This is a genomic window from Flavobacterium amylolyticum (genome assembly GCF_048284335.1).
In the GTDB taxonomy this organism is placed as follows: domain Bacteria; phylum Bacteroidota; class Bacteroidia; order Flavobacteriales; family Flavobacteriaceae; genus Flavobacterium.
Genome location: NZ_JBLVPG010000001.1, coordinates 461,373 through 922,745, shown reverse-complemented (window position 1 = coordinate 922,745; position 461,373 = coordinate 461,373). Strand labels below are relative to the sequence as shown.

Below are 461,373 nucleotides of genomic sequence, written 5' to 3'. Positions count from 1 at the left end.
AATGGTAAAGTCCCGGGTGTAACAGCATTAGATGGAATTACGGAGGTAGGTTTTAGAATAGAAAAAAAAGAATAAAATAGTATTATGGCTATCAAAAAAAATAACAATTCAGCACGAGGTAATGACAAAGATATTGCGCATTATCAAAAGAAATTTTGGAAAATATTCTTTATTGGCCTAGGCAGTGTAGGTTTGTTTTTCTTATTTGCTTCCTGGGGAATTTTTGGTTCGATGCCTTCTTTTGAAGATTTAGAGAATCCGGATTCTAATTTAGCCACAGAAATTATATCTGCTGACGGAGTTGTTCTAGGGAAGTATTTTGAAAAAAACAGATCTCAGTTAAAATACTCCGATTTACCAAAAAATCTAGTTCAAGCGTTAATAGCGACTGAAGATTCTCGTTTTTATGAACATTCCGGCATCGACGGGAGAGGAACTTTAAGAGCCATTTCCAGTTTAGGAACCAGCGGTGGGGCCAGTACATTGACCCAACAATTAGCCAAACAACTATTTCACGGAGAAGGTTCCAAATTTTTACCTTTTAGAATTGTTCAAAAAATAAAAGAATGGATTATCGCTATTCGATTGGAAAGACAATACACTAAAAATGAAATCATTGCTATGTATTGTAATGTGTATGATTTTGGAAACAATTCTGTTGGAGTAAGTTCAGCAGCTAAAACGTATTTTTCTAAAGAACCTAAGGATCTAACAATCAGTGAGTCGGCAATATTAGTGGGAATGTTCAAAAATTCTGGTTTGTATAATCCGATAAGAAACCCGCAAGGAGTAAAAAACCGAAGAAATGTGGTGCTTTTGCAAATGGAAAAAGGAAAGATCATTTCAAATGAAGAGAAAGAAAGACTTCAAAGTTTACCAATCAAATTAAACTTCAAATTAGAAACACATAAAGACGGTACGGCTACCTATTTTAGAGAATATCTTCGCGATTACATGAAAAAATGGGCCGAAGAAAACAAAAAATCGGATGGTTCAGATTATGATATCTACAAAGACGGTTTAAAAATATATACTACCATAGATTCCAGAATGCAATTGCATGCAGAAGAAGCCGTAACGGCTCACATGGCAAACCTTCAAGAAGAGTTTTTTAGTCAATCTAAGGGTAACAAAAACGCTCCTTTTGTTAATATTTCTTCGGTAGAAACACAACGAATTCTGAATCAGGCCATGAAATCCTCTAACAGATGGGCCGTGATGAAATCACTCGATAAAAGCGATGAAGAAATTATAAAATCGTTCAGTGAAAAAACAGAAATGACCGTATTTTCCTGGAAAGGAGAAAAAGATACCATCATGACACCATTGGATTCCATCCGGTATTACAAACACTTTTTACAATCGGGATTGATGGCCATGGAACCGCAAACAGGTAATATAAAAGCTTGGGTAGGGGGTATCAATTACAAATATTTTCAATACGACCACGTAGGCCAAGGAGCCAGACAAGTAGGTTCGACCTTTAAACCCTTTGTTTATGCTACAGCTATCGAGCAATTGAATATGTCTCCGTGTGACTCCATTATTGATGGTCCATTTATAATCCGTAAAGGACGTCATAATGTTACCGAGGATTGGGAACCTAGAAATTCTGACAATACATACCGCGGAATGGTTACCTTAAAAAGAGGATTAGCCAATTCCATAAATACAGTATCTGCAAAATTGATTGACAAAGTGGGTCCACAAGCAGTAATCGATTTAACACATAAATTAGGTGTAAAATCTGAAATTGTAAACCAACCGTCTATTGCGTTAGGAGCAGTCGAAATAACAGTCGAAGATATGGTTGCTGCATACAGCACTTTTGCTAATCAAGGAGTTTACATGAAACCTCAATTTATATCCAAGATTGAAGACAAAAGTGGAGTTATAATTTATGAGCCCATTCCAGAATCGCATGATGTTTTAAATAAAGACATCGCTTATGCTGTGATCAAATTATTGGAAGGGGTAACCGAAGGTGGTTCAGGAGATCGTTTGCGAACCACTGGTGGTGGTAACGGTGACAACCGTTGGACAGGCTATCCGTATTCATTCAGAAACCCTATTGCTGGAAAAACCGGTACCACACAAAACCAGTCTGATGGTTGGTTTATGGGAATGGTTCCTAATCTTGTAACAGGTGTTTGGGTAGGTTGCGAAGACCGTTCGGCACGTTTTAAAAGCATTACTTACGGACAAGGTGCTACGGCGGCACTTCCAGTTTGGGGATATTTCATGAAACTATGTTATGCTGATCCGGCACTCAAAGTCTCTAAAGAATCCTTTGATAGACCGGCTAATCTTTCTATAAAAGTAGACTGTTACGTTCCTAAAAAGGTAATAGACACCACTGCAGTTGAACAGGATACCGAAGAATTTGAATTGTAATTTAATGATTTATCGCTACTAAATTAGGAATTAGGAGCTATTTCCAGCTGTACACTCTATCTTTTTATCTTGTCTCGTTTTGAGAACGATACAAGATAAAAAGGATGCCGTTTCCATCTGGGCTAAAAAACAAAATATGATCAACAAAAAAGTAAATACCGTTCATGATGCCCTTCAGGGAATTGAAAACGGAATGACCATCATGCTTGGCGGTTTCGGATTGTGTGGTATTCCAGAAAATTCCATTGCTGAACTTGTAATTAAAGGAACTACTAATTTAACTTGTATTTCTAACAATGCCGGGGTCGATAACTTTGGACTTGGGTTGCTTTTACAAAAGCGTCAAATCAAAAAAATGATTTCTTCTTATGTAGGAGAAAATGCCGAATTTGAACGCCAAATGCTTTCGGGAGAACTTGATGTAGAATTGATTCCACAAGGAACTTTAGCAGAGCGTTGTCGTGCAGCGCAAGCAGGAATTCCTGCCTTTTTCACGCCAGCCGGCTATGGAACAGAAGTAGCTGAAGGAAAAGAAACACGGGAATTCAACGGAAAAATGCACATTATGGAAGAGGCTTTCAACGCTGATTTTGCCATTGTAAAAGCTTGGAAAGGCGATACAGCAGGAAACTTAATTTTCAAAGGAACGGCCAGAAACTTTAACCCAAGTATGGCTGGAGCAGCAACAATTACCGTTGCCGAAGTAGAAGAATTAGTCGAAGCAGGCACTTTAGATCCAAATCAAATTCATATTCCAGGCATACTGGTCAATAGAATTTTTCAAGGTGATACGTATGAAAAAAGAATTGAACAAAGAACGATTCGTGCAAAAAATGAAACAGTTTAGCAATTTTTCAATATAACAATTAATAAAAAATGGATAAAGAGAATATTGTTGTCACTAAATCCATTGATTTTGCATTAGGCATTATAGCTTTTTGTGAAATATTAGAAAATAAACACAAATATATTGTTGCCAATCAATTATTAAAGTCAGGAACAAGTATAGGCGCTAACATCCATGAAGCACAAAATGCAGAAAGCAGAGCGGATTTTATTCATAAAATTAAAATTGCTGCCAAAGAACTAGAGGAAACAAAATATTGGCTTTTGCTTTGTGAAAAAGCATCCTCATATCCTTTTAAGAAAGCCTAAAAATTCAAATTAATGAATTAGGATTGATAGTTTACAAAATCCTAACCACTAGTAAAAATAATAAGTAACAATTTTCAAAATTGATATATTGTTACATTTATAAATTCATACTTTAAGAAATGGCTTTAGATAAAAATCAAATTGCAAAACGCATTGCAAAAGAATTAAAACACAACTATTACGTCAATCTCGGAATCGGAATTCCAACACTTGTTGCTAATTATGTTCCAGAAGGAATAGATGTTGAATTTCAAAGTGAAAATGGTGTCTTGGGTATGGGTCCCTTCCCTTTTGAAGGTGAAGAAGATGCTGATATCATTAATGCCGGAAAACAAACGATAACCACCTTACCGGGCGCCTCTTTTTTCGATTCAGCTTTGAGTTTTGGAATGATACGCGGACAACACGTTGATTTGACAATTTTGGGAGCTATGGAAGTGGCTGAAAACGGAGATATCGCCAACTGGAAAATCCCTGGTAAAATGGTCAAAGGAATGGGTGGTGCAATGGATTTAGTGGCTTCTGCTGAGAATATTATTGTAGCCATGATGCATGTCAACAAAGCTGGTGAATCAAAAATACTTAAAAAATGTACGTTGCCATTAACTGGTGTAGGTTGCGTTAAAAAAGTAGTTACTGAATTAGCCGTTTTAGAAATTACTCCAAAAGGTTTCAAACTACTGGAACGTGCACCGGGTGTAACCGTAGAACATATCATCGCCTCTACTGAAGCGGATTTGATTATAGAAGGTGAAATTCCGGAAATGGTTATTGAGTAATCCGAGTCTTAAAATACAAAAAACCACAATCTCTAATACACTGAGATTGTGGTTTTTTTGTGTTTCTACCCAAAAATCAAATCACTTTAAAATTTTTATTTTTAGAAAAACCAAGTCGCCACAAAAATAGCCGTAATCACACAAATCAAATCGACTATAAGCATCGTTCCCAGGGCATAACGCGTGTTTTTAATATTTACGGAACCAAAATAAACGGCTATCACATAAAACGTACTTTCGGCACTACATTGAAAAATACTACTCAATCTTGCCGTTAAGGAATCAGCACCAAAAGTATTCATCGAGTCAATTAAAAATCCTCTTGATCCAGCAGAACTAAAGGGACGAAGCAACGCAACCGGTAAAGCATCTGTAATTTGCTTACTTACGCCCATATTAGAGAAAATAAAAGCGATCCAATTGCTAATAATTTCAAATAAACCACTGTTTCTAAATAATGAAATGGCTACAAGCATGCCCAATACATAAGGAAAAATAGTCACGCCAGTTTTTACACCGTTATTGGCACCTACTACAAAGGTCTCAAAAACGGTTGTGGATGCTTCTGTAAATTTCTTCTCATTAACAAAAGAAAAAATCAATGTAAAAGCAATAATTCCAATTAATATTAAAGCAGAAAGATTAGACGTAAAATAATTTTTCCCAATTAAGTCTAAATGATTTACATACATCAACAAACCAATAATTCCGGCTATTAATGTTATCAACACGATAACTAAAGAAGCACTTTTGAAATTAATTTTCTGTTTAATTCCAACAATTAAAAATGCTGCAATCGTACCGATAAAAGAAGTAATGATACAAGGCAACATCACATCTGCAGGATTACTGGCATTAGCCGCAGCACGATATCCTATAATAGATGTAGCGATCAAAGTAAGACCTGAAGCGTGCAAACACATAAACATAATCTGTGCATCGCTGGCCTTGTCTTTATCTGGATTTATTTCTTGTAAACTTTCCATCGCTTTAAGACCAAAAGGAGTTGCAGCAGAATCTAATCCTAAGAAATTAGCAGCAAAATTTAAAGTCATATAAGAAATGGAAGGATGGTTTTTAGGAATACTCGGAAACACTTTTACAAAAACAGGACTCAATGCTTTAGCCAACTTTCCAGAGGCTCCGGAAATGATTAAAAGTTCCATCAATCCACAGAAAAAAGCCAAATAAGCCATCAGCGGAAGGACTAAATCTAGCAAAGTACTTTTGCACGTTGGCAGTAAACCATCTGATTTTTGAACACCACTATATATTTTTACGGTTTTGTTTTTATAAACATAAGTCGTATCCGCATTTAGCGTATCCCGATTGATAACCATGGTTTGTTCGGGTGCTTTTTTGATACTGTCTTTAATAAAAGCAGGAAGTTCTTCGGCAAATTTCTCCGAAATCAGAATTGGATCATCTTTCTTTCCATTCAAAACGTGGTCAATAGTATAACTGTCTCCCGAAAACAAACTAAACACTACAAATACAATTGCTGATATAAAAATGACCAACCAAAATCTACTCAATACCATAATCTATAATTTTTGTAAATGTAAAAATTTAAAAAGTTTAACCGCAAATTCGCTAATAAAAATAAACCAGGAATAAACCAGGAATAAACCAGGAATAAACATTTCGATTCGCAAAATATCCAATTTGCGAATTGGCGGTAAATTATCACACATGAATTATTTCATCCTCAATCAACAATTCTTCTCTGCGCAATCTAAGGAAAATCTGTGCTACGGCAATGGTGTCTTTTTCACAATAAGTAACAATGCGGTCAATGTCCTTGTCTACATAAAACACATGTCCTACTTGACTGCCGTCGATATCGCCTTTTGGCGAAGGAATTCCAAGGACTTTACACATCAATTTTAAAGACGTATAGTGTTTATAATCGCCAAATTTCCATAACTCTAAGGTATCTAAATGTGGGATTTCCCATGGTTTTTTTCCAAATAAATTCAGTTTGTTGGGAATGGCAATTTGGTTGATAATCATGCGTCTGGCAAGGAAAGGAATGTCAAATTCCTTGGCATTGTGCCCACACAAAACATGTTGTGGCTGATTGAAATGAGTATTCAGCAAATTATTAAAATCCAACAATATTTTCTTTTCTTCTCCAATGAAAGAAGTCACCCGAAAATTCCGAATATCCCCTTTGACGGTAAAATAACCCACCGAAATACAAATGATTTTTCCAAACTCAGCCCAAATTCCAGCACGGTCGTAAAAATCCTCGGGTGTGTATTCGTCTTTGCGCTGGTATTGCGTCTTGTGTTCCCAAAGGTCTTTCATTTCCGCATCCAGAGCATTGAAATCTTCAGCTTCTGGAACAGTTTCTATGTCCAGAAACAGTATGTTATTGAGGTTTATTTTTTCTATCATATTTATTTCACGTTGATGACGCTAATTTTAGGTATTTTCTTAAACGAATATAAGGAATTTATTGAGAGACAACTAAAACAAACTTTGCTGTGTCGTTGGATTCTCGTGTTCTAACAACCATTTTTTTCGCCACAAACCGCCTGCATATCCTGTAAGTGACCCGTCTGTTCCAATAACTCTATGACAAGGAACAACAATCCAAAGCGGATTTTTCCCGTTGGCAGAAGCTACGGCTCTAATGGCTTTTACATCACCCAAAATTTTGGATTGTTCGAGATAGGTTCTGGTTTTCCCATAAGGAATGTCCAATAAAGATTTCCAGACTTTTTGTTGGAAAACAGTTCCTTTTGGATTGAGTGTAAAGTCAAAATCGGTTCTCTTTCCCTCAAAATACGCATTGATTTGGGCAACGGCATCCTGTAAATTTGTTGGAATTGTACTTGAAATTTTTCCTTCATCAGCAACTGAAATTACAGATATTCCATTTTCATCGCCTGTTATTGAAGCGATTCCCAGAGGTGTTTTGATGTATGCTGTTTCCATATTTTAAAGATAAAAAAATTACCCACATTGTTCCTAAAGAAGTAACAAAGTTCATAAATAAATACGCTCAAGACATTTTAACATAAAAAAAACCACTCGCAGAGACGAATGGTTCTTGTATGTTAGCCCCTAATAGCGGCAGCTCCCGATTTAGAAAAAGAGGGCTTTTAGCCGTAGTTTTTATTTAGCGGGAATACAGCGGATGACGGGATTAGCTCCTGTAAAACGCCAAAATTATTTCAAATTGGAATATATGTATGCTTCCAAGGCTTTCAATTCGTCATCAGACATGGCTTTGGTAATCACGAAGTTTGTTTTCATTACTTCGTACTGGCTTGGATCAACAATAGGCTCGCCTTCACCTTTTAAAAACGTTACGATACTTGCGTTTTTATCTTTATAAATCTTAGCAATATCCTGAAGGCTTGGTCCTATCACTTTCTTGTCTACTTGATGACAGGCAACACAATTTCCTTTTCCTTTGAAAATTTCTTCTCCTAATTGCTCTGGAGTTTGCGCAATTTCCTCAGTCGAGGTTGGGTACAAAGGTTCTTTTTTGACTTCTTCTTTTTTACAAGAAGCCAATGTTAAAAGGGCAAATAAAAATAGTGTCTTTCTCATGTTAATTTCTTTAATTGTAGGTATCTCAATGGCTAGAATTACCATCCAATATACTTGGGTGGTTGAATTTGATTCAAATTCAAATATACTAAAATTTGTGCTCTGTGATGGGTAACATGGTCTTGCATCAAATTAAGAATTTGTAATTTTGATTTAGAACCAGCAAAAAACTCCACTTTTTGAGATAATTCTACATCATTGGTTTTTTGAATAACTCTTTTTGCTGTGTCAAAAGAGGTCTTTATTTCTTGGATTATTTGTGCTTTTGAAAGCCCTTTTACGGCCTCTTTTTTCACATATTTCTCGTTTGAAAAATAAGTAGTGCTCAACCAATTCATATTATCTTGTATGTGAAATAATTGTTCTTTAAAGGACATTTCACGGGTTGAAGGCTTATAATCATATTGGTCTTCCGGCATGGCTTGTGCAACGGCTACTAAATAATCTTTGGAATTATCCCATTTCTCAATGAAAGTAGAAACTACTTCCGCTTGTGCAAAAATGCTATTGGAAAGCAATAAAACCGCTACTATAAAATATTTTTTCATGTTCTATTTGTTAAGAAGTATTGCAGCTTCTTTCGCAAAATAAGTCGAAATTAAACTGGCTCCAGCCCGTTTGATGCACATTAGTTGTTCCATCATAATTTTATCATGATCTAACCAGCCTCTTTCGGCTGCGGCTTTGATCATCGCATATTCTCCAGAAACGTGATAAACGGTTACCGGAACATTCACCGCATTTTTCACTTCTCGAACGATGTCTAAATAGGCAATCCCTGGTTTTACCATGACCATATCGGCACCTTCTTCTACATCCCACAACGCCTCTTTGATGGCTTCAATGCGATTCGCATAATCCATTTGGTATGTTTTTTTATCTGTAGGAATATTTTCGCCGTCCACTGGTGCACTATCTAATGCATCACGGAACGGCCCATAAAAAGCAGATGCGTATTTTGCCGAATAACTCATAATGCCTACATTATGAAATCCGGCAGCATCAAGACCCTCGCGCAAACGCAATACACGTCCGTCCATCATGTCCGATGGTGCTACAAAGTCGGCTCCCGCTTGCGCATGAGAAACAGCCATTTTTACCAAGGCTGCGTTCGTTGCATCATTTGTTACATCTCCGTTTGCAATGATTCCGTCATGGCCATAAATAGAATAGGGATCTAAAGCTACGTCTGGCATTACAATCATTTCCGGACAAGCTGTTTTAATGGCACGAATGGCATTTTGCATTAATCCATCTTGATTCCAAGCTTCTTTTCCTGTATTGTCTTTTAAATTCTCACTTACTTTTACATAAATATTCACCGCACGAATGCCTAAATCGAATAATTCTTTGATTTCTTTTACGGTTAAATCGATAGAACGACGAAATATACCTGGCATGGAAGCAATTTCTACTTGTACATTTTCGCCTTCAGCGATAAACATAGGAAACATAAAATCCGCTGGACTTAAACTGGTTTCACGAACTAAACTTCTTATGGATTCATTCGTTCTTAATCTTCTGCCTCTGTGTAATGGGAACATATGATTTATGATTTTAGATTAGCGATTGCTGATTTATGATTTAAAACAAATTGGTGATGACAGAAAATCTGACCCAAGCGACAGCGAATTGGCCAAGCAAATCAAAAATCGTTAATCATCAATCTGCAATCCAATTTTTTGGTGATTCTAATACTTTCAATAATTTTTCTTCTTCGCTTCCCGCTTCCGGATGATGATCATACACCCACTGCACATGCGGTGGTAAACTCATTAGGATACTTTCGATTCTTCCGTTGGTTTTTAAACCAAATAAGGTGCCTTTATCGTGAACCAAATTAAACTCTACATAACGACCGCGACGGATTTCCTGCCACGTTCTTTGTTCTGGAGTATAAGGCAACTCTTTTCTTTTTTCTACAATTGGGACGTACGCTTCGAGGAAACTATTGCCCACTTCGGATACAAAATTAAACCAATTATTCATAGAAATGGTTTCCGTTGCTTTGCAATAATCGAAAAACAAGCCTCCAATTCCACGTGCTTCTAGACGATGCGCGTTCCAGAAGTAGGCATCACATTGTTTCTTGTATTTTGGATAAAACTCCGGATTGTGTTTATCGCAAGCCGTTTTACAGGTTTGATGAAAATGGATGGCATCTTCTTCAAACAGATAGTACGGTGTTAAATCCTGTCCACCACCAAACCATTGCTGGATTACATTTCCGTTGTCATCGTACATTTCGAAATAGCGCCAATTGGCATGAACTGTAGGAACCTTTGGGTTTTTTGGATGCAAAACCAAACTCAATCCGCAGGCAAAAAAATCAGCTTCGCCCACATTGAACATTTTTTGCATCGCTTCGGGTAACTTCCCGTGAACGGCCGAAATATTAACCCCGCCTTTTTCGAAAACTTTGCCGTTCTCCATCACGCGGGTTCTACCGCCGCCGCCTTCTGGACGTTCCCAAAGGTCTTCACGGAATTTGGCATGACCTTCAACCGCTTCCAAACCTTTGCAGATTTGGTCTTGAAGGTTTTGTATGTAGGTGTAAAATTGCTGTTTCATTTATTGCCAATACTTTTTATCTTGATAAATAGCGATTCCAATTAGGAGAAAGCCTCCAAAGAATGCTACATATGCTCCAATTCTTTCTTTGTTTTGAAACTCTTCTTTTTTCAGAAGAACAATTCCGTTCTTTTGGATTTGAAATAAATCTAAATTTGGTCTGATTGTATCATACGATTTTTGAAAATAAACTTCCAAATCATCACCGACTTTAATATTTTCCTCAAAAAAACTATAATCTTGTGAGAGGTTATAAGTTGCTAAGATTTGATTCAAACCACCTATTTTTATAATAAAGACATTTGATTTGAATGAGCCTCTTCCTGCAACTGAATTATTTTTACTAATAATTCCTTTTTCAATTACTTTTCCACTGTATTTGTCTATTTGACTTAATTCTAAATCACTTGTCAAAAACAACAACCTCGATGCTAAAAAACAGCATGCAGCAAAAAATAATACACCTAAATAATTTCCAATTCTTTTGTAAATCAATGGAATTCTTATCTTTTTAAAAACCACTTACTACTGATTATACTCCTTCACTGCATCAATAAACGCTTTGGCGTGATCCACAGGAATATTTGGTAAAATTCCGTGGCCTAAATTCACGATGTATTTATCTTTTCCGAATTCGTCAATCATTTCATGTACCATTTTCTTAATCACCGGAATTGGAGATAATAATCTAGATGGATCAAAATTTCCTTGCAACGTAATGTTTCCACCTGACAAGTATCTCGCATTTCTTGGAGAACACGTCCAGTCAACACCTAATGCAGAAGCTCTACTTTTTCCCATTTCATTTAATGCAAACCAACATCCTTTTCCGAAAACAATTACTGGAGCATCATCAGCCAATGCTTCAATGATTTGATTGATGTATTTCCAAGAGAATTCCTGATAATCAACTGGTGAAAGCATTCCGCCCCAAGAGTCAAAAATTTGAACGGCGTTTACTCCCGCTTTTACTTTTTCTTTCAAGTACATGATAGTAGTGTCCGTAATTTTTTGCAATAAAACATGCGCAGCTTCTGGATGTTGGAAACAAAATCCTTTGGCCATGTCAAAACTTTTAGAGCCTTTGCCTTCCACGGCGTAACACATAATTGTCCAAGGAGAACCAGCAAAACCAATTAATGGCACTTCATCATTCAACATTTCTTTGGTCAATTTGATCGCGTCAAAAACGTAGCCTAATGTTTCATGAACATCTGGAACGATAACTTTCTCCACATCCTGAATCGTACGAATAGGATTGGGTAAAAACGGACCAAAATTTTCTTTCATCAACACCTCAATCCCCATGGCTTGTGGAATTACTAAAATATCCGAGAATAAAATAGCCGCATCCGGAGCAATCCTGCGTATCGGTTGTACGGTGATTTCAGCAGCTAATTCTGGCGTTTGACAACGTGTGAAAAAATCATATTTATCACGCAAAGCAATAAATTCCGGCAAATACCTTCCTGCTTGACGCATCATCCAAACTGGCGGACGTTTTACAGTTTCTCCTTTTAGTGCTCTTAAAAATAGGTCGTTTTTGATCATTTATTTAAATTTTAGCAGATTGCTAGATGCTTTCCGGTGTATAATATTCAATAACTTCCAAAATCACCTCTTGTATAGTTGGTGTTTCGGCAATTACGATGTTTTTAATTTTCTTTGATTCTAATACTGATGCTGTAGTGGTGCCTACGCAAAAACAAACTTCATTCTTGATTTTATTATTTGTCAAATAACTTTCAACGGCTGATGGGCTAAAAAATAGAATTCCGTCAAAATTTTCTTGGTCTGATATTTTAAAGGGTGCCAATGTTGTTTGATAGACTTCGATTTCGTTAAAAGTTATTCCGGCACTTTTTAATGCTTCAGGCAACGTTTCTTTTCGCAAATTTCCGCTCAAAAAAGTATAGCTTTCCTTATTGTAAATTAAAGTGATTATTTCGGCTAATTCAAATGCATAATCCAAGTAAACATCAACTGTAAAGCCATGCGATTCGAGTAATTCTTTGGTTTTAATCCCTACACAAAAAACAGGCTTCGTCTTTAAAACTTCCCAACCGTTTTGTTCGATCAAACTTAAAACAGCATTTTGGCTACTAAAAATCAAGTTGTTGTTGATGGTATTCAGTTCAAAAAGGTTGTTTTTTATTTCGATAAAATCTTGTTCTAAAAGATCAAAATTAGCATCAATAAATACTTGCCTTTGTTCTGCCGACAATGTTTTAGTGGATAAAATACTTGTTTGGCTCATTATTTTTTCAAATTATTTTTAATTTCTATCATCAATTCTACTCCGCCATTCTCTAAAATTTCTTGGGCTGATGCAAATCCTAATTTTTTCCATTCTTGTAAGGGAACCGTTTTTTCTATTTCGATTTTTTGCTTGCCATCAATAGAAAATAAAACGCCCTTAAACACTATTTCATCTTCTATAAATACTGCCAAAGCGCCAATTGGTGCCGTACAACCCCCTTCGAGCGTTTTTAGAAACTGTCTTTCGATGTGCGTACATACTTCCGTTTCGATATCATTTAATTCTGAAACGGCTTCTCTGCAAAACTCATCATTGGCCATGGCTACAATCACCATAGCGCCTTGAGCCGGCGCCGGAATCATCCAGTCCAGATCGATATAATTGGAAGGTTTCAAGTTGATTCTTTCCAATCCTGCTGCTGCAAAAACAGCTCCATGCCAATCGCTGTCCTGCAATTTCTGCAATCGCGTATTGACGTTTCCACGCAAATCGACTACATGGTGATTGGGGTATTTATTAAGCCATTGTGCTTGACGACGCAAACTTCCTGTCGCAATTGTACCTTCTCCATTAAGAAAATCAAGGTTGCCTTTGTGTACTAAAATATCTAACGTATTCGCTCTTTCCAGAACAGCTGCTTGCACAATTCCTATTGGCAAAGCCGTAGGAACATCTTTCATGGAATGCACCGCAATATCAACCTGACCATTAATCATGGCGATATCCAGTGTTTTAGTAAAAATTCCTGTGATTCCTAATTCGTAAAGTGGTTTGTCGAGAAGAAGATCTCCTTGTGATTTTACCGCTACAATTTCGGTTTTATAGCCTAAATCGTTTAATTTTTTTTCGACAGTATGGGCTTGCCAAAGCGCGAGTTCACTATCGCGGGTTCCTATGCGTATGGTTTTATTCATTATTTTGTAGTCACTCCAATTTTAAAAACTTTTTCAATCCATTCAATACTTTCATCCACCATAGTATCGTCATCTTTCAAATGATTGGCAAAGTGAGTCGTTATTTTTTGGATAATTCTGTTACTGATAATCTCCGCTTGCTCTTCATTGAAATTTGAAATTTTCTTACTTTGAAAATCCAATTCAGATGTTTTTATCGCATTCAGCTTTGCTTTTAACGCATTGATTGTCGGTGCAAATTTTCTGCCTTTGGTCCACGTAATAAATTCCTCTTTTATTTCTTCTATGATTGCTTCTGCTGCAGGAATGTGTTTTTTTCTGTTTTCTAAAGTTTCGTCTGTTAGTTGCGACAAATAATCCATGTGAATTAGTGTAACGCCTTCAATCTCTTCCACATCCTGATGTACATTTTTGGGAATGGATAAATCCAAAATTAAAAGCGGTTTCTTCAAGTTAAGAATCGCTTTGTCAATCGTTGGATTTTGGGCCCCTGTTGCAACCACCACAACATCTGCATTTTGCAATTCGAGATGCAATTCCGAATAATCTTTTACAATTAAATTCAATTTACCGGCTAGCTTTTCAGCTTTGGATTTGGTTCTGTTAATTAAAGTAATATGTTCGTTTTTCGTATGCTTCACTAAGTTTTCACACGTATTACGGCCTATTTTGCCAGTACCAAACAAAAGAATATTTTTATTCCCGATGTCTTCTACATTCTTAAATATATATTGAACAGCGGCAAAAGAAACCGAAGTCGCTCCTGAACTAATCTCCGTATCGGTTTTTATTTTTTTACTAGCTTGTATAACGGCATTTACTAATCGTTCCATAAAAGCATTGGCTAAACCCAACGATTTTGATTGAGAAAATGAATTTCTTATTTGGGCAATAATTTCGAAATCACCTAATATTTGGCTATCTAAACCTGTTCCTACGCGAAATAAATGACTAATCGCCTCTTGGTTTTTATAAACAAAGCCTACTTTTTGAAATTCTTCAACAGAACCTTGACTATTCTCGCAAATTAATTTGATTAATTGGAACGGATGTTCCGCATACCCATAAATTTCAGTACGGTTGCAGGTAGATGTGACTATTAAACTTTCTATTCCTTCATTCTTAGCTTGTTCCAGTAAACGCGTTTTTGCAGCAACGTCTAAACTAAATTTACCTCTAATCTCAGCATCCGCTTTTTTATAGCTCAATCCAACTGCGTAAAAATAGTGATGCTTTAATGTTTTATTGTTTTCCATATTTGCACTTTTCCAGAAAGTGGGACAAAATTATGACTATAGTACTTATAAAAGTAACGCTAGAAGTTCTTTTTATGTCGTTAAATGTTTTTTTAGTTCTAAATGCTTATTTAATAGTAAAAAAATCTATTTTTGTAGTGAAACCAAGTTGTTTAAAGCGCTCTATTTAGAGTTGTTCTAAATAAAATGACTTGACAATTATCATTTTCATATCAAAAAAATATCGCTATGGGTTCTCAGGAAATTATAAAAATTGAGGATGATTTCACACTCATTCGCTTTCAGAACGACAGCATCGATTCCTTTAATGCGCAACGGGAAGTGGGCAGCGGTTTGATACAGTTTCACTTTGGATTAAAAGGGAGTGCCAAGTTCATCTTCAACCAAGGGAATTATGCTTTGGAATTAAAAGAAGAAAAATCATTGCTTTTATACAATCCTCAGAAAGAATTGCCTTTAAATCTGGAGTTAGCGCCAAATTCCTGGGTGATTTCTGTAATTATTTCGATTAAAAAATTCCATGCTTTGTTTTCGACAGAAGCAGATTACATCACATTTTTAAGTGCCGATAATAAGGACAAAAAATACTATAACGAAGGAAATATCAGTCCCTCGATGGCCATTGTTTTATCGCAATTGTTTCATTACAGTTTGCATCCGTCTATAAAAAACCTGTATTATAAAGGGAAAGGATATGAATTATTGAGTTTGTATTTCAATAGAACTGAAGATCCTAATGCAGAACAATGCCCGTTTTTAATAGATGAGGACAATGTCATGAAAATTAAAAAAGCCAAAGAAATTATAATTGCTAATATGGCAGAACCACCTGGATTGCAGGAACTAGCAGATGAAATAGGTTTGAATCTAAAGAAACTGAAAATGGGTTTCAAACAAATCTATGGAGACACCGTTTATGGGTTTCTGTTTGACTACAAAATGGATTTTGCCCGAAAATTGCTCGACAGCGGTTCCTATAATGTAAACGAAGTGGGGTTGAAAATTGGCTACAGCACCGGAAGTCATTTCATAGCAGCATTTAAAAAGAAATTTGCTACCACGCCAAAGAAATACTTGATGTCGATAAATCCAAATATGCCATAAACAATTGATTTCTTATATTAAACAATAAATAAAAAATAGTTAATCGCAATTTATAAAAAAGTAAGTTTATTTACTTTTGTACCAACAAAAAAAGACAACATGAAAGGTGTATTATTAGTTAATTTAGGTTCTCCGGAAAGTCCAACTCCTAAGGATGTTAAACCGTATTTAGATGAATTTTTAATGGATAAATACGTTATTGACGTTCCATTTTTGTTGCGAGCATTATTAGTTCGGGGAATAATTTTACAAACAAGACCTAAAAAATCAGCCGCCGCTTACGCCAAAATATGGTGGGACGAAGGTTCTCCGCTTGTGGTTATTTCCAAAAGAATGCACGCCAAAGTAAAACAATTAGTTGATATTCCTGTTTCCTTAGCGATGCGTTATGGAAATCCATCTTTATTATCTGGTTTACAAGAATTGCATGATAAAGGCGTCAATGAAGTATTGCTTTTTCCATTGTACCCACAACACGCTATGGCGTCTACAACTACAATTTTAGAATTAGCAGAAGAACATCGTAAAAAATATTTCCCAGAAATGAAATTTACCATCGTTCCTGCGTTTTACAACAAACCGGATTATTTACAAAACCTTGCCGATTCTATCAAAGGTCATTTAGCAGGTTTTGATTACGATCACTTATTATTTTCGTACCACGGAATTCCGGAGCGTCACATTCGCAAGACGGACATTACAAAATCACATTGTAAAATTGACGGTTCTTGTTGCAATACGCCATCGCCGGCACATGAGTTTTGTTACCGCCATCAATGTTATGAAACGACCAAACAAGTCGTAAAATTACTGGGAATTCCAGAAGGAAAATACAGCCAGACCTTCCAATCGCGCTTAGCGGGAGACAAGTGGTTGACACCTTACACTGATGTAGAAGTAAACAAAATGCCAGAAAAAGGAATTAAAAATCTTGCTGTTGTAACGCCAGCTTTTGTATCGGATTGTTTGGAGACTTTAGAAGAAATTGCCATGGAAGCCAATCATGAATTTAAGGTTCATGGAGGCGAAAATTTCAAAGCAATTCCATGTTTAAATGATGGTAACGACTGGTGTAAAACCGTAAGCAATTGGATTTCAAACTGGTCCAATGCTTCATCTTCAGTTAAACTTGACTCCGAAAAAATAAACGCTTAAATGGCCGTTACCGCCGATGAGTTAGGAACTCAAGACATCAAAAAACTCTTGATAAAGCAAGCAGTTCCATCCTCTATTGGGATTTTATTCATGTCGGTTAATATTTTAATTGACACCATTTTTGTGGGACAATGGATTGGTTCTTTGGCCATTGCGGCGGTAACGGTAGTTTTGCCCATCACCTTTTTGATTTCCTCTTTGGGAATGGCAATTGGTGTGGGTGGAGGTTCTGTACTTTCCAGAGCTTTAGGTGCTAATAACAGGGAAAAAGCATTGCAAACTTTTGCCAATCAAATTATGATGACCTTTTTATTGGCATCTGTTTTTGTGCTACTTGGTCTTTTTTTCAGTGATGAAATGCTGATGCTTTTTGGTGCGAAAGGAGCTATAATGGAACCCGCAAAAGAATTCTTCTTTCCTATACTCATAAGCGTTCCCTTTCTGGCACTTTGCATGATGGGAAATAATGTTATTCGGGCCGAAGGCAAGGCTAAATTTGCCATGGTGGCCATGATTATTCCTGCTTTTATAAATATTATATTAGACATTATTTTTATAAAATACTTGGATTTAGGAATGTTTGGCGCTGCTTTGGCGACAGCCATATCCTATTGTACCTGTTTCTTATTTGTAGTTTGGTTTTTTTATTTTAAAAGCGAACTACAACTAAAAGCGAAACATTTTAAATTCAAAATGCCTATTGTAAAGGAAATAACCGAATTGAGTTTTGTGACGTTTTCCAGACAAGGAGTTGTGAGTATTTTAGCGATAATATTAAACCATACTTTGTACACTTATGGTGGCGAACATTCTGTTGCCATTTATGGAATTATTAGCCGAATGTTGATGTTTGCCTTGTTTCCAATTCTGGGAATTACGCAAGGATTTCTGCCAATTGCCGGTTTTAATTACGGTGCAGGAAATTATGAAAGAGTCAAAGAAAGTGTGTTGCTCTCCATAAAATACGCCGCGTTATTGGCCTCACTGATTTTTGTAGTGATACTTGTTTTTGCAAAACCAATAGTAGCCGTTTTTACGACAGATCCTATAGTGATTGCACAAACCCCAGAGGCGTTGCGTTGGGTTTTTGCGGCTTCGCCAATTATTGCTGTTCAACTCATTGGAGCGGCCTATTTTCAAGCGGCGGGAAAGGCAAAAAAAGCATTGCTTTTGACGTTAAGTAAACAAGGGTTTTTCTTAATTCCGTTAGTACTGATTCTACCAAATTTTTTAGGTATTTTTGGAGTGTGGATTGCATTCCCTATTGCGGATATCTTATCAACTGTACTGACTGGCTATTTTCTGAAAAAAGAAATGAATACAAAACTGATTCAAACTAACGATGGAATACTATAATTATCTTAAATCCTTACACCTCATCTTTGTAATTACATGGTTTGCAGGATTATTTTACATTGTGCGCTTGTTCGTTTACCAAATTGAAGCGGCACAAAAACCCACTCCAGAGAAAGAAATATTACAAAAACAATACAAAATAATGACCTATCGCTTGTGGTACATTATCTCTTGGCCATCAGCCGTTTTAGCCAGCATATTTGCTTTTTGGATGTTATTTTTTACTGATTTAGGACGTTCTTGGTTGCAAATGCCTTGGATGCACGTAAAACTTGGCTTTGTATTTGTGTTGTATTTATACCATGGAAAATGCCATCAAATATTCAAACAATTGCAAAATGACGAAGTAAAATATTCCACAAATTTCATGCGTTTATGGAATGAAGGCGCCACTATTATCCTTTTTGCAGTAGTTTTTTTAGTAGTTTTGAAAAATGCAGTCAATTGGATTTATGGCGTAATTGGGATCTTTCTTTTTTCCATTTTAATTATGCTTGGATTTAAATTTTATAAAAAAATTAGGGAAAGAAATCAATCTTAATATGTTCAAAAGCTTCAAAATAGCAATGCTTTCGTTGCGAATCAGGATTTTCCTTTCGATGATTGTATTGATACTAATGGCATCTGTATTATTGGCTTCTATTTCTATATTTCAATTTAAAAATGAAGCGAAAGAGTACCATCAAGAGCGCTTGGAACGGAATGAAAATGCCGTAAAACAACATATTAATTTCGTGCTCTCTACGACCACTTATCCGATGACAGCGGGAAATTTAGACTTGATTTTTAAGGATAAAATTCACGAATTAGCCCACATTCATAATATAGAAATCAACATTTATAGCCTTGACGGTAAATTATTAAAATCATCCAAAGAATCATTTTCTGTTGATAAAGTGGCTCCACCCATTCCAAAATATATTTTAAAACTCGTTCGTTCTTCCATTGAAAAAAGATACGTAGACATTAAGACAATTGATGGTAAAAAAAATCGTTCGGCTTTCAGTCAAATCAAAGACGACAAATTTAAACCGTTGGGAATTTTAAACCTGCCTTACGTAGAAGACGACGGCTACTATGAGAATGAATTAAAAAGCTTTCTAATTCGCTTGGGACAAGTGTATTCCTTTATGCTTATCGTCGCGTTTGCATTGGCCTATTTCCTTTCATCGTACATCACTAAATCGTTGAAAACAATCTCAGATAAGTTAAGCGAAACGAGTTTGAACCAAAAAAATGAGAAAATTGTTCTAGAAGCCAATAGCAAAGAGATTAATCTTTTGATAAAAGCGTACAACGGAATGGTGGATGAACTGGAGAAAAGTGCTATCAAACTGGCACAAAGCGAGCGTGAAGAAGCTTGGCGCGAAATGGCGAAACAGGTGGCGCATGAAATCAAGAATCCGCTTACGCCAATGCGATTAACAGTGCAGAGTTTTCAGCGAAAATTTGACCCAACTGATCCGAATGTAAGGCAGAAAATGAATGACTACTCCGAAACTTTAATTCAACAAATTGACACGATGAGTGCGGTTGCCTCGGCATTTTCGAATTTTGCATCGATGCCGGCACAGCAAAACGAAACCTTGAATGTAGTGGAGGTAGTAGAACTTGCCATGGATATTTTTAACGAAGAATACATTGAATTCAAGAGTGATTCTCCCGAAATTATCTCGAAAATTGACCGAACACAACTCATTCGAATCATCACAAATTTAGCAAAGAATGCCATTCAGTCTATTCCGGATCAGCAAGAAATCAAGTCTATTATAGTAACGGTAAAAAAAGATACAAACAACGTTTTAATAACCGTTGCCGATAATGGAATTGGGATTCAGCCTAAAGACATCGACCGTATATTTGAACCAAAATTCACCACTAAAAGCAGTGGAATGGGACTTGGTCTCGGTATTATAAAAAACATTATCGAAAATTATAAAGGAACGATTACCTTTGAAACTGAATTTGGAAAAGGAACTACTTTTATTGTCTCACTCCCAATAATTAACTCTTAAAATTACAATTATGAATTACGAAAACATTTTAATTGCAACCGAAAACAACATCGCAACGATTACCATTAATCGTCCGACGAAACTAAATGCTTTGAATGTTGCTACCATTTCTGATTTGAACAAAGCCTTCAAAACATTAGGGAAAAATGATGAAATTCGTGTTATTATTCTAACTGGAAGTGGTGAAAAAGCATTTGTGGCCGGGGCTGATATTTCTGAATTTGCTCATTTTTCTATTGAAGAAGGAACGCAATTAGCGGCAGAAGGGCAAGAAAAATTATTTGATTTTATAGAGAATTTAAAAACTCCAGTAATTGCAGCCGTAAATGGTTTTGCATTGGGTGGGGGATTAGAATTAGCGATGGCCTGTCATTTTAGAGTGGCTTCAGAAAATGCAAAAATGGGATTACCTGAAGTTTCATTGGGTGTGATTCCGGGTTATGGAGGAACACAGCGTTTACCACAATTGATAGGAAAGGGGCGTGCGATGGAAATGATTATGACTGCAGGAATGGTAACGGCGCAGGACGCTTACAGAACCGGACTGGTGAATCACGTAGTCCCAGAAGCGGAACTTTTAGATTACTGTGTGAGTGTGGCCAATAAAATAATCAAGAATTCTCCGTACGCTATTGGTAAAGCCATAAAAGCAGTCAATACTAATTTCAAAGAAGGAAAAAATGGCTATGAAGCCGAAATAAAAGCCTTTGGAAAATGCTTTGGAACCGAAGATTTCAAAGAAGGAACAACGGCTTTCTTAGAGAAAAGAAAAGCAGTGTTTACTGGGAAATAAGAATAAAAGAGAGCCATGTTGGTTCTCTTTTTAGTTTACAAGTGATTCCTTGTTTAAATAATTTTTCCTCAAAAACGGATTGTTTGCTTTACAACACTTAATTTTGCAGACCCGTTTGGGAATATAATACACCATTTAAAATTAAATTTATGTCCTTCCAACCTGTATTTGTACTTTTCTGGGAAAAGGTAAAAGAAAGTATCGAAAACCATACCTACGCCAAATTAACACTTGCCAAAACCATTGGTGATACGGAACTAAAAAATATTTATGTGCGTCCCGTTTTACTGGAGAATGACGTATTTAGCCTTTCGGTTACGTCGCGTTACAAAACTGAAGAAATTGAAAGTTTCCATACGCTTGACGAAGCTTTTATTATATTGGCTCCGTATATGAACAACCCTTTTTTGACCGCTTTGTTGTTTACAACCGAGAATGACATTACTTTTAAACTCAATAAAAAAAGAGTAGGAACTATTATTGAACAAGCACCGACTTTTAAAAACGCTTCGGATGTGATTCTGGAAATGAAAGCGAAAGGGATTTAAAATTAGTGGTCAGTGATCAGAATTTAGTGATCAGTTCATGATTTATGTTTAAAACAAGACTGAAATCGATTTTTTTGGAGTATAGTAGTTCTATTTAAACTTCAATAAACTGAATACTAAAAACTGAACACTGCTAACTTACTTCTCCCCTTCCCATTCCGCATAAAACTGCGCCAGAAATCCTTCCATGTAACGGTGTCTTTCTTGTGCAATTTGTTTTCCGGTCTGGGTATTCATCTTATCTTTTAAGAGTAATAACTTTTCGTAAAAATGATTGAGCGTTGGGGAATCATTCTTTTTGTATTCTTCCTTTGTCATACTGGAATTTGGGGCGATATTAGGGTCGTATAGCGCTCTATTTTTAAATCCGCCATAATTGAATGTTCTGGCAATTCCAATGGCGCCAATCGCATCTAAACGGTCTGCATCCTGTACTACATCCAATTCTATGGATGAGAATTTCTTTTCGAAATTACCGCCTTTGTAGGAGATATTTTCAATGATATTCACCACGTGCGTGATAATCTCCTCATCAACATTTTCTGATTCTAAAAATTCTCGGGCAATTCTTGGGCCAACGGTTTCATCGCCGTCGTGAAACTTACTATCGGCAATATCATGAAGCAAAGCCCCAAGTTTGACAACAGTGACATCACAAACTTCATTTTTTGAAATCAGAACAGCATTTTTAAACACTCTTTCGATATGGAACCAGTCGTGTCCGCCTTCGGCATTTTCTAATTTTTCTTTTACAAAAAGAATCGTTTTGTCTATTAAATCAGGGTTTATCATTGTTTATTATATTTTAAAAAAAATGTTGAATTTCAAAGTTCTCCAACTTCAAAATCCAACATCTTCATTCTTTATTTAGAATTCAAAAAAATTATCTTATCAAAGCGGGCTCCACCCATTTGAAGATATGCGACTCTTGAGGGATAACCATTCTTTCTGAAATTTTAGCCATTCTTCCGGGTAATTTCATTAAGTAATCCCGGGCTTTTTCTGCTTCATCTGTCAAACCGGAAATTTTGTCAATTTCCCATTTGTCAATTAATTTTTGCATAATATCTACATAATCCGCGGCAGTATATACCCCAATTCGTTGCGCTGAATCAGAAAACTGCTCGAAAGCAGTACTTATTTTTTCCCCAGATTCTCTTAAGAAATGTGCCGGCATAACGATTTTAGCTTTCATCATGTATTGAAACGCAAGCATCATTTCGCTAGGGTCTAATTGAAAAATACGGGTTACAAATTCGCTGTAAGCATGGTGATGACGCATTTCGTCTCCAGCAATCATTTTACACATTTTAGATAATTTGTTATCGCCATATTTCTTAGCCATTTGTGCCACTCTGTTGTGGGAAACATAGGTTGCTAACTCTTGAAAACTAGTATACACAAAGTTTTTATAAGGGTCTCTTCCGGTTCCTATGTCAAAACCATCGTTGATTAGGTGTTGCGTGGTCATTTCTACCTCACGCATGTTTACGCGACCTGACAAATACAAATATTTGTTGAGCATGTCACCATGACGATTTTCCTCACCAGTCCATTGTCGGATCCATCTGGACCAACCGTTTCGCTCTACATTATCAATTCCCTCTACATCCATTAACCAGGATTCGTACGTTGGTAAAGCTTCCTCAGTAATAGTATCACCTACTAAAGTTACCCAGAAATCGTATGGTAATTCTTTTGCAATTTCACGCAATTCTTTGACTTCGTCAAAAAAAGTATCGCTTTGAGAATTGGGCAAAAAATCCGTTGGCTGCCATATTTTTTCAACAGGAATTAGATACTGATCGACAAAGCTGTCTACGTTTTTTTCTAAAAACTGCATTACTTCTAATCGAATGTTTTTTATTGACATTATATATAAATTAAATTTTTATTCCTTGAACAACTGCTTTTTCTGTTATCTCTATCAGATCAGCAAAATCATACTCTTTAACCGCTAAGGGTTTATGTACTACAAAGGTAAGGCGATTTCCTAAACCTAAAGGGAAAAACCCGTATTTAACTATTTTCCAAGAATTGTTTATGCTTACTGGAACTATGTAGGCAGATGGCGCATATTTACATAAAATTTTCAACCCGCTTTGTGCAAACTCTTTTGGCGTGCCGGTCTTGCTACGTGTTCCTTCCGGAAAAATAACTGCGGAACGGTTATTTTTTTCAATATATTCTGACAATCCTTTGATGGCCGGAATGGCTTGCTTAGGGTCTTTACGATCGATAAGAACAGAACCACCATGACGTAAATTAAAAGACACACTTGGTATGCCTTTTCCTAATTCTTTTTTACTGACAAATTTACAATGAAATCGGCGAAAAAACCAAATCATAGCAATAATATCGTACAGACTTTGATGATTGGACACAAAAATAAGAGGAACATTTTTTGGGATACTTTCTATATTTTCAAATTTGTAAGTTGTTCCCAATAAATGGGTGCATTTCAACAAGAAAAAATTCAAATAATCGACACTTTTTTTATGGGCTTGATAGCCAAAAACATGGAAGCAAACCCACTGTATTGGATGAAAAATAACCAATGTTAGACCGAAACATAAATAATAAATTACGGAAATGGGATACGAAATCAGTTTTTGCATGCTTTAAAATTTGGCACAAAAGTAAGAAATATATTTTTAGCCGTATTTAAATCCGAAACAATATACTGTGACAACGTTTAATCGTAACTTTGCCAATCAAAATCCACCTCTTTTTTTTATAAAATGAATTTCAAATACCCCAAAACCGAAAAGCTTAAAAGCAAAATAACCATTGGGTTGTTATTTACCGAAGGGAAATCAGTAGCTAAATATCCGTTGCGATTGGTATATAAATCAGGTTCTTTTGGCGAAAGCGAAAAAATTAAGATGGGCGTTTCTGTTTCCAAAAAGAACTTCAAGAAAGCTGTAGACCGCAATTATTTCAAACGGGTACTCCGCGAGACTTACCGTCTTAATAAACATCTTTTAATTGACAATCTGGACCAGCCGTATTCCTTTATGTTTTTTTACCAAACTAAAGACCGGCTGACCTATGCCGAAATTAATACTAAAACCATTCAATTGTTTGAGAAGTTTATTGCACAAAATCTCAGAAAACCAGTGTCAGAAAGCGATTCTATTTCTGAAATTTAAACATTTGACAGCTTCTAAATAACAAAGTTCCGTAAAATTCTGAGCTGCATAATTATTTGGGGATTAATTGTTATTTTAGTACCCTCAAATTAAGTTAATTAAATTCATGAACGGTATCCAAAAAAAATTCATAGTTCCCGTTGTCGCTTCGGCATTTTTGTTTATTGGAACCAGCTTCAAAGACGATTTTTTTGAAATCGCAAAGCAAATTGAAATATTCACAACACTTTTCAAAGAACTGAATAGAAATTATGTCGATGAAACAAATCCGGGGGAGTTAATGGATAAGGCCATTAAGGGGATGCTGGCGAGCTTAGATCCGTATACCGTTTATTTTAATGAACAGGATGTGGTGCGGTTTAGGATAAACAATACTGGGGAATATACTGGAATTGGGGCCTTACTCACCAGGCAAGAAGATAAATTAATAGTTAAAGAAGCGTATAAAAATTTTCCTGCTGATAAAGCGGGTTTAAAGCCTGGGGATGAGATTATTCAGGTGGGGGATGTCATGTTATCTGATTTCAAGGATGAAGCTTCTCAACTCTTCAAAGGGGTAAAAAACACTAAAATCGCTATCAAGTACCTCCGGCAAGGAAAAGAAAACAATACTCAAATCATTCTAGATGAAGTAGAAATAAAATCAGTTCCATTTTTTGCAAAAATTGATGATAAAACCGGTTATATCGTTTTGTCTCATTTTAATAAAAAAGCCTCTTTGGAAACGAAAGAAGCTTTAGAACAACTTAAAAAAGATGGTGCAGAACGAATTATATTAGATTTAAGAGATAATCCGGGAGGTCTTTTGAATGAAGCGGTCAACATCTGCAATCTTTTTGTTCCTAAAAATGAGGTGATTGTGACTACAAAATCAAAAATAGAGAAACACAACAGTACTTATAAAACGAATAAAGATCCAATAGACACTCAAATTCCTTTGGTGATAATTGTTAACTATCGCAGTGCTTCAGCATCAGAAATTGTGGCCGGTGCCTTGCAGGATTTAGATCGAGCAGTAGTTTTGGGTAGTCGCAGTTTTGGAAAAGGTTTGGTACAAAGACCGGTCGATTTAACTTATGGGACGCAGTTAAAAGTTACAATATCCAGATATTATACGCCATCTGGGAGATGTATTCAAGCTTTGGATTATTCTCGGAAAGACAAAAATGGAATAGCGCTGAAAACAGCAGAAAAAAATTATAATAGTTTTAAAACTCGGAAGGGAAGAACGGTCTATGACGGCGGCGGAATTCAGCCTGATGTAGAACTTGAGGAAACTAAATCAAGCCCAATAGCCAAAGCTTTATTACGGAATGATGGAATTTTTAATTATGTTACAAGCTATTATTATAAAAACCCATCTCTAGGCAATCGCATTCCCACCATTTCAGATTCAGATTATTTGGATTTTAAGCAGTTTTTAAAAATGCAAAAATTTTCTTTTGATACCGAAACAGAATTGGCTTTGAAAAACACTTTGGCTGTAGCCAAAAAAGAAAAACTAGACGAATCTATTCTGGTAGAGTATGAACAGTTACTTGTCGCGCTTCAAAAAAGTGAAAATGCATTATTGGATAAGAATCAAAAAGAAATCAAGAATCTGATGGTGGATGAAATCATTAAGAGATACCAATATCAAGAAGGGCTGTATCAGTATTACATCAAAAACAATGTAGAAATTAAGAGAGCTATAATCATTTTGAGCAATAGCTCAGAATATAAGACCATCTTAAAGATATAATGAAAAAATTAGTCCAGATACTACTGTTTCTTTTTTGGGCTTATTCATTTGCTCAGGGTAGGCCGGTGGAAACGGTTTTTTTTGAATTTGATAAGCATTCGCTTGATATGAATCAGCTTCAAACCATTGTTAATTTCATAAAAAATACAGATTCTACCAAAGTGGAATCGATACAAATTTATGGCTACTGCGATGATAGAGGGAACAACGATTATAATTATGAATTATCAAAAAACAGGGTGATAACTGTTCAAAATATTCTTACTGCAAATGGTTTTAACAAAAATAAAATTGTTATTATCGAAGGGAAAGGTCGTGTAATTTTGAAAAAAGATGAGCTAGTAAATATAGAGGAGTCCCGTTCTAAAAACAGACGAGTTGATTTATTTATCGTTAGGAAAAATAGTTTTGGCAATGGGATCTACAATTCATTCAAGGAAAATCATAAAGTAGGGGATCGCATCTATCTGGAAAATATTTTCTTTCCATTGGGGAGTAGTAAAATAACAGAACAGTCTAAAAAAGAGTTAGATAAAATTGTATTGCTTCTGCAAAAACAAAAGACACTGGAATTTGAAATTAGAGGCCATGTTTGCTGTACGCCTAGTGATTACTCTGACGCTATCGATAAGGATACTCGTGAGCGAAAACTTTCTGTTAATCGCGCTAAAAATGTTTACAAATATTTGATGAGTAATGGAATAAACAGTCTTCGAATGCATTATATGGGAAACGGAAATAAATTCCCTTTAGGGCAGGGAGATGCCCTAGATCGTAGGGTTGAATTTGTAATCTTAAAGATTTAGTTATTCTTTTTCATTTCAATATGCGGAATATCATCTTCCAAATACATTTCACTGGTTTGTACAAATCCATGACTTTGGTAGAATTTTTTAAGGTATAACTGAGCTCCAATAGTAATTTTATTTTCACCAAAATGCAGTAAAACACCAGCAACAGCTTCTCGCATTAAATCATGTCCCCATTTTCTGTCACGGTAATGTGCAGCAACAGTAACTCTACCAATAGAAGCATTTTCAAAACTTATGCCAGGTTTGAAAAGTCTGGCATGCGCTACTATTTCACCTTCAAATTCACCAAAGAGATGCAGGGCTACTTTGTCTTTTCCATCTAGATCAAGATAAACACAGTTTTGTTCCACCACGAAAATTTCGCTTCTTAAACGGAGTAAATCGTAAAGTTCATGAACGGAGAGAGTATCAAACGATTTAATTTTCCAGTCTAATTCCATGTTGTTTGTCTTATATTTGTTATAGAATGCAAATAAAGCAAATAAAAGATTATCTTCTTAAAACAATCACTGATTTTATGATGGATTCTAATTCGTGCATTAAATCTCGTTTTTCTTTTGACGGTGCATAACAAAAACCCTCTAAGACTAAAATTCGGTTATACTCCGGATCAACAATGGCGTAATTGATAAAAGGTCCGGACATAAAATCATTGTTGAGTTCCCAGGTTCCTTTAGTTTCAAAGGTTTCTTTCCCATCCAGATTAATCTTAAAGAGATAGGGTGCATAGGCCTCTTCAGTAATCATATTGGTGTCAGGTTCTTTTCCGCTAATAAATAATTTTCCTATAGAATCCCGCATTTTAATAATACTAGTACTTAAATCGGCTTCTTTTTTGATTGTGTTTAATGGGACTTGATAAATTAAAAGACTAGTATTCCCACCAATGATTTCCTTTTTTAACCACAAAAAATTACTTTTTTGAAGGACATACGCATAACCGGAAGGTATTTGTAAAGTAACATGAAACTTATTGGCTATTATTTTAGGATCTATTAACGATTGAGTATTTATTCTTTGACTCTCGGCTATTTCAGTCTCTTTTATTAGCTGAATCATTTGCGCGGCATTTTTTTCAATACAGGCAATAATATCTGCTCCTGTTTTGCCAGAAATATGAAATACATTTTGAGGGGATGCGTATTGGTTTTTCCGGATTTCGAATTTGTTTTCTTCAGCTTTCTTCACCACAATTATGGCGCGGGTATCTGTCATAAAGCCTTCTAAAAGTTTGACGGGATATTGATTGATGTTGAATAAAGGTTCTTCTTGTGGCAAACCAATTACTGGCGAGGCAAACTTATTTCGAATGCTGTCTCCAATATCTCCATTCCATAACTGGTCATCAATAATAACCGAAATCGTATTGATTTTCCCCGTTGTTTTACGAGGCAGATGGTCATTTTCTTTTTTACAGGAAAACAACAGCAGAGAAATAAAAAGAAATAAAAAATGGGCTTTATTCATTGCGATTTTATTATAAAATAAAACCCAAATTTATAGAAGTTTATTCTATTATCCGTTTATTTTTAACTTCATTCCGGGTTTGATATCTTCACTGCGAATACCGTTCCATTTTTTTAAGTCAGAAATGGTTACTCCAGGATGTTTTTTGGCAATACTAAATAAAGAGTCTCCTTTTTTTACATAATATTGGACACTTATTTTTTTAGATGTAGATGTGCTATTTGATGTGCTCCTGAAGGAATTAGCCGTTGCTTTATCGGTGAGAATTGCAATTTCGTCTTTGGCAACGATTAGTGTTTTTCCAATTGTGATCGTGTTATTTGAAAAATTATTCCATTGTTTTAAATCAGCTTGTGAAGTGCCAAATTTACTGGCAATATTTCCTAGATTGTCTCCTTTCATAACTACATATTCAAGGTCTTTTCGTTCTGGATTTGACGTCCGTTCTCCTCTAGCATCCATCTCTTTTTTTGCAATTTGTAAAGAAGTTCCAAATTGAACAGTATCATTTGAAAGCCCATTCCATTCTTGAATTGCAGCAACTGTCACATTATATTTTTTGGCAATACTACTTAAATTATCTCCTTTTTGAACCTCATAAAGTATCGAAGTATTCGTTGATAATGCCGTAGAATTATTATTTATTTTTTCTTCCATATTTACTTTAGTGTCCGAAGCAACTATGTTTTGACTTTTTGAGATACTCTGCGTAGCAACATAATCTGTTTTAGATTCTGTATCAGTAGATCTTACTCCTGTTTTGCCAGTAATAATTTTTAAGTTTTTGCCATACGTAAGAGTAGTACTCTTGAGAGCATTCCATTTTTTTATTTCCGAAATAGAAACATTATACTTATTAGCGACAGCGGTTAAATTATCTCCGCGTTTTACTTTGTAATAGAATGTTGTAGCACTTGTAACTCGATGGGAGCGGTCAGCAGCAGTGTCTTTTATTACTACCGCTTTGGCTGCATGAAATGGTCTTTCGCGTTGGTCTGATTCCTGTTGGATATATGCATAAATTTGATCTTCATTAGAAGCGAAAATAGCAATTTTTTCTTGAGGTAATCTCAGATAATGATTTTCATCATGATAAAAAGGCACCATATTTAGCTTATAGGAAGGATTTAAAATTTGTAATTGGACTACGGGAACATCGAGCAAATCAGAAATTTGTTTGAATGACATTTGCTTCCTAATCAGTATGGTATCCGTGGCAAAGTGTTTGATCGTTGCCTTGTTAGGAACAATGCCGTGTTCTTTATGGTATTCATAAATATACATAGTCGCTAAGAACGCCGGAACATATCCTTGTGTTTCTTTAGGTAGATTTTTTCTAATGTTCCAATAATTTTGTTGCCCCCCAGAACGTCTGATAGCTTTGGAGACATTTCCAGGACCTGAGTTATAAGAAGCAAGAACCAAGTCCCAATCGCCAAATATTCGGTACATGTTTGTCATGTAATGGGCTGCGGCTTCACTTGCTTTTAAAGGATCGCTTCGCTCGTCAACATACGAATCAATTTTCAAGCCATATTGTTTTCCGGTTTGATACATAAACTGCCAAAGTCCGGTAGCACCCATTTTAGAAACTGCCTTCGGGTTTAAAGCAGATTCCACTACGGCTAAATATTTTATTTCTAAGGGGACATTTTGTTTGGCCAAGGCTTCTTCAAATACGGGAAAATAATACTCTGAAACAGCCATCAATCGTTCAAAAGATTTTTTTCTGTTCTTCAAAAATGATTTAATAATGTTTTCTAGTCCTTGATTGTATTCGATATTGAAAGGAGATTTGGCATCCATAGCCGCCAATCTTTCTTTAAGAAGTTCAGTGGACAACTCGTACTCTATTTTTTCATCGATGTTGACATTCTGAATGTCTTCCGAGAGTGAATTGTATAATTCTAAATTCGTTAATTCCTTCATCCATAAACTATCCACACAAGACGCTAAATCGTCTTTTATAAAAGTTTTCTTGATGGAATCTAAATAGGATAATTTTGTTTCTAATGGTGTTATTTCCTTATTTTCAAAACCTTCCTGTGAAAATAATTGTAGGGATAACAATAAGATAAGCGAGAGTGTGGTATTTTTTATATTCATATTTTTACGATCAAAGACCTATATTTCAAATGATTACAAATTTTATTTTTACAAACATAATAGGTTAAAACTAAAAATTTCTTTAAATATTGTTAAAAATGTAATTTTTGTATCATTTATATGCGATTTCCAACTGATTTTACAATGAAGCATTTTATAAAGAGAATTTTTTTAAACCAAAATACCTCAGCAATAAATAGTTTATCACTGAGGTATTGAAGTTTCATTCGATGTATGCTTGATTTGAATTTGAATTGTATTTCAAAAAGCATTTATTTTTAATGACACTATCTGTTTTAGTCTAAAATAGCTGCAATTCCAGGCAAAACCCTTCCTTCTAGCATTTCTAGCATTGCTCCACCACCGGTAGAAACATAACTCACTTTATCTTCGAGTCCAAATTGTTTTACCGCAGCTACTGAATCGCCTCCGCCCACAAGAGAGAATGCCCCTTTTGCAGTTGACTCAGCAATAAAGTTACCTAAAGCAATTGTACCGTTTGCAAAATTTTCCATTTCAAAAACACCCAATGGTCCGTTCCAAAGAATGGTTTTGGATTCCATGATTACTTTTTTGAAGTTTTCTAATGATTTTGGACCCGCATCCAAACCTTGCCATCCATCAGGAATTGCTTTCACATCAACAATTTGAGTTTCGGCATTATTAGAAAAAGCATTCGCGGCTATAACATCAACAGGGATGTGTATTTGAACTCCTTTTTCTTTTGCTAATCGCAATATTTCTAATGCCAATTCTTGTTTATCATCTTCACAAATAGAATCTCCAATTTTACCGCCTAATGCTTTTACAAAAGTAAATGTCATTCCGCCACCAATAATCATGTGGTCTACTTTATCCAGAATATTCTCGATAACGGTAATTTTAGAAGATACTTTAGATCCACCCAAAACTGCAGTTACCGGCTTTTCGCTGTTTTTCAATACCTTGTTTAAACTCTCAATTTCTTTAGCTAATAACAATCCGAAACATTTATCAGTTGGAAAAAATTGTGCAATAATTGTAGTCGATGCGTGTGCTCTGTGTGCCGTACCAAAAGCATCGTTTACATAAATATCGCCAAGAGACGCTAATTCTTTTGCGAAAGTAACATCACCCGCTTCTTCTTCGCTATGAAAACGTAAATTTTCCAACAATAAAACTTCACCAGCCTGTAATTTACCAGCAGCTTCTTTGGCTTCTGAACCAATGCAATTAGAAGCAAACAGAACCGGAACTCCTAGTACCTCTGAAGCTGTTTTCAAAATGTGTTTTAATGAATAGTTGCTTTCAATACCTTTTGGTCTGCCTAAATGTGACATCAGAATAACACTTCCGCCTTGAGCAAGAATGGCATCAATGGTAGGTTTTGCTGCCTCGATACGCGTGGCATCCGTTACATTGAAATTCTCGTCCAAAGGCACATTAAAATCAACCCGTATTATGGCTTTTTTTGTAGCAAAATTGAAATCATTTACCGTTTTCATCAGTATGTTTTTTAGTTTATTTTTCACGTAAGAGTAACAAATATAGAACTTTTAAATTATTAATAAATTAAGGAAATTCATATAAAATAAATTTTAAGTAACGAAATCGATGTAAACTAATAAATAATGTTACTTTTTAATACTTTATAACGCTTTATTCTAAAAATTGAGAATTTAAATTTTAAAAATACAGCCGGTATTTTCCTCTTTTTGAAAGGTACTTCTCCCGAAACTTTGCTCGCTAAAATTTTAGACTAGACCATTTTCTGCTATCTTTGCTTCATGCAATTTTCTAAAATTTTAGGACAAGAACACATTAAAAGTCATTTGACAAAAAGTGCTGATTTGGGCCGAATCCCACATGCGCAATTGTTTGTGGGTCCTGAAGGCAGTGGTACCTTGCCTATGGCAATTGCGTATGCACAATATATTATTTGTAGCAATCAAAATGGGGAAAATACTGGATCAAACGACGCGTGTAACCTCAAATTTCATAAAACGTCGCATCCCGATTTACATTTTATTTATCCAACGGTCAGTACTGAAGACGTAAAATCTAAACCTAAGAGTATCGATTTTATCACGGAATGGCGTCAGTTTTTAGAGCAAAATCCGTACGGAAGTCTCTTTGACTGGTACCTTACGTTAGGTGTCAAAAACAAACAAGGGGAAATTAGGGTTGATGATGCGCAGGAAATATTGAAATCTCTGGCGTTGAAATCCTATGAAGGGGGCTACAAAGTAATGATTATTTGGATGGCCGATAAATTGAATATTGCTGCTTCCAATAAATTATTGAAACTACTGGAAGAACCTACAGACAGGACAGTTTTTATCTTGATTTCAGAAAATGAAGAAGACATAATTCAAACCATTCGTTCCCGTTGCCAAGTACTACATTTTAATGGGTTGAGTGAAACTGTTATTGCGGAGGCTTTGGTTTCTATTAAAAATACCGATTCTAAAACAGCTTTGCAAATAGCTCATCAGGCCCAAGGGAATTATAACAAAGCATTGCAGTTATTACAGCCCGAGAGTGAGTCTGTTTTTTTTGAAAAATGGTTTGTCGATTGGGTTCGTGCTGCTTTCAGAGCCAAAGGAAATGCGGCAGCCATTCAGGATTTGATCCTATGGAGCGAGAAAATTGCTGGTCTAGGAAGGGAAACCCAAAAAAAATTTTTACACTTTTGTATCGATATGTTCCGTCAGGCACTGTTGTTAAATTACCAAACGCCAAGTCTGGTTTACATGGAGCCGCAAGTGGAAAAATTTAAACTAGAGAATTTTGCCCCTTTTGTAAATGGCAACAATATAAATGATATTTTTAAAGAACTTTCAGAGGCGATGTATCACATAGAGCGCAACGGAAATGCTAAAATTATTTTAACCGATTTATCAATAAAACTTACCCGTTTAATTCACAAAAAATAAAAAAATGAACAACATTACTTCTATTTTAATTTTAATTTTCTTGGCTATTACTTTCTTGCAATCCGGATATGACAAACTATTTTATTGGAAAGACAATGTAGATTGGTTAAAAGGTCATTTTTCGAAAACACCTTTAAAAAACAATGTCCCTTTGGCACTACTGAATATTTTAATTTTAGAATTAATTTCGGGTATTTTATGTGTAGTAGGTTGTGTCGAATTGTTTGTGAATAACGGCAGAATATTTGGTTTTTACGGAGCCGTTTTCTCTTGTGTGACTTTATTAATGTTGCTTTTCGGACAAAGAATGGCAAAGGATTATGACGGCGCCAGAACAATTGTCATCTATTTTATCCCAGCGATATTAGCCGTTTATTGGTTAAACTAAAAAACTATTAGTATACAAAATAACAATTCCATTTTATATAAAAATATGAATCCAAAACACCCTTCTGAATCCTTGACAATATTAACTGATTTGGTTTTGCCAAGTGAAACCAACCCTTTGAATAATCTTTTTGGGGGTGAATTATTAGCCCGTATGGATCGTGCCGCAAGTATTGCCGCAAGGAGACATTCCCGAAGAATTGTAGTTACAGCATCAGTAAATCATGTCGCATTCAATAGAGCAATCCCGTTGGGAAGCGTAGTGACTGTTGAAGCTAAAGTTTCCAGAGCTTTCAAAAGCTCCATGGAAATATACATTGACATCTGGGTGGAAGACCGTGAATCGGGTAACAAAACAAAAGCCAATGAAGCGATTTATACTTTTGTAGCTGTAGATGATACCGGAAGACCTGTTGAAGTGCCTCAAATTGTTCCAGTAACCGAACTGGAAAAACAACGTTTCGAAGCCGCTTTACGACGCAAGCAGCTGAGTTTAGTTTTAGCAGGAAAAATGAATCCGCATGATGCAACAGAATTAAAAGCGTTGTTTATTTAATAATCCGAATTCATTTAATTCTTAATAAAAAATAGATTTAAAATATTTTTGAAACAGAAAATTTTAATTAAAAAAAGCAGTATTTTTACAAAACAAATGTTCAGCATACAAAATAAATTTTTAGGGTAATTAGTCATCCTGTCAGTTTTTTAGCGTTATAAAATAATACAAATAGATGAAAGAAAAGGTAAAAGAGAAGATGAGTACAGAGAAAGAATCCAAACTAAAAGCGCTTCAACTTACGCTTGACAAACTGGACAAAACCTACGGAAAAGGAACGGTAATGAAAATGGGCGATAAAGCCATTGAGGAAGTTGAAACTATTTCTTCGGGGTCTTTAGGAATCGATTTGGCATTAGGAGTTGGTGGTTATCCAAGAGGAAGAATTATTGAAATATACGGTCCGGAATCATCTGGTAAAACAACCTTAACACTTCATGCGATTGCTGAGGCTCAAAAAGCGGGTGGAATTGCTGCTTTTATTGATGCAGAACACGCTTTCGACAGAAATTATGCAGAAAAATTAGGCGTAGATATTGAAAACCTAATCATATCCCAACCGGATAACGGCGAACAAGCTTTAGAAATCGCAGAAAACTTAATTCGTTCAGGGGCAATTGATATTGTTGTAATTGACTCCGTTGCCGCTTTAACACCAAAAAGTGAAATTGAAGGCGAAATGGGAGACTCAAAAATGGGACTTCATGCGCGTCTGATGTCTCAAGCATTGCGTAAATTGACAGGAACCATTAGTAAAACACATTGTACGGTTTTCTTTATTAATCAATTAAGAGAGAAAATTGGAGTGATGTTTGGAAATCCAGAGACTACTACTGGGGGAAATGCACTAAAATTTTACGCATCGGTTCGTCTAGATATCCGACGTTCTACACAAATTAAGGATGGTGATAATGTCCTTGGAAACAGAACCAAAGTAAAAGTGGTAAAAAATAAAGTCGCTCCACCTTTTAAAATTGCTGAATTTGACATCATGTATGGGGAAGGAATTTCAAAAACAGGAGAAATTCTAGATCTTGCTGTTGAATTCGAAATTATAAAAAAAGCAGGATCTTGGTTCAGTTATGGTGAAACTAAATTAGGACAAGGTCGTGATGCCGTTAAATCGTTAATCAAAGACAATCCAGAACTAGCGGATGAGCTTGAAGTGAAAATTAAAGCACACATAAAAGAGCTAGCAGCATTGTAATTCTTTTAAAATAAAAAAGAGGTTAGAATACAGTATTCTAACCTCTTTTTCATTTTAAAAAACAATCTACTTGAGTCAAATTCAAATAAAAGTAGATGCAATAATAAAGTGCCATTTTATACTCTAAATTAAATCAGTCAAATAATAAATTTATTTTTTGCGTAAATCAAACATTGGGCAGTTTTTACAACGCTTTTGTTCTCCTTTTTTATATTTTCCACAGCACTCAGTCTTGAGGTTTTCTTTGCCAGATCCTTTTTTAAGGATTGTTTTTTTCTCCTTTTTACTATCCTTATTTTTCTTCTTCTTACTCAATATCTAAAGGATTAAAATCAAGGTATGGTTTAAATAATATCTGATTATTTGGCGGTGTTGTTTGTTGTTAATTGTTGCATATCTCTGTCAAACAAATACAATCCACCTTTGTCATCTCCAATAAGGTTTATCTTGTCTAAAATAAGTTTAGCCTGAGCCTCTTCTTCGATTTGTTCCGCTACATACCACTGTAGAAAATTATGTGTCGCATAATCTTTTTCAGAAAAGGAAATATCAACTAGTACGTTAATTGATTCCGAAACAAATAGTTCGTGTTTGTAAAGCTCTTCAAACATTTCCTTAAATGTTTCGTAACTAATTTTTGGAGATTTTAATTCACTTACTATAGCATGTCCCCCTCTTTCATTAATGTATCTGACCAATTTAAGCATGTGTACTCTTTCTTCTTCAGATTGCGCATACATAAATTTTGAAATTCCCTCTAAACCATGTGTTTCTGACCAAGAAGCCATAGAAAGGTAGGTTTGGGATGACTCAGCTTCAATTCGAATCTGATTGTTGAGCGCTTGTTCAATATTTTTTGATAACATAGTATACTTTTTAAGTAAAGTTACAAAAAACTTAATCTATTGATTCATAATCTCTTGAAAATAATCTACAAATTGCCCTACATGTAAGCCGTCCATTAAACCATGATGCACATGAACAGACATTGGCATTGTTCTTCTTCCATTTGTGTCAATTTTCATTTTTCCAAAAGAGATTTTTGGAGAACTATCAGGGAACGTAAAACTTCGAGCATGGGATAAAGAAGTAAAATCCAGCCAAGGAATTGCTGAAAAGTGAATGACATTATCCTCGTCGAATGTCCTAGTGAAAAGTCCTAGAGTATTTTGTACTCGTTCTACCTCACTAGAAGTATTTACAGCAAAAACGGTAAAATCTGGATTGTATGCTATCAAAGAAAAACCAAAGCTGCCATCTTCACGTCCAATGGTAGCTGAAGCATTAATTTGGTCACAAACATATATTGCATCTTCAAAGATTCGGTATCGAAAGGGTTCTATGGTATTTACCGCTACTAATGTTTTATACAAATAATAACTAAAAAAAGAGGAATTTAGTGCTTTTGCAGCTGCATAAGCTTTGGTACAATCTACTTCGACTGTAGCTCCAAAAAAGGGCTCTTCAAATTGTCTGAAAAAATGAAAATGTTCTTTTCTAGGCCAATTTTCTATATCTAAAAGCGTTTTCAAATAAGGGAATTTTTATAGATCAAAAGTACAGCTAATCTTGTAAATGTTAAATTTATTTTACGACATTTTCATTGCTGCATGCAAGACAATTAATTACAAATAGGGGTAATCTTTTAAAAAGTAGCCAAAAAAAAGCCCTAAAAGAAATTTCCTTTAGGGCTTTATAAGGGTAAAAAGAGTAGGTTTATTTTACTGTAAAAGTAACTCTTCTAACTAATTTTCTTGCAATTTCTGAATTTTTGTCAACTGAATTATCTTCACCTGCTCCAATTACATTTAATCTTGAAGCATCAATATTAGCTTTTACTAAAGTGTTTTTTACATTAGCAGCTCTTGCGTTCGATAATTTGTCATTGTAAGCAGATCTTCCTAATTCGTCAGCGTGACCAGTAATGTCTACAGATGCAGAAGGATTGTTTCTTAAATAAGTTAAGATAAAATCGGTACCTTCAGTAGAAACATTCGTAGGTGTTGATTTATCAAAATCAAAATAAACCGCTACATAACCACCATTAATTAAACTTTTGATCAATTCATTATCGTAAACAACAGTACTGTCGCCAGTTTTGCTCGCATAATTTTTCATTATAAAAGCTTCTGTTTCATCAGGAACATTGTTGTTGTTTTTGTCAATTGATCTTCCTTTAGTATCCACCATTGCTCCTGCAGGAGTGTTAGCTTCTTCATCTAAATAATCTGCAACACCATCTTTATCAGTGTCAAGCATTTTATTTTCGATAGCCATGAATCTTGCATCAATTGCATTGAATCTTCCTTCGTTATCGATTACCCAGTCAGCATGTTTTTCGTTTTTACCTAAGTAAACCGTTAAACCTACTGTACCATTAAAAAGTACACCTCCGAAACCAGGAGATCCTATTGTACTTGCACCATCAAAAGTACGGTTTTGTTTAGCATTAAGAATTGTTGTAAAATCTCCAGTCAATGCAATTCTATTAGATAATTTAATTTGACCGGTAACACCAGCAATAAAATTACCCATTCTGTCAGTTCCTGAAAAGTTATCAGATTCACCAAAACCTAATCCAAAACCAGCGTGACCTAATAAACCAAGAGTGTTTGTCCAAGTTTCAAAACTCATGATTCTTCCTAAGTTAGCTACTGCTTGTAAATCAGCTCTGTAGTATTGAGAATCAAATCCTATTGAATTTTCACCTTCTTTAAAACTGTTGTATCCAAAATCAGCTTTCAGACCAAATTTGTTATTGAACATGTAACGCACACCTAAATCAGTTACATAAGCACTAGTAACAGCAGTTCTATATCCAGCAGTCATAGGTCTCATCGGTTTGTTTAAACCACCTGCTAATTCAACAGACCATTTATTAAAGTCATTTCCTGTACTTGCGCTTTCTACATTTTCCGTTTGAGCACTCAAAGTTGTCATAGCCGAAGCAAAAACCAACGTAAGTATGATTTTTTTCATGATTTTATTTTTTAAAATTTTGTGCTAATTTACAAAATTTTGTTTGATAAGAAATCTCAAACAGTTAATTATGTAAGAATAAGTTTTAATTGTGTAAATCGGGAACTTAAACAAGTTAATTCTTATGGTTTTGTAAGTTTTTTAATAAAATTAATATAATTTTGTGTTTTTATTTTAGTATTGAAAGGACTCTTTGAATAGGAAATTGTTAGCTAAAAGACGTGTTAATATAGAATTTAAGTGCCTGTTCAACTGTTTTATTCCAATTGTTTTAAAACTTGAGTAATTTTTTCAAAAGCACTAAAATTTTCGTGTTCTACTTTATGGTCAATTTTTTCGTGTGCCCAAGTGGTGTGAAACGGAATGTGTACCGCGTGTCCTCCAACTGCTAAAACGGGTAAAACATCCGACTTTAAAGAATTACCAATCATGAAAAATTCCTCCGGTTGTATTTCTAATCGTTTGATCAGATCGGAATAATCTTTTTCCTGTTTGTCTGACATCACCTCTATGTGGTGAAAATAATGTCCCAAACCAGAATTGTGTAATTTTCGGCGTTGATCTAATAAATCACCTTTAGTAGCTACAACCAATTTGTATTTTCCGTGTAATGTTTCTAAGGTCTCTTCCACACCATCCAATAGAACAATAGGTTTTTCCAGCAATTCTTTGCCGTACTGAATGATTTTTTCAATAATTTCAATAGGAATGGTATTGTTCGAAATATTCATCGCTGCTTCAATCATCGAAAGTATATAACCTTTGATTCCATAACCGTATAATTTCAGATTATCGATTTCCACTTTGAAAAGTTCTTGTGAAATCCCCTGATGCGAAAGATAATCTTCCATCAAACCGCAGAATTTTTTCTCTGTTTCATCAAAATAGGTCTCGTTGATCCATAAGGTATCATCGGCATCGAACGCAATTACTTTTAGGCTCATAATGTAACATTGAACCCTTTCAATATTTAAATCTTTGAAAGGCTTGTGATTTATTTAATTTATAGTTTCTCCATTGGCAACACCATCAGCATCCGGATTTACAAAAACCAGTTTGCCTTCTGCATTTGTAGTCATCAAAATCATTCCCTGGCTTTCTACGCCACGAAGATTTCTTGGAGCCAAATTCACTAGAACCGTTACTCTTTTTCCAACAATGTCTTCTGGTTTGAAACTCTCTGCAATTCCTGAAACTATCGTACGAACATCAATTCCGGTATCTACCTTCAAAATCAAAAGTTTGTTCGCTTTTGGCATTTTCTCCGCTTCCAGAATCGTTCCTACACGAATGTCCATTTTGGCAAAATCTTCAAATTGAATCGCTTCTTTCTGTGGTTCGGCCACTTTGTTTTCGGCTTTGTTCGCTGTTTTAGTCGCTTCTAGTTTGTCAATTTGTTTTTGGATTTCCTCGTCTTCAATTTTGGCAAACAATAATTCTGCTTCTCCAATTTGGTGTCCTGCTGGAATCAAATCAGAATTTTGGGCAACAGTATCCCAGTTTAACGGACTTTCTATTTTTAGAATTCTTGATAATTTAGTAGCTGTAAAGGGTAAGAACGGTTCGCAAAGTGAACTCAACGCAGCAGCAATTTGCAACGCCACATACATTTGTGTTTGCACACGCACTGGATTGTCTTTGATTACTTTCCAAGGCTCTTCATCGGCTAAATATTTATTTCCTAAACGAGCCACATTCATCAACTCGCTCAACGCTTCACGAAATCTGTAACGCTCCAGAGAACTTGAAATCACAGCAGGATGCGCTTTCAATTCGGTTAAGGTAGCTTCGTCCACTTCCGAAAGTTCATTTGGCGTAGGAACAATTCCGTTGTAGTATTTATTGGTTAGCACCACCACACGATTAATGAAATTCCCGTAAATGGCCACCAATTCATTATTGTTTCTTGCCTGAAAATCCTTCCAAGTAAAATCATTATCTTTGGTTTCCGGTGCATTTGAGGTCAACGCATAACGCAACACGTCTTGCTGATTTGGGAATTCTTCTAAATATTCGTGCAGCCAAACCGCCCAGTTTTTAGACGTAGATAGTTTATTTCCTTCCAAGTTCAAAAACTCATTTGCAGGTACATTGTCCGGTAAAATATAGCTTCCTTCGGCTTTCAACATCGCAGGGAAAATGATGCAATGGAAAACAATATTGTCTTTCCCAATGAAGTGAACCAGTTTAGTGTCTTTATCTTTCCAGTAGGGTTCCCACTCTTTTCCTTCGCGCAACGCCCATTCTTTCGTAGATGAAATGTAGCCAATCGGCGCATCAAACCACACGTATAATTTTTTTCCTTCGGCACCTTCAACTGGAACATCAATTCCCCAGTCCAAGTCCCGAGTTACTGCGCGAGGTTCCAATCCGCCGTCAATCCATGATTTTACTTGTCCGTAAACATTTGGTTTCCAGTCATTTTTATGTCCTACGAGAATCCATTCTTTCAAGAAATCTTCATAACGGTCCAAAGGTAAAAACCAGTGTTTCGTTGCTTTCATAATCGGAGTTTCTCCTGTAATGGTCGATTTTGGATTAATCAAATCCGTTGCGTTTAATGTAGAGCCACATTTTTCGCATTGATCGCCGTAGGCTTCTTCGTTGCCGCATTTTGGGCAAGTTCCCACCACGAAACGGTCCGCCAAGAACTGATCCGCTTTCGCATCATACAATTGCTCGGTTACTTCTTCGATAAAATCACCTTTAGCATACAGCTTTTTAAAAAATTCCGAAGCCGTGTCATGATGGATTTTAGCTGAAGTTCTGGAATAATTATCAAACGAAATTCCAAAATCAGAGAACGATTTGCGGATAATTCCATCATATTTGTCGATTACTTCCTGTGGCGTAATGCCTTCTTTTTTGGCTTTCATCGAAATCGCCACGCCGTGCTCGTCGCTTCCGCAAACAAACAAAACGTCTCTTCCCTGCAATCTTAAATATCTGGAATATATATCCGAAGGCACGTAAACACCCGCCAAATGGCCAATGTGAATCGGTCCGTTCGTATACGGCAATGCCGCTGTAATGGTATATCTTTTTGGATTCTGTATCATGATTCAATTTTATTGAGTGCAAAAATAAGCAATAGAATTTTTATTTGAAGCAATTTCCCGGTATCCGTTGCAATCTTTCTATTTTTAAAGGAAAAATAGAAAGGATTTTGACTGCTATCGGGGCTAAGAAATCGTATTGCGACAACTTTTTAAGAGAAGCATATTTAGTTAATTAACAATACTGAAAGATTGAAAAACTTAAGAATAGGAATTTATAGCACTCTAGAAAATAGTATTATATTTACATTTTTTTTATTAAAGTATTTTAAATCTAAGCGCCTATAATTAAATTTAACAATTTATAAGATGAAAACAACAACAATACTGTTACTATTTTTAAGCACCTTTTCTGCCCATTCCCAAACTCAAAAAGAAGTTTCTCGAGAGTGGACTTCTTTCAATCAAACAATTGATGTTCAGACAGCAACACCCAAAAAATTTAAAGTGGTTGCTTTTGTAAAAGTCGATACACAAGATTCAAATGCTTGGGCAGGTGTTTGGGCTAGAGTAGATAGACGAGATGATGAACGTGGTTTTTTTGATAATATGAGTGATCGGCATATTAAAACAAATGAGTGGCAGTCATACACCGTTGAAGGAAAGATTGACGCTAATTCAAAATCATTAAGTTTTGGTGGTTTGTCTATGTATAATGGAAAATTCTATTTTGATAAATTTGAATTATATATTGAAAACGATAAAGGAATTTTAGTATCGGTACAAATTCCTAATTCAAGTTTTGAAATGCAATCTAAAAATAATGAAATCCCAAAATGGAATTTAGGAATTGAAAATAACCAAATGGTTAAAGTTAAAGAGTATAAAATTACTTCTGAAAAAGATAGAAAAGACGGTGTTGCTAGTTTGCTACTGGAAGGGAGTGGCATAAAATTTAAAGAAACTGGAAAAATTGGAAATATTGAAGGTGCTTCTCCGCAAATTGGAGCGATGATATCAATGCTTGAAGATCTGAAAGATCGTGTAGAGGAAGCAGTAAAAAATATGAGCCAGTACGAAACTGATTATTTGCATGACAAAGAGGCAAATAGAATTGGGGCTTTAGTATTGCATTTGGCTGCAGCAGAAGCCTATTATCAGGTTTTTACTTTTGAAAACAGAGATTTTAATGCTGAAGAAAAGAAAAAATGGGAGGCAGCTTTAGATTTAGATGAGGGCGGTCGAGATGTTTTTAAAGGTCATGACATTCAGTATTATTTAAGTATTTACAATGAAGTTAGAGCAAAAACGATAGCTGAGCTAAAAAAGAGAGATGATGCTTGGTTTGCTAAGGTGCAACCTCGTTATGACTGGACTAATCAATACTGTTGGTTTCATGTTATGGAACATCAATCCAGTCATTTAGGGCAGATTTTATTTTTAAAGAAAAGAATTCCGCCACAAATGGAAGTGGATTTTGAACAAAAGATTAAAAACTAACTTAATAAAGTTTTATCAATAACACATCAATTAGGAAAGCTGCATTTTTAATGTGGCTTTTTTTAAATTTGTAACCGTAAATAAAGTAGTGTATAAATCATGCCAAAAGGACCCGAAAAGAACACCAAAAATAAGGCTTTACATACCAAATTGCTAAATCGGAAAAAGACTAAACTTCAAGAAGAAAAAAAAGAAAAAGCTGCACGTTTGAAAGCTTTGGTTACAAAAATGAATCAGAAAAAGAATAGTAATGAATCTGATAGCATATAAATCGCATTGTATTTCATTTCTGTTTTAATTTAACGGAAATTTGCAGCAAATATTCAAATACAAAACCTATGGAATTCGGTAGAATAATTATTTCAGAAACTGCAATGAACAGTGAAAATCTCCAAGATGTAATTCACTCTAATATTTCGGTAATCAACTTAATGCGTGAGGAAGGCGTGAACGATGATTTGATTCATGAGGATGCTATAATGAGTTATTATTTAGATTATTATACGTCGCAATATACCGAAGGAAATTTTGCTCAGTTTGTACACAATTCGGGTTGGGATAAAGAACTAAACGAATTGATTGAAGAAGGTTTGGCATTGATTGGCGCCGAAAAACAGTTGGAATTGTTCCAACAGCAATCCAAAAAAGTAAAATTAATGAGCAGTGTTAAGCTGAATAAATTCCTAAAAGGAAAATTGGAAGGCGTAAATCCTATTCGAGATTTACTCAACAACGACGCTTTTTTCGAAATAGAAGAAAATCTGGTTACGTTGAATGCTGATTTTCTTAAAACACACCCAGATTTCGAAGTCCTTTCAGTAGACGACATGTTTGCCACTTTAGAAGAATTTGTAGGGCATGAGATTAAAAGAGACTAATCTAAAGTCAAAAGTCGCAAGTCTTAAAGTCTCATTCTTATTGCGTTTAGTTGGTTGCTGACTTTATTCGATTGATTGTAAATCACATGCAATACTAATCGGGTAATAATCGCTGCATTTGACTTTAAGGCATTAAGACTTGCGACTTTTGGACAAACTTTCCCTCATTTCTACCAAACATTTCCTTAAATTTGCTTTCATTATTATAAAAGTTAGCGTTAAAAAAATCAACTATGTTACAAATCGCATTTATTAGAGAGAATCAAGAAAAAGTAATCACCGCTTTGGCAAAGAGAAACATCGATGCTACGAGTGTTGTTGAAGAAGTGGTACAACTGGATGAAAAACGTCGCGCTACGCAAGTAGAGTTAGACGGAATTTTATCCGAATCTAATAAATTATCTAAAGATATTGGAGAATTGATGAAAGCTGGAGAGAAATCTAAAGCCGCAATCTTAAAAGAAAAAACAGTTTTATTAAAAGAAAAAAGCAAGAAATTAGCCGAAACTGCGGATGTACTTGCCGCAACACTTTTAGAGAAATTATATACGTTACCCAATCTTCCGGCTGATAGTGTTCCTGTTGGGAAAACACCGGAGGAAAACTTAAACGTTTTTGAAGAAGGGGAAATTCCAGTTTTGCACGAAGGCGCACAACCGCATTGGGAACTGGTAAAAAAATACGATATCATTGATTTTGAATTGGGAGTGAAAATAGCGGGAGCAGGATTTCCGGTGTATAAAGGAAAAGGAGCCAAGTTACAACGCGCTTTAATCAATTATTTCTTGGATAAAAATACCGCGGCCGGATATAACGAAGTTCAGGTTCCACATATGGTAAACGAAGCATCAGCTTATGGAACGGGACAATTGCCGGACAAAGAAGGGCAGATGTACCATGATAAAACAGATGATTTATACTTAATTCCAACGGCTGAGGTTCCAGTAACGAATTTGTTTCGTGATGTAATCCTGAACGAAAATGAATTACCAGTTTTAACTACGGCGTACACGCCATGTTTCCGTAGAGAAGCAGGTTCTTATGGGGCTCACGTACGTGGATTAAACCGTTTGCATCAATTTGATAAAGTGGAAATCGTTCGTGTAGAGCATCCAGATAAATCGTATGAAGCTTTGGACGGAATGGTGGAACACGTTAAAAATATACTTCAGGAATTGAAATTACCCTATAGAATATTGCGTCTTTGTGGCGGCGATATGGGTTTCACAGCAGCTTTGACCTATGATTTCGAAGTGTTTTCTACCGCGCAAGACCGTTGGTTAGAAATCAGTTCGGTTTCTAATTTTGAGACTTTTCAAGCGAATCGTTTGAAATTACGTTTCAAAGACAAAGACGGAAAAAACCAATTAGCACATACTTTAAACGGAAGTTCATTGGCTTTGCCAAGAGTTTTGGCTGGAATTTTAGAAAATTACCAAACTCCGGAAGGAATCGTAATACCAGAAGTTTTACGTCCGTATTGTGGGTTTGATAGTATCAATTAGTCAAAATACTACTGAAAAATATTTTGTTGATGAAAAGAATTACGGTGTTTTGTGGTTCCAGTTTTGGGAATGAAAAAAATCATGAGCTTCAAGCGATAGTACTGGGACAGACAATGGCTAAGAAACACATTGATTTGGTTTACGGTGGAGCAAAAGTTGGTTTAATGGGTGCGGTTGCTGACGGTGTTTTGAGTGAAAACGGAAACGTATTTGGTGTTTTACCTCGTTTTTTGATGTCTAAAGAGGTGGCTCACGATAATTTGACCGAATTAATTATTGTAGAAAGCATGCACGAAAGAAAAACCAAAATGAATGAATTAAGCGATGGCGTAATTGCACTGCCTGGTGGATTTGGAACTTTAGAGGAGTTTTTCGAAATGCTGACGTGGGGGCAACTCGGACTTCATAAAAAACCCATTGGGATTCTAAACGTTGATGGATTTTATGATTTATTATTGAAATTCATTCAAAAAATGGTCGATAACGGTTTTTTAAAAGAAATCAATCAAAAGATGATTTTAGTCAGTGATGATGCGGAAGAATTGCTGAACAAAATGGAAAATTACACGGCGCCGGAAGTTGGAAAATGGATTAAAAAGGGAAATGAGTAAAGACACGAATGTGTATTCTAAAACCCAAATCTGAATTAGAAAAACAGATAAAAATGAAAAAAATCGTTCTCTTAATACACCTGTTTTTATCGCTATTTGCGTTTGCTCAAAACGAACAATTGGCGCAGTATTATTATGATAAAGGCGATTTTGAAAAAGCAAAAATCAGTTACGAAGAGTTGCTCCAAGAGATTCCACAAAATTCACAGTATTTCCTAAGAACAATTGATTGTTACCAGCAATTACAACAGTTTGAGAGTGCTCAAAAAGCCATTCAAGAACTATTTGAGAAGTACAACCAAGGGAATCTTCTGGTAGAATTAGGATACAATTTTCAGTTGCAAAAAAATGACGTTAAAGCCAAAATTTACTACGAACAGGCGCTAGATCGTATCAAAAAAAATCCAAATGATGTGTACGGAATTTCAAACGCTTTTGAGAGAAAAGTGTTGCTCGAATATGCGTTGACATCCTATAAAACTGCTGTAGAAGTTGACCCTAATTTTAATTTTAATTATCAAATAGGATTGCTTTACGGTCAATTGTCCAATATAGAAATGATGATTTCTACGTTTCTGGATGAGGCGTATGCCAATCCTCAAAATTCCATTAGAATCCAAAATCAACTGGTTCGTTTTATGGTTGATGAAGGTGACGCTAACTTCAATGAAATATTACGAAAGGCGCTTATTGTAAGAACTCAGAGAAATCAAGATCTGTTTTGGAATCATTATTTGAGTTGGTTTTACGTACAACAGAAAGAATTTGAAAAAGCCTTTATTCAGGAAAAAGCCATTTACAAACGCAATCCTGAATCGCTTGCTATGATTGTAAATTTAGGACAATTGGCAATTGAAGAAGAGAATGAGGATGCAGCAAAGGAAATCTTAGGGTTTGTATTGCAAAACACACAAGATTTAGAACTGCTTATCCAAGCGAATTCCTATGTACTAACGATGAAAATTGAAAAAGCATCAGAAAAAGATTTTGCAGCCATCAGCACGGCATTAGACGATTTGTTGAAACAATTCGGGATAAGTCCTTTTACCTTATCTTTGCAGCTGATTCAGGCACACTTCACGGCATTTAACTTAAAAAAACCAGAAGAAGGAAAGTTAATAGTCAAGAAAGCGCTGGAATTACAATTGAATGATTATGAAATGGCGAAGGCCAAAATGGAGTTGGCAGATATTTTACTGTATGAAGAAAAGTTCAACCAAGCTTTGCTCTATTATTCGCAAATTGAAATGGATTTAAAGAATGATGTAGTGGCGCATGAAGCCAGTTTGAAAGCGGCTAAAACGAGTTATTTCAAAACTGATTTTGCGTGGGCTTTGAAACAGTTTAAGGAATTGAAATCAGCGAATACACAGTTGATCGCTAATGATGCGTTGGAATATTTTCTTTTGATTAATGACAATACTGTTGCTGATACGTCGCAAACGGCTCTTAAACAATTTGCTAAAGGGGATTATTTGCGGTTTCAAAAGAGAAATCAGGAAGCTATAGCACAGTTTCAAAGCATTTTAAAGAACTACAAAGGGCAAGAAATTGAGGCTGTAACTTTGTTGCGATTAGGGAAAATATATGAAAAACAAGGTGATTTTGGTTTGGCTTTAGGCCAGTACCAAATAATTATAGACCAGCATGCTGACGGAATTTACGTAGACGAAGCATTGTATTTTTCGGCAGAAATTTATAACAAGCAATTGTTATCAGAGAAAGCGAAGCCATTATATGAAAAGGTATTGTTTCATCATCAGGACAGTATTTATTTTGTAGAAGCCAGAAAGAAATTCAGGCAATTACGAGGCGATACTAATTTATAAAAAAGGATAATCGGTTAATTGTCTCGTCGATTAATCCAATCAACAGTTAAAAATTACATAATGATACTATACAACGTTACTACAAACATACACGAAAGCGTGCACGACCAATGGATGATCTGGATGCAACACAAACACATTCCAGAAATTTTGGCTACTGGGAAATTCTCTTCGGCAAGAATGGTCCGCGTTTTAATTGAAGAGGAAATGGGCGGCGTAACGTATTCTGTTCAATATGCCACAGAGAGCAAAGAAACTTTGGAGAAATACTACCAAGAAGATGCACCGGCTTTTCGTGAAGAAGGATTGAAGTTATTTGGAGACAAAATGCTTGCTTTTAGAACAGAATTGGAATTGATAGCGGATTATTAAAAAAGTATTCAATATTCAGTTTGGGAATAATGAATCATGAAGTGGGAAATTGCGACTTCCAATTAAAAAAAACAAATAAAAACACTTTACGCCTTTGTGCCTTCGTGGCAAAAAAAGAAACAAACATGGAAAAAGTAACAGCCAAAAAACACCTCGGACAACATTTCTTGAAAGACGAAAGCATTGCTAAAGACATTGCTGACACCTTGAACTTAGAAGGATATAATGATGTATTAGAGATAGGTCCTGGAATGGGTGTTTTAACAAAATATTTGTTAGACAAACCAGTTAATACCTACGTTATTGAAATCGATACGGAATCAGTGACGTATTTGGATCAAAATTATCCGAAATTAAAAGACAGAATCATTTCTAAAGATTTCTTGAAATACAACATCAACGATATTTTCGAAGGGAAACAATTTGCAATAATTGGTAATTTTCCATATAATATTTCGACACAAATAGTATTTAGAGCCTTGGAATACCGAGATCAAATTCCAGAATTTGCAGGAATGTTCCAGAAAGAAGTAGCACAACGCATTTGTGAAAAAAAGGGAACAAAAGCCTATGGAATTCTATCGGTATTAGTTCAGGCTTTTTATGATGCAGAGTATTTATTTACAGTAGATGAAACGGTATTTATTCCGCCACCAAAAGTAAAATCAGGTGTTTTACGTTTGCGCAGAAAGAAGGATTACAGTTTGCCTTGCGGTGAAAAATTGTTTTTTACCGTAGTAAAAACAGCTTTTCAACAACGGCGCAAGACGTTACGCAATAGTTTAAAAACATTAAATTTATCGGATAGTTTGAGAGAAGATGAAATTTTCAACCTTCGACCAGAACAACTAAATGTGGAGCAATTTATAGCACTTACCCAAAAAATAGAAGCCGATGGAGTTTAAAATCAGCAAAGAATTAATTCAGGAATTAGAGCAACTCATTCAAAATAAAAACGACCAGCAACTGGAAGTGTTATTGAATGATATGCACCACGCTGATATTGCGGAAATTCTGGATGAGCTTGATTTTAATGAAGCGACTTATATTTTTAAAGTATTAGATAGTGAAAAAACCGCAGAAATTCTTCTGGAACTAGAAGATGATTTGCGAGAGAATATTTTAAGCAGGCTTTCGCCAAAAGAAATTGCGGAAGAGTTAGATGAGCTGGAAACCAATGATGCCGCTGATATTATTGCAGAGCTTTCACAAGATTTGAAAGCGGAAGTAATATCCGAACTTCTGGATGTGGAGCATGCAAAAGATATTGTGGACTTATTGCGTTATGACGAAGATACCGCTGGCGGAATCATGCACAAGGAATTGGTTAAGGTCAACGAAAATTGGAATGTGCTTACTTGTGTGAAAGAAATGCGAATTCAGGCCGAAAACATCTCCAGAGTCCACTCGATTTATGTGGTGGATGATGAAGACCGCTTGAAAGGGCGTTTGTCATTAAAGGATCTATTGACCACTTCTTCTAGAACTCCGGTAAGTGATGTTTACATTCGAAAATTGAATTCCGTAAAAGTAGATACCGAAGATGTGGAGGTGGCCCGAATCATGCAAAAATACGATTTAGAAGCCATCCCGGTAGTAGACGAATTAGGGCGATTAGTGGGCCGAATCACCATTGACGACATTGTAGACGTAATCAAGGACGAAGCCGATCAGGATTATCAATTAGCGGCGGGTATCTCTCAGGACGTTGAAGCGGATGACAGCATCTTTGAGCATACAAAAGCACGATTGCCTTGGTTGGTTTTGGCGCTTTTGGGGGGATTCATCACCGTAAGAGTGTTGGGGTTGTTTGAAGGAGCCATGCTTCAACACGGTAATTTATTCTTTTTTACACCACTTATAGCCGCAATGGCAGGAAATGTTGGGGTACAATCATCGGCAATTATTGTGCAAGGTTTGGCAAACAATACTTTGAGCGGATCTCTATTTAACAGATTGATAAAAGAAGTTTCGCTGAGTTTATTAAACGGAGTGATTCTGGCTACGATATTATTTTTAGGAAGTCATTTTCTGTTGAATGTCGAATTCATTATTGGGATTATTGTGACCATTGCATTGATGTCAGTAATCATTATTGCCTCGTTAATAGGGACTTTTATACCATTATTACTGGATAAATTTGGGATTGACCCCGCGTTAGCAACAGGGCCATTCATCACTACCAGTAATGATATTTGCGGAATTTTGATTTATTTTTCGATAGCAAAAATGATTTTAGGATTTTAAGAAAGGACTAAGAAGAAAACAAAGAGGAAAGAAATTGTAAGACAATTTGAAAACGTTATTTTAATTTTTTGTAAAGTAAAACGGAATAAAAAATAAGACAATAAAAAATAAATTAGATTCGAATTTATATAAAAGAATTTAAAAGATATAATAAAGACTAACACTTTCCCATATATTGGCTCCTTCTCCTTTGGAGAGGGTTGGGGAGAGGAAAACCACAACCAGCATGAAAGTACACATCATTGGCGGGGGAAACTTAGGGGTTTCTATCGCACTAGGACTCTTGAAATTTTCTCCAGAAAATCAAGTCGCAATTACCCGAAGAAACACATCCAGCATCCTATATCTTGAAAAATTAGGCGCTACGGTTTCTACGAATAATATCCACCAGATTCAGGAAGCCGATGTCATTATTTTGACCATAAAACCGTACCAAGTTGCTACCGTTTTAGCCGAAATCCTTCCGGTAGTTTCCAATAAAATTATTGCTTCAGCCGTAAGTGGCTTATCGATAGAAAATTTACAAAACAAAATAGGTACTGTTAATAGTGCCATCCGAATCATGCCCAATATTGCAGCACAGTTTGGCGCATCGGCTACCTGTATTGCGTTTCACGAAAAAGATAAAGAGAAGGCTCAAGATGTAGTTTCCCTTTTTCAGAGTTTGGGAACCGCTCCTATAATTGACGAAAAATTAATGGATGCTGCAACGGTTCTTGCGGCAAGCGGAACTGCTTTTGCATTGCGATACATTCGTGCTTCGATGCAAGCCGGAATCGAAATAGGATTTGACTGGCAAACCGCATTAGCGATCTCGGCACAAACCGTAAAAGGCGCTGCCGAAATGCTGCTGGAAGAAAAAGTACACCCGGAACAATTAATTGACCGTGTCACCACTCCACAAGGCTGTACAATTGCCGGATTGAACGAAATGGAAATGCACGGATTTAGTTCGTCCTTAATACGAGGAATTAAAACGTCGTTGAAACAAATCAAGGGATAAGCTTATAATTTCATAAATTCTTCGTGATATAAATTGCGAAAACATCTCTAAATTACAGGATTTTTTTACTTACGCTTCGCAAATATTGATATTTCATATTTGTATATACACTCAAATAAATCTTATATTTGAAAAAAACTACTATGAAAAAACTACTGCTTTTAATACTTATTTTAATTTCAAGTTATACTATAAACGCTCAACAAAGCAAGCAGAAACAATTGCTTAAGCATGTCGTTATGTTTGGTTGGAAAGCCGGTACAGATGCTGCTACAATTGATAAAGTAGTAACTGCTTTTGGAAATTTGGAACATAAAATCCCATTAATCAAAGCGTATGAATGGGGGATCAATAGCAGTCCTGAGAACTTGAATAACGGGTTGACCCATTGTTTTGTGTTGACTTTTAATAGTGAAGCCGATAGAGATGCATATTTGATTCATCCGGATCATAAAGCTTTTGTGTCTGTTTTGAATCCAGCTCCAGAGAAAGTGACGGTAGTTGATTATTGGACTAATAAGTAAACAGCAATCAAGTTAAAGAGTAAAAAATAAAAACAGACTACATGAAAAAAGTATTAGCTGTCCTGATTTTAGCATTCAATTTAAATGCAAACGCACAAGAAGTACCCGTTGAAAAAACAATTTTTGGAATACAAACCGGATTTGGAGTACATACTGGAATTTGGTTTAATAATGAAACCAAGTTGTCAAATAGCATCGTATTACGAAGTGAAATTGGTATTGAAAAGGATTTTACTGTTGGAGATCATTACGATGGCGCTGGTTTTATTTTACAACCGGTATTAACAATAGAACCAAGATATTACTACAATCTGGAAAAAAGGAATTCAAAAGGTAAAAAAACAGCTAATAATAGTGGCAATTATATTTCAATCAGGACTAGTTATCATCCGGACTGGTTTGTGATTAATTTGGCAGATAACGTAACCAAAACAGCTGATTTAGCTATTGTTCCCACTTGGGGTTTAAAACGATCCATAGGAAATCATTTTACGTACGAAACTGCGGTAGGATTTGGCTATCGCGTGGTGTATTTGAAAGAGAATTCAGTTAATGGTAATGTGCAGAATGTAGATGGTGCTTATAATAGAAATCAATATATTCCCTATTTACATGTTGGAATAGGATATACTTTTTAGGAAATAACAATACAATTTATAAAGGCTGTTTTATAAATCCTTTATAAAATTGTATGTCTGTACGATTATGACTTTCTATCTAAGTATCTGCCATAAAATTGACTAAAAGTTAAAGCGTTAACTTTTTTTAAGGGTAAATTTCAACCATAAAAAACCAATGGTTCCAGCAATAAAGGAAGCAACCAAAATTGCAATTTTTGAAAAAGTTATGACTTCTTCACCATCGTTTTTAAAGGCAAGCAATGTTATGAAAATGGACATCGTAAAACCTATTCCGCCCAGCATTCCTGCACCCAGAATGCTGCTCCACTTTAGGTCTTTAGGCAAGCTACAAATTCCTAAACCAACAGCAAGGAATGAAAACAACCAGATTCCAAGTGGTTTTCCTACCACGAGACCCAGTATAATTCCAATGGTGTTGGAATGATTCAATCCTTCATGCCAATCTGAATTTATGGCGATACAAGTATTCGCTATGGCAAACAAAGGAAGAATAAAAAACGCTACCGGTTTGTGTAAAAAATGCTGCAATCGATACGAAGAAGTTTTTTTACCTCCATCGCCAAACGGAATTACAAAGGCCAATAATACTCCCGTTATCGTTGCGTGCACACCTGAATTTAGCATAAAATACCACATCGCACCACCACCAATCAGATAAGGAATAAGGCTGTGTACTTTTCTTCGGTTCAGGATAAACAAGCCACCCATAATGACAAAAGCGATACCTAAATTTACATAAGCAATAGTGTCAGTGTAAAATACGGCAATTACCATAATAGCGCCTAAATCATCGATTACGGCGAGTGCTGTTAAGAATACTTTAAGCGATGTAGGGACACGATTTCCTATAAGGGACAGGATGCCAATGGCAAAAGCAATATCAGTGGCCATAGGGATTCCAGCTCCATTTTGTGTAGTTGTTCCAAAATTCAATAGTAAAAAGATTCCGGCAGGCACAATCATTCCCCCCAAGGCTCCAAAAATAGGTAGAGCCGCATTTTTAATACTGGATAATTCTCCTTGATATATCTCACGTTCTAACTCTAAACCAATTAAAAGGAAGAATATAGTCATTAATCCGTCATTGATCCAATGCGTTATGGAATGACTGCCAATATTGGTTTCCCATAAAGCTATATATTCAGTTTGAAAGGTTGAATTGGCGACTGTAAGAGAAAAAAGCGTTGCAAAAAGCAATAAGAGTCCCCCGGATTTTTCGCTCTCGAAAAAAGCGTTAAAAGTTTTGGTTAATTTCATTTTTGACTTTTCATTTATTTCATTTATTCGCTTTGTAATAAAAAATTCAGGAAGCTAATTTACGATTTTATGTGCTAATTCCCTTTGATAAAATAATAAACCATAATTTTTTTGTTAATTTGAAGTATTAAAAAAAGCACATTTATGGACATCAAAATCCTTCATATCGATAGTAATCATTCCCTACTTTGGGATCAATTGCAGCATTCCGGTTTTATAAATCAAAGTGATTTTACCTCCTCAAAAGAAGAAATTGAAACCAAAATCCACGAGTATCAAGGAATTGTAATTCGGAGTCGTTTTAAAATTGACAAAACATTTCTCGACAAAGCCACTAATCTACAATTTATTGCTAGAGTGGGTGCCGGATTAGAAAGTATTGACTGTGAGTACGCAACAGCTAAAAACATTACGCTTATCGCAGCTCCAGAAGGAAATCGAAACGCTGTGGCTGAACATACTTTAGGGATGATTTTATCTCTTTTTAATAAATTAAATCAGGCCGATAGCGAAATACGCTCCGGACATTGGAACCGTGAAAGCAACCGGGGTCATGAACTCGATGGAAAAACGGTGGGGATTATTGGCTACGGCAACATGGGAAAATCGTTTGCTAAAAAACTACGTGGTTTTGATGTAAAAGTAGTGTGTTATGACATTCAGGAACATGTAGGCGACGCTAATGCAAAGCAGGTTTCATTAGCGGAATTTCAGCAAGAAGCAGATGTAGTAAGTTTGCATATTCCATGGACTCCAGAAACCGATAAAATGGTTGATGCTGATTTTATTAATGGATTTTCAAAACCTTTTTGGATTTTCAATACCTCACGAGGAAAGAATATTGTCACTGCAGATTTAGTTGCTGCGATGCGATCCAATAAAATATTGGGAGCAGGTTTGGATGTTTTGGAATATGAAAAATTGTCGTTTGAAACATTGTTTCAGGATAAAAATACACCGGAAGCTTTTCAATATTTATTAGAAGCCAAGAATGTGATTTTGAGTCCGCATATTGCGGGTTGGACATTCGAGAGTCAGGAACGCTTGGCACAAGTGATTGTGGATAAAATTAAAGCAAAGTATTTTGGTCAAGCCAAAGTTGTGGAGCAGGAGAAACGGGTTACAGGAATCGGCGGTTTTTTTTTTAAATCAAAAAATCCAAAAGAACTGGTCGCTTGGTATGAAAAATACTTGGGATTAAAAACGGATGAATACGGTTCCACTTTTTGGTGGAAAGACCGCGAAGGAAATGATTGTTCTACTCAATGGTCACCGTTTGCAACTGACACGACTTATTTTGCGCCAAGTGAAAAACAATTCATGCAAAATTTTAGAGTTTACGATTTAGAAAATTTATTGCAAAAATTAGCTGCAGAAGGTGTAACAATTATAGGGGATATGGAGTCTTATGAGTATGGTAAATTTGGTTGGATTCTGGATTTTGAAGGAAATAAAATCGAACTTTGGGAACCAATTGATGCCGCATTTCAATAATTTTTATATTTTTAACTACTGAAAATAACCTCGTAACAATTTATTTATGGAAAACCCGAAAATTGAAGAATGGAATACTCCGCGACCGGTTCAAAAAGATAATAAAAAACTAGCAGCAGGGCTACTTGCTATTCTTTTAGGTCCTTTTGGGATACACAAATTCCTTTTAGGCTATACCACCGAAGGAATTATATGGTTGGTGATTAGTTTGTGTACCTGTGGAACAGTAACTGGTTTATTAGGAATAATTGAGGGGATACTATATTTAACAAAATCAGATGAAGAATTTTACCAGACGTATCAAGTAGGTAAAAAAGCTTGGTTTTAAAGCATAAAAAATCTCGACATGATCGGGATTTTTACATAATTTGAAATCTGGAGATCAATCTTCTTTTTCACTCAGTTTACGTTCCAATTCTTTCTGAAATTCTTCCATAACCGGTTTCATTGTACTTTCCGGAATGTCTGCAATCCGGATGTACATTAGTCCATCAACGGCATTGTTAAATAACGGATCGACATTAAAAGCAACCACTTTTGCATTTTGTTTGATGTATTTTTTTATCAAAACAGGCAAACGCAAACTTCCGGGTTCTAATTCATCAATAATCTTATCAAACTTATTCAAATCCGATTCGGTTTCATTAAAAATGAAATCTTTATCGGCGTCTTTTAGTTTTACTTTGTACGCTTTTTTGGGATGAATGTATTGTGCAATGTACGGGTCATAATAATTTGATTTCATGAATTCAATCATCAGCGATTTTGAGAAATCAGAAAATTGATTGCTGATGCTCACGCCTCCTAATAAAAATTTATGCTCGGGATAACGCAATGTGGTGTGCATAATTCCTTTCCAAAGCAAGAATAGCGGCATGGGTTTTTGTTGGTATTCCTTAATAATGAAAGCGCGTCCCATTTCTATGGATTTGTGCATCATATCATGTAATTCTGGTTCAAAACGAAAAAGATCGTTGAGGTAAAAACCATTTATTCCGTATTTTGGATAAATTTGGGAGCCTAGGCCCATTCGGTAAGCCCCTGCAATTTTATTGGCTTCATTATCCCATAAAAACAAGTGGTGGTAATATTGATCGTGCTTGTCTAAATCAATAGATTCGTTTGTTCCTTCGCCTACTTCCCGGAAAGTAATTTCTCTAAGTCGCCCAATTTCGTGAAGAATATTTGGAATTTTAGCTGCTTCAGTAAAGAACACCTCGTAATTTTTACTTTGTAAAAGTCGGCAATCGCTATGTCTTGCAGCGGCAACTTCTGCAATCATTTTCTCGCTATTGGCAGGAGTTACAATTTTCTTTGGACTTTTTGGAAGTTTTAAATTGGGAGTCGTTAGTAATTTACTTTCTTTTTCGAAAGGATTGGCCAGCATGTATGTTTTCTTTCTCAAGAATTCAGAATATTCCTCTAGGGATACGTGTTCGTTTTGTTCATTAACTGAAATAGCTTTGCCAATGCGTACTTTTATGACCCGGTGTTTCTGGCTAAATACTTCCGAAGGCAGCTTTGCCGTTCTAAACGTACCGCTGATTTTAGAAAGTAAATAAAACAATCGGCTATTTTTAGCATGGAAATAAATGGGAACAACCGGTACTTGAGCTTTTCGAATTACTCTTATTGCGCCTTCTTCCCATGGTTTGTCCACCATTAGTTTACCGTCTTTATACGTTGAAACTTCTCCAGCAGGAAAAATACCCAATGGTTTCCCATCACTCAAATGGCGAAACGTTTCTTTTATTCCTACCACACTCGATTTAGAATCTTTATGATTTTCAAAAGGATTTACGGGCATGATGTATTTTTTTACAGGCCGGATTCGGTGTAAAAGGAAATTGGCAATAATTTTGAAATTAGGCTCTCTTTCGAGCATTAATTTCAATAGTAAAACTCCATCAATTCCTCCTAAAGGGTGGTTTGAAATTGTAATGTAAGCACCTTCTTTTGGTAAACGTTTTAAATCTTCTTCCGGAATTTCGAATTTTATTTGTAGATCATCTAATATTGCATTCAAAAAGGCAACATCTTTAAGATGTTTATTTCTATTGTATACTTTATTTAAGGTAGAAATTTTCAACACCTTCATCAGTACCCATCCGGAAAAAGTTCCAAGAGCTCCATACTTATCAACATTTATTGCTTTTGCAACTTCTTTGGCGGTTACTAAACCCATGAATTTTTTCTTTTTAGAGCAAGAAACAAAGATAGCAAAAAACTCCATTTTCTCTGTTTTTATGAATCAAACTTCTACTTTTTTATTACATTTGAAACCCACATACTAACACTATAAATTTTTTCCATAAAATAAAAAGTGCGTTCCTGATACCCTTGGGCAAACAATCGTTTTTTGAAAAAAACACTAAAAAATACTTTAATGAGAATTATTTCATACAACGTCAACGGAATCAGAGCTGCTATTTCAAAAGGATTTATTGACTGGTTGCAACACGCCAATCCGGATATTATTTGTCTGCAGGAGATTAAAGCTACTGAAGACCAGATCCCAGTTGACGATATCACAAAGGCGGGTTACCCGTACCAATATTATTATTCAGCCACCAAAAAAGGATATAGTGGCGTGGCCATTTTGTCTAAAATCAAACCAAACAAGGTAGTTCATGGAACCGGAATTCAACACATGGATTTCGAAGGACGAACCCTTCGGGTGGATTTCGATGATTTCTCCGTTATGAGTTTGTATTTGCCGTCTGGAACTAATATCCAGCGATTGGATCATAAATTCATGTTCATGGATGATTTTCAGAATTACATCAATGAGTTAAAAAAAGAAATCCCAAACCTGATAATTTGTGGGGATTATAACATTTGCCACGAAGCAATTGACATTCATGATCCGGTACGAAACAAAACTGTTTCCGGATTTTTGCCACAGGAAAGATCATGGCTCGATGGCTTTATGAAATCCGGATTTGTAGATAGTTTCCGCCATTTCAACAGTGAACCACATCAGTATTCGTGGTGGAGTTACCGCGCTGGGGCCAGAGGGAACAATAAGGGCTGGCGTATCGATTATAATTTAGTCAGTGATTCGTTAAAACATAAACTTAAAAGAGCCGTTATTCTATCAGATGCCGTGCATTCAGATCATTGCCCTGTTTTGGTAGAAATAGAGTAATAATTCCAGGAGTTATTCACTTCGTTAGTTTGCTTCGCTCGGGTTGCGCTAATCATTACAAATGAAATTCACTGAGTACCAAAAAAAATATTGATTTGGTGAAATGATCTTTTCTCTTGTTAAAAAACTAAAAAAAGGATTTTCACTATTATCGGGGCTAAGGCATTCAAGTATAACTTGAACTCTTGCTTTCCGAACAACAAAAGAAATAATATAAATAGACCCTAAACAATGATTAAAAATTTTTCCATCGCATTAATAGTATTGGCACTTTCAACTTCTTGTGTATCCAAGAAAATATACAATGATTTAGAAAGTAAGTTTGCCGATTTAAAAAAAGAAAACAGAAGCATGGCAGATGAAAACACGGATTTATTAAAAACCAAGAATCAATTGGAACTTGATCGTGATGGTTTGACATCAGATTTAAGCAAATCAAAATCCGAGCTGAATAAATTGAAAGCAGATTACACAGCGGCTCAAAATAAATTGAAAGTACTAGAAGATTCCTATGCTGCTTTAGAAAAAAATAGTGGAGATGCTTTGCAAAGCAACATGAAGAAAAACCGTGATTTGCTGGAACAATTAGACGAAAAAGGGAAAGCACTGGCATTAGAACAAGAACGTTTGAGCAAAAGCGCACAGCGTTTACAAGAATTAGAAAATTTGATTGTAGCGAAAGAGGCCAGCATGAGAAAATTAAAAGAAACGCTGTCGAATGCTTTGAATAGTTTTGAAGGAAAAGGGTTGACAGTAGAACAAAAAAATGGGAAAGTATACGTTTCTATGGAGAATAAACTACTTTTCGATTCAGGAAGCTGGGCTGTAGGATCCGAAGGGAAAAAAGCAGTTATTGAAGTAGGTAAAGTCTTGGGTGACAATCCGGAAATCTCAGTACTTATTGAAGGTCACACCGATGATGATGCTTTTTCGGCTTCTGGCCCAATTGCGGATAACTGGGATTTATCGACTAAAAGAGCTACGGCAATCGTAGCAATTTTAAGTGAAAACAAAAAAATCAATAAGCAAAGCCTTACCGCTGCCGGAAGAGGAGAATTCTCGCCATTGGGAAGTAATTCAACTGCAGAAGGAAAAGCAAAAAACCGTAGAATCGAAATTATTCTTACGCCTAGACTAGACGAAATTGCTGACATGCTGAAAGACATAAATTAAGGATCCAAAATCCAACAGGTAAAAGGTTCAAAAGTTATTTAACTTTTGAACCTTTTTCTTTTGGAGCATACCGTTGTACCTTTACCATTCTAAAACTTTAAACTTAAAAAATGAAATACACTACTTTACCTAATACGGATGTAAAAGTCAGCAAAATTTGCCTGGGAACTATGACTTTTGGGCAGCAAAATACGGAAACGGATGGTCATGCCCAAATGGATTATGCATTAGAAAACGGAGTCAATTTCTTTGATACCGCTGAGATGTATTCGGTTCCAGGTCGTCAGGAAACTTATGGGAGTACAGAGAAAATTCTAGGAAGCTGGTTTAAAAAAACGGGTAAAAGGGAAGAAATAGTTTTAGCATCTAAAATTGCAGGACCCAATCCTAGTTTTGAATACATGAGAGAAAAATTAGATTTCTCAGCAGCCAGTATCAAATTTGCATTGGATCAAAGCCTACTTCGCTTACAAACGGATTATATTGATGTGTACCAGTTGCATTGGCCGGAACGTAAAACTAATTATTTTGGACAACGTGGTTTCAAAGTGCAGGATGATGCTTGGGAAGATAATATTCACAACGTGTTAGAAACATTAGATGGTTTTGTCAAAGAAGGAAAAATAAAGCATATCGGACTCTCTAATGAAAATCCTTGGGGTATCATGCGTTTTCTGGAGGAAAGTAAATACAATAATCTTCCAAGAGTAAAAACGATTCAAAATCCATATTCGTTATTGAATAGACTTTTTGAAAATGGTTCCGCTGAAATTTGCCTGAGAGAAAATGTAGGTTTATTGGCATATTCTCCAATGGCTTTTGGAGTCTTGTCTGGTAAATTCCTTACTGGCGAAAATCATCCCAACGCTAGAATCAAGTTGTTTCCTCAGTATTCCAGATACAACAGCCCACAAAGTACTGAAGCAACCCGATTGTATCAGGAAATCGCCAAGAAAAACGGCTTGACTTTAACGGAGTTGTCTTTGGCCTTCATAGAACAACAATCGTTTGTAACCAGTACGATAATTGGTGCCACAACATTGGAACAATTAAAAGAAAATATTGATACGATTCAAGTATCCCTTTCGGATGAAATTCTTAGGGCAATTGATGAAGTGCAAGCTGTGATTCCTGATCCGGCTCCGTAAGTTAAGAAACCCTGTAAGAGTTCTAAACGCTAACAGGGTTATTTTTAATTAAAGATCAAATTCGGTATCAACGGCTATGGAATCTACTTTTATTTGTGTGGAATCTTGTACTTTGAATTTGATAAAAGATTTTGCAGGTCCTGAAATCAGTATGGGTAAGGATTTGTAAATAGTGTCTTCTGGAGCCAAAAGTCCTCTTCGAAACATAATATTCGTTAAGAATGATTCTTGCTGTAGTGCAAAATCTTTTAGCATCCCTTGATCGTTGAACTGATACATGAATTTTTTTGGACTTGGAATAATTCTGGCGAGATACAAGCATTCATTCAGCGATAATTCAGAAGGTGTTTTTTGAAAATAAAACTGACTCGCTTCACCTATTCCATATACATTTGGACCCCATTCGATGATATTAAAATAGACTTCGAGCATGCGTTCCTTGCTCACAATCCTATTGTTTTCTAGAATATAAACCAGTAATATTTCTTCCAGTTTACGCGATACCGTTTTCTCTCGGCTCAGAAAAACATTTTTTACCAGTTGCATGCTGATGGTACTGGCGCCACGAGAGAATTTTTTGGTTCGGATGTTTTTTACTATTGATTGCTTGAAAGCTTCATTTATAAAACCACGATGCGAAAAAAACGATGGGTCTTCAGTTGTTAAAACCGACTTTCTTAAATAGGGCGAAATTTGGTCGAGTGGCGAGTAACTTGGATTGGCTGTGCCAATTAAAACCGGACGTTGTAACACATTTTTTATAAGTGCCCGATAGACAAATTCGCCATTAAGTTTGTTAAGATTGGCTTCCCCGTATTTTGTTATTTTTAGATTCTCTTTTTTTAATCTACTGTCAAAAACCAGCTGATTGGGCTTGTTTTGATTAAACGCAAAATCCAGTTTATAATCAAAAGTACCACTGGCTTCCATGCCTTGAAAATGAGTAAACAAACCCTCTGGCAGTGATGTGATGAAATCCTGCGCTTTCATTTTTGGGATGGTTACTTTGAGTTTGTAAATTGTGTCTTTTTTAGTTTCGTAAGCCAGATAGGGATGAAATTTTATTTTATTCAATTGAACCGTTGAGCTGCTGTCAATAGAAATAAAATCAGAGCCTAATAAGAATCGGTAATCAAATTTGGCGTTTTTAAGAAAAACATCTTTACTAGCAACTTTTGGATGGTTGATTTTTAAATTCGCAATGGCCATAAACCCATCAATATGCAATTCGTTACCATCTTTATCAATGTTTTGTATATTTAATCGGATAGAATCAAAGCTGGATTTCAAGTTAAAACGCTCGTCTAAATACGGCATTTTTATTGCGCCTGTATCCATGTTGACAAATCGGATGTCCGCTTTTTTATTTCTTGGATCGGCAAAGCCTTTAATTTTCCAGCGCTGTGAGATGGTGTTGGTTTGTACTTTTATTGAAGTTTCGAGTTGTTTGTTGACTAGTCGTAATTTTTGAAAATTAATTGTTGCTTTTTTTCCGTTATCATTTAATCGAAAAGACAGATTGTCAAGGATCATATCGGTTGGTACTAAATTTAGAACTTTAGATATAATTCTATAGGTAAACTGAGCGTAATCTCTTTTTTCGTCACGTACCTCTGTTTGATTGTCTTTTTTAAGGAAAGCATCGTAGTTTGCTGTTTTTCCTTTTTTTACCAGATGTACAAAGCCATTTTTTATTTCTAAAGTTCCTAATTGCAAATCACCCGTAATCAACCTCCACAAATTGATACTCGTTTTTAATTTTTGTATTTTAAAGAGGGTATCGGCATTTTTTGGTACTACAATTATTTCGGTTAGATTCAGGCCCGAAATGCCTTCAAAAGATGCTTTTTTTATTAAGAAAGTACTATTGTACTCAATTTTCATTTCATGGGAAACCTTAGCTATCGTTTGCTTTAAGACGGCGTCTCTAAATAAGTAAAAAGCACTTCCCAAGATGGCAAACAATACCAAGAGTATTTTTGCGGCAAGTGTTATTTTTTGTTTTCCGGTTCTCATAAACAGTTTGTCAGCTTGTTTCAATGGATTTGTATTCGTAAAGAAAAGCAAAAACTAAGGGGAATACCATTTTCTCAAATTATTTAGCTTTTTTTTGTGTTTTTTTATTTTTAAAAACAAAAAAACTACAACAGTTTTGTGGTTGTAGTTTTAGATTATTGTTAAAGTAGTTTGTGTATGCTGACAGCACCGTGATGTAAGGGAATATTGGATTATGAAATATAGAATTTTTTAACTTTAGCTACAATCTCATTTACCGTCATTTTGTCTGCGGTTTCAACGGCTCTTAGTTTGTTAACAAATAATTTTTCATCCTGAATTTTTTGTTCCAGTCTTATCTTTGTTTCAGCAGGTCCAAACACAAATAGTTCATCAGCTCCTTTTACATAAGCGAGTACTTCTTTTATAAAAAAATCAAGTTGTTCTTTTTTTCGATTTTCAAATTTTGACTCACTGTTGCCATGATGACCTCCGGAAAAAGTTCCTTTGTTTCCTTCCTTATCGTGGTAAACACTGTTTTCAACATCAGAGTCTATTTCAGAAATTTTTTCATCTTTACCACCTTCAAGGGTAATAATAATTGCCTTTGAGGTGTCTATCCAAATGCCAGTTTGTCTTTTCATGTCTTTGTTTGTTAGGTTAAAGATATTTGTTTTTAAAAAAGTTTATTTCTGATTTAAGAATTGAATTTATGAGGGAGACTATTTGCTTTAAGCGCATGGTTATATATTCAGGAATAATTATATCTAAAGCATCCGTGTAGATTTTTTAGTACTTAGTTTAAAAAAGTGCTTTTTGATTTCTAAGTTTAATTAGAAATTCAATTATAAATTTACAAAATAATTAATTAGCACCTTCCTAAATTTAAGTTATAAGTTCTTTTTTGTGGTGTAATCAAAAAGTATACTACAAATAATTTTTGTAGTATATAAGAATAATTATGTTTTTAATAAGGATTTAAAAACGCAGTATTTTATTAATTTTAAAATAAATTTCACCCAAACAATTCACTCGCCACATCTTCAATTTTGGCTACCAATCGAATTTTGATTCCGGTATTTTTCAATGCGATTTTGTTGTATTTGGATACAAAAATGGTCGAAAAACCTAATTTTTCGGCCTCTTGGATGCGTTGATCGACCCGGTTTACCGGACGAATTTCGCCCGAAAGTCCCACTTCGCCAGCAAAACAGAAATCTTTATTCACAGCAATATCCTCATTTGATGATAAAATGGCAGCTACGACCGCTAAATCTATCGCAGGATCATCTACGGAAATTCCTCCTGTTATGTTAAGGAATACGTCTTTGGCTCCAAGCCTAAAACCGGCTCTTTTTTCTAATACAGCTAAAATCATATTGAGCCTTTTTGCATTGTAACCCGTGGTGCTGCGTTGTGGTGTGCCATAAACCGCAGTACTAACTAATGCCTGGATTTCAATCATTAATGGGCGCATGCCTTCCAGAGTGGAAGCAATTGCGGTTCCGGATAATTCCTCGTCCTTGTGCGAAATCAATATTTCTGAAGGATTAGAAACTTCCCGTAAACCATTGCCCAGCATTTCATAAATTCCTATTTCGGCAGTGGAGCCGAAACGATTTTTCAAAGACCTTAAAATTCGATATACATGATTCCGGTCGCCTTCAAATTGCAAAACGGTATCAACCATGTGTTCCAGGATTTTTGGTCCGGCAATGTTTCCGTCTTTGGTAATATGTCCAATAAGAATCACTGGGATGTTGGTTTCTTTGGCAAATTTGATCAACTCTGCTGTGGTTTCACGGATTTGTGAAATACTCCCCGGAGTAGATTCTATATAATCGGTATGCAATGTTTGAATAGAATCGATAATTACGATTTCAGGTTGTATGGCTTCAATTTGCTTGAAGATATTTTGCGTCTTAGTTTCGGTAAGTATGTAACAATTGTCTCCGCTTGGGGTGATTCTTTCGGCACGCATTTTTATTTGCTTCTGACTTTCTTCGCCTGAAACGTACAGGGTCTTGTAAGGTAGTTTTAACGAAATTTGGAGCAAAAGAGTGCTCTTTCCGATGCCGGGTTCTCCGCCTAAAAGGATCAGTGAGCCTGGGACTATGCCTCCACCCAAAACACGATTTAGTTCTGCGTCAGTAGTGTCCATTCGGATTTCCTGCGCCGAATCTATTTCATCTATTCGCAAAGGTTTTGGTGCTTTACTACTTGCTGTAGTTTCACTTTTCCAAGCTATTTTTTCTTGTTTTTGAATGATTTCTTCCGCAATGGTATTCCATTCTTTACAAGAATTACACTGTCCTTGCCATTTAGCATATTGTGCACCACAGTTTTGACAAAAAAAAGTTGTTTTTACTTTTGACATTATTTTGTTGGTATTTTAACTTTCATGCTATCGTATTTGGACTCATTTTTCAATAAAAAAGTAGTGGTTTTAAAGGCGTAAGTAATTTTAGACAACACGCCGGTAAAGTATATTATTTACCTTTATTAAAAACAGGAACAGCAAAACCTACTGCTGTCTAATTGAAGCGAAAAAAGCTTTTTTTGTAAAAAAAATCAACTTAGTTTTATAAAATTTACGGTATAAATCTCAATGCGGTGTTTTAATTCTAAAAATTTACGTTAGAGAATTATCATTTTCATTTGGGAAAATAACCCAAGGTTTAAAGATTTTAGCTTCTTCAAATTCCATAGTCGCGTATGAAATGATAATTATGATGTCGTCTCTTTGAACTTTTCTTGCGGCAGGTCCGTTGAGTGTTATTGTTCCTGAATTTCTTTCTCCTTTGATGGCGTAGGTTTCAAAACGTTCTCCATTATTAATATTTACAATGGAGACTTTTTCACCTTCTATAATATTAGAGGCGTCTAGTAATGATTCGTCAATAGTAATACTTCCGATATAATTTAAATCGGCGCCAGTTACTTTAACACGGTGAATTTTTGATTTTAATACTTGAATTTGCATGCTACAAAAGTAAATTAATTTAATGAAATGGTGTCAATCAAACGAATATTGTTGACCAATACAGCAATAAATGCGCGATATTTTTTATTTTTATTTTTTAGAATGTCTGTTAGAAGTGTTGCTTCATCAGCAATGGTGAAATATTCTAATGTAAAATGTGGATTATTTTCAAATGTTTTTTGAACCCATTCTGTAATTTCAGAGTTACTGTTTGTTGAGAATTTGTCTTGAACAGCAGTCAATACTTTGTAAATAATCCTTGCTTCTTCCCTTTCATGAACTGATAAGCGTTCATTTCTAGAACTCATAGCTAGACCATTAGATTCTCTGTAAATAGGGCAACCAATTACAGTTACGTTCAGATTGCTTTTCTCTACCATTTTTTTTACAATTTGTAATTGTTGAAAATCTTTTTCACCAAAATAGGCATTGGTAGGTTCAATAATCTCAAAAAGACGTTTGACTATTGTACCTACTCCATTGAAGTGGCCAGGTCTGAATTTGCCTTCCATTTGATTTTCAAGACCATCAAAATCAAACGGTTCTGAAACAGGTTTTCCGTCATAAATGTCGTCAACCGTAGGTGCATATAAAATGATATTTGGATCTAAAGCGGTAAGTTTTTTTACATCTTCTTCCAATGTCCTAGGGTATTTTGCCAGATCTTCAGGATTATTGAATTGGGTGGGATTTACAAAAATACTTACAATTGTAATTTCGTTTTGCAATAAAGATTTTTGCATTAAAGCCAAATGTCCTTGATGCAAAGCGCCCATGGTGGGAACGAATCCCAAAGTAGAATGGATTGTTTTTATTGATTTCAAATAGTCTCCTAAAGATGCTTTTCCGTAGAAAATATGCATGACAGTATTATTAAAATTAATTGCAAACATAATATTTTAGTTAATAACTGCATAAATTTTTGTAATTTTGCATGGTTTTTATTGCCAATAAATTAAGTAAATTACAATATGAAAGATAAGAGGATATTATATGTGTCATCTGAAGTGGTGCCATATCTCGCTGAAAACGAGGTCTCTTTAATGTCTTATGACGTCCCAAAGATGATTAATGATCAAGGTGGACAGATCAGAATTTTTATGCCCAGATATGGAAATATTAACGAAAGAAGACATCAATTACACGAGGTAATCAGACTTTCGGGGATGAATTTGGTAGTGAATGATTTGGATATGCCATTAATTATAAAGGTGGCTTCTATTCCTAAAGAAAGAATACAAGTCTATTTTATTGATAATGATGAATACTTCAAACGTAAAGCTACTTTTGCTGATGAAGAAGGTGTGATGTATCCGGATAATGACGAACGTGCTATTTTCTTTGCAAAAGGAGTGGTTGAAACTGTAAAAAAACTCAATTGGGTTCCAGATATTATACACGTTCATGGATGGATGGCGGCCATGTTGCCAATTTACATGAAACATTTTTACAAAAATGAAGCATTATTCTCTGAAACCAAGATTGTTACTTCAGTCTACAGTCAGTCTTTTGAAGGTACTTTGAATGTTGAAATGATTAACAAAGTTAAATTTGACGGTGTTCCGGAAGATGCTATTGCTGATTTGGAAATGCCAGACTATGAAAATATCATCAAAGCTACTATTAAACATTCTGATGCTGTGATTATTGCATCAGAAAACCTCTCGCCAAGTTTAACAAAATTTATAGAATCTTCAGGAAAACCTTTTTTACCTTTCGCCCCGAAAGATGCATTCGCAGAAGCGTATACTAATTTCTACAGAAACGAGGTTCTTTAAATTAAACTTTTTTAATAAATATGTATAATAATTCTTTTTTTAAGAAAATACTGATAGTAGTAAGTGTGGTTTTTTTATATTCTTGTGATAAAGATTATAATGGAATTGGAGGAGATTTAATAGGAGATAACAACTTTGATCTTAACAAGGAAACCTACAGTGTCTCGGGTTACAATCAAAAAACAGGGCCTATACAATCAAATAATTTGGATATAAATCCATTAGGGATTTATGCTAATGCAAATTTTGGAGAAACAACGGCTAATTTTAGCACTCAGTTAACTTTATCAGAATTAAAAACGTCTACAGGTACAAATCCTTTTGTAGAGAGCGTGGTTTTGACAATCCCTTATTATACGGATGCTTCTCAAACAAAAACCAATGTGGATGGAAGTCATGTATACATATTAGATTCTATTTATGGTCCAGAAAAAGCTAAAATGCAATTGAGTGTTTATGAATCTGGTTATTTTATGAGGGATTCAGATCCTGCCGGCGGATTTCAACAACCGCAGAAATATTTTACCGATCAAAATACGGAATTCAATAGTTTAAAAGTGGGGAACCGATTAAATGACAATTCAAATACAGCTGAAAATAATCAGTTTTTCTTTGATCCAGCAGAACATGTTGTAGTTACTACGGATTCAATAACGAGTGTTAAATCAACAGTTTATACCCCACCGGGTATGAAGTTGAACTTAAATAAAGATTATTTTAAAACAAAGATTATCAATGGTGTTAATTCTGGTAAATTAGCCTCGAATGATGTTTTTAAAAATTACTTTAGGGGACTTTATTTTAAAATGGAAAAGTCGGGTAGTAGTGCTGGAAATTTAGCTATGTTGAATTTTAAAGCAGGAAAAATCACCATTACCTATAAAGAGGATTTAGCTTCGACGACGGGTGGTGCAACTACCAGAGTTAAAAAGACGATAGTGCTTAATATGACAGGTAATACAGTTAGTTTATTAAATACGGATTTTAGTACTAGTGGAATTGCTTACAATGCATTGCCAAATACAGGTAATACAATTGAGGGAGATGATAAATTATTTACAAAAGGAGGAGAAGGAACGGTATCTGTTTTAGAGCTTTTTGACAAAAAAGATGTAAAAGGATATGATGCTAATGGAGTCTTGACAGGTCCTAATGGTGTTTCAGATCAGTTGGATGATTTAAGAAACCCAGCGGATGGTAAGAAGTTATTAGTAAATGAAGCTAATCTGGTTTTTCACATTGATACCGATGCTATGTCTGGTAGCAATGAGCCACAACGAATTTACTTATATGACTATAGTAATAACCGACCACTTGTTGACTACTATTTGGATGTAACTTCAAATAATGCTGATCCAAAGAAATCGAAAGATATTTTTGGAGGTGTTATAAAAAAAGATGCAACCACAAAAAAAGGATCAACGTATAAAATCAGAATTACGAATCAGGTAAGAAATCTGATAAATAACAAAGATTCTATTAATGTTAAATTAGGTGTAGTAGTTACAGAAAACATTGCCGTAATTGCCTCTCATAGAGTGAGAACTCCAAATGCTTTTATATCACAAGCACCAAAAGCATCAGTTATGAATCCTTTGGGGACCATTATGTACAGCGGGAAATCTACTGTTCCAGAAGGGAAAAGATTAAAACTTGAAATTTATTATACAAAACCTAATTAACTAAGACTATGTGTGGAATTGTTGGATATATTGGATATAGAGAAGCGTATCCTATTGTAATTAAAGGCTTGAAAAGGCTCGAATATAGAGGTTATGACAGTGCCGGAGTAATGTTATACGATGGTGAAAATCTGAAGCTATCTAAAACAAAAGGAAAAGTTTCAGATCTTGAGGAGAAAGCTTCAAAAGAGATTACGACTAATGGAAGCATAGGGATTGGTCATACACGTTGGGCAACTCACGGTGTTCCAAATGACGTAAACTCACATCCGCATATCTCGAACTCGGGGGACTTAGCGATTGTTCATAATGGAATCATTGAGAATTACGCACCCTTAAAAGCAGAGTTGATAAAAAGAGGGTATATTTTTCATTCAGATACGGATACCGAAGTGTTGGTTAATCTTATCGAAGAAGTACAGAAAAAAGACAATTTAAAATTAGGAAAAGCTGTTCAGGTAGCTTTGAATCAAGTAGTAGGAGCGTATGCAATTGCTGTTTTTGATATAAAAACCCCTAATGAAATTGTGGCTGCCCGTTTAGGCAGTCCATTGGCAATAGGAGTAGGAGAAGGAGAGTTTTTTATTGCGTCAGATGCATCCCCTTTTATTGAATATACCTCTAACGCTATTTATCTGGAAGATGGTGAAATGGCGAATATTCGGTTGCATAAAGAAATGAAAGTTCGTAAAATTAAAGATGATTCTTTAGTTAATCCTACTATTCAAGAACTTCAAATGAATTTGGAGCAAATCGAAAAGGGTGGTTACGATCACTTTATGTTGAAAGAGATTTATGAGCAACCTAGTGTTATCAAAGATACGTATCGTGGAAGACTTCATGCTAATGAAGGTCTTATCCAAATGGCAGGTATTGAGGATAATTTAGAAAAATTTTTAAATGCCGAAAGAATTATAATTGTTGCGTGTGGAACTTCATGGCACGCGGGTTTAGTGGCAGAATATATTTTTGAAGAATTCGCTAGAATTCCTGTTGAAGTAGAATATGCATCTGAATTTAGATATAGAAATCCAATTATAAATGCCAAAGATATCGTTATTGCTATTTCTCAATCAGGAGAAACCGCAGATACTATGGCTGCTATTAAATTAGCTAAAGAAAGTGGTGCGTTTGTTTTTGGGGTATGTAATGTAGTGGGTTCTTCTATTTCCAGAGAAACTCATGCGGGTGCCTATACGCATGCAGGTCCAGAAATTGGTGTTGCTTCTACCAAAGCATTCACTACCCAAATTACTGTTTTGACCATGATTGCGCTCCGTTTGGCTAAAGCCAAAGGAACCTTGTCAAATTCTGCTTTTCATGGTTATTTGCAAGAATTAGAAATTATTCCTGAAAAAGTTAAGGAGGCCCTAGAAACGAATGACAGAGCTAAAGAAATTGCTGCAATTTTTAAAGATGCCCCAAATTGTTTGTATTTAGGAAGGGGTTATAATTTTCCAGTGGCATTGGAAGGAGCTTTAAAATTAAAAGAAATATCTTATATTCATGCCGAAGGCTATCCTGCAGCAGAAATGAAGCACGGACCAATCGCATTAATTGATGAACATATGCCTGTAGTCGTTATTGCGCCTAAACAAGGCCACTATGATAAAATTGTAAGTAACATTCAAGAAATTAAATCCAGAAGTGGAAAAATTATAGCTGTAGTCACTAAGGGAGATACACAAGTTCGCGAGTTAGCAGATTATGTTATTGAAATTCCAGAAACTTCTGATGCGCTTTCCCCATTGATTACTACCATTCCCTTGCAGCTTTTGTCCTATCATATTGCTGTAATGCGCGGGTGTAATGTGGATCAACCACGTAATTTAGCAAAATCAGTAACTGTAGAGTAAATTTATTTTACTATTAAAATTGTAAGCCTCGAAAGTAATCTTTCGGGGCTTTTTTTATGATCTATAATCTTTCTTGGAGAATCCGTAAAACGTGAAAATAATGATAAATTTATGGATCGTATTCACTTTTGTCAAATATCTAAAAATTAATAATTATTTTATGATAAATGTATTTATTGTATGCATGCATAGTGATATTCTATTGTTTTAGCACAATTTTTAACATTAAACAATAAAATATAAATGTAGAATAAGTGTAAATGGGGCAAAATAACTGATAAATATGAAATTTTTCAGGCGCTTTTTTATTAATATTAAAAATATTTGTACTTTGGCTTCATAAACCAACAAATTATAACCCAATGAGAGTGTATTTACTTTTTTTGTCATTGTTTTTTTGTAGCCTTACTTTTGCTCAAAACTCAATTTCAGGTATTGTTACAGATAGTAACAACCAACCTATTCCTGGAGCCAATATTAAAATTGTTGGAGATTCTTCTGGAACAATTACCGATCTGGATGGTTCTTTTACTTTACAGTCTTCAAAAACACCTCCTTTTATAATTGAGGTCACCAGCGTAGGGTATGTTTCCCAAAAAATTAATGTAGTGTCTAATAATCAAAAAATTACCGTTCAGCTTTTAGACGAAGAGAATAAACTAAATGAAATCGTGGTTTCTGCTTCAAGAACTCCGGAAAGAGTTATTGAATCTCCTGTGACTATTGAGAGAATGGGAATTCAACAGATCAAAAGTACCACAGCGCCTACATTTTATGATGGTTTAGAAAATCTTAAAGAGGTGCATTTTAACACCAGTAGTATTTCCTTCAAATCGATTAATACAAGAGGGTTTTCTACTGTTGCAAATACTCGTTTTATGCAATTAGTGGATGGCATGGATAACTCATCTCCAGCCTTAAATTTTGTTTTAGGAAATTTAATTGGACTCTCTGATATTGATGTTGCTAATGTTGAGTTGCTACCTGGCGCTTCTTCAGCGCTTTATGGTGCTAATGCTTTTAATGGTATTTTATTCATGAATAGTAAAAATCCTTTTACAAACCAGGGCATCAGTACGTATGTGAAGTACGGGCAAACTAGTCAAAAGGCAGCTGGTACAAACGATTATTTTGATTTTGGATTAAGAGCTGCAACTGCTTTTAGTGAGCATTTTGCTGCTAAAGCAAATTTTAATTTTTTGAGAGCTACAGAATGGATTGCTGCTGATCAAAGAAGTGTAACAGGTGGTTCAGTTGGCCATGCTAACAATCAGAATTATGATGGCTTGAATTTATACGGAGATGAAGTTACAACTTTTATTACGAACGTGGGTCAAGTAAGTAGAACGGGGTATCGTGAACAAGACTTAAATGATAATAAAGTAAGAAGTGTAAAAGCAGATTTTTCTCTGCACTTTAAGCCATGGGAAGGTGAAACAGAAATTATTTTACAGCACAAATTAGGTTTAGGTAGTACTATTTATCAAGGGGCTAATAGATATGCATTAAATGATTTCTTCATGCAGCAGTCAAAGATAGAGGTCAAAGGGAAAAATTTCTTTGTAAGAGGATATATTACTGATGAAGATGCAGGTAATTCATATGATATGCGTTTTGCGGCTTGGAATGTTAACAGAGCGGCAAAATCAGATACAGAATGGTTTACAAACTACGCTACTGCATATCAACTCTCAGGAGCTGTATTGGGTACTAATGCGCAACAATCTGCTACAAATGCTAGAAATTATGCAGATTATAATGTAAAACCAACAGGTTTGCCTTTTTTACCAACTCCAACAGGAAGCCCGAGATTTGAGCCAGGTTCTGCGCAATTTAAGAACGCTTTGGCTACTGCAATAGCAGAACCAGATTTAACAAAAGGGGCGAAATTTATTGATCAATCCAAAATTTATCATTCTGATGTGAATTATAACTTTAAAGAATTGATAAAATTTGCTGAGATTCAGTTAGGAGGTTCGTTCAGACAATATGAAATGAATTCACAAGGAACAATCTTTACTGATTTTGATGGTCCACTACGTTATAATGAATACGGTGCTTACACGCAGTTGACTAAAAAATTCATGGACGACCGATTGAAATTCACAGGGTCGGCACGGTATGATAAAAGTCAAAATTTCGACGGGAATATTTCTCCTCGTATCTCTTTGGTGTATTCAGCGGGTGCATCTAAAAGACATAACTTTAGGGCTTCCTATCAAACTGGCTTCAGAAATCCAACAACACAAGATCAATACATTGGTCTAGACTTGGGTCCGTTCGCTTTAATTGGTTCTGCTCCGGAGAATTTAGATCGTTTTACGGAAGTAAGAGGAGTTAGTGCTGCAGGACAAGCGTTAGGAGTTCCTGCAACGTTAACATTGACAGGTCAAAATGCCTATACTAATTCCTATACTTTGACTTCTGTTCAGGCGTTTAGTGCGGCCGTAGCCGCAAATCCAACGAATGTTCCCGCAGCCGCAGCTTTGTTGCAAGTTGCAAGAGTAGGGTTGGTAAAGCCAGAAGAGGTTAAAGCGATAGAATTGGGGTATCGTTCTGTTGTCAACAATGATTTGTCTATTGATGTCAATGGGTATTACAATATTTATAATAATTTCATGAATACTTCAAGAGTGATTAGTCCTTATTATGGAGATGTTGATACGGCTTTTGATTTTGGCAATCCAGCAACTTTAGGGACGCTTTCAGCGTTAAGCAATGGAGACAGAAGAGTGTATCAAGTATATACAAATACTACTGCTAAAATTACATCTTTAGGTTTTGGTGTAGGGTTATCTAAGAAAGTATATAAAGATTTTGAACTAGGTGTGAATTATAATTATGCTGAATTTAATTTTAATCAAGAAGAAGATCCTGGCTTTATTGCGGGTTTTAATACTCCAAAACATAGGGTGAAAGCGTCTATTGGAAATGCTAAATTATTTGAAAATTTTGGTTTCAATATTAATGCGAGATACAATACGGAATATTTATGGCAGTCTTCTTTTGCTGATGGCATTGTTCCTGAAAACACTGTTTTAGACGCTCAAATCAATTATGGATTTCCTAAATTGAAATCAGTGCTTAAAGTTGGGGCTACTAACATAGGCGGAAAAGATTACATCCAAGTAATTGGAGCTGGTGCAATTGGACAACAATGGTTTGCTTCTTGGACAATCAATCCATAATTCAAAAGGGCAATAATTTTAAAAAATATATTATGATAAAAAATTTCAAATGGCTGTTATTGATTTCGCTAACCTTTGCAGCATGTAATAACGATGAAGAGGTAATTGTTGAAGAGCCATTAACAGCTGGTTCAGCAGATTTTTCTAAATATGTGGCTTTAGGGGATTCATTTGCTGCAGGGTTTAGTGATGGGGCTCTTTTTAAAGCCGGTCAAAAAAATTCATACCCAAATATTTTGGCTGAACAATTTGCTTTAGTTGGTGGTGGTGCTTTTACTACTCCATTTATGGCGGATGACAATAGAGGAGGTTTTTCAATTGGAGGAAATCAAATGGCTCAGTTTCCAACACGGTTTTATTTTAATGGTGCAGGACCTGTAAGCGTTTCTGGGGTTTCAGGAACAGCTGTAAACGCTAGCATTGCTGGAGTTTATAACAATATGGGTGTTCCAGGCGCAAAAGCGATACATTTAGGAGTTGCTGGTTACGGACAAGCTAATCCATATTTTGGGCGATTTGCAAAAACGGCAATGTCTAGTGTGATTAAAGATGCTACGGATCAAAATCCAACCTTTTTCTCTTTGTTTATTGGAGGAAATGATGTTTTAGGATATGCTACTAATGGCGGTGTGCCTACTTCACAGGATCCGGTTTTAGGAAATGATATTACTCCTGCGGGAACTTTTAATGCGGCTTATAATGCTTTGGCAACAGCAATGGCTGTTGGAGGAAGAAAAGGTGTAGTCGCAAATTTACCCTATATCAATAATCTTCCGTTTTTTACGACAGTTCCTTATAATCCGGTTCCTTTAGATGCAGCAACAGCAACGCAGTTAAACACACAGTTGTTGGGGCCTGTAAAACAGATTCTAACCGCTTTAGGAGCTGGAAACAGAATCAAAACATTGTCCGCTTCTGCTACAAACCCTTTGCTGATAAGAGACGAAACGTTGGTAAACTATAGTGCTCAAATTACTGGTGCATTAGTTGCGGCGGGTGTTCCAGCGGGTCAAGCAGGTTTAATGGGAAGTCTTTATGGGCAGGCAAGACATGCCAATGGAGGTGCAAATGTTGCTAATAAAGATTTTATATTACTTACGACGCGAACTGTAATTGGAACGGCACAAGCTGGAGTTCCGGCTCCTTTTAACACCGTTGGAGTTACGTATCCTTTACAGGATAATAGAGTGTTAACTGCTTCAGAGGTTTCGGAGATAAAACTAGCTACTGATGCCTATAACGTCACGATAAAAGCTGCTGCTGATTCTAATGGGTTGGCTTTTGTTGACGCCGCGTCAATTTTAAATCAGTTAAATAACGGAGGAATTCGTTTTGGTACTTTTCACATGACGGCTGCCTATGTGACTGGGGGAACTTTTTCTTTAGACGGAGTTCATCCAAGCCCTAGAGGCTATGCATTGATTGTTAATAAATTCATAGAGGCGATAAACGTTAAATATGGTTCTAACTTGAAAGGGGTTGATCTAGGGTTGTACGGAATTCAGTATCCAGCTGTTATTAAGTAATTATATCATATTTTTTTAATAAAATAACCATCCGTTTTGTGACGTGGTGGTTATTTGTTTTTAAGGATATTGCCATATTTTATCTGATTCGAAGCCTTTTCTCGATTATCTATTAAAAATATCCTTTTTTTATAAAAAAAATTATTGATTTTATATTTTAAAAAATTATCTTTGCGCACTGAAAAAAGCATTTAATCGATACGTATCGGTTGGGATTATTTCATAAACCTAAATAGCTATTTAATAAATACATAAGTAATGTCAAAAGTAATAGGAAAAGTTGCCCAGATCATTGGACCAGTAGTTGACGTAGTTTTCAACGGTAAGGATGTTGAACTTCCAAAAATTTATGATTCGTTAGAAATCACAAAAAAAGATGGTACTTTATTGGTACTTGAAGTACAATCTCACATTGGTGAAAATACCGTACGTACCATTTCGATGGACTCAACAGATGGTTTGAGTAGAGGTTATGAAGTAGTTGGAACAGGAAATCCTATCCAAATGCCAATTGGTGCTGATGTGTATGGCCGTTTATTCAACGTAATTGGAGATGCAATTGATGGTTTAGGAAACTTACCAAAAACAGGAGAAAACGGGATGTCTATTCACAGACAAGCACCAAGATTCGAAGATTTATCTACTTCTTCTGAAGTTTTATTCACAGGTATTAAAGTAATTGATTTAATTGAGCCTTACTCAAAAGGGGGTAAAATTGGATTGTTCGGTGGTGCTGGAGTTGGTAAAACAGTATTGATTCAGGAGTTGATTAACAATATCGCAAAAGGTCACGGTGGACTTTCAGTATTCGCAGGAGTAGGAGAAAGAACACGTGAAGGAAATGACTTACTTCGTGAGATGTTAGAGTCAGGAATTATAAAATACGGGGATGAATTCATGCACTCTATGGAAAATGGAGGATGGGATTTATCTAAAGTGGATATGCCAGGAATGAGAGAGTCTAAAGCTACTTTCGTTTTCGGTCAAATGAATGAGCCTCCAGGAGCTCGTGCTCGTGTAGCACTTTCTGGATTATCTATTGCAGAATATTTCCGTGATGGAGCAGGAACTGATCAAGGAAAAGATGTATTGTTCTTCGTGGATAATATCTTCCGTTTTACACAAGCAGGTTCTGAGGTTTCGGCACTTTTAGGTCGTATGCCATCTGCGGTAGGGTACCAACCAACATTGGCTACTGAAATGGGTGCGATGCAAGAGCGTATTACATCAACAAACAAAGGTTCTATTACTTCTGTACAAGCGGTTTATGTTCCTGCGGATGATTTAACGGATCCGGCTCCGGCTACAACTTTTGCTCACCTTGATGCAACAACAGTATTGTCTCGTAAAATTGCTGAGTTAGGTATTTATCCTGCAGTGGATCCATTGGATTCAACTTCAAGAATCCTTACGCCTCAAATTTTAGGTGATGAGCATTATGACTGTGCACAAAGAGTAAAAGAAATTTTACAAAAATACAAACAATTACAAGATATTATCGCGATCCTTGGTATGGAAGAATTATCTGAAGAAGATAAATTAGCCGTTTCAAGAGCGCGTCGTGTACAACGTTTCTTATCTCAACCTTTCCACGTTGCGGAGCAATTTACAGGATTGAAAGGAGTGTTAGTTGACATTAAAGATACTATCAAAGGATTTAATATGATTATTGATGGTGAATTAGATCACATACCAGAATCAGCTTTTAACCTTAAAGGTACTATTGAAGAAGCTATTGAAGCTGGAGAAAAAATGTTAGCGGAAGCTTAAAAAGAATTATAAATTATAAATTATAAATTGGGTAGCCTCAAATAATTCATAATTCATAATTCATAATTGAAAAAATTATGATTTTAGAAATAGTATCACCAGAAGCAAAATTATTTTCAGCAGAAGTGACTTCGGTTACATTGCCAGGAGTCGATGGAAGCTTTCAAATTTTGAATAATCACGCACCCATCGTTTCTATTTTAGGAAAAGGTGTCGTGAAAATTACAGCTACTACTTTCGCTTTCGCAAAAGAAGTAGCAAGTAAATTCACGAAGCTAGATGATCAAAATTATGCGCTAGCAATCACTTCAGGAACAATTGAAATGAAAGACAATAAAGTTATTGTTTTAGTTGACTAAAGTAATTTAGATTATAAAAAAAAAGCCTAACAGAATTGTTAGGCTTTTTTTTGGTTTAAAAATTATTGCTCTTTCTTTCACTATGTTTCTTTTACATATTCAATAATATCTCCGGGTTGACATTCCAGAATTTCACAAATTAGCTCTAAAGTCGAAAACCGAATCGCCTTTGCTTTTCCGGTTTTTAAGATAGAAAGATTGGCGGTTGTAATTCCCATTCGATCCGCCAGTTCATTAGAACGCATCTTTCGTATAGCGAGCATTATGTCTAAGTTGATTATAATAGACATGGTTATATTGTTAGATTATTTTCCGTCTCGATGATATTTCCTTTTTTAATAACATCAGAAAAAGCTAATAGCCCAATGCCAATAGCAAGTAGTAATAAATACATGATAATATCAGATAGTATTTGGTCTTCTGGCGAATGATTCATATTCAATAGTCTAATTATGATTCCAAAAACGCTTATTAGCAACAAAAGATACCCACTTCTTTTAAATCTCTCTGAGCTTTTAAAATTAAAAAGCCCTTCTTTAATAAATGCTTGCAGTCCTTTTTGAATATTAAGTATCGCTAATATTAAGATCACTATTTGTAATAACATTATATAAGGACTAAAATTTCCGAAAATAGATTCCTTGTACATTAAAGTTATTTCTTCGCTAGTCATGTTATACCGTAAGCATTCGTCTATTGGGATAGCTAAGATTAATAATCCCATAAAGATTTTTAAAACCCAATTTAAAATAATAATTTTTCTCATATTTTTTTCTTGTAAATATATAAAATTATTGATAAACAATAATTAAATAGTTAAAAACAATAATTAATTATCGAAATTAACAAAGATTAGTTAATGGGTTTGTTTGAAATTCATTTCTGTATAATATTTTTCATTGTATTTTCCTGCAACCACAAGGGCTCCAGAAATTAGAATAAGATTTTTGATTATATATTGCCCGGCCAAAGTAGGGCAGTAAGGAAAAGCATCAAAACAGATTGTTTTTAGAATAAAAACGGGAAAAAATGTAGCTGCCATGTGCATTAATAATAGCGGGATAGTATAAGGAATACAACGTTTTATAAGCAAGCCAAGACCTATAAGAACTTCGCAAATACCAAGAACCGGAATGAATATTTCTGGTTTAAACCAATAAACGGTTTGCTCTACTAATTCACCAGCCGGACTCATCCCGAAAATTTTTAAAGCACCAAACCAAACGTAAATTATTGCCAGAGCAATTCGCATCATATTGACACTGTGTTTTTCCATTTTTTTACTAAATCTAAAATAAAAGAAGTTGAATGTACGCATCATGCTATGTATTCTTTTTAGTTTTGTTTAAATTTTTATGGAAACGGTGCCTGAAACTGTTCTTCCATCTGATGGCCAAATTCCTGGCCCTGGGTAGAATTGAGGCCGTTTTGTGAAATAATGATTATCTAGGATATTGTTAGCATTGATCTGAACTTTAATTTTATCGGTTAATTGTATTGCCAAATTTAAATCGAGTAATTGATAGGAAGGAACTATGCCACTGGCACCACTAATTGATGGTTTAACGGTATTTAATGCGTCAGCAAAACTATCAGAAGTGTAACTGTAAAGGGCTGAAAGACTAACGACAGCGTACGTAAGAGTAAATCCATTTCTACTAATCCAGTTTGGAACACTTTCTACTTTATTTCCACTAACATTAGTATTGGTAGTGCCGGACTTTATAATTGCATCCTGATATTTCGCATCCATATAAGAAGAGGAAGTAAAGATGGATAAACTTGCTTGGTTTCCTATATAGAAATCTTTTTGCAAAAATAATTCGACTCCTTTGGTTCTGGAATCTCCAATGTTAGTTTTAAAAATAATTAGATCGCCTTGTGAGTTGGTTTGTGCGATGCTTCCCAATCGATTATTGTACTGAAGGTAAAAAACGGTTGCATCCCATTTTAAGGACTTCCATTTGCCTCTAAAACCAGTTTCAGCATTATAACCGTAAGCATCTTTTAGATTTTTATCGGAGACTTCATAAATAGAAGTAGGAATAATATCTTTGAATATTACAGGCCGGTACGCTTGTGATGCACCGCCATAAAGATTTATATTTTCGGTTAGATCATATTGTGCACTTATACCAAATAAGGGAAAATTATGTTGGATGGAGTTTGGTAACTCGGCATCTGAGTAATATGTGGTAGTTCCTGTCAATTTGGTTTCGCCCTTTTCTATTCGTGCTCCTGTGTTAACGGAAAATCTATTCGAGAACAACCAGCGATTTTCAATAAATAGTGCAGTGTTATTCGTTTTAAAATGAAGGTCTCTTCCCCATCCCGGAGTGACTAACGATAAGTCAAAGTCAGTTCCAGTTGTTCCCTTGCCTTGCTGTTGGCGGTGCAAATCGTTATTCATGAACTGAATTCCTGTTGTAAACGTATTGGTGTATTTAAAAAATTTATAGGAATGGAGTACCCTAAGTTCTGTTGTGTAACTATTGAAGTGGTCAATGTCAACTTGGCGATTCGTGTATTGAAGTGTTGATGCTTGAACTGCATCATCAATAGTTGCTGGTTTGTCAAACAACACACTGTTTCTGGATCCGAGAACAGCTGATGATGTAAGCTGTAATTGTGTTTTTGGAGCAATTTTCCAATCTATTTTCATTGATGGTATATGAATATTAGGATTGTAATAATTTCTGGATCGAGTGGACATTTTCGGGTTACGGTTAAACTGTTCATCCGTTAGCGGACCAGCAAGATGAGTGACGTAATTGGAATGAGTCCACTCTAACTTGAAATGTAGCTTCTTAGAAGGATCATAGAAAAAGGATATTGCTTCGGCATTATACTGCGAATCACTATTGTCTCTATAACCTGTAATCCATTTTTTGTTTATCCAAGTACTGTATCTGAATTTTCCAATTTTACCGGATGCTCCATTGTACGTACTAACCAGTCCATAAGAACCAATTGTATTAATAGTTTCAAAAATAAAGGCTTTGGTGGAGTCTGGTTGTTTACTAATGTAATTAAGCATACCGCCAAACTGGGCGCCGTATTGCAAAGACCCCGTTCCTCTTAGTAATTCAATGCGCTCCACGGCTTCCATGGGAATGTTGTAATGGCTTGCGGGATAGCCATACATATCAGAGTTGGTAATGATTCCATCTTTACGGATGTTAAATTCCCAGCCGCGGTGTGGATCAAGACCACGAACAGCAATGTTCATTTGATTGCCTGTGCCATCCATATCATATACAAAAACACCTGGAACTTTAGCGAAAATTTGCCGTCCATATTTTTCCGTCAGTGCACTATTTTTTTGTGTCATGTCAATGACTTCATTTTTCTTCCCAGAATAAATGTACGTTCCTTGTATTGGGGCAAGTCGAAGAATATCCTGTTTTATCCGAACTGTTTCAACCTTTACAGGGTTAAGATTGTTAATTTTTGTGGAATCTATTGGTATTTGAGCCAGCATTGGGAGTGTAAAAAACAAGACTGTGAAAACAAATATCGAGGGTTTCATTTTATTATTTTTGAGGATGTTCAGGTTTGTCATTAAATAATTTAGTCTAGCTTTAAATTTGTCAGGATGTTGATTAAAATCAGTTATTCATAAAAAAATATGTTTTTAATTGTTGAAAAAAGCCTAACAGGTTTCCAACATCTGTTAGGCTGTAGCTGATAAAAGTATTTAAACAAACCATTTACAAATTATCAACTTATATTTTAATTATTCCGCTCCATCTATTGTGGCTCTTGCAACAGCAAATCCACCTACTTTTTCACCTAATTCAAGTCCTTTTTCACAATCACTCCTGTAATGAATAGCACCTAATAAGCGCGAATCAGAGGCCTGTTTAGCCATAGTTGAAAAGCTTTTCGCCTTTGCAGGAATAATATGCGATAAAACGGCACAAGCAGCACCACTAAAGGTAGAGTGACCTGATACATAAGCAGGAAAATTTGGAATCCCGGTTAATGTCTTTATAGATGGATCCATTTGACAAGGCCTTGGATTAAAATAAAAGTATTTTGCATCCCAGCAACTTATAGCCGCGTCCATCATGGCAATATTCAATAACGCCATATTTCTGGCCCATCGTACTTCACTATAATTTTGGGCTACAAATTCTTCAGCAGCAATAGCATTCCAGTGGCCTGGCGGTGTGTACGTACCTACGCCATCAGCCCAAAAGGTAACAATTTCCATGTTTTTTCTAGTAGCATTTTTACTGTTGGTTTTTACTTCAGCTAATTCTTTAGCAAATTGTTCTGATTTCGTGGGAGGTGGTGGGACCGGTCGGCTGGCGATAATCATTTCTGGAGTCATTAAAAATGATTTTACTTTACCAAACATTGGCAACATCGGTGGTCTAGCTGGAAAATCTAGAGATTTCCATGGTATTTCTCCAGTGGAAGCGGTTTGCGTCTCCAGTTGTGTCCAAAGAACCGGATTGCCAATAGCTGCACCAGCACCATCCGCAGCTGCTCTGGCAATAAACTTAGCGGCAATTTTTCTGCCTAAAATAATTCCAGCATCAACATCACTTCGAACATTGGCACCACTAATAATGCGATATATTTTTTGCTCTTCTGCTTTTTCTTGTATGTAAGCGATTTCTGTTGGGAATAATAATTTTAACAGTTCAACAGTTACTCCTGCTAAAACAGCATCTTCGGATGGATACGAAGGCAAGGTGCTTTTTGGGATTAAAACGGGTAACGTTGCATCAACTGTAAAAGGTGCCGCTCTGTTGTATAGTTTTTTATAGTGCCAAGTAGCAATCATCGCATCATATTGTGCGGCACTCACATACGCATACGCTCTGGCAGCGTAAGGAGGGTTTGAAAACGGAAACTGCGGATTCGAAAACGGATTTGCTCCGGAAGGTGCAGGATATGTTCCGTCTTGATTTTGATACGGAGGCCGATTGTGTCGGGCCACTAATGTTCTCATGATTTCATTCCAGCGTAGTACCCCTCCGGCGCTCCAGTATTTGATTATTTTGTGTTGTTCCGGAGTTATGTTTTGTTGGTAACTTTTAATCTCGTTAATTTCTCTTGCAAATGCAGGGGTATTAGCTGCTACCGGTGCGTCAAGTGAGAACTCATCGGCTGAAGTCAATAAGAATGTTTTCCAAGTCCCTGCAAGCACATCAGAATTAGTCGGATTCAATTGAGGAAATTGCTCGTTGCGTTCTGTTAACTCATCACTACACGAGTAGAGTAACGCAAGTAATAAAACCAAAAGAGTATTTGAGGCTATTTTTTGTATTTTATTTTTCATCTTGTTGCGTTGTTTTTTTTAAATTAATAACATAAAATAAACCGCCATAAAAGGTATTGGATTGCCCTACATTTCTCCCTTCAGTGACAAAATTGTAGCCTCCTATAATAGATAATGCTGGTATTTTTTTGAGCGTATATTTAGTATTCAAGCCAATTTTTAACGCATTCATAGTATTGCTAGGAAAAGGCATGTTGTTGGTAGTAATGTCAAATCCTCCAGATTGAGTAACCCAATTGTCTAGAATCACTTCCGTTATTAATCTGTTAGAGCGGTATCCAATCCTAAAGTTTACCGAAATTGCATCTGGCATATTAACTTCATTAGTGTAGTGCATTTCGGTAGTGTAATAGGCATTTCGGTCAATGGTAATATTAGCCCTTTTTACATAAGCGCCTGATATAGTTGTGAAAAAATTGCCTCTTTGGTAATCACCCATTAATCGCAAAGAAGCCGTCTTGCTCTGTAAACCCAAGCTTAATGGAAGATAATCAGCTGGGTAATTAGATACTGGAGCCGAAAGTCCTCCAAGCGCATATAAAGCATAAGTAGCGTTTCCAATTGTTTTTTCAAACGGCATATATTTTACCGTAAGCGATACATCCTGTAATCCTTTTTGACTTTCCATTGTTCCTGCAGAGGCAGTCGTTTCTATGTAAGGTAGGCTAAAAATAAGATTCAATTTATCAGAAACCCCATAGTTGCCCATTAAAGCAACTGACGTTGTGGATACGGTGCCAAAATTGAGGTTTTCTCTTTTAAATGTTCCTTCCCAATACTTGTCCCAACTACTGTATTGGTATACTGTTCCAAAACAAAAATTGCCTTTACTCATCATGATTCCATCAATCTCTGTTTGAGCATTCATAAATAAAGGTGCCAACAGCAGGCAACTCAAGTAAAATTTTTTCATTAAAAAAATGGTTTCGGTTAATAGTTTTATACTTTAAAAGATCTTTTGGTATTCTTATGGCACTGCCTATGAGGCAAACTGCTTGTTGAAATCGGGATGGTAATCCCACGGTAATCGAGTAATCTGCAAATGCCACATCTCCTTGAGCAGGAATACCTACTTTGGGTGCATTTTCTTTGTCGTTAACACTTAGTCTACTATTGAAAATTACGACAAATGATATTGAAGTAAACAGAATGATTTTTTCACTCGGAGTTTACTAAGTTTTCAGGTTTTAAACCAAAGGAGATAGTCCTAATGGTTTAAAACAATTGGCAAAAAAATAAAATAATAATTTGAATTGGATTGGCGAATCAATGATTTTATTGAAGGAATAAGGTACTTCTCGCCGTAAATTTATACCAATGTAGCTAACACTAATCAATTTTAATATCAGAACCCAGAGGCGATATATTAATTTTAAAAAGTAATACTAAATACTATGGATTCAGTATTGTAATGTTTTTGGTATAAAATATAAATTAAACGAAATCCGGAGGTGTGTAGGGTAAAGTGAAATATCCAGAGCGCAAAGACTCTTTTGGATTTTTATTAAATGCAACAAGCTCAGTTTCTTTTTTGGTTAAAAAAGACATACAAATGACTGTGTTGGCTACGTAATCTTTAAGGAAAGATTTTAGTAATTTTTTGACTGGAGACTCTTTTGATGAAGATCCGTTGAATAATTGATTGTCAACAATGTCTTTTAAATCCTGACTTATAGCATCTTGGTGAGAATTGCGCAAGTAGTACAAGCTTAAGATATTGTTTTGAATTCTTTTCTTGAAAATATGATAGCTTTTGTTGTTGATAATCACATCTTCATTTACGTATTCAAAATCAGTGTCTTCAATAAAAGAATATAAAGTTGCATTCAATTGGATTATTTGAAACTCAGGATCCTGTCTTTTTTCCATAGAAGATACCCATGCTTGCTCCTCTTGATAAGCAAACATCAGATAGTATCCCATCACGTTGTAAAACAACGTTACTAATAAGAAAAGTGATGCAATTCGTTTCATATTTGCCGAAAGTAGAAAACTATTTAATAAGTTAACATCTTCAATATTAATTTTAAGTTTTTTTTAACATAATTTTATGAATTTTATTAATCGAAACCGTTTTCGGAAAATTTTAGGACTATTTTTTTTAGTATTGTTTTTCAATTGTTAATTTTTAATCAATTTAACTTTAATCAATTTTAAAACGACATCTGAAATTAGAATTAATGTGCCAAAATTCATTTATTTAGACAAATTAGCAAACAAAATGGAAGCAAAATTCAGAAACCGAAAAAGATGCCTATTTTTGTCTACTATGAAACATTTTCCAAAAAATCTATCCGCTAAACTGGCATTTCGAAAGCAGAATAATGCGTTGCGACAATTGCCTTTGTCAAGTAAAGCGATTGATTTTTCATCTAATGATTACTTGGGTTTATCTCAGTCAGCAGCTATTTTTGATCAAACGCATCAGTATTTAATAAATACTAAAATCATTCAAAACGGAGCTACAGGTTCTCGATTATTGTCAGGTAATCATAAACTGTATCCAGAAACAGAAGATTTCATTGCTCAGTTTCATCAATCCGAAACCGCATTAATTTTTAATTCGGGCTATGATGCTAATATTGGTTTTTTTGGTGCAGTTCCCCAAAAAGGCGATTTAATTTTATACGATGAATTGTGTCATGCTTCTATACGAGACGGAATTCAATTGTCGAATGCCAAAGCCTATAAATTCAATCACAATGATTTTGAAGATTTAGAAAAGTTGATTGTACGGAATCCAGATACGGTTATTTATATCGTCACCGAATCTGTTTTTTCAATGGACGGAGATTGCCCTAATCTAGAACAGCTGACCCAATTGTCTACGAAACACGAGTGTTATTTAGTTATTGATGAAGCGCATGCTTTGGGCGTTTTTGGTTCAAAAGGGGAAGGATTTGTTAAAATGCTAGGCTTACAAGATCATGTTTTTGCCCGCATTATGACTTTTGGAAAAGGATTGGGATGCCACGGAGCCGCGATTTTGGGTTCGGTTGAATTGAGAAATTATTTAGTAAATTTCGCCAGAAGTTTTATGTATACCACAGGACTTTCACCACATGCTGTTGCGACAATTTTGATTGCGTACCAACATTTAAAAAATGATTCGGCTCCAATTTTAAGACTAAGAGAAAATATTGTTTTTTTTAATCAGCAGAAAAATACGTTGAGTTTAAAACCGCTTTTTGTGCGAAGCAAATCGGCAATACAATCAGCGATTATTCCGGGAAACGAGAAAGTCAAAACCATTGCCAGTCAATTACAGGAAAAAGGATTTGATGTAAAAGCCATACTTTCTCCAACCGTTCCTGAAGGGCAGGAACGCCTGCGTTTTTGTTTACACAGTTATAATTCAACTGAAGAAATCTCGGAAGTGTTAAGTTTGTTGAGTACTTTTGTTTTTACAGCGCAAGGTTGATACGGATTAAGCAAATTATCGTTAATATTTAAATTTAAGAGGGCTGATTTATTGCAAGAAAATAAAGTGAAACTATTTTTAAGGGAGTGAATCTTTATGAAACAGAAAAATTTATGAAACTATTCATTACAGGAATTGGAACCGATGTAGGTAAAACGATAACCTCGGCCATTATAACGGAAGCTTTAGAAGCTGATTATTGGAAACCCATCCAAGCGGGTGATTTAGAAAATTCGGACAGCCATAAAATCAGATCTTTTTTGTCCAATAAAAAAACAGTGATCCACCCCAATAGTTATGCTTTAAAGACGCCAGCAAGTCCGCATCTCGCAGCAGAAATAGACCGAATTACCATTAATTTACAAGAGATTATAGAGCCCAAAACGAACAATCACTTGGTGGTTGAAGGTGCAGGAGGTGTTTTTGTTCCGTTGAATTCAAATGACTGTGTTATTGATTTAATTCAACCCGATTATAAAGTGGTTGTGGTTTCCCGTCATTATTTGGGAAGTATCAATCATACGTTATTGACAATTGAAGGATTGCAAAACCGAAAAATTAAGGTAGCAGGAATTGTATTTTCTGGCGACGAAAATAAAGCGACCGAGAATATAATTTTAAATAAAACGGGCATAAAATGTATTGGGCGAATAGAGCAAGAGCCTTATTTTGACCAAAATGTAATAAAAGAATATGCTGAATTGTTCCGGGAAAAGCTATTGGAATTATAAATTAAGAAATAAGAAACAGGAAGTATGGATACGCTATTGTATGAATTCTTCTATCTTGTTTTTTACTTCTTTTATCTAAGATAAAATGAACTTAACAGAAAGAGATGGCCAATATCTTTGGCATCCGTATACCCAACACAAAACGGCAGCATTGCCTATTGCCATCAAAAAAGGAAAGGGCGCTTTACTTTGGGACGAAAATGATAAAGAATACATTGATGCAATTGCGTCCTGGTGGGTGAATCCTTATGGACACTCGAATACCTTTATTGCTGATGCGATTTACAAACAGCTCACGACATTAGAACATGTGTTGTTTGGCGGATTTACACACGAACCCGCTATTTTGGTAGCGGAGAAATTGATGGAAATTTTACCGAAAAACCAACAAAAAATATTTTTTTCTGATAATGGCTCTACTGCAGTTGAGGTTGCAATTAAGGTAGCTTTACAGTATTTTTATAATAAAGGAGAAAAGAGAACTACAATAATCGCTTTTGAAAATGCTTTTCATGGCGACACGTTTGCGGCTATGGCGGCAAGCGGAATTTCATTTTACACCCAAGCTTTTCAGGGAATGTTCATTGATGTGGTTCGGATTCCGGTTCCTGTAAAAGGACAAGAACAAGAAAGTTATGATGCGTTACAATTGGTTATAAAAAAGCACAGTTGCGCTGCTTTTATTTTTGAGCCATTGGTCCAGGGAGCCGCTGGAATGGTTATGTATGAGCCGGAGTCATTAGATCAATTGATGCGAATTTGTCAGGGAAATAAAGTGCTTACTATTGCTGATGAAGTTATGACGGGCTTTGGAAAAACAGGTAAAACTTTTGCAATGGATTATTTAGTAGAAAAACCGGATATGATGTGCTTGTCTAAAGCGTTGACCGGAGGGACTATTCCTATGGCAATTACTACTTTTACTCAGGATTTATTCGATGCTTTTTATGATGACGATATTAATAAAGCCTTGTTTCATGGGCACACCTTTACTGCAAATCCAACGGGTTGTGCGGCGGCTTTGGCAAGTTTTGACTTGTTGCAAACTACTGAAATGCAGGCTAATATCGTTCGGGTCAATCAACGCCATTTAGATTTTGAGCAACATATAAAAAACCATCCAAAAGTAACCGTCACTCGTGTTTTAGGAGTCATTTTTGCTTTAGAAATAAAAACCGAAAGTGTCGCCAGCTATTACGGAAGCCTACGCAATACACTCTATAATTTTTTTATTGAAAACGGGGTTATTTTGCGGCCAGTAGGGAATATTGTTTACATTTTGCCTCCCTACATTATAACAGATGCGCAATTGCAAAAAATATATCAAGTAGTTGAAAATGCATTAGATATTGTTTAGTTGCAGGTCGTATATTTTTCTAAGATATAAAATCGAAAAGAATTAAAAGACCTGTAGAATTAAGGTAAAGTAGTGTTGTCTGCAAGTAATTTTTGCTGTAAAGTTTAGAAAGATTGCAAACATCTCTGTCACTTTTGGAAAAACTTTGCGACCTTTGGGGTTAAATAACAGTAGTACTTTGTCTAAAAAAATTTCCATTACAGCCATAGCGTCCATCTCACCTTTAGGAAATACACCTGAAGCTATTTGGAAAAATTACCTCAATGATGAACATTGTTTTTCGGAATCAATTTTGGATCATAAAAAAACGTATGTTGCTAAACTGGATCCGGATTCAAAACAAAGTGTAGATGCTATAAGTGAGTCAGACCATAAATACAAATCGTTAGACAAATCAGTTTTGTACGCGATGGCGGCTTCGCGAATAGCAGTGGAAAAAGCGGGCTGGACTACAAAGGATATTTTTGGAATCAATATTGGTTCATCCAGAGGAGCAACAGATTTATTCGAAAAACACTATCAGGAGTATTTAGAAACTGGAAAAGCACAAACGTTGGCTTCTCCCACGACCACTTTGGGGAATATTTCTTCCTGGGTTGCGCATGATTTACAAAGTTCAGGTCCGGAAATTTCTCATTCTATTACGTGCTCTACAGCTTTGCATGCTGTATTGAACGGAGTGGCTTGGCTTAGAGCAGGAATGGCAGATAAATTTCTGGTTGGTGGTAGTGAAGCGCCATTGACTGATTTTACGATTGCTCAAATGCGTGCTTTAAAAATATATTCGAATAGTGCGGCAGCGTATCCAAATCGTGCGTTTGATTTAGAAAAAAAACAGAACACGATGATTCTTGGTGAAGGTGCCGGAGTTTGTTGTCTTGAAGTGGGTGAAACCGAAAATGCATTAGCATACATAGAAGGGATTGGGTACGCTACTGAAATTCTGGAACATAATATTTCTATTTCTACAGAAGCGATTTGTTTCCAGCGATCAATGAAAATGGCCTTACAAAACACTAATTTATCCGAAGTAGATGTTATTGTAATGCATGCTCCTGGAACTATAAAAGGGGATTTGACAGAGTATAAAGCAATTCAGAAAGTTTTTGGTATCTCACTTCCCTTGTTGACTACCAATAAATGGAAAATAGGACACACTTTTGGAGCTTCAGGAATATTAAGTATGGAATTAGCAATACTGATGATGCAGCACAACACGTTTATCGGAGTTCCTTTTGCGGAAGCACAAATACAAAAGAGACCCATCGGTAAAGTATTGATAAATGCAGTAGGTTTTGGCGGAAATGCAGTGAGTGTACTTTTGAGTTTATAATCGGTAAAAAAGAGCGCATTTACATTAGGGAATGGTTTAGAAATCCATGTCGTTTTTGTTTAAATTCTCCAGCTCTTTTGCTTTCTCATACACCAAATTACTTTCAAATCCTTTGCGTAACAAATAATCACAGAATTTTTTTCTTTTTTTTAATAAATTGGGTTCTCGTATGAATTTCCAATGTCTCTCTGCTAGCGCATGAAAAGTTGATGCATACTCTTCAATGGTAATTTCTTTGAGTGCCAGGTTAATGTTGTATTGAGTGATCTTTCTAAATTTTAATTCATTGACGATTCTAATTTTACCCCAGAACTTAATACGGTGTTTCCCTCTGGCAAAACTACAAGCGAAGCGTTCTTCATTGAGGAATTTTTCGGAGATAAGATGCACTATGATCGTGTCGATTTCATCAGATTCCATTTTCATACTTCGCAATTTTTGAACCACTTCTTCGTGACAGCGTTCCTGATAGGCACAATAATGCTCTATTTTAGGTATGGCCACTTTTACGGTATAGATCGGGTTCATTTTTTTGTTTTATAAGTGTTGCAGGGGCAAAAGAATTTCTAAAAGCATTAAAATTTATATTCAAAAATAAGGTTTAAATCTATCTTGTTCCAAGAGATCGTTAAGAATTTATTTTTCTTTAAATAGAGAGAAGCTCGCTTTTAAAGGTCAAATATTTCTTTAAAGTAGGGTAAGTCTGCGTAAATATTTTATTTTTGTGAGTAATTTTCTAGGTTTTTAAATTGTTAAAACAGGTTTTTCAACAGATTTTTGGGTTATTCGTCGATTAAATTGTTGTTTATTTAAAATCCAAAACTATCTTGTGTACCAAATTTTGTTTGTTGCATAAATAAATTAAATGATATTTAATTAGTTATTAGGATATATAAAACAATGTCACATGAATAAAAAATTACTTTTAATACATACTAGAATACTTTTTTTCGTTTTTTTTATGTTGTTGTCTATTGAATCTAATGGACAAACAACTCTATTTCAATTTAATTTTGAAAATGGAGTTGTTCCAAATATCGATAATGTTGTTGGAGTGCCAGAAATTTATCAAAGTGGGGTAAGTAATGCAGTACTGAGCACTATTAATGCTTGTGGAGGAAGTAATTCGTTGTCTGGTAACGGCTGGAATACAGGTAATTATTTTTTGTTTGTTGTAAACACTACTGGATATGAAAACATGACTTTTTCCTATTGTAACAGTACTGATAATACCGCTATAGGCCCATTTTCCGTCTTAGTAAGTCCGGATTCAGGCGGCACAACAAGTACTATTATTTCTTCATATACTCCAACTATAAATGCTAATGGTACAAAGACAAGTATTACTTTGCCTGCTTCAGCTAATAATAATGAAGTAGTTTGGATCGCAATTTACAAAGATTCAAATCCAACGGGCAATGGAGTTAGAACGCTTTTCGTTGATAATGTTACATTAACTGGATGCCCCATAAGTGCAGGAACATTATCAGGTAATCAAAACATATGTACATCTGGTTCAAAAACAACTACTTTTACCTCCACCGTGGCGGGAGGGACCTGGACCAGTAGCAATACCTCTGTCGCTTCAGTCAATCCAATAACAGGGGTGGTAACAAGCGGGTCTTCAGCGGGGAGTGCAATAATAACCTATAGTGTAAGTTCAGGGTCTTGTGTGAAAACAAGTACAATAACAGTAAAAGTGAATCCTTCACCTTCTATTCCAATAGTAAGTTCTGTCACCCAGCCAGATTGTGCAATTTCTTCAGGCAATGTAGTTTTAAGTGGTCTGCCCTCTGGTTCTTGGACGCTAATTAGAACTCCAGGAGGGAATACAACTACAGCTACTGGAACAAGTACAACAATTTCAGGACTTTCTACTGGGGCGTATACATATTCAGTAGTAGGTTCAATTAATGGATTAAAAGGGGAGTATTTTAACAATATTACACTAACAGGAACGCCAGTATTGACACATGTTGATGGTACAGTTAATTTTAATTGGGCGGGTGGAAGTCCGAATAGTTTAATTAATAATGATAATTTTTCAGTAAGGTGGTCAGGACAAATACAACCGCTATACAGTGAAAACTATACTTTTATAACAAAAAGTGATGATGGAATCAGATTATGGGTGAATGGAGTACAAATCATCAATAATTGGACAAACCATGCGGAAACGGAAAACACAGGGACGATAACTCTTACAGCAGGTGTAAAATATGATATCGTTTTAGAATATTATGAAAATACAGGTCAGGCGTTATCTCAATTATCGTGGAAGAGTACAAATCAAGCCTCGCAAATTATTCCGCAATCTCAGCTATATTCGCTTTCCAGTTGCGGTTCTTCTGATTCAGCAAATATAGTTATCAATGCACAGCCTTCAAAACCATTAGCTCCAGCAGTAGAAACTACCATACATCCCACCTGTGTTATTGGCTCAGGAAGTATTGTCTTGAATGGTTTGCCTGCTGCGGGCACATGGACATTATATCAAAACGGAGCTTCAATAGGTACGGGTACAGGGGTCTCTAAATCTATTACAGGTTTAGCTCCAGGAAATTATACTTTTACAGTTGCAAATAGTACTTGTTTGTCAGTCGCATCCCCTAATGTATTGATCAATCCATTGCCGTTAGAAGCAATTTATAATGGGAGTTGGACAAATGGTCCACCAACGATTGATCAAAAAATTGTTTTTCAAGGAAGTTTTAATATTAATATGGATTTAGTGGGTTGTTCTTGCGAAGTAAAATCAGGAAATGTTATTATTGCAACCGGGAAAACCATGACGTTGACTAATGGCCTAACTGTATCGGGGGGTAGCATAGAGTTTAAGAATAACGCAAGTTTAGTTCAAATAAATAACGTTATAAATGTTGGAAAAATAAAATATGAAAGAGAAACAGTAACTCAGGTTGATAGGTATGATTACACATATTGGTCGACTCCTGTGTCGCCGCAAACACTTTTTGCCGTTTCACCAACAACGCTCCCGGGTAGATACTATTATTTTGATGCAAGTGTGAATAATTTTGTTTCGATAAATTCTTCAAATTCAATGGACAAAGGGATTGGGTATATCATAAGAGGACCAGAAGAGAACTTTGCTCCCAAAGCTCCAACTCCAATTAAAGTAATATTTGATGGGGTGCCACACAATGGAGATGTTGAGGTTCCCGTTACGGTTACTAGTGCAGCTTCCTATCTTATAGGAAATCCATATCCTTCTGCATTGGATGCCGATCAATTTTTACTTGCGAATAGAACAGTATTAGGTGGGACACTCTATTTTTGGACCCACAATACAGAAAGATTTATAAGTGGTAATAAGTATCTTTACACTTCGGATGATTATGCTTCATACAATTTAACAGGAGGTGTAGCCACACGTTCTAAAGCACCAAGTGACCTTAACTCAGTTCCTGTTATCCCTATGGGGAAAATAGCTGCGGGTCAAGGTTTTTTTGCGAGTACTTTTGCATCAGGTAAAATATCGTTTAAGAATAGTATGCGATTAGGGGGGAATGTTAATACACAATTTTTTAAATTAACCTCTAAAGAGCAAAAAAGCGGAGGAATTGAAAAAAACAGATTGTGGTTGAATCTTACTAATAGTGAAGGCGCTTTTAAACAAACCCTTTTGGGCTATATAACAGGAGCCAGCAATGAATATGACAAAATATATGACGGAGTAAGTTTTGACGGTAATACATTTATTGATTTTTATAGTGTTCAAGATGATAAAAATCTTGTAATTCAAGGAAGAGCTTTGCCGTTTGATGAAAACGATCAAGTTGTGTTAGGCTACAAAACTACTATAATAGGAAATTTTACTATAGCAATAGCTCAAAAAGATGGTCTTTTTACCACTCAAAATGTATATCTGGAAGACAAGGTGATGGGAGTAATTCACGATTTAAAAAGTTCAAATTATAATTTCACAACTGAAAAAGGAGTTTTTAATGATCGTTTTGTACTGCGTTATACAAATAAAACATTAGGTCTTGGAGATTTTGATAAGATTGAACAAGCGGTTTTGGTATCAGTAAAAAATAAGCAAATTAAAATCAATTCGGCATTAGGAATAATTGATAAGGTTTTAATTTATGATTTACTGGGTAAGCAGATTTATAAAAAGACGAATGTTGAAAATAACGAATTTATGGTACGAGATCTAGGATCAAGTGAGCAAGCTTTAATAGTGAAAACGATTCTGCAAAATGGTCAAACGGTAACGAATAAAATTATACTTTAAAAAGAATCTAAAATAGATTTCAAAATCCCATTCTGTATATTCAGAATGGGATTTTTTCATAAAAAACAGTTGCAATTCATATTAAGGCATAAGTGTAAATATCACTAAATGTGGGTATTGTAATGAGAAAGGATTGTTTATATATTTATAAAAGTTATTTTTAAGATTTTCTTATTTGTAAATTTTAGTAAGAAATACAAACAATTTTAATCAGTTAATATGAAAAAAAATCACTTACTAAAATTATGAATTTTGGTGCAACTCAGACAAAAGCCACCAACCCTTTTCCAATAATTAAATGGCAATATTTCACTTTCTTTTGTGTTTTCTTTTTAATCAATGTTGCTTTTTCGCAACAAGGAAAGACTGATACAACATTCAATACTTATGATGACGGATTGCAAGGAGATGGTTTTGATGGGGCCGTGAGAACAGTTTCTCTACAAACTGATGGGAAACTGATTGTTGGCGGAGATTATTTAAATTTTAATGGTAGTTCAACATCCTATTTATGTCGGTTATTATCAGACGGATCCAAAGACCCATCTTTCAATTTAGGCACAGGAATAAATGGAAAGGTATACTGTTCCCTTATACAGCCCGATGGGAAAATTATTTTGGGAGGATCATTTACCTTGTGTAATGGAAAATGGGCCAATCGCTTAATTCGGGTAAATAGTGATGGTTCTGTTGATACTACATTTGATACAACCATAGCGGCGAGTTCTGGAATAATATATGCCATGGCTTTACAATCGGACGGAAACATAATCATAGTAGGTAGTTTTACAAAATACAATGATGTGAGTAAAAATAGGGTAGTACGACTTTTGCCTAACGGAACTTTAGATTCGGGATTTGTAACTGGTATTGGCGCAAATGGATTGATCGAGGAAGTTCAAATTCAAGGCGATGGAAAAATAATTCTGGGCGGATCATTTATTTCTTTTAATTCAACAGCTTGTAGTAAAATAATTAGATTGAATGCAAACGGAGTTGTGGATACTACTTTTACACAAGGGACTGGTTTTAATAATGATATTTCAGCACTTGCCGTGCAACCCGATGGAAAGATAATAGTTGGTGGTAGCTTTGACACCTACAATGGTGTTACTGTTAATAGAATCATTAGGTTGAATTCCAATGGAACGATTGATGCTTCTTTATTATCTGGATCTGGATTTGATGGCGGAGTGGTTGAAATTATAAACATAGCTTCGACAGGCGCTATTATGTTAGGCGGATCTTTTAGTGGGACATATAATGGAGCTAACGTCAATAAATTAGTTTTACTGGATTCTAAAGGTGTTATTAATCCTTCGTTTGATATAGGTTTGGGACCTCAGACGGGTACAGTAAATACACTGGCAGATGAGTTAGGGAATTTTTGGTATATAGGCGGCTCGTTTTCTGTTTTTGATTCTCAAAATCAAGGGAGGCTTGCCAGAATTGACGCTGTGGGAGCTCTAGATATTGGGTATCTTACAGCTGGAGTTGGTTTTGACAATTCGGTTTATAAAGTTCTTTCCTTAGTCGATAATAAAACCATGGTTTTAGGAAATTTCACTAAATTTAATGGAACTATTTGCAGCAGAATAGCATGTTTGTCTCCAGATGGAGTGTTTGATTTGTCTTTCAATGTTTCGGGTACAGGCGCAAATAATTCAATAAAAACGGCTCTTGTACAAGCAGATACTAAAATTGTTTTTGCAGGGGCTTTTACAAATTATAATGGAACGGTCCAAAACAGAATTGTGAGAACTTTGGCAGACGGGTCTATTGATGCTACTTTCATCACAGGAATGGGTTTTAATAATCAAGTTTATGCTTTGGCTTTGCAACCTGACGGCAAAATAATTGTGAGTGGAAATTTTACAAATTATAACGGTAACCTTAGGAATAGGATTGTTCGTTTGCTTTCTGATGGGACATTAGATCCCAGTTTTAATATCGGTTCAGGAGCGGATGCTATAGTAGAAGCCATTTTGGTTCAACCGGATGGGAAAATAGTTTTAGGAGGCCAGTTTTCTATTTTTAATGGGTCTTCTTTTAATCGAATAGTTCGTTTGAATGCGGATGGAAGTATAGATACTGGGTTTTCTATAGGTAGTGGTTTTGATAAAAATATATATTCTGTAGCGCTACAATCTGATGATAAATTGATTGTTGGGGGGACATTTTTAAACTATAAAGGTGTTTCCGCAAAAAGAATTCTCCGATTGAATCGTGACGGGAGTTTGGATACTACTTTTGCAATGGGGGCTGGTTTCAGTAATGGAGAAATTAGAGCGATTTTGATTCAGCCTGATGATCGATTATTGATTGGAGGAACTTTTTCTGGAACGTACAATGGGACTGCTGTAAAACGCATGGTGCGATTGCTTGCAAACGGAATTTATGATACTACTTTTTCAGTGAATTTAAATAGTACACTGTATAGCATTTGTTTTACCCCAAATAATAAAGTCATGATTGGTGGAAATTTTAATTCTGTTTCCGGTATAACTAAACATAGAATAGCCCGAATTAAACTGTGTACAAATAGTTCAATTTGGAACGGTACTTCTTGGAGCAACGGGTTGCCTTCGTCTGAAAAAACACTAATTTTTAATGCCAGTTACAATCCAACTACTTCTCTTAATTCTTGCTCTTGTGCTATTAATTCAAATAATACAGTTCGTATTCCTGATGGACAAACGTTAAGTTTAATCTTTGATTACTCTGGTTCAGGAACATTAATTTTAGAAAATAATGCTGCGCTATATCAATCCGAAGATCAAGTTAGTAATTCTGGAATTATTCAACTAAAAAGAAAAACAACGCCGATTCTTTTAGCGGATTATACCTATTGGTCTTCCCCTGTTTCAAGTCAAAAATTAATTGATGTTTCCCCGGACACACCTTCTGATAAATTTTATTCCTTTGACGCTTCCAAAAAATCATGGTTACCGGAGATTCCAACTAATGTTATGACTGTAGGTAAAGGATACATTATACGTGGTCCTGCAACTTTTTCGAAAACGGTTTCTGCTAATTATGAAGCTTTGTTTACAGGAATTCCAAACAACGGGCTGACATCAGTTCCAATTGCCACAACGCAAACCTCAAATCTGATAGGTAATCCTTATCCTTGTGCACTTGGTGCAGATTTGTTCATAAATGCGAACAAAGGAATCCTGGACGGAACTATTTACCTCTGGACGCACAATACGGCTATCAATAAAAACACATATACATCGGATGATTATGCAGTATATAACTTATTAGGTGGCGTGGGTACGAGTGCTGCGACAAATTCTGGAGTTAATAACAGCAAACCAGATGGCAAGATTGCATCTGGACAGGCTTTTTTTGTTACCAGTATCAATGGGGGAGGGATGGCTGTATTTAATAATAGTATGCGGTTAGTGGGACAAAATTTAAATTTTTTTAAATCGAATAATAGTAAAAAACTAGAATCAGATTTGGTGGAGAAACATCGCATCTGGTTGAATTTATACAACAATGAAGGCGCTTTTAAGCAAATTTTAATAGGATATGCAAGTGGAGCAACCAATGATTTTGACAGTTCTTTTGATGGAGAGAGTTTTAATGGAAATCAGTATCTAGACTTTTATACCATAAATCAAGATAAGAATTTAGTAATTCAAGGAAGAGCTTTGCCTTTTGAAGAAACAGATGAAATTAAATTAGGGTTTACCACTATGTTGGCAGGAACATTCATAATTAAAATGGACCAGATAGATGGACTATTTTTACATAAAAGTATTTTTATTGAGGATAAATTAAACAATAATATCGTAGACTTATCAAAAGGCAGTTATCTTTTTACCACAACAGTAGGGACATTTGAAAATCGTTTTAAATTGATTTATAGTGATAAAACATTGGCAGTAAATGAATTTATAAAAGAGGAAAACTCAATTTTTGTTTCGAGTGAAAACAAACAATTACAAATATATTCAACACAAGAGTTGATAGATGAGGTTTCGATATACTCCTTAGCGGGAAGAAGCATATATCAAAAGAACAAGATAAATGCAATGGATTTTTCTATATCTGGTTTAGGTACTAATCATCAAGTGATGCTAGCGAAGATAGTTTTGAAAAATGGCCATTCCATCGTCAAAAAAATAATTTATTAAAAAATAGGCATAAAAAAACCATCTTGTTTGGGCAAGATGGTTAGAATTTTTTTGTTTTTTATTTACCTGATGCTTCAAGATTTCTATCGATTGTATGTCCTGGTCTGGACCATTTTGGTTTTTCGCCTAATGGAGCAAATTGAGAATCAGAAGCTTCAACGGTTTGAGGTTGAGAAACTTTTGTAAAAGGTTTTTGTGGATTTAAACCTAACATTTCAAACATTTTCATGTCCTCATTTACATCAGGATTAGGAGTAGTCAGTAATTTATCTCCTGCAAAAATAGAATTGGCACCTGCAAAGAAACACATAGCCTGCCCTTCACGGCTCATGTTCATTCTACCCGCTGATAAGCGTACTTGAGTTTCCGGCATGATGATTCTAGTAGTGGCTACCATACGTATCATTTCCCATATTTCAACAGGTTTTTCTTGTTCCATTGGAGTTCCCTCCACAGCAACCAATGCGTTTATTGGTACTGATTCCGGTTGTGGATTTAACGTAGAAAGTGCTACAAGCATTCCGGCTCTATCTTCGATACTTTCTCCCATTCCAATTATTCCGCCACTGCAAACTGTAACATTTGTTTTACGAACATTCTCAATGGTTTGCAAACGGTCTTCAAATCCGCGGGTTGAAATCACTTCTTTATAATATTCTTCAGAGGTATCTAAATTATGATTATAAGCATATAAACCGGCTTCGGCTAGCCGATGTGCTTGATTTTCAGTGATCATTCCAAGCGTACAGCACACTTCCATGTCTAGCTTGTTTATGGTACGAACCATTTCCAGAACTTGATCAAACTCGGGGCCGTCTTTTACGTTTCTCCATGCTGCTCCCATGCATACGCGAGAAGATCCACTCGATTTTGCGCGTAAAGCTTGCGCTTTTACTTGGCTAACGGACATTAAATCATTACCTTCAATTTCAGTGTGATATCTTGCTGCTTGTGGACAATACCCACAATCCTCCGGGCAACCGCCAGTTTTTATAGACAATAAAGTTGAAACCTGAACCACATTAGGATCATGATGCTCTCTATGAATTGAAGCTGCTTCATAAAGTAAATCCATCATCGGTTTGTTATATATTGCGATAATCTCGTCTTTCGTCCAGTCGTGTTTTGTGATGCTCATTGATGCGATTTTATGATGCATCAAAAGTAGTCAAATTGTTCTAAAGAACCAATGGAATAGTATTGAAAAGCCTGTTGCGAAGTTTTTATGACTAAATTGGTTTAGTTGTAAACTGACGTTCCTCTATTTTATGAGTTACTGAAGTACTACTCTATTCACTACTTTAATTTCTAATGAAAGTAAAGCAGATTTTAAAAAGATAGAAAATAATAAGGTCGCAAAGAACAAGTTAATAGCCTTTTGCGACCTTGAATAAATAAATTAAAGCTGAATCAGTAAGCTTAGCTATGATTCAGCGCCGTGTTTGTCTGAAGCATAACGGGTGTCCCAATACAGCATAAGGATAAATGTAACGATTACAGCGGATACGATTCCTTCAAATAGTAAAGAAATAGAATATGTCATTACAGATGGTTCACCTCCAAATAAGAACGTTTTTGATAATGACCCAACGTATGCGTCTCCACCTTTGGCATAGCTGTAAACAATTAAACCAATAATACTCAAGAAAATTCCTGTTAGGGCTGTTAATAGAGCAGAAACAGCATTAGAAACTAATACGACTTTCCCTTCAGCGAAATTAGATTTTATCGTTTTGTAAGTGCCATAGAATACAAACAGTACATTGAACAAACGTAATAAATAAATGTCCGCTAGACCCAAAAGCTCCATTAATAAGAAATATAGGCCAATTCCTATGAAAATTATAAGTCCGTTTACTAATTCTTTAGGTAGTTTCATACAGCTAGTTTTAAAATTTTAAAAAAGATACATTTGTTATAAACAGTATACTATCTTCAAATTTACAGAAAAAAAGGGAATTTTTATGAAAAAATCAAAAATTATTCAAGAAAGCAAGTGCTGTTTTCTTGTCTTTTTCAAGTTGTTCTTTTAGTAAATCAACCGATTTGAATTTTTGTTCTGAGCGAATTCTTTGTAGTATGGAGATGCTTATTTTGGTGTTGTATAAATCAGAATTAAAATCAAAATAATGAATTTCGATGGATTGTTTTTCGCCATCAACAGTGGGGTTAAACCCAATATTCATCATTCCAAAAACTGTTTTTTGATGTATTGTACTTTTTACAATATAAACCCCATTTTGAGGGATTAGTTTGTAATCTTCTTCAATTTTTAAGTTAGCCGTAGGGAAACCGATTGTCCTTCCTATTTGTTTTCCTTTAGCAACTATTCCAGTCAGAAGATAATCATATCCTAAATATTTGTTGGCCAATGATATGTCTCCTTCGCGTAATGCATGTCTGATTTTGGTAGAACTTACCGATATCTCATTTATTTCTTGAGCCGATATTTGTTCGACATCAAAATCGTATTTTTTTCCAAAAGCGACAAGATCATCAATATTTGCGGTGCGATTTCTTCCAAATCGATGGTCGTAACCAATAATTATTTTTTGGATATGAAATCGATCTACGAGAATTGTACGAACAAATGCTTCGGCAGTCAATCTTGAAAATTTTTCGTCAAAGGGATGAATGATTAAATTTTGAACACCAATATTTTCCAATAAATCTATTTTTTCGGGTATGGTATTCAGTAATTTTATATCTGATTTTTCTTGTAAAACCATTCTGGGATGAGGAAAAAAAGTAAGCACTAAGCTTTCGTATTTGTCTTTTTCTGTCCCGAAACTCTGGGATTGAATAACTTTTTCCAGAATTTTTTTATGCCCAATATGAACTCCGTCAAAAGTACCTAAAGTTAGTATTGTTTTTTTAGCGGAAGTGAAATCGTCGATAGAATGAAAAATCTTCAAAGCATGTGTTTTATAATAGTGCGAATTTAAGATATCTATTTTAAAAGTAGCCGTATGAACAATTGATTTTCAAGAGAATTTCAAGAAAAAACAGGAAAAATGGATTTAAAAATTAAATATCATTGAATTTGCTTGTAATTGGTTTAAAATATCAATTAATTGAATCCTAGATTAACATAAATACTTTAATTTTGAGGTTTAAATATCATGAAATTATGAAAAGAATTATACTATTTTTTATAATTATTTTTTCCATTTCGGGAGTTCAGGCTCAAGATGGTTCTTTTTGGAAAAAAATTGCTCAAGATAAAGTTGCCGTTGCTGATAAAGTGACTGGTAAACCAAGTGTGGACGATCAGTTATTGTTCAATTTGAATGCAATTGCACTCCAAAATTCTTTAGAATCACTCCATAATAAAAAAGGAAAACAGAGTAGAATTGAAATTACTATCCCTAACAGGAAAGGAGATTTAGAAAAATTTTTGGTTTGGGAATCTTCAAATTTTGAACCCGAATTGCAAGCCCAACATCCTAATATAAGAGCCTATAATGGTATTGGAATAACAGATAGAAATGCCTCTCTTTATTTCAGTTTCTCTCCAAAAGGAATACAGACTATGGTTTTAAGAGGGGAAAGTGGCTCTGAATTTATTGAACCTTATACAAAAGATAATGCTATTTATGTGCTTTTTGACTCTAAAAGCAGAGCCCGAGGGAGTTTGCCTTTTGCTTGTAATACGGAAGATGTCGTTTTAAACAAGCAATTGTTAAACAAGACTAGTAAAGTTGTTGCTAGTAATAAAGTTTTTAAAACCTTAAGACTGGCTTTATCTTGTACGGGCGAGTACACTGCGTTCCATGGAGGGACTGTTGCAAATGCTTTGGCGGCTATGAATGCTACTATGACAAGAGTTAACGGGGTTTTTAATAAAGATTTAGCTGTAAAACTGAGTATTATTGCCAATAATAATCTCATAATCTACACAAATGCTGCTACTGATCCTTATTCGAATGCTACAGAAGGAGTAGCTGGAAAATGGAACCTAGAATTACAGGACAATTTAAACGCTACAATTACAAATTCCGGATACGATATTGGCCATTTATTTGGTGCGGATGGTGGTGGAGGAAACGCCGGTTGTATAGGCTGTGTGTGTGTAAATCCTACGGTGGATAACCCCACTGCAAAAGGAAGTGCTTTTACGTCACCCAGTAATGCAATTCCTCAGGGTGACACTTTTGATATTGATTTTGTAGCACATGAAATGGGGCATCAATTAGGTGCAAATCACACGTTTTCTTTTGAAATTGAGGGTACAGGGGTTAATGTGGAGCCAGGCAGTGGTTCAACAATTATGGGATATGCAGGAATTACTGCGGGCTATAATGTTCAAAACAATTCAGATGATTATTTTGCTTATGCAAGCATTAAGCAAATACAAGAAAATCTTTTGTCTAAAACGTGTCCTACGAGTACTGTTATTAATAATGACCCACCAACAATTAGTGCGGGCCCAAATTATACCATTCCTAACGGTACTGCATTTATTTTGAAAGGTACTGGATCTGATGTAAATGGTGATGTGGTTACTTATTGTTGGGAACAAAATGATACGGCTGTCAATACTATAAATCCTTCAGTAAATGAAGACGGTGATTTTAGTTTTGCATCCCCTACAAAAATCAATGGACCTAATTTTAGATCTTTTTATCCCAGTAGTTCACCGGTGCGCTATATGCCTGCTTTTGTTTCGGTTTTGGCCAACAAACTTACAACGACCTGGGAGTCTGTCTCTACAATTGAAAGGACACTTACTTTTACATTAACGGGCAGGGATAATGCAGCTCTTGGGACAGCGCAAACTAATACGGATGAAATGGTGGTAAATGTTAGTGGGACAGTAGGCCCATTTGCAGTAACGTCACAAAACACCGAAAATTTAAGTTGGTTATCAGGAACGACTCAGACGGTGACTTGGAGTGTAAATAACTCCAGCACTTTAATTGGTTCAGCAAATGTGAATATAAAACTGTCAACTGACGGAGGATTAAATTTTACAACGGTGTTGGCTTCTAATACGCCCAACGATGGTTCGCAAATTATTACGGTTCCAAATGTAACGGCTAAAGATTGCAGAATTTTAATTGAGCCAACAGCAAATATTTATTATGCTTTAAATAGTAAATCTTTTGCAATTGGTTATTCTGTTGCTTCCTCTTGTAGTACGTATGCTTTTTCCACCCCATTTCCAATACCCGAATCTACTACGTATGCCACCCGAACAATTACCGTACCAGCTACATCTGATGTCATATCCGATGTAAATTTTTCGGTTGCTTTTACGCATACCTTTTTGTCAGATGTGCAAATAGAGGTTGTAAATCCACAAGGAACTGTCGTGAAGTTATTTGAGAGAAGTTGTGGTTCTTCAAGTCGCAGTTTAGTGCTGAATTATGATGATTTAGGAACTCCTCTTGATTGTGGAGTAGCTACGGTTCAGACCGTAGCGCCATTTGAATTGTTATCTGCATTTAATGGGATAAGTCCGCAAGGAAATTGGACTTTACGCGTTCGTGATTTAGATCAAAATGATGTTGGAACTATAGACTCAGCATCAATAACAATTTGTACCAAAACATATACTTTAGGAACACCAGACTTTGAAATCAATGATTTTGTGGTGTATCCAAATCCCAATAAAGGGAATTTTAATGTTCAATTTACCACTAAATCCTCTGCAGAAGTGAAGGTAATGGTCTATGATTTATTAGGAAGGAACCTTTTTGAAAATGAATTTCAAAACAAGCCTAGTTTTAATGAAAACATACAATTAAAAAATGCTTCTCCAGGTCTTTATTTCCTGACGGTAATTGATGGGGACAGAAAAGAGGTTAGGAAAATAGTGATCAAATAGTGGAAAATAACGTTGAAAGAAGGAGTTGTTTTTCTTTCGTTATTTTCCGTTAAATGTGGTCATAGTGTTTTCTAATCCGGCTGTTCCAAAGGATTTTATAATTTCTGAAGCTAGTTCTAATCGCTCCGGGAGTGCTGCTTTTTCAGTATCGTCCCAGTCTCCCAAGACATAGTCAACTTGTTTTCCTTTTTTGAATTCATCGCTGATCCCAAAACGGAATCTCGTGTAGTTTTGCGTATTCAAGATCAGATTGATGTTCTTTAATCCGTTGTGTCCTCCGTCGCTTCCTTTTGGTTTGATGCGAATGGCTCCAAAGGTAAGGTTCAAATCGTCTGTGATGACTAAAATGTTTTCCAAAGGAATGTTTTCCTTGTCAATCCAGTATTGTACGGCTTTGCCGCTCAAATTCATGTAGGTATTGGGTTTTAAAAGAAAAAAAGTTCTTCCTTTAAATTTATATTCGGCTAGAGCACCCAGTTTTACAGTTTCGAAACTGATTCCTTCTTTTCGGGCTAGAAAATCGACAATTTTAAAACCGATGTTGTGTCTTGTGTTTACATATTCGGCGCCAATGTTACCGAGTCCAACTATTAGAAATTTCTTACTCACGCTTTCTATATTGTTTTTTTGGTGTTCGTGAACCTCAGGTTTCATACAATGTGTAGTGTCGCCTGTTTTTGTTGATGAGAATAAATTTGAAATCCATTTTATCATGCTGCAAAAATAGACTTAATCTGTTAATTAAGTAAACTTGTGTTAGAAAATGTTTTGTGGGTAGCCGAAGTGGCCAATCTTTTGGAATACTCCCAAGAACAAAACTATAAAATCTAATTAGCCCCGATGGAAGGGAAAATCCTTTTTTTGAGGCAATTTTTTTCGACTCAAAAAAGATTGGAATGACAGCGGGAAATCTATTTCCTAAAAAGCCTAATTTTTCGCTACTATTCAAAAAAAAAGCACCAGTTTTACAACTGATGCTTTCTTGAATGATTGAAAAAATATTATTTTTTCTTTCCTTTTACAGGAGCTTTCGCTGCTTTCGCTGCTTCTTGAGCTGCTTTCATAGCCGCACGAGAGATTCTTACTTGAGCAACAACAGTGTTGTCTGGGTGAATCAATTTGTAGTTGTCGTTCGCTAATTTAGTAACGTACAATTTGTTTCCCATTTCAAGTGGAGTAATGTCAGCTTCAATAAAATCTGGAAGATTTTTTGGTAAAGCTTTAACTTTAAGTTTACGAGTATTCAAACGTAAAACACCACCAGCAAGAACTCCTTTAGAAGTTCCAGTTACTTTTACAGGAACTTCCATAGTGATTTCTTTGTCATCAAATAATTGAAAGAAGTCAATATGTAAAATCTTGTCAGACACCGGGTGAACCTGAATGTCTTGTAAAATGGCATTGAATGATTTTCCTTCACCAAGATCGATCTCAACTGTATGAGCGTTTGGAGTGTAAACCAAGTTTTTGAAAGCCATAACTTCTGCTGAGAAATGAACTGCCTGATTTCCTCCGTATAATACGCAAGGAACCAATCCAGCATTACGTAAGGCTTTAGTCGCAACTTTGCCCACGCTTTCTCTTTCTGATCCTTTAATTGTAATCGATTTCATTGTAAAAAAAATATAGTTATTAAATAATATTACTTGTTTGGCTTTTAGCTTTAGGCTGTCAGCATGACTTTAAAACTTTAAGACATTTGACTTTACGGCTATGTCTTACATTATAAATTTTCCACTAATGGAATTGTTGTGGTGCACCATGTGCATGACTTCAGCAAAAAGAGGCGCACAACTCAACACTCTTATTTTGTTAGACTCTTTTTTCAAAGGAATAGAATCGGTAACTATTAATTCGCTCAATTGCGAGTTTTCTATTTTTTCGTAAGCACCGCCGGATAAAATGGCGTGGGTACAAATTGCTCTTACACTTAAGGCTCCTTTTTCGATCATTAAATCAGCTGCTTTCGCCAAAGTGCCTCCTGTATCAATCATGTCATCTACTAAGATTACATTTTTGCCTTTTACATCACCAATTAATTCCATGGTATCTATAACGTTTGCTTCTTTTCTTTGTTTGTAGCAAATAACCACATCTGAATTTAAAAATTTTGAGTACGCATAGGCTCTTTTAGAACCTCCCATATCTGGTGAAGCAATCGTTAAATTGTCTAACCCTAAACTTTCTATATACGGTATGAAAATAGTCGATGCAAAAAGGTGATCTACTGGTTTTTCAAAAAATCCTTGAATTTGATCTGCATGCAAATCCATAGTCATTACTCGTGTAGCTCCAGCGCTTTCTAGTAATTTTGCCGTCAATTTAGCTCCTATCGGAACTCTTGGTTTGTCTTTTCTATCTTGTCTTGCCCACCCAAAGTAAGGAATTACTGCCGTTATGTGTCTGGCCGAAGCACGTTTTGCAGCGTCAATCATTAATAACAATTCCATTAAATTATCTGCATTTGGAAAAGTAGAACAGACAATAAAAACCCGTAATCCTCTGATAGACTCTTCATAAGAAGGTTGAAATTCACCGTCGCTGTATTTTGACATGGTGATTTTGCCTAACGGAATTCCGTATTTCTCAGCAATTTTTTCTGCAAGATAGACACTTTGTGAACAAGCAAAAATTTTAGCTTCTGGTTCTAGGTGTGACATTAATTTGTTGTTTTGTAGTTAGTTAGTGTGTTTCGTTTTACCGAGGTGCAAATTTATAAAATTTATTCAACTCTGAAAGGAAAAAATTAAGTATTTTTAGTAGAACATTTAATAATATTTTTTACATTTGCACCGTGTTAAAGGAATTGATGGTTGATTTAAACACAATCACCTCTTTTATTGCGTTGAAATAACTGTCGTTATTTCATGTCTAGCTAAGCCCGGATGGCGGAATTGGTAGACGCGCTGGTCTCAAACACCTGTGGGAAACCGTGCCGGTTCGACTCCGGCTCCGGGTACAAAAACCGCTTCGAAAGAAGCGGTTTTTTTGATTTTATATTACAACGAATTCCTGATAATCAAAGCACTCTTATTCTCGATTTGTTCTTTTTTACCCTCTAAAATCATTTGAGCCAGAATTTTGCCCATCACCTCAAAATTAGTCGATATGGTAGTGATTCCATTCTCGACTACTTTTTTTAATGGGGTTTCATTATATGAAATAATACCGTAATCGCTGCCTAATAGTAGCTTCTGATGTTTAGATTTTTCAATTACACGCACTAAATCCCGATCGTTCGGAATAATATACACTTCCCCTTTTTTTATTTCCCTATTGCTAAACTCCGTTATGATCTCATAATGGAAATCAAAGTCCTTGCAAAAATTCTCAAAACCAATTTTCATTCCCAACGGCTCTCGAAATCCAGGAAAAATCATAATCAATTTTTCGTACTTGTTAAGTTTAGATTTTCCTTTCAGTAAACCGTCATAGATGTCCTTAACAAAATTCTGGTACACTGCGGGAAAACATTTCAAATCTGGATTGGTTTGATCTAATATATAAACGTCATTAACTGGTAGGGTTTTTATGATTGTAGCGGCTTCTGATAAATTAGTAGGCATAATGATGTATTTAGTATAAATGCCGTTACTATCGTTTATCAATTTTCGAAAAACAGGAGTGTTAAAATGATGGAAGAAAATGTCTACCTGAACATTCTTTCCAATGTGTTCCAGAAACGAATTATAAATATCCTCCTTAAAGATATTCAATTCATCAAAAAGTAAAAATATTCGTTGTTTTATAGTGATTTCTATACTTTTTATATAGTATCCTTTGCCTGGAATGGCATAAATAATGCCTCTTTTCTTTAATTCTTCATAGGCTTGTAAAACCGTATCGCGTGACAATGAGAATTCTAAGCAAACTTTATTGACTGAGGGTAGTTTATCGCCTTTTAAGATTTGGCCTACTTCAATTGCCTTTTCGACTGAAATAATTATTTGGCGGTATTTAGGAACTCCAAGATTATTTAGAATTGAAATGATTTTCATAAAGAAATGATTTTTTATGCAAGATACAAAAACTGGTAGGTACTGGTATGCTATTGTTAATAATTATTTTACATTTGGAATTCATATTTCACAATCAAATTATGAAAATAAAACACATATCACATTTTAAAGCTAATTCTATAGTAGAATTATTTGGTTTAATGCCAGATGGTGAAGCGGTATCTCTTCATCAGTTAACCAATAAAAGTGGCATGCAATTGAAGGTGACTAATTATGGTGCAACCTTAACTGCATTAAAAATTCCTTTAAAAAGTGGTGAACTTGTAGATGTAGTTTTAGGGTTTGAAACTTTGGACGCCTACATAGAATCATTTGATTTGGAAAGTGCACCTTATTTTGGAGCAACTGTAGGAAGGTTCGCCGGGAGAATAAGCGAAGGTAAATTTCTATTAAATAAGGAAGCTTTTCAGTTGCATAAAAATAATAATGAGCATTCGCTACATGGAGGTAAGTCAGGGTTTAGCCAAAAAATTTGGAAAGTAAAAAATTTAAATACGGGTATAAATCCATCAATTACATTGTCTTATCTCAGTCCTGATCAAGAAGAAAATTATCCAGGTGATTTAGCAGTAGAATTGACCTATACAATATCAGAGGAAAATGAATTGATTGTAGAGTATACGGCCACCACCACGGAAGATACGATAGTAAATTTGACCCATCACAGTTATTTTAATCTGGATGGCCATCAATCAACAATTTTGGATCAAGAAGTAAGAGTTAATTCTCAAAGAATATTGGAAACCACAAGCAAGAACATTCCTACGGGAAGATTCTTGAACGTATCTAATTGTCCGTTTGATTTTACTGCCGCTAGAAAATGTCCTGCTAAAATTGATACTACATTTATTTTAAATAAAGAAAAAGAATTTTCGGCATCACTTTTTAATAAAAGGAATAATCTGAAAATGTCAGTGTATACGAACCAGCCGGCCGTGCATATTTATGTTGGAGGGAATTGCTTCAATACTTTAAAAGGGAAAGAAAATATGGATTATCATATAGTGAGCGGCATTTGTTTTGAAACACAAAATTTTCCTGACGCTCCCAATCACGAGTATTTTCCAAGTTCAGTTTTGAGAAAAGGGGATCTATATCACCATAAAACGGTTTATAAATTCAAATCCCTTTAATATGAAAAGACAGGTATCAATACTTGGTGGGTTACTATTGCTCGGAATTCTTTTTTCATGCTCAAGCAATGATCCAGAGGTTGTGGCTGTAACTACACCACCAGTTGTAGCAGATTTATTTATTAGAGCAGCAGATGTTTCATTTTTGCCTGAAATTGAAAATTCGGGAGTTGTTTTATACAACAACCTGCAAGCTGAAAACATGATTACAACTTTAAAAAATGCAGGGTGTAATACCATCAGAATTAGGCTTTGGAAAAATCCTACAAATGCACATTCAGGCATGGCTGAAGTTAAAGTTTTAGCACAACGCGGGAGACAGGCGGGTATGAAAGTATGGCTGACTGTGCATTATTCTGATGTTTGGGCAGATCCAGGAAATCAAACGACTCCAGCAGAATGGAAAAATTTATCCTTTACGGATTTGAAAGCGGCTGTTGCCAATTACACATCGACAATCATTGCAGAAATTAATCCGGATTTTATTCAAATTGGAAACGAAATTAATACTGGACTGCTGTGGCCACAAGGACATTTAATTAATCAAGAAGCACAATGTCTGGCCTTATTAGCAACTGCAAGTGCTACAATTCGTGCTAAAGCGCCAAATGCCAAAATTATCATTCATTATGCAGGTGTAAATTCAGGAGATACCAACTGGTTTTTTACCAAAATGAAAAGTATCGATTATGATTATATAGGGTTCTCCTATTATCCAGTGTGGCATGGAAAAGAGGTGGCTATGGTAAAAAATACGATTGATGCTCTGGGGAAAACATTCAATAAAAAAGTATTGATTGCTGAGACAGCTTATCCTTTTACATTGGGTTATAATGACTGGACCAATAATATAGTTGGGTTAGATTCACAATTAGTGTCAGGATATCCTGCCACTCCCGAAGGACAAAAAAACTTCATCCTGGCTATAAAAAACAGTGTAAAAACTTCAGAATATGGTTTGGGGTTTGCTTATTGGGGCGGAGAATGGATTTCTTTCAAAGGGAATCAAGCTACAAATGGGTCGTCTTTTGAAAATCAGGCCCTCTATGATTTTGACAAAAAAGTGTTGCCTGTAATTCAAGTTTTTAATAATTAATATAATGAAAAACACAATAAAATTAGCCGGACTATTATTTGGATTTGCCTTATTATTTGGATCCTGTACTTCGAAAATGAATACTGTAAACTCAAATTCAAAGTTAGCTGTTTTTGCAAAAGGGGCTGACGTGGGGTGGTTGCCACAAATGGAAGCCACTGGATACAGGTTCTACGATGTTGATGGCTCACAAAAAGATTGTTTGCAATTGTTGAAAGACAGAGGGATAAATACCATTCGTTTGCGTGTTTGGGTAAATCCAAATGATGATAAAGCCAGTGGGCACTGCAACAAAGAGGAAACGGTTGTCGCGGCTTTACGAGCTCAGCAAATGGGAATGCGCATCATGATTGATTTTCATTACAGCGATTCGTGGGCCGATCCTGGTAAACAATTTAAACCAAAAGCTTGGGAAAATCATACTTTTCCGGAGTTAATGGTGGATGTTTACAATCATACTTTTGACGTTTTGAGTGCATTGAAATCAGCTGGAGTTACTCCGGAATGGGTTCAAGTAGGGAATGAAATTCCTGGAGGTATGATGTGGCCCGAAGGAAGTACTAAAAATTGGAATCAATTGGCACAATTACTTAACAAAGGCTATGAAGCTACAAAAGCGATTGATCCTAAAATTAAAGTAATCGTTCATCTTGACGAAGGGAATAATAATGAAAAATTTAGATTGTTTTTTGATAATGCCAAAGCAAATAATGTAAAGTATGATGTAATAGGGCTGTCGTACTACCCTTTTTGGATCAAGAAAGACTACACGGAAACTATAGCGGATTTAGCCAATAATTTGAATGATATGGTGGCCAGATATGATAAAGAAGTGATGGTTGTAGAAGTTGGTGGCGAATATGACAAAGTGCAAAATACGTATGAAATGGTAGCAGCAACAATCAAAGTAGTCAAAGCGGTACCAAATAATAAAGGACTTGGCGTAATCTATTGGGAACCACAAGGAGAAAAAAGTTGGAGCGGTTATTCCCTGAGCGCTTGGGAGTCTGACGGAAAACCGTCAATAGCTTTGGATGCGTTTAAAGAATAGTTTTGATTCTGCCTTTTGCGGAAGCAGGAGAATAGAGAGGAACAAATTTAATTGCATAAATATTGAATAATTTTATAGGTTTAAAAATGAAGAAATTGACACGTATTCTTGTTGTGTTTTTAGTATTTACACAAATGGTTTTGTCTCAAACACGAGCCGTTAAAGCGTTGGATGCGAATTGGAAATTTCAAAAAGGTGATTTTGAAGAGGCGCATACAGTAAAATTTAATGATTCCAAATGGGAATCCGTAACCGTTCCGCATGATTGGGCTATTTACGGGCCTTTTGATAAAAATGTAGACCTACAAAAGGTTGCGATTGTTCAAAACGGAGAAAATGTTGCTACCGAAAAAACGGGACGAACAGGGGCGTTGCCGCATATTGGAACAGCCTGGTACCGCAATACATTTACATTGCCTAAAGATTCAAAAGGGAAAAAAATAATTTTACTTTTTGAAGGTGCCATGAGCGAACCTCAAGTGTACTTAAACGGAAAAAAAGTAGGTGAATGGGCGTATGGCTATAGTTATTTTTATTTTGATGTTTCCCAATTTATACAAGAAGGAGCCAACACATTGTCCGTAAAACTAACCAATAAAGAATTTGCTTCCCGCTGGTATCCTGGTGCCGGTTTGTATCGAAATGTAAGCATTATTGTAAAAAATAACGAAAGCATTGACCAATGGGGACAGTTTGTAACGACACCTTTTATAAGTTCAACAGCAGCCAAAGTCAATATTAAGACTAAATTTTCTGGAGTGAACACTCGTTTAATCACTACTATTTTTGATGCCGAAGGAAATGAACTAAGTTTAGAGGAGTCGGCGATACCATTTGGAAAGGAGTTTGATCAAAACATAAAAGTAGAAAAACCAAAATTATGGAGTCCCGAAACGCCTTATTTGTATAAAGCGGTTTCCCAATTGTATGTTGGAAAAGAACTGAAAGATGAAATTTCAACCCGTTTTGGAATTCGAGAAATAAAATACGAGCCCAATAAAGGTTTTAGTCTGAATGGAAAAATAACCAAATTTAAAGGAGTTTGTTTGCATCACGATCTTGGTCCCCTCGGAGTTGCCGTAAATAAAGCTGCTTTGCGCAGGCAAATGAAGATTTTAAAGGAGATGGGTTGTAATGCGATTCGCAGTTCGCACAATATGCCTTCTTTCGAGCAATTGGAGTTGGCGGATGAAATGGGTTTTATGTTTCTAGCGGAGAGTTTTGATGAATGGGTATTGCCAAAAGTAGAAAATGGGTACCATCGTTTTTTTGAGGAGTATGCCGAAAAAGACATCGTAAATTTAGTTCAGGCAACAAGAAACCATCCTTCTATTGTGATGTGGAGTTCTGGAAATGAAGTGCCGGATCAATGGGGAGAAGCGGGTGTAAAACGCGCCAAATGGCTGCAGGAACTATTTCATAGAGAAGACCCAACACGTCCGGTAACGGTTGGTATGGATCAGGTAAAAGCGACTATGGAATCTGGTTTTGGCGCTGTGCTAGATGTTCCGGGATTGAATTATCGGGTACACTTATATGAGGAGGCCTTTGCGAAATTTCCGCAAGGGTTTATTTTAGGTTCAGAAACAGCGTCAACGGTGAGCTCCAGAGGGATTTATAAATTCCCTGTGGTTCAGGAAAAAATGAAACAATATCTAGATTTTCAGTCTTCCTCTTATGATTTAGAGGCCTGTAGCTGGTCTAATGTACCCGATGAAGATTTTGTACTTCAGGATGATAAACCTTGGGTGATTGGCGAGTTTGTTTGGACTGGGTTTGATTATTTAGGCGAACCTACTCCTTATGATGAAAGCTGGCCGTCTCGAAGTTCTTATTTTGGAATTAATGATTTAGCGGGTTTACCTAAGGATCGCTATTATTTATACCGCAGCCGTTGGAATACGAAGGAGTCAACCCTTCATATCTTGCCTCATTGGAACTGGGAGGGGCGTGAAGGAGAGATAACTCCTGTTTTTGTATATACCAGCTACAACAGTGCGGAACTTTTTATTAATGGCAAAAGTATGGGAGTGCAGAAAAAAAATAATAGTACTCCCCAGAATCGCTACCGCTTAATGTGGATGGATGTAAAATATGAACCAGGAACGGTAAAAGTGGTGGCTTTTGATGACAATGGTAAAGCGGTTGCTGAAGAAGAAGTACGTACTGCCGGCAAGCCTTATCAAATTGTTTTAGATGCTGACAGGAAAACTATCACTGCCAATGGCGAGGATATATCTTTCGTAACGGTATCCGTAGTTGATAGAAAGGGAATCCTTTGTCCTACGGCGACTAATCAGTTAAGATTTAAGGTTTCAGGGGCGGGGACTTACCGAGCTGCCTGCAATGGTGATGCTACTTCACTCGAAATGTTTCATAAAGAAACCATGAAACTTTTTAGCGGAAAGCTTGTCGTGCTTGTAAAATCGACCACAACTGCTGGCGCTATAAAATTGGAAGTAAATGGTGCTGGGCTTAGGAGTGGTAAGTTATCCTTAGTATCTATTAAATAAATAAAATTGTACTCTAAATAGCAAGTAAGTTTTTAAAATTGAATACTTTAACAATTTCAAAATAACAGTAATTTAAGGAAAATGAATGATATTTTAATACAAAAAACAACTGATTTTTTTCAACAAATTTTTGGTTCATCTCCGGGGAAAATAGTGCTTTCTCCTGGTCGAATTAATATTATAGGAGAACATATTGATTACAACGATGGCTTTGTTCTGCCCGCAGCGATTGATAAAATTATTTGTTTTGCTTTTAAAAAAAACAATTCGGATAACGCTAAAATTGTTGCGGTAGATTTGAATGACGAATTTGAGTTTGATATTAATGAAGAACAGACACCTACAGAAAGTGTTTGGACTAATTATTTCCGCGGGGTTCTGAATCAATTGAAAATGCATGGTTTTAAATTGGAAGGCTTTGACTGCGTTTTTAGCAGTAATATTCCAGTTGGATCTGGTTTGTCTTCTTCGGCAGCTTTAGAATGTGGCTTTTTATTTGGTTTAAATGAACTATTTAATTTAAATATAAAACCCATTGATATTGCTTTAATGGGGCAAAAAGCGGAACATTGGGTGGGAATCAATTGTGGAATCATGGATCAGTTTTCAAGCGTAATGGGTCTGGAAAATAAGGTGATAAAGATTGATTGCAGAACCTTAGAATTTGAGTACCATGAAGCTGATTTTAGTGATTTTTCATTGGTTTTATTCGATAGCAATGTGAAACATTCTCTCTTCAGCTCTGCTTACAATACCCGACGGGAAGAATGTGAGGAAGGTCTTTCCATAATTAGGGATAATTTCCCGGAAATCAATAGTTTTAGAGAGTGTACTGAAGAGCAGGTTTTGAGTATAAAAAATAGAATGACCGAGAATGTATATAAAAGGAGTCATTTTGTTGTTAAAGAAATCAGTCGGGTGATACAAGCCTGTAAAGCTTTAGATAATGGCAATATTGAAGCTTTAGGGCAGTTAATGTTTGAAACACACGAAGGCTTGTCTGCGGATTATGAAGTAAGCTGTGCTGAGTTGGATTTTTTGGTTAATACCTTGAAAAAAGAAACAGCAGTAGTAGGTTCGCGATTGATGGGTGGAGGTTTTGGTGGTTGCACGATAAATTTGATACGAAAAGGGGAAGAAGAGCTTATAAAAAATAAACTTTTTAATTTATATCAAGAGGCTTTTGGAATTGAATTAAAAATTTATGATGTCAAAATCGGAAACGGGACATCACTTTATACCATTAATTAGCATGAAAAATTTTGACATCAACGAGGATCCCCACAGACGCTATAATCCGTTAATAAATGAGTGGGTTTTAGTTTCTCCGCATCGAGCTAAGCGACCTTGGCAAGGACAAAATGAAACAGTAACTTCGGATGCATTGCCTGAGTATGACTCAACATGTTATTTGTGTCCGGGAAATGTTCGAGCGAATGGAATGGTCAATCCAGATTATGAAAGTTCTTTTGTTTTTGAAAATGATTTTGCCGCTTTAAAACAAGAAGAAATTATTTTTGAAGAAAATAAAAACGAGACTTTTTTTAAAGCGAAACCGGAAAGAGGAATTTCTCGAGTGGTTTGCTTTTCCCCAAAACACAATTTGACATTGCCTGAAATGCCAACAGAAGCAATTGAAAACATCATACAAACCTGGCAAAAGGAATACTTGGATTTAGGTAATCTGGACTATATTAATCATGTTCAGATTTTTGAAAACAAAGGAAGCGTAATGGGATGCAGCAATCCTCATCCGCACGGGCAAATCTGGGCACAATCCTCCCTGCCAACGGAAGTGGAGAAAACACAAAATAGTCTTAAAGGGTACTATGATGAACATCAAAGAACGCTTTTGCAGGACTATTTACAGGAAGAATTGAAGTTACAAGAACGCATTGTCATTGAAAACGATCATTTTGTGGCACTAGTACCTTTTTGGGCGATTTGGCCCTACGAAACAATGATTGTCAGTAAGCGTGACCTTGGAAAAATAACTGAATTTACTGAAGCAGAAGTAACTGATTTTGCTTTGACTTTAAAGCAATTGACGACCAAATACGACAACCTTTTTGAGACGTCGTTTCCTTATTCGTCTGGAATACATCAGGCGCCTACTGATGGGGAATTACATCCAGAATGGCATTTTCATATGCACTTTTATCCGCCATTATTGCGTTCTGCAACCGTAAAAAAATTTATGGTAGGCTACGAAATGATGGGTGAATCGCAAAGAGACATCACAGCAGAGAAAAGTGCTGCCGTTTTAAGAGAGCAATCGAATGTACATTATAAAAATAAATAACCAATAACTAAAAACAGTTAACCAATGCAAACTTTAGCAATCCAAGATTACATTGTCTTTTTCTTCTATTTCATCCTGATCGTCAGTTATGGAATATGGATTTACAGGAAGAAAAAGAAGGAAGAAACGAGCAGTAAAGATTATTTCTTAGCCGAAGGATCACTCACTTGGTGGGCCATTGGCGCATCATTAATTGCCAGTAATATTAGTGCCGAGCAGTTTATAGGAATGAGTGGAAGCGGTTTCAAAATGGGACTTGCAATTGCAACTTATGAATGGATGGCGGCTTTTACCTTGATTATTGTTGCCATTTTCTTTATTCCGGTGTATTTGAAAAACAAAATTTTCACCATGCCGCAATACCTGAATCAAAGGTATAACAGTAATGTTGCTATGATTATGGCGGTGTTTTGGTTGCTCTTATATGTTTTGGTAAACCTAACGTCTATATTGTATTTGGGAGCTTTGGCGATAAGCAGTATCTCCGGATTAGACATTACTTTATGTATGATTTTCTTGGCCTTTTTTGCAGTAATGATCACATTGGGCGGAATGAAAGTGATTGGATATACGGATGTGATTCAGGTTTTCTTTTTGATTCTGGGGGGATTAGTAACTACTTATTTAGCATTGAATCTAGTTGCCGAAGAATTTGGTTCTTCAGGAGTTATAAATGGTTTCAATTTGATGACTACGCATGCGAACGATCATTTTCATATGATTTTCGAAAAAACGAATCCTAATTATATGGATTTACCGGGATTGTCAGTTTTGATAGGAGGAATGTTAATCATCAATTTAAATTATTGGGGTTGCAATCAATACATTACACAACGTGCATTGGGTGCTGATTTAAAAACTGCCAGAAATGGAATTTTGTTCGCTGCTTTCTTAAAATTATTAATGCCTATAATTGTTGTTTTACCCGGAATAGCGGCTTTTGTATTGTATCAAAACGGACATTTTGGTACTGAAATGCTGCAAGATGGCACTGTAAATCCTGATCGTGCCTACCCAGTCTTGTTAAACTTACTTCCGGTAGGTTTAAAAGGACTTTCATTTGCTGCTTTGACTGCCGCTATTGTTGCTTCATTGGCTGGAAAAGCGAATAGTATCGCTACAATTTTCACTTTGGATATTTACAAAACCAAACTGAACATTGATGCCGATGAAAAAAAATTAGTAAATGTGGGTAAAAAAGCAATTGTTGTTGCGATGTTAATTGCAGTTATGGTGGCGCCTTTTTTAGGAATTGATAAAAAAGGAGGATTTCAGTACATTCAGGAATATACGGGATTTGTAAGTCCGGGAGTTTTTGCCATGTTTATTTTAGGATTCTTCTGGAAAAAAACAACTTCTAATGCGGCTTTGTTTGCTACAATTGGAGGGTTTATGTTTTCCATACTCTTTAAATTTATGCCGGCTTTTGTAGATTTATCGTTCCTTCATTCAACTGGTTTTTCAGTTCCAAATGCTGATGGTGTTTATGAGATTCCTTTTGTTGACCGAATGGGATTTGTATTCTTGATTTGCGTAATCGGAATGTTCAGTATTAGTATGTATGAAACAGCTAGAGGTGTTAAAACAAATGGATTGGAAATTGACCGTTCTATGTTTAAAATGTCACCGGGTTTTACTGTCGGGATGTTGATTGTACTTTCGATTATTGCTGCTTTCTATACTATCTTTTGGTAGTAAATAACTTGGATTCAAAAAAAGCGATGCGTTCAATTCCTATTGAATTCATCGCTTTTTATTTAATAGTAGCGTATAATGTGAATTGATACCAGTAATTTAGATTCGTGTAAAGTTTTTTTAATACCCGATTCATATTTTAAAGGAACGATCGATGTGTTTACAAGTTGTCTTTAACTTACATCCTTTTCTTTGGGAAAAAACTCTAAAGTGTAGTTTAACAATAAATCACAAAAAAAGCCTTCGACATACCGAAAGCTTTTTTTGTATTTTAATAAATGCTTTATTAGTCCCTGTTAACCAATGCATCTTGTTTCCATGTTTTTACTGAGGCAATTCTACTGTTAGAATAATCAACTTCGTTTAGGTTGTTTCCGTTCCAGAAAAACCATTTCCCAGTTTTTGTGCCATTTTGATAATTTCCTACAGATTTTTTGTTTCCATTTGTATCATAAGAAACCCATGTTCCTTCAAGTTTCCCGTTTTTAAAGAATCCTTCTTGTTGAATCTTTCCGTTTTCAAAAAAGTAGGTTGTTTTAACCATTTGTCCTACGATTTCTAATTTTGGATTGTTTTCTTGTGCGAATAGCACCCCTGAAAATAAAATGGCTGTTAAGATTATATATTTTTTCATGTTATTGGTTTTTTAAATTCATATTAGCTTAACAAATATATAAAGTATTTTACAATAAAAAAACTTTTAGTTAACAATTTAGTAACGTTGAAATGAAATTTAACATTTGAATAAACTTTATATAAAAACGAATAACTAAAATTTGGTATTTCTCAATTCATTCTTCATAATTAGTTCTAAATTTGCAACCGTGCCTTTAGGGCGAAATAATCTAAAATTTGGATCATGTATAGAAGTCATAATTGTGGCGAGTTGAACGCTGCACACATTAATACAGAAGTTACACTAGCGGGATGGGTTCAGAAATCACGTGACAAGGGATTTATGAACTGGGTCGATTTACGCGATCGTTATGGAATTACACAATTGATTTTTGATGAAGGTCGTTCTGAAAAATCAGTTTTTGAACGGGCTAAAACTCTTGGTCGTGAATTTGTAATTCAGGTGACTGGAACTGTTATTGAGCGTGAAGCCAAAAATAAAAATATAGCTACAGGTGAAATAGAAATTTTAGTAACAGAATTGAAAATTCTTAATGCTTCGCTTACTCCCCCTTTTACTATAGAGGATGAAACAGACGGCGGAGAAGACATCCGAATGAAATACCGTTACCTGGATATAAGAAGGAATCCGGTGAAAAACAGTTTGATGTTTCGTCATAAAGTTGCTATGGAAGTGCGTAAGTATCTTTCGGATTTGGATTTTTGCGAAGTAGAAACACCTTATTTGATCAAATCTACTCCGGAAGGAGCTAGAGATTTTGTGGTGCCTTCTCGAATGAATGAAGGACAGTTTTATGCTTTGCCTCAATCGCCTCAAACTTTTAAACAGTTATTGATGGTGGGTGGAATGGATAAATATTTTCAAATTGTGAAATGTTTCCGTGATGAAGACCTGCGCGCGGATAGACAGCCTGAATTTACGCAAATCGATTGTGAAATGGCTTTCGTGGAACAAGAAGATATTTTGAATGTTTTTGAAGGACTGACGAGACATTTATTAAAAGAAATAAAAGGTATCGAAGTAGATAAATTCCCAAGAATGACCTATGAACATGCCATGAAAACATACGGTAATGACAAACCAGATATTCGTTTTGGTATGGAGTTTGGGGAACTAAACCAATTTGCACAGCATAAAGATTTTTCGGTTTTTAATACTGCCGAATTAGTGGTAGGAATAGCAGTACCAGGAGTTGGAAATTATACCCGTAAGGAAATTGATGGATTAATTGACTGGGTAAAACGTCCTCAAATAGGTGCATCTGGAATGGTGTATGTGAAATGCAACGAAGACGGTAGTTATAAATCATCAGTAGATAAATTTTACAATCAAGATGATTTAAGTAATTGGGCAAAAACTACAGGAGCTCAACCGGGCGACATGATTCTTGTACTTTCTGGTCCAGCGGCTAAAACACGTACACAGTTAAGTGCGTTGCGTATGGAAGTAGCGACACGATTAGGGTTGCGAAATCCGGCGGAATTTGCGCCACTTTGGGTAGTTGACTTTCCGTTATTAGAATTTGATGAGGAAAGTGGTCGTTACCATGCCATGCATCACCCCTTTACTTCTCCTAAGCCAGAAGACATGCATTTGTTAGAAACTAACCCGGGAGAAGTGCGTGCTAATGCGTATGATATGGTTTTGAATGGAAACGAAATTGGTGGTGGTTCGATACGCATACACGATAAAGCTACGCAACAATTGATGTTCAAGTATTTAGGATTTACCGAAGAAGAAGCCAAGGCCCAGTTTGGGTTCTTGATGGATGCATTCCAGTTTGGCGCACCGCCCCACGGTGGTTTGGCTTTTGGATTGGATAGATTAGTTGCGATTTTAGGTGGTCAGGAAACCATACGGGACTTTATTGCTTTTCCAAAAAATAATTCAGGAAGAGATGTCATGATAGATGCCCCATCTGCAATTGATGATTTGCAGTTAAAAGAGCTTCATATAAGAGTAATGTAATTGCAGTTTGTCGATAAAATTTGTTAGAAAACGTTGAATATCAATATTTTTGCAAAATAAAAACACAAGATGGTATTTCGTATTATATTAAATATTACATTTGCCTCATTATAAATTATTATTACTATTACAATGCGTACAGGTACAGTTAAATTTTTCAATGAATCTAAAGGTTACGGATTCATTACAGACGAAGAAACAGGAAAAGACATTTTTGTTCATGCATCAGGAATCAACGCGGAAGAATTGCGCGAAGGTGACAGAGTTAGCTATGAAGAAGAAGAAGGAAGAAAAGGAAAAGTTGCTGCGAAAGTAGCAGTTATCTAAGCATAAAAAAATTATTTTTTTTGCCTACGAATGTTTAAAAGACGTTCCGATTTATATCGGGACGTTTTTTTTTATTCTAAATTTTTTATTTTCGAAATAAATTAGCCTTCCTTTTAAGATTGATGAATTTTTACAAACGTTAAACACATCTTAAGATAAAAATATCTCTTATTTATAATTAATAAAAATTGTAAATTTACAACGTTGTAGTTGTGATCTATTTTTAAGTTTTAATTGTTATTTAATAATTTGAAAGGTATCTTTGTGGCTTATTTTCATTCAAAAAACGCGTAATATGCAATCCGATCAATTAAATTATATTCCTATTTTAATGCAGTTTGTTTTAGCTGTAGGATTTGTAGTAGGAACGATATTAATTTCAGGTAAATTAGGGCCTAAACGTTCTTCTGAAATTAAAGATAAAAACTTCGAATGTGGTATCGAATCAGTAGGAAATGCTAGAATTCCTTTTTCAGTTAAATATTTTCTGGTTGCCATATTGTTTGTATTGTTTGATGTTGAGGTAATTTTTCTGTACCCGTGGGCAATCAATTTCAAAGAGTTAGGAATGGAAGGGATGGTTAAAATGGTGATTTTTATGTTATTACTTTTGGTAGGTTTTTTCTACATTATCAAAAAGAAAGCGTTAGAGTGGGAATAAAGATTTATTCTAAAAGCTGGGTTCTAAATTTAAAATGATGTTTTAGTAATTTATAATCCAAATTTTATAATTCAAAATAATAAAAAATGAGCGATTCTAAAATAAATATGGTTGCCCCTCCAGAAGGTGTTGTTGGAGAAGGTTTCTTCGCTACAAAACTGAATGATGTTGTGGGAATGGCTCGTGCTAATTCATTATGGCCTTTGCCATTTGCTACCTCTTGTTGCGGGATTGAATTTATGGCTACAATGGCTTCGCATTATGATTTAGCACGTTTTGGTTCAGAGCGAGTGAGTTTCTCTCCTCGTCAAGCGGATATGCTAATGGTGATGGGAACAATTTCTAAAAAAATGGCGCCTATATTGCGTCAGGTTTATGAGCAAATGTCAGAACCTCGTTGGGTAATCGCTGTAGGGGCTTGTGCTTGTTCGGGTGGAATTTTTGATACCTATTCGGTTTTGCAGGGAATTGATAAGGTAATTCCGGTAGATGTTTATGTTCCGGGTTGTCCTCCAAGACCAGAGCAAATTGTTGATGGTGTTATGAAATTACAGGAATTAGTGAGAAATGAATCTGTACGAAGAAGAAGTTCTCCAGAATACCAAGAATTATTGGCTTCTTATAATATCAAATAAATAATGGCGCTAGAAACAATACAAATCCAAGAAAAACTAGTTGAAACATTTGATTCGGCTGTTTTTGAATTCAAGCAGGAAAAAGATATATTTTCATTTGAAGTCGCTTCCGATAAAATTACGGCTGTGATTCTTTTTTTGAAAAATGACCCAACATTGCGTTTTCATTTTTTAACTGATTTGTGTGGGATTCACTATCCTGACAATGATGTGGAACATCAATTTGCGGTAGTGTATCATTTGCACAATTGGTACGAAAGTAAAAGAATTAAAATTAAGGTATTTATTAACGGTGAAAACCCAGAAATAAAAACGATATCAAATATTTTCTTAAGTTCAGATTGGATGGAAAGAGAAACATTTGATTTTTATGGGATAAATTTTATTGGTCATCCACAATTGAAACGTATTTTGAATATGGATGAAATGATTTCTTTTCCAATGCGAAAAGAGTTTCCAATGGAAGATAGCGGAAGAACGGATAAAGATGACCGTTTCTTTGGAAGAACAACCGACAATTATTAAAAACACTCACTATTATAATTTTTCACATTAACTAAATGTCAGAACTATTATTACCCCCAGAGCATCGCTATGCTAAAAGAATAAAGGAGCAACTAAACGAAGACGGAAGCGAGCTTTCTATACTGAATTTAGGACCTACGCACCCGGCTACACACGGTATTTTTCAAAATATCTTGTTGATGGATGGGGAACGAATTCTAGAGGCGGAACCAACTATTGGTTACATTCACAGAGCTTTCGAAAAAATTGCTGAAAACCGTCCATTTTATCAAATCACGCCTCTTACTGATAGAATGAACTATTGTTCATCGCCTATAAACAATATGGGTTGGTGGATGACATTAGAGAAATTATTAGATATTGAAGTTCCTAAAAGAGCACAATATTTAAGGGTTATTGTAATGGAATTGGCCAGAATAACAGATCATATCATTTGTAATTCAATCCTTGGTGTGGATACCGGAGCTTATACCGGATTTTTATATGTGTTCCAATTTAGAGAAAAAGTGTATGAAATCTACGAAGAAATTTGTGGTGCTCGTTTGACTACTAATATGGGAAGAATTGGTGGTTTCGAAAGAGATTGGTCACCAGAAGCTTTTAGAAAATTAGATGTGTTTTTAGAAGAATTTCCAGCAGCTTGGAAAGAATTTGAAAACTTATTCGAAAGAAATAGAATTTTTATTGACAGAACGGTTAATGTTGGAGCTATAACAGCCGAACAAGCGATGGCATACGGATTTACAGGTCCAAATTTACGTGCTGCGGGTGTTGATTATGATGTTCGTGTGGCACAACCGTATTCTTCTTATGAAGATTTTGATTTTATTATTCCTGTTGGAAAATCAGGTGATACGTACGATCGTTTTTGTGTTCGTAATGCCGAAGTTTGGGAAAGTTTGAGCATCATTCGTCAAGCATTAGCAAAAATGCCGGAAGGGAATGACTTTCATGCCGATGTTCCGGATTATTACCTTCCGCCAAAAGAGGATGTTTACACCAGTATGGAATCATTAATTTATCACTTCAAAATTGTAATGGGAGAAATTCCTGTTCCTGTTGCCGAAATATACCATCCTGTAGAAGGCGGAAACGGTGAATTAGGTTTTTATTTAGTTACTGACGGAAGTAGAACGCCTTACAGACTGCATTTTCGCAGGCCTTGTTTTATTTACTATCAAGCGTATCCAGAAATGATCAAAGGAGCATTGCTATCGGACGCAATTGTTATTTTGTCAAGTTTAAATGTTATTGCTGGAGAATTAGACGCATAAAGATTTCAGATTATTGATTAACAATTTCAGATTTTAAAATAAAACTTTGTGACTTTGTGCCTTCGTGGCAAAAAAAATAAAAATGGAAAGAACGTATCACAAACAAGAAATAAATATGACCGAAACATTGATGACTCGCATCAATGAATTGATTAGTCATTATCCTGAAGACAAAAGAAAATCGGCATTATTGCCTGTTTTACATGAAGTTCAAGATGCTCACGAGAATTGGTTGAGTATTGAATTAATGAATAAAGTAGCCGAAATCCTTTTGATAAAACCAATTGAAGTTTACGAAGTGGTTTCGTTTTATACGATGTACAACCAAAGACCAGTTGGAAAATACATGTTCGAATTTTGTCAAACGTCTCCGTGTTGTTTGAATGGAGTCGAGGATTTAATGGATTACACCTGTGAAAAATTAGGCGTAAAAGTGGGTGAGCCCACTGCAGACGGTCTCTTCGAAGTTAGAGGCGTCGAGTGTTTAGGGGCCTGTGGATACGCACCAATGATGCAATTAGGTGATTTTTATAAAGAGCATTTGACGGCAGCAAAAATCGATCAATTAATTGCAGATTGCAAAAACGATACAATAATAGTACACGATAAATAATATGTCACAAAAAATATTATTAGATAAAATAAATATTCCTGGAATTAAAACCTATGAAGTGTACCGTCAAAACGGAGGATATGCTTCAGTAGAAAAAGCCATAAAAACATTAACACCGGATGAAGTAGTTGAAGAGGTGAAAACTTCTGGGTTGCGTGGTCGTGGTGGAGCAGGATTCCCCGCAGGAATGAAATGGAGTTTTATTGATAAAAAATCAGGAAAACCAAGACATTTAGTTTGTAATGCAGATGAATCAGAACCGGGAACTTTTAAAGACCGTTATTTAATGGAATTTATTCCTCATTTATTGATTGAAGGAATGATTACATCGAGTTATGCTTTGGGAGCTAACCTCTCCTACATCTATATTCGTGGAGAATACATGTGGGTGTATAAAATATTAGAAAGAGCCATTAACGAAGCTAAAGCTGCTGGATTTCTGGGTAAAAATATATTAGGTTCAGGCTACGATTTAGAACTGTATGTTCATTGTGGTGCTGGAGCTTACATTTGTGGTGAAGAAACTGCGTTGATTGAATCGTTGGAAGGTAAAAGAGGAAATCCTCGTATCAAGCCACCCTTTCCTGCTATTTCAGGACTTTGGGCAAATCCAACGGTGGTTAATAACGTAGAGACGATCGCCGCAGTGCCTTGGATTGTTAATAATTCAGGCGCCGAATATGCCAAAATTGGTATTGGACGTTCTACAGGAACCAAATTAATTTCGGCTTCAGGGCATATTAAAAACCCAGGTGTTTACGAAATTGAAATGGGTTTAAGTGTTTACGAATTCATGAATTCGGATGAATATTTAGGCGGAATGAGTTCGGACAGACCTTTAAAAGCATTTGTACCGGGAGGAAGTTCTGTTCCCGTTTTACCTGCTCATTTAATTTATAAAACTGCCGCTGGCGAAGATCGTTTGATGTCCTACGAATCGTTAAGTGACGGAGGATTTGCAACGGGTTCTATGTTAGGATCAGGTGGGTTTATCGTATACAACGATACGTCTTGCATCGTTCGTAATACTTGGAATTTCTCTCGTTTTTACCATCATGAAAGTTGTGGACAATGTTCCCCTTGTCGTGAAGGTACAGGCTGGATGGAAAAAGTATTGCATCGAATAGAAAACGGTCATGGTCGTGAAGAAGATATCGATTTGCTGTTGAGCATTCAAAGTAAAATTGAAGGAAATACAATTTGTCCATTAGGTGATGCGGCGGCTTGGCCAGTGGCAGCTGCAATTCGTCACTTTAGAGAGGAATTTGAATACCATATCCGTTTCCCGGAAAAAATTAAAAATAGAGATCATTTTGTTGCTGAGCCTTTTGAAAAAGTAAAGCATTTAGTTTCTAAAGTAACAGTATAAAACTAAATATGAAAAAGTTATTAATGGTTTTTGTTATTATAATTTTAAATTTTAGTATTTATGGGCAAAATTATAAAGGTTATTATGTGACAATAAAAAATGATACGATAAAATGTGACTTTGATATTTTTGTAAATTTATTTAATTCTGAAAAATTTGACCCTCAAACGGTTAGAAATAAAATAAAAATAATAACTAACAATGGTGAAAAATTAAAATTTAAACCAAACGAGATCAATTCTTTTTTTATTTCAAAGACAAATTCTGGAGATTATAAATTTGTTAGTATTGCAAATCATAATTATTTTTATCACGAAATTATAAAGGGAAAATTATCTTATTATAAAGTATATCTAAATAATTCAGGTGGTGCATTAGGAATTTTGATTAGTGAACAACTTTATTTACTAAAGGGAGGAAAATTGGTTGAAATAAATCCTTTAAATTTAAGAAAAGGATTGTCTAAACAAATAGTAGATTATCCAGATTTAAATCAAAAATGGATAGATTCTGATAAATATTATAAACTAAATCAGTTCGAAGAAGTTGTAAAATTATATAATAAACACTTCGATAATTAAAAATTGCAAGGAATTTCAAAACAATATTTTAAGTTTAACAACTTGAAACTTTTAACTTGAAAATTTAAACAAGATAAGAAATGAAAGTAACAATAGACGGACAGTCAATAGAAGTAGAACCAGGAACCACAATCCTTCAAGCAGCAAGGATGATAGGTGGAGAAGTAGTTCCGCCAGCAATGTGCTATTATTCTAAACTAAAAGGAAGCGGTGGAAAATGCCGTTGTTGTTTAGTGGAAGTTGCCAAAGGAAGTGAAGCTGATCCAAGACCAATGCCTAAATTAATGGCATCTTGTGTAACCGGCTGTATGGACGGAATGGAAGTGAACAGTAAATCTTCACCGAGAGTTCAAGAAGCAAGAAAATCAGTAACTGAGTTTTTATTGATCAATCACCCATTAGATTGTCCGGTTTGTGATCAAGCTGGCGAATGTGATTTGCAAAATTTAAGCTTTGAGCACGGGAAATCAGAAACTCGTTTTATCGAAGAAAAAAGAACATTTGAGCCCGAAAATATAGGTCCAAATATTCAATTGCATATGAACCGCTGTATTCTTTGTTACCGTTGTGTAATGGTGGCGGATCAATTGACTGATGATCGTGTTCACGGGGTAATGGATAGAGGCGATCATTCGAATATCTCGACTTGTATCTCAAAAGCGGTTGATAATGAGTTTTCTGGAAATATGATTGACGTGTGTCCTGTAGGTGCTTTAACAGACAAAACGTTTCGATTTAAATCTAGAGTTTGGTTCAGTAAACCTTATGATGCACACAGAGATTGCCCTACTTGCTCTGGAAAAACTACCGTTTGGATGTTTGGTGACGAAATTCAACGGGTTACCGGTAGAAAAGATGAGTACCATGAAGTAGATGAATTTATTTGTAATGGTTGTCGTTTTGACCACAAAGATATTGCCGATTGGACTATTGAAGGGCCAAGAGCATTCGAAAAAGATTCAGTGATCAACCAAAATAAATACAACAGAAAATTACAAAAAGTGGAAATCGCTACCGAAGATCATATCCTTTTAGGTAGAGAAGAAGACCGTAAGAAAATAAGCATGGCCGAAATTCCATTGACCGAAGAAGACATTATTAATCAAAAAAGCTTGGGTAATAATGGATAGTACTATTATCATAGAAAAAAGTGTCATCATTGTTGCAGTTTTTGCTTTGACAATGTTGATGGCAATGTATTCCACTTGGGCAGAACGAAAAGTGGCCGCTTGGCTTCAAGATCGTGTTGGACCTAACAGAGCCGGTCCTTTTGGATTGTTGCAACCACTTGCAGATGGTTTAAAATTATTTTCGAAAGAAGAATTTGAGCCAAACACTCCGAACCGATTTTTATTTTTTGTAGGTCCGGCAATTGCAATGAGTACCGCATTAATGACAAGCGCCGTAATTCCTTGGGGAGACCGGTTGCATTTGTTTGGAAGAGATATCTTACTGCAGGCTACAGATTTAAATATTGGATTGTTGTACTTTTTTGGCGTTGTTTCCGTGGGTGTTTATGGAATTATGATTGGGGGTTGGGCATCTAATAATAAGTTCTCTTTGATTGGTGCGGTCCGTGCTGCATCGCAAATGGTGTCTTATGAAGTTGCGATGGGATTATCCATAATTGCTTTATTGATGATGACTGGAACGTTGAGTTTACGAGAGATCTCCGAACAGCAAGCAGGAATGAATTGGAATGTGTTTTACCAACCGTTGTCTTTTATTATATTTTTAATTTGTGCTTTTGCCGAATCAAACAGAACGCCTTTTGACTTAGCGGAATGCGAAACGGAACTTATTGGAGGATATCACACCGAATATTCATCGATGAAAATGGGTTTTTATTTATTTGCTGAATATGCGAATATGTTTATTTCCTCTACAATTTTGGCGGTTTTATTCTTTGGAGGCTATAATTATCCTGGAATGAGTTGGGTTGTTGAAAATTGGGGAGTGAATATTGCCAATGTTTTAGGATTTGGCGCTTTATTTATCAAATTATGTGGATTTATCTTTTTCTATATGTGGGTTCGCTGGACTATTCCAAGATTCAGATACGATCAACTGATGCACTTGGGTTGGAGGATATTAATTCCATTGGCGATCATCAATATTATCATCACCGGAATTGTAATTTTGAGAGCAGAAATTGCTACTTATTTAGGATTTTAAGATTGTATAAAACAAGTGAAAATTCAAGATGTCGCAATTTGCGATCATTTAGAAATGAATAATATATAATTATAATTGTAATCCATTTCCGAAGGGGTTGCAATTTGCAACCCCTTCGGAAATGGATTACAATTAATTGATTTTTAACTAAGATTGTCTTTTAATATGGATGAGATCATTATACCAAACAGGTAATAACTAATAAAATTTATTTTATTAGAAACCTAAAAGTTATGCTAGATAGAGATTTAGCTGATTTGTATGATGTCTCCCCAAAAAGATTACGACAACAAGTTAATCGTAACATCGATAAGTTTCCTGAGCATTTTATGTTTAGGCTTAATGAAATTGAGGTTGATTTAATGGTATCACAAAATGCGATACCTTCAAGACAAGTTTTAGGAGGTTCGTAGCCTTATGTATTTACAGAACATGGAATATTGCAGTTGTCTAATGTTGTGAAAAGCGAAAGAGCAACTCAAATGAGTATCAAAATAATAGAGATATTTGTAAGTTTGCGGGAGTTTATAAACAACAATCTAAGTGTAAAATTAGAAATCGAAGAAATAAAAAAGAAGTTGACGAATCATGATAAAAATATTGAATTGGTTTTTACTTATTTGGATGAATTGATGGAAAAACAAGACAATAAAATAGAAAGGAATAAAATTGGTTACAAAAATTAGAATTTAAAAAATAAACATTAATAATAGCGAATAGCAGGATTAAGCTTCAAATAAAAATAAAAAATGTCAATAGAAAGTATATCCTTATCGGGAAGAAAAAAGCTAGTCTCTAACAAGGAGATGACTTTTTGGGAAAGAATGTATCTTATTGCGATTGTCAAAGGTTTGATAATTACGATTCAGCATTTGTTCACCAGAAAAGTAACGATTCAATACCCGGAGCAAGTACGTGAAATGAGTCCAGTGTATCGTGGTCAGCACATGTTGAAACGCGACGAGGAAGGTCGTGAGAATTGTACAGCTTGTGGTTTGTGTGCGCTGTCCTGTCCTGCCGAAGCCATTACGATGAAAGCAGAAGAGCGCAGAGCAGATGAAAAACATTTGTACAGAGAAGAAAAATATGCGTCGATATATGAAATTAATATGTTGCGTTGTATTTTTTGTGGGTTGTGTGAGGAGGCTTGTCCGAAAGATGCTATTTACCTGACGACTTCTAAAGTATTGGTTCCTTCCAGTTATGAAAGAGAAGATTTTATCTTTGGAAAAGACAAATTGGTCATGCCGTTGGAAATGGCAATGAAAAACGCTCAACTTAAAAACGCTAACTAATGTCTACGATACTTATTATTTTTTGTGTTTTATCAGCGATAACTTTGTCAACGGCATTTTTGACAATTTTTAGTAGAAATCCGATTCACAGTGCTATTTATTTGGTGATTTGTTTCTTTTCGATAGCTGGTCATTATCTATTATTGAATTCTCAATTTTTAGCGATAGTGCACATTATTGTGTATTCTGGAGCGATTATGATTTTGTTTTTATTCACCATCATGTTGATGAATTTAAATGAGGAAAAAGAAGTGCACCGACCTCGAATTACGCGTCTTGGTGCTATTGTTTCTTTTTGTTTGATTTGTTTGGTTTTGTTAGCCATTTTTATAAATTCAAAACCGATTGTTGGAGAATACGTAACTACTGGCGAAGATTATCAGTCTATAAAAGTATTGGGAAAAATACTATTGAATGAATATATGGTTCCGTTTGAATTTGCATCTATATTGCTTTTGGTTGCTATGATTGGAACAGTGTTATTGTCTAAAAAAGAAAAATTGCAAAAATAAAATGAACAATATTTTAAACCACATTGGTATTGAAAATTATATATTCCTAAGCGTAATACTTTTTTGTATTGGTGTTTTCGGAGTGTTGTACAGACGAAATGCCATTATCGTATTTATGTCAATTGAAATTATGCTGAATGCAGTAAACTTATTGTTTGTAGCATTTTCAACCTATCATCAAGATGCGCAAGGACAAGTTTTTGTTTTCTTTTCGATGGCTGTTGCCGCGGCAGAAGTTGCGGTAGGATTGGCAATTCTAGTTTCTATCTTTAGAAATTTAGGTTCAATTACTATCGATAATTTAAAAAACCTAAAAGGATAAATGGAAATGAATACCAATATAGCTTTAGTTTTAGTTCTTGCTCCTTTTTTAGGATTTTTAATCAATGTTTTCTTTGGCAAAAGCCTTGGAAAATCACTGTCGGGAATAATTGGAACGCTTTCAGTAGTGGTTTCTTTTATTGCGACTGCTTATTTCTTCAGTGGAATTGCGGCCCAACCAGAAGGAATTCATATTGCTCTTTTTGACTGGATCCAAATCAGTACTTTCAAAGTTGATTTTGGATTTCAATTGGACCAATTGTCCATTTTGTGGTTGCTTTTCGTAACTGGAATTGGGTCTTTGATTCATTTGTATTCGATCAGTTACATGCACGATGATGAAAATATGCACAAGTTTTTCGCGTATTTGAATCTGTTTATATTCTTCATGATCACATTGGTAATAGGAAGTAACTTATTAGTAATGTTCATCGGTTGGGAAGGCGTAGGTCTTTGTTCGTATTTGTTAATTGGATTTTGGCATAAAAACCAAGAATTTAATGATGCAGCCAAGAAAGCATTCATCATGAACCGTATTGGTGATTTAGGATTGCTAGTTGGAATTTTCATTCTTGGAAATTTATTCTCGACTTTAGATTACGCTACTTTAAAAACGGCTATCGCTGGTGCCACGGATCTTGATATGTATTGGCTTTCAGTTGCTGCTTTCGCTTTATTCATTGGAGCTTGTGGTAAATCGGCACAAATTCCATTGTATACATGGTTACCAGATGCGATGGCAGGTCCAACACCGGTTTCAGCATTGATTCACGCCGCTACGATGGTAACTGCAGGAATTTTTATGATTACCAGATTGAATTTCTTGTTTGATTTGACTCCGGATGTACAATTGATAATTGCAATTGTTGGAGCCGTTACTGCTTTAGTTGCTGCAACCATTGGATTGGTTCAAAATGATATCAAGAAAGTATTGGCTTACTCTACCGTTTCTCAATTAGGATTAATGTTCTTAGCTCTAGGTTTAGGTGCTTATGAAGTAGCCGTTTTTCATGTAATCACACACGCTTTCTTTAAAGCTTGTTTGTTCTTGGGTTCAGGTTCTGTAATTCATGCGTTGCACGGGGAACAAGACATGCGCAAGATGGGTGGCTTGAAAAAAGCGATGCCAATAACTTTTGCAACTATGCTTATTGCTTCTTTAGCCATTTCCGGAGTTCCATTGTTTTCCGGTTTTTTCTCAAAAGACGAAATTTTATTAGTGGCTTTTCATCATAACATTCCGTTATGGATTGTGGCTTCGGTTGCTTCTATAATGACTGCTTTCTATATGTTTCGTTTGATGTTTTTAACGTTCTTCCAAGAATTCAGGGGAACAGCAGAACAAAAACATCATTTGCATGAAAGTCCTTCTTTAATTACTATTCCTTTGATCGTTTTAGCAATTTTGGCAACTATCGGTGGGTTAATCAGTTTGCCAGGAAACAGTTGGTTGAATAACTATTTGACTCCTATTTTACCAAAATTAGCAACCGCTGAACACCATTTAGGCACTACTGAATATATCTTGATGGCCATTGCTGTTGTGGGTGGATTAGTAGGAATTGTTATGGCTTACGCCAAATACATCAAACAAAATACAGTTCCAACAGAAGATGCTGCCATCACAGGATTTTCTAAAGTACTGTACAATAAATATTATGTGGATGAATTTTATGACGCTATTTTTGTTAAACCGATTAATTTCTTGTCTCGTTTTTTCAGAGACACTGTAGAAACAGGTTTGTCAGCTTTAGTTTTTGGATTCGGAAAAGTTACCAACGAAATAAGTTACCAAGGAAAGAAAATACAAAATGGAAGCATTGGTCTTTATCTTTTTGCTTTCGTATTAGGGCTTTGTGCCATTGTTTCTTATTTATTTTTAGCTCAATAATCATATATCATGAATGTATCTCTAATATTAATTATACTTTTGGTTGGTGCGTTTGCAACTTTTCTTGCAGGCGATAAACTGGCTTCAAAAGTGGCTTTGTTCTTTGGGTTAGCTGCTGCAGGCGCTTCTATTGTATTATTAAATCACTATAATTTAGGTGAAAATATAAGTTTCATCAGTAAGTGGATCACTGAGCCCAATATTTCTTTTGCTCTAAAAGCAGATGGATTATCGATGGCGATGCTTTTGTTGACCACAGTTTTGACTCCAATAATTATATTTTCCTCTTTTGGGAATGACTATAAAAATTCAAAATCATTTTATGCTTTAATCTTGTTTATGTCATTTGCAATGGCTGGAACTTTCTTGGCATCAGATGGATTATTGTATTATATTTTCTGGGAATTAGCATTAATTCCTATTTACTTCATCGCATTAATATGGGGTAACGGAGACATAGAAGAACGCAAAAAAGCGGTAGTTAAATTCTTTATCTATACACTAGCCGGTTCTTTATTTATGTTAGTTGCTTTTGTTTACATGTACCAAAAGGCAGGGAGTCTTTTATTAGAAGATTTATACAAATTGGATTTATCGGCAACTGAGCAATTGTGGATATTCCTGGCTTTCTTCTTGGCGTATGCCATTAAAATTCCATTGATTCCTTTTCACACTTGGCAAGCAAATGTGTACCAAAAAGCACCAACTGTTGGTACGATGCTTTTGTCTGGTATAATGCTAAAAATGGGATTGTACAGTGTTATCCGTTGGCAATTGCCATTAGCGCCATTGGCAGCCAAAGAATACATGTATATTTTCATCGGACTTGGAATTGCAGGTGTGATTTACGGATCTATCGTTGCATTGAAACAAAAAGATTTAAAGAAATTACTTGCGTATTCTTCTTTGGCTCACGTTGGTTTAATTGCAGCAGGAACATACACTCTGACATTAGACGGATTGCGAGGTGCAGTTTTACAAATGATTGCACACGGATTTGTAGTTGTGGGATTATTTTATGTAGCTGAAATTATTTTTAGAAGATACGAAACTAGAACCATTGCTGAAATGGGCGGTATTCGTACGCAAGCACCAAAATTCACTTCGATGTTTTTAATTTTGGTATTAGCATCTGTTGCCTTGCCAACTACTTTTAACTTTATTGGAGAATTCACCGTTTTATACAGTCTTTCACAAATCAACATTTGGTTTGCCATTTTAGGAGGAACAACCATTGTTTTAGGAGCATATTATATGTTGAAAATGTTTCAACATGCAATGTTAGGTGAAACCAATTCTAATCCTTTTGCTGATGTAACAGTGAATGAAGGAATAACTTTGGTACTAATAATAGGTGTCTTATTCTTTTTTGGGATGTATCCAAAGCCAATTACCGATTTGATTACCCCAAGTCTGGAAGAAATTCTTAAAGTTATCAATAGAAATTAGGATTTTGATTTTAGAATGAAGATTAACGATTTTTGATTTCAGATTTTTGTGAGATATTAAAAATCATTCTGTTCAAAGTAAAAAAATTAGTACAAAAAAATATATTATTAATACAAATAAATTAGGTTTCAGATATAAAGAATTAGTTGGTTTTTAAATCCTAATTCGTAAATCCCAAATCAAACAATCAAAAAATGAATACATTAATAGCTATAATAGGATTAGGTGTTTTATGCCTTTTATTTGAAATTTTTAATTTAAGAAAAGCCATCGTTCCAATGACAATCATTGGATTGTTGGGAGTGTTGGGTTTAACTATATCTGAATTTAATTCAACCGAAAGCTACTATAACAACATGATTGTTGTCAGTAAATTTTCAAGTACTTTTTCGTCTTTATTTATTGTACTTACTATTTTCTTGGTGGCTTTAGGACATGTTTTTTATGAAAATCACCAATCTAAAATTTCTGATTTTATTGCTATAAAAATATTTTTATTAGCAGGAGCGGTAGCGATGGTTTCTTTTGGAAACTTAGCGATGTTCTTTTTAGGAATCGAAGTATTATCAATTGCGCTTTATATTCTTGCCGCAAGTGATCGTATGAATTTAAAAAGTAACGAAGCGGGAATGAAGTATTTCTTAATGGGATCTTTTGCTTCGGGAATCATTCTGTTTGGTATCTGTTTAATTTACGGAGCCATGGGAAGTTTTGATGTTACTGAAATCAGTGAATTATCACAATCAGCTGAATTGCCAATCTGGTTCCCAATCGGAATTGTATTGGTAACAATTGGAATGTTGTTTAAAGTGGCTGCAGTTCCATTTCATTTTTGGGCACCGGACGTTTACGAAGGTTCTCCAGCGTTGACAACGGCATTGATGAGTACTTTAGCGAAAGTAGTTGCTATGGCGACTTTGTACAAATTATTATCAGTAATGAATGCCGATATTTCTGAGTCATTCAAAACTATTGTGGTGGTGATTGCTATGGCTTCGATGACCGTTGGTAATATTATGGCTTTAAGACAAACGAATGTGAAACGTATGTTGGCTTTTTCAGGGGTTTCCCATGCGGGCTTCATGTTGATGACTTTATTGAGTCTGACTACATCAGCAGGTAGTTTGTTGTATTATGCCTCCGCGTATTCTTTGTCTGGAATTGCTGCTTTTAGTGTGATTTTATATGTTTGTAAAAATAGAGACAATGAAGATGTTGTAAATTTCCATGGTTTGGGAAAAACCAATCCATTGTTAGCAGCCATTCTTACGGCAGCGTTACTTTCTATGGCTGGGATTCCAATTTTTGCGGGATTCTTTGCTAAGTTGGTTTTGTTTAATCAAACGATTCAAGCGGGTTACTTGGCTTTAGTAATCGTAGCAGTGATAAACTCTATTATTAGTGTTGGGTATTACTTCAAATTAATTTTGGCGATGTACACCAAAGAACCAAATGAAGAACGAAAAGGAACTCCGGTTATTATTTATGCCGTTGCCGTTATAGCAATTGTATTGAATATCGCATTAGGGTTGTTCCCTTCATTTGTTTTGGATTTATTGGCATAAACCAAAGTTTTAAAATATACAGAAAACCATCAAGAGTAATTTTGATGGTTTTTTTGGTTTAAAAGTGCTTTCTTGATTCTAATAAATATTTACTATTCAAGTATCTATAATTAAATACTAAAACTCAAAAAGCTCCAAATTGAATTGATTATTTTTGTGTATAGTATAAATTTTAAATACAAGAAGATGGCAAATACATTAAAAATACAAATCTGGTCGGATATCATGTGTCCGTATTGTTATATAGGAAAAAGGAGAATAGAAGGCGCTTTGGAACTTTTTAACCATAAAGATGCCGTTGAAATTGAATGGAAAAGTTTTCAGCTAGACGCTGGTTTTATAGCGTCTCCGGAGGACAATATGGTAGAACATTTAGCAGAAAAATATAGAAAAGATACGGATTGGGCACAAAATATGCTAGATAGTATGACCGAAAATGCTAAAAATTCAGGATTGGATTTTCATTTTGAGAAATCTATTTTAGCCAATTCTTTGAATGCGCATCGATTGTTACATTTGGCTAAAAAACATAATCGGGCCAATGACTTAGAAGAATTATTGTTTAAAGCGTATTTAACCGATGGCAAGAACATTAATGATTTGAATACCTTAAAAGCTTTGGGTAAGGCAGTAGGACTAACAGATGAAGCTATTGATGTAGTATTGCAGTCTGATGCTTTTACAAAAGAAGTACAGCAGGACATTACAGATGCACAATCAATCGGTGTGCGAGGGGTTCCATTTTTTGTTTTCGATAATAAATATGCAATTTCGGGAGCGCAACATGTTGAGACATTTGTGAAAACATTAGAGAAAGCATGGGAAGAAGGTAAGTTTGATTCAAAAGTAACGGTATTAAATGCTACCGATGGAGACAGCTGTAGTATTGATGGTTGTGATTAAAACGAAAATTACTTTATTTTTAATTAAAAAAAATGAAGTTAAAGCGATGTCTTTAGCAATAAACAGATAAATTTACTTCAAAATATTTATTTCAAACCATTAAGAAATTAAGTTTCATGTAGCGTTAAATCTAAATGAAATTTAATTTCTCAATGGTTTAATTATAATGTGAAACATTTGCAGTAGTGCTTAATTGTTAGCAGCAATGAAAATCAGTAATTATGAGTGAACGTACAAAAGTAATCCGTTGGGGAATATTGGGATGTGGTGATGTTACTGAACTGAAAAGCGGTCCTGCCTACCAGAAAACAGCTGGCTTTGAAGTGGTAGCAGTGATGCGAAGAGATGCGGTTAAAGCCGCAAATTATGCTGAAAGACACGGAATAAGTACCTATTACACCAATGCGGATGATTTGATTAATGATCCTGATATTGATGCGATTTACATTGCCACGCCTCCAGATGTTCATAAATTTTATGGACTTCAGGTAGCCGAAGCTGGTAAAATTTGTTGTATCGAAAAGCCTTTGGCGCCAAATTACCAAGACAGTCTCGCCATTTATAATGCTTTTCAAGAAAAAAATATTCCTTTGTTTGTTGCCTATTACCGCCGTACATTACCTCGTTTTGAACAGATAAAAACGTGGCTTGATACCAATAGCATTGGTGAAATTAGGCACATAAGATGGCATTTGAGCAAACCGGCAAATGCTAAAGATATATCTGAAGACTACAATTGGCGGACTGATGCAGTTATTGCTACAGGCGGTTATTTTGATGATTTAGCGAGTCATGGATTGGATTTATTCATTCACCTTTTGGGAAATATAAAAGAGGTTTCCGGATTAAGTCTCAATCAACAGGGATTGTATTCTGCTAAAGATGCTGCAACTGCTTGCTGGTTGCATGAATCTGGGATTACGGGTACTGGTAGTTGGAACTTTGGGTGCTATGATCGGGAAGATAAAGTAGAGATTTTTGGGAGCAAAGGAAAAATAACATTTTCCATATTTGAAAACGATCCTGTAGTGCTTTCTAACGAACAAGGGCAAACAGAGTTGTTCATTAATCATCCTGAAAATATTCAGTTGTATCATGTTCAGCACATGCGAGAAGCCCTTTTAGGGAATAGCAAACATCCTTCAACAGGTTTGACAGGAGCCCATACGAGTTGGGTTATGGACCAGATTATTGGAAATATTTAGTGTTGTTCCGACTGTTTATAGCAAAAAAAAGAGGCTATCCGATAAAGACAGCCTCATAATTACTACAATTTATTTAATCACTATTTAGCAGCAACTGTTTCGCTAAATGTTTTACCATTATACGTTATTTCAAACGTATATTTACCGTTTTGAGCGCTACTCAAGTCAAATGTTTTACCCACATAAAGATCAGCAGCCAAAGTTTCATTGTACACTTCGGTTTGATCGGAGTTGTAAATGGCAACAGTAACAGGTGCTTTTTCCAAGTTTAAAATATTCAGGGTAACAATTCCATTTTTGTTTACAAAAACGGGTTTGTATACTTCAGAAATAGCATCCGCTGATAATTTTGCTTTATTACCCACGACTTCAATTTTATACTTTGAAATTTTAAGATCGCTTTCTGCTTTCAAGAAGTAGATTCCGTCTGGTAAAGCAGTCAAATCATAGGTTCTGTTGATGTTATCTTCAGAAGTAACTTTTTCCTGATAGATTAAACTGTCATTGGTGTCATAAATAGACAAATCAATTTTCTTAATCTCTTTCAAACTAAAACGTACCGTTTTTCCTTCTTCTTTTATTAAATCCAGTGAAAAATCTGTGTTTACTGCATGTGCTTGTACGGCAGTCAATACTACTGTGGCTAACACTAAACTAAATTTTAAAATATTTTTCATACTTGTAATTTTTTAGATTTATAATGATACTTATCTGTGGCTAAATTAGTCTAAGCTATTCAGTATGAGTAGTACTCAGTTTTCTAATTTGTGTGCTATTTTACCTTTTACGAAATCGATTAAGGTTAAAAAAGTTAATTGAGTATCTATTTTTCATAAATTTGTGGGAATTCTAAATACGGATCCGTATGAAAATTATACCTCCAGCTTTTGAAATTATTGCTCCATCCTTTGGGAGTTCTTTTTACTTTTCGAAGTATATCGAAAACGCTAACAGCAAAGCGCACTTGTGGCATTATCATCCTGAAATTGAACTTGTTTTTGTTAATGGAGGTTCCGGAAAACGTCAGATTGGAAGTCACATTTCGTATTATACCGATGGGGATTTGATTCTGATAGGGAGTAATCTGCCGCATTGTGGGTTTACCAATGAAGAAACCGGAAACAAAAACGAAACGGTGATCCAAATGAAACCGGATTTCTTGGGTAATGGATTTTTTGATATTTCCGAGATGACGAATATTCGGAATCTTTTTAGCCAAGCCAAAGCCGGAATTGCTTTTCACGGTGAAACCAAAAAAAATATTGGGAAGAAAATAGAATCGATGGAACAACAGTCGCAGTTTGAACGATTGTTGACGATGTTGAGTATTTTGAATGAATTGGAATTATCAAAAGAAGCCACTGTTTTAAATGCCGATGGATTTTCGATCGAAATGCAAATGCAGGATAATGACCGCATCAATGCTGTTTTTAATTACGTAAAAGATAATTTCCAGGAGCATATTACGCTGGAAGAAGTATCGGAATTGGTCAGTATGACAGAACCTTCTTTTTGCAGGTATTTTAAAAAGATAACTAACAAAACTTTCACCAAATTTGTGAATGAGTATCGCTTGGTTCACGCCTCGAAACTGCTGGCTGAGAAACCCATCAGCATCACCGAGATTTGCTATGAAAGTGGTTTCAATAATTTTAGTTATTTCAATAAATCTTTTAAAGAATTCACGGGCAAAAGCGCTTCGCGATACCGCCAGGAACTGAAATCAGTGTTAAAATAAATGTTGTAAAAAAACTTTAGGTAGTACTTTCAAAAAAAATTCCCGCTGATACGAGTACCAGCAGGAATTTTAAATAAACCATTTATATAACTAACTAACTATCTTCTGTCTATTCTGATGGCTACGTCTCCGGATACTCTAGTGTCCTCGATTTTAGTTTTCGTACCATTTGTTCTGTAATAGTAGGAATCATCATCATTCGAGTTTTGGTTGTTCCCATAATCGTTGTTCCAGTTGTTGTTTTGGCTGTATTCATAATCCCTGCCACCTTTTACGGATCCAACAACATCAACAATTTGACCACGACGGTTGTAGATAATTTCTAAACCACCTACTCGTTCCAAAGCATAACGGTTGTAGGTCATATAAACGGAACCTACTCGTTTTATTCTATCATTTGAGTCATAGTTAATAAACACATTTCCAATACGTCTTACTCTGCCCATATTGTCGTGTTCTACTTTTACGCCATAATTTCCGTTCCTGTTATTTGCCGGTGCACCGTACGTTGTATTAAAACCCTTTTTTTTACTTGATTTATAAAACATACCGTCATTTGAACCAGTTGAAGGGCGTGTATTAAAATCAAATTGTCCGTCAGGGAATATGAAGAACTCAATTCCTCTTTCTGTGAACACAATTGGGTCGGCGTCTCTAAAATCTACTGGAGATCTTCTTTCTACAGAAAAATCGATTTTCTCTGCTGCGTTTGCTACATTACCTCCAAAAACGAAGATACTAGCTACTAAAAAGGTAATTTTTTTCATGATACATCTATTTTGAATTTTGCCTACTCTTCAGCTTTTCGGCTTTCGCTTTTTTATGCTTATTTGATAAGATATATTCAAGTAGTATGCCAAATTTTTGAATGATGGAGTTGTGATTGTAGAACAGGAATGGGTTTTGACAGCTTAATTTACTATTAATCAGTATTTTAATGATGCCTAAAATAAAAAATAATTTCATTAAAAAGCGAGAGTTATATTTTTTTTAATATACTTTTTTAGTTTGTTCAGTATTTTTCTTGGTGGTCTCGACGAAGAAATCATTTCGATAAAAGAGTAATCATTTACTGTTTAAAAATATTTTTATGTAAAACTACTTATCAACAGTGCTTAAAATTAACTTTTGTTACGAACTCGTATCAATTGATATTGAGTAATTTTGTAACATGTATGCTTTAGTCGATTGTAACAATTTTTACGCTTCCTGCGAACGTGTTTTTCAACCGAAATTCAACGGGAAACCAGTTGCAATATTGTCAAATAACGACGGTTGCGTGATTTCCAGAAGCAATGAAGCTAAAGCCGCTGGGATTCCTATGGGTGCGCCAGCATTTAAGATTAAAGAATTGGTAAAAGAGAAAAAGGTACAATTATTTTCGTCCAATTATGCGCTGTATGGTGATTTGAGCAATCGGGTAATGGCTATTTTAGGGCAGTTTACACCAAATCTAGAAATTTATAGCATCGACGAAGCCTTCCTTAATTTTGATGGTTTGACTGTTTCCGATTATCACGATTATGGAATCCAGATGAAAACCCGTGTACAAAAATGGGTGGGGATTCCCGTTTGTATTGGTTTTGCACCAACGAAAGCATTATCAAAAGTAGCCAATAAAATTGCCAAAAAGTTTCAAGAAAGAACGCAAGGGGTGTATGTAATTGACAGTGATGAGAAACGCATCAAAGCCTTAAAATGGACAAAGATTGAAGACGTTTGGGGTATTGGTTATCGGATGAATAAAAAGATGAAGATCAGAAATATCGCAACTGCTTTGGATTTTATTCAGCCACAGCATGAGGCTTGGATCAAAAAAGAAATGGGTGTGATAGGCATGCGTTTGAAATATGAACTGGAAGGAAAATCAGTTTTGGATTTAGATCCCATTGTGGATCAAAAGAAAAGTATTGCTACGACCCGAAGTTTCCCCAAACAAATTGCTGATTTTGATTTATTGCGCGAACGTGTGGCTACTTTTGCAGCGGTTTGCGCAGAGAAATTGCGAAAACAAAACTCCTGCTGTCATACCATTATTGTAATGTTAGTGGTGGATAAACATACGGTGCAAACGTCTAAATATTATTTTAACATGGCGATTACATTGCCGTATGGGTCAAATTCTACGCTGACGATTTCGAATGCTGCCATCGCAATGTTAAAGAAACTGCACCACGGAAATGAGCATTTAAAATTCAAGAAAGCGGGTGTTATCGTAACCGAATTGATTGATCAGGACAAGAAACAGCTGCAGTTGTTTGATGAGGAAAACCCAAAACATTTGGTACTGATGAAAGTAATGGATAGCCTCAATAACAAAATTGGAGATAAAAAAGTAAAGTTGGCTACCCAAAATTTAGGTTTGACATGGAATATGAATCAGAATCATTTATCACCAAAATACACCACTAATTTTAAAGATATTCTCGAAATAAAATGCCAATAAATAAAGATAAAGATCAAAAATTAACCTTCTTTCTGCCTGATTTTGAAAGTGAATTACGAATTCCTTTCATAAACGAAGGGGTTTCAGCTGGATTTCCATCGCCGGCAGCTGATTTTATGGAGATGAATATCGATTTGAACAAACAGCTGAGCGAAAACCCATTAGCTACTTTTTATATCAGGGTCAAAGGGAATTCTATGATTGATGCTGGAATCAATGATAAAGATGTTCTGGTTGTGGATCGAAGTTTGGAACCGCAGAACAATAAAATTGCGATTTGTTTTATCGATGGAGAGTTTACGGTGAAACGCATGCAACTGGAGAAAGACTGCTTGTATCTGATGCCAGAAAATCCTAATTATTCTCCGATAAAAGTCACCGAAGAAAATCAATTAATTATTTGGGGAATTGTGACCTATGTGATTAAAAAAGTATAAAAGCCAGTTGTTGCCATTATTAAAATGGAATTCTTATTGAAATTTTTTACCATAAAAAAACCTGTTCAAATAAATGAACAGGTTTTCTGTTTAAAACAATTACGTTTTATACCGTATGTTTTGGATTAAATCCATCCTCGCTTAATTCGGTGTGTACGTAATCAGCAACCATTTCAGCTTCATAATCAACTTTTTCTCCTTTAGAAAGTCTATTGATGGCTTTTTCCATAATTTGGTAAATTACCGGAACTACCACTAAAGTTAAGAATAATGAGGAAATTAATCCCCCAATAATTACCCAAGCCAAACCGTTTTTCCATTCGGCTCCAGCTCCAGAGGCTAGTGCAATAGGGAACATACCAAATACCATTGCGATAGTTGTCATCAAAATTGGACGAAGACGCGCATGATTCGCTTGAATTAATGCTGTTCTAACCGTTTCACCAGCTTTTCGTCTTTGATTGGTATAATCGACAAGCATAATCGCATTTTTACAAACCAGACCAATAAGCATGATGATACCTAAAATAGTAAAGATATTCAGTGTATTATTGGTTAAAGCCAAAGCTAACATTGCTCCAATAAATGAAAGCGGGATCGCAAACAATACCACAAATGGATGTACAAAACTATCGTATAACGAGACCATTACTAGGTAAACCAAGATAATCGCAGCTAGTAACGCAATTCCTAATGTACCAAAACCTTCACTTTGATTCTCCTGATCACCACCCCAAATGTAATTGACACCTATTGGTTTTTTCAATTTTTCAATTTTTTCTTGCCATTGTGTTACAATTGTTCCAGAAGCTACACCCACATTCTGACCTTTTACAGTTACCGATGCCGATTTGTCTCTTCGTTCTAATTCACTTGGTCCAGAACCTTCGGTTACAGTTGCAAATTGATTCAGTTTTATTTGTTGTCCAGTATCATTTATAAAAATTAAATTATTTACATCAGCGATGCTTTTTCTGTCGAATGCATTGTATTTAATATTGATGTCGTATTCGTATTCACCAGCTCTAAATCTACCATCAGTATTTCCGCTAAAAGCAGTTTGCATGGTCATACCAATTGTTTGCAAACTCAATCCCAAAGCGGCCATTTTATCTCGGTCTACTTTTACGTTCACTTCTGGATTTCCATCTTCTACGGATAATTCGATTTCTGTTGCTCCTGGAATAGTACGTAATTCTTTTTCTGCTGCTTTTGCAAATTGCATGGCACTTTCTACATTTGGACCCGTTACAATTAATCCTAAAGTGGCATCTTCTGCAGTTCCTAAAATACCAACCGGAACCGTTTTAACTTTTGCTCCAACTAATATTCTTTCTAATTTACGTTTTGTTTTTGCAGCATACACATTTGCCGGTTCATTCCGTTTGTCTAATCCAACCATTTTAACGTTTATCTCAGACTTGTAAGCAGTTGCTTGCGAAGCACCAAGACCTTCACTGGTTTGACCAACCGTTGTAATTTGACTAAAAACGTATGCTTCTTTCTGCAAGAATGCTTCTGCTTTTTGCGTCATGAAATTGGTTTGCTCTAATGAAGCATCTTTTGGCATTTCTATTTGAACTAAAAACTCGCCACTATCAGACGCTGCGAAGAATTCTCCACCAATAAACCCACCACCAAATAAACTAATCATCGATCCAAAAAAGATGACTAAAACTATAGCTAGTGTTTTGAAATAATGATCCAAACACCATTCCAATAATCTTGAAACCCAATTTGTAAAGCGAGTTAAATAGCTTTCAAATCCAAGGATAATTTTTCCAAAAAGATTTTTTCCTTCAATGTGTTCTAATTTTCCATATCGGGAAGACAACCACGGAATGATTGTAAATGAAGCTACTAAAGACAACAAGGTTGAAATAATTACCGTTACACAGAATTGTGTAATAATATTAGAAACCAATCCGGTACTCATTGCAATTGGTAAAAACACCACCACAATTACTAAAGTAATTGACACTACAGTTCCACCAATTTCTGCAGTTCCATCATAGGCTGCACGAACTTTATTTTTACCCATTTCCATGTGCCTGTAAATATTCTCCAGAACCACAATGGCATCATCCACAAGAATACCTACAACAAGAGACAGGCCTAATAAACTCATCAAGTTTAAGGTGTATCCCATCAAATAAATTCCGATGAAAGTAGCAATTAAGGAAGCAGGAATAGAAACCATTACAATCAACGAGTTTCTAATACTGTGCAAGAAAAACAACATCACTAGCGCAACTAAAAGTACTGCAATAAGTAAATCGTGCACAACAGCATCAGCAGCTTCGAGCGTAAAAATGGTACTGTCTTTAGCGATTTCTAATTTTAAACCATTCGCTTTATAATCGGTTTCCAGTTTAGCAATTGTTTTAACCAATTCTTCACTTACCGCAACCGCATTGGCATCCGATTGTTTAATAATTTGTAAAATAATAGCGCTTTTTTGATTGATACGCGCTACTTTTTCAGTGATTTTTTGAGTATCCTGAACATCAGCAATATCGCGTAAACGAACTTGAATTCCGTTTTTAGAGGATACCACCAGGTTTCTTAATTCGTCGACATTTTTATATTTTCCAGCCAAACGAATTAATATTTTTTGCTCCCGAGTTTGAATATTTCCTGTTGGAAAATCCAAATTAGAAGATAAAATATATTGTTGCACTTGCGGAACAGAAAGTCCGTAACCTTGCATTTTTACTGCATCAAGATTGACTTGAATTTCTCTTTCTTGTCCACCGATAATATTTACTTGCGCTACACCTTCTACACGAGAAATAACGGGTGCTAATTTTTTATCAATTAAATCGTAAAAAGCAACTTCATCCATTTTTCCGTTGGCACCAATAGTCATAATTGGTAAATCGCTTAAGGAAAATTTACTCAACGAAGGCGTTTCAACATCATCGGGTAAATCACTAAGAATAGCATTTATTTTACGTTGCGCATCGTTCATAGAGATATTAACATCAGCCGAAGAGGTCAGTGTAATAGAAACAGTTGACAAACTTTCGTAAGACTTCGAGTCTATTTTTTTAATATTTTCTAAGGATGCGATTGCATCTTCAATTTTTTTAGTCACCGTGTTTTCTACCTCACTTGGAGACGCTCCAGGATAAATAGTAGCAACAGTAATTACATTGGTTTCAAATTTTGGAATCAATTCGTAGCCCAATTGGCTGTAACTGAACAGTCCTCCTAATGTTAGAATCGTAAATAATACGATAACTAATGAGGGACGTTTTATGGATATTTCTGCTAATTTCATTTTTTTTTCTTTGCTTTAGGGTTTAAGCTTTAGGCTTTAAGCGGTTTCTTTATGGCTTTAAGACTTATTTTATAACGTCCACTTTAGATCCGTCTTGAAGGTTGATTTGACCTGTAACAATTACAGTTTCACCATCAGAAAGTCCGTTTAAAATTTCTACTTTATCACCAAGGATTCTTCCTGCTGTAACCGTTTTCAGTTTAGCAGTTCCATTTTCGATTACAAATATTTCGTTGCTGCTTACACTTCCTACAAAAGCATTTCTAGGAACAATCATCAAGGATTGTTTTTGTTGGTTTGAAGCAAATTCAGCAGTTCCGTACATTCCGGCTTTCAAATCATTTGAAGCATTATTAGCAATTTCTATTTCTACCGGAAAGTTCAAAGTTGCATCTGCTTTTGGAGCGATGAAGGTGATTTTTCCAGAGAATGTAGCGTCAGGATACACGCTTGCTTTTACGGTAATCGTGTTGCCTACTTTTAAACCTGCAACTTGATTTTCGTTAACATTGACTTTCAATTTCAATTTTGAAACATTTACAATGTCAAACATTTGCGTTGCAGCGCCAAGAACGGATCCTGGTTCAATGTATTTTTTGTTTACGATTCCGTTAATTGTCGCTTTGATATTGGTATCGCCAATATTAACTTTTGCTTGTTGTAATCTTGATTTTGAAGTTACCAAATTCAATTTAGCCTGATCCAATTGTTGTTTTGTCACACCGCCAGTTTTAAATGCATTTTCAAAACGGCTGTAATCGGTCAATGCATTTTGATAAGAAGCCTGTGCAGTTTGCAAGTCAGCTGTAATTTGCTCGCTTCGTACAATTGCTAAAGTCTGACCAATTCGAACTCTGTCTCCTTCGTTAACTAAAACACGTACGACTCTTCCTGGTTTCTCGGCAGAAAAACTCAGTTCTTGAAGTGGTGCAAAATTACCATTAGCAGAAAAATCAAGAGAAATTTCCTCAGTTTTTACCGTTTCCACTTTAACTGAAACGCTGGCATTTTTCTCAGCTACAATGGCTGTTTTTGCCTCGTTGTCTTTTTTGTTATTCATTAAAGTATATGCGATAACGCCTAAAGCTGCTACGATTGCTACTATGATTAGTATATTTTTTTTCATTTTTCTTAGTTATTTATAAGTGTTTTTAATTCGCCTTTTGATTTGATTAATTGTATTTCTGCTAATTTGTAATCTAATATTGCTGTGGTATAGTTGTTTTGTGCTTCTGTCAATGAATTTTCTGCATCCAGTAAATCAGTTAATGAGGCTAATCCTTGTACATAATTGTTTCTGGTGTTGTCTAAAACTTCTTTAGCTAATTGTGCATTTTCTCTTTGATTATTAATGATAGTTAAGCTATTGTCGATTTGCGTTTTTGCATTGGCGAATGCCAAGTCAAGGGATAATTTTGTATCGTTGATGTCTTCTTTTATGGATCGTAAATCGATATCAGCTTGTCTTACTTTGGCACGAGTACCAAATCCTGTAAAAATGGGCACTTTTAAATTCAAACCAATAGAAGAGAAATCTGACCAATATACGCCGTCAGATGGTTTTCCTCCAAGAGGCATTACGGGTCCCTGACCAATATAATTATATCCTGCGTTTAATGATAATGTTGGATAATAACCCGCTTCAACAGCTTTCTTCTGGTAACTTAGAAGTTGTTCTTGTTTTTTCAAAAGCAAATATTCCGTTCGGTTTGCCGTATTTGGAATTTCTGATACGGACTGTGGACTTACTTCAAATGCAGTTTGCGGAATCTCAATTTGCGTTTCTATGGGCATTCCCATATAAAATTTAAGTGCGTTTTCTTGAATTTGTACGGCATTCAAAACTTGTTGGCGTTGTGTAGTGATGTTTGAAATTTTTACTAAAATGCGATCCAAATCTATTTTTTTGGCTAGACCATTATCAAATTGACCTTTAATAATGTTTTTTACTTTAGTGGTGTTTTTGTAGGTACTGTCAATAACGGTTAGTTTTTGTCTTTGAACATATACCTGATAATAATTATTGGCAACGCGCTCAATCACTTGTTCTTCGGTTAATTGTTCGTTAATTTGGTAAAATTCTCTAGTAGATTTTGCAGCTTTCAAACCTGTGAAAACCGTTTGGTCGAATATAGCTTGTGTCAAAGAAACACCAGCCGTAGAATTCCATGTTTGACCAAAAGCGGCTTGAATGGTTGTTCCGGGAGCACCAAATCCTGCTCCATCAATAACGGTTGTTTGGATTACAGGATTATAGGTCAAATTTCCATTTGCTGAAATTTGAGGCAACGCTCTAGAACGAATTTCCTGGATTTGGTATTCGCTGTTCTCTACTTTGAGTTTAGCTTTTTTTGCATCTGCTTTGTTTTCTAAAGCGTAATTGATAGCCTCTTTTAGTGTAATGGTTTTTATGGGGCGTGTCTCAATATTGCTGACGTTTTGTGATTGTACTGATAGCCCGATAACTAGTAGTACTATTAAAATTGTATTCTTCATTATATAGTATAGTTTAGTAAGTTTTTTTCAAGTTCAATAATTCCTTCTGGTGTTGCCATGGCTCTTGTATGGTACTCTAAAATTTCAAGTTCTATTTTTTGACCTTCTTTTTCAGAAACCGTATTTCCTTTTATGGTGAAAATAAGATGGTAATAAAATTGTGTGTAGCTTTGAATATTGATAGAGGATCGGTACAAACCCTGTTGAATTCCTTTTTTAATATTTTGTTCAAAAGTAACATTGCATTCATTAATTTCTCGAGACATTACCTTTTCATATATTTCAGGATAATGTTTTTTTAATTGATAAATAGGAGAAGTGTCTGACGCTTTAAACATTTCTTTAAACATCTTTCGTATCTCAAAATTCTCTTCAATCGCATTGTAGTTTTTTGAAATAATACTGTCTATGATTTCATGAATTTCTTTGTGTATTGTAGTTGTGCTTTCTTCAATAAGTAACTCTTTATTACAAAAATATTTATAAATAGTTTTTTTAGAAATACACATTTCACCTGCAATATCATCCATAGTAATGCTTTTAAAACCTAGTTTTAAGAACATTTCGCTTGCTTTAGATATAATTTTCTCTTTCATTTTTTATGCTGAAACGATTTCAGTATGTTTTAATTAAAGGCCAATTCAATAAATTAATTTGGTAAACGAAGTGCAAATGTAAATAGGAAACTTTTAACACTAAAATAGTTTCCAATAAATTTGTAATTATTTAACATTTACTTTAAACTGTGTTTTTTAAACTGTAAATTCTAGATTAGCAATCAGTTTAATATCTTGTCCCAATGCCAAACCATTGGTTTGATTGAAGGAATTAACAGTAAGGCCAAAATCTTTTCGATTAATTTTTCCTGTTATTTCAAAAGCAGCTTTTTGATCGCCATTGTAAGCGTTAATGCCAATTAATTCTGCATCGAGTTCCACTACTTTAGTAATATTTTTGATGGTTAAATTCCCTTTCAAAAAATTAATATTCTTGTTTACTTTTTCAAACGAGGTCGACTTGAAGCTAATGATAGGATATTGATGCACATCAAATAAATCGTTCATTTTTAAATGTGTGTCTATTTGCTCTAATTTTGTATCCTTATTGTTCACATCCAAAGAGAATTCAATCGATGCGTCTTCTATTTCGTTATTTTCAACTTCAATATGTCCTTTAAATTTATTGATGTTACCGGCTAAATAAGCTATTATTGAATGTCTCATTTTAATCAAAACATCCGATTGGCTCGAGTCAATTGTCCATTTAGTTTTCATATTTTTAGAAGTATTAAGAATTAATTCTATTTCCCAGTCACTGAAATAATTTTGTTTATTTCAGTAAATAAAAATTCAGAGCGCAAATGTAAGACGGAAACTTTGAATACCAAAATAGTTTCCCATGTATTTTTGATTTATTTAACATTTGATGGTAAAACGGAGTTTGTTATGCAAATTGAATACTGTAAATTAGCCAAAAAATTTATTTATGCATTCTATTTATCAATATCAAGAGTTTCTTTCAGATTATTTGCAATCACAATATGAGACCAAAGAACCTAGAAATTTATATGAACCCATTCATTACATTTTAGATCTTGGTGGCAAAAGAATGCGGCCGGTACTTACATTAATGAGTGCAGAGGTTTTTGATGCAGATTATAAAAAAGCGTTGCCAGCGGCTTTGGCCGTTGAAGTATTTCATAATTTCTCATTGGTTCATGATGACATTATGGATGATGCTCCTTTAAGAAGAGGGAAAGAAACGGTACATGAAAAGTGGAATTTAAATACTGGAATTTTATCAGGCGATGCGATGCTAATTTTAGCATACCAATATTTCGAACAGTACGAACCAATTATTTTTAAAGATTTAGCCAAACTCTTCAGCAAAACGGCACTCGAAGTTTGTGAAGGGCAACAATGGGATGTAGATTTTGAAGAGCGGAGTGATGTTACCATTCCGGAATACTTGAAAATGATTGAATATAAAACGGCTGTTTTAGTCGCTGCAGCTATGAAAATGGGAGCAATTATTGCGGAGACCTCTAAAGAAAATGCAAATTTGATTTATGATTTCGGACTCAATTTAGGATTGGCTTTTCAATTACAGGATGATTTCTTAGATGCTTTTGGGAATCCAGAAACCTTTGGAAAACAAGTAGGAGGCGATATTATCGAAAATAAAAAAACGTATTTATATCTTAAAGCAGTTGCCTTTTCAAATATTGAAGAAGCACAGGAATTGAGACGCTTGTTTTCAATTCAGCCAGAAGATAATACTAGTAAAATAGAGAGAGTGAAAGTTCTTTTTAATAGTTCTGGAGCATCAAAGGCAACTCAGGATGCGATTCAGGATTTTACTTTAAAGGCTTTCCATACTTTAGATAAAATGAATATTGGTGCCGATAAAAAAGAAATGCTGAAAGCTTTTGGTGAAAATTTAATGGGAAGAAAAGTTTAGATTTTTAATTCCAGAAGTTTACATCAGATAAAAATGGTTGATTTCAAAAATCGGTATAATTTAAAAAAATTAAACTTTTAGAGTAGTTTCTTAAAATCTAAATTCGTTAATCAACAATCTGAAATCAAATGTTTGTAGTTCCAAAGAATACTGATTTACTCCTCTCTGAAGCAGAGAACGAAAACTTATATTTAAAATTAATTGAACAGATAAACAAGGATTTCAATCTCGCTAACGAAGCAATTGATTGTTCTTTGAATAGCACCCCTGACGAATTAAAGGCGCTGCTGCATGAAAAAATCTTTCGGCTCATTCAATATAAATTTGCCGAATACCTCAATTTACTTTACATAATTGATGTTTCTGAAGAGGAAATAAAAAAGTTAGATGGATCTGATTTAGTACTTCTGGCAGAACAAGTTGCTTTTTTAATACTAAAAAGAGAATGGCAAAAAGTGTGGTTTAGGAACAAATATTAGTTATTGCAACTCTTTTTTTAAGATTGTTTTATTCCATAACGGAGTTCCTTTCGTATCATAAATAGTCAATTTCATCTGACGGTTTTCTTTTGAACCTAAAAAGGAAAGGGTTCCAAAATTATGCTGTGCAATCAAACTGCCTTTCGTTCTGTAAATGTTATTTTCCTGTAATATATTTTCAGATGCGACGCCAGAGGTTAAGGGAGAAACGGTCCAGTCGTACAACGGATAGGTATTGTCTCGAGGAACCTCAGAGAATTCAGTGAAATGCCGGTCACCGCTTATAAACAAGACTCCCTTAATTTTATTATCAAGGATTTCTTTTAACAATCGTTCTTTCTCTTTAGGATAATTGCTATAGTTTTCTTTTTCTGCTACTGAATTTAATACTTGTCCGCCAATTACAATTATTTTAAAACTGGCTTTGGAAAAGCTTAAGGCATTAATCAGCCATTCTAATTGTGTATTTCCTAAAACCGTTCTTTCGCCGGTAATTCTGTTGTTTGGAGTCTTGAAAAACCGATCATCCAATAAAAAAAATTGAGCATCACCCCAGCTAAAGGTCGAATAAATCCCTTCGTTTTGTTCAGGATTCATACCGTAACTTTTATTTGCCCAGAAATCTTTAAATGCTTTTTGAGTTAAAAATTTATTGTAAAAACTGCCATCACTATCATCAGGACCAAAATCATGGTCATCCCAAATAGCAAAATTCTGTGTTTTTGCTAACAGGGGTTGTATTTCTTTTATTGATCTAGAATGAGTATAGCGATGATAAACACCAGTTTTACTATCCCAATCTGCTTCTCTTAAATAAATATTATCGCCACTCCAAATCATAATTTCCGGATTTTTTTTAGCAATACTTTCAAAAATCCCATACTCACTTCCATAGGCTTTTCCTGGTCTGTCTAACGGAGTTTCATTGAAATAGGAACAACTCCCAATGGCTACTGTAAAATCAGGTGCGTCTTCGCGCCATTCCCATAATTTTTTTGATGAAAAAGAAGTTTCGTAAGGCAAGATAATTTCCTTGTCATTTATAAAAACGGTATACTTATATTTTTTCCCGGGACTCAATTGATCCAAGATAATGTGATGTGTAAAGCCCGCTTCTTTTGAAGAAGAATAGACATCAGAATAGAAAATTTTGCTAGGATTGTCAATGGTAAAATAAGCTATTTTTACCGAGGCCTTTTTATTAGTTTGTAGCCAAATCACTGCTTCGGTCATTTCGCAATACCCCACCATAGGTCCTGATTGTAAAATACCGTTTTGTGCAAAACTGTAGCTTATAAATAAAATACAGAATAATTGAAAAGTTTTTTTCATGGGATGTAATTAAAAATAAACTCTGATGAATGGCATAAAGGCACTGCCATAAATATTATTTTTATCAGTCAAAACATTGTAACGGGCACCAATTGTAGCATTCCCGGATCTGTATCCTGCGCCAAGAAACAATCCGGTGTTCCAGTAATCTTGTGAACTGCTATTGGATCCATCTAAATTGACATTTACCCTTAATTGTTCCAGTTCAGCTGAAAGTTGGATTTCAGGAATGGGATTAAATAATCCTATACCACTGCCGCCATACAGATGGGAAGCATAAAGGTCTTTTTGCTTTAAATATTTATACTGTAAACCAATACCCAAAGCGACATATTCATTGAAATTGTAGATGGCGCTTGGTGCTAATGCAATATCCGTATAGCCAGAGCCAAAGCCTAAACCAATTCCGCCTCCAAATTGTACATTCCGCCAGAACTGATTTACCATTTTTGGCTGCATATCATTTTGTTGTGCAAAAAGACAACTTGAAAAAAACAATGTTAGTGTAGCTAAAAAGCTTTTGAAATTATTTAAAAAGCAATTCTTTGTCATAAGTTTTTCGTTTTTTAACAATATTCAATGTAAAAGTATCTTAAAATAAATTATAAATTTATTGTATTATCGTACTTTTGCCAAACTATTTTAACAAAAAAGGTATATTCACTAAATATTATGGATAGGTTTTCATTTTTAAACGCAGCACACACCGAATTTTTCGCACAATTATACGATCAATACTTAGAAAATCCAGACAGCGTGGAGCCAAGTTGGAGAAGTTTTTTTCAAGGTTTTGACTTTGGAATGAGTACTTACAATGCGGAAAACAATGTAGCGCAAATTGCAAATTTTGCTTCTAATAATACGGATGTAAGTTTGGTCTCTGATAAGCTTCAAAAGGAATTTAATGTATTAAAATTAATAGATGGGTATCGTTCTCGAGGGCATTTGTTTACCAAAACAAATCCCGTTAGAGAAAGACGTACCACATCACCCACATTAGAAATTACTAATTTCGGACTTTCTTCCGCGGATTTAAACACTGTTTTTGATGCCGCTAAGGTTATTAATATTCAGCCATGCACACTTCAGGAAATCATATCTCACCTGGATACAATATACTGTCAGCATATAGGTGTTGAGTATATGTATATTCGTAAGCCAGAAGTAGTAGAGTGGATCCAGAAAAAATTAGGGATTAATGATAATCAACCTAATTTTTCTCCTGACGAAAAAAAATCAATTCTTAATAAATTAAATCAAGCGGTTTCTTTTGAAAACTTTTTGCACACTAAATACGTGGGTCAGAAACGTTTTTCTCTTGAAGGTGGTGAATCAATTATTCCGGCCTTGGACGCTTTAATTGAAAAAGCTGCAGAAAAAGGAGTAGAGCAATTTGTAATGGGAATGGCACATCGTGGCCGTTTGAATGTTTTGGCAAATATTTTCGGCAAATCTACTCAAGACATTTTTGGAGAGTTTGATGGTAAAGATTATGATCAGGAATATTTTGATGGAGACGTAAAATACCATTTAGGCCTGACGGCTGATAAAGTAACGAGCACTGGAAAAAAAATCAATATCAATTTAGCTCCAAATCCTTCGCATCTTGAAACGGTAGGAGCGGTTATTGAAGGAATTACGAGAGCAAAACAAGATAAATATTTCCCTAACGATTTCTCTAAAGTATTGCCAATAGCCGTTCACGGTGATGCTGCTATTGCTGGACAGGGAATTTTGTATGAAATTGTACAAATGGCACAACTTGACGGGTATAAAACCGGAGGAACAATCCATATTGTAATCAATAATCAAGTTGGTTTCACCACAAACTACCTTGATGCAAGATCGTCAACATATTGTACGGATGTTGCCAAAGTAACACTTTCACCAGTTTTACACGTAAATGCAGATGATGCTGAAGCAGTAGTACACGCAATATCTTTTGCACTGGATTTCAGAATGGAATTTGGTCGGGATGTATTTATTGACCTGTTAGGATATAGAAAATACGGGCACAATGAAGGCGATGAACCTCGTTTTACCCAACCAGTATTGTATAAAATAATTGCAAAGCACAAAAATCCAAGAGATATTTACATGGAGAAGTTGCTTGCAGACGGAGTGATTGATACTACTTTTGTAAAAGGATTAGAGCAAGAATATAAATCTAATCTGGAGGTTAACTTAGAAGAATCCCGTAAAAAAGATTTAACTATCATTACCCCATTTATGAAAAATGAATGGAAAGGGTTTGAGCAAGTTTCAGATGTTGAAATGCTTAAAAAAGTAGACACTACTTTCCCTGCAGCAGGATTGACTGAGGTTGCAAATGTAATTTGTAATCTTCCGACAGATAAAAAGTTTATCAGCAAGATACAAAAACTGATCAACGACAGAAAAACAATGTTTTTCGAAACCAATAAGCTGGATTGGGCCATGGCTGAACATTTAGCGTATGGGTCACTCTTGAAAGAAGGATATGACGTTCGTATTTCCGGACAAGATGTTGAGCGAGGTACCTTCTCTCACCGTCATGCTGTTGTAAAAGTAGAAGATTCAGAAGAAGAAGTAACCTTATTGAGTACTTTGGAAGGAGCAACCGGGAAATTTAATATTTTCAATTCCCTTTTGTCAGAATACGGTGTGTTAGGTTTTGATTATGGATATGCTTTGACAAATCCAAACACATTAACCATCTGGGAAGCACAATTTGGAGATTTCAGTAATGGAGCCCAAATTATGATCGATCAATACATTTCTTGTGGTGAAGACAAATGGAACAATCAAAACGGAATTGTTCTTCTATTGCCTCACGGATACGAAGGGCAAGGAGCGGAACATTCTTCCGCTAGAATGGAGCGTTATTTACAACTTTGCGCTAGACATAACATGTATGTTGCCGATTGTACAACTCCAGCTAACTTTTTTCACTTGTTGAGAAGACAAATGAAAACAACATTCCGTAAACCACTTATTGTATTCACACCAAAGAGTTTATTGCGTGATCCAAGAGTAGTTTCTACAGTGGAAGAATTTGCAACAGGTAGTTTTCAGGAAACCTTTGATGATACAATAGTTAATAAAGCGGATGTAAAAACACTAGTTTTTTGCACCGGTAAATTCTATTATGACATTATTGCCGAAAGAGAAATTCTGACTAGAAATGATGTTGCTGTAGTTAGAATCGAACAATTGTTTCCATTACCAGTAGAACAATTAAAAGCAATTATAGCGACATATCCAAACGCTGATGATTTTGTTTGGGCGCAAGAAGAACCTAAGAATATGGGTGCTTACAGTTTTATGCTAATGAACTTCGATTTAGTGAAATGGAGATTGGCATCATTAAAAGCCTATGCAGCTCCAGCAGCAGGAAGTTATACACGAGCAAAACGCCGTCATGCCGATGCTTTACGAATGGTTTTTGATAAAAATTTATACAGATAAAAAAATAGTTTAAAGTTTAAGATTTAAGATTGCATTTGCAACACTTTAAATTTTAAACAATTCAAACCTTAAACAAAAAAAAGATGATTTTAGAAATGAAAGTCCCATCACCAGGGGAATCTATAAAGGAAGTTGAAATTGCAACTTGGTTAGTAAAAGACGGAGACTATGTAGAGAAAGACCAAGCGATTGCTGAGGTAGATTCTGATAAAGCCACATTAGAATTGCCTGCAGAAGCTAGTGGGATCATTACTTTAAAAGCAGAAGAAGGCGATGCAGTAGCAGTAGGAGCAGTAGTTTGTCATATTGATACCGATGGAGTAAAACCAACCGGGGATGCGCCAGTAGTTGAAACTTCAAAAACAGAGGAAGCTCCAAAAGTCGAAGTAAAAGCAGCAGTGCCAGTAGCTCCAGTAGCGACTACAACTTACGCTTCAGGAACACCTTCTCCAGCAGCAAGAAAAATATTAGATGAAAAAAATATAACGGCAGCTTCAGTAACCGGAACTGGAAAAGACGGAAGAATTACTAAAGATGATGCTGTTAATGCAGTACCTTCAATGGGGACTCCTACAGGTGGATCTCGTGGGACAGAGCGCACTAAGTTATCTATGTTGCGCAGAAAAGTAGCAGAAAGATTAGTGGCTGCTAAAAACGAAACGGCCATGTTAACAACTTTCAACGAAGTAAACATGACGCCAATCAACTTGATTCGAAATGAATACAAAGATGCGTTTAAGGCAAAGCATGGTGGAATTGGGTTAGGATATATGTCATTTTTTACTAAAGCAGTAACTAGAGCTTTAAAATTATTCCCGGATGTTAACTCAATGATGGATGGTGATCATAAGATTGCATTCGACTTTTGCGATATTTCTATTGCGGTTTCAGGACCAAAAGGATTGATGGTGCCTGTAGTTCGCAATGCTGAAAACTTGACGTTCCGTGGTGTAGAAGCGGATATTAAACGTTTGGCAATTAAAGCGCGTGATGGACAAATCACTGTTGATGATATGACAGGAGGAACTTTCACGATTACCAACGGTGGCGTTTTTGGAAGTATGTTGAGTACGCCCATTATCAATCCACCACAATCAGGAATTCTTGGGATGCACAATATTATTGAGCGTCCGATTGCAGTCAATGGCAAAGTAGAAATTCACCCGATGATGTATGTGGCTTTATCCTATGATCACAGAATTATTGATGGTCGTGAATCAGTTGGGTTCTTAGTGGCTGTTAAAGAAGCTTTAGAAAACCCATTGGAATTATTGATGGACAACAATCCTAAAAAAGCATTTGAATTGTAATACTAATATTCATTCTTTTGCTAAAGAAATAATTTGAATCCTGTCTTGTGTAAAAATGAGACAGGATTTTTAGTATAAAATAAATAAGATTATTTATAGCAGTAACAGTTGCTAAGCCTGTTTTTAAATTCAAAATTGTCGAATGGATACAATAACTAGTTGTTTTATTGCTTTTTTTGCAAATTGATTTAGCAGTAATCAGAATATTACTGCAAAGGCTGTATTTTTATTTGACATCTTCAGAAAAGAGTATCTCGGCTAAGCTTTCGTCTCTTAAATAAATATCATTAAAAAAATTAATTTCGCCAGAATCGTTGACCCAAGAGGTGAAATATCCAATATGAACTGGAATTTTCTTTTTTAGCACGTGAGTAGTTTCCTTGCCACTTTCCATCGCATTATTAATGCGTTCTACGGGCCAATCGGGATTGTTTTTTAAAATGAGGTGGGCTAATTCTCGGGCCTTATTGACGTTAATACATCCATGACTATAGGCTCTGTATTCCGATTCAAATAAACTTTTAGATGGAGAGTCGTGTAAGTAAATATCATTTGAATTTGGAAAAATAAATTTAACCTTACCCAAAGGGTTTTTTGGACCGGGTTTCTGTCTTACTCTACCGTTATTCCATTCCATATTATTAGAAACCAGATAGTTTTTGTCGCGAGCCATTGCCGTTTTTATCTCACTTTGAACAATGCTGGTTGGGATATTCCAGTATGGGCTGAATACGATATGGCTAATCTTACCACTAAAAATTACAGTTTCATTCATGGTTCCACCCACGAATACTTCAGACTCCAATTCGCTTTTTCCATTTCTTTTAAAAATTAGTTTAAAGGAAGGAATGTTAATAATAATGTACTGCTCAGCTTTGGTAAGCTCTGGAGCAATCCATCGGCATCGTTCCATGTTTAGCATAATGGTTTTGATGTAATTTTCAATAGGAATATTCATCCGCTGAATGTGACTGGATGTAATGTTATAGTCGGGTTTATACCCATTTCTTTTTTTGAAATTTTGTATTCCTGCCATTAGTTCCTCATCGTACGAACTGCTGTTGGAATCGTGTTTTAAATCTCCTATTACAGCAAGTCGTTGTCTGATTTGAGAGATGGTTTTGGAGTTGTCTCCAGGTTTGTATTCTCGGATTAAGGAATCAGTACCTATTAAATTCCATGTTCCACTCTGTTCTATTTGCCGGTATTTTTTTAAAGCATCACGGAGTTTGTAATATTGTCCAAAGAATTGCTCCTCATTTTTATCTAACAATTGAGGATCCGCTAACAGAGTATTTAAAAGGCTGACATACGACAGGTTTTTGACAGGTAAAAACCAACCAATTTCTCTTATTTTTTGTACGTCAATACCTTGATATACTTTTTTTGCATAAAAAAGATACATGGCGGATAATAACAGTTCCGTTTCGGTTAAGGTTAGACTGTTAGCTAATTTGGGATTAAAGATAGCGTCAACTTTATCTTTATAGGCTAATCGGGATTTGACGCCTTCTTCCTCAAGTTGATTAACTTTAGAATATAATAAATTGGCAAATTCTATAACGCCTTTCCCATCAAACCAGATGGAATTATAATTTCTTTTTTTATACAAGGCATTAACATCTGATTTGTATTTTTTTAAATTGGGATATTTCTTAAAAAACCGATTAATAACTGTGCTGTCTATTATTACTGTCGATTTTTCTGAGTTTTTTAGTGAGGTAGTTTTTACAAAATAAGTTTTGTTACCACAGGAAATAATGGTGCTATTGGGATAAACTTTGGTTGTTGATAAGCCAATCAAGAAAAAGACAGCAAATAAAGTGAAGCTTCTCATGGCAACATGATTTGTATAAAGGTAGTAAAAAAGGGCTTTTATTTAGGATTATTATAAAATATTTTCGGCAAACTATTGGTAATTGGGGTTTTAAATAGTTTTTTTTGTTTGAAAGTAGTAGAGAAAAAGTTTCTTTTGAATGATTTTTTTCATTTTTTTACCTGTTACACATTCGGTCTTATATATTTCCTTAATTTTGCCGAAATATTTTGAAAAAGTGGGAAGCAAAAATAAATTAAAAAGATTCAAAGAAAACGAGACATTCAATAACGTTTTTCAACCAACTAGAGAAGATGTAGTAGGGGATTTATTTCCACTTAAAGGGAAATGGAATTCAGAATTCTTCAAAAATGAAAATCCTTTGATACTTGAATTAGGATGTGGAAAAGGGGAGTATTCTGTAGGTCTTGCTGAAAGATACCCTAACAGAAACTTTGTGGGTATTGATATAAAAGGCGCTCGTTTCTGGCGTGGTGCTAAAACTGCAGTAGAAACGGGATTGTATAATGTGGCTTTCATCAGAACCCAGATTGAATTAATCAATCATATTTTTGCTGAAAACGAGGTAGACGAAATCTGGATTACTTTCCCGGACCCGCAAATCAAATACAAACGAACCAAACACAGAATGACAAATTCAGAGTTTTTACAGTTGTATAAAAAAATTCTGAAAAAAGAGGGAATCGTAAATTTGAAAACAGACAGTGAGTTCATGCATGGATACACTTTAGGATTGTTGCATGGAGAGGGGCATGAAGTTTTGTACGCCAATCACAATGTTTATGTAAATGAAGGGAGTCCGGAAGAGGTAACTGCTTTTCAGACTTTTTATGAAAAACAATATTTGGAAATTAATAAAGCAATTACGTATATTCGATTTAAAATTAAAGAATAGTTTTCTATTTGAGATAGATTTCTTTTTTTGATACTTGTACTAAGTCTATGAATTTAATCATTTCCTTGTTTTTGGGTTTTATTACGGCTTTTGTAGGGATTACGCCTCCGGGATTAATTAATATGACAGCAGCTAAAGTTAATCTCAAGGAAGGAAAAAGAAGTGCTTATTGGTTTGTTCTAGGAGCCGTTTTTATAATTTTCTTTCAGGCTACGCTCGCCATCTTGTTTGCCCAATTCATAAAAGAGCATCCAGATGTTATTGTTTTACTTCGTGAAGTGGGTTTTGCTATTTTTTCCGCGCTTACCATCTATTTTTTGTTAATTGCTAAAACACCAAAAAAGAGAAAAGGTAAAATAAAAAAAAAGAGTACTTCCACCCGTTTTTTTCTTGGAATGTTGCTTTCTGCTCTTAATTTTTTTCCCATTCCGTATTATGTTTTTGTAAGTGTCACTTTAGCGTCATACAATCTGTTTTATTTTGATACAACTCATGTTTTTGTTTTTGTAACAGGAGTAGTACTGGGTTCTTTTTTGGTGTTTTATTGTTACATTACTTTCTTTCAAAAAATTCAAGATAAAACGGATTATTTCTTGCGCAATATGAACACTATTATTGGCAGCATAACGGGTTTTATATCATTAGTTTCTTTAATCAATATTATACGGTATTATCTGAGGTAGTTTTTCTGGAGGATATAATACTTATACACGCTTTTTATTACAGTCATAATTATGTCCAATGATAATTTTTTTGAACGGGTATACGCCGTTGTCCGACAAATACCTTATGGAAAAGTTACTTCGTATGGAGCTATAGCAAAGGCATTAGGTACGGCTCGATCTGCCAGGATGGTGGGTTGGGCAATGAATGCCTCCCACAGTCTCGAGGATGTTCCAGCGCACCGTGTGGTAAATAGAAAAGGATTACTCACAGGTAAACTTCATTTTGATGGAACTAATCTCATGCAGCAATTACTAGAAAATGAGGGGTTAATTATTATTGATAATCAAATTATGGACTTTGAAAAACATTTTTGGCAACCGGAAGTTCGTTTAGAATAATAAGATGCCATTTTAGCCTTTGTACGAGTGTTTTAATACTATAAACATCCAGTTATCCTATAATCAGTATCAATTTTCGCATCAATAAATGCGATGCAAATCTTTTATAATAAGAACTTTTCATAGTATCTTTGTAATCTGAAATCAGTTTAAATAAAGATAATATTCGGGTATTAAAATGCCAATAGAAAACAGTAAACTAAAAATGAAATTAGACAGAAAAGATATTCTTAAAGCTTTAGAAACGATTACTATAGCTGGAGAAGGAAAAAATATGGTTGAAAGTGGCGCAATAGCAAACGTAATTACTTTTGGCGATGAGGTTGTTGTAGATTTAGTATTGCACACACCGGCGATGCACATTAAAAAACGTGCTGAAGACGATATCAAAAAAACAATTCTTGAATTAGTATCTCCGGATGCTAAAATCAAAATCAATAGTAAAGTTGAGGTTCCAGACAAACCAGAAATCAAAGGGAAATCAATACCAGGAATAAAAAATATCATAGGCGTTGCTTCTGGTAAAGGTGGAGTAGGAAAATCTACTGTAACTGCAAATCTGGCAGTAACACTAGCTAGAATGGGATTTTCAGTAGGAATACTGGATGCTGATATTTATGGGCCGTCTATGCCAATCATGTTTGATGTAGAAAATGAAAAACCTGTTTCTGTAACAGTCGATGGGAAATCAAAAATGAAACCCGTTGAGAGCTACGAAGTTAAAATTCTTTCGATTGGATTTTTCACGGCACCTAGTCAAGCGGTAATATGGAGAGGACCAATGGCTTCAAAAGCGTTAAACCAAATGATTTTTGATGCAGATTGGGGAGAATTGGATTTTATGTTAGTTGATTTGCCTCCAGGAACAGGAGATATTCACCTTTCTATTGTACAATCATTACCAATTACAGGTGTTGTCATCGTGAGTACTCCTCAAGCAGTCGCTTTGGCCGATGCTAAAAAAGGAGTTTCCATGTTCTTGTCAGAAGCTATTAATGTTCCTGTTTTAGGAATTATTGAGAACATGGCGTTCTTTACTCCCGAAGAATTACCAGAAAATAAATATTACATCTTTGGAAAAGAAGGGGCTAAAAATCTTGCAGAAGATTTAGAAGTACCGTTCCTTGGTGAAGTGCCAATCGTGCAATCTATTCGTGAAGCAGGAGATTACGGTCGTCCGGCAGCGATGCAAACAGGTTCCGTTATTGAAACTGTTTTCGAAGAAATTACCAGAAATATAGTGCGGGAAGTAATTAGCAGAAACGAGAGTTTACCTGCAACTGAGGCTGTTAAAATAACAACCATGGCAGGTTGTTCAGCAGTAAAAAAATAAAAATTAGAAACTGAAAGTGATTTTTAATCTTTCAATTTTCTAATTGTACAATCTTTAAATGAAGCAAATGACAACAGAAGAATTAACAATAGAAGTTCAAAAAGCACTTGAAGAAATCAGACCTTTTTTGAATTCTGACGGTGGTGACATCACATTGATTTCCATCGAGGACGATAAACACGTAAAAGTTCGTCTCGAAGGAGCATGTACTAGCTGCAGTGTAAACCAAATGACATTGAGAGCTGGCGTAGAAACCACCATCAAAAAGTTTGCTCCACAAATAGAAACTGTTGTGAATATTCTATAAATTTTTTGGGCGTGACGCTTTTAATAAAAAAAGCTGCTCGATATAATAGATGGTTGCGTTTTTTCTTAAAAGCATCGTTTTTTGAGAATTATGTGTAGGTGGTAATTTTTGTAATACAAAAAAATACCTGTCACCAGCTGTCCTCTTCTTAATCTCAAATCTCACGCACAAACAATACGCATTCCAAAAGTATACAATTGATTAACCAAGCAATTCCAAGTTTTAAAAAATGGATGTATTAATAAAGATTAAAGATCGTGAAGGAGTAGTACATGAATTACAAGCTCCTACAGATATGGCCATGAACATAATGGAATTGTGTAAAGCCTATGAACTTCCGGTAGAAGGCACCTGTGGCGGAATGGCCATGTGTGCTTCTTGTCAGTGTTATGTATTAAATAATGTTACATTACCAGAAATGGGAGAGGAGGAAGAAGCCATGCTTTCGGAAGCATTTTATGTAAAATCAAACAGCCGTTTGGGTTGTCAAATCCCCATCACGGAAAGCTTAGAAGGACTAGAACTGGAGTTAGCTCCTGAAAATTAGATAATAAAAGTGAGTAGAAATTCTCATTTTTATTATTTATAATCCTTAAGGTTCGTCGGGCCTTCAAGTATTTCTTTAACAACTTGAAGAATGCCATTTTCTTTCGTTTCTATTGACCATTTGATCAATGTGATCGTTCCATTTACAATCTCAATTCCGGTTATACTTCGGGGATGTACACAGCTACCGTCATTAAAATAGGGCGTTGATTTTTGATTTGGATATGAAAAACTAGGTCGGTGTGTATGACCCACTATGGTAATTTTGCGATTGTTCTTCTCAATCCATTTTTTTATGCGCAGCTCGATTTTTATACGTTCTATATAATTCTTAGCGGGACTTGTAGGGTCTGAAATTCCCCATATCTGTAAAGGTTTCCACAAGACACGCACCATAAATCGATTGATTTTCCATCCTATATAGTTCATGAAATCGGCTTGATGGCCATGAGTCAAAAACAGTTCTTGATGGGTTTCCTGATGAACTAAAACAAGGGCTTCGTGGCATTGTATGCCGGTAAACAAAGGTTCAATGGTGTCGTTTTGTGTGTTTGTATAAGTGGTAAGCGTTTTCTCTACGTGGTCTTTATCTCGAAAAGTCATCTCATGATTGCCCCAAATTTTATGGTATCTTTTGGAGTCGTGGAATTTCTTTAGCAGAAGATACACGTTTTTGTGTGCTTCAAAAATGGTTTTAAAGAATATGTTTTCCCATAACTCATCACCGTCTCCCAGCTCACAATAGGCAAAACCATCGTTATAATATTGAGTCATTGCATGAAAATAGACATTTCGATTGCTTGCAAAATCATCAGCAAAGCTGTTGTCACTTCTGTGGCAGTCGCTGAAAAGAATAAATTTTGATTGATCGTCAAAAGGTATTCTTTGGGCCTCTTTGTAAGCTCTTGTTAATCGTTCTTGGGAAGACATTTATTAATTTTAAAAAATAAAGATAAAAAAAATAGCGAAGTAAGTTCTTTTCTAAATTAAATACTTCTTTAAAAGAAGGTATTTTTAATTATTTAAAGCAGTTTCTGCTTTTTGTAAAATACGCTCTATAAATAAGGAATATGCTTCTTCAGAAGGATGTAATCCGTCTTGGGTCACAAGATTTATTGGCTAAGCCTTGTTGGTTGATATCTGTTGTATTTATAAATACAACCGTGTTGTCATCGCAGTATTTTGCAAAAGCATTATATGGATCAATTTCCGTAGAAATTTTCATTTGATTTATTGATTCTTGACCAAAAGAGGTGTAGCCATAATCTGGAATAGAAACTACAATTACATTCGTTTTATCTCTTTTACAAGTGCAATAGCTTTATGGATTAATTCAGGAAATTCTTTTTCGAAGAATGAAAAAGGTTTGTTTTTGGTACTGATTGGTTACACCAATTAGTGTAACCAAGTCATAATTTGAAGAACGGATCTGAAAGTTTATTGCTACAAGCAGGTTTGTCGTAGTCCGTCCTGTTTGTACTGTAATTTTCAAAGAGTACGTATTTATAGAATTGCTATTAAGTAGACTTTTCTTTAATTGTTCAGGAAATCTACTTGTTTCACAAACAGACTATGCCTAATTGTGTAACTGTGGACAAATGCAAGGTAGCTGTAAGATTGGTGTTTTGTTCTTATGAGTATGGTATTGTGTTAGACGTGCTCGCAGAAGTCCTTATTGCTGATTTTGGAGTTGTTTCGGTAACGAAATTGTCTGGACTGCAAATACAGTTAAAAAGTAGTAAAAAGAACGCAACTATTGGTTAGAATTTTTTTTCATTATTTAGAAATTAAATAAAAGTTCATTTCTAAATAATAGTTGCGTTTTTTTGAGTGAGTTCTATGCTAATTCTACTTTCATCATGATGGTTTCTTCAATGGCATCCCAAAGACCAATACGTTTTTCTAAAGCCAATTTCGAAACTTCCTCAACATCTGACCATTTTTGCGCATCTGTTCCACAAAGTTGTGTAATCATCTTCATTGCCATAGGACCGTGTTCATCAGCATCCAATTCGATGTGTCTTTCGAAATAATAAATAAGTTGTCTCAAATCCGTTTTAGGAAAATTTTCTTGAAAGTTTTTTAGGATTTCAGTGAACATGCTCGGAATCAAATCTTCTCTTCCAAAAGTAAAGGCAGCTGCAATTTCATGTGATTTTCCTTCTTCAATAACTCTAAAAGTAAAATCTAGAAAAGCTTTAATGTTAGGGTGTAGATTGCTTTTTTTAATGGCAACAAATATGTTTTTAAGGGAATCTACTTCTGACAGAAATTGTTTTATTCCTGCGGTATTCGCATTACAAGCTTCCATCGCTTCAATGTACATCTCGTAATGACTTGATCGTCGGCCATCTAATGTCAAATCGGTCTCTTCAGCAAGTACAATTTCGTTTATCAGATATCTGGTTTCAGGGTTTTCTGTGGCAAACCAGGGTGTGGTTGTACAGGTTAACTTGGCTTGCAATGCCTTTAACAAGGACATAAAATCCCAAACCGCATAAATATGATTCTCCAGAAAACACTGTAAGTCTTCAACGGTTTTAACTTTTTTATATAAGGAATGTTGTAACAATAACTCTTTCTGAGGCTGAATGCTATTGTTGATTGTATCAATATTCATAGGTGATATTTTTATGTAAATATAAAAAAGCTTCCTGTTTCCAGGAAGCTTTTACGATCAATTTTACAAATACTTTAATAGTCGTTTAATTCTATTTAAAGGCTGCAATTCCAGTAATATCCATTCCTGTAATTAACAAGTGGATGTCGTGTGTCCCTTCATACGTAATTACAGATTCAAGATTCATCATGTGGCGCATAATTGAATATTCTCCTGTAATTCCCATTCCGCCTAACATTTGTCTGGCTTCCCGTGCAATATGTATTGCCATATCAACATTGTTTCTTTTGGCCATTGAAATCTGAGCTGTAGTTGCTTTTCCTTCATTTCTCAAAACGCCTAATCTCCATGTCAATAATTGGGCTTTTGTGATTTCAGTAATCATTTCGGCTAATTTTTTTTGTTGTAGTTGCGTTCCTGCGATTGGTTTGTCAAACTGAATCCTTTCTTTGGCGTATCGCAAAGCAGTATCGTAACAATCCATGGCAGCGCCAATAGCCCCCCAAGCTATACCATAACGTGCTGAATCAAGACAGCCAAGTGGTGCTCCTAATCCAGACTTATTAGGTAATAAGTTTTCCTTAGGAACTTTGACATTATCAAAAATTAGCTCTCCAGTAGAGGAGGCACGAAGTGACCATTTGTTATGTGTTTCCGGTGTAGAAAAACCTTCCATTCCGCGTTCTACGATTAAACCGTGAATTCTGCCTTCTTCATTTTTGGCCCAAACTATGGCAATATCAGCAAACGGCGCATTTGAAATCCACATTTTAGCACCATTCAGCAGATAATGGTCGCCCATATCTTTAAAGTTGGTAATCATGCTTCCTGGATCTGAACCGTAATTAGGTTCTGTTAGTCCAAAACAGCCCATGTATTCTCCCGTAGCTAACTTAGGTAAGTATTTTTTACGTTGTTCTTCATTTCCGTATTTCCAAATCGGATACATCACCAAAGATGATTGTACGGATGAAGTGGAACGAACACCAGAATCACCGCGTTCTATTTCCTGCATGATTAAACCGTAGGATATCTGGTCTAAACCTGCACCACCATATTCTTCCGGAATGTAAGGTCCAAAACCACCAATTTCGCCCAAACCTTTAATAATTTGTTTTGGGAATTCTGCCTTTTGAGCATATTCTTCTATAATAGGAGATACTTCACGTTTTACCCATGCACGAGCAGATTCACGCACTAGTTTGTGTTCTTCGGTTAGTAAATCGTCTAAGTTATAGTAATCTGGAGCTTGAAATAAGTCTGGTCTCATGGTTAGGTGATTTTTATGTGATGCAAATTTACATAAAGAAATATAACAAAAGCATTAACAAATGTTATATTTTTTTAAAATTATAAAAAAAGCTCGTGTCTTTTTTAGTAATGCCATGTTAAATTTAATACTATTTTTGACGCTGTTGAATTAATTCAGAATATATTCTGCTATTTAGAAGTAATTATGTTAATCTGGTTTTAAAAGTGGGGTTAAAAATACCTAAATGAAGGTTTTGTATTTTTGTCAATTGATAAAAGTAACACTGCTGGGCAAAAAGCAATGGCTGAATACGATGATATTCTTAACAAAGAGAATAGTTTTCTACTTGTAAAATCAGATAAAGACGAATTGTTAAAAACAAATAAATGGAGGTATTATTATGCGTTTTGTGTTGTTTGGAAAAAACGGGAAAATCATCAGTACTGATGATCCAAGACCATCAAGTCCGGAAATCGAAACATTGATACAGAAATAGATGTAGGATAATCAAAAATATATTCCTGAAAACGTTATGTCTCTTTTTTAATATTTGGAAAAGGAAGAAGTTACGATAAACAAAAAAGAATTTAAATTCTAAATGTGCATTACATCTTTAAATAAAAATCCTTTGTCAATTCTATGTATTCTGTTGTGTATTGGTGTCTTGAAGTTTCGATAATCAATTCATCTATTGTTATACTGGTATTTTCATTTCGACTAAAAGCCAATAAACTGCGCTTAATTTCGGTAGCTGGAGTTCCTTTTACACGAGTGATTTTTAAAGGATATAATTCGAATGCTGCGGCTATAGCCAAGAAGTTTTTTTCTTCTTTAAAGGGAATTATGACAGAGAAAATACCGTTTTCAGAAAGTAGTAAAGCGGCCGCTTCGATTAAATCTTCAAAAGGCATTGCATTTGCAAAACGGGCTAAATCGCGTTTTTCGTTTTCAGATTTATAATCGTCAGTATAGAATGGAGGATTGGATACAATTAAGTCGTATTCGTCTTCTGGTTCTTCTACAAATTCATCCAAACCGGCATGAAAACAAAATAATCGATCGCTCCATGGAGAGTTTTCAAAATTATCAACAGCTTGTTCGTAAGCTTGGTCGTCGATTTCTAAAGCGTCAATTTGTTCCGCGTTACTTCTTTGTGCAAGCATTAAAGCGATTACACCTGTTCCGGCTCCAATATCTAAAATGCTAAAGGGATCGTTTTTAATGGGTGTCCAGGCGCCAAGTAAAACACCGTCGGTTCCAATTTTCATGGCACAACGATCTTGTTGGATGGAGAATTGCTTGAATGAAAACATGAAGATTTAAGATTGTCTGTTAACGAGTGTTGATTTTAATCGCTTGTTCGCTAGCGTTCAGGTTAGATTTTGAGGAACGGAATACTAAAAAGGACTATGGTACACTAATTATAGGTACATTTCAATGAGTCCTTCGGGTAGATCCATGATGACTTTTTTGTTTTCTCTGTCAATTTTTACAAGGAAATGGTCAATCATAGGAATGAGAATTTCTACATCGCCGTTTAGAACTTCAAAAAGAGGTTGGGCAGTAGTGTCATTTATCGATTGGATTTTTCCAACAACACCAAGACGTTTGTCTTCCACTTCAAAATCAATTACTTCATGGAAGTAGAATTTGTTGCCAGTAAGTTTTGGCAACATATTTAAAGGAAGATAAATTGCGTTACCTATAATAGCATCGGCATCTTCTTCGGTATTCATATCTTCAAAACGAATTCTAAGAAAATCATTTTTGTGCAGGGAGCTGCTTTCAATAAAAAAAGGAACCAAGTGTTTGTTGCATTCAACAAACACTGATTCCAAGTTTTCGTATAACTCCGGTTCGTCCGTGTCTAAATAGGCAAGAACTTCTCCTTTGAAACTAAATTTTTTAGCGATTTTACCTAAGTAGAAACAATCTTCTTTACGCATGTTCGCCTTCTAAAATTATGCTTCAGTTGTTTCGTTATTTTCTTCTGCAGCAGGAGCTTCTTCAGCTTCAACTTCAGCAACTTCTTCTTCAACAGCTGGAGTTGCAGCAGCAATAGCATCAGCTTCTGCTTGTGCAGCTGCAGCTAAACGTTTTGCATTGACATCTTGTTCTGCTTTGAAAGCTTTAGCTTTAACATCAGCTTGTGCTTTTGTCAAACCGTCTTTCTTAGCGTCAACTTTTCCAGATTTTGCATCTAACCAAGCATTTAATTTTACATCAGCTTGTTCTTGAGTTAAGGCACCTTTGCGGATACCACCATCAAGGTGATGTTTCAATAAAGCACCTTTGTAAGAAAGAATTGCTTTAGCAGTATCTGTTGGTTGAGCACCATTGTGCAACCATTTTACTGCACTATCAAGGTTTAAGTCGATAGTTGCTGGGTTTGTATTTGGATTGTAAGTACCTATTTTTTCTAAGTATTTACCATCTCTTTTTGAGCGAGCATCAGCTGCTACAACCCAGTAAAAAGGTTTTCCTTTTTTACCGTGTCTTTGTAATCTAATTTTTACTGACATAATCTTGTGATTAAATTGTGAGGTACACGACCTCGATTAATTAAGGGTGCAAAGATACGTTTTTTATTGATTAATGCTAATTCGATAAATGTTTTAATCTTTACGAATGATTATAAGATCGATTTAGATGCTTTTTTTTGAATAACTATTATTTTTGCGATAACAATTTTTTTGACAGTTCAAAAAGTGTCGTTTTGTGCAGTATTATTTGTAGCATAATGTGGCGTTTTTTCTGTAATTTATTATCAGAAAGGGACTGGTTTTAATAGCACTTCTTTCAGGTCGTGAAAGGAAATGTTTTTTACGACCATAATCTTAAAGCTAGCTTAATTTACAGATGGTTCACTACAAAAAGAATCAGAAATTCCCAAGATTTAATTTTTAAGACTATTTGTGAAATGTTTTAAAAGGAACTTGTAGGGATTAACTATTTAAAGACAATTGTTTGTGTTATGATGTATAATTGTAGTAAAATTGGTGTCGTAGCTGGGGTAGTTAAATTGTTCTTGCCAAGTATGAGATCTTAAAGTGTGCCATAGAGCCGGCTTTCAGATTTATTGCAAAAAAACACAAACACAAATTCGTTTGACTACCTTGTTTTAATTTTTAACAAATTTTTTTTTCAAGCGATAAGCTTCGGGTACGTCCATCAGTTCCGAAAATCATATGAATTGGGATTCTGAAAACACTTGATTTTGGCGATTTAAATGATTCGTTTTTTTGTTTCAAATTAAAATAAAATCATAAATAAGCTAACATATAGTAGATTAGAAAAAAAAATACATTACATTTGTTGTATTATTTAAATAAGTACATATGAATATTTTTGTTGGAAGTCTTCCATTCAGTATTGAGGAAGCAGATTTAAGAGAGTCTTTCGAGGCTTACGGAGCAGTTGATTCAGTTAAAATTATTACTGATAAATTTACTGGAAGAAGTAAAGGTTTTGGTTTTGTTGAGATGCCAAATGATGACGAAGCTCAAAAAGCAATTGACGAATTGAACGGAGCTACTGTTCAAGGACGTGCAATCGTAGTAAACAAATCTGAGCCTAAACCAGAAGGTGAAAGAAGAAGTTTTAACAATAACAGTCGTGGTGGAGAATCACGTGGTGGTTATGGTGGTGGAAACAGCCGTGGTGGAGACAACCGTGGTGGTGGAAACAGAGGAGGATATTAATATTTTTTTCTAAAGTATAAAAAAAGGCGTCAATTTTTTGACGCCTTTTTTGTTGTTTATTATTTTATTTAAAGCCGAGTAAAAGCTAAAAGGGAGTGTTGTTTTTCAGGTTGTAATCTTAGCTATTACTCAATTTTAAACAAAAAAACTTTGGAAATTTATAGATTAGCAACTAACCAGTCGCCTACTTCACTAGTTTTGTATGCTTTTGCATCTTTTCCAGCTAAATCCTCTGTTACAATTCCTTGTTCTAATGATTTGTTGACTACTAGTCGTATGGCTGCTGCTTCTTCTTTTAATCCAAAAGCATCTTCAAACATCATGGCAGCAGATAATATGGTCGCTAGAGGATTGGCAATATTTAAGCCTGTTGCTTGAGGATACGATCCGTGAATAGGTTCGTACAATGAAGTGTGTTCTCCTACTGATGCAGATGGCATTAATCCCATGGAACCCGATATTACTGAAGCTTCATCTGTTAATATATCACCAAATAAATTTTCTGTAATCAAGACATCATATGAATTTGGCCATTGCACCAACCGCATGGCAACCGCATCAACGAATTCATAACTCACCGTTACTTCAGGATACTCTTTTTCCATTGCTTGTACAGTTTCTCTCCACAAACGAGATGTCTCCATTACATTGGCCTTATCTACACAACATAATTTTTTAGTACGGGTCATTGCTAGTTCAAAACCTTTCTTAGCCAAACGTTTTACCTCAGATCTGGTATAGGTACACGTATCAAAAGCGGTTTCACCATTATCTTTTCTTCCTTTTTCACCAAAATAAATTCCTCCAGTAAGTTCTCTCAAGAAGATTAAATCAGTTCCTTCAATGCGTTCTCTCTTTAAAGGAGAATTGTCAATCAAAGATGGAAATGTAAAGGTTGGGCGTACATTAGCAAACAATCCCAGTTTCTTACGCATCAACAATAAACCTTGTTCTGGACGAATTGGGGCGCTTGGATCATTATCGTATTTTGGATGGCCAATGGCTCCAAACAAAACAGCATCCGCTTTCATGCAGATTTCATGGGTTTCGTCAGGATAAGGAATTCCAACAGCGTCAATAGCACAAGCTCCCGTGAGCGCTGGCGTCCAAGTGATTTCATGTTTAAATTTTTGAGCAATCGCATCCGAAACTTTTACGGCTTCATTAATTACTTCGGGTCCAATTCCGTCTCCAGCTAAAAGGGCTATATTAAATTTCATATTGCTTAGATTTTTATTGTCGTTTCTGGCCCTCTCTAAACACAGGAGAACCCGGATACAATACAGTTGTGTTTGTTTTGATTTTAATTTTTAATTTCAATATTTCAACCCAGTCTTAATCGGGTCTATCTCTACTTCGAAGAAAGCTGGCGCGGGAATTACATTGAGCATTTTTTGGGTTGCTATGATTGCAGCAACTGTTTGGTCAGAGTCCAGTCCTCTAGTTTTAAATTCTTTGCCATTATTAATCCAAGTGATTATAGTTTCACACAAGGCGTCAGAGCTACTGCCTGGTGGGATTCGTACAGCGTAGTCAATTAATTTAGGCAATTCTAAATTTTTACTTTTATATATTTTTGCCAAGGCATTCATAAAGGCATCGAATTGCCCGTCTCCTTGGGCATGCTCTTCAATAATTTCTCCATCTATTTTTAAACACAAAGTGGTGGAGGGCCGCAAGCCTTTGGCGTGTGATAACACATAAGACTCCACAATAATTTTTTCTTGATAAGTCTGGCTGTCTAAAACATCAGAGATAATATAGGGTAAGTCTTCTTTTGTAACGGTTTCTTTTTTGTCTCCTAATTCGATAATTCTTTGAGTAACTAATTTTAAATCTTCGGGGTTTAATTGCAAACCTAACTCTTGAAGGTTTTTTTCGATATTAGCTTTTCCAGAAGTTTTTCCTAAAGCATATTTTCGTTTTCTTCCAAAACGTTCCGGAAGTAAGTCATTGAAATATAGATTGTTCTTGTTGTCGCCATCAGCATGAATACCTGCAGTTTGGGTGAATACATTGTCACCAACGATAGGCTTGTTTGCCGGAATTCTATACCCAGTAAAAGTTTCCACTAACTTGCTCACTGAATATAAAGAAGATTCTTTTACACTAATTTCTATTTCGGGCAAGAAGTCGTTGATTACCGCAACAGTACTTTCAAGCGGAGCATTTCCAGCCCGTTCTCCCATTCCGTTTACCGTGACGTGAAGTCCTTGAATTCCTGCTTTTACAGCTTCCATGACATTGGCGATACTTAAATCATAGTCGTTGTGCGCATGAAAATCAAAATGAATATTGGGGTATTTTTTAATTATTTTTGAAATAAATTCGAAAGTTTCTGCCGGAATTAGTACGCCTAGTGTATCAGGTAATAATATTCTTTTGACAGGTTGCGTTACCAAAAATTCTAAAAACTGAAATACATATTCTGGAGAATTACGCATACCGTTACTCCAGTCTTCTAAATAGACGTTGGTAGCAATATCATTTTTTTGAGCTAATGCTATTGTTTGAGCAATTTCAGAGAAATGTTGTTCGGGTGTTTTTTTTAATTGATGAGTCAAATGATTCAAAGAGCCTTTAGTCAATAAATTCTGCACCTTTGCACCAGTTTTTTTCATCCATTCTATAGAAAGGCCGCCGTCAACAAAAGTTAAAACTTCAATTCGGTTACTGTATCCTTTAGCTTTAGCCCATGTCATGATGCCTTTCACACCTTGAAATTCTCCTTCGCTCACTCGAGCCGAAGCAATTTCGATTCTATCAATATTTAATTCTTCTAGCAACAATTGCGCAATGGTTAGTTTTTCTGCAGCAGAAAAGGATACTCCTGAGGTTTGTTCACCATCACGGAGCGTCGTGTCCATTATTTCAACTTTTCTTTTTTTCATTATAAATGGGATACAATTTCGATTTCATAAATTTGAAATCGGGATGTGTTGTTTTGATAAAAAAACTAAAAGAATTACTCCTGGGGGAATCCCCAAAAAATCTTTAGTAACTGCATTTTAGGATTATTTTTTAATAAGGAAGTTGATTGGCAAATTCCACTACCTCTGATTTTATATTTTGTAAATAATCAATATCATCAAAACCATTAATCATATTATCTTTTTTGTAACCAGAAATAGCAAAAGAATCTACCTCTCCGGTTGCTTTAATAGTTATGGTTTGTTTTGGAAGGTTTATTTCTATTTCTGATTTTGGATCTGCTTCAATCGCTTTGAAAATTGTAGCTGCAAATTCAGCACTGACTTGAACAGGTAAAACGCCAACGTTTAAACAATTATTTCTAAAAATATCAGCAAAAAAACTAGAAACAACGGCTCTAAACCCATAATCATAAACCGCCCAAGCAGCATGTTCTCTTGAGGAACCTGAACCGAAGTTTCTGCCCCCAACAAGGATTTTTCCACTGTAGATTGGATTATTCAAAACGAAATCTTCTTTTGGGGTATTGTCTCCATTGTATCTCCAGTCCCGGAAGAGGTTGTCGCCAAAACCCAGGCGTTCGGTTGCTTTTAGAAACCGAGCAGGAATGATTTGATCCGTATCTACATTTTCTATAGAAAGCGGTACTGCGCTACTTGTAAGCACATTGAATTTATCGTAAGCCATTTGATTTTAATTGTTAATTAACGATTTCTGATTTTTAATTTCTGTTTTTGAAAATAAATCTTTAGTCGCTAACGGTTTAAATAGATGCTATAAAGTTTGAAAGCTAACATAAATAGGACTCGAGCAAAACGAATAAACGAAGCGAATCAAATATAGTCAGCTTAATGGATTTTTTTTAAATAAGTTCGCGGGGATCTGTCAAAACACCTGTCACCGCTGCAGCTGCAGCCATAAACGGACTAGCTAATAAGGTTCTTGATCCGGGGCCTTGACGTCCTTCAAAGTTTCTATTCGAAGTGCTGACGGCATATTTTCCGGCAGGAACTTTGTCGTCATTCATGGCCAAACAAGCAGAACAGCCAGGCTGACGCAATACAAAACCGGATTCTGTTAAAATAGCAAGAATTCCTTCTTCTTTAATTTGTGCTTCTACAACATGAGATCCCGGAACGAGCCAAGCGGTAACATTATCTGCTTTTTGTCGTCCTTTAACAATAGAAGCAAAAGCTCTAAAATCCTCAATACGACCATTCGTACAACTCCCTAAGAATACATAATCGATTTGTTTTCCTATCATGGCTTCCCCTTCTTGGAATCCCATATAGTCTAATGATTTTAGGTAGGTTTCGTCACCACCTTCTACGTCTTGTGTATTAGGTATGCTCTTAGAAATCCCTAATCCCATTCCGGGATTTGTTCCATACGTAATCATTGGTTCGATATCTAAGGCTGAAAAAGTAATTTCCTCGTCGAATTTTGCATCAGCATCTGTTTTTAATGTTTTCCAGTAGGCAACTGCAGTATCCCAATCAGTTCCTTTTGGAGCAAATAAACGCCCTTGTAAATAATCAAAAGTGGTTTGGTCCGGTGCAATCATTCCTCCGCGAGCCCCCATCTCGATGCTTAAATTACAAACGGTCATGCGTCCTTCCATCGTCATGTTTTCAAAAACTTCCCCTGCATATTCTACAAAATAGCCGGTGGCGCCTGAAGTGGATAATTTTGATATAATATAAAGTGCAACGTCTTTTGGAGTAACTCCAAATTGGAGTTCACCAGTTACGTTAATACGCATTTTTTTAGGTTTCGGTTGCATGATACATTGTGTAGAAAGAACCATCTCAACCTCAGAAGTTCCAATTCCAAAGGCAATAGCACCAAAAGCACCATGGGTAGAGGTATGTGAATCTCCACAAACAATCGTTGCTCCAGGTAAAGTGATTCCGTTTTCAGGGCCTACTACGTGAACAATTCCGTTTTTTATATTACCTAGTCCCCAATGGCTGATGCCATATTCTTTAGCGTTTTCTTCCAATGCTTTTAGCTGATTGGCAGATAATGCATCCTCAACCGGTAAGTGTTGGTTTATAGTGGGCGTATTATGGTCGGCAGTGGCAAAAGTGCGCTCTGGATACAAGACAGATATTCCTCTTTCTTTTAAACCTAAAAAAGCTACAGGACTAGTAACTTCATGGATGAAATGACGGTCAATGAAGAATACGTCTGGTCCATCTTCAATTTTTCGGACCACGTGTGAATCCCATACTTTGTCAAATAATGTAGTACTCATTTTAAATATTTTTAAGTGTATTTCTTTTTTACAACCCAATTATTCGCATAAAGTTGTAACAATGAAAACAAATCTAAAAAAAGAAATAAGGCTGTAAATTTTAATATTTCATTATATACGATACCCAAAATCGTATTAAGGTATTTCTTGGATGGTTTTTTATCTTTTAGGTTTCTTTTTTATTAGTACAGTTTTTATTTAGATAAAATAAAATATTAATTTCTTGCTGTTTTTGATATTTATCAAATAGTTAAAATAAGCTCCTAAAAAGCTATTATATTTATTAATTTTTAATTTAATAGAGTTAAAACCGATTTTTTTTTATTGTATTCCGCTATTTGACTTTTGTTGGAGTTGCTTTTCGAGGTAGTTCTATTAATAAATGGTATGTTTTATAGTTGTATTTCAGTATTTTTTTTTTAAAGAAATACTACGACATCCAAAAAATGTAATTTTTTGTTTTTTAGAATAGAATTAAATGAAATTGAAGGTATTTATTTTTTATAAATTGTCCATTTATGACAAGTACCTGACAATTATTTTAAATGAAGATCGCTAATTTTGAATAGTATAAAAAATTAAAAATAATATCATGCATTTAAATCAAATCGCATACAGACTTGGAGTTTTGGGAACAGTAATCATTTTAATTTGGGTGGGACTTTTTAAGTTTACGGCTCTCGAAGCTGGAGCCATAAAAGGTTTGGTCCAAAATCATTTTGCCATGGGTTGGATGTATAAACTAATGTCTGTACAAACAGTTTCTAATATAATTGGGGTTTTTGAGGTTGTAACTGGAATCGGGCTAATACTTTCTTTTTTTAATAAAAAAATCGGAATGTATGCTGGTCTGGCTTCGGCTATTATATTTGTTACAACTTTAAGTTTTTTGGCAACCACTCCGGGTGTTTTTAAAATCGTAGAAGGTTTTCCAGTAACTGATTTTTTTATCCTAAAAGACATTCCGTATTTGGCAATTTCTTTAATGGTTTGTGCAAAAAGTAAAGAATAAAAATTATTGATAGGTGTTTATAAAATCCTGCATTCTTTCTCCAAAAAAAGACTAAATTTGAAATTCATTTTTTGCATTTTTTACTAATTTTAAAGTGTTTAAAACCAGTTAAATACACGGTCTGAATCTATGGATTTAGGCACCCTTTCCTCCCGGAAGGGCTGGGGAGGGGATTATGTACTTAATATTCGATACCGAAACTACAGGATTACCTAAGCGTTGGGGCGCACCCATTTCAGATACGGATAACTGGCCCCGTTGTATTCAAATCGCTTGGCAGTTGCACGACGATATGGGAAAACTCATCGAGCACCAGGATTATTTGGTGAAGCCCGAAGGATTTAATATTCCGTATGATGCGGAACGAATTCACGGTATTTCTACGGAATTGGCGGAAGCCGACGGAATTTCGTTGTCAGAAGTTTTAGAAAAATTCAATATTGCATTAGGCAAAGCCAAATTTATTGTGGGTCAAAATTTAGGTTTTGACATCAATATTATGGGGTGTGAGTTTTATAGAATGGGAGTGGAAAGCCAAATGAGTTCGATGCCTATTTTGGATACGTGTACCGAAGTTACTGCTTCCTTATTGCGATTGCCAGGAGGTCGAGGCGGTAAATTTAAATTGCCGACCTTAACCGAATTGCACTCTTATCTTTTTAATAAACCCTTCGGTGAAGCGCACAACGCAACGGCCGATGTGGAAGCAACCACGCGTTGTTTCTTGGAGTTAATTCGTCGAGATATTTTCACTAAGGAAGAACTCGATGTTGAAATTGGTTATTTTAAAGATTTTCAAAATAAAAATCCAAGTGAGATTACACTCATTGGTTTAAAACATATTAATCTTAAGGAAGCGTCGGATAAAATTCGTCAGCAGTTTGGAGAAAAGCAAGCGCCTGCGGTTTCCAGAGCAGCGATTTCTGAGAATAAAAAGGTACTTATTGATACGCCTTTTGTACACTTACACAACCATACGCAATTTTCGGTATTGCAATCGACCATTAGTATTGCGGCATTGGTAAAAGCGGCGGCGCAACAAAAAATGCCTGCGGTTGCCATGACGGATCATGCGAATTTGATGGGTGCTTTCCATTTTGTCCGTGATATTTTATATCATAATAAAGCGGTTGAAACCAAGAATAAAGCCGCTATCGCAAATGGTGAAGAACCTACCGAAGTTACGATGAAACCAATTGTAGGTTGCGAGTTCTTTGTTTGTGAAGACCATAAAAACAAGTCGGTTAAAGACAATGGGTACCAAATAGTACTTTTGGCGAAGACCAAAAAAGGCTATCATAATTTGGCTAAAATGTCTTCCATCGCTTATACCGAGGGGTTTTATTATGTGCCAAGAATCGACAGGAAAGTCATTCAGGAATTCAAAGAAGATATTATTGTTTTGTCTGGTAACTTGAATGGTGAAATCCCAAGTAAGATTTTGAACATTGGTGAAAACCAAGCCGAAGAGGCCTTGATTTGGTGGAAAAATGAATTTAAGGAAGATTTTTACATTGAGGTGATGCGTCACAATCAGGAAGATGAAAATCGGGTGAATGCGTCTTTAATTTCATTAGCAAGGAAGCATGATGTCAAGATTATAGCGACAAACAATACCTTTTATATAGACAAAGAAAATTCAAATGCACATGATATTTTGCTTTGTGTGCGTGACGGTGAAAAGCAAACTACACCCATAGGTCGTGGTCGTGGGTATCGGTATGGATTGCCCAATCAGGAATATTATTTCAAGTCGGGAGACGAAATGAAACAACTCTTCAATAATCTGCCTGAAGCGATTTCGAATATTTCGGAGATTGTGGATAAAATTGAAATTTTCGATTTGGCACGGGAAGTTTTATTGCCAAAATTTGAAATCCCTATTGAATTTAATAATCCTGAAGACATATTAGACGGCGGAGTTAGAGGTGAAAATGCGTATTTGAGGCATTTGACTTTTGAAGGTGCCAATCGCAGGTATCCCGTAATTACTGAAGAAATTCAGGAACGACTGGATTTTGAATTATTGACGATATCCAATTCCGGGTATCCGGGATATTTCCTGATTGTACAGGATTTAATTGCCGAGGCAAGAAGTATGGGCGTTTCTGTGGGACCTGGTCGGGGATCCGCGGCGGGATCGGTGGTGGCGTATTGTTTAAAAATCACGAATATCGACCCGTTAATGTACAACCTGCTTTTTGAGCGTTTCCTGAATCCCGATCGTGTGTCACTTCCCGATATTGATATCGATTTTGATGATGAAGGACGCAGCAGCGTGATGGATTATGTGATCCGGAAATACGGCTCGAAACAAGTGGCGCAAATTATTACCTATGGTAAAATGGCAACAAAATCGGCGATTCGAGATACCGCTCGTGTTTTGGATTTACCTTTATTTGAAGCCGATAAAATAGCAAAATTGATTCCGGGGATGATGCCGTCCAAGTGGAATTTAGCGCGATTTTTGAATGAAAAAGAAGATGTTATAAAGAAGGCCGTTCGTCCGGAAGAATACGATAAAATAAAAGAATTAATAGGTCTTGCGAATGAAAGTGATTTGGGTGGAGAAACTATTCAGCAGGCCAAAGTTTTAGAAGGAAATCTAAGAAATACAGGTATTCACGCTTGTGGGGTGATTATTACGCCAAGCGATATCACGAATTTTGTTCCAGTGGTTACTGCCAAAGATTCCGATTTGTATGTGACGCAATTTGACAACTCGGTCGTGGAAAGTGCCGGTTTGTTGAAGATGGACTTCTTGGGTTTGAAAACCCTGACTTTGATAAAAGATACCGTCAAATTAGTAAAATATAGGAGTAACATTGACCTTAATCCAGATGAATTTCCTATTGATGATTTAAAGACGTACGAGCTTTTTCAACGGGGTGAAACAGTCGGAATTTTCCAGTATGAAAGTGCTGGAATGCAGAAATACATGAAGGAATTGAAACCTACGGTTTTTCCCGATTTGATTGCGATGAATGCATTGTATCGTCCGGGACCGATTGCTTATATTCCGAGTTTCGTCAAGCGAAAAAATGGTGAAGAGGAAATTATTTATGATCTTGATGCCTGTGAAGAATTGCTAAAAGATACGTACGGAATTACCGTTTACCAGGAACAGGTAATGCTTTTGTCCCAAAAACTGGCGGATTTCTCCAAAGGGGATGCCGACGTTTTGCGTAAAGCGATGGGTAAAAAGCAAAAAGATGTTTTGGATAAAATGAAACCTAAATTTATCAGTCAGGCTGCCGCCAAAGGGCATCCCGAAGATAAGCTAGAGAAAATTTGGAAAGACTGGGAAGCCTTTGCGGAATATGCTTTTAATAAATCGCACTCGACTTGTTATGCTTGGATTGCCTACCAAACGGCATTTTTGAAAGCGAATTATCCCGCCGAATATATGGCTGCGGTTTTATCTAATAATATGAGCGATATCAAGCAGGTTTCGTTTTTTATGGAAGAGTGCAAACGTATGGGACTGCAGGTTTTAGGGCCTGATGTGAATGAATCGTTTTATAAGTTTACCGTAAATGACGATTATGCGGTACGTTTTGGGATGGGAGCTGTAAAAGGAGTAGGTTCAGGAGCAGTGGCTACGATTGTGGAGAATAGAAAAGACGGACGATACAAATCGATTTTTGATTTGACCAAACGTATTGATTTGCGTGCAGCGAATAAAAAAGCGTTGGAGAATCTGGTTTTGGCTGGTGGTTTTGATTCGTTTTTAGGAACAACACGAGCGCAATATTTTCATGATGATGGCGATGGAATTACTTTTTATGAGAAAGCGATTCGGTATGGATCGAAGTATCAGGAAAATGAAAATTCATCGCAAGTAAGTTTGTTTGGTGATACTAGCGAAGTCCAAATCGAAGAGCCTGTTGTGCCACCGTGTGAGGATTGGAGCACGATGGAAAAACTCGCCAAAGAAAAAGAGGTTGTTGGGATTTATATTTCGGGACATCCGCTGGACGATTACAAATTTGAAATGAAATATTTTTGTAATGCCAAGCTAGAAGCATTGAAAAATATGGAGTTGCACGTCAATAAAAACCTTGCATTTGGGGGGATTATTAATAATGTGCAACATCGTGTGGCTAAAAACGGCAAAGGTTGGGGTATGTTTTCATTAGAAGGGTATGACGAAAGTTATGAATTCCGAATTTTTGGGGAGGAATATTTAAAGTTCCGTCATTTCTTTATTCAAAATAATTTCACCTTTATGAAAGTGATGGTTAAAGAGGGCTGGACAGACCGAGATACTGGCAAAAAAGGAGAGCCAAGATTACAATTTGTGGAAGTAAAGCAGTTGCAAGATGTGTTAGAGGCTTTTGCTAAAAAATTAATATTATTGTTAAATATTAAGGATTTAGAAAATGATTTTATTCATAAATTGAGCCACCTTTTTCAAGAGAATAAAGGAGATAATACGGTTTCATTTGAAATTATGGAACTGGAAAAAACAAAACGACTCGTTACTGTTGCTCCTGTTGAAATAGAAAACGAAGAGGTGGCTTTTGTTGACGAAAATGAAGATTCTGAAATGGAAGCGCTTCAACTTCCAGAGATAAATATTGAAGCAAAAGTGGAAGAAGTCGAAGAAATTAAAGTGGTAACCAAGTTAACGATGCCAAGCAGGAAATTGAAAATCAAGATCTCCAATGAATTGCTCGTAGAGCTAGAGAAAATGCAGATAAACTTTAAGTTAAATTAGAGTATAATGCCATAACTCTGATAGAAGTAGAAATCCTTTTGCAACCCGGTCTAGGTTTTGGACGCGATTAAGTTGTAAAAAAAATGAAACGAATAGCAGGAAATAGCTGGTAATTTATTATAAATAACAATTGACAATACACTTATAATCAAAACTAATTTGAGAATAGTGTTTGATTTGTTTTTAATGTATAAATTTGTAAGCTAGTTTGAAACTTTAAGATGTTCAACTAATAAACTTTAAATAAATAATTATGGCATTAGCAATAACAGATGCTACTTTTGAAGAAGTAGTTTTGAAATCAGATAAACCGGTAATGGTCGATTTTTGGGCAGCATGGTGTGGACCTTGTAGAATGGTTGGGCCAATCATTGATGAATTAAGTACTGAATACGAAGGGAAAGTTGTTGTTGGAAAAGTAGATGTAGATGCAAACCAAGAATTTGCAGCTAAATACGGAGTAAGAAACATTCCAACGGTATTGGTTTTTCATAACGGAGAAGTAGTAGGAAAGCAAGTAGGAGTTGCTCCAAAACAAACCTACGCGGATAGTTTAGACGCTTTGTTGTAATCGGTAGATTATGATTTATATAGAATCTGAAAGGATTCAAATAAAAGGTTTGGCGAAAGTCAGGCCTTTTTTTGTAGGATTTACAGCGTTTCAATCAGGCATATAAAAAAGCACTACAAATTCTCGAATTAAAACAACAATTTTAAAATCAGTGAATCTGATGTAGTTCTAGATTCTTTTCAATTTTTAAATTTTTAAATCGTTCAATCTTTTAATATATTTGGAATATGAAGATTGAATCGCAAATAGAGAAAATTTCCAGTTTTCAGCATTTGGAGTTGCTGGCCCATCAGGTGGTGGAGGGTTTTATTTCAGGAATGCATAAAAGTCCGTTTCATGGGTTTTCGGCTGAATTTGCCGAGCACAAAGTGTATAATGTAGGCGAAAGTACAAAGCATATCGATTGGAAGTTGTTTGCCAGAACGGATCGTTTGTACGCAAAACGTTTTGAGGAAGAGACTAACTTACGGTGTCATATCATTATAGATAATTCTTCCTCGATGCATTATCCTAAACTGAAAGAGAGTCAGAATTTTTTTGAAAATAAGATTGGTTTTTCGGTTTTGGCTTCGGCGGTTTTAATGAACCTTTTAAAGAAGCAACGCGATGCTGTAGGGCTAAGTGTGTTCTCAGATACATACGAGTATTATGCGCCAGAGAAAGGAAGTGATCGCCACCATCGAATGATTTTGAATGCGCTTGAAGGGCTTTTACAGCAACCAAAAGTTCAAAAAAATACGGATACGATTACATTCTTACATCAAATAACCGAAAATATCCACCGTCGTTCGATGATCATATTATTTACGGATATGTTTCAGTCCGGTAATGAGCAAGCGTTGTTTGATGCGTTGCAACATTTGAAACACAACAAGCATAAAGTGGTTTTGTTTCATGTTGTCGATAATAAAACAGAATTGAATTTCGACTTTGATAATGCTCCCAGAAAGTTTATTGATGTGGAAACAGGAGAAGAGGTAGCCGTTTTTGCCGATAATGTAAAAGAAGAATACGAAAAACAGGTAGAAAATTACTTCAGTAAGTTGGCTTTAACGTGTTCTCAAAACCGAATAAAGTACATTCCGGTGAGTGTAGCGGAAAATTTCGAAAAAATAGTGATGACATACTTGGTTGAAAAACAAAACTTTGGGTAGTAGGGCGAAATTTTATCAATTATTTTTTTATAAAACGCTTGCGTAAACGGAAATCTATTGTATCTTTGCCACCGCAATAACGCAGAGGTTTGGTAGTTCAGTTGGTTAGAATACATGCCTGTCACGCATGGGGTCGCGGGTTCGAGTCCCGTCCAGACCGCAATATTGGGGAAAGCCTTTCGTAACAGAAAGGCTTTTTTGCCCCATAAGGTTTTTAACGTTAGTTGTGTTGTTTGCTACGAATTTGTAACTCGTAGCGGGTTTAGTAGTTAGACCAATGAAAAGCTTTCCACTCTGGTGGATAGCTTTTTTGATTTAAAAATAAAGCAGGTTTGATAGTTCAGTTGGTTAGAATACATGCCAGTCATCTCGTTTTTTAGGACGAGACGGGTTCGATTCAAGAAGCTGGATTAACGGCTTCAAATGTTATAGATTAAAATACTGGTTTGGTAGTTCAGTTGGTTAGAATACATGCCTGTCACGCATGGGGTCGCGGGTTCGAGTCCCGTCCAGACCGCCAGTAATAAGAAGCTTTTCGTAATAGAAAAGCTTTTTTTGTTAAATATAGTTCTAAAACTAAAGGTACATTAAAACAACTGAGATTTATAGTTCCATACAATCCACACAAACAATCCCAAATACATTACGCAAACCACAAATTTCATAAAACTGGAAGCTAGAAACCCCGCAAAGGAACCTGCGGCCGCTTTAAAAGCCCTGTTGTGGTCTTTAAAATCATAAATAAGTTCGCCTATCAACGCACCAACAAAAGGACCGATAATGAACCCAAAAGGTACTGGAGCAAGAATTCCAATAATCAGACCGATGTTTGTTCCCCAGATGCCATACGTGCTTCCGCCAAATTTTTTGGTTCCCTTTGCGGGAATCACATAATCTAAAACCGATATGATTACAGTGATTAAGAATGCAATGCCTAATATCCAATAATTTGCTGGAACAGCCTTCGTAAAATACAGTAATACCAGCCCAACCCAACTCACACTTGGCCCAGGTAAAACCGGTAAAAAACTGCCAAAAACCCCTAAAATCATACACATAAAACCAAGAACCAAAAGCAGTACATCCATAAATTTATTTTTTACTAATTTTGAAAACAGAAAAGCAACACTTAGCAAGTTTATAAAAGGTATTAAATTAAGTTTTTTCTTTTCGATTATGTTCTTTTTCTTTTTTTCTTTTCGGACTGTAAATGGCCAAGAAAAAATTGTAAATAGTAATCATGCGCTTTTAAAGGAAACTATTTACAACGAGAATTGAGTAAAAGTATAGAATTTTTGTAAGAGAGAGTTTGATAGATTTTTTTGAATTTTTTGATAAAAAATCAAATCCCAATGCAGTCTTGACCAAAGACGAATTTTATAATTTTATGAGTTAGATTGCTGTTTTTTCAAATCAATTAGCGGCTCTGGATCCAGATCAAAAGGAAATTGCTGCCGAAAACAAAAAGAAATGGTTTGCTGAAAACTACGAAGATTATTTGCTTTCGAAAGCATCTCAAAAAAAAAATTGTATTTTTATAGAATATTAGTCCAATTCAAAAACAAAACCTTGAAGCAGCATTACCTCTTTTTAGTATTTATATTTTTTAATTCCTGTCAATACTTTGACAAGCAAATTCCATCGGAAAAAGAATTGTTGCAAAAGGAACTGAAATCCATCAATTGGAAAGAAGTCGATGAATATCCATCGGTTGTAGATTGTGAAAAAATAGATGATAAAAAACAACGCCAACACTGTTTTTTTGAGGTTTTAACGCAGCTGATTCAAGAGAAATTGAGCATTGACACCCTTTCTGTTCTCTATCCTGAACTGGATACGATTGAAGTAAAGGTTACTGTTTTTCCTAATGCAACCCTGCAATTTGAACCTCAATTCCCTAAAGATTCCGTAACCTACGACAGAATCAAGATTGACAGTATTCTGAAAGCCCGTTTGGTTGGTTTCCCAAAAATAAATCCAGCGATCAAGCGTGGTATTCCCGTAAAAACACAATTTATTCTTCCGGTCATTCTTAAAGTGGAGTAGTTATTAAAAAGGATTTCCGAATGAAGATTAACGATTTTTGATTTCAGATTGCGTTATTAATTACTTTTGGCTCGGATAAAGATTTTTGATTTCAGTAAACCTTTAGATATCTCCAATAATTATAAGCTGAAAACGGACTGTTTTAGTTTTTTAAACATGCGTTAAATCAAAAATCTACAATCTAAAATCGTCTACCTTTCCATTCGTATTTTCCAAACAACGAATACAAAGCCACGCTCACACTAAAAAAAGGATATAACAGACTGCTCAAAAATAAATGCTGTATTTGGGTTTTGGTTAGAAAACAATTGGTTTTGTATATCAAAATAGTATCGACTGAAAATTTTAAAGTAAATACTAAAAATACATTCTGAAAAGCAGTTAAATCGAAGAACCAAGACCCAAGAATAAATATCCAACTCAGATTTCCTGCAAAAACTAACAGACCCAGTCCTTTTCCGAAATTACTTTGATACGAGCTTGTTTTAGATGCCCATCGAACGCGTTGGTAAAATAATGGTTTCCAATTGTCCAGTGGTTTTGTGAGGACAATATTGTTTTGAGATTTTAGATAATGTACTTTTTCAGGGGATTTCGCAATCGCTTTTTGCAACAGGAAAACATCATCGCCGGTGGCAATCCCATCATTTCCATTAAAGGCATTTAGTTCCTGAAAGAAGGACTTCGTGTAGGCAAAATTTGCACCATTACACATAAATCCTTTTTTAATTCCAAAACTTCCTATTGTTGCTCCTTGTAAACTAGCCAAATCCAATTGCTGGAAATGATGTAGAAATGAATTGCTACAATTATACGTTACCGCGCCCGCAATCATAGCAACATCATGAAGTTGAATATAATTATCGAATGCCAATAACCAGTTTTTACTGATCACACAATCCGCATCGGTGGTGATAATCCAGTCCGTATTTACGATTTGCATTGCTGTTACAATGGCATCTTTCTTGGGTGAATTCGTAACCCGAATGTTCTTTATAATCGAAACTTTAAATTTTAAATATTTAGTTTTGAAGGCTTCTTCCGATTCATCATCGACCAAAATCACTTCAAATAATTCCATTGGATAATTCAATTTCGACAAGCTTTCTAATAAAACAGGTAAATTCTCCGCTTCATTCCGGAAAGGAATGATAATGGAGAATTTTGTTTTTGGCGTTAAGCCAATATAATCTATAGCATTTACTTTGTTGAAACCATAAATCAAGAAGGTAATCGCAACGCAATACAGAATTATAACGAAGCACAAAACAAAAATCATATTGGATTTTTAGTTTTAAAATTCAAAACATAATAACTGCCAATCATTACAGGCAGAACTACATTCAGAAACCACATAAGTGTGGTTATAAAAATCACTATCCATTCGTTTACGCCAAGAATTCCGAAGAAATAAACCGCCACACTTCCTTTTACAGCAAAGTCCAAAAACTGAAAAGTGGGTAAAGAGGACGCTAGAAAATAAACGCTTGTAATCGTAGCAATAGCTATTAAATAAGGTAAGTCAACATCAAAAGCCAGAAACAAAAAGTAATATTGGTGCGAAAAAACCAAAAAACGGCAAATGCCTAAAAAGATGTTTTTTTGATGAATTGATTTTGGAATTTCATTAATCTTATGAATCAGTTTTTCGATAGAATACCCTTTTATAGTGATTTTTTTGACCGAAAATAAAACAATGAAAAGGAGTATTAGAATTCCAAAAAGCAGTGCTACCGTTTTTGTGGTAATCACATTGTACTGCGCATTGAAATACAACAACCCGAAAATTCCAAAAATAACGGTCAATATCATTTGGATTCCGTTGCAAATCAGGTTCAAGAAAATCACTTTTTTAGTGTTTGATTTATCAAAAAATAACGCTTTTCCGGCATATTCTCCAACTCCATTCGGTGTAAAAAGTCCCGCGGTTAATGCGCCGAGAACTTGTTTGGTTGCTGCTCCCAAAGAGATTTTATGGATAAATGCGACTAAGTTTTGCCATTTCAAGATTTCAAAAAACCGATTCAAAACACTCAATAGCAAAATAAACGCAATTCCGCCAATGGACTGGTTTTTCTGGAATAAAACGATGAAATTTTGCCAATTCAGTTTGTCGTTATTGGCTAATTGATTGTAAATAAAATAAAACGCACCGCCCACAATCAAAAGTTTGATTAGAAGTACGAGGAATTGCTTAGTTTTGTGTGGAATTGTAATCATTACTGCAAAATAACAAATTAAAATTGGCAAACGAACGCATCATATTAGGAATTGACCCGGGAACAACGATTATGGGTTTTGGATTGATAAAAATTGTCAATAAAAAAATGGAGTTTTTGCAACTGAACGAATTGCAATTGTCCAAATACGATAATCACTATCAAAAATTGAAAATCATTTTTGAACGTACGATTGAGTTGATTGATACACACAATCCAGACGAAATTGCAATTGAAGCACCTTTCTTTGGTAAAAACGTACAATCGATGTTGAAGTTAGGACGCGCACAAGGTGTAGCTATGGCAGCAGGACTTTCAAGAGATATCCCTATTACTGAATACGAACCCAAGAAAATAAAAATGGCAATTACAGGAAACGGAAACGCCAGTAAAGAGCAAGTTGCCAAAATGCTACAGCAACTTTTAGGGTTAAAAGAATTACCCAAAAATCTGGATTCAACTGATGGATTGGCTGCTGCAGTTTGTCATTTTTTCAATTCAGGGAAAGTAGTTGGAGAGAAAAGCTATACTGGATGGGATGCTTTTGTTAAACAAAACGAAGAACGAGTTAAAAAGTAGTGATTAATATTCAGTACATATGTGATTACTAAATAACTGCTAACTGAACACTTTCTCAAGACTGGATACTAAAAAACGGACCACCGACCACTTTCTTAAAACTGAATACTAATAAATGAGCGGAATATACATCCATATCCCTTTTTGCAAGCAGGCGTGTCATTACTGCGACTTTCATTTTTCAACCTCTATGAAGAAGAAAGAAGAAATGGTATTGGCAATTGCCAAAGAAATTCAAATGCGCAAAAGTGAGTTTGAGAATGAAGAAGTCGAAACCATTTATTTTGGCGGAGGAACACCAAGTGTTTTGACCTCAAAAGAAATTAATTTCCTGATAACAGAAGTGTGTAAAAATTATTCTGTTTCAGAAAATCCTGAAATTACACTGGAAGCCAATCCAGATGATTTGTCAAGTGAACGAATAATCGAATTGTCTAAAAGTAAAATTAACCGATTAAGCATTGGGATTCAGTCTTTTTTTGAAGAAGACTTACAACTGATGAACAGAGCTCATAATTCGGCGGAAGCCAAAAAATGTTTGGAAGAAGCCACCAAATATTTTGACAATATTTCCCTTGATTTGATTTATGGAATTCCAGGAATGAGCAATGAAAAATGGAAAAAAAATATAGAAATAGCTTTGAGTTTTGGGATTCCGCATATCTCAAGTTATGCCTTGACAGTGGAACCCAAAACCGCTTTGAAAAAACTCATTCAAATCGGAAAAATTGCGGCTCCTAATGATGAAGCCACCCAAGAACATTTTGCTATTTTGGTAGAAACCCTTGAAGCCAATAATTTTATTCATTATGAATTATCTAATTTTGGAAAGGAAAAATATTTTTCCAAAAATAATTCGGCGTATTGGTTGGGGAAAAAATACCTTGGAATTGGTCCTTCGGCGCACAGTTATGATGGTATTTCGAGGAGTTGGAATATTTCGAATAATTCGATTTATTTGAAATCCATTCAAGAAAATAAACTGCCAAACGAAAGAGAATTTCTTTCAATTACGGATCGATACAACGAATATGTTATGACGGGTTTGCGAACGATTTGGGGCGTTTCTTTAGATAGAATTGAAAAGGAGTTTGGAAGTGAGTATTTGGAATATTTAAACAAACAATCTCAGAAATTCCTTGATGATGATTTAGTTTTTATCAAAAACAATATCTTGAAGCCAACACCGAAAGGAAAGTTTTTGACAGATGGAATTGCAAGTGATTTGTTTTACTTAAATTTGGAAGAGTAACTTAACCGCAAAGGTCGCAAAGTTTTACGCAAAGTTTGATACTAATCTTTGTGCTTTAGCGTCTGAGTGGTGTAAAACATAATTTGTGTTAGCAACAATTCAACATAACAGCCACACCATTGAAGTCGATTTATCAAAACCCATTGATATTTCGATTTCATTGACGAATACAGATGAAAATCCAATTGCATGGTATATTAATAAACCGGAAATTGAGCCCGTGGTTTTTGGGGATTGGATAGGCAAAGTTTCGGAAGGAAAATCGTCTACTAATTTCAATACTATTTTCTTCAATCCACACGGACACGGAACTCATACCGAATGTTTGGGACACATTACGCGGGAGTTTTATAGTATTAATCAATCGCTGAAACAGTTTTTCTTTTTGGCAGAATTGATTTCGGTTGTCCCAGAAATACAAGGAGAAGATTTGGTGATAACAAAAAGTCAGATTGAAAAAAGTTTGAGTGGAAAAACTTCTGAAGCTCTAATTATAAGAACACTTCCGAATTTTAAAATAAAAAAATCTTTAAAATATTCGAATACGAACCCGCCTTTTCTGGAGGAAGATGCTGCGCGTTTCATCCGCGAAAGCGGAATTAAACATTTATTAATTGATTTGCCAAGTGTCGATAAAGAAAAAGATGATGGAAAATTATTGGCACACAAAGCTTTTTGGAATGTAAAAGATGTTAACAATCTAAATGCAGATGCACGATTGGATTGCACGATTACCGAAATGATTTTTGTATCTGACGAAGTTAAAGACGGAGGTTATTTGCTGAATTTACAAATCGCATCTTTTGAGAATGATGCGAGTCCCAGTAAGCCAGTTTTGTATGCTATTTTAAATGATGAAAAAATAATTTCATAAATGAACTTAGAAACCTATTACGAATATTGTTTGTCTAAAAAAGGAGTGACGGAGCATTTTCCGTTTGATGAAGATACACTAGTTTTTAAAGTGGGCGGAAAAATGTTTGCGTTGTCGTCTTTAAATCAGTGGGAAAAAGGGGAGCCATCCGTTAATTTAAAATGTGATCCGGAGTACGCGGAGGAATTGCGCGCTGAACACGATGCTATTCAACCGGGTTTTCACATGAGTAAAACCCATTGGAATACAATTGCGATAAATGCATCAGTTTCGGATGCGCTTGTCAAAGAATTGATTGATCATTCCTATGGTTTGGTTCTCAAAAGTTTAACAAAGAAATTGCAGAGTGAAATTCAAGAATTAGAAAATTAGGCATTACTTTTGCGAAGAAATTCAGAATAAAAATTATAAATAGCTACTGAAATTAACTCAGCATATCACATGAAAGAACAATTTAAGAAATTTTTAAACGAAGAACAAGACCCAAAAGCTATTGAAAAAATCGCTTCTAAATTGAGTGATTTATTGATGAAGAATGAAGAAATAGGGTATATCGCTGTTCAAAAAAAACCAGCGATTACCGTTTTGCCGGATAGTATTGTGATGACGAATAAAAGAATTATTATATGTCAACCTAAAAACCTGGGACTTTCAATGAATTTCATTGATTACACTTGGGACGAGATTGAAGGCACTTTTGTGAAAGAAAATATTCTGGGTTCTGAATTTTCATTTACAACTAGAACCAATATGGAGGTTTCGATTGATTATATTCCTAAGATCCAAGCCCGAAAAATTTTCACCTACGCTAAAGAGCAATTGGATATCTTGAAAATTGGGTCTGTATTGAATGCCACCATGATGGATGAAGTTCCGGTTTCACTAGCAGAAGAAGTGGAGATTATCGAGGAAATGGAAACGGAAGAAGTGACTAATTTTGCTGAAATAATGCCTGTTTCACAACCCAATTTCATTGCTGAAAATCAAGAATTCCAAGAGGTAGCAGTGCCATCTAAAGACAAATCTTTAAGCGATTTGTCACAAGATGAACTTTTTGAAAAATTACAGAATTATAAAAAATTACTGGATAACGGATTAATTTTACAAGGCGAATATGACGCTTTCAAAAAAGAAATTTTGAGTTATATGTAATTAGTCTTAAAGTCGAAAGTCTTAACGTCAAAAGATATTTTCCCTTTTGACGTTAGGACTTTCGACCTTTGACTTAAAGCGTTCTTTTCTGCTTTTCTACAAAATTATTGGATTGTAATTCTAATAAATCGGTAGCATTTTTTCGCTGTAAATCATAAAGTTTTTTATCGTCAGCAATATCTCCGTAGACTTTGTCGTGCATCGTTGCGCTAGTTTTCACCAATAAAGTACGTTGGTATTTGTCTTGTTCGATTGTTGCTTTTAATGCTGTTTCCAGATCTTCCAGTTTATAATCATATTCGCCTTTTGGAGAAAGCAATTTGGCAATAATAGGAGACGTTTCAATGGCTAGAAACAAGAGCATAATAAAAAAGGAGGGCAACCAAGGTAATTTATCCAAAGCATTGATTCTAGCCATTAAACCATCAAATCCATCTATAATAGGCTGGGTTTCGGTAATTTTCTTATCTAAATCGGTTTGCAGGATTTTGGTGTTTTTCTCCATTTCAGTAATTTTAGCCAAGTTGGTCTTCTGTAAAGTGTCCAATTCTTTTTTGGCCAAATCATGTTTGGCAATTTTTTCTTTAAAAACGGGTCCTTTGCCTAATTTTTTAGTTCCTGCAGTTCCTTCAGCTTCCGTAATGTAAGTTTCATAGAGTGTATTGACCTCTTTTTCTTTTTTGGCAATTTCCGATTTTAAACCGGTTATTTCAGCTTTGTTTTTGTCTAAATCCGATTTGAAATAATTCGCCATTTCTTTTTTGTTATTCAAAGCCATGGCATTTTTCTCTTTCAATAAAACGGTATTGATTTCTTTTTCGAAGATTTTAATTTCCAATGGTTTCGAAATCACTATCGCAATGATTATTGCTAAAATAATACGAGGAGTAGCCTGTAGAAATTCACTTCCAAATTGGTCTCTTTTTCGAATAGTGGAAACAATAAAGCGATCTAAATTAAAGATAAGCAAACTCCAAACAACGCCAAATGCGATTGCGGGATACATACTGTCAAAAACAGTAAACAGCGCATATGAACTGGCAAGAAAAGCCATGACCGCAGTAAAGAGTACGGTGGCGCCAATACCAACATACTTGGTTTGTTCGCCTTCGGAACAACCTTCAAGAAGGTCCTTGTCAGCTCCAGAACAGAGGGTAAAAAATTGTTTTAACATGATTGATTTTTTTGATTGCTTCGCCAGTTCGCTATTCTAGCTCGGGTGATTGATGATTACAAATTTAACGCCAAAAAATGAATATTGGTATAAATACTTGATTTGATTTTAATTAGCTTTTTAGCTATAAAAACAGCGCCACTCGTAAAGAGTGGCGCTGTAGTTTCTTGAATTAATAGTAACCTAGGCTAATGGTGCTCCTGCCATGATTTCGGCATTGGCAAATTCTTCAAATTTGGTAAAGTTTGCTTTGAATTTTTCAGCTAATTCTACTGCTTTTATGTCGTATAGTTCAGGGTCTTCCCATGTATTTCTAGGATTTAATATTTCGCTAGGTACATTTGGACACGTTTGTGGTTTTGCAATTCCAAATACTTGGTGGTTTTCGTAAGCTACATCGTCCAGTTCTCCGTTTAATGCAGCTGTAATCATAGCTCGTGTGTATTTTAATTTCATTCGGCTTCCTATTCCGTATGGACCACCCGTCCAACCCGTATTGATTAACCAAACTTTTACATTGGCGTCTTTCATTTTTTTACTCAACATCTCAGCATATTTTGTTGGGTGTAATGGCATAAATGGTGCGCCAAAACAAGCCGAAAAATTAGGTTGCGGTTCTGTAATTCCAGCCTCAGTTCCAGCTACTTTTGCGGTATATCCGGATATAAAATGATAGGCGGCTTGTCCAGGAGTTAGTTTAGATATTGGAGGTAATATTCCGAATGAATCTGCGGTTAAAAAAAATATGTTTTTTGGGTTTTCCCCAATTGAACCAGGCTGAATATTATCAATATGGTATATTGGATAACTTACACGAGTATTCTGAGTTATGGATACATCTTCAAAATCTACCTCAGTTGTTCCTTCTTTAAAAATTACATTTTCTAATATGGCGCCTTTTTTAATAGCTCTAAAAATATCTGGTTCATTTTCTTCAGTAAGGTTTATGACTTTTGCATAGCATCCACCTTCAAAGTTAAAAACCGTGTTTTCATTGGTCCAACCATGTTCGTCATCACCAATTAGCTTTCTGTTAGGATCGGCAGATAAAGTTGTTTTTCCAGTTCCTGATAATCCAAAGAAAATGGCAGTATCCGCGTTTTCTCCCACATTCGCACTACAATGCATGGGCAGCGTATTTTTGAAAACTGGTAAAATGAAATTCAAAGCAGAAAAAATTCCTTTTTTCATTTCTCCAGTATAGCCAGTACCTCCAATTAAAACTACCTTCCTTGTAAAGTCAAGAATAGCAAAATTACTTTGACGTGTTCCGTCTAAAGCTGGGTCCGCCATAAAGCTTGGTACACACAATAAAGTCCATTCTGGGCTGAAATTCGTTAATTCCTCCTGTTCGGGTCTTAAAAACATATTGTAACAAAATAAATTTGCCCAAGGAGTCTCTGTGATGACACGAACATTTAATCTATAATTTGGATCAGAGCATACATAAGAATCTCTTACGTAAATTTCTTTGTTGGATAAATGCGCAGTGACTTTATTGTATAAAGATTCAAATGCAGCTGGTTCAAATGGAATATTTACTTTCCCCCACCATACATGATTCTCACTTATGCTATCTTTTACTATATATCGGTCTTGTGGCGAACGGCCAGTATACTCTCCTGTATTTACAGCTAATGCCCCGGTTGAGCTTTCTGTTCCTTGCCCTAATTTAATTGTTATGTCGTGTAATTCTTCAGGGGATAACTGGTAATGAATTTTTGCATTTTCAATTCCTAATTCTTTTAACGAAATCGATTGCGTGAAAAGTGTGTTATTGTCCATAAATTAATTGTTGTGTAGTTACTTTTTTTATAGAGTGCAAAAGTAGAAATTATATTTCAGTTAGCCTTTACTTCTTCTGATTTTGTGCTTTTTTTATTTAGTAATGTTATTAGTAAAACACCCCAAGCCAGTATTAATAGGAGACCACCAATGGGTGTTAGAAATCCAATTGCTTTAAAATCGAAAGTAGTAAGCTGATTTATTGCTAATAAATAAATAGACCCAGAGAATAGAATAACACCAAAAAGAACTAAAAAATAGATTACTTTTTTGGTTTTTTCGGGTATGTCTTTCAGTAGTCCAATACACAATAAAAGCAGCGCATGGTACATTTGGTAGCGCACTCCGGTTTCAAAAGTAGATAATTGTTCAATAGACAGTACTTTTTTTAGGGCATGCGCGCCAAAAGCACCAAGAATTATAGCAATCATCCCTATAATTGTTCCAGTTGAAAGAATCTTTTTGTCCATTTTTTTCTTGTAAAAGTATTTCATATTCTCTCGATTTAAAAACGTTTTGAAAAATTACTTTCAGTTTAGTAGAGGATTTTTTGGTAGATTTTTTATTTCATCTTAAAATAAATCAAAACAGTTTGTTATGAATACAACAATTTCGTATGTTTGTGTTATAAATATGTAAAAATGAGAACAATTTTGATTATTGGAGCAGGAAGATCAGCTTCCTCTTTGATTCAATATCTTTTAGGCAAATCAGAAAAAGAGAATCTACATCTTGTTATTGGTGATTTGTCATTGGCTTTAGCACAAAAAAAAACAAATAATCATGTCAATGCAACAGCGATTGCTTTAGATATTATTGATAAAGACCAAAGAAGAAAAGCGATTCAAATTGCTGATATTGTTATTTCAATGTTGCCGGCTCATTTGCATATTGAGGTAGCTAAGGATTGTATTGTTTACAAAAAACATTTGGTTACCGCTTCCTACGTAAGTGATGCCATGCAGGAATTAGATGCTGCAGCCAAAGAAAACAATCTGATTTTCATGAATGAAATCGGGCTCGATCCTGGAATTGACCACATGAGTGCCATGAAAGTGATTGATGAGATTAAAGAAAAAGGAGGCGAGATGCTCTTGTTTGAATCTTTTTGTGGCGGACTTGTCGCTCCAGAATCCGATACTAATCTTTGGAATTATAAATTTACTTGGGCACCACGCAATGTAGTTCTCGCTGGACAGGGTGGCGCTGCCAAATTTATTCAAGAGGGAACTTATAAATACATACCGTACTGTAATTTATTCCGCAGAACTGAGTTTCTGGATGTAGAAGGATATGGGCGATTTGAAGCCTATTCGAATCGGGATTCCTTGAAATATCGCAGTGTTTATGGTTTAGATAATGTACTTACGTTATATAGAGGAACGATTCGCAGGGTTGGTTTCTCTAAAGCTTGGAATATGTTTGTCCAGTTAGGAATGACAGATGATAGTTATTTTATGGAAGATTCTGAGAATATGAGTTATCGAGAATTTGTGAATTCTTTCTTGCCGTATCATCCTACGGATTCTGTAGAAATTAAAACGCGTTTGATTCTCAAGATTGACCAAGATGATATCATGTGGGACAAATTGTTAGAATTAGATTTGTTCAATCGGGATAAAAAAGTAGGATTGAAGAATGCTACTCCGGCACAAATTTTAGAGAAAATACTCAGTGACAGTTGGACACTTCAACCTAAAGATAAAGATATGATTGTCATGTATCATAAATTTGGATACGAAATACATGGCAAAAAAGAACAAATAGATTCCAAAATGGTTTGTATTGGCGACGATCAGACGTATACTGCGATGGCAAAAACAGTGGGTTTACCCGTTGCCATGGCAACTTTATTAATACTGAATGGTAAAATCACGACTCCGGGAGTGCAACTGCCTATTCGTAAAGAAGTCTATGTGCCTATTTTGAAAGAATTAGAAGAATATGGTGTTGTTTTCAAAGAACAATCCATGTCGTATTTAGGATACAATCCGGATAAAGAGTTTAGTTAGTAGTTTTTTTAGATTTTTAGTTTGATAAATCCGCTTCATTTGAAGCGGATTTGTTTTTTAAAATTCTTTATTTATGCTGAGCGTAGCCGAAGTATGGGCGTGACCCTCAAATTGCTTCGTCGTTCCTCCTCGCAACTTCGGGTCGGGCTGTTCGCTGCAATCTTTATGTTTTTAAAGAAAAAACATAAAGGATTTTCGCTGCCATCCCTCACGCAACGCATTCCAATGACGCACCGTTTATTTACTAAATTGTAAGAAAATTTGATTACATTTGGAAATCGCAAGGTAAGGCAGGCCTTCGCCAATCTAACAAGATTTAGGTGTATGGACGAAGTTTTGTAGCGTTTATACAAAAGTTGTGAGCAATACCGCTTCAGAATCGCAAAAAAAACTCAAATAACTCAAATATGATTTTTAATATTTATTACATAAATTTTCCAAAAGTATACGAAATAAAGATGATGCTTAGTAATGTAATAGCTTTAAATCGTGAAAAACAAACTGATTCTACAGACCAGAAAGATGTTGATTATAAAGGAAAATTAGGAGTTAATTTTTTAAACTTTTTTAATATTGATGCTGAAGCATCGAACAAAAATTCAAAGTCTGATTCTCAAAAAGTTTTAGAAACGTTTGAAATTAAAACAACCAAATCGATAATTTTAAGTGAAATAATTGAGCGTAGCGAACGAACTCATGACTTTAGTAATTTAGAAGAAGGACAATTAATAAAAATTGACAATGTAAATTTATCTCTAGAGAACGAACCTGAGTTGAGAACAGTAAAACTTTTTACAAGTGGGTCTTTCAAAGGAATGAATATTCCAGGGGCAAATGGATTTGATATAAATAATTTATTCAACTCGATGTTTAAAGATTATGCTTATAAAATGAAAGGTGATAGATTCCGAAGAAGCAGTATTGGTAAAAATTCCACTTACTTTTGAAAGTGAGTTTGAAAGTTCTTACAGCGTAAATGATTTATTTATTGGAAAAGTTTCAATAGTTGGTTTATATAAAGGAAAAATTAAAATCGAAGCTTTAAAAAATTCTTTAGATTTTTTCCAAGAATTAGGTTCAATGCAAAATATATTAAATAGTCCTGCAAATGATGAGATTCAGGATAGCCAATATCAAACGCAAACAAATAATAATAACTTTTTATTTACAAGCTCAGAGCAAAGCGACAAAGAATACCACTATATTGATTTATTAGCTATTGTTCAGAATGTAAACTTTCCAAAATAATTTTGAATGATACAAGAACTTTTATTTTATGATAAGAATTACTTCGTTTATTTAAAAAAAAATAAAGAGAAAGAAGGTTTTAATATTGTTAGTGTAACTGAATACATGCGTAATTTTGAACTTGCTAATGATGTGAGTGAAATCAATCAAATTGTCGATATTTCATCACTCTCGGGACTTAATTCTTTACAGTACAATGCTGAAAGCCTATTTCCCTACTTCAATGAAAATATTACTTTCATTTCAGATAAAGAAAATAAAAAACTTTTCGAATATGAGCTTCGATTTTGTTTCTTTGAATTTAATGATTTAGAAATTGTTGAGGGAATAATTGTGACGGATGAAGATGAAATTAAGTTTGAAAAACCTTTAATACACAAAAAAATAATAGATATTAGTAATGAAGAAGTATATTCTTTCTTAAAAGCTTTTTCCTATGAAATTTACGGACATGAAAAATTTAAAGATGATTTTTCTAAATTAATAACAAACTTTAGAGTTTTTAATAAGCTAGGTGAACATAAAATATTATCTCTTTTTTTAATGGGAGATTCTGGAGTTGGAAAAACAGAAGTTGCTAGAGCCATTCATAAGTGTTTAGGGGGAAAAGGCAAACTTGCAAAAATAAATTTCGGGAATTATAGTAGTGATAATTCTTTAAATTCTCTAATAGGTAGTCCACGAGGATATATTGGAAGTGAAGAAGGTGAAATTTTTATACGAGTTAAAAATTCAGATATTGGATTAATTCTAATCGATGAATTTGAAAAATCAAATTCTACACTTTTTAATTATTTTCTCGACGTCCTAGAAAATGGAAAGATGTCGAGTTCTTTAAGTGAGGAAATTGACTTAAATGGTTTCATTATAATTTTTACCTCAAATATTAGCAAGGAGTATTTTACGAAAATTATTTCTCCAGAATTACGTTCTAGATTTGATTATAAAGGATATTTTACTCTATTATTTCATAGAGATAAGCAGAAATTCGTAGATTTTAGAATAAAATCAATTATTAAAAATTTTAAAATTCACTTTAATAAAGAGCTTCCAGAAAGCATTGAAGAAGAGATACTTGAGAAAGTAAATGTCAGTCAATTTAAAAACATGAGAGATTTAAATAAAAGTATAAAAAATGCTTTTGTAGAATGTTTGGTAAAACCTAGAAACTAATAAAAAGGTATAGTACACGACAACCATTTTGAGCTAGCTGGAATTTAGTGGAATTACCGTTTCGCATCAAGTTTTTTTTAAGCCGAAAACTGAGTGTTTACGAACTTCCAGCCATTTCAAAGTGGCATAAAGTTAGCAACCATAATAAGAAAAAAATGACAGAGACATTTAAACTAAAAAAAGGTGAAATTTCCTTTGAAGCCGACAAGGTCAAAATTTCGGACAATTCAAGGAAACTAAACAGAATTCAATTATTCAGTTCAGGTATTTGGACAATTTATGGAACAATTTCTGTTTGGAGATACTTGAAAACAAGCGATCAATTCTTACTTTGGACAGGTTTATTTATTGGAATAGTACATTTTGTCATTTTCATTCTAAATCTACTTAGGTCAAATCAGAGCGAAATTTTATTTGACGATATAAAGTTTATCAAGGTTAAACAAAGATTTGGAAGAGAATTTTTAGATATAAAACTAAAAAACAATAGACTTAGAAGAGTAATTGGAATTGAAAATTCACAAGATCTTGAAGAGTATGTCGAATCAAATATTGAGAACATAATAACAAAATAAATTACGGTAGCTAACAGCCATTTTGAGCTAGCTGGAATTTAATGGAATTACCGTTTCGCATCAACTTTCTGCTAAGCCGAAAATTGAGCGGTTACGAATTTCCAGCCATCTCAGAGTGGCATAACGTGAGTTTGATAAATCCGCTTCTTTTAAAGCGGATTTATTTTTTTACAATTACGCCTTTCCAGATTGAATCGTTATAGGTAAGCTATACATTACTCTCACAGGAACGCCGTTCATTTTTCCGGGAATCCATTTCGGGCATATTGTCAAAACACGTATGGCTTCGTCACCGGTTCCAAAACCAATATCTCGTATGTTTTTTATATCGCTTAAGCTGCCGTCTTTTTCTACTATAAAGGTGATGTATACTTTTCCTTTTAAATTAGGTTGTCCTGGAGTTTTAAAATTATTGCCGACAAATTTGTAAAACTCCATAATTCCGCCCGGGAAATCTGGTTTTTCGGTTATTCCAGCAGTATTGTAGACCTCATTTTCCCCTTTTTGGACAAACTGATTTTCAAGATCGTACGTGTCTATTTCAATTACTTCAGGAGCCCCTTTACTTAAAATCCCCAGAAGTTCCTCGTTTGTAGGCAATTCTTTTTGCTTTGACAAGATAGAAGGTATAGCTCTCTTTTCTACAGGGGTTAGTTCATTGTATTTTTTTTCGCTGGCAACCTTTCCTTTTTCATCTTTGATTTTAAAAGTAGTTTTGTCGTAATACGTTTTAATTAAATTTTCAGATTTTTTAGGAGTAGTTTCTTTTTTTACATTGGTTTCTTGCGCAACAACTTTCGTACACAATAAAAACAATAAGGCAGTTAAGACAGGAATTAGCATTGCTTTTTTTAATAAAGCTTCTGTTTTTGATGTGGTTTTTGTCATCATGAGTAATCGTTTTTTAGTTATTAAATAATTCAAATTACTGGCCAAGTAAAAAGTTTGGTTCTCGTTCGCTTTTGATAGTAATAAAGATTGATAAAACGGAACGTTGTTATAGGAGGTCACTACTTTCTCATCGGCAAGAAATTCGTGGTTGAGTTGTATGGCTTTTTTGTAAAAAATAAAAATGGGGTTGAACCAAAAAACGGTTTTCAATAGTTCGATGAATAAAATATCCAAGGTATGTTTTTGAGTTACTTGCGTGAGTTCGTGTGTGTACAATTCAGCTTCAATTTGATGGTTATTGTATTCCGTTTCGTTGATCAAAATCGTATTCAAGAAAGTGTGTGGCAACGTTTTTTCGGGAACCAAAATCAATTTAGCATTTTTGTAATCAATTGCTGTATTCGACTTCATTTTAGACGAAATCTTGATTATATTACTGATAAAACGTATTACCAAAAGGAGTGTTACTACAGCATACAAGCTCCATAATCCTATTGCCAGATAGTTAGTTTCCTCCATGATTACAGCGCTTCCTTGCAGTAGTTGGATATTTCCAGGATTGACTGTAGGTTGTGCTATTTCCTGAATGACTTCGATAGTTATGAATGGAATCACCATCGAGAAGACAAGGCTGAACAACAAGTATAACCTATTGAAAACGTGTATTTTTTCTTTTTCCAAAAACAAATAATACACCGCCAGTAGCACGAATAAAGTAATTGTCGATTTGATTAGAAAGTCGCTCATTTTTTCTTTTTTTGAATTTCACTGTCTATTATTTTCTTGAGTTCTTCCAGTTCCGTTTGAGACAAATTTGTTTCGGTAGTAAAGAAAGAGGTAAATTGTGAAGCTGATTCAGGAAACATAAATTTGGCTTTTGTAAATCAATTGATTCTTTAACTATTTGGTTCTTATAGGTCTGACATTTTTATTATTTGAAAGTGTAACTTCTACTTTCTCTCCGGAGAATTTCTTATGCGAGTTTTTTAAATTTTTATCAAAATAATTATGTGTGTAAAAATTATATTGAAAGGCTTGCGAGAATTTTTTACTTCTAGCATTTTTTGAAACGCTACTTCCTTGAAAAAAAGCAATATCAGTCGGTTTGAAATTATTCAAATGAGCATTTGGTTCGTGTTTACCATCCACCCATATGGCATATTTCTTAGAATCTTTGAAGTTTTCCAACTCTTTTTCGTTTGGAGATTTTTTTTGAAATGCATTAGGTACATAGAAAAAACATTTTCTTTTTTCTTCTAAAGTTAAATCTTCATATTTTTTATCAATTTTTTTGTTATTGATAAGGTCATGGATTATGACTCTAACGCCAGAATAATAAGCATCTTTTCTTTCATCATCTGTTTGTGCTTTTTTGGGTTGGTCAGCAGTGAGAGGTTCAGTTTTTTCCTGCGCAACGACTTTAGTACACAGTAAAAATAATAATGTAGCTACTATCGGCATGAGCATTACTTTTTTTAATAAAGCTTCTGTTTTTGATGTGGTTTTTGTCATCATGAGTAATCGTTTTTTAGTTATTAAATAGTTCAAATTACTGGCCAAGTAAAAAGTTGGGTTCGCGTTTGTCTTTGATAGTAATAAAGATTGGTAGAACGGAACATTGTTATAGGAGGTCACTACTTTCTCATCGGCAAGAAATTCGTGGTTGAGTTGTATGGCTTTTTTGTAAAAAATAAAAATGGGGTTGAACCAAAAAACGGTTTTTAATAGTTCGATGAATAAAATATCCAAAGTGTGTTTTTGGGATACATGTGTGAGTTCGTGGGTGTACAATTCAGCTTCAATTTCACGGTTGTTGTATTTCATTTCGTTGATGAAAATCGTGTTCAGAAAAGTATGCGGCAGTGTTTTTTCAGGCACCAAAATCAATTGGGCATTCTTATAGTCAATTGGCGTATTCGACTTCAGTTTTGAAGAAATCTTAATGATATTGCTGATAAAACGTATTACCAAAAGGAGTGTTACTACAGCATACAAACTCCATAATCCTATTGCCAGATAGTTAGTTTCTTCCAGTACTACTGCGCTTCCTTGCAGTAGTTGGATATTTCCCGGATTGACGGTAGGTTGTGCTATTTTCTGAATCACTTCTATGGTTATAAAGGGAATCACCATCGAGAAAACAAGGCTGAATAACAGGTAAAACCTATTGAATACGTGTATTTTTTCTTTTTCTAAAAACAAATAATACACTGTCAATAATACGAATAAAGTAATTGTCGATTTGATCAGAAAGTCGCTCATTTTTTCTTTTTTTGAATTTCACTGTCTATTATTTTCTTGAGTTCTTCCAGTTCCGTTTGCGATAAATTGGTTTCGGTGGTAAAGAAAGATGCAAATTGTGATGCTGAATTGTTGAAAAAATTACTAATCAATCCGTTAACGTGTTTCGAGAAATAGTCGGTTTTTTTAACCAAAGGATAATATTCTCGTGAGTTCCCAAACTCTCTGTAGGCTACAAATTGCTTGTCGATCATTCTTTTTAATAAAGTAGCGATGGTTGTGGTAGCCGGTTTTGGTTTTGGGTAGGCTTCCAGCAAGTCTTTCATGAAGGCTTTCTCAAGTTTCCAAAGGTGTTCCATTACTTGTTCTTCGGCGTTCGTTAGTTGTTGCATGTTTATTTAATTTCTATTTCGGAAAATGATTCCCCGTTATTATATTTCTTTATCGTTGTTAGTTTTCCATCTTCATTAAAGAAGTTCCAGTCGCCAAAATAAAACCAATGCGCGTACTTGTCGCTGATTTCCATTTTTGTTTTTCCTTTGGACTGTATTTTTCGATTTTTATGATAAAAAGTGGTACTGCAAGTGTTGTCTTTGTATTTTTCTCTTTTTATGATTTTACCATTTAAGTAATAACTCCATTTTTTTACGGGATCTCCTTTTCGGTATTTCCCAATTGATTTATAGTGGGAACTATCCTGTGCATATTGTTCAATCCAAAGTCCTTCTCTACGTTTATTTTTCATTTGATTGGTTTTGCAACCAAAAACCAATAATACCAAGCCGATTACAATAACAGTTTGTCGCATAAAATGTTTTTGTTCTACGAAAATAGAGTTTGCTCTACAAATGTAGAGTAAAAATTAGAATAAACAAGTTTTAAAGAAAAAATATTATGGCAATCAGCGGTTTGCGTTAAGGATGGGAGTGAAAATCCTTTTTATTTTTTTGTTTAAAAAAAGAAAAAGATTGAGAACGGAGAGCCTGACCCGCTATTTTCAGCGGGAAATACCCAAAAAAAAACCGCTCATTGCTGAACGGATTTTATTCTGTATCGAAGAAATTTATTTAGATAACTCCACGAAATATTTGTAAAATAACGGAATGGTTTCAATTCCTTTCAGGTAATTGAAGATTCCGAAATGTTCGTTTGGCGAGTGAATCGCATCACTGTCCAGACCAAATCCCATTAGAATAGTCTTACTTTTCAGTTCTTTTTCGAATAGCGCGACGATAGGAATACTTCCTCCGGAACGCACTGGAATTGCGGGTACGCCAAAGGTTTCTGTATAGGCCATGTTTGCAGCTTTGTAGCCAATGCTGTCTGTGGGGGTTACATATCCTTGACCGCCATGATGCGGTTTAACTTTTACGGTAACGCCAGCAGGAGCAAGGCTTGTGAAGTGTTTCGTGAAAAGTTCGGTGATTTGCTCCCAGTCTTGATTTGGAACCAAACGCATCGAGATTTTAGCGAAAGCTTTGCTGGCAATAACCGTTTTGGCACCTTCTCCGGTGTAACCACCCCAGATTCCGTTGACGTCCAGTGTAGGGCGAATGGAATTTCTTTCGTTTGTGGTGTAGCCGCTTTCACCATAAATATCATTTAAGTCTAATGCTTTTTTGTAGTTTTCTAAATTGAAGGGTGCTTTAGCCATTTCAGCTCTTTCTTCCAGAGATAATTCTGCTACATGATCATAGAAACCGGGTATGGTAATGTGGTTGTTTTCATCATGAAGAGAAGCAATCATTTTAGCTAAAACATTGATTGGATTGGCGACAGCACCGCCATATAATCCAGAATGTAAATCACGGTTTGGTCCCGTAATTTCTACTTCTACATAGCTTAATCCACGTAATCCGGTTGTAATCGATGGTTGCTGATTAGAAATCATTCCGGTATCCGAAATTAAAATCACGTCATTTTTTAGTTTTTCCTGATTGCGTTCCACGAACCAACTCAAGCTTTTAGAGCCAATTTCTTCTTCGCCTTCAATCATGAATTTCACGTTACAAGGCAAAGTATTCGATTGAACCATGTATTCCAATGCTTTTACATGCATGTACATTTGGCCTTTGTCATCACAAGATCCACGGGCAAAAATAGCGCCTTCTGGATGAATTTCTGTTTTTTTGATTACCGGCTCAAAGGGAGGTGAAGTCCATAAATCTATTGGATCTGGGGGTTGAACATCATAATGTCCGTACACTAAAACCGTAGGCAATGAAGGGTCAATTATTTTTTCAGCATAGACAATTGGATATCCTGGAGTATCGCAGATTTCAACCAAATCACAACCGGCTTTTTCTAAACTAGCTTTAACGGCAGCTGCTGTTTCAAAAACATCATGTGAATACGCTGGATCAGCACTCACGGATGGAATTTTCAACAATTCGATTAACTCATTGACAAAGCGGTCTTTGTGTTCTTGAATGTATGTTTTAATATTTTCCATTATTTGAATTTAATTGTAATTTCAAAAGTACAAAAAAGAGTATGAATATTTTTGTCAAATTTACTTTGAAAATTGGAAGTTATGTTTATCTTTGCACCCACAATTGCGCGGATATGGTGAAATTGGTAGACATGCCAGACTTAGGATCTGGTGCCGCAAGGCGTGTAGGTTCGAGTCCTATTATCCGCACAAAAAAAGCTTCTCAATTGAGAAGCTTTTTTTATATCTATTGGTGAAATTTATTTACTTTCTATCCATTCATTAATTTTCTTTTCCAATAAAGCTAAAGGCATTACTCCGGATTCCAATACTTTTTCATGGAATTTTTTAATATCAAATTTGGAGCCCATTTTAGCTTCTGCTTTTTTACGAAGCTCCATAATTTTCAACTGACCAATTTTATAGGACAATGCTTGTCCCGGAATGGCCATATAGCGTTCGATTTCAGGAATAATACTCGCTTCACTTTCAGCTTCATTGGCTAACGAATATTTGATAGCTTGTTCTCTGGTCCATCCTTTGGAATGTAATCCAGTATCAACGACTAATCGAACCGCTCGGTGCATTTCATTACCTAGCATTCCAAAATATTGATACGGATCTTGATACAGTCCAAGCTCTTTACCCAAACTTTCAGTATATAAAGCCCAGCCTTCTCCATACGCACCAAACCAATTGAATTTTCTGAAATCAGGCAGACTCTCATTTTCTTGTTGTAAGGAAATTTGAAAGTGATGTCCAGGAATGGCTTCGTGTAAAAATAGATCTTCATCTCCATACAGATTATAATTGCTCACATCTGGTATTGGAACATAAAAAATGCCGGGACGGGAACCATCAGCGGTACCTTGATTGTATTCAGCACTTGCTGTTTTTTCTCGAAAAGCTTCCGTTCGTCTAATTTCAAATTTTGTTTTGGGTTGCAGTGCAAATAATTTATCTACGTTTGGCTTGATACGGGTATAAATGCTTTGGAAGTTTGCAATAACTTCTTCTGGCGTAGTGAAAGATTTTAATTCTTTTTTATTTCTAACTTCTTCAAAGAATGCTAATAAAGTGCCTTTGAAGCCTACTTGAGTTTTAACTTTTTCCATTTCGGCATTCAATCGGGCTACTTCTTTTAATCCCAATTGATGAATTTCCTCTGGAGTCATCTCGGTGGTGGTCCATTGTTTTACATAAGTAGCATATAGTTCTTTCCCAAAAGGTAGACTTCCTATTCCGCTGGTGGTTCTGGAGGCAGGGAGGTATTCTGTGGTTAGAAACTCCGCCATCTTCTTGTATTGAGGGATCAACTTGGTGTTGATTGTCAAAGTGTATTGAGCGGTTAAGTCTTCTTTAACCCCTTCAGGAAATGAGGCAGGCATTAGTTTTATAGCTGAGTAGAATAAGTTATCTTCTATTTTTGGTGTAGCCATTTCTGCAAACTGTGGAATCAACTTTAGTGTTAACGCTTTTGGTAAAACAACACCTTGCTCCAAACCTTTTTTCATGTATACCATTGCCGAATCGATCCATACCGCGTATTTGTCCATTCTTTTTAGAAAATTGGTATAGTCCTTTTCCGTTTTAAAAGGCTGTGCGCTGGTTCCTCCGGCAAATTGTCCCATAGTCAAGTGCGTTCCCCAAAACTGATGAACTGGCAGAAGATTCGTGGGCTGTTTTAAGAGGTCTTTTCCAATTTCAACTTCCCATTTGATGATTTCATAGCTGTTTTTTTCTTCATCAGATAAGTCTTCTAAATCAACAGTTTTTATAGCGGTTTGGTATTTGTTGAAAAACGATTCTTGTGATTTTCTAAAACTGTCCGTCATTTCAAATTGCAGCTGATCGTTGTATTCGTTTTGACCACTTTGAGTCGCATCCAAAGGGTTCATTGCATTTTTATTGTCAAAATAGTTTTTGGTCAAAGTTGAAAAATCGAGTGTATTTTCGTCTTTTTTACAGTTGATCAACAATAATGAAAACAGAAAAACAAATAATAAGGATAATGGTTTTTTCATAGTTTTTAAATTTATAACAGCTGTAAAGCTACTTTATTTTTTTGAAAGTAAACTCGTAAATTTATCCATGATAGACTCGAGAAGCAATTATTTTATTTTCTTTGATGTCTAATACTTCCGCAACAAGTAAATCCTCTTCGCCAGTAACCGTTCGGGTGTATTCCATGAAAACACGGTCTCCATTTGCAGTAAGTGATTTAAGTCGATAATTCAAACTGGGTAAACGAGCAAAGGCATCTTGCCACCAGTGACGTAAAGCCTCTTTACCTATTACAAATCCGTTTGTATCGGGTTTGTAAATTTTTAGTTTTGGACTAAAATGAACGGCATCTTCGTCGTACAATGACAGTAGTTTTTCTAATTCTTTATTGTTGAAAGTTTCAACCCATTTGAAGGCAATAGACTGTAGTTTTTCTGGGGTCATATTAATTAGGATTTATTTTTAATTAAAAAATCCCTTTTGCTTTAAGCGAAAAGGGATTTTATTTTTTATAATTACAAAGAGATATTAGACGTTCTTCAAATTGATAATTTCTTGTTCTGTAAGTAATCTCCAGTTTCCTCTTGGTAAATTCTTTTTGGTTAAACCAGCGAAAGAAACCCTGTCAATTCGCAATACATCATAACTGAAATGTTCAAAAATGTTGCGGACAACTTTTACGTTAGACGATCTTAATTGCAACCCAATTTCACTTTTTGCTTCTCCATCAATGTAACTTACGTCTTCTACAAAAACACGGTGCCCATCAAGAGTAAGTCCTTTGTTTATTTTTTCTAAATCCTCAAATTTCAAATTTTTATCTAATGAAACTTGGTAAATTTTAGATGATTTTTGGCTTGGTAACGTAAACTTACGAATCATATCGGTATCGTTTGTAAACAATAGTAATCCAGTGGTATTCTTATCCATTCTCCCAACTGCTCCAATTTTTGCAGTGGTGGAGCCTTTTACCAGTTCCAATACATTACGATACTCCTGACCTTCATCCATTGCGGTGGTAAAGTTTTTTGGTTTGTTCAGTAAGATGTAAACTTTTTTCTCTGGTGTCAAAGTAGAACCGTCAAAATTTACAACATCTCCTGGTTTAACCATGTATCCCATTTCTGTGACTGGAATCCCGTTTACTTTCACCGTACCAGATTGAATGTAGATATCAGCATCACGACGCGAGCACGCACCAGAATTAGCGATGTATTTATTCAAACGAATTTCGTCCTTTACTTTCGGTCTCTTTGGTGCTTGATTTGGTTTTTTCTCTACTTTATCAGTAGCAATATCGGCAATTTTAGTAACTACTTTAACTTTTTTCGGCCCTTGAGCGCGCTTCTGCATGGCAGGTTTTGGCTTATTTGAACTGGGTCTTGCGCTATTCGCTCTTGGACCACTTTTCTTATCATTGCCTTCCTTCTTATTCATAATATTCAATAATTTGTGCAAAGATACTATTTATATAATTGACAATCAATAACTGCCAATTATAAAAACGCTAACTATCTAATTAATACCATAATTAGTAAGTTTATGTTTCGTTTTTTGGAGCTATTTTGTAGTGCTAAATTTTGCATGTTCTATATTATACTATTTTTTTTCTCTTTATCATAAAGATAAAAAAGAGGCTGTGACATTGTAGTATGTTGTCATGGAGGACATTAGTTGTTCTTTAGGAAATTGTTGTGGAGGTATAATGATTTTGAAGAAGACGGAGTTTATCCAATCATCAATAATCTCTTTCCATGCCACAATACACTAGGATTTATCAATACAATACAAAAAACACCAGCCACAATAAGGAATTTAAGGATATTATGAAGCAATAAAAACTGAGGCTTAGTGTTTGATTTCCACAAATAGAGCAAGAAGAAAATCAAGATTATGAGGCAGGAATAAAAATAAATATCCATGTAGCCCACATCATAAATATCGATTAAAGCATAAACTGGAAAAAGGGTAAAAATAGTCAGTGCTGTAATGGTTTTTTTTGAAATTTCTTCACCATAAACAATAGGTATTGTTTTGTAATCATTAGCCAGATCTCCTTTGAGATTTTCTAAATCTTTAATCATTTCTCGAATCAACAATAATAAGAATAAAAACAGGGCATGAGAAAAAATTACACCTAATTGTCTTTTGTAATTTTCAATGTCTTCAAAAGGAATCCGAGTATAAAAATACAATAATATTGCAAAAAAAGGCAGGACAGCCAGTAAAGCGGCAGTTAAATTTCCTATTATAGGATATTTTTTTATTTTATGGGAATAATACCAGATGAAAAATATATACCCTGAAAAAAATAGAAAGACGCGCCAAGAAACAAATAAAGCCATTAAAGCGACTATGAAATTCAGGACGAAATAGACATTCAGTTTTGTCTCTTGACTTACCAATCGATCTAGCATTGATTTATTAGGGCGATTAATTAAATCTTTTTGACTGTCATAAAAATTATTGATAATATACCCTGAAGCGATGGTCAATGAAGAGGCAAAAACCAGAATAAATAAGTTTAAATCGAGCAGAATGTCCAACGCTCTTTTTTCGGGAGCAAGAATAAATATGGCGGAAAGATATTGTGCCAATATAATAATAGGAATGTTATAGCCTCTAACAACAGAGAACAAACTTGCAATTTTCATTATAAGAAGTTTGTGTTGCCTGCTTAACATTTAGATTTATTTTAAGAATGCGCTTCCAAGGATCAGGATGCTGCTTTAGATTTTTTTTGTAAGGTCTGAAAAATAAATTTTTTAAAATTGATACACTACTTCTAGCTTATACTCTTTCAATGAAATTCTGGCTTTCTCTATGTCTTCTGTAAAACCCAGGATATAACCACCTCCACCAGAGCCACATAGTTTTAAATAATAATCATTGCTGTCAATGCCTTGTTGCCAAATTCCGTGAAACTGTTCGGGAATCATTGGTTTGAAGTTATTCAAAACTACTTTTGATAATTTTTTAGTGTTCATAAACAATGATTTCATATCACCGCCTAGGAAATTTTCCACACAAGCATCCGTGTATTTTACAAATTGATTTTTTAACATGGCACGAAATCCTTTGTCTTTTAGGTTCTCCATGAAAATATTCACCATAGGTGCTGTTTCACCTACAATTCCTGAATCCAGCAAGAATACTGCACCTTTTCCGTCAAAGCTTTGTGTTGGAATTCCAGTTGCTTCTATATTGTCTTTAGAATTAATCAGAATCGGGATGCTTAAATAACTGTTTAATGGGTCTAAACCAGAACTTTTTCCGTGGAAAAAACTCTCCATCTGAGAAAATATATTCTTGAGTTGTAATAATTTTTCACGAGTCAAATTCTCTAAAACCGTGATTTTATGATGTGCATATTTATCATAAATAGCTGCGACAAGTGCACCACTACTTCCTACTCCATACCCTTGTGGGATACTGGAATCAAAATACATTCCGGTTTCTACATCATTTTTCAATGTGTCTAAATCAAAAGTTACTAAATCCGGCTGCTCGTTTTGTAACGTTTCTAAATAGGTCACAAAACGTCTCAAATTCCCATTTGATTTAATCGCTTCTTCAGATGGATTTTCATCTCTTTTCAGTGCACCATTATAAAAGTTATAGGGGATAGATAGTCCTTTTGAGTCACGAATGATTCCGTATTCTCCAAAGAGTAATATTTTTGAATAAAATAAAGGTCCTTTCATATTAGATTGTAATTAACAATTTGGGGTCGGTAATTATATTGTAAAACTTAAATTTTTATAAATCAACTTTATCTCCACGATTTGCTTCTTGAATTTCAAGATCAATTTCTTCTTGTTGTTCAGGAGATAATTCTTTCCAGACGTCTTTTTTTTGTGAGTTGAAAATGTTTTTAACAGCTGTAATTATGCTCGTGTCGTCAGTTTCTAACAGCAATTTTATCAATTCTAATTTCTCTGTTTGGATATCCATGATTTCAGTTCTTTAAAAATTAAAGATAGTGAAAAAATAAATTAATACTGCAAAGCTCCGTTTCCAATTTCGTCACAAAGATACTGACCATTTTGGCAATAGCCAACTAATTCGTCTTTAATAAATTGTAACACTTTTTCTTTACTATTATATGGATACAATACATGTACGTTTGCTCCAGCATCCAGTGTGAAACAAACAAGGATTTTGGATTCATTTCTGAATTTCCAAATGGCATTAATGATCTCCAAAGTATTTGGTTTCATTAATATAAAATAAGGTGTTGAGGTCATCATCATAGCATGTAACGTCAAAGCTTCGCTTTCTACGATTTTGATAAATTGTTCCAGATTTCCAGTTTTAAAAACTGAAATTAGTTGGTCTAAATTTTCATGTGCTTGTGCAAATCGCCTTTCCGCAAATGGATGGTTGTGCATTAAGTCATGTCCGATTGTACTCGAAACTTGTTTCTCTCCTTTGTCAACCAGTAAAATAGTATCTTGAAAATTCTTGAAATTAGCATGAATGACATTTGGAAATTCTACCCCAAATAAATCCGAACTTTCGAAGATTTTTGCATGATTTCCCCAAACTACAACCTGTCCTTTTACACTTCTGCAAGCGCTTCCGGAACCTAAACGTGCTAATAAAGATGCTTTCTGATAGAAATATTCCTGTGTCATTGCAGGGTTTAACGCTTTTTCTAGACTCATGAAGTTCATTGCTAAAGCTGCCATTCCTGATGCTGATGAAGCAATTCCGGAACTGTGCGGAAAAGTATTCTCGGTGTCAATTGTAAAATGGTAGTCTTTTAAAAAAGGCAAATAGACTTCGATCCGTTCCAGAAATTTTTGAATTTTTGGTTTGAAATCTTCTTTGGGTTTCCCTTCAAAAAGTAAATCAAAAGAAAATAGACCATCATTTTGTTTTTTGGCGTAAGCCAATTTAGTAATCGTTTTACAATTATTCAACGTAAAACTCACAGAGGGATTTGCAGGAATTTGATTGTCCTTTTTCCCCCAGTATTTTACAAGAGCAATATTACTGGGTGCGCTCCATTGAAAATTGCCGTTTTCAATAGAAGTTGTGTATTTTGATGAAATAAAATCGTTTGCTGAAATCATGAATTTTAAAAATTTATACAAAGATACTTTTTTTGGGTTATTTGTTTATTCGTTTAGTTGGTAAATCGTTACAAAGATTTGAGTAAATTTGGCTCACATTAGAAAAATATAAAAATGAATAAAATCACCCGAATTTTAGCTGTTGTTGTCACGTGTCTTGCGATTGGTTATTTCTCTGGAATAGTTACCCGTTCTGCCATTACAACGTGGTATCCAACTTTAGTAAAACCAAGTTTTAATCCACCTAATTGGGTTTTTGCGCCAGTTTGGAGTATGCTGTATGTGATGATGGGTGTGGCTGCTGGATTAGTTTGGAACCGAATTGAAATAGAAAAAGAAGTCGTACAAAAGGCGTTAATTTTCTTTGCCATACAATTGGCATTAAATGCATTGTGGTCGTATTTATTCTTTGGTTTACACAACCCAATGTTAGCCGGATTAGAAATTATTGTATTGTGGTTGATGATTTTTGAAACGTACGTTCAATTTGCCAAAATCAATAAAATTGCGGGCTATTTGTTTATTCCGTATTTGGCTTGGGTAAGTTTTGCCGCCGTTTTAAATGGAAGTATTTGGTGGTTGAATCGGTAGTTATTGGTTACAGTTTTTTAAATTCAATATTTTTCGAAAGCAAAAAATCCATTACACTTAATACTGGATATGTAAATAAAAACTGCACATTAAGTTAAGCTAAACTTTTGTAATTAATTTGATTGTTAAATTCTTCAATAGTTGCATAATTCAAAGCAGAGTGTCTCCTTTTTCTGTTGTATCAAATTTTAATGTATTCAAATATTTTCAGTTTCATTTGTTTTTTAGAAATCAGTTTGTATCCATAAATCAATTCAGTTTTTAAGGATTTAAAAAAGCTTTCCGCTACTGCATTGTCCCAACAATTTCCTTTGTGGCTCATACTACGGATTGTTTTTTTATAGGAATCAAGAACATTTACAAACTTCTTGCTGGAATATTGGACACCTCTGTCAGAATGAAAAATCAAGCCTTCCTTAATATTTCGGTTTTTAATCGCTATTTTTCAAGCACTAAGCATAGTTTCATATGTACTGTTCCATCGCTCAAACTCCAACCTATAACTCTTCTGTCGTATAAATTCATAATAGTTGTCAAGTATACAAATTCCTCCTTGCTTTGAATATAGGTGACATCCAAAACCCAAGCTTTTGATGGCATTTTCACAACAAACCCTCTGTTAATATATTTTCAACGATTAAATAATTGTGATTTGAGATGGTCGTTACTTTGAATTTGTTGCTTAATTTACTTCGCAAGCCTAACGGTTTCATATATTTTCTACAGTAATTACTTCGCCTGTTCAAGGAAAGCTCTCGAGTCTTGAAATTTTATAACCAAAACTATGAAGTTCTAATGTTATTCTAGGACTTCCATATCGTTGCTTGGATTCAAGATAAATCAATGTTATCTGCTTTTTTATGGCAATTTTCAGTTATTGTCTTGCTGTGATTTTTTTTTTTCATCGGTAATAACTTCCACTACTCACTTGTAGAACTTTGCACATTTTTTCAATCGGGAATAGTTGTTCATTGTTTTTAATGAAACTATAAATCATCGACCGCTCTTGGAAAAAATGCCGATTGCTTTTTTTAATATATCTCGCTCTAACTCGGCATCTCTGAGTCTTTTCTCCAGTTCATGAATTTTTTCTTGCTCGGGAGTCAGTTTTAATTTCCTTTTCCAGGAAAACTTCCTTTTCCAAACTCCTCTAACTCTTTGCGCCATTTATACAACTGTGATGCTGTTATTCCTAACTCTCGGGCGAGTTCTGATATATTGGTTCTTTCATAACTCAATTGGCCAGCTTTTTCTTTAAAAGTCTTGTCATAAATTTTGCGGACTTGTTTCGTAGGTTAAAATTAAGATTATTTCTTAACTTTCTGTGTTGGCTAAGTTAGGATGTCCATTATTGTATATTCATAAAAAGTTGGGTCAATTGAACGGCGTTATGGATTTGGATTTATCTAGTAAAGAAATTACCGATTTCACAGGAACTACTGACGAGCAATTGATTAGAATGATTTCGATTTTCACAACAATGAGCCCGTTGCAGTATCGTGTTCATTGTTGTGAAAATCAATTATAAATTCATCAAAAATTTTGGCTGCACTTAATTTAGCCAACGAATTTTAATATAATTGAAAGGGAATTAAACCTTCATGATTTCGGCTTCTTTCACCACTAAAAGTTCATCTATTTTCCGGATGTAACTATTGGTTAAGTTTTGAACTTCTTCTTCGGCACTTTTGCAAATGTCTTCGGAGGTCCCTTCTTTTTCTAGTTTTTTAATATCAGTATTAGCATCTTTTCTTGCATTTCTAATACCCACTTTAGCATCTTCAGCTTCTACTTTGGCTTGTTTGGCAAGATCGCGTCTTCTCTCTTCCGTCAGTGCGGGAACACTGATGATAATTACATCACCGTTATTCATTGGATTAAAACCAATGTTAGCCACCATAATTGCTTTTTCAATTACGTGTAGCATATTTTTTTCAAAAGGCTGTAAGGTAATTGTTCTGGCATCAGGAACACTGATTTTTGACACTTGTGACAGCGGTGTTGCAGAGCCATAATAATCAACAAAAACACTTCCTAGCATAGCTGGAGATGCCTTTCCGGCGCGTATATTCAAAAATTCTTTCTCTAAATGCGCAATAGAACCGGTCATGGATTCCTTGGTGCTATCTAATATAAATTCTATTTCTTCAGTCATTTTTTAAGGTTTTGGGTTTTGGGTTTTAGAAATTTGGAGAAATCCAACAGCTAAAACCAAGAACCATTAACTATATATTTACTACGGTTCCTATATTTTCTCCTTCACATATTTTCAGTAGGTTGCCTACTGTATTCATATCGAAAACCACGATTGGTAATTTATTTTCCTGGCTTAGCGTAAATGCAGTGGTATCCATCACATTCAATCCTTTTTTTAGAACATCGTCAAAGGTAATGTGGTCAAATTTCACCGCAGATTCATTTTTCTCAGGATCCGAATCATAAATGCCATCCACACGAGTTCCTTTTAGGATCACATTAGCATTAATTTCTATACCTCGTAAAACGGCTGCAGTATCTGTAGTGAAATAAGGATTTCCAGTTCCAGCCCCAAAGATTACGATTCTTCCTTTTTCGAGATGGCGATCCGCTCTTCTTTTGATGTATGGTTCCGCGATAGATTCCATTTTTAGCGCTGTTTGTAAACGGGTTTTCATTCCTTTTTCTTCAAGCGCCCCTTGTAACGCCATTCCGTTGATCACAGTGGCCAACATGCCCATGTAATCCCCTTGCACTCTATCCATTCCTGCGCTGGCTCCTGCAACTCCTCTAAAAATATTTCCACCACCAATTACAATGGCTATTTCTACTCCTTTTTCATGAATTTGCTTGATTTCGTCAGCATACTCAGCGAGTCTTTTTGGGTCAATTCCGTATTGCAAGTCGCCCATTAAAGCTTCGCCACTTAGTTTCAGAAGAATTCTTTTGTATTTCATGTGTGTGTTGAGTTGATTGGTGCAAATATAGAATATTCTTTTTTTTTACAATAACCTTGCTTAAAGTTTATAAAGTAAGTTTTTCGAACGATTTTTTTGCGGCTTCATAGCCAATGTTGAAAACGGCATCCATCTTAACTTTGCTGGTTTCAAAGGTGCTGTAGAGACATAAATCTTTTGGTTCTATCACCCAATCACAGATATTGAATTTATGTATATTAGAATTTGCTGAAAGAATATCAAAAGCTCGGGTGGTCACCGCTTTGATTGAATTCAAATCTTTTGCTTCAATTTTTTGTATCGGACTTACATAAACCCCAATTACAGTATCGCATTGGCCTTGTAAAATATCCGTGGGAAAGTGGTTTAATATGCCGCCGTCACTGTATACACTTCCTTCTATCGCATAAGGAGATAAAATTCCTGGAAATGCTGATGAAGCTAAGATCGCATCAACTATTTTTGTTTTTGGACCAAATATCTTTAGTTTTCCGCGAACCATATCGGTTGCCGTAATCTGAATGGGAATTTTCAAATCACCTAAAACGGCATCATTAAAAATACTATGAAAATAACTCCGGAAGGATTCGGAATCAATTAAACCTGCTTTTTTAAACGTTAGGTGTTTCCAGTGAAACAGATAGATTGATTTAAAAAACTCTAAAATTTCTTCGGGTGTTTTCCCCCAAGCATACAAGGCTCCTACGATTGAGCCAGCACTTGTTCCCGCCATTTGTGAAGGGTGAATGTTTTGTTCTTCTAAAAATTTTATGACTCCGGCATGTGCTAGACCTTTAGAGCCTCCACCGGAAAGGACCAGTCCAATCGATTTTGTTTTTAAATCCATCTTACCTATTTGGTATAAAATTACTCTTTTTGCTCAATTGAAAGTGATATATGTCTTATTTATGCTCCAATTTTATGGTAACTTTGTGAAAACAAATAATTAATTATGAAAGTTCCAATAGCTAAAGCGTTGTTTAACAGTCATTCCTATTTAGAGTATCGAAAATTAATTTCAGATTTACTGCTTGAAGGAAAGTCAACAGGTAATGAACAATCAGAAGATTTACAACAGTACAGTGCATTAAATGAAACCCGAATGAATCGGTTAGATAAAACGATGAAAATTACGGAGGACAATGTGCGGCAATTGCAAAACTTAAAAAGAGAATACATTTGGTTAGTTATTTCTGAAGGGTGGTGTGGAGATGCGGCGCAGCTTTTGCCAATTATGAATAAAATGGCGGTTGATTCTGGTAAAATAGATCTTAAAATTGTACTGCGCGATGAAAATGAGGAATTGATGAAATTGTTTTTGACTAATAAAAAGAAGTCAATCCCAATAGTAATAGTGGTTGATAAAGAAACAGGAAGTGTTCTTGGTAAGTGGGGACCAAGGCCCAGCGGAGCTACCGATTTAATTAATACCTATAAAAAAGAATTTGGCAGTATCGATGAAACGGCTAAAACGAACTTGCAATTATGGTATTTACAAGATAAAGGACTAAGCACGCAGAATGAATTGCTCAGTCTTATGGTTAGTTTGGAAGAATAGAATTTTAAAATGTTTGCTAGCCGATAAAATACAAAAGCCATTTTTTGTACTCTAAGTAACGTCCTCAATTAAGTGTTGGAATGTATATCATATAAAATTTAATTCGTTCACATGGGTGCGTTATTGATGCTAGAAACGATTATTAAATTGATTTTAACTTTAAGTTATTGTTGTTTTACCAAAATGTTAATCATACCAAAAGCACTATATAAATAAGTAATCTTCTGTTTGTCAAAGCATTGTATATATGTTTTTTGTGTTTTTTTATTTGTATGTCAAAAAAAAGTATTAAATTAGTAATCGCCAGCCAGATTTGCCATTTGATTTACTTTTATTATGGTGTTTAAATATTGTTTAACAATTAAAAAAACATCGTTATGAAAAAGCTATTTGAAAGAGTGTATGATTACTTATCGTATTTGCTATTTGGAGGAGAAAGCATATCGCATTATTAATCCAATACCGTTAAGAAAGAGAGTATGGTTCAAAACTACTTTAATTTTAGAAAAAACACATTGCAAATTCAAATTAGTATTTATTTGTCATGTGTTTTTGTTTTGTGATTACAAATGGGGAACCAAATTTTCTTCGAATAGAGTTAAGTCAATTGCTGCAGTCACATTGTAATCTCCAATTTTAGTTCTACGCAAAGCGGTTAAATGAGAGCCGGAGTTCATGGCGTGTCCAAAATCAAAAGCCAGAGAACGAATGTAAGTTCCTTTGCTGCAAACTACTCTAAAGTCGACTTCCGGTACTGCGATTCTGGTAATTTCAAATTCATGTATTGTTGTTTTTCGGCTCGCTATCTCCACAGTTTCTCCTGCTCTGGCATGCTCGTAAAGACGTACACCATCTTTTTTTATAGCAGAGTAAATGGGTGGTTTTTGATCAATTTCGCCTAAAAACTGTTCAACTGTTTTATGAATTAAAGCCTTATCAATATGCTCCGTTGGAAATGTTTGATCAATTTCGGTTTCTAAATCATAAGACGGTGTAGTGGCTCCAATATAAAATGTCCCGGTATATTCTTTGGCTTGACCCTGAAGTTCTGTAATTCTTTTAGTGAATTTACCTGTACAAACTAATAGCAATCCTGTCGCTAGTGGATCTAGAGTTCCTGCATGGCCAATCTTAAACTTTTTTGGGAGATTGAGTTTGCTAATCAAAGCCCATTTCAATTTATTAACTGCCTGAAAAGAAGTCCAATTTAAAGGTTTATCAATTAGTAAAATTTGTCCGTTTTGGAAATCTTCAGCTGTCTTCAAAGGAATTTATTTAAAATATGAAAAGTAAATCAATAGAAATACACCTACTATTATGCGGTACCATCCCCAAGGTTTGAATCCGTATTTTTTAATGATTTCAATAAAGAATTTAATAGCTATAATGGCAACGATAAAAGCAACGACATTACCAATCAGGAATAATTGTATGTTTTCGTTTGACTTTAAAATTAATTCATAGCCTTTCATTTGTGAAGTTTCGTATGTCTTTAAGAATACGGAGTAGCATGTTACTGCCATCATTGTTGGGACTGCCAAGAAAAAAGAGAATTCTGCAGCTGCATGACGCGTTAACCCTTGTTGCATACCGCCAATTATGGACGCAGCAGACCGACTTGTTCCGGGCATCATCGCTAAACATTGCCAGAAACCAATAATCACGGCTTTTTTTATAGTGATATCTTCTTCTTGAATAACAGTAGGGCTTTGAAAGCGACTGTCAATAAAAAGCAGAATTATACCACCTAAAATTAACACAATCGCTATAGGAATTGGATCTCCCAGAACTGCTTCAATCTTATCATCAAATAATTTCCCTAAAACCAAAGCAGGAATTACAGCACAAATGAGTTTAATATAAAAGTTGAACTTCGAGAAATCGAAAAATTTCTTCCAATACAACGCCACAACCGCTAGGATGGCTCCAAATTGAATGGAAACTTGAAAAAGTTTTACAAAATCATCCGTTTGAATTCCAAAATAAGAACTTAAAAAAACCATGTGAGCCGTCGAGGAAACAGGAAGATATTCTGTTAATCCCTCTATAACAGCAATTAAAAAAGCCTGTAATGTATTCATTTATGCTTTTTTTGGATTTTTAAGAATCGCATAAACAGTAATGCCAAAACCGATTAGTACAGTAGTAGGAGCCAATCGAATGCGTCTGAAATTAAAGATATCCTCACTAAATATGGTTGGATCATCACTCCCTCCGCCAGACATTAGAATAAAGCCTAATGCAATTACTCCAATTCCGATTAATAGAATTTTATAATTTATTTTGTCAAAAAGAAATTCTGGGTTTTGTTCGTTATTATTCATTTTGAGAGATTGATTTAAAAAGCGGAATGGTGAGAATTTGTGTTAATCAAAGAACGAAATCAACGAATAAAAATTAGTATAAATCGTCAGTTCTTAAATTCAAGAAGCGTTGTGTTGCAAAATACGTACTCAACCAAGTGATCAGTACTCCAATTCCTAAAACTGCCAATAGGACCAAACCGATTAAAGTTTTGTCTTCTAAAATTCCAAGATTCGGGAAACTGGTTTCCACATAAATTAATACGCCAATTAGCGCTATAACAGCCAAAGCTGCGCCAATCATTCCTAATTTTATACTGCGCATTACAAAAGGTTTTCTGATAAATGACTTTGTTGCACCTACCATTTGCATGGTTTTTATGATAAATCGATTGGAGTGAATTGATAAACGCAAAGAGCTATTAATAAGTAACACGGCTATGACAGCTAAGAATCCGCTGATTATTAAAATCCACATACTCACTTTTTTGATATTGTCATTCACTAAGTTTACTAATTGTTTGTCATAAACAATATCTGAAATCATGGTGTTTTTACGTAAGCCCGTTTCAATTTTTGTGATACTGTCTTTAACCACATAGTCCCCTTTTAAATGAATATCATAAGAATTTTGCAAAGGATTTTCACCTAAAAACTCCATGAAATCTTCACCAATAATGTCGGTATGTTCTTTGGCGGCAGCTTCTTTGGTCACGTAATTAGAAGATTTAACAAAAGGACTTGATTTTAATTCAGTTCCAAAACTTTTTACAATACTGTCATTGGCTTCGTTTTTGAAAAAAACAGTCATGGCAATATTTTCCTTGAAATCATTCGCCAATTTTTTAGAATTTATAATGAAAAGACCCAACATTCCCAATAGAAATAAAACTAAGAATACACTTAGCACTACTGAAAAATAAGAGGAAATTAAGCGACGTTTTTGGAAATTATCAAAAGAAGAACTCATAGTTTACTGAAATTATTGGGTAAAAATAACAAAGAATTTCTTTATTTAAAGTTAATAACGCTCAAAGTTTCAACTTTAGTACAATAAACGTAAATTTGCGACCTGAAATTTCACAACCCATTCAGCGTTCCAAACCCTGAATGAGTAAAAATAAATAGCTAAAAGACTTGAGTGTGTTAAAGCATGACTCCATTAAAAAACAATTAAGAAAGTAGAATGAAATACAATCCGAACGAAATAGAGGCCAAATGGCAGCAATATTGGTTAGAAAACGAAACGTTTAAAGCCGAAAATAACTCAGAAAAGCCTAAATATTACGTACTTGATATGTTTCCGTATCCATCTGGAGCGGGATTGCACGTAGGACATCCATTGGGATATATTGCCTCAGATGTGTATTCCAGATACAAAAGACATCAGGGTTTTAATGTGTTGCATCCCATGGGCTACGACAGTTTTGGATTGCCAGCGGAACAATATGCCATACAAACGGGGCAACGTCCTGAGGATACTACTTCAGTAAATATTGATGGAGGAACCGATAAGGAAGGAAATAAAATTGCCGGTTACAGAAAGCAATTGGACAAAATTGGATTCTCTTTCGATTGGAGTAGAGAAGTGCGCACGTCAAATCCGGATTATTACAAACACACCCAATGGATTTTTATTCAATTATTCAATTCTTGGTACAATAAAAACAGCGACAAAGCCGAAGATATTTCGACTTTGGTTTCCATTTTTTCAACGGAAGGGAACGCAACTGTTAATGCGGTCTGCGATGATACTATTGAAGCTTTTTCAGCAGAAGACTGGTGTTCTTTCGTAAAGGAACAACAAGAGCGGATTTTATTGCAATACAGATTGACTTATTTAGCCGAGACTGAGGTCAACTGGTGTCCTGGATTAGGAACAGTGTTGGCGAATGACGAAATTGTAAATGGCGTTTCAGAACGTGGCGGTTTTACGGTTGTTCGCAAGAAAATGACCCAATGGAGCATGCGAATTTCAGCTTATGCGGAACGTTTGTTGCTAGGTTTGAACGATATCGATTGGAGCGAAAGCATCAAAGAAAGCCAAAGAAACTGGATTGGAAAATCCGTTGGGGCGACAGTTTCTTTTAAAGTCGAAAGTAAAAAGTCGAAAGTCGAAAGTGAGCAACAATATATCGATGTGTTTACAACCCGTCCTGATACGATTTTTGGAGTTACGTTCATGACTTTGGCTCCGGAACACGAATTGGTAGCACAAATCACCACTCCGGAACAAAAAGCAGCAGTAGAAGCGTATATAGAAAAAACGTCAAAACGATCCGAAAGAGAACGTATGGCTGATGTAAAGACCATTTCAGGAGTATTCACCGGAGCGTATGCGGAACATCCTTTTACCAAAGAGCCAATTCCGGTTTGGATTGGGGATTATGTTTTGGCAGGTTATGGAACAGGCGCGGTTATGGCGGTTCCTTGTGGCGACGAAAGAGATTTTGCTTTTGCGAATTTCTTCAAAGGTCAAAACGGAATGCAGGAAATCAAAAACATTTTTGCAAATGTGGATATTTCTGAGGTTGCATACGGTTCGAAAGACAATGTGATTATTGCTAATTCGGATTTCCTAAACGGATTGACGTACAAAGAAGCCACTAAAAAAGCGATAGAAGAATTAGAAAAACTAAACCAAGGAAAAGGAAAAACGAATTACCGTTTGCGTGATGCCGTTTTCTCTCGCCAGCGGTATTGGGGAGAGCCGTTTCCGGTATATTATGTTAATGGATTGCCGCAAATGATTGATGCGCAACATTTGCCAATCATTTTGCCAGAAGTAGAGAAATACCTACCAACCGAAGATGGTTTACCGCCCTTAGGAAACGCTTTGGTTTGGGCTTGGAATACAGACACGAATTCAGTAGTTAGTACGGATTTAGTCGACAATAAAACAATTCATCCTCTTGAATTGAACACGATGCCAGGTTGGGCGGGAAGTTCATGGTACTGGATGCGGTATATGGATGCGCATAATGAGAATGAGTTTGCGAGCAAAGACGCCCTGGCATATTGGGAGAGCGTTGATTTATACATTGGCGGAAGCGAACACGCCACCGGACATTTATTGTATTCTCGTTTTTGGAACAAATTCCTAAAAGACAAAGGTTTTGCACCTACCGAAGAACCATTCAAAAAACTGATTAATCAGGGAATGATTTTGGGGATGAGTGCTTTTGTTTATCAGTTTTCGTGGGCTACCGAATCTTTATATATAAAAGACGAAGGCAATAGAATGATAGAAAAGATGGCTTCTTTCTTTATGACTAAGTCAAAATATGATAAAATTATTAAAGGTGATTTAGAAGAAATAGAATCTGCTAGACAGTTTTATGTAAAGACATTAAGGCGTAATTTTCCAGGCGGAGATGTTATCAACACTGTGGGGGATATTTGTTTATGGCCAAAACATGCTGATGTTTCAATGGTTAACACTTCTGACGAATTAGATATTGAGAGATTCAAAAGCTGGAGAGAGGATTATGCAAATGCAGAATTTATTACAGAAGAAAACGGAAAATATATTGTAGGTCGCGATGTCGAAAAAATGTCGAAATCGAAGTACAATGTAGTTACGCCAGATGATATTTGTAACGAATACGGAGCTGATACGTTGCGTTTGTATGAAATGTTCTTAGGGCCATTGGAACAAGCGAAACCTTGGAACACGGCAGGAATTTCGGGCGTATTTGGATTTTTGAAAAAACTGTGTCGTTTGTATTTTGATGAAAATGGTTTGATTGTGACCAATGATGCGCCAACCAAAGACAACTTAAAATCATTGCACAAAACCATCAAAAAAGTAGCGGAAGATATTGAGAGTTTTTCTTTCAATACATCAGTTTCTCAGTTTATGATTTGTGTGAATGAATTGTCTACTCAAAGCTGTCATTCACGTACAATTCTGGAACCATTAGCAATTGTGATTTCGCCTTATGCACCGCATATTGCTGAGGAATTATGGTCGTTGTTAGGAAATACAGGTTCTATTGCGACAGTTGATTTTCCAATATTTGAACCAGCACATTTGGTAGAAAGCAGCAAAGAATATCCCGTTTCTTTTAATGGGAAAATGCGTTTCACAATGGTTTTGCCTTTGGATTTAACCAAGGAACAAATCGAGGAAATCGTAATGAAAGACGAAAGAACCATCAAACAATTAGAAGGAAAAACGCCAAACAAGGTGATTATTGTTCCGGGAAAAATTATTAATTTGGTGGGATAACGTTTGTTGTAGAGACGCACTGCAGTGCATCTCTACGGTGCGTCTCTATATAATATAAAAAAATCCAAATTCTATATTTAGAATTTGGATTTTTTTATTTCAATCCATAAAATTTGTTTCAACTGTGTTATTCGCGTTCTATTTCAGGAATGCCAAATTGACATTGTAAAAAATTGGTTCAGATTTTGATGTTTCTTTTATAACTTTAAACAATACAATTAAAAAACAAAAATATGGGAATGGGTTATTTGATTCTTGCCGGAGCAATTATGCTTTTCAGCTGGTTAGTTAGTTCAAGACTAAAAAGTAAATTTGAACATTATTCTAAATTACAATTGCAAAACGGAATGTCTGGCGCAGAAATCGCCGAGAAAATGCTTGCCGATAACGGTATTCGTGATGTACGAGTAATCTCTACACCAGGACGTTTAACGGATCATTACAATCCAGCAGACAAAACAGTGAATTTAAGTGAAGCGGTCTATAATCAAAGAAATGCGGCTGCGGCAGCTGTTGCGGCGCATGAATGTGGACATGCCGTGCAACATGCCGTCGGGTATCAGTGGCTAACCATGCGCTCTAAATTAGTGCCTGTGGTAAATGTAGCTTCTACGTACATGCAGTGGATTTTGCTAGGAGGAATCTTGATGATGAAGACTTTTCCACAATTACTACTGGTGGGGATTATCATTTTTGCAGCAACTACTTTGTTTTCTATAGTCACTTTGCCGGTCGAATATGATGCTAGTAATCGGGCTTTGGCGTGGTTAGAAAACAAAAGAATGCTGACGCCACAAGAACATGCTGGAGCTAAAGATTCCTTGAAGTGGGCTGCCAGAACTTATGTAGTGGCCGCTTTAGGATCTATTGCCACACTCTTGTATTATGTTTCGATTTATATGGGTGGAAGAAGAAATTAGATATTCGCTTGAAAATACAAATCCGTCTCGTGTAAAAAACAAGACGGATTTTTTGGTAATTAGCATATCGACGATTAACTGATTCAACCAAAAACCTACAGTTGAATTTGTCTTTCAATTTGTTGGTCTAAAGAAATAAAAGTTTCTGTTCTGGAAACGCCTTCTATCGCTTGAATCTTGGTGTTGAGCAAATGCATTAAATGTTCATTATCTCTACAAATAATCTTGATTAATATTGACCAGTTTCCAGTGGTATAATGGCACTCTAATACTTCCGGAATTTTTTTTAAATCACGTACTGCTTCTGGATTTCGAGCTGCTTTGTCCAGATAAATCCCAACGAAAGCCATGGTGTTGTAGCCTAGAATTTTATTGTTTACCGTAAATTTTGATCCCGAAATAACGCCAGACTGTTCTAGTTTTCGCAAACGCTGGTGAATCGCAGCTCCTGAAATCCCTATTTTGTTGGCGATCTGAAGAATTGGCTTTCGGGCATCTTCCATCAAGTCGCGTAAGATTTCTTTATCGATACCGTCTATTTCTACTACTAGCGAATTGATTTTCATAAGTTGTTGTTTTAAACTAAAATAAGAAAATTTATTTACATTGTAAATCAAATTTAATTAAAAAATGATTTAATCCATTATTTATTGTGTTTTTTGTTACATTGAGCGCAGTCTAGATACTAAAAAAATTATCGACTGCGCTTGAACTGTTAATAGAATTTATACGGATCATTAATACCCGATAAAGAAACAGAACGCAATTTTATATTTAGGGCCATAAAAAAGCCATTCAGGTTGTGAATGGCTATGGTAATTGTATCAGAAAGTATTTTTTATTTTCCTTTATTCGCTTCAGTAATGTATTTTTCTAAAGCCATTGTCATGGAAGGTGTTGCAGGTGTTGGGGCAAGAATATCTACTCTCAAGCCGTGATCTAATGCTTCTTTTTGAGTTGTGCTTCCAAAAACTGCAATTCGAGTGTTGTTTTGTTCGAAGTCCGGGAAGTTCATAAATAGTGATTTTATTCCAGTTGGGCTAAAGAAAGCCAAAACATCATAATATACATCAGCTAGATCCGATAGATCACTCATTACCGTTTTGTAAAAAATGGCAGGTGTCCAGTCTACTTTTAATGCATTTAACGTTATGGGCGCATCAGCATTTAATTGGTCTGAAGCAGGTAACAAGAACTTTTCGTCTTTGTATTTTTTTATCAATGGAGATAAATCTGCAAAATCTTTAGGTCCAACGTAAATTTTACGTTTTCTGTAGACTACATATTTTTGCAGGTAAAAAGCGATTGCTTCTGATTGACAGAAATATTTTAATCCTTCCGGAACTTTAAAACGCATTTCATCGGCTACTCTGAAAAAGTGGTCAACAGCATTTTTACTCGTTAAGATAATGGCAGTGTAATGGTTGAGATCAATCTTTTGAAGTCTAATCTCTTTTGCATTAACTCCTTCAACGTGAATAAAAGGCCTGAAATCAATTTTTACTTTATGCTTTTGTTGAAGTTCAAAGTAAGGTGAATTTTCCACCTTAGGCTCGGGTTGTGACACCAAAATTGTTTTCACTTTCATATTTTAACTTTTTCTAAGCACTCCCTTTCGTAAACCAGTAATACATAAAATAATAGGGAGCTATTTCGAGAGCGCAAAGATATAAAATAAAATAAAACAACTTACCGAATATTAAATTTCTATAATTTTTTATTAAAATAAAATAAGTTAATGTATTGATTATAAGAATTATAGATATGATAATTAAGGGAATATTTCTTGAAATTGAGTCGTAATAAAACAAAATTATATTTAAAGGCAGTATCAATAACCCAATATAGGTTCTGTAAGTTACCTTTTGGAGGTTAAAATGCTCCATAAACTCTTCAATATTAAAGGATGTGGCAATTATTTTTTCTACCAAATATTTAGATAAAATGAAGAAAACCAGAAAGGTAAATATCTGAATGTACAGGAGCCAATCCGTTTTTGAGGCATAACCAAAATAGCTGAGCGAAATTTGAATGAAGAAAGCAAGTGAAATAACTTGAACAAAAAATAAAGATACCGTAAACGTACTTTTTAAATGGCTGCTATCTCTATAAACATTGGTATATTTATTAGAAAAAAACAGATTTGCAAAATCCCCAAATCTATTTTCGAAAACAGATTTAGTAATTGCAATAATAGCAAATGATAAAACAAAAAGGGCAGTAGCCCAGTCTTTGCTCTCTGTTATTCTTGGATGAAGTATAGTTTCGATCATAACGGTGCAAAATTACTAATTTTTTATATCATTCTTTTTATTATAATTTTAATAAGGATGAAATGGCATAAAAAGTTTACTTTTGCTGGGAAATTAGTTGAAAACATGAATGATTGTATTGTTATAATTCCTACCTATAACGAAATTGAAAATATTGAAAGCATTATTCGATCAGTGCTTTCGCAACATAAACCTTTTCATGTTCTAATTATTGATGATAATTCTCCGGATCGCACCGCTGACAAGGTAGTTTTGCTTCAGTCAGAATTTGAGGGCAGATTATTTTTGGAAAAAAGAAACAAAAAATCAGGTCTGGGAACGGCTTATGTACACGGCTTTAGGTGGGCATTGAAGCATAAATATGAATATATTTTCGAAATGGACGCCGATTTTTCTCACAATCCAAACGATTTAGAAAAATTATATAGCGCTTGTCATTTTGGGGATGCTGACCTAGCAATTGGGTCTCGATACGTTACTGGAGTAAATGTGGTAAACTGGCCATTAAGCCGCGTGTTAATGTCCTATTTTGCATCAGTATACGTACGCATGGTTACTGGAATGAAAATTCATGATGCTACCGCTGGTTTTGTTTGTTACAAAAGAAAAGTTTTAGAAGATATAAAGTTAAAAGATATAAAATTTGTAGGTTATGCCTTTCAAATAGAAATGAAATACAGGACGTATTGTAAAAAATTTCAAATTTCGGAAGTCCCAATTATTTTTACCGACAGAACCAAAGGGCAATCCAAGATGAGCAATTCGATAATTATTGAAGCTGTTTTTGGTGTTATTGCACTTAGATTAAAAAGAATATTCAACACATTATAAGAAAAAGATAGGATGAACAGGGTTTTAATTAAGAATGCCAAAATAGTAAATGAGGGTGTGATTTTTGAAGGTGACGTATTAATTGAGAATGACTTAATTGTTGAAATTTCAGAAAGTATCAGTGCTAAATCTTCTGAATGTATAATCATTGACGCCGAGGGTAATTATTTGATGCCGGGTGCAATTGATGATCAAGTACATTTTAGAGAACCAGGACTTACCTATAAAGGGGATATTGAATCAGAATCTAAAGCGGCAGTTGCAGGAGGAATTACGTCCTACATTGAACAGCCCAACACGATTCCAAATGCGGTTACGCAGGAAATACTGGAAGAAAAATACGTATTGGCAGCACAAAAGTCCTATGCTAATTATTCCTTTATGATGGGAGCTACCAATGATAATTTAGAGGAAGTTCTAAAAACAAATCCCAAGAATGTTGCCGGAATAAAAATATTTTTAGGCTCCTCAACAGGCAATATGTTAGTTGACAATGAAGCTACTCTAGAAAAAATATTTTCAAGTACACCGATGCTTATTGCGGTGCATTGTGAAGACGAAGCGACTGTCAAGAGTAATTTAGAAAAATACAAAGCTGAATTTGGAGAGGATGTCCCAGTTACTGTTCACCACCTGATCCGAAGCGAGGAAGCTTGTTATATTTCCTCTTCTAAAGCGGTGGCGTTGGCTAAAAAAACAGGAGCTCGTTTGCATATTTTTCATCTTTCGACTGCCAAAGAAATGGATTTGTTTACAAACAAAATTCCATTAGAGGACAAGAAAATTACTGCTGAAGTTTGTGTACATCATTTGTGGTTTACTAACGACGATTATGCCACTAAAGGGAATTTAATTAAATGGAACCCCGCTGTAAAAACAGTAAATGATAGAAAAGTACTTTGGGAAGCTTTACTGGATGATAGAATTGATGTAATTGCAACAGATCATGCGCCACATACATTAGAAGAAAAAAAACAATCGTATTTGAAGGCGCCTTCTGGTGGTCCATTAGTACAACATGCTGTGGTTGCTATGTTTGAAGCGTATCATCAAGGAAAAATAAGTATTGAAAAGATTGTAGAAAAAATGTGTCACAATCCAGCCAAAATTTTTAAAATAGAAAAGCGTGGTTTTATTAAAGAAGGATATTATGCGGATTTGGTGATTGTAAATTCGGGTTTGCCGTGGAGCGTGAAAAAAGAAAATATTTTGGCTAAATGTGGTTGGTCTCCATTTGAAGGTTTTACTTTTAAATCTAGGATTACGCATACTTTTGTAAACGGACAATTAGTCTACACTGCTTTTAAAGTGAAGGATATTCGTGCTGGGAAACGTTTGTTGTTCGACCGATAAAAATTTGACCAATGAGAAAAGTTATAACATTTTTAGCGTTACTGACTCTTTTAATAAGCTGCAAGGACAAAGTAGTCCAAAAACCGGTACGTCTTATCGAGAAGGATGTTATGGTTGATATTATGTATGATTTATCAATTTTGGAGGCTATAAAGTATCAAAATCCCGCCTCATTAGATACTTTTAAAATTAATCCAAGAGATTTTATTTATAAAAAATATAAAATAGACAGCCTTCAGTTTGCCAAAAGTAATGTGTATTACGCGGCCGATTTTGAGGAATACAAATTGATGTTTGATCAAATTACAAAAAGACTGGATACTAGAAAAAAAGGATTGGATTCTTTAATTGTTTTGGAAAAAAAGAAAAAGAAGCCGGCTGTTCAAAAAAAGAAAAAACCAGTTATAATGGTCAGAGATACCACAAAATTGAAATAGGATAAATCAAATCAAAGGTGTGAAATTTCTTTTATATACTGGTGAATGTCTGTAAAATCTATTTTTAGCGTTTCTTTAATCTTGTGGTTAGAATAGGTATTTTTTGAATACGAAGCTTTAGCAGTGGCTTGGAATAATCCTGTCTTTCTTTGTGAAATAATAGACGAAAACCAATCCAATCTCCAAAGTATTTCCGTAAAAAAGGGCTTTGCATGAATTTCAGGTCTTTTCACATTTAATGAATCGGCCATAGTATTGAGAATATCACGGAAAATACTATTTTCTGCAATCAGGGTAAAGCGTTCATTCTTAATTTCACTTTGCATTAATTGATGTGCGATTCGAACAACATCAGTAACGGCAACAAATCCCGTTGAACCCAACGTATAAAATTTCAATCCGTTTTTTACTTTTGTAAAAAGTTGTCCACTTCCTTGTTCTCTATAACCGGGTCCGAGAATAACGCCTGGATTTACAATGATTACATCTAAACCTTCTTGTTGTCCACGCCAGATTTCCATTTCGGCACCATATTTAGAAATGGCGTAATCACTATGTGGCTTTTCCGGATTCCATTCGGTTTCTTCGGTAATGAATTTTTCGTGAGGTAGTAAATCGCCCAAAGTGGCTATAGAACTTACAAAACACAATTTTTTTATTTTATAGGAAACACAGAAATTCACAATATTCGCTGTGCCTTCAATGTTTGTTTTTCGCAATATATCTTCGTCTTTTGGGTCAAAAGAGATCAAAGCGGCGCAATGGTACACGGTGTCAATATTTTGAAACGCAATTTCTAACGAAGGAACTTCGGTAATATCTGCGGGAACCCATTCAATTTGATCAAATAGCAGTTCTTTTTTATAGATAACGAATAGGGATCTTGTTTTCTCTATGGAAGCGACACTTCGATAAATGGCACGTGCTTTTTCTCCTTTCTCCATTAAATGAAGCAATAGATGTGCGCCTACTAAACCGGTTCCTCCTGTGACTAAAATCATTTGGTAAAGATAATTAGATTGTTCGATTTTTAGACCGATAGATTTTCAAATTATGCAATTAAAGCTATCTTTGTGAAAATTGATTTTTATAAAATGAAAAATATTATTTCCGAATTACAATGGCGCGGCTTAGTTCACGACATCATGCCTGGAACCGAAGAGCAACTTCTAAAAGAAATGACAACGGCTTACATAGGATTTGACCCAACATCCGATTCCTTACATATTGGAAGCTTAGTGCCTATAATTCTTTTGGTTCACTTGAAAAATTTCGGACATAAACCTATTGCATTGGTTGGTGGAGCTACAGGAATGATTGGTGATCCATCTGGGAAATCAGATGAGAGAAATCTCTTGGATGAAGCGACTTTGAATCATAATGTAGAGGGAATAAAAAGTGTTTTATCTCGTTTTTTAGATTTTGATTCGAATGAAATAAATGCGCCAGTTCTGGTAAATAATTATGATTGGATGAAGAATTTATCATTCATTAATTTCGCTCGTGACGTGGGTAAACGAATCACAGTAAACTACATGATGGCCAAAGATTCTGTAAAGAAAAGATTGTCCGGTGAAGGCGAAGGAATGTCCTTTACGGAGTTTACGTACCAATTGATTCAAGGGTATGATTTTTACCATCTGCACAAAGAATACAATTGTTTGTTGCAAATGGGAGGTTCTGACCAATGGGGAAATATTACAACAGGAACTGAATTAGTCCGTCGTATGAATGTAGGTGAAGAGGCTAAAGCATACGCAATGACTTGTCCTTTGATAACAAAAGCTGATGGTTCTAAATTTGGAAAATCCGAAGGCGGAAATGTTTGGTTAACCGCAGATAAAACTTCGGTTTATAAATTTTACCAGTTTTGGTTGAATACGACCGATGTTGATGCAGAAAAATACATTAAGATTTTTACTTTCTTAGATGCTGCAACAATAGCTGCATTAATTGAAGAACATAAAACGGCTCCACATTTAAGAGTGTTGCAAAGAAGATTGGCTGAAGAGCTTACAGTTTTTGTTCATTCAGCCGAAGATTTAGAAAATGCGATAAAAGCATCGAATATTTTGTTCGGCAATTCTACTTCAGATGATTTGAAACAATTGGACGAAGCGACTTTCTTGGATGTTTTTGATGGTGTTCCTCAAACGGAAATTAGTAGAAATGAAATTGAATCGGGAATCAATATTGTTGACGTTCTAAACGAAAAAACAGGATTTCTAAAATCGAATGGCGAAGCTAGACGCGCTTTGACAGCGAATTCTATTTCAGTAAATAAAGAAAAAGTGGCAGAAGATTTTGTGCTTTCCACAAAAGATTTAATCAACAATCAGTTTGTATTGTTGCAAAGTGGAAAGAAAAATTATTTTGTGGTGAGAGTGGTTTAATTTGGTTGACCAAATAAACAAATTACCATATCAACGTTTACAAAACCATCAAGTTGCAACCTCGAATATCAGAATTATCAAAACGTCCCAATACCTCGAAAGAGTTGTTGGGATTTTTTTTGCCCAAATCTTGCGTGGCAATGAACGAACAAGAATTGATATTAGCCAAATCAATCACGTTGATTCCGCCTGTTTTTCCGTCTTGAATATAGGTCAAAGCATCTTCAGTGTCACGAACCAGGATTTGTATCCAAGAAGGGCATTCAAATACGCCGTTTCCTAAAGAATAGGCTTGTGAAAGCAATTCGGTCATTCCATATTCAGAATGTATGGCTGAGACGCCAAATCCTTTACACAACTGTTCGTGCAATTCTTCTCGAATCATTTCTTTACGTTTGCCTTTCATACCTCCCGTTTCCATAATGATAGTATGCAACAATTGAAACTGATGTTTTTCAATTAAGTCTAATAAGGCAAATGTTACTCCAATAAGAATCACATTTTGTCCCGCTTGGTCTAAAGTGATAAGCTTGGCAATCAGTTCGTCATGGTTGTGCAGGTAAAATCCACTTTCGGGATGATTGGAAAGTTCAATTAAGTCCTTGACCATATAAATTAAGGAAGAACCTTCTCTTTCCAGATAGGAAGGAAGCAAAGCCAAAACAACATAATCTTCAATGTTGCCATAAAATTGGGAAAATCCTTTGCGGTAGCTCTCTTCATACAAGGAAACATCAGTGACGATGTGTTTGCTGGTAATCATTCCGGTTGTGCCACTGCTGGTGAAAATTTCTTGAATGGGATTGCTATTGGAAATCACTTGATGACTCTTAAAGAACTGAATCGGTAAAAATGGAATCTGCTGTAAAGATTTTACCTTATGAGGATCTGTTTTTAATAAATTACAAAATTCTTGATAGACTAAGTTCTTTTCATACTGGAAACGAAACACTTTTAAGGCAATTTTCTCAAACTGTTTTTGACTGGAAAGAGCAAATATATCTAAAGATGTGATCAAGATTTTTTTTGCAAAAGTAAACAAAATTTTATAGGCAAACCAATAGCAGGATTGTATATGCTTTAATGTAGGTATTGATTTAGTAAGTTAAAGACATAAAAAAAGCCCCAATTAAAATTGAAGCTTATGTGTTGTATCTTTAGAATATCATCGTATGATTAATTTCCGCGTAGCCGATGCTTCCTTTTCATTGATTTTTATGATGTAAACACCAGAAGATAAATTAGAAACATTAAGTTCTTTTGAGCTTAACATTGTTTGAAGTACTTTCTTTCCTAAAACATCAAAGATAATTATTTCTTTATCTAAGTCATTTTTTGTAGAAATGTAGACTTTCCCATTATACACGGGGTTCGGGTACAAGCTTAAACCTTCAATTGTGGCGGTTTCTTGTGTTCTTGGTTGTTGCTTCGATTCCTGAGCACTAAGGCTTAGAGAAAATAAAATAACCAATACTGTAATAATATAAAAGTAGTTTTTTGCCATCAGATTAGTTTGTATAGTAAATATACAAAATATATTTCAAAAAGCATACCAAAAAAAAACATCCTGATTGCTCAGGATGTTTAATATGAAATATTAGAGTTTATTACAAATTTCCTAGTAAATTAACGCCATCAACAATAGCCCAAGCACCAGGAGTCAATACAGCTCCGGATGCTGATGCACTTGTTGTATAGTTTGCCGGTAAAAATGTTACTGTGAAAGTTGCTGCGCCAGCCCCCCATAAAGAAGTATTGTCTGCAATTTTAACATTTAACATTTTTATTTTACCTGTAAGAACTTGATTGGTGTTTGTCGCAGCATCTTGAATTCTTACTGAAGTTGCATTTGTAGATGTATATCCAGAAATTACTACATTAGAATATTCTCCATTTCCTTCTTTTTTAAATTGGATTGCATCTACTTCAAGAGGATTTCCTGCCTCTGTAACTGTTCCTGCAGCTCTTCTTAAAGTAATATTTGATACTTTAGGAAAAAATGCATTATTTACACTTTTTGATTCGATTTCCATTCCAAAATTTCCAGCTCCAGTTTGATACGCATACCAGTTGGTATTTGCTTGGCCTTGCCATCCATCTTGCCAGTCAAATGAATCATCTGTGTTTCCGTAAGAAATTAGGTTTTTAGCACTTACTGTTCCTCCGTAAAATTCAAATCCATCATCAGCTCCTTTGTAAGAAACTAAATTTTCTAAAACTGTTCCAGATCCCACTGAATAAAATGAGAAACCATTCATTTCAGAATTTCCGTCAAGGATTTTTTTACCTGCGTATTCTACTCTAACGTATTTCAATGAACCACCATTGTGAGTTGGATTTGTGCCTCCATAAACAATGTTAGTACCATCCTCAGATGTTGCAGTAGTGATAGGCGTTCCGTCAGCTGTTTTTCCTGAAACAATAGGAGCATCACCAAACATTATTATACCACCCCAAGAACCTGCGGTTTTAGATTTTTCTGTAAATACTACTGGTTCAGCAGCTGTACCTGAAATATTTAATTTTCCACCGTTTTCAATTAATAAAGCGTCAGTTCCATTTGATGCATCGGCAGTTACTACTGAACCTGCTTCAAAAGTTAGTGTAGCGCCACTTTTTACTCTAACTGTACCACTTAATGCGTAAGTACCTTTAGTGTATATTTTGGATGCTGTAATATCACCTGTAATATCACCTGTAGCTGTTGGAGGGGTAGTAGTTACATCGTCGTCACTTGAAGTACAGCTTGTAAAAACTAAACTTAATAAGGCTAGGCTGAATACTAATTTTTTCATTTTTAATGATTTTAGAATTATAGTTTTTGTGTTATTTATTGTTGTCAAAAGTACAGAGAGTACCTTGTGTATTGATTATGGAATTGTTATTAAAGTATTATATAACAATCAATTTCATGTAAATTTTACGTTACTTATGTAAATAAAAAAAGAGCTATATAGCTCTTTTTTATTATTATTTAAAATGTATATCCTATGTTAACAGAAAACCCGACTCCTTTTTTAAATTCTTTTAGTACTAAAGAATCTTCTGTGATTTTTAGTGAGCTTTTGCTTCCTAGTTCTTTTCGGTAACTTGGATTTAAAATATTATCTATTCCAAATTTAAGTTCAATATTTTTAGAAATGGAGTTCGTCCAGATGAAATCTAATTTGCTAAATGATTTTTCATAAATGTGATCAATTCCTGATGAACCTACTGCAAAAATTCTATCTCCGTATACATTATAGACTAAGGTCATTGAATTTTTCCAATCTTTTCTTAAAACAAAATCATATTTTAAATCGGAATTGATTAACCAACTTGATGCACCTTGCAATTTTCGGTTTGTACTGTTTTCCAATTCGTTTCCTTGTTTTGTAGGATCTACTTTTACATCAGTACTCATCAATGACGTATTAAAGCCCAATGAGAAGTTAGAAAGGGATTCGTTAATTCGGCTTAATTGAAAAAGCATTTCAATCTCCGCTCCAAAAATAACTGCTTGTTCTGAGTTTTTGAATGTAGTAATTTGTCCGCCACTGTTGGCAGTTGGTTTGAAAACTCTCTCGATTGGATTGTTTATTACTTTTCCAAAAACTCCTACAGCGAACAGTTCTTTATTATTTGGGAATAATTCATATTTGAAATCAGCATTATAGTTTTCACTATCCTTTAAATCTGGATTTCCGCTTTCTGATGTTCCATCTGCATTAATGTAATTTATTGGTAACAATTCCATTGCAACTGGCCGTGTGATTGTTTTTGCTAATGAAAGTCTTAAGTTACTGTTCTCATTTAAAATTCTTTTTGCATTAACAGACGGTAAGATGTCAAGTCTGTCAGCTGTTTTTTTGCGAAAAGCATTCCCAAAAGGATCTCCTTGTTCTCTGTATTTTATTTCACGTACGGAACTTTCTCCTCTAATTCCTGCGTTTAAATCCCATTTTTCACCAAATTTCATAAATAAATTGAAATACCCTGCATTGATGAATTGATTCAATTTTACCTTATAATCTCCATTTGATTCTTCTTGCACATACAGTATTCCATTATTAATATCATCATTTATATTTTCACTAATGGTACTCAAGTTAGCAGTGTAGTTTTTCTCTATATTTCTTCTTCCTGAAAAGAAACGATATGTAGATTGCATATCATTAAGGGAACTATTGTATCCGATAGATAATACATTAGGTTTTTCATTTTCTCCAAATTTTAAATTATATTCTAAAAGTGAAGAGTAATAAAAGTTTCCTTTTACATCAAGAAATTGACGGTTCAAATTGTTTCCACCATAAGACATGTTGATGTCATTATCGTTGACTTTAATACCAGTAATAAATTTTCTGTCGGGTTGTTGAAAAGAAGTCTTTACATAAGAACCTCCCGCTTTAATACTGTGTTTTCCGTCTTCGCTTAATTTGTAATCTCCGTACAATTGAGTGTTCCAATAATTAGATTCTTCATACTGGTTCATTCGAATAAGGTTATTCGTTTGATTAGCTAAACTATTTGTGTATCCTAACTGATCTTGGATTTTACTTTCAGTCGCTTTGATTAAAAATGTATTAAAGTTTAGATTCAAACGATTTGTTTTGTATTTCATTCCGGCTAACCCAGAAAGAGTAGTCTGGTAACTGTACTGTGTATTGTATAAATTGTTGTCGTAATTTCCTTGTCCGAGATTAAAAGTGCGATCAACACCTTCTCTAAAAGAGTATTTATTATCAAAATTAAAAGACATAATGTAACTTATGTTTTTTTCATTTTTAAGAGTGAATTTTTGAGCATGTAAAAACCCAATGCTAGAATTCAATGGACTTTGTGTGTTATCAACATCCCATGATTTTTTCCCGAATCCATTTTCATATTCAGTTGGAGTAAGGCTTTTTCCCCCTGGTGTATTTCCAAACACGCTAGGAAGTGTCCGATCATTGCCTATCATTCCTAAAGTTCCCTTAGTTGAATTTGCATCACTTGAAAGTAAAAAATCTTTAAGATTATTATTAGTAGTGTAACCAAAACCAATATTTAATTTCGTGATGTTTTTAGGTTGAGGAGTTTCAATGTTAATTGTCGCACCGGCGAAATCTCCAGAGATATTAGGATTGAAAGTTTTATAGATATTCAAAACGCCTACTACATCTGTAGGAAATAAGTCTAAAGGGATAATTTTTTTGAAAGGACTATTTGAAGGAGATTGTAAATCATTTATCAATAAATTATTATAACGGTCTTCAAGCCCTCTAATGAACAATCCTCTTCCGTCTACTTTAGTAATTCCGGTAATTTTTGTCAAACCTTCTTCTACATCACTAACTCCTTTACGGGCCATTTCCTGTGCGCCGATACTTTGTTTAATTACAACCGCATTTTTTTGGTCAAGTAGTAAGGCTGTTTCTTTTTCTCTGCTTACAGTAGCTCTTACTACTACGTCTTCTAACTTATATCCTGCAGAACCTAGTGCTTGATTTAAGGTTACTGTTTGATTCGCTACTACCGTTACGGAAACTTCAACAGATTCATATCCTACGAAACTAAATTGGATGGTATAATTTCCAGGTGCTGCTGTAATGGAGTATTTTCCATCAATATCTGTATTGGTTCCATTAGTTGTTCCTTTAATAAGAACATTTGCAAATGGCAATGATTGATTGTTAGCATTTTTGTCTGTCAAGATTCCAGCTATTGTTCCTTTATTCTGTGAAAAAGAAATAGCAGTTATAAATAACGTTAAAAACAATAATTTGAATTTCATTTGGTTTAAATTTTTTTGCAAAGTAACGCTTGAAATGTAAAATGTAAGTTACTGACTTGTTACGTTTGTGTTTTGTTTTGGACTGTATAATAGGCTCAATATTAAATTACTGTTAAGGCCTTTTCGATGGCTCTTTTATTATTACATTTACAATTCAAAAACAATTTTGGCGCTTTATGAAGAAAAAACACACGAAGATTCTATTAGTAGACGACGAACCGGATATCTTAGAAATTGTAGGATACAACCTCTCTCAGGAAGGATATCAAATCTTTACAGCGGCCAACGGGAAAGAGGCTATAGCCAAAGCTAAAAAAGAAATTCCAGACCTTATTATAATGGATGTTATGATGCCAGAAATGGATGGGATGGAGGCTTGTGAGAGTATTCGTAAAATTCCGGAACTCAGTAATGTGTTGATAACATTCTTGACTGCCAGAAGCGAAGACTACTCTCAAGTTGCGGGTTTTGATGCAGGAGCTGATGATTACATTACTAAACCAATTAAACCTAAATTATTAGTCAGCAAAGTAAAAGCCTTGTTGCGTCGATTGAAAGAGAAAGAGCAAAATAGTGAAACTCTTAATGTAGGCGGAATCGAAATAAATAGAGAAGAATATAAAATAGTAAAAGATAATATTGAGATTGCATTACCAAGAAAAGAATTTGAATTATTCTATCTGCTCGCTTCAAAACCAGGGAAAGTATTTAAACGTGATGAAATTCTAGATAAGGTTTGGGGTAATGAAGTAGTAGTAGGCGGAAGAACCATCGATGTTCATATCCGAAAATTACGAGAAAAAATAGGAGAAGAATTATTCAAAACAATAAAGGGTGTAGGGTATAAGTTTGAGGTATAAATGACAATAAATTTTAAAAAAACATATCGGTTTGCTGTTAAATCAGCACTTTATATTACTCTTTTTTCTACAGGATTAGTTGGTTATCTGACCTATTTGTTTTTCTCTTTTTCCTATCAATTTTGCTTGATTTTTGCTATTTCAATCGCATCTTTTTCATTTATTGTAATACAATATCGTGTGGAGCGTTTTATTTACAAAAAAGTAAAAAAAATATACGACGATGTTTCTTTGTTGGAATCCAGTACCTTTAGAAACCAGCCCATAACAACTGATATGGCAACCCTTACTCGTGAAGTTAAGAAGTTTGCAACAGACAAAAAACTTGAGATAGAAACCTTAAAAGTGCGTGAAGAGTATAGAAGAGAATTTCTAGGGAATGTTTCTCACGAACTCAAAACACCGCTTTTTATGGTTCAGGGATATTTATCAACGCTTATTGATGGAGCTATGAACGATAAAATAATACGAAAAAAATATCTGGAGCGAGCTGAAAAAGGAGTAGAAAGACTCATATACATTGTGCAGGATTTAGATATGATTACTAAACTCGAAATAGGGGATTTGAATTTAGAGATAGCTGAATTTGACATTGTTAAACTCGTTCAAAATGTGTTTGATTTACTAGAAATGAAGGCCTCTAAGAAAGATATCTTGTTAATGTTTGATATGAAATATTACAAGCCCATTAGGGTAGTTGGAGATCAGGAAAAAATCCAACAAGTTGTGATGAACTTGATTGTAAATTCAATTAAATATGGTAAATTTAAGGGATCAACTGAGGTAAGTATAGAGGATTTGACCGATGAAAAAGTCATTGTTAGAGTAACTGATAATGGAGAAGGAATCGAGAAAAAGAATATCCCAAGACTTTTTGAGCGTTTTTATAGAGTGGATAAAAGTGGCGCGAGAACAGAAGGTGGTTCTGGCTTGGGATTATCTATAGTGAAACACATTATTGAAGCACATGACGAGAAAATTTATGTAGACAGTACATTTGGTGTTGGTTCCGAATTTTCTTTTACCCTTGAAAAAGTAAAGCCGATACAGAAAATTATCTAATAGTAAAAATGGTATTATAAAAAAACCGATTCATTCGAATCGGTTTTTTTATTTTTTTAAACAAAATGCTGTTTTTTTTCAAAAACTCGGAACAAATCACTCCAGTCAATTTTAAAGTCTAATCGAGGAAGACCTTTATAATCCTGAATTTCTTGAATATTCTCCATTTTAAAATCATTTTGGTTTGCATAAGGGACCAGACCTTCTTTTTTCAATTTTTTAGCTAAATATTCTTGTTCATATTGACCTGGAGTCGGTATGAAAAAAGCTTTTTTTCTCAATTGTGCTAAATCCATGATTGTAGTGTAGCCAGAACGACAAAGTACCATTTCACTTTCGTTAAAAGCTTGTTCTAGCTCAGTTGAGTTCATGAAGTTATAATAGGTTACATTTTCTTTCACTGTAGTTTTTTGCTCACATTCTATATTGCCTTCTATAAAAATCACACTCCCTTTGAATTGAGTTATTTCGTTTTTTAAATGATTCTCTAAGATCCCACGTTGCGGTTCAGGTCCGGAAAGAATAATTAGCAGATCATATTTTTTTGGGACTAATTTTTTTTCCAGACGGCTCAATGGGCCAAGGTATTTAATGTTTATGTTTGGATCATCTGTGTGCCCCAATTTCCCTGTTAAATTTATTGAACCCGCAAGATCTGGAACCCAGCATTCGGCATATTTTTTTATAATATGCTGGTGTACTTTACTGGTCAACCAGGTGGTGTTTCCTGTCATCACATTCAATTGGTGTGTCATGAAAACGGAGGGGACCTTCTTGCTAATAACGCCCAATCTATTGTCTGAAATAATGCCGTCAATAGCATATTTTTCAACCCAGTTTTCAACTATTTTCTTTTCTTGCCAAATTGCTTTAATTGTTTTCGCACCGTTTTTTAATAATTTCCATTTGAAATTTTTTCCTTTCTTAGCATATTCTATTTGGTAAGAGGGAAGTTCTAACGTTTGTACATTAGGAAATTCTTTTTGTAGTAAGGTCAAAGCAATACCATCAGATGCAATTATGGGAGTGAAATTATTTTCTACTAAAGCCTTAATTATGGGAATGCATCGTGTAGCGTGACCTAAGCCCCAATTTAAAGGTGTAATTAATATTGTCTTTTGGGTCGATTTAAAATCCATGCGCGGTAATTAAGTTCGTTATTTTAACATTAAAGTTAGGCAATGTACCCGTTTCTCATATTGCGAGGGTATTACCAAACTATTAAATTATGTAGTTAAAAGTAAGCTCTCACTTGTATGTTTCCAGTATGAATAGCAGAGGTCGATTCGCTTTTTCTACCTTGATAATTTAAGTTTATGTCTAAAAACTGCGTGATGTTTTTTTGCAAAAGTAATCTCCAGGTTAAGTTTTGACCTGTTTGCAATCCCTCCAACATCTGAAATCCAACCGAAGAAAATTCATTTCCTATAAATTTATTTTGATAAAAAGAAAGCTCTCCGTTCATAGTGAATTTTTTAATATTTGCATAAGAAAAAGCTGTTCCAAGGCGGTTTTGTTGTAGCATTTCTGAAATTCCAATTTGATTTTCTTTGTTTTGCAGTTCATAAAAGAGGTCCCAACTGGTGTTCTTGGAAAAAAGATAACTGATTTTTGGCGCCACTTGATAACCGTTGATGGCGTAATTCTTTTCTGGAAAATTCTCGGATTGAATAGCCGTTTGGATTGTTTTCGCGAAAAATCCAAACAACCAATTTTTTTGGAACAAATGGTTATACTGTACTTGATGTGAATTGTTGGTAGCTTCTTGAGAACCTATTGACAATAGGTTTTTTGTTTTATTTTCTAAGTAAGAATAGGTTGTGGAATGATTTTGTTTCCCTCGATTATAAAACAAACTATTCCTTAAACTGGAATTTAATCCTAATACATTCTCATTGGAGCCACTAAACGGATTCAATTCAAAATTATTATCATCACTCCTGTTTTTTCGGTCTATTATAAAAGCAGTTTGATTATAGAAGTACGAGAGTATTTTCTTTAATCCTTTTTCATTTTGCCATTGATTGGGGTTTAATGTCACAGATTGCGAAAACTTATTCTGATGTGTTTTGATGTAAATCCGATTTGGCAAAAATACTCTGATGAATTTTGCCTGATCGATAAATGGAGCTACTTCAAACTCCTGTAATTCCTGAATGCCATTGCTATTGTAGTCATTCCAAGTATAAACACCTTGCCCAATGGAAACTTCCAGATAGGTGAACTCCTGCTGTGGAATGCTACCGGAATTGGTTTCATAAACTGTGGAGCTTTGAATCAATTGATTAAAAAAACGATCCGTGTAAACTATTCTGGAATTTAAGGTAGACTCCCTTTTTCGGGTAGTATTCACAAAATCCAATATACGGTAGTTAGCATAAACGGATAAATCACTTTTATTGTTCTGAATCAATTTAGATTTAACGGTGAACGTTTGAGAGGAATTTACCCGTTGGATCATACCATTTTGCAAACTGTCGTTGGTTCGTCGAAGATATCCCAATTCTATAAAAACGTTGGTGCTGTCCCCGCGTCCGGTAAAAAACCCAAATTCCGTGAATTTTTGGCTCAAAGCCGAAAACTGATTTGTCGTTTTATTTTTCTCTCGGTTGTCTTCTAATCTTAAGCTGGAACCAATCCAGTTTTTATTAAAATGATACCGTATTTGAGAGTGGTTTCTTAAAAAATTTGACCATAGAAAAGTACTGCTGCTTTTTAGATAACTCCCTTGATTTTGAAAGGTCCAATTTTTTATTCGAAATAAACCATTTAAAACATGTCGGTTTCCCGAAAAATTCTCTGAGAAATCCAGTTTTTCAAATTGATACAATAATAGCCCTTTATTTCTAGTGTTGGATTTTGGATTTAAATCCAGTTGTAGCCCAGAAACCAATAGACTTTGGTTTCCAATACCAGCAGTTCCTAAATTCCAGTCCCTATCAAATTCAATATTGTAAAGCCGCTCCACTGATCTGAAATTTTCCTGAATAAATTGATAATTTGTGAAAGCATCCATTTGCCATTTTTTTGAAAAAAGCCGTTGCTTTGCGTTGATTTTTCCAGCCAGACCTTTATTATTGGCATCATCAATGGGTGAAAATAAATTGCTATCGTTATTACTGATGCCAATTTCAAAATCGACAGCTGTTTTCTCAGAAGGACTGTATTTCCCCAAAAAAGTAGCCACTTGTACTTTCGTAGGTGCAACAAGTTGTATTATGGGTTCGTAATTACCCTGAGAAGTTCCATTTATAGCGGCTATGTATTCATATACTCGAGTGAGAGTCGCCGAATTTTTTAAAATATAATTTCCATTATTGTTTCCTACTAAAGTAAATCTTACATTGAATAATTCTTGTTGCGCGTCATTAGAATATTCATAAATTTCAACGGAATTTAAAAATGTTTTTCGATACAGGACTTTGTTCTCAGAGTAGGTATCAAGGTAAGCTGATGGAGCAACCATTAAATCTGGATTATCTCCTGAACTGATTAATATTTGGGCTTGCTCTTGAGATAAATTTTGTTGAAGGGGCTGGTTTTTCAAGTCGTTTTCTGAATATAAATACCCACCAAAACGCCACTTATTATTTTCATGTGTTGCACCAGCATAGGTTACAAAGCGGGTGTAATTTCGATCTGAATATTGGTATTCTATGGCAATACGCATTTCGGAAGTAATCGTAAAAAGAGGAGTGAAAATAATTTCACCAGCATTGTAATCAATAGTGTAGTCGTTATTTTCACCCCGTTTCAGTAAAATACCATTTACATAAACTCGTTCTGAACCTGAAATAACAAGAACGTACAGTTCTCCATTTTGGCCCTTTAATTTATAAGGACCCTGATTGCCTTCTTGTCCTGCAATATCAGTTTTTGCATATTGTCCTCGAACTAATGCTGCTGAGGCAAACACATTCGTTTTGTTTTGGTCTGTACCAAAGTTGAAGGAAGTGGCTAATCCTTGTACTTTTTTGTTAAAAGTCAAAAACTGAGTTTTATTGTTTTCCAGAAAAATATCACCTGCTCGAATGTTCCAATCGTTGCTGAATAATTCCATGAAAATATTGTCAAACTGATCTAGTTTTTGGGAATACCCTCCATCTTGTAACGGAATATTGCTGTCCTGAATGGAGGCCCTTAAGCTCACTTTTTCAGAAATTTTCCCTGTGATTTGCAAGTCTAAATTGGAGTTCAAAACGGCATTTTGATTGTTTCCGATAGTCACACCCCGAGTAATACTACCCGAAGTATTCAATCCGTCAAAAGGAATGTTTTTCTTTAAATTTTTATCTTCAATTGTGTATAATTTTTCAGATCCAGCCTCATTACTAACTACTCGACTTGGATCATAAATGCGGTATTCTTTGGTCAGCATCTCCGGAAATTTCAAATACTGTATCGTAAGCGAATCAGCATTTGAAGTGCTGTTTTCCTTTAAAATTAAAGTTCCTTTCTCGAAATTTATTTTAAATAAAGTGGTGTCAATGAGTTTGCCATTGGTATCCAGCAATTTGAAAAAACTGGGGTTAATACTTTCTTTTTCAATATAAATAGTATCCCGGGAAGGAAGGATTTTTTTGGTTTTGTATAACGAATTAATTTCCTGTGCGTGGAGCCCAGAAAAGCTGCTTATTAGAATCCAAAAAAGGAATGGTTTCAACATAAATACTATAACTCGAAAGTGTCAAAAGTAGTATTTATAATTTGATAATTACCAAATCCATCAATCAGAAAATCCGTTAAAAAGGAAATTACGATATTCTAGTTTAGAGCTCTAGATTTTGTCTTTTAAAACTATAAAAAATGGGAATCAAATTGTATTGATTCCCATTTTAGGGTGTTATAAACAGCGCTTACACTTCTTTAGTGATCACTTGCATGGTTTCACGACTGACTTGCTTCAATAAAACGACTTTGTTTTCTTCTACAGTTTGAGTAGCGGTATCATTGAAATGTCGAATGGTATACAAAGTCACATTTTCGTCAAATTCAACTTTGAATTTTTTAGACAAAATAGCGTTCAACGCTTTGAAATGGTTAAATTTATCCTCTACACACACCGAAAAACTAATCGCTGAATTCTGAATTAAGTTTACTTTTATTTTGAATTGATGAAATAACGCAAAAATTTCACTGATGTTTTCTTCCATAATAAAAGAGAAATCTATTGAAGAAAGCGAAATCAAAAGCTGGTTTCTTTTGACGATAAAACAGGGTAAATATGGTTCTAAATCAACACCTTTAGAGACACTTGTTCCTTTCAATAATGGATTTATAAATGATTTTACATAGAGAGGAATTTCCTTTTTTTGTAAAGGTTGCAATGTTTTTGGGTGGATAACCGTTGCTCCGTAAAAAGCTAATTCAATGGCTTCGCGATACGAAATCTGATTTAATAAACTTGCGTTTTCAAAATATCTCGGGTCGGCATTCATTACTCCGGGTACATCTTTCCAGATGGTTACACTTTCGGCATTCAGGCAATAGGCAAAAATAGCAGCAGTATAATCAGATCCTTCTCGGCCCAAAGTGGTGGTAAAATTATTTTCATCAGAACCTAAAAAACCTTGCGTAATATTTAATGTTTTGCGTTTTACGTTTTTGGCAATGTTTTTCTGTGTCAATTCCCAGTCAACTTCGGCATCTCTGTAATTAGCATCTGTTTTTATAAAGTTGCGAACATCTAGCCATTGTGTTTTTATTCCCATGAAATTCATAAAATGACTGAGAATAGTTGTCGAAATTAATTCACCATAACTTACTATCTGGTCGTAAACAAAATTATAATTAGGGGATTTATTATGTGTCAAGAAATATTCTAAATCTGTAAATTGAGTGTTTACGGCTGTAAAAACTTCGTTTTTTTCATCCTCAAACAAATCCATTAAAATTTGATTGTGGTATTTTTTTACTTCCTGTACAGATGAATTTAATTCCGCTGATTTATCGAAATAGTTTTTTATGACTACTTCCAGTGCATTTGTCGTTTTCCCCATAGCAGAAACTACTAACAATACATCTTCATAGCCCACTTTTTGCAAAACGTCATACACGTTTTTAATTCCTGCGGCATCTTTTACAGAAGCTCCTCCAAATTTGAATACTCTCATAGTTTTAAACAAAAATCATTCTTTAATCCGTTATTTTAATTTATTCTCCACAAAATGGTTGATTCCTATTTCATCCATTTGCACAACATACCAGTCTCGAAGCACTTTAGCGCCAGATTTTTCATAAAATTCAATTGCTGGAGTATTCCAGTCCAATACATTCCATTCTACTCTTCGCACCTGATCTTTTTTGCCTTGTTTTATAATTTCTGAATATAAAGCATATCCCAATCCGGTTCCACGCATTTTGTCTTTTACCACTAAATCTTCCAAATGGATTGTTTTTCCTTTCCAAGTTGAAAAGCGGTAATAATACAATGCAATGCCTACAATCTCCTCTTCCACTTCAGCTACAAAAACATAAAATAGGGGAGTAGCGCCAAAACCATCTCGAATTAAATCATCTACAGTGACAAGGACCGCATCTGGTTCTTTTTCAAACAGGGCTAATTCTTGGATAAGTCCTAGAACAGCTTTCATATCATTGGCATTACCTCTTCTAATATTCATATGTAGTTTTATTTTTTTGTTTGATTAGGAAATTAGCATATTTTTCAGGGTTTCTATCAACCTTCTGGAATGCTCATTTCATAAATTTTTATTTTAATGATTCTAAAATACGATAAAACAGCATTTTTACGTAGTAATTCAGAGCTTTAATCAGCAAATATACAATACTGATAAACTAAGTAAATTTTATTCAAATCATTTTCACAAAAAAAACGATATTTGTGACTTCAAAATAACTACATCGATTTCGTAATGGAAGAACGCAACAAAACACTAGGAGAATTTATCATTGAAAATCAAAACGCTTTTCAATATTCGTCAGGCGAATTATCCCGTATCATTAACTCTATCCGACTCGCTGCTAAAGTGGTCAATTATAAAGTAAACAAGGCAGGATTAGTGGATATTGTTGGGGCTGCTGGAGAACAAAACATTCAAGGAGAAGATCAGCAAAAACTCGATGTTTATGCAAATGAAGTTTTTATACAAACATTGATCAATCGCGAAATAGTTTGTGGTATTGCCTCTGAAGAAAATGATGATTTCATCACCGTAGAAGGAAGCGACAACAGCCATAATAATAAGTACGTCGTGCTAATGGATCCGCTTGACGGTTCCTCAAATATTGATGTGAATGTTTCGGTAGGAACAATATTTTCGGTTTACAGAAGAATCACTCCCATAGGTACTCCTGTTACAATCGAGGATTTTTTGCAGCCAGGAATCAATCAGGTTGCGGCAGGATATGTGATTTACGGAACCTCGACGATGCTGGTTTATACAACTGGGCACGGAGTGAACGGATTTACGTTGAATCCAGCCATTGGTACTTTTTATTTATCGCACCCAAAAATGAAATTTCCAACTGACGGTCATATTTATTCTATCAATGAAGGCAATTATGTTCACTTTCCTCAAGGAGTTAAGGATTATATAAAATATTGTCAATTAGAAGAAGGAGATAGGCCTTATACTTCAAGATACATAGGTAGTCTGGTTTCTGATATCCATAGAAATATGATTAAAGGGGGAATTTATTTATATCCTACGAGTTCAAAAGCACCAAAAGGGAAATTGCGATTATTGTATGAATGCAATCCATTAGCTTTTATTGCAGAACAAGCCGGAGGAAAAGCTTCTGACGGATTTAATAGAATCATGGAAATTGAACCAGCCGAATTGCATGAACGGGTGCCGTTCTTTTGTGGAAGCTACAACATGGTGGAAAAAGCAGAAGAATTTATGCATAACGCTAAATTAAGCAAATACTAAAATTCAAATTTAATAAAAAAGCTCTCAGAAGTCTGAGAGCTTTTTTTATACTTTATAATTACTTGTTCATGTTTTGCATTTCGAAAAGGAAAGTATCTAAATCTACTTTTCTATCTACTAATTTAAGTGCTTTGTGTATGATGTAATCTACATTTTCAGCATTAAAGCCAAGTGCAACCCCAATTTTCCGTAATAATAATTCTTGTGTGTCCCCTAATTGATGATCAACATGAACCATTCTTGCTAAATCAAACAAACGTTCTAGTCTTTGTTCATGTAAATAAGGAGGGTTTATAGGATACTTTAATGGGTTTTCTAAAATCTCTTCGTACTCTGCACTAGAAATTTCTAATCGAACAGCCAGTTTGTCTAAAAATAGTTTTTCTTCTGGAGCAAACTTATCGTCAGCAAGTGCTACACGAACAATTGCTGAAAAATGACCTTTATTTCTTTGTTTGAATTCGCTATCAAATAAATCTGAAAATGACATAATTATTGGTTTTTTATCTTACAAAGATAAATCTATTTTTAAATTAATGATTTTAATTTTTTTATATTTTTTCGGGCCATTAGAACACTGTTGAATTGCATTTATTAAAGAATCAAATCAATCATTTTCAAAATTAATCGTAAGTTTACAACCCCAATAACAACTTAATACAGTACTGATGTCAGAATTTTGGATTTACTTTCAAATAGGATTAAAACACGTTTTAGATATTCATGCGTACGACCATGTTTTATTTTTAATAGCATTAGCGATTCCTTTCTCTTTTAAGGATTGGAAGCGAATAGTACTTTTGGTGACACTTTTTACCATAGGGCACACGATGGCTTTGTTGCTTTCCGTTTATGGAATAATTGCAGTAAAAGTAAATGTGATTGAATTGTTAATTCCAATAACGATTTTAATAACAGCGTTGTTTAATATTTTTACAGCGGGAAAATCAAACAAGAAAGAAAGTATAAATGTGGTTTTTTTTATCACCCTTTTTTTTGGAATAATCCATGGATTGGGTTTTTCAAACTATTTTAAATCGATTCTTGGTGGTGATGCAACCTCTAAAGTATTGCCGCTGTCAGAATTTGCATTAGGGATAGAAGCGGCACAGATTGTAGTGGTTTTTGTGGTTTTAATTTTGTCCTATATTGTTCAGACGGTTTTTAGATTCTCAAAACGAGATTGGACTTTAGTAATGTCAGCATTTATAATAGGAGTTGTAATACCATTGATAGTTGAAAGTGAAATTTGGATTAGATAAAATGAGCGAAAAAAAATTAAATAAATACGATAAAGCGTACCTTAGAATTGCAAAAGAATGGAGTTTACTGTCGTATTGCAAACGCAAACAAGTTGGTGCAATTATTGTGCGAGATAGAATGATAATCTCTGACGGATATAACGGAACACCATCTGGTTTTGAAAATTGTTGTGAAGATGAAGAAGGATTAACGCGTTGGGATGTTTTACACGCTGAAGCAAATGCGATTCTAAAAGTAGCTCGATCCACACAATCCTGTGAGGGAGCAACATTGTATATTACGCTTTCACCTTGTAAAGAGTGCAGTAAATTGATTCATCAATCCGGAATAAAAAGAGTGGTGTATCATAATGGATACCGGGATGATTCAGGAATTCAGTTCTTGATAAAAGCCGGAATAGAAGTGGAGCATATTTCAATTTTAGAAGAATAAATGAACGTTAATACTAAATATTTGCCCATTCTTATTTTCTCAACACTTGCTTTGGGTGTTGTCTTGGGTGGAATGTTGAATTTTCCCAATACCGCGGATTATTTAGTCAAAAATAATTCGAAAAGTAAACTCAATAAACTGATTGATTTTATTGATAATGAATACGTAGATAATGTCAATACCGATTCTATTGTAAATCTTACCGTTGATAATATTTTGGCAAAATTAGACCCACATTCTGTTTACATACCACCAAGCGAACAGCTTGAAGTTATTGAAAGTATGAAAGGAAATTTTGTTGGAATTGGTGTGAATTTTTACATGTACAAGGATTCTGTTGCGGTAATAAAACCAGTTGCTGACGGCCCTTCGGCAAAAGCAGGGATAAAGGCAGGGGATCGCATTTTGTATGCTGATAAAACTAAATTATTTGGACGAAAATTACCAAATGACAGTTTGTATTCTAAATTAAAAGGAGCGGTGGGTTCTAATATTGAGCTTATCATTTACAGAAAATCGGAAAGGAAAAAATTAAAAATACAAATAATACGGGATGTCATTCCTTTAAAAAGTGTTGATGTCGCTTTGCTTCTGAGTGGTACCACAGGTTATATAAAAATAAATAGATTTGCCGAAACTACCTACAGGGAGTTTATGGAGGGTTTAACTAAACTCAAGCAACAAGGTGCCAAATCGCTGGTAATTGATGTTCGGGATAATGGCGGAGGCTATATGGAAGAGGCTATTGCTATTGCCGATGAATTTTTGATGGATAAGCAGTTGATTGTTTTTACCAAAAATAAAAATGGGAACACAGACAAAACATTTGCAACCCAGAAAGGCAGTTTTGAAAACGGAAATGTATTTGTATTAATTAATGAAAATAGCGCTTCTGCCAGCGAAATCCTTGCGGGCGCCATTCAGGATAATGATCGGGGAACTATTGTAGGACGTCGTTCTTTTGGAAAAGGATTGGTACAACGAGAAATGGGTTTTGCAGACGGATCAGCCGTTCGATTGACAATAGCGAGGTATTACACGCCAACAGGTCGCTCGATTCAAAAGCCCTATTCAAAAGGAAACGAAGCGTATTTTAAAGAATCAGAAGCACGTTTTGGAAATGGAGAATTGTATGAAAAAGACAGTATAAAAGTTTCGGATACTATAAAATTCAGGACTAAAAAGGGTAAAGTTGTATACGGTGGCGGCGGAATTGTTCCTGATGTTTTTGTGCCGCTTGAAGTAGAGCATGGGAATGAAAGTACCGCTTATTTATTGCAATCGGGAATCGTGGGTAATTTTGTTTTCGAACAATTAGATAAAAACAGAAGCACTTTTAAAGGATTGTCTTTTGATCAATTCAAAATTAAAATGAATCAAACTGATTTGTATTTTAATTTGTTTCAAAAATTTATTTTCGAGAATGGTTTGGATTTAAATTTTGGAAGAAGCAAATCATTGGTAAAACGATATTTGGCGGCTGAATTTGCCAGACAATTGTATGGAGAAAGCTATTACTATGAGATTGTATTGAAAGAAGATGCGATGATTAAGGCTATTAATAAGAAGTAACAGTGCAGGAAGACATTCGTTTAAAGCACCTAATTTTCATTGTCCCACTCTTTTCTATACCGAATCAGTTCTTCGTCTATCATTTTCTTAGACGTAGTTAATAAATAGGTTGCATCTTCAGAATAAATAGGTGGGAAGAAAGTTATTTTAATTTCGGTAGTCCATTTTCCGAAGCATTTAATAAAATGCGGAATAAAAGTATCGTCTCCCACAAAAGCATCCGTTTTTTCTTTATAATCAATGGCAATAGGAATAACCGCAGATTTAATCTTAGTGGCCATCACAAAGGAACCGTAATTAAAATCAACAGTCGTAGGCAAAACAGCTGTTGTGCCTTCCGGAAAATTAATGATGGAATATCCCTTAGCAAGAACTTCTCTAATATTTTCGGCAGTTTCTTGTCTGCTTTTTGAGCACGCTCTATTGACAAATACAACACCAGATATTTTACAGATATACCCAATAACAGGCCATGAGGCGACTTCTTTCTTTCCTACAGGAAAAGCATGTATTTCATTTACGATAACGATTGGGTCAAAATAAGAACGATGATTGGCTACGATAAGTCCTTGTATGTTAGGTTTTTCTCCGTAAATTATGGTGCGAATGCCTAAAATGGAATTAGATACTCGTATTAAAAAATCACGCAGTCCAAGTGCCCTTTTAGTATTCGCTTCCTCGCTACAAAAGAAACTCATTAAATAGAAAAGAACCGAGAAAAAGGAAATAAATACAATAAAAACGATGAGTCTTGTTAAGCCCAATAAAAATGATAACATAAAAAAGTGTATTGAAAATGTAAACCTAACACTATTTTTTTAGAAATTTTTAAGAATGAAATTCTCTTTACCTTTAACTGTTGTCTGGACGAGTTAGCATACCGTTAGTCCACGATTTAATAAGTTTTGTTACAACCGCAGGGATATTTTCCGGCAGCAATAATGAGATGGCCTCTCCAGCCAGCTAAAGTTCCGGTCACATATATTCCTTATATAACTTTGTGGTACTATTTTTCAATTGAGTGGTTTGTTTCTTAGGAAGGGTTTTTTGACTTGGTTCAGAATACGGTATCAATTTATCTATTGCTTATGAAGATTATTTATGCGATAGGAATTCTTGTTTGTGATAGCTGAGAATTGCACATGGTGCCCTTCAGTTTTCAGAATTTTTTAATCTGGAATTTGAGGATAACTTTCTAAAAGTTGTTTGATGTATTTCTTTTATAAAAAAGAGCGTATTGTTTTTGGAGAAATCGCGTAAGCATTGTTGAGTACTGCTAAATGGAGTTAGGCTGTTTATACTGTTAAAAAGCAAATTTTCATCACTTAAAAATATATTTTTAGACGAATACAAAATAATGGAACATGATATTCCTGCATTGCCATTGCTTAAAATAAATTTTTCAAAGACAACAACTACTTTTCGTTGGTTTTTTCTTCAATTCTTTTTGAAATTTTAAAGATTAAAAGAATCATTACAGCACAAAAGGAAGCTGCAATTCCAATAAAAGCAACGACACTTTCTCCTTGGAATGGATTTCTAAAATCTAGCAAAGTAACATTAAAGAGGATTAAAGCGATTGCTAAAAATACCAATATGTTAGTGAAAATTTTCATAATTCGTTATTGTTTTTGTTTTGAGAGTAGCAGATAGTTGAGGTGTTTTTTATATTAAAGTGGTAACCCCAAAGAATCTAATTGTTTTTATGACATTAAATTAGGGGTAAATTTATGAAAATTTATTTTAGACAAACAAACCTTTAACATTCGCAGCGAATAATTTAACAGCAATAGCAAGCAGTACAACCCCAAAAGTCTTTCTAATTACTCCAAGTCCGTTCTCACCTAGCATTTTTTCGATTTTAGAGGATGATTTTAAGACAATGTATACCAGAATAATATTTAATACAATCGCAATAACTATGTTTATGGTGTAAAACTGAGACCGTAAAGAAAGTAAAGTTGTCATGGTTCCTGCTCCGGCGATCAAAGGAAACGCCAAGGGAACAATAGAGGCGGAACTTGCTTCCTCGTCACGATAAATCCGAATTCCCAAAATCATTTCCAGCGCTAGAAAGAATAAAACGAAGGAGCCTGCCACGGCAAAAGAATTCACATCAATACCAATTAATTTTAAAAGTTCTTCACCTGCAAAAAGAAAAACAATCATAATGATACCAGCAACAATAGAAGCTTTTTCAGATTCAATATGTCCATGTTTAGTTCTTAAATCAACAATTATCGGGATCGATCCCACAATATCAATTACTGCAAAAAGCACCATTCCAACCGTAATTATTTCCCTAAAATCGATTTCAAACATAATTTTTTTGCTTGTAAAGATAAGAATTTATGGGAATTCATTTTTAGGTTTAAGAGATCTAAATTCTTCTAAACATAGTTTTTTACATTTTTTTTGAAATATTTAAAATACGTATTTAAAATGCTTATTTTTAAAAAAAAATAAAAATGAAAAAAAGAATTTCATTAATTGTAATCTCCTTGTTTTTTCTAGTTAGCTGTTCAAAGCCAGATGAAACACAATACACGGTGAGTTTTAATTCAAATGGAGGGAGTGATATTTCTGCCATTACAGTTACTTCAGGTTCGGTTATTAAAGAAATAACGCCCGTAAATAAAGGGTTTGCTTTTGCGGGATGGTATTATGATACTAAATTTCAGCTAAAATTTAGAAGTGAAAACCCAATAAATAGCGACTTTACTTTATATGGAAAATGGACGCCAACTGCTCTAAATGTAAGTGTAGCTTCTTATTCGGCAAATACTAGTGCAATTACTTCTTTTGTACAGGATATGATATTTGACAACGCTGGTAATTTGTTTTTATCCGCAAATGATGGCATCTATAAAATAAGTACTTCTGGAGCTGTTTCTGCTTTTGTTACGGGGTCTTATTCTTCTATGGCTTTTGATTCAAATGGGGATTTGTTTGCTTTATTACCAGAAAATTTTCAAACAACCATTAATAAAATTGATGTGAACGGGAATGTTACCGTTTTTAAAAAAGTTAATTTTTTTGTTGCAGACTTGGTTTTTGATAAAAAGACTGGAGTTTTATTTGTAAGTGATGGTAATTATGCGAAGTTAAAAAAAATTGACGCAAATGGTAATATTTCGGAGTTTGCTAGTTATGCTGGAATTGGAGACTTTACTATTGATTCTTTTGGAAATTATTATATTGGAAATTACTTGTACATAAATAAAATAGATCTCGAAGGAAGAAATAGTTCCTTTTCTTCTTCGGATCGTTTTGGCTCGAATTCATTAATATGTGATAGTAAAGGCAATTTATATACGACAAGTACATTTGAAGAAATCAGTAAAATTACACCAACTGGTGCAATAGTATCTTTTAAATTAGAAGGTAACATGGGGAGTATAAGAGGTATGACTATAGACAAAAACAATAATATATATGTGGATTTGTCAAATGGGAATGGAGACTTTAAATACATAAACACTATTTTAAAGATTACATATTGATCTATAATCTTTAAAATAGTGTTGTTTGAGATAAATTGAAAGTCATTGTTTTTGAGATTGTCACTCGTGTAATTTTCAGATTTTAAAGCCGTCCTCTGGCTTCTAAAAACGGAGGAAAAGCCGACGGAATAATTGAAATAGCTTTTTCGTTGTGATAGCTTCGAATTTATGGAGTCATTTCTAATGCGAAAAAGAATTTAATAAATGAATAGGAGTGGAGATGCTAATAAAACAGGTTTTTTTTTGATTCATACTCTGCTATTATTGGTTATGTCGAACAAAAAAACTGGATACTAGATTTGTTTCGACTTACATAAAATTCAACATTTAACAGACAGGTTCTGTCTTAGTTTAAGTACCTTTGTACTTTATAATCTCAGTATCCCAAAATAATGTTTCAACTAGGTAAAACCATCGTCTCAGAAGACTTACTCGAAAAAGATTTTGTTTGCAATTTGACTGCATGTAAAGGCGCTTGCTGCGTAGACGGCGACGCTGGCGCACCATTGAGTCTTGAGGAAACTTTAATTCTTGAATCTATTTACCCAAAAGTCAAGCCTTTTTTACGAAAGCAGGGAATTGCTGCTATTGAAGCTCAAGGAACGTGGGTAACAGGAACCGATGGTGATCTTGAAACACCGCTAATTGACAATAAAGATTGCGCGTATGTTATTTTTGATGGTAAAACAGCCTTATGTGGAATTGAACAAGCATACAATCAAGGAATAATTGACTGGAAAAAACCGGTTTCTTGTCATTTGTATCCAGTTCGGATAAAAGATTTTACCGAGTTTGCGGCTGTCAATTATGACAAATGGGATATTTGTGATCCGGCTTGTTCTTTAGGTCAAGAACTTGAAGTTCCGGTTTACAAGTTTGTAAAAGAGGCCTTGGTTAGAAGGTTTGGCGAAGACTGGTATGCAGAGCTTGAAAAAGTTGCCCAAGACATGAAAAAATAATTTACATAAAATTAAATATTCATTAGTTTTATATTATAAAATGCCTATATTTTACGGTGTTTTTAATTCGTTTTTAATTTTCAAAGCATTGATTTTTAATGTTTTTGATATTTTTATAAAAAGCACACTATATTTTCTATTTGTTAAAAACTAGAGGGGATTGTGAATAAGTTTGGCTTTTAACTTCGGCAATATTTCACAATCTTTGTATCTCTCAAAAAGCACAAAATTTCGTTAAAATCTCAAAAAAATATACCCACCCAATGACGCAAGTTGAACCAATTTTACAAGAAAACAAGAATCGTTTCGTGATTTTTCCTATCAAACACCATGATATTTGGGAATTTTATAAAAGTATGGAAGCCAGTTTCTGGACTGCTGAAGAAATCGATTTGTCACAGGATTTACATGACTGGAATAATAAACTGAATAGTGATGAGAAATATTTCATCAAGCACATTCTTGCTTTTTTTGCAGCCTCGGATGGAATTGTAAATGAAAATTTAGCTGAAAATTTTGTTAATGAAGTACAATATGCTGAAGCAAAATTCTTCTATGGTTTTCAAATCATGATGGAAAACATTCATAGCGAAACCTATTCGTTATTGATTGATACCTATGTGAAAGATGAAGCAGAGAAAGATGAATTGTTCAATGCTTTAGAAGTTTTTCCGGCGATTAAGAAAAAAGCGGACTGGGCTTTGCAATGGATTGAATCCGATTCATTTGCGGAGCGTTTAATCGCTTTTGCAGCCGTGGAAGGAATTTTCTTTTCGGGCGCATTTTGTTCTATTTATTGGTTAAAAAAACGTGGATTAATGCCAGGATTGACATTTTCTAACGAATTGATTTCTCGTGATGAAGGGGTTCATTGTGATTTTGCCGTGCATTTGCACAACCACCACTTGGTGAATAAAGTGCCAAAAGAAAGAATTAGAAGTATTATTGTTGATGCTTTAAATATAGAGAGAGAGTTTATTACTGAATCGCTTCCTGTGAGTTTGATAGGTATGAATGCGGTGTTAATGACACAGTATTTAGAATTTGTTGCTGATAGATTGTTGGTCGAATTAGGTTGCGAAAGAGAGTATAATACTTCGAATCCTTTTGACTTTATGGATATGATTTCGCTTCAAGGGAAAACCAATTTTTTTGAAAAGAAAGTGGCTGAATATCAAAAAGCGGGTGTGATGAATACGGATGGGGATGCTCAAAAAATATCCTTTGACGCCGATTTTTAAAATTTGAGTCCTGAATCCTTAGATTTCTTCGTGCTTCTGTTCTAATAGCCCAGATAGTAATGAAAATCCTTTCTAGTCCTGAACTTGTTTCAGGATCCTGAAACAAGTTCAGGACTAGAAAGATTGCAATGGATAGCTAGAAATAGCTCCAAAAAAATAATACAAATAACGAAAAACAGCAAAGGGATTTTCTGTTTTGAAAACAAACAAAAGTATGTACGTAGTAAAAAGAGACGGCCGTAAAGAGCCTGTAATGTTCGACAAAATCACAGATAGAATTAAAAAACTATGTTACGGTTTGAATGATTTGGTTGATGCCGTGAAAGTCGCAATGCGAGTAATTGAAGGGCTTTATGATGGAGTTTCTACGTCAGAATTAGATAATTTAGCAGCCGAAACAGCAGCGTCAATGACTATTGCGCATCCTGATTATGCACAATTGGCTGCGCGAATTGCAATTTCGAATTTGCATTCCAATACTAAAAAATCATTTTCGGAAACAATGAACGATATGTTTCATTATGTAAACCCGAGAAATGGACAAGATGCACCTTTGTTATCTGAAGAAGTGCACCAAGTGATTATGAAAAATGCTGAATTTTTGGATTCACATGTGATATATAACAGAGATTTTAATTATGATTATTTTGGTTTTAAAACCTTGGAAAGATCCTATTTGCTAAAAATAAACGGCAAAATAGTAGAGCGTCCGCAACACATGTTGATGCGTGTTTCGGTTGGGATTCACTTAGATGATCTAGATTCAGTGATTGAGACGTATGACTTAATGTCGAAAAAATTCTTTACGCATGCAACGCCTACATTATTCAATGCAGGTACTCCAAAACCACAAATGTCTTCCTGTTTCCTTCTGGCGATGCAAGATGATAGTATTGACGGGATTTATGATACGTTGAAACAAACGGCCAAAATCTCCCAATCAGCAGGTGGAGTTGGGCTTTCTATTCATAACGTAAGAGCTACAGGTTCTTACATACGTGGAACAAACGGAACGTCAAACGGAATTGTTCCTATGTTGCGTGTTTTTAATGATACGGCACGTTATGTAGATCAAGGTGGTGGAAAACGCAAAGGAAGTTTTGCTATTTATATCGAAACTTGGCATGCGGATATTTTTGAATTCTTAGATTTGAAAAAGAATACCGGAAAAGAAGAAATGCGCGCCAGAGATTTATTCTTCGCCATGTGGACTTCGGATTTGTTTATGAAACGAGTACAGGAAGACAGTTATTGGACGTTGATGTGTCCTAACGAATGTCCGGGATTGTATGATGTGTATGGCGAAGAATTTGAAGCCATGTATATTGATTATGAGAAACGTGGAAAAGGTAGAAAAACCATTAAAGCGCATGAACTTTGGGAGAAAATTCTAGAATCGCAAATCGAAACTGGAACGCCTTACATGTTGTATAAAGATGCCGTTAATAGAAAATCAAACCAAAAAAATCTGGGTACGATTCGTTCTTCGAATTTGTGTACCGAGATTATGGAATTTACATCCAAAGATGAAATTGCAGTTTGTAATCTAGCCTCTCTTTCCTTGCCGATGTTTGTTTCTAATGGGAAGTTTGACCATGAATTGATGTATACCGTTACAAAACGGGTAACTAGAAACTTGAATAAAGTAATCGATAGGAATTATTATCCGGTAATTGAAGGAGAAAATTCGAATAAACGCCACAGGCCAATTGGTCTTGGAGTACAAGGATTAGCCGATGCTTTCATTATGTTGCGTTTGCCGTTTACGAGCGACGAAGCTAAAAAACTAAATCAGGAAATTTTTGAAACATTATACTTTGCTGCGGTAACCGCTTCAATGGAAATGGCCAAAGAAGAAGGTCCTTATTCCACTTTTGAAGGTTCGCCAATTTCTCAAGGAGAATTCCAATACAATTTGTGGGGAATGAAAGATGAGGAATTGTCTGGTCGTTGGGACTGGGCTTCCTTGCGAAAAGAAGTGATGGAACACGGAGTGAGAAACTCGTTGTTAGTTGCGCCAATGCCAACGGCTTCTACATCACAAATTTTGGGGAACAACGAAGCATTCGAACCCTATACTTCTAATATTTACACCCGAAGAGTCCTTTCGGGAGAATTTATTGTGGTAAACAAACACTTGTTGCACGATTTAGTGGAGCGTGGTTTGTGGAATGAAACATTGAAACAAGAATTAATGCGAAATAACGGTTCAGTTCAAGACCTGAATATTCCGCAAGACTTGAAAGAATTGTACAAAACAGTGTGGGAAATGTCCATGAAAGACATTATTGATATGTCCCGTCAACGTGGTTATTTTGTGGATCAATCGCAATCGTTGAACTTATTTATGCAAAATGCCAATTATTCTAAATTAACATCGATGCATTTCTATGCTTGGCAATCTGGATTGAAAACGGGAATGTACTATTTAAGAACAAAAGCTGCGGTGGATGCGATTAAATTTACATTAAACAATGATAAAAAAGCAGAGCCAATCGAAATTAAAGAGCAACCGATCGCTGTAGTAAGGGAAGCGGTAGAAATGACCGCCGAAGAATACAGAGCCATGATTGAACTTTCTAAAAACGCAGGGCCGGAAGATTGTGAAATGTGTGGGAGTTAAGGATTTCAGAATGATGATTAACGATTTTTGATTTTTGATAGAAAATAAGTAATAAATAAATTTTTTGTCCTATTGACGAAGAAGAAATTTTAAGCAGTTATTGTAATGATAGCTGCTTTTTTTGTAGCTATTTCCCGCTTTTCGTTGCAATCTTTTTATTTTTAAAGAAAAAACAAAAAGGATTTCCACTTCAATCGGGGCTAAGGTATTTGTATTAAAAAAAGAATAAGTATTTAAAATAATTTTATATATAATTATGACAAATCAAAATAACAGAGGAAGAACATTTTGGGATTTAATTGCAGAGCATTCAAAAATGACTTTTACAGTAATATTAATTTTAATTGCAATAATTTTATTACTTGTATTTAACAGGTATACATTTAAATCAAATTTTCTTACTTTAGAGCCAGAGAAAAAAATAAATAATGAGAATGTTCAAACTTTTGACACTGCTGTAACAATAAAAAAAGAAGCATTTAGTACTTCTCAAGTAATCGCAAAACAATTGGTTAATAATGCTAAGTCTAATATATTAAAGGAACAGAAAAAGATTAATAAATATGAAAAATTAAATAATAATAATAATAATAATAATCCAACAGTTAGTGTTATAAGTAATAACCAAAGTGGAGGTATAACTGCTAATCAAGTCAATATAGGAGCTGTTCCTCGGAACTTAGATGACAAAACACAAAATCAACTCTTGGGAATTTTAAAAAAAAAGAATGAACCCATTGATATATCATCTGTAATGGGAGATTCTGAAGCATTTAAATATGCAAATCAAATTAATGATTTTCTCAAATCTCAAGGTTATACTAAAGTAGAAGGTGTATCACAATCTGTTTTCAGTAAACCAGTTATAGGACAATTTATAGATAAAGATAGTATTGGTTTTAAAATTGTTATTGGAACAAAACTAGACTAAAGAAATATTCTAGAAGATGGTTCATGTTTTTTTACTTTAATTAGAAATCTTAAGTAATTTAAATAAATAGGGAGTAGTTATTAGCATTATGTCACTTAGATTAACATGCTTATAATAATGAAGTTTGTAAGTAATATTTTAGAATTAATTTACTATATTTGAGATGGTTGTCATTATAAATAATCATTTTCATGCTAACTATTATGGAAAATAAAAAATTTACTGTTACAGATGATTTATTAGCTTCCAGAAGCCAGCGTTTCCTGAATTTCCTTATTGATGTATTGATTATTTATATTATAGCAATAAGTATTGTTGCTACCATTAATATAATTGGAGATACAACAAACAGTTATGGGGCATCGAACTGGCTTAAATCACTAAGTTTGATTGAAAATTTGTTCTTTGGACTTATTATTTTGTTTTTTTACTATGTATTTACGGAAATGTACTTCTCCAGAACCTTCGCTAAGTATTTCACCAAAACTATTGTAGTACGAGTTGATGGTTCCAAACCCAATACCAAAAACTTTATGATACGAACGGTATCCCGCCTCAATCCTATGGACCCATTTTCATTTCTTGGTAAAACAGAAAGGGGTTTACACGATACTTTATCCGCAACGTATGTGGTAAAAAAACACGAGTTTGTCGAGAAAATGAAAATGTTTGTTCCATCGGATGAAATTGGAGTATAATTCTAGTTCTGAAGGTAATGATTCATTAATTTTGTAGAAAACCTGCACAAGACAGTATGAGTAAAAAATTAAATATCCATTGCTTACAGCACGTTCCTTTTGAAGGTCTGGGTTGTATAGAGAATTGGATTCAAGAGCACGGGCATTCCCTTTCGTATACTACATTATACCACAATCCTAAATTTCCGGATCTTGATACGATAGACGCTCTGATTATCTTGGGCGGACCCATGAGTATTCATGACGAAGCCAAATTCCCTTGGCTAAAAGACGAAAAAGCATTCGTCAAATCCGCAATTGACCGGCGAAAAAAAAAATCGGAATCTGTCTGGGAGCGCAATTAATTTCAAATGTGTTAGGAGGAAAAATTACGGATAATGAACAAAAAGAAATTGGCTGGTTTCCTGTTTTAATTTTAGATTCAAATGTTGCGATACTGAATGGTTATCCAAAATCATTTTCTGTTTTTCACTGGCACGGAGAAACGTTTTCAATTCCTGAAAATGCGATTCGTTTAATGGAATCAGAAGCCTGTGCGAATCAAGCTTTTTTATATAATGATCAAGTATTGGGACTTCAATTCCATTTGGAAGTAACGGATGCCGCTATGAAACAAATGGCTTTTCATGAAAGATCAGAATTAGTAAAAGACACGTATGTTCAAACCTATGATGAGATCGTAAGTAATACTACATTTATTAAAGAAAATAATCAACTAATGTTTTCGCTTTTGGATAATTTGTTTAAATAGAACCCGATTGTTTTTTTAAAACAAAACCTAGTAAATCGAGCATTTACTAGGTTTTTATTTTAGTGCTTACCTGAAGTCAGGTTGTTAAACGATTGCAATGTTTGCGACAGCAATTCTCATTTCTTGAGCAGCGGCTACCATTTCGATCAAAGCCTTTTTGGTTTCGTCCCAATGGCGGGTTTTTAAACCACAATCCGGATTGACCCAAAGCTGGTCTACAGGAATCACCGCCGACGCTTTTTCTAATAATTTAACCATTTCGGAACTGGAAGGCACGCGAGGCGAATGTATATCATATACGCCTGGCCCTATTTCGTTTGGATAATTAAAATCGGCAAAAGCATCCAGTAATTCCATTTGCGAACGCGAACATTCTATGGTGATTACATCGGCATCCATATCGGCAATATTTTGAATAATGTCGTTGAATTCGCTGTAACACATGTGCGTATGAATCTGAGTGTCATCTTTTACGCCACTGGCCGAAATTCTAAAGGCTTTTACAGCCCAATCCAAATAGGTTGCCCATTCTTCTTTGCGTAAAGGTAATCCTTCTCGAATGGCGGGTTCGTCAATTTGAATGATTTTTATTCCTGCATTTTCTAAATCGACTACTTCATCTCTAATCGCCAATGCAATTTGGGTACAGGTTTCCGAGCGCGGCTGATCGTTGCGGACAAACGACCACTGCAAAATAGTCACAGGACCAGTAAGCATTCCTTTTACCCATTTTGGCGTCAGCGATTGCGCAAAGGACGACCATTTCACCGTCATTGGGTTGGGACGCGATACATCACCATAAATAACGGGTGGCTTTACACAACGGCTGCCATAACTTTGTACCCAGCCGTTTTTGGTAAACGTAAATCCGTCTAGTTGCTCTCCAAAATATTCCACCATATCATTGCGTTCAAATTCTCCGTGAACCAATACGTCAATGCCTGTTTCTTCCTGAAAGCGAATCGTTTCTTCGGTTTCTTTTTGGAGTAAATCATCATATAGTTGTTGGCTTAATTCGCCTTTTTTGAGCTTTGCTCTCCAGCTGCGCACTTCGGTAGTTTGCGGAAATGAGCCAATGGTTGTAGTTGGGAATAACGGAAGATTCAATACGTCTATTTGCTTTTTTCTGCGTACTGAAAATGGATTTTGTCTTTGGTCATCACCAGTTGTAATGCTGGCAACCCGATTTTTCACCGCATCATTATGGATTAACCTTGATGTTTTTCGGTTTTCGTTGGCGATAGTGTTTTCTTGAAATAGAACAGAATCACCAAGGGTTATCTCACCTGAAGCGAAATTTTGGAGCAGAACGACTTCTTCAATTTTTTGTTTGGCGAAAGCCAGCCATTGTTTGATTTCGGGAGTCAGCGTAGTATCATTAGTTTCTAAATCCAAATCACAGGGCGAGTGAATCAGCGAGCACGATGGCGCAATTAAGATTCTGTTTTCGCCAAGTGCATCAGTCGCTTTCTTGATAAGGGCTACCGATTTTTTGAAATCATTTTTCCAAATATTTCGACCATCGACAACACCAAGCGAAAGACTTACAGTATTAGACAATTGTCCTGATTCTAGAATGTCATCCAATTGCGAATGACAACGCACCAAATCCAAATGTAAAGTGTGCACAGGTAATGCAAGAACGGTTTTAAGATTTTCTCCAAAACAATCAAAATAGTTCGCCAGAATTAATTTGATTTTAGGGAAGTGTTTGTTGATTTCGGTATACACATAAGTGATAGCGCTTCTTTCTTTATCCGTTAGATTCAAAGCCAAAAAAGGTTCGTCAAATTGAATCCATTCTACATTTTGATCTTCTAATTTTTGTAAAATTTCAAAATATACTGGAAGTAATTTATCGATAAGGTCCATTCTATGGAAGCCTTGTTCTTTTTCTTTTCCAAGGAGTAGATACGTTACAGGACCTATAAGTACCGGCTTTGTTTTGATTCCTAAAGCGCTGGCTTCTTTGAATTCGTCGATTATTTTTTCGGAGAATAATTTAAATTCTTGGTCTTTTGTAAATTCCGGTACGATATAATGGTAATTGGTGTCAAACCATTTTGTCATTTCCATTGCCACTACATCCTGTCCTTCTTTTTGAGAGCCTCTGGCCATGGCAAAATACAAATCGATAGTGGAGTTTGTTTTGGCTAACTCTTGATACCGTTTTGGAATAACACCCAATGTAAGTGATAAATCCAATACTTGGTCGTAAAACGAAAAGTCATTGGAAGGAATTAAATCGATTCCGGCCTCGGCTTGTAATTGCCAGTTTTCCTTACGGATTGTTGTGCCTACAGTTAAAAGTTCTGCTACAGTAATTTTTCCTGCCCAATACGATTCACAGGCTTTTTTTAATTCTCTGTTGCTGCCAATTCTTGGATAACCTAAATTATTTGTTTTCATTATTTACAGTATTTTTTACTATGCAAAGTTATTGTATTGGATATTTAAACTTAAATTAGCACATTATTTCAGTGAATAAAAGTGTTATATAGATGTAATGCAGGTTTTAGTTCTGAATGAAACTTTTAAAATGATTTTTAACAGTAAAAAATACTATGGAAAATATCGATAACATTGATTTACAAATTTTAAAACACCTGCAGGAAAACTCCAATATCAATACAAAGGAGTTGGCCAGTAAACTATTTCTGACGGTTACACCAGTCTATGAAAGGATAAAAAGACTGGAACGGGATGGCTATATAATGAAATATGTTGCCTTATTGGACAAGAAAAAATTGAATCTTGGAATGACCGTATTTTGTAATGTTCGGCTCAAAGAACACGCCAAAAATGTGGGTAGTAATTTTGTGAAAGATATCGTAGCCCTTCCTGAAATTATCGAATGCTACAACATTGCAGGCGATTATGATTTTATGTTGAAAATTCTGGTCGAAGATATGTCCAGTTATCAAGATTTTGTGATGAATAAACTGTCTACTATCGAAAATATCGGGAATACGCAAAGCGTTTTTGTGATGGGAGAAATCAAGCACAGTACAGCACTGGCTATTTGATAATGCGGAAATTCATTGGAATTTTTGGTTTAAGAGAATTTTAATTGCTGTGTAAAATCTTAAAATAAAATGTATTTTTGATTCTTTTAAATCGGAAATCAAAATTCATTAATCTGAAATTATAAATCATAATGAACTGGGAACAACTTTTATCATTAAAACGTCAGGGCGACAAAGGCAAAAGATTGCGTGTAGAACAAGACGATACCCGTTTGGGGTTTGAGGTTGATTATGATCGTATCATCTTCTCGTCCGCTTTTAGAAGTTTACAGGATAAAACACAAGTTATCCCGTTATCAAAAACTGATTTTGTGCATACCAGATTGACGCATAGTTTAGAAGTTTCAGTTGTGGGGCGTTCTTTGGGACGATTGGTTGGTAAAAAAATAATTGAAAAATACCCATACTTGAAAGAAGTTCATGGCTATCACATGAATGATTTTGGAGCTATAGTAGCAGCAGCATCCTTGGCGCATGATATTGGCAATCCTCCTTTTGGACATTCTGGTGAAAAAGCAATCGGGGAATATTTTTCCATTGGAAACGGGCAAAAATATAAAGATCAACTTACAGCCAAAGAGTGGCAGGATTTAATTGATTTTGAAGGGAATGCCAATGGCTTTTCGGTTTTGACGGCTAGTCGTCCCGGAATTGACGGCGGACTTAGAATTTCCTATGCGACTCTAGGTGCTTTTATGAAATATCCAAAAGAAAGTCTGCCGAAAAAGCCTACCGCAGCTATTGCGGATAAGAAATACGGTTTCTTTCAAACTGATAAAGCCTTTTTTCAAGATGTTGCATCTGATATGGGTTTGATTCCAAATAAATCGGGAGACAACATTGGTTTTGAAAGACATCCTTTGGCTTATTTAGTCGAAGCAGCCGATGATATTTGTTATACCATTATTGATTTTGAAGACGGGATCAATTTAGGATTGGTTTCCGAAGATTTTGCTTTGGAGTATTTAATTAAATTGGTAAAAGACAGTATTGATACATCTAAATACAAGACTTTAGAAACCAAGGAAGACCGAATAAGTTATTTGCGCGCTTTGGCAATCGGTAGTTTAATTAATGATGCCGTTAAAGTTTTTATCGAAAATGAAGTATTAATTCTTAACGGAAAGTTTCCATTCGCTATAATGGACAAAAGCAAGTACAAAGCTCAAATGGATGATATAATAAAGATTAGTGTTAATAATATTTATCAAAGCCGCGAAGTTATAGAGAAAGAGATTGTGGGGTATCAAATTATTCAAACCTTGTTGGATAAATATATAACAGCATTTAACAACAAATTCAACGGCAATGCATCTAATTATGATGCCTTAATTCTTAAAATGTTACCGGAGAAGCATCACTTGGAGAAAGAAGACCTTTACGGAAGATTACTTCATATTTGTCATTTTATCTCTTTGCTGACTGATGGGAATGCTTTATTGTTCTATAAAACAATTACCGCTGTTAAAAATTAAACGTTTTTAGATTCAATTGTACTATTAAATAAAAATAATTAAGTTTGTTCTTTTAACTAAGGATATTGCTAAATGATTGAAATTTATGAAAAAAACTTTACTTTCTATACTTATTGTGCTGCCATTATTGGTTTTTTCTCAATCTAATAAAGAAATAATTCAAAATTATTTAAGTACACCTCAGGCTAAAAGTAGTATATCAAATCGTGATTTCAACGATTGGATTATTCAAAGCGAAGGTGGATCTACCAGTTCTGGAATAGAAAACTGTTATGTAATCCAACGTTATGAGGGAATTGAAATATTCAGAGCGGTTTCAAATTTTTCTGTAAAGAGTAGTAAAGTAATAGATGTTAAGAAAAGGATAGTTGAGGATGTTTCAAATAAAGTTAATGCAAAAAAACCGTCGCTATCAGTTTCAGATGCTTTAGCTAATGCATATTTTTATTTAGGAATTAAGGCAATAAATCCATTTACTGTTTTAGAAAATTCAGAACGGAATAGATTTAAATTAAGTAATGGTTGGGGAACAGAAGAGCCTGTTACTGCAAATTTAGTTTACCATCAAGCAAAAGATAATAAATTGATTTTAGCTTGGGATTTCACAATCCATACCCGTACCCATGATCATATTTGGAGTGTGAGGATAGATGCGCTGACTGGAAAAATGTTAGAGAAAAATGATTTTGTAATTTCTTGTAGTTTTGATAAGAATAAGGCTTACACTACCAAAGCAGATAATTCAACAACTAAATATTTGGGGAATACGTATAAGCAAATTTATTCAGGATCTTCCTCTGTTGCTACTGGAGGTTCATACCGTGTCATTCCATTTAATTTTGAAAGCCCGATACATGGCCCTTTTCAACTTGTTTCCAACCCTTCGGATAGTAAAGCGTCTCCTTTTGGATGGCATGATATTAACGGAGCAGCTGGTGCAGAATATACCATAACAAGGGGGAATAATGTGTGGGCTAAAGATGATTTTGCTGGGGATAACTTAAATAATGGATCCAGTCCTGATGGAGGACAATCGCTACAGTTTGACTTTCCTTATAAAGGTACCAATGTTGATGCGTCTACCTACATAGATGCGGCAAATACCAATTTATTTTATATGAATAATGTGATGCATGATGTTTGGTATCAATATGGTTTTAATGAAGCAAATGGAAATTTTCAAGACAACAATTATGAGCGTGGTGGAAAAGCAGGGGATTATGTAAATGCTGAAGCACAAGACGGATCATTGGCTGTACCAATGAGTTTGAATAATGCTAATTTTTCAGCTCCAATAGATGGTAATAGAGGGAGGATGCAAATGTTTTTGTGGAATAGAGGACCTGTAATTAAGCCATTAATTATTACTTCACCCATAAGTCTGGCAGGAAGCTATGTAGCAAGGCAAAATTCTTTTAATCCTGGACGTGTTGCTTTGCCAGTTGCACCAGATTTTTTACAATCAGATTTGGTACTGTACCTTGATAGTTCTGGCACTACATCAGAGGCGTGCGTCACTCCTTCTAATGGAGCTGAGATGAATGGAAAAATAGTAATTTTAAGAAGAGGGAACTGTAGTTTTGCGATCAAAGTAAAAGCAGCTCAAAATGCAGGTGCTATAGCTGTTGTTGTTGTAAATAACGTAGATGGTGACTTAACTATGTCCGGTGCTGATGCAACAATTATAATCCCTGCAATTAGTATCAGCAGTTCCATTGGAGAAAATATTTTGAATCAAATGCGAACGCAGGCTGTAAATGTAAAAATACAAACAGAATCTTCTCCGTTTATAAATACCGACGGGGATTTTGACAACGGTATTATTGCGCATGAGTATGGCCATGGAATTTCAATTCGTTTAGCTGGAGGACCTAATAACTCTAGTTGTTTGAATAATACAGATCAGATGGGAGAAGGATGGTCTGATTGGTTTGCATTAATGATGCAAATAAAACCAGGTGATTTCAGTGGAGCCAAAAGAGGAATTGGAACCTTTGTTTCATCGGAACCTACAGATGGTAAAGGGATCAGAGACTATCCATATTCAACCGATAGAGCTATTAATCCGATGACTTATAATTTTACCAATAATTATCAATTTTTAGACAGCGATAATGTTGAACAAACTTCGGTTCATGGAGTAGGATCAGTTTGGGCTACAATGTTATGGGATTTATCATGGGCTTATATCAATAAGTATGGATTTGATAACAATAAATACTCCGGTTTGGGAGGAAATAATAAGTTAATGCAAATTGTATTGGATGGGATTAAGTTACAACCTTGCAGTCCTTCTTTTATAGATGCAAGAGATGCGATTATAGCAGCGGATCAGGCCATTACTGGCGGAAAGGATTTTTGCATGATTTGGGAAGTATTTGCTTCAAGAGGTTTAGGCGTCAATGCATCTGCAGGAGATCGAAATAAAGGAAATGATCAAGTAGAAGATTACACTAGGCCGGCTAATGGGGCTAATTGTTCTCTAGCTGTTGCTGATTTTGATAATGACAATGTAATGAAAGTTTTTCCAAATCCATCTAAGGGAGATATTACGGTGCGAATTAATAACTTTTCAGGAAATGTAGATGTTAAAGTGGTAGATAGTAATGGAAGGCTCGTCTATAAAGCTTTTAAACAGGAGTTTAATAATGAAAAGACTTTTAATTTAAGCCAACTGAATTCAGGAATTTATATACTTGAAATTACTGGAGAAGGTTTAAATTACACGGAGAAAATAATTATAAATTAAAAAAAGAGTATATTATAAAGGCCTGGGATTTTTCAGGCCTTTTTGTTTTTAAAAAACATATTCAATTCCAACACCAATAGCCTGTCGTACTTGCATTTTTGGACCTTCGGTTACTTGTATGCCTGCAATTTCTCTTTTTGATTTGATATCATCATCATAAATAACATGTGCTCCAATATTAGCTTTTACATATTGGTTAACCACGAGCTCAACTTGAAGATCATAATCCACATCAATATTACCAAAACGATTTACATAATCGGAATACAAGCTTAAGCGATTTTCTAAATGGATATTCTTAAAAATTTCTTTTTTAATATGACCAGTAGCTAATATACCCAATTCCATTTTTGATTTTTCTCCTTCAATAAGCAAATTTCCATCCAGATCATAGGTAGCTTTAGGTACTCCAAATGCACCTTGATTGGCTAATGTTTGATCTAAAACCAAGGTGGTTTTAAAAGTGAAAGGGGATATATAAAATGTTCTTTTCTTTTCTTTGTTTACATTTTCGGCACCAATTCCCATGAAAATATAAGCAGGTGCAAAAGGTTTAGATATCGCTTTTTCGGTGTTTGGATAGGCATATCCATTGGTAAACTGGGTGTTGAAATTAAATTTTGCAGAATGGTACCAATTGGATAAAGTGTCTTGACGGTAACCAAATGTAGAGTTTAATTGTATGGCATCATCGGTTTTTCTTACTTCGGTGCGCTCTTGTTTGTTTAAGCCATATCGTATTAAAAGCTCATTTGCCCAAATATAATTGCTTCGGTTGTAGACTCTATGAAATTTACCTTTAAATAATCCAGAAATGGAACTTGTTCCCCCAGCGCTCCAGTTGACAAAAGCAACTTCTGAAATGTCAAAGGCCAAGCTATTTTTTTTAGTCCAATGAGATAATGGAATAAACGCTGGTCTGGTTTGTATTTTTAGGGCTACCCTTAATGGTTTGTTTTCGGGTGAGATCGATGTAACAGGATTAAGTGTTACGGTTAAAGGTGTTGGTGCTGTTTCTTGGGATGAACAATAAAAAGAGATTATGAATACTAGTGTTGTGTAGGTTAATAATTTCATTTTGGAGTAGTTATATTTAAGCATTCTAGATAATTATTTAATAGCTTGAAAAAAGTATTTCAAGACTTTTAACGTCAATTTTACAGTATTGTTGTAATTCAGCTACAGATCCATGTTCAATGAATTCATCAGGAATGCCAAGAGCGATTATTCTTGTGGTATAATTGTTTTCAGCGGCAAACTCGAGAACTGCACTTCCGAAACCACCTTTTACAACACCGTCTTCTATGGTGATTATGTTTTTAAATTTTTTTAAAATTTCACATAACATGTTTTTATCTAAAGGTTTGACAAAAGGGAAGTCATAATGCGCAATAGTTTCTGGATGGTTTGTTTTAGCTATTGCCAAAGTAACATTGTTGCCAATTGTACCATTTGATAAAACGGCCACTATCGCACCTTCTTTCACACAATGTGCTTTGCCAATTTCTATTTTTTTATAGTTGCCTAGGTGCTTATTTTGCCAATCTACAATGATGCCGCGCCCTCTAGGATAACGAATTGCAATAGGTTGGTTTAAGCCCAACTGTGCAGTGTATAGAATGTTTTGTAAGGCTATCTCATTTATTGGAGCATAGACTATCATGTTAGGAATGCAGCGCAAATAAGCTAAATCGAAAACACCGTGATGCGTTGCGCCATCTTCTCCCACTAAACCGGCTCTGTCCAGACAAAAAATTACCGAAAGATTTTGTAAAGCGACATCGTGTATGATCTGATCGTACCCTCTTTGTAAAAAAGTGGAGTAAATGTTACAAAAAACAACCATTCCTTGAGTTGCCATTCCAGCTGCCAATGTAACAGCATGTTGCTCGGCGATTCCCACGTCAAAAGCACGATTAGGAAACGCATCCATCATGAATTTCAACGAACTTCCGGAGGGCATTGCAGGTGTAATCCCGATTATTTTTTCGTTTTTTCTAGCCAAGTCCAATACGGTCAAGCCAAAAACATCCTGATATTTTGGAGGTAAATTTTCTTCTGATTTAATGTGGATTTCTCCAGTTACAGCGTCAAATTTTCCGGGAGCATGGTATTTTACCTGGTCTTCTTCGGCTTGTAGCAGTCCTTTTCCTTTGGTGGTAATGATATGAAGAAATTTTGGTCCTTTTATTTTTTGCAAACGTTTTAATTCTTTAACAACGGCAAAAATATTATGACCGTCTATTGGACCTGAATAGTTAAAATTTAAGGATTTAATCATGTTGTTTTGCCTCGGATTTTTTCCTTCTTTTACGGCAGTGAGGTATTGTTTCAAAGCACCTACGCTTGGATCAATTCCGATGGCGTTATCGTTGAGAATCACCAATAAGTTTGCATCAGTAACTCCGGCGTGATTTAAGCCTTCAAAAGCCATTCCTGAGGCTATGGAAGCGTCGCCAATTACAGCAATGTGTTGTTTGTTGAAATCGCCTTTCAAATTAGAAGCAATTGCCATTCCCAAAGCTGCCGAAATGGAAGTAGAGGAGTGGCCTACACCAAAGGCATCGTAAATACTTTCACTTCTTTTTGGGAAACCGGAAATACCGCCGAGTCGCCTATTGGTATGAAAGCTTTCTCTTCTTCCCGTTAGTATTTTATGTCCGTAGGCTTGATGTCCTACATCCCAAATTAATAAATCGTTTGGTGTGTCAAAAACGTAATGTAATGCAATAGTCAATTCGATAACGCCTAGGCTTGCGCCAAGATGGCCTTCTTTTACCGCCACAATTTCGATAATGAAATCCCGTAATTCTTGAGCGACTTGAGAAAGTTGGGTTTCATCAAGCAGGCGTAAATCGGTTGGGTTGTTGATATTAGAGAGAAGGCTATTTTTCATTATTTGCAAAAAAACAAAATTACATTTTTAATGTTAGAACATGTCGTTTTCGTACTTAGTAATTCGTTTAATTTGTAAAGTGTCAATCTTCGTTATAATTTTGGTTCTAAAAAAAGACTTTTTAATGGTGTCTGGTATAATTGTAAGTGATAATTGAAATTCACAATTTCTTTTTTTACCATTCTCTTCTCCAGGATACCATTTTGGAGAAGATTTTAAAACTCTAGATAATTCCTCACTGCTTATAACTCTTATTCCTTTAATAATTTTCACATTGTTTAATTTTCCATCTTTTTCAATTACGAAAGAAGCTTGAATTTCTCCTACTTCTTTTACTTTTTTAGATAAGTGGTAATTATCTTTAACAAAAGAATAAAACTTAGACATGCCACCTATATAATCTGGATAAACGCTAATTCCTAGGCCGCCATAGATAGTATTATCTTCGTAGATAACGCTTGTTTCATTTTTTGTTTCTTCTTCTTTTTTAGATGTTACTTCTCCACATTTAATAGTTTTAGGCTTTTTAAATTTTACTTGATTTGCTTTTGATGTGGGTTGTAATTTATGATTCAACGAATCATTTGATTGTGGAGGTAATAAATTACCAACACCAATAGTTTTAATTTCGCTCGTATCTTTAACAATCTCTATTTTATCAATTTTTTGCTTTTTACCATTTTCATTTTTACAACTAAATAGTGTGGTTCCCATTGCGATAAACAAAGCCAGTAAAAACATTTTATGAAAATGGGTTTGGGCATATAAAATTCTGTCTGGAATATGAATTGTTACAGTTTCTAACTGAGATTTTTTAAATCTTCCGCAGATATTTTCGTTTTGATTTTGAATGAAAAAATGCTGTACTTCATGAGGCAACATAGTTGTAAAATCGATGACCGACTTGGAACAACTTAAGCAAAAACGACCGTTTTCGTTTGTAGTCATTTTATCCCAGTTTTCGCTACAAGGTTCGGGAATCGCTATTTTGTACTTTCTTTCCATTTTTAAATTTCAATATTTAAATGTACTAAAAAACAAATTGTAAAGCCCTATTTTTGTATTTATGATAAATCCTTTCACCGACGAATATTTTATGAAAAAGGCGCTGCAGGAAGCCCAAATGGCTTTTGATAAAGAAGAAATTCCTGTTGGCGCTATCATTGTCATTGATAATAAAGTCATTGCTCGAGGTCATAACCTTACCGAATTACTCCATGACGTTACGGCCCACGCCGAAATGCAATCCATTACTGCTGCTGCGAATTATCTCGGCGGAAAATATTTAATAGGTTGTACGCTTTATGTGACATTAGAACCGTGCCAGATGTGTGCCGGTGCTTTGTATTGGAGTCAGATTTCTAAAATTGTGTATGGAGCCAGTGATGAAAATCGCGGTTTTGTAAAAATGGGAACGCATTTGCATCCTAAAACCACTGTTGTGAAAGGTGTTTTGGCTAATGAAGCTTCGGAGTTGATGAAGCGATTTTTTGTGGAGAGAAGGAAGTAATTCTGTTAACGTAAATGCCTAGCCCAGATAGCAGAAGAAATCCTTTTTAGTCCTGAACTTGTTTCAGGATACTGAAACAAGTTCAGGACTAAAAAGATTGTAACGGATAGCTGGATTAGCTCCTTAAAATTCTAAAAAAAGGCAAAAAAAAACTCCTCAATTTCTTGAGGAGTTTGTAATTTATTCTATGACAGCATTTTCTTTTTTGTCATAGAAATGATATTCTAAATACGTGTAAGCATCACGAGGTATAATTTTCACCCATTTTTTATGTTCAAGAAACCATTTTGAACGTAATGATGGAAAACCTTTGGTAAGGTATGCGGCCACAAAGGGATGTACATTTAGTACAACATCTTTATGATTTTTTAATACTCTTTCTAGATCAAAAGCGATTTTATCAATGATTTGAATTGGCGCTTCAATTTCGCCACTTTCATTGTTTGGATCTTCTTCTCTAGTTTTAATATTTACTTCTGGTCGTACTCTTTGTCTTGTAATTTGAACTAACCCAAATTTACTAGGAGGTAAGATCTTATGTTTCGCTTTATCGTCGCTCATTTCTTCTTTTAAGAAATCGAACAGGACTTTACGATTTTCAGGATTTGACATATCGATAAAATCGACTACGATGATTCCGCCCATATCACGAAGACGTAATTGTCTTGCGATTTCGGCAGCTGCAATCATATTCACTTCCATGGCGGTATCTTCCTGGTTGGTGGCTTTATTAGAACGATTTCCGCTGTTTACATCGATGACGTGCAAAGCTTCAGTATGTTCGATAATAAGATACGCCCCTTTACTCATGGATACTGTTTTTCCAAAAGAAGTTTTGATTTGTCTCTCTATGTTGTATTTCTCAAAAATAGGTGTGTCTTTTGATTGATAAAACTTAACGATTGATTGTTTAGATGGTGCAATTTCTTGCAAATAATCCTTTGTTTGGTTGTACAACTCTTCATCATCAATTTGAATACCGCTAAAGGTATCATTAAATACATCTCTTAATATCGAAGAGGCTCTGTTGAGTTCTCCCAATACTTTTGATGGATGATGAGCAGTTGGTAATTTTTTACACATTGCAGTCCATCTGCTTAGCAGGTTCTGCAAATCTTTTTCTAATTCGGCTGTATTTTTGCCTTCGGCTACTGTGCGAACAATAACACCAAATCCTTTTGGTTTGATGGATTGTACTAATCGTTTCAAGCGTTCTTTTTCTTTTTTGTCTTCTATTTTTTGTGAAATAGAAACACGGTCAGAAAACGGAACTAAAACTATAAATCTTCCGGCAAGAGAAAGCTCAGCGCTTATTCTTGGTCCTTTGGTAGATATAGGTTCTTTGACGACTTGTACTAAAACAGATTGATTGGCACTCAAAACATCAGTTATGGTACCATCTTTGTCTATTTCTTTTTCAAACTGAAAGGTTTTTAGGGAGAAATCTTTTAATTTACCTGTGCTTACAAGTTTTATGAATTTCAGTTGGGAAGCTAAATTTGGACCTAAATCATGATAATGTAAAAAGGCATCTTTCTCGAAGCCTACATTTACAAAAGCAGCATTTAATCCAGCAACTGGTTTCCTGATTTTAGCAATAAAAATATCACCAACCTGGAAGTTGCTTTTTTCTTCTTCTTTGTGTAATTCAATTAGTTTTCCATCTTTTAATAAGGCAAAATCTACGGCTTCAGAACTAGATCTAATGATTAATTCTTTATTCACACTGTAAATTTTTTATCTATTCGCTAAAGCGAACAAATGGATTAAACAATATTTTAACAGGTATTGAACCCGGGGAGGAAAAGACATAGAAATTAAAGAGACAAGAAGCAAGATTTATAAGTCTTAATTCTTTCTTCTTTGTTCTAGTTTTCTTTTTCTCAATTTCAATGAACGTTTAAAAAGAAAAAAGTAGTTTAAAACTACTTTTTCTTTTTGTGACGGTTAGCTCTCGCTCTTTTCTTGCGTTTGTGCGTTGCTACCTTATGTCTCTTTCTTTTTTTACCACTTGGCATATCTTGTCGATTTTATGATTAATTAATATTTTTATTTTGCTTCGTTATTTATTTTCACTCCTTCTACAAAAACTTTTGCAGGTTTGAATGCAGGAATGTTGTGCGCAGGGATTTTTATTGTAGTATTTTTGGAAATATTTCTTCCTGTTTTCTCCGCTCTAGTTTTTACTATGAAACTTCCAAAACCTCTTAAATAAACATTGTCTCCAGTTTCTAATGAATTTTTTACTTCATTCATAAAAGTCTCTACAGTTGCCTGTACATCTCCTTTTTCAAGACCTAACTTTTCTGAAATTTTTGCTACGATATCTGCTTTCGTCATTTTCTTTCCTATTTATAATGTTGTACTATTTTTTTGAGTTTGCAAATATAGGAATTTAAAAAACAATTATTCAAGCTAATTCATTAAATTTTAATTACATAAACTTTTACTTTTGCTAACAAATAATTAAAATATGATTTTCTCTAATACGCTAATACAATGGTATTTACAAAATAAACGTGATTTACCTTGGCGAAACACGACCAATCCATACCCTATTTGGCTCTCTGAAATTATGTTGCAACAGACGCGGGTTGCACAAGGTATGCCTTATTTTTTATCTTTTACAACCGCCTTTCCTACCGTTTTTGATTTGGCCAAAGCCAATGAAGAACAAGTTTTAAAACTTTGGCAAGGATTAGGGTATTATTCCAGAGCCCGAAACTTACATAAAACCGCACAACATATTGCTTTTAATTTATCAGGAATTTTCCCAGGGACTTATAGTGACTTGTTGCAATTAAAAGGAGTAGGAGAATATACTGCAGCCGCCATTGCTTCTTTCTCCTATAATGAAGCCGTCCCCGTGGTGGATGGAAACGTATTTCGAGTTTTATCACGTTATTTCGATATTGAAACTGATATTGCTCAGGCTTCCGCCAAAAAAGAATTCTTTGCTTTGGCTTTCGAACTGATGCCAAAAGACACCCGAGGCGGATCCAAATGGAGCGAATATAATCCGGCTACTTTCAATCAGGCCATTATGGAATTTGGCGCTTTGCAATGCGTTCCTAAAAGTCCGAATTGCGACATTTGTGTTTTCAACGAAAGTTGTGCCGCTTTGCAAAAAAACAAAGTTGATCAGTTGCCTGTAAAGTCCAAAAAACTAAAAGTGAGAAACCGATACTTTAATTATTTAGTTGTTGCCGATGAAATGGGGGATACAATTATACAGAAAAGAACAGGTAAGGGGATTTGGCACAATCTCTATGAATTCCCTTTGATCGAAACCGAAAAGGAAGAAGATTTTGAATTTGTTAGTGAATCCGTTCAAAGGGATTATTTTAAAAATAATACTTTGGTAAGTATGCTAGAATTCAACGAAAAAAGTATCGTACATAAATTATCACACCAGCATTTACACATCAAGTTTTGGAAAGTAAAGGTACAAGGTACAATTGAAAACGGAATTGATGCTGGAACTTTGAGAACTTTTCCTTTCCCAATTGTGATTCATAATTTTATAGAAAAGGATTTATAGCGTTTACAAAAAAATGTATCTTTGATATAAATACCAAATCCTAACAATGAACGGAACATTAAATAAAGTTATGCTAATCGGTTTTCTAGGCGACGAAGTCAAAATGCATTATTTTGATGGAGGCAATTGTATTGGAAGATTTCAGTTGGCAACAAACGAAGTGTACATCAACAAAACTACTAATGAAAAAATCACTTCCACAGAGTGGCATAATCTGGTAGTACGCAATAAAGCGGCGGAACTTTGTGAAAAATACCTTTCTAAAGGAGATAAAATATATGTGGAAGGACGCATTAAATCCCGTCAATGGCAATCAGAGGATGGCAGTACGAAACATACTACCGAAATTCAGGTAACCGAATTCACTTTTCTTACAACCAAAAAAGATAGTGAAAACAACAAACAAATTCCTGCAGCTGATATTCCGAAAAACACTAATTTTGATCCGGAAAATAATGTCTTGCCTATTAATGACTTGCCATTTTGATTGTTTAATTAATCTTAACTAATTTGGACCCAGAGCCCAGTTTATTTTTTGCGCATGCTATTGATACTAATGTAGTATTAGGCTTTACAGGAATTGCCGTTTTACTGTTTTGTTCCGCACTAATATCAGGAGCTGAGGTAGCCTTGTTTTCGTTGTCACAAAAAGACATCGATGAAACAGTACAAGAAAATAACTCCAAAGGGAAAATTATTTCGGAACTATTGGGAAAGCCCAAAAAACTATTGGCAACGCTCCTTGTGGCAAATAATTTTATGAATATTTCTATAATATTATTGTTTTCTTTTTTGGGAGAAAATGTTTTTTCAGTTATAGTGTCGCCTTTTTTAAAATTTATTGTAGAGGTATTAGTAGTGACATTTTTGATTTTGTTATTTGGAGAGGTTCTGCCCAAAGTGTATGCCAGTAGAAATAATGTAAAATTCGCCAAATTAGTGGTCTATCCAATTGCTTTTCTGGATAAAATATTGTCTCCAATAAGTTTACCCATGCGGGTCGCCACTATTTATTTGCATAACAAATTAGGTAAACAAAAAACAAATTTCTCCGTCGATCAATTATCTCAAGCCTTAGAACTAACCGCTTCTGATGAAACGTCCACCGAAGAACAAAAAATATTAGAAGGAATTGTAAGTTTTGGTAATACAGATACGAGACAAGTGATGAGCCCTCGAATCGATATTTTTGCTTTAGAAATAGACGAATCGTTTGCCGTTATTTGTCCTAAAATTATAGAAAAAGGATATTCAAGAATTCCGGTATATCGGGACAATATAGATCAGATTGAGGGTGTTTTATTTGTAAAAGATTTGCTGCCACATATTAACACGAATGATTTTGACTGGAAATCATTGTTGAGAGAACCTTTCTTTGTACCTGAAAATAAAAAATTAGATAATCTGCTGAAAGATTTTCAGGGCATGAAAAGCCACCTCGCGATTGTAGTTGATGAATATGGAGGGACGTCAGGATTGGTTTCGCTTGAAGATGTGATTGAAGAAATTGTAGGTGACATCAGTGATGAATTTGACGACGAGAATATTAATTTTTCTCAAATTGATGATAGAAACTATCTTTTTGAAGGAAAAATAAACCTTAAGGATTTTTATAGAATTATTGATGTCGATGAAGAATTATTCGAAATCAAAAAAGGAGAAGCCGAAACGCTGGCAGGTTTTATACTTGAAATTTTAGGAAATTTCCCTAAAAAAAATCAAAAAATTGTTTTCGAAAATTGCCTTTTTACAGTAGAAGAAGTTGATCAGAAAAGAGTGAAGCAAATAAAAGTAACGATTGAATAATTCACCTGTAACTCCACCGAAACTTGGGGATTCAGTGTGGAATGTGTTTCTTATAAAAAATAAAAGATTAAATAAATTTAGAATGCAAATGTTTAAAAAAACAATCACTTTTTTGGTAATAGTAATAACGTCGTTTTTGATCTTTAGTTGTAAAGATGATGTGTTACCAAAGCCCTCAAGCTATTTGCGATTGGATTATCCAGAGGCCAAATATGTAAATTTCGCAAACGAATGTCCTTTCGCTTTCGAAATGAACTCGGATGCTGTTATTAAAAAAGAAAAAGATTGTGGTTTTACCATTACGTATCCAAAAATGAAAGCGACTATTTATCTCACTTATAAACCGGTGACGGAAAACATTAATGCACTTTTGCGTGATGCGCAAAAACTGACATATGAGCACGTGATAAAAGCCGATGATATTCTGGAGCAACCGTATTTGAATCCTGACAAAAAAGTCTACGGAATGTTTTATCAAGTAGAGGGAAATGCGGCAACAAGTTCACAATTTTATGTTACGGATAGTACCAAACACTTTGTGACAGGCTCCGTTTATTTTTATGCAAAACCCAATTATGATTCTATTATGCCGGCAGCAAGTTATATCAAAAATGACATGCAGCGGCTTATGGAAACCCTAAAGTGGAAATAATATTTCATAAAAAAAAGCATTCGGTTTACGCAAATGCTTTTTTATGAAAATATAAAAGTTTGAATTAGGACTTCATTTTTGATACTTTGTACGTCTTGCCATCTGCAGCAGCTTCGACAACAGTAGTCAGTTTTTCTGGAGTTTGAACTGTTTTGTCAAAAGTGACGGTAGCTAATTTTGTGTCAAAATCTACTGTTGCTTTTTGAACACCTTCCAATGTTTTCAAATCTTCCTGAATGGTTTTAGCACAACCAATGGCACAAGTCATTCCTTCAACGGTGAAACTAGCGGTTTGTAGATTGGCTTTTGCGATGTCTTTTTTAATTTTTGGAACTGTTGATTCAGCTGTTTCTTTTGAAACCGTATCTGTTATTTTTTCTTTACAGCCTACAAATAAAACACTTATAAGACTTAAAGTTAGTATTGATTTTTTGAAATTCATTATAATGTGGGTTTTTAAGATTATAGGTTCTTAATGTTTTACAAAATTAATTAAAAAAAGGAGTTCTAATTCATAAAATAATTACAATTTTGAGGTAAAATTATTTTCATGGAATCGAAGCAATTAAAATGGGTGTACTTGATGGTTCTTGCCTTAGTTTGGGGAAGCTCATTTATTTTAATAAAAAAAGGTTTGATAGGTTTAACGGCTTTGCAACTGGGGTCCTTACGAATTATTTTTGCGGCTGTTTTTTTAATAGTGATAGGATTTAAAAGTTTAACTAAAATCCCGAGGTTTAAGTGGAAATACATAGCCTTAACCTCTTTGTTTGGCACATTTGTACCAGCTTACTTGTTTGCAATTGCTCAAACTGAAATTGATAGTTCTGTGAGTTCTATATTGAATTCTTTGACTCCTTTGAATACACTAATTTTAGGAGCTTTGGTTTTTGGATTGCAATTCAAAAAAAATCAAATTTTTGGAATTCTAATCGGTCTTATAGGAAGCGCTTTGTTAATTTTAAATGGAGCTATTCATCACCCGGAACAAAATTATTACTACGCCATTTTGGTTTTAATAGCTTCGATATGCTATGCTGTCAATGTGAATTTAATCAAGAAGTACCTGCATGATCTAAGTCCGCTAAGTATTACTACCGGTAATTTTATGGTATTGTTTTTTCCGGCCTCCCTAATCTTGTTTTTTTCTGGTTTCTTTGAAGTGATACAGGATGTAAATGTGCAGGAATCGGTTTTGTTTATAATGGTTCTGGGCGTTGTAGGAACTGGAATTGCCAATATTCTTTTTTTTAAACTCATTCAAATGTCTTCACCTGTTTTTGCGACATCGGTTACGTATTTGATTCCTGTTGTTGCTTTTTGCTGGGGATTGTTAGACAATGAAATGCTGACGCCAGTTCAGTTCTTTGGTGCTTTTATAATTTTGATTGGAGTATATCTATCGGCCAAGAAATAGGTTTTGGACACGGGAATTTAGTAAATTCACTATTTTCTAAAAACAATAAGGGCTGCCTAAAAAGACAGCCCTTATTCAAGAATTCTAATTTTTATTATTGGAAATCAGCATCCGTAACGCCTTCGTTTATTTTTACATCAGACATTTTTATATCTAATTCAAAACCTACATTTTGGATGATATTAAAAGGAACTTTAACTCCTTTCACTTCTTTGTAATCGCCGTAGTTAATAGTTTGTGTGATGCTTTTGCCTCCTTGTTCTACAACTTTAGATTCGGCCAGTTTTAAACCAGAAGTTACGTCATAATATAAAGTAGTTTTTCCGTTTTTAACAACATAAGCGTCTTTTCCATTTACAGACTCAATAGTTTCTAAAGTTAATCCTTGTTTTTTAGAAAGCGATAATTCTTCGAAAGTCGTTGCGCTAGCTTTCATATCAGTAAGCATCGTTCCTTCTATGTTTTGGCGTTGTCCTTGTTGCATTACATAAGCCTCTTTTTCATTGACCACTTGTTTCATTAAGCTCATGGTTCCCATGGCCAATTCAACCATAAGTTTTCCTTTAGCATCAATTTTTGAAGTAAAATTTAATGGAGATGGTGCTTGAGGAATAGTAGTAGTTCCGTTCATTACAATTGTTTTTACTCCTAAAGCGGCTTTTTCTCCACCAATGGCTTTAAGGTAATTGTCAATCACGCTTTTTGCAGTTACACCCGCTGGAACCGATTTTTTTAACTCAGGTTTCGCAGTTGGATTTCCGTATTTGTCAAAATATAAAACAGGTAGTTTTAATTTTTCTAAACTAGGCGCTACATCAGCCGCTTTTCCAACAATTACAATTCTGCTGTTATCCGCTAAGAAATATTTGTTAGAGACTCTTAAAACATCTTCTGCGGTTACCGCACTGATGTTTTTAATGTAATTTTCATAGAAATCACTAGGTAAGCTTTGTGTTTGAATTCTCAAGGCGTATCCCGCTACCGTTTGTGGTTTCTCAATTTGCATTACAAATCGACCAATATAGCCTGCTTTTACACTGGCTAGCATTTCATCTGTCACTTTTTCCGTTCTGATTTTTTTAAATTCTTTCAGAATTTCAACAACGGTACTGTCTGTTACGGCATTACGAACTTGTGTTGAAGCATTGAAAGTAGAAATACGTTTGTCTCCATAGATGCTTGTTCTTGCGCCGTAGGTCCATCCGTGAGCTTCTCTTAAATTCATATTGATGTAACTGTTGAAGTCGCCACCAAGAATTTGGTTTGCGATCAAAACCGCAAAATAATCAGGATCAGTCATTTTTAAGTTTACAAGGTTCACTGCAGCAACTTCTGATTGAACTGCGTTTGGCATATCAATAAAGTTGATTTGTGAAGCGGAAACATCTTTTGGATCGTTATACGAGATAGAAGGAGCAGTTGCTTTTTTCCATGATCCAAAGAATTTCTCTACCATTTTTTTTGTTTCATTAAATTTAACATCACCTACAATAATCAGGTAAGCGTTACTTGGAACAAAATAAGTGTTGTAATTCGATTTTACATCTGCAAGAGTTACGTTTTTCAAGGTGGCTTCGCTTAAGTATTCACCAGAAGGATGATTTTTCCCAAAGGTCAAAACATCAACAACTCTGGCGGCTACCGCTGAAACACTTTTTTCATTGGCTTTTAAGCCTTCAATAAGTTTTGTTTTTTCTTTATCAAATTCTTCTTGAGTAAAGTTTGGATTTAATGCTCCATCAGCGAGTAATTCTAAAACCCTTCCAGAGTATTTAGACAAGGCACTTGCTGAAGCGCCATTCGAACTAAAATTGATAGTTGCACCTAAGAAATCGACTTCTTCATTGAAAGCCGTTTTAGAAATTTTAGTGGTCCCACTGCCAATTAAGGTACTCGTCATATCTGCAACCCCTTTCTTGTCACCTTCTGCGTACGGATCATTGTCTAGTGTAAGGCTGAAGGAAACTCTTGGTAATTTATGGTTTTCAACAACCATAACTTTTAAACCATTTTTTAATTCAAAGGTTACCGGCTTTCCGATTTTTATAGACGGAGCGACTCCTGGTTTTGGCTGAGGGATGATTTGTCCTTGCATACTTATTGTTAAGAACAAGCTTGATAAAATTAATATTGATTTTTTCATAATGATATATCTTAGTTTTGAGCTTTGTCTTTAGATGGCACGTAATCCAAAACTAATCGTTGGTTTGGATTTAAATATTTCTTAGCAATATCTCTGATTTCTTCCCGAGTGATAGAATGATACATTTCAATTTCGGTGTTGATTAAGTTTACATCACCGTATAATAAATGGTAGGAAGCCAAGTTGTCTGCAATACCGTCAATAGTAGAATTGCTGTTTACATATTGATTTTCAAATTTATTCTGTAATTTTTGTAAGTCTTTTTCGGAAATCAATTCTGTTTGTAGTTTCACAATTTCAGAGTCAATTTCGGCAAGAATATTTTCAGTAGTGTTTGGAGCTTGAGGCAAACCGTAAATGATATAACTGCCATAATCTTCTTGATTGTTGCTAAAAGCACCAATTTGTAAGGCCATTTTCTTGTCGTCTACTATTTTTTTGTATAATCTGGAGCTTTTTCCATCACTTAGAATAGAAGAAATCATGTCCAGAACTCTAGCATCCCTCGTTTTCATCGATGGAGTTCTGTAGGCAGCAACGATCGCAGGTATTTGGATGTTAGCATCTTCAAATTTAGCTTTTATCGTTTGAGTAATCGGTTCTTCAACAAATGTTTCTCTTTGAATAGCAGCTCCTTTTTTGATTGGGCCAAAATATTTTTGAATCCATTCTTTGGCTTGTTCTTTTTTGAAGTCACCGGCAACAATTAAAACCGCATTATTGGGAATGTAAAATTTCTTATTGAAAGCCTGAAATTCCTCTAAAGTAGCAGCGTCTAAATGGCTCATAGAACCAATAGTTGCCCAACGATACGGGTGCTTTGTAAAAATATTCTTTTTTACTTCTGCTAAAAAGTTTCCATAAGGCTGATTGTCTACACGCAGTCTTTTCTCTTCTTTTACTACTTCATTTTGAGTATCCACTCCAATTTGATTGATAACTGGGTGAAGCATTCTTTCTGCTTCCATCCACAACCCTAATTCCAGGTTATTAGAAGGGAAGACTTCATAGTAATACGTTCTATCGTCAGTAGTATTGGCATTGTTTACACCGCCATTTCCAGTTACAATCTTAAACCATTCGCCACGTTTGATGTTTTCTGTTCCTTCGAATAGCAAATGTTCAAAAAAGTGAGCGAAACCAGTTCTTTCCGGATTTTCGTCTTTAGCACCCACATGGTACATTACGGAGGTAATAACAGTAGGAGCAGATGGATCGTTGTGTAAAATCACATGCAAGCCATTTTCTAATTTGTATTCCTCAAAAGCTACTTTCTGCGCTGAAGCGACTCCACCTAGCATAAACAAAGCACCTAAAGCCATTAATGAATTTTTCATAAGGTTAATAATTTTGTTGATATAAATGTAAGTAGTATTTGTCATTTTTTTGTTACATCAAAAATACAACAGAATGAAACTTTAACAACCGTTCAGTCTGGTTTTTTATTTATGGGTTGCAAAAGCGAAGAAAATCAAGTGTTTAGTAGTTAAAAATATTTTTCGGTCTACAAATTGCAGGTTAAATATTTAATTGTATATTTGCAACCTTAAAAATTATTAAAACAATTCAGTATGTATGCAATCGTAGAGATAGCAGGGCAACAATTCAAAGTAAGCAAAGACTTAAAGGTTTATGTTCACCGTTTGACTAATGAGGAAGGTTCAAAAGTTACTTTTGACAAAGTTCTTTTATTAGATGATAACGGAACTATCACTTTAGGCGCCCCAGCTATAGAAGGTGCTTCAGTAGAAGCTAAAGTGTTACAACACTTAAAAGGAGATAAAGTTATCGTTTTCAAAAAGAAAAGAAGAAAAGGATACAAAAAGAGAAACGGTCATAGACAATATCTTACTCAAATTGTAATTGAAGGTATTACTGGTGTTGGTGCTAAAAAAGCAGCTCCTAAAAAGGCAGCTGTTGAAGCAACTACAGAAGAAGTAGAAGCTCCTAAGAAAAAAGTAGCTAAAGCTAAAAAAGAAGATACACAAGAATAATAACAAAATAAAACTAATACGTCATGGCTCACAAGAAAGGTGTCGGTAGTTCTAAGAATGGTAGAGAATCAGAATCAAAACGTTTAGGTGTTAAGATTTTTGGTGGTCAAGCTGCTATTGCTGGGAACATCATCGTAAGACAAAGAGGTTCAAAACATAATCCAGGTGCAAATGTTTACATTAGTAAAGATCACACCCTACACGCAAGAGTAGATGGAGTTGTTTTCTTCCAAAAGAAAAGAGATAATAAATCATACGTTTCAATCCTTCCATTTGAAGTTGAAGCATAATTGATTTTCTCAATTATTAAAAAACCCGTTTCGAAAGAAACGGGTTTTTTGTTTTTAAAATTCATATTGTGATTTACAGTATAGCTGTAGATTGTTGTAGTATTGAAATGGTTTGATATCTTAATTGAAATAAAGTAGAGTGATGTTTATTATCAGTGTATTGTAAAACTCGTCAGTAATTAGTAAGAGAAGCCTAGTATTAATTTATTCTAAGGTTCTGTATAAAATATAGAGATTCAACACAAAGTAGAAAAAGGCAGGTAAGGAAACCAATAGAGAGTCTTTCATCTTTATTCTTACGCATACACCAAGTAACATCAGTAAAGCTAGCCCTCCAGAAGCAAGAATCAAAATTGTTTGATTCTCGACACCTATAAATAAGCCTAAAGCACCCGTTAATTCTAAAATAGCAGTTAATGTTCCAAACTTTTCAAGACCAAAACGTTTGAATTCATTTTTCATACTGGTAGAGGTGAAATAAGCGATTCCATAGATGAGAAAAGAGATTGCTGAAAAGAAAATGAGTGCATTTAAAAAATTCATATTTTGATTATTTGGAAGCGTATAGTGCAACAAAAAGGGATAATGCCAAAAGGAATAAAGAGGGGAAATGTTTAGACCAAGGGTTCTTTGCTTTGAAATGAAAAAATTGTGCGCTTACCATCAGCAAAGCCATTATAAGTGCTGGTATAAAAACTAATTCAGGAAACCAAATCCCTGTTATTAACAAAGTTGATAAGGCTATTTTTGTCGCACCCACTGCGTTTCTTGTCAAATCCGATAAACCGTATTGTTTGAATTCCTTAACGATGTTGTCAAACCTAAAAATCCAAACATAACCTACAGACAATGCGATTACAAGTTGGGCAATAATAGTATACGTATTCATAATTTTATGGTTAAGATTGTTTCTTTTTGTGGTTTTGTAAATGTGACTTTTTAGTAAGTTTAATTTACTGAAAAAAAATAATTCTCTCAAATATACCATAAACTTACATTATAATGATTTCTTTGTTGGTTTATTAGTAAATAATAGCGGTGTTTTCATTATGATGCCAATCGAAGCTTTGTTTGTAGGTAATAATTTAAAAATTAGATGAGGTTGGGCATTGTTAAACTACAGATAAATCTTTTAGATTGGGTTTCTTACTACTAAAAAAAGGTTAGGTGAGGTAGTGTATTAAAACAAAGAACCCTTGCATTTTTGCAAGGGTTCTTAAATATGAAAGCATAAATCGCTAATTTAAAATCAGTAATCTAGTATCTGTAATATTCCGGTTTGAATGGCCCTTCAACTGGAACTCCAATATAATCTGCTTGATCCACGCGTAAGGTTTCTAATTCAACACCTAATTTAGCAAGGTGTAACATGGCTACTTTCTCATCTAAATGTTTTGGTAACATGTACACTTCGTTGTTGTATGCCGCGCTGTTTTTCCACAATTCGATTTGAGCTAGCGTTTGGTTTGTGAATGAGTTACTCATTACAAAACTTGGGTGACCTGTAGCACAACCTAGATTCACTAAACGACCTTCGGCAAGGATAAGAATGTCTTTTCCGGCAATCGTATATTTGTCTACTTGTGGTTTGATTTCAATTTTTGATGCACCATGGTTTGTATTTAACCAAGCCATATCAATTTCGTTGTCAAAATGTCCGATGTTACAAACGATAGTTTTATCTTTCATTTTTTCGAAATGAGAACCCAAAACGATATCTTTATTTCCAGTAGTGGTAATGATGATATCAGCAGTAGCAATAACGGTATCTAATTTTTTTACTTCAAAACCATCCATTGCAGCTTGAAGCGCACAAATTGGGTCAATTTCAGTCACAGTAACAATAGAACCGGCACCTCTAAAAGAAGCAGCAGTACCTTTACCTACGTCACCGTACCCGCAAACGATTACTCTTTTTGCAGCAAGCATAATATCAGTTGCACGACGAACGGCATCAACTGCAGATTCTTTACAGCCGTATTTATTGTCAAATTTCGATTTAGTAACCGAGTCATTTACATTAATAGCAGGCATTGGTAACGTTCCTGCTTTTACTCTTTCATACAATCTGTGAACTCCAGTTGTAGTCTCTTCAGACAATCCTTTGATTCCGGCAACTAATTCCGGGTAACGATCAATCACCATGTTTGTCAAATCGCCTCCATCATCAAGAATCATGTTTAATGGTTTTCTGTCCTCGCCAAAGAATAATGTTTGTTCAATACACCAATCAAAATCAGGTTCGTTTAACCCTTTCCAAGCATACACCTGAATTCCTGCAGCAGCTATTGCAGCGGCAGCTTGATCTTGTGTAGAGAAAATGTTACAAGAGCTCCAAGTCACCTCAGCACCAAGAGCGATTAAAGTTTCAATCAAAACCGCAGTCTGAATCGTCATGTGTAAACATCCTGCAATACGAGCACCAGCAAGTGGTTGTTCGTTTTTGTATTCCGCACGAAGCGCCATTAAACCCGGCATTTCAGCTTCTGCTAATTCAATTTCTTTTCTTCCCCAGGCCGCTAGAGAAATGTCTTTTACTTTGAAAGCCACATAAGGCATAGTTGCTGTACTCATTTATTGTATATTTGTAATTGTATATTTTTTGCAAATTTACGCATTAACTTTATAATTTAACGAGATTCTAAAATAATTGTGAATTGTTTAATACGCTAATCTTTTGAACATTAAGTAAATAATTTTTCAAAACTGAACTTGTTTCAGTTTCAGGAGCTATTCCCGTTATTTGCTATATCTTTTTTTTACGCAAAAATGCTTAAAAAAGGATGGCGCTGCTACCGGGGCTAAAAAACGAAACCAGTATACGATGCCGCTTTTTAAAACCATATACTTCAATCCATCTACCCAAATTCTAATTTGGAAAATCACCGAAACATTCGAAGAATTATTTGGCCAAGTTGTGCTAAATGATAGTAATCGGATCCGACTTGATGGAATGAAATCCCAAATGCACCAACGCGCTTTTCTTAGTGTCCGAAAGTTATTGCAACAAGCCAGTTATACGGATCATGATTTGTATTATGACACGTTTGGTAAACCCCACTTACATGATGGTAAGCACATCTCGATTACGCATTCCCATAATTTTTCAGCAATTATTGTAAGTGCTCGAACGGTAGGAATCGATATCGAATTGCAGCGGGAAAAAATCATTCGAATTGCCAATAAATTTGTAGATTCAGAATTTTCGTATTTAAAACCTGAAGAAAATCAAGATTTCATTAAGAAATTGACGGTTATTTGGGGTGCCAAAGAAGCGGTCTTTAAAATTAGAAATGAGCAAGGAATTAGTTTTAAGGATCATATTAAGGTTAAAACCTTTAAAACAAATGATTTGATAACCAAAGCGGAACTAGACTTTAATGGTTTTATTAAAAATTTTGAAATTTATTTTGAAGAAATAGAAAATTTTATATTGGTTTATGCATTTGAAAATTAATAATCTGTAAAATTAGCCTCATCTGCGTACCAAAAATGACAAATATTTATAATGAAATCATCCAATCAAAAGTCGAAAGCCAAAAACTATTGGCCATACTTCTTGATCCTGATAAAATTGTTTGGGAGAATTTAACCGTTTTAATTTCAAAAATCAATTATTCGCCAGCAACGCATATTTTCATTGGCGGAAGCTTGGTTACCACTACTATTTTAGATGAATTAATTGTACAAATTAAACAAAGTTGTGATTTGCCAATCGTTCTTTTTCCGGGGAATCCATCACAGATTTCAGATAGAGCCGATGCGATTTTATTCCTGTCTTTAATATCAGGAAGAAACCCCGACTATTTAATAGAACATCAGGTAAATGCGGTTCCGATTTTGAAAAAAACAGATTTAGAAGTAATTTCAACGGGCTATATTTTAATCGAAAGCGGGAATGAACCGGCAGTTGTACGCATTAGCAAAACCAAACCATTAGATCGTAATGATATTGATTATGTCATTCAAACCGCCCAAGCAGGAGAAATGCTTGGGAATAAGTTGATTTATCTTGAGGCGGGAAGCGGAGCAAAACAAGCAGTCCCTTTCAAAATGATTAAACAAGTAGCTCAAAATATTAAAATCCCGTTAGTTGTTGGAGGCGGTATTGTAGATTTGCAAGGAATTCATAATGCTCATAATGCAGGAGCTGATTTGGTTGTAATAGGGACTGCATTTGAAAGCAACAATAATTTTTTTAATAGATAATAATGATAGAATACTTTTTTTCTCAATATGCAACTTACCCTACATTAGATATCGTTCTGGAAATTGTAGCTGTAATTTTTGGTTTATTGAGTGTATGGTTTGCTAAAAAAGATAATATTTTAGTTTTTCCAACAGGATTAGTCAGTACCTTAATTTTTGTTTACTTGCTTTGGAAATGGACACTATGGGGTGATATGATGATCAATGGGTATTATTTTGTGATGAGTATATATGGTTGGTACCATTGGTCGCGAAAAAAAGGGGAGAATGATGAATTTCCAATTTCAAAAATTTCAAGATCAGAAAAACGAATTGCCATAATTCTTTTTATATTTACGGTTGCCTTTGTAGTTTCGGTTTATCATTATTTTGGGAAATTTACTACTTGGTATGCCTATGTTGATACCTTTATTACGGGAATTTTCTTCGTAGGAATGTGGCTCATGGCTAAAAGGAAAGTCGAAAATTGGGTATTTTGGATTATTGGGGATGTAATTTCCATTCCATTATATTTTGCAAAAGGCTATACTTTTACCAGTTTTCAGTATCTAGTATTTACAGTAGTTGCCATTTTTGGCTATTTAGAATGGAAGAAAATCTCAGACAGCACAGTAACGGAACTAAAAAAATAATCAAAATAGTATTATTTGGTCCCGAAAGTACCGGAAAAACAACATTAGCCAGGCAACTTGCTGAGTATTATAAAACTGAATGGGTTCCGGAATTTGCACGAGAATATTTGCAAGAGAAATGGGACACAGCTGAGCAGGTATGTGTTATAGGTGACATGTTACCTATAGCTTATGGCCAGACCAAATTGGAAAATGAACGCGCACTGACCGCTAATAAATTTCTTTTTTGTGATACTAATCTCATGGTTACTAAAGTTTTTTCGGAGGTATATTATAATTATTGTGATCCTTTATTAGAGATTGCCGCTTGCGAACATGAATATGATTTATTTTTTCTGACAGATATCGATGTGCCTTGGAAAAAAGATGATTTAAGAGATAAAGCAGAAGGGAGAGAATCTGTTTTTGCGGTCTTTAAACAATCTTTAATTGATAATAACAAACCCTTTATTACGCTTTCTGGCGACAAGGATTTGAGACTTAAAAAAGCAATTTCTATTATTGAGGAGTTATCCCTTGCAAAAGATTGTGGGTTTTCTTCAGTTGATTTTGTACAGATCAATGATCATGGAATTCCATTAAAAAATATTCAAAAACAATTGTATTTTTTTGAACACGGAATGCCTAAAACAGATTTAGTGAGTCCGGCAAAGTTATTTAATGGAATTTTAAAATTTTCTGAGAAGGATTTTCAAGAAAAAGCACTTTTTTTTGACCTTCAAAAGTTAAATTTGAAATTAAAAAAATTCGTTCCAGCATCAGGAGCTGCCAGTAGAATGTTTAAATTTCTAATTGAATTTCTGGTAGATTTTGATGTAGAGAATGAAACCATAAATGCTTACATCAACCGAAAACAGGCAAACAAACTTTCTGTTTTCATTGTAGGAATGGAAAAATTCCCTTTTTATGAAGCAATAGACCTGCAATTGAGAACCGATTTTGCTGATTTTGATGTTATGGATCCTAGTTTAAAAAATTATTATTTCATAAAATTGCTGTTGTCATCCGATTATTTTGATTTTGCCAACAAACCAAAGGGAATTCTTCCTTTTCATAAATACAAAACTCATATAGCAACTCCCATTGAGGAACATTTACACGAATGTGCTCATTATTCGAGTTCGAATAACAGTTCTCATTTGCATTTTACGGTTTCAGAATCGCATCAAAAGCATTTTGAAAATATTATTAAAAATATTAAATCTAAAATTGAAGTTCAATCTGAAACCGCAATCGCTGTTAGTTATTCGTACCAGAATAAAAAAACGGATACACTTACAGTAAATCTTAAAAATAAACCGTTTAGGAACGAAAAGGGAGAGTTGGTTTTTAGACCAGGAGGGCATGGGGCTTTGATCGAAAATCTAAATGATTTGGATGCGGATATTGTATTTATTAAAAATATTGACAATGTAATTCAAAATAATAGCAAAAAAATAGCTTTGTACAAAAAGGCTTTGGCGGGGACTTTAATAGAAATACAACAACAGGTCTTTAATTATTTACATAGTTTAGATACCTTGTCGATAGAGCAAGAGTTGATAGATGAAATAATTCTTTTTATAGAAGAAAAATTGAATATCAAAGTTTCTGATGGTTTTTATAACTATAGTTTTGAGAGTAAGGTCTCTGAGGTAAAATCAATTTTAAACAAGCCAATTCGGGTTTGTGGTATGGTGAAAAACGAGGGTGAACCAGGTGGTGGTCCTTTTTGGGTCAGAGATAGTCATGGTCTCGTATCATTACAAATTGTAGAAAGTTTTCAAGTTGATTTGTCTAATGACAATCAAAAGAGGATTCTCCATGCTGCCACACATTTCAATCCGGTTGATCTAGTTTGTGGTATCAAAAATTATAAAAAGGAGAAGTTTGATTTATCACAATTTGTGGATCATAATAGTGGTTTTATTGTGGAGAAAAGTACATTAGGAAAAAATAGTAAAGCTTATGAATTACCTGGTTTGTGGAACGGTGCCATGGCAAAGTGGCTCACAATATTTGTTGAGGTGCCTTTAATTACTTTTAATCCGGTAAAAACGGTGAATGATTTATTAAAACCCGCACATCAATCTAAATAATTTTACAAAAAAAAGCAACATCAATGGAAATTGAAAAAATCATAACTGAATTAAGTTTTAAAGCCGTTCGCAGCAGTGGAGCTGGTGGTCAGAACGTAAATAAAGTTTCCTCGAAAGTGGTGTTGAGTTTTGATTTGCAACATTCTCAGGCTTTAACGGAAGAGGAAAAACGCTTGGTGGAAACCAAATTGTATTCTAGATTGACAGTTGATTCTGTTTTAATCTTAAATTGTGACGAAGATCGCAGTCAGTTTAGAAATAAAGAAATTGTAATCAAACGTTTTTTAGAACTCCTCAAAAATGCATTGGTAATTCCCAAAGAAAGAAAACCCACGAGAATTCCTAAGTCTGTTATTAGAAAGCGAATAAAGGACAAAAAAAATGTGTCTGAGGTTAAGAAAAACAGGAAGAGACCAAATGTAGAGTAAGTCCTTTTTACTTTTATTTTTTTAAATTTTAAACTTTAAACAAAAAAAACTACTTTTGCGTTGTCTCAAAGGGGTGCTCTAAATAACGAGCTGAGATTATACCCAAAGAACCTGGACAAGTAATGTTGTCAAGGGAAAAAATGATAAATAAATAGGATGTAACTACTTTATTTTTCATAGAAAGCAACCATTTTTTAATTTAACAAAAGAATAATTCCCCCTTTTATTCGTAATTTTTTTTACGGATGAATATTTTATTTAAGAAAAAGAGCCAAGAGCTAAGAGCCAAGAGCCAAGAAAGATCAATTCGAGTACTTTTTATACTTTTTATTTTTCACTTTTCACTTTTTACATTTTCGCAAGTCAAAGACACAACCAAGTTAAACCAACTCGATGAAGTCTTAGTTTCGGCAGTACGGGTTACTACAAAAACACCAGTTAGTTTCAGTAATTTGGACAAAAAGGATATCAAATTCCGAAATTTAGGACAAGATATTCCAATTCTGATGAATTACCTACCTTCTGTAGTCACCACTTCAGATGCTGGAAATGGTGTGGGGTACACCGGAATCCGAGTTCGGGGTAGCGATGCCACCCGTGTAAACGTTACCATCAACGGAATTCCGTATAATGACTCGGAAAGCCATGGAACGTATTGGGTAAATATGCCAGATTTTGCCTCCTCGTTGGAGAGTTTGCAATTACAACGCGGCGTAGGAACTTCGACTAATGGAGCAGGCGCTTTCGGGGCGAGTTTAAATATGCTAACTGATAATTTTTCCAAAGAAAGTTCTGGGGAAATCTCAAACTCGTATGGAAGCTTTAATACCAGAAAACATACTATAAAATTCAGTACAGGTCTAATGAATGATCATTTCGAAATCGCGGGAAGGTTGTCTGCTTTAAATTCAGATGGATATGTGGATCGTGGAGCGTCAGATTTGAAATCTTATTTTCTGCAAGGAACTTATGTAGGGAAAACTACTTTGATAAAAGCCTTGGTTTTTGGAGGAAAAGAGAAAACGTATCAATCATGGAACGGAATTGATGGAGAAATGCTGAATAATGATAGGACGTTTAATTCAGCAGGAGCTTTTACGGATGAACAAGGAAAGGCTCGTTTTTATGACAATGAAACCGATAATTACCAGCAAGATCACGCTCAGTTGCATTGGAACGAAAAAATATCTGAAAACTGGAGTACTAATTTTGCTTTGCATTACATCAAAGGAAAAGGATTCTTTGAAAATTATAAGGAAGACGCTGATTTTCCTAATTATGGATTGCAGCCCGCAGGCGCAGTAACAACGACGGACTTGATTCGTCAAAAATGGTTGGATAATGACTTTTATGGAACGACATTTTCGGCTAATTATAAGAGTGATCAACTGGATGTGATTTTTGGTGGCGGATGGAATAAGTATGAAGGCAGTCACTTTGGTAAAGTGATTTGGGCACGATTAGCTTCGCAGAGTGAGTTAGGAGATCGGTATTACGATGATTATGCCACTAAAACGGACGGAAATATTTTTGCAAAAGCCAATTACCAAATCACGGAACAGCTAAGTTTGTTTGGAGATTTGCAATATAGATCAGTCAATTACAAAGCCAATGGCGTTCAACCAACACTTGTGGATGATACTTTTAATTTCTTTAACCCTAAAGCGGGATTAACCTATACGATCAATTCTGGAAATTCGGTGTATTTGTCTTATGCCAGAGCCAATCGTGAACCAAATAGGAGTGATTATGAAGGCGGAAACGTAAAGCCGGAAAAATTGAATGACTTTGAACTGGGGTGGCGATATGTTGCAGAGAAAGTACAATTCAACTCGAATGTGTATTATATGGCCTATAAAGATCAATTGATTTTGACAGGAAGTTTAGACGATGTAGGCGCTCCAATACGTTCCAATAGTGAAAAAAGTTACCGTTTAGGACTGGAAGTAGATGCTACAATAGCGTTGACAAATCAATTGATTATTCGTCCTAATTTTACTTTGAGTGCTAATAAAAATACGAATTTAGCAGTAGAAGGGCAAAATTATGGGACAACGGATATCGCATATTCACCATCGATTATTGCAGGAAATATTTTGGTCTATACGCCAGTGGAGCATCTTCATATTTCATGGTTGCAAAAATTCGTCGGGGAACAGTACATGAATAATATTGAATTACCGGCTGCAAAGTTGGCGGATTATTTTGTGAATGATTTAAATATTGCCTACTCTTTTACCCCTAAAACGATCTTCAAAGAAATTGTGTTGACGGGTTTAGTGAATAACTTCTTTGACAAAAAATACATTTCCAATGGTTATATGTATGATGTGTATCCGTATTATTATCCGCAAGCGGGAATTAATTTCCTTGCTGGATTGACATTGAAGTTTTAGGATGTTATTGTAGCAACAATGTCTGGTCCTGGAAAAAACAATACAGGATTAAGAAAAATAAAAGTGCTTTTTTACCCAGTAGTAAGTTCCGTTTTACTACTGTTTTTTTGTGTTATAGGCCCTCCTTTTAATTATAAACTCGAAGCACATTTCCATTGACTTGAACCCGATATTGCTTCATAGGATATTGTAAATCGCCTTGGCCAGTAAATAAACTGTATTCCTTGCTGTCACATCCGCAAATGGCATTTATCCCATTTATGGTCATAGTAGAACAGGCACTTATAGCCTGATTAGGACAAGCGGCATCAAAAGCATTGTATCCGCTTCCAGTATTGAAAATAATAACACCCCGAGCACCTATTCCAGAAATATAAACCGCATTACTAACAAATTTAAGATTTGAATATGCCGGCAAATTCATATTAACGTCTGTAGTAAAGCTGTAATTAGGCACAAACGGATTGGTGTTGTCAAAACCGGAATCACTACACGAAAAAAAGTAAGGAATGATAAAGAAAAGCAGGGCACATTTTTTCATTTTAAAATAGTGTCAAAGTATTAGTGAAACAAATTTAATTTATTTAACTTTGAATTATATATGATTAACATATATTTATAGACGAAAAAATAATAATAGTATCTTTGTGGAAAGAAATCCCGTCCTGATGGGATTTTTTCTATTTATATAAAGGAAGAAATTATGAGCGCAGTATCGTATTACACCGCAGAAGGATTGAAAAAATTAAGAGAAGAATTGGATTATTTAAAGAGCGTAATGCGTCCAAAAGCATCCGCGGATATAGCTGAAGCAAGAGATAAAGGCGATCTTTCTGAGAATGCCGAATATGATGCGGCTAAGGAAGCACAAGGCATGCTGGAAATGCGTATTGCGAAATTGGAAGAAGTACATTCTAACGCCAGGTTGATTGATGAAACGCATCTGGATGTTTCTAAAGTATTAGTATTGTCCAATGTGAAAATCAAAAACCAAACCAATGGAATGGAAATGAAATACACATTAGTAGCCGAAAGTGAAGCGGATCTAAAAACGGGAAAAATCTCAGTAACTTCCCCAATAGGGAAAGGGTTGTTAGGGAAATCTGTAGGTGAATTTGCCGAAATCACAGTTCCTAACGGCGTTTTAAAATTTGAGATTTTAGAAATTACAAGAGATTAAAGGTACTATTTGGCATTAGTATTTGGTCTCTAATAGTAGGGATCAGGATCTGCTGTTTCTTTATATATTATTTTAAAAGTGATTATCTAAAAACTTGACTCATGAGTAGTGTATTTTCAAAAATCATAAACGGAGAAATTCCGTGTTATAAAATTGCCGAGAATGATGATTTTTTGGCTTTTTTGGATGTAAATCCAAATGCAAAAGGGCACACACTGTGTATTCCAAAAAAAGAAATTGATAAGTTTTTTGAGATAGAAAATGAGTTATACCTTGGGTTGATGCAGTTTTCAAAAAAAATAGCTGTAGCTCTTGAAAAAACTATTCCGTGTAAACGAATCGGGATGGCAGTTATAGGTCTTGAAGTCCCTCATGCTCACATTCATTTGATTCCCTTGAATGAAATGGACGAAATGCGTTTTCAAAATAAAGTATCGTTAACCAAAGATGAATTTGAAGCTTTGGCAGAACGGATCAAAGCCAATTTGTGATAAGTACGCAAATAAAATAAATTGGTATGGTTTTCGTTTAGAAAAGGGAATAGGTTTTTACCTATTCCCTTTTCTAATTTATAGATTCTAAACCGATACTATGAAAAATAGTTGCGTACTCCTTTTTCTCTTTTTCTCTTTATTTAGTTATGGTCAAGTTAGTCCTGCTTATGCTGCGGTCGATGCAAAAATGGCTGCTATTCCTGCTAATTCAACTAATTCTATAGATGCAATCGCTACATACATTACTCTAAATTTTAAAACCGATACGGATAAAATCAGAGCTGCTTTTTATTGGACGTCATCCAATATTAGCTATAATGTTGCCAATATGTATGCAGTAAATTTTCAGGAATCAACACAAGAGAAAATCGCAAGGACTTTAAAAACCAAAAGAGGCGTCTGTATACATTATGCTGAAGTTTTGAATGCACTTTCTGAAAAAATCGGAATTCAGTCCTATATAATTCAAGGGTATACGAAGCAAAACGGCAAGGTGGGAAATTTGGCTCATGCTTGGACTGCTGCAAGAATTGATAAAAAATGGTATGTTTTTGATCCCACTTGGGGATCGGGTTATGTAAACAATGGTCAGTTTTCAAAAAAACTGAATAATCTGTATTTCAAAGCAGAACCTACTACAATAATTGCCTCTCATATCCCATTTGACTATGTCTGGCAATTTTTGAATTACCCTGTTACCAATCAGGAGTTTTATGAGGGAAAAATCCAAATGAATAAAAGCAAGAAATATTTTGATTTTGAAAAAGAAATTATCAAATACAACGCCTTGTCAGAAGTTGATCAATTGTTGGCCGCAGCGGATAGAATTGAAAAAAACGGATTGAAAAACACGATGATTGTAGAACGGTACGAGGGTAAAAAGAGACAGTTTATGCATTTGCGAAAAAACACCAATATAGAAAAGTTAAATTCTATTGTAAATGAAATGAATGATGCCGTTGTGTTATTGAATGATTTTATTCACTACAGAAACAATAAGTTTAACCCTGTTTTTTCGGATACTGAAATTAGTAGTATGATTGAAATACCAGTGGATAAACTGGCTAAATGTCAAAACGAAATTTATAGCATTGGTTCAGTTGGTACAGAAAATGCAGCAAGTGTGGCATCGATAAAAAAATCGATAAGTAAAGCTTTGGCGCAAGCTAAAGAACATGCGTTGTTTGTGCAAAACTATTTAAGTAAGTCTAAAATGGTTCGGAAAACGATGTTTTCTAGCGTAACTTGGTTGTGATTTTTTTAAACTAAATTACTTTTTTTAAAACTCACTTGCATCGTTGTTCCTTTTCCAATTTCGGAATCCAGTACCTTGATGGTTCCTTTGTGGTACTCCTTTACGATTCGTTGAGTCAATGAAAGACCCAATCCCCAGCCCCTTTTTTTAGTGGTGAAACCGGGTTCAAAGATGGTTTTGAATTGTTTTTTCTGAATCCCGGCTCCTGAATCAGAAACATTTATGTTTACATAATCACCTACAGGTTCAATTCTTAGCGCTAATTTCCCTTTTCCTTTCATCGCATCAATAGCGTTTTTTACTAAATTTTCAATAGTCCAACTGTGTAAAGTAGGATTGAGTAATACCATAATAGGTGATTTTGGTGCATGGAATGAGAACTCAATTTGTTTGGAAAACCGGGATTGCAAATAGTCGTAAGACTGAAGGGTCTCTTGAATGATATCTCTGTTTTCTAATTTTGGTTCGGAACCTATTTTCGAAAAACGATCGGTTATGGTTTGCAAGCGTTCAATGTCTTTTTCGATTTCAAAAGTAGTGCTTTCAGCTACATCTTCGGATTTCAGGAGTTCAACCCAGCCAATCAATGAAGAGAGCGGCGTTCCAATCTGGTGTGCGGTTTCTTTGGCCATTCCTGCCCAAAGTTTGTTTTGGGTGGCCATTTTGGTACTTCGATAAAAATTGTAAACTAACCCCCCAAAAAGTACAATGATAAGCACTAAAGCAATAGGGTAGTACTTTAATTTATTGAGTAAAGCGGAGTTTCCATAGTATAATTTTTGAAATTTTCCCGAAACATATTCAATAACAATGGGCTCATTTTCATTTTTTAAATCGGATAAAAAAGCAATAGCTTTTTGTTTGTTTTTCACAATAACCTCATCAATATTGACGGTGTTTATAATGCGGTCATTTTCTGTAAGGATAATAGGAATCGAGGTGTTATCACTAAAAATTTGGAGCGGAAGTTCAACATCAGTGTTTTCGTCAGCGTTAATAAGTGTTTTTTGGGCTTGTGCCCAAAGATTCATTTTTAATCGTTCTTCGTTTTTGAAGATTTGAAAAAAAGTATAAGTATTCCAAAGAATTAATGAAATTATTAAAAAAGAGGCAAAAATTATAATCCAACGGGTTGTATTTCTTCTTTCAGAAAACTGCATAAATGAAAATTTGAATTATAAATATAACGAAATAAAGGCTGTAGTATTTTAGTTTTAATCAAAGATTTTTTTTTAGAATAAATACACCTAAAATTGTATTCTAATTTCGTCTACTACTTCTAAAACTTAATTGATTTGTCTACTTTTGTGTCTTATAGTAATAAATCAAAAATATATGATTACAATAGATCCTAAAAGTATTGAAACGGCACAATTGCAGGGGTATCTGCAAAGTTCAGTAGGGCCGAGACCTATTGCTTTTGCCAGTACTATGGATGCACAAGGAAATCCAAATGTATCGCCTTTTAGTTTCTTTAATGTGTTCAGCGCCAATCCTCCAATTTTAATATTTTCACCGGCCAGACGCGTTCGTGATAATTCAATTAAACACACTTTGATCAATGCCGAAGCTACACGTGAAGTGGTCATTAATGTGGTGAATTATGATATGGTACAACAAACATCTCTTGCAAGTACAGAGTACGCCGCTGGTGTAAATGAGTTTGTAAAATCAGGTTTGACGCCCATTGCTTCTGATGTGGTAAAGCCCTTCAGGGTAAAAGAATCTCCAGTGCAATTTGAATGTAAAGTCACCCAGATTATTCCTTTGGGAAGTGAAGGAGGAGCGGGAAATTTAATACTTTGTGAAGTGGTGAGAATTCATATTGATGAAGCGGTTTTAGACGAAAACGGAGTAATTGACCAGTATAAAATAGATTTGGTTTCCAGATTAGGCGGTAACTGGTATTCCAGATCAAATCAAGGACTTTTTGAAGTCCCAAAACCTCTATCGACATTAGGAATTGGGGTTGATGCGATACCCAGTTTTATAAAAGAAAGTCCGATTTTTAATGGGAATGATTTAGGTAGGTTAGGGAATATAGAAGCCTTGCCTACAATGGAAGAAGTTAGTATATTTGTACACCAGAATTTTGCTGTAAAAGGAGTTTTAAGTTCTGATGACCCAGAAAAAGTGCACTTAGAAGCAAAAAAATATTTGAATGACAATGATGTTTTGTCTGCTTGGAAAGTGCTTTTAGCAAAAAAATAACATAAATAACAATAAAAAATAACGAAGATGGAAGTTACAGGAAAAATTAAAATGCTTGGGGATGCTAAAAATGTAGGAAACGGTAGTTTCTTAAAAAGAGAGCTTGTAGTAACAACAGAAGAACAATATCCGCAACATATTTTAGTGGAATTTGTACAAGATAAATGTGATTTATTGAATAGTTTTAAAGTAGGTGAAGCGGTAAAAGTTTCTATCAATTTAAGAGGCCGCGAATGGGTAGATCCACAAGGTGTGACTAAATATTTCAATGCAATTCAAGGATGGAGAGTAGAAAGAGTTGCGGCTGATGCACCTAATGCGCAAATGCCTCCAATGCCAGCTGCCGAAGCATTTGCTCCAGCTACAAATTTAAACGAAGAAGAAGCAGACGATTTGCCATTTTAATCATTTGATTTTTATTCATAATAGTTAACACCCCGACAGTTATAATAGCTGTCGGGTTTATTTTTTAATAAAGAATGTATTATTTAACTGCAGCACTATTCTTTCCTCCAGTTTCTCAGACTAATGCTGCGGGTATTCTCGCTCTTGGAGGAGACTTGTCGCCAGAGCGTTTGAGGCTTGCTTATAAAAGTGGAATTTTTCCATGGTTTGAAGATGGAGAGCCCATTACATGGTGGTCCCCTAATCCCAGAATGGTTTTGTTTTTGGATGAATTGATTGTTTCTAAGAGTATGCGTAACATACTCAATAGAAATATGTTCAAGGTTACGTTCAACCAGAATTTTAGAACCGTAATCTCTAATTGTCAAAACATAAAACGCGAGGGTCAAAACGGGACTTGGATTACCAATGATATGATTGAAGCTTATTGTAAACTACACGAATTAGGTAGTGCTAAATCAGTAGAGGTTTGGCAAAACGAAAAATTAGTAGGCGGACTTTATGGTATCGATTTAGGTCATGTTTTCTGTGGAGAAAGTATGTTTTCTACAGTTTCCAATGCTTCAAAAGTAGCTTTCATCGCTTTGGTAAACGAATTAATGAAAGCCAATTATCAATTATTAGATTGTCAGGTGTATAATCCGCATCTCGAAAGTCTGGGTTGTAGAGAAATTGAAAGAGGTGATTTTATGGAAATATTAAAAAGGCAACCGTTTTAAAACTTCAGTTTAGTAAAACTCCAATCTAAAGTATTGTAAAGCACCAATTCATTTTCTAAAGTAGGTAATTCCAGAATCAGTTTCAACGTTTCATGCGCCATCATAGTTCCGATAATTCCTGGAAGCGTACCCAATACACCATTCGAATTACAATTGGGAACGTCTTTTGGATTTGGTGGTTCTGGGAATAAATCACGTAGATTTTTAGTTCCATTATGGTTGAAAACGGCCATTTGTCCCTCAAATTTCAAAATGCTGCCATATATTAATGATTTTCCTAGTTTTACGCAGGTGTCATTTAACAGATAACGGGTTTCAAAATTATCACAGCCATCAACAATTACATCAAAATCCATGATGATTTGTGCGGCGTTTTCAACGGTTAATTTTTCTTCAAAAGCAACAATATGAATCAATGGATTTAACGTTTCTAAAACACATTTGGCTGTAAGTGCTTTTGATTTCCCAACGTGCTGCTCCATATATAAAATTTGACGGTGCAAGTTGTGCAATTCTATGGTGTCAAAATCCACAATTCCTATGGTTCCCACTCCAGCGGTTGCCATATAGTGTAAAATTGGACAACCCAATCCGCCTGCGCCAAGTACTAAAACTTTGGCTTTCTTGAGTTTTTCCTGCCCCGAATCGCCTATTTCCGGCAACATCATCTGGCGGTTGTAGCGTAAAAAATCTTGAATGATACTCATTTTTTTAGTCTTAAAGTTGAAAGTCATAAAGTTGAAAGTCAAAAGAAGATAAAAAGTAAGTTGAGTTCTTTCGACATTAAGACTTTATGACATTTGATTGTATATTTTATCCCAATCTTTCCAAACGGGTTCGTATCCTTTGCTGGAAATAACTTTTGCAATCTCGGCAGCAGATCGTTCATCACTGATTTCAAATTGCTCCAAGGATTGTGGATCAACTGCATAACCGCCAGGATTAGTTTTAGAACCGGCACTCATACTGGTGATACCAATTGCAATACTATTATCTCGAAATTTTTCGTTCTCTCGGGTAGACATAGAGATTTCTAAATCTTCATTCCACAAGCGATAGGCACAAATGAGTTGGGTCAAATCAGCATCCTCCATGATAAAATTAGGCGCAATAACTCCTTCCGCCGGTCGTAATCTGGGGAAAGAAACGGCGTATTTAGTTTGCCAATAGGTTTTCTGTAAATAATCCAAATGCAAGGCATTAAAAAAACTGTCCGTGCGCCAATCTTCCAATCCTAATAAAACACCCAATCCTATTTTATGAATTCCTGCAGTCCCTACTCTGTCTGGTGTTTCTAAACGAAAATCAAAATTGGATTTTTTTCCTTTGGTATGATACTGTTTGTAAACATCACGATGGTAGCTTTCCTGATATACTAAAATCGAATAGACACCGCCTTCATGTAATTGCACGTATTCTTCTGTTGACAAAGGTTGTACTTCGGCTGAAATGGTTGAAAAATTATTTTTTATTTGTGCAATTGCCTTTAGAAAATAATGAATGTTTACGGTATGATTTGCTTCGCCAGTCACTAGTAAAACATGATCGAATCCCGCTTTTTTCAAGACCTCGATTTCTAGCGTGATTTCATTTTCGGTAAGCGTTTTTCGTTTGATTTTGTTATCTAAACTAAAACCACAATAGGTACAAATATTTTGGCATTCGTTGCTTAAATACAAAGGAGCATACATCTGAATTGTTTTGCCAAATCTTTTTTGGGTTAATTTCTGTGCCAGCTGTGCCATTTGCTCTAAATAAGGGAGGGCAGCCGGTGAAATCAATGCCAAAAAATCATCTAGATTGCGTTTGCTTTTGGCCAAAGCCTGTTCGACTTCTAAGGAAGTAGTACTGTATATTTTAGATTTAATAGTATCCCAATCGTAATTGTCAAAAACCGCTTTAAATGTTTTCATTGTTTATGTTGGTTATTTAGTGATCATCATTTTTGGTGTTCAGTTTCGGCTTCCTCTCCTTTGGAGGGGGTTGGGGAGAGGATTACTCATACAAAAACGCTGTCAAAGGACTTGAGGCCATTGCACGATTTGCTTTTTGCGCTAATTGCGCTTCGAAGGCTTTTCGACCTGCAATAACGGCTTCTCTAAAAGCTTCGGCCATTAATATAGGGTTTCCGGCAACGGCAATGGCTGTGTTTACCAAAACAGCATCAGCCCCAAGTTCCATCGCTTTTGCAGCATCGGATGGTGCGCCAATGCCGGCATCAACAATTACGGGAACTCTACTTTGTTCGATAATAATTTCCAAAAAATCGATAGTTTTTAATCCTTTGTTACTGCCAATTGGTGAACCCAAAGGCATCACCGCCGAAGTCCCTGCGTCTTCTAGTCGTTTACACAAAACGGGATCCGCATGGATATAAGGCAAAACGATAAATCCTAATTTGGCTAATGCCTCTGTAGCTTTTAAGGTTTCGATCGCATCGGGCATCAAATATTTTGGATCGGGATGAATTTCCAGTTTAAGCCAATTGGTTTCTAATGCCTCCCGAGCTAATTGTGCTGCCAAAATGGCTTCTTTAGCATTTCGAGCGCCAGAAGTATTGGGTAACAAATTAATCAGCGGATGTTTCAAATGGGATAAAAGAGCATCGGTTTCGGTTTCTAAATCCACACGTTTTAATGCGACGGTTACTAACTCGCTTCCAGAGGCTAAAATGGCTTCTTCCATCTGTTGATTGGAACCAAATTTCCCTGTGCCTAAAAATAAGCGGGATTGAAAGGTTTTGTCTCCTATTTTAAATGGTACCATATAAGTTGTCGTTAAGTTGATTGATAAGTTGGAATGGATTTTCGGTTTGCGTAATCAAACCAGAAACGGCAATACCATAAATTCCGGTTTCCATTAAGCTCTCTACATTTTCTAGTGTGATGCCTCCAATGGCATAAATGGGAATTTGAATATTTTTTGTTTTCATTTGTTTGATAATCGAACGATAGCCTTCCAATCCTAAAATTGGACTTAAATTTTGTTTGGTAGTTGTGAATTGGTATGGACCCAGACCAATATAATCACAGTTTTCGGCTGTTCTTTGGAGTACTTCATCAAAAGTATTTGCAGTTCCTCCAATGATTTTTGTTTTTCCTAAAAGTACTCGGGCTTCTTCGACCTTCATGTCACTCAAACCCAAATGGACTCCATCAGCATCCAATTGTTTCGCTAAATGGACATTGTCATTGATGATAAAAGTCGCCAAATATTCTTTGCATAACATTTTTACGGCTTCCGCTAAAATGAAGGCATCATCTGAATAATTTTTTTTGAACCGCAATTGTATCCAATCACAACCATTATCCAACGCTTTGTGGATGTTATATAATTGTTCTTCGACTGTGTTTCCCTGCGAAATGTAGTGTAACCTATTATGCATGATGGTATCCTAATTTAGTTGGGTTGGATTCTAAGTACGTTTCTATATATTTTTTGGCATTGATGCAAGCTGTTTTTAGGTCTTGTTCCAGAGCTAAATTGGCTGTAATAGCGGATGCTAATACGCAACCGGAACCATGTTTTTCGAAAACTAAAGTATTATTTGGCTTAAGCCTAAAGATTTCCTTACTGGTATATAAATAATCAATGCCTATTGCTGCAGGATTATGACCGCCTTTTAGTAACACGGCGCAGTGTTTTGAAAGGGTTATCGCAATTCTTTCTGCATTAATTTCTTCAGAAGACAGTTGTACAATTTCATTATAATTGGGTGTAATCAAATCAATTTCTCGGAGTATTTCAATTAAACTGTTCTGGTTTTCGAGGATTAAAAAATTGAAATTGGTCGTCGATTTTAAAACGGTATCCCAAATTATTTTTGTTTTTGGCGAAAGCTTTTTTATCAAAAAAACAATTTCTTTTAAGTAGTCGAGTGAAGGAACAATTCCAATTTTTACTGCTTTGATAGTATAGTTTTTAAACAATTTGTCTAGTGATCTCAATACAAAAGCTTGGTCAGTCCAGTGCATTTCGAAGAACTCCCTTTCGGTTTGAATGGTGTTGCCTGTATTCAATGCAAAACCATAGACGTGATGTTGCTCGAATGTTTTGATGTCTGCCAAAACCCCTGCACCTCCAGACGGATCAAAGCCTGCAATTGTTAATACGTAAGGTCTGTTTTCTGACATAGTTTAAAATTTTTGACTGGATGTTTACTGTTCCAAATGGTACCTAAAAGCGCCACAGCATCAAAACCATATACTAATGCGGTTTTGATTCTCTCAGAGGTAATTCCACCTATTGCAATCAATGCAGTTGTGTTATTCTTTCTGTGTTCCAATTCTTTTTTAAAATCAATAGCCGAAGCGTACTTTGTTTTAGAAATACTTTCGAAAACCGGTCCAAAAAGAGCGTAATCAAAAACAGTGGATAGTTGTTCAAAATCAGCCATGTTATGGACGGAAGTGGAGAGTGAAAATCCTTTTTCTTTCCATTTTTTTAAACTTTCCTCGGATGTTTCGATTCTCCTTTTTTCTGTAAAATGAATGCGATGTATTCCAGATGTCGAAGCCAGTTGATGATGACTGTTTAAAACCAAATTTTTTCTATAATCCGATTTTATTTCCGATATGAAAGCTTTCATTTCTGCTGTACAAAATTTTGGTTTCCGAATGTGAAGCAACTCCAGTCCATTATCGAAAAGTGAATGAATAGTGCTGATTTCATTACGGATAGGAATTGGATTTGTGATTACGATCATAGTCTTTTCTCTTTCTTCTTTCCTCTATTTTTTAGATATAAATTTCCTTTCCACTTTTTACAAATTCTTGCGACTTCTCTTGCATCCCTTTTTCAGCTTCTGCAACATCACGGATTTCCTGCGAGATTTTCATTGAGCAGAATTTGGGTCCACACATCGAGCAGAAATGAGCCACTTTGGCACCATCTGCCGGCAAGGTTTCATCATGGAATTCACGGGCTGTATCAGGATCTAATGACAAGTTGAATTGGTCTTCCCAACGGAATTCAAAGCGCGCTTTGCTCAAGGCATTGTCACGGTATTGCGATCCCGGATGACCTTTGGCCAAATCAGCGGCATGAGCCGAAATCTTATACGTGATAACACCGTCTTTAACGTCTTTTTTGTTGGGTAAACCGAGGTGTTCTTTTGGTGTCACGTAGCATAACATCGCACAACCGTACCAACCTATCATTGCAGCACCAATGGCGGAAGTGATGTGGTCATAGCCCGGGGCAATATCCGTTGTCAATGGGCCTAAAGTATAAAAAGGAGCTTCGTCACAGTGTTCCAGTTGCTTGTCCATATTTTCTTTAATTAGGTGCATCGGTACATGACCGGGACCTTCAATAAATACCTGAACATCGTGTTTCCAAGCAATTTTTGTCAGCTCACCAAGTGTTTCCAATTCGGCAAATTGAGCTGCATCATTTGCATCGGCAATAGAACCAGGGCGTAAACCATCTCCTAATGAAAAGGCTACGTCATACTGTTTCATGATTTCGCAAATCTCCTCGAAATGAGTGTAAAGGAAATTTTCTTTGTGGTGAAACAAACACCATTTTGCCATGATAGAACCACCACGGGAAACAATTCCGGTAACGCGGTCAGCAGTTAAATGGATGTAACGCAATAAAACACCGGCATGAATAGTGAAATAAGAAACACCCTGTTCTGCTTGTTCGATTAACGTATCACGATAGACTTCCCAAGTCAAATCTTCAGCAACTCCATTTACTTTTTCCAAAGCTTGGTAGATAGGCACGGTTCCAATTGGCACGGGAGAATTTCGAATAATCCATTCTCTGGTTTCGTGAATGTTTTTACCTGTTGATAAATCCATAATCGTGTCAGCTCCCCAACGGCAAGCCCAAACTGCTTTTTCCACTTCTTCTTCGATCGTTGAGGTTACGGCGCTGTTCCCAATGTTCGCATTAATTTTCACCAAGAAGTTGCGTCCCACAATCATCGGTTCACTTTCTGGATGGTTAATGTTATTTGGGATAATGGCGCGGCCTCTGGCTACTTCACTGCGGACAAATTCAGGTGTGATCTTGGATTTTGGCGTGTTGGCGCCAAAACTGTTTCCGCCGTGTTGGCATTGCATCGCCTTGGTTTGGTCGTTTATCAGCTCCAAGCGTTGGTTTTCACGAATGGCGATGTATTCCATTTCGGGCGTGATAATTCCCTGTTTTGCATAATACAATTGAGATACGTTGGCTCCTTTTTTGGCCCGCATGGGTTTGTGCAAATATTCAAAACGCAATTCGTTCAATTTTTCGTCATTCAAACGTTTTTTTCCATATTCGGAAGAGATTTCAGTCAGTTCTTCTACATCATTTCGGTCTTGAATCCATTGTTCCCGAATGCGGGGCAAACCTTTTCGAATGTCAATTTCAATATTTGGGTCGGTGAAGGGACCGGAAGTATCGTAAACGGTTACCGGAGGATTTTTTTCTATTCTGCCGTTTGACATTTTAGTATCAGCCAATGCAATTTCTCGCATCGCTACTTTTATGGGATGAAGGATTCCGTCTACGTAAATTTTTGTAGAGTTTGGGAAAGGAGTTCTTGAAATTTTTTCTTCGTTATTCATTTGTTTGAATTTTATATTTTAGGAGTGTTCGCCTTCTGCTAGGGATAGTAATGGAAAGCCCGTAAAGTGGAAAGCCACATAAAACAAGGATGAGTGAAGCGACCGTAAGGAAGCTTAGACTAAGATTATGTTTTATAGGATTGCAACTGCGGACTTGAAATGGATAGCCCGCCCGAGCAGCCCAATTAGCCTCCTTGAGTTGCGGAGATGATGAGAATGTCGTCGGTTTCTTGTATGGGATGGGAATTCCAGTTGGATTTTGGAATCACGGTATTGTTAATGGCTACGGCGATTCCTTTTTGTTTGATGGGAATTTCCAAGTCAAGAAGTGCCTGAACAGTTAGACTGTCAGTTGTAAATTGTTTCGTTTGATTGTTGATTTTAAGCTCCATTCCTTTTGAATTTAGTATACAGTTATACTTTAGGAATGGCTACAAGGGTACATAAATGTACTAGGAAGTCATCTTACTTTTCCCTACGCTAGTATGAACTAGATCAGGTTCAGAGGGTAATTCTCAGCCTACAATATTGTAGACACCCCTAAAGTGTGGAGCAAAAATAGGATATTATTTAATACGAGATTCTTAAATTTCGAAAAAAAATAAAACTTTTCGAACTCGTTTTGTTATTAGTTTTTAAAAAGTCACTGTTTTTTCCAGCAATCAGCTACGTGATCATCAACCATTCCAGTGGCTTGCATGTGCGCATAAACCACTGTAGAACCTACGAATTTAAACCCACGTTTTTTCAAATCTTTACTGATTGCGTCCGAAAGTGGAGTAGTGGCAGGAACTTCTTTTAGCGATTGTCGATTGTTATTTATTGGTTTTCCATCGGTGAATTCCCAAATGTATTTACTGAAACTACCAAATTCTTCTTGTACTTTCATAAAGGCAACTGCATTTGAAACTGCCGATCTGATTTTTAATTGATTGCGAATGATTCCAGCGTTTTGCAACAATTCCTCGATTTTATCTTCGGTATAAAGGGCTACTTTTTTATAGTCAAAATCATCAAAAGCTACTTTGAAGTTTTCTCTCTTTTTTAAGATGGTTATCCAACTCAATCCCGCCTGAAAGGTTTCGAGGATTAAAAACTCAAATAATTTTTGATCGTCATAAACCGGAATTCCCCATTCTTCATCATGGTATTTTTCGTAAATAGTAGTTCCAACACTCCATTTACATCTTGATTTGTCTTCCATAATTATTCTGTTTCTTCGGATAAATATTTTTTAATTAAATAGTGACCTAAATATATTAATGGAGTCAGTAAAATAGCGATTCCTAGTTTGAATGTATAGCCAATCAGTGCCGAACTTAAAAAAGTATCAAAATTGATTTTTCCGGGGAGCCAAAAAGCAATTCCTAACACAATAAAGGAATCAAATAATTGTGAAACTACTGTAGAACCGGTTGTTCGTAGCCATATTTTTCGTTCTCCTGTCCTGTTTTTGAAAAACCAGAATACGCTAACATCAATCAATTGGGAAACTAAAAATGCAATAATACTACCGGCAATAATCCACATACTTTGACCAAATACGGCATAAAACTGAGAATCATTTACAGGACTAATTCCTTTTGCCGCGGGAACAATTATGGCTAAAAGTAATATGATAAAAGCATAGCCTATTAAACAAGCCGTAATATAAGATAGTTTTTTTACACCTTTTTCTCCAAAATATTCATTGATTAAATCGGTAGTTAGAAAAACGATTGGCCAAGGTAAAATCCCAATACTCATAACGAAAGGGCCTATTTGTATCAATTTTCCACCAATCAATTCGGCGACAACAGCATTAGTGATAAAGATTCCGGCTAGGATAACGAATACAAGTTCTTTTTTGGTTTTGAACATAAAAAATAATTAGTACTCAAATTTAGTGTTTTAATTTATTTTTTAGATAATAAAAAAATCCCATCTTGTTTTTACAACAAAATGGGATTTTATATTTGTAATCAGAATTTAAAATAAATTTAGAAACCTGAAACGATTTTAGAAAGATTATCCTAAAGCAGCTCTTTTGAAACCGGTAACGATAAGATCTTTATCTAAAGATTTAGCATAAGCAGCAACGCTCATTTTATTGTCTTTAATATAATCTTGGTTTACTAAAGTATTATCTTTAAAGAAACGAGCCAATTTACCTTTAGCAATATTGTCTAACATTGCTTCAGGTTTTCCTTCTTGACGCAGGATATCTTTAGCAATTTCTATTTCTTTTGCTATAGTGTCAGCGTCAACACCAGTTTCGTCTAATGCGATAGGTGACATAGCTGCAGCTTGCATGGCAATGTTTCTTGATACTTCATCAGCACCTTCAATTTTTGCAGATAGACTAACTAAAGTAGCAATTTTGTTTCCAGAGTGAATGTAAGACCCGATGAAAGCACCTTCTAATTTTTCGAAAGTTCTTATCTCTAGTTTTTCACCGATAACTCCAGTTTGCTCGATTAATTTGTCAGCAACAGTGATTCCGTTGAAATCAGCTGCTAAAAATGCTTCTTTAGTGTCAAAATTCAATGCTAAATTAGCCATTTCAGTAGCCATTTTTACAAAGTTTTCATTCATCCCTACGAAGTCGGTTTCACAATTTAATGTGATCACAACTCCAGCAGTTTTGTCAGCATTTACAACAGCAATTGCAGCACCTTCAGTAGATTCTCTATCTGAACGATTAGCAGCTACTTTTTGTCCTTTTTTACGTAAGTTTTCGATCGCTAAATCGAAATCTCCGTCTGCTTCAACCAAAGCTTTTTTGCAGTCCATCATTCCTGCACCAGTGATTGTTCTTAATTTATTTACGTCTGCAGCAGTAATTGTTGCCATATGTATTATTTTTTAAGGTTAAAAGTAAAAAATTCCAAGTGTTAAATCCAATTTCCAATTTTATTAAATTATAAACTTTAGGTTTCTAATTTTTTATGGAGAGGAATTTAAAACTTGGAATTAAATGTTAATCTATTCTTCAGTTGCAGTTGGAGCAGCAACTTCTACAGCAGGAGCAACAACTTCTACCGCTTCAGCAGCAGGAGCAACAACTTCAGCAGTAGCTTCGCCTTCTTTGTCAGAACCTCTATCAGAAAGTCCTTCAACAATTGCAGCCGTAACTAAAGATAAAATTTTATCAATTGATTTAGAAGCATCATCGTTAGATGGGATTACAAATTCAACCTCTCTTGGGTCAGAATTGGTATCCACCATTGCGAAAACTGGAATGTTTAATTTTTGAGCTTCTTTTATTGCAATGTGTTCCGCTTTGATATCAACTACGAACAATGCAGCTGGTAGTCTAGACATGTCAGCGATTGAACCTAAGTTTTTCTCTAATTTAGCACGAAGACGATCCACTTGTAAACGCTCTTTTTTAGAAAGGGTCATGAAGGTACCATCTTTCTTCATTTTATCAATAGTAGCCATTTTTTTAACAGCTTTACGGATAGTTACGAAGTTAGTTAGCATTCCACCAGGCCATCTTTCAGTAATGTAAGGCATGTTTGCAGCTTTTGCTTTTTCAGCAACGATGTCTTTTGCTTGTTTTTTGGTAGCAACGAATAATATTTTTCTACCTGATGCAGCGATTTTTTTCAAAGCTTCATTCGCTTCTTCAATTTTTGCTGCAGTTTTATATAGATTGATAATGTGAATACCATTACGCTCCATATAAATGTAAGGAGCCATGTTTGGATCCCATTTTCTAGTCATGTGTCCGAAGTGAACACCTGCTTCTAGTAATTCTTTTACTTCTACTTTGTTTGCCATTTTGTTCTAGTTTACGTTCTGTTGATTAGCAATGCATAAATGGCGATTTCTCGGCTTTATACATTTAGATGCTAAACTATTTCCTACCTCGGTAGGAGAGCAACAACAACTGTTTTTTTTAATTTCAATAAATAATTGACAATGTCTTGTCCTATTTGAACAAGACAGGTACTATTAACGTTTAGAGAATTGGAATCTCTTACGAGCTTTCTTCTGGCCGAATTTCTTACGTTCAACCATTCTTGGATCTCTTGTCAATAAACCTTCTGGTTTCAAGATAGCTCTGTTTTCAGCATTTACTTCACACATAACGCGTGCCAATGCCATTCTTACAGCTTCTGCTTGACCAGTTGAACCACCTCCGTAAACGTTCACTTTTACGTCAAAGTTGCTTACATTTTCTGTCATAGACATCGGTTGTAACACTTTGTACTGTAAAGTTGCTGTTGGGAAATAAGTTTCGAATGGTTTTTTGTTTACAACGATTACTCCTGTTCCTTCCGAAACATAAACACGTGCAACAGCGGTTTTTCTTCTACCGATTTTGTGAATAACTCCCATTACTTAAGATCGTTAAGGTTAACTGTTCTAGGTTTTTGTGCGCCTTGTTTGTGCTCTGATCCTACAACAACATTTAAATTTCTAAAAAGTTCCGCGCCAATTTTGTTTTTTGGTAACATCCCTTTTATTGCTTTTTCTACTAGTAATGCAGGGTTTTTTGCTTGCAATACTTTAGCAGTTAAAGTTCTTTGACCTCCTGGGTAACCAGTGTGACGGATGTAAGTTTTTTCATCCATTTTGTTACCTGTAAGGTTGATTTTTTCTGAGTTGATAACGATAACGTTATCTCCGCAGTCCACGTGTGGTGTGTAACTTGGTTTGTACTTACCTCTCAAAATCATAGCGACTTTTGAAGCAAGACGACCTAAGTTATGACCATCAGCATCTACAACAATCCACTCTTTTGTAACAGTGGCTTTGCTTGCTGATTGTGTCTTGTAGCTTAATGCGTCCATAATATATTTTTAATTAAACATTCCATCCCCAATAAAGGGGTTGCAAAAGTACAATTATTTATTTTAAATACAAACACCTGTAAAAGATAATTTTAACTATATATCTATAGATTTATTTTTGGATGAAAATGCTAGATTAATTTTAATTAAAACGATGATAAATAAAGTCTTACACAAAAAAACCATCTGAATTTAGGATTCAAATGGTTTTGATAGTAAGGGAATTCAATTTTATACAATAAATATATTTGCTATTGCTACCGCTTGAGCTGTTGTCAAAGGTTCATCATAAGATTCAGAACCTGCATCCGCACCAAATAAAGCAGCTGTATTATATCCGGCTTGAACTGTAACTTCTTCACCATCATATACTGCTTGTGTTGCAGCGGGCATACCTGCTCCTCTTTGATTTCCTGAAATCCATCCTTTTAATCCTCTGAGTCTTCTTACTTCTGAGGCATGTCTGGCTTCAACAGAGTGAATCTGTAATGCAGCTGTAAGTAAATCTGGGGTAGAAATTAGATTTCCGGCCTGACCTTTATAAGCTCTTACGCCTGTGTCTTCAAAAGCTTGGGCCAAGGCAAGAAAAGTTGGGTAATCTGTAAAGGGTTTGAAAGCGCCACCAACGGTAAAATCAAAAGTAGGTTTAGGTACGAAATTTGCACTTGCAGTGCCACCCAGGCCGTTAATTAGAAACGTAACATGGCTGTTTTCATGTTTAGAAATTTGTTCAAAAACTTTTCTATCACGCCCTAAATTTTCAAGTAAAGGGATTACACCAGAATCTAATGCCATCTGATAAAATTCCTTTTCAAGATATTCTAGTGTTAAAGCAAGCTGCAAAGCCCCAATGGGTGTACTAGGAGTTGGCGAGATATCGGCCGCATATGCTGAAGTTGATACTGATGCTAATCCGAATGGAATGGCTGCTAATGCTAAGTTTTTTCCTAATGTACTGAATTGTCCTAAACTTTCTCTTCTGGAGCCCTTCGTTTGCAATATATTTTCATCTGCAAGAGATTCTATAAATTTTAATATGTTCATAATTTCTAAATTTAAAAGTTTATGGTAAATACTGTGCAGTAAAATTTGTTGTGATAAATCCACCAGCTACAGGAATTACTTGTGATGGGTTACTTGCTACGTCTAGTCCTGTAGTGACATTTATAACATCATCTCCGGCAAAATCTTTTGAATTCGGATTGATTAAACTTCTGATCGCCGAGGCGTGTCTTGCTTCAACAGAAACTATTTTTCCTGCTAATAGTAAGTAATCAGGACTTTTGATTAATTTTCCAGCGCCGTTATATGCAGCGACTCCGGTATCTTCCAAGGCTTTTGCCGTAGCTAAAACTTGTGTGCGGTTGCTGAAATTTAAGGTTCCATAATCAAAAGCTAAGGTGGGTAGTAATTGAGTGTTTGGATCCGGTAAAGCCCCTGTTAAGGCAGTCTTGAAAAACTCTCTGTGAATGACTTCATGACGATACAAATCAGTAAGAACTGCTTGATCTTGTGCTGTGAAATTCGTTGTGAATCCAGAAGCGTTTACTACTTTAGTATAAAAATCGGCTTCTAGCTGTTCTAGTGCATAAGCATAGGTTAGGACACCAAAATCTCCACCGCCTAAATCAAAAACTCCATTTCTTACTCCGGGAAACTGATTTGCTTGATCATCCTCATAATCGTCATCATTACAGCCCGCTAACAATAAACTTGTGCCCACAAGTGTGAGGCCACTAATTTTCAGGAAGCTCCTTCTGTTTGTGAAAGATGGTTTTACTTCTTGAATCGAAACTACATTTTTCATAATCTAAACATTTAAAAGGTTAATAGTTGTATTCTTTCTGATTAATGATTTAATATGTATATTTGCGATTGATGAATTAGGATTACAAATATAATAATAAAAAACCACGTCTTAGGTATTGATTTTCAATTAATTGAAATGTAAAGTTGGTTTAATTTTAATGGTTATTATTATAGAATTGTTGAAATAGTTTGTATAATTACCATATAGTCTCCTCTTCCCCTCGTTAATATTTTAAATTTATGAAAGCTAAAGCTACATTAAAACAAATAGCAAAAGAACTTAATGTTTCGGTCTCAACAGTTTCGAAAGCACTTAACGATAGTCCGGAGATTAGTGAGTTAACTAAAGTTAAAATTAAAGAATACGCAAAACTCAAAAACTACAAACCTAACGTTATTGGTCTGAATCTTAAAAACAGAAAAACAAAAACTATAGGAGTTATTATACCAAATATTCTAAATTCTTTTTTTGCTAAAGTATTTAGTGGTATCGAAAAAGTAGCAGATGAAAAAGGATACAATGTTATAATGTGTATCTCTAACGAATCGTCAGAGAAAGAGGCGCATACGCTGGAAATGCTGAGTAACGGAACGATTGATGGATTTATTGTTTCTGTTTCTGAAGAAGCCCAAAAAAATCACGATTACGACCATTTTTCGGCAATCATTAATGATGGAACCCCAATTGTTATGTTTGATCGAATTGCCGATGGTGTCGATTGTGACAAAGTAATAGTTAATGATTTTGATTCAGCATTAAATTCTACCCAACATTTAATTGATTTAGGGTGTAAAAATATTGCCTTGTTATCCTCTATTGATAATCTAAGTGTTGGAAAACTAAGAGTCGAGGGGTATCTAAAAGCATTAAATAATAATAATATTTCAGTTAATAATGATATTATTTTAAGAACGGACTCCGAAGAGGATTTAAAAGATAAAATCGAAAAAGTTTTTGAAAATAAAATAGATGGCATTTTTGCTTTGGAAGAAAATGATTCTGTTGCCGCTTTACGTATTGCACTTAAAAAAGGATATAAAGTGCCTGAGGATATTTCAATTATTGGTTTTGCCGATGGGATTCTTGCTTCCCGTAGATTGTCTCCCAGTTTAACGACGGTAAGTCAGCACGGAATCGAAATAGGAGAAGTAGCCGCTAAATTGCTTATCGACAGGTTAGAATCTAAAGAAGAGCATGTTCCTTATGAAACCGTTGTCATTAAAACTAAATTGAAAGAAAGAGAGTCAACAAGAAAATTGTAGCAACTCATTTTCTATAACTACAAAAAAATCTCTAATCGTTTTTGAACGATTAGAGATTTTTTTTTGGATAGAATAAAAGATAATTTTAATGCGCTTCCAGCCAGTCTTTTCCTGCTCCTAAATCAACGTCTAAAGGAACTGCAAGTGTGAAGGCATGTTCCATTTCGTGTTTAATCATTGGTTTGATTTTTTCGAGTTCCGAATTGTGTACATCGAAAACAAGCTCATCGTGAACCTGCAACAGCATTTTACTTTTCCAGCTTTCAGATGTGAGTTTTTGATGAATGTTAATCATCGCAATTTTGATGATATCAGCAGCGCTTCCTTGTATCGGGGCGTTGACCGCGTTTCGTTCTGCACCGCCACGAACAATGGCGTTTTGTGAGTTGATATCTTTTAAATAGCGGCGACGCCCAAGGATTGTTTGCACATATCCGTTCTCTCTTGCAAAATCTATTTGTTCCTGAATGTAAGATTTTAATCTTGGATAGGTTTGATAATACGCCTCAATTAAATCAGCGCTCTCTTTGCGAGATAAGTTCGTTTGATTGCTCAATCCAAAAGCCGAAACCCCATATATAATTCCGAAATTTACCGTTTTGGCATGACTTCGTTGCTCGCGGGTCACTTCTTCCAATGGAACATTAAATACTTTTGAAGCAGTAGATTTGTGAATGTCTTCATGATTTTGGAAGGCGGCAATCATGTTTTCTTCCCCGCTTAGAGCAGCAATAATTCGCAATTCTATCTGAGAATAATCGGCAGAAACAATAGTGTGATTTTCATCTCGGGCTACAAATGCTTTCCGGATCTGTCTTCCTCTTTCAGTACGGATCGGAATATTCTGCAAGTTGGGATTGTTCGAACTCAGGCGTCCAGTTGCTGCCACGGTTTGCATGTAATCAGTGTGAATGCGCTGGGTAATTTTATCTACTTGATTGGGTAGTGCGTCAACATACGTGTTTTGTAACTTAATCAATTGTCGCCAATCCAGAATGTCTTTTACTATAGGATTATCAGTAGCTAAATAACTCAAGATTTCTTCTCCAGTAGCATATTGTCCTGTTTTGGTTTTCTTTTGTTTAGCCCCGCCAATTTTTAATTTGTCAAATAAAACAGCACCCAATTGTTTTGGGGAGGCTAAATTGAATTTCTCGCCAGCAGTTTCAAATATGTTTGCTTCTAGAATTTTGATATCATCATCTAATGTTTTTGACAGTGATTTTAAGAAATCAACATCCACGCGAATGCCTTCTTTTTCCATATCTGCCAAAACGTTTACCAGTGGGATTTCGATTTCCTCAAAAAGTTTTTTGGTTCCAGTTTTGTCTAATTCTAAAGTAAAAATTTCCCTAAGTTGTAAGGTTACATCAGCATCTTCAACGGCATACTCTTTAATTTCTTCTAGTTCAACATCACGCATTGATTTCTGGTTTTTTCCTTTTTTACCAATTAAAGTTTCAATGGATTGGGGCGAATATTTTAAATACGTTTCCGATAAAATATCCATATTATGACGCATATCTGGATTGATCAGATAATGGGCAATCATGGTATCGAATAATTTTCCTTTAACGGTAACATTGTAATTGGACAGAATTTTCAAATCATATTTTAAATTTTGCCCTATTTTTTCAATATTTTCATTTTCGAAGAAAGGAATGAATTTCTCGATTAAAGTTTGTGCTTCTTGTTGGTTTTCGGGAAAAGGAATGTAAAATCCTTTTCCTTTTTCATACGAAAAAGAGATTCCTACCAATTCAGCATGTAAAGCATCTAGTCCAGTGGTTTCGGTATCAAAACATACCGATGATTGGTTTTGTAAGTTTTGCAATAGTAATTTTAACCCTAAATCTCCTTGGATTATCTGGTATGAATGAGCAGTGTTTTCTAAATTATTATAAAATTGATGGCGCGCTTCATCAGATGAATCGTCCTGAATGGCACTTCCAAAAAGGTCGAACTGTTCTTCGTTTTTAGGGGCAGTTTTTTTGTGTAATTTTGTTTCGTCGATGGTAGTACTGCCTGCTGGGGTAATCCCTTTTTTAAATATGGCATCAAATTGTTCCGCCATTCTTCGAAATTCCAATTCGTTGAAAAGGGCATCCGTTTTTTCGACATCAGGAGTTGATAATTCATAATCTTTCTCATCAAAAATAACGGGGCAATCCAGTAAAATTGTAGCCAGAGTTTTAGACAACAACCCTTTGTCTTTATTGGCTTCAATATTTTCTCTCATTTTTCCTTTTAGCTTATCCGTATTGGCTAAAAGATTTTCCATGGTTCCAAATTCTTTCAAAAGTTTCTTAGCGGTTACTTCGCCTACACCAGGTAGCCCTGGGATATTATCGGCAGCATCACCCATCATTCCTAAAAAGTCGATTACTTGATCTGGTCTTTCAATATCAAATTTGGCTAGAACTTCCGGAATTCCCCAGATTTCTATTCCGTTACCCATTCGAGCAGGTTTGTACATGAAAATATTTTCGGAAACCAGTTGTGCAAAATCTTTATCAGGTGTAACCATAAAAACCTTATAATTTTCTTTTTCGGCTTGTTTTGCAATAGTCCCAATTAAGTCGTCTGCTTCATAGCCCTTGACTTCAATTATAGGAATGTGCATGGCTTTAAGTAAATCTTGGATATAAGGAATGGCAATTTTTATAGCTTCAGGTGTAGCATCACGGTGGGCTTTATATTCAGGAAATATTTCATTTCTAAGTTGGCTTCCACCATTGTCAAAAGCAACAGCTAAATGATCTGGTTTCTCTCTTTTAATAACATCCATTAAAGAATTCATAAATCCCATAATGGCGGATGTGTCCATTCCTTTAGAATTGATTCTTGGATTTTTTATGAAAGCGTAATATCCTCGAAAGATTAACGCATAGGCATCTAAAAGAAAGAGGCGTTTTTGTTGTGACATAAATTGGGATTTTGATAAAGTTTTCAAAAGTACAAAACTTGCCAGATAAAGGAGTGAAGGAATCAAATATTTCTTTTGAAGGTTTTTTTTAACCAAATTAAGAGAAAAAAGGGGCTACACTTAATGTAAACGACTTTAAGCAATCCATCTCTCTAATCTTATAAACAGGAAAATAATTACAAATGAAAACAGATGTACTTTTAGGATGTTTAAAACTGTAAGATTATAAACATATTAACCTAAAAACAGCCATTTTTATCGACTAAAAACATATTTAACCGATAAAAGGATTAAATTTGAATTATAGTACTGTTGTTAATACCAGTATTTGTCTCCAATCATTTAATTTATTTATTATGAAAAAACATTACTTTGCTAAAAGGGTAGTTCAAGCCTGTTTGTTATTTTGTATGACAATAACGACAAACATGTTTGGGCAAGTAGGAATTGGTACGACTGCGCCTCATGCCAGTTCAATATTGGATGTGTCCTCCACAACCCAAGGGATGTTGACACCAAGGATGACCACAGCAGAAAGAATTGCTATAGTTTCTCCAGCAGATGGCTTAATGGTGTATGATACCACTTTAAAGTCTTTTTATCACTTCAATTCAACCTTATCCCTATGGAATGTTTTAAATAGTGGTACAAGTGACCGATTAAAATTTAAACGTATAAAATCTACTGATGTTTTAGCTACCGTTTTAGCAGCAGAGAAAGCAGCTGGAGGAAATACTAAATATCTTTTGGATGTGAGTACGTATTATGAAATAAATGGAGCTATAACACTAGATTTACCAATAGACTTAAATAACTCCTATGTTTCTGGTTTGGATGCAAATGAAGATAAGTTGATCAGAACTTCAGGAAATCTTTTTGATGGAGCCTCAGGAGGAAGTATTAGAAATGTAACAATTCAAGTTACAGGAGGAGGAAAAGCCTTTAATTTAAGTGGTACGGCAGCACAAAATCTGATTCTTAGAGATGCTATCGTGGGAGGGTGTTCTAACGTAGGTAGTGTAACTGGATTTGGATTGGTATTTGTAAGTATTGTTCAATTTGTAGGGAACGCTTCAGGAATCACGTATGATAGTATTAGTAAATTATTGATAAGTAATGTAGCTTGGTTTAGTAATAATTCAGGGACTTATGAAAAATTACAAGGAACCTTTGGGTTAGTACAAAAACAAGGTGGTTTCAGTGAGGTGACGGGAACATCTATTGGATTTGACGTTTCATCTAATCCAACTATAACTGGGGATGCTGTTATGGAGACAGTAGTGTTTACAGGTACAGTAACGTCTGGGAAGTATGTAAGCGGCTACACTACCGGGAGTTATTCGGGGTATAATTTTAACAATAGCTGGAATGTCCGTAGTGCCGGTATACCCAACGAGACAGATGCTACCGCTGTGGGAGAGTTTTCTGTCGATTATCCAGTTGGTTCTGGTGCTGGAACAAATTTTAATACGGCTAATCCAAGTAATATTATAAAAGTACAAGGGGTCTCGGCTTCAACAAATTTATTTAGATTTTCTACCTCAGGCTTAAACAATCGACTTACATATTTAGGAAAAAAGAAACGATTTTTTCAAGTAACGGGTTCTATATCTTTTCAAGTTACAAATCCAGGCACGTATATTATTTATATAGCCAAAAACACTGCTGTTGTTACTCAATACAAGATTTATGGGCGTGGTACTGTTGCCAGTGATATAGTGGTATTACCATTAAACGCTTTAGTAGAGTTGAATACCAATGATTATGTAGAAGTATATGCGCAACGTTATTCCTCTACGATGCTTACAGATAGTATGATAACTCCTAACATGACATTGGTTATAAAATAGTAATAATTATCATTCAAAAAACAGCATTAATTATCACACTAATTAATGCTGTTTATTGAATTATAATTTACCATTACACTATTTAATTTATATTATTTAAAAGAGGATGTGGGTTTATAATAGGACGGTCAAGAGTTAAATTTTAATTAATTAGAATCTGTTTTAATTAATTGTTTTGTTATTTTGTGTAAAATTTTTTTAAAATGATCTTCCGTATCGTATTTCTTTCTTTAATCCTTCTTATTGTTGAACTATATACTTTTCAAGTACTGAAAACTTTGATAAAATCAAGACCAGTATTATTTTCAATTCAGCTAGCAAGCCTACTCGTTTTAATATACATTGTTTATTCTTTGATGCAGTTTGACCGAAGTAAGGGTCAGACCAAAGAAATGATGGTTGTTATGGGGCTGTTATTGATAGTTTATGTTCCAAAATTAATTTTAACTCTTGTATTAATAGGAGAAGATATTTTTAGGTTAGCAACTGGAACCGTTAAATTCTTTGTTAATTATGACAAAGGTTCAGATTTTTTGAATTCCAGAAGAAAATTTGTTAGTCAAATAGGGTTGGGATTAGCGGCAGTTCCCTTTTTATCTTTAATTTACGGAGTGACTATAGGAAAATACAATTATAAAGTAATCAAGCAACAGATTTTTTTTCCTGATTTACCGGATGCTTTCGATGGTTTTACTATTACTCAAATATCAGATGTTCACAGCGGAAGTTTTGATAATCCGGATAAAATTAATTATGCGATTGATTTAGTTAATGAGCAAAATTCGGATCTTATCTTATTTACGGGTGATATTGTGAACACTGACGCGAAGGAAATGCACCCGTGGATAGAGACATTCAATAGGATTAAAAAACACGATTATGGTAAATATTCCGTACTGGGGAATCACGATTATGGTGAATACATTACATGGCCAACAGAAGCAGCAAAAGAGGCCAATTTTAAAGCTATAAAAAATTTGTATGGGGAAATAGGCTTTAATTTATTATTGAATGAACATACATTTATTGAAAAGGGAGATGCTAAAATTGCATTGGTAGGCGTCGAAAACTGGGGACATAACTTCAAACAGGCAGGAGATTTAACTAAAGCTTCAGGGCAGTTAAAGAAAGAAGATTTCAAGATTTTGATGAGTCATGATCCCTCGCACTGGGAGCATGTAGTGCAACATGACGATAAACATTATCACCTCACACTTTCCGGTCATACACATGGAATGCAATTTGGTATTGAAATCCCAGGTTATTTCAAATGGAGTTTAGCGCAATATGTTTACAAACAATGGGCTGGATTATATGAAAACCTCGGAAGATACGTTTATGTAAATAGAGGATTTGGATTTCATGCATATCCAGGCAGAGTAGGTATTATGCCGGAAATAACAGTCATTGAACTAAAAAAAGGTGTTAATGTGGCTGAATACGTTTAAAATGCTACATTTGTAAAATAAATATCTCTTTTTAGTGAATTTAAAAAATTAAATTTTTGGTTTATGTCAAAATTTGGAGAACTTATAAATACTCAAGTACCTGTGTTAATTGATTTCTACACAGAATGGAATGAATCTTCCGTTTCAATGCATCCTGTTATCAGAGATGTAGCAGCTGCTCTTGGTGATAAAGCAAAAGTTATTAAAATTGATGTGGATAAAAATCAAGAATTAGCAGATGCTTTACGAATCAAAGGTTTGCCTACTTTGATGATTTACAAACAAGGTCAAATGATCTGGAGACAGTCTGGGGAGTTAGATGCCAATACTTTAATTGGAATTGTTCAGGAACAATTGTAAAATTGGCTCTGCAGGTTACAAAACGGCACAAGTATAATTTTTTTCTTTTAAAAATTCAAGAGTTTTTGGCAGTACGTATTCCAGATTTTTGAATGCTTTTAGACTATCGTGAAAAACGATAATACTTCCTGGCTTTACATTTGTTATCACATTCTGCAAGCATTGTTCTTTTGGAATAGTGGTGTCAAAATCAGCGCTAAGCACATCCCACATAATTATTTGGTATCCTAATTTCCGCAGTGCTATGGATTGTGCGGTTTTTAATTTGCCGTAAGGTGGACGAAAAATTTTAGTTTTTAGATTAGAATTGACAGTTTGTTCTATTACTTCTTTGCACAGTTGTGTATTTTCAATATAAGCTCCAGTTGGCGTTTTCCAACCATTTAGATGATTGAAGGTATGGTTGCCTATAGCATGGCCTTCGCAGATTATTTTTTTGAATAAATCGGGGTTTTTTTTAATGTTTTCTCCAATACAAAAAAAAGTAGCTTTTAAGTCGTATTTTTTTAATTCGTCTAACACCCATGTAGTAACTTCTGGAATAGGGCCGTCATCAAATGTGAGATATACCGTATTTTGGCCTTTGGAAACATCCCAGGTATAATTAGAGAATATTTTTTTGATGATCCAATGCGTCTTTATCCAGTAGAATTTCATTTTTCCTTTTTAAAATAAAAAAAGACAGCGACATTTTTTCAAAATCGCTATCTTTTCTAATTGGTATTTAAAATTACTCTTTTTCACGTCCAAAACGTTCAAACATTTTGATGTACGTATTGAATGTTGTTTTATTCTTGTTGTAAAAATCGATATCGCCATTTTCTTTCATGACTTGCAGCAGACTTCTGTAACGCTCAAGATCTATTATGATAGGCGTTGCAATACTGCTTTGTTCTGAAGATTTAAGATTGCCATAATAATTGAGGTTTTCCTGATATTTACCTATTAGTTTTTCTAGCAGTCGATGTGCTTTTGCTTTCTCATTAATCTTATAATATCCTCCTGCAAAAGGCTCAACTAACGAGTAATAACCGAAGTAGTCCAAAGGCATTTTTGTCATAGCCAAATCGATTATAATTTTTGCTTTGTCTATTTTACCTTCAATAATCAATTGATTCATTAATCTGGAAAGGTAAGAACGATAATTTATACTATTTCTTCGGGTCTCCGGATCGTGATATATTGTACTGCTCTCACTATTTCCCCAATCCCATTTCATAACCTTGGCAAACATTTTGTCAGAGTCTATTTGTCCCATTTCAAGCGGACCTCCATCTTTAGGGATTATTGTTCTTACAGGTACTAATTTGTATACCATTCCTTCGAGTTGAAGGTATTCTTTCATCCAGATATAATCTTCGTTGTCAAAAGCGCCTCCACTGAAATAAATAGGGCGTTTCCAATTGTTATTGGCAACGATATCCAGCATCATTAATCTGTTTTTATACAACGCATTGCCTTTTATATCTATGTCAATATAGGGAACTATGGAATCATTGTATTTAGCAGAGACCACTTTGTTTTTAATAATAATATTTTTGTCTACTGGAATTCTAATTTTATTGGTAGGGTAAAAATGAATGGTTTGTCCGTTTTGCATTTCTACAGTTGATTTTGGGTTTTTTATAAAATCTATAAAATCCTTTATATCCCAACGGGTTTCAACTTTAGGAATGTGCGCTACATAGTCCAGCTTATCTCCCACATATTGATCGTGTGTAAACGAAATAGGCAAAGGATCTGATTCGTAGGTTTTAGTCTTCATTTGGTCGATATACCAGTCTGTCATGAATAAACTAGTGTTCACAATTTTGACATCTGTTCTCACTTTTTCAATTTCCTGCGCATACCAAAGTGGGAAGGTATCGTTGTCACCAATGGTAAATAATATGGCATCAGGATCACATGAAGTAAGATACGCTTTTGCCATAGCTACGGCAGTATATTTCCCAGAACGATCATGATCATCCCAGTTTTGAGCTGCCATAAGTACCGGTGCAGCTAACAAACTTGCTGCAATTATTATTGGACCTGCAATTTTTGGAGCTAAATATTTTGTGGCACTTTCGTACAATGCATAAACACCAAAGCCTATCCAAATGGCAAATACATAAAAGGAACCTACTAGGGCATAATCCCTTTCTCTCGGTTCAAAGGGTCTTTCGTTCAAGTAGATTTTCAACGCTATTCCTGTAAAAAGGAATAAAGCGAGTAGTACATAGAAGCTTTTTAAATCTTTATTCGCATGGTACATTAAGCCGATAAGTCCAAGAATAAAGGGCAAGAAGAAATATACGTTTCGACCTTTATTGTTTAACACATCCGATGGCAGATTTTCTTGACTTCCTAAATGCAGTTCGTCTATAAATGATATTCCGCTAAGCCAGTTACCATCTAAATAATCATACCTGCCTTGAACATCATTTTGACGCCCCACAAAATTCCACATTAGATATCTCCAATACATGTAGCCAAACTGGTATTCAGTCATAAAGCCAAGATTGTCAGCTGTTGTTGGTTTGTCAACTATTAAGTAATCACCATAGCTCTTAAGAAATTTTATATAACCTTCATTGTCAATTTGTTTCTGAGCGTAGGCTTGTCTGAATTCATTAACCGTTTTTTCGGTTTCATTTTTCAATTGAGCAATCGCTTTATTGTAATCTTCCTCACTTAATTGGCTTGGATCTATCCCATATTTGGCTAAATCATCTTCGTATGGATAATTAGGGTTTAATCTGAATTCAGGAGGATTCGTGAAATTCATATAGTTTTCAATATGATCGCCACTCCACATTCTTGGTAAAATAGTTTTGTGATTGTCGTCTGTATTTTGATCCGCATTTTTGAAATTATTTACAATTACATATGTACCAGTTTTGTAGTCTCTTTCATAATTGGGCGCCTTATCCATATAAGGTGTTTTTTCATCTAAACCGGCAAAGCCTTCAGTATATTGTGGGCCATAGAACAATGGATTTACACCATATTGTTCTCTGTTGTAATAGGCCAGGACCTCCCTAGCATCAGAGGGTTTGTTTTCGTTAATTACCGTATTTGCATTTGCTCTAATAGGTAGCATCATCCATGTGGAGAAACCAATTAGAATAAATAAAATACAAAGTATGATAGTATTGTAAAGTACCAGCCCTTTTTGTTTGGTGTATTTTAATCCAAAATAAAAGAAAGCTATTAGCAGTAGTCCGACAAATATTGTCCCAGAATCAAATGGTAATCCCAAACTATTTACCATGAAAACCTCTGTTTTACCAAAAAATCCCATAGTCATAGGAAGAAGTAATTTGAAGATAAAAAGTAAAATAGCAATTACTACAAGATTTGCAATTAGAAAATTCTTGATAGTAACCACTTTATAGTTTTTAAAAAAATACATAAAACCTATTGCTGGAATTGTTAGTAAAGCCATGAAGTGTACGCCAAATGAAAGTCCAACCACAAGAGAAATGATTAATAACCATTTATTTCCTCTTGGAGCATTCATTTCTTGCTCCCAGCGTAATCCCAGCCAAAATAATAAAGCGATCAATAATGAAGCCATGGCATAAACTTCGGCTTCTACGGCGTTGTACCAGAAACTATCCGAGAATGTGTAAGCCAAAGCACCTACAAATGAACTTCCTAATATTACAATTTCATTGTTCTTATTTATTTCTGAAAATCGAGAAACCAATTTTTTTAAGAGCATCGATGAAGACCAAAACAAAAACAAAATGGTAAATGCACTCGAAAATACGGACATCATATTGACCATTAAAGCAATTTTTGTTTCATCAAAAGCAAACATCGCAAAAAAAGCTCCAATCATCTGATACAATGGAGCGCCCGGTGGGTGTCCTACTTCTAATTTAGCAGCGGTGGCAATGTATTCGCCACAATCCCAAAAACTCATGGTGGGCTCAACAGTCAAAGTGTAGGTTAATAATGCGATTCCAAATGTAAGCCAACCAATAATTGTATTCCATTTATTGAAATTGAATGCTACTTTCTCCATGTACTAAAATTTAATTGAATTGTAAGTTACAAAGAAAATGTTTTTTTGTTTAACCGTCCTACCATTAACATTATTTTCTGGAAAAGTATTACACTTCAGTAACGCACTGATTGTAAAGGGTTTTATTTTGTTTTTGAAATTAAATTTGATTTAGACAATTTTTTTTTCATAAAAAGGCAAAAAAAGTTTGCGCAAACTAAAATTTATTTTAAATTTGCACTCGCTTAGCAGCAATGCTGGTCTATGGTGTAATGGTAACACAACTGTTTTTGGTGCAGTCGTTCAAGGTTCGAGTCCTTGTAGACCAACTTAAAGCCCTCAATTTTTGAGGGCTTTTTTTATGCAATATTTTTTCGGAGTTAGGTGAGGTTTTAAGGTCTAAGGAGCGCAGGTTTTCTCTGTTGTATTGACTCTGGAGATAAGTTAAATTTTGAATGTAATGACAGGTCGAGGAATGTGATTGGCTAGGTCTTCACTAACACTTCCATTAAAAAAATGAGCTAATCCGGTTCTACCATGTGTGCAAAGTCCAATTAAATCGGCATCGATTGTTTTTGCAAAATTGGTGATTCCGTTTTCAATATTGGCATCATTAAATATGTGTAAAGAGTAGTTTTCAATAGTGTGTTGAGCGATAAATTTACTCATTGTTTTTTCAGCAGCAAGAGTGGTCTTAAAGCTATTGGGCGTGCAAATCATTACTAAAAAAAGATTGGCGTCAAAAATGGTAACAAACTCTATCATTTTTTTAAATGGCTTTTCTATTTCTTTTGAAAAATCGGAGGCAAATACAAAATTTTTAAATTTTAATTCTTTTACATCGTTTTTTATTACTAAAACAGGGACATCGGATAGTCGCACCACTTTTTCGGTATTAGAGCCAATAAGAATTTCTTCAATACCTGAAGTGCCGTGAGATCCCATAACGATTAAGTCAATTTTATTTTTTTTATTAAAACCTAGGATGCCATTAAACGCTCTTTCAAATTGTACAGATGCGATTACGGAAATTCCGTCTAAATAGGATTGCTCTTTGATTTTTTGAAGTGTTTCGTTTGCTTTTTTGATGAAAAGCATTACTTCAGGAATGCTACTGCCATTTACAATCGCGTCGTTCATCTGGTTTGGAAGTTCTAATAAATGCAATAGAAAAATTTCGCCTTTATTTTTTTTTGCAATTATGGCGGCTGTTTTTAGTGCGTTTTCAGCGTGTTCAGAAAAATCGGTGGGGACTAAAATGCGTTTCATCGTTAGAAAGTGTTAAATTATATGAAAACTGTTATTTTAATGCTATAATAAAGATAAGAAATTATTTTACAGCAATCGATTATTTTAATTTATAAAAAAAAACACTATATTTGCACCGTTATTTATTAAAATCTAGATAATGAGGGGACTAAATGTCCCCTCTTTTTATAAAAATATGACATTTAAAGAAAAAGTAAACTCGTTATTGGCAGAATGCCTTTTAGAAAAGCCATCAGTCTTTTTGATAGACCTTACTGTCACTGATGCTTTCAAGGTTATTGTGGCTTTGGATGGTGATAATGGAGTGGCGCTTCAAGATTGTATTGATGTGAGCCGTTTTATAGACAATAGCTTGGATCGTGAGGAACAAGATTACTCTTTAGAAGTAGCCTCAGTAGGTGTAGGCTCAGCATTAAAATTAGTAAGGCAGTACAAGAAAAATGTAGGGCGAACTTTGATTGTGAAAACTGGAACAGAAATAATTGAAGCTGAATTAGTGGAAGCTAATGATGATTTTGTAATTTTGTCTTGGAAAGCAAGAGAGCCTAAAAAAATTGGAAAAGGAAAGGAAACAGTTCAAAAAGAACTTAAGTTGCCTTACGTGGATATAAAAGAAGCAATTGTTACAGTAACATTTTAATTAAAGAATTCGCATGGAAAATTTAGCATTAATCGATTCATTCTCAGAGTTTAAAGATGATAAACTTATTGATCGTGTAACGCTTATGGCAATTTTAGAAGATGTATTTAGAAATGCATTGAAGAAAAAATACGGTTCAGATGATAATTTTGATATCATTATAAATCCTGACAAAGGAGATATGGAGATATGGCAAAGAAGAGTGATCGTTGCTGATGAAGATTTGGATTTTGATCACCTTGAGATTACATTGACTGAAGCCAGAAAAATAGAGCCTGACTTCGAAATTGGTGAAGAGGTTTCCGAAGAAGTGAAATTAATTGATTTAGGTAGAAGAGCGATTCTAGCGTTGCGTCAAAACTTAATTTCAAAAATTCATGAACATGACAACACAAATCTTTACAAGCAATTTAAAGATTTAATTGGCGATATTTACACAGCTGAAGTGCATCATGTGCGTCCAAGAGTTGTTATTTTAGTGGACGATGAAGGGAATGAAATTATTTTGCCAAAAGAAAAACAAATACCTTCTGACTTTTTCCGAAAGGGAGATAATGTAAGGGGAATAATTGAAAGTGTTGAATTGAAAGGTAATAAACCTCAAATTATTATGTCTAGAACTTCTGAGAAGTTTTTAGAAAAATTATTTGAACAAGAAATTCCGGAAGTGTTCGACGGTTTGATCATGGTTAAAAAAGTCGTGAGAATTCCAGGTGAAAAAGCAAAAGTAGCCGTAGATTCTTATGACGATCGGATTGATCCTGTTGGAGCTTGTGTAGGTATGAAAGGCTCAAGGATACATGGAATTGTTCGTGAATTAGGGAATGAAAATATAGATGTTATTAATTATACCAGTAACATACAGTTGTTTATCACAAGAGCATTAAGTCCTGCTAAAGTTTCTTCGATTAAAATCAATGAAGATACTAAAAGAGCAGAGGTTTTCTTGAAGCTTGAAGAAGTTTCAAAGGCAATTGGTCGTGGTGGACACAATATTAAATTAGCTGGTTTATTGACGGGCTATGAATTAGATGTTATTCGTGAAGGTGATGTTGCTGGTGCAACCGCTGATGAGGATGATGTTGAATTAACTGAGTTTTCGGATGAAATCGAAGACTGGGTTATTGAAGAATTTGCAAAAATTGGGTTGGATACTGCGAAAAGTATTTTAAAACAAGATGTAGAAGATTTAGTAAGAAGAACAGACCTGGAAGAGGAAACTATTCTGGATGTAATGAGAATATTGAAAGAAGAATTTGACAGTTAGTCAATGTGTCTTCAACGATAAACATGCCACTTTACAATTAATTCTTGCTCGGTAGGTATCGAGTTGGGAGTAAAGTGAGGAATAACAAAAAAGGTAATAATAAAAAGGTTTTATGTCTGAAGAGAGAATTATTAGAATAAACAAAGTTTTAAGGGAATTGAATATTTCTTTGGAAAGAGCTGTGGATTATCTAAAAGATAAAGGGATTGCTATTGAAGCAAATCCAAACACAAAAATTTCTGATGATGTATACAATGTCTTGTGCGGTCAATTTGCAGGTGACAAAGGGAATAAAGAAGCTTCTAAAGAAGTTGGTGAAGAGAAGAGAAAAGAGAAAGAGGCTTTGCGTTTAGAACGAGAGAAAGAAATCGAAGACAAACGTAAAATCGAAGAAGAGCGACTTAAGCAACAAGAGGTTATAAAAGCGCGAGCGGTTATAGCAGGTCCTGTTCAGGTAGGTAAGATTGATCTTAGCCCTAAGAAACCTTCAATTATTACGCCAATAAAAGTAGCAGAAAAAGTGGAAGCTCCAGTTGCTAAAGCACCCGAAGTAGAAGCTGTTTCAAAAGAAGTTTCAGCGGAGAAGCCATTAATGGAAAAGCCGTTAACTGAAAAACCTGTTTCAGACAAAAATGTACCGAAACCTGTTGTAGGGATTAAAGAAGTCAAGCCAGAGATTGTAAAAGAAGTTGTTGCAGAGCCAAAAGAGGTCGCAAAAACCGAAGCAGTTAAAGCTGATGAAGCGCCTGTTGATGAGACCATCACTACGCAATATCAAAAGCTATCGGGTACTACTTTGACAGGTCAGATAATAGATTTATCTCAATTCAACAAACCAAAAAAGAAAAAAGAAGAGCCGAAAATCACTCCGAATAAACCGGGTGCTCCAGGATCGGCGGCAGCCAATGCAAATAAAAACAAGCGTAAAAGGATTGCTCCAAAGCCAGGTGCTCCTAGGCCGCCTGCAGTGCCGGGAGTTCCTGGTGCGCCAAATCCTAATAAAATTACACCTAATGTAGGTGGAGGAGGATTCAATGCAAACAGAAGTGCAAGACCTGGTTTTGTAAAAGGAAACAGACCTGCGATTGTTGCAAAAGTGGAGCCTACAGAAGAGGAAGTTAAAAATCAAATTAGAGAGACTTTAGAAAAACTACAAGGTAAAGGTGGGAAATCTAAAGCGGCTAAATACAGAAGAGATAAAAGAGATACACACCGTCAGAAATCGGATGAAGAGCAAAGAGCTATTGATGAAGGAAGTAAAACTATTAAGGTTACTGAATTTGTTACGGTAGGTGAAATTGCGATCATGATGGATGTGCCGATTACAAAAGTGATTGGAACTTGTATGTCTCTTGGGATCATGGTTACCATGAACCAACGTCTTGACGCGGAAACCTTGACTATTGTTGCTGATGAATTTGGTTATGAAGTTGAATTTATCACTGTAGACATTGAAGAAGCAATTCAGGTAGTTGAAGACAGAGAAGAAGATTTAGTTTTCAGAGCGCCAATTGTAACGGTAATGGGTCACGTCGATCACGGTAAAACATCGTTACTAGATTACATTCGTAAAGAAAACGTAATTGCAGGAGAGTCTGGAGGAATAACACAGCACATTGGTGCCTATGGAGTAACATTGGATAACGGGCAAAAAATTGCATTTTTAGACACACCAGGTCACGAGGCCTTTACGGCGATGCGTGCGCGTGGTGCTCAAGTTACGGATATTGCTATTATTGTGATTGCTGCTGATGATGACATCATGCCGCAAACCAAAGAAGCGATTAGCCATGCGCAAGCAGCTGGAGTTCCTATTATATTTGCGATCAATAAAATTGATAAGCCAAATGCTAATCCTGAAAAAGTAAAAGAAAGATTAGCAAGTATGAATTTACTTGTTGAAGATTGGGGTGGAAAAATTCAATCACATGATATTTCTGCGAAAGTAGGAACAGGTGTTAAAGAATTATTAGAAAAAGTATTGTTAGAAGCAGAACTTTTAGATTTGAAATCCAATCCAAATAAAGCGGCCTCTGGAACTGTTGTCGAGGCGTTCCTTGATAAAGGAAAAGGATATGTTTCTACTATTTTAGTTCAAAATGGAACTTTAAAAATTGGAGATTATATGTTGGCTGGGAAGCATCATGGTAAAATTAAAGCCATGCATGATGAAAGAGGAAATATAGTAACTGTTGCGGGTCCTTCGACTCCAGTTTCAGTTCTAGGTCTTGATGGAGCAGCAACAGCGGGTGATAAATTCAATATTTTTGAAGATGAAAAAGAGGCTAAACAAATTGCTTCTAAACGTTCTCAATTGATGCGTGAACAATCCGTACGTACACAACGACATATTACATTGGATGAAATTGGACGTAGAATTGCATTGGGTCAATTTAAAGAATTGAACATTATCCTTAAAGGGGATGTGGATGGTTCTGTTGAAGCGTTATCAGATTCATTCTCTAAATTATCTACGGAAGAAATTCAAATTAATATCATACATAAAGGTGTTGGAGCAATTACAGAAACTGATGTTATGTTGGCTTCTGCTTCAGATGCGATTATTATCGGATTTAATGTTCGTCCTGCTGGAAATGCAAGACAATTAGCGGACAAAGAAGAAATTGATATTCGTTATTACTCTATTATCTATGCTGCAATTGATGACTTGAAAGATGCAATGGAAGGCATGTTAGCTCCGGAAATGAAAGAAGAAATTCTGGGTACTGCAGAGATCAGAGAGATATTTAAAATTTCTAAAGTTGGTTCTATTGCGGGAAGTATGGTTATGGATGGTAAAATTGTTAAGAATGCCAAAATGAGAATCATTAGAGAAGGAGTGGTTGTCTTTACAGGAGAGCTTTTAGCACTGAAACGTTTCAAAGACGATGTAAGAGAAGTTGCTAAAGGATACGATTGTGGTATTCAAGTAAAAGGTTACAACGACATCGAAGAAAGAGATGTCATCGAATCGTACCATGAGGTTGCAGTAAAAAAGAAATTGAAATAGAATTTCAAAATGTTATAATTAAAATCCCGATTCGTCGGGATTTTTTTATTTTAGCTGGTAGTAAACTATATGAACAATTGGAGAATTTTCTAGATAAACTCGGCCTTAATTTGTCTATTTTTGAAATTGAAATTTAGCTTTTGGGTGTGTAAATAGTATGTATTAGCGGGTAAAAGGTCTTTGATGGTAGCTGTTTGAATATAAAGTGAGTAATTCAATATGTTATCACGGTATGGGGTGTTTTTAATATTGGTTATTGATTGGTTAATTAAAAATTGATATGTAGACGCAAAATTAATTTTTAATGAAATGGTGTAGTCTTAGTTTTGCTAAGTTTCTATAAGGAATTTTAAACATGCCTCTAAAACTTCTGGTTTTTCAATGATGTTTAAAAATAAAAAAGCAACTCTATTTGAGTTGCTTTTTTATTTGTTGTTCATTCATCTTTATTTACTTGGTCTTATCAAATGTACATTAGGATACCTTTTTTTAATTTCTATTAAGTTTCGTTCCGCTTCAATTCGTGTATTGAAATTTCCAACCCAAACTTTATAATTAGGTGTGTTGAATATAATGGTGCCATCAATGCTGTTAAATTCTTGTCTGAATTCATTCAGTGTATTTTTTGCTTTTTCGCTTTCTCCACTGAAAATTTGAATTTTATATCCGTCATTAACAGCATTTGAAAGATTTGTTTTTCTCTTTTCAGTTAATAATTGTTCAAATTTTTTGTCTTGTTTTACTGTAATTTTTCCATCTTGTCCACTCGCCTTGAAGAAGGAAAAACAGATTGTAATAGAGATATAAAATGCTTTACGAAGGGCTAAAATTCTCATAATGTGATTGTTTTTATGCAAAAGTAATATTTAATGATTGATAGCAAATAGCAAATGTTATTTAGAATAGATATAAATTGAAATTAAGACTATTTTAAGGTTTTGAGAATAGTTCTTAAGTCGTATTTTTGTCGGAGTTTTAAAATAAAGGATCAGTTTTTATAAGTCAATTAGAAAAAACTGTGCCAATTTTTAGTAGATAATCATTATACTATATGAAAAAGGTGGGTAACCATAATTCGATCTCAAGGAAATTATTTTTTAGCATAGCTTTAATGCTATCTTTTTCCTTTACTTCATTTGCTCAAGAAGCTACTCCTGCAGCTACAGATGCTGCTCCGGATGCTTCCGCTACTACACAAAGTGCGGACCCAGTAAAGGGTAAGGAGCTTTTTAATGCAAACTGTGCGGCATGTCACAAACTTGATGCGAAAGCAACAGGTCCTGCTCTTAGGGGTATTGCTGCTAAATATGATGCTTCATGGCTTCATAAATGGGTTCGTAACAGTTCGGAATTAATTAAATCTGGAGACGCTCAGGCGGTTAAAGTATTTGAGGAAAATAATAAGGCAGTGATGTCTGCTTTTCCGCAACTTACGGATGGCGATATAGACAATATCATTGCTTATACATCAGAGCCTAAAGCGGAGGCTCCTGTAGCTGCTGCAGGAACTACTGCGGTTCCTGGAACTGCACCTGCGGATAGCGGGATGTCTAATAATATCATATTAGGTGCTTTGGCACTTGTCATGGTTATTCTGGTTGTAATGTTGTTTTTGGTAAATAATGTCTTAACTAAAGTTGCGAAAGCGAATGGTATTGAAATAGCTCCAAAAACTCCTACCACTCCTATTTGGAAGTCGTTTGTGAGAAATCAATTTTTAGTATTGGTGACTGCGGTGTTTTTGCTTTTAGCAAGTGCCTATTTTGTTTATGGGTTTTTAATGCAAATTGGCGTAGATCAAAATTACGAGCCAATACAGCCAATTCATTATTCGCACAGAATCCATGCTGGAGATAATGAGATTAACTGTAAGTATTGTCACTCTGCTGCGAGAGTTAGTAAAAATGCTGGTATTCCTTCTTTGAATGTTTGTATGAACTGTCATAAAAACATTGCTGAAGTGGCTGAAACTACTGCTACTCCAGAATACAGTAAGGCGTTCTATGATGAGCAAATACAGAAATTATATACTGCAGTTGGTTGGGATAAAACAACGCAAAGTTATACTGGTAAAACGCAACCTGTGAAATGGGTTCGCATACATAACTTACCTGATTTTGTATACTTTAATCATTCGCAACACGTAACTGTTGCGGGTATTGAATGTCAAACCTGTCACGGACCAGTTCAGGAATATGAAATTCAAAAGCAATTCGCTCCATTAACAATGGGTTGGTGTATAGATTGCCATAGAAAAACAGAAGTTAAAATGGAAGGCAATGAATACTATGCTAAAATTCATGATGAGCTTTCTAAGAAATACGGAGTAGACAAATTGACTGCTGCGCAAATGGGAGGTTTAGAATGTGGTAAATGCCATTATTAATCAAATTATTAAGATTTTAATATTTATATATGTCATCAAACAAAAAATACTGGAAAAGTGTTGAAGAACTAGACAAAAATAGTTCTATTGTTGAGGCGCTTAAAAATAACGAATTTGTTGAAGAGATTCCTACGGATGAATTCTTAGGAAATAATGACGCATTGTCATCTTCGTCAACATCACGTCGTGATTTTTTAAAGTACGTAGGTTTTAGTACAGCTGCAGCTACGCTTGCTGCTTGCGAAGGTCCTGTGAACAAGTCAATACCTTATGTACTTCAGCCAGAACAAATCATTCCTGGAGTTGCGGATTATTACGCTACTTCTGTTTTTGATGGATTTGATTTTGCTAATTTATTGGTAAAAACCCGCGAAGGGCGTCCTATTAAAATAGATAATAATACTATTCAGGGGGCTAAGTTTAGTGCGAATGCGAGAATTCATGCGTCTATTTTATCTTTATATGATAGCATGCGTTTGAAGCAGCCAAAAATGGAAGGTAAAAATTCAATATGGTCGGCTGTTGATTCTAAAATTAAATCAAGTATTGTTGATGCTGCCGCAAAAGGCGGACAAGTGGTACTTCTTACAAACACATTGGCTAGTCCGTCTACAGAAAAATTGATTGCTGAGTTTATCGGTAAAAATCCAAATGCTAAACACGTTGTTTATGATGCGGTATCTGAATCTGAAGCATTAGATGCTTTTGAGGCAGTTTATGGAGAAAGAGCTTTGGTAGATTACGATTTTTCTAAAGCATCTCTTATTGTTTCTGTTGGAGCTGATTTTCTTGGAGACTGGCAAGGTGGAGGATTTGATTCCGGTTATGCTAAAGGAAGAATTCCAAAAGCAGGAATGATGTCGCGCCATTTTCAATTAGAAGCAAACATGACTTTGTCCGGTGCTGCTGCTGATAAACGTGTGCCAATGTCTACGGCTAATCAAAAACAAGCATTAGTTCATGTATATAATATTGTAACGGGTTCTTCTGTTGCTGTACGTTTAGAAGATAAATTTAAAGCTGAAGTTACAAAAGCAGCTCAACAATTGAAAGCTGCTGGTTCAAAAGGAGTATTGGTATCGGGTATTCAAGATAAAAATGCTCAGTTGTTAGTTTTGGCTATCAACCAAGTGTTGGCAAGTGAAGCTTTCAGTACTTTAGGAGTTAGACAAATTAGAAAAGGTTCCAATGCAAAAGTTGCTCAATTAATTAATGATATGAAAGCTGGAAGCGTTCATACTTTGATGATGAGTGGTGTTAATCCAGTTTATACTCTAGCGGATAGTGCTTCTTTTGTTGAAGGACTTAAAAAAGTAAAAACATCAGTGGCATTTTCTTTAAAAGAAGATGAAACTGCTTTAGTAAGTACTATTGCAGCTGCTGTTCCTCATTATTTAGAATCATGGAATGATGTAAGTATTACAAAAGGTACTTATGGTATAACACAGCCTACAATTCGTCCTCTTTTTGATACCAAACAATTTCAAGATGTTTTATTGTCTTTAAATGGGCTTTCAGGGACATTCTACGATTATGTTAAAGCTACTTCTGCAACAATAATAGCAGGTTCTTCATGGAATAAAGTGCTGCATGATGGTGTTTATGTTGGAGTTATTCCAGCTGCCACTTCAGGTGGTGCTGATTATAGTGCTGCTGCAAATGCTTTGGCAAATGCAAAAGTAACTGAAGGATTAGAACTAGTTTTGTATACGAAAACGGGTATGGGTGATGGTCAGCAGGCTAACAACCCTTGGTTGCAAGAGTTTCCGGATCCAATTACAAGAGTATCTTGGGATAATTATGTTACAGTTTCGAATGCTGATGCAAAGAAATATGAACTTTCTAATGAAATTGTTGCTAATGGTGGTTTAAACGGTAGTTATGCTACTATTACAACTGCTGATGGCGTTAAATTAGAAAATGTTCCAGTAATCGTTCAACCTGGTCAAGCGGTTGGAACTGTAGGTTTAGCATTGGGTTATGGTCGTAAAGCGGCTTTGAAAGAAGAAATGATGGTAGGTTTAAATGCTTACTCTTTATATAAAGGTTTCAATAATGTGCAATCTGTAACATTGGTAAAAGCTGGAGGGGAACATGAGTTTGCTTGTGTTCAAGGTCAGAAAACGTTGATGGGTAGAGGAGATATTATTAAAGAAACTTCTTTAGAAATTTTCAATACAAAAGAGGCTCACATTTGGAATGAACAACCAATGGTTTCATTGGATCATAAAGAAGTGGAGGCAACAAAAGTAGATTTATGGAGTTCTTTTGATCGTTCAGTAGGACATCATTTTAATCTTTCTATCGATTTGAATGCTTGTACGGGTTGTGGTGCTTGTGTAATTGCATGTCATGCAGAAAACAACGTTCCTGTTGTAGGGAAATCTGAAGTGAGAAGAAGCCGTGATATGCACTGGTTGCGTATTGATAGGTATTATTCTTCTGAAAGTACTTTTGAAGGTGATAACGAAAGAAAAGAAAATATCGCAGGTTTATCAAGTTCATTATCTACATTCAACGAAATGGAAAAAGCGGGTGACAACCCACAGGTTTCTTTTCAACCGGTAATGTGTCAGCATTGTAATCATGCACCTTGTGAAACGGTTTGTCCAGTTGCTGCAACTTCACATTCTCGTCAAGGTCAAAATCACATGGCTTATAACAGATGTGTGGGTACGCGTTACTGTGCTAACAACTGTCCGTATAAAGTACGTCGTTTTAACTGGTTCTTGTATAACAAAAACAGTGAATTCGATTACAACATGAACGATGATTTAGGGCGTATGGTGTTGAATCCAGACGTGAATGTTCGTTCTCGTGGTGTTATGGAAAAATGTTCTATGTGTATTCAAATGACACAAGCTACAATTTTAAAAGCGAAAAGAGAAGGAAGAGCGATCGTTGATGGTGAATTCCAAACTGCATGTTCTAATGCTTGTTCTACAGGAGCAATGATTTTTGGAGATGTAAATGATAAAGAAGCGGAAGTGACTAAATTAGCTGCTGACGAAAGAATGTATCATTTATTGGAGCATGTTGGAACAAAACCAAATGTGATATACCACGTTAAAGTTAGAAATACCTAGTACAAAAATAATTAATTAAGAATCAATATAAAGGATTATGTCGTCTCACTACGAAGCAACCATTAGAAAACCCTTAGTTATAGGTGATAAATCTTATCACGATGTAACTGTAGATGTAGCTGCCCCTGTTGAAGGTAAAGCAAATAAACATTGGTGGATTGTATTTTCAATTGCATTAATAGCCTTCCTTTGGGGATTGGGTTGTATCATTTACACTGTATCTACAGGTATTGGAACATGGGGTTTAAATAAAACTGTTGGATGGGCTTGGGATATTACCAACTTTGTTTGGTGGGTAGGTATTGGTCATGCAGGAACTCTTATTTCTGCTGTATTGTTACTTTTTCGTCAGCGTTGGAGAATGGCTATTAACCGTTCTGCTGAAGCTATGACAATTTTCTCTGTTATTCAAGCAGGTTTATTTCCAATCATTCACATGGGTCGTCCATGGTTAGCGTATTGGGTTTTACCAATTCCGAATCAATTTGGTTCTCTTTGGGTAAACTTTAACTCGCCATTGCTTTGGGATGTATTTGCAATATCAACGTATCTTTCTGTTTCATTGGTTTTCTGGTGGACTGGTTTGCTTCCTGATTTTGCGATGTTGAGAGACAGAGCAATTACTCCTTTCAACAAACGAGTATATTCTATATTGAGTTTTGGATGGAGCGGTAGAGCAAAAGACTGGCAGCGTTTTGAAGAAGTATCTTTGGTTCTTGCAGGATTAGCTACACCACTGGTACTTTCGGTACATACGATTGTATCAATGGACTTTGCAACCTCTGTTATTCCTGGATGGCATACTACAATTTTTCCTCCATACTTTGTTGCTGGTGCGGTTTTCTCAGGTTTTGCAATGGTTAATACGTTGTTGATTATTATGAGAAAAGTATCTAATCTGGAAGCTTACATAACAGTTCAACACATTGAGTTGATGAATATTGTTATTATGATTACAGGTTCTATCGTAGGTGTGGCTTACATAACTGAATTATTTGTTGCCTGGTATTCAGGTGTCGAATATGAACAATATGCATTCCTTAACAGGGCTACTGGACCTTATTGGTGGGCATATTGGTCGATGATGACCTGTAATGTTTTTTCTCCACAGTTCATGTGGTTTAAAAAATTAAGAACAAGTATCATGTTCTCGTTTATAATTTCGATTGTTGTAAATATTGGAATGTGGTTTGAGAGATTTGTAATTATTGTTACTTCTTTACATAGAGATTATTTACCGTCATCTTGGACAATGTTTTCCCCTACATTTGTTGATATTGGAATTTTCATTGGAACAATAGGTTTCTTCTTTGTACTATTCTTATTGTATTCAAGAACATTCCCTGTTATAGCACAAGCAGAGGTAAAAACAATATTAAAAGGAACAGGAGATAATTACAAACGAGAAAGAGAAGCAAATAAAGATTCACATCATGAGTAATAAAGTAATATACGCCATTTATAATGACGATGATATTTTGATGGATGCGGTTAAAAAAACCAGAGCAGCTCATCATCATATTGAAGAAGTTTTTACTCCATTCCCAGTACACGGATTGGATAAAGCTATGGGAATTGCACCTACAAGATTAGCAATTTGTGCTTTCCTTTATGGTTGTGTAGGTATTTCGGTAGCCACAGCGATGATGAATTATATAATGATTCAGGATTGGCCGCAAGATATTGGTGGAAAACCAAGTTTTAGTTATATTGAAAACATGCCAGCGTTTGTTCCTATCATGTTTGAACTTACGGTATTTTTTGCTGCGCATTTGATGGTTATTACTTTTTATATGAGAAGTAAGTTATGGCCATTTAAAGAAGCAGAAAATCCTGATGTAAGAACTACAGATGACCACTTTTTAATGGAAGTTGCTGTAAATGACAATGAAGAAGAATTAATTTCTTTTTTCCAAAGCACGGGAGCTGTAGAAGTTAAAGTAATCGATAAGCATTAATTATAGATATGAAAAGCGTATATAAAATAACACTTTTATTTGGTATCACTATTTTAGTTTCATCATGCCATAATAATGCGGCACCAAACTATCAGTATTTTCCAAATATGTATGAGTCAGTAGGGTATGAAACCTATGCTGAGTCGAATGCATTTAAAAACGGCAAAGAAGGTCAACTTCCTGCTGAGGGGTCAGTTAATAGAGGCTTTGAGCCTTTTGAATATGAAAATTCTACTGCAGGATATGAGGCGGCGAAAGCTAATCTTAAATCTCCTTTGGATTCTTTAAATAGAAATCCAGAGAAAGGTAAGGAGCTTTTTGAAATTTATTGTATCAGTTGTCATGGTGCTTCTGGAAACGGTAAAGGGAAGTTAGTAGAAAGAGAAAAATTTCTAGGTGTTCCTAGTTATAAAGATAGAGTTATTACTGAAGGCAGTATTTTTTATGTTATAACTTATGGTTTGAATTCAATGGGTTCACATGCAAACCAGTTGAGTGCCCAAGAACGTTGGTTAGTAACTGACTATGTTCTGAAACTAAAAAGCGAATTATAATTGTTGAACAAACTGATCGTAATAGATATGTATACATTTTCAAGTAAATTAAAAACTCTTTCTTTCATCTTAATGGCCGTGGGTATATTAGGAATTGGATATGGTTTTTTAACTGCACCTAAAGATATTCAAGATGTTGAAAAGCTTCTTGCTGCCGAAAGTCATGGTGCCCATGGTGAAGCTAAACACGAAGCATCCGAGCCTTCTGTGGGTTCGCATGAGGCGACGAGTAATCACAATGAAGCTAGTGAAGATGCAAAAGTGGAGGTAGCTACTGCAGTTACTCCTACAGATGATACCACTAAAATTGCAACGGCGGTTGTAGTTGAACCAGCACATGCTGAAGCTGATATTCAAAAAGAAGGTCATGTTGTTAGTGAAGAGGCAGAACATACCGAACATTTAACACATGTGCTACATCAATTACAAAATAAGCCTTGGTCTGCTTTGTATGTTGCTTGTATTTTCTTCATGTTAGTTTCTCTTGGTGTTTTAGTTTTTTATGCTATTCAGCAAGTTGCACAGGCAGGATGGTCTCCAGTTTTATTTAGAGTAATGCAAGGAATAACGGCTTATTTACCGGTTGGATCAATTATCTTTTTTATTGTATTATTATTGTGTGGATTTCATTTGAATCACCTTTTTATATGGTTAGATCCTGAAGTAGTTGCTGCAGATAAATTGATAGCCAACAAAGCAGGGTACTTAAATTTTCCTTTTTGGATAATTAGAGCTGCTATATTTTTAATTGGATGGAATCTATACCGTTATTACTCTAGAAAAAATTGTTTGGCTCAAGATGAAGCAAATGATAATTTAAATTACAAAAAGAACTTTAAGCTTTCGGCAATGTTTCTTGTGTTTTTTATAGTGTCTGAATCTATTATGTCATGGGACTGGATCATGTCTATCGATCCGCACTGGTTTAGTACTTTATTTGGATGGTATGTTTTTGCAAGCTTCTTTGTAAGTGCTATAACTACGATTGCTTTAGTTACTTTGTATTTGAAGTCAAAAGGGGTTTTAGAGTATGTAAATACTAGTCATATTCATGATTTAGCTAAGTTTATGTTCGGGTTTAGTGTTTTTTGGACCTATTTATGGTTCTCACAATACATGTTGATCTGGTATGCTAATATTCCCGAAGAAGTAACTTACTTTATTACCAGAATAGAATTGTATAATCTTCCATTTTTTGGTGCAGTAGTTATGAATTTTGTATTTCCACTATTAATATTGATTAATACGGATTTCAAAAGAATTACTTGGGTACTAGTTATGGCTGGAGTTGTAATACTAGCAGGACATTATATTGACTTTTTTAATATGATTATGCCTGGAACCGTTGGTGACAGATGGTTTATTGGGATATCAGAAATAGCTTCTGTTCTTTTCTTTCTTGGATTATTTATTTATGTTGTATTTACAGCATTGACAAAAGTTCCTTTGTTAGCAAAAAGAAATCCTTTCATAGAAGAAAGTAAACATTTTCATTATTAATATTTAAAGAAAAAACAGATGACAAGTTTGTTGGTAATCATAGTTTTAGTTTTATTAGCTGTTGCTTTATGGCAATTGACTAAAATATTTGATCTGACGCAAGTTGGATCTAATTCAGATAGTACAGAAATAGCTACAGATAATGACAATAACGTTCAAGGTTATTTAATGTTTGGTTTTTTAGCTTTTATTTATATTTTTTCAATTTACGGATTGTTTAAATGGGGTCCTCTTGTTCTTCATACCCCAGCTTCGGCTCATGGTGCTGAAGTTGATAATTTGATGAATATTACTTGGGTTTTGATTTTTATAGTTCAGGCTATCACGCAAGTTTTATTGCATTATTTTGCTTTCAAATACAGAGGAAAAAAAGATCAAAAAGCACTTTATTTTGCTGATAATAATAAGCTAGAGGCTATTTGGAGTGTTATTCCTGCAGTTGTTTTGGCAGGATTAATTTTGTATGGTCTTTATGCTTGGACAAACATTATGTTTGTTGATGAAGATGAAGATACTGTAGTTATCGAATTGTATGCACAACAGTTTAACTGGAAAGCAAGATATTCAGGTGACGATAATGTTTTAGGGAAAGCTAATGTGCGCTATATTGAAGGCGCTAACGCAGTTGGTGTTGATTTATCAGATCCTTATGCGCAAGATGATATTGTTGTGACTGAATTGCACATACCTAAAGGAAAAAAAATTCTTTTTAAAATGCGTTCTCAGGATGTTTTACATTCGGCTTACATGCCACATTTTAGAGCACAAATGAATTGTGTTCCCGGGATGGTTACTCAATTTGCTTTTGAGCCTATTTATACCACTGCAGAATATAGAGAGTTGCCTTTTATGGTTGAAAAAGTAGCTAATATCAATGCTCTTAGAGCTAAGAAAAGTATTGATCTTGTTGCCAAAGGAGAAACTGCTTTAGATCCGTATACTTTTGATTATTTGTTGCTTTGTAATAAAATTTGTGGTGCATCACATTATAACATGCAAATGAAAATCATTGTTGATACACCTGAGGATTACAAGGCCTGGTTAAAGGATAAGTCTACTATTGTAAATGAAGTAAAAGCTGCTATGGCTGCGCCAGCTGCAACAGATGGTGCAACACCTACAGACTCAACAAAAGTAAAAGATACTGCAGGAGTTGCTGTAATGGCGATGAAATAATTATTAAGAAAATTTAAAGTATACATATATGTCAGCAGAAGGTCACGATCACGCAATGGATCACGAACACGAACATCACCATAAAGACACTTTTATTACTAAATATATCTTTAGTATTGATCACAAAATGATTGCCAAACAGTATCTTATTACAGGTATTTTTATGGGAATTATAGGAGTTGGGATGTCTATGCTATTTAGAATGCAATTAGCATGGCCAGAAGAATCATTCCGAATATTTAATATTTTATTAGGTGATAAATTTGCTCCTAATGGAGTGATGGCAAATGATATTTATCTTGCATTAGTTACCATTCACGGAACCATTATGGTATTTTTCGTGTTAACTGCCGCTTTGAGTGGTACGTTTAGTAACTTATTAATACCACTTCAAATTGGTGCTAGGGATATGGCATCCGGTTTTATGAATATGATATCATATTGGTTGTTCTTTTTGTCAAGTATAATCATGATTGGTTCCCTTTTCGTTGAAGCAGGTCCTGCGTCATCTGGGTGGACTATTTATCCTCCCTTAAGTGCTTTACCACAAGCAATTCCTGGATCAGGTATGGGAATGACATTATGGTTAGTTTCTATGGCTATATTTATTGCATCTTCTTTAATGGGATCTCTAAATTATGTAGTTACAGTTATTAATTTAAGAACAAAAGGCATGTCTATGACAAGATTACCATTGACAATTTGGGCTTTCTTTGTTACAGCAATTATTGGTATTGTATCCTTTCCTGTTCTTTTGTCTGCCGCTTTATTGTTGATTTTTGATAGGAGTTTTGGTACTTCATTCTTTTTGTCTGATATTTATATTGCAGGTGAAGTTTTGCATTATCAAGGTGGTTCACCAGTATTGTTTGAGCATTTATTTTGGTTTTTAGGTCATCCTGAAGTTTATATTGTATTATTACCGGCTTTAGGGATTACATCAGAAGTGATTGCTACAAACTCTCGTAAACCAATTTTTGGTTACAGAGCGATGATCATGTCAATTATTGCAATTGCATTTTTATCGACTATAGTTTGGGGGCACCATATGTTCATCTCGGGGATGAACCCATTCTTAGGATCTGTATTTACCTTTACGACATTATTGATTGCTATCCCATCAGCCGTAAAAGCGTTTAATTATATTACAACACTTTGGAAAGGAAATTTACAATTGAATCCAGCTATGTTGTTTTCAATTGGTTTAGTTTCTACTTTTATTACAGGTGGTTTAACTGGAATTATTCTTGGAGACAGCACCTTAGATATTAATGTACACGATACTTACTTTGTAGTAGCTCACTTTCACTTAGTAATGGGTATTTCTGCTCTTTACGGTATGTTTGCTGGTATTTACCACTGGTTCCCAAGAATGTTTGGAAGAATGCTTAATAAAAATCTTGGATATGTTCACTTTTGGGTAACAGCAATTTGTGCATATGGAGTTTTCTTTCCAATGCATTTCATTGGTTTAGCAGGTTTGCCAAGACGTTATTATACTAATACAAACTTCCCATTATTTGATGATTTACAAAACGTGAATGTTTTGATTACTACATTTGCATTAATTGGTGGAGTATTTCAATTGGTTTTCTTGTATAATTTTTTCAGTAGTATTTTTTACGGTAAAAAATCGGTCATGAATCCTTGGAAATCTAACACTTTAGAATGGACAGCACCAGTTGAACACATACATGGTAACTGGCCAGGTGAGATTCCTCATGTACACCGTTGGCCTTATGATTACAGTAATCCAGCACATGATGTGGATTTTGTACCTCAAAATGTACCGATGAAAGAGGGTGAAGAAGTTTTACACCACTAACATATACAAAAGCCTCTGCGAAAGCAGAGGCTTTTTTTGTTTGATTATCATAGTTTGATTCTTTTGTGTTTTTTAATATTTCGAGTATTTAATATTCAAAATTGCTTTGCTATCTTTGTTGCATGAATGAAAATTTAGACCCAACATCCCATGGCTACAATTCCGAAGAACTTGATCTTGAAAAAAAATTAAGACCGCTTTCTTTTGATGATTTTGCCGGTCAAGATCAAATATTAGAAAACCTTAAAGTTTTTGTTCAAGCGGCAAATCAACGTAATGAAGCACTTGACCACACTCTTTTTCATGGTCCTCCAGGACTTGGAAAAACTACTTTGGCTAATATTCTTGCAAATGAATTACAAGTTGGCATCAAAATTACTTCCGGCCCAGTTTTAGATAAGCCTGGGGATTTAGCAGGTTTGTTGACTAATCTTGAAGAAAGAGATGTTTTGTTTATCGACGAAATTCATCGCTTGAGTCCTATTGTTGAAGAATATTTATACTCTGCCATGGAGGATTTTAAAATTGATATCATGATTGAATCCGGACCAAATGCAAGGACGGTTCAAATCAATCTCAATCCGTTCACTTTAATTGGCGCCACTACACGTTCCGGTTTGTTAACGGCTCCTATGAGAGCTCGTTTTGGAATATCTTCCCGTTTACAATATTATACAACTGAGTTGCTGACCTCAATCGTAGAAAGAAGCGCTGCAATTTTTAAAATGCCAATATCATTGCAAGCTGCTGTAGAAATTGCGGGTAGAAGTAGAGGTACCCCACGTATTGCTAACGCTTTATTGCGTCGTGTGCGCGATTTTGCTCAAATTAAAGGAAATGGTACCATAGATATAGAAATTGCGCGTTATGCTCTAAAAGCACTCAATGTAGACGCTCATGGTCTGGATGAAATGGATAATAAAATACTTAACACGATTATTGATAAATTTAAGGGCGGGCCAGTTGGTTTATCTACTTTAGCGACAGCTGTATCCGAAAGCAGCGAAACTATCGAGGAGGTCTATGAACCGTTCCTTATTCAAGAAGGATTTATAATGCGAACACCACGAGGCAGAGAAGTTACTGATAAAGCGTATAAGCACTTGGGGAAAATAAACACCAATATTCAAGGAGGTTTATTTTAAGTAAAGTTAGGTATTGAGTTCGTTCTGTACTGTATCAATAATTTGGATTAAATGTGACATAATTACTAAGAATACTTCATTATAAATTCTATTTCTAATTATAAACAATAAAATTAAATATACACAATTTATCAAATCCGAAGCGAAACGTCTTGGTTTCTTATCTTGTGGTATATCCAAGGCTGGGTTTTTGGAACAAGAAGCTCCACGGTTAGAAAATTGGTTGAGTAACAACAGAAACGGTCAAATGGCGTATATGGAAAATCATTTTGATAAACGCCTTAATCCAACGTTATTGGTTGATGATGCGAAAAGTGTTGTGTCGCTTTTGCTAAATTATTATCCGCAGGAAGTTCAAAATTCTGATTCTTATAAAATTTCAAAATATGCCTTCGGTCAGGATTACCATTTTGTGATTAAAGAAAAATTAAACGAATTATTAGGTGTAATTAAAACCACAATTGGAGAGGTTTCAGGACGTGCTTTTGTTGATTCTGCACCCGTTTTGGATAAAGCTTGGGCTGCCAAGAGTGGGTTGGGCTGGATAGGGAAAAACACTAATTTGTTGACTCAAAAAGTAGGTTCTTTTTATTTTATAGCGGAATTAATTATCGATTTAGAATTGGAATATGATAATTCTACAACGGATCATTGCGGTACTTGTACTGCTTGTATTGATGCTTGTCCAACACAGGCAATCGTAGCTCCTTATGTAGTTGACGGCAGCAAATGTATTTCCTATTTTACAATTGAATTAAAAGATAATATTCCTCTAGAGATGAAAGGTAAATTTGATGAATGGGCCTTTGGCTGTGATGTTTGTCAAGATGTATGCCCTTGGAATAAATTTTCCAAAGTAAACAATGAACCTTTATTTAACCCTAATCCCGCTTTACTTTCCATGTCAAAAAAGGAATGGAACGAAATTACGGAAGAAACATTTAGAGTAATATTTAAAAATTCGCCTTTGAAAAGAGCTAAGTTTCAAGGAATAAAAAGAAACATTGATTTTCTTAAATAACGCTACAGTTAAAGCAGGTTTTTAGAAAAAGAATTATTTCTCAAAGAAGATTCTCTAATGATTACATTAGTTTCTAATTCTATTGTTCTTGGAATAAAAGGGATTCCTTCTTTATGACAATTCATTTCTTCCAATAATAACTTGAAAGCTTCAATTCCCATTTCATGGCTTGGTTGGTCTACAGTGCTTAATTTTGGTGTGAGAACTTTTGACATAAACCAATTACTGAAGCCAATTACTGCTACTTGATTTGGTACTTTTATTTGGTTGTCGTTACAATATGACAAAACTCCAACAGCAACTAAATCTGTTATAGCAAAAATGCCATCTACGTCCGGATGCTCTTTTATGATTTGTTTTGCAAAAAATCTTCCTTCTTCAAAAGTTACGTTTTCACATGTATAAACCAATTTTGTATCGAAGGGAATGCTGTTTTTTTCTAATGCTTTTTTGTAACCAATATAACGATCGATTGCATTCTGAGGGTTTAAAGGGCCGCGAATATGCGCGATTTTCTTGCATCCATTGTCGATTAAATGCTGTACAGCATTAAAGGCCGCTCTTTGATCATCTATAATAACTTTTGAACATTTAGTGAGTTTTGCAATTTTGTCAAACATCACGAAAGGAATTTTTCTATTTACTATTTCCTTAATATGATCATCATTGTTTGACTCATTAGATAGTGACATAATGATACCATCAACTCTTTTATTAATCAGTAATTCAACTTGTTTTTTTTCTAAAGCCAAAGTTTCATTTGACTGTAAGATGATAACCAAATAACCATTTTTTTCAGCTTCATCAATTATAGCATTTACTACATTAGAAAAAAAGTGATGGACTACTTCTGGAATAATCAAACCGATTGTTTTAGACTCTTTAGTTCTTAAATTTACAGCAAAGCTATTGGGTGTGTAATGTAGTTTTTGAGCAAGTTCAATCACTGCATTTTTTGTTTTCTCACTTACATCGGGATAATTTTTTAAAGCCTTAGATACTGTTGTTATAGAAATGCCTAATTTGATTGCGATTTCTTTAAGAGTAATGTCTTTCATGAATTGAATGTGTACTTGTTTAGATAAACTAAAACGTAATTTTAATTCCACTATTTTATTTAAAAGCTAGTGTTTTAATAAAATTAGTTTTAAAAAGAATAAAACGATACGATAATTTTTACCAAGATATTGAATTTTATCTAATATTTTTTTGTAATTATTAAAATAAACGAATTAATATTTTTTAGTTATAAATACGCTTCATTTGAATTTATTTAAAAAAAACATAAAAGCGAAATAGCTATAAAACAATTAGTGGTAAATGGTGCATAAGAAATTGCTAAGTAGACGCTCTTTCTATAATATTGGTTTCTAATTGTATGGATTTAAAAGCAATGGGCTTATTTTGTCTTTTTAAATTAATCTCATCAAATAGAATTTCTGCTGATTTTCTTCCAATTTCAAATCCAGGCTGGTCTACAGTTGATAGTTGTGGACTTATTACACTTGACATAAACCAATTGCTAAAACCAAAAACGGCAATTTGCCCAGGAATAGCAATGCCTACTTCATTTAGGTATTTTATAACACCAATGGCAACTAAATCTGTCACAGCAAAAATAGCATCGATTTCGGGATGTTCCGCAACTACTTTTTTTGCGTTTTCATATCCATCCTCAAAATCCATATTATTTTCACATACAAAAACTAAAGATGGATTATAAGGAATGTCATTGTCTTCTAATGCTTTTTTATATCCAAGAAAGCGGTCTATAGCGTTTTGAGGTAAATAGGAACCTCTAAAATGTGCGATTTTTTTATATCCTTTTTTTATTAAATAACACACAGCGTCATAAGCTGCCTTTTTATCATTAATGCTGACTTTAGAACAGTTAACGATTTTTGCGATTTTGTCAAAAAGTACTAACGCAGTATCGTTTGATAGAATCGCTTTTAAATGATCAAACTCTCCAGTTTCATTAGATAAAGAGATTAAAATACCATCGACTCGTTTATTCAACAAAAGATTAATTTGTTTCTTTTCCAGATCAAGTTTTTCGTTGGATTGTAAAATAATAACCATGTAATTTCTTTTCTCTGCTTCTTCTAGTATTCCTTCAATAACATTTGAGAAAAAATGGTGCACAACAGTGGGAATGATTAGTCCGATAGTCTTAGACTCTTTTGTTCTTAAATTTACCGCAAAACTGTTAGGGGTATAATTCAACTTATTGGCTAAATCAACAACGGCATTCTTTGTTTGTTGACTGACATCTGAATATCCTTTCAATGCTTTTGAAACGGTAGTTATTGAGATTCCGAGCTGCGATGCAATTTCTTTTAGAGTGGGGTTATTCATGGTTGAGTACACGGTTGGCAATAGCAAAAAACTGTTTCTTAAAAACGAATTTACAATTTATTTATTGCAAATCAATTTTCAAGAAACAGTTTAATTATAAATTAGCTAATTGTATATAATTTTTTGTTTTTTATTAGAATTATAGCGCTGTAATAATGGCCTCGTAAGGGCGTAAAACATTGTTTTTTAATTTTTTAATTCCAGTATAGTTGTCTAAAATTATTTTAGATCGTGCCATAGAAAACCCAATGTTGTACGTACTGATTTTGTCCGTGAAATTTAATAAAACTAATAATTTTTTCCCGTCCAGTTCTCTCATATAGGCAAATATATTAGGATTCTCTTTGTCTAATAATGTATATTTTCCATACACAAGTGTTGGATTTTGTTTGCGTAATTGTACTAGTTTTCTAAAATAATTCAAGACTGAATTTGGATCTTTTTCTTGAGTATTAACAGAAATGGTATTGTAATTTTGATTTACTTTTAACCAGGGTATTCCGGTGGTAAATCTTGCATTTTTATTTCTATCCCATTGCATTGGGGTTCTTCCGTTTTCTCTTGATGTTTGCTTCTGTCCTTGTAAAAAACTTTGTAAATCGCCACCTTTGTTTTTTAAACTAATATATTTGTTCCGAGTGTCCACATCAGTGTAATCTTTTATGGAGTCGAATCGGATGTTTGTCATTCCTAACTCATCACCATAATAGTAATAGGGAGTTCCTCGCATGGACATTATAAAAGTAGAAAGCATTTTGGAAGATATTTCTCGAAATTCAGAATTGTCATTACCAAACTTGCTCACCATTCTGGGTTGATCGTGGTTGCCAAGAAAAATAGAGAGCCATCCTTTGTCCTTAAAGGCGTGATCATATCGCGAGAAGATAGCTTTGTACTTTGCAAGGCCAAAATCATTCAAATGTTTACCAGAATCAACACTTTCAAAATGATAAGCGATATTCAATTCATTACGATCGGGATCTACAAAAAGTAGAGCATCTTCTGGAGAACTTCCTGCGCCTTCAGCAACTGTCATAATATCGTATTTGCTAAAAACTTCTGTATTCATTTCTTGTAAATAGTTATGCAAGTTGGGACCAACTCCATAGTGTTTTATAATATTTTTTTCATATCCTTTTGGTAATTCTTGCCAAGTGGTATCTTTGGAAGTAAACTGAAAAGCGTCCATTCTAAAGCCGTCAATCCCTTTGTCCAACCAAAATTTCATGATGTCATAGACTTCATTTCTAACGTTTGGATTTTCCCAATTTAAATCTGGTTGTTTCTGAGAAAAATAATGAAGATAATAGGAATTCGTTTGGGCATCATATTTCCAAGCGTCACTGTTTACATCAAAAAAGCTCCATCTATAAGGTGGTTTTCCCTTTTCGGCAGGCCACCAATGGTAATAATCGCGGTATTTATTGTTTCTGGAGCTTCTGGATTGTTTGAACCATTCGTGCTCATCGCTACTATGATTAACTACTAAATCCATGATGAGTTTAAGGTTTCGTTTGTGCATCTCTTTTAATAAAAGATCAAAATCTTCCATTGTGCCGAAATCCTTCAGGATCTCCCTATAATTGCTAATGTCATAGCCGTTATCATCGTTTGGGGATGTATAAATAGGATTCAACCAAACTGCATCAATCCCTAAGCTTTTCACATAGTCCAGTTTAGAAATGATCCCTTTTAAATCTCCAACTCCATTGCCGTCACAGTCTTTAAAACTCCTAGGATATATTTGATACGCAACGGCTTCTTTCCACCATTTTTTTCTATTGCAAAAGTTGTTTTTTGTGCCATCATGGAATTACAGGGTAAATAACCCAAAAGATGTAGTAGTAGCAGTGTAGTAATTTTTGTAAATTACAGTGTCATGAATTTAAATTATTGGAATGATAGTTTTTTTATTGGATTCATAAATTCAAGAATGATTTTATTTGTTATTCTGGGGTTGGCTCCTTCGTTTTTTGCTACAAGTGCACCTAATGCACATGCAAATTCAATTGCGTTTTGCGGGTCCTCATTATTTAATAATTTACTTAGTAGTCCTGCTAAAAAAGAATCTCCAGACCCTACAGTATCTATCACATCAATTTTGTAACCACTGTTGTAATACATTTTTTCATTGTAATACAACACCGCCCCATGACTTCCTTTGGTTACACAAATGTGTTTTGTGTTAGTGTGTTCCGCTATAAAAAGTATATTTTGTTCTAACGAATGGTATGGTGAGTTAAGAAAAGCACTTATCTCATACAATTCATCATCATTAAATTTAATAAAATCCGATTGTAACATTAATCGCATCAGGATGTCTTTGGAATAAAAAGGCGCACGTAAATTGACGTCAAATATTTTATATTTTGCGTAATGGATTAATTCTAATAAAGTGTTAAATGAAATTAAATCCCTGCACACAAGGCTTCCGTATACGAAAGCGTCTGCTTTTTTCACTATATTTTCGATTTCCGGATTGCAGGCTATTTTATCCCAAGCTACAGGAGCGTTTATGGTATAGGATGCCGACCCTTTTTCATTTAATGCTACGATAACTTCACCTGTAGAATAAACGGGGTCAATTTGAATGGTGTTGGTAGGGATTCCGTTTTTTTTGATAAAGTGCAATAATTCAGAACCAATTTCATCAGAGCCAATCCGACTTATAATTTGAGCGTCTACTCCCAACGAAGCTAATCGGAGTGCCACATTCAATGGGGCTCCGCCAATTTTTTTATGGGTTGGAAAAACATCAAACAATACTTCTCCAAAACAAACAACATTGAGTTTTTTGATATTATTCATGGTTAAGCATTTTATGTTCTAATTCTTCTAGGGATAATCCTTTAGTTTCGGGCATCATAAATAGTACAAATACCAATTGTAGCACCATCATAAAGGCAAAGAAGGCAAATATTGGCCAAGGATTAGCTTTGAATAAATCAATAACTACTGGCCCCGCTAACGTAATTAAAGCGGCGAAAATCCAGTGGATTCCTGTCCCAAAAGATTGGCCATTGGCACGAACATTATTTGGGAATATTTCAGAGATGAAAACCCAAATTACAGCACCTTGTCCAATGGCATGAGAAGCAATAAATAATAAGATGGATAGCATTAAAATAATAGCGCCTAAATTATTATAAAATGCTAAAGCAACCATTCCTAAACTCGCAATGTATCCAATAGAACCTATTAGCATCAGCTGTTTTCTTCCCAGAACGTCAATTAATCGCATACCAAGAATAGTAAATATTAAGTTTGTTGCACCAATCAGAATAGAATTCAATAAAGATTCTTTTGAGGCCAATCCTGCCATTTCTAGTATTTCGGGAGCATAATATAAGATAAAATTGATGCCTGATAATTGATTAAAAAAAGCCAATAGAAAAGCCAGAATTACGGGCCATTTGTATTTATTTGAAAAGATAGTAGCTTTCACTGTAGCATCAACAACATCTTTTTTTATTTCATTGAAATTCTGAAGCGCTTCTTGTTTGTCGTAAATCATTTCTAAAACTTTTAACCCCGCAGCATCATCTCTCTTTTTTAAGATTAGCCAACGCGGACTGTCTGGAATTTGCAATACTATAATGCTGTAAATCAACGCTGGTAAGGCAACAATTCCAATCATCCAGCGCCAATCATTTATACCACCAACACCTTCGAATAAATAATTAGAAAAAAACGCAATTAAGATTCCAAATACAATATTAAATTGAAAAAGAGCTACTAGTTTTCCTCTGTTTTTAGCACTTGATATTTCCGATATATATATTGGAGCAGCTACGGATGAGGCACCCACGCCAATCCCTCCAATAAACCGAAAGAAGGAAAATGTGTAAGGATCAGGCGCAAGTGCTGAACCTAAGGCGGAGACTAAAAATAAGATCCCAATCCAAAAAAGAGTCTTTTTTCGGCCTAGTCTATCACAGGGGATTCCGCCAAATAATGCGCCTAAAACAGTTCCCCATAAGGCCATTGACATAATGAAGATTCCATGAAATAAGGGTGTGGTATGCCATAATTCTTTGATGGGTAGATTAGCTCCGGATATAACTACGGTATCAAAGCCAAATAAAAATCCCGCTACTGCAACGGTAAGAGACCAATTTCGGACGTTATTCATGTTTTTGGTTATTTTTGGTTAGTTTTTAAAATGGGAAATAGGATTAATCTCTCCAAATTCCTTTTATTTTGCTTATTCTAAAATTTGTAAGATCTTGTTTCGAATCGGATTGAATCTTTAAATGCGTGTAGGGCTTTTTAGGAAAAATTTGTTCGGTGAAGCTATACTGTCCTCCGTTCAGAAAAATTTCAATAGATGACCAATCCAAAATAATTTGGTAATCCATAGTTTCCGAGTTACTATTTGACAATGCCGTTTTATGAATTTCTTTCCCAAAATTTTTTTCAAAATTTACTATTCCCGAATGGCGTCTGTCAATAGAAAATATGTTTGTTATGGAGTCATAATCCAGTACTAAGGAATCCTTGAGATCGTTGAAAAAAACTAGTTTTAAATTACTTGTAGTAGCTTTAAATTGTATTTCAGATTGATTGAGTGAGTTGTAATTAAAAGTAATTTTTTGATTGGCTTCAATAGCAATTAAATCTTTGGAATATGCTGCGACTACTTGTTTTTTAAATTGTTTTATAGGCGTATTTCTTAGTACGTAATGTTTATTTATTTTCGAAAGAGAAAGTTCTCTGGGTAATGTCATGGCGCTTCTCCAGTTTTTTGTTGGGGTGTTCCTGGCATACATCCAGTTACTCATCCAGCCTATAAAAATTCGCTCCGCATTAGGCATATTGTTATAGGTAACGCCAGCGTAATTATCAGTTCCGTAATCAATCCATTTAATCTCTTTTTGAGACGTTTTGAAACTTTTCCCATCAAAATCCCCAACAAAATATTGTGTTCCGGAACCGCCATTGGGTGCGCCTGGATTAATACTTATTAATAAAACCCACTTTTCCTCATTGGAATCGGTAACTTTTAATTTAAAAATATCGGGACATTCCCAAACGCCGCCATGAGCACCGATGTTTTTGCCAAAATCACTTTCAAATTTCCAGTTAATTAAATTTGTTGAAGTAAAAAATTGGGCATGATCCCCTGCGACTAAAACCAGATTCCAAAGATTAGTTTCGGGATTCCAAAACACTTTAGGATCTCTAAAATCTTTTGTGTCAATATTTCCAATGATTGGATTTCCGGTGTATTTTAACCAAGTTTCTCCAGCATCCAAACTATATGCTAATCCTTGAGTTTGGTAATTTTTTTTTCCAGTTTTTTCACTTTCCATATCGTGATAAGTAAAAATAGCAATCATTGGCGGATTCTCTTTTGTCCCCAGACCCGAAGTGTTGTGTAGATCTACAATGGCACTTCCTGAAAATATCATCCCTAATTTATCGGGGTACAAGGCAATTTTTTTATTGGTCCAATGTATGAGATCAGTGCTTGTGGCATGTCCCCAATGCATAGGTCCCCATACAATATCATTTGGAAAATATTGGTAAAACAAATGATAGACTCCTTTGTAAAAAACCATTCCATTAGGATCATTCATCCATTTTTTTTCAGGAGAGAAATGAAATTGCGGGCGAAAAGGTTCTTTGTATTTTTTTGAGGGATCAGGTACTATTTTTTCAGAGGTGTTGATAGTGATGTGTTTATGCTCTTCCTCTTTTTTGCAAGAAAACACCATTAACACAGTTCCTAGAAAAAGAAAAGTCAGTACTATTTTGTTTGTGAACTTCATTTAAAAAAGAGTTTATTATTATAGTATCTTCATAAAAATAGAATACTATTTTGTAATTTTTACACTTCCAAGTATCAAAAACGTTTTCGATAAGCCGAAAACGTTTTCGATTTCTATTCGGGCTACAATATGGAACTATTTAATATTTTAACAAATAAATTATATATGTTTGAAAATATTTTAAAAAAATACAATTATGATTTCAACATTTAAAAGTTTGTTTTTCATGCTTTTGGTAGGTCCAATTGTTATGGGTCAAGCCAAATCAGATGAATGGCATTTATTCGCAAATTCTAGAGAAAATTATTTTGGTGTAGCTATGGCAAATGGTCAAATAGGGATTGTTACGGATGATACCCCTCTTAAGACTAAAGAAATTATTTTGAATGGAGTTTATGACGGAAGTCCTGAAAATGGAATCAGTAGAATTGTTCGGGGTATAGAATTTTTAAACCTGCATTTGAATATTAACAATCAGGAAATCAAATCCGATAATATTGATAATTGGAGCCAAGTAGTCTCGATGAAAGAGGGGACAAGCACGACCTCATTTTCATTTAAGGATTTAGCTACCATCAATTACACGATTTTGGCGAATAGAGCTGTGCCTTTTTCAGCAATGGCAATTGTAGAAATTACTCCTACTAAAGACATAGAAATTATAGCTAATAATTACATGTCAGTTCCGGATGAATTGAAAGAGGCTAAAAGTCAGTATCGTGTTTTAAAAGACAATCAGTATTTAATGCCCGTCTTTGGAACAACGGCTAAAACATTGACTGGAAAATATACAGTAGCTGCTTCAACAACTTTTCTTTTTGATGGGGAAAGTGAAACTTTAAAACAAAGTGGTCAAGAAGTTGGTTTTACTAAAAAGTTGCTAAAAGGTAAAAAATATCGATTTGCTATAGCAGGAGGAATTTGTACTTCAAAAGATGTTACGGATCCTTTAAACGAATCCGAACGACAACCCATTTACGCATTACAGGAAGGAATCGATAAATTATTGAGCCGACATAAACAAGCTTGGGCTGAATTATGGAAAACGGGGGACATTCAAATAGAAGGCGAACTCGATGCACAACAGCGCGTGCGTTTTGCTTTATATAATTTATACTCGTACATCCGTTCTGATACCAGACAGAGTATTGCACCAATGGGCTTGTCTTCGCAAGGATATAACGGACATATTTTTTGGGATACGGAACTTTGGATGTATCCGACACTTTTAGCGTTGCAACCCGATATGGCAAAGTCGTGTTTGGATTACCGTTCTGACCGCTTGCAAAAAGCAAAACAAAAAGCATTTATTTATGGCTACAAGGGAGCAATGTATCCTTGGGAATCAGATGATACAGGCGAAGAAGCCACGCCTACCTGGGCATTAACAGGTATTTTTGAACAACACATAACGGCTGATGTTTCGATAGCTTTTTGGAATTATTACGCGTATACTCAGGATAAATCTTGGTTAAGAAAAGAATGGGCTGTGTTGAAAGAAACGGCTGATTTCTGGATAAGTCGCGTAGTGAAAAATCAAGATGGGAGTTATTCAATTTTAAATGTAGTTGGAGCTGATGAGTATGCACAACATATAGATGACAATGCTTTTACTAATGCTTCAGCAATTGAATCCTTGAAAAACACAATTAAAGCAGCAACAATCTTGAACGAACCAATCAATCCCAACTGGAAAGAGGTTTCAGAAAAATTAGTAATTCATACCCTGAACGGTATAACTCAAAATTATAAAGGGTATCAAGGGCAAATTATTAAACAAGCGGATGTTAACTTATTAGCGTATCCTTTACATGTGATCACCGAAAAGGAGCAAATTAAAAGAGATTTAGAATACTATGCCGAAAAAATTGATAAAAAAGATGGTCCAGCCATGGCTTCGGGAGTTTTGTCAGTACTGTATGCTAGATTGGGTGATAGCGATAAAGCCTATAGTTATTTTGTTAAATCCTACTTACCAAACAGTCGTCCTCCTTTTGGCGTATTTTCAGAATCGTCGAATAGTAATAATCCCTATTTTGCTACAGGTGCTGGTGCAATGCTTCAAGCTGTAATTTATGGTTTTGGCGGTGTGGAACAAACCGATTTGGGGTTAAAATATAACAAAGGACTATTGCCAAAACAATGGAAGTCGCTGAAAATTATTGGACTTGGAACGGATAATAAAACGATACTAATAAAGTAATAGCTTAATTTTTTTGCCCCGAATATAAATGACAATTTATTTCTAAATATTTTTATTTGTATTCGGGGCTTTTTATTTCACTTTTAGCCTGATTCAGGATCCTATGCTTCTTTAATAATCATCTGGATTACTTTATCTGGAATTTTTTGCCCAAAAACAGTTGTAAATATTAGTTAGGAATCTCTTAACTCCATTTTTATATTTTATGTTTTTTTAATACAATAAAAACAAGAACTCTTTCCACTACTTGCGTCAAGCTTTTTTAGAATGTAATTTAAGTGTTTTGTCATTTCGACACAATATTGGGATGACTTTCAAACATTATATCATTTATTCTTTCCCCAAAAGACAAATTAAATACCATTAGTAATAATAAAAAATAATTGTATTAAATCATTATATAAATTATAAGTTATTTTCTCCAAATTTTTATTTTAAGAAGTGTTAAATTTTCTTAATTGCACGTTATGTTAACGCAATAGTATTACGTTTAAAAGATTGATAAAAAATAACTTGAAATGTATTGATTGCTATTTCAATGGGTGAGGTCTGGATTGTTGATTTTTAGTAAAAAGCTTTATTACGATGAATAATTCGCAATCTTATATTACAATAAGCTTTTTTATTGATTAATATGCAATTGATTTTGTGGTTTAAAAGCTGTGAAACCATAAGAATGTGATATTTATTCCATTTTTTTTGTGTTTAATATAATTTTACTATTAATTTTTTAAAGTATTAATTTTAAAATCGAAAACGTTTTCGACGCAACGAAAACGTTATAGTTTGTTAATATCTTAATATTATCATAAAATTATAATTATGTTTGATGTTAATATTTAAACAAACCATTTAAACAAATTATTAACCAACTTATTTATTACGTATGAAAAATAGTCTAATTAAAGGCTTAATGGTGTTTCTAACGATGCTTTGTACAAGTTTGACATATTCGCAAGATGTGTCCGGTACAGTATCTGATGCTAGTGGTCCGCTTCCAGGGGCTTCTATCATAGTAAAAGGAACAACAAATGGAGCGCAAACTGATTTCGATGGAAAATTTACTATCAAGAATGTTGGCTCAAACGCAGTTTTAGTTTTTAGTTACATTGGTCTTAAATCTCAAGAGATAAATGTGGCTGGAAAAAGTACAATTAATGTAGAATTAAAAGAAGATTCGGCTGAATTGAAAGAGGTAGTTGTTATTGGTTACGGTTCTGTAAGAAAGAAAGATGCAACTGGGGCTGTAGATCAAATTGGCGCAAAAGATTTTGATAATGTGGCTTCACCATCACCTGCTCAATTATTAAGAGGTAAGGTTGCTGGTGTTCAGGTTACACAATCCAGTGGTGAGCCGGGTGCAGGAGTTTCGATCAGAGTGCGTGGTAATTCTTCCATCCGTTCTGGAAATGGGCCGTTAATCGTTATTGATGGTGTACCATTGGACGGAGGTAATGTTTCTGCTGGTGGTGCTGATTTATTAGGTTCTTCATCTGCAAGAAATCCATTAAATTTTGTGAATCAAAATGATATTGAAAGCATGACTGTATTGAAAGATGCATCTTCTACTGCTATCTATGGTTCTCGTGGAGCTAATGGAGTTATTGTAATTACTACTAAAAAAGGGAAGTCTAAAGAACCACAATTGGCTTATAGTACTTCTGTACAGTTCAGTAAGATCTCAGGTGATTTTGGTGTGATGAGTGCGGATGAATTTGTTGGAGCTGGTGGTGATGATAAACTTTCTAGATCTTACGATTGGAAAGATGCAGTTTTGCGTTCTGGTTTTACCATGAATCATGATTTGTCTTTTAGTAAAACAACTGAAAATTCTAATACTAGAGTTTCATTCGGTGCATCTAACACAGATGGTATTGTTAAAAATACAGGTTTAGATAAGTATAGTGCTTCATTATACAATGCTAATGATTTCTTTGGAGGAGCTGTAAAAGTAGAGTCAAGAATTATATATGCTTCTTTGAAAGATGAAGCGACTCTATTGTCAAACAATGCTGGTTTTATTGGTAATGTTGTTGGTACAGCTTTATATTGGAACCCAACGTTGCCTATTTATAATGCAAATGGTTCTTATAATGTAGTTAGTAATACCTATTTGAATCCAGTTCAACTATTGAATTCGTATAAAGATTTCACTAATACTAATAAATTATTAGGGAGTATCAACACAACTTGGAAAATCAATAGTAAATTGAAATACCAATTCTTATTTGGTATTGAAAGTTCAACTTCTAGCAGAAAAAGTCAATTGTTACCAACAATTGATATTCAAGGGGATCAATTTATAGCAACTGTTCCAGGGACAGGGATAAATGGAATACCTACAGAAGTTAAAAGAGGTAATGCTTCTATATCAAATCAAAATAAATTCAACAAAACATTTGAGCATACATTAAATTACAACAATGACTTTAGTGAGAATTTTAATTTGGATGCTTTAGTTGGATATTCTTATTATGATTATACGGCTGATGGTAATACATCAACTGGAAAAGGTTACAATGTTGAACAAACAAACTTGATTGACAATATTGAAGGAGGTTTGCAAAACGAATACAGGGTTAATTCATACAGAAATAGAGTAGAATTACAGTCGTATTTTGGAAGAATAAATGCTACATTGTATAAAAAATTAATCCTTACCGGTACTTTACGTGCGGACGGTTCTACTAAATTAGGGATTAATAACAAATATGATTATTTTCCTTCTGTAGGTGTTGCTTACAAAGTTGTTGAAGGTAAAGAAGGATTGGTAAATGATTTTAAAATTAGAGGAAATTACGGTATTACTGGAAATCAGGAATTTGCACCTAACTCTGCTATAGCAAGAGGAGCGTATGGATTGAACGGTACTTTAAATGTTGATAGTAATGCAAATGAAGATTTAAGATGGGAGACTACTAAATCATATGGTGTAGGTGCTGATTTTGAGTTTCTTAATAATAGATTGACAGGTTCGGTAGATTATTTTCAAAGAGATACTAAAGATTTAATTTTCCCAATACCTGCTGCATCAACTCAGCCAGGTCCACCCTCTCCACGTTTCAAAAACTTACCGGGTAACTTAATTAATAAAGGTGTTGAGGTTTCATTGAATTATAAAGTGATTGATACCGAAGATTTAACTTGGGACGTTTCTGGGAATGCATCATTTTTGAAAAATGAAATGACAAATTTCACTGGATTTTTATCAACAGGAGGATTAAATGGACAAGGATTGTCAGGAGCTTATGCGCAAGTAGTAACAAACAACAAACCAATTTATTCTTACTATTTGTATGAATGGAGAGGTTATGATGCAGGCGGTAATTCTATTTATGCTGATGCGGCTGGAAATGATACTGGTTTAGGTACTGCTGCTAAATCAATATTAGACAAGCAACCTTTACCAAAAATCAATGTTGGTTTTTCTACCAACTTAGCTTATAAAGGTTTTGATGCAAGTGCTTCTTTTTATGGTGCTTTTGGTCATTATATTTACAACAATACAACGAATGCGTATTTCTTTAAAGGTGCTTTTCTGGGTGGTAGAAACGTAACTCAAGAAGCTGCTACGTCTGCTCAGTCTCAAGGTGATCCTAATTCGCCTTCAACGAAATATTTAGAAAAGGGAGATTTCTTAAGAATGGGGAATTTAACTTTAGGATACACTTTCAAAGGATCTTCTTTGGAAAGATTCAAAATTAAATCCGCTCGTTTGTATGTGAATGGTAATAATTTATTTATTATTACAAATTATTCAGGATCTGATCCAGAGGTGGATACTGATAAAACTTTGAATGGGGTGCCTTCTGCGGGTATGGAATATTTATCCTATCCAAGAGAAAAAAGTGTAGCTGTTGGACTTAACGTAACATTTTAATTTAAAAGAACAATGAAAAGAATAAATATTATAAAAAGCATCTTATTCGCCGGTACAATTGTTTTTGGTGTAAGTTGTACGAATTTAGATGAGGAAGTACTAGACGGTGTAGTCATAGAGAGTGGGAAAGGTGGAACAGTTAATACTGCTTCATTATTGATTAGTGCTTATGAAGGATTAAGAGGTTTTCAAACTCAAGGACAAATGTTTGCTCTTGATGAGATGTCAACAGATGCTTTAGTCGGACCTACAAGAGGTGGTGACTGGGATGATAATGCTACTTGGAGACAAATTCACGTTCACACATGGGCACCAGACCATAATGAAGTTAGAAATGCCTGGAATGCTTTATTATCGCAAGTATACAATTGTAATTTGGTTATAGAAAATGGTAAACCTTCAGAAGTTTCTCAGGCTCGTTTTTTAAGAGCATTTTATTATTATAATGTAATTGATTTATTTGGTCAAGTACCCTACAGAGAAGTAGGTTCTTTATTGACTGATGATCCAAAAGTTTGGACAAGAGTTGAAGCTACAACATTTGTAATTGCTGAATTAGAAGCAGTGCTTTCGCAATTACCTGCAAGAACAGCAGGAGATGCAAGTATTGCAAATAAAGATGCTGCTAATTTCTTATTGGCTAAATTATATTTGAATAAAGGAGTTTTTACTGGCACTTCAGCTGCGGGTCCTTATACTTTTGCGGCTGCTGATATGAACAAAGTAATTGAGCATGTTAATGCTATTAATAGTAATTTAGCATCTAATTATTGGGATAATTTTAAACCAGATAATAATTCTTCGCCTGAAATTTTGTTTTCTTCTAAAAATATTAGAGGTGGTGCTGGTGGAGGAATTCAATACCATTGGAGAATGTCAATGCACTACAATCAAACTCCAGATGGATGGAATGGTTTTTCAACTGTAGCGGAATACTACAATAAATTTAATCCTAATGATGAGCGTATTAAATACAGTGGAGAAAATGTTATCGCTAATTTTGGTAACCCAGTTGGATTTCAAATTGGTCAAATGTACAAGCCAGGTGGGGTTCAAATTGTGCGTGATAGAATTAGAAACGCTTCTAATAACCAATTAGGTCAGCCGCTTATTTACACGGCTGCTGTAACCTTAATTACTGGTGGCGCTACTCTAGAGTCAGCAGGGATTAGAGCTCAAAAATACATTCCAGATGCTGCGAATGTAGGAACACCTGAAAATGATTTTGTATTCATGCGTTATTCAGATGCTTTGCTAATGAAAGCAGAAGCAATTCTTAGAGGTGGAACTGGAACTAATGATTTAGTAAAATTAACACAGTTAGTTACTAGAACTAAAGTTGCAGGAACTGTGCCGACCACTTTAGAGGCTATTTATACTGAAAGAGGAAAAGAATTATGGTTTGAAGGATGGAGAAGAAACGATATGATTCGTTTCGGTAAATTCTTGGCGGCAAGAGAATTGAAACCTTACGTCTCAGATGTAAGATATATATTATTCCCAATTCCAGCTGATGCCTTGTTTAATGCCAACTTGAAGCAAAACCCAGGGTACTAAAAATTGTTTACTATTAATTATTTTTGAGTTAGTCATAAAGAGGGTATTTATTACCCTCTTTATTTTATACCTATTTTTTTTCTTTTTTCTATCAATATTATATAAATTAGGCAATTCTTACCAACGCAATTACCTAACTAAAATGCTGCAATATAATATGTCCAATCGTTTTGTATTATTACCCTTTATTATTCTCTTTTTTTCCAATTGTTCCAAAGAAAATTTAGAAAATAAAAATGCCTTATTCTCTAAACTAGAAGCTTCCCAAACCGGAATTAATTTCATTAATGAAGTTAAGAATGGCGCGGATATGAATATCTTCAAGTACAGGAACTTTTATAATGGCGGTGGTGTCGCTATTGGGGATATTAATAATGACGGTCTTCCGGATGTATATTTTACTTCAAATCTAGGAGCTAACAAACTTTATTTAAATAAAGGAAATTTCAAATTCGAAGATATTTCCAAAAAAGCAGGTGTCGAAGGAAATAAATCATGGTCGACAGGCGTGGTTATGGTTGATCTTAATGGAGATGGATTACTGGATATATATGTTTGTAACGCTGGTAACAATATTAACTCGATACGAAAAAGCCAACTTTTTATTAATAACGGCAACTTGACATTTACAGATAAAGCCGAACAATACAATCTTGCAGATACTGGAATTACAACACATGCTGCATTTTTTGATTATGATAAAGATGGTGATTTAGACGTTTATATTTTAAACAACAGTTTTATTCCTGTAAGCAGCCTTAATTACTCCAATAAAAGGGATTTAAGGGATAAAGATTGGGATGTAGCCGAAATATTAAAAGGTGGAGGTGACAAATTAATGCGCAACGATAACGGGAAATTTGTAGATGTAAGTGAAGAATCCGGTATTTATGGAAGTTTAATCGGTTTTGGACTAGGGGTTACAGTAGGAGATGTAAACGGAGATTTATATCCTGATATTTACATTTCCAATGATTTTTATGAAAGAGATTATTTATATATAAATAATAAAAATGGCACTTTTACCGAACAAATCAAGGGATGGACATCGCACATTAGTCAATCTTCCATGGGGGCTGATATGGCCGATGTTAACAACGATGGGAAAGCAGATATTTTTGTTACGGACATGTTACCCGAGTCTGACGAACGTCTTAAAACAACCACTAATTTTGAAAACTATGATTTATTTACTCGAAAAATAAATATGGATTTCTATTATCAATACATGCAAAATACATTGCAAATTAATAATGGAAACAATCAATTTCTTGAAGTAGCAAATTATGCTGGTGTTGCAAAAACAGATTGGAGTTGGGGTGCTCTTTTATTTGACATGGATAATGACGGGTATAAAGATATTTATGTATGCAATGGGATTTATAATGATTTAACCAATCAGGATTTTGTAGATTTCTTTGCCAATGAATTTATGCAAAAAATGGTGGTTACGGGCAAGAAAGATGAAATTGAAACTATTATTAGTAAAATGCCAAGTACGCCAATACCTAATTATGCTTTTCACAACAATAAAAATATAACGTTTACTAATGAAGCTAAAAAGTGGGGACTGGACACTCCTAGTTTTTCTAATGGAGCTGCGTATGCAGATTTAGATAATGATGGAGATTTAGATCTAATTGTTAACAATGTTAACATAGAAGCATTTGTTTATCGAAATAATTCGGAGAAAAATAAGAATAATCATTATGTAAAGGTCAAACTAAAAGGAGAAAAACAAAATAAATTTGCAGTAGGGAGTGTTGTACAGCTTTATTCCGGTACTGAAATTCTCAGGCAAGAGTTGATTCCTTCCAGAGGTTTTCAGTCTTCGGTTGATTATGTAATGACTTTTGGAATAGGGACCAAAAAAATAGATTCACTACACGTGATTTGGCCGAATGATAAATTCCAATCGGTTAAAAAGATTACCAATAATTCAACAATACATTTAGATATTGCCAATGCTAAATTAAACTATACTCCTAATGTTGTTAAATTTAAACCCTTTTTTACGGAAAGTAAAAGTCAATTTATAACCCATAAAGAAAATGATTTTGTTGATTTTGATCATGAAGGTTTGATCTCAAAAATGCTTTCGCAAGAAGGACCTGCTCTGGCAGTAGGTGACCTGAATGGGGATGGTAATGAAGATGTTTTTGTAGGAGGTGCCAAAGGACAAGCGGGTAAAATATATTTGAATAATGGTAATGGAAAGTATGCTGTTACTATTCAAAAAGATTTAGAGGCGGATGCTACTTTTGAAGATACTGCAGCCAGTTTTTTTGATGCCGATAATGATGGTGATATGGATCTGTTAGTTGGATCCGGTGGCAACGAGAAAGCGAATCAGGCCAATTATAAAAATAGATTGTATTTGAATAATGGGAAAGGTGTTTTTATTAAAACCAAAACCAATATTCCAACTACAAACAACAACGTTTCTGTAATTGCCCCACATGACTTTGATAATGATGGTGATATAGATGTGTTCATCGGAAGCCGAAGCGTTCCGGGTGTTTATGGAATTGATCCGAAGCATTTATTGTTAGAAAATGACGGAAAAGGGAATTTTTCGAATGTTATTGATAAAAAAGGGTTCAAGATTAACTCGTTTGGAATGATTACCGATGCAATCTGGGAAGATATTGATAACGATTCTAAAAAAGATTTGATTTTAGTGGGCGATTGGACAGCACCAATGATTTTTAAAAATACAGGGCGTCGATTAGCAGAATACAAGTCAAATCTTACCGGATATAAAGGTTTTTGGAATACGGTAAGTTGTGTAGACTTAAATAATGACGGAAAAAAAGATTTGATTCTTGGCAATAGAGGAACCAATACGCCCTACAAACCAACCAATGGAAATCCATTGAAATTATTTACAAATGATTTTGATAATAATGGAACTATCGAGCAGATTGCCACGCGATCAATAAACGGTAAGGATCTACCAATCAATTTAAAACAAGAAGTAGCCCGGCAAATTCCATCCATTAAAAAGAAAAATTTGAGCTATGCGGATTATTCGAAGAAGACATTCCAGGAATTATTTTCTAAAGAAATAGTTAGCAATTCAATACAAAAAACGGTTACTCTTCAAGAAAGTATCATTGCAATAAATAAAGGCAACGGTAAGTTCGAAATAAAAATGCTTCCAAAAGAAGTTCAATTGTCCTCTGTCAATACAATTTGTACGATGGATGTAAATAACGATGGAATAATGGATTTGATCTTGGGAGGCAATCAATATGAGTTCAAGCCCCAGTTTTCCAGATTAGACGCTAATTATGGTAGTGTATTGCTAGGAAATAAAAAAGGCAGTTTTTCTTGGGTACCGTATAACCAATCTGGTTTCTTTATTAAAGGTGAGGTTAAGCAATTCAAAATGATAAAAGATAAAAATAAAAAGGTTTCAATTATAGCAGTTGTAAATGATAATGTTCCCAAAATATTTAGACGCAATGAATAATTTTTTTAGAATAGGACTGGCATCATTACTGTTTATTGGTTGTTCCAAAAAAGAAATGCAATTATTCGAAAAATTGTCTTCTGAGAAAAGTAATATTACGTTCAACAATCAGCTTGATCCGTCTAAGAATATCTCTATTTTAGATTATCTCTATTATTACAATGGAGGAGGGGTATCGCTGGGAGACATTAACAATGATGGCTTAGTAGATATTTATTTTACTTCAAATCAAGGAAAAAATAAATTATACTTAAACAAAGGGAATAATAAATTTGAAGACATTTCTGTAAAAGCAGGGGTGGAAAGCCAAAGCGATTGGAATACGGGAACGGTAATGGCCGATGTGAATGGAGATGGATATTTGGATATTTATGTTTGTGCTGTTGTAGGGATCAATGGTTTTGAAGGTCAAAATGAATTGTTCATAAATAATAAGGACAATACATTTACCGAAAGTGCTGCTGAATATGGATTAGATTTGGACAACTACAGTTCTTCAGCCGCTTTCTTTGATTATGATTTAGATGGGGATTTAGACATGTATTTATTGAATCATGCTGTTCACTCTGAATTGTCTTTTGGAAACGCTGATACCAGAAATAAAAGAAGTTACGAGTGCGGCGATAAATTATTTCGGAACGATAATGGAAAATTTGTAGACGTAAGTGAACAGGCAGGAATTTTTGGAGGTGCCAATGGGTACGGTTTAGGATTGGCAGTTTCCGATTTTAATTTGGATGGGTATCCGGATATTTACGTAGGGAATGATTTTCATGAAGATGATTATTATTATTTGAATAATGGAGATGGAACTTTTACTGAAAGCTTGAAACACTATTTTGGGCATACTAGCAGGTTCTCGATGGGTGTGGATGTGGCAGATGTTAATCATGATGGTTTTCCAGATATCCTTACTTTAGACATGCTTCCGGAAGATGAAAAAGTGTTAAAATCTTCGTTAGGGGATGATAATTCTCAAATGTTAAAAATGAGAACCGAAAAACTAGGTTATCATTACCAATACAGCAGGAATATGCTGCAGTTGAATCAAGGAGGTAATCATTTTACAGAGACTGCTTTATTAAGTGGGGTAGCAGCTACGGATTGGAGCTGGAGTGTTTTATTTGGCGATTATGATCAAGATGGCGAACAGGATATATTCGTTTCAAACGGAATTCCAAAACGGCCTAACGATTTGGATTATGTAAAATACTATTCAAATGATCAAATTAAAAGTAAAATTAATACTACAAAATTATTAGATAAAGAAGCTTTAAAGAGAATGCCAAAGGGAAATGTAACCAATTATGTTTTTCAGGGGGCGGCCGATTTGCAATTTAAAAACCGATCAAAGGATTGGATAGAAAATGATTCAATAATTTCTAACGGAAGCGGATATGCAGATATTGATAATGATGGTGATCTGGATGTTATTACCAATAATACAAATGCAGTTGCTTCCATTTATATAAATACCACTAATAAAAAGGCAAACTACTTAAAATTAAAATTGCGTTTTACAGGTAAAAACACATTCGGAATTGGAGCAAAAGTGATTTCTTATTCTAAAGGAAAAAAACAATTTAAGGAATTGCAAACTACCCGAGGATTTCAATCCTCATCAGAGCCAATACTTCATTTTGGATACGGTAGAACAAGCAAGATAGATTCTCTCGTAGTGATATGGCCGGATAAAACATTTCAGACTTTAAAAAATGTTAAGGTAAACCAAACCCTTACCATAAAGCCAAATCAGGACAGAAAGGTTTTTGATTATAGAAAATTACATCCAACGGTATTGCCCATTTTTAAAAAGGTAGAAACGGGATTTGGCATTGATTTTATACATCAAGAAAATGATTATATTGATTTCTTAGCTCAAAAATTAATTCCGTATCAACGTTCTGACCGCAGTCCGGCTACTGCAGTAGGGGATTTAAATGGAGATGGAAAAGACGATATTTTTTTTGGTGGTTCTAAGGATAAAAAAGCAGTAATTTATATTCAAAATTCAAATGGTTTTGCTAAAAAAAGAGTTGCTGAAATCGAACAGGATTCGGTTTTTGAAGATGCTTCCGCTGTAATAGGGGATTTTAATAATGACAAAGTAAATGATTTGTATGTTGCCTCGGGTGGTGGTGAAAATGCGTCTAATTTACAAAGCCGATTGTATGTAACTAAAGGCAATCAACTTATAAAAACCACTTTAACTAAGCTGGCCCAAAATGCATCAGTGGTGAAAGCATTTGATTATGATAAAGATGGGGATCTCGATATTTTTATAGGGAATAATTCAATAAACAATAGATTTGGGAGCATGCCGGATTGTTATATGTTAAACAATAACAAAGGGGTGTTCACAATAGTGGATAGTAACGTTTTTTCAAAAATAGGAATGGTTACAGATGCCGTTTTTACGGATTTTAACAACGACGGAAAAACAGATTTAATTGTGATAGGAGAATGGATGAAGCCTACTTTTTTTGCTAATAAAAACGGAAAATTCACTAATGTGACGGAAACCGTTTTTCCAGAAAAAAATAATGGATTGTGGCAATCAATAATTGCTTTTGATATCGATCATGATGGCGATATGGATTATTTAATAGGGAACTGGGGTAAGAATTCTAAATTTAAAGCATCACAAGAGTTTCCTATGAAAATGTATTATGATGATTTTGACAAAAATGAAACCTTTGAAACGATTGTCGCAATAGAAAAAAACGGCAAATATTACACTACATTAGGCCTCGACGAATTGGCTGAGCAATTTAGCGGCATGTTAAAAAAGAAATTCAATAGTTACAAATCATTTGCCGGAAAAACACTGGAAGAAGTATTTGATCCAAAAATGCTTGAAAAAGGGCAATTGTTTGAAGTGCATAATTTGAAATCCGGGTATATGAGAAATGACAACGGAAAATTTACTTTTGTGGCTTTTGCCAATAAAATGCAAGTGGCGCCAATTATGAGTTTTGTAAAGGCTAATTTTGATTCAGACTCAAAAGAAGAAGTTTTTGCAGCAGGAAATTATTTTGGTGTTTCTCCTTATCACAGTAGATTTGACGGGTTTTCTGGTGCTTTAATTAAAAGTGAAAAAACAATATTTTTAGGAAATCAAATTGGGATCAATTTAGCCCAAAAGGCAGTTAAACATTTGAATATTATTAATTTCAAAGGCAAAAAATATTTATTAGTTACTATAAATAATAACAAAGCGGAATTGTATGAAATGCCTTCAGTAAAGGAATAAGAGAGTATAAACAACTTACAAAATTTAAATAAAATGAAAACCAAAGTTATGAGTATTGCGGTATTTAGCCTTCTTTTTATTTCGTGTAATAAGAATAAGTCTATCGCAGTTAGTACAGATGATTATCATGCAGCAATGGATAACGTGACTCAGATTATGATTCATGATATTTTTTCGCCACCTGTTGCCAGTAGGATTTTTGTATATCCAAATGTTGCGGCTTATGAAGTGATGGCTCAAAATAATAAAGCTTATTCCAGTCTTCAAAATCAATTGAATGGTTTAGATTCTATACCAAAGCTGGATCCTAAAAGTGGCGTAAACCAGCCAGTAGCAGCACTCGTTGCGCACATGGAGTTGAGTAAACAATTAGTTTTTTCAGAAGAAATTATAGAGAAGTTCAGGGATAGTTTATACCAAAAATGGAGTGATGAAAACGAAGACGAATTCGAAGTTTCGAAAGCCTACGGACTAAAAGTTGCAGAACGTATCAAGGTATGGATGGGAAAGGATAATTACAAACAAACCAGAACTATGTCTAAGTTTTCTGTTTATGCCAATCAGCCCGGGAGATGGCAGCCTACTCCACCGGCCTATATGGATGCTGTTGAACCGCATTGGGGCGAAATTAGAACTATGGTTCTTGATTCAGCCTCTCAATTTAAACCAATTCAGGCTTTTGTATTTTCATTGGATAAAAAATCCTCTTTTTTTAAGGAAGTACAGGAAGTCTATGACATCAGTAAAGAAATGACCAAAAAAGGAGACAATTCAGAGGAAATTAAAATTGCTCAATTTTGGGATTGTAATCCGTATGTTTCGGTTAGCCAAGGTCACATGATGTTCGCTAAAAAGAAGATTACACCCGGAGGCCATTGGATGGGTATTGTGAAAATTTCATGCAAAAAATCGAATGCGGATTTTGCTAAAACGGTTCTTGCTTATACAAAAACCTCAATCGGAATTTTTGACGGATTCATTAGCTGTTGGAATGAAAAATTTAAAAGTAATGCAGTACGTCCCGAAACAGTAATTAATCAAAATATTGATGAGAATTGGAAGCCTTTGCTGCAAACGCCACCATTTCCAGAATACACAAGCGGACATTCGGTAATTTCAATGTGCTCTTCTTCTATTTTGACATCTGTTTTTGGAGAAAATTTTGCATATACAGATGATACTGAATTGCAATTTGGATTGCCAAAAAGAAAATTCGTATCCTTTGATGCCGCTGCTAAGGAAGCAGCGATGAGTCGACTTTATGGCGGGATTCATTATAAATCAGCAATTGTAAACGGCATTGATCACGGAAAGACTATAGGAGATTTTATTGTTGGAAAATTAAAGATGAGTAAATAGAAATGAGAGTTAGGAAAAAAATTACAATAGCATTAAGTGTTTTGTTCTCATTATTTTTAATTTGGTATCTTTTAATAAAAGAGACAGATTATTGTATTACGTTTAAAGTAAAAGCAGCTACCGGAACTGTTTTTCAAGGGGTTCAGGAATGGTCTAACCTTCAGTTGATGAAAGAAAAAGAAAATTACACCCTGATAGAAAAAAGGAACTTTGACTTTATCAAGCAAGAAATGAAAAAAGGGAAAGTTCAAATGGAATATACCTGGAACATAACTTCTATTAATGACTCCGTGACAAAAGTGAGTGTTGGCATTAAAGATGCAAATCATAGTTGGTTTAATAAACTAACTGCTCCCTTTTTTAGTACTGAATTTAAACAAGAACAAATCAGAAAAATAACTGATTTTAAGAAAGGGTTAAGCGAGCATTTGAAAAATTTTAAAGTCAGAATTGATGGAGAAGGTTCCTCAGAAGAAACATTTGTTGCTTATGTCAGCCTGAAAAGTGTTCTACAGGAGAAAGCACAAAATATGATTGCCAATGATGCGGACATTACTGGCTTTTTATTGCATAACAAAATTGTAATAAGAGGCAAACCATATTTGGAGATTACAAATTGGAACCTAGATAAAGAAACAATCGATTTTAATTATTGCTTCCCAATTGATAAAAACACTAAAATTGTTACAGATGATAGTGTGAAATTCAAAACCTTACCAGCAGTCAAAGGATTAAAAGCTACTTATTACGGGAATTTCAGGACCTCAGACAGAGCCTGGTTTGCCTTAATGGATTACGCAAAAGAGCACAATCTTAAATTGGAAAATAAAGTTTTGGAACATTTCTTGTCGAATCCCTTTAATGGAGGCGAGGAGCTACAATGGGAAACTAAAATAATTATTCCATTTACTTCAAAATAAGAGCAAATTTTTTAGGGGATTTAAATTATCGAAAACGTTTTCGGGTCTTCCGAAAACGTTTTTGTTTTCATTCTGTATTTAATTGGCAATTTTAAAATTAATTTTAGAAATAATTAACAAATTAACTACCTAGAATGAATTTAAAAGTAAAATTGAGTTTTTGGCAGATAATCAATATGAATGTTGGTTTTTTTGGGATACAATACAGTTTTGGTTTGCAACAAAGTGCCGTAAACCCTATATATGATTTTCTGCACGCCAGTCCGGATCAAATTCCGATACTCAATCTTGCAGGTCCGTTAACGGGCTTATTGATACAACCCATAATTGGAGCAATGAGTGACAAGACTTGGCATCCGCGATGGGGAAGACGGAAACCGTATTTTTTTATTGGCGCCATGGTCTGTAGTATCGCTTTATTTTTGTTCCCGTTCAGCAGTTCCTTATGGATGGCTGCTGGTTTGTTGTGGATTCTAGATGTTGGTAACAATACTGCCATGGAGCCGTATCGCGCTTTTATTGCTGACACATTAGACGAAGAACAACAGCCTATAGGTTTTCAGGCTCAGAGTTTTTTTACTGGTTTCGGACAGTTTCTATCCTATATTTCACTATTTCTATTTCCACTTGTTTTTGTGGGTTATACAGGAGCGTTGCCAACGTGGATTTATGCATCTTTTTTTCTCGGAGCAATACTGTCGATAACGTCCATTTGGTGGAGTATGAACAAAACTAAAGAAATCCCACCAACAGCAGAAGAAATAGCCATTTTAAAATCAGAACCATTAAAGTTTTTTTCCCCTTTTATCGATATCTATAAAGCAGTTTTAGAAATGCCAATGGTGATGTGGCAGCTATTTTTGGTTTATTTGTTTCAGTGGTATGCCATGATGTGTTATTGGCAAAATAATTCAAAAAGTATTGCCTTATCAGTATGGAATGTTACCCCCAAGAATCCAGTTGGCTATGAAAAAGCGGTAGAATGGAATGGTTTAATTGGCGCTTTTGGATTTATAGTTACGTTTTCAATAGCCTTTTATTTAGCGATATTAGCTAAAAAACACGGTGCAAAAATGATTCATTTTGTTTGCCTTTTATTAGGCGCAATTTCTTTATTGTTTTTTCCAATGGTACAAAATCAATATGTATTTTTTGCGGTGATTATTGGCTACGGTATTGCTTGGGCAAGTATGATGGGGATTCCCTATCTAATGGTTGTTGCAGTTATTCCAAAAGAGCGTTATGGTGTTTATATGGGGATTATTAATATGATGATTGTTATTCCAATGATTATCCAAAACCTATCTTTTGGTTATATTTTAAAGAATTTTTTAGATAATGACCCTCGTCAGGCGATTAGTTTTGCGGGTGTATTATTACTTATTGCTGCGATGTGCACATTATTAATAAAAATAAAAAAAACCAAGTAAAGTGTATAATACAATAAATAATAATAGCGATACAATCGATATCCTTTGTGTTGGTGAAGTACTGGTAGATTTTATTGGGCATCAAGAAGATGTTCTTATTAATGATACTAGAGATTATCATAGGTATTTAGGAGGCTCACCTACTAATGTTGCTATGAATTCAACACGATTAGGATTGAATACTATAATGGTTGCAACTGTTGGGAACGATGGTTTTGGATCCTATATTTCGGAACGTTTAGCGAGTGTTGGAGTGAATACAAACCACCTTAAAGTCCTGGATAATAAATCAACAAGTGTGATTTTTGTTTCAAGGTCTCAGGGAACCCCAGATTTCATTCCGTACCGTTCCGCGGATTGTTGTATTGATGAGGAACAAATTTCAACGGAAATACTATCCAATACTAAGATTTTCCATACCACTTGTTTTGCATTAAGTAAAAATCCTGCACAAAAAACGATCTTAAAGAAAGCACAAGAAGCTTACGATTTAGGTTGTAAGCTAAGTATTGATGTCAACTATGCAAGAAAGCTATGGAAAAGTAGAAAGAAGGCTTTTAAAGTGATCAATGCGTATTGTAAGTTCAATCCATTGATAAAAATTAGCGAGGATGATATGCTACGTCTTTTTGAGAAGGAGCTTCCACATGAAGAGATATTTGAGTTTTTTCACCATCAAGGAGTAGACACCGTTTGCTTAACATTAGGAAGCAAAGGGGTGAAACTATCTCAAAGAGGAAAAGATATTATACAAATGCCAGCCATAAAAATTGATAAAGTTATGGACTCCACTGGGGCAGGCGATGCTTTCTGGTCCGGATTTTTATTTGCTTATATTAAGGAAAAATCAATTGATGAATGTTTGGACATCGCTTTAAAATTGGCGGCTTTGAAATTGCAAAATGTAGGACGACTGCCGGATAACATCAATATCCTTTCTAAACTTTTATAAAATACGATGCAAGAAAATAATAAAAAGATCAGTAATGGTGTTATGCTCAATATTTATCCGGATAGTATTGGAGAAAAATTAACGGATACTGTAAGCATGCTTAAAATGGCTGAATTCAAAGATGTTTTTTCTTTGTTGTATGTTTTGCCCACTTTTTTTAATAGCGATTTAGATAGAGGTTTTTCTATTATTGATTATGATATAAATAAAGATTTAGTAGACCCAAAAGATTTACTTGATTTAAAAGAGCTCAATATAAAATTAAAATTTGATATCGTATTAAATCATCTTTCTGTAGCTTCTCCTCAGTTTAAAGACATGTTACAATACGGTAATGAATCTAAATTTAAAGATTTTTTTATAAATTGGAACGAATTCTGGGACGGAAACGGGGTACTGAATGAAGATGGAATTGTAATACCAAAACCAGAGTTTCTCCATAAATTGTTTATGCGAAAGTTAGGTTTGCCTATCTTGAAAGTACGTTTCCCAGATGGTACAGAACAGCCGTATTGGAATACTTTTTATCAACAAATAACCTATAATCCAATTGCTGTAGGTGATTTGCAAAATTTAAAAGGGATAACGGAAGAGAAAAGACAGTTTATTGTTGCCTTAATTAATGCCGCAATTAAGGATGATCAAGATTTAGAGACCGTTGATTTTAAAGAATGCACTCCTTGGAAATCAGAAATTTTACAAATTATACAACAAAAGCGTTCCTATTTAGGACAAATGGATGTGAATGGTGCTTCGCCTTTAGTATGGGATTTTTATGAAGAGACTCTAAAAAAATTAAACGGTTATGGTTGTAATATTCTTCGATTAGACGCTTTTGCCTATTTGCATAAACAAGTAGGGGAATCTAATTTTTTTAATAAACCAGGGACTTGGGATTATTTAGAGCGTATTAGGAAAATAGCAGCGCAAAATAATTTAATGTTACTGCCTGAGATCCATGCAGAATATGGTTTGCATTTACATGATGAGGTAGCTAATGAAGGGTATTATATCTATGACTTTTTCTTACCGGGTTTAACGATTCATACCATCGAAAATAAAAACAGTAAAGCCTTATTAAGTTGGGCTAAGGAAATTATTGCTAAAGGATATAAAACAGTAAACATGCTTGGTTGCCATGATGGCATACCTGTTTTGGACTTGAAAGGCAAGGCCGTAAATGGTGTTTATAATAAAGGTTTATTAGAAGACACCGAGATTGAAAGTATCATGAATAAAATCATGGAACGAGGGGGGCGTGTAAAGAATCTTTACGATCCATCCGGGAATAAAATTTCTTATTATCAAATAAATGCTACCTTTTTTAGTGCATTAGGGGAAGACGAACAAAAGCTACTTCTTGCAAGAGCCATTCAAATGTTTATGCCAGGGATACCGCAGGTTTGGTATTTGGATATTTTTGCTGGTAAAAATAATTATGAAGCCGCAGATAATGGCGGTAGTGCCGGACATAAAGAAATTAATCGCACCACATTGACGATGTTGGATATTGAGCAGGGATTGAAAACAGGAGTTGTTAGTAAACAGCTAGACCTAATTCGGTTAAGAAATACTTCGAATGCATTTTCAGGTCAAGTAGAAATTAATGATACTGTAGCTGAAATTATAGATATCAAATGGGTAAATGGCGCTACAGTTGCGCACCTAAAAGCAAACCTTCAAACCAATGGGTTTACTATTGATCATACTGAAAACGGTCTGAAAAGCACTATTATTTTTTAGATCTGATTCATAAAATAAGGGAGTATCAGAACATTAAAATTAAGCGTGTCCTACCTAAAGGGATTGTAAATAATAATTAGACAATTAATTAAGAAATATAACATGAAGAAAAGTACGGTTAAAATTGCCATGTATCTCAATTACTTTGTATTTGCCATATTGCTGAACAGCGTAGGAATTGTGATCCTTAAGGCACAAAAAAATTATGGAGTAGATGAACTGCAAGCCAGTGTTTTGGAAGCTTTCAAAGATTTGCCTATTGCCATAGTTTCTTTTTTAATCGCTTCTTTTTTACCCAGAATAGGCTACAAGCGCGCCATGCTTATTGGTCTGGCTTTGGTTTCAGTAGCGTGCATTAGTATGTATTTTGGGAATTCTTTTGGAACGGCAAAATTACTTTTTGCTACCGTTGGCGTTTCATTTGCGTTAATAAAAGTATCGGTGTATTCGCTTATAGGAACCATAACAGAGAATCAGCAGGAGCACAATAGCTTAATGAGCAGTATCGAAGGGGTGTTTATGATAGGGATTGCATTGGCGTATTTTTTATTTCCAGCTTTCAACTCCGAAACAAATCCGGATTCATGGTTAAACGTGTATTGGTTATTGGCGGGAATTTCATTAGTGTCTTTTGTTTTTTTATTTTTTACTAAATTCGAAAACAAAACCGAAATTCCAGGAGTTGATTTAGCAGATGATTTCAAAGAAATGTTCAAATTATTCGCAAAACTGTTAACCATTGTTTTTGTAATCAGTGCGTTCTTGTTTGTAATGATTGAGCAGGGAATCATGTCTTGGTTGCCTACTTTCAATAGCAAAGTATTGCATCTTCCGGAGAATATTAGTATTATGATGGCGAGTATTTTGGCCATTTCATTAGCTGTGGGAAGACTAGTGGCTGGTGTTATTACTAAAAAAGTCAATTGGATTTGGGTACTTAGTTGCTGTATTGTAGCAGCAATGCTTATTGTAATTTTCGTACTTCCTAAAGCTGTTGGATTAGATGTCAAAGAGATCAATTCCCTTGGTGATATTCCCTTGATAGGATTTGCATTTCCATTAGTAGGACTTTTTATTGCACCTATTTATCCACTTTTAAATTCTGTGGTATTAAGTGCTTTGCCTAAAAAACTCCACAGTTCCATGACTGGTTTAATTGTCGTTTTCTCTGCGCTTGGTGGTACTTTGGGTTCTAGAGTTATTGGTTATTTATTTAAAAACGAAGGCCCGGAAAATGCATTTTATTATACCTTAATTCCAATGGCGCTCTTACTCGTTTCTTTCTTTATTTTAAAAAAACTTACTACTAAACAATGAAATTCGTACTCAACATAGACAAAGTATTCCAGGAACTATTGCTTCAAGAGGATACAGATCAGGATAAAAAAATAACGAAAGATGACAATGGCCCTAAAAAATTTGTTTTGGTTGACGAAATTACCAAACAAGAAGAGGTTATTGTTGGGACGTATCATTTGTCCAATTTATTGCAGGAATTAGCGCAGCTCAAGAATACGAATTCTGCATTAGGAGAAGTTGATTTAAGTCGGATTCAAGAGAATCCAGTACACCGAATTTCGAGGAAAATTAGAGAAGACTATTGGAATGAATTGACCAGAACTATTGATAGAAAAGGTTTAGAGCAAATTCTTAAGGACGAGAAAACGAACAACGAGGTTCCTACACTTTATGTTTCGGCAAAAGACAAGCAAGGTGTTGCCTATTTTCAGGAATTAGAAAAAGAACTTCAGAATTTTAAAGTAGGGATTTTGCCCGAAAATTTTTCGATGGAATATGTGGAGACTTTAAATACTAAACCAGGTATTCTGGCTTTAGCTTTAGAGCAAAAAATATACAGTTTACAAGGAGTACCTTTTGTGGTTCCCGGCGGAAGATTTAACGAAATGTACGGATGGGATAGCTATTTTATTGGGGTTGGTTTAATTATTGACAATCAACTGGAAAAAGCAATGTCTATCGCCGAAAACTTTAAATATCAAATCATACATTACGGTAAGATTCTAAATGCGAATAGAAGTTATTACTTAACAAGAACGCAGCCACCATTGTATTCTTCATTGTTAATCGCAATTGTAAAAAAGAAAGTGCCCAGTTTAGAATGGTTGAGAAGTCATTTAGAAACAGTAATCTTGGAATACAATTCCGTTTGGATGGTTCAGGGAAAACGATTGACACCAACAGGTTTAAATCGATATAAAGCGGACGGGGTAGGAATGCCATTTGAAGTGGAACCTGGTCATTTTGATGATATTTTAGAGCCGTATGCTAAAAAATACAATTTGCCAATTCGAGAGTTTGAAAAACAATATTTAAACCGAACTCTTGTTGATGCTGATCTTGATATGTATTTCGTTCATGACCGTAGCTTGAGAGAAAGTGGCCATGACACAACCGATAGGCTTATAAATACGTGTGCCAATTTAAACTCGGTAGACGTCAATAGTTTTCTTTATAAATATGAAAACGATATTGCTTATTTGATAAAAGAGTATTTCAATAATGCTTTCCAAGTGGGAGCTGTAATGCATACTTCGGAAGAATGGCAACAAAAAGCACTTTTCAGAAAAAATAAAATCGACGAATTGTGTTGGAATGAGCAGTCAAGTATGTATTTTGATTATGATTTTGTACACGAAAAACAGTTACCATTTGAAGCTGCCTCAACATTTTTCCCTTTATGGGCTGGGTTGTGTAATGAATACCAGGCTAAAAAATTAGTGGAAATAGTTTTGCCTCAATTTATAAAAAAGGGAGGTATTACCGGAAGTACTAAGGCGAGTGTGATGCATGTATCTAAAGATGCACCACAACGGCAATGGGATTATCCGTTTGGTTGGGCGCCACACCAAATGTTGTTGTGGGAAGGATTGATAAAGTACAATTATTTAGATAAGGCACAGGAAATGGTGTACAGGTGGTTGTGGTTGATCACTAAAAATGCAGTGGACTACAACGGTACGATTCCTGAAAAATTTGATCTGGAAATAAGCTCTCATAAAGTTTTTGCCGAATATGGTAATGTGGGAACTAAATTTGATTACATCGCTAAGGAAGGGTTTGGTTGGGTAAATGCCTCCTACCAATATGGTTTGCAGATTTTGGATGCGAAATTAAAAGTTAAATTGGAAGCGTTAATTTCACCAGATGATTTATTTTAATGCTGAAAAAATATTTTTTTGTGGTTTGAATGCATATTTTTTTTAACTTTATAATTCACTAAATGAACCTATTATGACTGTTAATCAAATTTTAAGCACCAAAGGAAAGGAAGTATATTCCATACTTTCCACTGACACTGTATATGAAGCACTGACAGTGATGAGCGAAAAAAATATCGGAGCTATTCTTATCATTGAAGATACTGTCCTGAAAGGAGTTTTATCGGAAAGGGATTATGCTAGAAAAATTGTCCTAAAGGCCAAGAGTTCAAAGAAGGCCTTTGTACATGAAATCATGGAAACAGATGTCGTGACAGTAAGTCCCTCAGATAATTTAGACTACTGTATGGAGTTAATGAGTACAAAACGAGTTCGGCATTTGCCCGTTTTAGAGAATAGTATTGTAATTGGAATCATCTCCATTAGTGATGTAGTCAAAGCAATAATTGATTTACAAAAAGACACAATTGAACATTTAAACTCCTACATAACACAATAAAAGCGGAATACCTTAAGAATTAAAACAGCTACAAATTTTTTGTAGCTGTTTTTGTTTGTCAATACATGTCTATTTTTATAAAAGAATAGTATAAAAGCTTCCTTTTTAAAGCAAGTCTTATATCTTTGTCAACTAGAATAAAATCTAAAAACAATGGACAAAAATAGCAAAAGAAGAGAAGCATTATTATACCACGCAAAGCCAACTCCTGGTAAAATTCAAGTAGTTCCTACAAAGAAATATGCAACGCAAAGAGATTTATCTTTGGCCTATTCCCCTGGTGTCGCTGAACCCTGTTTAGAAATTGCAAAAGACGTAAACAACGTTTATAAATATACTGCAAAAGGAAATTTAGTTGCTGTGATTACAAACGGTACTGCCGTTTTAGGATTGGGTGATATTGGTCCAGAAGCTTCTAAACCAGTAATGGAAGGTAAAGGGTTGTTGTTTAAAATTTTTGCAGATATAGATGTATTTGATATTGAAATTGGCACTAAGGATATTGAAGAATTTATTCAGACTGTAAAAAACATAGCACCTACTTTTGGTGGAATTAATTTAGAAGATATTAAAGCACCTGAATCTTTTGAAATTGAAAGACGGCTAGTAGAAGAGTTGAATATTCCAGTAATGCATGATGATCAGCACGGTACGGCTATCATATCTTCGGCTGCATTATTGAATGCATTAGAATTGGCGAATAAAAAAGCTGAGGATGTAAAATTAGTAGTTTCAGGAGCAGGTTCAGCAGCACTGGCTTGTTCTGATTTGTATGTTTTATTAGGGGTTAAAATTGAAAATATTTTCATGTTTAATAGCAAAGGATTATTGACAAAAGACAATCCTAAACTATCTGAACTGCAACAAAAATATGCCAAAGATATTCCGGCTATGACCTTGCAAGAAGCCTTGGTTGATGCAGATGTTTTTTTAGGCTTGTCCACAGGAGATATTATGTCTCCACAAATGTTACTTGGAATGGCTGATAATCCCATTGTTTTTGCAATGGCTAATCCAGATCCAGAAATTGATTATAACCTTGCTATTGCAACCCGTAAAGATGTGATTATGGCAACGGGTCGGTCGGATTTTCCCAATCAGGTGAATAATGTTCTTGGATTTCCTTATATTTTTAGAGGGGCACTTGATGTTCGTGCAACCAAAATAAACGAAGCCATGAAAATGGCCGCTGTCAAAGCGCTGGCTTTGTTGACTAAAGAATCAGTTCCGGAGCAAGTAAATGTGGCTTATGGTGCTACAAAATTAAATTTCGGTAGGGAGTATATTATCCCAAAACCTTTTGACCCAAGGTTAATTACTATTGTGGCTCCGGCTGTAGCTAAAGCAGCAATGGATTCCGGTGTAGCATTGAACCCTATTACGGATTGGAAAAAATACGAAGAAGAACTCTTGGATCGTCTAGGGAATGATAATAAAATGGTTCGTTTGATTACAAACCGAGCAAAGATGGATCCTAAGAAAATTGTTTTTGCTGAAGCAGACCATTTAGATGTGCTTAAAGCGGCTCAAATTGTACAGGAAGAGGGAATTGGTTTTCCAATTTTATTAGGGAATAAAGAAATTATATTGGAACTAAAAGAAGAAATTGGTTTTGATGCGGATGTTCAAATTATTGATCCTAAAATAAAAGAGGAAGAAGGGAGAAGAAATAAGTTTGCTACAACGTATTGGTCTTCCAGACAAAGACGTGGGATTTCTTTTTTAGATGCGCAAAAATTAATGCGAGAAAGAAACTACTTTGCCGCAATGATGGTTAATGAAGGGGAAGCAGATGCACTGGTAACAGGACACTCAAGAAGTTATCCATCTGTTGTTAAACCCATGTTGCAACTCATCGAAAAAGCGCCAGGAGCTTCTATTATAGCTACTACTAACATGATGATGACTGCTCGTGGGCCCATGTTTTTGTCAGATACCGCTATAAACATCAACCCATCAGCAGATGATTTAGCTAAGATTGCCATCATGACGGCTAAAACAGCCAAAATGTTTGGGGTAGAACCAGTGATTGCAATGATATCATTTTCTAATTTTGGATCGTCTACAAGTGAAAGTGCAGCCAAAGTAAGAGAAGCGGTGGCTTATTTACATAAAAATCATCCGGAGATGATTATTGATGGAGAGCTTCAAGCAGATTTTGCGTTGAACCCAGAAATGTTGAAAGCAAAATTTCCTTTTTCAAAATTAGCAGGTAAAAAAGTAAACACTTTAATTTTTCCAAATTTAGAATCAGCAAACATTACGTATAAGCTTTTGAAAGAATTGAATAAAGTTGATTCAATAGGCCCTATTATGCTAGGAATGGGTAAACCTGTCCACATATTTCAATTGGGCGCAAGCGTTGAGGAAATGGTGAATATGGCTGCTATTGCGGTGATTGATGCTCAGGAAAAAGAAATGAAAAAAGCAAAACAAATTTAATTTAATAGTCTGTAGGCAAGAAGCGTAGTTAAAATTATGAATTTAATTTAACCGTATGCTAATTTTGTTATATTTGGAAATATATTAACACTTCATGATAGCACATTTACAAGGTAAATTAGTAGAGAAATCACCCACGCAAATAATTATTGATTGTGGAGGCGTTGGCTACCATGTGAATATTTCTTTACATACGTATTCCTTACTACCAGACACAGATTTAATAAAAGTCTATACGCATCTTCAGATAAAAGAAGATGCGCATACACTTTTTGGTTTTATGGAAAAGTCAGAAAGAGAAATTTTCAGGCTCTTATTATCTGTTTCCGGGATAGGAGCGAGTATAGCTAGAACCATGCTTTCCTCATTAGATCCAAAACAAATTACTAATGCAATTGCATCTGCAGATGTAATTATTATTCAATCTATAAAAGGAATAGGCAGTAAAACAGCTCAAAGAGTAATACTTGATTTAAAGGAAAAAGTATTAAAATTATATGATTTAGATGAAGTTTCTATGTCACAGAGCAATACAAATCGAGATGAAGCGTTATCTGCTCTGGAAGTCCTTGGGTTTGTACGAAAAACTTCCGAAAAACTTATTGAAAAAATAGTCCAAGAAGATCCAGATGCTTCTGTAGAATCAATTATCAAAAAAGCGTTAAAGAACCTCTAATAGGTATTTAAGAAAACGAGTTGTATGCATAAAATTTGTATTTTTTTGCTTGTTTTATTTTGTGGATTAGTGTCGCAGGCACAAGTAAAAGAGACAGCTCAGGATACCGTTAAAACTGGTTTTTCCATTGGGAAACTTCAACTAAAAAACCCTCAAAGTATTCTTTCGGCTTACACGTATGATCCTGTTACGGATCGTTATGTTTATACGAATTCCGTAGATGGGTTTTCTATTAATTATCCTATAATTTTAACTCCAAAAGAATACGAAAATCTTGTTTTGAAAGAATCCATGCGAGATTACTTCAAGAAAAAAGTAGATGCTATTGATGGAAAAAAAGAAGGTAGCGAACTGGCTAAAAGGGATTTGTTGCCCAGATATTATGTAAAATCGGGTCTTTTTGAATCTATTTTTGGAAGTAATACTATTGATGTGAAGCCTACAGGATCCGTAGAAATGGATTTGGGAATGCGGTACACAAAACAAGATAATCCATCCTTTTCGCCAAGAAATAGGTCTACGCTATCTTTCGATTTTGATCAAAGGATCAGTATGAGTCTGATGGGGAAAGTGGGTACACGACTTAATGTTAATGCAAATTACGACACCCAGTCTACATTTGCTTTTCAAAATTTAATTAAATTAGATTACGCTCCTTCAGAAGATGATATTATTCAAAAAATTGAAGTAGGAAATGTGAGTATGCCACTAAATAGTTCTCTAATAAGAGGAGCTCAAAGTTTATTTGGTGTAAAAACGCAACTACAATTTGGGAAAACAACTATAACTGGCGTTTTTTCGGAACAAAAATCACAAACTAAAAGTTTAATTGCTCAAGGCGGTGGAACAATAGAGGATTTCGAGATGTTTGCTCTAGATTATGATAGTGACAGGCATTTTTTCCTTTCCCAATATTTTAGAAGTAGGTACGATAAATCACTGGTAAATTATCCCTTTGTTGATAGTAGGGTTCAAATCTCGAGAATCGAAATTTGGGTAACCAACAAACAAAACCGCGTTACAACGACCAATAATAATTTAAGAAATATTATTGCGCTTCAGGATTTAGGGGAAGGGCAATTGTCTGGATTACCTGATAATGAAGTGGTAGTTTTAGACCCTTCATCAGGAATTTTTAACAATCCTTTAGATTCTCCTACGGACAACTCTAATAATGATTATGATCCCTCTCAAATACTTACGGGAGCAGGTTTGCTGAATCGTAATATTCGTGAAATAGTAACTGCAAATTCGGGGTTTAACGTCACTGTCAGTGAGGGGCAGGATTATTCTAAATTAGAAAACGCCAGAAAATTGAATCCGAATGAATATACTTTCAATTCGCAATTAGGGTATATTTCATTGCAACAACGATTGGCTAACGATGAGGTTTTAGCAGTTGCCTATCAATATACGATAGGAGACAAAGTGTATCAGGTGGGAGAATTTGGTAACGATGGCGTAGATGCAACCGTGGTAACAGGAAATACTCCCTCAAACCAAGCAATTATTTCACAAAGTTTAGTCTTGAAAATGTTGAAAAGCAATTTGACCAACGTAAAAAATCCAGTCTGGAACCTGATGATGAAAAATATTTATCAGATTCAAGGTGGCTATCAATTGAAACAAGAAGATTTTAGGTTTAACATTCTTTATACAGATCCTTCACCATTAAATTACATTACGGAAGTTGCAGGAATTCCTTTTCCAGCAAATCCTGCCAAAGAAAATGAAGTTGCCGAAACCCCTTTGTTGAAAGTATTTAATTTAGATAAATTAAATTATAATAATGATCCGCAAACCGGTGGAGATGGTTTTTTTGATTTCCTACCGGGTTTGACAATAGATGCGCAAAACGGAAGAATAATATTCACCACTAAAGAACCTTTTGGGGAACTATTATTTTCTAAATTGTCTAATACGGGTTCAGCAGAAAATTATAACAATGTTAGTACTTATAATGAAAATCAGAAGAAATACGTGTTTCGTAACATGTACCGTAATACCCAATCTGGCGCTTTGCAGGACAGCGATAAAAATAAATTTCTATTGAGAGGAAAATACAAATCGACTGGTAGCGACGGAATTCCAATTGGCGCATTCAATGTTCCTCAAGGATCAGTAGTAGTTACTGCGGCTGGAAGAGTTTTAGTGGAAGGAATTGATTACAGCGTCAATTATCAGTTAGGCCGCGTTCAAATTTTGGACCCCTCATTGCAAGCATCAAATACACCTATTGAAGTGTCATTAGAAAACAATTCTGTTTTTGGTCAACAAACCAGAAGATTTATGGGGTTAAATGTAGAGCATAAAATTTCCGAAAACTTTGTGGTTGGGGGTACATTCTTAAAAATGTCTGAACGACCGTTTACACAAAAATCAAGCTTTGGGCAGGAATCCGTAAACAATACCATTTTTGGATTCAATACTAATTTCTCTACCGAAGTTCCTTTCCTAACCCGTTTGGTAAATAAATTACCAAATATTGATACTGATGTGCCTTCGAATCTTTCGGTACGAGGGGAAATAGCCTTTTTGAAACCAGATTCACCAAAAGCAGATCAGTTTCAGGGAGAATCTACCATTTATGTAGATGATTTTGAAGGTTCCCAATCTACCATCGATATGCGTTCTCCTTATTCTTGGAGTCTGGCATCAACACCCGATAGAAACGCTACAAGTACATATGATTTTAATGCTAGCGCTAATGATTTGAGCTATGGATTCAAAAGAGCCAGATTAGCATGGTATTCTATTGACCCTGTTTTTTATACGCAAAAGCCCGTTGGAATCTCTAATGAAGATTTGTCTTTCAATAAAACCCGAAGAATTTTTAGTGAGGAATTGTATCCTTTGACGGATATTGCACAAGGTCAATCGCAAATTATAAATACGTTAGATCTGAGTTATTACCCATCTGATCGGGGACCCTATAACAATAATCCAAATGGAGCTTTAAACCCAGCAGAAAATTTTGGAGGGATTATGCGTTCGTTAAATTCTACAAATTTTGAACAAGGAAATGTGGAATACATTCAGTTTTGGGTGTTAGACCCGTACGTTGGAAATGGTCAGGCTCCTCAATCAAATACTGGAAAAATATATTTCAATTTAGGGGAAATAGCGGAGGATGTCTTAAAAGATGGAAGAAAACAATATGAGAATGGACTTGGTCCTGGCCAGATATTAGTAAATCCAAGACCGCTGTGGGGTGATGTTCCTGCTTCTCAATCATTGATTTATGCTTTTGACACCAATGCTGAGAATAGAAGGAATCAAGATATTGGGTTGGATGGTTTGGCTAATGCAAATGAAGGATCCGTGTATACTAATTTCGCATCAGAACTAGATCCTGCAGCAGATGATTATACTTTTTATTTGAATGCATCAGGAGGTATCTTAGACCGTTATAAAATGTATAATGGTACCGATGGTAACTCCGCCGTGGATATTAATGATCCTAACAGAGGATCATCAACAGTTCCTGATGTGGAAGATATAAACAGGGACAATACGATGAATACTATCAATGCTTACTATGAATATAGTATTGATGTACAACCCGGAATGAGTATTGGACAAAATTATATTACTGATATAAGAAACACGCAGGTGTCCCTGCCAGATGGTTCTACCACTGAAGCCAGATGGTTACAGTTTAAAATTCCGGTTTCTCAGCCAGAAAATGTTATTGGAAACATTTCTGATTTTAGATCCATCCGTTTTATGAGAATGTTCATGACAGGTTTTAATGACGAAGTGACGGTTCGTTTTGGAGCCTTGGATTTAGTGCGTGGAGAATGGAGAAGGTATACCAATACCCTTGATTTTAATGATACAAATAGTGCGGATGACAACACTAATTTAGATGTTTTGGCCGTGAACGTTCAGGAAAATAACGAAAGATGTCCTGTGAATTATATTACTCCGCCAGGTGTACAGAGAGAGCAATTATACAATAATAATACGGTTATCAATCAGAATGAGCAATCCCTGGCATTAAGAGTTTCCGGAGACGGATTAGAACCAGAAGATTCCAGAGCTGTTTTTAAAAATGTAAGTATTGATATGCGGCAATTCAAGAAATTGAAAATGTTTTTACACGCGGAATCTTTAACGGGCGAAATCGCACTTCAAGACAATCAAATGGTAGGTTTTATTCGTTTTGGAAATGATTTCACCCAAAATTTCTATCAAATTGAGATTCCTTTAAAAGTAACCATTCCTTCATCTGGATCCAATGCTGATTGTTCTCCTTTGAGTGCTGAAGCAGTTTGGCCAGAAGAGAATGAAATTGATTTGTCTTTGGCATTATTGACTAAATTGAAGATTTTAGCAATGAGTGTAGATCAAAGTACATTGCCATTAGACGGTATTTATTATCCAGACACTGATCCCAGTATGCCAGATGGAGACGGCAGTACTACTTTAAAGTTAGGGATAAAAGGAAATCCTAACTTTGGCTTAGTGAGAACACTAATGGTAGGTTTGAAAAACAGTGACCTTCGCAACGATATAAAAGGGGAGGTTTGGTTTAATGAGCTTCGCTTGGCGGATATGGACAACCAAGGCGGAATGGCGGCGGTTTTAAATGTGGATTCAAATTTAGCTGATTTTGCGACTGTTTCAGCTTCTGGCAGAAAAAGCACTATTGGTTTTGGATCGCTAGAACAAGGACCAAACGAAAGAAGTCGGGAGGATACGGAACAATACAGTATTGTAACAAATGTAAACCTTGGAAAATTATTGCCTCAAAAATGGGGGGTTAATTTGCCATTTAATTACGCTATTGGCGAAGAAACCATAACTCCAGAATACGACCCTTTCAATCAAGATATTAAATTAAAACTATTACTTGAGAATACTGTGGATCAAAATCAAAAGGACAATATTACCAGTAGAGCCGTTGATTACACAAAGCGCAAGAGTATAAACTTTATTGGTGTACGAAAAGAACGTCAACCAGAACAGAAACAACGTGTTTACGACCCGGAAAATTTCACATTCTCGCAGTCTTTCAATGAAGTAGAACGACATGATTTTGAAATTGAAGATTATGTAGATCAGCAAGTGAATTCATCGGTGGATTATGCATACACTTTTAAACCTAAAGCAGTGGAGCCGTTCAAGAAATCGAAATTCATGAAAAAAAGCAATTATTGGAAGCTTTTAAGTGATTTAAATTTCAACTATTTGCCGTCAAATATTTCATTTAACAGTACCATTATCAGACAATACAACCGCCAACAATTTAGACAAGTTGAAGTTGTAGGGATAGGTCTGGATCCTTTATACCGCAGAAATTTCGCTTTTAATTATCAATACGGCTTCAATTATAATTTGACTAAATCATTGAAATTAAATTATACAGCTTCCTCGAGTAATATTGTTAAAAATTATTTGAATGCAGATAATGAGCCTATTGATAGCTTTACCATTTGGGACAGTTATTGGGATATTGGTGATCCAAACCAGCACATGCAACAATTGGTTTTAAATTATGAAATTCCAATTAATAAAATTCCTTTATTCAGTTTCGTAAAAGCAAATTATTCGTATACCGGGGACTACAGCTGGCAACGTACCTCTAATGCACTGTCTCAAATACAAATTGATGGGAATGATTATAATTTGGGGAATACCATTCAAAATGCAAGTTCCAACAATCTGAGTGCAGCATTCAATATGGAACTGTTGTATAAGTATTTAGGAGTAACAAAAAACACCAATAAAACGGTTCCGAAACCAAAAGTAGCAGCCCCAAAACCAGGTGAAAAAATAGTGAATAATAACGCGACTCAAATTCCAAAGAACAATCCTTTTTTTGATGGTTTAATTGGAATTTTGACCAGTGTTAAGAATATTCAAATGAATTATACCCACAACAGCGGTACGATTTTACCAGGATATACTCCCGGTGTTGGATTCTTGGGTTCTTCAAGACCGTCATTAGGGTTTATATTTGGAAGTCAAGATGATGTGCGTTACGAAGCAGCTAAAAATGGATGGTTAACGAATTATCCGGACTTCAATCAAAACTTCTCTCAGGTAACCAATAAATTATTTAAAGCTACAGCTAATGTTGATTTGTTTCCGGATCTAAAAATTGATCTGACATTAGACAGGGCTTTTTCTGAAAATTTTTCAGAACAATACGATGTTTCAAATGGAGTTTACAATGCCCGATCGCCCTACAATACCGGTATTTTCTCTATTTCGGCAGTTTTGATTAAAACGTCTTTCTCCGTGAGTGATGAAAATAGCTCAGCAGCTTTTGATGATTTTAGAATGAACCGACTTACCGTGGCAAATCGCTTGGCAACTGAAAGAGGAATCGACATAAACAATCTTAACAATCGAGATGCCGAAGGCTTTCCATTGGGATACGGCAAAAATAATCAAGCCGTATTGTTACCGGCCTTTTTAGCAGCCTATTCAGGAGGTGATGCATCCAATGTTTCCTTGGGGATTTTTAGAAGTTTTCCAATACCGAACTGGGCGATAAAATACAATGGATTGATGCGTTATGGTGTTTTCAAAAAGAATTTTAAACGCTTCTCCTTGCAACACAATTATCGAGCATCATATACTATAAACGCCTTTAGATCGAATTTTGAATATGATAATGCACCAGATGGAGTAGATGCAAACGGTAATTTTTACAATCAGACGATTATGTCAAATATTAACTTAGTAGAACAATTCAGTCCGTTGTTAAGAATGGATTTTGAATTAAAAAGCTCTTTAAAAGTACTCACCGAAATTAAAAAAGACAGGGCTTTGTCCATGAGTTTTGACAATAATTTATTGACAGAAGTAAAAGGAATTGAATATATAGTGGGAATGGGATATCGATTTAAAGATGTGATTTTCTCTTCACGTCTTGCGGATAATCCAACAGGAATAATAAAAAGTGATATCAATTTGAAAGGAGATGTGTCCTATCGTAACAATCAAACTATTGTTCGGTATTTAGATTATAATAACAATCAACTGGCAGGTGGACAAAATATATGGTCTGTAAAATTAACGGCTGATTATGCTTTCAGTAAAAATCTGACGGCTATTTTTTATTACGATCATTCTTTTTCGAAAGCGGTAATTTCGACTTCTTTTCCGTTGACCAATGTTCGATCTGGATTTACGCTAAGGTATAATTTTGGAAATTAATTTTTCAAAATCTAAACCAGATTTGAACAGAAGATTGTTACATTTGTCACAGAGAATTTCAATTAATAATTATCAATTACAATTTAGATGAACATACCAGCAAATTTAAAGTACACTAAAGATCACGAATGGATTAGTATTGACGGCGATATCGCAACAGTAGGGATCACTGATTTTGCACAAAAAGAATTAGGGGATATTGTATATGTTGAGGTAGAAACGTTAGACCAAACATTAGAGAAAGATGAAGTTTTTGGAACAGTAGAGGCCGTTAAGACAGTTTCAGATTTATTTCTTCCTATTGCAGGTGAAATTATTGCTTTCAATGATACTTTAGAGAGTACTCCTGAAAGTGTGAATTCAGATCCATATGGTGCTGGATGGATGATCAAAATTAAAATAGCAAATTTGGATGAAGTCGATGGGTTACTTTCCAGCGATTCGTATAAAGAATTAATAGGTGCTTAAACAATTCTATTTTTGGGCTGCTATACTATGGGCCGGAACAATTGCTTTTTTTTGTTTGGTACAATTGAATAATGTCCCTTTGGGAAATGTTGCAAATTTAGACAAATTTGTCCATGCTTTTTTTCATTTTGTATTGACAATGCTTTGTTTCTTGGTCTTAAAAAGTCGGTCGAATGCAATAAATGGTTTAAAACCCTTAATGGTTTCGTTTCTGTTTTCTGTTATTTTTGGCATTGGAATTGAAATTGCGCAGGAGATGTTAACCAAAACCAGACATGCAGATGTTTTTGATGTTTTAGCAAATTTGTCTGGAGCAACCTTAGCTGCAGGAGTTGTGATTTTATTTGGACTGAATACTAAGCAAAGATAACTCTCAAAAAATATATAAAGTCCCACTTCGGTGGGATTTTTTGTTTTTGGGTGTTTTACAAAGGCAATATTTATGTACGTAAGACTGTTGTTTAGGATGTGTTTTTTATAAACTAAGTCAAATATTTGTCATAGTTCTAAATAAATCAAATAGAAGAGTTTTATATGAAAGTTATGTTCGGATAAAATGTATTTTTGTGTGTTATAATTTGGTAAAATTAAGAAATCAAAAAACGCTATGAATATCAGGCAATATTTAGATTCCACCTATTTAAAAACTGCGGAGCAAGCGGGTATGAATGAAACGCAAAATAGTCTTGTTGCTCAGGGATTCGTTCAGGAAGCTATTGAGGAGCATTTTAAACTGATTATGATTCGTCCTGAAATGGTTTCAATTGCTAAAAATATGATAACAAAAGCTAATTCGATTCTACAGATTGGAACTGTGATTGATTTTCCTGAAGGCAAATCTTCAGTTGAAGATAAACTTAAAGAAGCCCTTAATGCGATTCAAGATGGTGCCGATGATTTGGATTTTGTTTGCAATTATGAAGCTTTCAAAGATGGTAAAACTGATATAATAAAAGAAGAAATCTTAAAATGTACTCAATTAGGGTTATCTAATAATAAAGTAGTAAAGTGGATTATTGAAGTAGCGGCACTTAATGATAAAGAAATTATTCAATTATCAAGTTTGATAAAAAATGTAATTGTTTCTAATTTCGAACAAGAGTTTTTTTCTAAGGTTTTTGTGAAGTCCTCAACAGGATTTTATAAAACGGAGAATAATTTACCAAATGGAGCTACTATTTCAGCAATAATGATGATGCTTGAAAATGCATGTCCTCTTCCGGTGAAAGCTGCAGGGGGAGTCAGAACGTATGAAGAAGCTGTTGCGATGATTCAGTTGGGTGTAAAACGAATAGGAACCTCCGGGGCAAAAAGGATTGCTGATGGTCAAAATTTAGATAATGAATATTAATTTGAAAAAGAAATTAAGCATGAAAAAAGGATTGTTCACATTGCTTTTGCTGTTGTATTCCTTTTTTATTTCTGCTCAGGAAATAACAAGTGTAACGGTACAATCCGGTAATTCTGCAGAACGTTTTCCTGTTTTTTCCAATTGTGTGAACGTGCAGTCTAAAGTATTGGAGAATTGCTTTTACGATCAAGTACAGGATTTTGTTTTTGCAAATTTTGAAGTTGCAGAGCATTTAAAAGAAAATGGTTTCCAGGGTAATGTAAAAGTACTTTTTGAGGTAAACGGCGAGGGTTTTTTTAAAGTGATTTATGTGGATGCCATTGAGGAGAAATTGATAGAAGAAACGAAAAGAGTTTTTAGTGAATTTCCCAAAATACAACCTTCAACGTATAACGGAAAACCAACCTATGCGAGATTTACAATGGCAATTTCGATCCCATTGAAAAGCAGAGCGGAAGTAGTTGCTGAAACATTGGCACAAGCCGAAATCATACCAAACAATACTAAAAAGCTAACAGAGCTGGATAGTATTGTTTATAAGAAATTCAATAGTCCTGAATTAGAAAGTCATTTAAATGTTCCTTTCTCGCATAGCTATTATGCGCAATTTGATGCTTCATTAAATCAGATGGGAAGCAACAATCATACAGCTTCTAAACCCTACACGTATGCTGAGGTATCAAAGTATTATGACCTGAAAGGAGTCAATGAGAAGTTAAAAAAGAAGGCCTCAAGTTGGTGGGCGAGAAAGTTATGGAATGAAAATACTGTAGAAATTCAAGGGGAAGGCTACTGGTTTACACTGAATCCTATTTTTGATGTACAAGTTGGGAAAGCATCAAAAAGTGAAGCGTCCTATACCTATGTGAATACACGGGGCATTAATTTTCGCGGCGGTTTAGGAAAAACGCTGAATTTTACCACAACTGTTTTTGAAAGTCAAGGCCGTTTTTCGGACTACTACAATCGTTATGCCGAATCCATTAGACCTGCGGGGGGAAATCCTGCAATTATCCCTGGTATTGGAATTGCAAAAGATTTTAAAACGGATGCCTATGATTTCCCTTTGGCAGAAGCCAATTTGACGTTTGCTCCTAGTAAATATATTGATTTACAGCTGGGTTATGGGAGGAATTTTATAGGCGATGGTTACCGTTCTTTGTTAGAAAGTGATGGCGCCAGTCCCTATCCGTACTTTAAATTGAATACGAATTTCTGGAAAATTAAATATACCAATACTTATATGTGGCTCAAAGATGTTCGTCCCGAAGTAACATTGGAACGAACCTACGCTACTAAGTTTATGGCAAATCACTATTTGAGTTGGAATGTTTCGAATAGATTGAATCTTGGCTTTTTTGAGTCGGTGATTTGGACGAATACTAATGACAGAGGTTTTGATGTAAGTTTTGTGAATCCAATTGTTTTTTATCGCTCTGTTGAGTTTGCATCTTCCGCGAGAAGCGGAAATGCGATTTTAGGGTTGACCTATAAATACAAATGGAGCAATCAAATTAATTTACACGGACAATTTATTCTAGATGAATTTTCTCTTGGTGATGTCAAGAAAAGAGACAATAGTTGGAAAAACAAATATGGCTATCAGCTAGGCGTCAAGTATTACAATGCTTTCAAGGTGGATAATTTACTAGTGCAATTAGAGTACAATCATGTCCGTCCCTATGTCTATTCTCATAGTATGCCGATCACTAATTATGGGCACAACAATCAAAGTATAGGACATCAATGGGGAGGAAATTTTAAGGAATTAATCGCCATAGCCCGTTATCATAAAGGGCGGTATTTTACTGATGTAAAATTGACTACCGGAACTCGAGGATTGGATTTTGATACAACACAAGATAATTTCAATTATGGAGGAAATATCTATAAAGATTATGATGAAAACAGACCTTTTGATAGTGGTGTAAAAGTGGGTCAGGGAAATAAAACGGCAGTTTTTATTGCTGATTTACAAGGGGGATATCTGATAAATCCAACAACAAATTTAAAACTTTTTGGTAGTTTTATTTATAGAAGTTTTGACCCAACCAAAAATACGGCAACTACTTTTAGAGAAAGTACGAATTGGTTTACTTTGGGGTTAAGGGCAGATATCTTTAATTGGTATTTTGATTATTAATTTTTATTTTTGTTTTGTATTTTTTTTTATGAATTGTTTTTTGTCAAATCCCTTTTGATACCCTACTTTTGCAAAAGTTTTTACAAAGCAAATAATCTTTAGCATTGAACGCAACACAAAGTACTGTTTCATTAAAATCTGTTTACATTGATTTCAGAGAAATCACTAAAGCTCGACTTGCTATTAGTGTCGTGTTTTCTTCTATTGCAGGATTTATACTTGGAATTTATGACTTCCATTCTCTGGATTGGATGGTGTTGTTAAAGTTGGCTATTGGGGGATATTGTATGGTGGGTGCTTCCAATGCTTTTAATCAGGTTATCGAAAAAGATTTAGATGCCTTAATGGATCGAACGAAAAATCGTCCCGTTCCGGCAGGGAGGATGTCTAGAATGACAGCGTTAATTATAGCGAGCCTTTTAACATTGATAGGACTTGCATTACTTTATACGATCAATCCTAAAACCGCTATGTTTGGCGCTATTTCAATATTTTTATATACAAGTGTCTATACCCCATTAAAAACGATGACTTCATTATCTGTTTTTGTGGGTGCTTTTCCAGGAGCTATTCCTTTTATGTTGGGTTGGGTTGCGGCGACAGGTGAGTTTGGGATAGAAGCGGGAACCTTATTTCTAATACAGTTTTTTTGGCAATTCCCTCATTTTTGGGCGATTGGTTGGTTTTTGTATGAAGACTATGAGAAAGCGGGTTTCTTTATGTTGCCCACAGGTAAGAAAGACAAAGGCACGGCTTTGCAGATTATTTTATATACAGTTTGGCTTATTTTAGCATCGCTTTTACCTGTTTTAGGATACACAGGACGGTTGTATATAACGCCAATTGCCGCAATTGTTGTATTTTTACTTGGACTATGGATGTTGTTTTATTCCATTCGCTTGTACAAATTAAGAACTGCAAAAGCAGCAAGGACTTTAATGTTAGTCAGTGTTTCTTATATTACATTATTACAGTTAGTTTATATAGTTGATAAATTTTTAAGATAGTTATGGAGATGATAATGACAGCAGCTGAACAAAAATCGAGAACGGCAAGGTCCTACAAATTGATTTTATTGTTCGCCATGGTAAGTATGACCATGATGTTCGCGGGACTTACAAGTGCTTTTGTGGTAAGTAAATCCAGAGCAGATTGGTTGAAGGACTTTCAATTGCCAACAGCATTTTATTACAGTACAATTGCAATTATAGGATGCAGTATCACTTTTCATTTGGCAAAAAAAGCGATTCAAAAAAACAATCAAACTGGTACTACAAAGCTTCTTTTAGCTACCTTAGCATTGGGAATAATTTTTGTAATTTTACAGTTTGTAGGTTTTGGTCAAATAGTAGATAATGGTTATTATTTCACCGGAAGTGGAAGTTCAATCACCACTACTTTTTTATATGTTGTAACCGTTGTGCACTTGTTTCACCTAGCTGGTGGCGTGATTTCACTTCTGATTATAATTTATAATCATTTTAAACAAAAATACAATTCATCTCAAACCCTTGGAATTGAACTAGGTGCAATGTACTGGCACTTTCTGGACATATTGTGGGTTTATTTGTTTTTGTTTTTATATTTCTTTAAATAAGAAAAAAACGTAAATTTGGGAACTTTTTAACGAATAACTTTTATGGAAGCGACAGTTACTACTGCAAATAGTGAAGAAAAAACTTGGGGAGGCGGCAATGAGCCAATGGGAGCAAGTTATGGCAAATTAATGATGTGGTTTTTTATCGTATCAGATGCTTTAACGTTCTCTGGATTTCTAGCGGCGTATGGTTTTTCACGATTTAAATTTATTGAAACATGGCCGTTAGCGGATGAAGTGTTTACACATTTTCCATTCATGCACGGAGTATCTGCTCCGATGTATTATGTGGCATTAATGACTTTTATTTTGATTTTTTCATCTGTAACAATGGTTTTGGCCGTTGATGCAGGGCATCAAATGAAAAAGAACAAGGTAGTTCTTTACATGTTTTTAACCATTATCGGAGGTTTGATTTTCGTAGGATCTCAAGCATGGGAATGGAAAAATTTCATCAAAGGCGAATATGGCGCTATTGAAACAAAAGGAGGTAGTTTGCTTCAATTTGTGGATAAAGAAGGACATCGAGTAGCTTTGGCTGATTTTGCTGCAACTCTACCGGAAGAAAGAGAACAATTGACACCAAATAAAGGGAGATGGTTCATGAGTGAACCTGCTTTACCATCGTACTCTGTAGCTGAAGTGCAAGCGGGTTTTAAAGCACATCCAGAACTTTTGATCAGAACCGAGGTAATAACCAAAGAAAAGAGAAAAACAATTCTTTCAAGAGTAGAATCTGAAGCACGATTGAGTCAGGCACATTATGTTGTTGAAGGGGCTAATTTGCAAAGAAACGAATATGGAAGTAAATTATTTGCTGACTTCTTTTTCTTTATCACTGGATTTCACGGATTTCACGTTTTTTCAGGAGTCATAATTAATATTATTATATTTTTCAATGTATTAATTGGGACGTATGAAAAAAGAAAGAGTTATGAAATGGTAGAAAAAGTAGGGCTTTATTGGCACTTTGTCGATTTAGTTTGGGTATTTGTATTCACAGTTTTCTATCTAGTTTAATTTCAAAAAGTAATTATCATGTCACACGAACACGTATCTAACATAGGTAGAATCTGGAAAGTTTTCGGAATATTATCTGCCGTTACAGTAGTAGAAGTCTATTTGGGGATATTGAAACCAGATTTTCTTTTCATGAATGATTTTTTAAGTATGAATTTACTTAATTGGATATTCTATGCTCTTACTATTTTTAAAGCATATTACATTGTATGGGCATTTATGCACATGGAAGGTGAAAAAAGTACTTTAAGAAGTGCAGTTGTTTTTCCAGTAATTTTTCTGATTTTATATTTACTCTTTATTCTTTTGACTGAAGGGGATTATATTTATGAGGTTTTTAAGAATTCTACCATTAAATGGAATTTTTAACAAGATATTAATTCAATAAAAGGGTACGCATTGCGTACCTTTTTTTATTTTTGTACTTTAAATAGTAGCATTACAATGAAAAAAAATATTGTTCTTTTCGTTCTTTTTATTTTACCTATCGTAGCCTATCTTTTTTTCGCTTCTGGGGTAAATGGATTTACTAAATTGCCAACGGTCACACCTAACACTGCAGATTTTGGAAATTGGCACTCTTTAGACGGTAAAAAAGTTAGTTTGAATGGTAAAGTAACTATTCTGGGATTTTCTGGAACGGAGCTTTTAAAAAACCGAGGAAATCTTTTCAATTTAAATCAAAAAATTTACCAGAGGTATCATGAATTCAAAGATGTTCAGTTTGTGGTAATTTGCCCAACCGGAACTGAAAAAGATGCTAAAAAAGTAGTTGATGCTTTGTCTGCTTTTACGGATGTTGCCCAATGGCGTTTTATCTTCGCCTCTCCTCAAGAGATTAATACTTATTATGCTCAATTAAAATTGGTTGAGAACTTAGATGATAAGTTGGGAACTCCTAAGGTCTATATTATTGATAAAAAACGAAATCTTCGAGGAAGAAAGTTAGTAAAGAATACCAAAGAGGGCTATAATACATTTCATCCAGCAGAATTGAGTAATGAAATGTTAGATGATTTTAAAGTAATTCTTTATGAATACCGTGCAGCTCTCAAAAAAAATAATAATGCTACAAGACAAATTTAATTTTTATATTATATGTTTAAAAATAAATCATACATAGGAATTTCTTTTATCATTTTGATCTTTGGTATTTATGCAGTTCCAAAAATAGTAGATAGGATTAAAAACGACAAAGTAGTTCAAGGAGAGCGGCTCGACAGAGTCAATCCAAAAACTGCAGAAGATGATTTGTTAATTAAGATAGGTCCAGCACCTAAATTTGAATTATTAAATCAAGATAATAAGAAAGTTAATAATGAAACTTATAAAGGTAAAGTGTACGTCTTAGAGTTTTTCTTTGCAACCTGTCCTACAATATGCCCAAAAATGAATGAAAGTCTGTTGGTTCTTGAAAAAACTTTTTTTGGCAATCCTAATTTTGAAATTGTTTCTATAACTATAGATCCAGAGCATGACACGTCAGAAGTATTAAAAGAGCATGCAAAGCTATTAGGCGTAAAATCATCAAATTGGAATTTTCTTACAGGAGATAAAGCCTATATTTTTAATCTAGCCAACAAAGGGTTTAATTTATATGCAGGAGAAAATAAAAAAGTGGCAGGAGGGTTTGAACATTCAGGTTTGTTTGCCTTGATTGATAAAAATGGAAATATTCGTTGTAGAAATGATGAATATGGAAATCCAATTTTATATTATGATGGGTTAGATAAAAAAGGGGTGAGAAACATCCAGCAAGACATTAATATTTTATTAAAAGAATAAAATGGAAAACATTTCTTTAGAACAAAAATTCAGCAAGTTAATAATAGCAGTATCCGTAATAATACCGGTAGCTGTTGCTATTCTTTTTGGCGTAAAGTTAAAAGACCTTGGATATGATGTGGAACCTCTTTCTTTTTTGCCTCCTATTTATGCAACAACCAATGGCATTACTGCAGTTTTGCTAATTGGGGCGGTAATTGCGATTAAGAATGGTAAAAGAGCACTTCATGAAAGGTTGATGACAAGTGCTATCGCGCTATCAATTGCTTTTCTTGTAATGTATGTTGCTTATCATATGACTTCGGTTTCAGCTGTGTTTGGAGATTCAAATCATAATCTTATATTGGAGGACTCAGAAAAATTAAGTATAGGATCCTTAAGAATTGTTTATTTACTGATTTTAATTACCCATATTATTTTATCTATTGCCATTATTCCTATGGTCTTGATAACATATGTTAGAGCATTGGCACAAAATTTTGATAGGCATAAAAAAATTGCCAGAATCACTTTTCCTATTTGGTTGTATGTTGCTGTGACCGGAGTGGTTGTTTATTTAATGATTTCACCTTATTATGTATATTAAAACCAATTGTTCAGAATCAAGAGTAAAAACAATGAGAACCGTGTTTGTTTACTTTTCTGTACTGTTTTGTAGCTTGTTTTCAATGACCGCAAAAGCACAATGTGCCATGTGTCGCGCAGCATTAACAAGTAAAGACAATACAGTAACAGCTGCAGCTGTCAATGATGGAATTGTTTATCTAATGGTCATTCCATATATTCTTGTTGCGGGAATTGGGTATGCTATTTATAAAATGAAAAAGAATAAATCAAGTTAATAATCTTTGAATTTCTGGATGTAGAAAAAATCTATTGTAATCCATTTACGGATATATTCACAATGCCTTTTACTTTTATAAAAGCTAGAATTGCTTGATTTGTTAATTGGATTTTTTGGAATTGAATCTCTTCCATTTTTCCATTTATAAAAACACCCTGCATGGGCGAATAATTTTTCAAATAAATCATTATATTTTTTTGGCCCTCTTCGAGGTTTGGTTTTATGGAGTAGCGACAGTTTTGTTGTATTTTTTTGAGTACTAAACCTTGTGCAAGCCAATTTGCCGTTCGTATCAATTTATTTTTGGTATCCAAAACATAATCCAATTGGTCAAAAAATATTTCTTTAGTTTTGTCGTTATATTGTGGAAAACCGGTCAAATATAGTGTTCCGTTTACAGATCCTAATACGTCTAAAGCAATTATCATTTTTCCTTTTTTGTGCCAGATTGCCACATTTTGTACTTTGACTTTTTTAGAGCCAGACCCAAATTCCTGTCCGACAAAATTCTTGCTCATGATTTTTGAGGCTTCATGATAGCTCGAAACAGCGATAATATTTGCGGTAATTTCCTCGGGAATTTTAGCTACGGGTTTTAAGACAATTTTGGATGGGTTGAATTTGGATTCTGGTTGTTTGCCGATGAATGTTTCCATGTTACACTTCATACCCATTTCTATTACGAAAGTATCATTTTTAAGTTTGGCATTGGTTGAGTAAATTTCAATTGGTACAATTCGAAACCAGCTTTCATAATTGTCATTCATGAGAAAAGGAACGCAAATTTTTTCTAAAGCTGTCAAAACAGTAGGTTTAAAATCCATAGCTTTTGCAATAGCATCGTCAATTTTCTTTTCAATTTTCGATTTGAAAAGTTTTATGCCAGGATTAATTAAATAGGTAACTGGAACATTTTTCCCAAAAACTGCCATGGTAGGACTTTCGTTCCAGTCTAATGATTTTAGTTCTGTTTTAGTATCTAATTTCCAATTTATCAAAGCCACATCGCTTACTAAAGTAACAACACCATTGAGGTTGAATTCTCTGGTATCATACATTTCGATACCCATTTTTTTTGTGCCAATTCTATATTTAATGGTAGCTTTTAATGGTAAAACGGTTCTTATTTTTTCGCTTTTTGTACTAGCATCATTTTTTATTGTAATGGGCGCCATTTTCCAAACTTTTATTTCAATATTGTCGTCTTCAATATTGCTGTCCTCATATATGAGTCCAGTGAGTATTGAGTTGGTTTGATTTTCAATATCTTTAAGTTTAATACTAATGGGCATGTTAACAAAGGAGGCAAGGTTATCATACACTAAAGGTGTAGCATCATCTGGCTCAGGTTTTAAAGCCTCAATTTTGTTGGATGTAGCGCAACTGGTTAGTACTAGGGTAGTAAGAATTATAAATAGAGAAGATGAAAATTTATACATTTTGTTTTAGTTAAGTCAGGCAAAATTAGGAAAACAATTCTTTTTTTATGAATTTTTGTAACAAATGCGAAGTTCTAATGTCTAATTGTTTTATAGTTGATTTGTAGATAAAATAGTTCCTATTATTTCATAAATCTTTAATAGAAAAAGTTAAATTTGTTTTGCAGTTATGCTGCACTTTTATTCAAAAATATATGAAAAAAAGAAGTTTTTTTAGTTTAGTTATCATTTTAATTTGTTCCGTAACAATGCAGGCACAAACCAAAATGTGGACTTTAGACGAATGTGTTAAATATGCTTTGCAAAATAATATTTCGATTAAACAATCCGAATTGGATTCAAAGACTGCACTAATCGATAAAAAAGGAGCCATCGGAAATTTTCTTCCTTCTCTTAATGCAAGTGCTTCTCATTCTTGGAATATCGGTTTAAACCAAGATATTACTACAGGGCTTTTACGGAATCAAACTACTCAGTTTACTTCAGCGGGTGCTAATGTAGGGGTAGATATCTACAAAGGGCTACAAAATCAAAATACACTTCGTAGAGCCAATCTTTCTATAATAGCTGCCAAATACCAATTGTTGAAAATGCAAGAAGATATTGCCTTAAATGTTGCCAATGCTTTTTTGCAAATACTTTTTAACAAAGAAAATTTAAAAGTACAAAAAGAACAATTAGGGATCAATGAAAAGCAATATGCACGTTCAGAAGAATTGGTTAAAGCTGGATCAATTCCTAGAGGGGATTTATTAGATGTTCGCGCTACCGTGGCCTCTAATAATCAAAACGTTATTAATGCAGAAAATGCGTTGTTGATTTCTAAATTAAGTTTGGCTCAATTGTTACAGTTAAAAGATTTTGAAAATTTTGATGTAATTGATGATACAAATATCCGGGATGAAAATAATATCATGGTTCAAACTCCAGCTGCTATTTACAACAAAGCGGTAGAAAATAGAACAGAATTAAAAATTGCGAGAGCTAATTTAGAGATTGCCAAAAAAGACGTAGAAATCGCAAAAGGAGCTTTTCAGCCTACTTTACAAGGTTTTTATAGTTTTAATAGTCGGGTCTCGTATGCCGATGTTCCAGTATTTGATGCTATGGGAAATATAATTGGTACAAGAAATTCAGCGCCATTTTTCAATCAGTTTGGAGACAATAAAGGACAGTCTTTTGGAGCACAATTATCAGTCCCAATTTTCAATGGATTTTCAGTGCGCAACAATGTGGAGCGTGCTAAGGTAAGTTTAGAACGATCAAAAATAGCCGTTGAACAACAGGATTTAGATTTGCAAAGAAATGTTTTTACTGCGTTTACGGATGCAAAAGGAGCGCTTAATGCTTATGAATCATCAGTTGTTGCACTAGATGCAAGGCTGGGGGCGTACAATTATGCGAAAGAAAGATACGATGTGGGTTTGATGAATTCATTTGATTTTAACCAATCCCAGACCTTATTGACCAATGCGCAATCAGAAGTTATTAGAACCAAGTACGATTATATTTTCAAAATCAAAATATTAGAATTCTATTTTGGAATTCCTCTTATCAAAAACTAATTTATTATGTCTAAGAAAACAATTTATATTTTAATAGGCGGAGCAATAGTAGTCATTGCAGGCCTTGTAATACTTTCAAAATCGGGTGTTATTGGTAACAAAGATAAAGGAACAGAAATAGAAATAGCTCAAGTTATACCTACAACGATTGTTGAAACTGTTTCGGCGACAGGGAAAATTCAACCAGAAATTGAAGTAAAAATTTCATCAGAAGTGTCTGGAGAGATTATTTCTTTGAATGTAAAAGAAGGACAAGTAGTAAAAAAAGGAGATTTATTGGTTAAGATAAATCCAGATTTATACACTTCGGGGTACAATCGTTCGGTGTCCAATTTATCTGGAACTAGAGCAAACTTAAGTCAAGCAGATGCTTCTTTTAAAGAATCTAAATCTAATTACGATAGAAACAAAACCTTATTTGATAAGGGAATTATTTCAAAAGCAGATTGGGACAAAGCATTGGCTGCTTATGAGGTTGCAAAAGCAGCTAAGCAAACCGCGTATTTTAATGTTCAAAGTGCTTCTGCAACTGTAAGTGAAGCCAAAGATAATTTAGGGCGTACTACCATTTACGCTCCTGCAGATGGAACTATTTCAATGTTAAACGTAGAATTAGGGGAGCGCGTTTTAGGAACCCAACAAATGACAGGAACAGAGATTCTAAGAGTGGCCAACTTGAATAATATGGAAGTTGAAGTAGATGTTAATGAGAATGATATTGTAAAAATTAAAGTGGGGGATGAAGCCAATGTAGAAGTTGACGCTTATTTAAAAAAACAATTCAAGGGGATTGTAACCAGTATATCTAATTCGGCAAGTTCTGCATTGACAGCAGATCAGGTAACTAATTTTAAAGTTAAAATTAGAATTCTTAAAGAATCCTACGAAGATTTATTAGAAGGTAAACCCGATACTTATTCCCCGTTCAGACCTGGAATGACTGCAACAGTGGATATTATTACGGAAACAAAAAGCAATGTATTATCTGTGCCAATTAGTTCGGTAGTTGTAAAATCAGATACCGCAGCTGTAAAAGAAATTGTAGTAGTAGATCCTAATGAAGAGCAAAAAGGAGCTGCTCCAAAAAGTGATAAAAAATTCGAATGTGTATTTGTAAAAGTGGGAGATAAAGCCAAAATTAGAATCATTAAAACCGGAATTCAAGACGACACAAATATTGAGGTTTTAATAGGTCTTAAAAAAGGAGATGTGGTCATTACGGGACCATATTCCACAGTAACTAAGGATCTGAATTCAGGAGACAGAGTAGCATTGCTAACGGATAAAGAAAAAGGAGTAAGCAAAAAATAGCCAGTATTAATAACATTTTGAGAATCACAATTCTAAACTTTACTTTTAGAATTGTGATTTTCATGTTAAAATAAAATCTGAAATTGAAATACATATTAAATATTGAAACGGCAACTAAAAACTGTTCTGTAGCTCTAGCCAAAGAAGGGAAAACAATTGTTTATAAAGAAATTGCTGAAGAAGGATATTCTCATGCAGAACGACTCCATGTTTTTATTGAAGAAATTATAAAAGAAGCTGGAATTACCCTCAACGATTTGTCAGCCATCGCTGTAAGTCAAGGCCCGGGGTCCTACACAGGATTGCGAATCGGAGTTTCAGCAGCTAAGGGGCTTTGTTTTGCATTGGATATTCCATTGATTGCAGTAGACACCTTACAGGCATTGGCCTCTCAAGTGACTATTTCAAGCGGATTAATCATTCCTATGATTGATGCGAGAAGAATGGAAGTCTACAGTTCAATTTTTACACCTAATTTAGAACGAAAACGGGAAGTTCTTGCCGAAATTATCACTGAAAATTCGTTTGATAATTTGCACGAAACAGTTTATTTTGTTGGAGATTGTGCAGAAAAATGTAAGTCCGTGTTGACTAAAGATAATTATGTTTTCTTAGAGAATATTACCTATCCCTCCGCTAAAGAAATGAGTTCATTGAGTTATGAAAAATTCAAAATAAACGACACGGTTGATCTCGCTTATTTTGAACCGTATTACCTAAAAGATTTTATGATTACTGCTCCAAAGAAATAAATTATATTTTGGAATAAATCAATTTTTACAGTAAGGGATCAGTAGTTTTAGACGACTCTTTTACAAAAGGCTGAATAACAATTCCCGCTACGTCAAAAGCTTGTTTGCAATTTTCCAATGTATCCGCATAAACGCCCCAAAAATCTTCATTTGTTGCCCATGGCCTTACTGCTAATTGAATAGCACTATCGGTCAGATTTTTTACAGAAACCTCGGCAGCAGGTATTTGCAACACTTTTGGATTGTTTTTTAAAACACCAGTAATAATATCTTTCACTTTTTTGATGTCTGTATCATAGGAAATAGCAATGGTCAAATCAGCTCTTCTGATTTTTTGTAGTGAATAATTGATAATGTTGCCATTTGATAAAGAGCCATTAGGAACAAAAATGGTTTGATTGTTTGCTGTTATTAATTTGGTCACAAATATTTGTATTTCGCTAACCGTCCCAGTTACTCCTTGGGCTTCGATTGTATCATTGACTCTAAAAGGTTTGAATACAATAATTAGCATTCCTCCTGCAAAGTTAGATAGGGATCCCTGTAGTGATAAACCTACTGCAAGTCCCATAGCACCAAGTATGGCTACAAATGAAGAGGTTTCGATTCCTAGTTTGGAAATAAAAGATACAAATAAGATGACTCTTAATACCCACAGGAGAATGTCAGCTAGAAAGCGCGTCAGTGTGGGGTCTAAATTTTTTTTTACCATTATTCTTCGAATGAATCTATTGATGAGTCTAATAATATAAAGACCGGCAAATAGAATAATAAAGGCAGAAATCAATTTTGGAGAATAGTCAATTAATACTTTTAGAAAAGTGTTGGCGTAAGTAGTAAGTTGATCGGGATTTAAATTCATTTTTTGTATACTAAAAAACCTTCTCATAGGAGAAGGTTAAGTTTGAAAGACAAAAATACGAATAAATTTTTTTTCAATAAATTAATCAGCGTCTTCTTCTATTTTATTTATAATTTCTTTAGTATTTTTTTTGGTTTCTTCATCTAAATCAGTTTTTTCTTTTACGTTTTCAATAGTATCGGAAGTAGTAGTTTTGGTTTCATGGACTAAATTTTCCATTTTGTCAGCAGCTGTATCGGCTTTTTCTTTTACGGTTTCTATAGTATTTGAAAGATCAATTTTAGCTTCAGGGACTAAATTTTCTACTTTGTCAGCAGTTGTATCAGCTTTTTCTTTTACGGTTTCTATAGTATCTGAAATATCAGTTTTGGTTTCATGGACTAAATTTTCCATTTTGTCAGCAGTTGTATCGGCTTTTTCTTTTACGGTTTCTATAGTATCTGAAATGCCGGTTTTGGCTTCACTAGTTAAATTTTCTACTTTGTCAGCAGTTGTACCAGCTTTTTCTTTTACATTATCTACTATATTATCAAGAGCGTCTTTTGTTTTCTCTGAATGTTCGGTTATCACTTCTTTAGTATGGCCCGTAAAATTTTCTACTTTCTCTAAAAGTGGTGCAGCTGTTTCTTTTATTTTTTCGAAAGTGTCTTCGGCAAAAACTTCTGCCTTTTCAAGATAAGGTATTGCAGTCTCTTTCGCTTTTTCAAATGTTTCTTCTGCGAAAGTCTCTGCTTTTTCTAGATAAGGCGATGCCGTTTGTTTTGCTTGTTCGAAAGTTGTTTCTGCTTTGTCCACTAATTCAGTGGCAGTTTCTTTGGCAGTGCCAAATAATTTTTTTAAAAAAGAAGATAGTCCCATGGTGTTTTTATTTGATTAGTCTTACAATAGTAATCAATTTTTCCTATGATTACTTTATTAAATCATTAATAATTTGCTGATAATCAGTATTTGGCACGATCCAGATAATCATTGGTACAGGATATAATAGTTTTCTTAGTTTGGTTGTCTGGAATTTAGAAAGGATAGTGTGAGTTTTTGCGCTCTAGTAAAACTAAATTAATACTGTACTGACTTTTTTACAACATGCTAACGCTTTGCTTATATACGATGTTGACTGGAGCAACTCTCGTTTTCCTATTTATTAAGGATTCTTAGCTTTCTAATTTATTGCATTTATGGCCGGGTAATAAATAAGTAAGTTTTATCCTAAATTGTTTAGCATGAATATTTTATCTCTTGTTGTGCTTATAATATTTATCCGTGACGGTAATGATTTGAACGAAACGCGGGAGGTGATTTTTAAACAAAAATAAAGCATCTCAAGTGAAACGCTTTATTTTTGTTTTTAATTGCCTTATTCTAGTTCGAAAGTCAATTTTAGATTCACTCTAAATTCTGTAATGACACCCTCATTAATTGTTGCACTTGGCTCGTGAACATAGATAGAACGAATGTGTTTTATTGATTTAGCAGCCTTAGTAACTCCTTTTCGAGCTGCATCCTCCCAACTTATTTCTGAGTTTGAAAGGATTTCAATTACTTTTAATATTGACATGATTTCTATTTGTTATAGTTAAACATAAATTTACCAATTTTTTTTAAATTTTCAATTTAAAAATGATAAAATTTTAATGTAACAGTAAGAATATCAGCAGTGTATGGTTTTTTATTTAGGCATTGATAGCTTCGACTTTGATGCTTTCATCATTCAGCATACTTTTTAACATGTTTTCGATACCGCTTTTTAAAGTAAAAGTTGACGAAGGACAACCACTACAAGCACCTTGTAAGATCACTTTTACGATCTTATCATTTTCATTGTAAGAGTCAAAAGCTATATTTCCACCATCAGCCTGTACTGCTGGTTTTACATATTCTTCTAATATGTTAATAATTTGTTGTGACGTGGTATCCAGATTGTCAAAATCTTTTGATTTTGTACTTTCTTCTGCAATGACTGTGGCCACATAATTTTCATCCAAAACAGTTCCGCCGTTTTCAATATATTCTTTGATAAAACTTCTTAATTCTAAGGTTATTTCTTGCCATTCATTGATTTCATATTTGATTACTGAAATATAGTTTTCATCAATAAATATTTCTTTTACATACGGAAATTTGAAAAGTTCTTTTGCTAATGGTGAAGCAGCAGTTTGATCAATGTTTTTGAATTCTATAGCGTTTTTAGTTAGCATTCTACTCACTACAAATTTTAATGCAGATGGATTTGGTGTTGATTCGCCATAAACCGTAACGGGCTGTTTTTTCGTTTTATTTTCGTCAACAGTAATGATCGTTCCGCCATTGGTGACAAATTTCTCGATTTGTTCTGCTACGGCCTCCTTTACATCTTCCCATTCTACAATATTGTATTTTTCGATTGCTATGAAATTCCCGGAAATGTAAACTGTTTTTACAAAAGGCAAATAAAATAATTGTTGTGCAAGTGGAGATGTTTTTGCTTCGTCAATATTTTTAAATTCAAAACTTTGGTTTTGTGTTATAAAATCTTGAAATTCAAACTTTAATATAGTTGGGTTTTGTGTCTCTTTTATGGTAACTTTGTTCATGTCTTTGGAAATTTTTACAAATTTACTAAAGTTATTTTCTATGAATAACTATATTTGAATTTTTAATGAATAAATTAACTTTATTTTAATTTTTAGATTAAAAATTTGACCGTTTTCTTTACCTTTAAATATGATCTTGAATTATTTAATTCACTAAAAAGTATTTCAATGTATTATCGAATTAAAATTTTATCTGTATTACTTTTTATATCACATTATTCTTTTTCACAGGAAGGTATTCCTGTATATTCAGACTATTTATCGGACAATTACTATTTAATACATCCTTCAATGGCTGGTGCGGCAAACTGTGCTAAAATTAGGCTGACTGGTCGAAAGCAGTGGTTTGATCAGCAAGATGCTCCGGAATTGCAAACACTTAGTTTTAACGGGAGAGTAGGAGAAAAAGCGGGAGCTGGTATTATTTTGTTTAATGATAAGAACGGTTATCATTCCCAGAAGGGTATTAAGTTTACATATGCTTATCATTTAATGTTTTCCAGAGATGAAATTGATTTAAACCAATTGTCTTTCGGAATGAGTGCAGGCTTAATTCAAAGTCAACTAGACGAAACGGAGTTCAGGCAATCTGGTGATTTTGATCCAATCATTAATGGTACGGTGGTGCAAAAAGATTCTTATTTCAATGTTGACATTGGCGCATCCTATAATTATTTAGATTTTTATGCACATGCTACAGTGAAGAATGCGATTGAGACTAGAAGAACGATTTATACAGAATATGAAAGTGATAATCTGAGGAAATTTTTATTGAGCGCAGGATATATCTTTGGAGACAGTGAGAAAATATTATGGGAACCGTCACTTTTATTTCAAATGGTGGATCAAACAAAAGAAAAATCCATTGATATAAATATTAAAGCCTACAAAAACTTAGATTTTGGTAGAGTTTGGGCAGGATTGTCTTATCGAAGAAGTTTTGATGGTGCTGAATACAGAGACGGAAATACTATCTCAAAACAAAAACTGCAATATATTACGCCAATTGTAGGAATTAATTTTGATAAATTTATGTTTGCATATACTTATTCCCAACTATCAGGAGCTGTAAAATTTGATAATGGTGGCTATCACCAAATTACTTTAGGAATCGATTTGTTTTGTAGAGCCGTAAAATATGATTGTAAATGCCCTGCGATAAATTAATTTATTAAAATATGCTAATTAAAACTGTTAATGGTAAATCACCTTCTATTCCGGAGGATTGTTATGTAGCCGAGAATGCAACTATAGTAGGAGACGTCACCTTTGGCACAAATTGTAGTGTTTGGTTTAATGCTGTAATTCGTGGAGATGTGAATTTTATTAAAATTGGAAATAAAGTAAACATACAAGATGGGGCAGTGATCCACTGTACCTATAAAAAACATCCAACCATTATAGGGAATAATGTTTCTATTGGCCATAATGCAATTGTACATGGTTGTACCATACATGACAATGTATTGATTGGAATGGGAGCTATAGTAATGGACAATTGTACTATTGAAAGCAATTCTATTATTGCTGCGGGAGCTGTTGTCACTCAAAATACGATTGTAGGACAAGGAACAATTTGGGCTGGTGTTCCTGCAAAGAAAGTAAAGGATCTTGACCAGTCTAACTTCGCTGGAGAGATTGAGCGTATCTCAAATAATTATGTAATGTACTCGAGTTGGTTCAAAGAAGTAGAATAGTGTAATTTTAAAAACTTTTTTCCTCAACGGCATATTTATTTCCTAAAATTTCCTTTAAGACTTTTGGATTTGTATTGGTAAAAAAAACGGAATCACCGTTTTCTTCTGATGTAAAGCCTACTTTTTCTCGTAAAATGTTTTGGGTTTGTTTTGCTACTGCCTGTCCGGAATCTATAATTTGAATGTGTGCTGGAAGTATTTTTTTGATTTGCGGGATCAAATAGGGATAGTGGCTGCATCCTAATACTAAATAATCAATATTAGCTTCGATCATTGGAGTCAGGTAGGAATGAAGCAGTTTAGTCATCTCTGGTGAATTGATATTGCCATTTTCGATAAGTTGTACTAATCCGTGTCCCACTTGTTCAATTATTTTTGTGTCTTGGTACTTCTCAGTAGTTTTATTGAAAAGTGCACTATTGAGCGTACCTTGTGTTGCCAGAATCCCTATAATTTGGGTTTTAGAATGTGTAACCGCTGGTTTTATGGCTGGTTCTATACCAATGATTGGAATAGTATACTTGTCTCTTAACTCTTGAATTGCATTTGTGGTGGCAGTATTGCAAGCCACAACAATTAATTTGCAATTCATTTCAAGTAGAAATTCGGTGTTTTTTATACTCAGTGCTACAATATCTTCTTTGGATTTTTGTCCATAAGGGGCATTTTTACTATCAGCCAAATAGATGGTTTTTTCATTGGGCAATAATTGATGGATTGCTGACCAAATTGAAGTGCCTCCAATTCCGGAGTCAAAAATTCCTATAGCTTGATTATTACTATTCATACAAACAAAGTTACGTGCTACGATTTAAAATTCCTATGATTTAGTACAAACAAAAAAACTGCTCAATCCTAAATATAGGGGAGCAGTTTTTTTTATGATTTCAATTTTTTCTTAGAAACCTAAATCTTTTTTTACATCCATAGTCAAGTTTGGACCATCAGCAAGTAAAAGAGAAGACCCATCAAGAACATATTGGTATCCTTTTGCTTTTCCAACTTTTTGGATTGATGCTCTTACTTTTTCCATAAGTGGCTTCACGATATCAGATTCTTTTTGTTGCAATTCTTTTTGAGCATTGTCTCTAAAGTCAACGATTCTTTTTTGCATGTCCTGTACTTCTTTAGAACGTTCTCCATTTACAGCTTCCGTAACTGTAGCCGCTTCAGTTTCATATTTCTTTAATTTTGCTTGGTATTCTTCTACCATTTTTTTGTAATCAGCATCGTAAGTAGTACTCAATTTATCTAATTGTTTTTGAGCATCTAACATAGCTGGCATTTTTGTCATAATTTCACTTACATCAACATGAGCTGTTTTTGCTTGTGCATTAATTGTTTGATTTGCTCCTAACATTAAAATGGCAGCAATTAGTAGAGTTTTGATTTGTTTCATCGTTTTTAAAATATTAAGTAATTAATTATTGTTTGTATTTTCTTTTAATTTTTCTTCTTTGGCTTTTTTAATAGCTTCCCGGTCTTCCAGTATTTTTTTTCTTCTTTCTTCTAAGATTTTTTTGCGATCTTCTAAAACCTTTTTACGGTCTTCTACTGTTTTTGCTTTGGCATCCGCTTGTTTTTGTTTGGCCTGTTCAGCGGCGGCTTTTATACTGTCTTTAGCTGGATCGGTATTAATTACAGTTGTCGTCGTATCCTCTTTTTTAATATTTGCAGAAACCGTGCCAGTTTTCTTAGCCTCTCTATCGGCAATAATTTGTTTTCTTCGATCATCAAACTCTTGCTTTTTTTGCTCTTGGAGCAATTTTCTGTCCGCTAATATTTTATCTCGGGCTACTTTTTTATCGTCTAAAAGTTTTTTTCTGTCTGCAAGTGCGGGATTATCATCTAGCGCATCTTCTTTATTTTCTCTAGCCTCAGCCTCTTTTAATTGTTTTTTGGTCAGCTGTTCCCTTTTCTCAGTACGATTTAGTATTCGTAAAACCTGCTCACTGATGTCAAATCGTTTTGCTGCGAATAGCATGGTTAAGTCAGAAGTTTTATCAAATATAAAGTCGTATTTAAGTCTTTCTGCAATATCTTGGACTGCGGTAAAAACTTGATCTTGAATTGGTTTGACCAAAATCGATTTTTGAAGGATCAGATCTCCGTTAGCACCAAATCTTTTCTGTTGGTATTCTAAGTTTTCATTTTCAAGAAAGCTAATTTCTGTCTCTCTTTCGGCTATTAATTCTTTAGTTAGTAACGCTTTTTCTGCTCTCAAGGCTTCTTTTAACGTAGTAATTATAATTTTTTTCGCATCAATTTCTAATTTCCATTTTTGAGCTTTTTGTTCTAATTGAATCTTTGCTTCGGTATAATCAGGTACATTTTGTAAAATGTATTCCATATCAATGTACCCCAGTTTATTCCCTCTGGTTTGTGCATTTATTGTTTGGATTGCACTAAAGACTACTAAAAATAGATATAAAAATTGTTTTCTCATAATGCGGCTCTATTAGAAAATCGTATTCCAATTTTTAGAATTGTTGTCCAATGATAAAGTGTGTTTCCCAGCCATTTGCTTTTGCTTGCCCTGGTAATGCATCAAATCCATGTCCGAAATCAATTCCTAATAAACCAAATGCCGGCATGAATACACGTAACCCAACTCCAGCGGAACGGCTTAAAGCAAAAGGATTGTAGGTTTTGAAATCACCAAACGACGAACCTGCTTCCATGAAGGCCAATGCGTAAATAGAGGCAGATGATTTTAAGGTTATTGGATAGCGTAATTCCATTGAGAATTTGTTAAATACGGTTGCTCCGATCTGTTCTGTTGTGCCTTCTTTTACGGGTGTCAATGAATTATTAGGATATCCCCTTAACTGAATAGTCTCTCTACCATCCATAGAAAAATTAGCCAATCCATCACCGCCTAAATAAAATCTTTCGAATGGAACAACGCCTCTTTGCTGATCGTAAGCTCCTAGGAAACCAAATTCAGCTAGTGTTCTAAGTACTAATTTACCATAAATTTTGGTATACCAATCTGCTTTGAATTTTATTTTATAGTACTCTAGCCAATTAAATCTCTTTTGATCTACTTTACTAACATCTGTAGCAGCTAGATTAAAATCGGTAACCTTGTTTCCATTGGTATCTATGTAATCTCCAATATTAACGATATTTCCATTTGCATCAGGTACATTTTGTCTGTCAACGGTATTCCTTAATTTGTACTCTTCCTGATTTCCTAATGTTGCATAATCTACTCCATTCAACAAGGAATAAGGAGGTGTAAGTTTTGCCGACAAACTGAATTCAGAACCATACGTTGGAAATATTGGATTCAATCCTTTGCTACTTCTTGTAAGTCCAATAGTGTATGCTAAGTTTCTTGAAGTTCCATTTCCAAAAGTAAATAATCCGGTATTGTAATTGTTTAAGGCATAATGTTGGTAGCTTAAAGACTGTGACAATACAAAGTAATCATCTGGAACAGTAAGTCTTTTGGCTAATCCTACAGATAGGGTCACGATGTCAAAACTTTTGGTTTTGTCTGCTCTTTGTGTTATAAAATTATTCAAAAACTGTTTACTATAGGACAATGAACTGCTAAACTGCACTGGTTTTTTACCTCCAAACCATGGTTCTGAAAAGGATACACTGTACGTTTGAAAGAAAGTACTGGCCTGTAAACGGAGCGATACTTTTTGACCATCACCCATAGGAAGCGGTTTGTATGCTTCTTTATTGAACATATTTCTTGCCGAAAAGTTGTTGAATGATAGGCCTAGCGTACCAATAAAACCACCTCCACCATAACCACCTTGTAGTTCAATTTGGCTCGATCCTTTTTCCACAAGATTATATTCAATATCTACAGTTCCTGCACCGGAATCAACATTCTTGAATTTTGGGTCAATTGCTTCGGGATCAAAAAACCCTAATTGTCCAATTTCACGAATCGTTCGCACTAATTCATCCTTGCTGTATTTTTCGCCTGGTTTTGTCCGTAACTCACGATAAATAACGCGGTCATTTGTTTTGTCATTTCCTACAACAGTAATTTTATTGAAATAAGCGATTGGTCCCTCTGTGATTCGTATTTCAAAATCAATGGTATCGTTAGCTGTTTTTACTTCAACTGCATTGATGTTAGAAAATAAATAACCGTTGTTTTGGTATAAATTAGTAATGTCTTCAGCATCTGGTTTTGACTTATCTGCAATTCTCTTTTCAAGAAGAACACCATTATAAGTGTCTCCTTTTTTAACACCCAAGATACTAATCAATCCTTGATCTGTATATACGGTGTTGCCTAAAAATTTGATCTCTCCAAAATAATATTTATTTCCCTCTTCTACATTGATTTTAATATTTAAGGCATTTTTATTCTTGTCGTAGGCGACAGAATCTGAGAGTATTCTGGCATCTCTATATCCTTTTTCTTTATAGGTTGCAATTACTTTTTCTAAATCAGTTTTGTATTTGTCTTTAACAAATTTAGAGGCTTTTAAAATTCGAATAATGTTTTTTTGCTTCGTATCTTTCATTGCCTTACGAAGGGTTTTGTCAGATATTTTTGTATTTCCTACAAAATCAATTTTTTGAATTTTTACTTTTTGACCCTTGTCTATAGTAACAAGCATATTAACTTGATTTATTGTAGCGGTATCTTTGACGGTATTAATATTGACTTTGGTATTGTAGTAACCGTCTTTTTTGTATTTGTTTTCGATGTAGTTTTTAGTGGTTGTAATCAGGTTTTCATTAACAACTTTTCCTTTATTAAGGCTGTTGTCTTTAATTAAACCTTCCGTTTTAGTTTTTTTAACTCCTACAAATTTTACCTGATTCAGTTTGGGTAATTCAACAATATTTAAATCAAGATAAATACTATCATTTTGTATTCTGTTTACGTAAAAAGAGATTTCATCAAAGAGTCCTAATTTACCCAGTTTTTTTATTGCACTACTAATTTCTTCCCCAGGAATAGTAATTTGTTGTCCTTTTTGTAAACCAGAAAAAGTAACAACGGTTTGTGAATTGAAACTGATGTCCCCGACTATTGCTACATCGGCCAGAATGTATTTTTTTCCTTGATCAAATGGAACTCTTTCCTGAGCTTTTACTTGTGTAAAACTTCCAAAAATCAAAACGGTAAGGACTATTTTTATGCTTTTATTTAACACTAAAAAATTATTTAATTTGTTCACTTGTTTTTCCAAATCTACGTTCTCTTTTTTGATAACTAATAATAGCCTCATATAAATCTTGTTCTTTAAAGTCTGGCCACAATATATCAGTAAAATATAATTCTGCATAGGCAATTTGCCACAACAAAAAGTTACTTATCCTATGTTCTCCACTTGTTCGTATTAATAAATCTACATCGGGTAAATTTTGCGTGTAAAGATGCTCATTAATAATGGAATCGTCAATAGTGTCTATTGAAATTATATTATTTTTAACTTTACTACAAATGTTTTTGATTGCACTGACAAGTTCTTCTCTAGAGCCATAGCTTAAGGCCAGTGTCAGCGTCATTTGTGTGTTATTTTTTGTCTTGTCAATTACATCAAGGAGTTCTTTTTGAGCTGATTTTGGTAATTTCTCTAAATTACCAATAGCATTAAGCTTGATGTTATTTTTTTGTAGTGTAGTGAGTTCTTTTTTCAAGGAATTGATCAGCACTTTCATTAAAGTCTCCACTTCAAGTCTTGGTCTGTTCCAATTTTCAGTGGAGAAAGCATATAAGGTTAGGAATTCAATACCCAGTTTGGCACTGGATTCAATAATTACTTTAACTGATTTTGTTCCGCTTTCATGTCCCAAAGCTCGTAAAAGTCCCTGCTGTTTTGCCCAACGCCCATTTCCATCCATAATGATGGCTAAGTGCTTGGGTAATCTTGTCGCGTCTATATTCTCTAGTAAATTCATTTTTTTATTCTGCACAATAACAGGGCTTGTTTCCAAAAGTGTACGTGAGTGTAACTCCTGAAAATACATACCAATCATTATTATTTATATTTCCAAAATTTTGATTATTACTTCCATCTAAATTATCCGTCAAAGTATATCGTGCTCCCGTTTCTAATGCCAATATCAAATTAGGGGATATATTTGATTTGATTCCTACAATCATAGGTATTGCTATTGATTTTTTTCTTTCTGCTCTTCCCTCTACAGATATTCCTGTTTGAGTATCTGTTAAGGTATACTTACTCAGAAAATAATTTATACCAGAAAAGACATAAGGAGTAATTTTAGTACTCGATTCATGGAGGTTAAAATCAAAAAAATTGAATTCAAGGCCTAAAGATAGTTCTTTTAAATTGTTTTCAAAATGATAGCCTCTTTGGTTTCTGCTAGCTTCTTTTGAATCTAAATCATTGGATGTGATTTTAGACTGAGTGTATGAAAAACGATAGGAATGTCTTGGGCTTTTATTCCATTTGTACAACAAACCAAAGGCAGGTTCGTTGGGCTCTATATAGGTCGTTGGGCCTACATCACCAATGTAATTGCTTCCGCCTAAAAAAACACCAACCTCATGGATCTGAGCTTGTGCACCTATTGTAAGGAATAAGCAGAAAAATAAATAAAGAAGTTTGTTCATTAAATCAAAAATTGCGTGCAAATATAAGAATTATCAATACGATTCAATACCCATTCAGTTAAATGTGTGTTTTTTTAATAATTAGTACATTAAGCAACACTAAATGGCTATTAGTGTTACTAAAACGGCAAAATCTGATGAAATCGTATAGTCTTTCGAGAAAATGATTTAATTTCTCTTGTCTTCTCCCCAAAGTAATTTGCTGCGAAGTGTTTTCAAAAAGGTTTCTTCTGGAATTTCGACCATGTTGATTTGAAAAGGTGTTTTCTTTAAAATTAGAATAGAATCGTTTATTACTGACGTAACTCTGGAATCGAGTGAAACCAAATAATTTTCTTCTCTTCCCGAAACTTTCAGCCGAATTTCGGTTTCATCGGGAACCACAAGTGGTCTGGCCGTAAGGTTATGAGGAGCAATAGGGGTGATAACCAAACTTTTTACATCTGGGGTCAAAATAGGACCGCCGCAACTCAAGGAATATCCAGTAGATCCAGTAGGTGTGGAGATAATTAGACCATCTGCCCAATAGGAATTCAAAAATTCATCATTTAAGTAGGTGTCTATAGTAATCATCGAAGTCGTGTCTTTACGGCTAACCGTAATTTCGTTCATCGCAAAATTAATTTCTTCAATAGATTCATTTGGCGGTGAGCAAGTCAAGCTTAATAAGGCTCTTTTAGAAATTGTATATTTTTTTTCAATGACAAATTGCATAAATTCTGCAATATTCTCTTTTTGAACGGTTGCTAAAAAACCGAGTCTTCCTGCATTTATTCCTAAAATAGGAACTCCAGAATCACGGACCAACGTAGCTGCTCTCAAGATGGTTCCGTCACCACCAATGCTGATGAGCATGTCAAAACTAGAATCAAGCTCAGTATGTGAAGTGAAAGTTTGATATTTTTTTTCAACAATTTTACGTTCATTAAGCATCAACAGGAATTGAGACTCAATAATCATCTCCACATTGTTCTTGTTGAAAAACACAAAGATGTCGTTTATAATAGGCTCCGTACTATTTTGATAATATTGGCCGTAAATAGCTACTTTCATTTTATTGTTTAATCTTTAATTTGATTGCTTATTCCTTTAAAAATGTTGTTGCGGATAACTGAATCAACAAATTTTCTCATTTTTGTTTAGATATTAAGGTATTTGTCTAAGTATTCGGAACGTTCCTTTAGATTATTGATGTAGTTGTCTTCCTGATGTTCTGATAGGATATCATAATTGTATCTTCTGAATGTCTGGATGATTTCGTTCATTGCACCCAACGTTATTTTCATCGTTATTTCTACGCTTTCTACATCTGCTTCAGAAATGAACAAACCCAAAAGCTTACCATTATTACTTTCTACAATTTGAGTGATTTGGCTCATTGAATAATCTAAAATTGGTTTTTTAACAACAATTATTCCGCCCGGTTCTTTTAAAAATGGAGTTTCATGAAAAAATTTCATGATATCTTCAATTTCATAATACCCCACGTATTTATTATTTTCATCTAAAACAGGAACCAAGTTGGTGTGATTTTTTGCAAATACTTCCAAAACATCCAGCCAAATGGTATTGGTTCTGGTAAAAAAACCTTCCAGAGTGAACCTGTAATCGGCTACTTTTTTAGCACTGTCGAAAGTTTCGATATCTTCGGATGCAATACTACCAATATATATTCCCTCTTCCAGAACGGGAAAATGGGAAAAGTGTAGTTCACTAAAAAAGTCTTGAACTGCCGCAATAGAATCATGGCTGTCAATTGCTTTAAAATCGGTGGTAATATACTCTGTAATTTCTGTCATAAATCAGTCCTCAATATTCGATGCAAAATAATCAAAAATAAGCAAAAACTCCTAGATTTTACTTTGTATTTTTGCTCAACGAAAATACAAGTATCAAAATCAAAAAGTGTTCTAATGACAAAGTTAAGTGTAAACATCAATAAAATCGCTACTTTACGTAATGCTCGTGGAGGAAATGTCCCCAATTTATTAAAAGTGGCTACTGATATCCAGAAGTTTGGTGCCGAAGGAATCACGATACACCCACGTCCCGACGAACGCCACATTCGCTATCAAGATGCCCGAGATTTAAAGTCAATCGTTTATACCGAATACAATATAGAAGGTAATCCAGAGAAAACCTTTATCGATCTGGTTCTGGAAATAAAACCAACACAAGTCACATTGGTTCCGGATGCTATTGATGCAATAACCTCAAATGCGGGTTGGGATACCCTAAAGCATGCATCTTATTTGACTGAAATCGTTCAGGAATTTCAACGCAACGGAATCCGAACTTCCATTTTTGTAGATCCTGTTCTCGAAATGATTGAAGGTGCGAAAAAAATTGGAACCGAAAGAATCGAATTGTATACAGAAGCATTTGCACATCAATACAGTTTAGGAAATTTAAATGGAATAAAACCGTATACTGAGTCAGCTGTTTTAGCCAATGAATTAGGGTTGGGGATCAACGCAGGTCACGATTTGAGCTTGGATAACATTCAGTTTTTTAAACAAAATATTCCAGGACTACTCGAAGTTTCCATCGGTCACGCCTTGATTTCGGAAGCTATTTATCTGGGATTAGACAATGTGGTCAATATGTATTTGCAAAAATTAAAATAGTTTTTTTAAACCATTAACAAATTAAGATGGATTAAGTCTAAAGCTTACTATCCTTAATTTCTTAATGGTTTATAATTAAAAGGATAACGTTATAATCTAAAATCATATGCTTTTTTCAAAAATAGAAGGCTCAGGGCAACCGCTTTTAATCCTGCATGGATTCTTGGGAATGTCCGATAATTGGAAAACACTTGGAACACAATTTGCTGCTGATTTTCAGGTTCATATTCTCGATTTACGCAACCACGGGCGAAGCTTGCATTCCGAAGAATTTAGTTATGAAATCATGACGCAGGATGTTTACGAATATTGTCAAGATCATAATTTAAAAAACATAAATATTATAGGGCATTCTATGGGTGGCAAAGTAGCCATGCTTTTGGCAGCTTCACATCCGGAATTAGTTGATAAATTAATTGTGGCTGATATTGGTCCCAAATTTTATCCACAACACCACCAAGATATTTTGGCAGGACTGAATGCTGTTGATTTTTCAAAAAAACCAAGCCGAAGTGCTGTTGAAGAAATTCTAGAAGAATTTATTCCTGATTTTGGAACCAGACAATTCTTAATGAAAAACTTGTATTGGCAAGAACCGGGACAACTGGCCTTCCGGTTTAATTTGGCCGTTTTCAATAAAAAAATGGAGGCGATAGGAATTCCGTTGCCTCAAAAATTTATTTTTGAAAAGCCAACATTGTTCCTGCGTGGCGGAAAATCAAATTATATTCTGGACAGCGATTTCGAAAGTATAAAACAGCATTTTCCGAATTCAAGCATCGAAACGATTCCAAACGCTGGGCATTGGCTTCATGCCGAAAACCCGTCAGAGTTTTATCAGAAAGTGACTTCTTTTTTGAAATAAACGGTATATTTTTAAATTTTTACTACATTTATTGAAATTTAAAAATAAAAATTCATGAATTTACTAATCAAAATTCTTATCACTTCGGGCTTAGTATTGCTAATTGCTAACTTTATGCCTGGTGTTCGTGTAGCAGGATTTACCACAGCATTAATCGTAGCGATTGTTCTAGGGTTACTTAATATATTTATCAAACCAATATTAGTTATACTTACATTGCCGGTTACAATTATTACTTTGGGATTGTTTTTACTGGTCATTAATGCGTTAATGATTTTGTTATGTACTAAAATTGTTGGTGGATTTAGCGTAGATACGTTTTGGACTGCCCTGTTTTTTAGCATTATCCTGTCCGTATTACAGTCCATAATGAATGGGATATTAGGGGAAGGAAAATAATTTATTAATTTTAACACGTATTTGTGATTGAATTAATTTAGAATTAGCGTTCGATGAATATCTTTGTACTTTACAAAACAATACGATGTCTAGAAAGTTTTACATAGTGTTACTAGTTGTGCTTGGGTTCTTTATGACTCCTAGCATCGCTTTTGCCTGTGGAGCAAAAATCGATAAGGCATGTTGTAAAAAAGAGTATTCTTCAGAAAAAGATAAAAAAGAATGTTGTAAAAAAGCACAGTCTTCAAAAGAGAAATCCCATGAAGGTTGCAATGGCGCTTGTAAAAATATTACTTGCAGTTCAATTCTATATTTGGGTTGGACTTCGTTCTCCTACAGTGACTTGAATCATCAACTTTTTCATTTTTCTACTGAAAAACAAAATTATTATTACTCAGAAATCTTTATTTCTTCTGATTTCCGTTCTATTTGGCTTCCACCTAAAATAAGCTAAATTCCTTCTGTGACAGCCAAAAAACTGTCTGCTTCAAAGCATTATATGCTTTACAATCATTAATTTTTAAGTCACATTCATTTAAAACATAGTATAAAGTGCTATTTTTTTAATATTTTTTGCGACTGACTCACTTCCAAATTACGATACAATGAACTCAATAAAAAGAATATTGATGGCAATAGTACTATTGCTATCAGTTACAGGTGCAAGCGCGCAGATTAAAAATGCTACTACAGAAACGGTAAAAATATACGGGAACTGTGACATGTGTAAAACAACGATCGAAACTGCTGGAAATTTTAAAAACCGTGCCAAAGTAGCCTGGAATAAAGACACTAAAATGGCAATACTTACGTACGATCCCACAAAAACAAGTCAGGACGAAATCTTGAAACGCATTGCTTTAGCAGGCTACGACAGTGAAAAATTTCTTGCTCCGGATGCTGTTTATGATACTTTACATGGATGTTGTCAATATGAAAGAGAAGCTAAAGTAGCCGCTACACCAGAAATTAAAAGAGAAAGTACAGCTACACAAATGCATGCAAACCACGCGAGTACTACCACTGTTGCAGTGGTAAAAGATCAAGTAGATACTAAATTAAAAGTTGTTTTTGATGCCTATTTTGTATTGAAAGATGCATTGGTAAAAACAGATGGTAAAGCTGCTTCAACAGTAGCGAAAGATGTTTTGACTGCCTTAAATGCAGTGAAAATGGAGGAACTTGCAATGGATGTTCATATCGTTTGGATGAAAGAAATGAAAAGTGTAATGGCCAATACCAGAAATATTTCCGAGACAGGAGATATCAAACGTCAAAGGGAGTTTTTTATTCCTTTTTCAAAATCGATGTATGAATTGATAAAAGTGGCTAAATATGAAACTCCGGTGTATCTTCAGCTTTGCCCTATGGCCAATGGAGGCAAAGGTGCCAACTGGTTGAGTAAAGAGAATGCAGTCAAGAATCCCTATTACGGTTCTCAAATGATGACTTGTGGAAAAACGGTGGAGACCATTAAATAATTATTTCAAAAAAAGATATAATGAAAAATACAATCAAAAATACAATTTTGCTATTCAGTTTAATAGTTAGTGTTTCAACTGCGACTGCTCAACTAAAAATTGGGGCTAATTTGCCAGATTTACAGCTTAAAAATAATAAAGAGACAACAATAAGTTTGACTTCTATGAAGGGGAAAACGGTCTTAATTGATTTCTGGGCTTCTTGGTGCGCACCCTGTAGACTGGCTAATAAAAAGTTAGTTCCTTTTTATAATTCACATAAAAGCGAAAATTTCGAAATTGTTGGCATTTCACTTGATACTGATGCAACAAAATGGAGGAATGCTATTCAAAAAGATAAATTGGGGTATGAGCAATTGATTGATGCCAAAGGTTTTGATGCTGCATCAGCAGTACTTTTTGGGGTAGAAGAATTGCCTAATTCGTATTTGTTTGATGCCTCTGGGAAATTAGTAGCCATTAATCCGACAGAGGAAGAAATAATAGCACAAATAAAAAAATAAAGAACATGAAAAATATAAATTTAAAATTCATCCTTTTAGCTTGTTTCATTTTGATTACCAGCCTAAAATCCTATTCTCAAATCGCAAAAGCCGAAATAATTGCCACTGGATTGACTTGTTCAATGTGTTCCAATGCAATAAACAAACAATTGAAAGCCATGCCCGAAGTGGAGAGCGTTGCTACGGATTTAAATACCAATACATTCACCGTTGTTTTAAAGAAAAATAATTCATTAAGCCCAAAAGTATTAAAAAACAGCGTGGAAAAAGCGGGATTCTTTATAGGTTCGATGGTCTTGACAATGGAGTTTGACAATTTAAAAATTGAAGATAACCTTGTCGTTAAAAAAGAAAATGCAACGTTTATTTTTGTTGATTCTAAATCAAAAATCGGGAATGAAACAACTAGAGTGCAAGTCTTAGACAAAGGGTATGTGACGCAAAAAGAGTACAAAAAATTAGAAAAATCATTTTCAAGATATGCCAGTTATGCTGCAGGGAATGAAAACGACTTTCATTTGAAAACAATCTAATATGAACTATTTGCGTTTTGTTTTCCTGTGCATGTTCTCTTTTCAAGTACAGGCACAAGAGTTATTTGTAGTTACTGAACCGGCAAGTAATATGCCAACAGGTTCTGTAGGAATACGATTAGGACAGTCATTTATGAGAGAGAATTTCCGGTCCGGCTATGGTTACCAAGTATCGCCAGAAATAATGTGGGGAGTAAATAGAAATTTAATGGTCCATGCAGCTGCATATTTAAGCAACAGTAGCAATCAATTTACTGCCGAAGGTGGCAGTTTGTATGCTAAGTACCGCTTTTTTTCTGTTGATGATATCCAGAGTCATTTTCGAATGGCAGTTTTTGGAAGGTACAGCCGGAATAATTCGATTATTCGCCAAGAAGAAATTGAAACAATGGGGAATAATTCGGGTTATGAAACGGGTTTGATTTTTACTCAATTAATCAAAAAAACAGCGATTAGTTCGACAATCAGCTTTGAGAAAGCATTAGACAATAAACCGGATTACAATTTCCCGTTGTTTCAGAGCAGTAATGCTATAAACTACTCGCTTTCATTTGGAAGGTTGATGTATCCAAAGAAATATACCAGTTTCAAACAAACGAACGTGAATGCAATGGTGGAGTTTGTAGGGCAAACGCTATCGGACAATGGACGCTCCTATCTTGATGTGGTGCCTTCCATACAGTTTATAATTAACAGTCAGGCAAGAGTGGATGTGGCCTATAAAAAGGAACTGTATAGTTCGATGCTTCGTTCGGATCCTAATGGATTTTATTTAAAACTGGAATATACCTTTTTTAATGTTTCACAATAAAATACGGTCTTTGAAAAAACAATGAATAACGAAATAATAATTTATAAAATGAGAAATACAATCCTATCAATAGTTACACTAGCGATACTCTTAATTTCGTGTAACGAGAAAAATAAAGAAGCAGCAATTGGTGCATCAACAATAACGAAAACGGGTTCTGCATTATATGCGTGTCCTATGCATCCCAAAGTTACAGGGAAAAAAGCAGCAGAATGTTCAGAGTGTGGTATGGAACTAAGTGAGAAAGTAGTGTCAGTCTCAAAAATAGAGCCGAATAGCTCTACTGCTGTTGATGTAAAAACGGTAACTAAAGTAGCGACACCTACAACAGTTGCTGGATCTTCTGTAGTAACTGATGAAATAGTTAGTAGCTATTTACGGCTTAAAAATGCATTAGTGAAAGATGATTCTAAAGGAGCTGCCACTGCTGGAAAAGTATTATATACTGCAATTAATAACTTAAATACCAGTAGTATAGAGCCAAAATTAAAAGCTCAATATCTAGATATTACCAAGGATGCAAAACAGCACACGCAACATATTGGAGATAACGCCGGTAAAATAGATCAGCAAAGAGTGCATTTTGCTTTGCTGAGCAAAGAGATGGTAAATTTGATAAAAACCTTTGGTACAAAACAAAAATTATATCAGGATTATTGCCCAATGTACAACGAAGGTAAAGATGGGTATTGGATAAGCGAAATCAAGGAAATTAAGAATCCATATTTTGGGGCTGAGATGTTGAGTTGTGGTCGGGTAATACAAGACGTTATCTAATTGAAATAATGGGAATTATACAATTTAAATGCATTATTATCCAATTTTTTGGTAAGTGTTTTTTGTATATTTTGAGAGTAAAATTAATGTGTAATTAATAAGATAAAACTATGAAAAAAATATTTTTTTTAGCCCTAATAGCGGCTGTAGTAATGGTTTCTTGTAACCAAAAGAACAAAGAAAATTCAACAAATGATTCTCCTATGATGAACGATACTTCAACAATGAAAAGTTCTGACGGTACTAAGATGAGCAATGATTCAATAGAATTGAAAAATAATGCTAAAACCTATGCTTGTTCGATGCATCCTGAAGTTCAAGGTAATTTAAATGATAAATGTTCAAAATGCGGAATGAAATTAACGGAGCCTGTTCCTGTAATGGAAGTAAAAAAATAACAGTTTGCCGTATTTAATCGAATCAATCGTACACTCCAAAAAAGTGTAAGGTTGGTTTTATACACAGTTAAATGAAACATACGTATTCAATTATCGGAATGTCTTGCGACGGTTGTCGTTCCAAAGTCGAAAAAACATTGAATGCTATCGATGGAATTCAAGCAACAGTTACTTTGGATCCACCAATGGCAACGATAACAATGGATGAACATATTCCCACTGCTCAATTGCAAGAGGCATTGACAGCTGCCGGAAATTATACAATAGCAATGAATAATGGGGTTGATTCTCATGAAACAACTGAAAAGCCAATGGAAAAATCCTGTTGCAGTTCGGATAAACCGCAAGAGAAATCTATAGTTACTTTACCCAGTAATGCGCAAGGCAAATACTATTGCCCGATGCATTGTGAGGGCGAAAAAGTCTATGATAAGCCAGGAAGTTGCCCCGTTTGCGGAATGGATTTGGTCAAAGAAGTAGCATTGGCAAATAGTAAAGGAATGTACACGTGTCCCATGCATCCCGAAGTAATCAAAGAAGGCCCCGGTTCTTGCCCTATTTGTGGAATGGATTTAGTGCCAATGCAACCTACCGATTCTGAAGAAAATAAGGTGTACAAAGACTTGGTGCGTAAAATGAAAATAGCAGTGGTTTTTACGGTTCCTATTTTCATTATTGCCATGTCAGATATGATTCCGAATAATCCATTACTGAAAATGATGGATGCTTCAAAATGGAATTGGGTACAACTAATTGTATCGCTTCCTGTAGTTTTTTATGCGTGCTGGATGTTTTTTGAGCGCGCTTGGAAATCCATCAGTACTTGGAATCTCAATATGTTTACGCTAATCGGAATTGGTACAGGAGTGGCGTTCTTATTTAGTTTAATCGGAATGTTCTTCCCTGAGATTTTCCCTGAGGAGTTTAAAAACCATAACGGAACGGTTTCACTCTATTTTGAAGCAACAACAGTCATATTAACTTTGGTTTTATTAGGTCAGTTATTAGAAGCCGGAGCGCACAGTCGAACCAGTGGCGCCATAAAAGAATTGTTGAAATTAGCACCTACCGAAGCCACTTTGGTTATCGACGGAGCTGATACAATAATCTCCATTCACGACATCAAAAAAGGAGATTTGTTGCGGGTAAAACCGGGAGATAAAATTCCGGTGGATGGAAAAATTACCGATGGCGGAAGTACGATTGATGAATCGATGATTTCAGGAGAGCCTATTCCCGTTGATAAAAAAAGGGATGATTCCGTTATCGCAGGAACAATCAACGGAAACAAATCCTTTGTGATGATTGCCGAACGAGTTGGTTCGGAAACCTTGCTTTCACAAATTGTACAAATGGTGAATACTGCCAGTAGGTCTAAAGCACCCATCCAAAAATTAGCGGATAAAATCGCTAAATATTTTGTGCCAATTGTTGTTTTTGTATCGGTAATCACCTTTTTTGTTTGGGCACGATTTGGACCGGAACCCGCATTGGTTTATGGATTTATTAATGCTATTGCGGTATTGATCATTGCCTGTCCGTGCGCTTTGGGATTGGCCACACCTATGTCAGTGATGGTGGGTGTTGGTAAAGGCGCACAATCGGGAGTTTTGATAAAAAATGCCGAAGCGTTGGAAAATATGAACAAAGTAAATGTGCTGATTACCGATAAAACAGGAACAATCACCGAAGGAAAACCTTCGGTTGAAAAAGTATTTGCAATAAATAATGACGAAGATAGGTTGTTGCAAAGCATGGCATCTTTAAATAAGTACAGCGAACATCCTTTGGCGCAAGCCGTAGTCAATTTTGCGAAAGCGAAAGAAGTTGCATTAACCGAAGTAACCGGTTTTGAAGCGATTTCCGGGAAAGGAGTCATTGGTACAGTTACCAATAAAAAAGTAGCTCTTGGAAATAAAAAATTGATGGAGCAAGTGAATGCAACGGTTTCTGCAGAACTGGAAAATCAAATCACAGCCGAACAAAAACTGGGGAAAACGGTTTCTTATATTTCAGTGGACGGAATTGCGATGGGATTTGTATCGATAACCGATGCCATAAAAGCAACAAGTGTTGAAGCGATAAAAGAATTGATGCGCCAGGGTGTTGAGGTCATTATGCTTACCGGAGATAATGAAAATACGGCAAAAGCAGTGGCTACACAATTGAATTTAAGTTCGTTTAAAGCGGGTTGTTTGCCAGAAGACAAGCTCAAGGAAATTAAACGATTGCAATCCGAAGGGAAAATTGTGGCTATGGCAGGTGACGGAATTAACGATGCTCCGGCTTTGGCGCAAGCCGAAATTGGTATTGCCATGGGAACCGGAACGGATGTCGCTATTGAAAGCGCAAAAATAACGTTGGTGAAAGGCGATTTGCTAGGAATAGTAAAAGCCAAAAATTTAAGTCATGCGGTAATGCGAAATATCAAACAAAATTTATTCTTTGCCTTTTTCTATAATGTGTTGGGAATTCCAATTGCCGCAGGTGTTTTGTATCCTTTTTTTGGGGTGTTGCTTTCGCCAATGATTGCGGCTTTGGCCATGAGTTTCAGTTCGGTTTCCGTAATTGTGAATGCGTTGCGATTGCGTGGGTTAAAACTTTAAAAAAAAATATTTAAGAGTTTCTTAGAAAATTAAAAAAACATGAAAAGTACTATATTACTACTTGTATTCCTGATGCTTATTTCTCCTTTTGCAAAAGCAGAAAATAAAAATAGAATTACCATTTCCCGAAAAGCATCCATTTTTCAAACACAGCCTGTAACGTACACTTGTGTGATGCACCCAGAAATTCATGCGAATAAACCTGGAAAATGTCCCAAATGCGGGATGGATTTAATTAAAGAGAAAGCAAAACCAGTAAAAAAAGCAGTTGCCAAAAAACAAGCGCCAAAAGCAATTGTTAAAAAGCAAATGCCGTTGCGAACCAGCGTGAATCAAACCAAAGCGGCAAGTGCGGATGCGCATAAAAATCATGTGGCTACACCTATAGACAGCAGCACAGTGAAAGCGGAGCCCGTTAAAAGAACAGCGAAAAATGCACCGCCTAGAACCGTTCGGTATGATTTATATGTTCGCGATACCATTGTCACTTTTGGCGATACGCCTAAAAGAGCAATAGCGGTAAACGGACAAATTCCGATGCCAACGCTCACATTCACCGAAGGCGATATTGCCGAAATTTATGTGCATAATGAGTTGGATGAAGAGACTTCGTTGCACTGGCACGGATTGTTTTTGCCTAATAAAGAAGATGGTGTGCCCAATTTGACTCAAATGCCAATCAAACCCCATACGGTGCACAAATATACGTTCCCAATTATTCAACATGGAACCCATTGGTACCACAGCCATACGGGTTTGCAGGAGCAAATAGGAATGTATGGTTCTTTTGTGATGAATAAGAGAAACGAAGATCCAACTTTTAGAGCAGGAATTGATGATTTACCAACGGTGCCAATCATTTTGAGTGAATGGACGGACTTAAATCCAAAAAATGTCCATCGGATGTTACACAACGCAACCGATTGGTTTGCAATTCAAAAAGGAACTACACAAAGCTACGCAGAAGCCATTAAAGCGGGACATTTTAAGACCAAAGTAGCCAACGAATGGAAACGAATGAATGCGATGGATGTAAGCGATGTGTATTACAATAAATTTCTAATTAATGGAAAAAATGAAAGTCAACTTTCGCAGTTTAAAGCAGGTGATAAAGTGCGATTGCGGATTGCCAATGGCGGCGCCTCTACCTATTTTTGGCTGACGTATGCCGGTGGGAAAATAACCGTGGTGGCCAGTGATGGAAATGATGTGGAGCCAGTTGAAGTGGATCGTTTGATTGTTGCCGTATCCGAAACCTATGATGTTGTGGTAACTATTCCTGCTGAGAAGACCGCTTTTGAATTTTTAGTAACTTCTGAAGATCGGACAAAATCCGCTTCGTTTTATGTTGGGGACGGTGTGAAACAATTGATTTCGCCTTTGCCAAAATTAAAATATTTTGAAGGGATGAAAATGATGAACGGCATGATGAAAATGAATGGCGATTTAGATGATATGGGTATGAAAATGTCGCTGAATCAAATGGACATGAATGTAGTGATGTATCCTGAAATCACGGGGCCTATAGATTCTAAAAAAGAAGCACAACAAGAAGTAGAGATGGATCATTCGTCTCATGATATGGGAAAAATGAAAATGGAGGAAACTGCACCGAAGATGGATGGTATGAAAATGACAGAGGAGGATTATAATAGTAATGCGCTATCTGACATTACTACTTTGAATTATGCCATGCTGAAATCACCTACTAAAACAACCTTACCAAAAGACGCACCCGTAAAAGAATTGCGGTTTGAATTGTCTGGAAACATGAATCGCTACGTGTGGAGTCTGGACAATAAAGTAGTTTCGGAAGCCGATAAAATTCTAATTAAAAAAGGTGAGAACGTTCGAATTGTACTCTTCAATGGCTCCATGATGCGCCACCCGATGCATTTACACGGACATGATTTTAGAGTCCTGAATGGTCAGGAAGAGTTTGCTCCCATGAAAAACATAATTGACATTATGCCGATGGAAACTGATACGATTGAGTTTAATGCAAATGTCAAAGGCGATTGGTTTTTTCATTGTCACATTCTCTATCACATGATGGCGGGAATGGGAAGGGTTTTTAGTTATGAAAATCAAGAGCCTAATCCTTTGATTCCAAATCCAAAATTAGCGCAACGCAAATTATTCGCTGATGACAGAGCTTTTCATGTGATGGCCGAAAATGATTTTGCCACCAATGGAAACGATGGAATGCTGATGATTCAAAACACGCGTTGGAGTATTGGTACCGAATGGCGTTTGGGGTATAAAAATCATCACGGATATGAAACCGAAACACACATTGGACGATACATTGGGAAAATGCAATGGCTGATGCCGTTCATTGGTTTTGACTGGAGGTATCGAAAAATGGAAATGGGAGCAACGGAAGAAAATCTTTTTGGACAAACGAATACCAAAGACAATCGTGCCGTTTTTAGTGCCGGAGTCGAATATACCTTGCCCATGCTCATCAAAGCACAAGCAGAAGTTTACACCGACGGGAATTTCAGGTTACAATTTGAACGCATGGATATTCCGGTTTCCAAAAGATTGCGCATGAATTTAATGTGGAATACGGACAAAGAATACATGGCAGGTTTACGTTATATTGTAAAAAGAAATTTTGGAATTACTACGCATTATGACAGTGATATGGGAATGGGTTTTGGATTGAGTTTGAATTATTAAGTTAATTCTAAAAGAAACTTTCTTTAAATTAAGTACACTTATTTTTGTTAGGTTTTAATGATCAATTGATTATAATTTTCAAGTTCATTGCCGACTGTTTTTATTGGAAGGTTTTTGATTTTGGGTTTGTGCATTTCAAAAATAGTGCTAATTTTACACCCGAAATAGAAAAACGGGGCCCGTTCGTCTATCGGTTAGGACGCATGGTTTTCATCCATGTAAGAGCGGTTCGATTCCGCTACGGGCTACAATTTTAAATAACAATCTTAAAAAGCCTCGAAAATTATTTTTCGAGGCTTTTTTTAGCATTGGTTTGGGCTGTTCTTTTGAGAATTTTAGGAATTAATCGAATACTTCAGCTTTCAGAAATATAGAGTAGAACCCTGAGATCAGGATACGCAATTCAAGATTTTAGTAACCTGTATAATGTCTCCTTATATTGTAACCAATACTGTTTCCTGTTAATACATTGTACTCCCGTTATTATTTGTTCATTATTATTAGCACGAAACTCGGACTGTAGTAAATCTTCTTGTAACAGTAATCGATTTTTTATTTGCTAAATGGCTTAACGTTGCAATGGAGTAAGAACTTTTCTATACTTTATGTTTGAATAGAAAATCTTTTACCGTTGTCCACTGTACTTCAGGATAACGGTTATTATCAAGCTTTGCTATTTTTGAACGCTCATCTATCATATTGTGCATGTATTGCATTCCTTGCCAAGCAGGATAAAGCTCTTTTTTTCCTGGTGCTAATTTTCGAGCAATTTTTATAAGTATAGCAAGAAGCTTTTTTCCACCAGGTCTAAATAAGTGAAATTTTTGACCTGTTACCTCACTAGCTACTACTTTTAATTCGCGCGGACTTATTAGGTCGCCTGCAATTCTAAGGTAACGGGGAGTCTTTGAGTCAAGAGCCACATTTGCAGTGAATTCTGCTGTATTGTCCATTGTGGTAAAGCCCAATTTGTAATCAGTATTGCCCCAATATAGAATCATTTTCTGCTTAAAGAGAATCATAGGCATTTCATCGATTAGCAATTCCGTAAAAGCTCCGTTAAAAATGGAAGTTGCAGTAATGGAAGTTTTATCAAGGTATTCGTGAAATTCACGTCTCAAATCTAAGTTCCTGTTTTCACCATAGGAGAACTTGGTGAAATCTAATGAATAGTCTGATGGAATAAAACGAGGGACGCCCGCTGCTATGGCGGCATCTAACAATTTTTTTTGGGCATCTATGACCACTTCACGCAGTCCGGCTAAAGCGGAAACTACGCAGGAAACACCATCACAAGAATTTTTTAGTTCTTCCAAATTCCAACTATTTACCGTAAAGATTTTAATACCTAAATTTTCAAGTATTTTTATTTTTTCAACGTTAGTGTTCGAACGAACTATAACACGTATTTCAGCATCTTTATTTAGTAAAGCCTTTACTATTTTTAGTCCTAAATTACCTGTTGCCCCTGCTACTAAAATTATTTTTTTCATATCTCTATACTATTTTCTCTGTCCGTTGTAAGATTTTCCAGTACTGAACGTCAGTTTTCCTAAAAACCGGCAAACGGGGTTGTTCCCCTCTAATTATAAAGTAAATATAGCTGATTTAGATTGTAATTAGTTTTTTATAAAAAGAGACTGGATTGTAAATCTAAGCAATCGGCAATAGTGCAACATATTTGCGATCAAGTCAATCTTTTTTATGTTGTTCCTTTAATGGTATAAGCTCACACGTTTATTCCGTTTGATATTCCATTCATAATCAGCATGACTTTTCTTTTTTGTCCAAAGAATAGGCCTTTAACACTTTACCTTCACGTTATTATTAGATCATTATTGTGGGTGCAAAGAGACAATTTTGCAGCTTGTTCATTGGAAATGTGTGAAATATGAAATTATTGCTTAAAATTGTATTACATTTTTGCAAATGTATTGGGTTATTTTTGCTTCTTAGATTCTTTGTTTTGGCAGTAGGAACAACTGTAAAAGGAATTTAAATAATTAGAAATTATGCTAGGATGAAAAACAAGTATTAATATAAAAACATATAATAATGTCAGAAAAAAACAAAAACAATTTGGTGTCTGGATGGATTCACATCATGCAACTATTGTAGGAAGAGAAAATATAGATTCAGGGGAGTTCGTAATATTAGGTCACGAAAAAGTTGACGGACAAGGTCGTAATTCAAGCGAAAACGCAGCAAACAATGCTGAAAGAGATTTACTTCATAAACTATTCAAAAACATTACGGCTCATATACAAAATGTTGATGAATTGCATGTGACAGGAACTGGTACTGCTCAAGAGCAATTTATTAAATATATGAATGAGGCCCCACAGTATAAAAATGTCGAGACTAAAGAAAGTACTTCTAATAAAATGGATGATGAAAGTTTAATTGAATATGTGGCTGCACAGTTCAACTAATCGCTTTAAAAAAGGCTATTTTTTATTGGTTTGAAATGCCTCCAAAAAAGTCAAAAGCTATTTGGAGGTTTTTTTATGGAGAGAAAAGTCAGAGACGTTTGCGCAGCGTATACGATAAATTTATTCTTTGAATCTTTGCGGAGCTGGGTGTTTTTTATTCTTTGTGTTCACAAGTGGCGCCTTTAGCATTAGATTTTAGATTTGTTCTTTGAAAAATCAGCTTGTTAAAAAACAATCGTATTATTGGTAGGCGTTATTACTGAATTGATTACAATTTACAAGTTCAGTACAGGCTTTTTTTGTTATTGGATTTGGCTGTTCTTTTTGTATTATTCGCTCTTTATTGTGGGCGCAAAATCAGAGACGTTTGCGCAATTTATGCCACATATGTTTCTTTGAAAGAAGACTTAGCGGAAATTTATCCATACTTTTTCATTAGACGATTGAAGTTTTTCCACATTTTTCGACTTTGTCTTTTAATGTAACTTGAATCATTTATTTCTTGCATCGTATTTTCGGACTTATAAACATAGCTCAAATAGTTTCCCCAACTATATTCTTTTGACGCTACATATTTTGTTTTGTCATCTTTTGATGGTCTATAAATCAATTTTCTTTTTGAGCCTTTATGTGTGAAGCGTTTGTAAAGCCTTGATTTAAAAATCATTTTATCTGGATTTTTACTATTTCTTGCCAACGATGCAGATTTTTTAAAGGATTTTATCATTGAACGATAAAATTTAGAAAATCCAGAAGTTTTAATAAGTACTTTTTGACCATCATAAGAAAATCCTAAATATTCAAGAGTTTTGTTGAAGTTAGGATGTTTAGTTATTTCATCAATTTCGAAACCTTTAAACTTTCCATCAATACTTTCGAAACGATACACTTTTGTTTTTTTTGGTTGAATCTCAAGATTAGCAATTTTTGTGTTTTCTATGTTTTCTCTAATACATTTAATTATTTCGTCTTCATATTTCTGTTTGCAAATGACAATAAGGTCGTCACTATATCTTTGATAAAAACCTCCAATACTTACCACTTTATCATAGACAACTTGATCGAAATCTAGCATATAAACATTTGCTAATGTTGCACTAATTGGGCTTCCTTGTGGAATTCCACATTTGTTGTTTTTTGAAATAATTAAGTTTAAATTATTATTCAAAAAATCATCTTTTTCACAATATGTAACAGCATTTTTTTCTTTAAAAAAATACGATTTTTCTATTTTTATTCTTTTGAATTCTCTTTTTTTAGAATTATTTGGAATGCCACGTTCTACAATCATTGTCTTATTGTAGCTATTGAAGAGTTGTTCACCTTCAATATATTTTATTTTTGTCAAAGATTTAAATACATTGTAATGATCTAGCGGCAAAGTACTTTTTCCTAAAATTTTAGTCCATTGTCTTTTTATTATTTTGTGATCTAAATTGTCAAAGAAAGAAGTAACATCTGCAACAATGACAGATAAACATTCTGAATTGTGTTCTTTAATAAATTCAAAAGTTGATTTTGCGAAATCAATATTACATTTGTTATTGCAAGCTCCGATGTACAATGGGATTTTTCTGTACGCAACAACTGATTCATTAAAATTTCTATCTTTCATATGATTTTCATATGATTCTACTAAAATACTATTGTAATATGAATAGATTAAGGAGTCAATATGAGAAGCAAAATAGATATTTCTATCTTTTTTATCTTTTATTCGAAATCTTCGGTTTGTCTTGGTTTTATCAGCTCTTGTATTATCAGCTCTAAATTTTCGTTGTGAAATGCATTTATGGATAAGAGGAAGAAAACTATGTGTTCTTATTTTTTCATCATTTGTTATATATTTTTTTGCCCAACTATAATCGAATATAGTAATTGGCAAACCAATATGCGGATATTTTTTAAGTTTAAACCAGCTTTCTGTTTCCATAAGTTTTAAAAAGGGGACAGTTTATTTTATAGTAGCAGGTTTAGAATGTACAGGCTCCTGCGAAGCTTTTGCCTTTTAAAAGGCTATTGCAACACTACTCTTTTCAGGTATAGAAATTGTTATCTTTGTAGCTAAATGCTTAAACACATCAAATATGCTTAGAAAATTGAAACGCAGAACCAACCTCAGGACTTCAACAGTTGTTATGCTGTTGCTAACTCTTTCCTCATTAATTCTTTCTCAAGATGATTTGGAAATTGGTATTTACCTTCCCAGCTAACGTATGTCTTAGACGTGGTGTATAAAGTTAAACGTATTATTCCGACCTTTCTGTCCCCTAAATTTTTATTTATTATTATTCATTCTCTTTTCTGCTAATTACTACTTATTTCTCCCCCGTTTTTTTGGGTGTCGACTAACTAGTAAATACTACCAGTTACAAAGTAGCGATTATAAACCCAATTTTGGTTGGCTTTACACTACTTTGTTTCGTTATATCAGTTTTTCAAATATATAAATAATTTATTACAAAATATTAAAGCAACTTTATATTGTTGAAAACCACGGCTCGCGTGAAGGATGGCAGTGAAAATCCTTTTATGAAGCAAAGCGCAATAAAAGATTATAACGAACAGCCTGACCCGCAGTTTTGCGAGGAGGAACGACAGCACCATCTGCAGGGACACGCCCAAATTATTTTCCTTTTCTAACCTCTGATTTTATCAAATAACCGTCTAAAATTCAAAATGGTAAAATACTTGTTTGGGTTGCAAAAATTTTATAATTTTGCAGTCCAATTTTATTATGTAAATTAAAGAAGAAGATGGATATCAAAAGAGTAGCAATAGACGCTGTGAATGAAACAATTGTAATGACTGTTGTTCACATGGATTACAAAGGACAAGTAGCAAAAAGAATAAACGAAAAAATGCCTTTGGCAACGGTTAAGGGATTTAGAAAAGGAGCGGTGCCTAAAGATCTTGTTGAAAAACAATACGGTAAAGCAATCAAACAAGAAGAAATTCAAAAAGTGGTTGACTTAGCTTTGGAGCGTTTCGTACAATCAGAAAGATTAAATCTTCTTGGAACGCCACTTCCTAAAGTAAACGAGCATTTTTCTTGGGATGCTGAAGAACTGGTTTTCGAATATGAAATTGGTTTGGTACCTAACTTCGAATTGGATTTAGAAGCTAAAAACGACATTGTAAAATATGTAGTTTCAGCGGATGATAAAATGATTGAAGGTCAGGTAGAACGTATTCAAAAACAATTTGGAACTGCAATTCCTCAAGAAGTTGTTGCTGCAGATTCAGATGTAACAGGAACATTCACTAACGAAGAAAAAGGAATTAATAACGCTACCACTATTGCTGCTGATCTTTTCAAAGACAAAGCGACTTTTGATTTATTCATTGGTAAAAAAGTAGGAGATGTAGTGACGGTTAACACTAAAGGTTTATTTGAAGACGACCACCAATTGATGGACGTGATGAAAGTAAGTCATGATGACGTTCACGGTTTAGAGGTTGATGTAAACTTCACAATCGAAGCAATCAACACTGCGGAATTAGCGGAATTGAACCAAGAATTGTTTGATAAATTGTTTGGAGCTGGAACTGTTTCTTCATTAGAAGAATTGAAAGCTAAAATCAAAGAAGATGCTGAAGCTCAATTTGCACAACAAGCGGATCAAAAATTATTAGGTGATGTTACAGAATTCTTAATTGAAAGCACAAAATTTGATTTGCCTTCTGGATTCCTTAAAAAATGGTTGCAAACAGTTGGAGAGAAAAAATTGTCACCTGAAGAAGCTGAAGTAGAATATGCACGTTCTGAAAAAGGATTGCGTTTTCAATTGATCGAAGGTAGAGCAATGGCTCAATCTGATATCAAAATCACTTTTGAAGACTTGAAAACATTCACTACAAAAAATATCCGTCAACAAATGGCGCAATTCGGGCAAACAAATCCTACTGATGAAGAAGTTCAAGGAATTGTGGCTAGAGTTTTGTCTAACCAAGACGAAGTAAAAAGACTTTCGGACCAGGTTGTTGCGGAGAAATTATTAGAATTGTTCAAGGAGAAAGCAAATCCTACTACTAAAGAAGTAACGTACGACGAATTTATTGCTGCTTCATACGGAGAATAAATAGGTGTCTGTACTGTCGTAAAGTTGAAAGTCAAAAGCCCTAAGAGCACCAGAGATTATTAAAATTTTATGATTTGATTACAGATAGTAAACAATAAAAAATAGGTATATTTGAGCGTCAGAAAAAATATTTTTTGGCGCTCTTTTGTTTCAATTAGTTGCGGGAGCTAATCTAGCTGTACGGTACAAGTTTTTTTTTCTGTTTCAGTTTTTTAAATTCCTGTAAGCGCTTTTTTTAGTCGCTTTGCAAGAATAAAAAAACTAAAAAACAGAATTCAAAAAGCTTTTACTCCCATCTGGGCTAAAAATAAGACATATTGACATCATTTGTAAATAGGTATGACCTTTGCATTAAAGGGAAACACAAGATATTACGTAAAACTTAGAACAAAAAAATATGAACTACGGTAAAGAATTTAAAAAATTTGCTACAAAGGACCACGGGGTAAATTCGATGTACTACGATAAAATCGTAGGTGCAATGACTCCTAAAAACATGACTCCCTATATCATTGAAGAACGTCAGTTGAATATATCACAATTAGATGTTTTTTCCAGGCTGATGATGGACCGAATTATATTCTTGGGTACAGGAATCGATGACCAAATTGCAAACATTGTTCAAGCACAGTTGTTGTTCCTGGAAAGTGCCGATGCTTCAAAGGACATTCAAATTTATTTGAATTCTCCGGGAGGAAGCGTTTACGCTGGATTGGGGATTTATGACACGATGCAATACATCAAACCAGATGTAGCGACAATTTGTACTGGAATGGCAGCTTCTATGGGAGCAGTGCTGTTGTGTGCAGGTGCTGCAGGAAAACGTTCGGCATTGCCACATTCACGAGTAATGATTCACCAACCATCAGGTGGAGCGCAAGGAGTGGCTACAGATATGGAAATCAACTTACGCGAAATGTTGAAACTGAAAGATGAGTTATACAAAATTATCTCGCATCATTCTGGACAAACTTTCGATAAGGTTCATACAGATAGTGAGCGTGACTATTGGATGATTGCCGAAGAAGCAAAAGCATACGGAATGATTGATGAAGTTTTAATAAGAGGATAAATTATTAGTCGAGAGTCAAAAGTCCGTAAGTCAAAAGCATAGCAGAGACTTTAGGACTTTTAACTTTATGACATTAGACTAAAAGAATGGCAAAAGTAGTATTAGAGTGTTCGTTTTGTGGAAGAAAAAAACCGGAAACCAATTTGTTGATTGCAGGTATCAATGCACATATTTGTGATAAATGTATCGAACAAGCACACGGAATTGTTTTGGAGGAATTAAAATCTGGCGGAAGTTCAAAACTGGTTGGAGATTTGATTTTGAAAAAACCAAAAGAAATCAGGGCGTTCTTGGATCAATATGTAATTGGACAGGACCAAACTAAAAAGGTGATGTCAGTTGCAGTTTACAATCACTACAAGCGTTTGATGCAACAGCAACTGGACGATGAGGTTGAGATTGAAAAAAGTAACATCATTATGGTGGGACAAACAGGAACAGGAAAAACATTAGTGGCTAAAACCATTGCAAAAATGTTAGATGTGCCGTTGGCTATTGTTGATGCGACGGTTCTTACAGAAGCAGGTTATGTTGGGGAAGATGTCGAAAGTATTTTGACACGTCTTTTGCAAGCCGCTGATTATGACGTTGCGAAAGCAGAACGCGGCATTGTATTCATTGACGAGATAGATAAAATTGCACGTAAAAGTGACAATCCGTCTATTACGCGTGACGTTTCTGGGGAAGGTGTTCAACAAGCATTATTGAAATTATTGGAAGGAACCGTTGTAAATGTGCCACCTAAAGGAGGACGCAAACACCCGGACCAAAAATTTGTTGAGGTAAATACACAAAATATTTTGTTTATCGCCGGTGGTGCTTTTGATGGAATTGAAAGAATTATTTCGAAACGATTGAACCGTCAAGCCGTGGGTTATTCTACTTCTAAAAATGTGGATAACATCGACAAAGACAATTTGTTGCAATACATTATTCCAAAAGACATCAAAGATTTTGGATTGATTCCGGAGATTATTGGTCGTTTGCCGGTATTGACACACATGGATCCTTTAGACAGAGAAACCTTGCGTGCGATATTGACACAACCTAAAAATGCGTTAATCAAGCAATATGAGAAATTGTTTTTGATGGACGATGTTGAATTCACCATTACAAATGAAGCCTTAGATTTTATTGTAGATAAAGCATTAGAATATAAATTAGGAGCTCGTGGATTGCGTTCCTTATGTGAAGCCATCTTAACCGATGCAATGTATGAATTACCAAGTTCTGATACTAAAACATTAGAAATTGACGTGGATTATGCAAAAGAGACGTTGAATAAGAATTTATTGAAGCGTTTGGAAATAGCATCTTAAAGTTTTAAGAAAAATAACGGTGTCAAAGTTTTAGACTTAGACACAGGATAATACTAAACCTGTTCATTAAAATGAACAGGTTTTTTTATTGATTTTTTTTAGCTATTTTTTTAAATTATAATTTTTATTATTTGTATATAATTGATTTTAAATATTTTGTAAATTTATCGTGGTAAATTTTAAATGAAAGAAGTGCTTTAGAAAAATAAGGTTTACAAGCAATTTTGGATAACGTAAAAGCATATTTAAAATTCAATCCCTTAAAAAAAAACGAAATGATAAAGCAAATATGGCTTAATTTGCCAGTAAAAGAGGTGGCGAAATCAAAAGCATTTTTCGCTAAAATAGGTTTTTCTTTTAATGAGCAATATGCCACTCCGCATTCAACATGTCTGTCTGTTGGAGCTACTCATTTTGCGGTCATGCTTTTTGAGGCGTCAGTTTTTGAAGATTTTGTACAAAATAAAAGTACCGATACCCAATCAAGTTCCGAACTATTAATTTCAATTGATGCAGTAAGTAAAGAAGAAGTGGATGCATTCGCAAAGAAGGTAGAAGAAGCTGGCGGTACCCTTTTTGCCAAACCTGCCGAAATTCAAGGATGGATGTATGGCTGTGGCTTTGCAGACTTAGATGGACATCGTTGGAATATGCTGTATATGGATTTTAGTAAAGTACCAAAATAGAATTTTAACGTAATAAAAAGTACAAAATGACAACACTGGAATTCAAAATCGAGATAAAGGCTCCAAAAGAAAAAGTTTGGGACGTTTTATGGAAGGAAGAAACATACAAGCAATGGACATCCGTTTTTTGTGAAGGGACGTATGCTGTAAGTGATTGGAAAGAAGGCAGTAAAATTCATTTTTTATCTCCCAATGGGGACGGAATGAACAGTATTATCTATAAGAAAATACCAAATGAATACATGGCTTTCAAGCACATAAGCGAGTTAAAGAATTTTGTAGAAATGCCTGTTGATGCTAAAACCCAGGAATGGACGGGTTCTATGGAAACGTATCAATTGATTGAAGATAATGGATTGACTGTTTTAGTAGCTAAAATGGATGCAGTCGAAAAGTATGTAGATTATTTCAAAACTACATTTCCAAAAGGGTTAGATATGGTGAAAAAAATTTCAGAAGCGGAGTAGACTATTAATTATTAAAATTAAGATTATGGCATCAATAAACCCTTATTTAGTTTTCAATGGAAATTGCGAAGAAGCATTTCTGTTTTATCAGTCTGTATTTGGTGGAGAATTTCCCTATATCGGGAAGTTCAATGAAATGCCTCCAGCAGAAGGTAATCCCGCGCTTTCTGAGGAAGATGGGGATAAGATCATGCATATAACATTGCCCATAGGTGATACATCTTTACTGATGGGAAGTGATAGTAATTTAGCGAGTGGAGAAGTGATTTTTGGACAAAATGTTTCGATTTCTATCAATACTGTGAGTAAGAAAGAAGCCGATACCTTGTTTAATGGACTTTCGGCTGGAGGAAATGTATCCATGCCAATGAATCAAACTTTTTGGGGTGCTTACTTTGGAATGTTTACGGATAAATTTGGCATCAATTGGATGGTGAATTTTGATGAAACCGAAAATTAAGTAGTTTTAAAACAAATTATGGATTGCTAGTAGATTGCGTTTTTCTCATAAATGTAAACCTGTTTATTCATTTGGACAGGTTTTTTTATAGGTAATTTACAGAATTTGTTATTGTTCGCAAAAAGGAAAGTTATTTTTTTTTATCAACTTCAGATTGACGATTTTTGCGCATGCTAAATCAAACAATTATAAAATGCAAATAGAAGAGATTGAGGTTATTTTATTAAAAGTTTCGGGTCAGGACAAACCAGGAGTAACAGCAGGTTTGACCTCCATTTTGGCGAATTATGATGCCGTTATTCTAGATATTGGACAGGCAGATATTCATGATACCCTTTCTTTAGGTATTTTATTTGAAATAAAAGCGGGTTCTTCCTCTGGACCTGTTTTAAAAGATTTATTATTCAAAGCCTATGAATTAGGTGTTAAAGTTAAGTTTATTCCAATCTCGATTGCGGACTACGAAATTTGGGTAAAAGCACAACGCAAACAACGCTATACCATAAATGTTTTGGGAGAAACACTAACGGCTGTTCAATTGGCAGCTGTGACTAGAATTTTGTCCAACCAAAATTTAAATATTGATGCGATTAAAAGATTAACAGGCCGAGTTTCTATTATTGATAAAGAAGAATTTCCGCGTTCTTGCATACAATTATCGGTTACGGGAACCATTGTCGATAAAACGTTTATGACGGCCAGTTTTATGGAAATTTCCAGAACGATAGATGTGGATATTTCGTTTCAAGAAGACAATATGTACCGAAGAAACAGACGCTTGGTGTGTTTTGATATGGATTCGACCTTGATTCAAACCGAAGTAATTGATGAATTGGCTGAATTAGCGGGTGTGGGAGAACAAGTGAGAGCCATTACAGAAGCAGCGATGAATGGCGAAATTGATTTCAGCGAAAGCTTCCAACAACGCATGGCTTTGTTAGAAGGTTTGAGTGAAGAGGTGCTACAAACCGTTGCTGAAAATCTGCCTATAACCAAAGGAGCACATCGCTTGATGAAGGCCTTGAAATATTATGGTTATAAAACGGCTATTTTATCCGGAGGCTTTACCTTTTTTGGAAAATACCTGCAAAAGGAATTAGGAATTGATTACGTTCACGCCAATGAATTGGAAATTAAAGACGGTAAATTAACGGGCAACTATATAGGCGAGATTGTCGATGGTCAAAAGAAAGCTGAATATTTGCAAGCCATTGCCGATAAAGAAGGCATACACATCAACCAAACTATTGCAGTGGGTGATGGTGCCAATGATTTGCCAATGTTGAATTTAGCAGGTTTAGGTATTGCTTTTCATGCCAAACCTACGGTAAAAGAAAAGGCAGAAAGTTCTATTTCAAGTTTAGGCCTCGACGGTGTTTTATACCTTTTAGGGTACCACGACAGGCATATTGATATGATGGAGGAGGAATAAAAAGACTGTAATAATCATAAAAAGAGGCTGTTCAAAAAAGTGATTTTTGGACAGCCTTTTTTATGCTTTAACGGTAAACGCTTTTTCAGGTTTTTCCTGTGTTTGTTTTTCGGGAGATTTACATATTCCCCTGGCGCCACAACGCATTCTGTGCGGTCCGCAGGAACTCAAGAAAAAAAGTGTTATCAAGATGTAGAAGGTATTTTTCATCTTCTCGTTTTTTATACGGTTTGAAACTGCATGCTTTTGAGTTGTTCCAGGTAATCTCTTTGGTTGGATAATCTTGGTATTTTATGTTGCCCACCCAATTTGTCCTTGCATTTTAACCAATCGTAAAACAAATTTTTTCGTGCTACATTTATTACTAACGGATTTAATGTCATGTTGTTGTAGCGCTTTGCTTCATAATCGGAGTTTAAAGATTGTATGGATTCATCCAATGCTTTCTGGAATTGCGATACATCAGCAGGATTGTTTTTGAACTCGATCATCCATTCATGGGCACCTTTTTCTTTGCCTTCCATAAATATAGGCGCCACGGTGTAATCAACTACTTCTGTTTGGGTTAGTTTACACGCTTTGGCAATAGCCTGATCCGTATTTTCAACCATCAATTCTTCGCCAAAAACATTAATGTGATGCTTGGTTCTTCCCGTAACCCGAATCCGATAGGGATTCAATGAGGTGAAACGAACGGTATCGCCTATCAAATAACGCCATAAGCCGGAATTGGTGGTAATTACTAAAGCATAATTTTTGCAAAGTTCCACATCTGCTAATCGAATCGTTTTTTGATCCGGTGTCCCAAAAGTATCCATTGGAATAAATTCATAGAAAATGCCGTAATCCAGCATCAATAACAAATCACTGGAATGATTTAAATCCTGAATAGCAAAAAAGCCTTCGGAGGCGTTGTATATTTCGTAATATTTAAACTCTTTTTTCGGTAGTATTTTTTTGTATTGCTCTCGGTACGGTTCAAAATTGACGCCTCCGTGAAAGTAGACTTCCAAGTTAGGCCAAAGTTCAAATAAATTTCCCTTTCCGGTTTCTTCCAGCATTTTATTCATTAAAACCAACATCCAGGAAGGAACTCCAGCAAAACTAGTTACATTTTCATTTTTTGTTTCGTTTATAATGGCTGCGATTTTTGTTTCCCATTCACCCATTAGTGAAATTTTGTTGCTCGGAGTGCTGCTAAACTCCGCCCAAATAGGCATGTTTTCAATTAATATGGCTGATAAATCCCCAAAGAACGTATTGTTGTCTTCATAGATTTGCGAGCTTCCGCCTAGACGTAGGCTTTTCCCAAGAAAAAGTTCGGAATCCTCATTGTTATTTAAATACAAACACAGTAAATCCTTACTTCCTTTGTAATGGCAGTCTTCCAGTGCTTCATTACTAACCGGAATAAATTTACTTTTAGCGTTTGTCGTTCCGCTTGATTTGGCAAACCATTTTATAGGGGTTTCCCAAAAAACATTCTGCTCTCCTTTACGGGTTCGTTCAATGAGCGGTTGTAATTCTTCGTAAGTTGAAATTGGGATTCTCTCTGCAAAAGTAGCGTAGGAATGTATTGAAGCATACTCATATTGTTTGCCTAAAACAGAGTTTTTGGATGACTGAATTAAATGCATAAGCAATTCTTCCTGAACCTCATTTGGGTATTTTAAGAAAAGTTCAATCTGATGGATTCTTTGTTTTAGCACCCACGAGGCAAACGAATTGATTATGGTTAGTGGCATTTTTAAATTATGAATTATGAATTACGAATTATAACTTTACCAAAAATAACAAAATTTGTTTAACTAGATGCGTTAAACGGGAAACTTTAAATAGAATGACATACGAAGGTGTACTTGCAAAAATGCAAACCGAATTTGGAAATCCAATTCAATATTATTTGGTTTTTGAGAATAGTTTTTTGAATGTAAATCAGTTGCTAAATAAAAATATCGAAATTAATTTTGTTGGATATCAATGTTTGAACTGCGGAAAAAAGAAAAAAATATTCCGACAAGGATTTTGTTATGATTGTTTTTATTCCAGCCCGGCAGTGGGGGATTGGATTATGAAACCGGAGTTGAGTACGGCTCATCTTGGAATTCAGGATAGAAATCTGGCTTATGAAGAAAAAGTGCAATTGCAACCTCATATTGTGTATTTGGCTTTGTCCAGCGAAGTCAAAGTAGGAGTGACTCGAAAAACACAAATGCCAACCCGATGGATAGATCAGGGCGCTAACCAAGCCATTTCTATTGTGGAAGTACCCAATCGCTATTTGGCTGGAATTACGGAGGTGGCGCTCAAAAACCATTATGCTGATAAAACGAATTGGCGAAAAATGCTGACTAACAATATCGAACCAATCGACTTAGTTGCGGAGCGACTAAAAGTAGAGAATTTAATCCCAACGGAAGTTCAGGAATATTTTCATGCACAAAAAAATGATTTGTACGAGATGCATTATCCTGTTCTACAGTATCCACATAAGGTGAATAGTTTAAGTTTGGAAAAAACGCCTCACTTTCAAGGAAAACTCACCGGAATAAAAGGTCAGTACCTTCTTTTTGAAGACGGCACCGTTTTTAATATCCGAGGTTCAGAAGGTTATGTGGTACAAATTAATGTGTAAAATCTGCTATTTTGATTTTGCTGGCTTTTCTGTAATTTTTTTAACCATTAAGGAATTAAGAATAATTAAGCATTAAATCTTAATGAAACTTAATTCCTTAATGTTTTAATTATAAATACAAGTTGTTTTTATAACACTTTCAGTTAAGCCATTATTTTAGTTTAAATTATTACTGCTGTACTTTAGGCTCTTCTGCTTTTTTCTTTTTATTAAACAAGCCATTCAATAAATCAGTTGCTTTTGTTTTTACTTCTTCTTTGGTTGTAGGAGTTGCCGTTTTTGTAGTATCTCCTGGTTTTTTGTTTTTGTTAATAAAATCAGTCAAAGCTGAAGTTCCTTGTTTTACCAGTCTGTCTTTTTGTTGGGTTATTAGTTGAGTGGTCAATTTAGTTACGGCGCTATTAATATCAGTTGTGATTTTTGGATTTGTAAAATTCCCAACTAAAAGCGCATTAATCGGAAAGCTTTGCACTTTTGCAGCATCAGCATCAGATAATTTTGCGATTAAGGCATTTGCTTCGGAGCCTAAATATTTTGCGGGAACATCAAATTTTAAATTGTAATTTATGCTTTGGTCAAAACCGTGCGTGCCTGCAATAGTAGCTTTGATGTCTTTGTACTTGATGTCAAAAGGTTTTACAGTTACTTTTCCATCATTGAATGTTAGTGCTGCTTTCAAATCATTCAAATTGATTTTGCTAACATCAATAAATTTTAAATTGGCGCCCAATGCAGTCAGTAAAGTCGAATTACTCGCATTTACTGTCGTTGACAGCAATTGTCCTAATAGATCTCCGGTCAGCGTTTTCAAGTCAGGAGTCAGTTCAGTAGCATCAAGATTTCCGTTCAACTTGATAGTTGAATTTAACTTTCCGTTAATAATTCCAGCAAGAGGTGCAATTTTTTTTAGCATATCTAGTTGGGTGAAGGATTGTGCAATATCGACTTGATTTAATTTCAAATCCATATTAAAAACAGGACTTTTCCCTTTTGTAGAAACTGCACCATTTGCGCCAATTGTTCCCCCAAAAAGCGATGTTTTCACGTTTTGGAAAGTTACTTTTTCATCTTTGACAAGTAGTTTTCCCGATACATTCTTCAAGGTCAAATTATCATATAATACCGTAGTTGCATTTGCGGTAAGCGTACAATTCAAGAAAGCAGGAATCTTCAGGGCCGCTGCTTTTTTATCCCGATCAGTAGGTGGTGTTTTTGCGGTTTCAACGGTGGTCATAAAATCATCTACGGCTAATTGTTTAGAATTCAGGATGAAATTTCCTTTTAATTCTTGGTTTCTAAATATAAATCCGTAAAAATTTTCTAAAATTCCTGTTACACTAATGTCACTTTTTCCTGTAGTTGCGTTCAATTCTTTCAAATTGACTTGACTGGGATTAAATTGAACCAAAGCACTGCTGATGTTCATTGTTTTGCCGTTTTCATCCATATAGTTGAAACCGGACAAACTCATGGTTCCTGCATTATTAATAGTCTCATATTGATTTTTCTCTACTGACTGCATATCGAATCTTGTGGTCACATCGGCTCTTAAGGTCCCAGCAAGAGGCTTGGCTAGCTTTATAGGATACGCTTTAGAAAGATTGGCTAAGTTAATTGTTCCTTTTAAAGCGGCGTCAACTATTGCGTTTTGTGAGATGTTTTTAATGGTTGCTTTAGCATTAAAAATGTCCTGATCTATTTGGAAAGAAAGCTGGTCTATATTAATGTAAGTATCATTCAATATTCCGGTTTGATTGACAATTTTTGTATCAATAATGATGTTTTGAACCGTTTTTGGTAAGTTAGGGTATTTAAAAGAGGCATTGTTGGAGGCAATTTCAATGTTAAATTTCGGAACACTGTTGTCTGAATAGAGCCCTTTGGCAAAGCCTACAACGGTAAAGTCACCAGTTGTTTTTACGTTTTTCAAACTGGAAGTATAGGCTGCGGGAATCACTCCTAAGAAATTTTTGAAGGATGAGGTAGGTGTTTTAAATTTTAAATCATATTCCTGACCCGTTTCAACCTCTTGAATAAACCCATCAAATTCTAGCGGCAACTGATTGATTAAAGCTTTGTTTTCTTTAAACGTATATTTACTTTTTACTAAATCAATTCCCAAAACAGCGTCCAGAGTCAAAGCAACATCTTTCAAGTAATTGACCTTGTTCATGTCCAAGGTGATTTTTGCAGTTGATTGAGTAACCAAATCCAGTTTTTGAGCGGCAAAATCGCCCACGCCTTTATGGCTAATACTGTCAATTGTCATTTTGATTTTTGATTTTTCATCAAAATAGCAAAATTTGAAATTCTCGATGCTATAATTCTTAACCTTTAATGATAAAGGGGCGCTTTTGCTTCTATTTTTACTTTCTTTACCTTTTATGGCGATATCATAATTTCCGATGCCGTCTTTATTGAATAGGATATTGATCAATCCATTTTTTGAAGTAATGCCGTCAATAATTATTGCTTCTCCTTTGCCTTTGAATAATTCTTTGATAGACATTTTTAAATCTAATTCGCCTAATGACACTAAAGTGTCGCCTTCAAAAGGGGCTTTGTTTATAATGACTAGTTGATCTAAATTGACATTTGCACTAGGGAAGCTTTTGATTAAACTTAAGTCCACATCCGAAAAAGTGACTTTGGCATCAACCTTATCATTAATAGCTTTGGTAATTTTAGCTTTTATTTGATCCTCAAAAAAGTAAGGAAGAGTGAATAAAGCTACCAAGAATAGGATAATCAGGGCTCCAATAATTTTTAAGATTGTTTTTAGCATAATTTGATTCTCTTTAGATTTAAAAAATAAGCAAAAATGATGCCCTCTTGTCACAAAAATAATGGATTACACGGGAAGCGTTGCTATTGATTTGATAAAAAACAATAACGGCTTTTAATTTCCCTTTTAATTTCAAAAAAAAATCCGTTCCAATTATAATTGGAACGGATTTTATAAGTAGTATGCTAGACGTTAATTGATGTTGATTTCAAACGGTAGGATGGCTTGTATGCCTTTCCTTGACTGTAATTTCTTTATTTCTTGCATAATGCGATAATTCTCTACACCAATTTCTTCTTTTATAAAATCAGCTTTCGATTGTGCAAAGGGCAGATTAGCAAGTAGATCATCAAAATTTTTCTCATATTCAGGATAATTTTGAGTGCTGTATTTTTTTATTTTTGCTAAAGACGCAGCATTAGCAATTGCATCATCCAATCCCCCAATTTTATCGACTAGCCCAATTTTTAACGCTTGAGACCCACTCCAAACACGTCCTTGAGCAATAGCATCGACTTGTGCAAATGTCATTTTTCGTCCCTGAGCTACATGGGTAACAAAGGTTTTGTAAATGTGTTCAACACCTTCTAACGTAACGGCTTTGAATTTTTCATCTAATGGCACAAAAGGGCTATAATTTGCTGAATTCTCATGAGTTTTAACTTGCTCTGTATAAACCCCTATTTTAGTAGCCAATGGCGTAAAGTTGGGTAATATCCCGAAAACGCCAATGGAGCCTGTGATGGTATTTTCTTCGGCAAAAATTGTATTGGCATTGCAGGCAATGTAATACCCGCCGGAGGCTGCATAATTTCCCATAGAAACAACTACAGGTTTTAACTTTTTAGTCAATTCAATCTCTCTCCAAATCAGATCTGAGGTCAATGCGCTTCCGCCGGGACTATCGATTCGAAGTACGATCGCTTTTATATTTTTGTTTTTTCGTGCTTCTTGCAGGGAGCGACGCATTGATCCTTCACCAATAATATTAACATCACCTTCTCCGCCAAGAATTTCACCTTGTGCATAAATAATTGCTATTTCATCATTACTGTCAAAACTTTGCGACGTAGTGGCTACTTTCTGGGCATAATCTGAAACAGATACTGTGTTGTAGTCTTCATTATTGGCTACTTTAAGCGCTTTTCTGATGGCGTTGTGATACACATCTTCATAAGCAATTACGTCAATCAGTTTCTCTGCTTTTGCCATTTCTGGAGTTCGAGCCAGTAAACCGTTAGCGATTTCATTTAAGTGAACCACAGGTATGTTTCTGCTTTTAGAGATGTCAGCCGTAATTGAGTTCCAAACAGAATTCAGTAAAGCTGAGGTTTGTTCCCTGTTGGCATCACTCATTTTATTTTCAAGAAAAGGTTCTACAGCACTTTTGTATTTTCCATGACGGATCACTTCCATTTTTAATCCTGATTTTTCTTGAAAATCTTTAAAGAACATGATTTCAGCAGACAATCCCTTGAAATCCATTTCTCCAACCGGATTTATGTAAATTGGGCTGGCAACAGAATTTAAATAATATTCTTTTTGTGAATACGAATTGGAATACGCCATGACGAATTTACCTGATTTTTTAAAGCTTTCAAGCGCATCTCTCAAGGCTTTACTTTGTGCCATTCCTAATGACGAAACAGTATTTAGAATCGAAATTCCTTTAATGTCATTGTCAGTTTTTGCTTCTTCAATAGCATTGATAATATCTGAGAGCCCTATTTTTTTATTTTCTGAAAAGATAGTCATCCATGGGTCTTTATATTTTCCAGCGTAATCATTTCGGATGTCTTCTAAATCAAGTTCTATTACGGAATTGTTTTTTACCGTAACACCCTCCGATTCGCCACCAAAAAGGGCCCCGATAATAATAATTCCAAAAAAGGACAACATGAAAAAAACAAAAATACCTATTATGGTAGCTAATACATTCCCTAAAAATTTCATAGTTATATTTTTTTAATATGTCGTAAAAAACAGTGAAATGTTACAAACAAATGTTTTGAATTCTCAAGTTAATTAGCAACACAGGGTGCAAATATATTGCTAATTCTAAAATTCTTTTAGTTAATTTGCATCTAATTATGAAATCACAACATCAGGTTATTTTATCGGTAGGGAGCAATCAAGGAAATCGTTTAGAAAATGTGGAGCGTTGCTTACAATTGATACATCAGGAAGTAGGGACGGTCATCAAAGTTTCCAGATTATATGAAACGCCAGCTTGGGGTTTTGAAAGTGATTCATTTTATAATTGTGCTTTGGTTTTGCATACTTTTAGCTCACCTCACAAGATTCTGGCTCAGGTCTTAAAAATCGAAAAGCGTTTGGGTCGTTTGCGCAGTAAAACAAAAGAATATCAATCACGTACTATTGATATTGATTTAATAGCATTTGACTCCGAAACTATTACTACCGAAAAACTCCAAATTCCACATCCGTTAATGCAGAACAGGAATTTTGTTTTGTTGCCTATTCAGGATTTGAATTTAGATTGGCAGCATCCCATTTTTCAAAAAAACATTACTGAATTATTAGCCCTGTCTCCAGATGAAAGTGTGTGTCATGTAGTTCAAGATTTAGTCAATCCATTACAAAACATTCCATTGGAGCAATTCAATTATGTTGCTTTTGAAGGAAATATTGGAGCAGGGAAAACAACTTTAGCCACAAAAATTGCAGAAGATTTTAATGCGAAAACGGTATTGGAACGTTTTGCTGATAATCCCTTCTTGCCCAAATTTTATAAAGATCAAAACCGTTATGCTTTCCCGCTTGAGATGTCATTTCTGGCAGATAGATACCAACAATTATCAGATGATTTGGCGCAATTTGATTTATTTAAAGATTTTTTGGTAGCTGATTATCATATTTTTAAGTCTTTAATTTTTGCTAAAATAACCTTAGCCGAAGATGAGTATCGATTGTACCGTAATCTTTTTGATATCATTTACAGAGAAATGCCAAAACCGGATTTGTACATTTATTTGTATCAAAATTCAGAGCGATTGCTACAAAATATTAAGAAACGCGGCAGAAGCTATGAGCAAAAAATTCCGGCCGAATACTTAGATAAAATCAACAGTGGTTATTTGGATTATATTAAATCACAAACTGATTTGAATGTTTTGATCATTGATGTTTCGGATAGGGATTTTGTAAAAAATCAAGAAGATTATCTTTTTGTTTTAGATGAAATTCAAAAGAAGATCAAGTTATAGGATGCAACAATTCTGGTATTATAAGTCGTTCAAATTATCTTTTTAATGAAAAGTGTCCTCTTTTTTCAGGACTGTCAGCATCAATTTTTAAAACATACCAATAATCCGAAGCGGGTAGTAGGTTCTTATTAAAGGTACCGTTCCAAGAGGGCTTCGCTGCGTTTAATTTTGTGATTAATTTTCCGTAGCGATCAAAGATGGTTACTTCTGCCTCAGGATAATTGATCAATCCTCTTACTTCCCAGACGTCGTTATAGGAGTCGTTGTTTGGTGTAAAAAACTTCGGAGCGATCAATACTATAAATGCCTCGCTATCGCTACCGCATGAATTTACTTCTCTTGCGTACGCGGTTTGCAAACCAGTCGATACATTGAAAAACACATTTGAACTTTGATAAGAATTCCCGTCAACAGAATATTCAAAATAGTCTTTTGTGTTTTTTAAATAAATTACAACAGTAGTTTCATTGACGTCAATTCTGTCGATTTCTGGAGTATCATGTTCCAGTACAGCGATTTTTTTGGTACTGCTGCAGTTGGCATTATTTGTTATGCTTACGCTATAAATACCAGGAGTAATTACCTCAATTGTCTTCGTAGTTTCACCCGTGGACCAGGTATAATTCATATTTGAGATTTCTGCATCAAGAGTTAAGCTGACGGACTTGCAAAGTATTAATTCCTGATCAGTAACTACCGGAGGGTTGTAAATTATAATGTCAACAGCCATTCGATTCCTATTAGTACACCCGTTATTTATGGCTTCTGCGTAATACGTTGTATTTTGAGTGATATTTGGGACATTTAGACTTGTTCCAGTTCCTATGATTGCGCTGCTGGTTAGACTCGAATACCAGTTTATATTTCCAATATTAGTGGTTGCCTGAAGTGTTACGTCTCCTGCTCCACATCTTGAAATTGGCGTATTAGTTGATGTTATGTTAGGGATTGTTTCTATAGTGGCTATAATTGCAGTTCTGTTTAAAGTACATCCTGCATCCACATAATAGGTTGTTGTTGTGTTTAAAAATGGGGTTGTGTACGTAGTGCCGGTGTGTAATAAATTCCCAAAGCTTGCCGCATCATACCAATTTACGGTTCCGCCAGTAGCGGTTGCTTGAAGTGTAATAGTGCCTGAATCGCATCTTGATGCAGGTCTTGTTGCTATTATTTGAGGAATTGTTATTGTGGTACTGGTCGAAATTTCAAGAACTGGATCTCTAGGCATTCCACCGTATTCTACAATATACCCTTTGGGTTGATAATTTCCGCTTGCATCGCCGTTTAATTGTAAATCATTCCAAGAGCCAGGTCTACCAATGCCTGGTGCAGTTATGTGTGCATAATGTTCTATACCATTACTGTTGTTCGGTTCGTTAGTATTCCAAAAGGAAAAATTAGTACTTGAGCCATTTACGCCTCCGGTCCAAAAAGTTACTCTATCAGCTGCTGGTCCCGTTACCCATTTCCATAGCCCTTCTGTTTCAGCATCGCTGCCCCCAATCCAGCCCGCTCCCGCAGCTTGTTCTCCTGCTAATTGCGCTTCATCAGCGGCGGTGATTGTTGCTAAATATCCTTGAAGTCCAAAATACGTGCTCGTTTCAGCTGCTACTTTTGCCGCATTCCAGCTAATGCCAAGGTTTGAAATGTACTGATAGTAGTGACCGTTTCTAGGTAAGTAATTAGCTTGTCCAAGAGTGATTGAAAAGTTTCTGGTGCCAGATGGAGTTGCCGAGGAATTTCTATAAACAACATCTTGTATAGCATTTACAAAGTCAGTGTACCGTACTTTTGTTCCCGGAATTACACTGAATAATTTAAGTTTACCTTCAAGTGAATCCCATTGTGAATTAATAGTAGGGTGGAATGTTGGATTGGCTAATTGAATTATATCCTGTCCATTAACATAACCTGAAGAAATTTGAACGTAGATAGCTTCAGTACCGATGTCAGATGCATCAGAGCCAGTTATGGTTACATCGGTTACTATGTTTAAAGAAGTTCCCGGACAGTAAATTTGATTGCCTGTCGCTGTAATTCTGGGAGCAATTGCTGTAACAGATGATTTTAATGTTTCTTGTGGAGTGACAAAGCTGCTTTTATTAACGTTAAAAAAAGGAATAGCGGAATGCGTAGCCCTTGGTATAAATGATAAAAAAACGATTGTTATTTTCAAGAAAGTACTAATTCTCATACGTTACGGTATTGCGGTGTCTACTTTTTTTAAATTTCTATTTTGCCCAATTCATCTTTTGAAATAAATCCCAAACCACAATGCCGGCACTCACTGAGATATTTAAAGAATGTTTGGTCCCTAATTGTGGAATTTCGATACAGCCATCACACAGTGCAACCGCTTCCTGAGAAACACCATAGACTTCGTTTCCAAAAACTAAAGCGTATTTTTTTTCTTCAACAACTTCAAAATTTTGAAGAAAAACGGCACTTTCTACTTGTTCTATGGCAAGAGTCATTACATTTTCTGTTTTTAATTTTTCAATGACAGCAAGTACGTTTTCATGATGTTCCCATGTAACCGTTTCGGTAGCTCCTAATGCTGTTTTGTGAATTTCTTTATTAGGAGGGGTTGCAGTGATGCCACATAAATATATTTTTTCAATCAAAAAGGCATCGGCAGTTCTAAAAACAGAGCCAATATTATGTAAGCTTCGGATATCATCCAATACTAAAATTAGGGGAGTTTTTTCTGATTTTTTAAAAGCTTCAATGGATTTTCGTTCCAATTCGCTGTTTTCAAGCTTTCTCATAGGTTGTAAAATATTCAAAAAAAAAGCTTCCTAAATTAATGGAAGCTTTTTTGTCAATTTAGTTAAAATTTAGCTTTTTGAAGAATCAGCAGCTAAAACATTTCCTTTTATCGTAAGTGTTTTGGTTGGAACAACAGCATTAGTTGTCAAAGTTACTGTTTTTGTAAATGCTTGACCTGCTCTTGAAGTGTCGTATTTTACTCCAATTACTCCTCTTGCTCCTGGAGCGATAGGCTCTTTTGGATACGTTGGAACAGTACAACCACATGAACCTTGAGCATTAGTTATGATTAATGGCTTGTTACCATTATTAGTAAATACAAATTCTCTACGACCGTCAGAGTTATAAGCAACGGTACCGTAGTCAATAGTTTCACTTACAAAAACCATTCCTGCGCCATTTACTTTTGCAGCAGCGACTCTGGTATTGGTTGCTTTTAATTTTTTTGATGTTTCTTGTGCATTAGAAGTCGTAACGCCTAAAACAACTAGCATAGCTAGCGCAATTATTTTTTTCATGTGTGTTTAATTTTTAAATATACACAAATCTATATAAAAATTAGAATTTACACCTTAATTTTTTCTTAAAAAAATAGTTTAATTTTTTGAAGTGGTTCCATGTTTATTTAAAAATCTATAAATTCGCCCAATATTTTTAATTTTTTCAAACACAGAACAAGTGGTATCTAAAGATAAAGTAGTTAAGGAAACACCGTTAATGAAACAATACAACGAGATCAAAAGGAAGTATCCTGATGCGTGTTTATTATTTCGGGTGGGTGATTTTTATGAGACATTTGGTGAAGATGCTGTTCGTGCTTCTAAAATTTTAGGAATTGTATTAACCAAGCGTGGAGCGGGTTCAGAGACGGAAACGGCATTGGCAGGTTTTCCGCATCACTCCCTCAACACGTATTTGCCTAAACTGGTCAAAGCAGGTCTTCGAGTAGCTATTTGTGACCAGCTTGAAGATCCAAAAATGACTAAAACCATTGTGAAACGGGGCGTTACGGAACTAGTAACTCCAGGAGTTTCAATGAATGATGAGGTTTTGCAGTCTAAAACTAATAATTTTCTAGCCTCCGTTTATTTTACTAATAAAGGTATAGGAATTTCCTTTCTGGATGTTTCTACCGGCGAATTTTTGACTGCACAAGGCAATGCAGAATATATTGATAAATTGTTGCAGAATTTTAATCCAAGCGAAGTTTTAATTCCAAAAAATAATAAAAATGATTTCCGGGAAATTTTTGGAGACGACTATCATTGTTTTTATTTAGAGGATTGGATTTACAAAGAGGACTATGCATTTGAAACCTTAACCAAGCATTTTCAAACCGTTTCTTTGAAAGGATTTGGTATCGAGGAATTGAAAGAAGGAATTATCGCTTCGGGAGCCATTTTATATTATTTATCCGAAACGCAGCATAATAGAGTACAACATATAACAGCTATCCAGCGTATCGCCGAAGATGCTTATGTCTGGATGGACCGATTTACAATTCGAAATCTGGAATTGTATCACAGTTATAATCCAAACGCGGTGACGCTTCTCGATGTAATTGATAAAACGCTTTCGCCGATGGGTGGTCGTTTATTAAAACGCTGGTTGGCATTACCCTTGAAAGACAGTCATAAAATACAAAGCCGTCATCAAGTCGTTTCGTATTTAAAAGACAACCAAGTCGTTTTAAAAAATATTCAGAATCAAATCAAGCAAATATCAGATTTAGAGCGATTGATTTCTAAAATTGCTGCCGGAAAAGTATCGCCACGGGAGGTAGTGTATCTAAAAGAATCCTTAGATGCAATTATTCCAATAAAAACGTTGGCTTTAGATAGTCCGCAAGAAGCAGTAAAAGTAATCGGTGACAGTTTGCACAGTTGTGAATTGTTGCGTGAAAAAATAAAAACGGTTCTCAATCAAGATGCGCCTGTGGCTATTGCCAAAGGGAATGCGATTGCTAAAGGAATCAGTGCAGAGTTAGATGATTTGCGTGCAATATCAATTTCAGGAAAGGCGTTTTTGGAAGGAATTGAAAAAAGAGAATCACAGTTGACGGGAATCTCCTCTTTGAAAATTTCCTTTAATAACGTTTTTGGATATTACATCGAAGTTAGAAACCTGCACAAAGACAAAGTTCCTACAGAATGGATTCGAAAGCAAACTTTAGTCAATGCAGAACGTTACATTACTGAGGAATTAAAAGAATACGAAACTAAAATCCTGGGTGCCGAAGAGAAAATTCATAAAATAGAAGTAGAGTTATTCGAACAATTGGTGAGCTGGATTGCTACGTATATCAAGCCGGTTCAAATGAATGCTAATTTAGTAGCGCAACTCGATTGTTTGTGTTCTTTCACGCAATTAGCTATCGAAAATAAATACGTTTGTCCAGAGCTAGACGAAACATTCGAACTGGAAATCAAAAACGGAAGACATCCTGTTATCGAGAAGCAATTGCCAGTTGGCATGCCTTACATTGCCAATGATGTTTTCTTAGATCGTGAAACGCAACAATTGATCATGATTACGGGGCCTAATATGTCTGGTAAGTCGGCTATTTTGCGTCAAACCGCATTAATTGTGCTCTTGTGTCAAATGGGCAGTTTTGTTCCCGCAGACAGCGTGAGAATGGGGATTGTGGATAAAATATTCACCAGAGTAGGAGCCAGTGATAATATTTCGATGGGGGAATCTACCTTTATGGTCGAAATGAATGAAACGGCTTCCATCTTGAATAATATTTCGGACAGGAGTTTGGTGTTGTTGGATGAAATAGGTAGAGGAACAAGTACGTATGACGGGATTTCAATCGCTTGGGCTATTGCGGAGTTCTTACACGAACATCCCTCACAACCTAAAACCTTGTTCGCTACGCATTATCATGAGTTGAATGAAATGAGTGAATCCTTGCCAAGAATTCAAAATTTTAATGTAGCAGTCAAAGAATTGAAAGACACCGTGCTTTTTATTCGAAAATTAATAAAAGGTGGCAGTGCCCATAGTTTTGGAATACATGTGGCAAAAATGGCCGGAATGCCTCAAATCGTGATTTTGAAAGCACAAAAGCTTTTGAAAAAATTAGAAAAGAATCATTCCAGCGATGCGCTGAACGGAATTAAAGCTGCAAAGGACGAAATGCAAATGAGTTTCTTTAATCTAGACGATCCTTTACTAGAGGAAATTAAAGAAGAGATCTTAAATCTGGATATAAATACCATTACGCCTATGGAAGCGCTGATGAAACTCAATGAAATTAAAAGAATGTTGACCAGAAGGTGATTTTATTTATTTTAAAGTTTACGCTATCAGAACGTTAACTTTTATCTGTAAATTTTTTATAAAAAAGGCTTGTGTAATTCAATAAATGTCTTAAATTTGCATCCGCAATACAGAACAAGTATCGCGGTTCTTTCTAAGAATTGAAAATGCGAAAATAGCTCAGTTGGTAGAGCGCGACCTTGCCAAGGTCGAGGTCGCGGGTTCGAGCCCCGTTTTTCGCTCGACACCACATAATGCTCGGATGGTGAAATTGGTAGACACGCTGGACTTAAAATCCAGTGAACAGCAATGTTCGTGCGGGTTCAAGTCCCGCTCTGAGTACTAAAAAAGCTTCAAACTATGTTTGAAGCTTTTTTTATTTTATAATAAATCCATTTAAAATTTTACGACACTTATTAAAATCACTTAAAGTTGTGTTGTTTTTTGATGCGGGGTTAAAAACGTCATTGTGTGATTGGTTTTAATGACACAATTTATTTCAAGATAAGTTATGGGGGCTTTTGTAATTAGTAAAAGATATAACGACGAGTATAAATTTGTTTTCACTTCAAGAAAAGGGAAAATAGTTTTTACAAGTTTGAGTTATGAACTAAAGTTTGAGTGTGAAGAAGATATTGATAAGTTTAAAGCGTCAATTGAAACCGCGGATTTTTTAAAGTTTAAGTCTTCCAGTGGCAAATTCTATTTCAAATTAATGACGGGAGGCAATCATTTTGCAACAAGTAGAAAATACACCACTTCGTTGCGTTTGCAAAAAGGGATCGATGAAATTGTACGCTATGGATCAATGTCGGAAACATTGGATTTTTCAGCGAATAATTTTGTATTTAGTGACTAAAATTTATAAATGAATTTAAATAAAAAAAGAGAGTCTGGGCTATTGCCTCGACTCTCTTTTTTATTTTTGTAGCTTTGATTCTTGAAAGAGCAAGTGCTACAAATTAAAAAAGCCATCTCGCATAGCGGATGGCTTTAAAATTTTTAGAATTTGAGTTCTAATTATTTTTTTACTTCTGTAGCAGCTTCAGTTGCAACAGCAGCAGCGTCAGTAGCAGCAGCAGCAGCAGAATCAACAACTTGAGCAGCAGAATCAACTACCATAGCAGCAGAATCAACTACCATAGCAGCAGAATCAACAGCAGTTGCAGAATCTTCAGCAGGAGCGTCAGCTTTTTTACATGATACAACAGTTAATACAGCAACAGCAGCTAAACTTAAAAATACTTTTTTCATCTTAATTTAATATAAAAGGTTAATTATTAATTCGTGGCAAAGATATAAATTTTTTAATATGTAAAATATTTTTTTATTTTTTTTTTAAAAAATAATATTTTTTGACAACGTCGAAACAATTTACAATTATTGTGCCAGTTAAAGTAAATAATTAATAAATGTTTAATATCATCATCAAGGTCCTGTTTTTCGACTAATTACGGTGTAAGTTTTTCTTTTTCAGTAATTTACTTTTCTTTGGGTGAACTAGTTTTAACTCGTTTATCAAGTTAGTAGCGCCGGCATACTTATCCATAATAAACAAGATATACCGCACATCAACCATTATGTTTCTACAAATACTAGGGTCGTAATAGATATCGCTCATCGTTCCTTCCCAAGCTCTGTCAAAATTGAGTCCTACTAAGTTTCCTTTTGAATCAATTGCAGGACTTCCTGAATTGCCACCTGTGGTATGATTTGTCCCAATAAAACAAACGGGCATTTTACCATTTTCACCATAGTGTCCATAATCGTTGGTGTTGTATAAGTCTACTAACTTTTTAGGAACATCAAATTCGTAATCGCCAGGAATGTATTTTTCCATTACCCCGTCTAAATACGTTATTGGAGTGTAGAGAGTAGCATCTTTAGGTTCGTACCCTTTAACTTTTCCGTAAGTGACTCTTAAGGTGCTGTTAGCATCTGGAAAAAGGGATCTTTCAGTATTCAATTCTAATTGTGCTTTCATGTACGTTGTTTGCAACGCTGTAATCTTTAAATTGATTTCGTCATATTTTGGGGCAACTTCTTTGGTGTATTTGTCTGCTAATTCTTTTACAAGTTTATAACCAGCGTCATTATTTAATTTTGTTAAAACGGTTTGAGCATCACCGGACAGTAATTCTTTTAGGCTAGCGTAATTTTGAAGTTTGGATTGGGTATATATTTCCGAAGCTAAATTTGTAGCATTTACTTTTATCAAATGTTGGGGTAAAAATTGCTTTGGAGATTTCGCAACATAAAGTTCAATTAGTTGTTCAAAAACATTTCGATCTACAGTGGCATTGAAATTTTTATAAAAATCAGCAAGCCCAGTGATTACATTCTTCTTTCGGTCTTTAAATGCTTGTTCTCCTTTGGTTTTATACACTTGCTCTAATTGATACAATTTATAACCTGTACTCAGTAATTCCGTGTTTCGTAATACTGTTTCAGTAAAATAGTCTTTTGCTAGTGCATAAGGAGCAATTTCTGCGTAGTTTTTTTCAAAATCAGTTAAGAGTGTCCCATATTCTTTTTCTTTACCGGCTTTTGTTACTTTCAGCTGAAACGCTTTTTCAGATTCTCTCTTTACAGCAACGGCATTTGATTTTTTTAATCCTTGGGTTTCACCAATCCATTTTTTCCAATAATTGGCAATACTGGCATACTTTGAGGCATATTGGATTTTAACGGCTTTGTCTTTTCGCATAAAACCATCTGCGACTTTCAAGGCTTTGTCTCTGATTTCAATTTTTGCAGGATTGAGTTCGTTAATAATTTGTTCAATAGCAACAGCGGGTAAATACTCATTTGTTTTTCCAGGATATCCAAATACCAATGTAAAATCATCTTCGGCTACGCCATCGAGTGAAATCGGTAAGAAATGTTTTGGAGTATACGGTACATTGTCTTTCGAGTAGGCAGCAGGACGATTGTTTTTGTCAGCATAGATTCTAAACAAAGAAAAATCGCCGGTATGACGAGGCCAAACCCAATTGTCAGTATCCGAACCAAATTTTCCAATAGCCGATGGTGGCGCACCGACTAAACGGACATCACTAAAGGTTTCGGTAACAAAAAGCATGTATTGATTGCCTTCGTAGAAGGTACGGATCTTGTTTTCTTGCCAGTTTTCCTTAGGTAAAGTATTGCTTAATGTAGTAATGTTCTCTTGGATTTTCTTTTGTTTTTCGGTTTCAGTTGCAAGCGTCATAGTTCCTGCTAAAACAGATGCGGTAACATCCTCAATTTTCACAATGAAAGTTACGGTCAAGCCTTCGTTTGGTAATTCTTCTTCCATTTTGTATGCCCAAAATCCATCAGTTAGGTAATCGTGATCTACTGTGGAATGGGATTGAATTTGTGAAAAGCCACAATGATGATTGGTTAAGATTAATCCTTTTGGAGAAATTACCTCTGAAGTGCAGCCGCCGTTAAAATGCGGAACGGCATCTTTCAGGCTTGATTGATTCACATCATAGATGTCTTTAACTGACATCTTCATGCCAAGATTTTTCATTTCGGTTTCATTCATCCCTTTCAATAACGAAGGAATCCACATACCGCCTTGCTGCGCGTGCGTCTGAATGATAAATAAGAGTAGGAATAATTTTAAAATTTTCATGGTATTAAATTTTGAGTGTAATTTTATTTGATTTTGTATTTCATTAATTGTCTGTGGTGGCATTCAAACCCATTCGCAAGATACAATTTTCGTCCTTTTTCATTATGCTGTTCCAATTCTAAGTAAATCAACTTTAAGGATGCGTTGTGACTTTCAATTTTGATGAATGCAATGGCTTTATTACCAATTCCTTTGCCTCTTGCTTTTTCGGTTAAGTATAATTCGTCTAGGAAAGCTATTTTCCCTTGGTATTCAAAACTAAAGATATAAGTCAAAATGAGGTATCCTACAACCACCTTGTCCTCTAAAATGAGCCAGGCTCTACCTAGGTCTTCATTAGAAATAAATTCCTTAAATAAAGCTTTGGAAACTTCAACAGCAATGGGATAGTTGTCAATAGCATAAAATTCCTCCATTAATTGCACAATAATTTCAATATCAGCAAGGGCTAAAGGTTTAAATTGAATCATTCAAAATAGTTTTTAAAATAATAGTTGTAGCTCCTTTATTCATTTGTACAAAAGTGCTGCAGATGTGTCCTTTTTCATGTCGGATATCATCATTCATGATTAGGTTCGTAATAGCTTCCTTTAATTCTTTTTGGGTATTTATAGCCATACATCCCTCCATATTCACTAATGCTGTTGCTTCTGCAAAATGCGAATAGTTAGGTCCTATAAGTATTGGAACGCCAAAAGTTGCCGGTTCCAATAAATTATGAACTCCGGGATTTCCAAAACCGCCACCCACATAGGCAATATCGGCATAACTGTAGATTTTTGTCAAAATACCAATTGTGTTAATGAT

The 461,373-nt window shown here is 34.9% G+C and carries 408 protein-coding genes, 8 tRNA genes, 2 pseudogenes and 1 riboswitch (2 of these 419 running past the window's edge); of the genes and pseudogenes, 236 read left to right on the top strand and 182 right to left on the bottom strand.

The genetic code is table 11. The features are described from left to right. From ACNQF9_RS04145 to ACNQF9_RS04125, 5 genes are all read left to right on the top strand, one after another. A protein-coding gene (locus tag ACNQF9_RS04145; RefSeq protein WP_417958981.1) for a gliding motility lipoprotein GldH crosses the window boundary here: on the top strand, nt 1–75 show its final stretch. It extends 405 nt beyond the left edge of the window; 75 of the gene's 480 nt are visible here — the last part of the coding sequence; the start codon falls outside the window, past its left edge; the stop codon is at nt 73–75. Between the two features lie 9 nt (nt 76–84). After that, the gene (locus ACNQF9_RS04140; protein ID WP_417958980.1) at nt 85–2,394 is read left to right on the top strand and encodes a penicillin-binding protein 1A; all 2,310 of its coding nucleotides are present in this window, start codon (nt 85–87) and stop codon (nt 2,392–2,394) included. 136 nt (nt 2,395–2,530) lie between these two features. Then, complete coding sequence (locus ACNQF9_RS04135) at nt 2,531–3,241, top strand: CoA transferase subunit A (RefSeq protein ID WP_417959400.1); 711 nt, start codon at nt 2,531–2,533, stop codon at nt 3,239–3,241. 29 nt (nt 3,242–3,270) lie between these two features. Next, a complete protein-coding gene (locus ACNQF9_RS04130; RefSeq protein WP_417958979.1) occupies nt 3,271–3,549 on the top strand; it encodes a four helix bundle protein in 279 nt (92 codons plus the stop codon). A 119-nt stretch (nt 3,550–3,668) separates the two neighbouring features. Continuing rightward, the gene (locus ACNQF9_RS04125; protein ID WP_417958978.1) at nt 3,669–4,328 is read left to right on the top strand and encodes a CoA transferase subunit B; all 660 of its coding nucleotides are present in this window, start codon (nt 3,669–3,671) and stop codon (nt 4,326–4,328) included. 101 nt (nt 4,329–4,429) lie between these two features. Here the strand turns inward: ACNQF9_RS04125 and ACNQF9_RS04120 are convergent, their stop codons facing one another. The 3 genes from ACNQF9_RS04120 to ACNQF9_RS04110 all read right to left on the bottom strand — a co-directional run bounded on the left by ACNQF9_RS04120 (nt 4,430) and on the right by ACNQF9_RS04110 (nt 7,271). Then, nucleotides 4,430–5,869: a nucleoside recognition domain-containing protein gene (locus ACNQF9_RS04120; protein WP_417958977.1), complete on the bottom strand. Its 1,440-nt coding sequence runs from the start codon at nt 5,867–5,869 to the stop codon at nt 4,430–4,432. Between the two features lie 145 nt (nt 5,870–6,014). Next, entirely contained in the window at nt 6,015–6,728 is a 714-nt protein-coding gene (locus ACNQF9_RS04115) for a 3'-5' exonuclease (protein WP_417989687.1), read from the bottom strand. A gap of 72 nt (nt 6,729–6,800) precedes the next feature. Further along, nucleotides 6,801–7,271, bottom strand: coding sequence for a methylated-DNA--[protein]-cysteine S-methyltransferase (locus tag ACNQF9_RS04110; RefSeq protein WP_417958975.1), 471 nt, complete (start codon nt 7,269–7,271; stop codon nt 6,801–6,803). Between ACNQF9_RS04110 and ACNQF9_RS14340 the strand changes: the two genes are divergently transcribed. Continuing rightward, nucleotides 7,259–7,357: a hypothetical protein gene (locus ACNQF9_RS14340; protein ID WP_470303277.1), complete on the top strand. Its 99-nt coding sequence runs from the start codon at nt 7,259–7,261 to the stop codon at nt 7,355–7,357. The genes ACNQF9_RS04110 and ACNQF9_RS14340 overlap by 13 nt on opposite strands. A 148-nt stretch (nt 7,358–7,505) precedes the next feature. Here the strand turns inward: ACNQF9_RS14340 and ACNQF9_RS04105 are convergent, their stop codons facing one another. The 9 genes from ACNQF9_RS04105 to hemA all read right to left on the bottom strand — a co-directional run bounded on the left by ACNQF9_RS04105 (nt 7,506) and on the right by hemA (nt 14,893). Further along, nucleotides 7,506–7,892 (bottom strand): c-type cytochrome, encoded by a 387-nt coding sequence (locus ACNQF9_RS04105; protein ID WP_417989686.1) that lies wholly within the window; start codon nt 7,890–7,892, stop codon nt 7,506–7,508. A gap of 38 nt (nt 7,893–7,930) precedes the next feature. Then, entirely contained in the window at nt 7,931–8,440 is a 510-nt protein-coding gene (locus ACNQF9_RS04100; RefSeq protein WP_417989685.1) for a DinB family protein, read from the bottom strand. Nucleotides 8,441–8,443: 3 nt separating this feature from the next. Further along, nucleotides 8,444–9,436, bottom strand: coding sequence for a porphobilinogen synthase (gene hemB / locus ACNQF9_RS04095; RefSeq protein ID WP_417989684.1), 993 nt, complete (start codon nt 9,434–9,436; stop codon nt 8,444–8,446). A gap of 118 nt (nt 9,437–9,554) precedes the next feature. Further along, nucleotides 9,555–10,463, bottom strand: coding sequence for an oxygen-dependent coproporphyrinogen oxidase (gene hemF, locus ACNQF9_RS04090; RefSeq protein ID WP_417989683.1), 909 nt, complete (start codon nt 10,461–10,463; stop codon nt 9,555–9,557). Further along, nucleotides 10,464–10,958, bottom strand: a complete 495-nt coding sequence (locus ACNQF9_RS04085) for a hypothetical protein (RefSeq protein ID WP_417989682.1) — start codon at nt 10,956–10,958, stop codon at nt 10,464–10,466. 30 nt (nt 10,959–10,988) lie between these two features. Continuing rightward, a complete protein-coding gene (gene hemE / locus ACNQF9_RS04080; protein WP_417989681.1) occupies nt 10,989–12,014 on the bottom strand; it encodes a uroporphyrinogen decarboxylase in 1,026 nt (341 codons plus the stop codon). A gap of 22 nt (nt 12,015–12,036) precedes the next feature. Then, nucleotides 12,037–12,720 carry a uroporphyrinogen-III synthase gene (locus tag ACNQF9_RS04075; RefSeq protein ID WP_417989680.1) on the bottom strand — a complete coding sequence of 228 codons (684 nt, stop codon included), beginning with the start codon at nt 12,718–12,720 and terminating at the stop codon, nt 12,037–12,039. Further along, nucleotides 12,720–13,640: a hydroxymethylbilane synthase gene (gene hemC / locus ACNQF9_RS04070; protein WP_417989855.1), complete on the bottom strand. Its 921-nt coding sequence runs from the start codon at nt 13,638–13,640 to the stop codon at nt 12,720–12,722. The genes ACNQF9_RS04075 and hemC overlap by 1 nt, the downstream gene beginning before the upstream one ends. After that, nucleotides 13,637–14,893: a glutamyl-tRNA reductase gene (gene hemA, locus ACNQF9_RS04065; protein ID WP_417958967.1), complete on the bottom strand. Its 1,257-nt coding sequence runs from the start codon at nt 14,891–14,893 to the stop codon at nt 13,637–13,639. Before hemA ends, hemC begins: the two co-directional genes overlap by 4 nt. Nucleotides 14,894–15,121: 228 nt before the next feature. Between hemA and ACNQF9_RS04060 the strand changes: the two genes are divergently transcribed. The 7 genes from ACNQF9_RS04060 to ACNQF9_RS04030 all read left to right on the top strand — a co-directional run bounded on the left by ACNQF9_RS04060 (nt 15,122) and on the right by ACNQF9_RS04030 (nt 21,864). Next, a complete protein-coding gene (locus ACNQF9_RS04060) occupies nt 15,122–15,997 on the top strand; it encodes a helix-turn-helix domain-containing protein (RefSeq protein ID WP_417958966.1) in 876 nt (291 codons plus the stop codon). A gap of 99 nt (nt 15,998–16,096) precedes the next feature. Further along, the gene (gene hemH / locus ACNQF9_RS04055) at nt 16,097–17,152 is read left to right on the top strand and encodes a ferrochelatase (RefSeq protein ID WP_417958965.1); all 1,056 of its coding nucleotides are present in this window, start codon (nt 16,097–16,099) and stop codon (nt 17,150–17,152) included. After that, nucleotides 17,153–18,508 carry an MATE family efflux transporter gene (locus ACNQF9_RS04050; RefSeq protein ID WP_417958964.1) on the top strand — a complete coding sequence of 452 codons (1,356 nt, stop codon included), beginning with the start codon at nt 17,153–17,155 and terminating at the stop codon, nt 18,506–18,508. It abuts the gene before it with no gap. Next, nucleotides 18,495–19,049 (top strand): CopD family protein, encoded by a 555-nt coding sequence (locus ACNQF9_RS04045; protein WP_417958963.1) that lies wholly within the window; start codon nt 18,495–18,497, stop codon nt 19,047–19,049. Before ACNQF9_RS04050 ends, ACNQF9_RS04045 begins: the two co-directional genes overlap by 14 nt. Nucleotide 19,050: 1 nt before the next feature. Beyond that, nucleotides 19,051–20,523: a sensor histidine kinase gene (locus ACNQF9_RS04040; protein WP_417958962.1), complete on the top strand. Its 1,473-nt coding sequence runs from the start codon at nt 19,051–19,053 to the stop codon at nt 20,521–20,523. A 10-nt stretch (nt 20,524–20,533) separates the two neighbouring features. Further along, nucleotides 20,534–21,316: an enoyl-CoA hydratase/isomerase family protein gene (locus tag ACNQF9_RS04035; protein WP_417958961.1), complete on the top strand. Its 783-nt coding sequence runs from the start codon at nt 20,534–20,536 to the stop codon at nt 21,314–21,316. A gap of 149 nt (nt 21,317–21,465) precedes the next feature. After that, nucleotides 21,466–21,864, top strand: coding sequence for a hypothetical protein (locus ACNQF9_RS04030; RefSeq protein WP_417958960.1), 399 nt, complete (start codon nt 21,466–21,468; stop codon nt 21,862–21,864). Between the two features lie 138 nt (nt 21,865–22,002). On the opposite strand, the gene ACNQF9_RS04025 is transcribed toward ACNQF9_RS04030, so the two are convergent. The 3 genes from ACNQF9_RS04025 to ACNQF9_RS04015 all read right to left on the bottom strand — a co-directional run bounded on the left by ACNQF9_RS04025 (nt 22,003) and on the right by ACNQF9_RS04015 (nt 24,482). Next, nucleotides 22,003–22,656: an HD domain-containing protein gene (locus ACNQF9_RS04025; RefSeq protein ID WP_417958959.1), complete on the bottom strand. Its 654-nt coding sequence runs from the start codon at nt 22,654–22,656 to the stop codon at nt 22,003–22,005. Between the two features lie 91 nt (nt 22,657–22,747). Beyond that, the gene (locus ACNQF9_RS04020; protein ID WP_417958958.1) at nt 22,748–23,737 is read right to left on the bottom strand and encodes an acyl-ACP desaturase; all 990 of its coding nucleotides are present in this window, start codon (nt 23,735–23,737) and stop codon (nt 22,748–22,750) included. 10 nt (nt 23,738–23,747) lie between these two features. Beyond that, nucleotides 23,748–24,482 carry a lysophospholipid acyltransferase family protein gene (locus ACNQF9_RS04015; RefSeq protein WP_417958957.1) on the bottom strand — a complete coding sequence of 245 codons (735 nt, stop codon included), beginning with the start codon at nt 24,480–24,482 and terminating at the stop codon, nt 23,748–23,750. 123 nt (nt 24,483–24,605) lie between these two features. Between ACNQF9_RS04015 and rnpA the strand changes: the two genes are divergently transcribed. The 3 genes from rnpA (at nt 24,606) to ACNQF9_RS04000 (ending at nt 27,563) form a co-directional block, all read left to right on the top strand. Beyond that, on the top strand, nt 24,606–25,016 hold the full coding sequence (rnpA, locus tag ACNQF9_RS04010) for a ribonuclease P protein component (RefSeq protein WP_417958956.1): 411 nt from the start codon (nt 24,606–24,608) through the stop codon (nt 25,014–25,016). A 106-nt stretch (nt 25,017–25,122) separates the two neighbouring features. Next, nucleotides 25,123–26,757, top strand: coding sequence for a S41 family peptidase (locus tag ACNQF9_RS04005; RefSeq protein ID WP_417958955.1), 1,635 nt, complete (start codon nt 25,123–25,125; stop codon nt 26,755–26,757). Continuing rightward, the gene (locus tag ACNQF9_RS04000; protein WP_417958954.1) at nt 26,757–27,563 is read left to right on the top strand and encodes an OmpA family protein; all 807 of its coding nucleotides are present in this window, start codon (nt 26,757–26,759) and stop codon (nt 27,561–27,563) included. The genes ACNQF9_RS04005 and ACNQF9_RS04000 overlap by 1 nt, the downstream gene beginning before the upstream one ends. Here the strand turns inward: ACNQF9_RS04000 and ACNQF9_RS03995 are convergent. The 4 genes from ACNQF9_RS03995 to ACNQF9_RS03980 all read right to left on the bottom strand — a co-directional run bounded on the left by ACNQF9_RS03995 (nt 27,560) and on the right by ACNQF9_RS03980 (nt 32,626). Next, nucleotides 27,560–28,009: a GNAT family N-acetyltransferase gene (locus tag ACNQF9_RS03995; RefSeq protein WP_417958953.1), complete on the bottom strand. Its 450-nt coding sequence runs from the start codon at nt 28,007–28,009 to the stop codon at nt 27,560–27,562. The two genes, ACNQF9_RS04000 and ACNQF9_RS03995, sit on opposite strands and share 4 nt — an antisense overlap. Nucleotides 28,010–28,058: 49 nt before the next feature. Further along, nucleotides 28,059–29,036, bottom strand: coding sequence for a DUF4837 family protein (locus ACNQF9_RS03990; protein ID WP_417958952.1), 978 nt, complete (start codon nt 29,034–29,036; stop codon nt 28,059–28,061). A 48-nt stretch (nt 29,037–29,084) separates the two neighbouring features. Further along, nucleotides 29,085–31,142 carry a LysM peptidoglycan-binding domain-containing protein gene (locus tag ACNQF9_RS03985; RefSeq protein ID WP_417958951.1) on the bottom strand — a complete coding sequence of 686 codons (2,058 nt, stop codon included), beginning with the start codon at nt 31,140–31,142 and terminating at the stop codon, nt 29,085–29,087. 296 nt (nt 31,143–31,438) lie between these two features. Next, on the bottom strand, nt 31,439–32,626 hold the full coding sequence (locus ACNQF9_RS03980) for a phosphoglycerate kinase (RefSeq protein ID WP_417958950.1): 1,188 nt from the start codon (nt 32,624–32,626) through the stop codon (nt 31,439–31,441). Nucleotides 32,627–32,908: 282 nt separating this feature from the next. Between ACNQF9_RS03980 and ACNQF9_RS03975 the strand changes: the two genes are divergently transcribed. The 4 genes from ACNQF9_RS03975 to recA all read left to right on the top strand — a co-directional run bounded on the left by ACNQF9_RS03975 (nt 32,909) and on the right by recA (nt 36,207). After that, nucleotides 32,909–34,057, top strand: a complete 1,149-nt coding sequence (locus ACNQF9_RS03975) for a DNA polymerase III subunit (protein WP_417958949.1) — start codon at nt 32,909–32,911, stop codon at nt 34,055–34,057. Nucleotides 34,058–34,061: 4 nt separating this feature from the next. Further along, nucleotides 34,062–34,445, top strand: coding sequence for a DoxX family membrane protein (locus tag ACNQF9_RS03970; RefSeq protein ID WP_417958948.1), 384 nt, complete (start codon nt 34,062–34,064; stop codon nt 34,443–34,445). A 45-nt stretch (nt 34,446–34,490) separates the two neighbouring features. Next, on the top strand, nt 34,491–35,000 hold the full coding sequence (locus ACNQF9_RS03965) for an acyl-CoA thioesterase (protein ID WP_417958947.1): 510 nt from the start codon (nt 34,491–34,493) through the stop codon (nt 34,998–35,000). Between the two features lie 199 nt (nt 35,001–35,199). Further along, the gene (gene recA, locus ACNQF9_RS03960; RefSeq protein ID WP_417959398.1) at nt 35,200–36,207 is read left to right on the top strand and encodes a recombinase RecA; all 1,008 of its coding nucleotides are present in this window, start codon (nt 35,200–35,202) and stop codon (nt 36,205–36,207) included. 150 nt (nt 36,208–36,357) lie between these two features. Here recA and ACNQF9_RS03955 read toward each other — a convergent pair whose 3' ends face one another. From ACNQF9_RS03955 to metG, 6 genes are all read right to left on the bottom strand, one after another. Next, complete coding sequence (locus ACNQF9_RS03955; RefSeq protein WP_417958946.1) at nt 36,358–36,522, bottom strand: hypothetical protein; 165 nt, start codon at nt 36,520–36,522, stop codon at nt 36,358–36,360. Between the two features lie 44 nt (nt 36,523–36,566). After that, nucleotides 36,567–37,073 (bottom strand): ferritin, encoded by a 507-nt coding sequence (locus ACNQF9_RS03950; protein ID WP_417958945.1) that lies wholly within the window; start codon nt 37,071–37,073, stop codon nt 36,567–36,569. Nucleotides 37,074–37,109: 36 nt separating this feature from the next. Then, nucleotides 37,110–37,739 carry a CatA-like O-acetyltransferase gene (locus ACNQF9_RS03945; RefSeq protein ID WP_417958944.1) on the bottom strand — a complete coding sequence of 210 codons (630 nt, stop codon included), beginning with the start codon at nt 37,737–37,739 and terminating at the stop codon, nt 37,110–37,112. A gap of 184 nt (nt 37,740–37,923) precedes the next feature. After that, the gene (locus ACNQF9_RS03940) at nt 37,924–39,186 is read right to left on the bottom strand and encodes an OmpA family protein (protein ID WP_417958943.1); all 1,263 of its coding nucleotides are present in this window, start codon (nt 39,184–39,186) and stop codon (nt 37,924–37,926) included. A gap of 257 nt (nt 39,187–39,443) precedes the next feature. Further along, on the bottom strand, nt 39,444–40,130 hold the full coding sequence (locus tag ACNQF9_RS03935) for an HAD family hydrolase (protein ID WP_417958942.1): 687 nt from the start codon (nt 40,128–40,130) through the stop codon (nt 39,444–39,446). Nucleotides 40,131–40,184: 54 nt separating this feature from the next. Next, on the bottom strand, nt 40,185–42,245 hold the full coding sequence (gene metG, locus ACNQF9_RS03930; protein ID WP_417958941.1) for a methionine--tRNA ligase: 2,061 nt from the start codon (nt 42,243–42,245) through the stop codon (nt 40,185–40,187). A gap of 306 nt (nt 42,246–42,551) precedes the next feature. Here metG and ACNQF9_RS03925 point away from each other — a divergent pair, with 306 nt between their 5' ends. From ACNQF9_RS03925 to ACNQF9_RS03870, 12 genes are all read left to right on the top strand, one after another. Continuing rightward, the gene (locus ACNQF9_RS03925) at nt 42,552–43,682 is read left to right on the top strand and encodes a DinB family protein (RefSeq protein WP_417989679.1); all 1,131 of its coding nucleotides are present in this window, start codon (nt 42,552–42,554) and stop codon (nt 43,680–43,682) included. 99 nt (nt 43,683–43,781) lie between these two features. Then, complete coding sequence (locus ACNQF9_RS03920) at nt 43,782–43,952, top strand: hypothetical protein (RefSeq protein WP_417958939.1); 171 nt, start codon at nt 43,782–43,784, stop codon at nt 43,950–43,952. A gap of 68 nt (nt 43,953–44,020) precedes the next feature. After that, a complete protein-coding gene (locus ACNQF9_RS03915; protein ID WP_417958938.1) occupies nt 44,021–44,560 on the top strand; it encodes a DMP19 family protein in 540 nt (179 codons plus the stop codon). 233 nt (nt 44,561–44,793) lie between these two features. Next, on the top strand, nt 44,794–46,065 hold the full coding sequence (gene serS / locus ACNQF9_RS03910; protein WP_417958937.1) for a serine--tRNA ligase: 1,272 nt from the start codon (nt 44,794–44,796) through the stop codon (nt 46,063–46,065). Between the two features lie 29 nt (nt 46,066–46,094). Then, nucleotides 46,095–46,676: an LOG family protein gene (locus ACNQF9_RS03905; RefSeq protein ID WP_417958936.1), complete on the top strand. Its 582-nt coding sequence runs from the start codon at nt 46,095–46,097 to the stop codon at nt 46,674–46,676. A gap of 53 nt (nt 46,677–46,729) precedes the next feature. Next, complete coding sequence (locus ACNQF9_RS03900; protein WP_417958935.1) at nt 46,730–48,505, top strand: tetratricopeptide repeat protein; 1,776 nt, start codon at nt 46,730–46,732, stop codon at nt 48,503–48,505. Nucleotides 48,506–48,565: 60 nt separating this feature from the next. Then, complete coding sequence (locus ACNQF9_RS03895; protein WP_091203236.1) at nt 48,566–48,877, top strand: DUF4286 family protein; 312 nt, start codon at nt 48,566–48,568, stop codon at nt 48,875–48,877. 125 nt (nt 48,878–49,002) lie between these two features. Then, nucleotides 49,003–49,782, top strand: a complete 780-nt coding sequence (rsmA, locus tag ACNQF9_RS03890; RefSeq protein WP_417958934.1) for a 16S rRNA (adenine(1518)-N(6)/adenine(1519)-N(6))-dimethyltransferase RsmA — start codon at nt 49,003–49,005, stop codon at nt 49,780–49,782. Next, nucleotides 49,772–51,124 (top strand): magnesium transporter, encoded by a 1,353-nt coding sequence (gene mgtE / locus ACNQF9_RS03885; RefSeq protein ID WP_417958933.1) that lies wholly within the window; start codon nt 49,772–49,774, stop codon nt 51,122–51,124. The genes rsmA and mgtE overlap by 11 nt, the downstream gene beginning before the upstream one ends. A gap of 226 nt (nt 51,125–51,350) precedes the next feature. Then, a complete protein-coding gene (gene proC, locus ACNQF9_RS03880; protein WP_417958932.1) occupies nt 51,351–52,127 on the top strand; it encodes a pyrroline-5-carboxylate reductase in 777 nt (258 codons plus the stop codon). A 143-nt stretch (nt 52,128–52,270) separates the two neighbouring features. Next, the gene (locus tag ACNQF9_RS03875) at nt 52,271–52,651 is read left to right on the top strand and encodes a Dabb family protein (protein WP_417958931.1); all 381 of its coding nucleotides are present in this window, start codon (nt 52,271–52,273) and stop codon (nt 52,649–52,651) included. 41 nt (nt 52,652–52,692) lie between these two features. Beyond that, nucleotides 52,693–53,289, top strand: coding sequence for a hypothetical protein (locus ACNQF9_RS03870; RefSeq protein WP_417958930.1), 597 nt, complete (start codon nt 52,693–52,695; stop codon nt 53,287–53,289). A 117-nt stretch (nt 53,290–53,406) separates the two neighbouring features. Here the strand turns inward: ACNQF9_RS03870 and nhaA are convergent, their stop codons facing one another. Continuing rightward, nucleotides 53,407–54,549 (bottom strand): Na+/H+ antiporter NhaA, encoded by a 1,143-nt coding sequence (nhaA, locus tag ACNQF9_RS03865; RefSeq protein ID WP_417958929.1) that lies wholly within the window; start codon nt 54,547–54,549, stop codon nt 53,407–53,409. 144 nt (nt 54,550–54,693) lie between these two features. On the opposite strand from nhaA, the pseudogene ACNQF9_RS03860 reads away from it, so the two are divergent. Both ACNQF9_RS03860 and ACNQF9_RS03855 read left to right on the top strand, forming a co-directional pair. Then, nucleotides 54,694–55,632 (top strand): annotated as a pseudogene (locus tag ACNQF9_RS03860) (2-hydroxyacid dehydrogenase); the annotation flags it as partial. Nucleotides 55,633–56,089: 457 nt separating this feature from the next. Beyond that, a complete protein-coding gene (locus ACNQF9_RS03855) occupies nt 56,090–56,371 on the top strand; it encodes a TM2 domain-containing protein (protein ID WP_417958928.1) in 282 nt (93 codons plus the stop codon). A gap of 54 nt (nt 56,372–56,425) precedes the next feature. On the opposite strand, the gene ACNQF9_RS03850 is transcribed toward ACNQF9_RS03855, so the two are convergent. Beyond that, on the bottom strand, nt 56,426–58,228 hold the full coding sequence (locus tag ACNQF9_RS03850; RefSeq protein ID WP_417959397.1) for a GNAT family N-acyltransferase: 1,803 nt from the start codon (nt 58,226–58,228) through the stop codon (nt 56,426–56,428). Nucleotides 58,229–58,429: 201 nt separating this feature from the next. On the opposite strand from ACNQF9_RS03850, the gene ACNQF9_RS03845 reads away from it, so the two are divergent. The 3 genes from ACNQF9_RS03845 to ACNQF9_RS03835 all read left to right on the top strand — a co-directional run bounded on the left by ACNQF9_RS03845 (nt 58,430) and on the right by ACNQF9_RS03835 (nt 61,512). Further along, nucleotides 58,430–59,191, top strand: coding sequence for an exodeoxyribonuclease III (locus ACNQF9_RS03845; protein ID WP_417958927.1), 762 nt, complete (start codon nt 58,430–58,432; stop codon nt 59,189–59,191). Between the two features lie 231 nt (nt 59,192–59,422). Further along, nucleotides 59,423–60,364 (top strand): OmpA/MotB family protein, encoded by a 942-nt coding sequence (locus ACNQF9_RS03840; protein ID WP_417958926.1) that lies wholly within the window; start codon nt 59,423–59,425, stop codon nt 60,362–60,364. A 110-nt stretch (nt 60,365–60,474) separates the two neighbouring features. Continuing rightward, complete coding sequence (locus ACNQF9_RS03835; RefSeq protein ID WP_417958925.1) at nt 60,475–61,512, top strand: aldo/keto reductase; 1,038 nt, start codon at nt 60,475–60,477, stop codon at nt 61,510–61,512. Between the two features lie 48 nt (nt 61,513–61,560). Here the strand turns inward: ACNQF9_RS03835 and ACNQF9_RS03830 are convergent, their stop codons facing one another. The 5 genes from ACNQF9_RS03830 to panC all read right to left on the bottom strand — a co-directional run bounded on the left by ACNQF9_RS03830 (nt 61,561) and on the right by panC (nt 67,383). Further along, the gene (locus ACNQF9_RS03830) at nt 61,561–63,528 is read right to left on the bottom strand and encodes a transglycosylase domain-containing protein (RefSeq protein ID WP_417958924.1); all 1,968 of its coding nucleotides are present in this window, start codon (nt 63,526–63,528) and stop codon (nt 61,561–61,563) included. A gap of 212 nt (nt 63,529–63,740) precedes the next feature. Continuing rightward, entirely contained in the window at nt 63,741–64,151 is a 411-nt protein-coding gene (locus ACNQF9_RS03825; RefSeq protein ID WP_417958923.1) for a hypothetical protein, read from the bottom strand. Nucleotides 64,152–64,522: 371 nt separating this feature from the next. After that, the gene (gene radA / locus ACNQF9_RS03820) at nt 64,523–65,884 is read right to left on the bottom strand and encodes a DNA repair protein RadA (protein WP_417958922.1); all 1,362 of its coding nucleotides are present in this window, start codon (nt 65,882–65,884) and stop codon (nt 64,523–64,525) included. A 255-nt stretch (nt 65,885–66,139) separates the two neighbouring features. After that, a complete protein-coding gene (gene panD, locus ACNQF9_RS03815; RefSeq protein WP_417958921.1) occupies nt 66,140–66,490 on the bottom strand; it encodes an aspartate 1-decarboxylase in 351 nt (116 codons plus the stop codon). Between the two features lie 14 nt (nt 66,491–66,504). Next, nucleotides 66,505–67,383 (bottom strand): pantoate--beta-alanine ligase, encoded by an 879-nt coding sequence (panC, locus tag ACNQF9_RS03810; protein WP_417958920.1) that lies wholly within the window; start codon nt 67,381–67,383, stop codon nt 66,505–66,507. 78 nt (nt 67,384–67,461) lie between these two features. Here panC and ACNQF9_RS03805 point away from each other — a divergent pair, with 78 nt between their 5' ends. The 7 genes from ACNQF9_RS03805 (at nt 67,462) to ACNQF9_RS03775 (ending at nt 78,649) form a co-directional block, all read left to right on the top strand. Continuing rightward, entirely contained in the window at nt 67,462–68,268 is an 807-nt protein-coding gene (locus tag ACNQF9_RS03805) for a glycogen/starch synthase (protein WP_417958919.1), read from the top strand. A gap of 20 nt (nt 68,269–68,288) precedes the next feature. Beyond that, complete coding sequence (locus ACNQF9_RS03800) at nt 68,289–69,950, top strand: DUF4270 domain-containing protein (RefSeq protein WP_417989678.1); 1,662 nt, start codon at nt 68,289–68,291, stop codon at nt 69,948–69,950. An 8-nt stretch (nt 69,951–69,958) separates the two neighbouring features. Further along, nucleotides 69,959–71,806 (top strand): glutamine--fructose-6-phosphate transaminase (isomerizing), encoded by a 1,848-nt coding sequence (glmS, locus tag ACNQF9_RS03795; RefSeq protein ID WP_417958917.1) that lies wholly within the window; start codon nt 69,959–69,961, stop codon nt 71,804–71,806. A gap of 362 nt (nt 71,807–72,168) precedes the next feature. Then, on the top strand, nt 72,169–74,994 hold the full coding sequence (locus ACNQF9_RS03790) for a carboxypeptidase-like regulatory domain-containing protein (protein WP_417989677.1): 2,826 nt from the start codon (nt 72,169–72,171) through the stop codon (nt 74,992–74,994). Between the two features lie 32 nt (nt 74,995–75,026). Next, on the top strand, nt 75,027–76,520 hold the full coding sequence (locus tag ACNQF9_RS03785) for a G-D-S-L family lipolytic protein (RefSeq protein WP_417989676.1): 1,494 nt from the start codon (nt 75,027–75,029) through the stop codon (nt 76,518–76,520). A 258-nt stretch (nt 76,521–76,778) separates the two neighbouring features. Next, a complete protein-coding gene (gene atpD / locus ACNQF9_RS03780; RefSeq protein ID WP_417958914.1) occupies nt 76,779–78,290 on the top strand; it encodes a F0F1 ATP synthase subunit beta in 1,512 nt (503 codons plus the stop codon). Nucleotides 78,291–78,367: 77 nt separating this feature from the next. Next, nucleotides 78,368–78,649 carry a FoF1 ATP synthase subunit delta/epsilon gene (locus tag ACNQF9_RS03775; protein WP_417958913.1) on the top strand — a complete coding sequence of 94 codons (282 nt, stop codon included), beginning with the start codon at nt 78,368–78,370 and terminating at the stop codon, nt 78,647–78,649. 80 nt (nt 78,650–78,729) lie between these two features. On the opposite strand, the gene ACNQF9_RS03770 is transcribed toward ACNQF9_RS03775, so the two are convergent. From ACNQF9_RS03770 to ACNQF9_RS03740, 7 genes are all read right to left on the bottom strand, one after another. Continuing rightward, on the bottom strand, nt 78,730–78,939 hold the full coding sequence (locus tag ACNQF9_RS03770) for a helix-turn-helix domain-containing protein (RefSeq protein WP_417958912.1): 210 nt from the start codon (nt 78,937–78,939) through the stop codon (nt 78,730–78,732). Nucleotides 78,940–78,941: 2 nt separating this feature from the next. Beyond that, nucleotides 78,942–79,373: a hypothetical protein gene (locus ACNQF9_RS03765; RefSeq protein ID WP_417958911.1), complete on the bottom strand. Its 432-nt coding sequence runs from the start codon at nt 79,371–79,373 to the stop codon at nt 78,942–78,944. 132 nt (nt 79,374–79,505) lie between these two features. Further along, nucleotides 79,506–79,925, bottom strand: a complete 420-nt coding sequence (locus ACNQF9_RS03760) for a DoxX family membrane protein (protein ID WP_417958910.1) — start codon at nt 79,923–79,925, stop codon at nt 79,506–79,508. Between the two features lie 69 nt (nt 79,926–79,994). Beyond that, nucleotides 79,995–82,178: a TonB-dependent receptor family protein gene (locus tag ACNQF9_RS03755; RefSeq protein ID WP_417958909.1), complete on the bottom strand. Its 2,184-nt coding sequence runs from the start codon at nt 82,176–82,178 to the stop codon at nt 79,995–79,997. A 207-nt stretch (nt 82,179–82,385) separates the two neighbouring features. Beyond that, nucleotides 82,386–83,942 carry a vanadium-dependent haloperoxidase gene (locus ACNQF9_RS03750; protein ID WP_417958908.1) on the bottom strand — a complete coding sequence of 519 codons (1,557 nt, stop codon included), beginning with the start codon at nt 83,940–83,942 and terminating at the stop codon, nt 82,386–82,388. Continuing rightward, entirely contained in the window at nt 83,932–84,855 is a 924-nt protein-coding gene (locus ACNQF9_RS03745; RefSeq protein WP_417958907.1) for a hypothetical protein, read from the bottom strand. Before ACNQF9_RS03745 ends, ACNQF9_RS03750 begins: the two co-directional genes overlap by 11 nt. 521 nt (nt 84,856–85,376) lie before the next feature. Further along, nucleotides 85,377–85,916 (bottom strand): hypothetical protein, encoded by a 540-nt coding sequence (locus tag ACNQF9_RS03740; protein WP_417958906.1) that lies wholly within the window; start codon nt 85,914–85,916, stop codon nt 85,377–85,379. 295 nt (nt 85,917–86,211) lie between these two features. Between ACNQF9_RS03740 and ACNQF9_RS03735 the strand changes: the two genes are divergently transcribed. From ACNQF9_RS03735 to ACNQF9_RS03720, 4 genes are all read left to right on the top strand, one after another. Next, complete coding sequence (locus tag ACNQF9_RS03735) at nt 86,212–87,363, top strand: aminotransferase class I/II-fold pyridoxal phosphate-dependent enzyme (protein WP_417989854.1); 1,152 nt, start codon at nt 86,212–86,214, stop codon at nt 87,361–87,363. A gap of 113 nt (nt 87,364–87,476) precedes the next feature. Then, nucleotides 87,477–88,094, top strand: coding sequence for a dethiobiotin synthase (gene bioD, locus ACNQF9_RS03730; protein WP_417958905.1), 618 nt, complete (start codon nt 87,477–87,479; stop codon nt 88,092–88,094). 85 nt (nt 88,095–88,179) lie between these two features. Then, on the top strand, nt 88,180–89,451 hold the full coding sequence (gene bioA, locus ACNQF9_RS03725) for an adenosylmethionine--8-amino-7-oxononanoate transaminase (protein WP_417958904.1): 1,272 nt from the start codon (nt 88,180–88,182) through the stop codon (nt 89,449–89,451). Between the two features lie 178 nt (nt 89,452–89,629). Further along, nucleotides 89,630–90,784, top strand: coding sequence for a beta-ketoacyl synthase N-terminal-like domain-containing protein (locus tag ACNQF9_RS03720; RefSeq protein WP_417958903.1), 1,155 nt, complete (start codon nt 89,630–89,632; stop codon nt 90,782–90,784). Nucleotides 90,785–90,820: 36 nt separating this feature from the next. On the opposite strand, the gene ACNQF9_RS03715 is transcribed toward ACNQF9_RS03720, so the two are convergent. After that, complete coding sequence (locus ACNQF9_RS03715; RefSeq protein WP_417958902.1) at nt 90,821–91,312, bottom strand: regulatory protein RecX; 492 nt, start codon at nt 91,310–91,312, stop codon at nt 90,821–90,823. Between the two features lie 379 nt (nt 91,313–91,691). Between ACNQF9_RS03715 and ACNQF9_RS03710 the strand changes: the two genes are divergently transcribed. Both ACNQF9_RS03710 and ACNQF9_RS03705 read left to right on the top strand, forming a co-directional pair. Continuing rightward, nucleotides 91,692–95,042: a PA14 domain-containing protein gene (locus ACNQF9_RS03710; protein ID WP_417958901.1), complete on the top strand. Its 3,351-nt coding sequence runs from the start codon at nt 91,692–91,694 to the stop codon at nt 95,040–95,042. 245 nt (nt 95,043–95,287) lie between these two features. Continuing rightward, nucleotides 95,288–99,187, top strand: coding sequence for a T9SS sorting signal type C domain-containing protein (locus ACNQF9_RS03705; protein ID WP_417989675.1), 3,900 nt, complete (start codon nt 95,288–95,290; stop codon nt 99,185–99,187). A 58-nt stretch (nt 99,188–99,245) separates the two neighbouring features. Here ACNQF9_RS03705 and bioB read toward each other — a convergent pair whose 3' ends face one another. The 3 genes from bioB to ACNQF9_RS03690 form a co-directional block, all read right to left on the bottom strand. Further along, nucleotides 99,246–100,325 carry a biotin synthase BioB gene (gene bioB, locus ACNQF9_RS03700; RefSeq protein ID WP_417958898.1) on the bottom strand — a complete coding sequence of 360 codons (1,080 nt, stop codon included), beginning with the start codon at nt 100,323–100,325 and terminating at the stop codon, nt 99,246–99,248. A 285-nt stretch (nt 100,326–100,610) separates the two neighbouring features. Continuing rightward, nucleotides 100,611–101,066, bottom strand: a complete 456-nt coding sequence (locus ACNQF9_RS03695; protein ID WP_417958897.1) for a hypothetical protein — start codon at nt 101,064–101,066, stop codon at nt 100,611–100,613. A gap of 94 nt (nt 101,067–101,160) precedes the next feature. Further along, complete coding sequence (locus ACNQF9_RS03690; RefSeq protein WP_417958896.1) at nt 101,161–102,102, bottom strand: bifunctional riboflavin kinase/FAD synthetase; 942 nt, start codon at nt 102,100–102,102, stop codon at nt 101,161–101,163. Between the two features lie 215 nt (nt 102,103–102,317). Between ACNQF9_RS03690 and ACNQF9_RS03685 the strand changes: the two genes are divergently transcribed. Beyond that, on the top strand, nt 102,318–105,017 hold the full coding sequence (locus ACNQF9_RS03685) for a zinc-dependent metalloprotease (RefSeq protein WP_417989674.1): 2,700 nt from the start codon (nt 102,318–102,320) through the stop codon (nt 105,015–105,017). Nucleotides 105,018–105,056: 39 nt separating this feature from the next. Here ACNQF9_RS03685 and pth read toward each other — a convergent pair whose 3' ends face one another. The 3 genes from pth to ACNQF9_RS03670 all read right to left on the bottom strand — a co-directional run bounded on the left by pth (nt 105,057) and on the right by ACNQF9_RS03670 (nt 107,677). Beyond that, nucleotides 105,057–105,731, bottom strand: a complete 675-nt coding sequence (gene pth, locus ACNQF9_RS03680) for an aminoacyl-tRNA hydrolase (protein WP_417958894.1) — start codon at nt 105,729–105,731, stop codon at nt 105,057–105,059. 287 nt (nt 105,732–106,018) lie between these two features. Beyond that, a complete protein-coding gene (locus ACNQF9_RS03675; RefSeq protein WP_417958893.1) occupies nt 106,019–106,630 on the bottom strand; it encodes a 50S ribosomal protein L25/general stress protein Ctc in 612 nt (203 codons plus the stop codon). 105 nt (nt 106,631–106,735) lie between these two features. Then, nucleotides 106,736–107,677: a ribose-phosphate pyrophosphokinase gene (locus ACNQF9_RS03670; RefSeq protein WP_417989673.1), complete on the bottom strand. Its 942-nt coding sequence runs from the start codon at nt 107,675–107,677 to the stop codon at nt 106,736–106,738. A gap of 219 nt (nt 107,678–107,896) precedes the next feature. Here ACNQF9_RS03670 and ACNQF9_RS03665 point away from each other — a divergent pair. Beyond that, nucleotides 107,897–107,976, top strand: a tRNA-Leu gene (locus ACNQF9_RS03665). Nucleotides 107,977–108,016: 40 nt separating this feature from the next. On the opposite strand, the gene ACNQF9_RS03660 is transcribed toward ACNQF9_RS03665, so the two are convergent. Continuing rightward, nucleotides 108,017–109,015: a GntR family transcriptional regulator gene (locus tag ACNQF9_RS03660; RefSeq protein WP_417958883.1), complete on the bottom strand. Its 999-nt coding sequence runs from the start codon at nt 109,013–109,015 to the stop codon at nt 108,017–108,019. A gap of 101 nt (nt 109,016–109,116) precedes the next feature. On the opposite strand from ACNQF9_RS03660, the gene ACNQF9_RS03655 reads away from it, so the two are divergent. The 7 genes from ACNQF9_RS03655 to ACNQF9_RS03625 all read left to right on the top strand — a co-directional run bounded on the left by ACNQF9_RS03655 (nt 109,117) and on the right by ACNQF9_RS03625 (nt 118,826). Continuing rightward, nucleotides 109,117–110,169, top strand: coding sequence for an aldose epimerase family protein (locus tag ACNQF9_RS03655; RefSeq protein WP_417989672.1), 1,053 nt, complete (start codon nt 109,117–109,119; stop codon nt 110,167–110,169). 1 nt (nt 110,170) lies between these two features. Next, the gene (locus ACNQF9_RS03650; protein WP_417989671.1) at nt 110,171–111,265 is read left to right on the top strand and encodes a glycoside hydrolase family 53 protein; all 1,095 of its coding nucleotides are present in this window, start codon (nt 110,171–110,173) and stop codon (nt 111,263–111,265) included. Nucleotides 111,266–111,269: 4 nt separating this feature from the next. Beyond that, nucleotides 111,270–112,316 (top strand): glycoside hydrolase family 53 protein, encoded by a 1,047-nt coding sequence (locus tag ACNQF9_RS03645; RefSeq protein ID WP_417989670.1) that lies wholly within the window; start codon nt 111,270–111,272, stop codon nt 112,314–112,316. A gap of 86 nt (nt 112,317–112,402) precedes the next feature. Then, on the top strand, nt 112,403–114,829 hold the full coding sequence (locus tag ACNQF9_RS03640; RefSeq protein ID WP_417989669.1) for a DUF4982 domain-containing protein: 2,427 nt from the start codon (nt 112,403–112,405) through the stop codon (nt 114,827–114,829). Nucleotides 114,830–114,910: 81 nt separating this feature from the next. Further along, nucleotides 114,911–116,080, top strand: a complete 1,170-nt coding sequence (gene galK, locus ACNQF9_RS03635; RefSeq protein WP_417958878.1) for a galactokinase — start codon at nt 114,911–114,913, stop codon at nt 116,078–116,080. A gap of 1 nt (nt 116,081) precedes the next feature. Continuing rightward, entirely contained in the window at nt 116,082–117,131 is a 1,050-nt protein-coding gene (locus tag ACNQF9_RS03630; protein WP_417959395.1) for a UDP-glucose--hexose-1-phosphate uridylyltransferase, read from the top strand. A gap of 24 nt (nt 117,132–117,155) precedes the next feature. Further along, nucleotides 117,156–118,826: a sodium/sugar symporter gene (locus ACNQF9_RS03625; protein ID WP_417958877.1), complete on the top strand. Its 1,671-nt coding sequence runs from the start codon at nt 117,156–117,158 to the stop codon at nt 118,824–118,826. 286 nt (nt 118,827–119,112) lie between these two features. Here the strand turns inward: ACNQF9_RS03625 and ACNQF9_RS03620 are convergent, their stop codons facing one another. Further along, nucleotides 119,113–119,460 carry a toxin-antitoxin system YwqK family antitoxin gene (locus ACNQF9_RS03620; protein ID WP_417958876.1) on the bottom strand — a complete coding sequence of 116 codons (348 nt, stop codon included), beginning with the start codon at nt 119,458–119,460 and terminating at the stop codon, nt 119,113–119,115. Nucleotides 119,461–119,685: 225 nt separating this feature from the next. On the opposite strand from ACNQF9_RS03620, the gene aspS reads away from it, so the two are divergent. The 21 genes from aspS to ACNQF9_RS03515 all read left to right on the top strand — a co-directional run bounded on the left by aspS (nt 119,686) and on the right by ACNQF9_RS03515 (nt 138,732). Further along, a complete protein-coding gene (aspS, locus tag ACNQF9_RS03615) occupies nt 119,686–121,431 on the top strand; it encodes an aspartate--tRNA ligase (RefSeq protein WP_417958875.1) in 1,746 nt (581 codons plus the stop codon). Between the two features lie 132 nt (nt 121,432–121,563). After that, nucleotides 121,564–121,758, top strand: a complete 195-nt coding sequence (locus ACNQF9_RS03610; RefSeq protein ID WP_007137066.1) for a cold-shock protein — start codon at nt 121,564–121,566, stop codon at nt 121,756–121,758. A gap of 295 nt (nt 121,759–122,053) precedes the next feature. After that, entirely contained in the window at nt 122,054–122,419 is a 366-nt protein-coding gene (locus tag ACNQF9_RS03605) for an NADH-quinone oxidoreductase subunit A (RefSeq protein ID WP_417958874.1), read from the top strand. 86 nt (nt 122,420–122,505) lie between these two features. Continuing rightward, nucleotides 122,506–123,054, top strand: coding sequence for an NADH-quinone oxidoreductase subunit B (locus ACNQF9_RS03600; protein ID WP_417958873.1), 549 nt, complete (start codon nt 122,506–122,508; stop codon nt 123,052–123,054). Between the two features lie 3 nt (nt 123,055–123,057). Continuing rightward, a complete protein-coding gene (locus ACNQF9_RS03595) occupies nt 123,058–123,579 on the top strand; it encodes an NADH-quinone oxidoreductase subunit C (RefSeq protein ID WP_417989668.1) in 522 nt (173 codons plus the stop codon). Between the two features lie 35 nt (nt 123,580–123,614). Beyond that, entirely contained in the window at nt 123,615–124,853 is a 1,239-nt protein-coding gene (locus ACNQF9_RS03590) for an NADH-quinone oxidoreductase subunit D (protein WP_417958871.1), read from the top strand. An 82-nt stretch (nt 124,854–124,935) separates the two neighbouring features. Continuing rightward, nucleotides 124,936–125,466, top strand: coding sequence for a complex I 24 kDa subunit family protein (locus tag ACNQF9_RS03585; protein ID WP_417958870.1), 531 nt, complete (start codon nt 124,936–124,938; stop codon nt 125,464–125,466). Nucleotide 125,467: 1 nt separating this feature from the next. After that, nucleotides 125,468–126,835: an NADH-quinone oxidoreductase subunit NuoF gene (gene nuoF, locus ACNQF9_RS03580; protein ID WP_417958869.1), complete on the top strand. Its 1,368-nt coding sequence runs from the start codon at nt 125,468–125,470 to the stop codon at nt 126,833–126,835. 8 nt (nt 126,836–126,843) lie between these two features. Further along, nucleotides 126,844–127,416, top strand: a complete 573-nt coding sequence (locus tag ACNQF9_RS03575) for a hypothetical protein (protein WP_417958868.1) — start codon at nt 126,844–126,846, stop codon at nt 127,414–127,416. 80 nt (nt 127,417–127,496) lie between these two features. Then, the gene (locus ACNQF9_RS03570) at nt 127,497–128,546 is read left to right on the top strand and encodes an NADH-quinone oxidoreductase subunit G (RefSeq protein ID WP_417958867.1); all 1,050 of its coding nucleotides are present in this window, start codon (nt 127,497–127,499) and stop codon (nt 128,544–128,546) included. Then, nucleotides 128,539–129,591, top strand: a complete 1,053-nt coding sequence (gene nuoH / locus ACNQF9_RS03565; protein WP_417958866.1) for an NADH-quinone oxidoreductase subunit NuoH — start codon at nt 128,539–128,541, stop codon at nt 129,589–129,591. Before ACNQF9_RS03570 ends, nuoH begins: the two co-directional genes overlap by 8 nt. Nucleotides 129,592–129,824: 233 nt before the next feature. Next, nucleotides 129,825–130,004: an ORF6N domain-containing protein gene (locus ACNQF9_RS03560; protein WP_417989667.1), complete on the top strand. Its 180-nt coding sequence runs from the start codon at nt 129,825–129,827 to the stop codon at nt 130,002–130,004. A 69-nt stretch (nt 130,005–130,073) separates the two neighbouring features. After that, on the top strand, nt 130,074–130,277 hold the full coding sequence (locus tag ACNQF9_RS03555) for a hypothetical protein (RefSeq protein ID WP_417989666.1): 204 nt from the start codon (nt 130,074–130,076) through the stop codon (nt 130,275–130,277). A gap of 63 nt (nt 130,278–130,340) precedes the next feature. Further along, nucleotides 130,341–130,886, top strand: a complete 546-nt coding sequence (locus ACNQF9_RS03550) for a NuoI/complex I 23 kDa subunit family protein (RefSeq protein ID WP_417958864.1) — start codon at nt 130,341–130,343, stop codon at nt 130,884–130,886. After that, a complete protein-coding gene (locus ACNQF9_RS03545; RefSeq protein ID WP_417958863.1) occupies nt 130,886–131,398 on the top strand; it encodes an NADH-quinone oxidoreductase subunit J family protein in 513 nt (170 codons plus the stop codon). The genes ACNQF9_RS03550 and ACNQF9_RS03545 overlap by 1 nt, the downstream gene beginning before the upstream one ends. A gap of 1 nt (nt 131,399) precedes the next feature. Continuing rightward, nucleotides 131,400–131,720: an NADH-quinone oxidoreductase subunit NuoK gene (gene nuoK, locus ACNQF9_RS03540; RefSeq protein WP_066079401.1), complete on the top strand. Its 321-nt coding sequence runs from the start codon at nt 131,400–131,402 to the stop codon at nt 131,718–131,720. A 6-nt stretch (nt 131,721–131,726) separates the two neighbouring features. Beyond that, entirely contained in the window at nt 131,727–133,610 is a 1,884-nt protein-coding gene (gene nuoL / locus ACNQF9_RS03535) for an NADH-quinone oxidoreductase subunit L (RefSeq protein WP_417958862.1), read from the top strand. A 9-nt stretch (nt 133,611–133,619) separates the two neighbouring features. Continuing rightward, a complete protein-coding gene (locus ACNQF9_RS03530) occupies nt 133,620–135,059 on the top strand; it encodes a complex I subunit 4 family protein (RefSeq protein ID WP_417958861.1) in 1,440 nt (479 codons plus the stop codon). Nucleotides 135,060–135,253: 194 nt separating this feature from the next. Next, nucleotides 135,254–136,624 carry an NADH-quinone oxidoreductase subunit N gene (locus ACNQF9_RS03525; RefSeq protein WP_417958860.1) on the top strand — a complete coding sequence of 457 codons (1,371 nt, stop codon included), beginning with the start codon at nt 135,254–135,256 and terminating at the stop codon, nt 136,622–136,624. Between the two features lie 186 nt (nt 136,625–136,810). Beyond that, on the top strand, nt 136,811–137,527 hold the full coding sequence (locus tag ACNQF9_RS03520) for a DsbA family oxidoreductase (RefSeq protein ID WP_417958859.1): 717 nt from the start codon (nt 136,811–136,813) through the stop codon (nt 137,525–137,527). A gap of 221 nt (nt 137,528–137,748) precedes the next feature. After that, nucleotides 137,749–138,732, top strand: coding sequence for a Gfo/Idh/MocA family protein (locus ACNQF9_RS03515; protein WP_417958858.1), 984 nt, complete (start codon nt 137,749–137,751; stop codon nt 138,730–138,732). Nucleotides 138,733–138,812: 80 nt separating this feature from the next. On the opposite strand, the gene ACNQF9_RS03510 is transcribed toward ACNQF9_RS03515, so the two are convergent. Then, entirely contained in the window at nt 138,813–139,409 is a 597-nt protein-coding gene (locus tag ACNQF9_RS03510; protein WP_417958857.1) for a hypothetical protein, read from the bottom strand. A gap of 188 nt (nt 139,410–139,597) precedes the next feature. On the opposite strand from ACNQF9_RS03510, the gene ACNQF9_RS03505 reads away from it, so the two are divergent. Then, entirely contained in the window at nt 139,598–140,470 is an 873-nt protein-coding gene (locus ACNQF9_RS03505; RefSeq protein ID WP_417958856.1) for an AraC family transcriptional regulator, read from the top strand. A gap of 98 nt (nt 140,471–140,568) precedes the next feature. Here the strand turns inward: ACNQF9_RS03505 and ACNQF9_RS03500 are convergent, their stop codons facing one another. Further along, nucleotides 140,569–141,237: a hypothetical protein gene (locus ACNQF9_RS03500; RefSeq protein WP_417989665.1), complete on the bottom strand. Its 669-nt coding sequence runs from the start codon at nt 141,235–141,237 to the stop codon at nt 140,569–140,571. Nucleotides 141,238–141,641: 404 nt separating this feature from the next. On the opposite strand from ACNQF9_RS03500, the gene ACNQF9_RS03495 reads away from it, so the two are divergent. Both ACNQF9_RS03495 and ACNQF9_RS03490 read left to right on the top strand, forming a co-directional pair. Next, entirely contained in the window at nt 141,642–142,916 is a 1,275-nt protein-coding gene (locus ACNQF9_RS03495; RefSeq protein WP_417989664.1) for a Y-family DNA polymerase, read from the top strand. Beyond that, entirely contained in the window at nt 142,907–143,353 is a 447-nt protein-coding gene (locus tag ACNQF9_RS03490) for a LexA family protein (RefSeq protein ID WP_417989663.1), read from the top strand. The genes ACNQF9_RS03495 and ACNQF9_RS03490 overlap by 10 nt, the downstream gene beginning before the upstream one ends. A 106-nt stretch (nt 143,354–143,459) precedes the next feature. Here ACNQF9_RS03490 and ACNQF9_RS03485 read toward each other — a convergent pair whose 3' ends face one another. The 5 genes from ACNQF9_RS03485 to ACNQF9_RS03465 all read right to left on the bottom strand — a co-directional run bounded on the left by ACNQF9_RS03485 (nt 143,460) and on the right by ACNQF9_RS03465 (nt 150,406). Then, the gene (locus tag ACNQF9_RS03485; protein WP_417989662.1) at nt 143,460–146,636 is read right to left on the bottom strand and encodes an efflux RND transporter permease subunit; all 3,177 of its coding nucleotides are present in this window, start codon (nt 146,634–146,636) and stop codon (nt 143,460–143,462) included. Between the two features lie 64 nt (nt 146,637–146,700). Further along, on the bottom strand, nt 146,701–147,762 hold the full coding sequence (locus tag ACNQF9_RS03480) for an efflux RND transporter periplasmic adaptor subunit (protein WP_417989661.1): 1,062 nt from the start codon (nt 147,760–147,762) through the stop codon (nt 146,701–146,703). Between the two features lie 5 nt (nt 147,763–147,767). Next, nucleotides 147,768–149,132 carry a TolC family protein gene (locus ACNQF9_RS03475; RefSeq protein WP_417989660.1) on the bottom strand — a complete coding sequence of 455 codons (1,365 nt, stop codon included), beginning with the start codon at nt 149,130–149,132 and terminating at the stop codon, nt 147,768–147,770. Further along, nucleotides 149,132–149,728, bottom strand: coding sequence for a TetR/AcrR family transcriptional regulator (locus tag ACNQF9_RS03470; protein ID WP_417958849.1), 597 nt, complete (start codon nt 149,726–149,728; stop codon nt 149,132–149,134). The genes ACNQF9_RS03475 and ACNQF9_RS03470 overlap by 1 nt, the downstream gene beginning before the upstream one ends. A 156-nt stretch (nt 149,729–149,884) precedes the next feature. After that, the gene (locus tag ACNQF9_RS03465; protein ID WP_417989659.1) at nt 149,885–150,406 is read right to left on the bottom strand and encodes a YceI family protein; all 522 of its coding nucleotides are present in this window, start codon (nt 150,404–150,406) and stop codon (nt 149,885–149,887) included. A 211-nt stretch (nt 150,407–150,617) separates the two neighbouring features. On the opposite strand from ACNQF9_RS03465, the gene ACNQF9_RS03460 reads away from it, so the two are divergent. Both ACNQF9_RS03460 and ACNQF9_RS03455 read left to right on the top strand, forming a co-directional pair. Then, the gene (locus tag ACNQF9_RS03460) at nt 150,618–151,592 is read left to right on the top strand and encodes a polyprenyl synthetase family protein (protein WP_417989658.1); all 975 of its coding nucleotides are present in this window, start codon (nt 150,618–150,620) and stop codon (nt 151,590–151,592) included. A gap of 128 nt (nt 151,593–151,720) precedes the next feature. Then, nucleotides 151,721–152,071 (top strand): hypothetical protein, encoded by a 351-nt coding sequence (locus tag ACNQF9_RS03455; RefSeq protein WP_417958846.1) that lies wholly within the window; start codon nt 151,721–151,723, stop codon nt 152,069–152,071. Here ACNQF9_RS03455 and ACNQF9_RS03450 read toward each other — a convergent pair whose 3' ends face one another. Together ACNQF9_RS03450 and ACNQF9_RS03445 are read right to left on the bottom strand one after the other, a co-directional pair. Further along, nucleotides 152,072–153,403 carry an alkaline phosphatase D family protein gene (locus ACNQF9_RS03450; protein WP_417958845.1) on the bottom strand — a complete coding sequence of 444 codons (1,332 nt, stop codon included), beginning with the start codon at nt 153,401–153,403 and terminating at the stop codon, nt 152,072–152,074. A gap of 9 nt (nt 153,404–153,412) precedes the next feature. Beyond that, a complete protein-coding gene (locus ACNQF9_RS03445; RefSeq protein WP_417958844.1) occupies nt 153,413–153,955 on the bottom strand; it encodes a hypothetical protein in 543 nt (180 codons plus the stop codon). 120 nt (nt 153,956–154,075) lie between these two features. Here ACNQF9_RS03445 and ACNQF9_RS03440 point away from each other — a divergent pair, with 120 nt between their 5' ends. Both ACNQF9_RS03440 and odhB read left to right on the top strand, forming a co-directional pair. Beyond that, a complete protein-coding gene (locus ACNQF9_RS03440; protein ID WP_417989657.1) occupies nt 154,076–156,850 on the top strand; it encodes a 2-oxoglutarate dehydrogenase E1 component in 2,775 nt (924 codons plus the stop codon). A gap of 83 nt (nt 156,851–156,933) precedes the next feature. Next, the gene (gene odhB / locus ACNQF9_RS03435) at nt 156,934–158,160 is read left to right on the top strand and encodes a 2-oxoglutarate dehydrogenase complex dihydrolipoyllysine-residue succinyltransferase (RefSeq protein WP_417989656.1); all 1,227 of its coding nucleotides are present in this window, start codon (nt 156,934–156,936) and stop codon (nt 158,158–158,160) included. 226 nt (nt 158,161–158,386) lie between these two features. Here odhB and ACNQF9_RS03430 read toward each other — a convergent pair whose 3' ends face one another. Beyond that, nucleotides 158,387–159,997, bottom strand: a complete 1,611-nt coding sequence (locus tag ACNQF9_RS03430; protein ID WP_417989655.1) for a L,D-transpeptidase family protein — start codon at nt 159,995–159,997, stop codon at nt 158,387–158,389. 217 nt (nt 159,998–160,214) lie between these two features. On the opposite strand from ACNQF9_RS03430, the gene trmB reads away from it, so the two are divergent. The 6 genes from trmB (at nt 160,215) to ACNQF9_RS03400 (ending at nt 164,143) form a co-directional block, all read left to right on the top strand. After that, a complete protein-coding gene (gene trmB / locus ACNQF9_RS03425) occupies nt 160,215–160,892 on the top strand; it encodes a tRNA (guanosine(46)-N7)-methyltransferase TrmB (protein WP_417959394.1) in 678 nt (225 codons plus the stop codon). Nucleotides 160,893–160,939: 47 nt separating this feature from the next. Continuing rightward, nucleotides 160,940–161,575 (top strand): LysE family transporter, encoded by a 636-nt coding sequence (locus tag ACNQF9_RS03420; RefSeq protein WP_417958840.1) that lies wholly within the window; start codon nt 160,940–160,942, stop codon nt 161,573–161,575. A gap of 51 nt (nt 161,576–161,626) precedes the next feature. Further along, nucleotides 161,627–161,956, top strand: a complete 330-nt coding sequence (locus ACNQF9_RS03415; RefSeq protein WP_417958839.1) for an MGMT family protein — start codon at nt 161,627–161,629, stop codon at nt 161,954–161,956. A gap of 205 nt (nt 161,957–162,161) precedes the next feature. Further along, on the top strand, nt 162,162–163,289 hold the full coding sequence (locus ACNQF9_RS03410) for an Mrp/NBP35 family ATP-binding protein (protein WP_417989654.1): 1,128 nt from the start codon (nt 162,162–162,164) through the stop codon (nt 163,287–163,289). Between the two features lie 67 nt (nt 163,290–163,356). Further along, entirely contained in the window at nt 163,357–163,596 is a 240-nt protein-coding gene (locus ACNQF9_RS03405; RefSeq protein ID WP_073205171.1) for a NifU family protein, read from the top strand. Between the two features lie 229 nt (nt 163,597–163,825). Continuing rightward, a complete protein-coding gene (locus ACNQF9_RS03400; protein ID WP_417958837.1) occupies nt 163,826–164,143 on the top strand; it encodes a 2Fe-2S iron-sulfur cluster-binding family protein in 318 nt (105 codons plus the stop codon). A gap of 32 nt (nt 164,144–164,175) precedes the next feature. Here ACNQF9_RS03400 and ACNQF9_RS03395 read toward each other — a convergent pair whose 3' ends face one another. The 7 genes from ACNQF9_RS03395 to ACNQF9_RS03365 form a co-directional block, all read right to left on the bottom strand. Then, a complete protein-coding gene (locus tag ACNQF9_RS03395; RefSeq protein WP_417989653.1) occupies nt 164,176–165,072 on the bottom strand; it encodes a serine/threonine protein phosphatase in 897 nt (298 codons plus the stop codon). A gap of 148 nt (nt 165,073–165,220) precedes the next feature. Further along, nucleotides 165,221–165,367, bottom strand: a complete 147-nt coding sequence (locus tag ACNQF9_RS03390) for a hypothetical protein (RefSeq protein ID WP_417989652.1) — start codon at nt 165,365–165,367, stop codon at nt 165,221–165,223. Nucleotides 165,368–165,979: 612 nt separating this feature from the next. After that, complete coding sequence (locus ACNQF9_RS03385) at nt 165,980–166,762, bottom strand: DUF3050 domain-containing protein (protein WP_417989651.1); 783 nt, start codon at nt 166,760–166,762, stop codon at nt 165,980–165,982. A 91-nt stretch (nt 166,763–166,853) separates the two neighbouring features. Further along, nucleotides 166,854–168,032 carry an acyl-CoA dehydrogenase family protein gene (locus tag ACNQF9_RS03380; RefSeq protein ID WP_417958832.1) on the bottom strand — a complete coding sequence of 393 codons (1,179 nt, stop codon included), beginning with the start codon at nt 168,030–168,032 and terminating at the stop codon, nt 166,854–166,856. A 587-nt stretch (nt 168,033–168,619) separates the two neighbouring features. Next, on the bottom strand, nt 168,620–169,327 hold the full coding sequence (locus ACNQF9_RS03375; protein WP_417989650.1) for a tRNA1(Val) (adenine(37)-N6)-methyltransferase: 708 nt from the start codon (nt 169,325–169,327) through the stop codon (nt 168,620–168,622). A 108-nt stretch (nt 169,328–169,435) separates the two neighbouring features. Next, nucleotides 169,436–169,960, bottom strand: a complete 525-nt coding sequence (rimM, locus tag ACNQF9_RS03370; protein ID WP_417989649.1) for a ribosome maturation factor RimM — start codon at nt 169,958–169,960, stop codon at nt 169,436–169,438. 15 nt (nt 169,961–169,975) lie between these two features. After that, the gene (locus tag ACNQF9_RS03365; RefSeq protein ID WP_417958828.1) at nt 169,976–170,536 is read right to left on the bottom strand and encodes a 30S ribosomal protein S16; all 561 of its coding nucleotides are present in this window, start codon (nt 170,534–170,536) and stop codon (nt 169,976–169,978) included. Nucleotides 170,537–171,352: 816 nt separating this feature from the next. Here ACNQF9_RS03365 and ACNQF9_RS03360 point away from each other — a divergent pair. After that, the gene (locus tag ACNQF9_RS03360; RefSeq protein WP_417958827.1) at nt 171,353–171,715 is read left to right on the top strand and encodes an RNA recognition motif domain-containing protein; all 363 of its coding nucleotides are present in this window, start codon (nt 171,353–171,355) and stop codon (nt 171,713–171,715) included. Between the two features lie 158 nt (nt 171,716–171,873). Here the strand turns inward: ACNQF9_RS03360 and leuB are convergent, their stop codons facing one another. The 4 genes from leuB to leuC all read right to left on the bottom strand — a co-directional run bounded on the left by leuB (nt 171,874) and on the right by leuC (nt 176,903). Then, complete coding sequence (leuB, locus tag ACNQF9_RS03355; protein ID WP_417989648.1) at nt 171,874–172,935, bottom strand: 3-isopropylmalate dehydrogenase; 1,062 nt, start codon at nt 172,933–172,935, stop codon at nt 171,874–171,876. A gap of 96 nt (nt 172,936–173,031) precedes the next feature. Then, a complete protein-coding gene (locus ACNQF9_RS03350) occupies nt 173,032–174,606 on the bottom strand; it encodes an alpha-isopropylmalate synthase regulatory domain-containing protein (RefSeq protein WP_417958825.1) in 1,575 nt (524 codons plus the stop codon). A 130-nt stretch (nt 174,607–174,736) separates the two neighbouring features. Next, nucleotides 174,737–175,333: a 3-isopropylmalate dehydratase small subunit gene (gene leuD, locus ACNQF9_RS03345; RefSeq protein WP_417989647.1), complete on the bottom strand. Its 597-nt coding sequence runs from the start codon at nt 175,331–175,333 to the stop codon at nt 174,737–174,739. Nucleotides 175,334–175,508: 175 nt separating this feature from the next. Next, complete coding sequence (gene leuC, locus ACNQF9_RS03340) at nt 175,509–176,903, bottom strand: 3-isopropylmalate dehydratase large subunit (RefSeq protein ID WP_417989646.1); 1,395 nt, start codon at nt 176,901–176,903, stop codon at nt 175,509–175,511. Nucleotides 176,904–177,495: 592 nt separating this feature from the next. On the opposite strand from leuC, the gene ACNQF9_RS03335 reads away from it, so the two are divergent. The 6 genes from ACNQF9_RS03335 to ACNQF9_RS03310 all read left to right on the top strand — a co-directional run bounded on the left by ACNQF9_RS03335 (nt 177,496) and on the right by ACNQF9_RS03310 (nt 184,880). Then, on the top strand, nt 177,496–177,915 hold the full coding sequence (locus ACNQF9_RS03335) for a DUF417 family protein (protein WP_417989645.1): 420 nt from the start codon (nt 177,496–177,498) through the stop codon (nt 177,913–177,915). A gap of 175 nt (nt 177,916–178,090) precedes the next feature. Next, the gene (gene dnaE, locus ACNQF9_RS03330; protein WP_417989644.1) at nt 178,091–182,635 is read left to right on the top strand and encodes a DNA polymerase III subunit alpha; all 4,545 of its coding nucleotides are present in this window, start codon (nt 178,091–178,093) and stop codon (nt 182,633–182,635) included. A 253-nt stretch (nt 182,636–182,888) separates the two neighbouring features. Next, the gene (trxA, locus tag ACNQF9_RS03325; protein WP_291251090.1) at nt 182,889–183,206 is read left to right on the top strand and encodes a thioredoxin; all 318 of its coding nucleotides are present in this window, start codon (nt 182,889–182,891) and stop codon (nt 183,204–183,206) included. Between the two features lie 227 nt (nt 183,207–183,433). Then, nucleotides 183,434–184,360, top strand: coding sequence for a DUF58 domain-containing protein (locus ACNQF9_RS03320; RefSeq protein ID WP_417989643.1), 927 nt, complete (start codon nt 183,434–183,436; stop codon nt 184,358–184,360). Between the two features lie 86 nt (nt 184,361–184,446). Beyond that, nucleotides 184,447–184,520, top strand: a tRNA-Asp gene (locus ACNQF9_RS03315). A 283-nt stretch (nt 184,521–184,803) separates the two neighbouring features. Then, nucleotides 184,804–184,880: transfer RNA gene (locus ACNQF9_RS03310), tRNA-Asp, on the top strand. 67 nt (nt 184,881–184,947) lie between these two features. On the opposite strand, the gene ACNQF9_RS03305 is transcribed toward ACNQF9_RS03310, so the two are convergent. After that, complete coding sequence (locus tag ACNQF9_RS03305) at nt 184,948–185,448, bottom strand: DUF456 domain-containing protein (RefSeq protein ID WP_417958819.1); 501 nt, start codon at nt 185,446–185,448, stop codon at nt 184,948–184,950. A 481-nt stretch (nt 185,449–185,929) separates the two neighbouring features. On the opposite strand from ACNQF9_RS03305, the gene ACNQF9_RS03300 reads away from it, so the two are divergent. Beyond that, nucleotides 185,930–186,406, top strand: coding sequence for a hypothetical protein (locus ACNQF9_RS03300; protein WP_417958818.1), 477 nt, complete (start codon nt 185,930–185,932; stop codon nt 186,404–186,406). A 181-nt stretch (nt 186,407–186,587) separates the two neighbouring features. Here the strand turns inward: ACNQF9_RS03300 and ACNQF9_RS03295 are convergent, their stop codons facing one another. Next, a complete protein-coding gene (locus ACNQF9_RS03295; protein ID WP_417989642.1) occupies nt 186,588–187,685 on the bottom strand; it encodes a glycosyltransferase family 2 protein in 1,098 nt (365 codons plus the stop codon). Then, nucleotides 187,682–188,626: a hypothetical protein gene (locus ACNQF9_RS03290; RefSeq protein WP_417989641.1), complete on the bottom strand. Its 945-nt coding sequence runs from the start codon at nt 188,624–188,626 to the stop codon at nt 187,682–187,684. The genes ACNQF9_RS03295 and ACNQF9_RS03290 overlap by 4 nt, the downstream gene beginning before the upstream one ends. 23 nt (nt 188,627–188,649) lie before the next feature. Between ACNQF9_RS03290 and ruvC the strand changes: the two genes are divergently transcribed. The 5 genes from ruvC (at nt 188,650) to ACNQF9_RS03265 (ending at nt 192,482) form a co-directional block, all read left to right on the top strand. Continuing rightward, nucleotides 188,650–189,204: a crossover junction endodeoxyribonuclease RuvC gene (ruvC, locus tag ACNQF9_RS03285; RefSeq protein ID WP_073205242.1), complete on the top strand. Its 555-nt coding sequence runs from the start codon at nt 188,650–188,652 to the stop codon at nt 189,202–189,204. A gap of 115 nt (nt 189,205–189,319) precedes the next feature. Further along, entirely contained in the window at nt 189,320–190,456 is a 1,137-nt protein-coding gene (gene hemW / locus ACNQF9_RS03280) for a radical SAM family heme chaperone HemW (RefSeq protein WP_417989640.1), read from the top strand. Between the two features lie 85 nt (nt 190,457–190,541). Beyond that, nucleotides 190,542–191,330 (top strand): cyclase family protein, encoded by a 789-nt coding sequence (locus ACNQF9_RS03275; RefSeq protein WP_417989639.1) that lies wholly within the window; start codon nt 190,542–190,544, stop codon nt 191,328–191,330. Beyond that, nucleotides 191,331–191,702: an MmcQ/YjbR family DNA-binding protein gene (locus tag ACNQF9_RS03270; protein ID WP_417989638.1), complete on the top strand. Its 372-nt coding sequence runs from the start codon at nt 191,331–191,333 to the stop codon at nt 191,700–191,702. A gap of 69 nt (nt 191,703–191,771) precedes the next feature. Continuing rightward, a complete protein-coding gene (locus ACNQF9_RS03265; protein WP_417989637.1) occupies nt 191,772–192,482 on the top strand; it encodes a PH domain-containing protein in 711 nt (236 codons plus the stop codon). 73 nt (nt 192,483–192,555) lie between these two features. Here the strand turns inward: ACNQF9_RS03265 and ACNQF9_RS03260 are convergent, their stop codons facing one another. From ACNQF9_RS03260 to ACNQF9_RS03250, 3 genes are all read right to left on the bottom strand, one after another. Continuing rightward, nucleotides 192,556–193,656, bottom strand: coding sequence for a DUF4407 domain-containing protein (locus tag ACNQF9_RS03260; protein WP_417989636.1), 1,101 nt, complete (start codon nt 193,654–193,656; stop codon nt 192,556–192,558). A gap of 183 nt (nt 193,657–193,839) precedes the next feature. Then, on the bottom strand, nt 193,840–195,441 hold the full coding sequence (gene pckA / locus ACNQF9_RS03255) for a phosphoenolpyruvate carboxykinase (ATP) (protein WP_417989635.1): 1,602 nt from the start codon (nt 195,439–195,441) through the stop codon (nt 193,840–193,842). A gap of 56 nt (nt 195,442–195,497) precedes the next feature. Next, nucleotides 195,498–195,911, bottom strand: coding sequence for a DUF423 domain-containing protein (locus ACNQF9_RS03250; RefSeq protein WP_417989853.1), 414 nt, complete (start codon nt 195,909–195,911; stop codon nt 195,498–195,500). A gap of 171 nt (nt 195,912–196,082) precedes the next feature. Between ACNQF9_RS03250 and ACNQF9_RS03245 the strand changes: the two genes are divergently transcribed. The 5 genes from ACNQF9_RS03245 to ACNQF9_RS03225 all read left to right on the top strand — a co-directional run bounded on the left by ACNQF9_RS03245 (nt 196,083) and on the right by ACNQF9_RS03225 (nt 200,449). Further along, a complete protein-coding gene (locus ACNQF9_RS03245; protein ID WP_417989634.1) occupies nt 196,083–197,453 on the top strand; it encodes a saccharopine dehydrogenase family protein in 1,371 nt (456 codons plus the stop codon). A gap of 407 nt (nt 197,454–197,860) precedes the next feature. Beyond that, the gene (locus ACNQF9_RS03240) at nt 197,861–198,400 is read left to right on the top strand and encodes a hypothetical protein (RefSeq protein WP_417989633.1); all 540 of its coding nucleotides are present in this window, start codon (nt 197,861–197,863) and stop codon (nt 198,398–198,400) included. Further along, nucleotides 198,351–198,701 carry a hypothetical protein gene (locus ACNQF9_RS03235; RefSeq protein ID WP_417989632.1) on the top strand — a complete coding sequence of 117 codons (351 nt, stop codon included), beginning with the start codon at nt 198,351–198,353 and terminating at the stop codon, nt 198,699–198,701. Before ACNQF9_RS03240 ends, ACNQF9_RS03235 begins: the two co-directional genes overlap by 50 nt. A 6-nt stretch (nt 198,702–198,707) precedes the next feature. Next, nucleotides 198,708–199,874, top strand: coding sequence for an AAA family ATPase (locus ACNQF9_RS03230; RefSeq protein ID WP_417989631.1), 1,167 nt, complete (start codon nt 198,708–198,710; stop codon nt 199,872–199,874). A gap of 155 nt (nt 199,875–200,029) precedes the next feature. After that, nucleotides 200,030–200,449 (top strand): hypothetical protein, encoded by a 420-nt coding sequence (locus tag ACNQF9_RS03225; protein WP_417989630.1) that lies wholly within the window; start codon nt 200,030–200,032, stop codon nt 200,447–200,449. Nucleotides 200,450–200,623: 174 nt separating this feature from the next. Here the strand turns inward: ACNQF9_RS03225 and ACNQF9_RS03220 are convergent, their stop codons facing one another. From ACNQF9_RS03220 to ACNQF9_RS03195, 6 genes and pseudogenes are all read right to left on the bottom strand, one after another. Then, nucleotides 200,624–202,087: a regulatory sensor-transducer, BlaR1/MecR1 family protein gene (locus ACNQF9_RS03220; protein ID WP_417989629.1), complete on the bottom strand. Its 1,464-nt coding sequence runs from the start codon at nt 202,085–202,087 to the stop codon at nt 200,624–200,626. Beyond that, nucleotides 202,084–202,203 (bottom strand): annotated as a pseudogene (locus ACNQF9_RS03215) (BlaI/MecI/CopY family transcriptional regulator); the annotation flags it as partial. The gene ACNQF9_RS03220 and the pseudogene ACNQF9_RS03215, both read right to left, overlap by 4 nt. Nucleotides 202,204–202,240: 37 nt before the next feature. Beyond that, complete coding sequence (locus ACNQF9_RS03210) at nt 202,241–203,602, bottom strand: M56 family metallopeptidase (protein ID WP_417989628.1); 1,362 nt, start codon at nt 203,600–203,602, stop codon at nt 202,241–202,243. Next, nucleotides 203,599–203,973 carry a BlaI/MecI/CopY family transcriptional regulator gene (locus ACNQF9_RS03205; RefSeq protein WP_417989627.1) on the bottom strand — a complete coding sequence of 125 codons (375 nt, stop codon included), beginning with the start codon at nt 203,971–203,973 and terminating at the stop codon, nt 203,599–203,601. Before ACNQF9_RS03205 ends, ACNQF9_RS03210 begins: the two co-directional genes overlap by 4 nt. A gap of 2 nt (nt 203,974–203,975) precedes the next feature. Next, nucleotides 203,976–204,326 (bottom strand): hypothetical protein, encoded by a 351-nt coding sequence (locus ACNQF9_RS03200; protein ID WP_417989626.1) that lies wholly within the window; start codon nt 204,324–204,326, stop codon nt 203,976–203,978. 318 nt (nt 204,327–204,644) lie between these two features. Further along, a complete protein-coding gene (locus tag ACNQF9_RS03195) occupies nt 204,645–206,033 on the bottom strand; it encodes a dipeptidase (protein ID WP_417958803.1) in 1,389 nt (462 codons plus the stop codon). Nucleotides 206,034–206,140: 107 nt separating this feature from the next. Here ACNQF9_RS03195 and ACNQF9_RS03190 point away from each other — a divergent pair. Then, nucleotides 206,141–206,222 (top strand) — tRNA-Leu (locus tag ACNQF9_RS03190). Nucleotides 206,223–206,272: 50 nt separating this feature from the next. Here the strand turns inward: ACNQF9_RS03190 and ACNQF9_RS03185 are convergent. The 7 genes from ACNQF9_RS03185 to ACNQF9_RS03155 all read right to left on the bottom strand — a co-directional run bounded on the left by ACNQF9_RS03185 (nt 206,273) and on the right by ACNQF9_RS03155 (nt 213,094). Beyond that, nucleotides 206,273–208,036 (bottom strand): DUF885 domain-containing protein, encoded by a 1,764-nt coding sequence (locus tag ACNQF9_RS03185; protein ID WP_417989625.1) that lies wholly within the window; start codon nt 208,034–208,036, stop codon nt 206,273–206,275. 61 nt (nt 208,037–208,097) lie between these two features. Continuing rightward, the gene (locus ACNQF9_RS03180; protein ID WP_417989624.1) at nt 208,098–208,460 is read right to left on the bottom strand and encodes a nuclear transport factor 2 family protein; all 363 of its coding nucleotides are present in this window, start codon (nt 208,458–208,460) and stop codon (nt 208,098–208,100) included. An 84-nt stretch (nt 208,461–208,544) separates the two neighbouring features. Next, entirely contained in the window at nt 208,545–209,453 is a 909-nt protein-coding gene (locus tag ACNQF9_RS03175; protein ID WP_417958800.1) for a pseudouridine synthase, read from the bottom strand. A 290-nt stretch (nt 209,454–209,743) separates the two neighbouring features. Beyond that, nucleotides 209,744–210,700, bottom strand: coding sequence for a geranylgeranylglycerol-phosphate geranylgeranyltransferase (locus ACNQF9_RS03170; protein WP_417958799.1), 957 nt, complete (start codon nt 210,698–210,700; stop codon nt 209,744–209,746). An 81-nt stretch (nt 210,701–210,781) separates the two neighbouring features. After that, on the bottom strand, nt 210,782–211,720 hold the full coding sequence (locus tag ACNQF9_RS03165; protein WP_417989623.1) for a mevalonate kinase family protein: 939 nt from the start codon (nt 211,718–211,720) through the stop codon (nt 210,782–210,784). Nucleotides 211,721–211,775: 55 nt separating this feature from the next. Beyond that, a complete protein-coding gene (locus tag ACNQF9_RS03160) occupies nt 211,776–211,970 on the bottom strand; it encodes a hypothetical protein (RefSeq protein ID WP_417989622.1) in 195 nt (64 codons plus the stop codon). A gap of 41 nt (nt 211,971–212,011) precedes the next feature. Further along, nucleotides 212,012–213,094, bottom strand: coding sequence for a diphosphomevalonate decarboxylase (locus ACNQF9_RS03155; RefSeq protein ID WP_417989621.1), 1,083 nt, complete (start codon nt 213,092–213,094; stop codon nt 212,012–212,014). Between the two features lie 114 nt (nt 213,095–213,208). Here ACNQF9_RS03155 and ACNQF9_RS03150 point away from each other — a divergent pair, with 114 nt between their 5' ends. Further along, nucleotides 213,209–213,685: a TspO/MBR family protein gene (locus tag ACNQF9_RS03150; protein WP_417989620.1), complete on the top strand. Its 477-nt coding sequence runs from the start codon at nt 213,209–213,211 to the stop codon at nt 213,683–213,685. Nucleotides 213,686–213,866: 181 nt separating this feature from the next. On the opposite strand, the gene ACNQF9_RS03145 is transcribed toward ACNQF9_RS03150, so the two are convergent. The 4 genes from ACNQF9_RS03145 to ACNQF9_RS03130 form a co-directional block, all read right to left on the bottom strand. Then, complete coding sequence (locus tag ACNQF9_RS03145; protein ID WP_417958794.1) at nt 213,867–214,007, bottom strand: IS3 family transposase; 141 nt, start codon at nt 214,005–214,007, stop codon at nt 213,867–213,869. Nucleotides 214,008–214,123: 116 nt separating this feature from the next. After that, entirely contained in the window at nt 214,124–214,285 is a 162-nt protein-coding gene (locus ACNQF9_RS03140; RefSeq protein ID WP_417958793.1) for a hypothetical protein, read from the bottom strand. 142 nt (nt 214,286–214,427) lie between these two features. Next, a complete protein-coding gene (locus tag ACNQF9_RS03135; RefSeq protein ID WP_417958792.1) occupies nt 214,428–214,529 on the bottom strand; it encodes a hypothetical protein in 102 nt (33 codons plus the stop codon). A gap of 265 nt (nt 214,530–214,794) precedes the next feature. Beyond that, entirely contained in the window at nt 214,795–214,923 is a 129-nt protein-coding gene (locus ACNQF9_RS03130; protein WP_417958791.1) for a transposase, read from the bottom strand. 89 nt (nt 214,924–215,012) lie between these two features. Here ACNQF9_RS03130 and ACNQF9_RS03125 point away from each other — a divergent pair, with 89 nt between their 5' ends. Beyond that, the gene (locus ACNQF9_RS03125) at nt 215,013–215,213 is read left to right on the top strand and encodes a hypothetical protein (protein WP_417989619.1); all 201 of its coding nucleotides are present in this window, start codon (nt 215,013–215,015) and stop codon (nt 215,211–215,213) included. A gap of 63 nt (nt 215,214–215,276) precedes the next feature. Here the strand turns inward: ACNQF9_RS03125 and frr are convergent, their stop codons facing one another. The 3 genes from frr to ACNQF9_RS03110 form a co-directional block, all read right to left on the bottom strand. Next, nucleotides 215,277–215,840, bottom strand: coding sequence for a ribosome recycling factor (gene frr / locus ACNQF9_RS03120; RefSeq protein ID WP_417958789.1), 564 nt, complete (start codon nt 215,838–215,840; stop codon nt 215,277–215,279). Between the two features lie 70 nt (nt 215,841–215,910). Further along, nucleotides 215,911–216,618 carry a UMP kinase gene (pyrH, locus tag ACNQF9_RS03115; RefSeq protein WP_417958788.1) on the bottom strand — a complete coding sequence of 236 codons (708 nt, stop codon included), beginning with the start codon at nt 216,616–216,618 and terminating at the stop codon, nt 215,911–215,913. 67 nt (nt 216,619–216,685) lie between these two features. Continuing rightward, complete coding sequence (locus ACNQF9_RS03110) at nt 216,686–217,465, bottom strand: patatin-like phospholipase family protein (protein WP_417958787.1); 780 nt, start codon at nt 217,463–217,465, stop codon at nt 216,686–216,688. Nucleotides 217,466–217,570: 105 nt separating this feature from the next. Here ACNQF9_RS03110 and ACNQF9_RS03105 point away from each other — a divergent pair, with 105 nt between their 5' ends. Then, on the top strand, nt 217,571–218,176 hold the full coding sequence (locus ACNQF9_RS03105; RefSeq protein ID WP_417958786.1) for a thioredoxin family protein: 606 nt from the start codon (nt 217,571–217,573) through the stop codon (nt 218,174–218,176). A gap of 563 nt (nt 218,177–218,739) precedes the next feature. Here the strand turns inward: ACNQF9_RS03105 and truB are convergent. The 4 genes from truB to ACNQF9_RS03085 all read right to left on the bottom strand — a co-directional run bounded on the left by truB (nt 218,740) and on the right by ACNQF9_RS03085 (nt 221,449). Next, complete coding sequence (gene truB, locus ACNQF9_RS03100; protein WP_417958785.1) at nt 218,740–219,441, bottom strand: tRNA pseudouridine(55) synthase TruB; 702 nt, start codon at nt 219,439–219,441, stop codon at nt 218,740–218,742. Between the two features lie 6 nt (nt 219,442–219,447). After that, complete coding sequence (locus ACNQF9_RS03095; protein ID WP_417958784.1) at nt 219,448–220,257, bottom strand: undecaprenyl-diphosphate phosphatase; 810 nt, start codon at nt 220,255–220,257, stop codon at nt 219,448–219,450. Next, nucleotides 220,258–220,500: a DUF3098 domain-containing protein gene (locus tag ACNQF9_RS03090; protein WP_417958783.1), complete on the bottom strand. Its 243-nt coding sequence runs from the start codon at nt 220,498–220,500 to the stop codon at nt 220,258–220,260. A 73-nt stretch (nt 220,501–220,573) separates the two neighbouring features. Beyond that, nucleotides 220,574–221,449, bottom strand: a complete 876-nt coding sequence (locus tag ACNQF9_RS03085; protein WP_417989618.1) for a cell division protein FtsX — start codon at nt 221,447–221,449, stop codon at nt 220,574–220,576. A 216-nt stretch (nt 221,450–221,665) separates the two neighbouring features. Here ACNQF9_RS03085 and ACNQF9_RS03080 point away from each other — a divergent pair, with 216 nt between their 5' ends. After that, the gene (locus ACNQF9_RS03080; RefSeq protein ID WP_417989617.1) at nt 221,666–224,710 is read left to right on the top strand and encodes a leucine--tRNA ligase; all 3,045 of its coding nucleotides are present in this window, start codon (nt 221,666–221,668) and stop codon (nt 224,708–224,710) included. Nucleotides 224,711–224,943: 233 nt separating this feature from the next. Then, the gene (locus ACNQF9_RS03075; protein WP_208857663.1) at nt 224,944–225,630 is read left to right on the top strand and encodes a zinc metallopeptidase; all 687 of its coding nucleotides are present in this window, start codon (nt 224,944–224,946) and stop codon (nt 225,628–225,630) included. 95 nt (nt 225,631–225,725) lie between these two features. On the opposite strand, the gene ACNQF9_RS03070 is transcribed toward ACNQF9_RS03075, so the two are convergent. The 3 genes from ACNQF9_RS03070 to ACNQF9_RS03060 form a co-directional block, all read right to left on the bottom strand. Continuing rightward, nucleotides 225,726–226,196, bottom strand: coding sequence for an Lrp/AsnC ligand binding domain-containing protein (locus tag ACNQF9_RS03070; RefSeq protein ID WP_417989616.1), 471 nt, complete (start codon nt 226,194–226,196; stop codon nt 225,726–225,728). 272 nt (nt 226,197–226,468) lie between these two features. Further along, complete coding sequence (locus ACNQF9_RS03065; protein WP_417958778.1) at nt 226,469–227,218, bottom strand: uroporphyrinogen-III synthase; 750 nt, start codon at nt 227,216–227,218, stop codon at nt 226,469–226,471. Nucleotides 227,219–227,231: 13 nt separating this feature from the next. Further along, the gene (locus tag ACNQF9_RS03060) at nt 227,232–227,903 is read right to left on the bottom strand and encodes a DUF4271 domain-containing protein (protein WP_417989615.1); all 672 of its coding nucleotides are present in this window, start codon (nt 227,901–227,903) and stop codon (nt 227,232–227,234) included. A gap of 105 nt (nt 227,904–228,008) precedes the next feature. Here ACNQF9_RS03060 and ACNQF9_RS03055 point away from each other — a divergent pair, with 105 nt between their 5' ends. The 3 genes from ACNQF9_RS03055 to ACNQF9_RS03045 are packed head-to-tail and all read left to right on the top strand — an operon-like array spanning nt 228,009 to nt 230,524. Further along, entirely contained in the window at nt 228,009–228,734 is a 726-nt protein-coding gene (locus ACNQF9_RS03055; protein ID WP_417959391.1) for a polyprenol monophosphomannose synthase, read from the top strand. A 12-nt stretch (nt 228,735–228,746) separates the two neighbouring features. After that, entirely contained in the window at nt 228,747–230,087 is a 1,341-nt protein-coding gene (locus ACNQF9_RS03050; RefSeq protein WP_417989614.1) for a dihydroorotase, read from the top strand. 11 nt (nt 230,088–230,098) lie between these two features. Further along, a complete protein-coding gene (locus ACNQF9_RS03045) occupies nt 230,099–230,524 on the top strand; it encodes a DUF4296 domain-containing protein (protein ID WP_417989613.1) in 426 nt (141 codons plus the stop codon). An 11-nt stretch (nt 230,525–230,535) separates the two neighbouring features. Here ACNQF9_RS03045 and ACNQF9_RS03040 read toward each other — a convergent pair whose 3' ends face one another. Further along, complete coding sequence (locus ACNQF9_RS03040; protein WP_417989612.1) at nt 230,536–231,525, bottom strand: NAD-dependent epimerase/dehydratase family protein; 990 nt, start codon at nt 231,523–231,525, stop codon at nt 230,536–230,538. 93 nt (nt 231,526–231,618) lie between these two features. Here ACNQF9_RS03040 and tyrS point away from each other — a divergent pair, with 93 nt between their 5' ends. Then, the gene (gene tyrS, locus ACNQF9_RS03035; protein WP_417989611.1) at nt 231,619–232,917 is read left to right on the top strand and encodes a tyrosine--tRNA ligase; all 1,299 of its coding nucleotides are present in this window, start codon (nt 231,619–231,621) and stop codon (nt 232,915–232,917) included. Between the two features lie 37 nt (nt 232,918–232,954). On the opposite strand, the gene ACNQF9_RS03030 is transcribed toward tyrS, so the two are convergent. The 4 genes from ACNQF9_RS03030 to ACNQF9_RS03015 form a co-directional block, all read right to left on the bottom strand. After that, nucleotides 232,955–233,935 carry a LuxE/PaaK family acyltransferase gene (locus ACNQF9_RS03030; protein ID WP_417989610.1) on the bottom strand — a complete coding sequence of 327 codons (981 nt, stop codon included), beginning with the start codon at nt 233,933–233,935 and terminating at the stop codon, nt 232,955–232,957. Nucleotides 233,936–234,082: 147 nt separating this feature from the next. After that, nucleotides 234,083–234,421: a T9SS type A sorting domain-containing protein gene (locus tag ACNQF9_RS03025; protein WP_417989609.1), complete on the bottom strand. Its 339-nt coding sequence runs from the start codon at nt 234,419–234,421 to the stop codon at nt 234,083–234,085. 103 nt (nt 234,422–234,524) lie between these two features. After that, nucleotides 234,525–235,712 carry a hypothetical protein gene (locus ACNQF9_RS03020; RefSeq protein WP_417958770.1) on the bottom strand — a complete coding sequence of 396 codons (1,188 nt, stop codon included), beginning with the start codon at nt 235,710–235,712 and terminating at the stop codon, nt 234,525–234,527. 179 nt (nt 235,713–235,891) lie between these two features. Beyond that, nucleotides 235,892–238,672, bottom strand: a complete 2,781-nt coding sequence (locus ACNQF9_RS03015; protein WP_417989608.1) for a TonB-dependent receptor — start codon at nt 238,670–238,672, stop codon at nt 235,892–235,894. A 176-nt stretch (nt 238,673–238,848) separates the two neighbouring features. On the opposite strand from ACNQF9_RS03015, the gene ACNQF9_RS03010 reads away from it, so the two are divergent. Both ACNQF9_RS03010 and ACNQF9_RS03005 read left to right on the top strand, forming a co-directional pair. Then, nucleotides 238,849–239,532, top strand: a complete 684-nt coding sequence (locus ACNQF9_RS03010) for a response regulator transcription factor (protein ID WP_417958768.1) — start codon at nt 238,849–238,851, stop codon at nt 239,530–239,532. After that, complete coding sequence (locus ACNQF9_RS03005; RefSeq protein ID WP_417958767.1) at nt 239,533–240,594, top strand: sensor histidine kinase; 1,062 nt, start codon at nt 239,533–239,535, stop codon at nt 240,592–240,594. It begins immediately after the preceding gene. Nucleotides 240,595–240,650: 56 nt separating this feature from the next. On the opposite strand, the gene ACNQF9_RS03000 is transcribed toward ACNQF9_RS03005, so the two are convergent. The 4 genes from ACNQF9_RS03000 to ACNQF9_RS02985 form a co-directional block, all read right to left on the bottom strand. Further along, the gene (locus tag ACNQF9_RS03000) at nt 240,651–241,733 is read right to left on the bottom strand and encodes a glycosyltransferase (protein ID WP_417958766.1); all 1,083 of its coding nucleotides are present in this window, start codon (nt 241,731–241,733) and stop codon (nt 240,651–240,653) included. A gap of 95 nt (nt 241,734–241,828) precedes the next feature. After that, nucleotides 241,829–245,260: a hypothetical protein gene (locus tag ACNQF9_RS02995; RefSeq protein WP_417989607.1), complete on the bottom strand. Its 3,432-nt coding sequence runs from the start codon at nt 245,258–245,260 to the stop codon at nt 241,829–241,831. 190 nt (nt 245,261–245,450) lie between these two features. Then, on the bottom strand, nt 245,451–246,707 hold the full coding sequence (locus ACNQF9_RS02990) for an aspartate kinase (RefSeq protein ID WP_417989606.1): 1,257 nt from the start codon (nt 246,705–246,707) through the stop codon (nt 245,451–245,453). Between the two features lie 30 nt (nt 246,708–246,737). Further along, nucleotides 246,738–247,217 (bottom strand): GNAT family N-acetyltransferase, encoded by a 480-nt coding sequence (locus ACNQF9_RS02985; protein ID WP_417958763.1) that lies wholly within the window; start codon nt 247,215–247,217, stop codon nt 246,738–246,740. 252 nt (nt 247,218–247,469) lie between these two features. Between ACNQF9_RS02985 and fbp the strand changes: the two genes are divergently transcribed. Further along, on the top strand, nt 247,470–248,489 hold the full coding sequence (gene fbp / locus ACNQF9_RS02980; RefSeq protein WP_417958762.1) for a class 1 fructose-bisphosphatase: 1,020 nt from the start codon (nt 247,470–247,472) through the stop codon (nt 248,487–248,489). A gap of 58 nt (nt 248,490–248,547) precedes the next feature. Here the strand turns inward: fbp and ACNQF9_RS02975 are convergent, their stop codons facing one another. Next, entirely contained in the window at nt 248,548–248,979 is a 432-nt protein-coding gene (locus ACNQF9_RS02975; protein WP_417958761.1) for a TerB family tellurite resistance protein, read from the bottom strand. A 178-nt stretch (nt 248,980–249,157) separates the two neighbouring features. Between ACNQF9_RS02975 and ACNQF9_RS02970 the strand changes: the two genes are divergently transcribed. Genes ACNQF9_RS02970 through ACNQF9_RS02960 form a run of 3 tightly spaced genes read left to right on the top strand, consistent with a single transcriptional unit; the run spans nt 249,158 to nt 251,756 of the window. Continuing rightward, nucleotides 249,158–249,751, top strand: a complete 594-nt coding sequence (locus tag ACNQF9_RS02970; protein ID WP_417989605.1) for a HupE/UreJ family protein — start codon at nt 249,158–249,160, stop codon at nt 249,749–249,751. A 1-nt stretch (nt 249,752) separates the two neighbouring features. After that, entirely contained in the window at nt 249,753–250,184 is a 432-nt protein-coding gene (locus ACNQF9_RS02965; RefSeq protein WP_417958759.1) for a deoxycytidylate deaminase, read from the top strand. After that, on the top strand, nt 250,185–251,756 hold the full coding sequence (locus ACNQF9_RS02960; protein ID WP_417989604.1) for a S41 family peptidase: 1,572 nt from the start codon (nt 250,185–250,187) through the stop codon (nt 251,754–251,756). 29 nt (nt 251,757–251,785) lie between these two features. Here ACNQF9_RS02960 and ACNQF9_RS02955 read toward each other — a convergent pair whose 3' ends face one another. The 3 genes from ACNQF9_RS02955 to ACNQF9_RS02945 all read right to left on the bottom strand — a co-directional run bounded on the left by ACNQF9_RS02955 (nt 251,786) and on the right by ACNQF9_RS02945 (nt 254,078). Next, on the bottom strand, nt 251,786–252,535 hold the full coding sequence (locus ACNQF9_RS02955) for a lysophospholipid acyltransferase family protein (RefSeq protein ID WP_417989603.1): 750 nt from the start codon (nt 252,533–252,535) through the stop codon (nt 251,786–251,788). A gap of 636 nt (nt 252,536–253,171) precedes the next feature. Continuing rightward, complete coding sequence (locus ACNQF9_RS02950) at nt 253,172–253,372, bottom strand: hypothetical protein (protein ID WP_417958756.1); 201 nt, start codon at nt 253,370–253,372, stop codon at nt 253,172–253,174. A 127-nt stretch (nt 253,373–253,499) separates the two neighbouring features. Beyond that, the gene (locus ACNQF9_RS02945; RefSeq protein WP_417989602.1) at nt 253,500–254,078 is read right to left on the bottom strand and encodes a MarC family protein; all 579 of its coding nucleotides are present in this window, start codon (nt 254,076–254,078) and stop codon (nt 253,500–253,502) included. Nucleotides 254,079–254,224: 146 nt separating this feature from the next. On the opposite strand from ACNQF9_RS02945, the gene ACNQF9_RS02940 reads away from it, so the two are divergent. The 8 genes from ACNQF9_RS02940 to ACNQF9_RS02905 all read left to right on the top strand — a co-directional run bounded on the left by ACNQF9_RS02940 (nt 254,225) and on the right by ACNQF9_RS02905 (nt 262,462). After that, on the top strand, nt 254,225–255,259 hold the full coding sequence (locus tag ACNQF9_RS02940; RefSeq protein ID WP_417989601.1) for an InlB B-repeat-containing protein: 1,035 nt from the start codon (nt 254,225–254,227) through the stop codon (nt 255,257–255,259). A 392-nt stretch (nt 255,260–255,651) separates the two neighbouring features. Further along, nucleotides 255,652–256,218, top strand: coding sequence for a DUF3109 family protein (locus ACNQF9_RS02935; protein ID WP_417989600.1), 567 nt, complete (start codon nt 255,652–255,654; stop codon nt 256,216–256,218). Between the two features lie 263 nt (nt 256,219–256,481). Continuing rightward, nucleotides 256,482–257,459 carry a ribonucleotide-diphosphate reductase subunit beta gene (locus ACNQF9_RS02930; RefSeq protein WP_417989599.1) on the top strand — a complete coding sequence of 326 codons (978 nt, stop codon included), beginning with the start codon at nt 256,482–256,484 and terminating at the stop codon, nt 257,457–257,459. A 214-nt stretch (nt 257,460–257,673) separates the two neighbouring features. Further along, entirely contained in the window at nt 257,674–260,082 is a 2,409-nt protein-coding gene (locus ACNQF9_RS02925; protein WP_417989598.1) for a ribonucleoside-diphosphate reductase subunit alpha, read from the top strand. A 256-nt stretch (nt 260,083–260,338) separates the two neighbouring features. After that, a complete protein-coding gene (locus ACNQF9_RS02920; RefSeq protein ID WP_417989597.1) occupies nt 260,339–261,013 on the top strand; it encodes a hypothetical protein in 675 nt (224 codons plus the stop codon). A gap of 203 nt (nt 261,014–261,216) precedes the next feature. After that, nucleotides 261,217–261,711, top strand: coding sequence for an RDD family protein (locus tag ACNQF9_RS02915; protein WP_417989596.1), 495 nt, complete (start codon nt 261,217–261,219; stop codon nt 261,709–261,711). Between the two features lie 56 nt (nt 261,712–261,767). Then, nucleotides 261,768–262,055, top strand: coding sequence for a type 1 glutamine amidotransferase family protein (locus ACNQF9_RS02910; RefSeq protein ID WP_417989595.1), 288 nt, complete (start codon nt 261,768–261,770; stop codon nt 262,053–262,055). An 8-nt stretch (nt 262,056–262,063) separates the two neighbouring features. Then, nucleotides 262,064–262,462 (top strand): type 1 glutamine amidotransferase, encoded by a 399-nt coding sequence (locus tag ACNQF9_RS02905; RefSeq protein WP_417989594.1) that lies wholly within the window; start codon nt 262,064–262,066, stop codon nt 262,460–262,462. A gap of 84 nt (nt 262,463–262,546) precedes the next feature. On the opposite strand, the gene metE is transcribed toward ACNQF9_RS02905, so the two are convergent. Then, nucleotides 262,547–264,871, bottom strand: a complete 2,325-nt coding sequence (gene metE, locus ACNQF9_RS02900; RefSeq protein WP_417989593.1) for a 5-methyltetrahydropteroyltriglutamate--homocysteine S-methyltransferase — start codon at nt 264,869–264,871, stop codon at nt 262,547–262,549. A 155-nt stretch (nt 264,872–265,026) separates the two neighbouring features. Here metE and ACNQF9_RS02895 point away from each other — a divergent pair, with 155 nt between their 5' ends. The 3 genes from ACNQF9_RS02895 (at nt 265,027) to ACNQF9_RS02885 (ending at nt 269,712) form a co-directional block, all read left to right on the top strand. Continuing rightward, nucleotides 265,027–265,488: an Lrp/AsnC family transcriptional regulator gene (locus ACNQF9_RS02895; RefSeq protein WP_282710921.1), complete on the top strand. Its 462-nt coding sequence runs from the start codon at nt 265,027–265,029 to the stop codon at nt 265,486–265,488. Nucleotides 265,489–265,619: 131 nt separating this feature from the next. Then, on the top strand, nt 265,620–266,963 hold the full coding sequence (dgt, locus tag ACNQF9_RS02890) for a dGTP triphosphohydrolase (protein ID WP_417958748.1): 1,344 nt from the start codon (nt 265,620–265,622) through the stop codon (nt 266,961–266,963). 85 nt (nt 266,964–267,048) lie between these two features. Beyond that, entirely contained in the window at nt 267,049–269,712 is a 2,664-nt protein-coding gene (locus ACNQF9_RS02885) for a T9SS-dependent M36 family metallopeptidase (protein WP_417989592.1), read from the top strand. A 48-nt stretch (nt 269,713–269,760) separates the two neighbouring features. Here ACNQF9_RS02885 and ACNQF9_RS02880 read toward each other — a convergent pair whose 3' ends face one another. Genes ACNQF9_RS02880 through ACNQF9_RS02870 form a run of 3 tightly spaced genes read right to left on the bottom strand, consistent with a single transcriptional unit; the run spans nt 269,761 to nt 273,613 of the window. Beyond that, nucleotides 269,761–270,789, bottom strand: a complete 1,029-nt coding sequence (locus ACNQF9_RS02880; RefSeq protein WP_417989591.1) for a DUF3078 domain-containing protein — start codon at nt 270,787–270,789, stop codon at nt 269,761–269,763. Between the two features lie 37 nt (nt 270,790–270,826). Further along, nucleotides 270,827–272,608 carry a 1-deoxy-D-xylulose-5-phosphate synthase gene (locus tag ACNQF9_RS02875; protein ID WP_417989590.1) on the bottom strand — a complete coding sequence of 594 codons (1,782 nt, stop codon included), beginning with the start codon at nt 272,606–272,608 and terminating at the stop codon, nt 270,827–270,829. A 33-nt stretch (nt 272,609–272,641) separates the two neighbouring features. Next, nucleotides 272,642–273,613 (bottom strand): energy transducer TonB, encoded by a 972-nt coding sequence (locus ACNQF9_RS02870; RefSeq protein WP_417958744.1) that lies wholly within the window; start codon nt 273,611–273,613, stop codon nt 272,642–272,644. 61 nt (nt 273,614–273,674) lie between these two features. On the opposite strand from ACNQF9_RS02870, the gene ACNQF9_RS02865 reads away from it, so the two are divergent. Then, nucleotides 273,675–274,118 carry a nucleoside deaminase gene (locus ACNQF9_RS02865; RefSeq protein WP_417958743.1) on the top strand — a complete coding sequence of 148 codons (444 nt, stop codon included), beginning with the start codon at nt 273,675–273,677 and terminating at the stop codon, nt 274,116–274,118. Between the two features lie 180 nt (nt 274,119–274,298). Here the strand turns inward: ACNQF9_RS02865 and ACNQF9_RS02860 are convergent, their stop codons facing one another. Both ACNQF9_RS02860 and ACNQF9_RS02855 read right to left on the bottom strand, forming a co-directional pair. Continuing rightward, nucleotides 274,299–275,843: an Rne/Rng family ribonuclease gene (locus tag ACNQF9_RS02860; RefSeq protein WP_417958742.1), complete on the bottom strand. Its 1,545-nt coding sequence runs from the start codon at nt 275,841–275,843 to the stop codon at nt 274,299–274,301. Between the two features lie 324 nt (nt 275,844–276,167). After that, nucleotides 276,168–276,458 (bottom strand): HU family DNA-binding protein, encoded by a 291-nt coding sequence (locus ACNQF9_RS02855; protein ID WP_016989051.1) that lies wholly within the window; start codon nt 276,456–276,458, stop codon nt 276,168–276,170. Nucleotides 276,459–276,591: 133 nt separating this feature from the next. Between ACNQF9_RS02855 and mutY the strand changes: the two genes are divergently transcribed. The 4 genes from mutY (at nt 276,592) to gldD (ending at nt 280,117) form a co-directional block, all read left to right on the top strand. After that, nucleotides 276,592–277,659: an A/G-specific adenine glycosylase gene (mutY, locus tag ACNQF9_RS02850; RefSeq protein ID WP_417958741.1), complete on the top strand. Its 1,068-nt coding sequence runs from the start codon at nt 276,592–276,594 to the stop codon at nt 277,657–277,659. A 46-nt stretch (nt 277,660–277,705) separates the two neighbouring features. Beyond that, nucleotides 277,706–278,146, top strand: coding sequence for a single-stranded DNA-binding protein (locus ACNQF9_RS02845; RefSeq protein ID WP_417958740.1), 441 nt, complete (start codon nt 277,706–277,708; stop codon nt 278,144–278,146). Between the two features lie 23 nt (nt 278,147–278,169). Further along, entirely contained in the window at nt 278,170–279,465 is a 1,296-nt protein-coding gene (locus ACNQF9_RS02840; RefSeq protein ID WP_417958739.1) for a gliding motility-associated protein GldE, read from the top strand. Nucleotides 279,466–279,553: 88 nt separating this feature from the next. After that, a complete protein-coding gene (gldD, locus tag ACNQF9_RS02835; protein WP_417959390.1) occupies nt 279,554–280,117 on the top strand; it encodes a gliding motility lipoprotein GldD in 564 nt (187 codons plus the stop codon). 64 nt (nt 280,118–280,181) lie between these two features. Here gldD and ACNQF9_RS02830 read toward each other — a convergent pair whose 3' ends face one another. After that, a complete protein-coding gene (locus ACNQF9_RS02830; protein ID WP_417989589.1) occupies nt 280,182–280,559 on the bottom strand; it encodes a heavy-metal-associated domain-containing protein in 378 nt (125 codons plus the stop codon). A 108-nt stretch (nt 280,560–280,667) separates the two neighbouring features. On the opposite strand from ACNQF9_RS02830, the gene ACNQF9_RS02825 reads away from it, so the two are divergent. Beyond that, on the top strand, nt 280,668–281,534 hold the full coding sequence (locus ACNQF9_RS02825; RefSeq protein WP_417989588.1) for a DMT family transporter: 867 nt from the start codon (nt 280,668–280,670) through the stop codon (nt 281,532–281,534). A gap of 94 nt (nt 281,535–281,628) precedes the next feature. On the opposite strand, the gene ACNQF9_RS02820 is transcribed toward ACNQF9_RS02825, so the two are convergent. Then, nucleotides 281,629–283,677 (bottom strand): insulinase family protein, encoded by a 2,049-nt coding sequence (locus tag ACNQF9_RS02820; protein ID WP_417989587.1) that lies wholly within the window; start codon nt 283,675–283,677, stop codon nt 281,629–281,631. An 11-nt stretch (nt 283,678–283,688) separates the two neighbouring features. Then, a complete protein-coding gene (locus ACNQF9_RS02815) occupies nt 283,689–285,014 on the bottom strand; it encodes a M16 family metallopeptidase (RefSeq protein WP_417989586.1) in 1,326 nt (441 codons plus the stop codon). A gap of 234 nt (nt 285,015–285,248) precedes the next feature. Here ACNQF9_RS02815 and rplU point away from each other — a divergent pair, with 234 nt between their 5' ends. Both rplU and rpmA read left to right on the top strand, forming a co-directional pair. Next, on the top strand, nt 285,249–285,671 hold the full coding sequence (rplU, locus tag ACNQF9_RS02810) for a 50S ribosomal protein L21 (protein ID WP_417958734.1): 423 nt from the start codon (nt 285,249–285,251) through the stop codon (nt 285,669–285,671). Nucleotides 285,672–285,694: 23 nt separating this feature from the next. After that, nucleotides 285,695–285,961, top strand: a complete 267-nt coding sequence (gene rpmA / locus ACNQF9_RS02805; RefSeq protein WP_086453627.1) for a 50S ribosomal protein L27 — start codon at nt 285,695–285,697, stop codon at nt 285,959–285,961. A gap of 204 nt (nt 285,962–286,165) precedes the next feature. Here the strand turns inward: rpmA and ACNQF9_RS02800 are convergent, their stop codons facing one another. The 3 genes from ACNQF9_RS02800 to ahcY all read right to left on the bottom strand — a co-directional run bounded on the left by ACNQF9_RS02800 (nt 286,166) and on the right by ahcY (nt 288,535). After that, nucleotides 286,166–286,504 carry a DoxX family protein gene (locus ACNQF9_RS02800; RefSeq protein ID WP_417958733.1) on the bottom strand — a complete coding sequence of 113 codons (339 nt, stop codon included), beginning with the start codon at nt 286,502–286,504 and terminating at the stop codon, nt 286,166–286,168. Nucleotides 286,505–286,511: 7 nt separating this feature from the next. Then, on the bottom strand, nt 286,512–286,850 hold the full coding sequence (locus ACNQF9_RS02795) for a DoxX family protein (protein WP_417958732.1): 339 nt from the start codon (nt 286,848–286,850) through the stop codon (nt 286,512–286,514). A gap of 368 nt (nt 286,851–287,218) precedes the next feature. After that, on the bottom strand, nt 287,219–288,535 hold the full coding sequence (gene ahcY / locus ACNQF9_RS02790) for an adenosylhomocysteinase (protein ID WP_417989585.1): 1,317 nt from the start codon (nt 288,533–288,535) through the stop codon (nt 287,219–287,221). A 250-nt stretch (nt 288,536–288,785) separates the two neighbouring features. Between ahcY and ACNQF9_RS02785 the strand changes: the two genes are divergently transcribed. The 6 genes from ACNQF9_RS02785 to ACNQF9_RS02760 all read left to right on the top strand — a co-directional run bounded on the left by ACNQF9_RS02785 (nt 288,786) and on the right by ACNQF9_RS02760 (nt 295,704). Continuing rightward, a complete protein-coding gene (locus tag ACNQF9_RS02785) occupies nt 288,786–289,418 on the top strand; it encodes a 4'-phosphopantetheinyl transferase family protein (protein ID WP_417958730.1) in 633 nt (210 codons plus the stop codon). Between the two features lie 35 nt (nt 289,419–289,453). Beyond that, the gene (locus ACNQF9_RS02780) at nt 289,454–290,170 is read left to right on the top strand and encodes a phosphoglycerol geranylgeranyltransferase (RefSeq protein WP_417958729.1); all 717 of its coding nucleotides are present in this window, start codon (nt 289,454–289,456) and stop codon (nt 290,168–290,170) included. A 2-nt stretch (nt 290,171–290,172) separates the two neighbouring features. Further along, nucleotides 290,173–290,802 carry a nicotinamide riboside transporter PnuC gene (gene pnuC, locus ACNQF9_RS02775; RefSeq protein WP_417958728.1) on the top strand — a complete coding sequence of 210 codons (630 nt, stop codon included), beginning with the start codon at nt 290,173–290,175 and terminating at the stop codon, nt 290,800–290,802. Further along, nucleotides 290,757–292,880, top strand: coding sequence for a DUF4301 family protein (locus ACNQF9_RS02770; RefSeq protein WP_417958727.1), 2,124 nt, complete (start codon nt 290,757–290,759; stop codon nt 292,878–292,880). Before pnuC ends, ACNQF9_RS02770 begins: the two co-directional genes overlap by 46 nt. Nucleotides 292,881–292,903: 23 nt before the next feature. Then, on the top strand, nt 292,904–293,308 hold the full coding sequence (gene arfB / locus ACNQF9_RS02765; RefSeq protein ID WP_417958726.1) for an alternative ribosome rescue aminoacyl-tRNA hydrolase ArfB: 405 nt from the start codon (nt 292,904–292,906) through the stop codon (nt 293,306–293,308). Between the two features lie 245 nt (nt 293,309–293,553). Continuing rightward, complete coding sequence (locus ACNQF9_RS02760) at nt 293,554–295,704, top strand: TonB-dependent receptor (protein WP_417989584.1); 2,151 nt, start codon at nt 293,554–293,556, stop codon at nt 295,702–295,704. Nucleotides 295,705–295,831: 127 nt separating this feature from the next. On the opposite strand, the gene ACNQF9_RS02755 is transcribed toward ACNQF9_RS02760, so the two are convergent. Beyond that, nucleotides 295,832–296,245 (bottom strand): Rieske (2Fe-2S) protein, encoded by a 414-nt coding sequence (locus ACNQF9_RS02755; protein WP_417958724.1) that lies wholly within the window; start codon nt 296,243–296,245, stop codon nt 295,832–295,834. Nucleotides 296,246–296,407: 162 nt separating this feature from the next. On the opposite strand from ACNQF9_RS02755, the gene greA reads away from it, so the two are divergent. From greA to ACNQF9_RS02740, 3 genes are all read left to right on the top strand, one after another. Beyond that, nucleotides 296,408–296,884 (top strand): transcription elongation factor GreA, encoded by a 477-nt coding sequence (gene greA / locus ACNQF9_RS02750; RefSeq protein ID WP_417958723.1) that lies wholly within the window; start codon nt 296,408–296,410, stop codon nt 296,882–296,884. A 101-nt stretch (nt 296,885–296,985) separates the two neighbouring features. Beyond that, on the top strand, nt 296,986–297,375 hold the full coding sequence (locus ACNQF9_RS02745) for an HIT family protein (protein WP_417958722.1): 390 nt from the start codon (nt 296,986–296,988) through the stop codon (nt 297,373–297,375). A 100-nt stretch (nt 297,376–297,475) separates the two neighbouring features. Beyond that, a complete protein-coding gene (locus tag ACNQF9_RS02740; protein WP_417958721.1) occupies nt 297,476–298,633 on the top strand; it encodes a transglutaminase domain-containing protein in 1,158 nt (385 codons plus the stop codon). A gap of 5 nt (nt 298,634–298,638) precedes the next feature. On the opposite strand, the gene ACNQF9_RS02735 is transcribed toward ACNQF9_RS02740, so the two are convergent. After that, on the bottom strand, nt 298,639–299,793 hold the full coding sequence (locus ACNQF9_RS02735; RefSeq protein WP_417958720.1) for an ATP-binding protein: 1,155 nt from the start codon (nt 299,791–299,793) through the stop codon (nt 298,639–298,641). A 175-nt stretch (nt 299,794–299,968) separates the two neighbouring features. On the opposite strand from ACNQF9_RS02735, the gene ACNQF9_RS02730 reads away from it, so the two are divergent. The 3 genes from ACNQF9_RS02730 to aat all read left to right on the top strand — a co-directional run bounded on the left by ACNQF9_RS02730 (nt 299,969) and on the right by aat (nt 301,968). Further along, complete coding sequence (locus tag ACNQF9_RS02730) at nt 299,969–300,844, top strand: flavin reductase family protein (protein WP_417958719.1); 876 nt, start codon at nt 299,969–299,971, stop codon at nt 300,842–300,844. 27 nt (nt 300,845–300,871) lie between these two features. Further along, nucleotides 300,872–301,249 carry a DUF3127 domain-containing protein gene (locus tag ACNQF9_RS02725; protein WP_416856237.1) on the top strand — a complete coding sequence of 126 codons (378 nt, stop codon included), beginning with the start codon at nt 300,872–300,874 and terminating at the stop codon, nt 301,247–301,249. A 74-nt stretch (nt 301,250–301,323) separates the two neighbouring features. Beyond that, the gene (gene aat, locus ACNQF9_RS02720; protein ID WP_417958718.1) at nt 301,324–301,968 is read left to right on the top strand and encodes a leucyl/phenylalanyl-tRNA--protein transferase; all 645 of its coding nucleotides are present in this window, start codon (nt 301,324–301,326) and stop codon (nt 301,966–301,968) included. On the opposite strand, the gene ACNQF9_RS02715 is transcribed toward aat, so the two are convergent. From ACNQF9_RS02715 to ACNQF9_RS02640, 16 genes are all read right to left on the bottom strand, one after another. Continuing rightward, nucleotides 301,965–302,675 (bottom strand): HesA/MoeB/ThiF family protein, encoded by a 711-nt coding sequence (locus tag ACNQF9_RS02715; RefSeq protein WP_417958717.1) that lies wholly within the window; start codon nt 302,673–302,675, stop codon nt 301,965–301,967. The two genes, aat and ACNQF9_RS02715, sit on opposite strands and share 4 nt — an antisense overlap. Nucleotides 302,676–302,759: 84 nt before the next feature. After that, nucleotides 302,760–303,881 (bottom strand): 2-iminoacetate synthase ThiH, encoded by a 1,122-nt coding sequence (thiH, locus tag ACNQF9_RS02710; protein ID WP_417958716.1) that lies wholly within the window; start codon nt 303,879–303,881, stop codon nt 302,760–302,762. Between the two features lie 82 nt (nt 303,882–303,963). Beyond that, complete coding sequence (locus tag ACNQF9_RS02705) at nt 303,964–304,734, bottom strand: thiazole synthase (protein ID WP_417958715.1); 771 nt, start codon at nt 304,732–304,734, stop codon at nt 303,964–303,966. Then, nucleotides 304,721–305,353, bottom strand: coding sequence for a thiamine phosphate synthase (locus tag ACNQF9_RS02700; protein ID WP_417958714.1), 633 nt, complete (start codon nt 305,351–305,353; stop codon nt 304,721–304,723). The genes ACNQF9_RS02705 and ACNQF9_RS02700 overlap by 14 nt, the downstream gene beginning before the upstream one ends. Further along, entirely contained in the window at nt 305,346–306,101 is a 756-nt protein-coding gene (locus ACNQF9_RS02695) for a hydroxymethylpyrimidine/phosphomethylpyrimidine kinase (protein WP_417958713.1), read from the bottom strand. The genes ACNQF9_RS02700 and ACNQF9_RS02695 overlap by 8 nt, the downstream gene beginning before the upstream one ends. Beyond that, a complete protein-coding gene (locus tag ACNQF9_RS02690) occupies nt 306,074–306,673 on the bottom strand; it encodes a thiamine phosphate synthase (protein WP_417958712.1) in 600 nt (199 codons plus the stop codon). Before ACNQF9_RS02690 ends, ACNQF9_RS02695 begins: the two co-directional genes overlap by 28 nt. A gap of 31 nt (nt 306,674–306,704) precedes the next feature. After that, the gene (gene thiC / locus ACNQF9_RS02685) at nt 306,705–308,528 is read right to left on the bottom strand and encodes a phosphomethylpyrimidine synthase ThiC (protein ID WP_417958711.1); all 1,824 of its coding nucleotides are present in this window, start codon (nt 308,526–308,528) and stop codon (nt 306,705–306,707) included. A gap of 185 nt (nt 308,529–308,713) precedes the next feature. Beyond that, nucleotides 308,714–308,920 carry a sulfur carrier protein ThiS gene (gene thiS, locus ACNQF9_RS02680; RefSeq protein WP_417958710.1) on the bottom strand — a complete coding sequence of 69 codons (207 nt, stop codon included), beginning with the start codon at nt 308,918–308,920 and terminating at the stop codon, nt 308,714–308,716. A gap of 63 nt (nt 308,921–308,983) precedes the next feature. Continuing rightward, nucleotides 308,984–309,080: riboswitch (TPP riboswitch) on the bottom strand. A gap of 91 nt (nt 309,081–309,171) precedes the next feature. Next, nucleotides 309,172–309,732 (bottom strand): DNA-3-methyladenine glycosylase I, encoded by a 561-nt coding sequence (locus ACNQF9_RS02675; protein WP_417958709.1) that lies wholly within the window; start codon nt 309,730–309,732, stop codon nt 309,172–309,174. A 2-nt stretch (nt 309,733–309,734) separates the two neighbouring features. Next, a complete protein-coding gene (locus tag ACNQF9_RS02670) occupies nt 309,735–310,388 on the bottom strand; it encodes a queuosine precursor transporter (RefSeq protein ID WP_417958708.1) in 654 nt (217 codons plus the stop codon). Between the two features lie 147 nt (nt 310,389–310,535). Further along, entirely contained in the window at nt 310,536–311,360 is an 825-nt protein-coding gene (tsf, locus tag ACNQF9_RS02665) for a translation elongation factor Ts (RefSeq protein ID WP_417958707.1), read from the bottom strand. 132 nt (nt 311,361–311,492) lie between these two features. Continuing rightward, the gene (gene rpsB / locus ACNQF9_RS02660) at nt 311,493–312,293 is read right to left on the bottom strand and encodes a 30S ribosomal protein S2 (protein ID WP_417958706.1); all 801 of its coding nucleotides are present in this window, start codon (nt 312,291–312,293) and stop codon (nt 311,493–311,495) included. Nucleotides 312,294–312,467: 174 nt separating this feature from the next. Then, nucleotides 312,468–312,854 (bottom strand): 30S ribosomal protein S9, encoded by a 387-nt coding sequence (rpsI, locus tag ACNQF9_RS02655; RefSeq protein WP_073204671.1) that lies wholly within the window; start codon nt 312,852–312,854, stop codon nt 312,468–312,470. Further along, nucleotides 312,854–313,309 (bottom strand): 50S ribosomal protein L13, encoded by a 456-nt coding sequence (gene rplM / locus ACNQF9_RS02650; protein ID WP_091202984.1) that lies wholly within the window; start codon nt 313,307–313,309, stop codon nt 312,854–312,856. The genes rpsI and rplM overlap by 1 nt, the downstream gene beginning before the upstream one ends. A 231-nt stretch (nt 313,310–313,540) precedes the next feature. Then, nucleotides 313,541–314,353, bottom strand: a complete 813-nt coding sequence (locus tag ACNQF9_RS02645; RefSeq protein ID WP_417958705.1) for a ferritin-like domain-containing protein — start codon at nt 314,351–314,353, stop codon at nt 313,541–313,543. 19 nt (nt 314,354–314,372) lie between these two features. Continuing rightward, complete coding sequence (locus ACNQF9_RS02640; protein WP_417958704.1) at nt 314,373–315,116, bottom strand: ferritin-like domain-containing protein; 744 nt, start codon at nt 315,114–315,116, stop codon at nt 314,373–314,375. A 242-nt stretch (nt 315,117–315,358) separates the two neighbouring features. Here ACNQF9_RS02640 and ACNQF9_RS02635 point away from each other — a divergent pair, with 242 nt between their 5' ends. After that, entirely contained in the window at nt 315,359–316,381 is a 1,023-nt protein-coding gene (locus ACNQF9_RS02635) for a LacI family DNA-binding transcriptional regulator (RefSeq protein WP_417958703.1), read from the top strand. 85 nt (nt 316,382–316,466) lie between these two features. Here ACNQF9_RS02635 and polA read toward each other — a convergent pair whose 3' ends face one another. Further along, nucleotides 316,467–319,307: a DNA polymerase I gene (gene polA, locus ACNQF9_RS02630; protein ID WP_417958702.1), complete on the bottom strand. Its 2,841-nt coding sequence runs from the start codon at nt 319,305–319,307 to the stop codon at nt 316,467–316,469. Nucleotides 319,308–319,663: 356 nt separating this feature from the next. Here polA and ACNQF9_RS02625 point away from each other — a divergent pair, with 356 nt between their 5' ends. From ACNQF9_RS02625 to ACNQF9_RS02615, 3 genes are all read left to right on the top strand, one after another. Beyond that, nucleotides 319,664–321,157 (top strand): hypothetical protein, encoded by a 1,494-nt coding sequence (locus tag ACNQF9_RS02625; RefSeq protein ID WP_417958701.1) that lies wholly within the window; start codon nt 319,664–319,666, stop codon nt 321,155–321,157. A gap of 203 nt (nt 321,158–321,360) precedes the next feature. After that, nucleotides 321,361–322,605, top strand: a complete 1,245-nt coding sequence (locus tag ACNQF9_RS02620) for a metallophosphoesterase (RefSeq protein WP_417958700.1) — start codon at nt 321,361–321,363, stop codon at nt 322,603–322,605. A gap of 63 nt (nt 322,606–322,668) precedes the next feature. Continuing rightward, nucleotides 322,669–322,965, top strand: coding sequence for a thioredoxin family protein (locus ACNQF9_RS02615; RefSeq protein ID WP_073352222.1), 297 nt, complete (start codon nt 322,669–322,671; stop codon nt 322,963–322,965). Between the two features lie 15 nt (nt 322,966–322,980). On the opposite strand, the gene ACNQF9_RS02610 is transcribed toward ACNQF9_RS02615, so the two are convergent. Next, on the bottom strand, nt 322,981–323,622 hold the full coding sequence (locus tag ACNQF9_RS02610; RefSeq protein WP_417958699.1) for a polysaccharide deacetylase family protein: 642 nt from the start codon (nt 323,620–323,622) through the stop codon (nt 322,981–322,983). A 73-nt stretch (nt 323,623–323,695) separates the two neighbouring features. Beyond that, nucleotides 323,696–326,977, bottom strand: coding sequence for a glycosyltransferase family 117 protein (locus ACNQF9_RS02605; RefSeq protein WP_417958698.1), 3,282 nt, complete (start codon nt 326,975–326,977; stop codon nt 323,696–323,698). A gap of 237 nt (nt 326,978–327,214) precedes the next feature. Here ACNQF9_RS02605 and ACNQF9_RS02600 point away from each other — a divergent pair. After that, nucleotides 327,215–327,285 (top strand) — tRNA-Gln (locus ACNQF9_RS02600). A gap of 115 nt (nt 327,286–327,400) precedes the next feature. Here ACNQF9_RS02600 and ACNQF9_RS02595 read toward each other — a convergent pair. Beyond that, nucleotides 327,401–328,225, bottom strand: coding sequence for a universal stress protein (locus tag ACNQF9_RS02595; protein ID WP_417958697.1), 825 nt, complete (start codon nt 328,223–328,225; stop codon nt 327,401–327,403). Nucleotides 328,226–328,400: 175 nt separating this feature from the next. Here ACNQF9_RS02595 and rimP point away from each other — a divergent pair, with 175 nt between their 5' ends. From rimP to infB, 3 genes are all read left to right on the top strand, one after another. Then, on the top strand, nt 328,401–328,865 hold the full coding sequence (gene rimP, locus ACNQF9_RS02590) for a ribosome assembly cofactor RimP (protein ID WP_417989852.1): 465 nt from the start codon (nt 328,401–328,403) through the stop codon (nt 328,863–328,865). Nucleotides 328,866–328,878: 13 nt separating this feature from the next. After that, the gene (nusA, locus tag ACNQF9_RS02585; protein WP_282710868.1) at nt 328,879–330,132 is read left to right on the top strand and encodes a transcription termination factor NusA; all 1,254 of its coding nucleotides are present in this window, start codon (nt 328,879–328,881) and stop codon (nt 330,130–330,132) included. A 112-nt stretch (nt 330,133–330,244) separates the two neighbouring features. Continuing rightward, nucleotides 330,245–333,142 carry a translation initiation factor IF-2 gene (gene infB, locus ACNQF9_RS02580; protein WP_417989583.1) on the top strand — a complete coding sequence of 966 codons (2,898 nt, stop codon included), beginning with the start codon at nt 330,245–330,247 and terminating at the stop codon, nt 333,140–333,142. A gap of 446 nt (nt 333,143–333,588) precedes the next feature. On the opposite strand, the gene ACNQF9_RS02575 is transcribed toward infB, so the two are convergent. Continuing rightward, nucleotides 333,589–333,978, bottom strand: a complete 390-nt coding sequence (locus tag ACNQF9_RS02575; protein WP_417958695.1) for an SPOR domain-containing protein — start codon at nt 333,976–333,978, stop codon at nt 333,589–333,591. 215 nt (nt 333,979–334,193) lie between these two features. On the opposite strand from ACNQF9_RS02575, the gene ACNQF9_RS02570 reads away from it, so the two are divergent. The 10 genes from ACNQF9_RS02570 (at nt 334,194) to queG (ending at nt 347,793) form a co-directional block, all read left to right on the top strand. Next, entirely contained in the window at nt 334,194–335,528 is a 1,335-nt protein-coding gene (locus ACNQF9_RS02570) for a c-type cytochrome (protein ID WP_417989582.1), read from the top strand. 29 nt (nt 335,529–335,557) lie between these two features. Continuing rightward, nucleotides 335,558–338,614 carry a TAT-variant-translocated molybdopterin oxidoreductase gene (locus tag ACNQF9_RS02565; protein ID WP_417958693.1) on the top strand — a complete coding sequence of 1,019 codons (3,057 nt, stop codon included), beginning with the start codon at nt 335,558–335,560 and terminating at the stop codon, nt 338,612–338,614. Between the two features lie 37 nt (nt 338,615–338,651). After that, complete coding sequence (gene nrfD / locus ACNQF9_RS02560; protein WP_121364343.1) at nt 338,652–340,055, top strand: NrfD/PsrC family molybdoenzyme membrane anchor subunit; 1,404 nt, start codon at nt 338,652–338,654, stop codon at nt 340,053–340,055. After that, a complete protein-coding gene (locus tag ACNQF9_RS02555; protein ID WP_091165797.1) occupies nt 340,048–340,572 on the top strand; it encodes a DUF3341 domain-containing protein in 525 nt (174 codons plus the stop codon). Before nrfD ends, ACNQF9_RS02555 begins: the two co-directional genes overlap by 8 nt. An 8-nt stretch (nt 340,573–340,580) precedes the next feature. Further along, nucleotides 340,581–341,126, top strand: coding sequence for a c-type cytochrome (locus tag ACNQF9_RS02550; protein WP_417958692.1), 546 nt, complete (start codon nt 340,581–340,583; stop codon nt 341,124–341,126). A gap of 27 nt (nt 341,127–341,153) precedes the next feature. Further along, nucleotides 341,154–342,626 (top strand): quinol:cytochrome C oxidoreductase, encoded by a 1,473-nt coding sequence (locus ACNQF9_RS02545; protein WP_417958691.1) that lies wholly within the window; start codon nt 341,154–341,156, stop codon nt 342,624–342,626. A gap of 18 nt (nt 342,627–342,644) precedes the next feature. Further along, a complete protein-coding gene (locus tag ACNQF9_RS02540; RefSeq protein ID WP_417958690.1) occupies nt 342,645–343,802 on the top strand; it encodes a cytochrome c oxidase subunit II in 1,158 nt (385 codons plus the stop codon). Between the two features lie 28 nt (nt 343,803–343,830). After that, nucleotides 343,831–345,627 (top strand): cytochrome c oxidase subunit I, encoded by a 1,797-nt coding sequence (locus ACNQF9_RS02535; protein WP_417958689.1) that lies wholly within the window; start codon nt 343,831–343,833, stop codon nt 345,625–345,627. Between the two features lie 122 nt (nt 345,628–345,749). Beyond that, nucleotides 345,750–346,772, top strand: coding sequence for a Holliday junction branch migration DNA helicase RuvB (gene ruvB / locus ACNQF9_RS02530; RefSeq protein WP_417958688.1), 1,023 nt, complete (start codon nt 345,750–345,752; stop codon nt 346,770–346,772). 97 nt (nt 346,773–346,869) lie between these two features. Then, nucleotides 346,870–347,793 (top strand): tRNA epoxyqueuosine(34) reductase QueG, encoded by a 924-nt coding sequence (gene queG, locus ACNQF9_RS02525; RefSeq protein WP_417959388.1) that lies wholly within the window; start codon nt 346,870–346,872, stop codon nt 347,791–347,793. A gap of 8 nt (nt 347,794–347,801) precedes the next feature. Here queG and ACNQF9_RS02520 read toward each other — a convergent pair whose 3' ends face one another. The 6 genes from ACNQF9_RS02520 to ACNQF9_RS02495 form a co-directional block, all read right to left on the bottom strand. Then, nucleotides 347,802–348,851 carry a LacI family DNA-binding transcriptional regulator gene (locus ACNQF9_RS02520; RefSeq protein ID WP_417959387.1) on the bottom strand — a complete coding sequence of 350 codons (1,050 nt, stop codon included), beginning with the start codon at nt 348,849–348,851 and terminating at the stop codon, nt 347,802–347,804. Between the two features lie 280 nt (nt 348,852–349,131). Further along, the gene (locus tag ACNQF9_RS02515) at nt 349,132–350,151 is read right to left on the bottom strand and encodes a LacI family DNA-binding transcriptional regulator (RefSeq protein ID WP_417958687.1); all 1,020 of its coding nucleotides are present in this window, start codon (nt 350,149–350,151) and stop codon (nt 349,132–349,134) included. A 139-nt stretch (nt 350,152–350,290) separates the two neighbouring features. After that, entirely contained in the window at nt 350,291–351,895 is a 1,605-nt protein-coding gene (locus tag ACNQF9_RS02510; protein ID WP_470303278.1) for a glycoside hydrolase family 13 protein, read from the bottom strand. A gap of 146 nt (nt 351,896–352,041) precedes the next feature. Beyond that, nucleotides 352,042–352,959 (bottom strand): carbohydrate kinase family protein, encoded by a 918-nt coding sequence (locus ACNQF9_RS02505; RefSeq protein ID WP_417958685.1) that lies wholly within the window; start codon nt 352,957–352,959, stop codon nt 352,042–352,044. Continuing rightward, nucleotides 352,952–354,283: a sugar porter family MFS transporter gene (locus ACNQF9_RS02500; protein ID WP_417958684.1), complete on the bottom strand. Its 1,332-nt coding sequence runs from the start codon at nt 354,281–354,283 to the stop codon at nt 352,952–352,954. Before ACNQF9_RS02500 ends, ACNQF9_RS02505 begins: the two co-directional genes overlap by 8 nt. A gap of 43 nt (nt 354,284–354,326) precedes the next feature. Further along, the gene (locus ACNQF9_RS02495; protein WP_417958683.1) at nt 354,327–355,922 is read right to left on the bottom strand and encodes a glycoside hydrolase family 32 protein; all 1,596 of its coding nucleotides are present in this window, start codon (nt 355,920–355,922) and stop codon (nt 354,327–354,329) included. 196 nt (nt 355,923–356,118) lie between these two features. Here ACNQF9_RS02495 and ACNQF9_RS02490 point away from each other — a divergent pair, with 196 nt between their 5' ends. The 28 genes from ACNQF9_RS02490 (at nt 356,119) to ACNQF9_RS02355 (ending at nt 399,866) form a co-directional block, all read left to right on the top strand. Then, a complete protein-coding gene (locus ACNQF9_RS02490; RefSeq protein WP_417989581.1) occupies nt 356,119–358,125 on the top strand; it encodes a glycosyl hydrolase family 95 catalytic domain-containing protein in 2,007 nt (668 codons plus the stop codon). A gap of 886 nt (nt 358,126–359,011) precedes the next feature. After that, a complete protein-coding gene (locus ACNQF9_RS02485; protein WP_417958681.1) occupies nt 359,012–362,005 on the top strand; it encodes a SusC/RagA family TonB-linked outer membrane protein in 2,994 nt (997 codons plus the stop codon). Between the two features lie 12 nt (nt 362,006–362,017). Then, nucleotides 362,018–363,562: a RagB/SusD family nutrient uptake outer membrane protein gene (locus ACNQF9_RS02480; protein ID WP_417989580.1), complete on the top strand. Its 1,545-nt coding sequence runs from the start codon at nt 362,018–362,020 to the stop codon at nt 363,560–363,562. 142 nt (nt 363,563–363,704) lie between these two features. Continuing rightward, entirely contained in the window at nt 363,705–367,037 is a 3,333-nt protein-coding gene (locus tag ACNQF9_RS02475) for a VCBS repeat-containing protein (RefSeq protein WP_417989579.1), read from the top strand. Beyond that, nucleotides 367,030–370,290 (top strand): VCBS repeat-containing protein, encoded by a 3,261-nt coding sequence (locus ACNQF9_RS02470; protein ID WP_417989578.1) that lies wholly within the window; start codon nt 367,030–367,032, stop codon nt 370,288–370,290. The genes ACNQF9_RS02475 and ACNQF9_RS02470 overlap by 8 nt, the downstream gene beginning before the upstream one ends. Before the next feature lie 33 nt (nt 370,291–370,323). Continuing rightward, nucleotides 370,324–371,649: a vanadium-dependent haloperoxidase gene (locus ACNQF9_RS02465; RefSeq protein ID WP_417989577.1), complete on the top strand. Its 1,326-nt coding sequence runs from the start codon at nt 370,324–370,326 to the stop codon at nt 371,647–371,649. Nucleotides 371,650–371,651: 2 nt separating this feature from the next. Continuing rightward, nucleotides 371,652–372,569, top strand: coding sequence for a GyrI-like domain-containing protein (locus tag ACNQF9_RS02460; protein ID WP_417989576.1), 918 nt, complete (start codon nt 371,652–371,654; stop codon nt 372,567–372,569). Between the two features lie 134 nt (nt 372,570–372,703). After that, complete coding sequence (locus ACNQF9_RS02455; protein ID WP_417989575.1) at nt 372,704–373,999, top strand: MFS transporter; 1,296 nt, start codon at nt 372,704–372,706, stop codon at nt 373,997–373,999. A 1-nt stretch (nt 374,000) separates the two neighbouring features. Continuing rightward, the gene (locus ACNQF9_RS02450) at nt 374,001–374,951 is read left to right on the top strand and encodes a carbohydrate kinase family protein (protein ID WP_417958674.1); all 951 of its coding nucleotides are present in this window, start codon (nt 374,001–374,003) and stop codon (nt 374,949–374,951) included. 6 nt (nt 374,952–374,957) lie between these two features. After that, nucleotides 374,958–376,694, top strand: coding sequence for an alpha-amylase family protein (locus ACNQF9_RS02445; RefSeq protein WP_417989574.1), 1,737 nt, complete (start codon nt 374,958–374,960; stop codon nt 376,692–376,694). A gap of 102 nt (nt 376,695–376,796) precedes the next feature. After that, a complete protein-coding gene (locus ACNQF9_RS02440) occupies nt 376,797–378,011 on the top strand; it encodes an MFS transporter (RefSeq protein ID WP_417958672.1) in 1,215 nt (404 codons plus the stop codon). After that, complete coding sequence (locus ACNQF9_RS02435; protein WP_417958671.1) at nt 378,008–379,873, top strand: trehalase family glycosidase; 1,866 nt, start codon at nt 378,008–378,010, stop codon at nt 379,871–379,873. Before ACNQF9_RS02440 ends, ACNQF9_RS02435 begins: the two co-directional genes overlap by 4 nt. Nucleotides 379,874–379,946: 73 nt before the next feature. Next, nucleotides 379,947–380,372 (top strand): CBS domain-containing protein, encoded by a 426-nt coding sequence (locus ACNQF9_RS02430; protein ID WP_417958670.1) that lies wholly within the window; start codon nt 379,947–379,949, stop codon nt 380,370–380,372. A 153-nt stretch (nt 380,373–380,525) separates the two neighbouring features. Beyond that, the gene (locus tag ACNQF9_RS02425; RefSeq protein ID WP_417958669.1) at nt 380,526–382,814 is read left to right on the top strand and encodes an NADP-dependent malic enzyme; all 2,289 of its coding nucleotides are present in this window, start codon (nt 380,526–380,528) and stop codon (nt 382,812–382,814) included. 94 nt (nt 382,815–382,908) lie between these two features. Then, nucleotides 382,909–383,490: a Holliday junction branch migration protein RuvA gene (gene ruvA, locus ACNQF9_RS02420; protein ID WP_417989573.1), complete on the top strand. Its 582-nt coding sequence runs from the start codon at nt 382,909–382,911 to the stop codon at nt 383,488–383,490. Nucleotides 383,491–383,514: 24 nt separating this feature from the next. After that, a complete protein-coding gene (gene sov / locus ACNQF9_RS02415) occupies nt 383,515–390,660 on the top strand; it encodes a T9SS outer membrane translocon Sov/SprA (protein WP_417989572.1) in 7,146 nt (2,381 codons plus the stop codon). An 87-nt stretch (nt 390,661–390,747) separates the two neighbouring features. After that, nucleotides 390,748–391,128, top strand: coding sequence for a glycine cleavage system protein GcvH (gene gcvH / locus ACNQF9_RS02410; protein WP_417958666.1), 381 nt, complete (start codon nt 390,748–390,750; stop codon nt 391,126–391,128). After that, the gene (locus ACNQF9_RS02405; protein WP_417989571.1) at nt 391,121–391,498 is read left to right on the top strand and encodes a VanZ family protein; all 378 of its coding nucleotides are present in this window, start codon (nt 391,121–391,123) and stop codon (nt 391,496–391,498) included. Before gcvH ends, ACNQF9_RS02405 begins: the two co-directional genes overlap by 8 nt. 237 nt (nt 391,499–391,735) lie before the next feature. Then, nucleotides 391,736–392,479, top strand: coding sequence for a deoxyribose-phosphate aldolase (gene deoC / locus ACNQF9_RS02400; protein ID WP_417958664.1), 744 nt, complete (start codon nt 391,736–391,738; stop codon nt 392,477–392,479). After that, the gene (locus tag ACNQF9_RS02395; RefSeq protein WP_417989570.1) at nt 392,469–394,622 is read left to right on the top strand and encodes a gliding motility protein RemB; all 2,154 of its coding nucleotides are present in this window, start codon (nt 392,469–392,471) and stop codon (nt 394,620–394,622) included. Before deoC ends, ACNQF9_RS02395 begins: the two co-directional genes overlap by 11 nt. Before the next feature lie 104 nt (nt 394,623–394,726). Next, nucleotides 394,727–395,629 carry a heme o synthase gene (gene cyoE, locus ACNQF9_RS02390; RefSeq protein WP_417989569.1) on the top strand — a complete coding sequence of 301 codons (903 nt, stop codon included), beginning with the start codon at nt 394,727–394,729 and terminating at the stop codon, nt 395,627–395,629. A 2-nt stretch (nt 395,630–395,631) separates the two neighbouring features. Next, nucleotides 395,632–396,219: a cytochrome c oxidase subunit 3 gene (locus tag ACNQF9_RS02385; protein ID WP_417958661.1), complete on the top strand. Its 588-nt coding sequence runs from the start codon at nt 395,632–395,634 to the stop codon at nt 396,217–396,219. Nucleotides 396,220–396,261: 42 nt separating this feature from the next. After that, the gene (locus tag ACNQF9_RS02380) at nt 396,262–397,239 is read left to right on the top strand and encodes a cytochrome c oxidase subunit 3 (RefSeq protein ID WP_417958660.1); all 978 of its coding nucleotides are present in this window, start codon (nt 396,262–396,264) and stop codon (nt 397,237–397,239) included. 18 nt (nt 397,240–397,257) lie between these two features. Further along, entirely contained in the window at nt 397,258–397,608 is a 351-nt protein-coding gene (locus ACNQF9_RS02375) for a cytochrome C oxidase subunit IV family protein (protein ID WP_417958659.1), read from the top strand. Between the two features lie 75 nt (nt 397,609–397,683). Further along, nucleotides 397,684–398,325, top strand: a complete 642-nt coding sequence (locus ACNQF9_RS02370) for a hypothetical protein (protein ID WP_417958658.1) — start codon at nt 397,684–397,686, stop codon at nt 398,323–398,325. Nucleotides 398,326–398,337: 12 nt separating this feature from the next. Further along, nucleotides 398,338–399,024: an SCO family protein gene (locus tag ACNQF9_RS02365; RefSeq protein ID WP_417989568.1), complete on the top strand. Its 687-nt coding sequence runs from the start codon at nt 398,338–398,340 to the stop codon at nt 399,022–399,024. A 1-nt stretch (nt 399,025) separates the two neighbouring features. Beyond that, the gene (locus tag ACNQF9_RS02360; RefSeq protein ID WP_417958656.1) at nt 399,026–399,610 is read left to right on the top strand and encodes a DUF420 domain-containing protein; all 585 of its coding nucleotides are present in this window, start codon (nt 399,026–399,028) and stop codon (nt 399,608–399,610) included. An 82-nt stretch (nt 399,611–399,692) separates the two neighbouring features. After that, on the top strand, nt 399,693–399,866 hold the full coding sequence (locus tag ACNQF9_RS02355; RefSeq protein WP_417958655.1) for a hypothetical protein: 174 nt from the start codon (nt 399,693–399,695) through the stop codon (nt 399,864–399,866). 31 nt (nt 399,867–399,897) lie between these two features. On the opposite strand, the gene ACNQF9_RS02350 is transcribed toward ACNQF9_RS02355, so the two are convergent. Further along, nucleotides 399,898–401,307, bottom strand: coding sequence for a DUF4403 family protein (locus ACNQF9_RS02350; protein WP_417958654.1), 1,410 nt, complete (start codon nt 401,305–401,307; stop codon nt 399,898–399,900). Nucleotides 401,308–401,501: 194 nt separating this feature from the next. On the opposite strand from ACNQF9_RS02350, the gene ACNQF9_RS02345 reads away from it, so the two are divergent. From ACNQF9_RS02345 to tsaB, 3 genes are all read left to right on the top strand, one after another. Continuing rightward, a complete protein-coding gene (locus ACNQF9_RS02345; protein WP_417958653.1) occupies nt 401,502–402,872 on the top strand; it encodes a TolC family protein in 1,371 nt (456 codons plus the stop codon). Between the two features lie 6 nt (nt 402,873–402,878). Beyond that, a complete protein-coding gene (locus ACNQF9_RS02340; RefSeq protein WP_417958652.1) occupies nt 402,879–404,183 on the top strand; it encodes an efflux RND transporter periplasmic adaptor subunit in 1,305 nt (434 codons plus the stop codon). An 83-nt stretch (nt 404,184–404,266) separates the two neighbouring features. Beyond that, nucleotides 404,267–404,935 (top strand): tRNA (adenosine(37)-N6)-threonylcarbamoyltransferase complex dimerization subunit type 1 TsaB, encoded by a 669-nt coding sequence (tsaB, locus tag ACNQF9_RS02335; protein WP_417958651.1) that lies wholly within the window; start codon nt 404,267–404,269, stop codon nt 404,933–404,935. Between the two features lie 25 nt (nt 404,936–404,960). Here tsaB and ACNQF9_RS02330 read toward each other — a convergent pair whose 3' ends face one another. The 4 genes from ACNQF9_RS02330 to ACNQF9_RS02315 all read right to left on the bottom strand — a co-directional run bounded on the left by ACNQF9_RS02330 (nt 404,961) and on the right by ACNQF9_RS02315 (nt 408,367). Beyond that, complete coding sequence (locus tag ACNQF9_RS02330; protein ID WP_417958650.1) at nt 404,961–405,797, bottom strand: mechanosensitive ion channel family protein; 837 nt, start codon at nt 405,795–405,797, stop codon at nt 404,961–404,963. A gap of 81 nt (nt 405,798–405,878) precedes the next feature. Next, on the bottom strand, nt 405,879–406,655 hold the full coding sequence (locus ACNQF9_RS02325) for a hypothetical protein (RefSeq protein WP_417958649.1): 777 nt from the start codon (nt 406,653–406,655) through the stop codon (nt 405,879–405,881). A gap of 496 nt (nt 406,656–407,151) precedes the next feature. Further along, nucleotides 407,152–407,352, bottom strand: coding sequence for a dodecin family protein (locus ACNQF9_RS02320; RefSeq protein WP_417989567.1), 201 nt, complete (start codon nt 407,350–407,352; stop codon nt 407,152–407,154). Between the two features lie 115 nt (nt 407,353–407,467). Continuing rightward, nucleotides 407,468–408,367 (bottom strand): NifU family protein, encoded by a 900-nt coding sequence (locus ACNQF9_RS02315; RefSeq protein ID WP_417958647.1) that lies wholly within the window; start codon nt 408,365–408,367, stop codon nt 407,468–407,470. A 168-nt stretch (nt 408,368–408,535) separates the two neighbouring features. Here ACNQF9_RS02315 and ACNQF9_RS02310 point away from each other — a divergent pair, with 168 nt between their 5' ends. Continuing rightward, complete coding sequence (locus tag ACNQF9_RS02310; protein WP_417989566.1) at nt 408,536–409,534, top strand: PorP/SprF family type IX secretion system membrane protein; 999 nt, start codon at nt 408,536–408,538, stop codon at nt 409,532–409,534. Nucleotides 409,535–409,545: 11 nt separating this feature from the next. Beyond that, entirely contained in the window at nt 409,546–410,064 is a 519-nt protein-coding gene (locus ACNQF9_RS02305) for a gamma carbonic anhydrase family protein (RefSeq protein ID WP_417989565.1), read from the top strand. 7 nt (nt 410,065–410,071) lie between these two features. Here ACNQF9_RS02305 and murI read toward each other — a convergent pair whose 3' ends face one another. The 8 genes from murI to ACNQF9_RS02265 all read right to left on the bottom strand — a co-directional run bounded on the left by murI (nt 410,072) and on the right by ACNQF9_RS02265 (nt 418,428). Then, on the bottom strand, nt 410,072–410,851 hold the full coding sequence (murI, locus tag ACNQF9_RS02300) for a glutamate racemase (RefSeq protein WP_417989564.1): 780 nt from the start codon (nt 410,849–410,851) through the stop codon (nt 410,072–410,074). Nucleotides 410,852–410,962: 111 nt separating this feature from the next. Next, the gene (locus tag ACNQF9_RS02295) at nt 410,963–411,463 is read right to left on the bottom strand and encodes an OmpH/Skp family outer membrane protein (protein ID WP_417958643.1); all 501 of its coding nucleotides are present in this window, start codon (nt 411,461–411,463) and stop codon (nt 410,963–410,965) included. 21 nt (nt 411,464–411,484) lie between these two features. After that, nucleotides 411,485–412,510, bottom strand: coding sequence for an OmpH family outer membrane protein (locus ACNQF9_RS02290; protein WP_417989563.1), 1,026 nt, complete (start codon nt 412,508–412,510; stop codon nt 411,485–411,487). Nucleotides 412,511–412,544: 34 nt separating this feature from the next. Beyond that, a complete protein-coding gene (locus tag ACNQF9_RS02285; RefSeq protein ID WP_417989562.1) occupies nt 412,545–415,277 on the bottom strand; it encodes a BamA/OMP85 family outer membrane protein in 2,733 nt (910 codons plus the stop codon). Continuing rightward, nucleotides 415,210–415,950 carry an isoprenyl transferase gene (locus ACNQF9_RS02280; protein ID WP_417958640.1) on the bottom strand — a complete coding sequence of 247 codons (741 nt, stop codon included), beginning with the start codon at nt 415,948–415,950 and terminating at the stop codon, nt 415,210–415,212. The genes ACNQF9_RS02285 and ACNQF9_RS02280 overlap by 68 nt, the downstream gene beginning before the upstream one ends. A gap of 4 nt (nt 415,951–415,954) precedes the next feature. Beyond that, nucleotides 415,955–416,629 carry a type IX secretion system protein PorG gene (gene porG / locus ACNQF9_RS02275; protein ID WP_417958639.1) on the bottom strand — a complete coding sequence of 225 codons (675 nt, stop codon included), beginning with the start codon at nt 416,627–416,629 and terminating at the stop codon, nt 415,955–415,957. A gap of 168 nt (nt 416,630–416,797) precedes the next feature. Next, nucleotides 416,798–417,682: an NAD kinase gene (locus ACNQF9_RS02270; protein WP_417958638.1), complete on the bottom strand. Its 885-nt coding sequence runs from the start codon at nt 417,680–417,682 to the stop codon at nt 416,798–416,800. Between the two features lie 86 nt (nt 417,683–417,768). After that, a complete protein-coding gene (locus tag ACNQF9_RS02265) occupies nt 417,769–418,428 on the bottom strand; it encodes a CBS domain-containing protein (protein WP_417989561.1) in 660 nt (219 codons plus the stop codon). A gap of 114 nt (nt 418,429–418,542) precedes the next feature. Between ACNQF9_RS02265 and ACNQF9_RS02260 the strand changes: the two genes are divergently transcribed. The 13 genes from ACNQF9_RS02260 (at nt 418,543) to ACNQF9_RS02200 (ending at nt 430,562) form a co-directional block, all read left to right on the top strand. Then, a complete protein-coding gene (locus ACNQF9_RS02260) occupies nt 418,543–419,256 on the top strand; it encodes a pyridoxine 5'-phosphate synthase (RefSeq protein WP_417958636.1) in 714 nt (237 codons plus the stop codon). Nucleotides 419,257–419,362: 106 nt separating this feature from the next. Continuing rightward, nucleotides 419,363–420,121: an alpha/beta fold hydrolase gene (locus ACNQF9_RS02255; protein WP_417989560.1), complete on the top strand. Its 759-nt coding sequence runs from the start codon at nt 419,363–419,365 to the stop codon at nt 420,119–420,121. Between the two features lie 54 nt (nt 420,122–420,175). Then, the gene (locus ACNQF9_RS02250) at nt 420,176–420,520 is read left to right on the top strand and encodes a phage holin family protein (protein WP_131990228.1); all 345 of its coding nucleotides are present in this window, start codon (nt 420,176–420,178) and stop codon (nt 420,518–420,520) included. Nucleotides 420,521–420,605: 85 nt separating this feature from the next. Further along, nucleotides 420,606–420,974 carry a hypothetical protein gene (locus ACNQF9_RS02245; protein WP_417989559.1) on the top strand — a complete coding sequence of 123 codons (369 nt, stop codon included), beginning with the start codon at nt 420,606–420,608 and terminating at the stop codon, nt 420,972–420,974. Nucleotides 420,975–421,125: 151 nt separating this feature from the next. Continuing rightward, nucleotides 421,126–422,001 (top strand): DUF3347 domain-containing protein, encoded by an 876-nt coding sequence (locus ACNQF9_RS02240; RefSeq protein ID WP_417989558.1) that lies wholly within the window; start codon nt 421,126–421,128, stop codon nt 421,999–422,001. Between the two features lie 20 nt (nt 422,002–422,021). Beyond that, nucleotides 422,022–422,504, top strand: coding sequence for a TlpA family protein disulfide reductase (locus tag ACNQF9_RS02235; protein WP_417989557.1), 483 nt, complete (start codon nt 422,022–422,024; stop codon nt 422,502–422,504). Between the two features lie 5 nt (nt 422,505–422,509). Next, complete coding sequence (locus ACNQF9_RS02230; protein WP_417989556.1) at nt 422,510–423,037, top strand: heavy-metal-associated domain-containing protein; 528 nt, start codon at nt 422,510–422,512, stop codon at nt 423,035–423,037. A gap of 1 nt (nt 423,038) precedes the next feature. Next, nucleotides 423,039–423,848 carry a hypothetical protein gene (locus tag ACNQF9_RS02225; protein WP_417989555.1) on the top strand — a complete coding sequence of 270 codons (810 nt, stop codon included), beginning with the start codon at nt 423,039–423,041 and terminating at the stop codon, nt 423,846–423,848. Between the two features lie 48 nt (nt 423,849–423,896). Continuing rightward, complete coding sequence (locus ACNQF9_RS02220) at nt 423,897–424,625, top strand: DUF3347 domain-containing protein (protein WP_417989554.1); 729 nt, start codon at nt 423,897–423,899, stop codon at nt 424,623–424,625. A gap of 110 nt (nt 424,626–424,735) precedes the next feature. Beyond that, nucleotides 424,736–425,023 carry a heavy metal-binding domain-containing protein gene (locus ACNQF9_RS02215; RefSeq protein ID WP_417989553.1) on the top strand — a complete coding sequence of 96 codons (288 nt, stop codon included), beginning with the start codon at nt 424,736–424,738 and terminating at the stop codon, nt 425,021–425,023. Nucleotides 425,024–425,094: 71 nt separating this feature from the next. Next, nucleotides 425,095–427,629, top strand: a complete 2,535-nt coding sequence (locus ACNQF9_RS02210; RefSeq protein ID WP_417989552.1) for a heavy metal translocating P-type ATPase — start codon at nt 425,095–425,097, stop codon at nt 427,627–427,629. 39 nt (nt 427,630–427,668) lie between these two features. Beyond that, nucleotides 427,669–430,314, top strand: coding sequence for a multicopper oxidase domain-containing protein (locus ACNQF9_RS02205; protein ID WP_417989551.1), 2,646 nt, complete (start codon nt 427,669–427,671; stop codon nt 430,312–430,314). 176 nt (nt 430,315–430,490) lie between these two features. Next, nucleotides 430,491–430,562, top strand: a tRNA-Glu gene (locus ACNQF9_RS02200). Between the two features lie 348 nt (nt 430,563–430,910). Here the strand turns inward: ACNQF9_RS02200 and ACNQF9_RS02195 are convergent. Further along, a complete protein-coding gene (locus ACNQF9_RS02195; protein WP_417989550.1) occupies nt 430,911–431,807 on the bottom strand; it encodes an NmrA family NAD(P)-binding protein in 897 nt (298 codons plus the stop codon). Nucleotides 431,808–432,404: 597 nt separating this feature from the next. On the opposite strand from ACNQF9_RS02195, the gene ACNQF9_RS02190 reads away from it, so the two are divergent. Further along, nucleotides 432,405–432,746: a hypothetical protein gene (locus ACNQF9_RS02190; protein ID WP_417989549.1), complete on the top strand. Its 342-nt coding sequence runs from the start codon at nt 432,405–432,407 to the stop codon at nt 432,744–432,746. Between the two features lie 418 nt (nt 432,747–433,164). Here ACNQF9_RS02190 and ACNQF9_RS02185 read toward each other — a convergent pair whose 3' ends face one another. Next, a complete protein-coding gene (locus ACNQF9_RS02185; RefSeq protein ID WP_417989548.1) occupies nt 433,165–434,679 on the bottom strand; it encodes a reverse transcriptase domain-containing protein in 1,515 nt (504 codons plus the stop codon). Nucleotides 434,680–435,502: 823 nt separating this feature from the next. Between ACNQF9_RS02185 and ACNQF9_RS02180 the strand changes: the two genes are divergently transcribed. The 7 genes from ACNQF9_RS02180 (at nt 435,503) to serB (ending at nt 442,264) form a co-directional block, all read left to right on the top strand. After that, complete coding sequence (locus ACNQF9_RS02180) at nt 435,503–436,828, top strand: trigger factor (protein ID WP_417989547.1); 1,326 nt, start codon at nt 435,503–435,505, stop codon at nt 436,826–436,828. Between the two features lie 397 nt (nt 436,829–437,225). Then, the gene (gene clpP, locus ACNQF9_RS02175; RefSeq protein WP_073351820.1) at nt 437,226–437,900 is read left to right on the top strand and encodes an ATP-dependent Clp endopeptidase proteolytic subunit ClpP; all 675 of its coding nucleotides are present in this window, start codon (nt 437,226–437,228) and stop codon (nt 437,898–437,900) included. An 86-nt stretch (nt 437,901–437,986) separates the two neighbouring features. Then, the gene (gene clpX / locus ACNQF9_RS02170) at nt 437,987–439,219 is read left to right on the top strand and encodes an ATP-dependent Clp protease ATP-binding subunit ClpX (RefSeq protein WP_131991663.1); all 1,233 of its coding nucleotides are present in this window, start codon (nt 437,987–437,989) and stop codon (nt 439,217–439,219) included. A gap of 275 nt (nt 439,220–439,494) precedes the next feature. Then, nucleotides 439,495–439,905: a VOC family protein gene (locus ACNQF9_RS02165; RefSeq protein ID WP_417989546.1), complete on the top strand. Its 411-nt coding sequence runs from the start codon at nt 439,495–439,497 to the stop codon at nt 439,903–439,905. A gap of 26 nt (nt 439,906–439,931) precedes the next feature. Beyond that, nucleotides 439,932–440,372: an SRPBCC family protein gene (locus ACNQF9_RS02160; protein ID WP_417989545.1), complete on the top strand. Its 441-nt coding sequence runs from the start codon at nt 439,932–439,934 to the stop codon at nt 440,370–440,372. Nucleotides 440,373–440,397: 25 nt separating this feature from the next. Continuing rightward, entirely contained in the window at nt 440,398–440,832 is a 435-nt protein-coding gene (locus ACNQF9_RS02155; RefSeq protein ID WP_417989544.1) for a VOC family protein, read from the top strand. Nucleotides 440,833–441,025: 193 nt separating this feature from the next. After that, nucleotides 441,026–442,264 (top strand): phosphoserine phosphatase SerB, encoded by a 1,239-nt coding sequence (gene serB, locus ACNQF9_RS02150; RefSeq protein ID WP_417989543.1) that lies wholly within the window; start codon nt 441,026–441,028, stop codon nt 442,262–442,264. Nucleotides 442,265–442,324: 60 nt separating this feature from the next. Here the strand turns inward: serB and ACNQF9_RS02145 are convergent, their stop codons facing one another. Beyond that, nucleotides 442,325–442,474 carry a hypothetical protein gene (locus ACNQF9_RS02145; protein ID WP_417989542.1) on the bottom strand — a complete coding sequence of 50 codons (150 nt, stop codon included), beginning with the start codon at nt 442,472–442,474 and terminating at the stop codon, nt 442,325–442,327. Between the two features lie 11 nt (nt 442,475–442,485). Beyond that, on the bottom strand, nt 442,486–444,009 hold the full coding sequence (locus tag ACNQF9_RS02140; protein WP_417989541.1) for a GH3 auxin-responsive promoter family protein: 1,524 nt from the start codon (nt 444,007–444,009) through the stop codon (nt 442,486–442,488). Between the two features lie 95 nt (nt 444,010–444,104). Between ACNQF9_RS02140 and ACNQF9_RS02135 the strand changes: the two genes are divergently transcribed. Beyond that, the gene (locus tag ACNQF9_RS02135; protein WP_417989540.1) at nt 444,105–444,899 is read left to right on the top strand and encodes a DUF2797 domain-containing protein; all 795 of its coding nucleotides are present in this window, start codon (nt 444,105–444,107) and stop codon (nt 444,897–444,899) included. Nucleotides 444,900–445,068: 169 nt separating this feature from the next. Here the strand turns inward: ACNQF9_RS02135 and ACNQF9_RS02130 are convergent, their stop codons facing one another. Both ACNQF9_RS02130 and sppA read right to left on the bottom strand, forming a co-directional pair. After that, nucleotides 445,069–447,684: an AsmA-like C-terminal region-containing protein gene (locus tag ACNQF9_RS02130; protein WP_417989539.1), complete on the bottom strand. Its 2,616-nt coding sequence runs from the start codon at nt 447,682–447,684 to the stop codon at nt 445,069–445,071. A 192-nt stretch (nt 447,685–447,876) separates the two neighbouring features. After that, nucleotides 447,877–449,637 (bottom strand): signal peptide peptidase SppA, encoded by a 1,761-nt coding sequence (gene sppA / locus ACNQF9_RS02125; protein WP_417989538.1) that lies wholly within the window; start codon nt 449,635–449,637, stop codon nt 447,877–447,879. A 137-nt stretch (nt 449,638–449,774) separates the two neighbouring features. On the opposite strand from sppA, the gene folK reads away from it, so the two are divergent. Beyond that, nucleotides 449,775–450,911 (top strand): 2-amino-4-hydroxy-6-hydroxymethyldihydropteridine diphosphokinase, encoded by a 1,137-nt coding sequence (gene folK, locus ACNQF9_RS02120; protein ID WP_417989537.1) that lies wholly within the window; start codon nt 449,775–449,777, stop codon nt 450,909–450,911. A 34-nt stretch (nt 450,912–450,945) separates the two neighbouring features. Here the strand turns inward: folK and ACNQF9_RS02115 are convergent, their stop codons facing one another. The 3 genes from ACNQF9_RS02115 to ACNQF9_RS02105 all read right to left on the bottom strand — a co-directional run bounded on the left by ACNQF9_RS02115 (nt 450,946) and on the right by ACNQF9_RS02105 (nt 454,198). Next, nucleotides 450,946–453,105, bottom strand: a complete 2,160-nt coding sequence (locus tag ACNQF9_RS02115; RefSeq protein ID WP_417989536.1) for a T9SS type B sorting domain-containing protein — start codon at nt 453,103–453,105, stop codon at nt 450,946–450,948. 37 nt (nt 453,106–453,142) lie between these two features. Next, nucleotides 453,143–453,679 carry an RNA methyltransferase gene (locus ACNQF9_RS02110; RefSeq protein ID WP_417989535.1) on the bottom strand — a complete coding sequence of 179 codons (537 nt, stop codon included), beginning with the start codon at nt 453,677–453,679 and terminating at the stop codon, nt 453,143–453,145. Nucleotides 453,680–453,748: 69 nt separating this feature from the next. Then, nucleotides 453,749–454,198 (bottom strand): DUF1573 domain-containing protein, encoded by a 450-nt coding sequence (locus ACNQF9_RS02105; protein ID WP_417989534.1) that lies wholly within the window; start codon nt 454,196–454,198, stop codon nt 453,749–453,751. A gap of 160 nt (nt 454,199–454,358) precedes the next feature. On the opposite strand from ACNQF9_RS02105, the gene mutS reads away from it, so the two are divergent. From mutS to ACNQF9_RS02085, 4 genes are all read left to right on the top strand, one after another. Next, a complete protein-coding gene (gene mutS, locus ACNQF9_RS02100; RefSeq protein ID WP_417989533.1) occupies nt 454,359–456,965 on the top strand; it encodes a DNA mismatch repair protein MutS in 2,607 nt (868 codons plus the stop codon). Between the two features lie 148 nt (nt 456,966–457,113). Then, a tRNA-Gly gene (locus ACNQF9_RS02095) sits at nt 457,114–457,186 on the top strand. Nucleotides 457,187–457,200: 14 nt separating this feature from the next. After that, nucleotides 457,201–457,286 (top strand) — tRNA-Leu (locus tag ACNQF9_RS02090). Nucleotides 457,287–457,455: 169 nt separating this feature from the next. Further along, nucleotides 457,456–457,803, top strand: coding sequence for a DUF1508 domain-containing protein (locus ACNQF9_RS02085; protein ID WP_417989532.1), 348 nt, complete (start codon nt 457,456–457,458; stop codon nt 457,801–457,803). 161 nt (nt 457,804–457,964) lie between these two features. Here ACNQF9_RS02085 and ACNQF9_RS02080 read toward each other — a convergent pair whose 3' ends face one another. From ACNQF9_RS02080 to ACNQF9_RS02065, 4 genes are all read right to left on the bottom strand, one after another. After that, nucleotides 457,965–458,198, bottom strand: a complete 234-nt coding sequence (locus ACNQF9_RS02080; RefSeq protein ID WP_417958604.1) for a PG1828 family lipoprotein — start codon at nt 458,196–458,198, stop codon at nt 457,965–457,967. Between the two features lie 193 nt (nt 458,199–458,391). Continuing rightward, the gene (locus ACNQF9_RS02075; RefSeq protein ID WP_417989531.1) at nt 458,392–460,566 is read right to left on the bottom strand and encodes a S46 family peptidase; all 2,175 of its coding nucleotides are present in this window, start codon (nt 460,564–460,566) and stop codon (nt 458,392–458,394) included. A 23-nt stretch (nt 460,567–460,589) separates the two neighbouring features. Beyond that, the gene (locus tag ACNQF9_RS02070; protein WP_417958602.1) at nt 460,590–461,036 is read right to left on the bottom strand and encodes a GNAT family N-acetyltransferase; all 447 of its coding nucleotides are present in this window, start codon (nt 461,034–461,036) and stop codon (nt 460,590–460,592) included. Further along, nucleotides 461,023–461,373: the end of a 3-deoxy-D-manno-octulosonic acid transferase gene (locus tag ACNQF9_RS02065; protein WP_417989530.1), read on the bottom strand. It continues 891 nt past the right edge of the window; 351 of the gene's 1,242 nt are visible here — the last part of the coding sequence; its start codon lies beyond the right edge, outside the window — the gene reads right to left on this strand; it ends in the stop codon at nt 461,023–461,025. The genes ACNQF9_RS02070 and ACNQF9_RS02065 overlap by 14 nt, the downstream gene beginning before the upstream one ends.

Excerpts from the sequence above, each read along its gene's own strand:
- ACNQF9_RS02340 (WP_417958652.1), top strand. The coding sequence starts at position 402,879 with ATGTCTAAGAAAACAATTTATATTTTAATAGGCGGAGCAATAGTAGTC.
- ACNQF9_RS03450 (WP_417958845.1), bottom strand. The coding sequence starts at position 153,403 with ATGAAAAAAACTTTTCAATTATTCTGTATTTTATTTATAAGCTACAGT.
- ACNQF9_RS03685 (WP_417989674.1), top strand. The coding sequence starts at position 102,318 with ATGAAAAGAATTATACTATTTTTTATAATTATTTTTTCCATTTCGGGA.
- porG (WP_417958639.1), bottom strand. The coding sequence starts at position 416,629 with ATGAACAAACTTCTTTATTTATTTTTCTGCTTATTCCTTACAATAGGT.
- bioA (WP_417958904.1), top strand. The coding sequence starts at position 88,180 with ATGAACTTAACAGAAAGAGATGGCCAATATCTTTGGCATCCGTATACC.
- serS (WP_417958937.1), top strand. The coding sequence starts at position 44,794 with ATGTTACAAATCGCATTTATTAGAGAGAATCAAGAAAAAGTAATCACC.
- ACNQF9_RS02195 (WP_417989550.1), bottom strand. The coding sequence starts at position 431,807 with ATGAAAAAAATAATTTTAGTAGCAGGGGCAACAGGTAATTTAGGACTA.
- ACNQF9_RS03825 (WP_417958923.1), bottom strand. The coding sequence starts at position 64,151 with ATGAAAAGACAAACTGGCATTTGGATAGACACCTCAAAGGCAATTATT.
- ACNQF9_RS03550 (WP_417958864.1), top strand. The coding sequence starts at position 130,341 with ATGTCAATAGAAAGTATATCCTTATCGGGAAGAAAAAAGCTAGTCTCT.
- bioB (WP_417958898.1), bottom strand. The coding sequence starts at position 100,325 with ATGAGCATCACAAAACACGACTGGACGAAAGACGAGATTATCGCAATA.
- mutY (WP_417958741.1), top strand. The coding sequence starts at position 276,592 with ATGATTTTCTCTAATACGCTAATACAATGGTATTTACAAAATAAACGT.
- ACNQF9_RS02975 (WP_417958761.1), bottom strand. The coding sequence starts at position 248,979 with ATGTCATTTTCAGATTTATTTGATAGCGAATTCAAACAAAGAAATAAA.
- ACNQF9_RS02715 (WP_417958717.1), bottom strand. The coding sequence starts at position 302,675 with ATGAGTATCATTCAAGATTTTTTACGCTACAACCGCCAGATGATGTTG.
- ACNQF9_RS03230 (WP_417989631.1), top strand. The coding sequence starts at position 198,708 with ATGATACAAGAACTTTTATTTTATGATAAGAATTACTTCGTTTATTTA.
- ACNQF9_RS04110 (WP_417958975.1), bottom strand. The coding sequence starts at position 7,271 with ATGGAAACAGCATACATCAAAACACCTCTGGGAATCGCTTCAATAACA.
- ruvA (WP_417989573.1), top strand. The coding sequence starts at position 382,909 with ATGATAGCACATTTACAAGGTAAATTAGTAGAGAAATCACCCACGCAA.
- ACNQF9_RS03975 (WP_417958949.1), top strand. The coding sequence starts at position 32,909 with ATGCAATTTTCTAAAATTTTAGGACAAGAACACATTAAAAGTCATTTG.
- rsmA (WP_417958934.1), top strand. The coding sequence starts at position 49,003 with ATGGAAAAAGTAACAGCCAAAAAACACCTCGGACAACATTTCTTGAAA.
- ACNQF9_RS03585 (WP_417958870.1), top strand. The coding sequence starts at position 124,936 with ATGGAAAGAACGTATCACAAACAAGAAATAAATATGACCGAAACATTG.
- ACNQF9_RS03460 (WP_417989658.1), top strand. The coding sequence starts at position 150,618 with ATGCATTCTATTTATCAATATCAAGAGTTTCTTTCAGATTATTTGCAA.
- ACNQF9_RS02830 (WP_417989589.1), bottom strand. The coding sequence starts at position 280,559 with ATGAATTTCAAAAAATCAATACTAACTTTAAGTCTTATAAGTGTTTTA.
- ACNQF9_RS03075 (WP_208857663.1), top strand. The coding sequence starts at position 224,944 with ATGGGAATGGGTTATTTGATTCTTGCCGGAGCAATTATGCTTTTCAGC.
- ACNQF9_RS02115 (WP_417989536.1), bottom strand. The coding sequence starts at position 453,105 with ATGAGAATTAGTACTTTCTTGAAAATAACAATCGTTTTTTTATCATTT.
- ACNQF9_RS03980 (WP_417958950.1), bottom strand. The coding sequence starts at position 32,626 with ATGAAAACGGTAAATGATTTCAATTTTGCTACAAAAAAAGCCATAATA.
- ACNQF9_RS02365 (WP_417989568.1), top strand. The coding sequence starts at position 398,338 with ATGTTTAAAAATAAATCATACATAGGAATTTCTTTTATCATTTTGATC.
- ACNQF9_RS02350 (WP_417958654.1), bottom strand. The coding sequence starts at position 401,307 with ATGTATAAATTTTCATCTTCTCTATTTATAATTCTTACTACCCTAGTA.
- hemE (WP_417989681.1), bottom strand. The coding sequence starts at position 12,014 with ATGATCAAAAACGACCTATTTTTAAGAGCACTAAAAGGAGAAACTGTA.
- ACNQF9_RS03415 (WP_417958839.1), top strand. The coding sequence starts at position 161,627 with ATGTCCAATGATAATTTTTTTGAACGGGTATACGCCGTTGTCCGACAA.
- nuoL (WP_417958862.1), top strand. The coding sequence starts at position 131,727 with ATGAATACCAATATAGCTTTAGTTTTAGTTCTTGCTCCTTTTTTAGGA.
- ACNQF9_RS02345 (WP_417958653.1), top strand. The coding sequence starts at position 401,502 with ATGAAAAAAAGAAGTTTTTTTAGTTTAGTTATCATTTTAATTTGTTCC.
- ACNQF9_RS03875 (WP_417958931.1), top strand. The coding sequence starts at position 52,271 with ATGAAAAAACTACTGCTTTTAATACTTATTTTAATTTCAAGTTATACT.
- ACNQF9_RS03200 (WP_417989626.1), bottom strand. The coding sequence starts at position 204,326 with ATGAAAAATAAACGTAGAGAAGGACTTTGGATTGAACAATATGCACAG.
- ACNQF9_RS02240 (WP_417989558.1), top strand. The coding sequence starts at position 421,126 with ATGAACTCAATAAAAAGAATATTGATGGCAATAGTACTATTGCTATCA.
- ACNQF9_RS03095 (WP_417958784.1), bottom strand. The coding sequence starts at position 220,257 with ATGAATACATTACAGGCTTTTTTAATTGCTGTTATAGAGGGATTAACA.
- ACNQF9_RS03060 (WP_417989615.1), bottom strand. The coding sequence starts at position 227,903 with ATGATCGAAACTATACTTCATCCAAGAATAACAGAGAGCAAAGACTGG.
- ACNQF9_RS02995 (WP_417989607.1), bottom strand. The coding sequence starts at position 245,260 with ATGTTGAAACCATTCCTTTTTTGGATTCTAATAAGCAGCTTTTCTGGG.
- sov (WP_417989572.1), top strand. The coding sequence starts at position 383,515 with ATGCATAAAATTTGTATTTTTTTGCTTGTTTTATTTTGTGGATTAGTG.
- leuC (WP_417989646.1), bottom strand. The coding sequence starts at position 176,903 with ATGAGTACTACATTATTTGACAAAGTATGGGATTCACACGTGGTCCGA.
- ACNQF9_RS03420 (WP_417958840.1), top strand. The coding sequence starts at position 160,940 with ATGAATTTAATCATTTCCTTGTTTTTGGGTTTTATTACGGCTTTTGTA.
- ACNQF9_RS02565 (WP_417958693.1), top strand. The coding sequence starts at position 335,558 with ATGTCATCAAACAAAAAATACTGGAAAAGTGTTGAAGAACTAGACAAA.
- ACNQF9_RS04045 (WP_417958963.1), top strand. The coding sequence starts at position 18,495 with ATGGAATACTATAATTATCTTAAATCCTTACACCTCATCTTTGTAATT.
- ACNQF9_RS02280 (WP_417958640.1), bottom strand. The coding sequence starts at position 415,950 with ATGAATTTACTAGAGAATATAGACGCGACAAGATTACCCAAGCACTTA.
- recA (WP_417959398.1), top strand. The coding sequence starts at position 35,200 with ATGAGTACAGAGAAAGAATCCAAACTAAAAGCGCTTCAACTTACGCTT.
- ACNQF9_RS02950 (WP_417958756.1), bottom strand. The coding sequence starts at position 253,372 with ATGAAAATTTTCACTAACATATTGGTATTTTTAGCAATCGCTTTAATC.
- ACNQF9_RS03025 (WP_417989609.1), bottom strand. The coding sequence starts at position 234,421 with ATGGCAAAAAACTACTTTTATATTATTACAGTATTGGTTATTTTATTT.
- ACNQF9_RS03455 (WP_417958846.1), top strand. The coding sequence starts at position 151,721 with ATGTTTGTAGTTCCAAAGAATACTGATTTACTCCTCTCTGAAGCAGAG.
- ACNQF9_RS04130 (WP_417958979.1), top strand. The coding sequence starts at position 3,271 with ATGGATAAAGAGAATATTGTTGTCACTAAATCCATTGATTTTGCATTA.
- ACNQF9_RS03600 (WP_417958873.1), top strand. The coding sequence starts at position 122,506 with ATGAGCGATTCTAAAATAAATATGGTTGCCCCTCCAGAAGGTGTTGTT.
- ACNQF9_RS03525 (WP_417958860.1), top strand. The coding sequence starts at position 135,254 with ATGAATACATTAATAGCTATAATAGGATTAGGTGTTTTATGCCTTTTA.
- ACNQF9_RS02205 (WP_417989551.1), top strand. The coding sequence starts at position 427,669 with ATGAAAAGTACTATATTACTACTTGTATTCCTGATGCTTATTTCTCCT.
- dgt (WP_417958748.1), top strand. The coding sequence starts at position 265,620 with ATGAACTGGGAACAACTTTTATCATTAAAACGTCAGGGCGACAAAGGC.
- ACNQF9_RS02440 (WP_417958672.1), top strand. The coding sequence starts at position 376,797 with ATGAAGAAAAGTACGGTTAAAATTGCCATGTATCTCAATTACTTTGTA.
- ACNQF9_RS02520 (WP_417959387.1), bottom strand. The coding sequence starts at position 348,851 with ATGAAAGACATTACTCTTAAAGAAATCGCAATCAAATTAGGCATTTCT.
- ACNQF9_RS02800 (WP_417958733.1), bottom strand. The coding sequence starts at position 286,504 with ATGAATTTTTTAAATGCACTCATTTTCTTTTCAGCAATCTCTTTTCTC.
- ACNQF9_RS02135 (WP_417989540.1), top strand. The coding sequence starts at position 444,105 with ATGACATACGAAGGTGTACTTGCAAAAATGCAAACCGAATTTGGAAAT.
- ACNQF9_RS02265 (WP_417989561.1), bottom strand. The coding sequence starts at position 418,428 with ATGACAGAAATTACAGAGTATATTACCACCGATTTTAAAGCAATTGAC.
- ACNQF9_RS02865 (WP_417958743.1), top strand. The coding sequence starts at position 273,675 with ATGATAAATCCTTTCACCGACGAATATTTTATGAAAAAGGCGCTGCAG.
- pth (WP_417958894.1), bottom strand. The coding sequence starts at position 105,731 with ATGATAAAATGGATTTCAAATTTATTCTCATCAACAAAAACAGGCGAC.
- rimP (WP_417989852.1), top strand. The coding sequence starts at position 328,401 with ATGACATTTAAAGAAAAAGTAAACTCGTTATTGGCAGAATGCCTTTTA.
- ACNQF9_RS03380 (WP_417958832.1), bottom strand. The coding sequence starts at position 168,032 with ATGAGACCAGACTTATTTCAAGCTCCAGATTACTATAACTTAGACGAT.
- ACNQF9_RS03595 (WP_417989668.1), top strand. The coding sequence starts at position 123,058 with ATGGCGCTAGAAACAATACAAATCCAAGAAAAACTAGTTGAAACATTT.
- ACNQF9_RS03400 (WP_417958837.1), top strand. The coding sequence starts at position 163,826 with ATGGATGTATTAATAAAGATTAAAGATCGTGAAGGAGTAGTACATGAA.
- ACNQF9_RS02760 (WP_417989584.1), top strand. The coding sequence starts at position 293,554 with ATGAATATTTTATTTAAGAAAAAGAGCCAAGAGCTAAGAGCCAAGAGC.
- ACNQF9_RS02605 (WP_417958698.1), bottom strand. The coding sequence starts at position 326,977 with ATGGAGAAAGTAGCATTCAATTTCAATAAATGGAATACAATTATTGGT.
- ACNQF9_RS03970 (WP_417958948.1), top strand. The coding sequence starts at position 34,062 with ATGAACAACATTACTTCTATTTTAATTTTAATTTTCTTGGCTATTACT.
- ACNQF9_RS02260 (WP_417958636.1), top strand. The coding sequence starts at position 418,543 with ATGACAAAGTTAAGTGTAAACATCAATAAAATCGCTACTTTACGTAAT.
- ACNQF9_RS02915 (WP_417989596.1), top strand. The coding sequence starts at position 261,217 with ATGGAAAATAAAAAATTTACTGTTACAGATGATTTATTAGCTTCCAGA.
- ACNQF9_RS02290 (WP_417989563.1), bottom strand. The coding sequence starts at position 412,510 with ATGAGAAAACAATTTTTATATCTATTTTTAGTAGTCTTTAGTGCAATC.
- ACNQF9_RS03490 (WP_417989663.1), top strand. The coding sequence starts at position 142,907 with ATGCCAATAAATAAAGATAAAGATCAAAAATTAACCTTCTTTCTGCCT.
- ACNQF9_RS02845 (WP_417958740.1), top strand. The coding sequence starts at position 277,706 with ATGAACGGAACATTAAATAAAGTTATGCTAATCGGTTTTCTAGGCGAC.
- ACNQF9_RS02575 (WP_417958695.1), bottom strand. The coding sequence starts at position 333,978 with ATGAGAATTTTAGCCCTTCGTAAAGCATTTTATATCTCTATTACAATC.
- ACNQF9_RS02555 (WP_091165797.1), top strand. The coding sequence starts at position 340,048 with ATGAGTAATAAAGTAATATACGCCATTTATAATGACGATGATATTTTG.
- greA (WP_417958723.1), top strand. The coding sequence starts at position 296,408 with ATGAGCGCAGTATCGTATTACACCGCAGAAGGATTGAAAAAATTAAGA.
- ACNQF9_RS03925 (WP_417989679.1), top strand. The coding sequence starts at position 42,552 with ATGAAAACAACAACAATACTGTTACTATTTTTAAGCACCTTTTCTGCC.
- ACNQF9_RS03660 (WP_417958883.1), bottom strand. The coding sequence starts at position 109,015 with ATGAAAATCATTTCAATTCTAAATAATCTTGGAGTTCCTAAATACCGC.
- ACNQF9_RS02430 (WP_417958670.1), top strand. The coding sequence starts at position 379,947 with ATGACTGTTAATCAAATTTTAAGCACCAAAGGAAAGGAAGTATATTCC.
- ACNQF9_RS02550 (WP_417958692.1), top strand. The coding sequence starts at position 340,581 with ATGAAAAGCGTATATAAAATAACACTTTTATTTGGTATCACTATTTTA.
- tyrS (WP_417989611.1), top strand. The coding sequence starts at position 231,619 with ATGAAAAATATTATTTCCGAATTACAATGGCGCGGCTTAGTTCACGAC.
- ACNQF9_RS03545 (WP_417958863.1), top strand. The coding sequence starts at position 130,886 with ATGTCTACGATACTTATTATTTTTTGTGTTTTATCAGCGATAACTTTG.
- trxA (WP_291251090.1), top strand. The coding sequence starts at position 182,889 with ATGGCATTAGCAATAACAGATGCTACTTTTGAAGAAGTAGTTTTGAAA.
- infB (WP_417989583.1), top strand. The coding sequence starts at position 330,245 with ATGTCTGAAGAGAGAATTATTAGAATAAACAAAGTTTTAAGGGAATTG.
- ACNQF9_RS02955 (WP_417989603.1), bottom strand. The coding sequence starts at position 252,535 with ATGTTATCATTTTTATTGGGCTTAACAAGACTCATCGTTTTTATTGTA.
- ACNQF9_RS02225 (WP_417989555.1), top strand. The coding sequence starts at position 423,039 with ATGAACTATTTGCGTTTTGTTTTCCTGTGCATGTTCTCTTTTCAAGTA.
- ACNQF9_RS03240 (WP_417989633.1), top strand. The coding sequence starts at position 197,861 with ATGATTTTTAATATTTATTACATAAATTTTCCAAAAGTATACGAAATA.
- ACNQF9_RS02625 (WP_417958701.1), top strand. The coding sequence starts at position 319,664 with ATGAAAAAACATTACTTTGCTAAAAGGGTAGTTCAAGCCTGTTTGTTA.
- ACNQF9_RS02490 (WP_417989581.1), top strand. The coding sequence starts at position 356,119 with ATGATTTCAACATTTAAAAGTTTGTTTTTCATGCTTTTGGTAGGTCCA.
- ACNQF9_RS02305 (WP_417989565.1), top strand. The coding sequence starts at position 409,546 with ATGCTAATTAAAACTGTTAATGGTAAATCACCTTCTATTCCGGAGGAT.
- rpsB (WP_417958706.1), bottom strand. The coding sequence starts at position 312,293 with ATGGCAAACAAAGTAGAAGTAAAAGAATTACTAGAAGCAGGTGTTCAC.
- ACNQF9_RS02895 (WP_282710921.1), top strand. The coding sequence starts at position 265,027 with ATGGAAAATATCGATAACATTGATTTACAAATTTTAAAACACCTGCAG.
- ACNQF9_RS02645 (WP_417958705.1), bottom strand. The coding sequence starts at position 314,353 with ATGAACATATTAAAATTTATAGAATCTCTTGCAGATGAAAATATATTG.
- leuD (WP_417989647.1), bottom strand. The coding sequence starts at position 175,333 with ATGGCTTACGATAAATTCAATGTGCTTACAAGTAGCGCAGTACCGCTT.
- panC (WP_417958920.1), bottom strand. The coding sequence starts at position 67,383 with ATGTTTGCAATTAATTTTAATAATACTGTCATGCATATTTTCTACGGA.
- ACNQF9_RS03755 (WP_417958909.1), bottom strand. The coding sequence starts at position 82,178 with ATGAAACCCTCGATATTTGTTTTCACAGTCTTGTTTTTTACACTCCCA.
- ACNQF9_RS03985 (WP_417958951.1), bottom strand. The coding sequence starts at position 31,142 with ATGAATATAAAAAATACCACACTCTCGCTTATCTTATTGTTATCCCTA.
- ACNQF9_RS04020 (WP_417958958.1), bottom strand. The coding sequence starts at position 23,737 with ATGTCAATAAAAAACATTCGATTAGAAGTAATGCAGTTTTTAGAAAAA.
- ACNQF9_RS03870 (WP_417958930.1), top strand. The coding sequence starts at position 52,693 with ATGAAAAAAGTATTAGCTGTCCTGATTTTAGCATTCAATTTAAATGCA.
- ACNQF9_RS03250 (WP_417989853.1), bottom strand. The coding sequence starts at position 195,911 with ATGGACAAAAAGATTCTTTCAACTGGAACAATTATAGGGATGATTGCT.
- ACNQF9_RS02190 (WP_417989549.1), top strand. The coding sequence starts at position 432,405 with ATGGATTCACATCATGCAACTATTGTAGGAAGAGAAAATATAGATTCA.
- ACNQF9_RS02320 (WP_417989567.1), bottom strand. The coding sequence starts at position 407,352 with ATGTCAATATTAAAAGTAATTGAAATCCTTTCAAACTCAGAAATAAGT.
- ACNQF9_RS02620 (WP_417958700.1), top strand. The coding sequence starts at position 321,361 with ATGATCTTCCGTATCGTATTTCTTTCTTTAATCCTTCTTATTGTTGAA.
- ACNQF9_RS03530 (WP_417958861.1), top strand. The coding sequence starts at position 133,620 with ATGAATGTATCTCTAATATTAATTATACTTTTGGTTGGTGCGTTTGCA.
- ACNQF9_RS04125 (WP_417958978.1), top strand. The coding sequence starts at position 3,669 with ATGGCTTTAGATAAAAATCAAATTGCAAAACGCATTGCAAAAGAATTA.
- thiH (WP_417958716.1), bottom strand. The coding sequence starts at position 303,881 with ATGAAAACATTTAAAGCGGTTTTTGACAATTACGATTGGGATACTATT.
- clpX (WP_131991663.1), top strand. The coding sequence starts at position 437,987 with ATGGCAAAAGTAGTATTAGAGTGTTCGTTTTGTGGAAGAAAAAAACCG.
- ACNQF9_RS02515 (WP_417958687.1), bottom strand. The coding sequence starts at position 350,151 with ATGAATAACCCCACTCTAAAAGAAATTGCATCGCAGCTCGGAATCTCA.
- ACNQF9_RS02295 (WP_417958643.1), bottom strand. The coding sequence starts at position 411,463 with ATGAAACAAATCAAAACTCTACTAATTGCTGCCATTTTAATGTTAGGA.
- ACNQF9_RS02755 (WP_417958724.1), bottom strand. The coding sequence starts at position 296,245 with ATGAAAAAATGTGCCCTGCTTTTCTTTATCATTCCTTACTTTTTTTCG.
- hemB (WP_417989684.1), bottom strand. The coding sequence starts at position 9,436 with ATGTTCCCATTACACAGAGGCAGAAGATTAAGAACGAATGAATCCATA.
- ACNQF9_RS02330 (WP_417958650.1), bottom strand. The coding sequence starts at position 405,797 with ATGAATTTAAATCCCGATCAACTTACTACTTACGCCAACACTTTTCTA.
- ACNQF9_RS03915 (WP_417958938.1), top strand. The coding sequence starts at position 44,021 with ATGGAATTCGGTAGAATAATTATTTCAGAAACTGCAATGAACAGTGAA.
- ACNQF9_RS03505 (WP_417958856.1), top strand. The coding sequence starts at position 139,598 with ATGAAAATTATACCTCCAGCTTTTGAAATTATTGCTCCATCCTTTGGG.
- ACNQF9_RS03320 (WP_417989643.1), top strand. The coding sequence starts at position 183,434 with ATGAAGATTGAATCGCAAATAGAGAAAATTTCCAGTTTTCAGCATTTG.
- arfB (WP_417958726.1), top strand. The coding sequence starts at position 292,904 with ATGGAAATTGAAAAAATCATAACTGAATTAAGTTTTAAAGCCGTTCGC.
- ACNQF9_RS02795 (WP_417958732.1), bottom strand. The coding sequence starts at position 286,850 with ATGAATACGTATACTATTATTGCCCAACTTGTAATCGCATTGTCTGTA.
- ACNQF9_RS03590 (WP_417958871.1), top strand. The coding sequence starts at position 123,615 with ATGTCAGAACTATTATTACCCCCAGAGCATCGCTATGCTAAAAGAATA.
- ACNQF9_RS03645 (WP_417989670.1), top strand. The coding sequence starts at position 111,270 with ATGAAAAACACAATAAAATTAGCCGGACTATTATTTGGATTTGCCTTA.
- ACNQF9_RS03750 (WP_417958908.1), bottom strand. The coding sequence starts at position 83,942 with ATGAAAAATAAAATACAAAAAATAGCCTCAAATACTCTTTTGGTTTTA.
- pnuC (WP_417958728.1), top strand. The coding sequence starts at position 290,173 with ATGATAGAATACTTTTTTTCTCAATATGCAACTTACCCTACATTAGAT.
- ACNQF9_RS03560 (WP_417989667.1), top strand. The coding sequence starts at position 129,825 with ATGCTAGATAGAGATTTAGCTGATTTGTATGATGTCTCCCCAAAAAGA.
- atpD (WP_417958914.1), top strand. The coding sequence starts at position 76,779 with ATGTCAAAAGTAATAGGAAAAGTTGCCCAGATCATTGGACCAGTAGTT.
- ACNQF9_RS03395 (WP_417989653.1), bottom strand. The coding sequence starts at position 165,072 with ATGTCTTCCCAAGAACGATTAACAAGAGCTTACAAAGAGGCCCAAAGA.
- rpmA (WP_086453627.1), top strand. The coding sequence starts at position 285,695 with ATGGCTCACAAGAAAGGTGTCGGTAGTTCTAAGAATGGTAGAGAATCA.
- ACNQF9_RS02130 (WP_417989539.1), bottom strand. The coding sequence starts at position 447,684 with ATGCTAAAAACAATCTTAAAAATTATTGGAGCCCTGATTATCCTATTC.
- ACNQF9_RS03020 (WP_417958770.1), bottom strand. The coding sequence starts at position 235,712 with ATGAAAAAATTAGTATTCAGCCTAGCCTTATTAAGTTTAGTTTTTACA.
- ACNQF9_RS04015 (WP_417958957.1), bottom strand. The coding sequence starts at position 24,482 with ATGCAAAAACTGATTTCGTATCCCATTTCCGTAATTTATTATTTATGT.
- ACNQF9_RS03080 (WP_417989617.1), top strand. The coding sequence starts at position 221,666 with ATGAAATACAATCCGAACGAAATAGAGGCCAAATGGCAGCAATATTGG.
- ACNQF9_RS02465 (WP_417989577.1), top strand. The coding sequence starts at position 370,324 with ATGAAAACCAAAGTTATGAGTATTGCGGTATTTAGCCTTCTTTTTATT.
- ACNQF9_RS02690 (WP_417958712.1), bottom strand. The coding sequence starts at position 306,673 with ATGATCGTAATCACAAATCCAATTCCTATCCGTAATGAAATCAGCACT.
- ACNQF9_RS02165 (WP_417989546.1), top strand. The coding sequence starts at position 439,495 with ATGATAAAGCAAATATGGCTTAATTTGCCAGTAAAAGAGGTGGCGAAA.
- gldD (WP_417959390.1), top strand. The coding sequence starts at position 279,554 with ATGTTTAAAAAAACAATCACTTTTTTGGTAATAGTAATAACGTCGTTT.
- ACNQF9_RS04120 (WP_417958977.1), bottom strand. The coding sequence starts at position 5,869 with ATGGTATTGAGTAGATTTTGGTTGGTCATTTTTATATCAGCAATTGTA.
- ACNQF9_RS04030 (WP_417958960.1), top strand. The coding sequence starts at position 21,466 with ATGTCCTTCCAACCTGTATTTGTACTTTTCTGGGAAAAGGTAAAAGAA.
- ACNQF9_RS03145 (WP_417958794.1), bottom strand. The coding sequence starts at position 214,007 with ATGAGCCACAAAGGAAATTGTTGGGACAATGCAGTAGCGGAAAGCTTT.
- ACNQF9_RS02235 (WP_417989557.1), top strand. The coding sequence starts at position 422,022 with ATGAAAAATACAATCAAAAATACAATTTTGCTATTCAGTTTAATAGTT.
- ACNQF9_RS03405 (WP_073205171.1), top strand. The coding sequence starts at position 163,357 with ATGACAACAGAAGAATTAACAATAGAAGTTCAAAAAGCACTTGAAGAA.
- ACNQF9_RS03070 (WP_417989616.1), bottom strand. The coding sequence starts at position 226,196 with ATGAAAATCAATTCGCTAGTAGTAGAAATAGACGGTATCGATAAAGAA.
- ACNQF9_RS03265 (WP_417989637.1), top strand. The coding sequence starts at position 191,772 with ATGAAAGAACAATTTAAGAAATTTTTAAACGAAGAACAAGACCCAAAA.
- murI (WP_417989564.1), bottom strand. The coding sequence starts at position 410,851 with ATGAATAGTAATAATCAAGCTATAGGAATTTTTGACTCCGGAATTGGA.
- ACNQF9_RS03045 (WP_417989613.1), top strand. The coding sequence starts at position 230,099 with ATGAGAAAAGTTATAACATTTTTAGCGTTACTGACTCTTTTAATAAGC.
- ACNQF9_RS03555 (WP_417989666.1), top strand. The coding sequence starts at position 130,074 with ATGAGTATCAAAATAATAGAGATATTTGTAAGTTTGCGGGAGTTTATA.
- galK (WP_417958878.1), top strand. The coding sequence starts at position 114,911 with ATGAATGATATTTTAATACAAAAAACAACTGATTTTTTTCAACAAATT.
- ACNQF9_RS03775 (WP_417958913.1), top strand. The coding sequence starts at position 78,368 with ATGATTTTAGAAATAGTATCACCAGAAGCAAAATTATTTTCAGCAGAA.
- aspS (WP_417958875.1), top strand. The coding sequence starts at position 119,686 with ATGTATAGAAGTCATAATTGTGGCGAGTTGAACGCTGCACACATTAAT.
- rplM (WP_091202984.1), bottom strand. The coding sequence starts at position 313,309 with ATGGACGCATTAAGCTACAAGACACAATCAGCAAGCAAAGCCACTGTT.
- ACNQF9_RS03650 (WP_417989671.1), top strand. The coding sequence starts at position 110,171 with ATGAAAAGACAGGTATCAATACTTGGTGGGTTACTATTGCTCGGAATT.
- nuoK (WP_066079401.1), top strand. The coding sequence starts at position 131,400 with ATGAACAATATTTTAAACCACATTGGTATTGAAAATTATATATTCCTA.
- deoC (WP_417958664.1), top strand. The coding sequence starts at position 391,736 with ATGAATATCAGGCAATATTTAGATTCCACCTATTTAAAAACTGCGGAG.
- ACNQF9_RS02425 (WP_417958669.1), top strand. The coding sequence starts at position 380,526 with ATGGACAAAAATAGCAAAAGAAGAGAAGCATTATTATACCACGCAAAG.
- ACNQF9_RS03365 (WP_417958828.1), bottom strand. The coding sequence starts at position 170,536 with ATGTCAGTAAAAATTAGATTACAAAGACACGGTAAAAAAGGAAAACCT.
- hemA (WP_417958967.1), bottom strand. The coding sequence starts at position 14,893 with ATGGAAAACAATAAAACATTAAAGCATCACTATTTTTACGCAGTTGGA.
- thiS (WP_417958710.1), bottom strand. The coding sequence starts at position 308,920 with ATGGAGCTTAAAATCAACAATCAAACGAAACAATTTACAACTGACAGT.
- ACNQF9_RS03350 (WP_417958825.1), bottom strand. The coding sequence starts at position 174,606 with ATGAAAAAAAGAAAAGTTGAAATAATGGACACGACGCTCCGTGATGGT.
- ACNQF9_RS02940 (WP_417989601.1), top strand. The coding sequence starts at position 254,225 with ATGAAAAAAAGAATTTCATTAATTGTAATCTCCTTGTTTTTTCTAGTT.
- ACNQF9_RS02080 (WP_417958604.1), bottom strand. The coding sequence starts at position 458,198 with ATGAAAAAAGTATTTTTAAGTTTAGCTGCTGTTGCTGTATTAACTGTT.
- ACNQF9_RS02495 (WP_417958683.1), bottom strand. The coding sequence starts at position 355,922 with ATGAAGTTCACAAACAAAATAGTACTGACTTTTCTTTTTCTAGGAACT.
- ACNQF9_RS02910 (WP_417989595.1), top strand. The coding sequence starts at position 261,768 with ATGAGTAAAAAATTAAATATCCATTGCTTACAGCACGTTCCTTTTGAA.
- ACNQF9_RS02455 (WP_417989575.1), top strand. The coding sequence starts at position 372,704 with ATGAATTTAAAAGTAAAATTGAGTTTTTGGCAGATAATCAATATGAAT.
- ACNQF9_RS03675 (WP_417958893.1), bottom strand. The coding sequence starts at position 106,630 with ATGAAATCGATTACAATTAAAGGATCAGAAAGAGAAAGCGTGGGCAAA.
- ACNQF9_RS03155 (WP_417989621.1), bottom strand. The coding sequence starts at position 213,094 with ATGATTTCAGCAAACGATTTTATTTCATCAAAATACACAACTTCTATT.
- ACNQF9_RS03160 (WP_417989622.1), bottom strand. The coding sequence starts at position 211,970 with ATGGATATCCAAACAGAGAAATTAGAATTGATAAAATTGCTGTTAGAA.
- ACNQF9_RS03510 (WP_417958857.1), bottom strand. The coding sequence starts at position 139,409 with ATGAAAAATATTTTAAAATTTAGTTTAGTGTTAGCCACAGTAGTATTG.
- tsf (WP_417958707.1), bottom strand. The coding sequence starts at position 311,360 with ATGGCAACAATTACTGCTGCAGACGTAAATAAATTAAGAACAATCACT.
- ACNQF9_RS03710 (WP_417958901.1), top strand. The coding sequence starts at position 91,692 with ATGAATAAAAAATTACTTTTAATACATACTAGAATACTTTTTTTCGTT.
- ACNQF9_RS03245 (WP_417989634.1), top strand. The coding sequence starts at position 196,083 with ATGAGAACAATTTTGATTATTGGAGCAGGAAGATCAGCTTCCTCTTTG.
- ACNQF9_RS02250 (WP_131990228.1), top strand. The coding sequence starts at position 420,176 with ATGAATTTACTAATCAAAATTCTTATCACTTCGGGCTTAGTATTGCTA.
- ACNQF9_RS03485 (WP_417989662.1), bottom strand. The coding sequence starts at position 146,636 with ATGAAATTAGCAGAAATATCCATAAAACGTCCCTCATTAGTTATCGTA.
- ACNQF9_RS02670 (WP_417958708.1), bottom strand. The coding sequence starts at position 310,388 with ATGTTCAAAACCAAAAAAGAACTTGTATTCGTTATCCTAGCCGGAATC.
- ACNQF9_RS03735 (WP_417989854.1), top strand. The coding sequence starts at position 86,212 with ATGAAACATTTTCCAAAAAATCTATCCGCTAAACTGGCATTTCGAAAG.
- ACNQF9_RS02785 (WP_417958730.1), top strand. The coding sequence starts at position 288,786 with ATGCCGCTTTTTAAAACCATATACTTCAATCCATCTACCCAAATTCTA.
- ACNQF9_RS03480 (WP_417989661.1), bottom strand. The coding sequence starts at position 147,762 with ATGAAAAAAAATATACTAATCATAGTAGCAATCGTAGCAGCTTTAGGC.
- ruvB (WP_417958688.1), top strand. The coding sequence starts at position 345,750 with ATGAATGAAAATTTAGACCCAACATCCCATGGCTACAATTCCGAAGAA.
- ACNQF9_RS03765 (WP_417958911.1), bottom strand. The coding sequence starts at position 79,373 with ATGGGATTATTAATCTTAGCTATCCCAATAGACGAATGCTTACGGTAT.
- ACNQF9_RS03940 (WP_417958943.1), bottom strand. The coding sequence starts at position 39,186 with ATGAAAAAAATCATACTTACGTTGGTTTTTGCTTCGGCTATGACAACT.
- ACNQF9_RS03150 (WP_417989620.1), top strand. The coding sequence starts at position 213,209 with ATGAATAAAATCACCCGAATTTTAGCTGTTGTTGTCACGTGTCTTGCG.
- aat (WP_417958718.1), top strand. The coding sequence starts at position 301,324 with ATGTATTATTTAACTGCAGCACTATTCTTTCCTCCAGTTTCTCAGACT.
- ACNQF9_RS02780 (WP_417958729.1), top strand. The coding sequence starts at position 289,454 with ATGACAAATATTTATAATGAAATCATCCAATCAAAAGTCGAAAGCCAA.
- radA (WP_417958922.1), bottom strand. The coding sequence starts at position 65,884 with ATGTCAAAAGTAAAAACAACTTTTTTTTGTCAAAACTGTGGTGCACAA.
- ACNQF9_RS03790 (WP_417989677.1), top strand. The coding sequence starts at position 72,169 with ATGAGAGTGTATTTACTTTTTTTGTCATTGTTTTTTTGTAGCCTTACT.
- ACNQF9_RS03760 (WP_417958910.1), bottom strand. The coding sequence starts at position 79,925 with ATGGAAAAACACAGTGTCAATATGATGCGAATTGCTCTGGCAATAATT.
- ACNQF9_RS03630 (WP_417959395.1), top strand. The coding sequence starts at position 116,082 with ATGAAAAATTTTGACATCAACGAGGATCCCCACAGACGCTATAATCCG.
- ACNQF9_RS04040 (WP_417958962.1), top strand. The coding sequence starts at position 19,051 with ATGTTCAAAAGCTTCAAAATAGCAATGCTTTCGTTGCGAATCAGGATT.
- ACNQF9_RS02695 (WP_417958713.1), bottom strand. The coding sequence starts at position 306,101 with ATGTCAGAAAACAGACCTTACGTATTAACAATTGCAGGCTTTGATCCG.
- ACNQF9_RS03185 (WP_417989625.1), bottom strand. The coding sequence starts at position 208,036 with ATGAAAAAACCATTATCCTTATTATTTGTTTTTCTGTTTTCATTATTG.
- ACNQF9_RS02965 (WP_417958759.1), top strand. The coding sequence starts at position 249,753 with ATGAGCGAAAAAAAATTAAATAAATACGATAAAGCGTACCTTAGAATT.
- ACNQF9_RS02855 (WP_016989051.1), bottom strand. The coding sequence starts at position 276,458 with ATGACGAAAGCAGATATCGTAGCAAAAATTTCAGAAAAGTTAGGTCTT.
- ACNQF9_RS02315 (WP_417958647.1), bottom strand. The coding sequence starts at position 408,367 with ATGAACAAAGTTACCATAAAAGAGACACAAAACCCAACTATATTAAAG.
- ACNQF9_RS03260 (WP_417989636.1), bottom strand. The coding sequence starts at position 193,656 with ATGTTAAAACAATTTTTTACCCTCTGTTCTGGAGCTGACAAGGACCTT.
- ACNQF9_RS03950 (WP_417958945.1), bottom strand. The coding sequence starts at position 37,073 with ATGTTATCAAAAAATATTGAACAAGCGCTCAACAATCAGATTCGAATT.
- ACNQF9_RS03570 (WP_417958867.1), top strand. The coding sequence starts at position 127,497 with ATGAAAGTAACAATAGACGGACAGTCAATAGAAGTAGAACCAGGAACC.
- ACNQF9_RS03180 (WP_417989624.1), bottom strand. The coding sequence starts at position 208,460 with ATGACCCCAGAAAAACTACAGTCTATTGCCTTCAAATGGGTTGAAACT.
- ACNQF9_RS03670 (WP_417989673.1), bottom strand. The coding sequence starts at position 107,677 with ATGTCACACCTAGAACCAGAAGCTAAAATTTTTGCTTGTTCACAAAGT.
- ACNQF9_RS03495 (WP_417989664.1), top strand. The coding sequence starts at position 141,642 with ATGTATGCTTTAGTCGATTGTAACAATTTTTACGCTTCCTGCGAACGT.
- ACNQF9_RS02355 (WP_417958655.1), top strand. The coding sequence starts at position 399,693 with ATGACCGCAAAAGCACAATGTGCCATGTGTCGCGCAGCATTAACAAGT.
- ACNQF9_RS02075 (WP_417989531.1), bottom strand. The coding sequence starts at position 460,566 with ATGAAAATTTTAAAATTATTCCTACTCTTATTTATCATTCAGACGCAC.
- ACNQF9_RS02730 (WP_417958719.1), top strand. The coding sequence starts at position 299,969 with ATGATTACAATAGATCCTAAAAGTATTGAAACGGCACAATTGCAGGGG.
- ACNQF9_RS03220 (WP_417989629.1), bottom strand. The coding sequence starts at position 202,087 with ATGAGCGACTTTCTAATCAAATCGACAATTACTTTATTCGTGCTACTG.
- ACNQF9_RS03745 (WP_417958907.1), bottom strand. The coding sequence starts at position 84,855 with ATGAAAAAATTTTACTTGAGTTGCCTGCTGTTGGCACCTTTATTTATG.
- ACNQF9_RS02085 (WP_417989532.1), top strand. The coding sequence starts at position 457,456 with ATGGGGGCTTTTGTAATTAGTAAAAGATATAACGACGAGTATAAATTT.
- ACNQF9_RS04035 (WP_417958961.1), top strand. The coding sequence starts at position 20,534 with ATGAATTACGAAAACATTTTAATTGCAACCGAAAACAACATCGCAACG.
- ACNQF9_RS02875 (WP_417989590.1), bottom strand. The coding sequence starts at position 272,608 with ATGAAAAATAGCCTTCTCTCTAATATCAACAACCCAACCGATTTACGC.
- clpP (WP_073351820.1), top strand. The coding sequence starts at position 437,226 with ATGAACTACGGTAAAGAATTTAAAAAATTTGCTACAAAGGACCACGGG.
- ACNQF9_RS03005 (WP_417958767.1), top strand. The coding sequence starts at position 239,533 with ATGACAATAAATTTTAAAAAAACATATCGGTTTGCTGTTAAATCAGCA.
- ACNQF9_RS03655 (WP_417989672.1), top strand. The coding sequence starts at position 109,117 with ATGAAAATAAAACACATATCACATTTTAAAGCTAATTCTATAGTAGAA.
- ACNQF9_RS03430 (WP_417989655.1), bottom strand. The coding sequence starts at position 159,997 with ATGAGAAGCTTCACTTTATTTGCTGTCTTTTTCTTGATTGGCTTATCA.
- ACNQF9_RS02960 (WP_417989604.1), top strand. The coding sequence starts at position 250,185 with ATGAACGTTAATACTAAATATTTGCCCATTCTTATTTTCTCAACACTT.
- ACNQF9_RS03800 (WP_417989678.1), top strand. The coding sequence starts at position 68,289 with ATGTATAATAATTCTTTTTTTAAGAAAATACTGATAGTAGTAAGTGTG.
- ACNQF9_RS03900 (WP_417958935.1), top strand. The coding sequence starts at position 46,730 with ATGAAAAAAATCGTTCTCTTAATACACCTGTTTTTATCGCTATTTGCG.
- ACNQF9_RS02255 (WP_417989560.1), top strand. The coding sequence starts at position 419,363 with ATGCTTTTTTCAAAAATAGAAGGCTCAGGGCAACCGCTTTTAATCCTG.
- ACNQF9_RS04115 (WP_417989687.1), bottom strand. The coding sequence starts at position 6,728 with ATGATAGAAAAAATAAACCTCAATAACATACTGTTTCTGGACATAGAA.
- ACNQF9_RS03895 (WP_091203236.1), top strand. The coding sequence starts at position 48,566 with ATGATACTATACAACGTTACTACAAACATACACGAAAGCGTGCACGAC.
- ACNQF9_RS03515 (WP_417958858.1), top strand. The coding sequence starts at position 137,749 with ATGAGTGAACGTACAAAAGTAATCCGTTGGGGAATATTGGGATGTGGT.
- ACNQF9_RS03785 (WP_417989676.1), top strand. The coding sequence starts at position 75,027 with ATGATAAAAAATTTCAAATGGCTGTTATTGATTTCGCTAACCTTTGCA.
- panD (WP_417958921.1), bottom strand. The coding sequence starts at position 66,490 with ATGCAAATTCAAGTATTAAAATCAAAAATTCACCGTGTTAAAGTAACT.
- ACNQF9_RS02825 (WP_417989588.1), top strand. The coding sequence starts at position 280,668 with ATGGAATCGAAGCAATTAAAATGGGTGTACTTGATGGTTCTTGCCTTA.
- frr (WP_417958789.1), bottom strand. The coding sequence starts at position 215,840 with ATGACTGAAGAAATAGAATTTATATTAGATAGCACCAAGGAATCCATG.
- ACNQF9_RS02705 (WP_417958715.1), bottom strand. The coding sequence starts at position 304,734 with ATGGTACCATTTAAAATAGGAGACAAAACCTTTCAATCCCGCTTATTT.
- ACNQF9_RS02220 (WP_417989554.1), top strand. The coding sequence starts at position 423,897 with ATGAGAAATACAATCCTATCAATAGTTACACTAGCGATACTCTTAATT.
- ACNQF9_RS03110 (WP_417958787.1), bottom strand. The coding sequence starts at position 217,465 with ATGGATTTAAAAACAAAATCGATTGGACTGGTCCTTTCCGGTGGAGGC.
- ACNQF9_RS03740 (WP_417958906.1), bottom strand. The coding sequence starts at position 85,916 with ATGAAACGAATTGCATCACTTTTCTTATTAGTAACGTTGTTTTACAAC.
- ACNQF9_RS02545 (WP_417958691.1), top strand. The coding sequence starts at position 341,154 with ATGTATACATTTTCAAGTAAATTAAAAACTCTTTCTTTCATCTTAATG.
- ACNQF9_RS02880 (WP_417989591.1), bottom strand. The coding sequence starts at position 270,789 with ATGAAATTATTAACCTACACAACACTAGTATTCATAATCTCTTTTTAT.
- hemF (WP_417989683.1), bottom strand. The coding sequence starts at position 10,463 with ATGAAACAGCAATTTTACACCTACATACAAAACCTTCAAGACCAAATC.
- ACNQF9_RS03140 (WP_417958793.1), bottom strand. The coding sequence starts at position 214,285 with ATGCCATCAAAAGCTTGGGTTTTGGATGTCACCTATATTCAAAGCAAG.
- ACNQF9_RS03620 (WP_417958876.1), bottom strand. The coding sequence starts at position 119,460 with ATGAAAAAATATATAATCTTAACAGCCATTTTATTTTCAGGGGTGCTA.
- ACNQF9_RS02245 (WP_417989559.1), top strand. The coding sequence starts at position 420,606 with ATGTCTAGAAAGTTTTACATAGTGTTACTAGTTGTGCTTGGGTTCTTT.
- hemH (WP_417958965.1), top strand. The coding sequence starts at position 16,097 with ATGAAAGGTGTATTATTAGTTAATTTAGGTTCTCCGGAAAGTCCAACT.
- ACNQF9_RS03470 (WP_417958849.1), bottom strand. The coding sequence starts at position 149,728 with ATGAAAGAGAAAATTATATCTAAAGCAAGCGAAATGTTCTTAAAACTA.
- ACNQF9_RS02945 (WP_417989602.1), bottom strand. The coding sequence starts at position 254,078 with ATGTTTGAAATCGATTTTAGGGAAATAATTACGGTTGGAATGGTGCTT.
- ACNQF9_RS02105 (WP_417989534.1), bottom strand. The coding sequence starts at position 454,198 with ATGAAAAAAATAATTGCGCTAGCTATGCTAGTTGTTTTAGGCGTTACG.
- ACNQF9_RS02140 (WP_417989541.1), bottom strand. The coding sequence starts at position 444,009 with ATGCCACTAACCATAATCAATTCGTTTGCCTCGTGGGTGCTAAAACAA.
- ACNQF9_RS02360 (WP_417958656.1), top strand. The coding sequence starts at position 399,026 with ATGGAAAACATTTCTTTAGAACAAAAATTCAGCAAGTTAATAATAGCA.
- ACNQF9_RS03805 (WP_417958919.1), top strand. The coding sequence starts at position 67,462 with ATGAAAGATAAGAGGATATTATATGTGTCATCTGAAGTGGTGCCATAT.
- ACNQF9_RS03625 (WP_417958877.1), top strand. The coding sequence starts at position 117,156 with ATGCAAACTTTAGCAATCCAAGATTACATTGTCTTTTTCTTCTATTTC.
- ACNQF9_RS02395 (WP_417989570.1), top strand. The coding sequence starts at position 392,469 with ATGAATATTAATTTGAAAAAGAAATTAAGCATGAAAAAAGGATTGTTC.
- ACNQF9_RS02185 (WP_417989548.1), bottom strand. The coding sequence starts at position 434,679 with ATGGAAACAGAAAGCTGGTTTAAACTTAAAAAATATCCGCATATTGGT.
- ACNQF9_RS02505 (WP_417958685.1), bottom strand. The coding sequence starts at position 352,959 with ATGAATAATATCAAAAAACTCAATGTTGTTTGTTTTGGAGAAGTATTG.
- nrfD (WP_121364343.1), top strand. The coding sequence starts at position 338,652 with ATGTCGTCTCACTACGAAGCAACCATTAGAAAACCCTTAGTTATAGGT.
- ACNQF9_RS03440 (WP_417989657.1), top strand. The coding sequence starts at position 154,076 with ATGGATAGGTTTTCATTTTTAAACGCAGCACACACCGAATTTTTCGCA.
- proC (WP_417958932.1), top strand. The coding sequence starts at position 51,351 with ATGAAAGTACACATCATTGGCGGGGGAAACTTAGGGGTTTCTATCGCA.
- nhaA (WP_417958929.1), bottom strand. The coding sequence starts at position 54,549 with ATGAAATTAACCAAAACTTTTAACGCTTTTTTCGAGAGCGAAAAATCC.
- ACNQF9_RS02325 (WP_417958649.1), bottom strand. The coding sequence starts at position 406,655 with ATGGGACTATCTTCTTTTTTAAAAAAATTATTTGGCACTGCCAAAGAA.
- ACNQF9_RS02885 (WP_417989592.1), top strand. The coding sequence starts at position 267,049 with ATGAAAAAAACTTTACTTTCTATACTTATTGTGCTGCCATTATTGGTT.
- ACNQF9_RS03935 (WP_417958942.1), bottom strand. The coding sequence starts at position 40,130 with ATGAGCCTAAAAGTAATTGCGTTCGATGCCGATGATACCTTATGGATC.
- ACNQF9_RS02480 (WP_417989580.1), top strand. The coding sequence starts at position 362,018 with ATGAAAAGAATAAATATTATAAAAAGCATCTTATTCGCCGGTACAATT.
- ACNQF9_RS04060 (WP_417958966.1), top strand. The coding sequence starts at position 15,122 with ATGGGTTCTCAGGAAATTATAAAAATTGAGGATGATTTCACACTCATT.
- ACNQF9_RS03055 (WP_417959391.1), top strand. The coding sequence starts at position 228,009 with ATGAATGATTGTATTGTTATAATTCCTACCTATAACGAAATTGAAAAT.
- ACNQF9_RS02470 (WP_417989578.1), top strand. The coding sequence starts at position 367,030 with ATGAATAATTTTTTTAGAATAGGACTGGCATCATTACTGTTTATTGGT.
- ACNQF9_RS04025 (WP_417958959.1), bottom strand. The coding sequence starts at position 22,656 with ATGATAAACCCTGATTTAATAGACAAAACGATTCTTTTTGTAAAAGAA.
- rplU (WP_417958734.1), top strand. The coding sequence starts at position 285,249 with ATGTATGCAATCGTAGAGATAGCAGGGCAACAATTCAAAGTAAGCAAA.
- ACNQF9_RS02745 (WP_417958722.1), top strand. The coding sequence starts at position 296,986 with ATGAGTAGTGTATTTTCAAAAATCATAAACGGAGAAATTCCGTGTTAT.
- ACNQF9_RS03010 (WP_417958768.1), top strand. The coding sequence starts at position 238,849 with ATGAAGAAAAAACACACGAAGATTCTATTAGTAGACGACGAACCGGAT.
- ACNQF9_RS03050 (WP_417989614.1), top strand. The coding sequence starts at position 228,747 with ATGAACAGGGTTTTAATTAAGAATGCCAAAATAGTAAATGAGGGTGTG.
- rimM (WP_417989649.1), bottom strand. The coding sequence starts at position 169,960 with ATGCGTAAAGAAGATTGTTTCTACTTAGGTAAAATCGCTAAAAAATTT.
- ACNQF9_RS02385 (WP_417958661.1), top strand. The coding sequence starts at position 395,632 with ATGGAGATGATAATGACAGCAGCTGAACAAAAATCGAGAACGGCAAGG.
- ACNQF9_RS03575 (WP_417958868.1), top strand. The coding sequence starts at position 126,844 with ATGAAAAAGTTATTAATGGTTTTTGTTATTATAATTTTAAATTTTAGT.
- ACNQF9_RS03360 (WP_417958827.1), top strand. The coding sequence starts at position 171,353 with ATGAATATTTTTGTTGGAAGTCTTCCATTCAGTATTGAGGAAGCAGAT.
- ACNQF9_RS02735 (WP_417958720.1), bottom strand. The coding sequence starts at position 299,793 with ATGCAGTTTTCTGAAAGAAGAAATACAACCCGTTGGATTATAATTTTT.
- ACNQF9_RS02870 (WP_417958744.1), bottom strand. The coding sequence starts at position 273,613 with ATGGAAAGAAAGTACAAAATAGCGATTCCCGAACCTTGTAGCGAAAAC.
- ACNQF9_RS03040 (WP_417989612.1), bottom strand. The coding sequence starts at position 231,525 with ATGATTTTAGTCACAGGAGGAACCGGTTTAGTAGGCGCACATCTATTG.
- ACNQF9_RS02285 (WP_417989562.1), bottom strand. The coding sequence starts at position 415,277 with ATGAGGCTATTATTAGTTATCAAAAAAGAGAACGTAGATTTGGAAAAA.
- glmS (WP_417958917.1), top strand. The coding sequence starts at position 69,959 with ATGTGTGGAATTGTTGGATATATTGGATATAGAGAAGCGTATCCTATT.
- ACNQF9_RS04140 (WP_417958980.1), top strand. The coding sequence starts at position 85 with ATGGCTATCAAAAAAAATAACAATTCAGCACGAGGTAATGACAAAGAT.
- ACNQF9_RS03920 (WP_417958939.1), top strand. The coding sequence starts at position 43,782 with ATGCCAAAAGGACCCGAAAAGAACACCAAAAATAAGGCTTTACATACC.
- ACNQF9_RS02635 (WP_417958703.1), top strand. The coding sequence starts at position 315,359 with ATGAAAGCTAAAGCTACATTAAAACAAATAGCAAAAGAACTTAATGTT.
- ACNQF9_RS02725 (WP_416856237.1), top strand. The coding sequence starts at position 300,872 with ATGGAAGTTACAGGAAAAATTAAAATGCTTGGGGATGCTAAAAATGTA.
- ACNQF9_RS03290 (WP_417989641.1), bottom strand. The coding sequence starts at position 188,626 with ATGATTACAATTCCACACAAAACTAAGCAATTCCTCGTACTTCTAATC.
- ACNQF9_RS04100 (WP_417989685.1), bottom strand. The coding sequence starts at position 8,440 with ATGAAAAAATATTTTATAGTAGCGGTTTTATTGCTTTCCAATAGCATT.
- ACNQF9_RS04105 (WP_417989686.1), bottom strand. The coding sequence starts at position 7,892 with ATGAGAAAGACACTATTTTTATTTGCCCTTTTAACATTGGCTTCTTGT.
- ACNQF9_RS02380 (WP_417958660.1), top strand. The coding sequence starts at position 396,262 with ATGGAAGCGACAGTTACTACTGCAAATAGTGAAGAAAAAACTTGGGGA.
- pckA (WP_417989635.1), bottom strand. The coding sequence starts at position 195,441 with ATGGACAATAACACACTTTTCACGCAATCGATTTCGTTAAAAGAATTA.
- ACNQF9_RS02500 (WP_417958684.1), bottom strand. The coding sequence starts at position 354,283 with ATGAATAACGTCCGAAATTGGTCTCTTACCGTTGCAGTAGCGGGATTT.
- ACNQF9_RS02210 (WP_417989552.1), top strand. The coding sequence starts at position 425,095 with ATGAAACATACGTATTCAATTATCGGAATGTCTTGCGACGGTTGTCGT.
- ACNQF9_RS02740 (WP_417958721.1), top strand. The coding sequence starts at position 297,476 with ATGAAAAATAGTTGCGTACTCCTTTTTCTCTTTTTCTCTTTATTTAGT.
- ACNQF9_RS03640 (WP_417989669.1), top strand. The coding sequence starts at position 112,403 with ATGAAGAAATTGACACGTATTCTTGTTGTGTTTTTAGTATTTACACAA.
- ACNQF9_RS03165 (WP_417989623.1), bottom strand. The coding sequence starts at position 211,720 with ATGAAAGGACCTTTATTTTATTCAAAAATATTACTCTTTGGAGAATAC.
- gcvH (WP_417958666.1), top strand. The coding sequence starts at position 390,748 with ATGAACATACCAGCAAATTTAAAGTACACTAAAGATCACGAATGGATT.
- nuoF (WP_417958869.1), top strand. The coding sequence starts at position 125,468 with ATGTCACAAAAAATATTATTAGATAAAATAAATATTCCTGGAATTAAA.
- ACNQF9_RS03205 (WP_417989627.1), bottom strand. The coding sequence starts at position 203,973 with ATGCAACAACTAACGAACGCCGAAGAACAAGTAATGGAACACCTTTGG.
- odhB (WP_417989656.1), top strand. The coding sequence starts at position 156,934 with ATGATTTTAGAAATGAAAGTCCCATCACCAGGGGAATCTATAAAGGAA.
- serB (WP_417989543.1), top strand. The coding sequence starts at position 441,026 with ATGCAAATAGAAGAGATTGAGGTTATTTTATTAAAAGTTTCGGGTCAG.
- ACNQF9_RS02155 (WP_417989544.1), top strand. The coding sequence starts at position 440,398 with ATGGCATCAATAAACCCTTATTTAGTTTTCAATGGAAATTGCGAAGAA.
- ahcY (WP_417989585.1), bottom strand. The coding sequence starts at position 288,535 with ATGAGTACAGCAACTATGCCTTATGTGGCTTTCAAAGTAAAAGACATT.
- ACNQF9_RS02540 (WP_417958690.1), top strand. The coding sequence starts at position 342,645 with ATGACAAGTTTGTTGGTAATCATAGTTTTAGTTTTATTAGCTGTTGCT.
- sppA (WP_417989538.1), bottom strand. The coding sequence starts at position 449,637 with ATGAAATTTTTAGGGAATGTATTAGCTACCATAATAGGTATTTTTGTT.
- ACNQF9_RS03105 (WP_417958786.1), top strand. The coding sequence starts at position 217,571 with ATGAAAGTTCCAATAGCTAAAGCGTTGTTTAACAGTCATTCCTATTTA.
- ACNQF9_RS03085 (WP_417989618.1), bottom strand. The coding sequence starts at position 221,449 with ATGAGTTCTTCTTTTGATAATTTCCAAAAACGTCGCTTAATTTCCTCT.
- ACNQF9_RS03175 (WP_417958800.1), bottom strand. The coding sequence starts at position 209,453 with ATGAATAAGAAGGAAGGCAATGATAAGAAAAGTGGTCCAAGAGCGAAT.
- ACNQF9_RS02460 (WP_417989576.1), top strand. The coding sequence starts at position 371,652 with ATGAGAGTTAGGAAAAAAATTACAATAGCATTAAGTGTTTTGTTCTCA.
- ACNQF9_RS02700 (WP_417958714.1), bottom strand. The coding sequence starts at position 305,353 with ATGCATAATAGGTTACACTACATTTCGCAGGGAAACACAGTCGAAGAA.
- ACNQF9_RS03855 (WP_417958928.1), top strand. The coding sequence starts at position 56,090 with ATGGAAAACCCGAAAATTGAAGAATGGAATACTCCGCGACCGGTTCAA.
- folK (WP_417989537.1), top strand. The coding sequence starts at position 449,775 with ATGAAATCACAACATCAGGTTATTTTATCGGTAGGGAGCAATCAAGGA.
- ACNQF9_RS03065 (WP_417958778.1), bottom strand. The coding sequence starts at position 227,218 with ATGAAAGTGAAAACAATTTTGGTGTCACAACCCGAGCCTAAGGTGGAA.
- nusA (WP_282710868.1), top strand. The coding sequence starts at position 328,879 with ATGGAAAATTTAGCATTAATCGATTCATTCTCAGAGTTTAAAGATGAT.
- ACNQF9_RS02215 (WP_417989553.1), top strand. The coding sequence starts at position 424,736 with ATGAAAAAAATATTTTTTTTAGCCCTAATAGCGGCTGTAGTAATGGTT.
- ACNQF9_RS03445 (WP_417958844.1), bottom strand. The coding sequence starts at position 153,955 with ATGACAAAGAATTGCTTTTTAAATAATTTCAAAAGCTTTTTAGCTACA.
- ACNQF9_RS02815 (WP_417989586.1), bottom strand. The coding sequence starts at position 285,014 with ATGAAAAATTCATTAATGGCTTTAGGTGCTTTGTTTATGCTAGGTGGA.
- ACNQF9_RS03850 (WP_417959397.1), bottom strand. The coding sequence starts at position 58,228 with ATGGGTTTAGTAACCGCCAAAGAAGTTGCAAAAGCAATAAATGTTGAT.
- ACNQF9_RS02930 (WP_417989599.1), top strand. The coding sequence starts at position 256,482 with ATGACGCAAGTTGAACCAATTTTACAAGAAAACAAGAATCGTTTCGTG.
- bioD (WP_417958905.1), top strand. The coding sequence starts at position 87,477 with ATGAAACTATTCATTACAGGAATTGGAACCGATGTAGGTAAAACGATA.
- ACNQF9_RS02535 (WP_417958689.1), top strand. The coding sequence starts at position 343,831 with ATGTCAGCAGAAGGTCACGATCACGCAATGGATCACGAACACGAACAT.
- ACNQF9_RS03695 (WP_417958897.1), bottom strand. The coding sequence starts at position 101,066 with ATGAAACTACCTAAAGAATTAGTAAACGGACTTATAATTTTCATAGGA.
- ACNQF9_RS02675 (WP_417958709.1), bottom strand. The coding sequence starts at position 309,732 with ATGGAAGACAAATCAAGATGTAAATGGAGTGTTGGAACTACTATTTAC.
- ACNQF9_RS03000 (WP_417958766.1), bottom strand. The coding sequence starts at position 241,733 with ATGGATTTTAAATCGACCCAAAAGACAATATTAATTACACCTTTAAAT.
- ACNQF9_RS04075 (WP_417989680.1), bottom strand. The coding sequence starts at position 12,720 with ATGAGCCAAACAAGTATTTTATCCACTAAAACATTGTCGGCAGAACAA.
- hemW (WP_417989640.1), top strand. The coding sequence starts at position 189,320 with ATGAGCGGAATATACATCCATATCCCTTTTTGCAAGCAGGCGTGTCAT.
- ACNQF9_RS02925 (WP_417989598.1), top strand. The coding sequence starts at position 257,674 with ATGTACGTAGTAAAAAGAGACGGCCGTAAAGAGCCTGTAATGTTCGAC.
- nuoH (WP_417958866.1), top strand. The coding sequence starts at position 128,539 with ATGGATAGTACTATTATCATAGAAAAAAGTGTCATCATTGTTGCAGTT.
- ACNQF9_RS03210 (WP_417989628.1), bottom strand. The coding sequence starts at position 203,602 with ATGAGCGACTTTCTGATCAAATCGACAATTACTTTATTCGTATTATTG.
- ACNQF9_RS03835 (WP_417958925.1), top strand. The coding sequence starts at position 60,475 with ATGAAATACACTACTTTACCTAATACGGATGTAAAAGTCAGCAAAATT.
- rnpA (WP_417958956.1), top strand. The coding sequence starts at position 24,606 with ATGAATTTCAAATACCCCAAAACCGAAAAGCTTAAAAGCAAAATAACC.
- ACNQF9_RS03610 (WP_007137066.1), top strand. The coding sequence starts at position 121,564 with ATGCGTACAGGTACAGTTAAATTTTTCAATGAATCTAAAGGTTACGGA.
- ACNQF9_RS03385 (WP_417989651.1), bottom strand. The coding sequence starts at position 166,762 with ATGAATATTGATACAATCAACAATAGCATTCAGCCTCAGAAAGAGTTA.
- ACNQF9_RS03090 (WP_417958783.1), bottom strand. The coding sequence starts at position 220,500 with ATGAATAATAACGAACAAAACCCAGAATTTCTTTTTGACAAAATAAAT.
- thiC (WP_417958711.1), bottom strand. The coding sequence starts at position 308,528 with ATGAATAACGAAGAAAAAATTTCAAGAACTCCTTTCCCAAACTCTACA.
- ACNQF9_RS02935 (WP_417989600.1), top strand. The coding sequence starts at position 255,652 with ATGTTTCAACTAGGTAAAACCATCGTCTCAGAAGACTTACTCGAAAAA.
- ACNQF9_RS02985 (WP_417958763.1), bottom strand. The coding sequence starts at position 247,217 with ATGAATATTAGAAGAGGTAATGCCAATGATATGAAAGCTGTTCTAGGA.
- ACNQF9_RS02990 (WP_417989606.1), bottom strand. The coding sequence starts at position 246,707 with ATGAGAGTATTCAAATTTGGAGGAGCTTCTGTAAAAGATGCCGCAGGA.
- ACNQF9_RS03605 (WP_417958874.1), top strand. The coding sequence starts at position 122,054 with ATGCAATCCGATCAATTAAATTATATTCCTATTTTAATGCAGTTTGTT.
- ACNQF9_RS02640 (WP_417958704.1), bottom strand. The coding sequence starts at position 315,116 with ATGAAAAATGTAGTTTCGATTCAAGAAGTAAAACCATCTTTCACAAAC.
- ACNQF9_RS02370 (WP_417958658.1), top strand. The coding sequence starts at position 397,684 with ATGAAAAAAAATATTGTTCTTTTCGTTCTTTTTATTTTACCTATCGTA.
- ACNQF9_RS02595 (WP_417958697.1), bottom strand. The coding sequence starts at position 328,225 with ATGAAACGCATTTTAGTCCCCACCGATTTTTCTGAACACGCTGAAAAC.
- ACNQF9_RS02475 (WP_417989579.1), top strand. The coding sequence starts at position 363,705 with ATGCTGCAATATAATATGTCCAATCGTTTTGTATTATTACCCTTTATT.
- polA (WP_417958702.1), bottom strand. The coding sequence starts at position 319,307 with ATGTCACAACAAAAACGCCTCTTTCTTTTAGATGCCTATGCGTTAATC.
- ACNQF9_RS02070 (WP_417958602.1), bottom strand. The coding sequence starts at position 461,036 with ATGATTCAATTTAAACCTTTAGCCCTTGCTGATATTGAAATTATTGTG.
- ACNQF9_RS03845 (WP_417958927.1), top strand. The coding sequence starts at position 58,430 with ATGAGAATTATTTCATACAACGTCAACGGAATCAGAGCTGCTATTTCA.
- ACNQF9_RS03520 (WP_417958859.1), top strand. The coding sequence starts at position 136,811 with ATGGCAAATACATTAAAAATACAAATCTGGTCGGATATCATGTGTCCG.
- ACNQF9_RS02970 (WP_417989605.1), top strand. The coding sequence starts at position 249,158 with ATGTCAGAATTTTGGATTTACTTTCAAATAGGATTAAAACACGTTTTA.
- ACNQF9_RS02145 (WP_417989542.1), bottom strand. The coding sequence starts at position 442,474 with ATGAAAAATACCTTCTACATCTTGATAACACTTTTTTTCTTGAGTTCC.
- rpsI (WP_073204671.1), bottom strand. The coding sequence starts at position 312,854 with ATGGGAGTTATTCACAAAATCGGTAGAAGAAAAACCGCTGTTGCACGT.
- ACNQF9_RS03305 (WP_417958819.1), bottom strand. The coding sequence starts at position 185,448 with ATGGATGTACTGCTTTTGGTTCTTGGTTTTATGTGTATGATTTTAGGG.
- ACNQF9_RS02230 (WP_417989556.1), top strand. The coding sequence starts at position 422,510 with ATGAAAAATATAAATTTAAAATTCATCCTTTTAGCTTGTTTCATTTTG.
- ACNQF9_RS02375 (WP_417958659.1), top strand. The coding sequence starts at position 397,258 with ATGTCACACGAACACGTATCTAACATAGGTAGAATCTGGAAAGTTTTC.
- ACNQF9_RS04005 (WP_417958955.1), top strand. The coding sequence starts at position 25,123 with ATGAACGGTATCCAAAAAAAATTCATAGTTCCCGTTGTCGCTTCGGCA.
- dnaE (WP_417989644.1), top strand. The coding sequence starts at position 178,091 with ATGTACTTAATATTCGATACCGAAACTACAGGATTACCTAAGCGTTGG.
- ACNQF9_RS03500 (WP_417989665.1), bottom strand. The coding sequence starts at position 141,237 with ATGAAAAAAATTACCTTTTTAGTAGCTAGTATCTTCGTTTTTGGAGGT.
- ACNQF9_RS03830 (WP_417958924.1), bottom strand. The coding sequence starts at position 63,528 with ATGAGAACCGGAAAACAAAAAATAACACTTGCCGCAAAAATACTCTTG.
- pyrH (WP_417958788.1), bottom strand. The coding sequence starts at position 216,618 with ATGAAATACAAAAGAATTCTTCTGAAACTAAGTGGCGAAGCTTTAATG.
- ACNQF9_RS14340 (WP_470303277.1), top strand. The coding sequence starts at position 7,259 with ATGCTGTTTCCATATTTTAAAGATAAAAAAATTACCCACATTGTTCCT.
- ACNQF9_RS02160 (WP_417989545.1), top strand. The coding sequence starts at position 439,932 with ATGACAACACTGGAATTCAAAATCGAGATAAAGGCTCCAAAAGAAAAA.
- ACNQF9_RS03410 (WP_417989654.1), top strand. The coding sequence starts at position 162,162 with ATGAAATTAGACAGAAAAGATATTCTTAAAGCTTTAGAAACGATTACT.
- ACNQF9_RS03995 (WP_417958953.1), bottom strand. The coding sequence starts at position 28,009 with ATGGAATTAGACTGGAAAATTAAATCGTTTGATACTCTCTCCGTTCAT.
- ACNQF9_RS03840 (WP_417958926.1), top strand. The coding sequence starts at position 59,423 with ATGATTAAAAATTTTTCCATCGCATTAATAGTATTGGCACTTTCAACT.
- ACNQF9_RS03225 (WP_417989630.1), top strand. The coding sequence starts at position 200,030 with ATGACAGAGACATTTAAACTAAAAAAAGGTGAAATTTCCTTTGAAGCC.
- metE (WP_417989593.1), bottom strand. The coding sequence starts at position 264,871 with ATGAAAACAAATAATTTAGGTTATCCAAGAATTGGCAGCAACAGAGAA.
- ACNQF9_RS02180 (WP_417989547.1), top strand. The coding sequence starts at position 435,503 with ATGGATATCAAAAGAGTAGCAATAGACGCTGTGAATGAAACAATTGTA.
- ACNQF9_RS02270 (WP_417958638.1), bottom strand. The coding sequence starts at position 417,682 with ATGAAAGTAGCTATTTACGGCCAATATTATCAAAATAGTACGGAGCCT.
- ACNQF9_RS02310 (WP_417989566.1), top strand. The coding sequence starts at position 408,536 with ATGTATTATCGAATTAAAATTTTATCTGTATTACTTTTTATATCACAT.
- ACNQF9_RS03390 (WP_417989652.1), bottom strand. The coding sequence starts at position 165,367 with ATGAAAATTTCTACGGAAATTGATCCATATAATGCTTTTGCAAAATAC.
- ACNQF9_RS04135 (WP_417959400.1), top strand. The coding sequence starts at position 2,531 with ATGATCAACAAAAAAGTAAATACCGTTCATGATGCCCTTCAGGGAATT.
- ACNQF9_RS03335 (WP_417989645.1), top strand. The coding sequence starts at position 177,496 with ATGCATTTAAATCAAATCGCATACAGACTTGGAGTTTTGGGAACAGTA.
- ACNQF9_RS03715 (WP_417958902.1), bottom strand. The coding sequence starts at position 91,312 with ATGAACCCGATCTATACCGTAAAAGTGGCCATACCTAAAATAGAGCAT.
- mgtE (WP_417958933.1), top strand. The coding sequence starts at position 49,772 with ATGGAGTTTAAAATCAGCAAAGAATTAATTCAGGAATTAGAGCAACTC.
- ACNQF9_RS02110 (WP_417989535.1), bottom strand. The coding sequence starts at position 453,679 with ATGAGAAAGCTTGAAAACAGCGAATTGGAACGAAAATCCATTGAAGCT.
- ACNQF9_RS03015 (WP_417989608.1), bottom strand. The coding sequence starts at position 238,672 with ATGAAATTCAAATTATTGTTTTTAACGTTATTTATAACTGCTATTTCT.
- ACNQF9_RS03990 (WP_417958952.1), bottom strand. The coding sequence starts at position 29,036 with ATGAATAAAGCCCATTTTTTATTTCTTTTTATTTCTCTGCTGTTGTTT.
- metG (WP_417958941.1), bottom strand. The coding sequence starts at position 42,245 with ATGATACAGAATCCAAAAAGATATACCATTACAGCGGCATTGCCGTAT.
- ACNQF9_RS03905 (WP_417958936.1), top strand. The coding sequence starts at position 46,095 with ATGAAAAGAATTACGGTGTTTTGTGGTTCCAGTTTTGGGAATGAAAAA.
- ACNQF9_RS02445 (WP_417989574.1), top strand. The coding sequence starts at position 374,958 with ATGCAAGAAAATAATAAAAAGATCAGTAATGGTGTTATGCTCAATATT.
- ACNQF9_RS03965 (WP_417958947.1), top strand. The coding sequence starts at position 34,491 with ATGAATCCAAAACACCCTTCTGAATCCTTGACAATATTAACTGATTTG.
- ACNQF9_RS02820 (WP_417989587.1), bottom strand. The coding sequence starts at position 283,677 with ATGAAAAAATCAATATTAATTTTATCAAGCTTGTTCTTAACAATAAGT.
- fbp (WP_417958762.1), top strand. The coding sequence starts at position 247,470 with ATGGAAGAACGCAACAAAACACTAGGAGAATTTATCATTGAAAATCAA.
- ACNQF9_RS03770 (WP_417958912.1), bottom strand. The coding sequence starts at position 78,939 with ATGTCTATTATAATCAACTTAGACATAATGCTCGCTATACGAAAGATG.
- ACNQF9_RS03270 (WP_417989638.1), top strand. The coding sequence starts at position 191,331 with ATGAACTTAGAAACCTATTACGAATATTGTTTGTCTAAAAAAGGAGTG.
- ACNQF9_RS02920 (WP_417989597.1), top strand. The coding sequence starts at position 260,339 with ATGACAAATCAAAATAACAGAGGAAGAACATTTTGGGATTTAATTGCA.
- ACNQF9_RS02770 (WP_417958727.1), top strand. The coding sequence starts at position 290,757 with ATGGAAGAAAATCTCAGACAGCACAGTAACGGAACTAAAAAAATAATC.
- ACNQF9_RS02570 (WP_417989582.1), top strand. The coding sequence starts at position 334,194 with ATGAAAAAGGTGGGTAACCATAATTCGATCTCAAGGAAATTATTTTTT.
- ACNQF9_RS03375 (WP_417989650.1), bottom strand. The coding sequence starts at position 169,327 with ATGTTTTCATTCAAGCAATTCTCCATCCAACAAGATCGTTGTGCCATG.
- ACNQF9_RS03170 (WP_417958799.1), bottom strand. The coding sequence starts at position 210,700 with ATGTTAAGCAGGCAACACAAACTTCTTATAATGAAAATTGCAAGTTTG.
- ACNQF9_RS02485 (WP_417958681.1), top strand. The coding sequence starts at position 359,012 with ATGAAAAATAGTCTAATTAAAGGCTTAATGGTGTTTCTAACGATGCTT.
- ACNQF9_RS03475 (WP_417989660.1), bottom strand. The coding sequence starts at position 149,132 with ATGAAGAATACAATTTTAATAGTACTACTAGTTATCGGGCTATCAGTA.
- ACNQF9_RS02610 (WP_417958699.1), bottom strand. The coding sequence starts at position 323,622 with ATGAAATTCTACTGGATAAAGACGCATTGGATCATCAAAAAAATATTC.
- ACNQF9_RS04000 (WP_417958954.1), top strand. The coding sequence starts at position 26,757 with ATGAAAAAATTAGTCCAGATACTACTGTTTCTTTTTTGGGCTTATTCA.
- ACNQF9_RS03465 (WP_417989659.1), bottom strand. The coding sequence starts at position 150,406 with ATGAAAACTAAATGGACAATTGACTCGAGCCAATCGGATGTTTTGATT.
- ACNQF9_RS02615 (WP_073352222.1), top strand. The coding sequence starts at position 322,669 with ATGTCAAAATTTGGAGAACTTATAAATACTCAAGTACCTGTGTTAATT.
- ACNQF9_RS04050 (WP_417958964.1), top strand. The coding sequence starts at position 17,153 with ATGGCCGTTACCGCCGATGAGTTAGGAACTCAAGACATCAAAAAACTC.
- ACNQF9_RS03195 (WP_417958803.1), bottom strand. The coding sequence starts at position 206,033 with ATGGAAAATATTAAAACATACATTCAAGAACACAAAGACCGCTTTGTC.
- ACNQF9_RS03705 (WP_417989675.1), top strand. The coding sequence starts at position 95,288 with ATGAATTTTGGTGCAACTCAGACAAAAGCCACCAACCCTTTTCCAATA.
- leuB (WP_417989648.1), bottom strand. The coding sequence starts at position 172,935 with ATGAAATTTAATATAGCCCTTTTAGCTGGAGACGGAATTGGACCCGAA.
- ACNQF9_RS03295 (WP_417989642.1), bottom strand. The coding sequence starts at position 187,685 with ATGATTTTTGTTTTGTGCTTCGTTATAATTCTGTATTGCGTTGCGATT.
- ACNQF9_RS02435 (WP_417958671.1), top strand. The coding sequence starts at position 378,008 with ATGAAATTCGTACTCAACATAGACAAAGTATTCCAGGAACTATTGCTT.